The following is a 460,141-nucleotide window of genomic DNA, read 5'->3' as shown; positions in this document are numbered from 1 at the left end:
TCCCGTCACCGTTGAAATCGGCGGTGGTGATGGAGTTGGTGCCGATGATCCAGCTCGACCCGTTGTAACCATCGGGCCCGGTGAGATTCGCGACGGCGGCGCCCGGCCCGGTGTGATTGGTGAACACGCTCACCCCGTAACCCGGAACCGGGAAGTCATTGTTGACCGCGATATCCAGGGTCCCGTCCCCGTCGTAATCGGCGATGGCGATGCCCTCGGTCACCACGCCCATGGTCCCGTGCGCCCGCGTCACCTCACCGATCAGATCACCCACGATGTCCTCACCGAACTCCGCGACCGGCGCACCGGGCGCGGTCCGGTTGAGCCGCACCGTGAATCCGCCCGCGGTCCGCGAGACGATCATGTCCAGCCGCCCGTCCCCGTCGAGATCGGCGAGCTGAGCATCGGTGCTGGTGACCACCCATTCCTCGGTGATGTTGAAGGTCGGGGTCAGCGATCCGGGCGCGGTGGTGTTGATCAGCACCGCCACATTGCTGGTGGTGGTATTGGCGACGATCGCGTCGATCAGGCCGTCATTGTTGATATCGCCGACCGCCAGGCCCTCCGCCACGCTGCCGCCCAGGAATTGCGTCGGCGCGGTGAAACCGATCGGCCCGCCCGGCGCGGTGGTGTTGATCAGCACCGAGATGCCGAGCCCGAACGGAATTCCGCCGTCACCGGTCACCAGGTCGAGTTTGCCATCGCCATTGATATCGGCGGTGTGCACCAGCGACGGGAACGCCCCGGTGGCGAAATTGACCGGAGCCGCGAAGTCGGCGGTGGCCGAACCGGCGGGCGTCAGATTCCGCAGAATCGACACCCCGTTCGCTCCGGTGTCGAAGAAATTGGAGGTGATGATCTCCGGCGCGCCGTCGCCGTCCAGATCCGCCGTTTCCACCGACAGCGTGCCGACGCCCGCCACGAACTGCTTCGGATCGGTGAACGACGGTGTGGGCGAACCGGTTTCGGTGGTGTTCAACAGCACCGAAACACCCTTCAAGCCGAGCGCGGTACTGCCGTTGACGGTGGTGGATCCGGCGTTCGCGGTCACGATATCGGGCTTGCCGTCCTGATTGACGTCCGCGCCGCGCGTCACCCACGGCGCGGTACCGGTATCGAAGTAGTACGGCCCGGAGAACTGGGTACCGGCGCCGCCACCCGAGCCGGACGCCGGAGCGCCGGCCGCCTGCCCGCCGGCGAGGGTCGCACCCGCGACCATCGCGGCACAGACCAAGACATGAGACCTCATGGCACGGACACTATGGCGCAGACGAACTCCGGCAATTGTCCCGCTCGGCCAATGGCGTCGAAAATCAACCCTTTGGCGATCTGCGCCATGACCGCCGTCACATTCGCCTCATACGGTCGATTCGTCATCGGCCGAAACAGAGGAAGCGATTTGTACACGAACAAGACCGGGCTGCGCCGTCTGTGCGCCGCGGGCACCGCGCTGACCCTGGCATTGGGTGGCGCGGCCACCGCCGGGGCCGAGCCGCTGTCCTCCGGATCAGCGTCGGGTTCCAGCGGACCCAACCCCATTTTCCACGAATCCGTGCAATACAACGTGGGCGGTCTCGGCCCCGGCGTGGGTTCGCAGACCATGGCGACCGGCGATTTCAACGGCGACGGTTTTCCGGATGTGGCGGCCACCGGTCTGGTCGACGGCGTCGGCATTCTGTTCGGCGACGGCACCGGGCGGCTGCGGCGCAACCAGTTCGTGAACACCGAAGTCGGTGCGAACGCGGTGGCGGCGGCCGATCTGAACGGTGACGGGCGCCCGGATCTGGTGGTCGGCGACTTCCTGAGCCTGGCCGTGCTGATCAATGACGGGCGCGGCGTATTCCACGTCGACCGCACCTATTCCACCGATTTCAATCCGAATGTCACCTACCGCACCGGCGGTATTCCGTTCGGCGTCGCACTGGCCGATTTCGATCGGGACGGCTCGGTCGATCTGGCGTTCAACAGTGTGCTGCCGGTGCCCGGCGGGGTGGGCATCATGCACGGCGACGGCCAGGGGCATTTCGGGGCGCCGCAATGGTTCGGGGTCGGCATCTCCAAGGCGAGCGTGCTGACCGGCGATGTGGACAATGACGGGTATCCGGATCTGGCGTTCCACGATCTGGCGACCTCCGGCGTGTGGATCATGCTGAACGATCGCAATGGCGGATTCGGCGCTCCCCGTTGGAATCTGGCGACGCTGCCGAGCGAGGACCTGAAACTCGCCGATGTCGACAATGACGGCAACCTGGATTTCGTGACCGCCAATATCGCGGGCTTCAGCGCGGCCGTGCACTACGGCGACGGGCGCGGGAATTTCAGCGGGCCGAACCTGGTCGGACCGGCGATCGCGCCGTGCGCGGTGGCCATCGGCGATTTCGACGGCGACGGCATCAACGATATCGCCGCCGGTCAGTACTTCCCTTCCACCGCAATGATTTTCAAGGGCGATGGGCGGCGCGGCTTCACCTATACCGAACAGCACACCATCGGTCTGGGACCGCAGGCCGCCGAAGCCGTCGATCTCGACAATGACGGCCGCGTCGACCTGATCACCATGAGCAGCCTGTCCGAGGACGTCGCCGTGCTCATGAACCGTTCCGCGCAGAGAGGCTGAACCATGCGGAAATCCATTCCGTCCGTGCTGACCGCGTGCGGCGGCATCATCGCCGTCGCCGCCACCCTGGGCGCGCCCGAGGCCGACGCGCTGGAACCGACGCTGTCGTGGGGCACCAGTTTCGGCGGCACCAGCATCAACCATTTCACGACCGTGCCCAATGGCGCGGTGTTCGACGGCGATATCGGTACGCTGCAACCGGCCATCGCGCCGGGCGTGCTGGGTTTGCTGGCCGACGCCACCCCGTTCGACGACAAATGCGCCACCGCACAGCTGGTCTTCTATCCGAAAAATGGTGCGCCGGAGACGATTCCGGTCGGCACCGCGTGCGGCGGCGGCTTCCCGTACCTGGTGGTGGCACGCCGCCCGGCCGGTGAGTACGCCGAGATGTGCGGTGTGGTGAGCGTGGCCGAACAGCGCACCGAGACCTGTTTCCGCTTCCCCAACGATTGAGAGCCGCCACGATGAACAAGACCTCCACCCGGCTGCTCACCGGGCTGTTCGGCGCGGCCCTGGCCGTGACCGTCGCGCCCGCCGCCACCGCGGAACCGGCCGATCCGAATCCGTCCGCCGCGGTCGTGGAAGCGCCGAAAACCAATGCGCCGCCGCTGCTTCCGCCGTTCAACTTCAATGCCAATATTCTCGGCTTCGATTTCAAGCACACCAATCAGTTCCCGGCCGGGGTGACCTTCGACGGCGCGGTGTGGGCCTTGAATCCGGACTGGAATGTCTTCCTGCTCGGCTGGCTCGCCGATATGGCCCCGTTCATCGACGTGAACTGCGCCGAGGGGTCGATCGTATTCGAGACGAAAACCGGTGAGCAGGAAGTACATCCGCTGGCCACCCAATGCTCCAACGGCTACATCTTCGGCTTCCTGAGCCAGCGGCCGGCCAAGGATTACAAGTCGATCTGCCTGTCCTCGGCCACCGTGGGCGACCGCGGCTCGCGGGCTTGCTTCCGGTTCATCAACTGAACCGGCGAGTGCCCGCCACGGTGGGCGTGAGGTGTCAATGCGGTGGCCACAAATGTCCTCGGACTAGGGATTTTCGCGCCTTAATCTCGGCGTGAGGCTCGGGAATCGCGGGCGGGACTTCCGTTCCCGCCATTCCCGGCCACCGACGATCAATGATGTTCGACCGCAGGAGGATCGGGTGCGTCAACCCCGTCGTTTGACCAAAGCCGCCTTAGCCATGGCCACGGCGGTATCGCTGTCGGTCGCCGGCGGGGCGCCGGCCGGGGCCGAACCGGCCCCGCCGCCGGATCCGAATCCGGATAATTCCTATATGTTGCAGCAGGTCAGCGATCTGTTCACGGGGATTTTCGGGGGCACGCTGCGCGACCTGAGCACCCCGGGCATGCTGGAGTACCTGGTGCGGGCGGGCATCACCGATATCACCGGCAACTGGCAGGGCGGGTTCGCCGATCTGGCCGATCCGGCCACCTACACCGGACCCGATTCGCAGCAGAAGATCGCCGCCGCGGCGCAGAAGGCGTGGGATCTGCTCGCGCATCTGGAAGGGCTCGGCGTGAATTTCCCGCCGCACCCGGACTATCTGCCCGATTGGAACAATGACGGCCGCTTCGGGCTCGCCGACAATGCCTCCTCGCCGGTATCGGATGTCGCGCTCGACGACGTGTACGACAATCCGGCTTTCATGTCGGCCAAGTTCCGCTACCCGTGCCTGAATTCCGACGGCAGCGTCTTCTACGAAACCCGCTCCGGCTCCTGCGTGGCCGGCGATACCGCGGGCGCGGACTTCAAACTCGGTGAGGTCCACAAGATCCAGATCGTCGGCAATCGCGGCATTCCCATGTCGGCCATGGTGTGGCTGCCCGAGGGCGCGGCCGAGTCCGGTCAGAAGTACCCGGTCGCGTACGGCATGCCGGGCGCGGGCGAGACCATGAACCACATCGCCATGTACACCGAAACCTATGTGCGCAACGGGTTCATCGGCGTCACGGTCTCCCAGGTCGGCCAGCCCGACAGCCCTGGCACCGCGCTGGACATGTTCCTGCCCCAGTTCACGGTCCCGGACTGCTTCTCCCCCTCCACCTGCTGGGCCGCGCAGGACGGCATCCGCTGGGTGGCCGGTGACGACATCACGCCGATCGTCGACCTGCACAACGAGCTCAACAATGTGCTGATGGTGCCCCGCCTGGTCCGCCAGGATCCGGCGTACGCCCCCATCGGCGCGAACCAGCGCAACCCGTGGATCGATCTGATGGACACCGAGCACATCAATGTGTACGGCCAATCCATCGGCGCGGTGGGCGTTTCCAGCTACCTCGACTGGCAGCGCAAGGGCCACGGCTGGGACGGGCGGCCGCTCCCCCGCGTGTCCTCCGCCTCCCTGATGTCGGGCTTCCAGCAGATGGGCTCGGACGTTCCGGTCCAGATGCAGACCGCCGACTTCGACATCCCCGGGCTGTCCACCTACGGCATCACCAACTTCTATCAGCCGCTGTTCAACCCCACCGACGGCCCGTTCGGCACCGCCGACAAGTACCGCAATATGCTGAATTCCGGCTCGACCGCCGCCCTGCAGTGGATCAATATCCAGAGCGGCAGCCACGGCGATTCCATCAACTGGCTCGGCGTGCCCCGCAATGTGAAGTCCCCCGCCATGTCCGTCCGCTACTCCGCCGCCTGGTTCAACTGCTACGGCCGCGCCGACACCCGCCAGGACGCCTGCGACACCCTGCTGCAGAGCGACGACGCCTTCTCACGCGCGTTCGCCAGCGAGTACGCGCCCCAGGGAGCGGCCGGCCCGAACTGGTGCCTGCGCGTCCCCGACCGCCCCTCCATCGCCCTGGCTTTCCGGCCGGAGTGGCTGGTAGACGCTCTCAACGGGCACAACCGCTACACCTGCACCCCGCAGAACTGACCCGGACACACAGAGGGCCGGTAGACCGAAAGGTCCACCGGCCCTTGTGCTGTCCGGCACACTGCCAGAAACAGGCGAGCGAGCCCGCCGCTATTGCGGGGCGAAGCGGTCGACCAGTTCGTCCACCCGGCGCAGCAGCGGCGTGGGGACCAGGCGGTCGACCATGGTGGCGATGTTCTCGGTGTCCATGAAGCGCGCCGCCAGGCGGGCGCCGGCCGGGGAGAGCCGGGCCGCCGTGCAGGCCAGCCGGGATTCGAAGGGGGTGGGGGCGATCGCCGGGTTTCGGGACGCGATCTGAACTATGTTGCGGCCCAAGCGCTCCGGGCTGCGGGCCACCAGTTTGGCGGCCAGGACCGAGACGCCTTTCATGCGGGAGCTCATTTCGGTTTCGATGCCGACCATTTGCGCCGACGGGTAGAAGCCGGTGTTGATGAAGGCCGGAAGGACCGCCGTGACACCGACTTTGGTGCGCGCGAATTCCAGGCGCAGGCATTCGGTGAGCATCTGGGCGGCCGCTTTGCTGGTGCAGTAGGGGGTGCTCAGCGTGATGGGGATGACCGCGGCCGGGGAAGTGACATTGAGAATGCGCCCGCCCTGGCCGCCGTCCACCATCTGACGGCCGAACAGGCGGCTGCCGTGCACCACGCCCCAGAAATTGACGCCCATGATGCGGTCCCAGTCGGCCGCGGAGTGACCGAGGAACGGGCCCGCCGTGGTGAACCCGGCATTGTTGACCAGGACCGTCGAAATGCCGTGGGTGGCATGGACTTCGGCCGCGAAATCGGCCATGGCGGTTTTGTCGGAGACATCGACCGCATAGGGGAAGGCGATACCGCCCTCGCGTTCGATGAGGGTGCAGGTGGCTTTGGCGCTGTCGGCATTGATATCGCTGACGACGACGCGCGCGCCCGCCCGAGCGAATTCGCGGGCGGTGGCGCGGCCGATACCGCTGCCCGCGCCGGTGACCACGACGAGTTTGCCGGTGAATTTGGACATGGTTGCTCCTGGGAAAAGCGGCGGCGGGTCAGACGTTCACGCCGTGATTGCTGCGCTTGGGCATGCGTTCGGCGACTTTGCGACCGGCCTCGAGCAGGGCGGGCTGTTCGGTGAGGCGGATCAAGCGGTCGAGGTCGGGGGCGGCGGCCACCGTCATGACAGCCCGCACCAGGCCCGGGAAATAGCGGGCGATGGGCCAGGACAGGCGGGCTTCCAAGCGGATCGGCTCCACCGCGATGTTCTTGCGGATGGCGTGCACGATCTGGCGGCCCGCCTTGTCCGGGTGCATGCCCAGGAAGGACATGCCCTTGGCGACGATCTGCTTACCGAGGTCGATCTGCTCGTCGCCGAAGGCGGCCGCGCGAGTGGATTCGGCGAGGTTGGTGGAGATCAGGCCGGGACAGATGGCGGTGACACCGATACCGTGCGAAGCGAATTCGGCGCGAATGCACTCACTGAAGTGCTTCACCGCGTATTTGCCGATGCTGTACGGCGCGGTATACGGAGCCGGTCCGAATGCCGCCATGGAGGCGATGTTCACCAGATGACCACCGCGACCACGGTCCACCATCTGCTGCCCGAAGACGCGGCAGCCATGGATCATCGCCATCAAATTGATGTCGATAATGCGTTCCAGGTCCTCCAGCGGAACGTCGAGAAACGGGCCACCGACGAGGATGCCCGCATTGTTGACCACCACATCCGGCACCCCGAACTGTTCGCGCACCTGCTCGGCGAAGGCCTCCAGGGCGGGAGTGTCGGCGACATCGAGCCGGAAGGCCTCGGCTTTGCCGCCCAGGGAACGGATTTCGGCAACAGCGTCGTTCGCGGCATCGAGATTGATATCGGCGATGATCAGGGTGGCCCCGTGCGCAGCGAGGGCTTTGGCGGTGCCGCGGCCGATACCGCTGCCACCTCCGGTCACCACGGCGAGTTGCGGATTGAACGGTTTCATGGGCGGCACTGCCCCTTTCGTGATTCGCCTGCAGGCGGTGATGCGGTCACAGCTGTTTCCACCTAGCCGGCGGTACCGCGGACCCGGCCGGGCAGGGCCGCGTAGCGGTAGTCGTCGAGTGGGAAACGCCGGTTGCCGCGCCGGGCTTCGAAGAAGCCCGAAGGGCGGATGTAGGTGGTGTCGCCCTGGGAGTTGCGGTAGTAGGTCGGGACGTGTGCGTTGAGGTCGGCCAGGTAGAAGCGGAGGGCCTCGGCCTTGCGGTGGATCCGGCGGTGATAGGCGTCGGCCACCTCCTTGCGCACTTCCACCGAGGTCGCGCCGCGCCGCCGCGCTTCGGAAATGGCCCGCACCGCATGGTCGGCCGTCATCTCCACGAACGCGTGCCAGCCGCTGCCGGTCCACGAATACGGTCCGACCAGGGTCCACCGGTTCGGCAGCCCGGGCAGCGAGACGCTCTGATACGACTGGAGGCCGTGCTCGGCGTAGAACTTGCCGAGATCGAAGCCGTCGCGGCCCACCACGGTGCCGGGGCGGTAGGTCTCCGGATCGGAGAACACCTCGAAACCGGTGGCGAAGACGATCATGTCGAATTTGTGCTCCACCCCGTCGGTGGTCTTGATGCCGCGCGCGGTGACGGTGGCGATGGGTTCGGTGACCAGGCGGACATTGTCGCGGTTGAAGGCGAACACGTAGTTGGACATGGTGGGGCGCTTGGCGATCGGCCCGTAGTCCGGGCTCAATCGATCGGCGGTGTCCTTGTCCTTCACCACCAGGTGCAGGTAGCGCCGATAGCCCGCGATGGCGGCCCGGTCGAAGGCGCGCAGGGCCGGCTTGACCACGCCCATGGGCATGGACGTGCCCGCCCGCAACAGCGCGTCGACCACGACCAGCACCGCGCCGTGCCCCGCCGCGACCACGCCCGGAATCGCGAAGATCCGTTGCAGCGCGGGCGGAACCGCGACATCGGGTTTGGGCGCGGACCAGACGGGGGTGCGCTGGAACACCGCCAGCTCGGCCACCTGCGGTGCGATGGCGGGCACGATCTGCACCGAACTGGCCCCGGTGCCGATGACCGCCACCCGCTTGCCGGTGAGGTCGTAGTCGCCGTCCCAATCGGTGGACTGCTGCACCTTGCCCTTGAACTTGCTCGCGCCCGGAATGCCCGCGAACTTCTTGGGCCGCACGAACGCGCCGATCGCGCTGATCAGGAAGCGCGCGGTAATGATCTCCCCGCTGTCGGTCTCGAGGTTCCAGCGGTGGTTGCCCTCGTCCCATTCCTCCCGCACCACGGTGGTGCCGAAGCGCAGGTGCGGGTACAGCCGGAAGCGGCGCGCCACCGCGGCGTGATACTCGCGGACCTCCGCGCCGTACGGAAAGAACCTGCTCCACTTGGGATTCCGGGCGAAGGAGAACTGATAGGCCAGGGCCGGTACATCGACCGCGATGCCCGGATAGTGGTTCTCCTGCCAGGACCCGCCCACGTCCTGGGCGCGTTCGATGATGACGAAATCCTCGATGCCGGCCTTGCGCAGTTTCACCCCGGCGGCGATGCCGCCCGGTCCCGCGCCGATCACCGCGACCTCGAAATCCGGCCGGAATGCTGTAGTCATGCGAATTCCTCTGTGTTCCTGTGGTTTTCCGGTCAGCTCGCGGCTTCGACGAGCGCGGGCACGGGCGCGGCGATCTTGCGATACCGGTAGACGCCGGGTGGGAAGTCGCGGGCGCGCCGCTCGGCCGCGAACACGCCGCCGACCATCGGGAACGGGAACTCGCCCTGCGAATTGCGGTAGTAGGTATTGGTTTTCGCGTTCGCCGCCGATCGCGCGAAGTACGGCGAGAACAGGCGCCGCACCGCCCGGTACTGCTCGGCATGGAAGGCGTCGTGCACGTCCTGCCGCACCTCCATGGCGGTCATCCCCCGCTCCCGGCACAGGCTGATGGCGTGCACGGCGTGATCGGCGCCGCGCTCGACGATCTCGTGCCAGTCCACCGCGTACCAGGAATACGGTCCGGACAGCATGAACCGGTTGGGCACCCGCGGCACCGAAACGGAATCGAACGCCTGCATGCCGCGCTCGCGCCAGAAGCCGGCGAGATCGAAACCGTCGCGGCCGACGATCTGCCCCAGCTTGTAATCCAAAGGCTCCGAATACATGTCGTGCCCGGTCGCCATGACCACCATGTCGAATTCGTGCGCGACACCCGACCCGGTGACGATGCCGGTCTCGGTGAAGTGATCCACCGATTCGGTCACCAGCTCGACATTGTCGCGATTGAACGTGGGCAGGAAACGGCTGTTGGCGGTGGGGCGCTTGACCAGCGGACCGTAGGCGGGCATGAGCGCGTCCCGGTTCCGCTTGTCGCGCACCCGGGTGAACAGATAGCCGCGGTACAGCTTCCGGCAGGCGGCATCGAAAGCGCCGGTCGCCCGCTCGTACCCGGCTTCCGAAACCTCCGCGCGCACCGCCAGTTCGGAGGCGGCGTCCACCACCGACAACACCGTGCGGCGCAGCGCGGGCACCAGTCCGGGTATGCGCAGCAGCGGGCGGATGGGGGCCAGGCGCGGATTGGGGCGCGGCAGGCACCAGGGCGGGGTGCGCTGGAAAACCGTCAGCGAGCGCACTTCCGGTGCGATGGCGGCGATGATCTGCACCGCGCTGGCCCCGGTTCCGACGATTCCGACCCGCAGGCCGCGATGCTCGAGCCGCGGATTCCAGCGTCCGGGCCGCTGCACGATTCCGCGATAGGAATCCAGGCCCGGGAAGGGTGCGTCCTTCGGGGTGATGAACGGGCCGACCCCGCTGATCACGAAGCGCGCGGTCAACTCCCGGCCGTCGGCCAGGTGCAGCCGCCAGTAGTGCGCGTCATCGTCCCAGACTTCCCGCAGCACCTCGGTGTTCACCCGGAAATGCGGCCCTAGGCCGTGCTCGGCGGCGATCCCGAGGTGATACGCCTGTAGTTCCGCCCCGGAGGGGAACAGCCTGGTCCAGTCCGGATTCGGCGCGAAAGTGAACTGGTAGAACAACACCGGCGTATCCACGCTGATGCCGGGATACACGTAGTGCTGCCAGGTGCCGCCCGGGGCATCGGAGCGGTCCAGGATCACGAAGTCGTCGATCCCCGCTCGTCTCAATTTCACGCCGGCGGCGATACCGCCCGGTCCGGCGCCGATCACCACCACCTCGTGATCGGGTTCCGCCGCTGTCAGATCGTCCGCCATGGGGCGTCCTCCTCATCGAGAACCGCTGCCCGCCAGTGAATTCGCGGCAGCGGGCCGTTCGGATAATGACGCTATCCGGTATGCGGGCCGAATACAATAGCTGTCTGAGACAGATACGTAATCGTGCTGCCGGGCGGTGATCTCGCGCATCGTAGGATGAGGTCGGTCGGTATCGGGTCGGTGAGGAAGGGGTGGTGCATGCCCCCGCGCAAGACACCGACCCGCGGGGAGTCGCAGGCGCGCACGCGCGCGCTGATTCTGGATACGGCCGAGGAATTATTCCTGGCCAAGGGGTTACACGCCACCAAGGTGGCCGAGATCGCGGCCGCGGCGGGGCGCACGGTCGGTTCGATCTACGCGAACTTCCCCAGCAAGGAAGCGCTGTGCCAGGCGGTACTGGAGCGCTTCTACGGCCGGGCGTTCGCCGAACTCACGGCGAGCGTGCTGGCCTCGGACAAGGCGCTGGGCGCGAATCTGGATGTGCTGGACGCGTGGTGGCGGGCGCTGGGCTCGAACACCGAACTGACTTTGCTGGTGGCGGAGTTCATGCTGGTCGCGCGCCGGCATCCGGAGCAGTTCGGGACCGTGCTCGGGACACTGACTTTCATCAATTCCGCGGCGAGCACGCTGCTGCTGGAACAGCTCGAGGTGCGGGACGCCGACGCCACGCGGCGGGTCGAGCAGGCGGTCACCGCCATTCTGAGCACCGGTATCGGGCTGGCGATCGGCCAGGCCTCGACGCTGGTGGACGCCGATGCCTCGGCCGCGATCCTGTCCGATACCGCGCGGTTCTGGGCCGCGCGGGCGGGTTTACCCGACGCCGAGTGAGACGGGGGCGGAGTCGCGGGGCAGGTCGGTGTCGCGCAGGTAGCGGACGCCGGCCATGAGCGCGAGGGCGGCCGCGAGCATGACCACCAGCACGGCGATCGAGGTCCAGAACATGGTGTCGTAGAGGGCCAGATCGGCGCGGATGACGGCGCGGCGAGCGTAGGTCATCGGGGCGATGTTCTCGAAGGGGCGGAACAACATCGGGGTGGTGCCGGCCGGGAAGACGCCGCCGAAGGCGAAGACCTGGAACATGTAGAAGGCGAAGGCGGCGACGGAGCCGGCCACCCGGCCGAACAGGACCACGAACAGCTGGGCGGTCACGGCCGCCACCACGGCGATCAAGGCGATGACCAGGGCCATTGCCGGCCATTGCCGCGGAGACCAGCCGAGGTAGCTGCCGTAGGCGGCGGCGCAGGCGGCCACGACGGCCACCGCGCCGGTTCCGATCGCCGTGGCGCGCAGGATCGGGGTGGCTGCGCGCGGCCAGGGCGAGCGGTCGGTGGCGGTACCGCGCATGGGGCGCAACAACATCCAGAGCACGATGGCGGCCAGGAAGGTGCCCATCACGACCAGCAGGGGTCCCGCGCCACGGGAGATCTCCTTATGGCTGCGGTCGCCGTCGCGGACCACCTGGCTGGGTTGCTGATTGCGGATGTCCATGATGATGGGCTGGGCGATGACGTCGGCGGAGGCCTCGGTGTCGGCGATATGCGGTGCGGCGGCGGAACCGTCACGCAGCCCGGTGCCGAGCTGGGCGGCGCCGTCGTCGAGCTGGGTGACGCCGTCGCGCAGTTCGTGACCGCCGGCGGCGAGCTGGGTCAGGCCGGCGGACAGCTCGGTCGCGCCGGTACCGAGTTCGACTGTGCCGTCGCGCAATTGGTTCGCGCCGTCGGCCAGCGCCAGGATGCCGGCGCGGTAGTCGGCTCGGGGATCGGTGAGCTGGCGCGCCAGTTCCTTGGTGCCGTCGCGCAATTGGGTGAGCTGGCCGACCAGTGAGTTCGGGTCGGTGGTGCCCATCTGATCGACGAGGCTCCGCAACTGGGTGACGGCCTCGGCGACGGCCGGATCGGAGTTCTTCGCGAGCTGTTCCAGCAGCGGATCGAGCTGCCCCGTGAGCTTTCCCGCGGGTTCCAGGGCTTCCAGCAGCGGCGTCAGGATCTGATCGACACCGTCCCGGATCTGCGTCGCCCCCGCACCGAGTTGATCGGTGCCAGTCACCAGCTCGCGCCCGCCATCGGCGAGTTGTGCTGCACCGGTGCGCAATTCCCCCGCTCCGGCCGCGAGCTGCACCCCGCCCGTAGCGGCCTCGTCGAGCCCGGCGGACAACTGCCGGGCCCCGTCGGCCAGCTGCGCGGTCCCCTCCGCCAGCTGATTCGCGCCCTGCGACGCCTCCCCCAGCCCCGAACCCAGACTGTTCACCCCCACCAGGATCTGCCCCGCGAACCCCTTGCCGATAGTGGCCGCGATCTTCCCCTGCGCCTCGGTCACCACGCTGTTGGCCACCGCCGGGCCCAATGTCCCGTTGAAGTCGTTGTACCACACCGCGATCCGAGCCCGCTGCGGCACCGGATCGGTCACGCTGAGCACATTCCGGGTGAAGTCCGCCGGAATCACCACCGAAAACGCGTACCGGCTCTCCCGCAGCCCCCGCACCGCCTCCGCGCTGCTGACCCGATGGAACTGCAGATCCCCACCGGACACCAGACTGTCCAGAATCTCGGCCCCCATGTTCTGCGCCTTGCCCTCGGAGATCGCCCCGAGATCATCACTGGCCACCGCCACCGGAATCCGCTTCAGGTACAACTCCGGATCCCACATGATCCACATGTACACGGCCGAAACCAGCGTGGGCACCACCAGCACCAGCACCACGAACACCCGCGCGGCCCTGGACGCCGGGGCCTTCCGAAGCAACCCGCCGATACGACCACGAAGCGATGCCGAACTGTCTGCCACGGTGAACCCCGACCTGCATAGTGCTGATTTCGGCACCAAGGTACCTGGTCGATCGTCCAGTTAGTGTTAATTCGAAGGAAACTCGTTTCATTTCAGTGCGGCCGGGTTCAGTGGCGGCGGATGCCGTGGCGTTGCAGGCCCGAGCGGACGGCGGTCGGGGTCGCGCCGAGGCGGTCGGCGATATCGGCGATGGGCTGGCCGCCGCGGTAGAGGAGGACGGCTTCGGCTATTTCGGCGTCGTCGAGTTGGCGGCCGAGGTGGGGGCGGGTGGATGCGGTGCGGCGGAGCGCGGTGCGCGGGCTGCCGGCCGTGACCAGTTCCCGGGCCGGGCGCAGCGCGTGGACTTCGGCGCGCAGGGCCGCCAGTTCGGCGAGAATCGCTGCGTTGGAGGCGGTTTCGGTGGCGGCTCCGCGCTCGTGCTGTTCGCGATGCTCGTCCTCGCGCACGTCTTCCGCGGCGCCGACCATGACGGCGAGGAACAGGTTCAGGACGACGAAGGTGGAGACCAGGATGTAGCCGAGGAAGAAGATCCAGGCGTACGGTTCGGCGTCCATGACCGTGCGGGCGATATCCGGCCAGGCTTCGCCGGTCATGACCTGGAAGAGGGTCCACATGGAAGTGCTGAGGCTGCCGAAGTATTCGGGGGTGACATCGCCGAACAGTTTGGTCGCCATCACCGCCGCCACGTACACCACCAGGGCGAGCAACCCGAGGATCGAACCCATACCGGGCAGCGCCGCGAGCAGGTTCGTCACCACCCGCCGCATACTCGGCGTAGCCGACACCAACCGCAGCACCCGCAGAATCCGGAACGCCCGCAGCACCGACAGCCCACCCGACGCCGGCAACAGCGCCACCCCGATCACCGCGAAATCGAAGCAGTTCCACGGATCACGGAAGTAGTCCAGCCGATACGCGTACAGCTTCAGCACCATCTCCACCACGAAGATCACCAGCGCCGCCGCGTCCACGAACGAAATCACCCCGCCCGCAACCGACATCAGCGAATCCGACGTCTCAGCACCGAGCGAAACCGCATTCACCAGAATCACCACGATGATGAACCTCTGAAACCGATTCGCGTCCACCAGTTCCCGGACCCGTTCACGCAGCAAAACAGAACCCTCCTGATTCAGCACCATGCAGTAGTCGATCACCGGCAGAGCGAGCGGAGCGAAAGTATCTGTGTTCCGGCCGGATTCTACGACCCCACCACCCCGACTGCCCGAACACCTACCTCGGACCGCTACACGACGCCTCCCACCCGACGCGATATCGCCGCTGTGTTCCCAGCCACAATGTTTGCCAAACATTTGCTATCACACTCGCAGTTTGATCTTCTGAACCCACCAGAGGTTCGATTGTTTCGATGTTCTGTTGGGGTGGATCAACTTTGAAGATCAGTTCCATGGTTTTTCCGGCAAGTTTGCTGACTGCCGTATCGGTGGTAGCAGGTGCGGCAAGAGCCGAGCCCGTGCGCAGCCCCGATCATTCGATCAGCAGGAGCACGCTCGATGGATGGAATGCCGAAGCCGCACTGGCGAACGTCGTAGTGAATCCGGTGCCGAATCTGGCTCGATCACCATGGTCGCGGGAGGCTTTCGTCGACGCCACCGCAATCGGCACGGTGACCGGACAGGGTTCGAACGGGGTCAAATCCGGCGTGTTGCGGTCGGGACTGCAGTTGGGTTGCAATACGGACGTTTCCAGCGGCTTGCAGACCGGCTCGTCGGGAACGGTGGGGCCGAACGCTTCGGTGACGATCTCGCAGTTGCCCTCGGTGAATCTGGGTGGGACGGCTACCGTTTCGCCGCAGGTCCAGTCAACGATCAAGCCGGGGACGATCACCACGATCCCGCTCGGTGAGCGGGCGCTCGAAGGAGCTGTCGGCGCATCGGATCTGACCGGAATCCAAGTGCATGTGGACAATTGCCTGGGGCCGGTCACGGTACGGGTATACGCGCAGTTCTCCATCTCGACGCATATCGCCGATACCACGGTGACCGTCTACTCCGACCCCACCACCATCTGAGGTGGGAGCGGGTATGCGAAGGGCGCAACTCCAGGAAACCCGGCCGGGCCGGTGGACTGCCGCGGCGACATCGGCGGCGGTACTCGCGGTCACGGCGATCACCGTGTTCGCCGGGCAGGCGGCCGGGCAAGAGACTCCCGAACAGCGCTGCCGCCGGGAGACCGCCGCCTACAACTCGGCGTGGGAGTCGACTTGGCGCGCAAGCAATCCCGGAAATCCGGGCCCGCCGCCCGCACCGCCGGTACCGTACGTTTGCGTCGACCCGGGCACCCAGCCCTCGACAACCACCACGCCGCCACCGACCGCGCCGGGGCTGATGCCGACACAGGCGCCTGGCGGCGGGGTCCAAGGGCAGGCCGGTAACGCGCCCGGGCGATTGCCGCAGGGCAATGGCACGGACATCGTCCCGGGGCCCGAAATCGCGGCCCCGTCAACGAATGCGGCGGTGGCGCCGATCGAGCCATCGCCCGAGCCGACCCCTCCCAGCGTTCCAGACACATCGGAACTGCCGCAGCCCTCGCCCTCCGGCACCACCATTCCGGCAGCGCGCCCGGTACCGGTGCGCCCGGTACGCGAAGAGAAGGCCATCGAGCCGGACGCGCCACCGGATGGCGAAGGCCCCGGGGCCAATGGCTGCGCATCCTGCGAACGGGATTCCGCGACCGGCTATATCCTCCCCGGCGACGTCGGTCCGGTCCCGTCGGCAGGCGACCGCTGGACGGGTTCGGACCGCTACGTCAACCACTGGGTCATCGACACCGTCGACAACAAGGGCCAGGTGATTCCGCCCGGCGACCGGCCGCTGCTGGGCCAGTGCATCCCGAAAGAGGGCGTGAACGGGTATGTCGGCGGTTCGGGCTTCGATGTCGCATGGTCCAATCAGTCGGTCAATATGACCCAGAATTCGTGGACGGTCGGCGGCAAGGGCAGCGCCGGCGGCGAGGCCGGTCCCGTCGAACTCGGCGGCGAGATCAACGGCAGTTACACCCGGTCGACATCGACCTCGGAATCCCGGCAACTCACCACCACCGGCCGCGTGAACTGCGGCGACTACCCCGCACCCCCGGCGGGCCAGGTATTGAAGTTCTATCAGGCCTACCAACAGCTGAATTGGACCGGCCGCTGGGAGCTCTACAGCTGCTCGATCTTCGGCTGCAAGAAGGTGAAGGAGCAACCCCTGCGCGGCGTGTACTACGCACCGCTGCCGACCCCACTCGGAAGACCGGAGTCGTTGTGATGGAACATGATCCGAACCTGGCAGCCGCCGTCGAGACCCCGACGGAGCCGGGGAAACGACGTACGCGCCCGCTGGTCGTCGGCGCGATAGTACTGGCGGCTGTGTTCACGGCGGCCATGATCTACTCGATCGGCCGCGAGTCTTCGCGTGCTGGCGAAACCGCTGCCCCGCAACCGACCCGGGACGCGCAGATCTACGACCTGTACGGCATGACACTGGCGCAGGCGGAGATCTATTTGGGCACCCGGGATGGGTCGAACGCCGCCGGTACCGAACTCGTGGTGGTGCCGATCCCGGCCGCCCCGGCCATAGCGGGGCTGCCGCACGATCAGCTCACGGTGACCGCAGCGTGTGTCGCGCCGGGAAAGACGCCCGCCGGCAACGCACTCGGGCGGTTGAACATCGCGGTCACCCCGACCACGAACGTGTCCGGTGAGATCGAATCCCGGATTCGGGACAAGTCATTCACCACGGAGCTCAGCGATAGCCTCGGCTGCGCGTGGTGGGGCGGAGCGTTGACCGTCCACGTCGGCTGAGGCGCTCACCAGACGGTGATGGTTCCCCAGCAGCCCTTGCCGGCGCTGCCGGATACGGTGGGGGTCATGAGTTCGAAGGGGATCGAGCCGCGAGGCTGGGGGGCTACTTCGGCGCGGGCGTGGGGGTTGAAGTAGGCGCTGGGGAGGATGATTCGGATTCCGAGGGAGGGGATTCGGAATTCGGATTGGTCGGTGAATTGGAAGCTGGTGTCGATGTCGACGTTGAAGGGGGTGTCGGCGGGGACGCTGAGTTCGGTGGTCGAGCAGTAGCCGTTGTGGAAGCCGAGTTGCAGCGTCGGGGTGTCCGCGTGGGCCGGTGGGGCGGCGAGGGCGGTCGCCGCGAGCAGGGCCGCGGGGGTTATGGCGAGAATGCCGCGGTGTGTGCGCCTCATGGTCGATCCTTCCCGTTCCTGAACTCAGCGTTGCGTAAAACGCTGACCAGCGGAGAAAGCCAGTCCTTTGCTCATCATTGCGCAGATGGCCGGGAATCGTCCAATTACCCGGGAATGAGGCCCAGCTGGCGGAGCAGGCCGGTTTCGTCGAGCCGGCCCCAGCGTTCGGCTATGCGGTCGCCGTCGATTCGGAAGATCTGAATGCCGGTGAGCACGATCGTCTTTCCGGTGGCGGGGACGCCCATGAGCTCGCCGCGGTGGGTGCCGGCGGCGGTGAAGCGTTCCACCACGAGGTCGGATTCGGCGATCAGGTGGTCGATATCGCTGTGCCAGTCGGGGAGGGCTTCACGGAACATCGCGGCGGCCAGGCGCAGACCTTCGCGGCCGGCGGGGGCTCCGGGGAACGGGGCGTCGTGATTGACGAAATCGGGGGCCAGGTAGCGGTCGACGGCGGTGAGGTCGCCTTTGGTGAACAGGTCCTGGATGAAGGACTCGACGAGATGCTTGTTCCGGGTGGTGTCGTTGGTTGTCATAGGTCGGACCTGATCCGCCATTGCCATGGCGGACTGGATGTGGCCGAGCTGCAACCGGTGCTGCTGCGCTCGATGCGGCGGATCCTGCCGGTGGACGCCGCCTTCTTCGCCACCGCCGACCCGGAAACCCTATTGTTCACCGGTGCGTACGCGGAGGAGCCGCTGGGCGCGGCGACGTCGCTGTTCCTCGACAACGAGTTCGGCGGCGAAGACGTGAACCGGTCTGCGGCACTGGCGGTTTCGGGGGAGCATGTCGCCTCGCTGGACGGCGTGACGCACGCCGACCGGCTCTCCAGCGAGCGGTATCGCGAGATCATGCGGCCGCTGGGACTGGGGGACGAACTGCGGGCGGCGCTGGTCGCGGGCTCGCAATGCTGGGGTTATCTGTGCCTGCACCGCGAAGACCATCCGCTCGGATTCAGCGACGCCGAGACCGCGCTGATCGCCGGCATCGGACCGCACCTCGCGCACGCCCTGCGCCAAGCCGTGCTCCTGCACGGTTCCCCGGCGAGCGGCGGCGGCGAACCGGGCGTAATCCTGCTCGCGGACGATCTCGACGTCGTGGCGGTGACTCCGGAAGCGGCACAACTGCTTTCACTGGTCGAGGCGAGCCACTCCCCGCGCTTCCGCTGCCGGTGGCCGTTTACAGCGTGGCCATGGCGCTGCGGGCGATCGAACAGGGCACCGCATTGCGGCACACCCTGCCGACCAGCCGCGTGCGCACCATCGAGGGCGGATGGCTCACCGTGCACGCCTCCCGCCTCCAGGGATCACCCGGTGAACAGCGCATCAGCGTCATCGTCAGACCCGCCGAAGCCGCGACCACCGTCCCCCTGCTGCTGTCCGCGCACGGATTGAGCCCGCGCGAGGTGGAGGTGGCCCGGCTGGTGTTGCGCGGCAACTCGACCCGAGCCATCTCCGACACCTTGCACATCACGGCGTACACGGTCCAGGACCACCTCAAAGCCGTCTTCGACAAGGTCGGCGTTCGCAGCCGCCGCGAGCTCGTCAGCCGCCTGCTCCAGCCACCCGGAACCGGCTAGTGCTGGACTACTGGCAGCTGGCGGCCGCCACCTTGCTCGGCCTGCGTGAATCGCTGCCGGCCCGTCGATCGGCGTTGTTCCGGACGACCTGCTGATCTGAGCGGATCTACTCCGGTTTGTCCGATCTCTGCGGGGTACTGCCAGGACACAAGCCCTTCCAGTGGCAGCGTCAACGGCGACGCCCCGCTCAATGGCGAGTGGTAGCCGCACGGAGGTGAGCTGAAGTGTTGGGCGCGGCGTCCCGGCTGGTCCGGGGCGCCCCGGCATCCGCAGTTCCGGCCGTTACGGCGGCCGGGGCGGGCGGAGGGTTACTCTGTATCCCCGCCGACCTGGATGCCCACTACGCACATATCGTCATCGGTGTCGGCGCCACCGCTGTCCAGCAGGGAATCGAGGCGGTCGTCCAGGGTGCCGGTGAACTTGGCCGACTCGGTCAGCAGTCGCCGGACGCAGTCGTCGAGGCGGCGGTCGCGGCGCTCGATCAGGCCATCGGTGTACAGCAGGAGGACGTCGCCGGGCTCGAGTTGGATATCGCCTTCGACATAGGGGGTTTCGGTCATCGCGCCCAGGATCATGCCGCCCAGGGCGGGGAGGGCCGAGGCCGCACCGGCACGGACGAGGACCGGCGGCAGGTGGCCGGCGCGCGCCCAGCGCAGGATCCGGGTTTCCGGGTCGTAGAGGCCGCACACGGCGGTCGCGAAGATGGTGTCGGCCGGGTGGCGGGCCACCAGATTCAGCCAGGCGAGCATGCGGCCCGGGCCGGCGCCGGTGACGGCCAGGCCGCGTAACGCGTTGCGTAACAGCACCATTCCGGTGGCGGCGGAGATGCCGTGGCCCGCGATGTCGCCGACCGAGACGAAGACCTGGCGTGAGGGCAGCACGAGTACGTCGTACCAGTCGCCGCCGACCAGGTGGTCCTGCTCGGCGGGGCGGTAGCGTGCCGCCACCCGCAATTCCCGCGCTTCGATGGCGGGCTGCGCGGGCGGCATGATCGCCTCTTGCAATCGGCGGGCGAGCCGGCTCTGCTCGGCGGCGTGTTCCTCGGTGTGCGAGAGGCGATCCCGGGTCGCGGACAATGCCATCTCGGTCCAGTGCTGCGCCGAGGCGTCCTGGTAGGCGCCGCGAATGGCGAGGAGATTTCCCGCCGGATCGAGCACGGGTTCGGCCACCACCCGGACGTGCCGGATCGCGCCGTCGGGCCGCAGCAGCCGGAGTGCGGCGGTGGCCGGACGCCGATAGCGCAGGATGGTTCGCAGAAACCGTTGCGCCGCTTGCGCATCCGTTTCGTGGACGTGCATCGGCAGCAAGGCTAGCGGTATCGGGTCGGCGTTCGCCGCCAGCCCGAAGACGCCGAAAAGCTGGTTGCTCCAGGTGATCTCGCCGGTGGCGGCGTTCTCCTCGAAGCCGCCGACCCCGCCCAGATGCTGTGCCTGCCGCAGCAATTCGGCCGATCGCGTCGATTCGTCCTGCACCCGGCAGACCAGCAGCACGGCATCCCCGTGCCGGCTCATACTCAATGCGGCGGGCACCGGCAATTGCGACCGGCCGATCAACTCGGTCAGCCCCGCCGCATCGGCCCGATAGCTCGCCCCGGTGGCGAAGACCTCTTCCATCCGCTCGAACAGCCGCCCCGGCCCGGCCGACATCGGATACATCTCGAGCAGGGACGAACCCACGATCAGCTGCCGCGAACGCCCCGCCGGATCGGCAAAAGACTTGTTGGCGTGGTGAATCCGGAAATCGGCGACCCCGCCGTCCCCGTCGAGGATCGGCAACAGCACCAGCACCGGATCGAAAAGATCCTCCGCCAGCCGCACCAGCCCGCCCAGCTCCACCTCATCCCGCTGCGGCGCGGTCAGCTCCGCGTCCAGCGTATGCGCGCAAAGCTCCGCCAGCGCCTCCAACTGCCGCCGCACCCGCAACTCCGGCAGCGCGATCGCCCGCCCCCAGCACACCTCGAGTACGCCCAGCAGCTTGCCGCCCACCCGAATAGGCGCCACGAACCGGCTACCGGACCGACCCGCGATCGGCAGCAGCCCCGCCCCACCGACATCGGCAACGAACATCGAATCCCGTTGCGAGAGAACCTTTCCAGCAGACGCCGCCACCCCCGGCGGCAGATAGCGCCACCGCACAGCTTCAGCCCTGCCGACACCCGCATACCCGCACAACGACAACGATCCGTCGAACCCGGCAGACCAGATGACTACAGCCGTCGCACCCAACGGCCCAGCCGCATGCGAGAGAACCGATTCGGCAACCCGCCGACCATTCCCAGCCGCCAGTACCCCACTCTCGGCGGCACGCAACCGAACTACGCTCGCAACCCGACGCGATGAATCCGCCCCCGGTCCGTCAACAACTGCCGCCGTACCACCGTCGACCGCAGCCACACCCTCACTCGAGACACGGGCTTCGACTGGGGCGCTGTCGACTTCGGCAACAGCACCGGCAGCGACCTCATCCACAGCCACCTCGGCTGCGTCAGCGGCGGCCACGTCGACTGTTGCGGCGTCGCCCACCGCTGCCGCTGCGGCGTGGACCGCTGCGGTGTCACCCGCTGCTTCGGCGGCGTCGATGTCGGTGTCGGACAGGCGGTCTCGGGCGGTGTGGCCGATGAGGTCGGCTGCGAGTTCGAGAGGGGTTATGCCGGCTCGTTCGGAGAGGAGGGCGAGTTGGCGGGTGGCTTCGGCGGGGCCGCAGTGCAGGCGTTCTATGAGGACGCCTTTGGCTAGTTCGAGGAGGGCTCGGGTGTCGGCGGTGGCGTGCAGGCGGGCGATTTCGGTGCGGAGGCGGTCGACGGTGGCGGCGAGCCGGGTGAGGTCGGGCGGGGGGCGGTGGTCCGCTGGATCGTGGGCGCTGTCCTGCGGGGTATCGGCCATCACACGCTCAGCCAGTGTTGGATGCAGCCGAGGAGGACGTCGGCGTCGACCGGTTTGGTGACGTAGTCGTTGGCGCCGGAGGCCAGGCTCTTGTCGCGGTCGCCGGGCATGGCTTTGGCGGTGACGGCGATGATCGGCAGATGCGCGTAGCGCGGGATGTCGCGGATGGTGGCGGTCGCGGTGTAGCCGTCCATTTCGGGCATCATGACGTCCATCAGCACCAGATCCACTTCGGGGTGAGCGACCAGTTTGTCGATGCCCTCGCGGCCGTTCTCCGCGTGCACCACGCCGATGCCGTGCAATTCCAGAATGCTGCTGAGCGCGAACAGATTCCGGGCGTCGTCATCGACGATCAGCACGGTGCGCCCGGCCAATTCACCGGCCGGCTGCTGCGGCGCGGGCGCTTCGGCTTGCTCGGCGCGCACCAGGGGCAAAACGTCGCCGGGCGCTTCGGCCGTGACGTGCAAGGCGATTCGCTCGCGCAATTCATCCAGGCTCGACAGCAATTCCAGCGGACGGCGCACGGTGCGCTCCTGCAGCAACCGCTCGTGTTCGCCGCCGAGGCGCCGGATGTGCGCCAGCACCGGGATGCCGCCGCACGCCGGATCGGCGTCCAAGATGTCGAGAAAACGCAGGGCATGATCGCCGGGCATGTCGAGCGCCAGCACCACGCAGTGGAAGGCTTCGGCCTCCAGGGCCGCCGCGGCCTCCTGCACCCCGACCGCGCTGACGAGTTGCACGGGACCCCGGGGATCGTCGCGATCGGCCAGGTCTGCGACCGCGCTCTGGGCGACCAGCGACAGCAGCCCCTGCGGACGGTCCTCCACCACCAGCAACCGGCGTTGTTGTTGCGGCGCAGGTGAATCGCCGTCCGGCGCGGCGTCCGCCGCCGGCGCGGTCTCGCGTTCGGCGTGCGGAATCTCCACGAAATCCGGACGCGCGACGGGCAGATACAGCGTGAAGGTACTGCCCTGATCGATCGTGCTCTCCGCGGTGATCGCGCCCCCGAGCAGATACGCGATCTCCCGGCTGATCGACAACCCGAGCCCGGTGCCGCCGTACTTGCGGCTGGTCGTCCCGTCCGCCTGCTGGAAAGCGCCGAAAATCGAATCGAGCTGATGCTCGGCGATGCCGATACCGGTGTCGACCACCCGGAAGGCCACGGCGGGACCGTGCCGCCGCGCGGCGGGCGGCAGTTCCTGACTGTCCGCCGGACCGATCCGCAGTTCCACCGAACCGGATTCGGTGAATTTGACCGCGTTCGACAGCAGATTCCGCAGCACCTGCCGCAGCCGCGAATCGTCGGTGAGCAGATCCGGCGGCAGCCCCGCCGTGGTCACGATGCGGAAGCCGAGATTCTTCTGAGTGGTCAGCGGCCGGAAGGTCGCCTCCACATAGTCCAGCAGGCGCCGCAACGGCACCCGTTCCGGCGCGATATCCATCTTGCCCGCTTCGACCTTCGACAGATCCAGAATGTCGTTGATCAGCTGCAGCAGATCCGAACCCGCCGAATGGATGATCCCGGCGTACTCGACCTGCTTGGCGGTCAGATTCCGGCTCGGATTCTGCGCCAGCAGCTGCGCCAGGATCAGCAAGCTGTTGAGCGGCGTGCGCAGTTCGTGGCTCATGTTCGCCAGGAACTCCGACTTGTACTTCGAAGCCAGCGACAGCTCCTGCGCGCGCGTCTCCAATTCCTGTCGCGCCTGCTCGATTTCGAGGTTCTTGGCCTCGATATCGCGGTTCTGGCGGGCCAGCAGCGCGGCCTTCTCCTCCATTTCGGCATTGGAGCTCTGCAACTCCTCCTGCCGCACCTGCAATTCCTGTGAGCGGGCCTGCAATTCGGAGGTGAGACGCTGCGATTCGACCAGCAGTTCATCGGTGCGCGCATTGGCGACGATGGTGTTGACGTTGACGCCGACGGTCTCCATCAACTGATCCAGGAAGTCGCGGTGAATACGCGTGAACCGGTGCAGCGACGCCAGTTCGATGACGCCGAGCACCTGATCCTCCACCACGATCGGCAGCACCAGCAGATTCACCGGCGCGGTCCGGCCCAGCCCCGAGGAGATGGTGACGTAGTCGCCGGGCACCTCGTCCACGGCGATGGTGCGGCGGCTGCGCGCGGCCTGTCCCACCAGCGACTGCCCGAAGGTGAAACTCGGTGCGCTGCCCGGCTTTTCGGGACTGCCGTAGGACCCGAGCAGCCGCAGCTCCGGCGGATCGACGGTGTCGTCGGCCAGATAGAACGCGCCGAACTGGGCCGACACCAGCGGCACCAGCTCATCCATGATCAGTTCCGCGACCACCCGCAGATCGCGCGGCCCCTGCATGAGCCCCGACACCCGCGCCAGATTCGTCTTGAGCCAGTCCTGATCCTGATTCGCCTTGGTGGTCTCGCGCAGCGATTCCACCATCGAATTGATGTTGTCCTTCAGGTCGGCCACCTCACCGGAGGCCTCCACGGTGATCGACCGCGTCAGATCGCCCTCGGCGACGGCACTGGTCACCTCGGCGATGGCGCGCACCTGCCGGGTCAGGTTGCCCGCCAGCTCGTTCACGTTCTCGGTCAAGCGTTTCCACGTGCCCGACACGCCTTCGACCTCGGCCTGACCGCCCAGCCGGCCCTCGGAGCCGACCTCGCGGGCCACGCGGGTGACCTCCGCGGCGAACGCCGACAGCTGATCGACCATGGTGTTGATGGTGGTCTTGAGCTCGAGGATCTCCCCGCGCGCATCCACGTCGATCTTGCTGGTCAGATCGCCCTGCGCCACCGCCGTGGTCACCTGCGCGATATTGCGCACCTGATTGGTCAGGTTGTTGGCCATCGAATTGACGTTGTCGGTCAAGTCCTTCCAGGTGCCGGCCACATTCGGCACCCGCGCCTGACCGCCCAGCATGCCCTCGGTGCCGACCTCGCGGGCCACGCGGGTGACCTCGTCGGCGAAGGCGGAGAGGGTGTCGACCATCGTATTGATCACCCCGGCCAGCGCCGCGACCTCGCCCTTGGCCTCCACGGTGATCTTCTGGCCGAGATCGCCGCGCGCCACCGCGGTGGCGACCTGCGCGATCGAGCGCACCTGGTTGGTCAGGTTGAAGGCCATCACATTGACGTTGTCGGTCAAGTCCTTCCAGGTGCCCGACGCCCCGCGCACGGTCGCCTGCCCGCCCAGATTGCCTTCGGTGCCGACCTCACGGGCCACGCGGGTGACCTCGTCGGCGAAGGAGGACAGCTGATCGACCATCGTATTGATGGTCTCCTTCAGCTCGAGAATCTCGCCGCGGGCATCGACCCGGATCTTCTGGGTCAGATCGCCGTCGGCGACCGCGGTGGTGACCTGGGCGATCGATCGCACCTGCGCGGTGAGATTGTCGGCCATGACGTTCACCGATTCGGTGAGGTCCTTCCAGGTGCCCGAGACGCCCTTCACGTCGGCCTGCCCGCCGAGCCGGCCCTCGGTGCCGACCTCGCGGGAAACGCGCGTCACTTCATCGGCGAAGGACGACAGCTGATCGACCATCGTATTGATGGTGTTCTTGAGCTCGAGGATCTCCCCGCGCGCATTGACATTGATCTTCTGGGTCAAATCGCCGCGCGCGACCGCGGTCGCGACCTGCGCGATCGAGCGCACCTGCGCGGTGAGGTTGCCCGCCATGAAGTTCACCGAGTCGGTGAGATCGCGCCAGGTGCCCGAGACGCCCTTCACGTCGGCCTGCCCGCCGAGGATGCCCTCGGTGCCGACCTCGCGGGAAACACGCGTCACTTCGTCGGCGAACGAGGACAGCTGATCGACCATCGTATTGATGGTGTTCTTGAGCTCCTGGATCTCGCCGCGGGCGGTGACGGTGATCTTCTGGCTCAGATCGCCGCGCGCGACCGCCGTGGTCACCTGGGCGATATTGCGGACCTGCGCGGTCAGATTGCCGGCCATGAAGTTCACCGAATCGGTGAGATCGCGCCAGACGCCGCCGACGCCCGGCACCTCGGCCTGCCCGCCGAGCTGGCCCTCGGAACCGACCTCGCGGGCCACCCGGGTGACCTCGGAGGTGAACAGCGACAGCTGGTCGACCATGCCGTTGAAGACGGTGGCGATCTCGCCGAGCAAACCGTCCGCGTCGGCCGGCAGCCGGGTGCCGAAATCGCCGTCGCGCACGGCCGTGAGACCGGCCAGCAGTTTTCGCAGCTCGACCTGGTCCGCAGGCGATCCGGCGTGCTGCGTTACGGGACGACTCGGCGTCGCCGCATCAGACATGGCACCTCACTCCGACCCCTCGGCACGCCGGACCCCGGTCCGGGCCGAGCTGGACCCAACCCGCCGGCGCGGTCGACCGAGCCTGTGGCGGGCGGTGAGGTGCTGGTTGGTCAACACCTGACCGTAAACGACTCTACGGGCCGCGCCCCAGCGGACGCGAATCACTCCCCGCGCTGGTGAGCGGGTTGCGAAAAGCCTAGTCCAGCAGCCTGTTTCCGGATGGGTTTCGCCGGCTTTCGCACCCGGGGCGCCTCACCGGTGCCGCAGCGCCGGTTCGAGCGCGTCGAACAGCAGCACCACCTTGTCCAATTCGGTGATCTCGATGGGCCGGCGCACCTCCGGCGACACCACCACCCGCAGCCGCGCCGGGCTCACCTTCTCCACCAGCTCCAGCAGCACGCTCAGCCCCACCGATCCCATGAAATGCACCGCGGACAGATCGATCACCGGAATCTCGGCCGCCGCGACCACATCCGCGAGCGCGGCGCGCAATTCGCCCACCGAGGTGATGTCGATCTCGCCGGCCGCCGACACCACGACGGTATCGCCCGCGTTATCGCGCGATACCGTCAGCAGCCGCGAAAATCCACTCTCGGTCAACACTCACTCCCTCGATCGAACCCGAGTCACCATCATCCCCCGTGACGGATTCGGTTGCGGCCAAAGCGTACGACCGTACCGTGGCCGCGCCGGTCCCCGACGCGCCCATCCTCCCCGAATTCCAGCTCATCGGTCAGCGATTCCAGCAGCACCCGGCTCAAACCGTCGCCCCACAGCACGCCCCGGGTCCGGGTCAGCGCCGACATGCGCACTTCGACCCGGAATTCGTCATAGCGGAGCGCGCACGTCACGTCCGCGTCCGCGGCCGCCGACACCAGCAGGGCGGTGGCCACCTCGTCCACCGCGACCCGCACGTCGATCACCTCCGGCAGCGTGAAATCCGCGGTCAGCAAGGCCATCTCGACCATCGACCGCAATACCGGCAACATCTCCGCGTCCGCCGCGACCACCATCTCCACCGCGCCGCCTCGCACCGTCGTCCGCATCCCACTGCCCTCCTGCCGCCCGCACAAAAACCATTTCTGCTGACCGAGTAGCCACCGATCGGCGCGGCTAACAATCGCCCGGTCAGCACCGGCAGCGCCGCCACGTGCGGTTTCGCGCGCCGCACACCGGGCATCCGCACAGCACGAGTGATCCATGATCAGGAGGAGGAGCCATGCCCGGACTACTGGCCGGCAAGCGGGTGGTGATCGTCACCTCGAACACCGGCGTGGAGCGCGACGAATTGATCGTGCCCCGGGACCGGCTGCGCGAACACGGGGCCCAGGTGCGGCACGCCGCCGTGAAAGGCGAACCGGTGCACGCCGTGACCAGCGCCGGGAATCCGATCGCCGCCATCTGTCACGGGCCCTGGCTGCTCGTCGAGACCGCGGTCGTCGCGGGCAGAACGCTCACCTCCTACCCGTCCCTGCGCACCGACATCGTCAATGCCGGCGCAGCCTGGGCCGACGAATCGGTGGTGCGGGACAGCTCGGACGGGTGGTCGCTGATCACTTCCCGCAATCCGGGCGATCTGCCCGACTTCGTCGATGCCATCACCGAGGAGCTGTCCGAACGTTAGCGGCCCCGTAATGCAAGGGAGACAACGATGTCCAGCCCGCGAATTCGATCCGCCACGTATTTCCTCGTCCTCGCCGCCGCGGCCGCCGTCGCCGCGGGCTGCGCCGACAGCACCGGGACCTCGGCGCCCGGTGATCCGCCGCCGATCGAGAGCCCGGAAGGGCCGACGGTGACCGCGGAATCCGCGCAGCATCTGTGCGACATGCTCGCGCCGGATGTCGGCGACTGGCGTATGCAGGGGCCGACGGCGGGCAAGGTCGCTTTGAACGCCACGGTCGAGAATTGGGCGCTGCGCAATAACGGCGTCAATCTCGCGGTCGCGCGGAATCGATCGGTGGTGGATCAGATCACCACGGCCATGTGTCCCGAGGTGCGTGCGGCGCTGCTCGATGTGCTGCAGGTTCCGGATCTGGCGTCCGGGCTGGTCGGCTTCTGAGTTCCCGCGGAAATCTGCTGAGTTCCCGCGAAATGGAGCGCTCGCGAGTGCGAGCGCTCCATTCCGGTTGCGGGTGAACGGGTTACGCCTTGTGCTGTGCCGACGAGCGCGCGGGATTGGATTGCTGAGCGGCCTTGGGATCCAGGGCGCTCTGCTTGGCCTGCACACCGGATTCGATCCGGTCGCCGAGTTCCTTGTCGACATTGCGCCAGTATTCGAAGGCGCGGGCCAGCACGGGCGGACTGACGCCATTGAGCAGATGGCCGACGATATTGTCCACCAGGCGGGCGCGGGCGGCATCGTCGAGGACGTCGCGGACCATGGTGCGGGCCTGGCCCCAATCGTCGTCATCGGGGCGCATCGTGTACGCGGTGCGCACCATTTCGCCGTCGGTGTGCCAGCCGATCACCGGCCCGGAGACCTCGGGGTCGGCGTGCGGGCCGCCCTTGGAATTGGGCACGTAGACGGGGTCGGAGATGTTCGTATAGCGCATCTGGCCGTCTTTGGAATACGAATGCACGGGCGCGGCATGGGGCGAATTGACCGGTAGGAGTTTGTAATTCGCGCCGATGCGATGGCGGTGCGCGTCCGGATAGGAGAACCAGCGGCCCAGCAGCATCTTGTCGGGGCTGGGACCGGTGCCCGGCACCGCATTGCTGGGTTCGAACGCCGCCTGTTCGATCTCGGTGTGGTAGTCGGTGGGGTTGCGGTTCAGGGTCAGGCGTCCCACCTCGATGAGCGGATAGTCGCCGTGCGGCCACACCTTGGTCAGGTCGAACGGGTTGAAGCGGTAGGTCTTGGCCTCGTCGAACGGCATGATCTGCATGTGCAGGGTCCAGCTCGGGAATTCACCGGCGGCGATGTGCTCGAACAGATCTCGCGTGTGATAGTCGGTGTCCATGGCGGCCATCTGGTCGCCCTCGTCCTGGGTGAAGAACTCGATGCCCTGATCGGTCTTGAAATGGTATTTCACCCAGAAACGCTCGCCCGCGGCGTTGTACCAGAGGTAGGTGTGGCTGGAGTACCCGTTCATATGCCGCCAGGTGCGCGGAATGCCGCGGTCCCCCATCAGCCAGGTGACCTGATGCGCCGATTCCGGCGACAGCGTCCAGAAGTCCCACTGCATATCGTGGTCGCGTAAGTTGTTGTCCGCGCGCCGTTTCTGCGATCGGATGAAGTCCTGGAACTTCATCGGATCCCGCACGAAGAACACCGGCGTGTTGTTGCCGACCATATCGAAATTGCCCTGCTCGGTGTAGAACTTCAGGGCGAACCCGCGCGGATCGCGCCAGGTGTCCGGGCTGCCGCGCTCCCCCGCCACCGTCGAGAACCTGGCCAGCACCTCGGTCCGCTTTCCCGGCTGGAACACATCGGCACGGGTGTAAGCGCTCACGTCCCGGGTCACCTCGAAAATCCCGAACGCCCCGCCGCCCTTGGCGTGCGGTTGCCGCTCCGGGACCCGTTCCCGGTTGAACTGCGCCATCTTCTCGATCAGATACGCGTCGTGCAACAGAATCGGCCCATCGGGACCGACGGTCAGCGAATGTTCGTCACTGGGCACCGGAATCCCGGCGTCGTCTGTCGTATAGCCCTTTCGATCGGACATGTCTCTCCTCCACACGCTGGTGTGCGGTCTTTTCGATCACTACGACACATGCCCGTTTCAACGTCCTCGAAACAGGCCCGTGCCCTTGTCAATCGTGAGATCTCCGAACCAACGGTACCCGCCGCCGGCGGCGGGCTCCCCGGGGCGGCTGTGATGCGCGGCGTGGGCGGCTGTAGCGCAGCAACTCCATCAGGCGGTCCTCGGCCGCGCGGTAGCGCGAAAGATCGACCCGCAGCCGCCAGACGATCTCCGGGTCACCGGCCTCGATGATCGTGGCCCGCTCCGGCAGCACCTGACCCGCGATCCCGGCGTCGGTGAGCGCGAAAAGCACCCGGTACACCTGGGATTCGTGCAGATCGGCGAGCACGCCCCAGGCGTGCGCGCGCAATCCGTTGCTCAATCCGCGCGCCGGAATCCAGTGCGGGGCGACTCGGTGGCTCGCCCACGGATCCGGTATCTCTCTGGGCGCGGTCATACCGGCACCCTACTCCCGCTTCCGGCGCGGCGACGAGCGCGAAAACCCGTCAGGATCGCGGGCCGCCGCGCAGTTCGTCCCGCTCGGCCGTCAGCGCGGTATTGGCTTCCAGCAGTGCCGAATTCGTGCCTTCGAGCGCAGTGTTCGCATCGTGTAATTCGCTATTGCTCTCGCGCAGTGCGGCATTGTCGTCCTCGAGCTCGAGGATGCGGCCGATGGCCGCCAGGTTGACGCCCTGTTCGGCCAGTTCGCTGATCCGTCGCAGGCGGGCCAGATCGTGGCCGCTGTAGCGGCGGGTACCGCCGGAACTCCGCACCGGGGTGATGAGTCCGTGCTGTTCGTACAGACGCAGGGTCTGCACTCCGATACCGGCCAGCTCCGCGGCCACCGAGATGGCGTACACGGCGTGCGCTGGACCGGGTAGATGGTCGTGCCGGTCAGAAACCATCATTCTCCTCACTTCCAGGCTCATAGATTACCTTGTCATCCGTCTTGTGCTCTTTTTCGACGGCTACTAGAAATTATCTATGCCTGATGGCATAGATTTTGATACTATCCGAGCCCACATTCCTTGACAGCCCGACGACATCGACAACGGATATGAACGCTTCCTCACGTGAACTCCCGACCGCCGACGACCGCACCGCGCCCACGCCGGAACTCGATGGCGCGGCCGCGGCGGCGAGCGACCCCGCGACCGGAAGCTTCCGTTTCTGGTTCGCGACCAGGCGCTGGGAGTGGTCGCCGGAGGTGTACCGCATGCACGGGTACGTGCCCGGCGAGGTCGAACCGACCACGGAACTGCTGCTCTCGCACAAGCATCCGGACGATCGCGAACACGTGGCCGAGGCCATCGCCCGCTCGATCGATCACGGCGAGCCGTTCTCCAGCCGCCACCGGTTCATCGACACCGAGGGCGGCGCGCATCAGGCGATGGTGGTCGCCGACCGGATCCTGGACCCCGCCGGCGGCGCCGTCGGCACTGCGGGCTTCTACATCGACCTGTCCGGCACGCTCGCGGACGCCGAACGCACCACCGTCGACCAGCGCCTGCCCGAACTGGTGCGGTCGCGGTCCGTCATCGAACAGGCGAAGGGCGTGCTGATGCGCATGTACCGCATCAATGCCGACCAGGCGTTCAAGGTCCTCACCTGGCGTTCACAGGAGACCAACGTGAAATTGCGCACCCTCGCCGAGCAATTGATCGCCGAACTACCGTCCCTGCCTCCCGCGCCACCCAACACCGTCGCGGCCTTCGACCACCTGCTGCTCACCATGCACGAGCGGGTACCGCAGGAGAACCGATCGCCTCAAGGCAGATAAGGCGTCAAATACGGAATGGACTCGGTGACATGGGTGGCCGCGATACCGGCCCCGATACCGACGAAGCTCCAGCCTTCCGGCGTCCGGTCGAGCCTGCCCAGCACGACCGCGGTATGCGGTCCGCCGGTGAGGGTGAACCGACCCAGCTCGGCCATCGACTCCGCGTCCGTCACCCGGCAGTAGGCATTGGCGATTTCGGTGAACGGCGTTGCGGTGTAAGAGGTTACGACGACGAACACCGCCGTCACCGCCGGATCGATCAGCGTCAGATCGGCCACGATCATCTCGTTGTCCCCGCGCCCCTCCCCGGTGAGATTGTCACCGGTATGGCGCACCGAGCCGTCCCCGGACGTCAAATTGTCGTAGAAGACCACATCGACCAACTGCCCGCCACTGAAGAACAGCGCGGCCAGGTTGACGTCGGTACGGTTCTCCACCGCCTCGACCGGGTCCACCGCCGGCGCAACCGAATCCGGCGCGGGGTCCCATCCGAGGGCCAGGGTGATGCAGGCGAGCGGCGCGCCATCGGTACTACGCAGTGGAACTGACACGACTTCGAATGCCCGGTCGCGCCGCGCCGAAACCCTGCCTTCCCGGAAGAACGCCCGGTCGGGTCAGTCTTTCTTCATCATTTCGTAGAACCCCCAAGATCATGCGCTGACCTGGCCACTTTGGGGGTTCTCCTATTCTGACCTGCGATTTCGCGATCCCAACGTTGCCCATCATGTCCAGCCCAAACCCTTGGCTTCCCACCATTCGGGCCGCAAAATGGCACGCAAAATGGCACTGGAATTCCCACCGCATCCCACCATTTCCGGCCTGTCGACCATCCGGCGATACACCGGGACTCTCACCCGGCCCACTGGATTCCGCCGTGTCCGGTTGCCAAATCCATTGCCAATTCCGGCGGATTCGGGGCCGAGGTGTGGCCGTTCCGAACCGCGCGCCATCCGGCAGATGAGTGCGTTCCCCGGGTAGCTGCGGAACAGCGCTCCGCAGGTGGCGATTATGCCGCGCTGGACCTCGGGGAAGCTGAAGCCAGCCCGACTGGAGTCCACCACGAGGTCGCAGGCCAGGACCAGTTCGAACCCGCCGCCGCACGCCGGTCGGTTTCGTCGGATCGAAGGGTTCAGGATGGGGTTCCGGCAGCCTTGTCGCCGGCGGGAAGGAACTCGCGGATCAGATCAGCGACGTGGTCGGGTGCCTCGATCATCGGCGTGTGCCCGACGTGCTCGAGGACCGCGGTCGTGATCGTGGGGACTGCCCGGTAGCGCGTCAGTGCGGCATCCACGTTGTAGAAGCGGTCCTCTCGGCCGAAGACGACCAGCGCCGGCAGTGCGAGATGGTCCAGCCGTGCGTCCAACCCGAGCCGTCCGGTCCAGGCCTGGCGCCGCTTGATGGATTGGGTGAAAGCGGGGTGGTTCAGGCTGCGGGCATCGTCGAGGCCCTGACGGGGGTCGGTGAATGCCGTGGCCATGTCGAAGCCTGGCGCGAATGCTCGCCGCACCACGCGGTTGGTCACGAACGCCGGACCATGGTGTTGCAGGATCGGGCCGATCCACGGGATGTGAATCATCCACTCTCCCGGCGGCAGTGTTCCGGTGCTCGTATCGGGCCCTTCACCGATCAGCACGAGCCGTGTGATGCGGGTGCTGTGCTCGGCGGTGGCCACGCCGAAGAGGCTGCCCATCGAGTGGCCGACAACCGTGACCTCGTTCAGGTTCAACGCGCCGAGCAGACGCGCATAGAGCCGACCTTGGCTGTCGGGGTCGTAGCCGGTCGTGGGTCGTGCCGATCCGCCGTGCCCGAGCAGGTCGACCCGGATGGTCCGGCATTCCGGCAGGCGGGCAACGAGCTGGTCGAACCATGCCGTGGAGGCACCGAAGCCGTGCAGCATCAGGAGTGCGGGTCCCTCGACCGGGCCGTCCGTTCGGACGTGCAGGTCGATGCCATCGACGGATATGACCGTTCCTGCGCCGCCGGTTGCCGGCTCGGCGCTGGTGCGCCCGGTCAGGGCGCGCATCGAGCCGCGCGGACGCCGCCCGAGTGATGATGTGTTCATTGAGGTCACGAGCTTCTCCTCACCTGGTGGTCGTGGATTCGAGACCCAGCAGGCGGACCAGGACGGTCCCGATGGTGTCGGCTGGAACGCTGCCCGGATCGGCGAGCTCTTCGATGGCGAGGCCGTTGTTCAGCGCCAGCATGGTGAACATGAGAGTGCGGGAAGAGACGGCTGTGCCCGCACCCCATCCGGTGAGTGCTTCCTCGGCCAGCTCGGTCAGTTGCCGGCGGTAGTCGCGGCGTTTGTCGACCCAGCGCTCGCGTAGCTGGTCGTCGCGCGCGGCGCGTAGCCAGAACTCGGTGAACAGCAGTTGCCATTCGCGGCTGTGCTGCATTGCGGCGGTCATTTGCCGACCGGCTGCCAGTGCGGTCGCCTCGTTGGTGACGGTCAGGTCGTCCTGGCCGAGAATGGCGCGAACGGCTGTGATGCGGCCTGTGACCTCTTGGTCGAAGAGCTCGAAGAACAGGTCGTCCTTGTTCGCGAAATTGGAGTAGAGCGCACCGGTGGTGAACCCGGCGGCGGCCGCGACCTGTTGCATGGTGGCTCCGGCGAAGCCGCGTTCGGCAAACACCGTGGAGGCAGCTCGCAGCAGACGGGCGCGAACCTCGGGCCGCGGGGTGCGGCGAGTGACGGGGACTGGGGCTGCGCTCATGAGGACCATCCTGCGTTGGAGTGTGTCTTTCCTGCCCGCAGGAAAGATCCGAAGCGTCGCTTCGTGCCGAACCCGTCGGCGAATGTGCCGTAGCGGTAGACGAGGTGACCGCCCACGATGGTCGCGGCCACTGCATCGTCGTTGCGGTTGACCATCCGGGAGACGGGCCCGAGCCCGTCGAGGATGGCTTCGGCGTAGCCGGACGATGCCTGCGAGAGCCCGGCGGGGTCGATGACGGCGATGTCGGCGCGGGCCCCCGGACGGAGGGTGCCGGCGTCCAGGCCGTACCAGTCACCGAGTTCGCCGGTGAGCCGGTGCACGGCGCGTTCGAGGCTGAGGAACCCGTGGCCATTCTCGGCGGACTCCTGGACTCGCCTCAGTAGCCGAAGTCCGGCGTTGTAGAACGCCATGTTGCGCAGGTGGGCACCGGAGTCGGCGAAACCCATCTGGATCTGAGGGTTGTCCGCGATCTTGTCGAGCACGTCGGGACGGTGGTTGGCGATCGTGGTACGCCAGCGCAGGGCGGGGCCGTGGGCGACCACCAGGTCGAGGAAGGCGTCAGCGGGGTGAATGCCCCGCTCCTGGGCGACGCGGCCGAACGACTTGCCGATCACTTCGGCGTCTGGGCAGCCGACGATGTCGGAGTCGAACAGGTCGCGGTGCCATAGTTTCGGGCCGAACCGTCGCTCCAAATCCTTCCGGAACCGGCGGCGGTAAGGCTCGGTGTCCACGAGCTTGCCGCGCTCGATCGCATCACGCACGTTGAGAGCCGCGACGCCGGAGCCGAACTCCTCGAAGACGACCAGGTCGATGCCGTCGGCGTATACCTCGAACGGCACCGGCAGGTGCTGCCAGCACAGGTCCGAGCCGATAGCCCGGTTCAGCACTGCTGTCGCCTTGGTCATCATCCAGATCAGCTTCGGGTCCGCCTTGAGATCCGCCGCGGTGAGCATCGTGGTCTTCAAGGGTGCCCTGCCTCGACCAGCGCTTTGCGCGAAGAACTTGACGATTTCGGTCTTGCGGGCAGCGTTGGGCGTGCACTGGTGCACGCGCCCGTAGTCGCGGAGCACACGGTTCAACGCTCGGTACTCCCTCCACTTCGCGTAGGTGGAGGGAAGTTGGCGTGATGGGTAGCGCGCGCCATCCAGCTTCGAGAACGAACTCCTGATGGTCGACAATCCCAGGAAGCCGGCGTCGAGCGCTTCGGCCAGCATCGCGCGCATCCGGTCCAACTCCGTGGGAGTCGGTGGTTCGCCCGGATCGGTGGCCCGATCCAGACCCATGACTGCCGCGCGGATGTCGGAGTGCCCGATGAGTGCGGCGATGTTGGGTCCCAGCGGACCGGACTCGAGTGCCTCGACGTAGCTGTGTGGATCTGTCCAGGTCTGGCGTTGTTCGACCGCCGAATGGACAGCGTCCCACGGCAGGGCTTCGACGCGGGAGAACAGGTCCGCGCAGTCGTCGGGGGAGGCGTACACAGTGGACAGTGAGCAGTTCCCGAAGACCACGGTGGTGACGCCGTGGCGCACCGATTCCGAGAGCCCGGGGGCGACCAACACCTCGGCGTCGTAGTGGGTGTGGACGTCGATGAGGCCCGGCATCACCCACAGGCCCTCAGCGTCGACGACCTCCGCCCCGTGTGTAGCCAAAGGCTCAGCGCTTATCGCAGCCACTCGTCCCGCGCGTACCCCTACATCGCGAAACGCGGGTGGTGCACCGGTTCCGTCGAAGAAGTATCCGCCCCGGATCACCAGATCGAAGTCATCCATGCCGTTGCCCCCAAAATAGATAATGCTCGTTATTCAGTAATGAACGTTATCGAAGGATGCTCGGGGTCGTCAAGATGGCCATCCGGCCGTGTGCCCGACTGGTCCTACTCGGGCAGTCGCCTGCACCAAAAGGCCCGAGCGCCAGGCACAGCACACCGGACAGGTCCAAGGGTGCCGGTGTGGGACAGGCAGTACTTGCCGACAGTCCGTGCGACAGCAAGCGATGCCGCACGGCATCCTTGCCGACGCTGTACAGCCCAGGGCGAGAACATGATTCGCTGTGTGTCTGCGTCGCCACCGGCATGCGCACACATCCCGCAGGTGAGCGGCGTAGTCGCCGGCTTGGTCGGGGCTGTCGAAGACGAGTTCGGGCATGAGCCGAGCGACATGGCCGCGGACGGTGTTGTCGGTGCAGAACATCCGATTCGCGATCTGGGTAGTCACACCCGCGCGGAGCCGCTGTTCGGGTCGGGCCAGTCGGCGGTGCGGCCATCACTTCGTTGGCAGCGGTCGGGCCCGGATCACCTGCCCCGGCGAGTGGTTTCCCGGTATCGGATGGCCCACCACACTCGCAGGGCGGCATGGGGTTTGCGGAGGTCGGTGCCGGTGAGGTCTTCGAATCTGGCGATGCGGTAGCGGACGGTGTTGGGGTGTACGACGAGTTGCGCTGCGGTGAGGTCGGCGCGCATACCGGTGTCGATGTAGCGGTCGACGGTATCGATGAGGAGCTGTGCCTGTGCGTCGGTGCCGAGGGGAAGCAGGAGCTGGCGGAAGAGTTCGGTACCGAGGTCGTGGTCGGCGATGACGGCCGGCAGTACACCCAAGGATTCCAGGGTGTTCGGCCCCGGTCGGCCGAAGGCTACGGCGGTGGTCAGCGCTCGGCCCGCCAGGCCGAAGGATCGTGGCAGGTCCGCGAGCGGGACGGGCGGGCCTACACCGATGGTGGATGTGGTGTCGAGGGTTTTGGCCGTTTCGAGCACACCGGCAAGGTCGCCGTCGATGACGGTCGTCAATCCGTACGAGGCCGCGGCGCGCATCGACCAGGGCGATGCGTCGGTGGTGTCGGAGTCGGTGAGCCGGGTTCGGAATGCGCGGTATTCGACGTCCGGATCGAGGCCGTAGTGATCGGCTTGTTGCCGTACGGCGGCGGCGCCGAGCGTACCGAGCAGCAGCGCACGGGTGAAATCGGCTCGCATATGCAGGTCGCGTCGGGACAGTTGCAGCTCGACGTCGCGGTGGGCTGCCGCGTAGGCAGTGGTTGCCTGGTCGACCAGTGCGAGCATCTGATGGGTGGTGTCGAGGAGCAGCGCATCGGGAATCTCGAGGTCACGACCCACTTTTGTTATCGCGAACAATATGTCCTGAATAGCCACCCGCCAGCTGTGTTGGACGTCTGGCAATGAAAGCCCTTGCTGGGCACGTATTTTCCCGTATTCGCGGAAGACGTGCAGGTCGTCTTCGTTCAACGGACTCCGTCGGCCCAGGGCGTCGATCATGCGATCGAACAACACCGGCGACGTGCGAGCGACGGTCGCTGCCGAGATCGCGGAGTAGCCCGCCGCGGCGGCCTGCGATCGACGTGCCATGGCATCTATGAGCTGCTCTTTTTGTTCCATGAGCCCAGCCAGAAGGCGTCGTAGCTGCGCGGCCTGTGGTGGTTCGACGGTGGCTCCCATGGTGTTGTCGAGAGTATGGCGACTCATTGGAACGAGCAACAAAATCGTCGCGCGCGCGTTGGCATCGGATCCATGGTGTGACCTACGGCGTTGCCCGAATACTCGAGACTGGCGGACTGCCGTACTCGACGACGAGGGCAAGGGATGTATCTGACACAGGGGTTGCATCGCTCGGTGCAACAGCACCCCGAGCAGGTGATGACGATCTATCGGGATCGTCGGCGGACGTACGCCGAAGCCACCCAGCGCATTGCCGCCTTGGCGGGAGCGCTGCGCGGGTTGGGCGTCGGCGACGACGAGCCGGTGGCGATCCTGTCGCTGAATTCGGATCGCTACAGCGAGTTCCTGCTGGCGGTGCCGTGGGCGAACGCGGTGATCAATCCGGTCAATATCCGGTGGAGTCCCACCGAAATCGCCTACTCGCTCACCGATTCCGACAGTCGGGTGCTGTTCGTCGACGAGGCTTTCGCGCCGATGGTGGCGGCCATCCGGGAGCAGAGCGAGTGTGTACGCACCGTGGTGTACTGCGGCGAAGGCCCAGCGCCGGAGGGCATGCTCGACTACGAGGAACTTGTCGCGGCCTCCGACCCGATTCCCGACGCCCGCCGCGGCGGTCACGCGGTCGCGGGCGTGTTCTACACCGGCGGCACCACGGGATTCCCGAAGGGAGTACTGCTCAGCCACGCGAATCTGCAGACCTCGACACTGGGCGGGCTGGCCACCGGGCTCTTCGACGAAGATTCCCGAATCCTGCACGCCGCCCCTATGTTCCACCTCGCCGATCTTTTCCTGTGGGCGTGCGGGATGAGCCTGGGCGGTACGCACGTGATCGTCCCGGCCTTCGATCCGGCGGCGGTGCCGGCGGCGATCCAGGAGCATCGGGTCACCGAAACCGTCCTGATTCCCATCATGATTCAGTTGCTGGCCGATCATCCGGCGACGGCCGAGCACGATCTCTCGTCGCTTCGGCACCTGTTCTATGGCGGCGCGCCGATCTCACGGGCCGTGCTGGACCGGGCGGTCGCGGCCTTCCCGCACGCGCGGTTCGTGCAGGCGTACGGGATGACCGAGGTCGCCGCCGTCGCCACCATGCTCACCCCCGGCGATCACACCGACACCCGGCCGGGTTCGGCCGGGCGTGCGTTGCCGCACAGCGAGGTGCGCATCGTCGATGCCGAGGACCGCGAGGTGCCACGCGGCACGGTCGGGGAGATCGTGGTGTGCGGCGGCCATGTCATGCTCGGCTATCTGAACAGGCCGCAGGAGACCGCGGCGGTTCTGCGGGACGGCTGGATGCACACCGGCGACGGCGGATTCATGGACGACGCCGGTTACGTCCATGTGGTCGACCGGCTCAAGGACATGATCATCACCGGCGGGGAGAACGTGTACTCGGCCGAAGTGGAGAACGCGATCTCCGCGCATCCGGCGGTCGCGGTGTGCGCGGTCATCGGCGTACCCGATCCGACGTGGGGTGAGCGGGTACACGCGGTCATCGTCTGCCATGCCGGTCGAACGGTCTCCTTCGAGGAGATCCGCGAGCACACCAAGGCGCTCATCGCCGGGTACAAGGTGCCGCGCAGCATCGAGATCACCGAGTCCCTGCCGCTGTCAGGAGCGGGAAAGATCCTCAAACGCGAACTGCGCAAGCAGTTTTGGAGCGAATCGGAAAGGCAGGTGTCGTAGTGGTGACCAGCTCCGCGGACATTCTGGAGTGCACTCGCGTCGACGACATCCTGGTGCTCACCATGCGGCGCGAGCGCCAGCGCAACGCCATCGACGCCGAGCTGACCGCGGCTCTGGACGCGGCGCTGAACGAGCTGGACGACAATCCCGACCTGCGCGCCGGTGTGTTGACCGGCGCTGGTGCGGTATTCAGCGCGGGCACCGATCTCAAGCGCGGCTCGGGCGCACCGACCGCACGCGGAGGGGAATACGGCCTGGTGCGCCGCCACCGCGTCAAACCGCTCATCGCGGCGGTCGACGGCCCCGCCCTGGGCGGCGGGTTCGAACTGGTGCTGGCGTGTGATCTGGTGGTGGCCTCCACGGCCGCGGCGTTCAGCCTGCCCGAAGTGCGGCGCGGGGTGGTCGCGGCGTGCGGAGCGCTCTTCCGTACCGCCAGGGCGTTGCCGCGCAATATCGCCACCGAACTGCTGCTCACCGGTGAGCCCCTCGCTGCTGAACGCGCGCACATGCTCGGGCTGGTCAATGTGTTGACCGAGCCGGGCAAGGCTGTGGAGGCGGCGCTCGAGCTGGCCGGTCGGCTGCGTGTCGGTGGGCCGGTATCCATCCGGGAAACCTTGCGCGCGATCGACAGCTACCACGCTGCCTCCGACGAAACCGGTTGGACCGTCACACAAAAGGCGATCGAGACCGTGCTCGCCTCCGAAGACTGCCGCGAGGGGATCCTCGCGTTCGCGGACAAGCGCGCCCCGCGCTGGACAGGACGGTGACCCTGATGTACTTCCGCGAAGACGGCAAGCCGCAGGGCAAACCGATCGTGCTCGTGCACGGGTTCGCCTGCTCATCGCACTGGTACGACCGCGTCGTGCCGCGCCTGGCCGACGACTACCGGGTCATTCGGGTTGATCTCAACGGCCACGGGCGTACCGGTGGCGATCAGGGCCTCGATCCGCAGGACCAAACCCGTTCCCTGGCAGCGGTTCTCGACGAGCTCGACCTCATCGACGCGATGGTGGTCGGGCATTCCTATGGCACCGATATGGCCTTGGGCGTCGGAGCGATCTCGGATCGTGTCAGTGAGATCGTGATCATGAGCCAAGCGCCGGATTACAGCCTCGCCACGTTGCCTCGCGGCCATTCGCTGGTCGGTGTGCCGCTGGTGCCGCAACTGGTGCACCATCTGACACCGGATTGGGTGGTGTGGCGGGTGTTACGCGGCGGATTCCGGCCCGGTTTCGACATCGGGTCCGGTTTCGATGATCCACGCCAGCCACTGCACGACCGCGCGGTGATGTCGCCCGGTATGTACCGCGCCGTGGTGCGAACTCGCGATCTCGAGTTGCGGGCGGAACCGCTCGATGCCCGGATCCGCGCCATCGACAAACCCGTGCTCGCGATCCACGGCCGTCACGACCAGTTCTTCGACTGCGAGGGAAGCATCACGCGCTACCGCGCCGCGGGCGCGACCGTGCGAGTCATCGAAAACGCCGGCCACACCCCCAATGTGGAGACGCCCGACGAAGTCGCCGCGCTGCTGCGCGAATTCCTCGCGCCTCGCCCGCTATAGGAACTGAGGACACTCATGAAATTCACGGACACAATGCGGTGTCTGACCGTCGTCACGGTGATGGCGCTCGCGCTCGGCGGGGTCGCCGAAGCAGCACCGCCCACGGGCCCGACCGATGCCGCCGGCGATGCCTTCTATGTTCCTCCCGACCCGCTCCCCGGATCGGCTGCCGGTGACGTCATTCGCACCCAACCGTTCCCGCTCCCGTTGTCGCTCCGGTTGAACCAGGTCACGATCCCGGCGACCGCGCAACGGATCATGTACCGCAGCAACGACGCCCACGATGAGCCGATCGCGGTGACGGGCACCTACTTCGAGCCCAGCCAACCCTGGACCGGGCCCGGCGATCGACCGCTGGTCACCATGGCGGCGGGCACCCAGGGCCAAGGCGACGACTGCGCACCGTCGAAGCTGTTCGGAGAGCTGCTCACCTACCACTTCCCGTTCGACATCATGACCGAGTACGAGGTCCTGTCCGTCTACCTGCTGCTGGCGCGTGGTGTCGCCGTCGTCATGACCGACTACGCCGGACTCGGCACCCCCGCGGTGCACGACTGGATGAACCGTCAGTCCCAAGGTCACGCCGTGCTCGACGCGGCCAGGGCGGCTCGGAAACTACCCGGCACCTCCCTGGGCGCGGCCTCACCGCTGGCGATCGCGGGCTACTCCCAGGGTGGTGGTGCGGCAGCCTCGGCCGCGGAGATGCAGCCCGGCTACGCACCCGAACTCGACCTGCGCGGCAGCTTTGTGGGCGCGGTTCCCGCGGACTTGATCGCCGTCCTGCCCGCACCGGCCTCCGAAGCCGGTATGTTCGGCAACGGCGTAATCAGCGGTCCCGCAGTCGGTTTGTTCGGTTACATCCTCAACAGTCTGGCGGCCGTCTATCCCGAGGCGAGACCGGAAATCGACCGCATCACCAACGACAGCGGAAAACGGCTGATAGCCGAGGTCGCCACCTCGTGCGTTCCGGATCTGCTGCTGCGCAACATGTTCCGGAGCTCACGCGAGTTCACCGCAAGTGGGCGACTGCTCTCGGAAGAGATTCTCGATTCCCCGATCCTGCGCGAACTGCTCGATCGGCAGCGAATCGGCCGGCTCACACCCGGTGCACCCGTCTACATCTCCTCGGCGATCGTCGACGATCTGGTCGGCTACCCCCAGAGCAGGCAGCTCGCGCAGGACTGGTGCGACGCCGGCACGACCGTGGAACTGAACAAGTTCGATCGAATTCCCCCGTGGTTCAACGGCCTCGGAGTCGGACATGTGATCAGCATGCTCCCGTATTTGTCGGCGATGACCGATTGGCTGCTGGCTCGGTTCACCGACGTTCCCACGACCGGCAACTGCTCAGCCCTGCCGAACTGACCACAGACCGAAAGAAGCATCGATGAAACAGCAACGACGTGGCCGCAAGATCGCCATGACCCCCGATGAAATCGACGCCTTCCTCGCCGACGAGCGCACCTGCCGCGTCGCCACCCTCACCGCATCCGGACACCCGCACGTCGCACCACTCTGGTTCGTGTGGGACGGCAAAAGCCTGTGGCTGTACTCGATCGTGAAAAGCCAGCGGTGGACCGACCTCACCCGAAACCCGGACATCGCGATCGTCATCGACGCCGGCAAAGACTACTTCGAACTGCGCGGCGTCGAAATCCTCGGTCGAGCGGTCGTCGTCGGCGAGGTACCGCGCACCGACACCCCCGACCCGATCCTGAGCGAGCCTGAATCATTGTTCGCGCGCAAGTACTTCGACACCGACCAGATCCCCGCCGACCACAAGCACGCCTGGTTGCGGATCACCCCGGACAAGCTCACCAGCTGGAACTTCGCCAAACTCAACGAACTATGACCCAGACGCACCCGGGCAGCCGCAGAGGTGGGTCTCAGCCCCGCTGAGAATCGGGGTCTACACCGGAAAAGTCGACTGAAGGCGCGAGACACGGCACGCTACACTCGACAATAGCGCGCACTTGAGTCCACTGAAGCCAGCTAGCCTCCGAGCACGGATCACCCAGAGGTGTGCCCAATGGGCTGTCCCCCATGATCCCGAGGACTCGAACCTGCGGCTTCATACGTTCGCTGGGCTGGTACCCCAGCGAACGCAGACGTCCCATGCGTTCCGCAGCGTCCATCGGAAAACGACTGGTAGCAAAGAGTTTCGCGGTGTTCGTCGCTCTATCGAGCACGGACGTACCGGACGGTTGCCAAATTCGTTGCCAGAAACCTCGACAAAAGTTGAGGGCGGTCCTGAAACCTACCGGTCAGGACCGCCCCCGTTAGTAGCGGGGACAGGATTCGAACCTGCGACCTCTGGGTTATGAGCCAAGGGAACACCGTACTGGGCATGCCATGACGTCCCGGTGTGTCCTGTCCACACAGGTCGACGACCTATCAATCGTCTAGGGCGTCCTCCTGATCCCATCCATCCAGCTGGGTTCCGCCCCGTCGTGATGCCAAATCTGATGCCAATCCGTCGCGGCCTGACCAGGAACAACGTCAACCAGGCGACACCGAGGATGGCGAGCGTCAGCTCCAACGCCAACAGCAGTTTCCGCATTGCCCGCTCCTTCGACGAGCCCAATCAACGCATCGGCACCTGCCCGACGTTACCGCCGCAGGCTCGCCCGCACGGCCAGCGCCGCGCGCTCACCGGAGGTCGCCGCATCGGCGAGTGAGGGCAGGTCGAGTTGGTAGTCGCCGGCGAGGTAGATGCTCCCGAGCGGGTCACGCAGGGTCGGAAGCGACTCGCGGCGGCCGGGTGCCCAGAACGGCACGACTCGGTGGTGTCGACGCAGAATTCCTTGTCCCAGTTTGCCTTTCAGCTCGGGGAAAACCGCGAGGAGGTCGGCGGTGAAGCGCGAGATGATCTCCTCGTCGGGGAGGTCGAGCAGTGCGTCGGCCTGAGCGCCGCCCGCGAAACAGGCCAGCGCGCCACCGGGTTTGCGGTCGTCACCGGTGCGCAGGGCGGCGGCGTGGTTGAATACGGCCTGGAAGGCCAGCTGCGGGGTGGAGACGGCGAAATAGTTGTCCCAGCGCTGCGGCCCGACCTCGTCGGTGAAGAATCCGACGATCACGTAACGGCCGTAGGCGATATCACCGAAGGCGCCCTCGTAATGCGGTGGGAGATCCGGGATGATCCGTTCGGCGATATCGGCGGGAACGGTCACGATCGCGCGCTCGGCGCGCAGTCGCACCTGGCGGTCCCCGTCGAGGTAGTCGACGATCACGCCGTCGCCGTCCTGCCGCACCGATCGCACTGTCGTGTGCAACCGGATGCGGTCACCGAGATCCCGCGCCAGCACGTCGGTCAGCGTCTGGTTGCCGCCCACCGGTAGCGAGAAGTTCGGGATCTTCTCCGGATCGGCCAACGCGAGGCCGACCGAGATGACGAGCTGAGTGGCGGCGGTCTCCCCCAGTTCGCATCCCATCCACTGCGCCGACCACGACCTCACGACGGCGGCGGCCAGTTCGGATCGGACGCCCTTCAGCAGGTACGAGGCCGGTTGGGCGTCGAGCCGGGCGCGCACCCGCCGAGCGAGACGACTCTGCGACTCCAGGAAGGGCATGACCGCCAGGATGCGGGCGCCGACGACGGCCATGCCGATGCGGTCCATCATGGACATGCGCGTACGGAACATGAGCGCGATGGGATTCGAGGTGTCGATCGTCCTGCCGTTCAGGTGCAACGCGACGCTCTTGCCGGCGAGCGAGCCTCGTTCGATGCCGTGCCGGTCGAGGGCTTCGATCAAAGTGCCTGTGCCCTCGGTGAATTGAGTGCCGACATTGATCCAGTAATCGCCCTGCCGGACGGTTTCGACGCGCCCGCCTGCGCGATCGGTGGACTCGAGGACAACCACGTCGGTTTCCGCGGACAGCGTGGTCGCGGCCGTCAAGCCCGCGATTCCGGCGCCGATGACGACTACCGTCGTTGTCTCGTCAGGTATTTCGTGCGTATTCATTCGAACTCCGTTGTTTCGATCGATGTGGACGCGCGGCGCTCAAGCCGTGACCGGTGTGCCGTTGACCGCTCTGGCGTCGGTGCGCTGGTTGTGCGCGTCGAACGCGCGGTAGGCGCGGAAGTACGTGAACATCTGCAGGCCCCAGGTGGACAGCGCGCCGATGTAGAAGAGCGTGTGCTCGGCATCGTCGCCCGGGATGTGGACGAAGTCGTAGATGGAGGCGATGACGAATCCGCAGGCGGTGGCGACGGCGGTCCAGATGGCGTGCCCACGTTCGCCGATATCCCACAGCCGCTTGGCGAAGTACGCCAGGAAGAGCGTGGTGAGCACGTTGACGACGATGTAGAAGATCTTGCCGGGAGTGCCGATCTCGTCGGCGAATTGGCTGAGGACGAAGCCGGCCGCGCCCGCCAGGGCGAACGCGGCGATGTCCACCGCCGCGGACGGTTTGTACCGGTGGGTCACGCTCATCAGTCCGAGGACCAGGATGAGCGTGATGCCGACCGACCGGGAGAACGCGTCCAGGAAGTACGCGAAGGAGTACATCGGGCTGTCGTGACCGGCTTTGATCAGGCCGTAGATCAGGAAGTTCGTACCCGAGGTGGCGACGATGATCCATTCGAGGCCGAGCAGGTAGTTCTTGTAGTTGCGAATGAACTTGATGCCGAAGGTGAATCCCACGGTGATCATCCAGATGTCCGCGACCGCGAACAGCAGTTCTCGAATGGACATTGTTACTCCTTGAATTGGTGAATCAGACGACCTGCGCGGTGGCCGGAGCGCCGAGCGGTCGGGTCGAGCGGAGGGTCATTTGGTGAGGCTTGCCAGGCGGTCGGAGGCGCGGTCGGCGAGCCAGCCCGCATAGAGGGCGGGACCGCTGACGAAGCTGGGACCGAAGCCCTTGCTGCCGTGCCAGATCGCGGCCAGATCCTCGTGCAGCGTCTTACCGCCGACGTGGTCGGCGAGCAGGTGACCGACGTACTGGGCCTGGGCGAAACCGTGGCCGTTGCAGGCGAGCGAGTAGAGCACGTTGTCGGAGGCTTCGCCGGCTACCGGAAGCCAGGTGGAGCTCATACCGATCCAGCCGCCCCATGCGGTCTGCGCCTTGACATCTCGCAGGCCCGGGAAGCGCTCGTGGAATCCGCGGACCAGGTCGTCGGCGACCTTCTGGTCAGGTGTGCGGTCCGGCAGCGGGTTCCGGCCGGTCTGGAGCCGGCGGGTGCCGAACACGATGGTGCCTCGCGGTGTGACGCGGTAGCTCTCGAGGATCATGTGCAGCGTGACCATCGGCGCGCGACTGGTCCAGCCGATCTCGTCGAGCCGCTCGGCCGCGACGGGTTCGGTCTCGACCAGCGAAGTCCAGACCGGAGTGGCCAGACGCTTCGGCGCGATGGACAGGCCCGCGCTATAGGCATTGGTCGTCAGCAACGCCTTTCGCGCGCGCACCCGGCCGTTCGGGGTCGTGACGATGACCTGGTCACCGGTGTCGGCGACATCGCGCGCCGGGGTGTACTCGTAGACGCGCACACCGGACGCGATCGTCGCGGCCCGCAGGCCGAGGACGAACTCGCCTGGATTGAGCGTGCCGCCGACGCCCTCGCGTACCCCGCCCAGGAAGCCCTCCGGCAGCCCTGCTGCCCGGCCCTCGACGAATTCGGCCGACGATCCGGCCTCGGCCATCGCCTTCGCATTGCGGCGTGCGTGCCGCAGTTGCCCCTTGGAGACGGCGGCCATCACGATGCCCTCGCGCTGGAAGCCGCAGTCGATTTCGTGGCGGGCGATGGCCGCCTCGGCGAAGTGCACCGAATTCTCGGCATACCGGTACAGGTTGCGCAGGCGCTCGGGTTTGAGCAGCAGCCGGAGCAACTCCGGGTCGGCCGCGATGGAGTTCGTGATGTACCCGGCGTTGCGGGAACTGGCGCCCCAGCCGAGGGTGTGTGATTCGAGCAGCACCACGTCGGCGCCGTTCTCGGCCGCGCGCAGGGCCGCCGACATGCCGCCCACGCCACCTCCGATCACCACGACATCGCAGGTGGTCTCCTGGTCCAAGGACGCTTCAGCGGTGGCGGGCGTTGCCGCCCAGCCGGTTTCGTGGAGTAGTTTCATGACGATCCCTTCTTTTCGTCGGGGATCACCGCGGTGCCACGGGCGCGTACCGCGAGCAGCGGTGATTCGAGGACTCGAGAACGGCCGGAATCGCCGGCCGCGCGGCACACCACACGGAGTTCGAAATCGACCGTGCGACTCCGGTTGCCCTTCTTCACCAGCCGGGCCTCGGCTTCCACGACGTCGCCGCCGCGCACCGGGGCGAGGAATTCGACCGAGGAGTATCCGGCGAACAGGCCCTCGTGGCCGTCGATCTCGATCGACAGGTCGGTGCCGACATCGCCGAACAGTTTCAAAGCGAAGGCACCGTCGACGAGGTTACCGGCGTAGTGGGCATCGGAGAAGGCGACGTACCGCCGGTGAATCGCTGTGTTCACGAGATCTCCTCGTGGATCGGACCGAGAGTGCGAACCTGCGCCTGGCCGTCGATCTCGACGCCGGGGTAGCCCCGCTTGGCGATCTCGGTGCATATGCGGCGGTACTTGCCGACGCCGCCCACATACCCCATGAAGGTGCTGGGCTTGCCTTCCACGTTCGAGCCCCGATACCAGGACTCGGTGGTTGCGTAAAGCGTTGCGGCAACCGTCTTTTCGGTAATGTCCACCCAGTCGTCCTGGCCTTCGGCGGTGGCCTCGACGATTGTCGCGCCGCGCTCGCGGGCGTGTTCCATCAGATCGGCGATCCAGTCGACGGCCTGCTCGATGGTCATCACCACATTGCTGGCGAGCGCGGGGCTCTGCGGGCCCGCAATCATGAAGAAGTTGGGGAAGTCCGCGGTCATGATCCCGAGGTAAGTGCGCACACCGTCCTGCCAGGTGTCCTGAAGTTTCCGGCCGGACGCGCCGGTGAGCCCGAGCCCGTACAGCGGGCCGGTGAAGGCGTCGAACCCGATGGCGAGCACCAGGGCGTCGGCCTCGTACGCGTTCTTCGAGGTGACGATCGCATTCGCGGTCATCGTCTCGATCGGCTCGTCGCGCAGCGAGACCACTGATACGTTGGGGCGGTTGAAGGTCTCGTAGTAGTCGGTTCCGAAGCAGCTGCGCTTGGCGCCGAACGGGTGGTACTTGGGCACCAGCAGTTCGGCGGTGGCCGGGTCCCGGACGATGTCGCGGATCTTGTCGTGCAGGAATTCGGCTGCGGTCCGGTTGGCTTCGGCGTCGACGAGCAGGTCGGCGAACTCGCCTCCGACGCCATTGAATCCGCTGAGTTCGTAGGCGATCTCGTAGCGTCGCCGGCGTTCTTCGGCCGATACGTCGAATGCCTTGTCGGCGGCGGGTCGGTCGGGGATGCCGCCGGGCGAGTGCCGGCATTGCTCACGGATCGCCGGGTAGTCGTTCTTGATGGCTTCGACCTGTGCAGTGGACAGTTCCGCGTTGCGGGCGGGCATCACATAGTTCGGGGTGCGCTGGAAGACCGTGACGTGCTCGGCGACCTGCGCGATCAGCGGGATGGCTTGCACCCCGGACGATCCGGTGCCGATCACGGCGACGCGCTTGCCCGCGAGGTCGTCGAGCGAGATGTTCCAGCGGCTGGTGGAGACCTGGAGCCCGGTGAAGTTCCCGAGGCCGGGTACGTCGAAATCCTTCGGGGTGGACAGCCCGCCGGCGCCCGAGATCAGGTAGCGGCCGCGACGGGTTTCGCCGTTGTCCAGCACCACTTCCCAGTACCGTTCGGCCGCATTCCAGGTGGCGCCGACCACGCGGGTGCCGAATGTGAAGTGCTTGCGCAGGTCGAAGCGGTCGGCGACATGGTTGATATAGGCGAGGATCTCGGCCTGTGGCGCGAACCGCTGGCTCCAGGTCCATTCCTGTTGGAGCGCATCGTCGAACGAGTACGAGTAGTAGATGCTCTCGACGTCGCAGCGCGCACCCGGGTAGGTGTTCCAGAACCAGGTACCGCCGACATCGGGTCCAGCTTCGAAGCCCGCGAAGGACCATCCGGCGGTGGCGAGCCGGTGTGCGAGGTAGAGGCCGGAGAATCCGGCGCCGACGCCGATGACGTCGACGATCCCGGTGTCCGCGGAGGGAATGGAATTCATGGAGAGTGCCGCTTTCGTCGAAATGGGTGGTTACAGGGGCAGGTCGGGGGAATCGACGCCGACCACGCGGTCGCCGCAGAACACCCGGACGGATTCACCGGGGGCGTGCCCGCCGATTCCCGCTGTGCCCCAGAAGCTTTGGGCCGAGCCGTCGGCGAGATCGGCGATCTTCGCGCCGTTCACGCGCACCTCTCCCGATCGGATGCGCGCACCGATGTCGATGGCATGGTCCAGATCGCGGCCGAAGACGTAGGCGTCCAGGCCGGACGGGTTGGCATTGGCCACGCGCAGGGCGTCTTCGTCGGATTCGACGCCGTGCAGGGTGATGAGCGGCCCGAATAGCTCTGCGGTGGCGAGCGCCGGGTCGATGCCAGAGGCGACGGCGGGCGAGAGGAAGAAGCCGTCGAGCTCCGGAAGTTTCGCGGGCTGATCGATGACCGCGCCGTGGGAGCGCAATGCGTCGATGCGGTTGTGCAGGGTGGCGAAGTGCGGGGCGTTCGAGATGGGGCCGAGCTGGGTGTTCTCGTCCAGGGAGTGGCCGATCTCCAGGCGCGCCAGGCGATCCAGCAGGGCCTCGCGCAGTGGTGCGACGAGACTGTGGTGCGCAAGCACCTTTCCCGGTCCCTCGCACCATTGGCCGTTGAGTTTGGTCATGCCGTCGAGGAGGCCGTCGGCGGTGACGTCGATATCGGCGTCGGCCAGCACCAGGGCCGGGTTGTTGCCGCCGAGTTCGAGCTGGAGCACCTTGAAGTCCTCGGCCGCCGCGCGGGCGATGGCGCGACCGGCGTTCGGGCCGCCGGTGAACGAGACGATCCGCACCCGGTGATCACTGGTGATCGCCGCGCCCACATCGCCCGCGCCGTGCACGAGTTGCAGTGCGCCCGAGGGTAATCCGGCCGCGACGAAGCACTCGACGATGATCTGGGCGCTACTGGGCGCGTGCTCGGACGGCTTGAGGATGACGGGGCATCCGGCGGCGAGCGCACTGGCCACCTTCGCCGCGGGGATGAAGCTCGGGCCGTTCCACGGGGTGAGGATGGCCGCCGGTCCCCACGGAACCTTGTACAGCCGCACGTCGCGCCCGTCGGCCGCCAGGGCCGTACGTCGCGGGATGGTGCGCAGATCCGCTGCCGCGGAGCGGATCCGGTGCGGCAGGAACTGTGCGATGGTGCGGGTCCTGGCGATGGGGACGCCACTGGTGAGGGCGTCGGTGCGGGCGATGTCCTCGATCCGGGTCGCGAGGAGGTCGGCCGCGCGGTCGAGCACGGCGGCGCGTTCCTCGCTCGCCGCGTCGTCCCAGCGCGCGAAGCCGTAGGACTGTTCGGCGTGGCGCAGTGCGCGTTCCACGTCCTGCAGGCGGGTGGTGACGGCACGGTGTACGGGATGGCCGGTGTTGGGGTCGAGATTCCAGGCGTCCGGGATGGTCACGCAGTCGGACCATTCGTCGGCGATGTAGTTGATCGGCTGGGGCAGTTGCGGATTCGACATCTGCGGCTCCTTCGGCGTTCGGGATGCGGGGGTCACACGGTGAGGTCGGCGACGATGCGGGTCACCTCGCCGGACTTCATCGCCTCGAAGCCCTTGTCGAGCGCGTGGAAGGGGATGATGTCGCTGACCATCTCGTCGAGCAGCAGGCCGCCCTGTAGGTACAGGCGGGCGAACTGGGCGATGTCCTCGCGTGCCTGGCCCGAGCCCATATAGGAGCCGATCAGGCGTTTCTCGCCGAAGAAGAAATCCGAGGCCGGGAGCGTCAATTCGGTTCCGTCGGGGGCGATTCCGACCAGGCAGGCGGTTCCGGTGGCGCGCAGAACCGCTACGGCGGTGGCGGCGGTCCGGGCGGAGCCGACGGCTTCGAACGCGTAGTCGACGCCATCGCCGAGCAGGCGCATGATCTCGGCGGGAACATCGGTGGCGCCGTTCACGGTGTGGGTGGCGCCGTAGGTCCGGGCCGCTGACAGCCGGGCATCGTCCAGGTCGACGGCGACGATCGCCGAAGCACCGGCCAGGCGTGCGCCCTGAATGATCGCTGAACCGACTCCGCCGCAACCGATTACGGCGACGGTCGCGCCGGGCCGGACCCGTGCGCCGCGGAATACCGCGCCGACACCGGTGATGATGCAGCACGAGAGCAGGCAGCCCACTTCGAGGCCCACGTCGTCGGGCATTTTCACCAGCGAGTTCTCTCGCATCAGCGTGTGCCGGGAGAACGCGCCCACATCGCCGAGCCGCTCGACCACCCGGCCGCCGGGCAGTTGGAAGGCGGGCCGGGGGCGCTGCCGGATCTGGGATACCCGCTGACATTGGGTCGAATGCCCGACCTGACAGTTGCGGCACAGCCCGCACGAGGGCGTGAGGGCACCGACGACTCGGTCTCCCGGACGCAGCGAAGTCACCGCGGAACCGACGGATTCCACGACGCCCGCGAGCTCGTGACCGACCACCACCGGCAGATCGGCGTGCACGGTGCCGGTCATGTAATGCAGATCGCTGTGGCACAGGCCGACATTCGAGACCGCGACTCGGACTTCGTGCGGCTGCGGATCGTCCACCTGGATCTCGGTGAACTCCAGGGGTGCGTTCAGCGCGGTGAGCAGCGCTGCTTCGGTGGTGATCATCAGTGTCTCCGATCTGGATTGCTCGGTGCGGGCGCCGCCGGCGCCGGGTTCTTCGTGGCCCAGAAGCCCTCGACGCCTTCGCTGAAGGCACCGGACTCCCACGCCAGGCGGGCCGCTTCGTCTTCGCGTGCGAAGGCGGCTTCGATGTCTTCGGGACGCGGTCGCAGCAGTCCCAGATGCAGTGCGGTGATCCGGGGATCGGAGTTCCACCGCCGCGCCGTCTCGGCCGCGTGCGGCACCAGGCCCTCCGGGGCGACGATCTCGTCGAGCAGGCCGATCCGCCGAGCCTCGTCGGCACCGATCCGGTTCGAGCCCAGGATGATTCGCATGGCGTGATTGCGGACCAGGCGACGCAGGAGAATGCTGGAGGCGTTGGAAACGATGATCCCGCGGTGGTTTTCGGGCTGAAAGTACTCGGCGGCCGGAGTGCCGATCCGGGCGTCGCAGCACAGGGTGATCTCCGAGGCGCCGCCGACCGCGATCCCGTTCACGGCCGCGATCACCGGGACTTTCGTCTCGAGAATCGCGCGCGTGATGTCGTGGAAGGTCGCGAACGCCACCCGGATCTCGGCATAGGACGCCGGAACCCGCTGGAGATCCTCACCGGCGGAGAAGGCCCGGCCCGCGCCCGTGAGCACGATCCCGCGCACTCGCTCCCCCGCACCGAAATGGCGGATGGTCCGCGCGAGCAGCACTCGCGCATCCGAATCCAGCGCGTTCAGCTTGGCGGGCCGATTCAGTGTGAGCACCGCGACGTCGTCGTCGATGCGCACGTTCACATGATTGTCGGTCATATCCGGCTCCTCAGCTGCCGTGCCGCGACGGTCGCAGGTCGTAGGTGATGCCGGGTCGCTCGGCGGACCGCGCCCGCAGCACCGGTTTGGACACCCGCTCGGACGGAGTGCGAGGGAAGTCGTCGACGAATTCCACGTAGCGGGGAACCTTGAAGCGCGCCAGCTGGTTTCGCGCGGCCTCGACGATCAGCCGCGCGGTCGTTTCGCTGTCTTCGACACCGGGGGCCAGTTGCACGAAGGCTTTGACCTCCTCGCCGAACAGTTCATCCGGCACGCCGAGCACCGCCGTCGCGACGACGCTGCGGTCGCGTTCGAGCGCCCTTTCGACCTCGGCGCTGGCGATGTTCTCCCCGCCGCGCCGGACCATGTCCTTGAGCCGGCCCACCAAGCGGTAGCCGCCCGCCTCCCGCACCGCCAGATCGCCGGTGTGCAGCCAGCCGCCGCGCAGCACCTGCGCGGTATCGCCGGGCCGATTCCAGTAGCCGAGCATCATCGGCAGACCCGAGGTGATCAGTTCACCGGATTGCCCCTCGGCGACGTCGATCCCCTGCGGGTCGACCACCCGGACCTGTTTGGTGGGCACCGGCCGGCCCAGCCGGCCGCTGCCGACATCCGCGGTGTCATCGGGCAGGCTGACCAGGTCGACGCCGCTCTCGGTCATTCCGAAGATCTCTCGCCACGGCGCGCCCCAGCGCTTTTCGAGCTGTTCGTGCAGCGCGGCGGGGATGGCCGAGCACAGCACGAGCCGCAGCTGGTTGTCGCGATCCCGGGGATCGGGCGGCTGTTTGAACAGCAGGGTCGGCATCGAGCCGAGCACGTAGCAGAACGTGGCCCGATGCCTGCGGACGTCGGCCATGAAGCCCGAGGCCGAGAAGCGGGGCAGCACCACCAGCGGCGCGCCGATCGTCAGGCACAACGCGGTGTTCCACTGCGGATCCATATACGAGAACGGCTGCGAGGTGAGCGCCACATCGCCCGCGCCGAGCCCCGACGCATGGGCGCAGACCCATCCGAGCCTGGTCCAATAGTCGTGGGTCAGCATGCAGGCCTTCGGGAAACCGGTTGTCCCCGAGGTGTATTGGAGGTTGGCGAGCGTGCTGCCGGTGATTTCGACCTCAGGCGGATCCGCGGGGAACCGCGTGAGCTCCCCGGGCGCGGCGACCTCGATGACCCGGACATCGGCCAGATCGTTGTTCGCGATGCGCACCTGCTCGACGAGCAGGGCGTGTTCCGCGTCGGTGAACACCAGTCGCGCACCGGAATCCCGGAGCACGAATTCCAGGTCGGCCCGCTGGTATGCCGAGTTCACCGGTACCGCGACCGCACCCGCCGTGAGGATCGACAGCCAGGCGACCGGCCATCGCACCTGGTTGGGCAGCATGATCGCGACCCGGTCGCCCGGACGGACGCCGTCCTCGGCGATCAGCCGCCGCGCCAGACGCGCGGTCCAGTCCGCGATCTCCCCGAAAGTCCAGGAACCGTCCTCGAACCGCAGGAACTCGCACTCACCGGAATGCCGGGCCTGATGCGCCAACAGCCCGACCAGCGTGCCGATCGGCGGATCCAGGGCCAGGCGTTCGATGTCACCGACCCGTTCGGGATGGACTGAAGCTTCGTGGATCACGGGGGTCCTCTTCGGAGTGTGCGATGGCGAGCGGCTCGTAGATCGGAGCCGGCTTGTGACGCCAGTCATAACGATAGTCCGACACGATCATTTGATCAAGTCATTTGATCCAGTCTTTGAAAAACAGCGGGCCACCTGCCCGCAATCGGCCTTGACGGCTGGTAGTGTCAGAATTGACTTGATCAACCGATCAGAAATTTCGACAGGAGCAGCGCATGGCCCGCATCCCCTCTGCCGAACGTCGCGCCGATCTGGTGGCCGCAGCGGTGCGCATGATCGCCGCGCGTGGCGTGGACGGGGCGACCACGCGCAGCATCGCGCAGGAGGCCGGCGCGCCGCTGGCCACCCTGCACTACTGCTTCGCCACGAAGGAGCTGCTGTTCGCGGCCGTCTTCGAGCACGTCGCGGCGCAGTACCGGGATGTGCTGACGCGCAACGATATTCACGGTGATGTCCGCACCAGCGCGCGGGCGCTGCTGCGCGGGGTGATGGAGTGGTACCTCGCCAATCCCGAATTGGGCGCGGCCGTCATCGAATTGATCAGCTGGGCCCGCCGCCAGTCGGACAAGCAGGCCGAGATGGTCTACAGCGAGGCGTTCACCACCATGCGCACCATCGTCGACGCCGCCGCGACCGCCTCGGGCGAGACGATCGCGCCGGACACCGTCGAGGCGCTGATCTACATGGTGACCACCCTGTCGGACGGGTTCGCGCTCAACTGGCTGGTGTTCACCGACGATGCCGCGGCCCGCCGCCAGATCGAACTCACCCTGGGCGCACTGGACGCCTGGATGGCCGTCAACCTCGAGCCCGGCGCGGACACACCGGGTCCGCGGCCCGTCCCCGAGGCAGCCCCGCGCCCGCTCATGTCCTGGGTGAACGTGCGCTGAGCACGCTCGCCTCGGCGACGAGCCAGCTCAACGACGGGTCGGTGCGTTCCATCCATTCCGGATGCCACTGCACGCCCAGCACCGGCCGGCCCGGCAGTTCCACCGCCTCCACGACGCCGTCGGACGTGCGGCCGGTGACGATCAGCCCCGCACCGCAGCGGTCGACGGCCTGGTGGTGCCAGGAATTCGTCACCGCGCTCGCGCCGAAGATCCGTTCGGCGACCGATCCGGGCTCGAAGCGGACCTTGTGATCGTCGGCGCCGTCGGTGATCGGCGGCGACATCGACAGGTGCTCGACCGAACTCGGCCCCAGATGCGGAATCAGGGTGCCGCCCAGGGCGACATTGAGGATCTGCAGGCCGCGGCACACGCCGAGCACCGGGATACCGCGGTCCAGCGCGGCGCGCACCAGCGCGATTTCGAACCGGTCGCGTTCGACATCGTGGACCATCGGGTCATCGCGCGGATCCACGTCCCGGACCACCGCCGGATCGCCGCCCCAGCACGCGGGGTGCACATCCTGGCCGCCGGTGATGATCACCCCGGAAAGCCAGTGGCACAACGCTTCCGGATCGGCGTCGTAGGGCAGGTTCACCGGAACCCCGCCCGCCCCGGCGATCCGCTCGGAGAAATCGGACATGAACGTGTCGGCGAACAGATGACCGTAGCGGGGGTCCAAGCCCTCGACCAGTCCGAGCCGCACCCGCCGGCCGGTGGTGCCGATCAGCGGCGGGATCGTCTCGCGCGCGGTCACGGGAACTCGAAGTAGCGGGCCGATTCCCATTCCGACAGTTCGGCGAAGGGGTCACCGCCGGTGGTGTGGAACTGCATCCATTCCCAGCGGCGGGTGCCGACCCAGTAGTCGACGAATTCGTCGCCGAGCTGCGCGCGCAGGATCGGATCGACCTCGAGTGCGGCGGCCGCCTTGGTGATCGTGTCGGGCAGCCGCTCCAGATCCGGTACGCACCAGGCCAGATCGCTGACCGGTTCGGGCGGTTCGAGCCCGCCGTCGAGTCCGGCGATCACGCCCGCGAGAATCGTCGCGACCGCGAGGTACAGATTCGCGTCCGCACCCGGCAGCCGATATTCGAGCCGGGACTGCGAGGGGTGGCCGACCACCGCGCGCACCGCGGTGCTCTTGTTGGCGATACCCCAGGTCACGGTGGTGGGCGGGCCGCTCAGATCGACCAAGCGGCGGTAGGAGGTGATCTGCGGCAGCATCACCGAGGTCGCGCCGCGCATGGTCGCGAGCAGTCCGGCGACCGCGTGCCGCATGGTGGCCGACGGCCCGTCGGGCGCGTAGAAGGCATTGACGCCGTCGCGTTGCAGGGACAGATTCACGTGCGACGCCTGCCCGTATCCGGCGGTCGGCTTGGCCATGAAGGTCACGGTGTGGCCGAGTTCGAAGGCCACCTCCCGCATCACCTGCCGGGCGCGAGCCCAGTTGTCGCACACCGACACTGGATCTCCGGGCACCAGATTCAATTCGACCTGACCGGCCGCGTCCTCATCGCTCCAGGCTTCCCACTCGATGCCGATCTCGTCCAGGCGGCGCGCGACCGCCGACATGTACTCGACCCAATCCTTGGATTTGGCAAGGTGATACGCGGTTCCGGCGGAGCCGCCGAGCGGGGTCAGGTCGCGATAGCTCTTGGCCCGCGCCTCGTGGATGGACTCCTGGAACACGGTCGCCTCGATCTCGACGGCGACGGTCGCGGTGTAACCGCGGGTGGCCAGCCGCTCGACCAGGGCGCGGGCCAGATTGCGCGGACAGATCCCGATCGGGCTGCCGTCGGCCTGCCAATAGTCGCCGATCACCGACCGCAGACCGGGCTCCCATTCGATCAGCGTCGACAGATCGGGCCGGAACTGCACGTCCGAGACGTGCCCTCGCCACTCCGGGAAGGGAAACCCGAAGGTCGGCGCATTGCCCAGATCGAGGCCGAAGAGCAGATCGGCCATCGCGAACCCCGAATCCGCACTGGCGGCGAACTTCTTGCGCGCCACGTTCTTTCCGAGGAAACAGCCCTCGTGATTGGTGGCCTCGAGCCGGACGGTGTGCACCGAATCGTCCAGATCGACGGTGACGGTGGTGATTTCAGACATCGTAACGAACCTTCCAAGAAGCGGCGACCAGCACCGACAGCTGCGAGAGCGTGCCGCGCACGCCGACCAGACCGGTGGACAGCGCGGCGATCAGATCGTCGGCGCCGGAGAAGATCCCGGCCAGCAGCTCCGGCGGCCCCGCGATGACGTAGTGGGTGTCGCCTTCGCCGACGACGTGCTGATCGATGCCGTCCGGACCTTCGGTGATCGCGACGAGCATGTCGGGAATGCCCGGCACCGAGCGTGCGGCAGCCCAGAACGACTCCGCGGCCGCCCGCCAGTCCGGCAGCGGCGGCGACAGCAGCGCCTGCACCGCGACCGCGAGATCGTCTGCGTCACTGGGCGCCCCGACCAGGGCGCATCGCCCGTTCAGATCGACGGTCACGCTGATATCGGGCTCGACGAATACGCCGCTCGACACCGCGACGACACCGTCGGCGATGGTGACCGTGACGGCCTGCGGGGTGTCGTGCGAGCGGACGGCGATCGTGCCCTCGCAAGCCGCGACGGCGTCCTTGCCGTTGGCGCGTACGGAATCGGCGATGGTCCGGCCGATCAACCGGACCATCGGACTGGCGTCGTCCTCGATCCGGATGTCGACCCCGCCGACCGCGTCAGCCCCGCGTACCGCGAGACCGATCGTCGTTTCGGTCATGTGATTGTCCTTTCGTGCGACGAGATCGCGTGCGCGGCAGACCAGCGGCAGGATCCCGAGGAAACACGACTTCATAGTCATATGACTGAGTCATGTGACTATGATCGTGAGGCACAAATCACTTCCTGTCAACGACTTGCGAGGCTTTCCATGAACGACAGCACCCCCGAATGCTGGAAACTGCTCGATGACAATGCCGCGGCCATGGCCCGCATCTTCGGTCAGATCATCCCGAAACCCCTGCGTGAACTGGGGCCGGAAGAGGCCCGGGCGGTGGCGAACACGCAAGCGCCACCCGAGCCGATCACCCCGTTGAACCAAGTTGATCAACTGACCATATCGACGCGTTCAGGTTCGATCACCGCTCGCCGGTACCGCGCGGACGATACGTCCGGCGGCGGCTTCGCACCCGCCGTCGTCTACCTGCACGGCGGCGGGTTCGTCCTCGGCACCCTGGACGGCGCGGACGAACTGTGCCGGGCGATCGCCGCCGGCTCCGGCTGGACGGTCATCTCCCTGGAATACCGCCTGGCCCCCGAAAACCCTTACCCCGCAGCACTACACGACTGCGTCGACGCTTTCGACTGGCTGGTCCGCAATGCCACGGAACTCGGCCTCGACCCGGACCGGATCGCCATCGCCGGCGACTCCGCGGGCGGCAATCTCGCCGCGGCACTGTGCCTGCACCGCCGTGACGCGGGCCGCCGCCTCCCCCGCACCCAGATCCTCGCCTACCCCGCCGTAGACGACACCTTCACCTCCCCGGCGTGGACCGAGTTCGCCGACGCGCCCCTGCTCAGCGCCGCCGACGCGCGCTGGTGCTGGGAACAGTACGTCGGCCCGGACCACCCCGGCGGCGACCAGCTCGCCGCACCCCTGCGCGCAGCCACACTCCGCGACCTGCCACCCGCGCTGATCCTCACCGCCGAAGTCGACCCGCTGCGCGACGACGCCGAGGCATACGCCGCCCGCCTGTGGCGCGACGAAGTCCCGGTGACCCTGACCCGACACTCGGGCGTCTTCCACGGCTTCCTCTCCGAGGTCGCCCTGTTCCCCCAAGCCAAGCACGCCATCGACGAAATATGCCTGCACCTGAGCGAATTCGCGCACAAATAGGACGCCTGCACATCAGGTGGCTGTCCTTCCGGGCGACCCCCGTAGCAGCCGACGGATCAGTAGTTGAAGTCCGGTGCGTCGATGGGAACGACTGGCGGCCACGGGTTGTGGTGCATGTCGTTGTCATTGATCGGCATCCCGTGGAACCAGCCGTGGGTACGGTCGGCGGAGGTGGTGTGCCGGGCGTCGATGTAGTCCAGGTGCAGCCAGGACCATTGTTCGGCGGCTGGGCAGGGACCAGTGCGCAGGCTGGGGTCGCTGACCACATCGGATTGGACGAGAACGTCGAGGTGATAGGCCGCGGAGAACCAACGGGCGGTGTCGCGTTCGGCAGTTCGGGCGTCGCGGTGCCAGGTGGTGCTGCGCGCACGGTCGTCGCCGAGACCGCCCGCGCCGATCGAGCGCGCGGCCAAACGGCGGACCACGGGCGCGGCTTCGGCCAGGTCCGCGTACAAGCTCTGGGTGACAAGGGAATTGGCGTAGTGTCCGGGGCCGTTCACCGAGATCATCACGCCGCCGGGTATCCGGCGGTCATGATGGCGACGCAGGTGCGCACCGGTGTGAAACAGCTGCACACTGCCTTTGAACAAGCGCAGCACCCCATCACGCCCGCGCAGCGGGATCGCCTCGGTGTAGATGACGTCGGGCTGGATGGGCGCCAGCTCGGTGAGATACAGCGACGCCAACTCGCTGCACAGCCGCACGAATTCGAGGCCCGGCCGGGCATAGGCTAGGCGACGGTCGTTGAATATGACTAGGAAGGCACTACTTTCGCCGCGGGCGGCCCGTTCCTTCCAGATGCGGCGGCCCTCGGCGATCCGCGCGGCGACCGCGAGCGGGCCGGCCGCCAGGATCCGCTCACCGATCCAGCACAGGTCCATCGCCAATCCGCGCGCCGGCTTGCCCGTCTTGGTGGCCATTCGCCCGAAGACGCAAGGTTGATGCCGCGCAACCCAGTCGAGAAACGCCGCCCGTTTCACCTCCTCGCCGGTGTCGGACAGCAGGATCTCGTGGGCGATGTCGATATCGGGGCCGAACGATGTGCCTGGCGGGTACTGCGGAAGTTCACCAAGCGTGTTGAGCGACAAACCATCCGGAATCGGTGTCATCGTGGCCTCGGTGTCGGGGGCGATGAAGCTCTCAACCCGAGGAGTGTGCCCTGCATCGATCGCGACCGCACGCCGCCACTCCGTCGCGCACCGTAACGTCAGGCGTCGTCCTTCCAGGTGACCAGGGCGTCCAGGGCTTCGACCATGGTGCCCGCCACTCGCAAGGGGTTGATTTCCAGTGATTCGAGGTCCTCGCCCAACGCCTCGGCGAGAGATCCGACGCGGGAGATCACGGCCGCGAGGGCGTCGAGATCGGCGGGTTCCGTGCCACGAGCACCCTGTAGCAGCGGGAGGCCACGCAACTCCCCGAGGAGACGGCGGGCCTTGGCCGGGGTGACGGGGAGGGGCGTCAGAGCGGAGTCGCGCAGGGCTTCGACGAACACTCCGCCAAGTGCGACCGCGAGCATCAGCCCCCACTGTGGGTCACGCACGACGCCGACGAGCAGTTCCACACCGCCCGAACGCATCGGCGACACCAGCACGCCCTCGATCCGGGCGTCCGGAACCGCCTCGGCTGCCGCGACGACCTCCCGGTACGCCCGACGGACCTCTCCGTCACCGGTCACTCCGAGGCGCACGCCGCCCAGGTCGCTCTTGTGCAGGATGTCCGGCGACACGATCTTCACCGCGACGGCTCCGTCGAACTCGGCCGCTGCCGCGACGGCGTCGTCCGCGGAGTCGACCAGCCTGCCCGGGATCACTGGAATGCCTGCCTCGGTGAGCAATCGGCGGGCTGATTCTTCCGACCACGGACCCCGTCTGTCGCGCATCGTGGGCGATACTTGCGGCGCGTCGAGTGTTCGCGGGCTGTTCAGATCCCTGGTCGTCTCCGACCACCAGCCGATATTGCGCAAGGCGACCACGGCCTGCTTCAGTCCGGGTACGGCATAGGGGATCTCCGCTTCGTCCATGACTCGACGGGTATAGGCGGTGATCGGCTGGACCACCTGGCTGACGTAGACCACCGGTCCGGCGGCCTTGCCGATACCGGCGCCGATGGCGTTGATGGCTGTCTGGGCCGCATACGGTTTGTTGTCACTACCCTGCCAGGGCAGGGTGTTGATCACCGCGACCACCCCGACGGAGGGGTCGGCCGACATCGCCTCGATGCAGCGGGTGAAGATGCCGGGGTCGATGATCGCCGCGCCGGTGACGTCCAGTGGGTTCTGCACCGTGCCGTATTCGGGCAGGATCGCGGTCAACCGAGCCACCGTGTCCTCGGCGATGGTGGGCAGCGGTGCGCCGATGTCATCGGCGCGATCGGCCAGGATGTCGCATGCCCCACCGGAAATCGACACCACACCGATCCCGGGCCGCTCCAAGCGTCCGAGGTGCGCCGCGGCGCCGGCGGTGATCAGCATGTCCTCGACGGTGTCGACCCGGATGACCCCGAGGTCGCGGAATATCGCGTCGATCGTGGCGTCGTCCCCGACCAGCGCGCCGGTGTGCGCCGCCGCGGTGCGCGCGGACAGTTCGCTGCTGCCGGCCTTGAGCACCACCACGGCCTTGCCGGCTTCGGCGGCCCGGCGGGCGGCGGCGCGGAACACCTCCGGATCACGGATGGCCTCCATGAAGATCGCCACCGCCCGGGTGTGCTCATCGTCCACGAGGTAATCCAGCACATGTCCGGCCGTGATCATCGCTTCGTTGCCGAGGGTGACCAGGTAGGACAGTCCGATACCGGTCATGGCCGCGAAATCCACCATCGCGCCGCAACTGGCCCCGCTCTGTGATAGCAGCGCCACCGGCCCGGACTCACGCGGCAGACCGGGGATCGCCGCGACCGGCACCTGCTCGGCGAAATTGGCGAAGCCGAGGTGGTTCGGTCCCAGCAGCACCATGCCCAGCGATTCGGCGTGGGCGACCAGTTCGGTCTGTGCGCGCCGACCGGCCGCACCCGTCTCCCCGTACCCGGACGACAGCACGACCGCGTTGCGGATCCCGGCCGCGGCCGCATCGGTGAGCGCATCGCGCATGCCGGCCTGCGGCACCATCATGAACGCGACATCGACCGGTTCGCCGATCGCGGCACACGAGGTGACCGTGGGCCGCCGGTGTGTTTCCACGCCGCGACGGTTGACCAGGATCACTCGGTCGCCGAAGCCTGCCTTCAGCAGATTGCGGTACGTCGTGAGGGAGAACCCCGATTTGTCCGAAGCACCGACGAGCGCGACGCTGCGCGGGCGGAACAACGACGCCAGCCGTTCGGGTGTGATCTGTGAGGTCATCTCGATTCCTTCATCGGGAGAACAGAAGCATGCGGGGATGCGTTGTCGAACGGGATCCGTTGAGCGAGCAGCGAACTCAGAGCCCGTAGGATTTGGCGATGATGTCGCGCTGAACCTCGGAGACGCCGCCGCCGATCGTTATCGCGATCGCCTGCCGAACCTGGCGCTCCATTCCGAACTCGACGGCGTATCCGGCGCCGCCCATCAGCTGCATCGCCTCGAGGGTGGCGCGTTTGGCGAGCTCGGCGGCCTGCAGTTTGGCCATCGAAGCCTCGCGCGGCAAAGGTGTTTCGGGGTTCTGGTCGACGAGGTGCGCGATGCCGTAGACCAGGTGCCGGGTCGATTCGATCGCTGTGGCGAGATCCGCAAGGCGGTGGCGCACGGCTTGGAAGCTGCCGATCGTGCGCCCGAACTGCTTGCGCTCCTTGACATACGCCACCGCATCGTCGAAGGCGCGCTGCGCACGGCCCAGGCCCTGCGCGGCGCAGAGCAGCCGTTCGTGGTTGAGCCCTGCCATCAGCTGCCGCCAGCCGTCGCCAGGGGTGCCCAGGAGCCGGTCGGCCGGAACACGGACATCGGTGAAGAAGACCTCGTTCACCTCGCTGCCGCCCATGGTCTCGATTGCTCGAATCGTCAGGCCGGGTGCCGAAGTCGGCACGCTGATCATGCTCAGGCCCTCGTGCCGTGTGCTCGCAGGCTCGGTCCGGCACACGACGAGCAGATGATCCGCGACGTGTGCCGCGGTGGTCCACATCTTCTGTCCGTTGATCACGTAGTGGTCGCCGGACAACACGGCTCGGGTGGACAGGTTGGCGACATCGGATCCGGCGTCCGGCTCGCTCATGGCGATCGCCTCGACCCGGCCCGCGCAGATGCCACCGAGGATTTCCCGCTTCTGTTCCTCGGTGCCGAACCGCTCGTAGGGACTCGCGACGATCATGCTGACTCCGAGCCCCGCGACCGGAAGCAAACCGCGGTTGACCTCCTCGATCAGCAGGCAGAGTTCCACAGCCCCGCCGCCACCGCCCTCGTGCGCTTCCGAGATGCCGACGCCGACATATCCCAGCTTCGCGAGCTTCTCGTGCAGATCGGGATTGTGCCCGCGGAAGCGCTCATCGGAGAGCGCGGCGAGCTGCTCACGGGTGCCGGCCTCTCGATCGGAGAAGGCTCGAAGCGCTGCGGCGAACGCGCGCTGTTCTTCCGTCAGGATCACAGACAACTAGGCCTCCTTCGGACTCGAGGTCGCCGGGGCGAACACCGGATACGAGTCGCCCTCCGCGGGATGGACGAACGCGACGGTCAGGGACAACCCGGCATGCAACCGGTCCGGTTCGATGCCGACGATGCGCGCGTTGAGCCAAGGTCCCTCGTCCAGTTCGATCAGTCCGACCGGGAAGGGCACCTGGTCCGCGAAGGCCGGATGCGGCGGATGGTGGACCACCGACCACGAAATCAGCTCACCTGAACCGGATGCGTTGTGCCACTCCAGGTTCGAGCTTCCGCATGAACAGGTGCGCGATTCCAGACCGAGCGGATGACCGCAATCGGAGCACTTACGGATGAGCAGGCAGTCGGCCGCGCTGGCATCGAAGAACTCGGCACTGCGTTCGTCGCGCACGACCGGGGGACCGGAGATCTCTATGGTCACGGTTGTCACGCCCCCTTCAAGACGAGAGTCGAATGGTGATCGAGGACACCGCCGTTGCCACTGACCAAGATCACGTCACGTTTGCCCACCTGGCGCTCGCCCGCCTGACCACGGCCCTGGATGACAGCTTCGGTGAGAGGCGTCATACCCCACAGGTAATACGACGACAGCTGCCCGCCACCGGTATTGAGCGGCAAAGCGCCTCCCGGTCCGAGCCGCCCGTCGGCGACGAACGCGCCGCCCTCACCCTTCGCGCAGAATCCGTAGTCCTCCAAGGTGATCAGGACCGTGAAGGTGTAGCAGTCGTAGAGTTCGACGAGGTCGACGTCGCCTACGGAGACCCCGGCCATCTTCAGCGCGGTCGGGCCGGAAATCGCTGCGCCCGTGCGCAATCCGAACTCCGAGCCCCGTTCGGCGAGCTGACCGGGATGGCCCTGACCCCAGCCGAGGATGTCGACCGGCGGCTGCGCGAGGTTTCGTGCCCGCTCCGCGGTGGTGACGATCACCGCGGCCCCGCCGTTGGAGACGAGACAGCAGTCGAGCAGATGCAGGGGGTCGGCGATCCAGCGGGAATTCTGGTGGTCCGCCAACGTGATCGGATCACGCAGCTGGGCAAGAGGATTCAGCGCGGCCCAGGATCGCTGTGCGACCGCGATGTGCCCGAGCTGCTCACTGGTCGTCCCGTAGGTCTCCATGTGCCGACGGGTGGCGAGCGCGTATCTGGCATTCGCGTTGGTGATACCACTGGCGATGTTGTAGCTCGCGAAGCCGGTGGCCGGTTTGCGGCCGCGTCCGGTATAGGCCGCACCCGCGGACAGTTTGGGTTGCAATGGCGCGTCGGCGAAAACACATGCCACGGTCTCGGCCATACCGCTCGTCACCGCGGCGGCCGCGTACGTCAGCATCGACCCCGCGGTGGCACCGTAGGCGTTCATTTCGGTGAGCAGCCGCAGATCGCGCAGTCCGAGAACATTGCCCAGGGAGATGCCGAGATCGCGCCTCAGGCCACTGGAGACCAGCAGTCCGTCGATGTCTGTTGTCCGCAATCCAGCGTCGGCGGCGGCGCGGCGGACGGCGTCGGCGGCGAAGTCGGTGGCGCTGCGGCCGTAGATTTTGCCGACCTCGGTGATGCCGAGGCCGGCGATGGACGCCCGGCTCGAATTCCTCACGTGCGACTCCTTCACGCGCCGAATTCGCACGGCATCGCGCGGACGCCGTGGATGAAGTCGCCGACGAGGTACTCGGGCGCGCCGGCCCGAATATCCGGAATATTGCGCAGCAGTTCGGAAAACAGCGCGCGCAACTGAGTTTTGGCGACATGATTGCCGAGGCAGAAGTGGGGGCCACCGCCGCCGAAACCCAAGTGCGGGTTCGGATCACGGCTCAGATCGAGCCGGTCGGGGTCGGTGAAGACCGAGGTGTCCCAATTGCCGGAGGGATAGACCATGACCACCCTCTCACCGGCCTTGATCACCCGGCCGCCCAGTTCGTAGTCGGCGACGGCGGTGCGGCGGAACGTCATCACCGGCGTGGACCAGCGCACGAATTCCTCGACGGCAGTGGGGATCCGGCCGTCGATGTCGGCCATCAGCCACTCCCGTTGTTCCGGGAAGTCGGTCAGGGCCCGCAGGGCGTGGCTCGTGGTCTGGCGGGTGGTGTCGTTACCGGCGACGCACAGCAGGACGAAGAACGCGGCGATCTCCTTGTCGGTGAGCCGCTCCCCATCGATCTCGGCCTGCACGAGGTTGGTCATGAGGTCGTCCGCCGGATCGGCCCGCCGCCGCTCGGCCATCTCGAGCGCCAGTTGGTGCAGGTACATGGTCTGGACCACGAGCAGCCCGAGCGGATCACGCCCGGCCAGGTGCACCTCATCGTTCAGTGACACGAGATCGTTGGCGGCCTCGGCCGCTTCCACACGGCGATCCTCCGGGATACCGACCATATCCGCCAAGGTGCGCAACGGAAGCAGGCTGGAACACCGGCGCACGAAATCCACCCCGCTGCCGGCGGCGGCGAGCTCGCGCACAATCGCCGCGGCATTGGTCTTGATCTGCTCCTCGATGCGCTTGACCTGCCTCGGGGTGAAGGCCGCGCTGACCAATTTGCGAATCTTGGTGTGCCGTGGCGGATCCATGGCGAGGAAAGACTGGGTGGCTTCGAGCGCCTCCTCGGGCATGTCGGCGAACAGCACGCCCTTACCGGAGATGAAGACATCGTGACGGCGACTGACTTCGACGATGTCGCGATGGCGCACGACCGCCCAGAAGCCCACGGCATCCGGGTTCTGCTGCAACGACTCCGGGGGGCGCTGCCAACTGACGGGCCGTTGCTCACGCAGGACCGCGAAACTCCGCTCGCGATCGGCTGCGGTGGTGGACCAGAACGCGCGCGTGGACAGGTCGATCGCATCGTAGGGGCGCGTGGAAATGAGAGCATTCATCGTGCGGTCCCCCGCGGGGAAAGATAGATCGACTTCAGTTCGACGTAGGCGTTCAGCCCCTCCGGGCCGAATTCCCGGCCGAGTCCACTGGCTTTCACCCCGCCGAAGGGCGCACCGATGTCCAGGTTGTAGAAATTGACGCCGATGGAGCCGGTCTCGACTCGCCGCGCCAACTCGACTCCCTTCTCGGGGTCGGAGGTCCAAATCGTGCCGCCGAGACCATATTCGGAGTCGTTGGCGATCGCCACGGCCTCGTCGATATCGCCGTAGGGGATCACGGTCAGCACCGGGCCGAAGATCTCCTCGCGGGCGATCACCGAGGTGTTGTCCGAGTCGGCGAAGACCGTGGGCTGGACGAACCATCCCTGTTCTCGGTCCGGTCGCCCGCCTCCCGCCGCGACCCGGGCACCCGATGCTTTCCCCGCGGCGATATAGGACTCCACCCGCTCGCGCTGTCGTCGGCTCACCAGGGGGCCGACATGGGTGGCCGGATCCATGGGATCGCCGACTGTCAATGCGTTGGCGAGACCGGCGACCGCATCGACGACTTCCCGATACCGACTGTGCGGGGCGAGGATTCGGGTGGACAGGTAGCAGGTCTGGCCATTGTTGAGTAGCGAACCTGTTGCCAGGCCGGTGATGGTGTCGGCGAGATCGGCGTCGTCGAGGACGATCGCCGCGGACTTGCCGCCGAGCTCCAAGGTGACCGGCCGCAACAGGCGTCCGCATACTTCGCCGATGCGACGGCCCGCCGCGGTGGATCCGGTGAAGGCGACCTTGTTCACTCCCGGATGGGCGACGAGGTGCTCGCCGGCGTCGACGCCGCCGGAGACCACATTGAGTACACCGGCGGGCAACCCCGCTCGCTCGGCGGCGGCCGCGAGTTCGAATGCGTCCAAGGACGTTTCGGGGGCGGGCTTGAGCACCACGGTGCACCCCGCGGCCAAGGCAGGCGCCACCTTGGCCATGGTCAGCGCCTGCGGGAAGTTCCAGGGCACGATCGCCGCGACCACGCCGACGGGCTGACGCCGGACCAGTGTGTCGCCCAAGCCGTCGGCGCGCGGTCGGCGTTCCTCGAAGGCGATGGTCCGGGCGAGGGCGGCGTAATACCGCAGCAGTCCGACCGGCCCCGAGCCCTCGGCGAAAGTCGCCACCGCGATCGGCATTCCGTTCTGCCGGGTGGTCAGCGCCGCACGATCGGCGAGATTCTTCTGCAACTCATCGGCCAACCGCTCCAGCAGCGCGGCTCGGTGCTCGGCGGTGAGCCCGGCCCATTCCGGCGCGGCCAGCGCGCCGCGCGCCGCGGCGACCGCGCGGTCCACGTCCGCGGGGCCGGCGGACGGCACGGTGCTGAACCGCTGCTCATCTGTGGGGGAAATGACGGCGATCGGAGTGTTTTCGCCCATCGGCCGGACCCAGTTCCCGCCGATGTAGAAGGAGTCGTATTCACGCATGCTGAGCGTCCTTTTGATCGAAATCCGCTGTCCTGCGAAAGATTTCAGGCGGGAATAAGTACCGGTTTGACAACCGCGCCGGACAGGGTCGCCTGTTCGGCCTCGTTGATGCGGTCGAGGGGGAAGGTCTGGATGAGCCGGTCGAACGGGAACAGACCCTGCTCCCACAGCGCGATCAGCTGTGGGATGAAAACCTGTGGGACGGCACTGCCCTCGATGATCCCGGTGACCGTACGGCCGACAGCCAGGTCCGACGGGTCGATCACCAGATCACCGCGCTGGATGCCCACCAGGCCACAGGTTCCGGTAGACCGCAACGCCCGGATCGCCGTGGAGATCACCGCTGGGAGGCCGGTGGTGTCGAGGCTGTAGTGCGCGCCGCCACCGGTGGCCTCCTGCACGGCCGCCACCAGATTCTCGTCGGTACCGTCGAACGTATGCGTGGCGCCCAGTTCCCGAGCCAGTTCCAGCCGAGCGGGATTGAGGTCGACAGCGATGATGGTGGCCGCACCGGCCACCTTCGCCGCCATCACCGCGCTCAGGCCGACACCACCCGCTCCGAACACCACAATGCTCGACGCTGCCCGGACATCGAGCGCCAGCAGCACCGAACCGGCTCCGGTCTGGACGCCGCAGCCCAGCGGGCCGAGTAGTTCCAAGGGCAGATCCTTCGAGACCCGCACGGCGTTGCGTGCCGATGCCAGCACATGGGTGGCGAAGGACGACTGGCCGAACCAGCGGGACGCAACCGGCTTGTCGTCCGCGTCGGTGACGGGGCTGGAACCGTCGACGCCGACTCCGATGAGGTTCCTGGCGAGGAAGGTGTCACAATAGGCGGCCTGCGCGGACTGGCAATTGGCGCAGGTCCGGCAGGAATCGAAGGACAGCACGACGTGGTCGCCGAGTTCGAGGCCGGTGACGCCGGAGCCGACCGCCTCGACCACCCCCGAGCCTTCGTGCCCGGTGATGATCGGCGGTTTGGCGACGTAGTTCGGCACCCGCGGCAGCAGGTCGCTGTGGCACATCCCGGTACCGGCGATCCGTACTCGGATCTCCCCCGGGCCCGGCTCCGCCAGCTCGAGGTCCTCGATCTGGTACGGCTTGTCGTGGGCGCGCAGCACTGCGGCTTTGATCAGCATTGTTCTCTCCTAAGGTGGATCAGGTAGCCGGGTTTACCGGTAGAGGTCACGCAGCTTGCCCTTGACAAGCTTTCCGGTGGGTGTGCGCGGTAGGTCGCGCGTGAATTCGATGCGACGGGGCACCTTGAAACCGGCGACCCGCTCGCGGAGGTAGCTCTGAAGCTCGTCCGCCAGTTCCGGACCGGAGTCGGAATGCTCGACGGGTTGGACGATCGCCAGGACGGCTTCGCCCATCTCCGGATCGGGTACACCGATCACGGCGACGTCGAAAACCTTGGGGTGCAGAGCGAGTGAGTTCTCTATCTCCTGCGGATAGATGTTCACCCCACCGGAGATGATCATGAATGCCTGACGGTCGGTGAGGAACAGGTAGCCCTCATCGTCCACATAGCCCAGGTCGCCGGTGGTGGTCCAGGTCGAATGAACCGGATGCCTTGTGCGCGCGGACTTCTCGGGGTCGTTGTGGTAGACGAACGGCGGCGTGTCGCGCTCGAAGTAGATCGTCCCGGTATCGCCCGTCGCCAGCACGGTGCCGTCGTCGCCACAGACGCGGATGGTTCCGACGCCGGCCCGGCCGACCGAACCGCGCTTACGCAGCCACTCCCCGGGGGAGATGAAGGTGATCCCGTTGCCCTCGGTCGACGAGTAGTACTCGTACAACACCGGCCCCCACCAGTCGATCATCGCCTGCTTCACCTCGACCGGGCAGGGCGCGGCGGCGTGCACGGCGACGCGCAGGCTCGACAGGTCGTACCGGCCGCGGACGCCATCGGGCAGCTTGAGCATGCGCACGAACATCGTTGGGACCCACTGGCTGTGGGTCACCCGATATCGCTCGATCATCGCCAGCGCTTCCTCGGCGTCGAAACGCTCCATCAGCACCACGGTCCCGCCCAGCGCCTGCACCACGCCGCTGAACCGCAGCGGGGCGGCATGGTAGATCGGGGCCGGGGACAGATACACGCTGTCCCGATCGAAGCCGTACATCTGCCCGAACACCGCGACGTAGCTGTCGCCCGGCTCGTCGACCTGGCAGTCGGGCAGCGGGGGTTTGATGCCCTTCGGCCGGCCGGTCGTGCCCGAGGAATAGAGCATGTCGGATCCGCGCGGCTGGTCCGGCAGCGGTTCGGCCGATGACTTGTCCACCGCCTCCTCGTACGAGTCGTATCCGCGAACGGATCCGTGATAGGCGAGGCGGACACGGACGTTCGACACGTCATCGGCGACCTGCTCGGCCAGGGGGGCCAGGGACGCCGCCGCGATCAGGACGCCGGCACCGCAGTCGTCGACGATGTAAGCGGCCTCGGCGGGGGTGAGGTGCCAGTTGACGACTGTGATGTACAAGCCGGAACGCATTGCGGCCCAATATATTTCGAAGACCCTAGGGTGATTGTCGGCCAGCACCGCAATGTGATCGCCGCGGCGCAGCCCGGCATCGTGGAGGAACCGCGCCAACCGCGCCGAATTCCGGTCGAGATCCCGGTAGGTGAGCGCCTCGCCGGTAGCAGCGAGGATCGCGGCCGGTTTGTCGGGAAATTGAGAAACATACGCACCGGGATACATCCGACTCCCTTGTCGATGACCGTTGAATGCCGTCGCTCTCCCTGCTCGCTCACGAGCGACGCGGTGACGACGATTCGAAGTTGTTGCGGATGCGGCCCTTGCGGCCACCATCGCTGAATGTGACGCTAACCATACTTAGACAGTGTGTCAAGACATGTTGTATGGACGAATAGTCCAGACATTGTGTCCAACTATTGATCCAGGGTCACCGGCTCCACCCATGCCTGGACATCGCGTCCATACCCGGTGTCTAGGCTGGTCTGGATACCCACGGCGATCGAGAATCGAAGTTGCCGCACAGAGCGATTGGAGCCACCGATGCCACCGATGACTCGCAGTTCACAGCCACGGCGCCAAGAAAGGCGGATCGCCCTCGAGGGCCGGCTGCTCGATGCGGCCGAGACCTTGATGGGCGAGCAGAACCTGACGTTCGCCGAATTGAGCGTCGATCGACTGGCAGGGGCCGCCGGCATCTCCCGGGCGTCGTTCTATCTGTACTTCGAGGACAAGGGCCAACTCCTGCGCCGGCTGGCGCATCAGGCGCTCACCGAGATATCCGAAGCAGCCAAGACCTGGTGGCAGGCCGCCGAGCGGAACAATCCCGATGACCTGCGGCAAGCGATGAAGAACGTGCTCGCGACCTATCGACGCCGACGTCTGATCTTGTCCGCGGTCGTCGAGGAAGCCGCCTACGACGCGGGCATCGCCGAAGTCTTCAACGGACTGATCGATGACGTCCGCAGCACCACTCGCAAGATCATCGAGCGCGGACAGGCCAGCGGCCGTATCCGCCCCATGCCCACCGACGAGATCGCCGACGCCCTGACCTGGATGGTCGAACGCGTCTGCTACCAGATGATCCGCAATTCCGATCCGGAGAACGACGAGACGCTCGCCACCGCCCTCACCCAAATCATCTGGAACACCCTCTATCTCGCTGATCCGACGAAATGAACCGGCCTGCGGCCGGTCAGCCCGGTTGCCGTGGCCAAGCCGGGATCATGGCGGGAAGGTCGGCAGCGGGACCGAGCTGGAACACAGGCTTCCGCCGTTCCAGGAACGCGGCCACGCCCTCGGCGAAATCCTTGGAGCCGATGAGCGCCTGAAGCACCTGCGATTCCAGCCGGTGCGCGATCCACGGACCACCCTGCTCGGACATCGCCCACATCATCTGTTTGGCCGCGGCGAAAGCCACCGGGGCGATGTTCTCGGATATCTCGGCGGCGAGCGCCTTCGCCGTATCGAGTAAGGCGTCATCGGAGCACACCTGGGAGACCAGGCCGCCCGCGAGCGCTTCCGCCGCTCCGAACGTCCTGCCCGTCGTGACCCACTCCATCGCCCGCGACATACCGACCAGCCGCGGCAGGAACCAGCTCGACGCGGCTTCGGGAACCAGACAGCGCCGAGTGAAGACGAATCCGAATCGCGCACTCTCGGAAGCGATTCGGATGTCCATCGGCAAGGTTATCGTCGAACCGATCCCGATCGCGGGGCCGTTGATCGCTCCGATCACCGGCTTCTTCATGGCGGCGATACGAAGGGACGCGTAGCCGCCGCCGTCGCGCGGAGTGCCGTCGTCGAAGAGCGGAACGGCGTTTCGGGTCTGGTCGAACTCCCCCGCTTCGGGATCGAGGTCGGCGCCCGCGCAGAACGCGCGCCCTCGCCCCGTCACGATCACGGCCCGAACCGAGTCGTCGGCATCGGCCAGATCGCACGCGGCAACGATCTCACGCGCCATCCGGTACGTGTATGCGTTGAGTCTGCCGGGCCGTTCCAAGGTGATCGTTGCCGTTCCGTCCGCGACGGCATAGTCGATTTCGGTGAATTGCATGGCTCATACCTCCAATTCGCGCTGTTCCGCCATTACCCGGGTAGCTCAATCCACCAGTAGCAGCAGCCATTCGGCCACACAGGCCGGCTTGGCGCCGCCGTCGATCTCGACGGTCACGGTGACCGTCATCTGCGTTCCCGCGGGAGTCGGCGCGACCGTGCTGAGCTCCGCGCCGGCGCGGACCCGGTCACCCACCTTCACCGCCGAAGGGAATCGAACCTTGTTGCAGCCGTAGTTGATTCCCATCTTCAATCCCTCGACGCGCCAAATCTGCGCGGTGAGCAGCGACACCAGCGACAACGTCAGGAATCCATGCGCGATCGGGGCTCCGAACGGCCCCGCGGCCGCCGCTTCCGGGTCGACGTGGATCCACTGGTGGTCGCCGGTCGCGTCGGCGAAGAGATCGACCCGCTGCTGGGTGACGGTCAGCCAATCGCCGTAGCCGAGATGCGTGCCGACCGCGGACGGCAGCTCGGCGATTCCATTGAAAATCATCATCCTTCGTCCTTCTGACAGATCAGTCGGCCGGGCCGCCCGCGACATACAGCACCTGACCGGAGACGTATCCGGCGCCCTCCCCCGCAAGGAAGGTGACCGCGTTCGCGATGTCCTCGGGCTTGCCCGCCCGGCCGACCGGGATCTGCTTCACCACCGCGTCCCGGAAATCCTCGAAGGACAGTCCCATGCGTGCGGCGGTCGCCGCGGTCATCTCGGTTTCGATGAAGCCCGGTGCGATCGCGTTGACAGTGACGCCGAACTTGCCCAGCTCGATCGCGAGCGTCTTGGTGAAGCCCTGCAGACCGGCCTTCGCGGCGGAGTAATTGGCCTGGCCGCGGTTGCCGAGCGCCGACGTGCTGGACAGATTGATGATCCGTCCCCACTTGGCGCTCGTCATGTAGGACTGCACCGCTCGGCTCATCAGGAACGCGCCCCGCAGATGTACGTTCATCACCGCGTCCCAGTCGCCCGTGGTCATCTTGAAAAGCATGTTGTCGCGGATGATCCCGGCATTGTTCACCAGTACGGTGGGTGTACCGAGGTCGGCGGCAACTCGCTGCACCGCAGCAGCCACACCGTCTTCATCGGAGACGTCGGCGGCGACCGCGAGCGCACGGCCACCCGTCACCTCGATCTCCGCGACGACCGTCTTGCATGCCGCCTCGTCGAGATCGAGAACCGCGACGGCGTATCCCGCGGCGGCCAGCGCCTTCGCGGTGGCCGCGCCGATGCCGCGTGCGGCTCCGGTGACGATGGCGGTCCGGGCATTGTCGGCACTCATCTTCTCTGCTCCTGAACTCATTTCTTGCTCCTGAAGTTGGCTGGATGGTCCATATCCGTCGTCACGATCAGTCCGGGAAGTACCGGCGCAGTTCGCCTTTGAGCACCTTGCCGCTCGGATTGCGCGGGAGGGAATCGATGATCACAACCCGGCGCGGGCGGCGGAAACCGGCTATGCGGGGGCGCGCCCAATCGATCAGGGCGGCCTCACCCAGTTGTGCCCCTTCGCGGAGCGCGACGATCGCTGCGACGGCTTCACCCCAGGTGCGGTCGGGTACGCCGATAACGGCGACCTCGGCAACCTGGGGATGTGTCACGAGCACCCGCTCCACTTCGGCCGGGTAGACGTTCTCGCCGCCGGTGATGATCATGTCCTTGAGCCGGTCGGTGATGAACAGGTAGCCCGAGTCGTCGAAATGGCCGACATCGCCGGTGCGCAGCCAGCCGTCCGGGGCTCGAAGCCGCGCCGTTGCTTCCGGGCGCCGCCAGTATCCTTCGGCGCATTGCCGAGAACGCACCCAGATCTCACCGTCACTGCCGCTGGGCAGCCGCGACTCGGTGTGGGGATCGCGGATTTCGACCTCCACCCACGGGTATGGCTTGCCGACCGAGGTCAGCAGGTCGCCGTGGTGATCCTCGGGTTCCAGTTGCACGATGGCACCGCAGGTTTCGGTCAGGCCGAACACCTGGATCAACGGCGCGTCGAGCCGGTTCTGGACCTGCCGCAGCAGCGGCATCGATATCGGTGCGGCCCCGTAGACGATCGATCGCAGAGCCGGGAATTCCGCCTTCCCGCTGCCGAGGACGTCGACCATCATCTGCAGCATCGACGGTGCGACAAGCACATTCGTGATGTTCAACCGTCCGATATCCGCGACCAAGGCCGCGGCATCGAATTCGGGGGCGACAACGCATTGCGCCCCACGGAACAGAGCCACGAACGCCCACGCCGAACCCCCCATGTGGAACAGCGGCATCACAACGGACACAACGGATTCCGCATCGACACGCCAGTATCGAGCCGCATGGAACAACTGGGCCAGGTTGCCGTTGGTGATGACCACGGCCTTGGGAAGGCCCGTGGTGCCCGATGTGTAGAACTGGATGAAGGCGTCGTCGGGTCCCGAGACGATCGCCGAGTCCACCGGGTTCTCGGCATCGCGCCATGCCTCGTAGCCCGCACCGATGATCAATCTGGTCACCCGGGGCGGCGCCGCATCGGCGAACTCGCTGTCGGTCACGACAATCCGCGCCTCGGCGTCCGAGATCAATTCGGCGAGATCCGCAGCGGTCAACCGCCAGTTCAACGGGGCGAGCACCGCCCCGATCTGCGCGCATCCGAACAGCACCTCGAAGAACTCCGGCCAGTTGCGACCGAGGTATCCGACGCGCTGTCCACGGGTGACGCCCGACCGCGAGAGCGCTCGGGCCACCCTGCCGGCCCGAGCGTCCAGCTCGGCGAACGTCAGCACCGAGCTCTCACCGCGCAGCGCGACGTCGTGCGGCCGGGCGCGGGCGAAATCACGAATGATCCGGACAGGGTCGAAGTCGCCGGGTGCGATCATGGCCGATTCCGTTCTACGCCTGTAGTTTTCGCCTCATTCAGAGCGAGGGTGGCACTGCCGAGGATGGCGCGGCGGCCATCCACGTCGGCCCACACATCGCATTCGACCGACAGGCCGGATCCGTCCTCGGTCACCGCGGTGACCTCGCCTCCGACGATGACATCGTCTCCGGCGAAGACATTGGCCCGGAAGGAGCAGTCGATCCGGCGCAGGGCGCTGCGCGTACCAGCCCATTCCGTGAGCAGATCCAGCACGTAGGCCATGGTCGCGCCGCCCTGATTGACTTCACGGTCGCCCAACCCGGCACGCGTCACCGCGTCGGGGTCGAAATGAATAGGATTCGAATCCCGCAGGACAAGAGCGACGATCATGATGTGGTCCGGGCTCACCGCGGCGATCCGGCGTTCGGGCAGCCGGGTTCCGACCCGCACCCCGTGCGCGAATGTCACTGCGCCCCTCCACGTTTGAACAAATAGACGCTGGTCACCGCGCCGACGCGGGCCCCCGATCCATCACAGATCTCCAAGCGCACGTCCACGTTGTCGAGCCGCGAACCGTCGCGCGCGGTGCGCGAGCCGGTCGCGGCGATGCGGCCCTGCGCGCTGTAGCGCGCCCCGACGCTCAGCGTTGCCCGCTGCTCGATCTCGCACCTGCCGAACAAGAGGGTGTCGTCCTCGGACTTGCCCGCCAGCTCGCACAGCTCGCTCACGCTGATCCCCGAGCAACGCAAGGAGATCACCACGAACCACATCGGATGGGCGATGCCGGGCTCGCCCCCTGGTGCGCGCACGGCGCGCTCCAGCATCGCGTTCTCGTGCGGTTCGATGACGAGGTCGCCACCGCGCAGCCGCGTTCCCTCGAGTTCGCGCAACTCGTCGAGAGTCATTGTCATGTCCCGCAACTCCTCAGTACGACCTCGGCAGCCCGAGGCCGTGCTGCGCGATGTGGTTGAGCACCATTTGCGTCGACACCGGCGCGACCTGCTGCAGCCGCACGATGCCCCACAGGTCCGCCAGACCGTACTCGTGCGACATGCCGTTGCCGCCGTGCATTTGTATGGCGGCGTCGAGAGCTTTGAAGCCCGCACGGGAAGCGAGGAATTTGGCCATGTTCGCCGTCTCGCCCGCCGGCAGGCCGGCATCGATCTCGGCCGCGGCACGCCAGACCATCGCGGCGGCCCCGGCCAGCTCGATGGCAGCCTCGGCAAGGGGGTGCTGGACGCCCTGGTACGTGCCGACCGGAACACCCCAGACATTGCGTTCCTTGACGTAGCGGACCGCCTTGTCGATCGCGTAACGACCCACGCCGAGACAGATGACGGCGCTGAGCACCCGCTCCGGATTCAGGCCGTCGAACAGTGCGGCGAGACCGTTGTCGACCTCGCCGACAACGGCTTCGGCGGGCAGCCGGACATCATCGAAGAACAGGGTGAACTGACGTTCGGGAGCGCCGAGGGCGGTCGGGATGAGCTGGCGGCTCAGGCCACGAACGGCTGGATCATCGACGATGAACAGGGTGAGCCGCCCACGTCCGGTCCGTTCGTCGGTGCCGGTGCGTGTCACCAGCAGGAAATGGTCGCAGTGATCAATTCCCGAGATGTAGTACTTGGTGCCGCGCACGATCCAGTCATCGCCGTCGCGCTTGGCCCAGGTAGTGACATTGTGCGAGTTCGAACCGGCGTCCGGCTCGGTCAGGGCGAAGACGAACTTCTCTGTGCCGCTGGCGATTCCGGGCAGATAGCGGCGCTTCTGCGCCTCGGTTCCGTGTCGTGACAGCACGCTGCCCGCGATGCCCTGCGACAACACCAGGGCGAGTTCCGGGCAACCGCCCGCGGACAGTTCTTCCAGCACGATGGCGAGTTCGGTGACCCCTGCGCCGCTGCCGCCGTATTCCTCGGGGATGCCGACCCCCAGATATCCCCCCTGCCCCAATCGCTCCCACAACTCGGTCATGGGTTCGCCGGTTGCCGCCTTGGACCGGTAGTACTCGTGACCGAACCGGCCGACAATTCCCGCGACGGCGGCCCGCAGCTCCTTTTCCTCATTACTCGGCCACAACGGCAGACAGAGGCTGTGGATGGACATGGTGATTGTTGTTCCTTCCAAATCCGCGGCCGACTACTGATAAATGGTCGGCAGGATTCGCTCAGTGATGCGACAACAGCTGCTCACAGGCGGTATCCGAGATTGAAATCATCCTGAACCACTACTGACATTTAGTCAAGAGTGTTAGGAATTGGACACAGGTAGCCCGCATTGTGCGGCGGATGAGCGCTGGTGGTGCGGACTGCTACGACAAATACTGACTATCAGTCAGCAGATCTCGCGTTCAGAAGATCGTGTAGCCACCGTCGACAACGACCTCGTTGCCGGTGTGGAAGGTCAGCGATGGGTCCGCGAGAAAGGCTGCGACCTCATAGAATTCCTCCGGATCGGCCCACCGGCGCGCCGGTGTGCGCGCCGTGGTCGCCTGCATGAACCGTTCGTCCGCCTGCAAATCGGAGTTCATGGCGGTGCGGGTCCAGCCCGGAATCAAGATATTGCACCGGACCCGGTGGCGGGCCAGCTCCACCGCCATGGTGCGGGCGAGCCCGACGAGACCAGTCTTGCTGGTCGCGTAGGCGGCCTGCCCCGCGCCCCCGTAACGACTGATCGTCGAGGAGACGACGATGATCGAACCGCCGTCTCCCTGCGTGACAAACCGACGGGCGGCGGCACGGCCGCACAGAAATCCACCGTCGAGATTGGTGCGCAGCACCCGATGCCAGGTATCGAGCGACATCTCGGTGATCGGTGCGGCCTCGGCGATACCCGCGTTGGCCACGAAACAGCCGAGCGGTCCCAGTTCGGCGACGGTGCGATCCATCGCGGTATCCACGGATCGTTCGTCCGCGATATCGCACTGCACCGCAATCGCTTTCACGCCGAGAGCCTGAATCTCCCCGACCACGGACGCACTCCGGTCGGCATTGCGCGCCCACACCGCGATATCGGCGCCGGCGCGGGCCAGGCCCACCGCCAGAGCGTGGCCGATACCGCTGTTGCCCCCGGTGACAACGGCGGTGCGCCCAGTGAGCTTGCCGGCGCTCATCGGCATGCCTCCACATCGGGCAACGCGATGTCCACCAGTTCGGCGAGAGCCGCGCGATGCCGCTCGGGTGTGCCCAGCGCTATCGCGCTGCTCTTGGCGCGTTTGAGATAGAGATGGGCCGGATGCTCCCAGGTGAACCCGATGCCGCCGTGGAACTGCACGCATTCCTCCGCGATCCGCTGGGAGACGGCAGAGCAGTGCGCTTTGGCCAGTGCTGCCGCGACCGGCAGATCCGGGGAACGGGTCGCGGCGCATTCGGCCGCGTACCGCGCCACCGCGCGCGCCTGGGTGAGCAGCACCCAGAGCTCCGCCAGCCGATGTTTGATCGCTTGGTAGGAGCCGATCACGCGGCCGAACTGACGTCGGATCCGCACGTATTCGATAGCCATCTCGAAGCAGCGCTCGGCCAGTCCCAATTGCTCCGAAGCCAGCAGTACAGCGCCGATCCGCAGTGACGCTCCGACTGCCTCCGGGATGTGCTCGCCTGCCGCGAGGAGTTCGGCCTCGACGCCGTCGAAGCGGAGGTCCACCAGGGGGCGAGTCATATCGAGCGACACCACCTCGGTGCGGCGCAGTCCGGCCGCGTCGGCCGCGACTTGGAAGACGGCATCGCCCGCGGGGACGAGGAGGATATCGGCTGCGGCCGCATCGGCGACCGAAGTCACTGTGCCGTAAAGCCTTCCGTCCCGGATTCGCACCGCGTCGAGGCGGTCACCCGCGGCGGTGCTGAACGGGAGCGCGACCGTCGCCATGGTCGCTCCGCTCGCTACCGCGCCGAGGAGATCGGTCCGGCCGAGCTCGAGCAGCAGGGCTACGGCTATGCCGGCCGACCCGAGGAAGGGCACGGCGGCAACTGCCCGCCCGAGTTCCTCGGCCACGATCGCCGCTTCACGCCAACTCGCTCCGGCGCCACCGGCGACTTCCGGCACAGCCAATGCGACACAACCGATTTCGACCGCCAGCGCGTTCCAGAGCTCCAGATCGGTGGTCGTGTCGCTTTCCGTTCGGGCGAGCACCGCATCCCAGGGGCTGCGTTTGCCGAGCAACGCCCGCACGCTCGCCCGCAAATCCTCCTCGACCTCCGAATAGAGCAGGTCACCGGTCGCCGGGGTCGTGATGTCGGTCATCGCGGCAGGTCCTTCCAGGGAATATCTTTGTCGGCCCGGGCCTCGGCAGGCAGTCCGAGTACGCGCTCGGCGATGATGTTGCGCATGATGTCGGAGGTGCCACCCTCGATCGAGTTGCCCTTGGCGCGTAGAAACCGCCAGCCGGCCGACTCCTCGGCCCAGTCGGCGACGATGACAGGTCGCCGCGCTGTGTAGTCGGAGTACCGAAGGCCCTCCGCGCCAAGGAGTTCCAGCTCGAACGAAGAGATCTGCTGGTTCAACCGAGCGTGGCTGAGTTTCGCTCCGGCCCCCTCGGGACCCGGTAGCCCGGCCGCCTGTTGCTGACGCAGGCGCTCGGCGGTCAGCCGAGCGGCTTCGGCCTCGACCCAGAACTGCACGACCTGGTCGTGAAGACCTGCCCGGCGCAGTTCGGGTCGATTGCGCCAGGTCTGCACCAACGTTCCGATCGTGCCGCTCTCGCGCGGAATCGTGCCCGCGCCGATCGCGACCCGCTCGTTCGCCAGGGTGTGACCGGCAACCGTCCAGCCCAGGCCGACCTCACCGAGCAGATGATCGCCGGCGATGCGCACGTCATCGAGGTAGACCTCGTTGAACTCGCTTTCGCCGGTGATCTGTCGCAGCGGCCGGACGTCGATTCCGGGGGCGTGCATGTCGCAAATGAAGTACGACAGTCCCCGGTGTTTCGGCTGCGCCGCGTCGGTGCGCACGAGCAGAATCGCCCAGTCCGCCTGGTGTGCGAGCGAGGTCCAGACCTTCTGGCCGTTGACGATCCAGCCATCATCATCACGGACGGCGGTCGTCCCTACATCGGCCAGGTCGGAACCGGCGCCCGGCTCGCTGAACAGCTGGCACCAGAGTTCTTCACCGGTCCACAGCGGGCGAAGCCAACGTCGCTGCTGCTCCGGAGTTCCGAAGCGCAGAAGGGTCGGCGCGGCCATATTGAGGCCGATGAAGTTCAACTCGGGCCGGTTGTCCGGAGCACCGGCGTCCGCGAGAAGAACGTCCACTTGGGGCTGCAGCGCCGGATCCAGCCCGAGTCCGCCGAGGCCTGCCGGATAGTGCACCCAGGCGAGCCCGGCGTCGAAGCGGGCGCGGAGGAATTCCCGCCGGTCGGTGGTGGCCGGGTCGTGCTCGCACAGGAATTCGCGCACATAGGCTGCGAGTCCCTTCGCGTCGAGAGCTCTCTCGGTGCTCACGAGTCCTCTTTCCTGGAATTGTTCAGATCGGCGCGAAATGCGAGATGTCGAGGATCTGGCCGGTGCGTTCCGCCGCCCAGACGGCCCGCACCCGCGTGCCCGGAGGTAGTTGTCCGCGAACGGAATTCGGATCGGCGAGATCCACCCCCCGCACGTAATGCATGAGCATCGTGCTCGCGCCGTCGAGCCGGATCGCCGCGATCGCGTACGGCGGGGTGGGGCCGCCGCGGAAGCTCTGCCAAGCCACGGTGAATGCTTCGACGGTCCCCTCGGGCGGCAGCTCGAGCCACTCGCCGGTGCGGACGAAGCAGGACTCGCAGTATGCCTGCGGCGGAACGAAGACCCGGGAGCAGTCCGGACAGCGGTTGGCCAGGATCCTCCGTTCGGTCAGCCCCGCCATGAAACGGCCCCAGGTCGCACCCAGATGAATGTCGTAATTCAGGTCCCAGTGGACCCGCTGCGTCGTGATGTTCATGGGCGCTCCTGTCTTTCGAGGATGGCGAGGTTCTCGAACTGGAAGAAGGTGCCGCCGGTGCCGTGAGCGAGACCGCGCCGGGCGCCGGCCACCTGTATCTCCTCCGGTGCGTCACCCATCAGTTGCAGGGCGACGTACACGTACGGGGCCAGTTCACCGGCAACTCCCGCATTGGTGCACAGCGGGCCGCCGGACAGGTTCGTCGGCAGGTCACCGTCGAATCCGGTTGCGCCGGAACGAATCAGGTCGACGCCCCCGCCCGGCGGGGCGAATCCGAGGGCCTCCAGTTGCATCGGCTGCATCGGTGCGTACGGCGAGAACAGTTCGACGACGTCGATTTCCTCGCGCGGGTTTCGAATATCGGCCAGCCGATAGACCTTCCGGGCCAGGATCGAAAGATTCTCCATGGCGGCGAAATCGTTTTTCCCACCACCCAGATACGGGTCGCTGGAGGTGGCCATCGCACGGATGACGATCGGCGGCGGACGCAGCTCGGCGGCGTTCTGCTCGGACGTGACCAGCAGGGCGTTGGCTGAGGTGGACACCGGGCAGACCATCGCCATCGTCATGGGATAGGACAGGGGTTTCGCCGCCACCACATCCTCGACACTGAGGACATTGCGCAAGTGCGCGTAGGGATTACGTGACGCGTGCTCGTGCGCTTGCACCACGCTCACCGCGAAATCCTCGACGGTCGCACCGAAGCGCTGCTGGTACGCGCTCGGATAGAACGCTCCCATGTGGTACGCGCCCATGCCGAGCGGCTGTTCGACGATCATCGGCGAATTGGTGTTGATGGCCGACTGCAGATCTTCCGCGCCGTAGAAGGTGGGACCGCCCACACAGAGCACGCGCCGGCGATCGCCGGACCGCACCTGCCGTGCCGCGAGCTGCATCAGGTTGCCGCCCGTGGTGCCGCCGGTATTGATGATCGACACCGGCAGATCTGCGCCGAGGCCGAGTCTGCGCACGAGATGCTTGGCGCCGAGCACGGTGCCCTCGAAGCCGTCGATATTGCCGATCACTATCCCGTCCAGTGAATTCGACGCGGCCCCCGAGTGCGCGAGCGCGCCCCACACCGCTTCCTGCACCAGCTCCAGCGAGGAGCTTTCCTGCTTGCGCGGTGAGGTGGCACGGGTGATACCCACCCCCGCGATCACTGCCCGCGTGGCCATCAAACCTCCTCCAGGACAAGGACTGTCGCGGTGTCCGCGACCGGTCCGGTGAGCAGATCGGTGGAATGCGAGACGACGCGCCCGCCGTGTTCCTCCAGCCACGACACGGCTTCCAGCACACGGAGTGCACCGTTGGCCACGCCCGGGTACGCGCTGAATGCCCCACCGGACGGGGACACCTCGACACCCGTCTTGCTCATGCCGAGTGCGTTGACGATCGGCGTGAGCAGAGCGGGGGTCGCCGCGGTGAGCTCGAGCGCCTGCACTTGATCACCGGGAGCCGTCAGACCTGCCCGGCCGTAGGCCTCCTGCCCGGCGCGACGCGTGGCCGCTGCCGGATCTTCAAGCCACTGGCCGCCGGCCGTGGTGTCGCCGGTCGACTGTCCCCAACCGGTGAGTACGGCGCGCGGGCACCGGGCACGTCGCGCCCTGCCCAGCGATCCCAGCACCACGGCGATAGCGCCGGTACATTCGGCCGGCAACATGAGTTCACGCAGCACGCCGTTGACCGGCGCGGAAGCCAGGACTTCGGCGGGGCCGACCGGAGTAGTACGGACAGACCGGGCGCGGTCGGCGCCTCGGGTGATCGCCGCCGCGGCGAGCGCGGCGAGTTGCTCCTCGGTGATCCGGCCGGAGTCGAGCAGGTAACCGGCGTGCAGGCCGAACATCGTCTCCGCGGTCAGGCCGACCGGCCGGTCGAAGTGGGGCTCGAAACCGAGATTGGAAATCTGCTGGAGGAACTGCCGCCGATCCGGCGCCGATACCTCGGGGTTGTATACGCCGACAGCGAGCGCCAGGTCGGCATCGCCCGCGGCAATGGTCTGCGCGGCGGCGACGATCGCCTGCCCGGCGTCACCCTCGATGCGGTACGACTGCGCCAGATAACCGCCACTGGCGGCATTGGTCAAACCGCTGGAAATGCTGCGACCGTCGTAGACGTCCAGCGAAGCGGTGATCGAGATACCGAGCTCGTGTTTGCGAACTCCGGCTTCGCGCAAAGCATTCGATACCGCGTCGAAGACCAGTTCGTCGAGAACGGCGTCACTCTCGGTGACGAGCGGCGTCGCCGCGATTCCCAGCACCGGGATCGGATCCCGAGCGGCGGACGAGGGATTGAGGCCGCTCATTTCGCCCCCTCGGGCCGATGAGCACGGATCGTCATGAGCATCAGAGCCTTTCGATGATCATCGCGTTGGCGAGGCCGCCGCCTTCGCACATCGTTTGCAGCCCGTATCGCTCCCCCGTGGCCTCGAGGTGGTTCACCAGGGTGGACAGCAGGCGCACACCGGATGCGCCGAGCGCGTGCCCCAGGGCGATCGCGCCGCCTCGTGGGTTGAGCTTGTCCGGATCCGCCCGCAGCTCGTGCTGCCAAGCCAGCGGAACAGGAGCGAACGCCTCATTGACTTCGTACGCACCGAGATCGTCGATCGAGAGGCCCGCGCGTGCCAGCACCTGCCGGGAAGCCGGGACGACGGCGGTCAGCATGAGCAGCGGATCAGCACCGGCGACGGCGAATTCGTGGAAGCGCGCCCGTGGACGCAGGCCGAGGCTCGCCGCGCGCTCCTCGCTCATGATCAGTGCGGCCGATGCGCCGTCGGTGAGCGGCGACGAGTTGCCGGCGGTAATGCTCCATGCGATTTCGGGGAAGCGCGCCCAGAGCGCATCGTCGGCGAAGGACGGTTTCAAGGCCGCCAGTCCTACGGCCGTGGTCTGCGCCCGCAGTGTCTGGTCACTGTCGTGCACCTGTCCGCCGACGGTGATCGGCACGATCTCGTTCGCGAACCCGCCCGCCGCGGCGATGGCCGCCGCGCGCTGGTGCGACCGCGCCGAGTAGGCGTCGAGGGTCTCGCGATCGAGCTTCCATCGGGCGGCGATCAACTCGGCCGCGACCCCCTGGTTGACGAGCCCCTCGGGAAAGCGTTCCGCCAGTGGCTCGATCGGGTTCTGCCCGATCGCTGCCGTGCCCATCGGCAGCCGGCTCATCGATTCGACACCGCAGGCCACCACGATGTCGTAGACGCCAGCCATGACGCCCTGCGCGGCGAAATGCACGGCCTGCTGGCTGGAACCGCATTGCCGGTCGATCGTGGTGCCCGGAACCGAATCCGGCCAGCCCGCCGCGAGTACCGCACCGCGGGCGATATTGCCGGTCTGCTCGCCGACCTGCTGGACACAGCCGGCGATCACATCGTCGATCCGGGCCGGGTCGATATCGGTGCGGGCCAGCAGAGCTTGCAGAGTGTCGGCCAGGAGCCGGACCGGATGCACGCCCGACAGCGCACCTCCGGGCTTGCCCCGGCCCGACGCCGTGCGCACGATGTCGATGATGACCGCGGATCTCATACGGCCGCCTCCGCGGAAATGGATCCTTCGGCTTCGGGCCACTGCCCAGCCGCGGCGGCCGCAATCAGACTCGCCGACGGTGCGAACCGCGGGCCGTACTTCGCGGCCAGTTCTTCGGCTCGGGCGACGAATCCGGCGACACCGCCCTCGTACCCGTTGATGTACTGAACGACGCCGCCGGTCCAGGACGGGTATCCGATGCCCAGAATCGAGCCGATATTGGCGTCGGCGACCGAACGGAGCACGCCCTCGTCGAAGCACTTCACCGTTTCGAGGGCTTCGATGAAGAGCATGCGCTCCTTCATGTCCTCGAACGGAATCTCGTACCCGGGCTTGCGGAAGTGCTCGTACAGGCCGGTCCACACGCCGGCGCGTCTGCCGTCCACGTAGTCGTAGAAACCGGCTCCGCTCGAACGACCACCGCGGCCGAATTCGTCGATCATGCGGTCCACGACGGAGTCCGAGCCGCTCTCGGACCACTCGCCGCCCGCGGCGAGCACGGCCGCTTTGGTCTCCTCCCTGGCCTTGCGGGCCAGGGTGAGGGTCAGCTCGTCCTGGAGCTGAAGCGGCGGGGCCGGATACCCGGCCTGAGCCCCAGCCTGTTCGATGGACGCCGGTTCCAAACCCTCGCCCAGCATGGTCAGCGCCTCCGCGGCGAACTGCATGATCACCCTGCTGGTGAAGAACCCGCGCCGATCGTTGACCACAATGGGTGTCTTGCCGATCGCGTGTGCGAGATCGATCGCCTTCGCCAACGTCGCGTCACTGGTCTTCGCACCGACCACGATCTCCAGCAACGCCATCTTGTCGACCGGCGAGAAGAAATGCATTCCGATGAAATCCTCTGGCCGCGAGACACTTTCGGCCAATCCGGTAATCGGCAACGTCGAGGTGTTCGAGCCCAGGACAGCATCGCCCGCGACCACGGGCTCAATCTCGCCGAACACCTTGCCCTTGATCGCCGGGTCTTCGAAGACCGCCTCGATCACCAGATCCGCACCAGCAGCATCCGCGTACGCGTCGGTCGGATGGATCCGGCCCAGGATCTCCTCGCCCCGCTCCCGGCTGATCTGTCCGCGGGAGATTGCCTTCTCGACCAGTGCGACCGAGTAATCCCTGCCGCGTTTCGCGGCGTCCAGGCTGGTGTCCTTCAACACCACCTCGATGCCCGCGCGGGCACAGACGTAGGCGATGCCGGCGCCCATCATGCCCGCGCCGAGCACCGCGACCTTCGTGAAGGAATGCGCGGGATAGCCCTCGGGCCGGGAGCCCCCGGATTTGATGTGCCGCATATCGAAGAAGAACGCCTGGATCATGTTCTTCGCGACCTGACCGGTGGCCAGCTCGGTGAGGTAGCGCGACTCGATGGTGGACGCCATGTCGAATCCGACCTGACTACCCTCGACCGCGGCGGCCAGAATGGCGCGCGGCGCAGGCAGATTCGCGCCTTTGAGCTGTTTGCGAAGGCCGGCTGTCACCAGCGGCAGGGTCGCGGCGAAGCTTGCCTCGGCAGGCGTGCCGCCCGGGATCCGATATCCCCTCACGTCCCACGGCTGCACCGGAGCGGGGTTTTCGAAGATCCATTTGCGGGCAGCGGCGAGCAACTCCTGCGGGCTCTCGACCACTTCGTCGACCAGGCCCACCTGCAATGCCCGCGCTGGGCTCATCCGCGGGCCCTGCAACAGGACGTCGGTAAGCGCCTTGTGTACACCCAGCATCCGCACCGTGCGTGCGATCCCGCCGCCGCCGGGTAGCAGCCCCAGCCCTACCTCGGGCAGGCCTATCTGAACATGATTGTCCGACAGCGTGATTCGGTGATGCGTAGCAAGAGCGATCTCCAGCCCGCCGCCGAGCGCGGCGCCGTTGATCGCGGCGACCACAGGCTTGCCGAGCAGCTCCAGCCGACGCAGGTCGGCCTTGATCGCCTCGATGCCCGCGAAGAATTCGGCGGCATTCTCCTTGCGCGTCGTGATCAGGTCGTTGAGATCACCACCGGCGAAGAAGGTCTTCTTCGCCGAGGTCAGGATCACCCCGGTGATCGAGTCACGCTCGGATACCAGCCGGTCGATGACGGTACGCATGGAGGTGATGTGGCGGTCGTTCATGGTGTTGGCGGACTGAGCCGGATCGTCCATGGTCAGCAGTACGATGCCGTCGGATCCGGACTCCCAGCGAATGGTGTTGTCGCTCATGTCGGGGTCGATCTTCCTTTTCTTGTGGAGAGTCACACTCGTTCGATGAGGGTCGCGATGCCCATGCCGCCGCCGATACACAGCGTGACGACGGCGCGACGGGCCTGGCGGCGTTCCAGCTCGTCCACCATCGTTCCGAGGATCATCGCGCCGGTGGCGCCCAATGGGTGGCCCATGGCGATGGCACCGCCGTTGACATTGAGCTTTTCGTCCGGAATGCCCAGATCCTTCCGATACTTGAGCGCCACGGCCGCGAAAGCCTCGTTGATTTCGAACAAGTCGATGTCGTCGACGGTCAACCCGGTGTGCGCCAGCAACTTTCGCGTCGCCGGGGTCGGGCCCGTGAGCATGATCGTGTTGTCCGCGCCGGAGGCTGCCGACGCCACGACGCGCGCCCGCGGTACGAGCCCGAAGGTCTTGCCCGCCAGCTCGGTCCCGATCAGTACCAGCGCCGCGCCGTCGACGATCCCCGAGGAATTGCCCCCGTGGTGGACGTGGTCGATCTTCTCGACCCAGTGATACTTCTGCAACGCGACGGCGTCGAATCCCATGTCCCCCATGGCCGCGAACGACGGACGCAGACCGGCCAGATCCTCGACCGTGGTTCCCGGGCGTATGTGCTCGTCCCGATCCAGCACGGTGACGCCGTTCTGATCCAGCACGGGGAGCACCGAGCGACCGAAGTGACCGTCGGCCCAGGCCCCGGCCGCCAGCCGTTGCGAGCGCGCCGCGTAGGAATCGACAATCTCTCGCGAGAAGCCCTCCATCGTAGCGATGAGATCGGCGCCGATGCCCTGGGCGACGAAGTAGGTGTCGTAGGCCGTGGCCGGGTCGTTCATCATGGCGCCACCGTCGGAACCCATCGGCACCCGGGACATCGATTCGACGCCGCCGCCGATCACCAGCTGCTCGAACCCGGATCGCACCTTCTGGGCCGCGACATTGACCGCTTCCAGACCGGAACCACAGAACCGGTTGAGCTGAAACCCAGGAACGGTTTCCGGCAGCCCGGCAGCCATCGCGGCCGTCCGTGCGATGCATCCGCCCTGGTCGCCCAGGGGGCTGACAACGCCGAGCACGACGTCCTCGATCGCTGCGGGGTCGAGGCCCGGGTGCCGCTCGCGCAGTCCGTCGATCAGCCCGACCAGCAGCGAAACCGGCTTGATCCCGTGGAGCGAACCGTCCTGCTTGCCGCGCCCGCGCGGCGTGCGGATGGCGTCGTAGATGAATGCCTCGGCAGTCACACCAGCAAACCTTTCTGTCTTAGAGTCAGTAACAACTCCTGATTCCCCACTGACTATGGACCATTTACTGACATTCGGTCAATATAAATGTCGAGACGTCCCAAGTAAGGTGGACTGATGGCTGCGACTCCAACTACCGATGACTCCAAGTCACGCCGCGTTCGAATGGCGAGCGACGAGCGCCGCCGGCAGATCGTGGAGGTCGCCCAGCGCCTCTTCTCACAACGCCCCTACTCCGAGGTATCGACCGCGGACATCGCCGAAGCCGCCGGAATCGGGCGCCCCAACCTGCACTACCACTTCGGCACGAAGCGAGAGCTGTACGTCGAGGTAGTCCGCAATTTCGCCCGGCTCCCACCCATTCCTCGAGTTCGGCGGCAGCACGGAAACCTCGAGGAAAGGATCCACCACACCATCGACCGATGGCTCGACACGGTGTGGGAGAACCGCGGCACGTTCATGACCATCTTCGAAGGTGGTCCGATCAACAACGACAGAGAGATCGAAGACCTCCTCGAAGAAGGGCGAGAGGCCTGGGCCGCGCGGCTGGCGGAACTGCTCGAACTGCCCGGCGGCGCCACCCGGCCCGCGCGGGCGCTGATTCGAAGCTTTCAGTCGATGGCGGAGACCACTGTCGACGAATGGTTGCGCAGGGACCGGTTGTCCCGCGACGAGGCACTGCTGCTGCTCACCAAAACATTGCGGGCGGTCGCAGTGGATGTGGCACCGAGCATTCTCGATCCGGCGACGAGTCCGAAATCGAAGTAGGACAACAGATCAGGTTCGGCGCACGGACACCGACAGGTGCTCCCCGACCCGATCCACCACTCGGTTGACCTCGTAAGCCGCCATCCCGAGGTCGGCGTTCTCGTCGGTGAGCAGGGCCAGACAGGCGTTGGGACCCGCAGCAGTGATGAAAAGGACACCGTGATCGAGCTCGATCACGGTCTGGCAGACGCCGCCCGCCTGGAAATGCCGGCCGGCGCCGCGGGCGAGGCCGTGCATAGCGGAAGCCATGGCGCAGAAGCGTTCCGCGTCATCGCGGGCGAGAGCGGCCGAGCGGCCCAGCAGCAGGCCGTCGGTGGATAGCACCACCGAGCAGCGAACGCCGGAAAGCCGACCGATCATGTCGTCGAGCAACCAGTCCAGGGAGTTTGCGGCGGTCATCGTCACCTTTCGTGGGTAGGTGTGGCGGGTGAGTCCGGGTCTCGCCGATGGGCGCCACGGCGGGCCCTGCGACTGGCGTCCATCACCGCGGAGATGCGGGCGCGTGCTTCGTCGGCGGTCCGCTGCCGTGGCGGCCGGGGCTGTTGAGCAGGCGGTTCGGCGGCACCCGAGCGACGGCTGCGTTGCGGGAGCTGTGGTCGATCGCCGGACGACCGAGGTGGCCCCGCGGCGGGCATCGGCGTGCCGGAGATTTGGTGATCATCTGGGTCCGGGGTGCTGATCACGGTGGCGGGAATCAGCACGACGGCTCGGACACCGCCGAACATCGACTCCCCCAGGCGGACCGAAATACCGTGTTTGGCAGCGAGTTTCGCGACAACGAACAGTCCGAGCCGGATGTCATCGGTCAGTGCCGCCACGCTGAAGTCGGGTGGATACGCCAGAAGTTCGTTGCGTTCGGCCAGTTGCGCGGTCGCCATTCCGAGGCCCTGGTCCTCGATTTCGACCACCACACCCCGGCCGACGACGGCTCCCGACACCGCGACCTGCGCGTGCGGCGGCGAGAACGCGGTGGCGTTGTCCATCAGCTCCGCCAAGGCGTGAATGAGATCCGCGACGACCGTTCCGGCGATATCGACCTCGGGCAGGCGGCCTGTCCGAATCCTGGGGTAGTCCAGGCTCTCCGCTACCGCGCCGCGCACGACATCGACAAGTGGCACCGGGGTTCGCCATCGCCGACCCGGTTGCGCGCCGCCGAGAATGATGAGGTTTTCCGCGTTGCGCCGCGCTCGGGTGGCCAGATGGTCGAGCTGGAACAGCAGGTCGAGATGTGACGGATTCTCTTCGGTCCGTTCGGCTTCGTCGAGCAGAGCCAGCTGGCGGTGCACCACGATCTGGCTGCGGTGTGCGATATCGAGAAAGACCGCGTTCACGCCCGCACGGGTTTTGGACTCGGTGACCGCGGCGGAGACCGCGGCCAGCTGGGCTCGGTGGAAAGCCGCTGCCACCTGGCCGATTTCGTCATTGCCGAATCCGGGGCCATCGACTTCCGCATCGGGATCGACCTGTTCGCCGGCGTCCAGGCGGCGCATGAGGTCGGGCAGTCGCCGGTCGGCCAGCTCGAGGGTGTGGCGGCGCAGGCGCTGCATCCGCGCGATGACCCGATTCGCCATCGTGAGCGCGACGACGAAGGCCAGTACGGCCACCAGCAACACCGCAGCGCCCGCATACATCGAATTGGTAGCGACGCGCTCGCCGTGCGCACGAGCCAGAGCGTGCGCGTCGAGGCTCTGGTCCTGCCAGAGTTTCAGCAGGGCGGAACGGACCCGGGTCGCGACATTCCGCCACTCCGCTCTCTCGGTCGCGGTGAGCGCTTCCGAGGATCGCGCTCTCTCCTCGCTCGCGGCGAGCAGCTGCCAGTCGGAACCCGTTGTGATGCTTTCGAGTTGAACCAGTCGCTCGTCGCGAAGGACCATCGCTGCGTAGACCGCCTCGCGACGATACTCGCCGACATAGTCTGCGAATTCGCGGAGCTGCTGTGCTTCCGGACGATCCGAGGCGAGGACGACCGCCCCCAACGCCACCGCGCGCGAGAGCGCTTCGGCGGTGCGCAGCGGTGCGATGGCATAGGAGAACTCCACGGCGATCGCGGAATCCGGCGCGACCCGAGCCGCCAGCATCACAGCGGAGAACGCGCTGCCGATCACCTTGCCGAAGAGGTCGAAGACCTGTCCCGTGCTCGCTTGGCGAGAATCGATCGAACTCCGTAGCGACGGAAATCGTTCGTACAGTTCGCGATAGCCGGAGATCTCATCGGCCGAATCGTCCGGATCGATTTCCCGGCCCACCTCCAGCAGCACTTTCACCTGCGCGATCGCGGCATCGGTGCGCCCGCGGACGGCGGTCAGTTCGGCTACGGCCGTCGGTTCGCCGCAGAGGTATCGCAGCGATTGGAGGCGCTCGTCTTGGAACGCTTCGATCATCGTGAGCGCCGGATCGATGATGCGGCTGGCCAACTCGGCCCAATTCTCGGCCTCTCGGCCGGTTTTCACCAGATAGGTGGCTGCCCCCACCCCCAGGCTGAGCAGCGTGATGCTGGAAACGAGCACGATCGCCAGCAGCCGTGCGCGCAGTCCCATGCGCGCAGGGGATTTCCAGTGGGGCATCCGGTTCGATCGCAGTCTCATTTCACCGGCAGCGCGTTGTCCATGCCGCCGACTTCGGTGATCTTCCAGCCGGCGTTCTTGTCGATGGTCAGCGCGTAGGTGACGGTGGATTGGCCGCCCTGAGGGGTCTGAGCGCTGGTGGTGATGACGTTGAGGAAGGCGCTGACCTTGTAGATTCCACCGGATTCGGAAGTGACGACGGCGGCGATCGGGGTGGCCTTGGAGGTCCATTGCAGCGGCAGGAGGATCTGGTCGAGCTGGGCGGAGGTGGCGTCGAATTTGGCGGCCAGCTGAGTTGTGGTGTCGGCCTTGAGTTTTCCGTACCAGGCCTTGGTGTCGTGGTAGTCGATCGTGGACGCGCCGACGGCGTAGTCCAGGGCGACCTGACGAGCGTGCTGCTCGTCGCCGGCGCCGGCATCGCGGGCGGAGAGGTCGCCGCGGGCCGAGATCAGCAGGACGGTCAGGGTCGCGATGACGATGACCACGAGGGCGACGGAGAGGGTGATGACGGCGGTGGAGAGACGGATCGCCAATCGCCGGGGTTCGGTGGACGGCGCCGGTTCCGCGGGGGCGGTGGGGTCGGTCTTCTCGTCGGTGAGGGTACTCATTGTCGTTCTCCTGCGGGTTATTTGAGGTTGATCCGGAGGTGGACCGCGCCGTCGGACCCGACGGTGGCGAGGGCCTGCGAGATGAGAGCGCCGATGTCGATCCGGCTTCCGGCCTGGGCGGTGGTGTCCATCAGCGGGCGTAAGGCGGGAGCGAGACCGGTCAGCTGCGGGCCGATCTTCCCAAGCACGGCGTCGAGCCGTTGCAGGAAGGGGACGATGCCGTCGCCGGTGTCGTAGTCGGCGGGCGAGTTGCCGACCGCGTACAGACCGGCGGCGGCGACGATGAGCCGGTCCAGGGAGGCGCCGAAGCCCGTCCACTGCGGGCCGGAAGTGGTCAGCGCGGGTCCGGCCCAATCCATATCGCCGCCGATGGTCTGCATATCGGTGAGCAGCCGATGGATGAGATCGGTGCGGCTGAGGATGGTGGCGGCCAGCAGGGTGGAGGCGTGTTCGATGGCGGGCAGGTCGCCGCGGGTTCCGGTGATGGCGGTGTCGATGGTGCCGACCAGGGAGGAGATGGCCTGTGGATCGAACTGCCGCATGAGCTGGACCGCGCGCACCGCCACCTGCGGAATGGACATGGGTAGCGCGGTGGTGCGGGCGTCGATGAGCTGGCCGTCGAAGAGATAGGGGCCGCTCTGGTTCGGCGGATCGAATTCCACGTAGGGTTCGCCCAGCGCCGAGAGCGCTTCGATGCGCAATTCGCTGGCCGCCGGAATCCGGTAGCGCGTGTGCAGATCCAGCCGTAGCTCCACTCCGGACTCGACGGTGGACACGGAGGCGACCTTGCCGACGGTGACCCCGCTCAACAGCACCGGCGAGCCGGCGCCGACACCACCGGAGTTGGCCAGCAGAATCCGCACCGCGTGCCGCTCGCGAAATGGATCCACCTGCAGCACACCGAAACTCAGGTAGCCGATGCCCAGGATGAGCACACCGGCGATGGCTGCCAGCGACAGTATGGACCCGGGTTCGACGGCGCGAGGCCGCCACCGCATCGGGCTCATCGGACGGCTCCGATCATGCGCAGGGTTTCGAGTATGCGCTGGACCTGGTCGTTCTCGGAGACAGCGGGGGTGTCCGTGTCGCCGATGGTCGCGCCGACGATGTTCACCCTCGGACCGTGTTCGGCGAAGGGAATGATCTTGTCGCGCAGCAATGCCACCAGGGCGTTGAGGTTCGAGGGTGCGTTCAGGTCCAGGGGACGGTTGGTGAACAGCAACGGCACCAGGGCTTTCGCTGTGTCGTCGAGTCCAGCGACGGTCGGCGCCAGCCAAGCCGCGTTGGTCGCCACCGGGGCCAGGGCCGACATGATGATCAGCACACCGACCACCGAATTCACCACGGCCGTGACGTGTTCGACGCCGTAGTCGGCAAGCAGCTTGCTCAGCATGGGATCGTCGTCGAGGACCTGCCGGGCGTTGGCCTCCAGCCCGTTCAGGAAGGAGTCGACATCATCGAGGTGGGCGGCCACATCGGTGAAATCGGCGCCCAGGACGGCGAACATCCGCGCGGTCTGCTCGGGATGTTCGGGCAGCGCGGTATTCAATTGCCGGACGATCTTCTGCAGGTCGAGGATCGCGCCACTGCCCATCGCGGTGGCCAGCCCGGCGAGCGTGTCCTCCACCTGCAATGGGGCGACAGTCTGTTTCAAGGGGATGGTCGCCCCATCGGTGAGCGTCGGCCCGGTCGCATCCGGAGGGGAGGTGAGCGCGATGTGGACATCACCGAGCGGGGTGGCCTGCCGCAGCTCGGCGGCGACGTTCGCGGGCAAGCGCACCGATTCGGTGATGTCCACCGTCGCGACGACGAAACCCTCACCCGCCGTGCCCCTTCCTGGCTCGATGATCTCGAGACGGTCGAGGTTCCCCGCGAGCACGCCGTTGGCGATCACCTTCGCCCCCGGCGGCAGGTTCAGCGCATTCGGGAATTCGATCCGCAGGGTGTAGGTCGGTCCGCCCACCCGAGTACCGGGAACGGTGACCCGCGCCGGATCGAAACCGCATGCGGCGGTGGCGAGTACGCCGGTCAGGACCGCGATCGCGGTCTTACGGATTCTCATCGCGCACCTGCCGATCCGAGAACGAGCTGGATCACCTGCACCCGCGCGAGCCCGTCGGCTTCGGTGCAACGACCGGCAGCGAGAGCGTTGACAGCGGCACACACATCGGCCGCGGCCGCATCCGGCAGCGCCACGGCCGGGGGCGCATAGGCGATCGCCGCCTGCCCGGTGGCGGGGTCGACGGCGGTCGAGAAGGCTTGTGCCAGTGGCGGAATCATGGCGATGAGCTCACGCAGGGAACCGATTCCCGCGAGCAGCATAGGCAGTCGGTCGGCGGCGGAGTCGAGGCGTCGCAGCAGCGGCCCGCCGAGCATGACAATTGCCTCGTTGGCGGCGGGCAGCACATCGCGCAGTCCTTCGACCACGTCCACGATGGGCGGTACGACCTGATCGTTGGCGGCCTGCAGGGCAGCGGTGAGCCGGGTCAGCATGTCCTTCACGTCGCCCCAGCCGTCGGCGGCGCTGTGCGCCAGGTCGGCCAGCGCGTCGATGAGACCGCCCAGGTGACCGACGGCGGCATCGGGTGAATTCAATGCCGCGCCGAGCGTACGGACGATGTCGTTGATCTGCTGACCGCGGCCGGCGGTGGCATTGTCGAGGGCCGCGATGCCGTCCTTGATCAGGTCGGGCCGGTCCGGCCGCTCACCGCCATCGAGCGCGTCCGCCAGACCCGCGAGAGCGTTGAAGGTGGCGGTGAGGCTCTTGGGGGTCAGCGTCCGGGTGATGCAGTGCCGGTGATCCCAAGCCGGTGCGCCGTCGGCGGCGATGCCGAGGAGGGCCAGCTTGCGATCGGCGACCAGGGTGTCGGACAGCGTGGTCGCGCCCACCTCGGCCGAAAGCCTTTCACCGGAAGGGATCTCGAAATCGACCCGAGCACCGCTGCCGCTGGGTTCGATCCGGGTCACCCGGCCCACACGCAGGCCGAGCACGGTGACATCGCTCCCCTCGAAGAGCCCGATGCCGTCGGGCATGAGCGCACAGTAGCTCCGCATCTCGGGTGTCGGCTTCGCGATGCGATAGCCGACCACGGCCACCGCGCCCAGAACGAGAATCGTTGCGACGGAGAGAAATCCGCGCGACGCGAAAGTCCGTCTCAGCATCAGCACACCCGCCCCGGAACCGGGACGCAGATGGCTGCGCCGGTAATGGTGGTGGCGGACTGATCGAGCGAAAGCCCCTGCGCCGAGATCAGCGGCTGTAGTTGTGCGCCGATCCCCCGCAGCGAATCCAGTAGCGCCTGCAGCTTGGTTCCGATCTCGTCGAGCTTGGGCAGCGAATCGGCCAGCGGTACCGCCATCGGCCGCAGGGTGGTGTCCCACGCCTGCGCGAGCGGAGCCGCCCGGTCGAGCGTGCGCGCGAGCACCGTCATGGCCTGGTTCACCTCGAAGGTGTGGTTCTCCACCAGGGTTTCGAGAATGCGGAAGCTCTGAATGAGGGTGATGAGCACCTGTTTTCCACCGTTGAGCGCGTCGACGTACTCGTCGGCCAGCTGCAGCGACCGCGAGATGTCGGCGTTCTGCCGGTTCATGATGTCGACGATGGTGCCGACCGCGGTCAGCGTGGTGCCGATGGCGTGCGGGTTCTCGCTGACCGCGGATTCCAGCGCGGCCACATTCTGCCGCAGGACGGTGCCGTCGATCTCGCTGACGGGCCGGATCGCCTCCTGGAACACCTTGGGCAGGCTGTAGGGCAGCACCACCCGGTCGGCCGGAATCGGGTTGCCGCCGAGGGGTTCTGTGCCCGCGGGGACGACGGCGAGGTAGTGGCCGCCGACGATGGTGAGCATGCGGACGGCGAGAGTGGTCTGTGCGCCCAGGAATACGTCCTCGGCGACGGTGAACCGCATCTCGACCCGGTTCCCCTGGGCGGCCAGCGATTTCACTTCGCCGACGGTGACGCCGGCGATGCGCACCGGATCGCCGACCCGCACCGATCCCGCGTCGGTCAAATATGCCGTCTGCGTGCGCACATCGAAGTCGGACGCGTAGACGACGCCGAATCCGGCCGCCAGCACGACGACACCCGCCAGACCGGCCAGACCCCAGCGCCGGTCGGCGCGGGCGCGGGCCGCATCGCCGAGTGGTGTCCGATCCCGCGAGCCGAGTCGGCGCAGGGCCGACGGCACGCGCCCGGCGGTCTGCGCCAGGGCGCGGACAGACCGTGGCATCAGTTCTTGCACAGTGAGATCCTCTGTCCCGCGATGAGCAGCTGAAGTGGTTGCGGCGCTTGTGCATTCCCGTTAGAGCAGGCCGTTTGCAGGCCGGGCACCGACGACGGAATGGCCGCGCTCAGTTGTTGCAGCACCACGGGCAGCCTGCTCAGGGTCGCGACCGTCTCGTTGGGGTCGGGGAAGGCCACCCGGAGGAGGCTTTCCAGATCGGGGTTGGTTCCGGGCGTGAATCCCAAGGTGGCGAGAAGGTTTTCGGCGGGAACGAGGACGGGCGGAATCTTCTGGGAGAACTCGATGAGCCCGCCGACCTTCTGAGTGAGATTCACGAAGACCGCGGTCAACTGCGTCAGCAGTTGCACCGCATTACCCGATTTGCCGCCCAAATGGTCGGAGACCGTACCCAGATTGCGGACCAGCGTCGCGATGACGATCTGCCGGTCGGTGACATAGCCGCTCAGTTTCTCGATCGCTTCGAGTGCCGGGCCCATCCCGGTGCCGGACCCTTCGATGACGGCCAGCATGCTGGTGGCGAACTGGTTGAGATCCGCCGGTGTCAATTGCGCCAGTACCGGTTCCAGGCCGTTGAACACCGTGGTGATGTCGAACGCTGGAACCGTATGGTCGACGCCGATGATCTGTCCGGGTGCGCGCCGGTTGCCCGGCTGGTCGGGCTGCTGAATGTCGAGATACCGCTGACCGCTGAGGTTCTGGTATCGGATGGCGAGGGTGCTGTTGTCGAACACCCGGTGCTCACGTCCGACCGAGAACCGCACCGAGGCCAGACTTCCGGCCAGTCGGACTTCGGCGACCTTGCCGACGCGCACACCGTATACCCGAACGTCGTCGCCGGCCCCGAGTCCGTTGGCGTCGGTGAATTCGGCCGTATAGGAATCGGTGTCGCCGTCCATGGGACGTTCGATCACTTGGAAGACCACGATCAGCAGGACGATCATGGCCGCGGCGAAGGCTCCCAGTCGCAGCAGCAGCGAGCGGGCCGTCATCGCGCACCTCCCAGCAAGGGTACGGCCAGCGCCGGTACGCCACGCAGGTCGACCGCGAGGTTCAGGACCGGGCCGGCTCCCGAGTCGGGCATGGCCGCGCCGAGCCGCCGCAGCAGTTCGCCCAGCTCGGCGCCGGAACGGGCGGGATCGGGCACCGTGTGCGACAGCATCGACAGCACCGGCACGAGCGTGCTCGCCGATTCCGCCAAATGTGTTTCCGCCGTGGACAAGACGTTCGCCAGGGCGGGAATGAGCTCGGTCACGATCATCTGCGTGCTGGCGTCGAATCTCGCCAGATTCTCCGGCGAGCGCAGATATTCGGCGTCGTAGGCGGAGCTCAGCAAGCCGAGGAGCCCATGGGTGGTGGACGGCAGGCCCGCGAGCGTCGCACCATACTGCCCCAGCAGGAACGAACTGGGCAGCCGCTGGGTGTCCGCGACCGCGCGCACCATGGCGACGATCCCCTCGATGAGCGGCGTGAAAGCACTGGTGCCGCTGGATATCCGATCCAGGATCGAGATCAGGTCCGGGGTGAGGACCTCATTGCTGAAGGTGCCGACCGATCGCAGCAGCGTCGAAATGGTCGCGTCCCGCACCTGACCGGCGCGGGACCCGGTCAGGTCGATCACCGCGCCGTCGGCGAGCAGCGCTCCGCCCGAGGCGCGTTCGAGGGCGATCTCGGCGACGCCGAACAGGTTGCCGGGCACATAGTCCAGGCCGAACGCGTCGGTGAGCCCGAACAATTGGTCGCGACGCAGCCTCAAGGTGATGCGCTGGCGCCGACCGGACGGTTCGATGGCTTCGACACGGCCGACGGTCACGCCGTCGAGGCGCACGTCATTGCCGGTCTTCAGACCGGTTCCAACCTGGTCGGTGAGAACAGCCACCGACAGGGCGCCGTCGTCGCGTGCGGGCAGCACGTGCCATCCGGTCAGCACGAGCGCCGCCACCGTCACAACGACGACGCCGATGCGGCGCGAGCGGCGGGCGTCGGTCGCGACGCCGGGAAGTCCGTATGCGGGCATGCCCCTCACCCCGCGAACCGGACAGGTGAGGTGAACCCCCACAACGCCAGCGTCATGACCATATTGAGCGCGATGATCGCCACCAGGCTCGCCCGAATGGCCCGGCCGGAGGCGATGCCCACGCCCTCCGGACCACCGGTGGCGAAAAAGCCTTGGTAGCAATGGATCACGATCACGGCTACCGCGAAGACCGCGACCTTCACGACGGCGGCCACCACGTCCCAATTGGCGACGAACATGGTGAAGTAGTGGTCGTACACGCCCGCGGGCTGATCATGCAGCCGCACCACGATGAGCGCGCACGCGAAGTAGCTCAGGATCAGCGCGATCAGGAAGGTGGGCAGGATCGCGACGAGGCCCGCGATCACCCGGGTCGCCACCACGAACGCTACCGACCGCACCCCGAGGGACTCGATGGCGTCGATTTCCTCGGAGATACGCATGGACCCGATTTCGGCGGTCATTCGGCAGCCCGCCTGAGCGGCGAAACCCACCCCCGCGGCGATCGGCGCGAGCTCACGGGTATTGGCGAAGGCGGAGATCACGCCCGTGACCTGGCCCAGCGACACCAGATTCAGCGCACTGTAGGCCTCGATGCCGGTCGACGCACCGACCGCGGCTCCCATGATTCCCATGACGGCGGCGGTCCCGCCGCCGACGATGATCGAGCCGCGACCCCAGGTCATATCGGTGATCAGCATCATCGTCTGGCCGCGATAGTGCTCGAGCGCGAACGGAATCGACGACAGCACCTGCCAGCAGAAACCGAGTGCGAATCCGAGATTGTCGAGTGGGCGCAATGGCCGCACCCGGGTCCGCAAAATGCGGAGCCATCGAAATCCCTTGGGCGTGTATGGAGTCGCGATCATGCCAGCTCCACCGGCAGGAACATCGCGACGATCTGCGTAATGGCGACGTTCACCACCGCGATCGACACCACCGACAGGATCACGGCCGCGTTCACGCCGTCCGCGACACCGCGCGGGCCGCCCTTGGCTTCGAGCCCGCGATGGCAGGCGATGACCACCACGAGGAAGCCGAACACCATCGACTTGCCGAGCGATACCCACACATCTGCGCCGGAGGTGAAGGAACCGAACGACTCCCAGTAGCTACCGGGCGTGACGCCGAGCGCGGCGATGGCCACGACGTACCCGGCCAGCACGCCCATCACGATGATGAGGATGTTGAGCAGTGGTGCGACCAGGAGCATGGCGACCAGGCGCGGCGCGACCAGGCGCTGTACCGGATCGATGCCCATGACGCGCATGGCGTCGACCTCCTCGCGGACGGTGCGCGCGCCCAGATCGGCGGCGATGGCCGAAGCCGCCGCGCCACCGAGCAGCAATCCGGTAGCCAGTGGCGCCCCCTGCTTGATCACGCCGAGTCCGCCGGCCGCGCCGATCAGCGAGTCCGCGCCGAGCTGATTCACCATGTTCCCCACCTGCGCGGACACGATGACGCCGAACGGAATGGCCATGAGCACACCGGGAATCGCGGTCACGGTGACGACGAACCACGCCTGCGCCAGGGTCTCCCGCCATTGGAACCGTCCCCGCGCCAGATCCGTCACCACCACGCCCGTCGCTTCCACGCCCGAGCGCATGGCGCGACCGAAAGTTCCGACGCTCGACATCGTCGTGGCGGCGAAGTTGTCGCGTAATGCGTGCAACCCCAGGCGATCCGTCGAGATCGGCGGCCCCTCCTCCCCCGCGTGTACATCGGACTCCCGCATGCCATCCCCTAATTCAAGCTCTAGCCGTACGTACGGTCAGTAGGCTGTATGGGCAGCTATTGTGCACGGGGTCACACTTTCCGTCAACGGCATCGAGTTTTACAGGGCAAATACCGAGATAACGGCGCGGGTTCTTACTCGACAGTTCGGCGCCTGCACCGGAACAAGCCGAGAGTTCCGGCATTTTGACTGTCCGTACGGTTGTGCCTACCATCCGGATATCGGTGCGCCGAGGCATCGACGGGCAACGACGCCGAATGGAGCAACCCATGTGGAGCGCGGGATCGACAGCGCCATCGTTCACACGACTACCCGATTCCGGCGCCGGGATGTCGCACGCGCCGACCAGCCGGCCGAGTAGGCGAAGCGTCACTGCGAGAATCGTTTTCCGGTTGGCGGTCCGGCCGATGTTCCGGTTCGGCAGACCCGCGGGCGGCACCCTGTCCGCCATTCGGTTCGTCACCGATCGAGCCTCGGGCTCGGCGCGGAAAGTACCGCACGGGATATCGACCGCCACGCTGAACGGCGTACCGTGCACCTGGGTGCGCGCCGAGCGCGCCGCAGCCGGTGAGATCACCGTGCTGCACCTGCACGGCGGCGGTTTCATGGTGGGATCACCGCGGTCGCACACCGCGCTCGCGGCGCGGCTGTCCGCGGCCTGCGATGCCCGAGTTTGCCTGCCGGACTATCGGTTGTCGCCCGAACATCCGCATCCGGCCGGCGCCGACGATGTGCTGGCGGTCTATCGGGGTCTGCTCGCCGAGGGCGTGGATCCGGCGCGACTGGTCGTCACAGGCGATTCCGCGGGCGGACATCTGGCCACCGGCCTGGTGAACGAAGTCATTCGCACCGGGCTGCCGCGGCCCGCCGCGGTGGTGTTGCTCTCCCCCGTCATCGATCCGACCTCGGCCGGGGCCATAGCGCGGGACAACCGGCGTCGCGATCCGATTATCGCCGTGCCGTTCTGGGAGCCCGCCATCCGGGCTCACTTCGGCGGTGGGAGTAGCCGCGACCCGCGCATCACGCCTATACACGGCGTGGATCATCGCTGGCCGCCGACGTTCATCCAGGTCGGCACCCGCGAATGCCTGCTCGATGACGCGCGAGCCTTCGCGGTGGCGCTGGAAGACGCCGGCGTGCCTAGCGAATTGCAGATCTGGCCGGGCCAGATGCACGTCTTCCAGACTCTCGCGGGATTCGTGCCCGAGGGGAAGGCCGCCATCACGGAAATCGCGCGCTTCATACAGCGCACGTGCCGCGCCGCGTAGCCGACCCGATCACCGAGGGGGGAACCGATGAACTGGTCGAAGGTCGCCGATGACATACACGAAAACTGGCATCTGTATACGCTGATGCTTTTCGTCGCCGCCGCGATCGGGTGGTTCACCAAGCTGGTCGCGGTCGAGATGCTTTTCCGTCCTTTGGAATTCAAGGGCATCCCGCCGTATCTCGGCTGGCAGGGTCTGGTTCCGCGGTATTCGGCGCGGATGGCGACCGTGGCGGTGGATCTCATGCTGGCTCGGCTGATCGATCCGCAGGAGATCATCGACCGCATCGATCCGGAGGAACTGGCCAGGCAGATTCGGGAGCCGATGCTCGACACGGTCACCGACGTGGTGCACGAGCTGATGATGCGCCATCAGCCCGGGATCTGGGAGTTGCTGCCGGATCAGGTGCGGCGCATGCTGATCCGCCGGATTCAGAGCGACTCGCCGCAGCTGATCACGCAGATGATGGACGACCTCAAGGTCAATGTGGATCTGGTCTTCGATCTGCGCTCCATGGCGATCGACGCGCTCATGCGCGACAAGGCCTTGACCGTCCGCATGATTCGTGAGATCGCGGCGCCGGAGATGCGGTTCATCGTCTGCTCAGGTCTGGTGTTCGGGTTCGTGCTGGGCGTCGTACAGGCCGTCATCTGGACGTTCACCCACTCCGCGCTGATCATGCCGTTGTTCGGTGCGTTCGTCGGCTATTCCACCGACTGGCTGGCCCTGCAGATGGTGTTCCGGCCCATCGAGCCGAAGCGCTACCTCGGCGTATTCCGTTGGCAGGGACTCTTTCACAAGCGCCGTGACGAGGTCGCCGTGGACTACGGCGGCCTCATCGCCAACGAGATCCTCACCCCCGCCAACATCATTCACGCCATGCTGACCGGCCCGCAGTCCGATCGGCTGTTCTCCCTCGTCGAATACGAGGTCCAGCGGGTGCTCGATCAGCAACTCGGCCGCGCCAAGCCCCTCGTCGAGTTCGCCTTCGGCCCGAGCCTCGAGGCCATGAAGCACGATGTGGTCGACACCGTGCGCGCTCGGCTGCCCGAGAGCACCCGGCAGCTCGAGGAGTACGCCCTCCGCGCCCTCGACGTCCACGCCATGATCATCGAGAAGATGCGGCTCATGACCAATGACGAATACGAGAACATCCTGCGCCCGGCCTTCAAACAGGACGAGTGGAAAATCGTGACGGTCGGGGCGGTCCTGGGCTTCCTCGTCGGCGAGCTGCAGGTCCTGCTCCTGCTGCACTGACCCCGCAGGTGATACCGTCGGGGTGACCGTCCGTGCGGTGAGTTAACGAGGAGGTACCGAAGTGGCAGGCCGACCCGGACGCCGGGGTCTGATTCTGGAGACGTTCATCCGTCACGTCGCCGAACGCGGCTACGACCAGACCAATCTCGGCGATATCGCCAGCGAACTCGGTATGTCCAAGGGCACCATCGTGCACCACTTCGGCACCAAGGCGCAGATGCTGCGTGAGCTCGAGGACAACTACATGTCCCAGCGTAAACGCGAGCTGACGCTGATCTTCGAGCGCCTGCAGTCGCCCGCCGAGCGCGTGGCCGCCATGATCTACGCTGGCGTCTTCTACCAGATCGAGGATCGCGACGCGACCATCGCCAGCCAGCGCGAATTCGTCCAGCTGACAGACGATCCCGAAATGCTCAAGATCCGCGAGCACCGCTCCGACGTACAGCGCCTGATGCAGCAGGAGATCCGTGCCGGCATCGACGCCGCCGTCTTCCGCGACCTGGACGAAGCCCTCGCCACCCTCCAGATCTTCGGTTCCATGCAATGGATGTGGACGTGGTTCAACCCCAAGGGCCGCCGCACCCCGAACGAGGTCGGCGCGGCCTTCGTCGACCTGGCCCTCGGCGGCCTGCTGATCGACCGCTTCACCCTGACCGCCCTGTCCGATCCGGCCGGCCGGGTGCCGGAGATCGTCCGAGAATGCATGCAGCAGGCGGCCGCCGGTCAAGGCTGACGAGGCTGTCGCTGGGTGGTGGTGAACCCTGCCTCAGGTTCGGATTCGTCGTCCACGCCGACCGACGCCGTCGGCGTCCCGCCGGAGTCAGGCTGAGATTCTCCTTCTCGATCGGCTTCGACCACTGCCCCACATACGGGGCCGGGTTCGGTACTTGCATCGACGTTTTCGAGAAACCTCCAGCGCGACCGTTTTCCGGAGGCATCAGCGCGCGGAGAACGGCCACGACGTCAAGCGCCAGGCGCGCTCCGTTGATCGGCAGAAGAAGCGAAATCAGAAGCAGCACAGGCCGATTCGTGCCAAGGTGGGCGAACGTCAACAACTTCCCGTCGTCGTGAGGCACGGGAGTGCAGATTCTCCCGTGGTCTAGCGCTCACTGAGTGTCAGACGGGAAGCCGACGGTGTGGCAAGGAAATTGATGATCATCGGCAACAACGCCGAAAGCCGGTGCGCCAGCAGCGTACATACTTCCACGCCACACCCGCGTCCGCCATGACCGGCTCTGAATCACGAAGCCGCGGGGCCGAATCGACTGCACTGCCGGCTATCAGAACGCCGCTGTGTCGAGTCGCATCATGTCATTGTCGAGATCGGCGAGCACGGTGCGGACCGCGGACAGCATCGGGAGCACCTGTTTGGCGAAGAAGGAGGCCACGGCGGCCTTGCCGGAGTAGTAGGCCACGTCCGGTGGCTCGGCGCTGCCGGACTGCAGTGCGGTCGCCGCGATTTCGGCCTGACGGACCAGCAGCCAGCCGATCACGAGGTCGCCGACCGCGAACAGGAACCGGACCGAACCGATGCCGACCTTGTAGACCTCCTCGGGATGCTGCTTCGAGGCAGCCAGGTAGCCGGTCAGCGCCGCGGCCATAGCGCGGACGTCCTCGACGGCATCTCCGAGTAGCCGGCGCTCGACAGTGAGCCCTGCCTCCTCGCCGGCGGTTTCGCCGATCATCCCGAGGAGGAATTCCAGTGTCGCGCCGCCGTCGCGGGCGACCTTGCGGAAGAAGAAGTCCTGGGCCTGGATGGCGGTGGTGCCCTCATAGAGGGAGTCGATCTTGGCGTCGCGGATGTACTGCTCGATCGGGTAGTCCTGGAGGTAGCCGGAACCGCCTAGGATTTGCAGGGATTCGGTGAGCATGGCGTAGGCGCGTTCGCTGCCGACGCCCTTGACGATCGGCAGGAGGAGGTCGTTGACGCGTGCTGCCAGGGCGGGGTCTGCGCCTGAGACCTGCTGCGCTGCTTCGGGATCGTGGTGGGCGGCGGTGAAGAGGTAGAGCGCGCGGAGGCCCTCGGCGTAGGCCTTCTGCAACATCAGGGACCGGCGGACGTCGGGGTGCCGGATGATCGGGACGCGTGGGGCCGTCTTGTCGGTCATGGCGGTGAGGTCGCCGCCCTGGATGCGGTGGCGGGCGTAGTCGAGGGCGTTGAGATAACCGGTCGACAGGGTGGCGATGGCCTTGGTGCCGACCATCATTCGGGCGGTTTCGATGATCCGGAACATTTGGGCGATGCCGTTGTGAATGTCGCCGATGAGCCAGCCTTGGGCGGGGATGCCGTGGGCGCCGAAGGTGATTTCACAGGTTGCCGAGACCTTCAGGCCCATTTTGTGTTCCAGGCCGGTGACGAAGGCGCCGTTGCGCGCACCGGGTTCGCCGGTGTGGGTGTCGAAGTGGAACTTGGGGACGTAGAAGAGGCTGAGGCCCTTGGTGCCCGGGCCCGCCCCGATCGGGCGGGCCAGGACCAGGTGGGCGATGTTCTCGAAGAGGTCGTCGGAGTCGGCGGAGGTGATGAATCGTTTGACGCCTTCGATGTGCCAGGAGCCGTCGTCTTGCGGGATGGCGCGGGTGCGGCCGGCACCGACGTCGGAGCCCGCGTCCGGTTCGGTGAGCACCATGGTGGTGCCCCAATTGCGTTCCACGGCAAGGGTTGCCCAGCGCTGTTGCTCCACGGTGCCGATGCCGTGCAGGATGCTGGAGAACACCGGGCCGGTCAGGTAGAAATAGATACCGGGCTGGGCGCCGAGCAGGAATTCGGTGATGGCCCAGGTGACCATGGCGGGGGCGGGCACGCCGCCGACTTCCTCGCGGAGGCCGACGCGGAACCATTCGGCGTCCCGCCAGGCGCGCAGGGCCTTCTTGAAGGACTCGGGGATACGGACGGTGTGCGTGGCCGGGTCGAAGGTCGGCGGGGTGCGGTCGGCATCCGAAAACCCTTCCGCCACCGGACCTTCCGCCAGCTTCGCGGCTTCGGCGAGCATCTGGCGCACCGTCGCGCCGTCCAAGTCACCGAAGCCGCCCGAGGCGAGGATCTTGTCGAGTCCGAACATCTCGAAGAGGTTGAATTCGAGGTCGCGGACGTTGCTGCGATAGTGCCCCACTCGGGTTGCCTTTCGTAATCCGTTGTCGCTGTTCAGTTGTCGAGGCCGAGCGATTCGGCGATGACCTCGTTCATGATTTCGGTGGAACCGCCGCCGATGGTGAGGATGCGGCTGTCGCGGTAGAGACGCTCGACCTCGTTCTCGTGGATGTAGCCCATGCCGCCGAAGATCTGCACGGCTTCGTTGACGACGTATTCGCAGGTCATGGCGGCCGTGTTCTTGGCCATGGCGACTTCGCTGCCGACCGGTTCGCCGGTGACGTAGCGGGTCAGCACATCCCGGACGTAGACGCGGGCCACGGTGACGCGCCGGGACATTTCGGCGAGTTTGTGGCGGATGACCTGGCGCTGCGCGAGCGGCTGGCCGAAGGTGGAGCGCTCGCGTACCCAGGGCACGGTGCGGTCGTAGGCGCGCTGTGCGGTCGCATAGGCCTGGACGGCGAGGTTCAGGCGTTCCCCGTCGAGCCTGGTCATAAGCTGGGCGAAGGCGCTGTTCTCCGGGCCGACCAGGTTCGAAACCGGTACGCGCACACCGTCATAGGACAGTTCGGCGGTGTCGGAACACAGGCAGCCCATCTTCTCGAGCTTGCGACCGACGGTGAAGCCGGGCGTATCGGTGTCCACGATCAGCAGCGACAGTCCCCGGTGGCCGGGGCCGCCGGTGCGGACGACGGTCGTGACGTAGTCGGCGCGGGCGCCGGAGGTGATGTAGGTTTTCGCGCCGTCGACGATGTAGTGGTCACCGTCGCGCACCGCCCGGGTGCCGACGGACGCGACATCGGAGCCGGTGCCAGGTTCCGTGATCGCCAGCGATCCGATCTTCGTGCCCGCCAATGTCGGCCGCACGTACTTCTCGACCTGCTCCGGTTCCCCGGCCGCCGCGATATGCGGTGCGGCGATGGTGTGGGTGAGCAGCGACCCGCACAGGCCCGGGCTGCCGCCGTTGCCGATGAGCTCCTCGATCAGGATCGCCAGATCGATGTAATCACCTGCACCGCCGACCGATTCGGGGAAGGCCAGCTCCAGTAGTCCCAGCTCGCCCGCCTTGGCGTGCAACTCGCGTGGCAGTTCGCCCGCTCGTTCCCAGACGTCCATGTTCGGGGCGATGTCGCGAAGGGTGAAGTCGCGCACCAGCTTGCGCAGGTCCTGTCGTTCCGGCGTGGACCAGAGATCGGAAGGCACCTACTGTCCCTCCGCGCGCGAAAGCCGCACGGGCAGTTCGGTGACGCCGTTGACGAAGTTGGACCGCAATCGCGCCGGTTCGCCGATCACTTCGATGCTCGGGAATCGGTCGAACAGCTTGGTGAGCAGCACTCGCCCTTCGAGCCGCGCCACGCCGCTGCCGAGGCAGAAGTGAGTGCCGAAGCCGAAGGAGACGTGCGGGTTCTGCTTGCGGGTGATGTCGAAGGTGTCCGGGTTCTCGAAGACCGTCTCGTCCCGGTTGGCGGCGGCATAGGACAGCACCACCTTGTCACCGGCTTTGAGCTGCTGTCCGCCGAATTCGATGTCCTGCACGCAGGTTCGCCGGAACTGCAGGATGGGCGGGAACATGCGCAGGATCTCCTCGACCGCCTGCGGCATCAGGCTCGGGTCCGCACGCAACAGCCGCCACTGTTCCGGGTTCTCCGCCAGCAGCAGCACCGCGCCGTTGAGCATATTGCGGGTGGTCTCGTTGCCCGCGATGACCAGCAGTTGGAAGAAGCGGTCGAGTTCGTCGTCGGTGAGGGTGCGGCCGTCGACCTCGGCATTGACGACCAGGCTCCACACATCGTCGGTCGGGTCGGCGCGCTTGGCCGCGGTCTGGCTGCGGGCGTAGGCGAACAGCTCGTAGAACGCCGAGACGTAGGACTTCTTGTCCACCGCCGCCGGATCGTCGAAACCCACCATGCGGTTGGTCCAGTCGAACAGCAGATGCCGTTCCTCCGACGGGATGCCGAGAATATCGGCCAGCACGAGCAGGGGCATTTCCGAGGAGACGCGCTCCACCCAGTCCAGCTCGCCGCCGTCGCCGAGCGATTCGACGATCCGATCGGCATGCGCGGCAATGGATTCCATCATGCCGTTGACCACGCGCGGCGTGAACGCCTTGCTGATGATCTTGCGCATCTGGGTGTGCATGGGCGGGTCGATGTTGAGCATGGCCTGCCGCTGGATCTCGAGCTCGGCGGGCGACACCTCACGGACCCAGGTGCCGCCCTCGTAAGAGCTGAACACCTCGGGGCGCTTGCCGGCCGCCATGACGTCGGCGTGCCGGGTGACGTACCAGAAGCCGGGACCACCGGCGAAGTCGTCGGTGGCGGGTTCGGGCACCCAGAAGACCGGGGATTCACGGCGCAGCCGGGCGACCGCGTCATACGGGAAACCGGATACGTAGGTGGCCGGATTGCCTAGATCGGGAATGAGGGCGGTGTCGGTCATCGTGTCTCCTGTGCCGTGCTGGTCGCCGCCGCGTTGGCCCACGCGTAATCGGTCTTGCCGTTCGCGTGCCGTCCGATGCGGTCGACGCGAATGAACGATTTGGGAATCTTGTAGCCCGCCAAGGCTTCTCGGCAGCCGTCGCGCAACTGCTGGTCGGTGACGGTGAGGTCGGCGGGCTGGTACAGCGCCACCACCTCCTGGCCCCATTTCTCGCTGGGCCGGCCGACCACGACCGCGTCGGCGACGCCGGGCAGGCCCCGCACGACGAGTTCGACTTCCTCGGCGAAGACCTTCTCGCCGCCGGTGTTGATGGTGGTGGCTTCGCGGCCGAGGAATTCGAAGGTGCCGTCGGCGGTGACGCGCGCTTTGTCGCCGGGGACCGAGTAGCGGCGGCCGTCTATGGTGACGAAGGTGGCCGCGGTCTTGTCCGGGTCGCCGAGATAGCCCACGGGGATGGCGCCGCCCTGGGCGAGCCAGCCGATCTCGTCGGAGCCCGGTTCGACCACGCGGGTGCGGGTTTCGTCGATGAGGGCGGTGTTCCCGCGCGCGGCGAAGGTCTTGCCGTCCGCGCCGCGCTTGGCGTGCAGGCCGGTTTCGGAGGAGCCGAGCATATCGCTGACGCGGACCTGCGGCAGGAGCTCTCGCAGCCGGTCCTTCAGCGATTCACGCAGGGCTGCACCGCTGTTGACGATCAGGCGCAGCGGCCGGAGATCGCGGGGACTGTGCTCCAGTTCGGTCACCAGCGGGACACCGAAGGCGTCGCCGACGATGGCCATGGAGGTCACGCCGTGCTGTGCACAGGTATCGAGCAGGGTGGCGGCATCGAGGCGTTCCGGGTGCGGTTGAATGACCACGGTGGCGCCGGACAGCCAGCCGCCCAGGGCGATTCCGGTGCCCGCGCCGTGCATGAGCGGCGGGGCCGGGAGCACTCGCCCGCGGATGCGCATGGCCCGCGCGACGGCGTCGGGGAGGGTCTCGACATTGCGGACGCCGAGCGGTCCGGCGACCAGGTCACCGACTCGCCAGATCACGCCCTTGGGCATGCCGGTGGTGCCGCCGGTGTAGAGCAGATGCCGGTCATCGGGTCCGGCCGCGGGGATGCCGTCGGCGGGATCGGCTGCCGCCAAGGCGGATTCATAGTCCAGCGCACCGTCGAGGAGTGCCGCCCCGCTGCCGTCGTCCACCTGGAGCAGCACCAGCGTGTGGTCGAGCTCTTTCAGCGCCTCGGCCAAGGTGGGCGCGAAGTGCCCGCCGAAGACGACAACTTTGGCTTCGGCGTCTCGCAACAGGTACGCCAGCTCGGTCGGCGTGTACCGATAGTTGATGTTGAACGGCGCCACCGACGCCTTGTGCGCGCCGAGCACCGCCTCCAGGTATTCGGGCCCGTTGTAGAGATAGACCCCGAGGTGGTCCTGCCCGGTCTCCCAACCGTTCTCCACCTCGCGCCGCTCGCCCAGCCCGTGCCCGCGCAGCACGGCGGCCAGGCGGCGGGTGCGGTCGGTGGTCTCGCGCCAGGTGTAGGTCCGCTGGGCGATCACGCACGGTTCCTCGGCGAGTACGTCGGCGATGGCTTCGTGTAGTGTCGCCAGGTCGAATTCGGCCATATCAGTTGTCGCTCTCTGTGGCTGCGCCGGTTCCGGTGGTCCAGATCGGGTAGCTCTCCCCCGCTGCGGGGTGCTCGAACGCGACCCGCACAGGTACCGCCGCGCCGGGCGTTCCGACGATGCGCGCGTAAATCCACGGCCCTTCGGCCAGTTCGACGACGCCGACCGTGTAGGGCACCAGCTCGGCGTAGGCCCGGTTGGGCGCACGGTGGACCACGGTCCAGGTGATCAGAGTGCCCGTCCCCGCCGCGGGCACCCAGGTGAGTTCGGTGCCGCCGCAGGTGGTGCACACCGCGGCTTCGGGAGCGAGGAGTTCCCCGCAGCCACCGCACTTCTTGATCACCAGCTCGCCACGCCGGGCGGCATCGAAGAATTCGGCGCTCTTGCTGTCCCGCTGCATGGGTGGCCAGATCGCCACTGTCGCTTGGTCGCTCATCGTCCGGCTCCGCTCAGCACGAGGGTGGCGTGATGTTCCAGGACACCGCCGCTGCCGCTGACCATCACCACATCCGTCTTGTCGATCTGGCGTGCGCCCGCGTGGCCGCGGGCCTGGGTGACGGCCTCCACGATGGGGGTGAATCCGGTCAGGTAGTAGCTGGAGAGCTGGCCGCCACCGGTATTGCAGGGCAGACCGCCGCCGGGCCCCAGCTTGCCGTCGGCGACGAACGCACCGCCCTCGCCCTTGGCGCAGAATCCGTAGTCCTCCAAGGTGACCAGGACGGTGAAGGTGTAGCTGTCGTAGAGCTCGAGCAGGTCCACATCCTCGACCCCGACTCCGGCCATCCGCAGCGCGGCGGGTCCGGCGACGGCAGCCCCGGTGCGCAACCCGAACTGCGAATCGCGGTGCATGAGCTGACCGGGATGCGCTTGCCCCCAGCCCAAAATATCGACCGGCGGCTGCGCCAGCTCGCGGGCCCGCTCGGCGGAGGTGACGATGACGGCCGCGCCGCCATTGGACACGAGGCAGCAGTCGAGCAGGTGCAGCGGATCTGCGATCAGCGGTGAGGACTGGTGATCGTCCAGGGTGATCGGCGCGGTGAACTGGGCCACCGGATTGCCGGCCGCCCACGCCCGCTGCCCGACCGCGATGGCTCCCAGCTGTGTGCTGGTGGTGCCGTAGGTCTCGAAATGCCGTCGAGCGGCCATGGCGTAGAACAGATTCGGCGTGATCGCGCCGATTCCCAGGTGATAAGCGGAGAACCCGCTGGGCACAGCGCGCTGTTTGCCGAAAGCGTCACGCGCCGAACCCTTCTCCTTCAGCGGAGCGTCGGCGAACACGCATGCCACCGCGGTCGCCTCGCCACCGGCGACGGCCTGCGCCGCGAGGGCGATCATGGCGGCCGGGCTCGCGCCCAGCGCGACGACCTCGGCGAGCAGTCGCAGGTCCCGCAGCCCGAGAACTTTCTGCAACGACAGCTTCGGCGAGCCCTGTGTGCCCGGACTGACGAGCAGCCCGTCGATATCGGTGACCGCGAGCCCGGCGTCGGCCGCCGCGAGACGAACGGCTTCCGCGGCGAAATCCGTTGCGCTGCGCCCATACACCTTGCCGACCTCGGTCAAACCAAGCCCGGCGATGGCGGCGCGACCGGTTCCCGCGTTCATCGCGCCTCCCACTGCGGGGCCCGCTTCTGCGCGAAAGCACGCGGGCCTTCCTTCGCATCGGCGGTCTTCATGATCAGCCGCGCCGCCTGATCGGACAGCCGCCAGGCGTCCTCGCCCCAATCCGACAGCGCCGCGGCCTGATACAGCACCCGCTTGCTCGCCTGGACCGCCAGCGGCGCATTGCGTGTGATCTTGTTTGCCAGTTCCAGCGCCGTCGCGAAAACCTGGTCGGCGGGCACCACGCGGTTGACCAGACCCCACCGCAGCGCCTCTTCGGGAGCGATCGGCGAACCCGTGAGCAGCGCCTCCAGCGCGATCGCCGGCGGCACCTTGCGCGCCAACCGCAGCAACCCGCCACCGGCGGCGATGATGCCGTGCCGCACCTCCGGCAAACCCAGGGTGGCGTCGGCGCTCATGACCGCCAGATCACAGGCGAGCACGAATTCGGTGCCGCCGCCGAGCGCGTAACCGTTCACGGCCGCAATGAGCGGCTTGTCGATGATCCGCTTCACGATGCCGCCGAAGCCGCGCTCACGCTGATCCGGCCCGATCAGCGAACGCCCCGCCGCGACCTCCTTCAGGTCGGCGCCGGCGCAGAACGCCTTGCCGGCCCCGGTGAGGATGCCGACGCGCAGTTCCGGGTCGGCGAGGAATTCGTCCACCGCTGCTTGCAGCGCGATCGACATGGCGGCGTTGACCGCGTTCATGACGTGCGGGCGGTTCATCGTGATGATCGCGACGTGACCTTCTTTGCGGAGGAACGCCGGCTGCTCTTCGTTGGGCTGGATCATCTGCCCATTATCATGACCGTACGTCCGGTCAGTCAAGTTCTCCATCGAGATCACCGATCAACCCGGTCAGCGAATGCCGCCGTCGAGCCGCAGAATCGACCCGGTGCAGAAGGAGGATGCATCGGAGGCGAAGTACAGCGCGGCCCCGATGATCTCGTCGGGACGGCCCGGCCGGCCCAGCGCGACGGTGGTGGCGAACTGGGCGCGGAACGCCTCCGGCCAGTGGGCGGCGATATCGGTCTCGAACGGCCCGCATTGAATCGCATTGACCCGCACGGTGGGACCGAATGCCTGCGCGAACCCTTCGGTGAGATTGTTCAGCCCGGCTTTGGCGGCCGAATACGGCAGTGCGATGACATCGGAACGGGTGGCGGCCACCGAGGTGATGTTGACGATCGACCCGCCGCCGGCTGCGGCCATCCGGGTGCCGATCTCCGCCGTGAGCCGGAACGGGCCCTTCAGGTTCACCCCGATCACCTTGTCGAACAACGACTCCCCCACCTCGGCCAGGCTCGGATACAGCGGCGCGATACCGGCATTGTTGACCAGCACGTCGATCCGGCCGAATTCGGCGTAGGCGGACTCGATCAGCGCGTCGCAGTCGGCCCAGTCGCCGACATTGGCAGCCACCGGCAGTACGCGGCAGCCGTATTTCTCACTCAGCCGCGCGGCCAGGTCACGACAGCTGTCGATGCGGCGGCCGGCGATCACCAGATCCGCGCCCGCGGCGGCGAACGCCTGGGCCATCTCTTTGCCCAGACCGCGGCTGCCGCCGGTGATCAGGGCGATACGGCCCGCAAGCACGCCATTGTTCTCACTCACCACAGGTCCTCTTTTCTACTGGGTAGGTATGACGCATTATTGTGACCGTACGGGCGGTCAGTCAATCGCTCGACCAGACGCCTACCGAGGAGCGCCATGGCCTACGTCATCACGCAGCGCTGCTGCAACGACGCCACCTGCATTGCCGAATGCCCCGTGGACTGCATTCGCCCGACCCCGGATCAGCCGGAGTTCGCCACGGCCGAGATGCTCTACATCGACCCGGACACCTGTATCGACTGCGGAGCCTGTGCCGACAGCTGCCCGGTGCAGGCGATCTTCCCCGAAGACGAGCTCACCGCGTCCCTGACGCGGTACCGGGACATCAACGCCGCCTACTTCGAACGGCATCCCCTCGAAGCGGACCTCGCACCACTGCCCGTGGCGACGCGACCGGCAAAGGAACTGGGCACCTTACGCGTCGCCATCGTGGGCGCGGGACCGGCAGCCTGCTACGCGGCACTGGAGCTGCGTGCCCGCGCCGACGTCGAAGTCGAGATATTCGACAAACTGCCCACGCCATGGGGTCTCGTGCGCGCGGGCGTGGCTCCGGACCACTCGGTCACCAAAACGGTGACCGACGCCTTCGACGCCGGGTTCGGCCGCGAAGCCATCCGTATGCACCTGAATGTGGAAGTCGGTAAGCACATCTCACAGGAGGAGCTGCTCGAGCACCACCATGCGGTGATCTACGCGGTGGGCGCGAGCACCGATCGCCGCCTGGGCATCCCCGGCGAGGATCTGCCCGGCAGCCATTCGGCCACCGAGTTCGTCGCCTGGTACAACGGGCATCCCGAGTACTCGGACCGCCGGTTCGATCTGTCCGGAGAACGCGCGGTCATCGTCGGCAACGGCAATGTGGCCCTCGATATCGCGCGCGTCCTCACCATGAATCCCGTGCAGCTGGAAGCAACCGATATCGCCGATCATGCGCTGGAAGCACTGCGGCACAGCGCTGTGCGTGAGGTCGTCCTGCTGGGCCGGCGCGGCCCGGCGCAGGCCGCGTACACCACGCCGGAATTCCTGGCGCTGGGTCATCTGCCGGGCGTGGACATCGTCGTCGACGAGCGGGACCTCGAGCTCGATCCCGTCACCCGGGCCCGGATCGACGATCCCGAAGCCGAGCCGTCACTGGTGTTGAAGGTCGATCTCGCGGGCGAGTACGCCGACCGGCTCCCGATCGCAGGAAACAAGCGAATCATCTTCCGCTACTTGACTTCTCCCACCTCGCTCCGGGGCGGCGACCGGGTCGAAACCGTGGAAATCGTGCGCAACGCTCTGGTGGGCGATGCGGACCGGCTGCGCGCCGAACCAATCGGATCCACCGAATCGCTGCCGGCCGGGCTGGTGCTGCGCTCGATCGGCTATCGCGGCGAACCGATCGATGGTCTGCCGTTCGACCACACCCGAGGTGTGGTGCCGCACGAGCGCGGCCGGGTTACCCCCGGCGTCTACGTGACCGGGTGGATCAAGCGTGGCCCGCGCGGGGTCATCGGCACCAACAAGACGGACTCGAAAGAGACTGTCGACCAGCTGATCTCCGATTTCGTCGCGGGCGCACTGCGGGCTCCGAGCGCGGGCCGGGAAGCGCTGGCCGACCTGGTGGTGCAGCGTCAGCCGGAGGTCGTGAACCGCGAAGGGTGGGCCGCCATCGACGCCACGGAACGAGCAGCGGGCGCCGCGGCGGGCCGACCCCGGGTCAAGCTCACCGACACCGCGGCGTTCTTGCGGGCGGTGCGGGGCTGAATACAGCGGTGGGGCGGTGATCCCGGGTCAGGATCACCGCCCCACGCCGTCGCGGCCTCAGCCGATGAGTGCGGCCGCCTCGGCGAACAACTGCACGGTGATCCCGTGCAACTTGTCGCCTATCTCCCGGGGCGCTTTGCCCGCCGCGGCGCGCGCGTACGTGCCCTCCAGGATGATTCCCAGCTTGAATCCCGCCAGCACGGTGTACCAGCTGATCGCACTCAGATCCCGATCGGAGAATCGCGCATAGTGCTCGATCATCTCCGCGGCGGTCGGCACTCCCCCGGCGGCAGCCAACGCCGGGGTCACCGCCGCACCCGCCGCACCGGCCGGGCTCGTCGCGATCTGCCAGCCGAGATCCAGAAGTGGATCACCGATGGTAGACATCTCCCAGTCGACCATCGCCGCCAATTCCGGTACGTCCCAACGGAACATCATATTGGCCAGGTGGCAGTCGCCGTGCATGATGCCCGGCCGCCAGCTCCGCGGGCGGTTGCCCTCCAGCCAGCGCGCGACCCGGTCCAGATGCGGGATATCCGGCCCGCTATAGCCATCGTTGGTGCCGTAACCCTCGAGCTCACGCAGCCAACGTGACACCTGACGCTCCAGGAACCCGTCGGGTTTGCCGAAATCGGCCAGCCCCAGAGCTTCGTAGTCGACATTCCCGAGCCGGGCAATGCCCTCGACCGCCGACAGCGCCATCGCATGCCGCATCGAGTCGTCTCCGGCGTACGCGTCAGGCAGCTCCGCCCCCGGATTGAAGCCGTCCACCGGGTCCATCAGATAGAACACCGAGCCGCCGAGCACGGACTCATCCATACAGGCCGCGATCAAACGTGGTGTGGTCACGTCGGTTTCGCGCAGCGCGCCGAGCAGACGCGCCTCCCGACGCAGCACCTCGTTGCTCACCGCTCGGGGATGTTTCGGCGGGCGGCGCATGACGAACTCACGGCCGCCACGCGCGAACCGCAGCATGATGTTCTGCGTGCCGCCGCCCAGCGGGGCGAGATCGGTGATCTCCCCCTCTGGCAGCCCCTGCGCATCCATCCACCCGCCGAGCGCCGACAGGTCCACGATCTCGGCCCAATCGCCGATCATCCGAACGGTCATCTCTTCCTCATGTCTTCCATCCGTCACATACCCGCCGAAACCATTGGGCGGCTGCAGCTTTCACACAGTTGGTCGATCAGTCGATTCGACCGATCTTGCGGGCGGCCAGCAGGGCCCGGGGCCGCAGGTTCGCGCCCTTGCCCGCCCGCTCGCCTCGCTTGCGGTCGCGGGTCGGATCGTCGCGGCGAGACCATATTTCGAGTCGTTGGCCGGCCGCAGGGCTTCCTCCGCATCGGCGACCTTCACGATGGGGATGAGTGGCCCGAAGCGCCCCGGACCGTCGATGGCGAACTTCCCGCGTTCGGCGAGTGCGGCGACCTCGGCGGCGTCCGGACGGGAACGGTACCGATCTGTGTCCCGGTCGCCGGGTTGACAACGATGAGTTCGGCCGGACCCTGTGGTTCGGCGCCGGTTTGTCTCACGGTGGTTGATACTTCGCCTGTCGCCCCCTCAACATCACGGCAGATAGATCGACTTGTACTGCTGGTACGCGGCCAGGCCCTCGGGTCCGAGCTCGCGGCCCAGGCCGCTGTCCTTGACACCGCCGAACGGTGCGCCATGGTCCATCGTGTAGCCGTTGACGCCGATGCTGCCGGTCTGCACCCGGCGGGCCAGGGCCGCACCGCGTTCCGCGTCGGAGGTCCAGACGGTGCCGCCGAGGCCGTAGGGTGAGTCGTTGGCCTGGCGCACCGCGTCCGCGTCGTCGTCGAAGGGGATGACCGCGAGCACGGGGCCGAAGATCTCCTCGCGCGCGATGGTGGAGTTGTTGTCCACGTCCGCGAAGACGGTCGGCTCGACGTACCAGCCGCGGTCGAACCCGGCGGGGCGGCTGCCGCCGACGGTGATGCGCCCGCCTTCGGCCTTGCCCTTGGCGATGTAGCCCTCGATGATCTCCCGCTGCGCGGCGCTGGCCACCGGGCCGATGACCGTCGAACGGTCCAGGGGGTCACCGATTTTCAGTGAGCGCACCATATCGCTGAGCGCGTCCACGACCTCGCCGTAGCGGCTGCGCGGCGCGAGAATGCGGGTGCAGATGTAGCAGCTCTGGCCCTGGTTCATGAGGCTGGCCGCGAACAGGTTCGGGATGACGGCCGAGAGGTCGGCATCCTCGAGGATCAAGGCCGCGGACTTGCCGCCGAGCTCCAAGGTGACCGGCTTCAGCAGTCGCCCACAGGTTTCCGCAATCGCGCGCCCGGCATCGGTGGAGCCGGTGAACGCGATCTTGTCCACGCCCGGATGGGCGACCAGGTGCGCGCCTGCCGTGCGTCCTGAGCCGGGAACGATATTCAGCACGCCCGCAGGCAGTTCCGCCGCCGCGGCGGCCTCGGCGACCAGCATGGCGTCGAGCACGGTCTCCGAGGATGGTTTCATCACGACAGTGCAGCCGGCGGCCAGTGCGGGGGCGATCTTGAAGAAGGCAAGGGTCTGCGGGAAGTTCCACGGCACGATCGCGCCGACCACGCCGAGGGGTTCGCGGCGCACCTCGGTCTTGCCGACTACGAGCGATCGGCGCACCTCGGCGGTGGGCAGCTGCCGGATGAGCTCGGCGTAGTAGCGGAGCATGGTCGCCGGGACGGTGCCCTCGACGGGTTTGCCGAAGCGAATCGGCATACCGTTCTGTCCACTCACCCGGCGCACCATTTCATCACTGCGCGCGAGCAATTCGACCGCGAAGCGCTCCAGGACCGTAGCGCGGCGCGCCGGTTCCCAGGTCGCCCATCCGTTCGGATCGTCGAAAGCCCGCCGCGCGGCGGCCACCGCCGCATCGATATCGGCCGGGCCGCCGGCGGGCACGGTGCCCAGCAGCTCCTCGGTGCTCGCCGAATACGCTTCGATCCGCCGCTCCGACGACGGCCGGGTCCACACCCCTCCGATGTACAGCGAGCCGTAATCCACGGTCATTGGGTGTCCTTTCCTGGAACCAGTACGGGTTTGATCACCGCACCGGATTTCATGGCCTGCTCGGCGGCATCGATGCGCGTGAGCGGGAAGAATTCGATCAGTTCGTGGAACGGGAAGCGGTCCTGCCGCCACAGCTCGATCAGCTTGGGAATCATCAGTTTCGGCACGCTGTCGCCTTCGAGAATGCCTTTGACGGTGCGACCGAGGGCCAGCTGATCCGGGCGGACCGTCAATGGTTTCAGCTGCACACCGACACAGCCGCACACCCCGCGCAGCCGCAACACGTCGATGGCGCTCGACACCACCTCCGGCACTCCCGTGGTGTCGAGGGAGAAGTCCAGCCCGCCGGGGACCAGCGCCTTGATCGTCTCCGTCAGATTGTCCGCATCAGCTACGAAAGCGTGTGTGGCCCCGAGCTTTTCGGCCAGAATCAGCCGATCCGGATTGCGGTCGACCGCGACGATGGTGCCGGCCCCGGCCACCTTGGCCGCCATGACGGCCGACAGTCCCACCGTGCCGGTGCCGAAGACCGCCAGCGAGTCTCCGGCGCCGACGCCGAGGGAGGTGAAAACCGAACCCGCGCCGGTCAATATGCCGCAGGACAGCGGTCCCAGCAGCTCGATCGGCAGCGCCGGATCGACCTTGATGGCATTGCGCGCCGACACCACACTGAGTCCGGCGAACGACGACTGCCCGAACCAATTGCCCATGACCGGCTCCCCGGCGGCATCCCGCACGGTGGTCGGCCGGCCCGGGCGGAAGCCGGACATATTGCGCGGCCAGAAGGATTCGCAGTAGGCGGGCTGGGCATCGAGGCAATTGCGGCAGGCGCCGCAGAAGTCGAACGACAGCACCACATGGTCGCCCACCGCGAGGTCGGTGACGCCGGGCCCCAGATCGATGACCTCGCCCGCCCCCTCGTGCCCCGCGATGATCGGCGGCTTGCACATCGGGGTGCGGGGCAGGAAGTCGCTGTGGCAGATGCCGGTTCCCGCGATGCGAACGAGAACCTGCCCATATCCGGGTGCGTCGAGCTCGACATCCTCGATCCGGAAGGGACCGTCGGCGGCGCGCAGTACCGCCGCACGCGTGCGAACGGATGTCATGACGCGCTATGGGAACGAGCGGGCGCGCTGGAGAAAGAGGCCACGTTGCCACACCTTTCGGAGATTCGTGTGCACTGCACACATAATACGATACTGACCGCCCGTACAGTCAATAGCTATGTCGTGGCCTCTCCGGGACGACGGGCGACCTACCGCTGCCGACGCTGGGCCGCTGCCCGTGCGGCGATCTGCGCGCCGTAGAGGTCGGGGTAGCCTCCCGCGGCCTGAATCGCCGCGCTCCAGCGGCCGACCGCATCGAGCAGCTCGCCGATGTCGCCGCGCAGCGCCTCGATCGCAGGTCGCAGCTGGCGGTCGGTTGCCGTTTCGATCTCCTCACGCGCCACCCGTCCGGCCGAGGACAGCCGTTCACCGTCGAGCAGGCCACGTTCGCGCAGGCGGCACGTGGCGGCATCTAGTTGCGCGTCGGTCCAGGCCCTGGTGTGCATGTAGGTGCGGGGCGGCAAATCCCACCACCGCTCGCTGAGGAGCCCGATCTCGACTGCGTCGAACCCCGCCGCGAGCCAGGCCGCGGTGTGCGAGTCACCGCGGTACTCACGGAGCCGGTCGGCCAGCACCCAAGCCCGACCGAGTGGGTCGCCGGGCAGATCGAGCGCGCACAGTCCGGCGAACAGCGGCCGGCCCGCCACCGGCAAGGGTTCGATTGCGCGAGTGAGCAGTTCGATCACGCGATCGAGGCCGCCGGGTTTCGCGCCGATCATCCGGCGCAAAGAGTTCGTGGCCCCGCGCCGGCGGGCGGCGGCGATCGAGGCGGGATCGGTGATCATCCAGCCACGCTCGACCGCTGCCGTGACCATGTCCGGTTCGAATACGGCGAACGCCGCGGCGACGACCGCGCCGGAGGCGTACCCGAGGGCCGAGCCGCGACTGGTGTTGTACGCATCGCGATTCGAGGTCTGCACGCCGCCGGGCAGCGCCCCGCGGCCCGCGCCGAATCCGAGCGCCGTGTATTCGGCATTCGCTTCGGCGGAGAAGTACACCTGCCCGGCGAACGGCTCGAGTGCGGCCCACAAGGCGCGCGCTCGGGCACTGACTTCGGCATCGGTGATCATTCGCTCGAACCCGTTCCGTAGCTGACGATCCGGGCCGACTCGAACCGAGCCGCACCGCTCAGATCGGGATAGCTGCCCACCTTCAGCGCCGCGCCCCAGGCTTCCAGCACACCGATGAGCTCGTCGAGGTCGTCACCCAATGCCTCTGTCGCGCTGTGCAATTGCCGATCCGTCGCGATCTCGACGGCTTCCCGCGCCCGCACGCCCGCCGCGGTGAGCCCCTCGGCATCGACGTGGCCACGTGCCATCAGTCGCTCGTGCGCCGCATCGAGCTGCCGCGTCGTCCAACCGCGCGACCGGACGTAAGTACGCGGGGGCAACCCGCGCACCAGCTCGCCGACCAGACCGATCTCGGCGGCGTCGTATCCGGCCGCATTCCAGGCCGCCGTATGCGAGTCGCCGCGATACTCCCGCAAGCAATCGGCCAGCCGCCAGGCGCGACCGAGCGGTCCGTCGGGCAGGTCGAGCGAACACATACCAGCGAACAGCGGCCGCCCTTCCGGCCGTAGCGGTTCCACCGCTCGCGCCAGCAGGGCGGCCACGCGCTCGATCCCGGCGGGACGCGGTCCCAGCACCCGTTCGAGTTGTGCGATCGCGCCGGCGGTACGCGCCGCGGATATCGTCGCCGCGTCGGTGAGCCGCCAACCCTGTTCGACACCCGCCATGACAACGCCCGGCTCGAACACTGCGAAGGCCGCGGCGACCACGTGGCCGGCGACCTGGCCCATCGCCGCGCCGCGACTCGTGAAATACGCTGCAGCATCAGGGGTCCGGACATTGCCCAGTGATCCGCCGGGCGCGAAACCGAGACGTTCGTAGGCGGCGTGGCACTCCGGCGCGAAGTACACCTGCCCGGCGAACGGCTCGACCGCGCCACGCAGGGCACGCGCTCGATGGATCGACTCGTCGGTCTCCGTATACAGAACCACCCGGGCCTCCCTTCCTCGGATGGTTCACAACCTGTTCGCGGACAACATCATTCGGCGTACAGCGCTTCGATATCCGCCGCGTACTTGGCGTTGATGGGCTTGCGCCGCAACTTTCCGGTCGGGGTCAGCTCGTCCCCGCCCTCGTTCCAGAGAGTCGGGAGCACGGCGAATTTCTTGATCTGCTCCACCCGGGCGAGTTTGGCATTGCCCTGGTCCACGCCTTGCCGCACGACCTCGAGCACCCGGGCGTCCTTGGCCAGCACTGCCGGATCGGGTTCGATCCCGAACTTCTCCGCGAACGCCGGCACCGCTGCGCCGTCCAGCGTGATGAGGGCGACGTTGTAGGGCCGCCCGTCACCGATCGCGATCACCTTGTCGATGAGGATCGAGGAGGTGGAGATGGCGCTCTCGATATTGCTGGGCGACATGTTCTTGCCGCCCGCGTTGATGATGAGCTCCTTCTTGCGGTCGACGATGGTGTAGTAACCCTCATCGTCCACCGTCACCACGTCGCCGGTGTGTACCCAGCCGTCGGCATCCTTGGCCTCGGCGGTCTGCACCGGGTCGTTGCGATAGCCCTTCATGGTGAACGGCGCGCGGATCAACAGCTCGCCGTCCTCGAGCACCCGGCCTTCGTAGCCGGGCAGCAGGGTGCCGATGGTGCCGGGTTTGGCCAGTTCCGGCGGTGCGGCGGTGGCCAGGCCGATCTCGGACATGCCCCAGATGTCGGTGACCGGAATGCGTAGCTTTCGCAGGAAATCGAAGACGCCCAGCGGGCAGGCCGCAGCACCGGACATCGCCCACCGCACCTGGTCGAGTCCGAGCTCGGCGCGGATCGCGTCGATCACCTGCGGAACGTCGGCCTCGAATCCGGCACGCAACTGGTCATCACCCGCGAGCTGCAATTCCACGCCCGCCTTGAGCTTCTCCCACACGCGCGGAACTGCCGAGAACACCGTCGGCCGCACCTGCGCCAGCGTCTGCGGCAGCTTGGACAGATCATTGAGGGTCGTCAGTCGAACGCCGTAGACGACACCGAAGTAGTAAGTGACGCATCGGTCGGCGGCGTGTGCCGACGGCAGATACGAGATGACGCGGTCACCGCTTTCGAGCGGGAAAGCACTCGTGACCGCTGCCGCCATCGCCAGCACACCGCGGTGGGTGTGCTCGACGCCCTTCGGCGGACCGGTGGTGCCGGAGGTGTAGATCATGCACAGCACATCGTCGGGCAGTACCGCGTTCCACGCTGCTTCGAAGTCGAAATCCGGTGTGGGTTCGAGCCTGTCGAGGTCGCCGTCCTCCACGACCAGGACGTGGTCGATGTCGGCGCCGGACTCGTGCAGCCTGGCAAGGTACTGGCGCTCGGTCACGAGGATCCTCGCACCCGAGTGGGCGAGCAGATAGTTGATCTGCTCGGGGGCGGAGGTGTTGTAGATCGAGAAGGTCGTCGCGCCAAGATGGTTGGCGGCCATCTCAGCGAGGTTGAACTCGGGCCGGTTGGTGAGCAGGGAGGCGAAAACGTCACCTCGACGGAGTCCGAGGGCCGCCAGCCCGCCGGCGATACGGCGCACTTCGGCATCGAACTCGGCCCACGTATAGCTCTTCGCACCGTCGTAGCTGCGAAGTGCGACGGTATCGGGGTGGGCGGCCACCTGGCGCTGGAATGCCTGTGGCATGGTCTGTGGATCGGGCACGGATACTCCTGGTGAATCACTGTATTGAAGGACTTTTGTCAGTTCGCGGCGGCCTCTGTGACCGTTCGTACAGTCGGCCCGGGAAACGGCGTCAGAAGCTGGTCAGGCCGATCGGCCGTGACGACAATCCACGCAGGCGAACGATCTCGGCATTGAAGTCGTCGGCGTTCTGCATATTGCTGCTGTGCCCGCTGTCGGCCAGTACGACTTCCCGGTCGAGGTGCCCGGCCGCGCGGAACAGTTCCGCAGTGCGCGCCGATTCACGTGGCGGCAGCAGGCCGTCGAGAGCGCCGTACAGCACGGTTGTCGGCACCCGCAGTGCTTTTACACCCTCCGAAGCGTCGATGCGCTGCACCACTTTGGCCCACTGCGACCGCACCCGCCGAGGGCAGGTCGCACCCAACCGCTGAACGAAGTCGACCATGTTCGACGGCGCTTGCGGGGTCAGCGCAGTCCTGCGGACCATCGACCTGGTCAACCGGCGCGGCGGCGCGGGCAAGGGCGCGATAGCCATGGCGGTCAGCCACCGCGACAAGCGATCCTGATGCCTGCTCATGCTTTCCGGGCCCTCCGACAGCCCGGTCGCGGTGTTGGCGAGCAGGGCCGAATCCACGTAGCGCAGGACATCGTCACGGAAATACTTCGCCCAGGCGAGCACCGACGCACCGCCCATGCTGTGCCCGACCACCGTGGCGGGCGCTTCGGGCACGATCGTCGCGGCCAGCACGGCCGACAGATCCTCCGCGAGCACACGGTCGCTGAACGGGCGCGTACCCGCGTCGCTGCGGCCATGGCCGCGCTGATCGTAGGCGATCACTCGGTTGCCGCTCGCCAGTGCGTTGATCTGCGGATTCCAGAACTCGATGGCGACCGACCACCCGTGGACCAGCACGATCGGGTCCAGTGCCGGGTGCCCGTACTCGCGAACATGCAGCGCGGTTCCGTCCGCGGAGTACACCGTTCGAGCCTCCCGCGGTTCCGGGTGCGCCAAAATTCCGCTGCATCCGGCGTCCGGCGGGGCTTTCTTGAATTTCGGCATGCGGCACTCCCTTGTACTCAGCATCAGCCCGACCACGCTTGACGTGAGCGCGGTCACGTGGCAAGACTAAAACTAACCGCACGTACAGTCAATAATGGGAGCTTCGATGTCCGACCCGGTATCGACACAGCAGAATGTCGTCCGAATCGAGCGGCCGACCGAGGGGGTCACGGTGGTGGTACTCGACCGCCCGGCGCGGCTCAATGCCATGAACCCATCGAGCATTCCCCTGGTGACACAGGCGATCCGCCCGGTGGCCGAGGATCCGGAGACGCGAGTAGTGGTTCTGACCGGCGCAGGGCGCGGCTTCTGCACCGGCATGGATCTGAGCAGCCTGGATGAGATGGCGCCGCGCGAGGTGGACGCCACCATCGCGTGGATGCGGGAGCTGCACAGCTTCTCGCTGGAACTGGCTCGGCTACCGCAACCCACGATCGCCGCGGTCAACGGCCCGGCCATCGGCGGCGGCCTCGGTATGGCGCTGGGTTGCGACCTGCGCATCGCCGGGCCGGGCGCGAAGTTCGGAGCGACCTTCGCCAGGATGGCGATCGGGCCGGATACCGGTGTCTCCCATACCCTTCCAGCCACCATCGGGCACGCTGCCGCACTCGAATTGCTGCTGAGCTGCGAACCCATCGGCCCGGATGCGGCCTTGCGCCTCGGCCTGGTCAGCCGGGTCGCCGACGATGCGCTCGCGGCCTCTATCGAGCTCGCCGAACGGTGGGCGCGCATCCCCGCCCATGCGTCGCGCACGATCAAGGAAACCCTGCGCCTGTCGGTGCGCGCCGACCTCGAGACCACCCTGCTCGATATCGAGCCCCGAGCCCAGGCCGAGTTGATCTGCCACCCCGACTTCTTCGCCAACGCACAGGCGTGGCTCGCCGGTCACCACTGAATCATCCTGGGGCGAAATGACTTCGGAGCGCTACCCGGCAGCGGATTCCCGGTAGGCGGCGACCACCGGCGCCAGCTCGCTCGGCGTGGCACCGTGCATGATCACAGCGTCCGCGCCCGCGCTCAACTGGGCGCGGACGGCCGCCGCGCACTGCCGCGCGCTCCCCCGCGCCGCGGCGCTCAGCCATTCCGCGGGCAGTAGACCCGAAATGTGCTCGAGCTGATCATCACTCGCGACCGCGTCGATCGCCCCACGAACGCCGGCGACCACCGGATCGGATCGAAAACGGGTGAGGACAACGGGATCCCAGCGATTGGTGGAGACCAGCAGGTCCCCGTAGAGCTGGAGGTAGGTCGCCAGCCTGCCGACGGTCGCACGCAGGCGGCGGGACTCCGGAATGTGGTCACCGATGGTCGCGTAGCAGGACCACACCCGCACCGACGCCGGATCCCGCCCCGCGCGTTCGGCCGCCTCCTTCACAATGCGCACCGAACGCGCCAAGGTCTCGTCGGTGAAGTAGGTGTGCAGCACGACCTCGTCGAACGCCCGGCCGCCGAGCGCGAGAGTCTGCGGGCCGAAGGCCACCAAGCCGAGTGGAATCGGCTCGTCGAAGCGCGGATCGAGCCGCAGGCGGGTGTAGCGACCTGCCGGGCCGTCGTGATCACGGACGGTCTCGCCGCGCCACAGCCGCCGCATGAGGCCGGCGAAATCCTCCAGTTGCGCGGTCGTCACCGCGGGGAGGTTCCAGGCAGCGAAGGCCTGTGCGCCACCGCGCCCGAGTCCGAGCATGAAGCGCCCCCGGGTCAGCCGATGCATCGTGGTCGCGTAGGAGGCGGTCACCATGGGATGGCGGGTGTTGTGATTGGTTGCCGCCGTGGCGATCCGGATGCGCTCGGAGGCGGCGCCGGCGGCCCCGGACAGCGTGACGGCCTCCTTGACGTCGAACCGCTCGGACAGGAAGGCCGTGCCGAGGTTCAACTCCTCCGCGGCATGGACTTCCTCGATGATCTTGCGCGGATCGGCGCTCGCGCCCGCGAGCAGATAGCAGCCCAGCTCACGATTCACGACAGCGCCTCCGCCGAGTTCAGTTCGAGCACCTGGCGCGCGTATCGCTGCGCCATGGTGAGAAACATCCGATCCCCACGTTCCGTGCGCCGGGCGAGCATGGCGGCATTGATCGACATCAGCATTCCGTGCCACGCGCCACGGCGGTAGTCCCGCCAGCACTCGGCCCACGAATAGCCGCCGACGCCGAGCTCGACAATGCGGTCGTGGTAGCGCCTGACCAGGTCTTCCTCCAGCGTGTGCCGCAGCTCGGCAGGCAGACCGCTACCGAGAAAGTAGGCCACGTCCTCCGGACCGGACCCGATAGCGCACGTCTGCCAGTCGACGACGGCCATCGAGCCCTGTTCTCCGATCAGGACATTGTCCAACCGGAAGTCACGATGCACCACGGTTCGATGGCCTGTCTCACACGACAGCCAGGAGTCGAGGTGTTCGACGAAAAGTTCCCCGGCACAGCGGATCTCCTCACTGATCAGCCCCGAGTACCGGTCTTGAAAGCCCGCCCACAGGCGCGGGGTCACCGCGGCGATACCGGGTCGATCCCGGCGCAGCCACGGCAGCTCCCGCCAGCGGTCCTCACCCCAGCACGGAGCATGCAGGCCGGCGATCTGGTCCATCGCCGTGGCAGCTACTTCGGCGGTGCAGCCGGCCAACTGGTCACCCTGCCGCGCGGGGGTCAGATCCTCGAGCAGCAGCAGGAAATCACCTGTCCCGGAGGAGAATTCGGCCGCGTGGACGTTCGGTGTGCACACCTGCACCCGCGGCGCGAGCTCACGATAGAAGCGCACCTCTCGTTCGTATGCGCCCTCCCGCCGCACTTGTCGCCGGCGTTCGGGATCCGGGTCGGCGAACTTCGCGATCAGGCGCCGAGGCGCCACCGTCGGCCGGTCGTAGTCGATGGTGAGCCGCACGCTCACCGCCACCTGACCGGTGCCGACCGCGACGCTCGACAATCCGACGACCTTCGCATCGCCCCGAACGCCCGCGAGCGCCTCGTCGAGCAGGTCTGTGGTCAGACAGGTCGTGGGATCAACGTTCTTCAGCACGATCCCAGAGTGACATACTGACCGTCCGTACGGCCACTCTGTTAGCATCGCGAGCGGTCCATCCCTTGCGACCGAAAGGAACTACGACGTGCCGACCGAGGCATTCATATTCGAGGCGCTCCGTACGCCACGCGGCAAAGTCAAAAAGGGCGCACTGCATTCGGTGAAGCCTGTCGATCTGGTCGTCGGGCTGATCGAGGAACTCCGGAGCCGATTCCCCGATCTGGACGAGGATCGCATCTCCGACGTCCTGCTCGGCGTCGTCTCCCCGCTCGGCGACCAGGGCGGTGACATCGCGCGCACCGCGGTCCTCGCCGCGAAGATGCCGAACACGGTGGGCGGCGTGCAGCTGAACCGCTTCTGCGGGTCGGGCCTCGAGACGGTCAATCTGGCCGCGCAGAAGGTCCGTTCGGGCTTCGACGATCTCGTGCTCGCCGGTGGCGTCGAGTCCATGTCGCGGGTCCCGATGGGCTCGGATGGCGGGGCCATCGTGGCCGATCCGGCGACCAACTACGACATCGGTTTCGCGCCGCAGGGCATCGGCGCCGACTTGATCGCCACCATGGAAGGCTTCAGCCGCGAAGACGTCGATACCTACGCGGCGCGCTCGCAGGAACTCGCGCACGCAGCCTGGACCGGCGGCTACTTCGCCAAGAGTGTGGTCCCGGTCAAGGACATCAACGGCCTGATCGTGCTCGACCACGATGAGCACATGCGTCCCGGCACCACCGCCGCGGATCTCGCGAAACTGAAGCCTTCCTTCGCCGCCCTCGGCGAGACGGGCGGATTCGACGCGGTGGCGCTGCAGAAGTACCACTGGGTCGAACGGATCGAGCACGTGCACCACGGCGGTAACAGCTCGGGCATCGTCGACGGCGCAGCGCTGCTGCTGCTCGGTACCGAGGAAGCCGGGCGGGCCTCGGGCCTGACCCCGCGGGCCCGCGTCGTCGCGACCGCGGTCAGCGGCGCGGACGCCACCATCATGCTGACCGGTCCGACACCGGCCACCGAGAAGGCGCTCGCCCTCGCGGGATTGACGGTCGAGGACATCGATCTCTTCGAGATCAACGAGGCGTTCGCCGCTGTCGTCCTGAAGTACCAGAGGGATCTGAACATCCCGGACGAGAAGCTGAACGTCAACGGCGGCGCGATCGCGATGGGCCATCCGCTCGGCGCTACCGGCGCGATGATCACCGGCACCATGATCGACGAGCTCGAGCGCCGCAACGGCAGGTACGCGCTGCTCACGCTCTGTGTGGCGGGCGGTATGGGCGTCGCCACGATCATCGAGAGGGTTTGATTCGCCATGACGGACAACATGATCGGCTGGGAGCGCGACGCCGACGGCATCGTCGTGCTGACCATGGACGACCCGAATCAGGGCGCCAACACCATGAACGACTTGTACAAGGCGTCGATGACCGCGACGGTCGACCGGCTCGAAGCCGAGCGCGACGACATCACCGGCGTCGTGCTCACCTCGGCGAAGAAGACCTTCTTCGCGGGCGGGGACATCAAGGACATGATCCGTACTACGCCGGACCAGGCGCAGGCGGTCATGGATGAGCTCGCCCAGATCAAGGGAGCGCTGCGCCGGCTCGAACTACTCGGCAAGCCGGTCGTCGCGGCCGTCAACGGTGCGGCGCTCGGCGGCGGCCTCGAGATCGCGCTCGCCTGCCACCACCGCATCGCGGCCGAGGTGAAAGGCAGCCAGATCGGCCTGCCGGAAGTCACCCTCGGGCTGCTTCCGGCAGGCGGCGGCATCACTCGCACCGTGCGGATGCTCGGCATCCAGAACGCACTGATGGGCGTGCTGCTGCAGGGCCCGCGCCACAGCCCGGCGAAAGCGAAGGATCTCGGGCTGGTCGACGAGCTGGTCGCCTCCGTCGAGGAGCTCGTGCCCGCCGCGAAGACGTGGATCAAGGCGAACCCGGACCGGTGCGTGCAACCGTGGGACGCCAAGGGATTCAAGATCCCGGGCGGCGATCCGTCGACGCCCGCGCTCGCGGCGAGCCTCCCCGCCTACCCGGCCAACCTGCGCAAGCAGCTCAAGGGCACGAACATGCCCGCACCGCGGGCCATCATGGCGGCCGCGGTAGAGGGCTCGCAGGTCGGTTTCGACGACGCGTCGCTGATCGAGTCGCGCTACTTCGTCTCCCTGGTGACCGGCCCGGTCGCGAAGAACATGATGCAGGCGTTCTTCCTCGACCTGCAGTCGATCAACAATGGCGGCTCCCGCCCGAAAGGCGTTCGCACACGCGAAATCCGGAAGATCGGCGTCCTCGGCGCGGGCATGATGGGCGCGGGCATCGCCTACGTCTCCGCACAGGCAGGCTACGAAGTCGTCCTCAAGGACGTCACGCTCGAAGCTGCCGAGCGCGGCAAGAACTACAGCGAGAAGCTCGAGGCCAAAGCGCTCGCCCGGGGCAAGACCACCGAGCAGAAGTCGAAAACGCTCCTGGACCGCATCACCCCGACAGCATCGGCAGCCGACCTCGCAGGCGTCGACTTCGTCATCGAAGCAGTCTTCGAGAACACCGAACTCAAACACAAGGTGTTCCAAGAGATCGAGGACATCGTCGAGCCGGACGCGCTTCTGGGATCGAACACCTCCACCCTGCCGATCACCGGACTCGCGACCGGGGTGAAGCGTCAGCAGGATTTCATCGGCATCCACTTCTTCTCACCGGTCGACAAGATGCCGCTCGTCGAAATCATCAGGGGTGAGCAGACTTCCGACGAAGCCCTGGCCCGCGTCTTCGACTACACCCTGTCGATCCGCAAGACGCCGATCGTCGTCAACGACAGCCGTGGATTCTTCACCTCACGTGTCATCGGCACCTTCATCCACGAGGCGATCGCGATGCTGGCCGAGGGCATCGAACCGGCGACCATCGAACAAGCCGGTTCGCAAGCCGGATACCCCGCCGCCCCACTGCAACTCGCCGACGAGCTCAACTTGAAGCTCATGCAGAAGGTCGCGCTCGAGGCCCGCGAAGCCGCGGAACGCGGCGACGCGACGTTGCCGTCGGACCACCCCGCCCACCACGTCATGGAGTTCATGCTGGAGCAGGGCCGTCCCGGCCGACTCGAGAAGGCGGGCTTCTACGAGTACGACGAACACGGCAAGCGACTCAGGTTGTGGCCGGGCCTGCGCACGCGCTACAACACGACCGCAGGCGAGACCACGCCGATCCGTGATCTCATCGACCGGATGCTGTTCGTCGAGGCCATCGAAACCCAGAAGTGTTTCGACGAGGGCGTGCTCACCGCCTCGGCCGACGCCAATATCGGCTCGATCTTCGGAATCGGCTATCCGGCATGGACCGGTGGTGTGCACCAGTTCATCTCCGGCTACGCCGCCGAGGGCAGGGCCGCGTTCGTACGTCGCGCCGACGAACTCGCTGCCAAGTACGGCGACCGATTCCAGGTGCCTGTTTCCCTCCGCGACTGACGACAGAAGCCGAGCCCGTGCTCTGTGAACTTTCAGTTCCAGGGCACGGGCCGGACGCGAAAATGCACCAGGCGGAATCGCGTCGCTGGCACCCCAGGCAATGACTACAACGCAGCCCTCCAACTCTCGATAGGTCAGGCGCACGATGCACCGCCACTCGTCGATGCGCCGTACCACCGGAGCTAGCGCCGGGTCCGGTTCGAAGTTCGAGAAATTGGGCCGCCGCAAGAACACGGACGGCAGCGACTGGGACTACCCAGATATGGCGTGTGAGTCGATCCACCAGGGCCTTCGTCGCATGGTGGCGGGGCCGAAACCTCTGGATTCCCACCATTCCGGCCGCAGAATGGCACTCAAAATGGCACTGCTTTCCTCCCAGGTCCCACCGATTCGCCCTGTCAGGTTGCCGAATCTGCCCGGTCATGGACGAATAGATTCGCTCGGGCCGGGGTTGTCGTGGAAGTTACGTTTGAGTACCTTCCCAGCAGGGTTGTGCGGCAGAGCGTCGAGGAAGATGGCGTCGCGAGAGATCTTGTAGCAGGCGAAGAGCCCGCACACGATGTGCGCACGCAGATCAGCCCACGGCTGCTGGTAAATCCTGACACCAGGTCGCAGAACTCATATGCGCCCAGGACCCTGCGCGGCGCCGTGACTCGCAGATCTCTCGCGAGATGAACCACAGTCGCTCGAGCATCAGCCGGGCACAGGACCTGGTAGGCAATCACGCGCTACCCGCGCTCAATACATCGCCTAGCCGGGCACACCGGGCTTCACAGTGAGCAATTCGCCCACCATAGCAATCTGTCAGCAATCTGGCGCGCGTTCCGGTTCACCGCGACCTGAGACCACCCGAGGACCTCACCAACCGGATCAGGACCGACTCCGTGCCCCGGCACGACAGCGGACCGCGTGCACGCCGAGTGTCAACTCCCCGCCCAATACCTCAGATCACTAGAAGTTCGCGGGCTTCGAGATACAAACGGGCAGATGGTGATTCGAGTTGGTTTCCAGGAATTCCTCCAACACGATTCGCCATCCGTGTCCGCCGTTGCGGTCGACCGCATCGTCCGGGGCCGACGCCGGTGCGAACCGCTCATTTGATGGAATCGCACCGGCGAGCACCGATTCAGCCGAAGTGGACGTTGGAAATCGGCATGCTCGCGCTGCGCGTGGTGCCCGCGATGCAGGAGGGTGCCGCGGCCAGGCTCTCCGGATATCCGAGCGGATGACATCAAAAGGTACCCTCCGCCCGAACAAAGCCACGCATAGCTCCCTGAACAGCAGAAACAGTCAGTCTTTCAGCATCCACCCACTGAACCCCCAAGATCATCCGCTGACCGGGCGATCTTGGGGGTTCTACCTATTCTGACCTGCCATTTCACCATCTCAACGCATCCCATCCAAGCCGACTGAAACCCTTCGATTCCCACCGTTCCGGCCGCAAAATGGCACTCAAAATGGCACTGCGGTTCCCGCCACATCCCGACATTCCGGGCCCCTCCTCCGGCCAAGCACAGTCGAGAACCGCTCCCCTGCAACTGAAACGACGACCAACAGCCAAAACCGCCACCCCCACTCGAATCGCGCGAGTTCCTGAACGCCCGGGTCGCGGCTAGTGCGTTGTCGGAGCACGTCCAGCGTCACGAGCGAACTCCCATCCTTTGCAGAACGAGCACGCACAACGTGGTCCTCCCGAACAGGACGAGCAAAATACGCCTTCAGGATCGCCGTATGCCTTGACGTGGGATCACCATGGTCGACAGCACTGAGGCCAACAAACCACCGAAGCCTTTGGAACGCACCGAAAATGACACTCACCCTGTCAGGTTGCCGTTTCTGTTGCCGGAACCACCTCCAGGAGCTGATGAAGAACATCAAAATGGCACTCCGCGACCCAACGAAGCCGCACACAACGCCTTGAACAGCAGAAACAGCCAGTCCTTCATCATCCACCCACCGATGAAGAAGGAATCGGCCGCAACGGGCCACTTTGGAACCCGCTGGAAGTGGCACTCAAAGTGGCACTCCACAGCCACAAAACGCCCATCGAGCGGGCGAAATGCCTGGTCCTAGCGCGTCACTTCTTCATCATTTCGTAGATGCGCTTGCACTCCTGGCAGACCGGGGAGCCGGGCTTGGGGGACTTGGTGACCGGGAAGACTTCACCGCAGAGGGCTACTACGTGGGTGCCCATGACCGCGCTTTCGGCGATCTTGTTCTTCTTGACGTAGTGGAAGACCTTGGGGGTGTCGTTGTCGGTCGACTCGTCGGTGGTCGTATCCGGGCGTACGAGGGTGTCTGTGCTCACCAGTACATGATGCCAAATGAGATGCGATCGCCGGCGGCATGTGCATCCTACGCGTCGTAGTGGAAGACTCGGGGGTATGCAAGGTGACGGCGAATCCCAGGCCGAAGTACCAGGTGGCGGCGATCGCCCACAGTTCGAATTCCGCCCGGCTGGTTCGGTTCCCAAGCCCGAGCGGCCTTCCCAGGGGTATTTCCCGGGTGAGAAGGACCACCCGGCGCTGATCACCGAGGCCGCGACGTCGCTCGAGCAGCAGCATCACGACCGGGTGAAGCGGTACACGATCATTATGGCGTTCCGGATTCCGTGCCTGGTGCTGTCGGCGGTGGCCTACTCGCTGTGGGGGAACTGGGTCATCTCGCTGCTGATCATCGGGGTGTCGATTCCGCTGCCCTGGATCGCGGTGCTGATCGCGAACGACCGGCCGCCGCGGACCAAGGACGAGCCCAGCCGGTGGGACGGGCGGCGGAATCAGAAGGAATTGGAGTCACGCCCGCACAACGCCATCGACGGGTGAGGTCGCGGGCTTGCGGCGGATGCTCGCGGACATGAGGGCCGCCACCCCGCACAGCGCGCCCGCGATGTACCAGGCCAGGGTGTAGCTGCCATTCAGGTCGCGAATCACGCCCGCGCCGAAGGCCGCGACGGCCGCGCCGACCTGATGGGAGGCGAAGACCCAGCCGAACGCCACGGGGCCGTCGTCGCCGAAATGCTCGCGGCACAGGGCCACGGTGGGCGGGACGGTGGCGATCCAGTCCAGGCCGTAGAAGATGATGAACGCCCACATGCTCGGTTCCACGTCCGGCGCGAACAGGGCGGGCAGGATCAGCAGCGACAGGCCGCGCAGGGTGTAGTAGCCGACCAGCAGGTAGCGGGAATCGACGCGGTCGGTGAGCCAGCCCGAGGCGATGGTGCCGGCCACATCGAAAACGCCGACCAGGGCGAGCAATCCCGCGGCGGTGGTGGCGGGCATGCCGTGATCGTGGGCGGCGCTCACGAAATGGGTGCCGATAAGACCGTTGGTGGACATGCCACAGATGGCGAATCCGCCCGCCAGGAACCAGAACACGGGTTTGCGGGCCACGGTGAACAGCACGGTCAGCGCCCGCGACGCGCCGCCTTTCGCGGTGGTGCGGACCCCGACCTGGCTGCCCGGTTCCGCGCCGTAGGCGGTGACGCCCAGATCACTGGGGAAATCGCGGATGAACAGCAGCACCAGCGGCACCACCGCCAGCGCCAGCCCGGCCACCACCAGAGCCGGTGTGCGCCAGCCGTGTTCATTGGCCAGGCGCGCCACCAGCGGCAGGAAGATCAGCTGGCCTGTCGCGCCGGCCGCGGTGAGCACACCGGTGACCAGGCCGCGCTGTTGCACGAACCAGCGCCCGGTGATGGTCGCCACGAACGGCATGGACATCGATCCGACGCCGATGCCGACCAGCAGACCCCAGGTCGCCATCAGTTGCCAGGGCTGGGTCATGAACACCGTGAGTCCACTGCCCGCGGCGATGAGCAGCAGCGCGCACGCCACCACCCGGCGGATCCCGAAGCGGTCCATGAGCGCGGCCGCGAACGGTGAAATGAGGCCGTAGAGCAGCACATTGACCGATACCGCCGCGCCGATGGTGCCGTGCGACCAGCCGAATTCCCGATGCAGCGGATCCATCAGCACGCTCGGCACGGAACGGAATCCGGCCGCGCCGATCAGCGCGACGAAGCCGACGGCCGCGACGATCCAGGCCGGATGCAATCGCCTGGACGGTTTCTGGTCCCCGCCGTGCGGCGCGCTGCCGTCGACCGTGTGGGGCGATGCCGGTGCGCCGGGCTGCGATTCGAAGGCGGGATCGGTCCGGATTTCACTCACCGCTGAAGCGTGCCGGATGACGGGCTGGCGATCGAGTGGCCTGGATGCCACAATGCGTCAAGATCTGGCCAACCATTCGAGGAGGCGCCGTGCCGCATCTGGTCGCCGTGCTCGCGCTCGAGCCCATCGTGGGCTTCGATATGACGATTCCCCCCACCGTGCTCGGCTCGGCCAAGGACGCCGACGGGAATCCGCTGTACGAAGTGCACATCTGCGGCGTCAGCCGCGAAACCGTCCAGTCCACCACCGGTTACGGCATCGTGCCCGCCTTCGGCCCGGAACTGTTGGCCCGCGCGGACACGGTGATCATCCCGGGCACCCAGATCCCCGGCCCGCGCACACAGGGCATCCTGCCGCCGGAACTCGCCGAGGCCCTGGCCACCATCCGGCCCGATGCCCGCATCGTCTCGATCTGCACCGGCGCGTTCGTGCTCGGTGCGGCCGGCCTGCTCGACGATCGTCACGCCACCACGCACTGGAAGTTCGCCGACATGTTCCGCTCGCTGTATCCGCGGGTGCGGCTGGACGAGAACCAGCTCTTCGTCCAGGACGGAAACCTCTGGACCGCAGCGGGTCTGGCCGCGGGCATCGACCTGTGCCTGCATCTCATCCGCTCCGATCACGGCAGCGCGGTGGCCAATCGCTCGGCCCGCTACTGCGTGGTGCCGCCGTGGCGCGAGGGCGGGCAATCGCAGTTCATCGAACGGCATCTGCCCGAGCCGGGCGCCGACGGCACCGCGCCCACCCGGATGTGGGCGCTGCGCCATCTCGATCACGAACTGGACCTGAATTCCCTTGCCACGCACGCGTGTATGAGCGTGCGCACCTTCACCCGCCGGTTCAAGGCCGAGACCGGGATGGCGCCCGGCGCGTGGGTATTGCAACAGCGGTTGCGGCACGCCCGGCACCTGCTGGAGTCCACCGATCTGGCCGTCGATGCCGTGGCCCGGTCGGCCGGCATGGGCACCGCCGCCTCGCTGCGCCATCACATGCGCGCCGAGGTCGGGGTGTCGCCGCAGGTCTACCGCAAGACCTTCCGGGCGCATTAGCGTCGAGACGGCTATTCGCGAAAGATGGGAGACAGCATGACGATTCGCTGGATGTGGGCGTTCCTGGACCGTCCCGCCGCGCAATTCGACGAATGCGCCGAGTTCTGGTCGGCGGTGACCGGCACCACCGTCTCGGCGAAACGCGGCGAGAACTCCGAATTCGTGACGCTGCTACCGGATTCGGGCGGGGCGACGGTGAAGATGCAGGCGGTGCCGGACGCGGCCCGGGTGCATCTCGATCTGGACGTGGACGATGTCGCCGCCGCGACCGAGCGTGCGATCGGCCTGGGGGCCACGCTGGTGCTGGAGCATCCGGACTACATGGTCCTGAAATCGCCGCACGGCATGACGTTCTGCTTCACCCCGTCCGGGCGCGGCGCGGGTGAGCTCGCGCCGACCGTGCGTGGTCCGGCGGGCGATCGCAGCCGGCTGGATCAGGTGTGCGTGGATATCGGCGCGTCCGACTACGAGGACGAGGTCCGGTTCTGGACCGAAGTGACCGGGTGGCACTGGACAGCGGGTAGCCTGCCCGAATTCTCCCGGCTCACCGCCGATCCGCGGCTGCCCATCGGCATGCTGCTGCAACGGCTTACGGAAGACCGGCCGACGTCGGCGCATGTGGATCTGGCGTGCACCGATATCGAGGCCACCGGCGCCTGGCACGAGAAGCTGGGCGCGCGGCAGGTGGAGCGCGGTCGCCATTGGCTGGTCATGGCTGATCCGGCCGGGCAGGCGTATTGCCTGACCGGCCGGGAACCGGCCTGACACCTACGTGTTCAGTTGCGCTTCGGCTGTGTCGGACGTTGCACGGCCGGAGCGGAATTGGCCAGGGCTTCGAGATCGTCGAGGAATTTCTCGATGCTCTCGGAGCGGGCTTGCGGGGTGCTGATGTGCTCGCGCACTTTCTCCTCGGTGAGCGCCAGCATGGCGGCCGAGAGATCGACCTCCAGGTCCCGGATCAGCTGCCTGCGGAATTGCAGGATCTGATCGCGGCCCTGGCGGCGCACCCGTTCGACTTCGGCGGCGGCGGCCTCCCGCATCTGAGCGATGATGCGATCGGCGTCGACGCGCGCCTCCTCCCGCATGCGCTCGAGTTCGGCCTGGGCTTCCGACATCGCGCTGTCGTACGCCGCTTTGGCGTTCTCCAGCCGGGTCGCCGCTTCGGCGCTCTCCTCGAGTTGTTTGCGGATGATGTCCTGGGACTTGGTCATCGTCTTTCTGACAAAGGGCGCAACGTATTTCACGATGAACCAGACGATGACGACGAACCCGAATAGCTGACTGAAGAAGACGGGCCAATCGAAGGTGATGTCGTACAGTCCTTCGGCGACATAGCTGTCGTCGGTGAGGATCACGATGACCCCCGTCCTCTCTGGTGGCCGGCACTGGTCCGGGCACGGTCGTTCACGCCGAGCATCCGATCGGCCAGGTTCTGGGCGAGCGGTTCGACTGATTCGCGTAGTTCGGCGGCGACCTGGTCGGCCTCGGCACGCAGGTGTGCCGTGGACTCGGCCACGATGTGGTCGGCCTCCTGCTGCGCTTCGGCGCGCAATTCCTCGAGAATGGCCCGGCCTTCGGCACGCGCTTGATTGCGTATCTCGGCGGCCTCGGATCGGGCCTTCTCCATTGCGGTCTGGTAGCGCTCTTGCGCGTCGCCGAATATCTCGTTGGCTTCCTTGGCGGTCGCCGTCGTGCGTTCGACCCGTGCCTCCCGTTCCGCCAATACCTTCCGGATCGGCGGGACGACGAAGAACCAGATGACTCCGAGCACGATCAGGAAGATCGCCAGCTCGGCGAAGAAGGTGCCGTTGGGGATCAGGAAGTTCCCCGCGGCCTCCACATCCGTTCTTGGAGACATGATTTCGCCTATGCTCCCGGGGTGGCGAAGACGAACAACGCCATGAACGCGAGATTGATGAAGTACGCCGCTTCCACCAGACCGACGGTCAGGAAGAAGTTGCCGCGCAGTTTGCCCTCGGCCTCGGGTTGCCGGGTGACGCCATTGATGAGCGCGGCGCCGGCGAGACCGTCACCGATTCCCGCGCCGATGGCACCGCCCGCCAGGATGATGCCGCCGCCGATGAGAGCGCCCTGGACGATTGCCGGATCTGCTGCCATTTTTCACTTCCTTATCGGAATTAATCCCCGAACGACTGTGCCGTTCAGTGTTTCTCATGCTCCAGCGACATCGACTGGCTGAAGTACAGGACGGTCAGCAGGGAGAAGATGAACGCCTGAATGGCTCCGACGAAGAGGTCGAAGAGTTTCCATACGGCATTCGGACCCCAGCTGATCCAGAACGGGAACAAGGTGATGACGGCGACCATCACACCGCCGGCGAACATATTGCCGAAGAGTCGCAGGGACAGCGACAGCGGTTTGGCGATCTCCTCGATCACATTGATGAAAATCATGGGGCCCCAGCCGGTGTGGCCCTTGAGCAATTGTTTGGCGTGATTGCCCGCGCCGCGCCGCCAGATGCCCGCGCCTTGGTAGAACAGGAAGACGAACAGCGCCAGCGCGTAGACGAAATTCACGTCCGAGGCGGGCGGGGCGATGAGCTCACCGTCGCCGTATTGCACCGGCAGGATGGACAGCCAGTTCGACAGCAGGATGAAGGTGAACAGGGTGACCGCCAGCGGCAGCGCGAACGGCGCGACCTTCATGCCGATGGCGCCCTCGACCTGGTTCCGCATTGCGATCGTGACGGATTCGAAGAACAGCTGCACACCGTTGGGCACGCCCGAGGTGAGCTTGATCCGCAGGTAGAAGGCCAGGCCGAGCACGATGAGCGCGGCTACCGAGGTGGAGACGATGGTGTCCACGTTGAACTCGAGACCCCACAGCTCGGCGACGGCGTGTTCGCCCACGTGGATCTTCGGCTCCGAGTCCCCTTCGGCGGCCAGAGTCGTGGTTACGGTCGTCTGAGCTATCGGAGCAATGGGAGGCGTCATGAGGATTGCCGAAGTCCTTTCACCTCGGGCACCACGGTGTGGAGTACCAGGATGATCTGAAATAGCGCCAGGCCGAAGAAGATTCCGATGCCGTAGGGCCGGGTGAACATGGCGATCACGATGGCCAGGCCGGTGAGCAGTAGCAAACGGGAAGCAGACGACAGGGCCATTTTCTGCTTGCTGGGTGTTTCCGAATCCGTGATGCGCACAATGGACATCCAGGTCACTTGGGCATTCAGCCAGCCGAGTCCTAAACCGGCGCTTATGAAAACACCCAGCAACAATCGTTCGAACACTCCAGCAGCCATCAACACCAGGACGCCGATCGCGAGTGCAATTGCAGTCGCGCGGCGCATTCGGAGCCTGTTGACGTCCACTTGCGACACCGCCTCGCCCTCATCCCACCTCGTAGTGGGGCCGTGCATGATCAATAGCATACACAGCCCAACCACGTTGCGCGGCAATAATTCTGATCTTCAATTTTTTGATCTTGATATTTATCAAGATCATTCAGTTAATTTTCCGCGACAATTTTCCGATATCAGTGCTGGACAGCCTTTTCCGCGCCCGCGCCGGTCAGCGAACGCACCTGCATCTCTTCGTACTTGGCGTCGTTTCGCTCCCTGGACAGCACGGTGCCCAGCCAGCCCAGGGCGAACGAGGCCGGGATGGAGACCAGGCCCGGATTGGCCAGCGGGAACCAGTGAAAGTCAACGGTTTTGAGCATGGCGGTGGGTGCGCCGGAGACCGCCGGCGAGAACACGATCAGTACGATGGTGATGGTCAGCCCGCCGTAGATACTCCACAGCGCTCCGGCGGTATTGAAGCGCCGCCAGAACAATGAATACAGAATGGTCGGTAGGTTTGCCGAGGCGGCCACCGCGAAGGCCAGGGCCACAAGGAAAGCCACGTTCTGATTCTTGGCCAGAATCCCGCCCACGATGGCGAGCGCCCCGATCACCACCGCCGTGATGCGAGCGACCCGCACTTCACTGTCCTTGCCCTCGCCGCTGCCCTTCTTGATCACATTGGCGTACACGTCGTGCGCGAACGACGCCGACGCCGTGATGGTCAGCCCCGCCACCACCGCCAGAATCGTCGCGAAGGCCACGGCCGCAACGAATCCCAGCAGCACCGGCCCGCCCAGTTCCAGGGCCAGCAGCGGGGCCGCGGCATTCTCCTTCCCGGGCGCTTTCGCGATCTTGTCCGGCCCGACCAGCGCCCCCGCGCCGTACCCGAGCACCAGGGTGAACAGATAGAACACCCCGATCAGCCCGATCGCCCACACCACCGAGCGCCGGGCGTCCTTGGCCGTCGGCACCGTGTAGAAGCGCATCAGCACATGCGGCAGGCCCGCCGTCCCGAGCACGAGAGCCAGTGCGAGGGACAGGAAGTCGATCTTCGTCGTACCGGTCTTGCCGTAACGCACGCCCGGTTCCAGGAGCTTCTCCCCCACCTTCCCGCCGTGATCGACCGCCGCCTGCAGCAGGCTCGACAGATTGAATCCGTACCGCCCGAGCACCCAGATGGTCATCGCCCCCGCCGCGCCGATCAGCAGTACCGCCTTCACGATCTGCACCCAGGTGGTGCCCTTCATCCCGCCGACGAGCACGTAGATGATCATGATTGCGCCCACCACGGCGATCACCAGATTCTGTCCGGCAGCACCGGATACGCCCAGCAGCAGCGAGACCAGCACACCCGCACCGGCCATCTGGGCCAGCAGATAGAACAGGCTGACCGCCAGCGTCGAGGTGGCGGCCGCCGCCCGCACCGGACGTTGTTTCATCCGGAAGGCCAGCACATCGCCGAGCGTGAATTTGCCGGTGTTCCTGAGCAATTCGGCCACCAGCAGCAGCGCCACCAGCCAGGCCACCAGGAAGCCGATCGAATAGAGGAAGCCGTCGTAGCCGTAGAGCGCGATGGCCCCCGCGATGCCCAGGAAGCTGGCCGCCGACAGATAGTCCCCCGAGATGGCGATGCCGTTCTGCGGTCCGGAGAAGGCCCGCCCGGCCGCGTAATAGTCGGCGGCCGTGCGGGTATCGCGGCTGGCGCGGAACACGATCACCAGGGTGATCACGACGAAGGCCGCGAAGATGGAGATATTGAGCAGCGGGCGGCTGCCCTCCACCGCGGCGGCGAGATTCGCGTTCATCGGACCGGTCCTTCCAGCTCACCGCGCAACTCGTCGGCGATGGGATCGAGCCGCCGGTCCGCGTAGCGCACGTACAGGCCGGTGATGACGAAGGTCGAGACAAACTGGAGCAGTCCGAGCACCAGCCCGACGGTGATGTTCCCGGCCAGCTTGTGCGACATGAACTCGTGCGCGTAGTCGGCGAGCAGCACGTAGAGCGCGTACCAGGCCAGGAAGAAACCGGTCATCGGGAAGACGAAGACGCGGAATCTGCGGCGGAGTCGCTGGAATTCGGGGCTGTCGTAGGTGTGTGACCAGTCGGGAGCCGGCCCGCCGGTTTCGGTTTCGGTAGTCAACTGCGATACCTCCTCGTGAGCCAGGTCACAGTAGCAACGATCACCCCGCCGAACGGGCGAAATAACCGCAGGTGAGACCACGATTCGGCGTCGATGTGAGGCTCGGTTCGCGTGGTTCATCCTCAGCAACCGACCGGTTTCGCGACGCCGTGGACCGCCGAACCCGCCCCGGCGGCGAATGCCGGAAGGTTGCGGTGGCAGAGTTCGCAGTCATGCCGACGAATCGCTCCCTCGACCTGCGCTCGCCGACCGCCCCGTCCCCGCTCGCCGACCTGGCGCCCGACCTGCGCGCGGCGCTGATCCGGGTCGGCTACGACGCCGACACCCTCCTCGCGGCGCTCGGTGACGACGCGCACGCCGCGCTCGGCCGTGGCGAACCGGTGCCGGTGCGCCGCGCCGCCGACGCGCTGGGCGACCTCGGCACCCTGGTGCGATTGCTGCTGCTCGGCGACACCCTGCCCGAAGACCGAGTGGCCGAAGCGCTCTCACCCGTCGGCATCGACTCCGCGATCGCGGCCGAACTGCTCGAACGACACGACGGCGGCGTCCGCGCGGCCCTGGACCTGCGCCCCCTGGATCTCGGCTACGGCACCCGCTGGGTGCTGTCGGACCTCGACGATTCCATGCGCCGCCGCGCCCTCGACGCCGATCATGTCCTCGGGGTGGGCCAGGCGTCGCTGTCGCTGCTGCGCGCCACGCCCACCCGCGCGACCGGCACCGTGCTCGATCTCGGCACCGGCTGCGGCGTACAGGCCGTGCACGCGGCCTCCTACGGTCAGGTGGTCACCGGCACCGACGTGAACGAGCGCGCGCTCTGGCTGGCGCGCGCCACCGCCGCGCTCAACGAGCTGGACATCGAATTCCTGGCCGGCTCCTGGTTCGAACCGGTCGCGGGCCGCCGCTTCGATCAGATCGTCGCCAATCCGCCGTTCGTGGTCGGCCCCGCGCGCGTCGAGCACACCTACCGCGATTCCGGCCTGCACCTCGACGGGGCCAGTGAATTGGTCATCTCCGGTATTCCGGAACTGCTGGCGCCCGGCGGCACCGCGGCGCTGCTCGCCTCGTGGGTGCACATCGAAGGCCAGGACTGGCGCAGCCGGGTCGCGAGCTGGCTGCCCGACAACGGCATCGACGCCTGGATCGTGCAGCGTGATGTCGCCGATCCCGCCCTCTATGTCGGAACCTGGTTGCGCGATGCCGGATTGGATCCGCGCGAGGAAGCCGCGCAATCCCGGGCCGCGCAATGGCTGGACGCCTTCGCCGCCGACGAGGTCGAGGGCATCGGGTTCGGATTCGTCTATCTGCGCGCGATCGACGGCCCGACCGAATTGCTCGCCGAGGATCTCACGCACGGCTTCGAGGATCCGCTGGGCGACGAGGCGCTCGCGTACTTCGAGCGTTCGGCCTGGCTGCGGGCCGTAGCCACCGATCCGGAGCTGATTCTCTCGACGCGGTTCGAGGTCGATCCGGCGACCGCGCTCGAGCGCGTGTATCTGCCGGGCGAGGACGGCTGGGAGCAGCGGGTGGTCCGGCTGCATCGTGGCAACGGCCCACGCTGGCAGCACGAGGTCGACGACACCACCGCCGCCCTGCTGGCCGGTATGCGCGCCGATGGCCTGCCGCTGCGAGAACTGGTGGAGCTGCTGGCCTTCAGCGAGACCGGCGATGCCGCGACCCCGGAGTTCGAAGCCGCGGTATTGGGCGTAGTGGTCGGTCTGGTTCGACACGGGCTCATCCACCCCCGCTGACCGGATCCGAATCCATGGGGACCGCCGGACGCGATCGCGTCCGGCGGTTTTCTTGTGCGCGGCGGTTCCCGGGCTGTGATACCGGTCACTCTGCGCCCGTGACGGCGTTTGCACCCGGAATGACCCTGGGCACTCAGTCGTTACACCAGCACTCGAATGGATATACGGCAGGGCACGGGCCCGATGACACGTAATCGATTGCCGTGAACCGAAGTTCGACGCCGGCGGTGGCAACCACCCGGACACCGAGGGCCGCTCGCCGGTGGCGCGTGTTCCGAAGGATACGCGCTTCTCAGGAACTTCTCAGCCGTGCGCCGTAAAAACCGCAGCTCAGATGCGGTTTATGAAAGCCCCGGCGGGGAACTTTCCTGATGTCGGGTCCGTTGAACGGAGCGAGACACCACCGACAGGAGGCAAGTCATGACAAGCCCCGCCACCACTGACGTGCGCACCAGCGAACAGGACCTCGACGCCCAGAGCCCCGCCGCCGACCTGGTACGCGTGTACCTGAACGGGATCGGCAAGACGGCGCTGCTCACGGCCGCCGACGAGGTCGAGCTGGCCAAGCGCATCGAGGCGGGCCTCTACGCGCAGCACGTGCTGGAGACGAACAAGCGCATCGCCGCGGCCAAGAAGAAAGACCTCGCCATCATCGTGCGCGAGGGTCAGGCCGCTCGTCAGCATCTGCTCGAAGCGAACCTCCGGCTCGTGGTCTCCCTGGCCAAGCGGTACACCGGTCGCGGCATGCCGCTGCTGGACCTGATCCAGGAAGGCAATCTGGGTCTGATCCGCGCCATGGAGAAGTTCGACTACACCAAGGGTTTCAAGTTCTCGACGTACGCCACCTGGTGGATTCGTCAGGCCATCACCCGCGGCATGGCCGATCAGTCGCGCACCATCCGTCTCCCCGTCCACCTGGTCGAACAGGTGAACAAGCTGGCCCGGATCAAGCGCGAACTGCATCAGCAGCTCGGGCGCGAGGCCACCGACGCGGAACTGGCTCGCGAGTCCGGCATCCCGGTCGAGAAGATCGCCGATCTGCTCGATCACAGTCGCGACCCGGTAAGCCTGGACATGCCGGTCGGCAATGACGAAGAGGCCCCGCTCGGCGACTTCATCGAGGACTCCGAGGCCACCTCCGCCGAATCGGCCGTCATCGCCGGGCTGCTGCACCGCGACGTGCGCACCGTGCTGGCCACCCTGGACGAGCGCGAACAGCAGGTCATCCGCCTGCGCTACGGCCTCGACGACGGCCAGCCGCGCACCCTCGACCAAATCGGCAAGCTCTTCGGGCTCTCCCGCGAGCGCGTCCGCCAGATCGAGCGCGAGGTCATGTCCAAGCTCCGCAAGGGCGAGCGCGCCGACCGCCTGCGCGCCTACGCCAGCTGACCGATCTCGGACAGCCCCGCAGCGTCGGGCCGTCTCGAGGCGCCGGCCCGATAACAGACGCCGGCTGGTTCTCGCATTCCATGTCCCCCTGCGGAATGCACGAACCAGCCGGCGTCTTCCTGTGTTCAGGCGGTTTTCCCCGCAATGGCCCGGCACGGCGTGGGAATCGGGAGATGGCCCTTGGCGAAGCGGCCCGGCGTGGTGCCCATGATGGCGCGGAAATCGGCGGCGAAGTGGGATTGGTCGTAATAGCCCGCGGCGGTGGCCCGGTCGGCCCACGGGGTGTCGGCGGCGGCGGTGAGCAGTTGGCGGACCCGGGTGATGCGGGCGAAATGCTTGGGCGAGACGCCGATTCCGGTGGTGAATAGATTACGGAGCTGGCGTTCGCTGATGGCTAGTTCGGATGCGAGCGCGGTGATCGAGGCCGGGGCGGTGGTGAGGGCGTCGACGGCGGACTCGAGCAGGCGGCGGTGATCGCGGCGGGTTGGATCGTCCGGGAGTTGCTGCGGGAGGGCGTCTTCCAGGAAGCCGAGCAGATCCTCGGAATCGAACTCGAGGAGCTCGCCGGCGAGCGCGGCGGCGGGGCCGGGCAGCTCGGCCAGCCGGTGCACCCGATCGGTCAGCTCGGCGGCGGGGACGCCCAGGACGGAATGGGTCGCGCCCGGAGCCAGCCGCAGGCGGACGCAGCCCGCTGGTTCGGCCGGGGCGGCGTAGGTGGCCTGGGTGTGCGGGCCGAGGACCAGGGCCTCGCGGCGGCCGGAGAGTTCGGTGCGCAGCACGATGGTGGTCACCGCGCGCGGCAGGTGGGTGAACGAGGGCGGCAGTTCGTGCAGCGTGGGAATGTGGCCTATCTCGGTGATCCAGGGGCGCAACGACTCCGGGAGCGGCAAGGCGCGCTCGTAGCGTTCGGAGGTGTCAGGGGCCTGGTCGAGCACGGTGGTCACCGGTTCACTCTAGGCAACCCGGGCGGCCGGTGTCTGTGCCGGTTTTTCCTATAACGCGAGGGGCCGGCGGCGGCAGAGTTCTCGGCATGATCGTGATTACGGGTGCTACGGGCACCATCGGGAGTGTGGCGGTTCGGATCCTGGCCGCGCGGGGCGTGCCGGTGCGGGCGGTGACGCGGAACCCGGAGACGGCCGCGTTTCCCGCCGAGGTGGAGGTGGTACGTGGTGATTACACCGATACCGCTTCCATGGCAGCGGCTTTCGCGGGCGCCGAGGCGGCGTTCCTGGTCGGCCTGCTGGGGCCGGATTTCATCGAGACCGAACAGGCGTTGATCGAGACCGCGCGGGCGGCGGGCGTGCGGCGGCTGGTGAAGCTGTCGGCCATCGGCACCGGCGATCCCGAATTGGGTCGCGTCGGCACCTGGCATCTACCCGGCGAACAGGCGGTGCGGGACAGCGGCGCGGCCTGGACCATCCTGCGGCCCAGCAGTTTCGCGTCCAATACGCGCAGCTGGGCCGCGATGGTCCGGGCCGGGCAGCCGGTGCCGAACATGACCGGCACGGGCACGCAGGGGGTCATCGATCCGCGTGATGTGTCCGAGGTCGCGGTCACGGCGCTGCTGTCGGATGCGCACGCCGGGCAGGTGTACACCCTCACCGGACCGGAGCTGCTCAGCACCGCCGATCAGGTCGCGGTGCTGGCCGAACTCACCGGGCGGCCGATCGAGGTGTTCGATATCGAGGAGCGGCAGGCGCGCGAATTCATGCTCGGCGCGGGGATGTCGGAGGAATTCGCGGACGGCTCCCTGGCGGGTCAGGCGTTCGTGCGCGCGGGCGGCAATGCCGTCGTGACCGGCGATGTCGAACGGGTGCTAGGCCGGGCGCCGCGCACCTACGCCGACTGGGCGCGCGACCACGCCGAGGCGTTCACCGGCGTCACGGTGGCGGGCTGACCAGCGCGGTCAGGCGGTGGCGGCGACCTCGGCGAGGCGGTCGAGCATGGCCGCCCAGCCGCCGCCCATGATGGTGCGGGAGCGCTGCATGACGGCATTGTCGGGGTCGAATCCGCTGTGGGTGAAGAGGATTCGGGTGCCGTGGCCTTCGGGGCGGAGGGTCCAGGTGATCACCCAGCCGGTCGGGGCGTCGGCCTGGGCGTCGTCCCAGGTGATGCTGAGCCGTTCGGGCGCAATGGCTTCCAGGACGGTGCCGCGGATCTGGCCGGAGAAGTCCTGGCCGGGCATGGGCTGGGTCTTCATCTCGAAGACATTGCCCGCGACGGGTTCGAAGCCGAACGGCTCCATCATCCATTTGCCCATGAGTTCGGGGGTGGTGATCGCCCGCCACACCTTCTCCGGCGGATGCGGGTAGTAGTGATCGAGTTCGATGGTGGTGAGGTCGTCGGTCATGGGTGGTCCTTGTCGTCGGGTTCGTCGGGTTCGTCGGGCATGGCGTCGAGCACCTCGCCCAGGGCGTGCAGCCGTTTCCGCCAGAAGCGTTCGAACGGGTCCAGCCAGGACTGCAGGTCGTGCAGTGGTTCGGGTTCGACGCGGTAGAAGCGCTGTCTGCCGCGTTTCTCCTCGGTGACCAGGCCGGCGTCCCGCAGCACCTTGAGGTGTTCGGAGACGCTCGGCCGGGCCATGTCGAAGCGTTCGGCGATGACCTGCACCGATTGCTCGTCCTCGAGCAACAGTTCGAGGATGTCGCGCCTGGTGGGGTTGGCCAGGGCTCCGAACACCTTGTCGGCGGTGCCGGATTTGAAGCGGTACGGCATGCATCGACAATAGGTAGGACTTTACCTACCTGTCAACCGTAGGAGATTTCCTACCTTAAGAGCGGAAAAGGGGCCGCGCGGCAAGTGCCGCGCGGCCCCGATCTCGTAGCCTCGCCCGCAGCGGCCACGCACCACCCGGCGCGCACAGGCCGGGCGCGCCGGATGCGGGGCTAGCCGGAGTTGCGCAGGGCGGTGGCCAGGCCGTTCATGGTGAGCAGGATGCCGCGCTCGACGAGTTCGGAGTCGTCTCCGGCGCGGCGGCGGCGCAGCAGTTCGACCTGGAGCTGGTTGATGGGCTCGAGGTAGGGGAAGCGGTTGTGAATGGATTCGGCCAGGGCCGGGTTGTCGGCGAGCAGTTCGTCGGTGCCGGTGATGGCCGCGTGCATGCGGGCGGTGCGGGTGAACTCGGCGCAGATCATGCCGAATACCTTGGCGCGCAAGGCTTCGTCGGGAACGAGTTCGGCGTAGTAGGAGGCGATGTCCATATCCGCCTTGGCCATGACCTGCGCCAGATTGGACATGACGGTGCGGAAGAACGGCCAGCGGCGGTAGAGATCGGCCAGGGTGGCCAGGCGGGCCGGATCGTCGCCGATCCATTCCTCGAACGCCGAACCCGTGCCGTACCAGCCGGGCAGCATGACGCGCGATTGGCTCCAGGCCATCACCCAGGGGATGGCGCGCAGGTCGTAGACGGAGTTGGTGGGCTTGCGGGAGGCGGGGCGGCTGCCCAGGTTCAGGTCCGCCACTTCCGCGATGGGCGTGGAGGCGCGGAAATACTCGACGAAGCCCGGGGTTTCGTGGACCAGGCGCGAATACGCCTGGCGCGCCAGCTCGGCCAGCTCGTCCAGCATTTCGTAGGCGGGTTCGGCATCGTCACCGAGGCCCTCCACATCGAGCAGGGTGGATTCCAGGGTGCCCGCTACCAGCGCTTCCAGATTGCGGTAGGCGGTGCCCGGGTCGGCGTACTTGGTGGAGATGACCTCGCCCTGTTCGGTCAGGCGCAGCGAGCCGCGCACCGCGCCCGCGGGCTGGGCCAGGATGGCGTCGTAGCTGCGGCCGCCGCCGCGGCCCACGGTGCCGCCGCGACCGTGGAAGAGCCGCAAGCGGATTCCGGTCTTGCGGGCGGTGTCGATCAGGTCCAGTTCGGCGCGGTAGAGCGCCCAGTTGGCCGCCAGGTACCCGCCGTCCTTGTTCGAATCGGAGTACCCGAGCATGACCTCCTGCTGCATGCCGCGGGCCTGGACCAGTCGCTGATAGGCGGGGACTTCCAGTGCGGCGGAGAGGATTTCCGCACCGTGCCGCAGATCGTCGATGGTTTCGAAGAGCGGCACCACGCCCACCGGGCTGGACGGCGGGGTCTCGGCGTCGCCCGGGTCGAGGATGCCGGCTTCCTTCAAAAGCAGTGCGGCTTCGAGCATGTCGCTGACCGAGGTGCACATGCTGATGATGTAGTTGGGCACGGTGTCTGGCCCGAGATCGTCGAGCGCGGTCTTGGCGGCGCGCACCACCGACAGTTCCTTGGTGGCCAGTTCGCTCAGGCGCGCATTGGCTCCGACCAGCGGGCGCCGGGTGGACAGTTCGGCGGCCAGCAGTTCGATCCGCTGCGCCTCATCGAGCGAGGCGTAGTCGGAATGCACTCCGGCCCAGGCGAAGAGCTCCGCCACCACCTGTTCGTGCATTTCCGAGTTCTGGCGCAGATCCAGGCCCTGCAGATGGAATCCGAAGGTTTCCACGGCGGCGCGCAAGGCGGCCAGTTGATCGTCGGCGAGCAGGCCGTCACCGGAGGCGCGCATGGAGGCGTCCACGATATTCAGATCGGCGAGCAGTTCGCCCGGCCCGGCATACGGCTCGGCGGCGACATCGATGCCGTCCGCGGGGATTTCACCGAGGGCCTGACGTGCGGCCGCGCTGAGCCGAGCCCGGATACCGCGCAGCGCCCGGCGATACGGTTCGTCCGCGCGCTGCGGCGAATCGTCGAATCCGGCATCGGCCAGGGCGGCCAGCTCGGGCGTGACCGGCACCAGCCGCGCGGACTGCGACAGCGACTTCTCCAGCTCCACCAGCGATTTCAGGTAGCGCTCGAACGCCACCGCACCCGCGCGATGGGTGGCGCGGTGCACCACGTCGGCGGTGACGAACGGATTTCCGTCCCGGTCGCCGCCGATCCACGAACCCGTCCGCAGAATGGGCCGGGTCAGCAGTTCCTGTTCGGGCCAGCGCGCCCGCAACGCCGCCCGCACCTGATCGTTGATCCGCGGGATCACATCGAACAGCGTCAGGTCGTAATATCGCAGCCCGACCTCGATCTCGTCCTGAATCCGCAAGCGCGCCAACCGGATCAGCGCCGCCCGCCACAATTGCAGCACCTGCCGCCGGATCTCGGTCTCCAGTTCCGCGAACTCCGGCTCGTGCGCGTCGTACCGCTGCCGCCGCCGCATGGCCTCGGTGATCCGCGCCTGCACGTCGAAGATGGTCCGCCGCCGAGTCTCGGTCGGATGCGCCGTGATCACCGGCGCGACCAGCGCGTCGGCCAGCAGATCCGCCACCACCGCACCGTCCGGCCCGGCGGCGTCCAGTTTGCGATAGGTGGCGGCCAGGCTGGAATCCTGCGGCTGCTCCCCCGCCGCGATATGCACCGCCCGCCGCCGATCCCGTTGCAGATCCTCGGCCAGATTGGCCAGCAGCAGGAAGTGACTGAACGCCCGGATCACCGGAATCGCCGTCCGGATGTCCACATCCCGCAGCATGCCGGCCACGGCATCGCGCTCCACCTCGGAGCGCCGCACCTTGAACGCCTCCACCCGCACGCGTTCGATCAGGTCGAAGACATCCGCTCCCTCGTGATCGCGAATGGTCTCGCCCAGGATGCCGCCCAGGAACCGGATATCGTCGCGCAGTGGCGCGGTCGCCGTCTCGATCTGGTCTTCCCGCAATCCCATCACCTCTCCGTTCCGACGAATGTCCTACTGTCTCAATCCCGATGGGCCGATTGCGGCCCGCGTGGCGGATATCTCAGCGAGTTCAGCCCATACGCCGCGGCCCCAGGTCGAAGCGGCTGGGCTCGGGGCCGATGCGGACCCGGCCGTAGAGGACGGCCGCGCCTTCGGCGGAGGCCAGCACCGGTTCGCAGAGCAGTTCCCGGACCTCGGGGAGGTCGTCGCAGAGGGCCGAGATGCGTTGTGCGACTTCGGCCAGGGCGGCGCGATCGACGGGTTTGCCGACCTCCCGGCCTTTGACGGTGCCCGACAGCAGCGGGGCGGCGCGGGGTGCGTCGATGAGTTCGGTGGATTCGGCTTCGGTGAGCGGCAGGGCGCGGTACACGCGGTCGCCGAGCAGGTCGATGATGGTGCCGGAGAGACCGAAGCTGATGACCGAACCGAAGGACGGATCGTCCTGCACCCGGAACATACAGCCGACGCCTTTGGTGGCCATGCGCTGGATATGCACCGGATTGCCGGAGATCTCGGCCAGGTCGGTGAAGGCCCGGCGGACCGCGTCGGGGCGCCACAGGTCCAGGCGGACGCCGGTGAGATCGGGGCGGTTGCGCCAGATCTCGCCGGTGGCCTTGGCCGCGACCGGGTAGCCGAGGTGTTCCGCGGCGTCGACGGCGGCGTCGGCGTCGCGGACCTCCCGGAACTCGACGACGCGGATGCCGTAGCAGCCCAGCAGTTCCGCGGCTTGCAGATCGGTGAGCCAGTGCGCCGCGTCCTCGGACATCCACTCCCCCACCAGTTCCCGGGCGCGGGCGGTGTCGAGGCCCTCGGGGCGGGCGATCGGGGAGATGGGGCGGGTGCGCCAGTCGGCGTAGCGGCGGACCCGGGCCAGGGTGCGGGCCGCCCGTTCCGGGTCGCCGAAGGCGGGGATGGAGCCGCGTTCCAGCATGCCGCCGAGGCCGCGGGTGGCCAGCAGGTTGGGCATGCCCTGGTCGGCCACGAAGGTGGTGAGAACCGGTGTGTCCGGGTCGGATTGGGCGCCGGAACGGATGGCTTCGGCGAAGGAGGCGACGGCGGTGGGAACGGGCGGGGAGTAGATGACGATGACCGCGTCCACGTCCGGATCCGAGACAGCCGCCGCGACCGCGGTGAGGTAGTCCGCCGGGCTGCCCTGCGGGCCGAGGTCGATGGGTTCGCCCACCTCCAGGCCCTCGACGCGGGCGGCGTCGACCGCGAGCCAGCTCAGGGCGGCGCTGTTGCCGATCACCGCGGCGCGACGGCCGGCCGGGAGCGGTTGATAGGCCAGCAGCATGGCGCAGTCGAAAAGCTCGGTGATGGAATCGACCTGGATGATGCCCGCCTGCGCGAACAGATTCCGCACCAGCGAACGGTCCAGATCCGGTTCCCCGTCCACCCGCACGCCGTGCCGGCCGCTGTTCACGGCCACAATGGGTTTGGTGTGCGCCACCCGGCGGGCGATGCGGGAGAACTTGCGCGGATTGCCGAAGGTCTCCAGGTACAGCAGCACCACATCGGTGTCCGGATCGTTGTCCCAGTACTGGAGCAGGTCGTTGCCGGACACGTCGGCGCGATTACCCGCCGAGACGAACGTGGACAGCCCGAGCTGCCGGGCGGCGGCCTCGCCGAGAATGGCAGCGCCCAAAGGTCCGGACTGGCAGAAGAATCCGATCCGCCCGCGTCCGGGCAGCACCGGGGCCAGGGTGGCATTGATGGCCACCGCCGGATCGGTGTTGGCGATACCGAGCGCGCTCGGCCCGACCACCCGCATGCCGTGGGAACGGGCCGCGTCCACCAGCTCGCGTTCGGCGGCCCAGCCGCGCGGGCCGGTCTCGGAGAACCCGGCGGTGAGCACCACCAGACCCTTGACGCCCTTGGCCATACAGTCGTCGAGCACGGACCCGATCTCGGTGGCGGGCACCGCGATCACCGCCAGATCGACCTCGTCCGGGATATCGCGCACGGTCGGATACGCCCGCACGCCGCGCACCGAGGTGCGAGTGCGGTTCACCGGAAACACCGGTCCGGGAAAGGATCCCGACAGCAGGTTGGCCAGCACCGCACCGCCCACCCGCGCGGTGGACGGCGTCGCGCCGATCACCGCGACCGATTTCGGGGTCAGCAGATTCCCGACACTGCGCGCCTCGGACGCGCGTTCCCGTGAATCCCGCACCGACTGCAGCGCTTCGGTGGGATCGATGGCGAATTCCAGATGCAGCACCGACCCGTCGCGGCTGCGCTCCACCTGATAGCCGGCGTCCCGGAACACCTGCACCATGGCATTGTTCTCGGCCAGCACCTCGGCGACGAAGCTCGCGATATCGTTCTCGGCCGCGGCGCCGTTGAGGTGCTCCAGCAGAATCGAACCCAGGCCGCGCCCCTGATGCTCGTCGGCCACCACGAATGCCACCTCGGCGGCGCGCGGCCCCGGCCGATCCGACAGGTACTCGTACCGGCCCACCGCGATGATCTCGTCTCCGAGCTCGATCACCAGGCCGACCCGGTCCCGATAATCCACATGCGTGGTGCGGTACAGGTCTTTCGGCGTCATCCGCGGATACGGACCGAAGTAGCGCAGATACCGCGTGCGGTCCGACAGCCGGGAGTGGAACCGCTCCATGCCTTCCGCGTCATCCGGTGTGATGGGCCGCAGCCGTACCACCCCGCCATCCGAGGCCAGCACATCCGCGAACCAATGTTCCGGCGGCGGAGGCGGATTCACCGGCGTCCCCGGCAGATCCCCGGTCGGCACCAGGCTTCCCGCCACCGACACCGACCCACCGGGTTTCGGAGCGGAAGCCCCCGCCGCGGCGGTGGAGTCGTGCGCTGCGGCCGTGCGATCGGGGTGTGCGGGCGCGGGTCCACCGGCGGGCTCGCCATTACCCGAGGGGCGGGTGGGCTCGGTGGGTTCAGTCACGGGGATCCTCCGGATCCAGGCCGAGCAGGCCGAAAGTCGCTCGGCGGGTAGCCAATACGGATGTGTCGAGGGCGCGGCGGGCCCGGTCGAAACGTTCGTCGCCGGTCTCGCGGCCGCCGCCGGGGCCGTCCCAGCGGTCGAAGTCCACCGGTGCGCCGTCGCCCATGGTGCGGGGCGGCGCGACGGTGGGGGCGTAGGCGGTGACCTGGTCGGTCCATGCCTGCGGAATGGGGGTGTCGGGGTCGATGTCGCGGTCCAGGGCGGCGGCCAGCAGGTGGGTCCAGGCGCGCGGGACCACGCGGATGAGGCCGTAACCGCCGCCGCCGACGGCGAGCCAGCGGCCCTCGGCGTAGCGGTCGGCCAAATCGCGCATGGCGATGAAGGCGGCGCGCTGGCCGTCGACGCTCAGGTCCAGATCCGCCAGCGGGTCTTCGCGGTGGGTGTCGACACCGCACTGGCTGATCACGATCTGCGGCCGGAAAGCGGCCAGCGCACCCGGTGCGACGGCGTGGAAACCGCGCAGCCACAACTGGTCCCGGGTGCCCGGCATGATCGGCAGATTGAGCTTGGTGCCCTCGGCCTTGCCGCCGCCGGTCTCCTCGGGCCAGCCGGTATTGGGCCACAGCGTCGCCGGATGCTGGTGGATCGAAAGCGTCAGCACCCGTGGGTCGCCGTAGAACATGCGCTGCACGCCGTCACCGTGATGCACGTCCACGTCGATATAGGCGATGCGGTCGAAGCCGTTGTCCAGTAGCCACGAGATCGCTACCGCCACATCGTTGTAGACGCAGAAGCCGGCCGCGGCATCCGGCATGGCGTGGTGCATGCCGCCGCCGATGCTCACCGCCCGCCGGGTCCGCCCCGCCGCGATCTCCTGGGCCGCGGCCAGAGTGCCGCCCACGATGACCGAGGCCGCCTCGTGCATGTGCGGGAAGACCGGGTTGTCGGCCGAGCCCAGGCCGTGCGGCGGATTCAGCGGGACCGCGCCGTTCGGCGGCGCCGCGTGCTTGACCGCCTCGATGTAGTCGTGGGTGTGCACCCGCAGCAGTTCGCCGTCCCCGGCCGCCGCCGGCGCCAGGGTCTCGACTCCGTCGAGCAACCCCAATCCCTGCGCCAAAGCCATGGTGAACTGCAATCGGACCGGCCGCATCGGGTGCTCCGGGGTCCAGGTGTAGTCGAGGAACCTGTCGGTCCACACAACGGTTCCGTCTCGACCCACCGCGCCAGCCATACCTGCCACGCTAGTGCGTGCCCCGCGCTCGTAGGCTGTTGACACCGCGACGCCGTCATAGCGAGGCAGCGCCGGCGTGACCCGGGAAACCCGAAGGGAACACGCAGGCCGTCATCGGTGTTGTCTCTGCGTTCGCGAAATATGCTGTCGCCCGGTGCAGCCGCCGTGCATGGGTAGAATTCGTGCCGACGAAGGGGTTAACAGGTGAAGGATCTGGTCGACACCACGGAGATGTATCTCCGTACCATCTACGACCTCGAGGAGGAGGGCGTCACGCCGTTGCGCGCCCGCATCGCCGAGCGTCTGGAGCAGAGCGGGCCGACGGTCAGCCAGACGGTGGCGCGGATGGAACGCGACGGTTTGCTGACCGTTGCCGGTGATCGCCATCTCGAACTGACCGACAAGGGCCGCGCCATGGCCGTGGCCGTGATGCGCAAGCACCGGCTCGCCGAACGGCTGCTGGTCGACATCATCGGACTGGACTGGCAGAACGTGCACGCCGAGGCGTGCCGCTGGGAGCACGTGATGAGCGAGGAGGTGGAGCGGCGCCTGATCCAGGTGCTGAACAACCCCACCACCTCCCCCTACGGCAATCCCATTCCGGGCCTGGACGAGCTGGGCGTGACGCCGAGCGCGGGCGGCGAGGAGAAGCTGGTGCGGCTGTCGGACCTGCCCGCCGGGCAGACCGTGGCGGTCGTGGTGCGCCGGCTGTCCGAGCACATCCAGACCGACCCCGAGGTGATCAATCAGCTGCGTGAGGCCGGCGTGGTGCCGGACGCGCGCGTCACCGTCGAGACCAAGCCGGGCGCCGTGATCATCTCGGTGCCGGGTCACGACGGCTTCGAACTGTCCGACGAGATGGCGCACGCCGTCCAGGTGAAGTTGGTCTGATACGTGAAGCTGCTGGTTACCGGAGGCGCGGGCTACGTCGGTAGCGTCTGCGCGCAGGTCCTGCTCGAGGACGGCCACGAGGTGGTGGTCGTCGACGATCTCAGCACCGGCAATGCCGACGGCGTGCCGGCCGGGGCGAAGTTCGTGGAGGGCGATATCGCCACCGCGGGCGTGGAGCTCATCGCGGCCGAAAACTTCGACGGCGTGCTGCATTTCGCGGCCCAGTCGCTGGTCGGCGAGTCGGTGGTGGCGCCGGAGAAGTACTGGCACGGCAATGTGGTGAAGACGCTGGCGTTGCTCGAGGCCATGCGGGCCGCGGGCACCCCGCGCTTGGTGTTCTCCTCGACCGCGGCCGTGTACGGCGAGCCGGAGCAGGTGCCGATCGTAGAGACCGCGCCGAAGCTGCCGACCAATCCCTACGGCGCGTCGAAGCTTTCGATCGACTACGCCATCACCTCGTACGCGGCGGCGCACGGGCTGGCGGCGACCAGCCTGCGCTACTTCAATGTGGCGGGCGCGTACGCCGGGCTCGGCGAGAACCGCGTGGTGGAAACCCATCTCATCCCCCTGGTGCTGCAGACGGCGCTGGGCCATCGTGAGTCGATCTCGGTGTTCGGCACCGACTACCCGACGCCGGACGGTTCGGCGGTACGCGACTACATCCACATTCGCGATCTGGCGCAGGCGCATCTGCTCGCGCTGGCCCAGTCGCAGCCCGGCGTGCACCGCATCTTCAATCTCGGCAGCGGCACCGGTTTCTCGGTGCGCGAGGTCATTTCGGCCTGCCGGCGGGTGACCGGGCTGCCGATCGCCTCGGTCGACGCGCCCCGGCGCGCCGGTGACCCGGCGGTGCTCGTGGCGGCCAGCGACCGCGCCATCGCCGAGCTGGGCTGGCGGCCGGAGCACACCGATCTCGACGAGATCGTCTCCGACGCCTGGGAATTCCTGCGCATGCTCGGCGATCGCGCGCACAGCGCCCGCTGAGTTCTCACGGCTGTTTCGCTTCGAAGCAGGTCGCGAGGTTGACGCCGAGATCGGCGGCGGCCTCGCGACCCGATTCGGCGAGCCGATGCAGCCGGCCGGGCCGCATGCCCGATTGCAGGCCGACATCCAGCAGCGTCGCCACCCGATGCGCCGGATCACAGCCCAGGGCGACTTCCAGGGCCACCCCCGCCAGCGGCCCGTCCCCGCGCGCATACGCGTGATAGGCCAGTAGCGCGGCCGCATCCGCCCGATCCGCGTCCGGCAGGGCGCGCGTGAGCTGCAACCACAATGCCTCGGCCGCGTGCGCGTGCGGATCCTCGGTGAGCGCGAACATGATGTCGCGCACGGCCGGATCCCGCAGCGCCACAGCCACTTCCGCGAGGTCGCCGGGTTCCAGCAGCGCACCGGTCCCGGCCGCGCCGATCCCCGCCACCACGCGCCGCAGGGCGCCCCGCGTGAACCGCTCGAGATCGCCGCATCGCAACGCGCCCGCCAGCCGCCCGGCCGCGTCCGCTCCGGCCCGCTCTATCCGACTCGAAACCCGTTCCCGCAGTTCGGCATCCACCGCGACCAAAGCGGTGAGCTCATCCCGCGACCCTCGCATCGGCCGCCCCTCGAGCACCTGCCGCACGGTGACCAGGGAGGCCGCCGGATCAGGCTGGATTCCCCGCCGCGCGGGTGGCATCACGCTCCACCACGCCTGCTCGGCCCCGATTCCCCGCACCGCCCACGCCCCCGCCAACGGCACCCCCTCCGCCTCCAGCCGATGCTCCAGCGCCGCAATCAAATTCCCGTGCTGCCGCGACCGCACCCCGCGATGCCGCCGCCCCGGCACCGTCGCCCGATCATCGACGATGAGCGCGATGGCGGCAGCCGCCCGCCGCTGCACACACAACCGAGCCACCCGATCCACCACCTCGGCCGTGGCCGCCCGCCCCGAACCGTCCATATCCACCCGCGCCACCACATCCACGGTCGCCGCACATCCCGGCCCGCTGCGCATCGTGGACTCGGACATGCTGTCCCGCTCCTGATCCGTCCCTTCGGGGTCGGCACGCAGCACGGTCACCACGAGGGACCGCTCGGGCATGAATCCGAGCATGGCCGGTACCGCCGCGATGAATTCTCCGGGGTCCCGGAGCCGTGGTTCCGGTTCACCCGATGTGGCCTCGGGTTCGGATGCTGTTGCCGGGCCGGGTGATTCACCGGGTCGGTGGCGGGGATCGGGCGTGGGTTCGGTCGGCGTCGTCATGGCATCGAGGGTGCGCCGGCGGTCGGTGGGGGCCGGGAGCTTCACCTGGGGTTTTGCGGGGGCTGTGGAGGGGCGGGCGGGTTGGGGACAACTCGGCGTGGCGTCGATCTTCGAGGGGTGAGGTTGTCGGTGGGGGATGCTATTTTGCGCGCTCGGCGATTGCGGCAGGTCATGCGCGAAAGGCATGGCTATGCAACGGTTTTCATTTCGCCCGACCGGTCGGCGTCGCGCTGTTACAGTCCGCCGTGGCGCTCATCGGGAGTGCCGGAAGGAAGTAGTACACGCAGATGAAGAGCACGACATTCACCGGCGTCGCGGCGGCCGCACTGGCAGCGGTCGCCGTGCCCGTGGCATTGGCCCCGTCGGCTGCGGCCAATACCGAACAGGTCCGGGTCGACAATGTGTCCGCGAGCGAGACCTGCGCGGTGGGCAAGGCCTGCTATGTGCGGGTGCGCCTGACCGGGGACAACCGCCTCGACGACGTCACGATCACGGTGAACGGCAATGTGATCGGCTATGCCGTGCCGCAACAGGAGACCTGGGACACCTCGGCGGCCACCGCCGAGGTCACCTGGGTGCCGTCGGACTACGGCAACTTCACGATCATCGCCAAGCAGGGTAGTTCGTCGGCGTCGGTGAACTACGAACTGAAGCGGCCGGCCGCGGCGGCGCCGTCGACCGGGTCGTTCGGCCTGGGCTGATCCCGGCCGGAACCGGGCTGGGCAGAGCCCGAGTTCCGCGTACCCCGGGCCCTGCCGTCGCATCCCGCTCCCCGATCGCCACCCCTAGGCGGGGCGGGTCTGCGCGAGGATCTCCAGATAGTGCGGGTTGGTCATGATGCCCAGCACGTTGCCGAACGGGTCCACCACCGACGCGGTGACGAATCCGGTCCCCTGCCCGCGCTCGGTGATCGGCTCGAACTCCTTCGCGCCCAATTCCAGCAGCCGTGCGAACGCGGCCTCGACATCGTCGACGTGCCAGTTCAGGATCTGGCCGCCCGGCCGATCCGGCCGGCTCGGCGCGTATTGGCCCTTGATGATGCCCAATTCGGCCTGGTAGTCACCGATCCGGAATTCGTAGTAGCCGCCGGGCACCTGGAAATACGGCTGCACGCCCAGCAATTCGGCGTACCAGTCCTTGGCGGCCTCGAGGTCGTCGGCGTAGTAGTTCACGGTCGCCATGCCACGCAGCATCGTCGTTCTCCTTCGAGCTCTTCCGTTGTGGATGTATTCAGTCTCGCGCCCAAAGTGCTCACCGAATGAGCACTTTTACGGGCAGAATTCCGAACCATGCGAGCGGATCGATTGGTGGCGACGCTGCTGTTCATGCAGCAGCGCGGACGCGTGACGGCGGGCGAGGTCGCGGCCGAACTGGAAATCTCGGTGGCCACCGCGCGCCGCGATCTCGAGGCCCTCTCCACCGCCGGGATCCCGGTGTACCCGCAGCCCGGCCGGGGCGGCGGCTGGCAGCTGGTCGGTGGCGCGCGGACCGATCTCAGCGGGCTCAACGCCGACGAGGCGCAAGCGCTGTTCCTGCTGCTCGGCCCGGTCGCGACCGCCGCGCCCGCTACCAGATCGGCACTGCGAAAACTGCTGCGCGCCTTGCCGCAGACCTTCCGAGCCGAGGCCGAGGCCGCCGCCGACGCCGTCGTGGTCGATCCGGCCCGCTGGGGTGCGCACGACGACCAACCGCCGCCGCTGGTCGCCGAGTTGCAACGAGCCGTTGTGCGCCGCCGCAGAATCCGATTCGAGTATCGGGGAGCCGCCCGCGGCAGAGCGAACGGCGGTCCCGCACGACCGGGCGATTCCGCGCCGAGCGCAGCGAGCACCGACCGCTCCCGACCCGATGCGGCGAGATCGGACGGGTCTCGATTCGAGGGCAGCGGCCCCGAGACCGGCCGAAGTCAGCGCCCCATCGACCGGAGTACCCCTACGCACCGCCGAAACGCGGAAGCGGACATACACACCGAGGGCCCGCGCGGCAGCCGGAGCGCCGATCCGTGGGGGCTCGTGGACAAGGACGGCATCTGGTACCTGGTCGCCGGAACGGACCACGGTCAGCGGGTTTTCCGAGTCGATCGGATGGACGCGGTGGAGGTCACCACCGAAACCGCGGCACGCCCGGCCGATTTCGATCTCGCGGCAGCCTGGTCGGCGGTGGTCGAGCAGGTGGAGGGGCAGCGCGCCCTGCTGGCGGCGACCGTGCTGGTTCCGGCGCAACTGCTGCCGGTCCTGCGCCACCAGCAGGGCCGCCATTGCGAGGTCGACGGCCCGGTTCCCGACGGCCGCATCCTGGTCCGCATCACCGCCCCGACCCCGCTCATGATCGCCCAGCAACTCGCCGGCTGGGGCGCCGCGCTGGAGGTGACCGGACCCGATTCCGTCCGTGCCGAATTGGCCCGGCTCGGAGCCGAACTCGTGGACCGCTACCGGCTGCCCTGAGCCGCGTCCGCCCGCGAAGCCCGGCCCCGGCCGCCGAACAGCACGCCCGGAATACCGCTCCGCACGCCGCTGACCACCGCTTTCTCCGCCCCCGATTCCACCGGCTTGCGGTCTGTGACCCGCACCGCTAACGCTGCCTATTCATACTCAAACCGAATCGCCTTGCAGCACTTCCGAATTCGCCGAAATGCCTGGTCCGGCGCTGGTACCGTCCGCCCCGGCGCCCTCCCCCGGCGCCGGAAGGAAGTTGGTAATGACGAAGTCCCTATTCACCCTCGGCGCGAGCGTGCTGGGCGCACTGGCCGTTTCGGCGCTCGCGGCCGCCCCGGCGTCGGCCGCCATCGAGAGCATCGCGGTCATCGGCCAGGGCTCCGGTTCCTGGTGCAAGACCGACAGCGGCGGCTGCTCGATCGTGGTCGAGCTGAGCGGTTCCACCAAATACGCCGACGCGGAGTTCATCGTCGACGGCGTCTCGCTCGGCACCGCGCCGGCCGTCACCGATCTGCTCGGCAAGACCACGGCAACCAAGCCGTGGAGTCCGACCGAGGCCAAGCTGTACACGGTGCAGGTCAAGCAGAGCGGCTCCATCTCGACCGTCACCTACTACGTGGGCAAGGGCAACGGCGGCGGCTGCTGGTGGATGCCCAGCGGCTCCGCGGGTTCCGGCTCGGCCGGGTCGGGTTCGGCCGGAAGCGGTTCCGCGAACTCGGGTTCGGGCACCGGCTCCTTCAATATGGGTTCGTCCACCGGATCGCTCTGCTGATTGCGGATGGCCGGGAGCCGAGAGGTGATAGGGGTCGGCTCCCTTCCGGCGGTCTCAGCCCTTGCGCACCTTGCTCACCGCGGTGGTGAACAGCGAATCCAGGGCCTCGGCATCGGTTCTGCCGTCGGCGAAAGACATGTAGGTGACATTGATCCGGACATCCCCGACCTGCCCCAGCAGCGTCTGCATGCTGCGCGTGGTGCCAGCGGAGCCGGTGCCGGAGCGCACGGTGCGCCGCAGCGCCAAGGTGTCGTCGGCGTCCAGCGGCGGCGGCGGATCCAGTTCGGTGGTGATGGTGGCGGTGGCGCCGGAATGCCCCACCTGCACGGTTCCGCAGCGCTGCAATTGATCTCGCAGCCCTGACAGCGGCTGATCGCTGCGGGTCAGCTCCACGGTGAGGGTGGCGCGGGTGGCATCGTCGGTGCCGACCATGACCGCGGGCCCGGCGGTCGGCGCGCTCGGCGCGCACGCGCTCGGATCCACCTGTGCGCCCGGCAGTATGCCGTCGAGGTCGTTGGCGGCCTGGGTGGCGGTATCGGCCGGCAGCGTGATCGCCGCGTACTTCTTGGGGAATTTCGCCGCGTCGGGCAGCAATCGCGACAGCGAGTCGTCCACGTGCGCGCTCGTCACCGGACCGCGCGCCGAGACCGGCTGGCCCGACACCTCGGTCCCGCAGGCGGCGAGCAGACAGCCGAGCACGGCGGCGCCCACGGCGCGGACGGGTTTGCGGGACAGGCTGCGAGCGGGTGTGCGGCTCGGTTCCGGCGCGGGCGTGGAACACCTCGGCACGAGTACTGAGACAAGCCGCGGACCCGGCGAATCGGGCGCGATCACGCGTCCACTATGCCGAATTTCGGCTGTTCACACCGAATGCCACGCCGCGCGGCGAGTCCCCGGAATGCGTGTCTCACGACACCCGGGGAATGCCGGTGACCCTGCGGCGTGTTGCAGCCGGGGTGCGGGCAGTGCACGTGCTGCCGACGCATGAGGGACAATATGAATGGTCCGGTACCGCGCCGAGAGCGAGTTGGCAGTCGCGGCAGATGGGTCGCCGCGTTCCTCGCACCGCGAGGCGGACCACGCAGGAGAGGAGTACGCGATGGCGGACTATGAGTCGCGCATGTATGAACTGGAGTTCCCGGCTCCCCAGTTGTCGTCCGAGGACGGCGCCGGCCCGGTGCTGGTGCACGGTCTGGAAGGTTTCACGGACGCGGGGCACGCGGTCCGGCTGGCGACCACCCACCTGCGGGAGAGCCTGGAGGCCGAACTGGTGGCCTCCTTCGATATGGACGAACTGCTCGACTACCGGTCGCGCCGTCCGCTCATGATGTTCAAGACCGATCATTTCTCCGATTACACCGAGCCCGAGCTCAATCTGTGGGCGCTCAAGGACACCGCCGGGACGCCGTTCCTGCTGCTGTCCGGACTGGAACCGGACCTGCGGTGGGAGAAGTTCGTCACCGCGGTGCGTTTGCTGTCCGAGCAGCTGGGGGTGCGCCGGACCATCGGCCTGAGCGCGATCCCGATGGCGATCCCGCACACCCGCCCGCTCGGGGTGACCGCGCACGCCAGCGACAGCGACCTGATCGGCGACCATCAGCGCTGGCCGGGCGAGCTGCAGGTGCCGGGCAGCGCCTCCTCGCTGCTGGAGTACCGGATGGCCCAGCACGGCCACGAATCGGTCGGCTTCTCGGTGCACGTGCCGCACTACCTGACCCAGACCGCCTACCCCGAGGCCGCGCAGACGCTGCTGGAGAACGTGGCCGAGAACGCGGGCCTGGAACTGCCCCTGGCAGCGCTGACCATCGAGGCCGCGAAGGTGCGCGAACAGGTCAACGAGCACATCGCCGGCAATTCCGAGGTCGAGACCGTGGTGCAGGCGCTGGAGCGCCAGTACGACAGCTTCGTCACCGCCCAGGAACGCCAGTCCAGCCTGCTGGCCAGCGAGAACGAACTGCCCACCGGTGACGAGCTGGGCGCGGAGTTCGAGAAGTTCCTCGCCGAGCAGGGCGGTTTCAGCGAAGGCGAAGGCGACAACCCGCTGCGTTAGTCCCGTCGCGTCGCCGGACGCGCGGCGCACCGATACCGGCCGCTCCAGGGCGGACCGGTAACGTTGGTCGCCGTGCAGCTGTCCGAATTGGTTCCCGACCGTGCCGTGCCCGATGTGGATCCGGAGTGGCTGTACGAGACATTCGCCGATTGGGCTTCCGGGGAAGGGTTCTCGCTGTACCCGGCGCAGGAAGAGGCGCTGCTGGAGCTGGTGACAGGGGCGAACGTCATCCTCAACACCCCGACCGGTTCGGGTAAGTCGATGGTCGCGCTGGGCGCGCATTTCGCGGCGCTGAACAAGGGTGAGCGCAGCTACTACACCGCGCCGATCAAGGCCCTGGTGAGCGAGAAGTTCTTCGCGCTGTGCGAGGTGTTCGGCGCGGACAAGGTCGGCATGGTGACCGGCGACGCCGCGGTCAACCCGGATGCGCCGATCATCTGCGCGACCGCCGAGATCCTGGCGAATCTGGCGCTGCGCGAAGGCGCGAGCGCACCGGTCGGCCAGGTCATCATGGACGAATTCCACTACTACGCCGATCCCGATCGCGGCTGGGCGTGGCAGGTGCCGCTGATCGAACTGCCGAACGCGCAATTCCTGCTCATGTCGGCCACGCTCGGCGAGGTCGACTTCTTCGCCGAGGATCTGACGAAACGCACCGGGCGGCCGACCGCGATCGTGTCCGGCACCGAACGTCCGGTGCCGCTGAGCTTTTCCTACGTCCGCACACCCATCACCGAGACCCTCGAGGATCTGGTCACCACCAGTCTCGCGCCGGTGTACGTCGTGCATTTCACCCAGGCCGCGGCCATGGAGCGGGCGCAGGCGCTGATGAGCGTGAACATGTCCTCCAAGACCGAGAAGGAGGCGATCGCGGAGGCGCTGGGCGAATTCCGGTTCGCCACCGGTTTCGGCAAGACGCTCTCGCGTTTCATCCGGCACGGCATCGGCGTGCATCACGCGGGCATGCTGCCCAAATACCGGCGGCTGGTGGAGAAACTCGCGCAGGACGGGCTGCTGAAAGTGGTGTGCGGCACCGACACCCTCGGAGTCGGCATCAATGTGCCGATTCGCACGGTGCTGCTGACCGGGCTCACCAAATACGACGGGGTGCGCACCCGGCGCTTGAACGCCCGCGAATTCCATCAGATCTCGGGGCGGGCCGGTCGCGCCGGATACGACACCCTCGGCACCGTCGTGGTGCAGGCGCCCGAACACGAAGTGGAGAACGCCAAGGCCATCGCCAAGGCCGGTGACGATCCCAAGAAGCTCAAGAAAGTCCAGAAACGCAAGCCGCCCGAAGGATTCGTGTCCTGGTCGGAGGAGACTTTCGACCGGCTGGTCGCGGCCTCGCCCGAGGCCATGCAATCCCGGTTCGATGTCACCAATGCCATGCTGCTGAATGTGATTGCGCGCAAAGGCAATTGCTTCTACGCCATGCGGCACCTGCTGGAAGAGAATCACGAACCGCGGGCAGCGCAGCGCAAACACATTCTCAAGGCCATCAAGCTGTACCGGGCGCTGCGCGACGCGGGCGTGGTGCAGCAGCTCGACGAGCCCGACGAATTCGGCCGGCACGCCCGGCTGATGGTCGATCTGCAACGCGATTTCGCCCTCGACCAGCCGCTTTCCCCCTTCGCGCTGGCGGCGTTCGAACTGCTGGACAGGGAATCGCCGACCTACACCCTCGATGTCATCTCGCTCATCGAATCCACCCTGGAGGATCCGCGCCAGCTGCTCATGGCCCAGCAGCACAAGGCGCGCGGGGCGGCCGTCGCGGAAATGAAGGCCGACGGGATCGAATACGAGGAACGCATGGAGCTCCTCGAAGAGGTCACCTGGCCCAAACCCCTGGCGGAACTCATCGAACCCGCCTTCGAGACCTACAAGGGCGGGCATCCGTGGGTCTCGGAATTCGAGCCGTCGCCCAAGTCCGTGGTGCGGGAAATGGTGGAGCGCTCGCTCACCTTCGCCGAACTGGTGTCGCAGTACGAACTCGCGCGCTCGGAAGGCGTGGTGCTGCGCTATCTCGCCGACGCCTATCGCGCCCTGCGGCGGACCGTGCCGGAACAGGCCCGCACCGAGGAACTCGACGACATCACCGAATGGCTCGGCGAGCTCATCCGCCAGGTCGATTCGAGCCTGCTGGACGAATGGGAACAGCTCACCAATCCGGGCGCGGAATCCGACGATCAGCAGATCGCCTTCGGCGCCGAGACCGTGCGGCCCATCTCCGCCAACGAACGCGCCTTCCGGGTGCTGGTGCGCAACGCCATGTTCCGCCGCGTCGAACTGGCCGCGCTGCAGCGCTGGGCGGCCCTGGACGAGTACGAGGACAACCTGGACTGGGAAACCGACCTGGCTCCTTATTTCGCCGAGTACGAGTCCATCGGCACCGGCCCGAACGCGCGCGGCCCGAAGCTGTTCCAGGTCGAGCAACGCCCTGGCTTCTGGCATGTGCGCCAGGTGCTCGACGACCCGGCCGGCGATCACGGCTGGTCCCTGGACGCGGTCGTCGACCTGGCCGAATCCGATGCCGCCGGTGAGGTCGTCTTCGACGAACTGAGCATCAGCGCGGGCTGATTCGCCCGATTCCCCGCGAACGCCGTCCCACCGGGGCGGCGTTCGTCGTTCACCCTTTTGTCAGGATTCGGACCCGATTACTGCACCGTCCGGGCGGTACCGTGACGAAGTCGACCGACCATCGGTTAGTTTTCCGCGGCCCATCACGTGTAGTGTCGCCCCCTGTTGCCTGTCGCCGCCTCAGCGCCCGATCGAAAAGAGTTCCCTTAGATTGACCGGCCGAAACCTGCCCGAATCGCCCTGCCTCGTCATCGACCTGGACCGGGTGCGCGCGAACTACCGCGCCCTGCAAGCCGCGCTACCCACCGCGCGAATTCGCTTCGCCGTCAAGGCGAGTCCCGTCCCGGAGATCATCCGGCTACTGAATGACGAGGGCGCAGAGTTCGACGTCGCGTCCATCGGAGAGATCGAGCTCTGCCTCGCGCAGGGCGTCGACCCGGCCGTCATGTGCTACGGCAATCCCATCAAGAAGGCCTCGCAGATCGCCACCGCGTACGCGCTCGGCGTGCGGCGCTACGCCTTCGACACCGAGGACGACGTGCAGCGCATCGCCGAGCACGCGCCCGGGTCCGAAGTGGAGTGCCGGTTCCTGGCTTCCGCGCCGCAGTCGCAGACGCCGTTCGGCACCAAGTTCGGTTGCGCGCCGGGCGAAGCCGTGCACCTGCTGGTGCGGGCGCGCGATCTCGGGCTGCGGGTCGCCGGGCCGTACTTCCACGTGGGCTCGCAGCAGCTCGATCCCATCGCCTGGCAGATCGGCATCGAGCAGGCCGGCGCCATCTCGGAAGCGTTGGCGGTCAAGGACATTCCGGTCACCTCCGTGAATATCGGTGGCGGCCTTCCCATTTCGTACGCGGACCCGGCTCCCGGTGTCGGCGAACTCGGTGCGGTGATCGCGGCTGCGGCCGCCGCGCACCTCCCGGAACACACCTCGCTCGTCGTGGAACCCGGTCGCGCCCTGGTGGGCAATACCGGCGTGATTCACGGCGAAGTGGTGAATGTTCGTGTGGCGCCGGACGGGCGGCGCTGGATATACCTCGACATCGGCCGGTACAACGGCATGGCCGAAACCGAGAACGAGTACATCGCATACCGTTTCCAGACCGATCGCGATGGCGATCCGGTGGACGAGGCGGTGGTCGCCGGACCGACGTGCGATGGCGACGATGTACTCTATCAACGCACGCGGGTCCTTCTTCCGACCACGTTGCGAGCCGGTGATTCCATTCGAATCCTCGAAACCGGCGCCTATACGGCGAGCTATTCGTCGGTGTCCTTCAACGGTTTTCCGCCTCTGACTGTTCATGTCATTGGCGCTGAGCGAGAGTGAGTTTAGCCATGACGGCAGAATTCACCGGCTGGCACGTGCTGGCCGAGTTCGGTGGTGTCGACGCTGGTCTCTGCGATGACATCGAACGACTCGAAACCGCGCTTCGAAAATCGTTGGTCGCCGCGGGGGTGACCATCTGCGATGTCGTGCGCAAGAAGTTCGAGCCGCAGGGTGCCACCATCCTGGCTCTGCTTTCCGAGTCGCATGCCTCGATTCACACCTACCCGGAATCGGGCGACATCTTCGTCGACGTATTCACTTGCGGCAGCATCGGAGCCGGCGCCACCAAGGCCGTCGAGCTGCTGCAGCAGGAGCTTTCGCCGAAGTCGGTGAACATGGAGGTCATCCAGCGCGGCCACAGCGCCCGCCGGATCCACGAGCCGGTCGGCGAGGGCCTGACCCGGGTGTGGAACATGTCCGAGGTCATCGTCGACACCAACACCCCGTACCAGCACATGGTGATCGCCGAGACCGAGCAGGGCCGGTCCCTGTTCTCCGACGACGATCGCCAGTCCACCGAGTTCTCGCAGCTCACCTACCACGAGGCCATGCTGGTCCCGGGGTACGCGCTGGCCGAGAAGCTGGAGAAGGTGCTCATCATCGGTTCCGGTGAGGGCGTCGCCTCGCAGATGTCGGTGGCCGCGGGCGCCTCGCTCGTCGATCACGTCGACATCGACCAGCTCGAGGTGGAGCTGTGCGCCGAGCACCTCCCCTACGGCTACAGCCAGGCCGACCTCGCCGAGGCCGTGGCGCAGACCGGCCCGATCAAGATGCACTATGCCGACGGCTGGGACTTCCTGGCCCAGGCCGAGGCGGCGGGCACCCGCTACGACCTCATCTGCATCGACCTCCCCGACGAGCGCGTCGAGGATGCCCAGCACAACCGCCTGTACGAGGACGACTTCCTCAACCGCTGTAAGGCGCTGCTGGCCGAGGGCGGCGTGCTCGCCGCCCAGGCCGGCTGTCAGACCATGTGGCGCAACGAGACCCTGAAGCGGTCGTGGACCCGGTTCCACAACCTCTTCGAGACCGTCGTCCCCTACGTCAGCGACGAGCACGAGTGGACCTTCATCTTCGGTACGCCGAAGGCCCTGGAGGATCCGGTCGCCAAGATGACCGCGACCCTGCCGACGCTGCCGTACCGGGCCGAGACCATCGACGAGCGGGCCCTGGTCCGCGGCGCCATCGAACCGCACGCCCTGCGCGTCGGTGTGAGCGTCTAGCCGATCGCAATACCCGAAGCGCCCCGCACGAATTTCGTGCGGGGCGTTTTTCATTTTCGAGGAACTCTCTGAAAAGAATTCCGGACCCGAAAATCAGGCGATTACTTTCGCGATTCCCGGAAAACCTGAATGCTGAGTAACAAGCACGACCGGTGTCCGATGTTTTCCACAACAACATCCAATTCAGGAGGTCGAAATGCTATCTGCGAAGCGGCTTGCTGCCGGCGCATTCGCCGTCACCGCCACCGCGGGCCTCGCACTGGCCGGCAGCGGTACAGCCCAGGCCGACGTTCCGGTATGGCAGGCCAACTGCCACGTCTACAACATCTTCAATACCGGCGGAATGGCCAATTGCGAGCTGCCGACCTGGCATCAGGTGAAACTCACCTGCGTCGCCTGGCCCGTGCCCTTCACCTACTGGAAGTACGGCCCGATCCAGTACGGGCAGAACCAGTCCTGGGCCAGCTGCGATTCCCTCGGCGCGCTGGTCAACGTCGAAGTGATCCAGGCCTGAACCGTCATCCGCGCACGCCACTAGCCCTCGGGGTATCCGTCTGAGACACTGAGGGCATGTGGCGTGCGCTGACGCGACGGCCCGGCGATGTGACCCGCAGCCGGATCGCGGACGGAATCCGGGACGAGTGCTCGACCTTCGTCGCAGCGCCCGTGGACGCGGTGTGGGCGATGGTCTCCGATGTCACCGGCATGGGGCGATGGAGTCCGGAAAACCGTGCGGCGCTGCGCATCTCATGGTCCGGTGCGCCGGAATCCGGCCGGTGGTTCGTGGGGTTCAACCGGATCGGGCCGGTGCCGTGGGCCACGCCGTGCGAGGTGACGGTGGTGGATCCGTTGCGGCACTTCGAATTCCGCGTTCATCTCATCGGCACTCGATGGGGGTACCGGTTGCGCCCGGAGAACGGCGGGACGGTGGTGACGGAGTACCGGGATTGGCCCGATACCGCGTTCCTGTCGAAACTGCTGCGCTGGTCGGGGCCGGTCGGCAAGCCGCGGGACAATCTCGCGCTGGACGGGATGTCACGTTCGCTGCGGCGGCTGCGCGTGATCGCCGAGGAACGCGCCGCCGGATAGGGCGGCTCAGGACTGCTGCGGGGGCACGGTCCAGGCGGGCAGCGGGGGCGTCATCGGGTTGGCGGTCGGTACGCCGCCGGCGCGGCGGGAGCGGGGCAGCCAGAGCGAGACGACCAGCGCGGTACGGTCGAAGACCTTGTGCGCGTTGAGGTTCGACGGCAGCAGCGCGCCCAGGGACGGCCGGGCGGCCAGATCGGCGATCGCGGATTCGGCCGCGGCCACCGGGTCCGGGCCGGGTGCGGCGGCGGCGACGGTGTGGATGGCGATCTGTCGCTCCTGCGGCTGGTAGAGCAGCCAGGCGGCGCCCAGCCCTTGTTCCTCGGCGGCGTCGCGCAGTCGCGGCCAGGATTCCTCGAGCACGGCGCGGGGGTCGCCGCCGTCGAAGGTGAAGCGTTCGAAGCGGTCGACGGCGTGATCGCCGATCGGGGTGAAGTTGTGCGCGCCGGCGACGCGCCAGATGTGCCGGTCCACGCCGAGGAAGAAGGGGCGGCTCCAGAACTTGACGCCGGGTTCGAACTCGAGTTCCTCGGCGGTGAAGCGGCGGTACTCCTCGACGTTCGCCCAGGTGTCGAACAGGTAGCGGCCGCCGGTGAGGATCCGGCCGGTGACGGCGTCGTAGCGGGCGGGCATGTACTTCATCAGCATGCCGGGGCGGTCGTCCATGATCCGGCGTTCGATCTCCTGCTTGTTCACCAGATCGGCCATCGGCACCTCGGGTGCGACGGCGAAATCGGAGGTGAAGGCGGCTTCGGCCGTGATCGGGCCGAGCTCGTAGCCACGAATATCCATGTTGATCCCAACTCTCCTAGAACTGACTGACGACTGAACAATAATTGAGCACTGCTCAACTTTCAACCGGCGATCGAAGTTCGGGCACTGTATGCTCGAGCACATGCCGCCCGCCACCCGCCGTGAACGCCGTCGTGCCGAGACCACCGCGGAGATCAAGGACACCGCGCTGCGCCATCTCGTCGCCGAGGGCGTGGACGCGGTGTCGCTGCGGGCCATCGCCCGGGAACTGGGGATGGCGTCCGGGAGTGCGTACACGTATTTCGCCACCCGCGAGGCGCTGCTGGCCGCCCTGGCCGTCGAGTTGCGTGCCGAGTTGAGCCGGGAGCTGGCCGCGGCCCGCGCCACCGCCGCGACGCCCGGTGCGCAGGTCATCGCGCACGGGCTGGCGTATCGCGCCTGGGCGTTGGCGCATCCGCACGAGTTCCGGCTGGTCTTCAGCGCCGCGGCCCAGCACGTCGACGCGACCGGTGATTACGAGCTGTGCCTCGGCTTGGTCGGCCTGGCAGCGGCGGCGCAGGTCGACGGCAGCGGTCACACCTACACCTGGGCGGAGATGGATCCGGCCTTCACCGCTGTGGCGCGGGAACGCTTCCCCGAGCTCGAGCCCGCGACTCTCGCTGTGGCGCTGCGTATCTGGGGCCGCATGCACGGCCTGGTCATTCTCGAACTCGACGGCGTGCTCGGCACGCAGATCACCGATCCCGCGGCGTTGTACCTGGACGAACTGCGCGCGCTGGTCGCCTCGCTGGGGCTCGGCGCCGCCGCTTGACTTGGAGTGCGCTCCAGGTCGTAGCGTCGCTGGGGTGAGCACGGCTCACCACAGACATTCCGGCTCTTTCAGGAGGATCTCCCGCATGATCGCGACCAGGAAACTCGGCGAGCTGACCGTGAGCGCCCAGGGGCTCGGCTGCATGGGCATGAGTCACGCGTACGGGGCGCACGACGACGAGGCCGAATCGATCGCCACCATCCATCGGGCGCTGGATCTCGGTGTGACGCTGCTGGATACGGCGAACGTGTACGGTCCGGAAACCAATGAGCGATTGGTCGGCAAGGCGATCGCCGGGCGGCGGGACGAGGTGGTGCTGGCCACCAAGTTCGGGATCGTCTGGGGCGAAGGCGGTTCCATGGGCGCGCGCGGCGACGCGGCGTACGTCAAGCAGTGCGCCGACGAATCCCTGACGCGGCTCGGCGTGGACCACATCGACCTCTACTACCAGCACCGCGTGGACCCGAACGTGCCCGTCGAGGAAACCTGGGGCGCACTGGCCGAACTGGTCCAGGCCGGAAAGGTCCGCTACCTGGGCATTTCCGAAGCCTCCCCCGACAGCATCCGCCGCGCCCACGCAATCCACCCGGTCACCGCCCTGCAATCGGAGTGGTCACTGTGGACCCGCGATATCGAAGCCGAAGTCGCGCCGGTCTGCCGTGAACTCGGCATCGGCATCGTCCCCTTCTCCCCCTTGGGCCGCGGATTCCTCACCGGCGCAATCACTTCCACCACCGACCTGGCCGCCGACGACCTCCGCCGCCGCCTCCCCCGCTTCACCGACGGCAACCTCGACACCAACCTCGCCATCGTCGAGGCCCTGCGCACCATCGCCGCCGAAAAAGACATCACCCCGGGCCAATTGGCCCTCGCCTGGGTCCAGAGCCGCGGCACCGACGTAGTCCCCATCCCCGGCACCAAACGCCGCACCTACCTCGAACAGAACGTGGCCGCCACCGAAATCACCCTCACCCCTGAGGATCTGGCCCGCATCGAAGCCGCCGCCCCCGCCGGCGCGGTAGCGGGCGCCCGCTACCCCGAAGAGCTGGCCCGCGCCGCCAACAACTGACCCCGGCCCGTCGACACGCCCTCCGGCCGAACATCCCGAGGGCGTGCCGGCCTCCGGCAAAATGTGGTCTTGGAGACCCAGGCAGAGGAATCCGACTCTCCCGCAATCTGATTCGAAAACCCGGACGACACGGACAGAAGCCGCCGACACCCCAACACATCTCGGCTTGAACCGTACGGTCACCCCATGCCTTCCCTGCTTCACGAGGTGTTGCTGGAGCTCTTCACCAACCAGCCGGAGTTGGCCGCGCGTCTGCTGAGCGCATTGGGTTGGCCGGTACCCGACTACGAACGCGCCAAGACCGACTGTGCTGATCTCACGGATACCGCACCGACGGAGTATCGCGCGGACCGCGTTGTCGTCCTGTCGAAAGCGAATCGACCGGTTCTCGCGGTCGTCGTCGAGGTCCAGCTACGGCCTGACAAGGACAAACCATGGGTCTGGCCGGTCTACGTGGCAACCCTACGCGCGCGGCTGCGCTGCCCTGTCGCTCTACTGGTGCTGAGCCCGGACAAGAACACAACCGCGTGGGCGTCGAAGGAGATCGATCTGGGACTCGGTGTCGCTACGCTTCAGCCGCTCGTACTCGGACCGGAACAGGTCCCGGCGGTGACCGACCCGGAGGCTGCAGCACGAATGCCGGAGCTGGCCGTGTTGTCAGCGATCGCGCATCGCAATGATTCGCAGCGGAAGCAGGTCTTCAAGGCCATGCTGGCCGCATTGGACGGACTCGCGTCCGAACCGGGTAGCCGCAGTTCAGAGCGGGCTAACATGTATTACGACCTCGTCCTCTCCACATTGTCCCGTGGTGCTCGTTCCACATTGGAGGCATTGATGACCACCTCACAGCGTGAATATCTGAGCGATACCTTCCGAGAGCTGGCCGCCAAGGGACATGCCAAAGGACATGCCAAAGGCCTCGCCGAAGGCCTCGCCGAAGGGGAAGCGAAAGGCCGCACGACCGAAGCGGCCCGAGCCCTGATCACGGTGCTCGAAGCTCGTGGGTTCGACCTGACCGACGAGGTGATGTCGAAGATCGAGAACTGTTCCGATGTAAATCAATTGGAGCAGTGGCTCAGGTTGGCCGTGGCTGCCGTCGATATCGCCGAAGTCCTCTGATCCTGCGGCCATGCGGATTTCGGTTGCGGCGGACGAGGACACCGGGGTGGCGGGGGCGGTGGTGGCGGAGTTGCGGGAGCGGGGGCACGAGGTGGTGGTGCACGGGGCGCTGGCTGCCGGGGAACGGGAGGATTGGGCTTGGGCCAGTGAGGTCGCGGCGCGGGATGTGGTGGAGGGGCGCGCGGACCAGGCGGTGGTGTGCTGCTGGACCGGTACGGGGGCGTCGATAGCGGCGAACAAGGTGGCGGGGATACGGGCGGCTTTGTGCGTCGATGCGTATACCGCCGGTGGCGCGCGGAAGTGGAATGACGCGAACGTGCTCGCGCTGAGCCTGCGTCTCACTTCACGGGCGCAGCTGAGCGAGATCCTCGATGCCTGGTTCGACGGTGTGGCCAGTACCGATCCCGTCGACGCGGCGAATGTGGCGCATGTGGACGGGATCGGTCAGGGCTGAGAGGCGGGCGGCCTACTCCTCGGCCAGATGCGCGTACTCGGTGCGTAGTTCGCGTTTGAGGATCTTGCCGCTGGGGTTCTTGGGCAGGGTGTCGGCGAAGGCTACGTGTTTGGGGACCTTGTAGCCTGCCATGCGCTGTTTGCAGTGCGCCACAATGGATTCGATGGTCGGGGTGGTGCCGGCGCGGGGGACTATGATGGCTGTGACCGCTTCGATCCAGTGTGGATGCGGGAGGCCGACTACGGCGGCTTCGGAGACGTCGGGGTGCTGGTAGAGGATCTCCTCGACTTCGCGGCTGGCCACGTTCTCGCCGCCGGTCTTGATCATGTCCTTCTTGCGGTCCACCACGCTGAGGTAGCCGTCGGCGTCGAGTACGCCCAGGTCACCGCTGTGGAACCAGCCGTCGCGGAAGGCTTCCGCGGTTTTGGCCGGGTCGTTCCAGTAGCCGAGCATGGCGTGCGGGGAGCGGTGCACGATCTCGCCGACGACGCCGGGAGGGACCGGGACGCCGTCGTCGTCCACCACGCGGGTTTCGACGTTCAGGCCCGCGCGGCCGGCCGAGCCGGGCTTGGCGAGCTGATCTTCGGGGGCGAGAATCGTTGCCAGCGGGGCCAATTCGGTTTGGCCGTAGAAGTTGGTGAGCGCCACGCCCGGCAGTCGTTCGGCCAGTTCGTGCAGGACTTCGACGGGCATGATGCTGGCGCCGTAGTAGCCCTTGCGCAGGGACGACAGGTCGTAGGTGTCGAAGTCGGGGTGGCGGAGCAGGGCCACCCAGACGGTGGGCGGGCAGAAGAGTTTGGTGGCGCGTTCGGCTTGGATGGTGCGCAGGATGGTCGCCGGATCGGGTCCTTGCAGCACGATGCTGGTCGCGCCCAGATAGATATCGGGGGTGAGGAAGCAGTGCAGCTGGGCGCAGTGGTAGAGCGGGAGGGCGTGAATCTCGATGTCGTCGGGGCTCATTCGGCCGTCGATCACCGTGGTCACGTACTGGGCGATGAGACTGCGGCTGGACAGGGTCGCGCCCTTGGGGCGGGATTCGGTGCCGGAGGTGTACATGATCTGGATCGGGTCGTCGTCGCCGACATGCACCTCGGGTTCGGTGGCTTCGGGGTGGGATTCCCAGGCGGAGACGTCTTCCCAGCCGATGGCGGCGGGTGTACCGGCGAGAGCGATCCACCCGCGTAGCCGAACCGCGTTGCCGTCGAGCTGCTTCAGCGCGGCTTCCGCCTCACCGGCCAGGGCGTCCTCGGTGATCAGGCCGATCGCGCCGGAATGACCCAGAATGTAGGCGACCTCGTCGGCGGTGAGCATGAAGTTGATGGGCACCGAGATCGCGCCGAGCCGGGCCAGGGCGAAGTACAACAGCACGTAGTCGCGGCAGTTGTGCGAGTACAACGCGATCCGATCGCCCTGCGTCACACCGCGATCGGCGAGGCTGTGCGCGACGCGGTTCACGGCGGCATCGAGTTCGGCGAAGGTCTCCCGCTGCTCCCGCCACACCAGCGCGAGCTTGTCCGGTTGCCGGGCGGCGCTGCGCCGCAGCAGATCCCCGAGGGCCTGGCGGCGCGCGCCCGCGACGGTATCGCTGGGATCGGGGTGTGCGGAGACTGCGGTGTCCATGCGATCACGTTCTACCGCAGGAGTGTGTCCCGTGTCACGCAGTCTCGGTCAGCAGGACCAACTCCCGGCGCCACGCAGCGCATTTTTCCGCGTACCGGGGCAGGTGATCGGTGGTGAAGGCTGCGGCCGACCAGTTCTCGGGCAGCACCTCCGGCAGCCAGGAGTAGGTCCACGCGTACACCTCCCGGTCGCCCGCGTGCACCGAGACCGGAACCAGGTCGTAGTCGTCGTCCTCGAACGCGTCGAGCACCTGCCATTCGGTGGCGGTGAGACCGGTCAGGAGGAAGCCCGCCGCCGCATCCGATGGGGCCGCGACCAGTCCCGGATACACCCGTCCGGGCAAGGCCGCCGCTCGCCGTCCCGGCAGCACGGCCGGGGTGAGATCCGGTGTGCGCCCCAGCAATTCGTCGAGCACCCGCGGGAATTGCAGCGTCCCGTACACGAACAGCGCGTCCTCGGCGCGGGGCAGCCTGCGCCCCCAGCGTTCCATGGAGCTCATTCGGCGACCGCCCGCGCCAGGATCGCGCCGTCGTGCGAATTGATGATCTCGACCTGATGCCCGTGCAGGCGTTTGAGTTCGCTCAGCCGCCGCTGGTTCTCCCGATACGTCTCCCCCGCAACCGCATTGGTCTCGTACACCCGCCACCAGAACGGCGTGCGCGGCTGGACGGGATCGATGGAGCTCTCCACGAAGAACGCGTCACCGGCGTGCAGCAGCCAGCCGTCGCCGGTATCGACGGCCACGCCCGCATGCCCGCGGGTGTGGCCGGGCAGCGGGATCACCAGGATCTCCGGCGGTAGGCCGGGCAGGTCGCGGACCGCGCGGAAACCGAACCATTCCTCGCCGCCGGTGGCCTCGTTCACCATCCACTTGGGGCCGTGACCCCACTGCGCGGCGTGATAGCGCATCCGCTCGGACAGCGACGGCGTCGCGGTGGCCGCGCGGAATTCCGGGCCGTGCACGTGGATGGTGGCCTCGGGGAAGTCGGAGAGGCCGCCGGAGTGGTCGAGGTCCAGGTGGGTCAGGATGATGTGCCGCACATCGCGCGGATCGTGGCCGAGCGCTTCGATCTGCCGCACCGCGGTTTCCGATTCGAGCAGGCGCGCGCCCATCAGGAAACGGCTCGGACCCACCATCTTTCCCGGCTGCCGCACGCATCCCAGGCCGAATCCGGTGTCCACCAGGACGAGTTCGTCACGGGTCTCGACGAGCAGGCAGTGGTCGACCACGCCGAAGGACATGCTGCCGCAGTTCAGATGGTGAATCCGCATGGCCCGAGCGTCTCAGAAGGTGCCGAGCCGGTCAATTCACCGGAACTCTCGTGAGCTCTCCGGGGCTACTGCGGGCGGTGGGTGCGGAAGATCTTGGCGAGGTGTTCGTAGTCTTCGGTGCGGGCGGTGGAGGCGCGGAAGGCGAGGCCGAGGGTGCGGCCGGGGGCGGGGGTGGCGAAGCGGGCGATTTCCAGTGTGCCGCGGGAGGTTTCGGCGGGGACGGCCATTTCCGGGATGAGGGTGACGCCGAGATCGCCTGCCACGCACTGCACGACGGTGGCGAGGGAGGCCGCGCGGGTGTCGCCGACGGTGCTCGGGTGGGCGTCGTTGGCGCGGCACAGGTCCAGGGTCTGATCGCGCAGGCAGTGGCCTTCGTCGAGCAGCAGCAGGGGCAGGGCGTCGAGGTCGGCGGCCTTCAGGTCCTCGCGGCCGGCCAGCTGATGCCCGCGCGGGACGACGAGCACGAATTCCTCGGTGTACAAGGGGATTTCGATCAGGCCGGAGGCGTCGGTGGGCAGCGCCAGCAGCGCCACGTCCAGGACTCCCGAGCGCAATCCGTCGAGCAGGCGCGCGGTCTGATCCTCGATGACGTGCGGCACCAGCGCGGGCAGCTGGGTGCGCAGTTCGGGGAGCAGGGCGGGCAGCACGTAGGGGGCGACGGTGGGGATGATGCCCATGCGCAGCGTGCCGCCCAAACCGGATCCCGCCGCGGATGCGACAAATCGGTCAGCGGCCTCGAGCGTCGCCATCGCCTGCGGCAGTAGCCGTTTCCCGGCGGGGGTGACCAATACCCGGCGCGTGCTGCGTTCGATCAGCTGCAGCCCGAGTCCGTTTTCCAGTGATGCCAGGGCCTGCGATAACGTGGGCTGGCTCACGCTCAGCCGAGCCGCAGCGGTACCGAAGTGACGGTATTCCGCGATCGCTACGAACGCACGCAGCTGCGACAGGGTCGGCTGATAAGTTTGATCAGTCACGCCTATCAGTATAGTGCGACCGATCACCTTTACCTTTTACCGAGGTATGGGCATGATCGTTTGCAGAAGTCACGACACGATCGAATCGACTACGAAGAGGAGCAAGCATGGCCCTGCTGACCATCGGCGACCAGTTCCCCGCCTACAACCTGAAGGCTGTCATCGGCGGTGATCTCTCGAAGGTGAACGCTCAGCAGCCCGACGATTACTTCACCCAGATCTCGAGCGACGACTACGCCGGCAAGTGGCGCATCGTCTTCTTCTGGCCGAAGGACTTCACCTTCGTCTGCCCGACCGAGATCGCCGCGTTCGGCAAGCTGAACGAGGAGTTCGAAGATCGTGACGCGCAGGTCCTGGGCGCTTCCGTGGACAACGAGTTCGTGCACTTCCAGTGGCGGGCCCAGCACGAGGATCTGAAGACCCTCCCCTTCCCCATGCTGAGCGACCTGAAGCGCGAATTGGCCGCCGCCACCGGCGTTCTCAATGCCGACGGCGTCGCCGACCGCGCCACCTTCATCATCGACCCGAACAACGAGATCCAGTTCGTGTCCGTGACCGCGGGTTCCGTGGGCCGCAATGTCGACGAGGTGCTGCGCGTGCTCGACGCCCTGCAGTCCGACGAATTGTGCGCCTGCAACTGGAAGAAGGGCGACCCGACCATCAACGCCGGCGAACTGCTGTCCGCGTCGGTCTGAGTCCCGTTCTAAGAGGAGTTGTTTCGCTGTGACCATCGAGAACCTGAAGAACTCGCTGCCCGAGTACGCCAAGGACCTCAAGCTCAATCTGTCCTCGATCGCGCGCACCACCGTGCTGAACGAACAGCAGCTGTGGGGCACCCTGCTCGCGTCGGCCGCCGCCACCAAGTCGGCGACCACGCTGCGCGAGATCGCGGAGGAGGCCGCCGACACCCTGTCGGCGGAGGCGTACAACGCCGCCCTCGGCGCGGCCTCGATCATGGGTATGAACAATGTGTTCTACCGCGGCAAGGCGTTCCTGGAGGGTCGCTACGACGACCTGCGCGCCGGGCTGCGGATGAACATCATCGGCAACCCGGGCATCGACAAGGCCGATTTCGAGCTGTGGTCCTTCGCGGTCTCCTCGATCAACGGCTGCCAGCACTGCCTGGAGGCGCACGAGAACACCCTGCGCGAGGCGGGCGTGTCGCGTGAGGTGATCTTCGAATCGCTGCGCGTCGCGGCCATCGTGGCGGGCGTCGGCCAGGCTGTCGCCTCCACCGAGGCGCTCGCCACCGCGGCGGTCTGACCGGCCGTTCCCGGCAGAGTGTGAAAGGGGCCGCGTACCTTCGGGTGCGCGGCCCCTTTGCTTGCCCGGGGCCCACGATGCGACGGGCCCGCCGGCGACAGCATTAGCCAATGGTTAGCGGCAATCGGGTCACCGCTCGGCAACAATGCCCGGTTCGTCCGGAATCCGCCCCTAGACTCCCCCGCATGCCGCGTTCCCGGACCGCTTCCCGCCGCCGTTGGAACAAGCTCTTCGCCACCTCGGTGGTGGTCATCGCGATCGGCGCCGCCGGGATGGCGCTGTGGCTGAATCACACCGAACCGCAGCGCGCCGAACCACCCGCCGGACCCGATCCGACCGGTACGGCGCTTCCGGACGCCGAGCTCGCGCGCGCCGATCTGGAACGGCTCACGGTGGCCTGGAATCGCAATTGGGAATCCTATGACCGCAATGCCTTCGGACCCGGCTGGTCCGGGCGCGGCGGGGAACCGCGACTGTCCGACGGGTGCACCGCGCGCGAGGACGTGATGAAGCGGGATCTCACGGAAGTCCGCTTGGCGGACAGCAATTCGTGCCTGGTGCTGTCGGGCACCCTGCTCGATCCGTACAGCGGGGAACGGCTGCCCTACAACCGGTTCAAGGCCTCGGAGATCGAGATCGATCACGTGGTGGCGCTCGGTGACGCCTGGCGTTCGGGCGCGTCGGGCTGGAGCGCCGAACAGCGTGAGCGCTTCGCCAACGATCTCGGCAATCTGCTCGCGGTGCAGAAGCAGGCCAATCAGGACAAAGGGTCGAAGACGCCGGACCAGTGGCGGCCGCGCGAGGGGTACTGGTGTGATTACGCGCGGCGCTGGGTGGCGGTGAAGGCGCGCTGGCAGCTCACCGTGCAGCCCACCGAGAAGAGCGCCCTGGCCGACATGCTCGGCAGTTGCACTCCGCGCGCGATCCGGTAACCGTGGGTAAGCTCGGGGGTCATGGGCACCCCGGAGAGCGACGGCGCGCAGGTCGAAGTGGTTCGTGTATTCACCGATGCCGCGGGACGGTTCGGCAATCCGCTCGGCATCGCCCGCGCGGGCGATGTGGCGGACATCGATCACCAGGCGCTGGCGGCCCGGGTCGGGCACAGCGAAACCGTGGTGGTGGACCCGCCCGCCGAGGACCGCGCCCGCATGCGCATCTACACCCCCACCGTGGAGCTGCCGTTCGCGGGGCATCCCAGTGTCGGCACCGCGTGGTGGCTCAGCGATCAGCGCACGCCGGTCCGGGTGCTGGACGTGCCGGCCGGGCCGGTGGAGGTCTCGACCGACGACAGCGGGCTGACCTGGGCGCGCGCCCGCGCGGAATGGGCGCCTGCGTTCGAGTTCCACGAATTCGCGAGCGGCGAGGAGATGGCGACCCTGGATCCGGCCGATTTCCCGGAGGGCGCACACTACGTGTGGACCTGGACCGACGAATCGCGCAGCGCGGTGCGGACCCGAATGTTCGCGCCCGCCATGGGAATCGCGGAGGATCAGGCCACCGGCGCGGCGGCCATCGCGCTCACCGCACGGCTGCGGCGCGGACTGCACATCACCCAGGGCCTGGGGTCGCAGATCTTCACGCAATGGGATTCGGACGGCTGGGTGCGCTTGGGCGGACGCGTGGTCGCCGATCATCCCGTCGTGATCTGAACGGCCGCAGGCGAATCAGCGCGCGAGTCCACGGCAGGAACGCGCCGAGCAGCAGCACGGCCAGCCAGGGTGCGCGCCACCACCAGCGCACCGGCGGCACATCGGCGGTGATCGGTTCGGTGGTGAGCGGGCGGGCGGTCGCGGACCACACCAGGAACGCATCGCCGATGGGCAGCAGCCCGAAGGCATAACGCTTGGTGCCCGGCAGCGTGATCGGCAGCCCCAGCAGCTCACCCTCCGAACCGATTGCCGCAGCGAGGCTTCGGTCTCCGTTGACGCGCGCCGCGCCGAGCGCCACCACCGTGGCGGACAGGCTGATGCCGGCGATCAGCGGGCCGGAATCGACATCGCCGGAGCCGTCCCGGCCGTGCGGGAATTCACGGACGGCGGGGCCGAAACCGCCCGGGTAGGAAAGGAATCGGTCTCGGAAGCCGCGATACTGGTCGCGAGCGAACCCGGAATCGATCTCGGGCAGGAACCGGTTGATCACCGCGAGCGATGTCGCCCGCGCCCCTTCGACCGGGCTCCCGTCCGCCACCGAGACCCGGTGCGGCACCAGGCCGGTAGCCGGATCGAGCCGAGTCCGCACCGCCGCGAGCCAGTCCGCGGTCACCTGCCCGAAGCGCTGACCGAAAAGGTGGTCGTGCAATCGCAGGGAGGCGATGGCCACCACGGAGTCGACCGGCCACGCCTGGCCCGGATACGCCTGCAGGAACGGCGTTTTCGCCGACGTAGTGAACGCCCCGGCGATTTCGGCGCTCGCCGCCTCGAAGCGCCGGACCTCGTCGATATCGCTTGCGCCGGAGAGCGATACGACGGCCCCACGCAACCAATTCGCCCACCCCGCCCAGAACACCCCGTAGGCCGGTTGCAGCCCGGCACTGAAAGGCGCTCGTCCCCGGTCGGATTCGATCCGGCCCAATGCCCAGCGCGCCTGGCGCAACGCCTCCTCACGATGCCCAGGATCGCTCGACCCCGCCTGCACCCACGCCAACCCGTACAATGCATGACTGAAGAAATAGCCCTCGGGGAATTGAGTCTGCGCCGACTCCCCCGCCCCCGCATCCAATGCCGATCGCAGGAACGACAATTGCCGCCAGGTGTCCCCCGGCTGCTCATCGACCCCGGGCTGCGGCCACACCAACCGCACCACCCCGACAAGAAACGCCAAGGTCACCACGAGTCCGCAACCCCGCGACAGCCCCCGCACAATTCGCCCGCCCACAGCCCCACCCCGTCAGCTTCCCCAGCACGATCGGCCCGACACTACTCAGCCCGCGGCCCCTTCGCGACGCAGTATTCGCCGTTCGATGGCGGCGATGCGGGCCTGTGGTCGCGGGTGAGTCGCGGTCGAGGCGGCGAGCAGGTGCAGGGCGCGCGCGGTGGGGCCGGTCACGTGCAGGGGCAGCCGGTGGGCCGCACCGTGGTCGGCGGAGCGGATCTGCAGGTAGGACATCATGTTCGGGCCGTAGCCGAGGTCGGTGGCGACGCGGTCGGCGAGGCGCTCGCCCTGGCGGCGCAGGGCGTGGTGCAGGACCGGTTCGAGGGTGACGGGCACGGCGAAGGCGAGGGTGGGGAGCGGGCCGATCAGGTAGGCGGAGGCGGCGATCAGGGCGGCGCAGCAGGTCGCTCTGCGCAGGAGGCCCACTTCGGTCGCGTACACGCCGGCGTCGGGGAGGATGCGCAGGCGTTCGAGTTGGTCGACGGTCGAAAAGAGCAGTCTCAGAATGGTTTTCAGTGGGATCTTCAGGGCCGATGCCAGGATGCGGAGGCGGTTGCCGCCACTGCTGAGGGCGTGGCCGAGTTCGTGAGCCAGCACGCCGCGCAGGTCCCGGGCACGGAGGGTGCGGGCGGCGGCGTGGTCGATGGCGACCACGCCGCTGACCACGAAGGCTTCCACGCCGCGGTCCTGTTCGTTCACCCAGAGCGCGTGCCGCCGGGTCGGGGCGAGGCCGGCGGCGGTGAGGACTTCAGACCAGACCTTGGACAGTTTGGCCGGGTCGGTGTCCCGCAGCGGGCGCAGGACGGCCTTGGCGGCGATCCGCGAATTCATCAGCAGCAGAGCAAGACCGGCCAGCGCCCAGAGGGTGAAGAGCACATAGGCGATGCCGTGGCCGAGGCGGGCGTCGAGCTGCCGGATGAGCACGATGGTGAGGGCGGCGGACGGCAGTGCGATCACCAGGGTGAGGGTGGACAGCAGGTAACCGCGCGCCCGCAAGGCGGTGCGATAGGCGCGGCGCCGCCGAGGCGCTGATTCGAGTCGGAGTGAAAACATGAGCGGTCCCCCTGGACTCCAGGGTGCCAGCGGGGGCGGGGGTGGGCGTAACGGTTCGGCGGGGATCTGGAAACGGGATGAGCGGGATGGTTGCGGGCGGAAAATCGGTTGCCGTTTCTGTCGGTGGGCGATGAGATTCTGGATACCGCGACGTCTTCACCGGCAGTTGCCCGCATTCCCGATCGGAAGGAAATCTGCCGTGGAAACCACCACCGGACCCGTGTCGTCCGGGCTTTCCACCGAACCCCTCGCCGGGCGGCGAGAGTGGATCGGGCTCGGCGTGCTCGCCCTGGCCTGCCTGGTCTACGCCATGGATCTGACCGTGCTGCACCTGGCCGTACCGCAGATCAGCGCCACCCTGCACCCCACCGGCACCGAATTGCTGTGGATCATCGACGTTTACGGGTTCATGCTGGCCGGGCTGCTGATCACCATGGGCACCCTCGGGGATCAGATCGGGCGCCGGCGGCTGCTGCTGTCGGGGGCCGCGCTGTTCGGGGCGGTGTCGGTGCTGGCGGCGTTCGCGCCGAGCGCGGAATTGCTGATCCTGTGCCGGGCGCTGCTCGGGGTGGCGGGTGCGACCATCGCGCCGTCCACTTTGTCGTTGATCTTCAATATGTTTCGCGATGCGCGGCAGCGGTCCCTGGCGGTCGGCACCTGGGTGACCGCGTTCTCCGCCGGCGGCGTGGTCGGGCCGCTGCTGGGCGGACTGCTGCTGGAGCACTTCTGGTGGGGATCGGTGTTCCTGCTGGCCGTGCCCGTCATGGTGCTGCTGCTGGTGCTCGGGCCGCGGGTGCTGCCGGAGTTCCGGGACGAGAACGCGGGTCGGCTCGATCTGGTCAGCGCCGCACTGAGTGTGGTGACCATGGTGGCGCTGGTGCTGGCCATGAAGAAGGCGGCGCAGGACGGGTTCGGGACGGTGCCGCTGCTCGCACTGATCGTGGGCCTGGCCGCCGGGACGGTGTTCGCGCGGCGGCAGCTGCACCGGCCGGATCCGATGCTCGATCTGCGGCTGTTCCGGCTGAGCACCTTCCGGATCGGTTTGACCATCAACGTGCTCGCGGTGTTCGTGATGTTCGGATACTTCCTGTTCGTCGCGCAGTACTTTCAGCTGGTGCTCGGCCTATCGCCGATGCAGACCGGCTTGGTCATGGCGCCGTCCAGCCTCGGATTCATCATCGGCTCGCAGGCGGCCCCGCGCCTGGTGCGGGTGATCCGCCCGGCTTACCTGATCGGCGGCGGAACCGCCCTCGCCGCAATCGGATTGGCCATGCTGACCTTGCTGTCCACGAGCGGTTCGCTCGCGCTCGCGATGGTCGCCGCCCTGCTGGTGGCGCTCGGCACCGCACCGGTCTTCGGCATCACCACCGAACTCGTGGTGGGTTCCGCGCCGCCCGAACAGGCCGGAGCGGCATCGGGATTGTCCGAGACCGGGGCGGAACTCGGTGGTGCGCTGGGCATCTCGATCCTCGGCAGCATCAGCATCGCCATCTACCGCGGCGACCTGAACGACACCCTGCCGCACGGGCTACCCGGGGCCGACTCCATTCGAGACACCCTCGGTGCGGCGGTGGAGACGGCGAACACCCTGCCCGGACCGCTCGGGACCGCCGTGCTGGACGCCGCCCGCGCGGCCTTCGTGCACGGCGTGCACATCACCTCCGGTATCGCCGCCGTCGCGGCGGCACTGCTGGCCGTGCTCGCCGTGGTGAAACTACGGTCCATCCCGGCCGGTGAACTGACCGGAGCGCAAGAGCACTGAGCCACCCCGGCCGGAGTCACATGAAGGTGCTCTCCTTGGTCAGGCCCAGCGCGTCGTCGCCGCCGGTGATGATCGGCTGGCAGTTGCCATAGCCGACGCCGCCGCCCACCGGGTCGGTGACGCGCACGACGGTGTCGCGGATCTGGTGCAAGCGGCGGGCATTGTCGTAGGTCGAGCAGTCCTCGATGCGCTCACCGTCCAAATGGGTTCCGGGGCCGCGCCATTCACCGTGGTAGCGGCCTTCGAACCCGTGATACAGGCCCGCGCCGAGGTGGAAGCCGGTGTCGGAGACCACTTCCACCTCCAGGGTGCGGGCGACGCCGTCGACGTCGAGCGCGTGGATGCGGCCGCCGAGCAGCCGCCGATTGTCCGGGTCGAAGCGCAGTTCGGGGGTGAGGTCACGCCAGCGCACCGCCCGGCCGTCGGGGTATTGCAGACCGCCCATGACCGTTTTCGAGGAGTAGCCGGTGACCTCGATGATCTGATAATGCAGGTGCATGCCGTAACGGGTGCCGTCCGGGCGTTCCATCAACACCGGGGACCAGATCATCCGGAATGACACCTCGGGCGGCAATTCCACGGCCTGCACATCGGTGCGCGGCTGACCGACGTCGTAGCGCACGCCCCAGGAGTGGTCGCGGGTGGAAACCCAGTCCTGCGGGGTGATCTCGGTACGGACGCCGTCGATCTCCACCCAGCCCGAGGCGGTGCCGATCTGGTGATAGCGCACCAGATCCGCGTTGACCCGGTACATGCCGCGCATATGGGTGCGGTCCTCCAGATGCGCGGGCAGCTCGGCGGTGAACAGCCAGTCGAAGGCGATGGGCTGAATATCGTTGGGCTCCAGCACGAACCGGATCTGCCGCAGCGGTTCGACCACCTCGTAGCGGACCGGGCCGATGACGGTCAGATCCGGTTCGGGCTGCAGTTCGCGATTGGCGCGCACCGTGAGCTGTTCGACGCCGCGCGAGACGCCCGCGTAGCCGTCCATCACATTGCGATTGGTGTACTTGCCGAGCCCGAAACCCAATTGCAGGCTGCCGTCCCGGGCCGCCGCCATGGCGCACACCTTCTCCGTCCAGGACAGGTCGCTGCTGGAGACCGTCCCGAAGGTGTCGGCGATCTGGTGGTGGAAACCCTCGTCCGCGGGCAGCAGGGGGCCGATCGATTCACTCATGAGTCGGACTTACCGTGCCCGCGCGCCCGCCGCCCCCTCGTGTCCCGGCCACCGGCATCGGGATGGCGGCCACGAAAACGCCGCCCGGCGCGATGACCGGGCGGCGTTTTCGGATATCCGTACGGCTACGCGTCCAGGGCGCGTGCGAAGCCCGCCGCCATCTCGGCGACCTGCTCTTCGGTGATGACGAAGGACGGCGAGATCTGCAGGGCGCCCTGCCCGGCGGCGCGGGTCGAGATGCCGTGCGCGCGCAGGGTTTTCACGAACGGCAGTGCCTCGGCCGGATCGGCGAGCTGGACCGCGGCGACCGCGCCGAGCCCGCTGCGCACCTCGGCGACGCGCGGATGCGAGGCCAGCGGCGAGAAGTGCTCGTGCAGTAGCGATTCCAGGTTCTTGCTGGCGTCCAGCAGGTGCTCGCGCTCGATGATGTCCAGGTTCGCCATGGCCGCCGCAGCCGCACCTGCGTGCCCGCCGTAGGTGTAGCCGTGCCGGAACCAGACCCCGCCGGCGAAGAACGGCTCGGCCACGCGCGGGGCCACGAACACCGCGCCCATGGGCACGTATCCGGAGGTGAGGCCCTTGGCGGTGGTCATCAGATCCGGTTCCAGGTCGAATCGCGAAGAGGCGAACCAGGATCCGCCGATGCGGCCGAATCCGGTGACGACCTCGTCGGCGACGAACAGGATGTCGTTCTCGCGGCAGATGCGGCGCACCTCGGTCAGGTAGTCCTGCGGCGGCAGGTAGACCCCGCCCGCGCCGATGATCGGCTCGGCGAAGAAGGCGGCGATCCGGCCCGCGCCGACCTCGTCGATCAACGCCTGCAGCGAGGCCGCGTCGTCCCACGCCACCGTGCGGGCGTCGGCCATGAACTCGCCGGTGTAGCCCTCGCGATTGACCGGGATGCCGGCCAGCGCGGTGCCCGCGACGTGCATGCCGTGGTACGCCTTCTGCCGGCCGACGATCAGGGTCTTCTCCGGCTTGCCCATTTCGTTCCAGTACCGGCGGGCCAGCTTGGCGGCGGTATCGACGCCGTCGGAGCCGCCGGAGGTGAACAGCACCTTGCTGCCCGGCACGGGCGCGATGCCCGCCAGCCGCTCGGCCAGGTCGCGCAGCACCGGGGAGGCCAGGTCACCGAAGTTGGAGTAGTGGGCGACATTCGTCAGCTGCGCCGCGACCGCGTCGGCGATCTCGCGGCGGCCGTGCCCGACATTGGTGAACCACAGCCCGGCGGTGGCATCCAGGTAGCGGGCGCCACCCTCGTCCCAGATATACGCGCCTTCACCGCGTGCGACGACGAACGCGCCATCGCGTTCCACCGCACCCATATCCGCGAAGCCATGCCACAGCGAACCCATCCCGCACCTCCGTAACACCGACACCAGCCCGCCCTGTCACGCGGGCCGACCTAGCACCATCACACCATCACGACCGTGAGCAGCCCTAACGGACCCCCGTCTGGGCTGCTCGCGCGGCGGACAACGCGAAACGCGGTTCCGCCTCCCGTCGGAACCGCGCCCCCGCACCCGGCCTAACCGCCCCGGATCACCGCGCGGCCGAGTGCGCGTCTTTCGTTCGATTCATCCGATCACCACCGCGACCAGCATGAGCGCCGTGCCCAGGTCCATCACCACATGCGGGACCACGGCAAGGGGTCCCGCGCCCACCGGGTGCGGGAACAGATGGCGCAGTGCCCGGCGCGCCCCGGGCACCGCCATCACCACCGCGTCGACCGCGAAAACGCCCGCCAGCGCCAGCATGACGCCGGGTGCGGGCCCGCCGGAATGCCCGTGCGCGCCGTGCCCGCTCATGGCGTACCACATGGCGGCAGCCGCCAGCACGTGGTATCCGAATGCCGCAACCCCAGCGCCCGGCATCCGTACCGCGTTGCGCCACTGCACGATCCGGCCCAGCAGCAACGTCCCGTACACCACGGTCATAGCGGTCAGCACCCCGCGCACCGCGTGCGGGTCCGCCGTGGCCGGAAACACCAGCATCGCCACCATCACCAGGCACATCATCAGATGCGCCGCATCCGACTCCCGGTCGGTCGCCCGGGTTCCGCCACCCACCACTTCCACGCTCGCGCGCACCGCCGCGAGCCGCGCCAGCACGATCATCGCCGCGACCCCGAAGGCGGCGACCGCCACCCAGCGCAATACCCCGTACTCCTGCAGGAATACCGCCACACCCACCACCTCTCCGCGCGGCGACCGGACCCTTCCATGCTCGCATCGCCCGGGCTCGCCGGGGCCCGCCTTTTCCCTGCCGAAAGCACTCCGTGACACCGCCACTCCGGGCCCGGCCGCGCCCGCCGCGGGACGGTGGCACCGGTGGTGACAGATAAACCGACCGATTCGCGGCCCGGAAACCCTTGCAAGCCTTCGGACCTGTGACCCACGATGCCGATGACCCGTTCACGGAATTGCGAGCCAGTATCGATCTGCTGCGCTTCTCGATGGACGCCATGAATTCGACGATGAAGGGCGTGCTGCAGGAGATGCGGGTGTTCGAGGCCCGCATCCGCGCGCTGGAGGGCAAGACCGCGCCGCGGGACCCGGGCGCGGCTTGACCTTCGACCTGCTCGAAGCCCGATGATCTTCGGGTGACCGATTCCGAATTGCTGCCGATTGGCCTGTTCGCCCAGCGCAGCGGGCTGACCGCGAGCGCCCTGCGCTTCTACGCGGACTCCGGGCTGCTGCCGCCCGCCGAGACCGACGCGGTCTCCGGCTACCGCTACTACAGTCCCGATCAACTCGAGCGGGCCGTCATGCTGCGCCGGTTGCGCGCCATCGCCATGCCGCTGACGGCGGTCGAAACCGTGCTGGCGGCCGGCGCGGACGAGGCCGTCCGGCTGATCGACGAGCATGTCGCCAAGGTCGCCGACGACGCCGCCCGGGCCCGGCGCACCGCCGCCGACATCAAGGCCGGGCTGCAGCCGGAGCAGGCCCGGTTCCTGGCCACGCTCAAAGGGCCGGTGCTCGCCGCGGCCATCGAACAGGTGCTGACCGCAACGGCTTTCGACGCCGAATTCCCGGTCCTGGGCGGACTGCTGCTCGAGGTCACGCCCGAGGCGGTCACGCTGACCGCCACCGATCGCTACCGGCTCGCCACCCGCACCCTGGCGCCGGTCGAACCCGCGAACGCCACCTGGTCGGGGACCGTGGACGGGAGCGAACTGCGGGCCGCGATTCCCGAAATCCGCCGGGGCGCAGTGGTTCACCTCGAAGCGAACCGGCACGGGCTCGCCCTGTTCCCGCAGGATCGCGAGGTCCGGCACTGCCGGTTGCTGCCCGAGTCCTTTCCCGACTTCCGCGCGATGCTGCGGGCGCTGCCGGCGGTCGGCACGCGCGTCACGATCGCCAAGGACGTGCTGCTGCGCGCGCTGGAGGAGCGCCCGGGCGATCGAATCCTCTTGCGGCTGAAAGGCGATGAGCTGCGCGTGATCGCGAGCCCCGGCGCCGCCGGTCCGGCGCTGCCCGTCACGAGCACCGGCCCGGACCTGGACGTGCGATTCGAGATGATCACGCTGTACCCGGCGATCAGCACCGCCCTCGGCCCGGATCTCATGATCGATCTGCGCGGCCCCGATCAGCCCGCCACCATCCGCTCCGCCGACAACGGCGACCTCACCACCCTGGCGATGCCGACCGCCTGATCTCAGCGGGCGCTGGTCCGGAACGGCGCGGCGGGAGCGTGCAGATTCGGTGCGCCCAAAAGGGATTCCGAGGACAGCGCGTAGATGCCGTCGTTGGTGAGCAGCCAGACGATATTGCGGTCGTATTCCACGTACACGCCGTGCGTCGGATTGCTGCGCGCCCAGTCGGCGGTCTCCGGTCCGAAGGTGGGCGGGGCGAAGTAGCCGGCGATCTTCGGCTGCTTCGGGTCGCTGACGTCGAAGAACTGGGCGCCCGCGTTGTAGAAGTCGTAGACGAGCAGGCCGTCGCGCGGATCGCCGGGCGAGGTGTAGTAGCCGCTGCGCTTGGGTCCGAAACTGCCGCCGCGCTGGCAGAAGTCGGTCAGCGCAGAGTCTTTCGGCGGGGTCGGCCGGGGCAGGCGTCCGACTATGCGCGGATGCGCCGGATCGGTGGCATCGACCTGGAAGATGTCCTTGTACGGCTCGTAGCAGTCCTCCGACAGCGGGTAGCCGCTCAGGTAGACCATGCCGGTGCGCTCGAACTGGGAGACGTCGACATTGTCGGCTTCGGTGCCGGAGACCGAGGGCGGAACGTCGAGATGGCCGACCTCGCGCAGGTTCGATGGATCGGAGATGTCGATGATGGACATGCCGAAACCGCCCATGGCCGCGAAGCCGTACTTGCCGCCCTGCTCGATCGGGGTGGGGATGTAGAGCGGATTGCGTGAGCCCATCCACGAAGTGCGGTTGCCGCAGCGCGGATTGGCGCGGTAGGCGGCTTCCTCGCCGCGCACCATGCCCTGCCGATGCCAGGTGTCGAGCAGGCGCGGCGTGGCCGGATCGGCCATGTCCCACACCTGGAAACCGTTGGCGTACAGGTAGGTCGGGTATTCGGTGAGCGACCAGTCGTCGCTGGGGGCGGTCGAGACGAACAGGTAGCGGCCGCCGTCCCAGTGCGGTACATCCAGGGAGCCCGAACCCTGTTGCGGTGCGGTGAAATCCGGGGCGAGCGGATCCCGCTGGTGTTCGTCGGTGCTCACCGTGGCCAGCAGTTCCCAGTCGCGCTTGCGCGGGCCGTTGAGCTTGTAGACCTTGAAACCCTTGAGCTGCTTGTCCGCTCGGGCCGCGGCCACGCCCTCGGGTGCGGCGTACTTGCTGTTCTCGGGGGTGTCGCCCATCCAGAAGGGCACCTGGCGGCGCATCTCGAAGCTCTGCACCATGATGTAGCCGTTGTAGCGGGGGCTCCATTGAATGGTGGACGCGCCCCAGAAATCACCTGCGGCCCAGTCTTTTCCGGCGACGGCCTCGTCATTGCCGGGCACGCCTGCCAGGTCCGCGCGCGACAGCGATTCGACGACCTGCACGTTCTGGACGTCGGTGATGTCGTAGACGCGGGCTTCGCTGCGGTCGTACTGGAACATGTAGCGGCGGCCGTCGAAGTCGACGATGTTCTGCCAGGAATGGAAGGGGTCGGGGGTGAACCGTTCACCGCCGTAATGCGCCTCCACCGTCACATTGGCGGACTTGTAGGTGTTCGGGTCGTACCCGCCGGTCGCGGGGAACATGTCCTTGCCGCCACCCGGGAACGGATGCTGTTCGTCCTCGTTCACGTAGGTCGCCGACGGATGCAGGAACGAGCCGTCGTTCTGCATGCCGTAACTACCCGGATCGACCTTGGACGGTCGCCGGTCGTCGCACACCATCGCCACATCGGGGTCCGTCGCCGCGACCGCGCTCCGCTCCCCGGCCACCCGCGCGGCCGTCACCCCGCCCGCCAGCACCATGACCGCCAGCCCGGCGATCCACATCTTTCGCGATTTCACAGCAGTCGAGTCTGGTCGGCGGCGGCCGGGCGCGACCCCTCCTCCGAGCCGCTCTCACCGGGCTGAATACGGGCCGCCGGGGTCTTGCGGAAGATCCGGAAGGCTGATATCAGCGCATGCGGAAGACCGGGCCGTGGGGTCGGAAGGGCAGGCCCGCGCCGGCGGGGATGAGGAAGGCGTGTTCGCGGCGGATGCGGACCACGTCGCACATGCCGTCGGTGATGACCAGGATGGGGGCGTCGGCGGGGAAATCGTCGGCGCGTTCCAGGAGACGGATGCCGGGTTGCAGGATGGTGCCGCCGCGGCCGCGCACCCTTACCCGGGAAGCGATTTCGTCCACGGGGAGATAGCCGGCGTCGTGGGCGGCGGCATCGCAGAACACCACGCGGGCGCGCGGGACGTCGCGGGCGCGGGAGTAGGCGGCGATGGCGCCCAGGCCCTTGCCCATGAGTTCACGCGACATGGAACCGGAGGTGTCCAGGACGACGCCGAAGGTGGGCAGGCGGACCGATTCCTCGGGGCGGGTCCAGGCGGGGCGCGGAATATCGGGTGTGGCGGATTGGCGGCGGGAGGCGCGGGCGTAGCTGCGGTGCTTCTCCACGGCGGGCACGTGCTCGTCGAACCATTGCGCCAGCTGGGCGTCCCACGGCAGCGGCGGTTGATCGAGGGCGCGGATCTCCTGTTCCAGTCCCGCGGGGAGGAATCCGCGGCCGCCCGACTGGTGGTAGACCAGGCCCGTGGCGAGCGCATTGCGGTAGTAGTCGTCCAGATCCAGGTAGCGGCCGGGCGCATTGCCGTGCGGCAGCGGTTCGCCGAAGATGTCGCCCGCGCCGCGGCCGCGCAGGGTGGCGAGTTTGCGCAGGCGGCGCAGGTCACCGGCGATGCGGTCGTAGATCTGTTCGGCGGAAAGACCTTTCAGCTGCGGGTCGTAGAGCAGACCCGACGGGAGTTCGCCCACCCCCATTTCGACCAGCCAGCCGTTGACCACGTAATCGCAGGCGACATTGAACAGGTAGTGGTCGCGCCAGCCCGCGCGTTCCCCGTGCCGCAGCGCGGCGTGCAGCATTTCGTGGGCGAGCACGAAACGCCATTCCTCGTCGGAGAGACCGGCGAAGGGGTTGATGTAGATCTCGGCGGCCTCGGCGTTGACGGCGGCGATCGAGATGTTCCAGCCGCGCGCCACGTCCGGGTCGGCCACGATCCGCATGCCGGCCGCGAGCGCGCCGAGCAGCGGGTAGGAGGAGACGAACCAGTTCAGGGCGCGATCCCAGACCTGCATGGTCTGCTGCCGGCCCCGGGTGACGTCGCGACCGGCGGCTTCCAGGGCGGCGCGGGCGGCCTCGCCGATACCGGTCGCGAAGCAGGTGCGATGGTCCAGGCGCTTCGCGGTGTCGCCGGTGCCGATGAAGAAGTCCGGGTACTCCTCGCGACGGTACGGCTCGGGAACGCCGGTGGTCCACCAGCGTTCGGTCAGGGCGTGCTCGTCGGTCCCGCCGGGCGGCGGCAGCACCTCGGGTGCGCGGCCGAACTTCAAGGTCAGCAGGTACTGATCGATGAGCGCGCAGCAGGCCGCCCGGTAGATCTGATGCGGCTGATGTGGCGCGGTGAGCCGGCTGCGTGCGAAACCGTTCTCCTCCAGCACCCGCGGCGGCAGCTCACGCGGATCGAGATGCCCGAATCCGGCGTGCAGCAGCAGATGCGCGAACACCCAGGCCCATTCCTCGGTGGCGCCACGGATTTTCGGGTTGTAGTGGATGCTGCCGAACGGATCGATGACGGCCCAGGTCCGCGGCGGCAGCCAATCGTCGTGCGCCTCGTGCAGGCCGTTCCACAGCCGCCGGAACATCGGATTGCCCTGCACCAGCGCCCAACCCGCGCGGCGATGCTCCACCCACGGATCGGCCGCCGCCCGGCGCTTGCGCGTCGCCCGCCCCGCCACGACTACCGCCGCGCCGCCAGCCGCGGCAGATCCCGGGTCACCTCGACCAGGAACCAGGACGGCAGCACCGGCGCGCCGTCGTCATCGGCGGCGATGACCAGCTGGGCGCACTCCACCGAGATCTCGGCGAGTTCGGTGAGCATCGTCTTCGCCCGCAGCACGAAGCGTTTCAGGCCCGCCGAGGCGTGTTCCCGGGAGGCGGGCAGTTCCTTGATCAGCCGGGCGCGGAAGGTCTCGGACAGGAAGTACAGCAGATCGCGGTCCGCCGGATCGCGCGGCCAGCCCGCGTCACCCTTGAGCACCGCCTCCAGATCGAAGGCGTGGCGCACCGTCTTCACGAACGCCCGGAACGCGGAAGCGTGCGCGGTGGTGAGGGTTCCGGACGCCAGCACCCACAGCGCCTCGTCCGCGATGTGCTCGCCGTAGGAGTGCAGGGCGTCGGAGAGCATGTGCCAGCCGCGCGGCGTGGAGAAGGGCTGCTCGGTCTTGGGCGGCGCGGACCACAGGTGATCCGGGCGCTGGGTCAGGTATTCGATGACCCACGGGTGAATATCGTTGCCCGCCGCCCACTTCAGCCAATCGTCGACATCGGCGCGCAAATGCACGTGCACCATGCGATTCACCAGGGCGGAGGCCATCGGGCGGGCCAGGGCATTGTCGGTGGCGCGATTTCCGGCCCCGATCACCACCGATCCCGCGGGCAGTTCGTAATTCCCCACCCGGCGATCGAGAATCAGCGAATAGAACGACTTCTGCACCTCGGCGGGCGCGGCATTCAATTCGTCCAGGAACAAGCAATACGGGTGCGGGCGCGCGATCATCTCCGGCGGCGCGAACCGGCTGCGATCGTCCACGATCTGCGGCACCCCGATGAGATCCTCGGGCGCGAGCTGCGTGCCCAGCAGCGTCACGCAATCCATTCCGAGCGCGTCGGCGAACGCGCGCACCAGCGAGCTCTTCCCGATTCCGGGCGCACCCCACAGAAATACCGGACGCACCACCGCGACGTGCAGCAACAACTCCGGCAACTGATCCGGGGTCACCGCGACAGTCGCTTCCAAATGCTTCCTTCCCTCCCCCGCCGCCATTTCCGGGCGGGCAATTCAGGGTAGGAAGCCGAACCGGTGCGCCGCCAGCGATTTTCGCCCGATGACCCGGCCGCCCACTCGGGCATAACATCGAAGCATGGCCAGTGAAGCGCCCGCACCGAACTGGGTGGCGATCGACGCGTGCACCCTGCCCACCGCGCAACAACCCCTGCGGGTCATCGAATTCGACGACCTGTTCGCGACCGCGCTGCGCGGCGTGGACCGTCTCTCGCCGACCCGGCTGCGGCTGGAACTCGATCCCGCCGCCGAGGCGCAGGCCCGCGACCTGGCGGACCGCGAGACGGCCTGCTGCGGGTTCTTCGGCTTCGAATTCACCACCGGCCCAACCGGTTCGGTGTGGATGGAGATCAGCGTCCCCGACCAGCGCGTGCATGTGCTGGACGGACTGGCGGCGCGCGCCCAGGCCGGCTGAGGCGGTCAGCGCCCGGAATCGGAGCTGAAGGTCACCGTGCCGCCCACGTCCATGCGCAGGAACTCGGTGATGCGGAAGAGTTTCGGCGGGTGGGCCGCGGCGGGCAGCAGTCGCAGCGCCTCGCCGGGCCCGATCAGGCGCGGGGCGGCCAGTTCGATATCGCGGCCGTCGATGCGCAGCGCCGCGCCGCCGGCGGCCAGCACATTGCGGACCCAGTCCGCGCGCGAGCCGTAGACCAGGACGAACAGGTAACCGCCTTCGACGGGGTAGGCGTCGAGGGGCGTGCGGTAGGTCGCGCCGGAGGTGCGGCCGGTGTGGGTCAGCACCGGCCATTTCCCGGCCGCGAGGGCGCGCGGGTTGAACACTCGCTTGTTCACCTGCCCCCACCATTTCGGCATCGGCATCGGAATCCCCTTCCCTTACGGGTGTAAGTGTGGCTTACAGCTGTAAGGTAGGCTTACGGATGTAAGCCTGTCAACCGTCGTCGAATCGGGAGCCGCCGTGCCACGTCCACCGCAACCGCTCAGCAGGGAACGCGTCCTGGCGGCCGCCGTCCGGGTCGCGGATCGCGGTGGCGCGGAATCGATCTCGATGCGGCGGGTGGCGCAAGAGCTGGGGGTGGAGGCCATGTCGCTCTATCACCACGTGCCGAACAAGGACGCCATGCTCGACGGCGTGGTCGACGCGGTGTTCGCGGCGATCGAACTGCCGGACGCCGAACAGGCGGATTGGCGCGAGGCCATCCGGGTGCGGGCGTACTCGGCGCGGGCGGTGCTGTCGCGGCATCGGTGGGCGCTCGGGCTGCTGGATTCGCGGCGCGATCCGGGACCGGCGACCCTGCGGCATCACGATGTGGTGCTCGGCGTGCTGAAGGCGGCCGGATTCGGGCTGGCCGATGCGGCGCACGCGGTCTCGCTCATCGACAGCTATATCGGCGGGTACGTGCTGCAGGAGGCGAATCTGCCCGCGAGCACCCCGGCCGAGGCCGAAGCGGTGGCCGAACACGTGCTCGAGCGGGTGCCGGCGGACCGGTTGCCGCATCTGCACGAGATGATCACCGGGCTCGCCTTGCGGGCGGACTACGACCACACCGCCGAATTCGGCTACGGCCTGGACCTGATCCTGGATGCGCTCGAAGCTCGCCGCGACCGCGGGCAAGGTCCTCGCCAACCTGACCGCATGCGCATCGTGCTCGACGATCTGACCGGCCCGGAAGTCATCAGCCTGCTCGAAACCCATGTTGCGGAGATGCTGGACAATTCGCCCGAGGAGAGCATGCACGCGCTCGACGTGGCGGCGCTGCGCAAGCCGGACATCACCTTCTGGTCGGTCTGGGAGGGTGCCGAACTCGCCGGATGCGGGGCGCTGAAGGAACTCGATCCGGCGCACGCGGAGATCAAATCGATGCGGACGGCTACGGCCTTCCGGGGGCGCGGGGTGGCGTCACGACTGCTCGCGCATCTGCTGGAGCAGGCGCGGCAACGCGGTTACCAGCGCGTCAGCCTGGAGACCGGATCCTCGGAGTTCTATCGGCCGGCGGTGCGGCTCTACGAGCGGTACGGATTCGAGCGCACCGGGCCGTTCGCCGAGTACACCGAGGACCCGCACAGCGTGTTCATGACCAGAACGCTGCCGTGATCAAGCCGCCCGGCGGCGCTCACGCCACCGGGCGGCCAGCTCGCCCAGCGCGATGACGGCGACCGCCAGGATCACGAAGGCGATCACCAGCACGACCAGGCCGATGGCCATCGAGAGATACCCCTGCGTGCGCGGGTCGATGAACGGGTACGGATACCAGTCCGCGATCGGGCCGCGAATCAGCGTGTAGACCCCGTACGCGATCGGATACGCCAGCCAGATCGAGATCAGCCGGGCCGAGACGCCCAGCGCCACCGGCACCAGCAGCCAGTCCACGAACAGGACCAGCGGCGTGATCCGGTGCAGCACATTGTTGGTCCACGGATAGGCGATGTCCACGTCGATGTTCTGCAACAGCAAGGTGTAGACCACGCCGGTGATGCAGATGTACAGCGTGCCCGCGCCCCGCACCCGCTGCCAGCCGATCCCCTGCGGATCCCGCAGCGCCACGATCAGCAGCACCGCGATAGCCAGCAGATTCGACTGAATCGTGAAGTAGCTGAAGAAGTTCACCACCGCGTTCCCGGCCACCGCCGGCCGCAGATGGGTGGCGGTCCACACCACCGCCGCGATATCCAGGATTCCGAACGCCAGCAACAGCAGCCGGCCCCACCACGGATGCACCGCTCGCTCGCCCATCCGCCGATGGTCGCATGCCGCGGCGAACACCGAGCGAATATCGCTCCGGCGTGGTGTCGCCCACCGCCCCGACCGGCGCGGCAACGACTTCGCTAGGCTTGACGGTGCAATGACCAGGACCGCCGCCACCTTTCGCGACCTTCGAACCCGCCTGGCCGATCTCTCGATCCGCGACGAACACCGTTTGCGTCGGCGGCTCGACAAGGCCCGCGGTACAGACCTCACCGATCTCGAGCGCGAGATCGACGCCGCCCGGCAACGCGTAGAGAACCGCCGCGCCGCCGTACCCGCGATCAGTTATCCCGAGCAGCTGCCGGTTTCGGCGCGCCGGGACGATATCGCGCAGGCGATCGCCGACCACCAGGTCGTGATCGTGGCCGGTGAGACCGGCTCGGGCAAGACCACCCAGATTCCGAAGATCTGCCTGGAACTCGGGCGCGGGATTCGCGGGACCATCGGGCACACCCAGCCGCGGCGGCTGGCCGCGCGCACGGTAGCCGAGCGGATCGCCGAGGAACTGGGCACCGAACTGGGCGATGTGGTCGGCTATACGGTGCGTTTCACCGATCAGGCCTCGGATCGCACGCTGGTCAAGCTGATGACGGACGGCATTCTGCTGGCCGAGATCCAGCGCGATCGCATGCTGCGGCGCTACGACACCATCATCATCGACGAGGCGCACGAGCGCAGTCTCAATATCGACTTCCTGCTCGGGTATCTGAAGCAGTTGCTGCCGAAGCGGCCGGATCTGAAGGTGATCATCACCTCGGCGACCATCGATCCGGAACTGTTCGCGCGGCACTTCAGCGATGAAAAGGGCTCGCCCGCACCGATCGTCGAGGTGTCGGGGCGCTCGTATCCGGTGGAGATCCGGTATCGCCCGCTGTCGCTGGAACTTCCGGTCACCTCCGAGGATCCCGACGACGAGGACACCGAGATCGTCGACCGCGATCCCACCGACGCCATCGCCGATTCGGTGCGCGAACTGCAGGCCGAGGGCGACGGCGACATCCTGGTGTTCCTGTCCGGCGAGCGCGAGATCCGCGATACCGCCGATTCGCTGCGCGATTTGCGTTTGCCGCGCACCGAAATCGTGCCGTTGTACGCGCGGCTGTCCGCGGCCGAACAGCACAAGGTGTTCGAGGCCCACACCGGGCGGCGCGTGGTGCTGGCGACCAACGTGGCCGAGACCTCGCTGACCGTGCCCGGCATCCGCTACGTCATCGATCCGGGCACCGCGCGAATCTCCCGCTACTCCATGCGCACCAAGGTGCAGCGGCTGCCCATCGAACCGGTGTCGCAGGCCTCGGCGCGGCAGCGGTCCGGTCGTTGCGGTCGTGTCGCGGACGGCATCGCCATCCGGCTGTACTCCGAGGACGATTTCGAATCCCGGCCGCAGTTCACCGAACCGGAGATCCTGCGCACCAATCTGGCCGCGGTCATTCTGCAGATGACCGCGCTCGGGCTGGGCGATATCGAGAGCTTCCCGTTCGTGGAGGCCCCCGACAATCGCGCCATTCGCGATGGCATCGCCCTGCTCGAGGAGCTCGGCGCGCTGGGGCGCAAGGCCGAGGACGGCGGGGCCGATATCCCGGACGCCGGGCTGGTGCTCACCGCCATCGGCCGGGAAATGGCGCAGCTGCCGGTCGATCCGCGCATGGCCCGCATGCTGGTGGAGGCGCAGCGCGGCGGCTGCCTGGCCGAGGTGCTGGTCATCGTGGCGGCGCTGTCCATCCAGGATGTGCGGGAACGCCCGGTCGAGCATCAGCAGGCCGCCGACACCAAGCACGCGCGATTCACCGTGGAGGGCTCGGATTTCCTGGCCTACCTGCGGCTCTGGGATTACCTGGGCGATCAGCGCAAAGCCCTGTCGTCCAATCAGTTCCGGCGCATGTGCCGCGACGAATTCCTGCACTACCTGCGCATCCGGGAATGGCAGGACCTGCACGGGCAGCTACGCACCATCACCCGCGGGCTGGGCTGGAACACCGACGCCTCGAACACCGAGCGCTCCACCCTCGACTCCGACGCGCTGCCCTGGGACATCACCTCGATCCATCAGGCGCTGCTGGCCGGCATGCTCTCGCATATCGGCGTCCGCGAGGCCGAGACCCGGGAATTCCTGGGCGCGCGCAATGCCAAGTTCATGATCTTCCCCGGCTCGTCGCTGGCCAAGAAGCCGCCGCGCTGGGTGATGGCCGCCGAACTGGTGGAGACCTCCCGGCTGTGGGGTCGCACCGCGGCCCGGGTGGAACCGGAATGGGCCGAACGGCTGGCCGGCGATCTGGTGAAACGCACCTACTCCGAACCGCATTGGTCGGCCAAGCGCGGCGCGGCGCTGGCCTACGAGCGGGTCACGCTGTACGGGATTCCGCTGGTCACCCAGCGCCGGGTGGATTTCGGGCGGATCGATCCGGAGCTGTCGCGCGAACTGTTCATCCGGCACGCGCTCGTACAGGGCGAATGGCAGACCCGGCACGAGTTCTTCGCGCGCAATCGCGAATTGCTCGACGATGTGGCCGATCTGGAGCATCGGGCCCGCCGCCGCGACATCCTGGTCGACGATCAGGTGCTGTTCGAGTTCTACGACCAGCGGATTCCGGCCGATGTGGTGTCGGTGCGGCATTTCGACAGCTGGTGGAAGAAGACGCAGCGCAAGGAACCGGCGCTGCTGGACTTCACCGCGTCCACCATCGTGAACGAGGATGCGGCGCTGCTGGATCCGACCGCGTATCCGGACAGCTGGCGGCAGGGTGAGCTGACCTTCCCGCTCACCTATCAATTCGAGCCCGGCCAGGCCGACGACGGTGTGACCGTGCACATTCCGATCGCGCAACTGGCGCATGTGCGGGCGGTCGGTTTCGACTGGCTGGTGCCCGGGATGCGCGAGGAGCTGGCGGCGGCGCTGATCAAAACGCTGCCGAAGCAGTTGCGGCGCATGGTGGTGCCCGCGCCGGACTTCGCGCAGGCGGCGCTGGCGCGACTGACGCCGCGGGCCGAACCGCTGCGCATCGGGCTGGCGCGGGAGCTGTCGCAGCTCGGGTCGGTGACCATTACCGCCGGTCAGCTGGATCCGGCGGGGCTGCCCGACCATTTGCGGATGACCTATGCCGCCGTGGACGCGGGCGGGGAAATCGTCGCGCGCAGCAAGGATCTGGCGGAGCTGAAGGCGAAGCTGGCCACCCAGGTGTCGAAATCGGTGGCGCGGGCCAACAATGCCGCCGAGCGCGCCCCGGCCACCGTGTGGACTTCCGAATCGCTGGGCACGCTGGAGAATTCGGTCAAACGCCAGGTCGGCGGGCAGACCATTACCGGGTATCCGGCGCTGGTGGCGGAGCCGGACGGGGTGGCGGTGCGGGTGCTCAGCTCGCCCGGCGCCCAGGCGGCGGCCATGCGGGTCGGCACCCGGACACTGCTGCTCAATGCCGTACCGACCAGTCCGCGCGCGGTGACCGCGAGCCTGAAACCGGCGGATCGGCTTGCGCTGAGCCAGAATCCGTACGGATCGCTGGACGCGCTGGTCGAGGACTGCCGGGCCTGCGCCGCCGATGAGCTGATCGCGGCCAATGGCGGGCCGGTGCGCAGCCCCGAGCAGTTCAAGGCGCTGGTGGAGAAGGTGCGGCCGCAATTCACCACGGCGGTGGCGAATGTGGTGCGCGCGGTGGTGCCGGTGCTGGCCGAGGCGCATCGGGTGCGGGCGGCGCTCACCGAGACCCGCGATCGCGATGCGGTGCAGGATGTGCGGCATCAGCTCGATGATCTGGTGTTCGCGGGCTTCATCTCCGAATGGGGCAGCGCCCGATTGCGGGAACTGCCACGGTATCTGGAGGCCGCGCGCCTGCGACTGGAGGCGCTACCCGCGTCGGCCAATCGCGATCAGGCGGGCATGGTCGAATTGGATCGGGTGCACGCCGCCTACGACCGGCTCGTCGATCAACTGCCCGAGGGGCGCAAGGGCGGGCGCGATGTGGTCGAAATCTGGTGGATGATCGAGGAATTGCGGGTCAGCCTGTTCGCGCAGCAGCTCGGGACGCCGTTCCCGGTGTCGGCCAAGCGCATCGAGAAGGCCATCGACGCGGCCCGGCGGCCGCCGCAGCAGCCGCGCCGCTGATCACCAGAACGGCCCGGAAACGCGACCGCTCGCGCTTCCGGGCCGTAAATGATTGTGCTCGTCGTTATTCGGCGGTGGCCCCGACCGCGTTCTCTTCGCGGTGCTTACGTAGCTCGGCGATCTCGCGTTCGAAATCCTCGGCGGAGGAGAAAGATCGGTAGACCGAGGCGAAGCGCAGGTAGGCGACCTCGTCCAGATCCCGCAGCGGGCCCAGAATCGCCAGGCCGACCTCGTGGCTGGGCACCTCGGGGGAACCCTTGGCGCGCACCGCATCCTCCACCTGCTGGGCCAGCAGGTTCAGGGCGTCCGAATCCACCTCGCGGCCCTGACAGGCGCGGCTCACCCCGCGGATCACCTTCTCGCGGCTGAACGGTTCGGTCACGCCGCTGCGCTTCACGACCGACAGGATCGCGTTCTCGACCGTGGTGAACCGTCGCCCACACTCCGGACAGGCACGCCGCCTCCTGATGGCGGTGCCTTCCTCGGCTTCACGCGAGTCGACCACCCTCGAATCGGGGTGGCGACAGTACGGGCAATGCATCCGGAATCCTTCGTCGATGCCTCGAGCTCCTCAGCAACCACAAGGATACCGGGGCGGTCGCAGTTCGGTTGCGCCCGCCCGGATACCAGGCCGGATTCGGGTCGTCAATGGGTGACGACTCAAACCGTGAGGCGCCACTCCGCGGTCAGGTCGGCGAGCAGATCCGGCAGCCGCGACAGCAGGCGGCCGTTCGCCAATTTCACCGAGAACGCTTCGGCCAGAACGGGTCTGGCCACAGCCTCGTTCGCGCACAGTTCCAGGTAGCGGGGCAGCAGGTCATTGGTGATGTAGTTCCAGCGGGTGTCGCGATCGGCCCAGTTGAAATCGGGCAGCGGGGTGCGCAGCGACATGGCGCCCGCGGTGAGGGTGGTGGGGGCGAAAACGCCGGGGGCGCGTACGCCCGGCACCGCCGCCTTGCCGGCCACCGTGCTGACGTAGGTCATCACCCGGCCCATGACGCCGCGGCCCGCCGAGGTGACGTCCCACTGGTCGGCGATGATCTGGTTCTGTTCGCGATCGGTCATGCGGACGGCGGCGTCGGCGCGGCCGGCCGGGGTGCCCGCGGCGATCTCGCGCCAGGCGGTGACGGCGTTCTCGTCCAGCACGCCGGCCTGGTACATCTCCTCGACGCCGGCCAGGCCATCGCTCACATAGGCCTCGTGCATGGGGACCTGGTCGATGAAGATGTGCTTCTGCATGATCAGCAGGCGGGTCTGGTACCAGATCAGGTCTTCGGCGGTGAGGCGTTCGCCTTCGGTGCCGAGCAGGCGGATGTCCTCGGGGAGGATGTTCAGCAGCTCGGCCGGGGTGCCGCGGAGCAGGTCGGCGACGGCGCCGCCCAATTGGTGCACGCCCGGCACGCTGACGACAGCCGAGACGTCGCCCATATCGAAGAAGCCCGAGGCGAAGGAGCCGCCCGCCAGCCCGGCCAGGCCGACCCAGTAGAAGTCGGGATGCTGGTTGTTCAGGCGCAGATAGTTCACGTACACCTGGGTGAAGGTGGCGCTGTTGGCGGCGACGCCGCGGTTCGGGTCCCAGGCCGACAGGTCGATCTCGGCATTGCGGGTGGCCGTCACCAGCCAATACTGGTGCAGCAGCGTCGCGTACCGGCGCGGGGCGATGCCCGCGGCGCGCGCCTGGTCCAGGGCGGTGCGCAATTCGGCCGGATCGAGCGGCAGCGCGGGATTGAGCCCGCCGCCGCCGGCGCCGTCGCCGTTCACCGCGGGGAGATCAAGATAGGCGGTGTAGGCGGATTCGGCGTGGACCGGTATCGAGACCGTGCCGAATATCAGGCCGGTCACCACCGCGGCCGTACCGATGATCCGGCTCGCGATGCCGCGCCGGTTCCTGCCCTGCGCCATCGCGCCCCCTGTTGCGAAGCGCGCCGACCCATTCCGGACCGGCGCGAATGTACCCACTGTCACACCTCGGGCACGCTAGCAACGCGTTTCAGTTATCAATCAACATTTCCGGCCGCAGTTTCAGCCGGGCGCGAGACATGAATGCGATCGCTACATTCCGGCTAACGACCTTGGCCGACCACACGAGGCACGATTGCGGCGCGTGGCGGCGGGGCCGGACTCGGCCACATCGCGCCAGCGTCACCGGCGAGGCGGTGGGGCGGCGAGGCCATGCTCGGCCGCATCGCACCGGCGGGACCGGCGGCGCGCCGCCTCAGCGCGCGGGGGCGGGCGCCGGGGCGGGCGCGTGCACGAGTTCGACTGCGGGCGGGGTGGTTTCGGTGCCGAAATCACCGGCGCGGAGCTGGGCGAGGGCGATGAGGCCGGTGACGGCGAGGGCGGTGAGCAGGGCGCTGAGGGCGAGCGCGGCGAAACCCATCTGGGCGCGGTGCACGCGGTGCAGGGGGTGCGGGCCGGCAGCGCGTCCCGCCACGCGGCGCGCGACGACATGGCCGCTTCGAACATTCGCGCGAGTGCGCGCGCCGGACTGCACACGGGCCGGGCAGGGGCGGCGGTAGACCGCGGGACGCCAGGCCGCGCCCGCGACGGCGGCGGGGGCACGGGTGCCGCGCAGCTCGGCGGGAAGGCTGTCGTAGCCGAGATCGCTTGCGGCAGAGCCGAGTTCCCGGCCGCGCGGGGCATCGAATTCGCTGACCACCGTACGCATCGAACAAACCTCCAAGTGGACTGACCGGATGATGCTGGACGATTGACTCGATCATGTGTTCGAAGAACTGATGTTCGAATTTCTACCACGGCCCACCGACAATGTCATCCGCCACGCCGACATGCGTCGAACAGATGTTTGATCACAGCGCCGCCTCGGACTACAGTCGAGGCACGAGTTCACCGGCGGCGTGATCGACACTGATCAGCAACCGCCCCGGGAACGAATTCCGGTGAGACACAGCAGTGAACGGGAGGACAGCGGCGGTGAGCGAACACGGTGGTGTGGACGGTGAGAACGGGCCGCTCGGCCTGCCCGGCGAGGGCACCGAAATCTCCGGCACCGGGACGGATCTCACGGTCCGCCAGCGCAAGGTCCTGGAGGTCATCCGCACTTCGGTGAGCGACCGCGGGTATCCGCCCAGCATCCGGGAGATCGGGGACGCCGTCGGGCTCACCTCGACTTCCTCTGTGGCGCACCAGCTCCGCGCGCTCGAGCGCAAGGGCTACCTACGCCGCGACCCGAACCGGCCGCGCGCCGTGGACGTGCGCGGGCTGGACGAGACCGCGGTGCGCGCCACCTCCGGCGTCGCCAAGCTGCGCGCGGTGGGCGCGGAAGCCGACTCCGGCGAGCACCCCATCCCCACCTACGTCCCGGTCCTGGGCCGGATCGCCGCCGGTGGGCCGATTCTGGCCGAGCAGGCGGTGGAGGACGTCTTCCCGCTGCCGCGCGAACTGGTCGGCGAGGGTTCGCTGTTCCTGCTGAAGGTCGTCGGTCAGTCCATGATCGACGCGGCCATCTGCGACGGCGACTGGGTCGTGGTCCGGCAGCAGAACGTGGCCGAGAACGGTGACATCGTGGCGGCCATGCTGGACGGCGAGGCCACCGTGAAGACGTTCAAGCACACCGGTTCCCAGGTGTGGCTGATGCCGCACAATCCGCTCTTCGAGCCGATTCCGGGCAATGACGCCCAGATCCTCGGCAAGGTCGTCACGGTCATCCGCAAGATCTGACCGTGCCGGACTGTCGTGACCCGGCGGCCGCCCGCAGACCGGGCGTCGGGTCACGACAGTCATGGATTCACCCGGCCAGCACCACAGTTCGGCCACCCGTGGCGGCCGGACTCAACTCCCGACGCCGCCCCAGACCGCCTGCGATCCGGAATCGCCGACCCGGTAGGTCTGCACGGTAGCCGCGGCTCCCGCCGCCACCACCAGCACCGCGACCACCGCCAGCGCCGCGCGCCCCACCGGCTTGCCGCGCCCCTCCAGCACCTGCACGGCCAGTAGCAGCAGGGCCGTGATCAGCAGCGGCACAACGTAGTACAGCATCTGATCGCCGAGATCGGCGTGCTTCTCGATGGCCGGGCTCTCCCCCAGCCGATGCTCGAGCCACTCCCCCGCCTCCGTCGTCAACGGCGTCAGCACGGTCACCACCACCGCGAGCACGGCCGCGAGCCAGATCAAGCGCCGCCGCGCCGCGGGCCAGACCGCGCTCACCATCAGCAGCACCGCCGTCAAGGGCACCAGCACGACGATGCCGTGCACCAGCAGTACATGCGCGGGCAATCCGTTCAACGTGGACATATCGGCACCTTCGATCCGTCACGTGGGCGATACGAGAACAACGTATGCCGTGAGTGTCCGGTTCGCGGCGAACCCCGATCAATCCGGTGGGGTCAAGCCCAGGGAACGGATCAGGTGGGTGATCTCGGCGCGATACAGCTTGCCGGCGTTCGCGGTCTGGATTCCCAGCCGGCCCAGCACTTCCAGCGCGACCAGGCCGTGCATGCGACCCCACAGGCGCAGGGCGATCGCGACCGCCGCCGGTGGCAGGCCGGGGAATTCCGCCCGGATGGTGGCGACCAGTTCCGGGCCGAAGTCCGCCCAGTCGAAATCGCCTTCGGCATAGGTCCGCTCGGCCCCGGGCCAGGCTCCGGCCACCAATCCGGTCAGCCCGGTGCAGGCGCGATGCTCGGCCTCGGGCGCGGGACCGCCGGGCGGCGGCTGATAACCGGGGACCGGATCGCCGTAGATGAGCCGGAAACCCTGTTCGTTCGCCAGGGACCACTCGCGAAAGGCGCACGCCCAGGCCAGGATTCGCCCGGCGGCATCATCGGCGGGGCGGGCGTCGCGGGCGGCTTCCACCGCATCGGCCAGCTGACCGTACACATCGGCGATGAGCGCCGTCACCAGGTCGTCGCGGGTGGCGAAATAGCTGTAGACCGCATTGGCGGTCATCCCCATCTCACGGGCGATGGCGCGCAGGGTGATCGCGCCGGGCCCGCCGTCGGCCATCAGCCGCAGCGCGACCGCCTTGATCTCGGCCGTCGTCTCCGAACGCCGTCGCTCCCGCCTGGTCGGCACCGCACTGCTCACGACGCAACTCTACAACAGTGTGAGATTACTCAACATTGTCACAAAACTTCACACCGTATAGTTTTCTCACACCGCATCCGTTCGGATCTCAGGAGAGTCTCGTGTTCATCGGAATCATCGGCGCCACCGGCAATATCGGCCGCGAAGTAGTGGCGGAGGCGGTGGGGCGCGGCCATCGGGTGCGCGCCTTCACCCGGAACCCGGCCGGCGCCCCGGACGCCCGGCCCGAGGTCGAATGGCGGGCGCTGGACGTGTTCGACAGCGCCGCCGTGGCGGCCGAGCTGCCGGGCCTGGACGTGCTGATCAGCTGCTACCAACCCGGTAATGCGGCACAGGATTTCGCGGCGACGGTGGCGCAGTCGATCGCCGATCCGACCGCGTACGCCACGGTGGCACGGTCGCTGCTGCGGGCCTTGGAGACCCGGCCGCGCACCCGGCTGATCGTGGTCGGCGGCGCGGGCAGTCTCGAATCCGCGCCCGGGCGCACGCCCGCCGATCTGGATCTCGACGAGCTCGGGGACGGACTCGAACGACTCGGCCTGCCGCGCGAATACGCGGTGGCGGTCAAGGGGCATCGCGCGGCGCTCGACACGCTGCGCACGTCGAATCGGCTGTGGACCTATCTCAGCCCGGCCGAGCAGATCGGCCCGGGCGAGCGCACCGGACGGTTCCGGATCGGCACCGATCAGCCGGTCCGGGACGCCGACGGACTGAGCCGCGTGTCCTATGCGGACGCGGCGGTGGCGCTGGTCGACGAGGCGGAACTGCCGCGATTCGTCCAGCGCCGCTTCACCATCGGATACTGACCGGCGGCTAGCGCTCGCTCGATTCGGCGGGGCGCGCCGGTTCGGCGATCGGCTCCACGATGCGCTGCAGCAGACGGGTCGGCGCCTCGTCGTCGGCCCGATCGACCGGCTGGGCGGCGGCGGGCTCCGAGGCGACCGGCGGCGCGTGCACGATGCGGCGGGTCGGGCCGTCCGGATCGAACGATTCCGCGCCGGCGGCGGACTGCTCGGCCGGGGCCGGGGCGGGGAGCGACGGGGCGAGCGAGGCCGGGGCGATGAAGCCCAGGACCTCGTACTGAGCGCCGATGGTCAGCGCGGCCGAGGACTTGCGCTGCGAGATGAAGCCCTGGTTCGGACCGATCACGCGGCGCAGGGACTCCAGCCAGCGGTGATCGAGCACCCGGCAGTCCGCCCACGGGAAGTACTCCAGGCCGGTGCGCAGGTAGAAGCGATCGCTGATATCGGCCTGGCGCAACAGGTCCAGCACCCACGCGTCGATGCTATTGGGCTGTGCGTTGCGATAGATGCGGGCGTGCGGCGCCACCGAGCCCGACGCGAATTCGTCGAAGGACTTCAGCAACTCTTCCGGAAACTCATCGACCCGCACGAAACCGACAACGTCGAGACCCTGCAATTGCTCCGGAAGTTGGGCGGCTAACCTGCGCTCGTCATGCAGTTTGAACTTCCTATTGATGTTCTCTGTGCGCATTTATCTCCGACTTCCCAACCTCTGTTCACCGAACAGTAGCATGAAGCCAACCGTTTCAAACCACGTTGATCAGTGGACCATTTAGGTGCTACAGAGCGTCCCGCAAAGAACCCGTTACCCATAGGTGGACTACGGGCGGCCGCAGCTCGCGGCCCTGTATTCAGCGGTCATAGGTTCCGGCAATAATTCGGCCCTGCGTATACAAGCCCGGATTGCCCGATTCCCAATATCTTCCGTGCACCCAGGGATCGAGTGGGACGCCGCGCAGCAACGGCAGATCCAGGGTCGGGGCCGCGGATTCGAAAACCCGGGCCCCGAAGTCCGGGTCGGCCGGGTCCGGTCCGTGCACGAACGGACCCAATACCGGAATCGGATCGCCGGGATCGGCGGTGGCGAACACGCGCTCGTGCACGTGCTCGCTCGCGATCCCGTCGAGATGCAGTTCGGTAACCCGCTCGGCCTCGACGCCGGGGCTGCCCGCGAGGACGACGGCGTCCGCCGCGAGCGATCCGGATCCGGCGGCCACCCCGATCACCGTGGTTCCGTAGGAGTGGCCGACCACGGTGTTGTGCGAGGGTGCACCGTCGTGGGTTGCGCGCAGCCCGTCCTGGAAGCGGTCGAGCAGGGGTGCGCCGTCGTCCGCGTACCGATCCTGGGTTGCCGCAGCCAAATCCGGCGGAGCCTGGTACCCGTACCAGGCAACGGCGGCGGTACGCGCCGACGCGTCCGCCCGTCCGGCGGCGGATACCAGGGCCGCGGCGCGGGCCGTTCCCCACCCGATATTCCGCAGCGGGGAATCGGTGCCGGGGACGAAGGTCGCGATATTGCGTGCCGCGTCGGGATTGTTGACCGCGATGGCTCCGCGCCCGCGATCATCGACCGCGAGCAGATACCGGCTTCCGGCATCCGCACCTATCTCACTCGCAACCGCCTGATAGTCGGCGAGCCGAGTTCGCAGCTCCACCCGTTGAGATTCCCAGCGCTGCAAATGATTCCATTCGCGCACGGTGTCGGGCAGCTCCTCGCGGCCGGCCCAGCCGGGATGCTGCGCGTCGAGCGCCGCGAGATCTCCCGTCGCGGCGGCGCGCAATCGCTCGAGATCCGCCCGGTTGTAATAGTCCCGCGCCACCACGGGAATCCCGTCCCGATTCCCGATCCCCGGATCGAATGCGAACAACGCGTCCTGCTCGGCCGGGGACAGCGTTTCCCAGAACGCGCACAATGCCTTCGGATCCTCCGGCAGCATGTCGGTCCCGTCGAGAATCCCTGTCACCCGGCTCCGCAAAGTTCCGCCCCGCGGCGCACCCGCGAGCTCCCCCAATGCCGTCACACCAGCGGCCAACCGCTCCCCCACCTCGCGGTCGGTATCCCCCGCGGTCTCGAGCAATGGCACCAGCCGCGCCTGCAAGGTCGCCGCCGTTTCATCGAAATGCCACTGCAGAGTGAGATCGGCCGCCGCATTGCCGGTCTCCACCCGTGGCGGCACGACGGTCCCGTCCTCCTCGACCACACACCCACCCGCCACGGCCTCGGCCTCGATCCCCCGCACCAGCGCACACACCTCACTCAATCCCGCAGCATCGGCCAGCGCATCCGCGATATCCACCACCGCCGCCCCGATGTGATTGGCCGCCAACTGCGATTCCAACGCCCGCAACGAAGCCGCCGTGGCAGCCGCCCCACTCCACTGCGCCATCGCCTGATCCACGGCCCGCCCAACCTCGTCCATCGCGGCACGAAACTCCCTCGCCGCCACCACAACCGCCTCGCTAGCGTCCCCCGCTCGTCCGGGAAACCACTCCCGCACCTGCGACAACCCTGCCCGCATTACGCCCCCTCCCAGCAAATCCGACCAAAACGCCGTCACGCAGTGACACTCGCACCCATCCGCCACCACCTCACCGAGAGTTGGACCGCGGTTCAGGCCGGGCCGGTTAGGTAGTCGTCGAGTTGGGTGCGGTAGGCGTGGTCGGTGGCCTCGTAGGTGTGGGCGGTGGAATCTGTGGTGGCGGCCAGGGTTTGGAGGCGGGTGGCCATGCGGGTGAGGAGGGCGCGGAGGGGTTCTCCGGCTCCGGAGGCGGCGGCGCCGATGGCGGAATTGGGCATGGCGCCGGCGGCTTCGGCTATCAGGGCCACCGGGTCTATGGCCGTGATGGTGTCGGCTTCGTTGCGGATGCGGGCCGCCATAATGCGTAAGGCGTCCAGGTCGGTGTGCAGCATGTCCCCCATGCGAGCCCCCTTTCCTCCGCGAGATTAGTCGGCGCGGGGCTCGGCGGCAGGGCGGGAAGTGAAGTTGTGGACAACTTCCGGGGTGTGGAGGAATCCGGTCGCGCGGGCTCAGCCGGAGTTGCGGGCGGCGCGGGCGGCGTCTCGGGCCAATGCTCGGTCGCGTTGTTCTTCGAAACGGATGACGTCCTTGGCGAGGGAATCGAGGTGGGCGGCCAGGGCGTCGCGGGTCTGCTCACCGGCGGGGCCGAAGTCGTTGCGGTCGAAGATGTTCCATTTGCGCAGGACAGGCAGGACGACTTCGTCGAGGTGCTGGCGCAGGTCGTAGATGCCGTGTTTGGCGATCAGGACGCTGTTGCGGCGGAAGTCGGGCATGCCCGCGCCGGGCATGCGGAAGTTGCGGATCACCGCGGCGATGGCCGACAGCGCCGCGTCGGGGACCAGGTCCAGGGCCGCGCCGCAGATATTGCGGTAGAAGACCATGTGCAGGTTCTCGTCGGCGGCGATGCGCGACAGCAGCCGGTCGGCTACCGGGTCCTGGCAGACGCGGCCGGTATTGCGGTGCGAGACGCGGGTGGCCAGTTCCTGGAAAGTCACGTAGGCGACGCCGGGCAGCACGGTGTGGTCGCCGGTGCCATTGGGGTTGTCGACGCCTTGCGAGACGCACGCCATACGGGCCTGTTCCAGCGCGACCGGGTCGACGCTGCGGGTGACCACCAGGTAGTCGCGCAACGCGATGCCGTGCCGGTTCTCCTCGGCGGTCCAGCGATCCACCCAGGTGCGCCAGGCGCCGTCGCGGGAGAACGCGGTGGAGATGAGGCGGTGGTAGGAGGGCAGATTGTCCTCGGTGAGCAGGTTGGTGACCACGGCGGCGCGCGCCACCTCCGACAGCCCGGATTGTTCCGGGCTCCAGTCGGTTCCGCCCATGGCGGCGAAATTGCGGCCCTGGCTCCACGGCACGTAGTCGTGGGGGTGCCAGTCCTTGGCCAGGGAGAGGTGCCGGTTCAGATTGGCTTCCGCGACCGGCTCGAGTTCACGCAGTATCTGCGCGGGAGTCATGGTCTTGCCCACAGTCGGGTCCTGCCTTCACGTCGACGGCCGCATCCCTGCTGACGAGCCTACGCCCGTGATCGGGTGGTCAGCTCGTACCCGCAGCAAGACGACCGTTCCGCAGGCTTCCGCCGGCGGGCCCCCAACCGAACCCGCCGACGGCGCCGGGACTACTTCGCGGGCTGGGTGGCGGGCAGTCCCGGCAGTCCGGCCCCGGGTTCACCGGTACCGGTCTTGGTGCCGATGTCCTTGTAGCTGAACACCTTCCATTGTCCGTCCACCTTCATCAGGTCGACGTATTCGGTGACCGATCCGGTGGTCGGTTCGGTCTGCCCCGGGGCGCTGCCGGTCAGCTTCACCACCGCCAGCATCCGGATCAGAGTGTCGTTCTGGCTGATGACCGCGGAGTCGGAGACCGTGCCCGTCATACTGGCGTTCGCCTCGGCGAGCAGGCTCAGCAGCGCTTTGGTCTGCCGCACTTGGTCTTTCAGCGTATCGGTGGTGGCGGCGAGCATGGCGGCATTCCATTTCGCCATACTCTTGTCACCTGCGGCGTCGACCGTATAGGCGGTGGCGAGAAAGCTCGCGCCGGCCTTCAGCGCGGCCTCCCGATCACCGGCCTGGGCGTCGAAGCCGCGCGCCGTCACTTCGAGATCGTGCCGCGCGGCGGCGTAATGCCATGCGCCGATGCCCATTCCGGCCGCCAGGACGGCGATCACCGCGGCCACGGCCGCCACGACCGGCACGCCGATTCGCCGCGGCCCGGTCGCGGACCGAGTCGCTGCCGACAACTTCGGCTCCTCGGTGTCCAACGCGGCCTCACTCTGAGTCGCGGTCTCAGCCTCAGTCGCGTTCTTTGCTTCAGTCGCGGTCTCGGGCTGGTCTGTTGTGGTCTTCATGTCTCGAGTTCTTTCGCGGTCAGCGCGGGGTCTGGTCGGGGGTGGGGGCGGGACTGGTGGCCGGTGCGGCGGGCGGCATGCCGCCGGCGGGGCCGTAGCCCTGCACCTTCCATTTCCCGTCGATCTGGCGCAGGTCGATCAGCGCCGAACTGGTGGTGATATTCGGTGCGGCGCTGTCGGGGCTGGTGCGACCGGTCGATTCGATGACCGCCAGCAGCGTCACCGCGTCCCCGGCTTGCGACACCACGCCTACGTCCTTGACCGTGCTGCTCATTTCCATGTTGGCCGATACCAGCTTCTGCAGCACGGTTTTCCATTGCGCCAGCTGTGCGTGCATGGAGTCGGTGGTGCCGGCCAGTACCGCGCTGTCCCAGTGTTCGAGGCTGCCGCTGTTCACGGTGAACATGGTGGTGAGGAATTCGGATCCGGCCTTGGCCGCCGAGTCCCGGTCGGCCGCGAGCGCCCGGGCGGCCACGACCTGGTCCGCGGCCCTCCCGTGCTCGTACGCGAAATATCCCAGCGCCGAACCGGTTCCACCGAGCAGCACCGCCGCCGCGATCCCCGTGGCCAGTCGCCGCCGCCCCGTCACCACGATGGACCGGTCCCGCCAGGACCGCTGTTTCGCCGTCTTCTCCATGATCGGTCCCTCCTTATCGCGGCTGTTCGGCCGGAGTGGTGGCGGTCGGCCCCGCGGGCTGGGCGGCGGTCAGATCACCTTTGAGCGCCTGATCCCCACGCCCCGAGTCGATGACTTTCCAAGCCCCGTCGACCTTCCCGAGTTCCGCCCATACCGCCGACGTGGTCTTGACCGGGTCGCTGACCTGGAAATTCTGGGTGCTCTCGTCGAGTTGCGCGATCACCCGCACCCCCGTGGCGGTCTGCAGCGCGCACGCCGCGTCCGCCACGGTGCTGGTCTTGCGCAGCTTCCCCGCCGTGATGAGAGCCGAATTGTCCTGCGCCACTTTGTCGGTGGCGAAATAGTCGTGCACGGGCCCGGTGGTCAGCGCGGCCATCCGCGTGGTCCATTCCTCCGGCTTGCGATAGTCGAAGTTATTGGCCGCCAGCAGGAAATCGGTCCCCGCCTGAATGGCCGCCACACAATCGGCTTCCTTGCGCCGCGCATCGGCGAGCGATGCGCCGAGATCGTCATTGCGCGCGGCCAGGTCCCAGTTGCGATACCCCATGACCCCCGCCAGCGTGACGACGGCCAGCACGGCCGCCGCCAGACCGAGCAGCGGAATCCGGATTCCGCCGGCGTCCATCTCTATCCAACGTGACTTCATCTGTACCCCTTCCGAAGCCGGATCAGTGCGGTATGTCGACGAGCAGCCGGAATCCCTTGCCCTCGGGGAACGCCGCGAGCAGCCCGTCCATGGTCTTGCCGAGATCGACCTCGGCGTGCTCGAGCGGGTCGAGCAGATACGGCCGGATGATCTCCAGCGCCGGCCCGCCCTTCTGCATGAACAACTGGAGGTAGTTCATCAGCCGTTTCAGCAACGGAATCAGCGGAATCACCTGGGTGCCACCGGAATCGACGGTGATGGAGATGAACTGGTCGAGCAGTCCGGGCAGTTCCGGCGCCAGCGTCGCGCCCAGCCGCTGCGCGGAACTGCGCAGCAAAGTCATCTTCTCGGTGGAGGATTCGGTGGCCGCGCCCGCCGCGAAGCTCAGCAGCCGCTGGATCAGCTCCCGGTTCTGCCGCAGCGTGGTGGAGAACATGCCGCCGGAGCTGACCAGTTTCTCGATGCTCGGCCCCACCCCGGCGATGGCGACGTCGGCCCCGCGCAGAATGGTGTTGATGCTGTCGGGATCGAGCTGCGCCATCACCCCCTGCAGCCCGCCCAGCGCCCGCGCGATGGTCAGCGGCTGCACCACCTGAGCGGCCGGCACCACCGCACCGTCCGAGAAATACGGCCCCGCAGTCGATTTCGGCGCGAAGTTGAGATACTGCTCCCCCACCGCCGACAGGTTGGCCACCGTCACGGCGGCGTCCATCGGGATCCGGTACTCCGATTCCACCGACAGCCGCGCCAGCACCCCGCTCTCGGCCTTTTCCAGCGCCGTGACCCGCCCGACCTGCAAGCCGTTCAGCGTGACCGGCGAAGTCTGCATGAGCCCACCGGAATTGGGCAGCACCACGCTGATCCCGTACACCCGCGCCCCGGGTTTGAAACCGAACACCCCGTAGGTGAGGTACAGCGTGGCGCTGACGGCCATGAGCACCATCGCCAGCGCCGAGACCATGATCTTGCGGGTCATCGCATCAACCCCACGAGTTTCAGGACCGGGCTCACCCGATCGCGGAACGCCTGCTCATTGGCCGCGACTATGCGCGCGTCCGCCTCCGGATCCCCGGTGAGCGCACTCGCCGGGGTCTGCGGGACCACATCGGAGAGTTCGATGCGCCCGCGCGCGGACAGGAACGGCACGATCTTGTTGGCCAGTAGCGCATTCACCGATTCCAGCGTGCGCGGCACCTGGTTCGGGGTGGCGATCATGGCCTGCGCCAATGGCGTCCACACGTCCAGGAACCGGTCGATCTTGGCCACCCGCGACGCCGATTTCGGATTGGCCGGATCGATCAGGTAGTCCCCCGCCCAGGCCGCGAGATCGCGAATGGAATCGACGAAGTACATGATCTCCGGCAGTACCTTCTGCACCACCCCGAGCAGCACCGGCGCCTGGTCGAAGACGAAGCGCCACACGTCTTCCGCCTGCCGGAACACATCCAGCGCCGCGGTGGCGTTGTTCAGGATGGCGCTGAGCTGCCCGGTGCTCTGCCCGATCCGTTCGATGGACACCGACAGTTTCGCCATGAACTCCCGCAGGTTCCCCGAATCGGCCGGGAACGCCTGGTTCACGCTGCTGACGAAGCTCTGCACGAACGGCACATTGCCGCCGGTGACCCACCCGACCACGGCCGTCATGTACTGCTCGACGCTGGTGGCCTGTTTGGTCTGCACGATCGGGATGACACCGCCCTGACCGAGCTCGCGGCCCGAAGTCTGTTGCGGGATGGTGAGTTTGACGAAGGTGTCGCCGAACAACGTGGTCTGCGCCATCTCGACCTCGGTCTCCACGGGCAGCCGCACATCCTCGTCGATGGCCAGGATGGCGGTCGGCTGATAGTAGGGCTGCTGATCGGCGGCCAGCGACGGCACGTTCGCGTCCGGCCGCGGCCGCACACTCACCGATTCCACGACGCCCACCTGCGCGCCGTTGAGCTCCACCTTGGTCTTGAGCGGCAGCGACAGCACATTGCCGAACTCCACCCGCACCTCGTAGGTGGGCTTCCCGTACCGCGTGCCCGGCAGCGGCAGATCCAGCGGCCGCACCGCACAACTCGAGACGGTGGCGACGGTCAGCACACCGAGAGTCACTGTGCGCCAAGGCTTCCGGTTCGTCGCGCTCATTTCCCACCCGCCGACAGCAGCAGTTGCACCAGTCCCAGGTCCACGGTTTCCCCGGCCGCGAAGTCGCGATCACACGGCTGATACCAGGGTTTGACCATGGAGCACACATCACGCGCGAGCGCCGGGTCGATACGGAAGCTCGGCGGCACGTACTGCAATTTGCCCGCCCCGAGGTTCTGATCGAACAGGTTCTTCGCCCCCTGCAATGCGTCCGGGACGCTCTTGGCGAAATCCACCATGCCCTGGGTGTGATCCAGGATCTGGAACAGCACCGGCATGAACCCGTCCAGGCCCAGCATGATGGTGCGAATCCACTTGTACCCCAATAGATTCGCCAGCGGCGGCACCCAGATCGAGATATCCCGGATGATGGCGGTCAGATCCGGCGCCATCCGATTGGCGATATTCAGCGCGTCGGTGGCGGCGTCGAGCAGGAATTCCGAATCCGACACCCCCTGATCGAGGTTCTGGCTGATCTTCCGGAATTCCTTGAGAATCGCCCCGAGCAGATAGTTCGCGCCCGCCGCCGAATCACCCAGGATCTCCGACACATTGCGAATCGCCCCGTTCAACGGGACCGCACTGTCGTCGACCTGCTGCGCGATCCGCGCCAGCGAATCCCCGAGCACATTCGGCGGGGCTTCCTGCAGCGGCGCGTCGTGCGCCTTGCCGGTGAGATCCTCCGACAGCGTCGCGATGGCACGCATGGCCTCGGTGAAGCCGACCGGAGTCTTGGTGCGGTCCTTGGGAATACAGTTCCGGTAGTCGAAGGTCCCGCCGCTGGTGTACGCGGGCCCGAGCTCGACCCGCCGGTCGGTGACAATGGAATTGGCGACGGTGACCGCGCCGAGCTGCTGCGGCAGTCGCACCTTGCGGTCCACCGTCATGTGCACCACGACGCCCTGATCACTGGGTTCGATGGATTCCACATTGCCGATCTGGATGCCCAGCATGGTGACCTTGTTGCCCTCGTACAGCCCGACGGCGTCCCGGAATTCGGCGCAGATGCTCAACGGCGCCTGCGTGGTGTCGTAGTACTGCTTGCCGGTCAGGGCCACGATGAGTCCCATGACCAGCGCCACCACTCCCACCCCGGCGGTGAGCCGCCCGGTCCGGGTGCGCGGCAGCACGCGACCGCGGAAGGCGCGCAATGGATTCGGCGTGTTCACGGTTCAGCACCCCTGCTTCCCGGCCGGGCACAAAGGCGTATCGGTGACGATGGCCCCCGAATGGTCGACCTTGACGTACGGGTTGTCGCTGTTGCGCGCGAACCACTCCAGCAGCCGCGCCAGGTTCTGGTTCATGCTCGCCAGCGCGTCCTTGTTGCCGACCAGATCGGCCACCGATTTGTCGATGGTGTCGTACAGCGGTTCCAGCGCCGGCCCGAGCTGATTCTGGGCCGCGTCGAAAATCGGTGTGACGTAATCGAACGCGCGCCGGATCTGCGCGGCCAGATTGACCAGCCCGTCCCGATTGGCCGCGATGACCCGGTACAGGTCCAGCACGTGCTGCCCGGCCAATTGCAGCCGGTCCAGCTTGTTCATCAGCGTCTCGAAGTACTCCTTGGCCACGTCCAGGGTGCGCGCGAATTCGGTGCGCCGCTGCACGATGATCGCGGACAAACTGTTGACGCTGTTCAGGATTCCGTTCAGCGCGGCCGGCTGCTGTTCGAACGCCCCCGCCAATTTCGCGATGGTCTCCCGCAGCTTCCCGGTATCGAGGGCCGACAGCGCCGGGGTCACCTGTTCCAGCGCCGCGGACAGGTCGTAGGGCGTCCTGGTGCGCTCGCGCGGAATGATCTTCCCGGCGGCGGTGCCGGGCCCGGCCGGTTCGACCGTGACGAAGCGCCCGCCGATCGGGGTGAGCAGCCGGACGGTGACCCGCGAGTCGACGCCGACGCGCACCTTGGAGTCGAGCCCGAAGGCGATCTCGGCGTGGTCCTCGACCAGGGTCACGCTGCGCACCTTGCCGACCGAGATGCCGGCCACCCGCACGTCGTCGCCGGTGCGCACGTCCCCGGAATTGCCGAATTCGGCGCGATAGACGGTCTCTCCGAACGGGATCACGAAGGCTCCGACGGCGGCCACCAGTGCCGCGACGGTGACCAGGATGGCGGCGATGCCGATCCGGAACTCGAACTTGGTCTGCGCCGCGGCACTGCGAACCGTCAAGCGCGGCAGCCTGATTCGCGGTACGGACAGCCTTTCGAAGGCGAAGCTCGGCGTTGGCAGGTTCACTTGCAGCTCTCCATCCGCTCGACGCCCATGACGACGGTGACCGGGATCGGCAGTCCGCTCAGGCAGCTCCAGCGCTCGCCCGCCTCGGGCTCGAGAATGAGGCCATTGACGGTCTGCATGGCGGTGGGCACGGCGGCCAGCACCTGCCGGATGAAGGTCACCATGTCGGGTCCGAGCAGGGTGTTGTACAGACGTTCCAGGCCGGGGAAGTTGTCGTAGTAGATGCCGACCAGGCGGTCGAACATCGGCATGGCGGCGTTCAGGCCCGGAATCGCCTTCTCGATCAGGCTGTTCAGCGTGTCGAGCTTGGCGTAGATGCCGTCCACCAGGCCCAGCACCTGGTCGATCATGAGGTCGATCTTGGGCGATTGACCCTCGAAGCGATTGAGCAGCCCGGACAGGTTGTCGGCCAGCAGGATCACCACCGGCTCCTGGCTGGAGGCCACCGCGATGATCTTGTCGAGGCTGTCCATCACCGGACCCAGCCCGCGCCCGTCCCCGGAGGCGACCAGCAGCAGGTTCTCCAGGAACTTGTCCACCGATCCGGTGGACAGCGTCTCGAAGATGGGCCGTACGGCGTCGAACAGTTCGGAGATGTCGAACGAGCCGTGCGTGCGCTCGATGGGAATGGTGCTGCCGGACGGCAGTTTCCGCCCCGGCGCGACCTTCTGTTGCAGGGCCAGGTAGCGGTCGCCGATGAGCGAGGAGAACAGCACCGCGGCCTCGGTATTGTCGTAGACCTCCTGCCCCTCGGCCACGGTGAATTCCACGTACGCCACCGCGCCGTCGAGGGTGATGGTGGTGACCTTGCCGACCTGCACGCCCGCCATGCGCACGTCCGAACCCTGTTTCAGGCCCGACACATCGCTGATGTGCGCGGCGAAAGCACGGGTGCCGCCCTTCACCGGCGTCTGCAGCGCGGTCCAGATCATGGCGCCCATGACGGCGATGACCAGGCCGACGACGATCAGCCGAACAGCCGCGGTACGAACCGATTTCACCGCTGTCCCCCGTCGGCCGGGGCGGGCGGGCCGAAGAGCCCGGGCGGAATCGGCAAGCCGGGTATCTGCGGCAGCCCGGGCAGTGCGGGAGCTCCCGAAACCGGCGCGGCCGCAACCACTTTGGGGTCACCCGCGAGATAGGGCAGCCCGGCCAGCAGCAGCTGGATCTTCATCGACACCGTCCCATCGGGATTGGCGACGAAGGACTTGTCGATCTGCTCGAGCAATTGCGGAATCCTGGTGTAGAAGCTGGTGAGACCGCCCGCCGCGCCGCCCACCGGCGTCAGCGCGCTGATCAGGGCATCCAGCACCGAGTCGGCGCCCGGCTGCGGGAGAATCTGCAGGGCGTCGCCGATGACCTGGGCGACCAGGGTCACGATGGCCTCGAGGTCTTCGTGCCGGTCGGTGAGGAAGGCGATACGGGCGGCCTGCGCCCGGAACAGCGCGAGCGCGTCGTGCGAGAGCTGCACCAGATCGGCGCTGGCCTCGGCCCCCTGCACCAATCCCGGTCGCGCGTCGAGCCCCACGAGAATCTCGTCGCCGACCTTCATCCGGCCCATCTCTATTGCCGTGGAGATCATCTTGCCGATGCCGTCGGCACTGCCCTCGAACGCCAGCACCTGGCCGATCCGGCCGGCGGGCGCGGGATCGATCTTGCCGAGCTGTTCGCCGACCGCGCGAATGACGGTGGTGACGGTGACGGTCTGACTGTCCTTGGGCAGGGTGATGGTGGCCCCGGCCTCCAGCTGCTTGCCGCGCGGGCCGAGATAGAACAGTTCCAGCGCGGTCATGCCGAGCGTATTGGAGGAGACGAACCGGGCGCGCACGTTCTCGGCGAGGAATTTCGCGTTCTCCGGCGCCAGCGACAATTGCACGAATTGACTTTCCGCGCCGCGGCTTTCGATCCGGCTGACCTGTCCGATGCGCAGCCCGTCCATCTTGACGTCCGCGCCTTCGACAATGCCCTCGCCGACCTGCTCGGCCTGGATATTGACAATGAACTCGGGCGCGAATCCGCCTTTCACCGCGGTGGTGAACAGCAGCGATACGGCGAGCAGCACCGCACCGCCGGCCACTCCGGTGAGCAGCAGCTGCCACGGTTTGGGGCCGCGCCCGTTGATGGCCTGGTATCTGGCAGTTCCCATGCGCTATCCCGTAATTCGTATATCGCTGACGAGCATTCCCCACAGCGCCGTGGTCAGCGTCAGATCCAGCACGATGATCAGCACCAGGCTGGCGCGAATGGCGCGCCCGGAAGCCACCCCGACCCCCTCCGGCCCGCCCGAGGCGTAGAAGCCGTAGTAGGAGTGCACCAGGATGATGACGATGACGAACACCACCGCCTTGAACAGCGACAGGAACACGTCCTTCGGGTTCAGGAAGGCCTGGAAGTAGTGGTCGTAGGTGCCGCCGGCCTGGCCGTGCACCACCTTGATGAAGAATGCCGTCGCGAAATAGCTGCACGCCAGCGACGCCAGGTAGACCGGCACCACGATCAGCACCCCGGCGATGACGCGGGTGGTCACCACGAACGGAATCGGTTCCACCGCGGTGGCTTCCAGCGCGTCGATCTCCTCGGAGATGCGCATGGAACCGATTTCGGCGGTGATCCGGCAGCCGGCCTGGGCGGCGAACGCGATGGCGGCGATGAGCGGGGCCAGCTCGCGGGTATTGGCGAAGGAGGAGATGAAACCGGTGAGCGGGCCCATGGCGAGCATGTCCAGGAGCCGGAAGGCCTCGATGCCGATCATGGCCCCGGTCATCAGGCCCATGAACACCACCACGCCGACGGTGCCGCCGCCCACGATGACCCGGCCGTTGCCCCAGCCGATATCCATGAACACCACGCCGATCTGGCGGCGATAGCGGTGCAGGGTACGCGGCACCGCGCGCAGCACGTGATAAGCGAAGGCGAATTGATGCCCGAGTCCCACCAGCGGCACCGCGATATCGGCGGCTCGCTGTGCCGAATGCAGGCCCAGCGCACGGTATTTCGACGGAATCACCATGTCAGATCCCCTGATCCGGGAACCAGATGGTGAGCAGCTGGGTGATGAGCACATTGGCGGCGAAGGTCGTCATGACGCCCAGCACCACCGTGGCGTTCACGCAGTCGGCCACCCCTTTGGGCCCGCCCGATGCCTCGAAGCCGCGCTGACTCGCCACCAGCACCACCAGAATTCCGAAGACGACGGTCTTGACGACGGCGATGATCAGATCGGTGGTACTCGAGAAGGCCGCGAAGGAATTGAAGAACGCGCCCGGCACGCCGCCCTGCACCAGCGTCATCATGTAGATCGTCGACATGCCGACGAATACCACCAGCACGCACATGAGCGGGCCGACCAGGAACATGGCGGCCAAACGCGGCGCGACCAGGCGGTGATTGGGATTGATGCCCAGGGTGCGAATGGCGTCGATCTCCTCGCGGATCTTGCGCGCGCCCAGATCGGCCGCCACCGCCGCGCCGACCGCGCCGCCCATGAGAATGCCCGAAATCATCGGGGCCGCTTGCCGGATGACGCCGAGGCCGCCCGCCGCGCCGGCCTGCGAGGTGGCCCCCACCTGCGCGGCGAGCGAACCGGCCTGGATCTGGATGATGGCGCCCAGCGGCACCGAGATGAGAATGGCGGGCCAGCCCGACACGCTCATCATGAACCAGGCCTGGGTGAGCGTTTCGCGCCACGGATGCCGCAGTTTCACCGCATCCCGCACCAGCCCGTACAGGGCGTCGGCGGCCAGCAGCACGAATCGGCCGAAAGTGCCGATGGAGCCGAGCAGTGTATTCCAGGCCCACAGCGCCAGATCGACGAACGGGCGCAGCATCGGCGGGGCCGTATCGCGGAAGCCGGCTGCGAATTCGGCTTCGAGATCGGGCTCCGGCACGGTTGTTTCCAGCTGCACAGTAGTCCTCCCCACAACATTGTCTGAGACAGACAATGCGTCGAACTGTATCGGAATCGGACCGCGCTGTCCGCCGATTCGATCAAGGGCAGCCGATTACGGCTGCCACCACTCGACCACCGGCTGCACGACGGGATCGCCGCCGCGCTCCAGGGTCAGGGCGTCGCGGGTGAGCCGGATCGAAATCCCCTCGCCCGCACCGGTCCAGCTGCCGCCGCCCCCGGCGATACCGGTCCGGATCGGCGCGCCGGAAGCCAATTCGTAAGCCTTGAAATAGGTTCCGCACACCACGAACAGGGTCTGCACCGTGGAGCCCACCACGGTGGCCCGATTCCACTCGTCACAGCGCGCGGAAACCCCGTCACCACCGAACCAGCCGTAATGGTTGGCCGATTTGTTGACGAAGTCCGGCATGGCGCCGCCCGGCGCAGCGGTGTAGGCCGACGCGTCCGGCCCGGTCGGCGGAATGCGTTCCGGCGCAACGACGGGCCGCGCCGTGGCGGTGGCCGCGGGCCGGGTGGTCGGCACCGGCGGCGACGTGCTCGTCTCGGGCCCCGGCGCGACCACGATGATCGGCGGCGGCCCGCCCTCGTGGGTGCGGAACCAGGCGACCAGACCCGCTCCCCCGCCGATCAAGGCCGCCGCGATGACCAAGGCCGCACCGTAGGCGAACCCCGGCCCCGGCGGCTTGCGCGAGCCCCCCACCGTCACCTCCTCCAGAAACCGTGCCTACCGACTCAGACAGTTGTTAGCATACTGTGACCCAAGACCCAATGAAACGCAACTTGCGATCACGATCACACCGGAGGGGACATGAAAGTACGCATGAGAGCGGCTATTTCACTTGCGACAATGGGAGCCGCACTGTCTCTGACACTCACCGCGTGCGGCGGCAGCAATGTTCGCAGCAGTGATGTCACCATTACCGTCGCCCCGACCAGCGCGGCCGCGTCCACCGCGGCCGACGGGAAGATCCCGGCGGCGCTCACCGCCGAGCAGCTCGACAAGAAATTGCAGGATCTGTTCGGCAAGGGCAAGCAGGTCAGCGACGATCAGCGGCTGTCCATCGTGGCGGGCGGGGAGAAATTCCGTTCGGATCTGCCGGAATTGTCGAAGGCGCTGTCGGAGAACCCGAATGCCAAGTTCGGCGTGGTCGCCGGTTCGGTGGTGATCAACGGCGAGGTGCTCGAGGCCGAATTCTGGCTGGACAAGGACGGCAATGGCAATCGCCGCTCCGCGCCGCTGAATCTCACCCCGGTGAACGGGGAGTGGAAGATTCCGGTCAGCGAGATCTGCGGAATCCTGGCCCAGACCGACTACAAGTCGCCGGCCTGCACGTCCTAGGCGGCTCGTCGGAGGGGAGATCCGATGTTCCAATGGCTAGGGCGCTGGACATATCGCGCCCGCTACACGGTCATCGCCGGATTCGTTGCGCTCATGGGGGTTTCGGGGTTCCTGGGGCTGGGATATCAAGATGAACTGACCGCACAGGGATTCTTCGACGACACCAGTGAATCGGTGGCGGGCACCGAACTCGCCGACGACACCTTCGGGCGGGATTTCGACGGCGATGTGATCGCGCTGTACACCGCGCCCGCCGGCAAGCGCATCACCGACCCGGATATCGAGGCGGCCGGTAAACGGCTCACCCAGACCCTGCTCACCGACTATCGCACCCAGATCAAGGATGTCAGCGGTTACTGGAACGGGAGCCTGGGCAAGACCCGGTTCCTGGACGAGTCCAAGACCCGGGTGTTCCTGTCCATCGGCCTGCAGGGCGAGGGCGATCAGGACAGCGTGGACTACTACCACCAGATCGCGGACAAGCTGGCGATTCCCGGGCTGTCGCTGCAGATCGCCGGCCGGGTGCCGGTCGCCGACGCGGTCGGGCTGACCATGCAGGCCGATATCGATCGCATGCACCTGATCGCGCTGCCGGTGGTGGCGGTGGTGCTGTTCTTCGTCTTCGGCGGCGTGGTCGCGGCGGCGCTGCCGATGATCGTGGGCGGGCTGACCATCGCCGGGTCGTGGGGGGTGATGCGCCTGCTGACCGGGGTGATGCAGGTGCACCAGTTCGCGGACGCGGTGATCTCGCTGATCGGGCTGGGGCTGGCCATCGACTACGGGCTGTTCATGGTGAGCCGGTTCCGGGAGGAGATCGCGGAGGGGAAATCCACCGAAGCGGCGGTGCGCGTGACGGTTTCGACGGCCGGGCGGACCATCGTGTTCTCGGCGACCATCATCGTGGTGTGCGTGGCGGGAGTGCTGATCTTCCCCATGACGTTCCTGCGATCGGTGGCATTAGGGGCACTGACCGCCGTGGTGCTGGCGGCGCTGCTGTCGGTCACGGTGCTGCCGGCCATGCTGGCGGTGCTGGGCAAGCGAGTGGATGCCTTCGGCCTGAAAGCATTTTCGCGCACCAGGACGACCGCGCAGATCGATGCCTCGTTCTGGTCGCGGCTGGCCACCTGGGCCATGAAGCGGCCCGCGCTGCTGGCGTATCCGATCATGCTGGTGCTGCTCGGGCTGATCCTGCCGTTTCTGCACGTGGAGTTCGCCGGGCTGACCGAGAAGTATCTGCCGCCGGGCAATGAAACCCGTACGGCGCAGCAGGATTTCGACGCGGTGTTCCCGAAGGAACGGGTGTCGCCGGTGAAGCTGGTGATCGCAGGCGCGGACCGGGCGGTGCTCGGCGCGATCGTCGAGGCGGCGAACCAGGTGCCCGGCCGCACCGGCGATTTCGAGAAACCGTTCTCCAATGGCGTGGCCAAGGACGGCGTGAACGTCAAGGTGTACCAATCGGGGCTGGCCGATCCGAAGAACGCCGACGAGGTGATCGCGGGGCTGCGCGCCATCGACCCGCCCGCCGGCGTGCGCGTGTACGTCACGGGACTGCCGGTGCTGGAACGGGATTCGATCCACGGCGTGCTCGACCGGCTGCCGTGGCTGCTGGCCATTCTGGTGCTGGCCTCGTTCCTGATGATGTTCCTGGCCTTCGGTTCCTTCGTACTGCCGCTCAAGGCGGTGGTGGTGAGCGCGCTGAGCCTGACCGCCACCCTCGGCTTCCTGTCCTTCGTCTTCTACGACGGGCACGGCGCCGGGTTACTGGATTTCACGCCGCAGCCCTTGAGCTTCCCGGTGCTGGTGATCATCATCGCCATCATCTTCGGGCTCTCCACCGACTACGAGATCTTCCTGATGTCCCGCATGGCCGAGGCCCGGGCCAAGGGCGCGCACACCCCGGAGGCCATCCGGTACGGGACCGCGCACACCGGCGGCATCATCACCGCGGCGGCCCTGGTGCTGATCGTGGTGACCGGGGCGTTCGGGCTCTCGGATCTGGTGCTCATGAAATACATCGCCTACGGCATGATCGTCGCGCTCGTCCTGGACGCCAGCGTGATTCGCCTGCTGCTGGTACCGGCGATCATGCGCATCCTGGGCGATCGGTGCTGGTGGGCCCCGCGCTGGGCGCAGCGGCTGCACGCCCGGATCGGGCTGGCCGAATACGAGACCGGCAAACCGGCGCCGGACGAAACCACTACCCGAGAGGTGACGGTATGAGACGCACCGGTTGGCTCGTCATGACCGCGGCGGCGCTGCCGACCGCGACCGGACTGCTCGCCGCGCCCGCCGCGGCCGCGCCGGATTCGGCCGCCACGGTCGACTGCGCGGGCACGCGCACCTACGGGTCGCGACTGGAAGTCAGTTGCTACAACCCCGATTCGGCCGCGGGCGTGGTCGACGTGTTCTACGTGTGCAGCACACCCCTGGATTTCGATCGGCGGATCGTGTTCGACGAACCCGGCAACTACATCGCGGCGGGTTCGATGCTGATCCTGGCGCGCGACTGCGGCGCGCAACAGCGGGTGATCACCTACCAGGTGCAGGGCTACACCGAGTTCCAGCGCGACGACATGTCCCAACGGCAGCAACAGATTCGAGAGAAACGAGACCGGGCGGCCGGTAGGTAGTTCGTTTTGCGCAGGCATTCGGTGTCTGGGACACTTTTCCTGTTGCTCGTCGCGGACGAGCGGGAAAAGGGGACATGCGATGGCGAAACATGTGGCGGGCGAAATCGACGTGGACGCCGTTTCCGGGCGACTGACGGAGGCGGCGGTCGCGTACATCGTCGATCAGATCACCGGTGCAGCGCTGATCGAGCACACGGATTCGATTCTGCGCGATACCTTCGAGGTCGCCGAGACCATGAAGGTCGCCGATGTGCTGGCGCCGGAATCGGTCCAGCAGACCGCCTTGTCGATCATCGAATTACTCAATAGCAGCGCACTGAACCGGCAGTTGTTCGAGGCATTGGCGGACGCGGTCTACGATCTGTCCGCCAATGACGAATTCCGGCTCGGCGATGTGGTGGATCGCGACGGCGTCGCGAAACTGATCGCGACCGTGCTCGGCATGCACACCATGTTCGAGCGCGGTCTGGACCGTTTCGCCCAGAGCCCGCTGGTCGGCACCGTCGCCGCCACCTTCGTCAATCGCATCGTCTCCGGCGCGGCCGACGCCGCCCGCACCCGGGCCGAGCGGATTCCGGTGGTGAAATCCGCGCTCTCACTGGGCGATCGGACCGTCGGCAAGGTACTCAGCGCGGGCGACAAGGCATTCGGCGAGCGGCTCGGCGAGGCCGGCGCGGCGGCGGCGCAGTACGCGGTGAAGCGCACCAATCACGCCATCCTGACGGTGATCAAGGAGACGCCGCTGACCGATGCGGCGCTCGAGGTGTACGACCTTTTCGCCGGCGAACCGGTCAGCGACCTGCGCGAGTTCATCGAGGTCGAGGAACTGCGGGCGCTCATCGGCGCGGTGTTCGATCTGGTCACCACCGTCAAGAACCGGGATTATCTGGCGGAATTGATCGGCGATGCGGCCGGAATTCTCCTGGAATACTACGGCGATTACACCGTGGCCGGGTTGTGGAAAGAAGTCGGGGTGACGCCCCAGCTGCTGCGCGACGAATTCGTCCGGCACGCGCCGCCGGTCATCGAAATCGCCAAGCGGGACGGCGTATTGGCCGAACTGATCCGGCAGCGCGTGGAGCCGTTCTTCCGTTCCGAGACCGGCCGGGAAATTCTCACGGGCGCGTGAAACGAAATACGGCGGGGCACAGCGCAATTGCCCAGCCTTCATTGCAATCCGTCTGAGACACATATAGTCTGACCGTGGCTCGTTCCCCCGATGCGTACCCCACCGGGGGAACGAGCCCTCCGAGGCGGCCCGCACCCAACCCTCCTGTTTTCCGGTAAAGTGCCCACTGTTGTGCCGGAACGCGGGTCGCCTCCTCGGGATCCGGGTTAATGTCGATCGGCACCTTCGCGATTCATATCTCAACCGATCCGCAGCGCCGCGGACCCCAGCATGTCCGCGATACAAGGAGAGTCGATGGCGGCAGTTCCCGCCGTTCCTGTTCCCGGCAGTGAGCTGCAAGGCCCAGCCAGTGATGTTCCCGCCGCCGCGGCGCCCGCGCCCGGAGCCCTCCGCAAGGCGCTGCCGACCGTGGTGTGCACGGCCGTCATCGCCGCCGCCGTGGTGTGGCAGCGCGACGCCGTCGGCACCGGCATTCACACGCTCCTGACCGCCGATCCGAAATGGCTGGTCGTGGCGCTGCTGGCCACGCTGGGACTGTGGCCCACGTCGGTGCTCATGCTGCGCGGTTCGATTCCCGCCCAGACCTGTTCGCGGCGGCTGTTCGCCTTGCAGCTGGCGGTGCCTGCCATCGGGCTGATTCCGGCGGCCGCGCTGCTCATCCGGCTGCGCTTCCTGCGTCGGGCCGGGCTCAGCCACACCGCGGCCGTGGCGTCGATGACGCTGTTCGGTTTCGCGGCCTTCGCGGTGCGCATTCCGCTCGTCGTCGTGGCGCTGCTGGCCACCCCGGCGCTGATCGATCGCACCGGCGCGCAAGCCCCCTGGCACGATCTGGGTTCGAAGCCATCCGGGCTGTGGCATTCGGTCATCGACAATCCGTGGCGCACCGCCGCGTTCGTCGCCGTGAGTGTGCTGGTCGCGACCGGTCTGTTCGTCACCGGCGCCCTGATGCTGCGCCGCCGCATCGCCGCGCAGGGCGGCTGGCGCGGTATGTTCGCCCGCCTGCGGCACGCCCGCCATGACGCCGCGCACGCGTGGAAGTCGGTGGCGAGCACCGCTTTCCGGCCCCGTCGCGCCGCCGCCCTGTGGCTGTGCGCGCTGGCTCAGCCGCTGCTCATGGTGATCGCGCTGTGGGCGGTGCTGCACGCGGTCGGCGCGGATCTGAGCCTCGCCGACACCTTCGTGGTCGAACTGGTGACGGTCGCGCTGGCCCCGCTGCTGCCCTCGCCGAACGGGGTCGGCAGCAAGGAGATCACCATCGCCGCCGGTCTCACCGCCGTGGCGGGCCTGTCCGGCGGAGTGGCGGTCGCCGCGGCCCTCGGCTTCCGCCTACTCACCTTCTGGTGCCAGATCCCGCTCGGGGTGGCTTCTTTCGCCTGGCTGAGCCACCGCCGCGCGATCTAGCCCGTCAGTTCTTCTTGCAGTCGATGGTCGCGAACTTGGCGGTCCCGCGCCATTCGACCTTGGCCAGGCCCACGGCCTGCCGCTTGCCCTTGGGCGCTTCCACGGTCACGGCGGGCAGTTCCTCGCCCGCCCAGGTCTGGGCGGTGCAGGTGAAGATCTGCGCTCCCGCCTGGGCGGGCGCGGCGACGACCGCGTACATGGGCGCCATCGCCATGACGGCGACGGGCAAGCCAATAAAGAACTTCGAGCGCACTACAGCTCCTCATCTCGGGTGAGCAGGCCAATAGCGCCAGATTCTCGCACGCTCGCGGCGCTCGCGCCCGACACTCATCCGATCTCCCCGCGCCTGCGCTCCCCCGCACCGGTGCGCCGGTAGGTTGGAATGGACGCCCACGAAGGAGTCCCCCTTGCACGCGATCGGCATCCTGCTCGGCTACGCGCTGACCCTGTTCCTGCTGCTCCTGCTGGTGCGCCTGATCCTGGACTGGATCGGCGTGCTCGGCAATACGCCCGCCTGGGCCGACCGCGCCCGCCCCGTCGTCTACCGCCTCACCGAACCGGTGATCGGGCCGGTACGAAAAGTGCTGCGGCCCATCCGCCTCGGCGACGTCTCCATCGATCTGGCCTTCACCGCCGTGTTCATCGTGGTGCTGGTGTTGCGGGCGATCGCCTTCAGCCTCTAGCCCTGCCGGCGCACCATCTCGGCGATCCAGATGGGAGCGAACGGGGAGGTGCAGCCTGGTGCGGTGGGATAGTCCTTCAGTACTTCCAGGCGTTCCCCGATATCGAGTGCGCGGGCACGGTATTCGGGGTGTGCGATGCCGATCTGCGCCAGGCAGGTGTTCATCGCCCATTGCAGGCGTTCCGGGGCGTCCTTCATGTCGGCTTCGATGCGGTCGAGCAGGCCGGGCAGGTCCAGGCCGTCCGGGTCCTTGACCACGCGTTCGGCGGTCAGGGCCCAGCCGGCGCTCGCGACCATCGGATCGGGATCGGCGAACCAGACCTGCCGCAGTTCCTCGGCGTGCGGGTTCTTCTTCACCACGTAGTTCACCAGCCAGTCCTGCACCTTCGGGGTGCGGGCCTGCCGCAGCATGGCGTCCAGTTCGTCCCGCTCGAACGCCTTCGGCTTGCAGATCAGCAAGGCCAGCAGCCGGGCCGCGCTGTCACCGGTGCGCCACAGTTCCCGGGCCAGGTCCTGCTGGGTTTTCAGCCGTTTCGCCACCGCGCGCAGCTTGGTGAGGTTCACGCCGTGATCGTCGCCGTGCTTCTCGTTGACCGCGCGGACCTTGGGTTCCTCGAGCGCGGCCAGCTCGGCCAGCAGGTCGGCCACCGTCGTCTCGGGCATCCCGCCACCTTACTGGGCGGCGGTGCGGATCTGGGTGAGGAACTCGGTGTTGGAATCGGTCTGCCGCAGGCCGGTGAGCAGGAGTTCGAGGCCGTGCTGCGGTTCGCGACCGGCGAGGGTCTTGCGCAGTGAGCGGGTGGCGGTCAGCTCGTCGGCGGTCAGCAGCAGTTCTTCCTTGCGGGTGCTGGAACGGTCGATGTCGATGGCCGGGAACATGCGGCGGTCGGCCAGGTGCCGGTCCAGTTTGAGTTCGGCATTGCCGGTGCCCTTGTACTCCTCGAAGATCAGGGTGTCGGCGACCGAACCGGTCTCGACCAGGGCGGTGGCGATAATGGTGAGCGAACCGCCGCCTTCGATATTGCGGGCCGCGCCGAGGAACTTCTTGGGCGGCGCGAGGGCCGCGGCATCGACGCCGCCGGCGAGGGTGCGTCCGGAACCGGGGGCCGCGAGGTTGTAGGCGCGGGCCAGGCGGGTCAGCGAGTCGAGCAGCACGACCACGTCGCGGCCGGCTTCGACCAGGCGCTTGGCGTGCTCGATGGCCAGTTCCGCCAGCGCGATGTGATCGTGGGCGGGCAGGTCGAAGGTGGCGGCGGCGACCTCGGCGGGCACCGCGCGGGACAGATCGGTCACTTCTTCGGGGCGCTCGCCCACCAGCACCAGCAGCAGCTGGCATTCCGGATGGTTCTTGGCGATGCCGTGCGCGATCGATTGCAGCACAGAGGTTTTACCCGCTTTGGGCGGGGCGACGATCAGGGCGCGCTGCCCTTTGCCGATCGGCATCACCAGATCGGTGGCCCGGGTGATCAGATTGTGCGGTTCGGTCTCGAGCCGCAGCCGCTCGTCCGGGTAGATGGGCACCAGATCCTGAAAGTGCGGGCGCGCCTTGGCATTACCGGCCGGGAGCCCGTTGACGAGGTAGATCTCGGTCAGCGGCGCGAATTTGACCCCTTCTTTCTTGAATCCCACTGTGCCGGTGACGGTATCGCCGCGGCGCAGCCCGAATTCCCGCACGAGGCGGGTGGGCACGTGGGCGTCGTGCGGTCCGGGCAGATACCCGTCGACCCGCAGCGTCGCATGGTTGTCCTTCAGGTCGAGGATCCCGGTGACCACGGTCCCCGAGCCGTCCTCGATCGAATGGTTCTGATTCTGAACAGTCTTGTCTTGCATGGTTTTTCCCCCTTGGGATGAGTTGCCGCTCGCGGCGCGAGCCGACAAGGGATGCGTGGCCGGGTATCGGTCCGGGCCGTACGCGAGATAGCGAACACGGGAGCAAGGCCACCGTGAGGAAAGGATTCTCGTGGGAGGGAGTCGACACCTACATCCACGAACTGGATACCGCACTTACGGTAACCGCAACTCTGGCAACACGCAACCATCCCGGTCTATTCCGCCGCGTCGGCCGCCGCCTCGAGGCAGGGTGGAATACCTGTGGATGCCGGAGGTTGGAGGACGGTATGACTAGTGCTGAGCTGTTGGTGGACGCGTTCGGGCGGGTACGGGAGAACGTGCACGGGGCGGTGGCCGGCCTGAGCCAGGAGGAACTGGCCGCCCGGGTGGAACCGGGGGCCAATTCGATCGCCTGGCTGATCTGGCATCTGACGCGGGTGCAGGACGATCACGTCGCGGAGGTGGCGGGAATCGAGCAGGTGTGGACCGCGGCGGGGTGGGCGAAGCGGTTCGAGCTGCCGTTCGACGACGCCGCGACCGGTTACGGGCACGGTTCGGCGGAAGTGGCCGAGCTGGGCGGCGTGTCGGCGGAGCTGCTGATCGGCTACTTCGACGCGGTGCACGCGCAGACCGTCGACTACGTGTCGAAGCTGGTGGACGCGGACCTGCCGCGCATCGTCGACACCCGCTGGGATCCGCCGGTGACCTTGGGCGTGCGGCTGATCAGCGTGGTCGACGACGATATCCAGCATTCCGGGCAGGCGGCGTTCATCCGCGGATTGCTGCTGCGCCGCATGTGAATCAGACCGTGGACACCCGCTGCCGCGGCCACTCGTAGCGGACCTCGGTGAGCCGCTCGCTCAGCCGCCACAGATTGGCGGCCTGTAAACGGCTGTAGGCCAAGGGATTACGCAGGGTACGGCGCGGGTAACCGAAGGTCTCGAACCCGGGTCCGAGGTAGGCGTTGCCGGGCAGCTCCGGCATGGTGGCGGCATAGAGCTGCGGTAGCGCGCCCATCCGGTCGGATTGCGAGAAGGCGTGAATCATGCGCTGCTGCAGCGCGGCCAGCCGGGCGCCCACCCCCTTCTCGCCGTCGGAGTCGTAGAGGTTGGTGTCGGACAGTCCGGGGTGCGCGGCCACCGCGGTCAGCAGCGTTCCAGCCGCGCGCGCCCGCCGATCCAGTTCGGCGGTGAACAACAGGTTGGCCAGCTTCGACTGGCTGTAGGCCAGCCAGCGCTGGTACAGCACATTCCAATTCGGATCGAGCCAGTTGATCGCTCCGCCCCAGGCCGCGATCGAGGACACCGTCACCACCCGCGGGGCGGCGGCGCGCAACAGGGCGGGCAGCAATAATCCGGTGAACGCGTAGTGACCCAGATGGTTGGTACCGAACTGCGCGTCGAATCCGTCCGCGGTGCGCAGATTTCGCGGCAGGGCCATCACCCCGGCATTGTTCACCAGCACATCGATGGCCGCGCCCCGCACATCGAGATGATCGGCCGCCCGCCGCACCGAGGTCAGATCGGCCAGATCCAGCGGCAGCACTTCGGGTTTCGGCCCGGTCGCCGCCGCCCGCACCCGCTCCAGCGCGACCGCCGCCTTGTGCTCGTTGCGGCATGCCATCAGCACATACGCGCCCTTGGCGGCGAGCGCTTCGGCCGTGCGCAGGCCGAGTCCGCTATTGGCTCCGGTCACCACCGCGGTCTTCCCGCGCTGGTCCGGGATATCGGCGGCGGTCCAGCGACGCGGCAGGATGGGGATGGAATTCGGTGTCGGCTGGGACATCCGGGCACGCTCCTCGGTTCGAATCTACCGTCTCAGACAATCTACGCGGTCGTGTTAGGATGCGACAGTTCCGGCGGCCCTCGGCCGCCGAATCCGAGATCGAACGAGGGGGCCGCGGGTGGCGAGCTACCAATCCGGTTACAGCACAACGGTCGAACTCCGGCCGGGCACATTCGAACGGCTGCTGCGCCACCTCGGCGCACTGTTGCTGGCCTGGCTCGGGCCGAAGGTCGAGAAGGCGGCGCGCTTCCTGTTCAAGGAGTTCGTCCGCGGCGCGGTCGCGGCGGCGGCCCTGCTGTTCGCGGTGATCGCGGCCGCCTACGGGCTCGCCTACTTCTTCTCGTTCCTGGTCGACGTCCTCGATATGCGCCTGCCGCATTGGGCCGCATTGCTGATCACCGCCGGCGGCATGCTGATTCCGGCCGGACTGGCCGCGTTGTTCGCGCTGTGGCAGCTCTACAAGATGCGCACGGTCCGCGCCACCGTGGCGGGCGCCGCCTACGCGGGCGTCACGGCCCGCACCTTCATTCGCAAAACCCGCGGCGCCCCGGCCGAATTCTGAACGGATATCGCAGCCATGCTCTCCACGATCCTCACCATCGCGGCGATCGCCGCGGTGCTGGGCGCGATCGGCGCCGGTATCGCCGCGCTCATCGGACGCAAATGGACAAAAGACGTACTGGCCGGTCGCGGTTTCGAATTGCGGCCGCTCACCGCCGGCAATTACGACGAATTCCGCACGCGCGGCGCCACCTTCGTCGTCACCGCCGAACGCGAATTCCCCTGCCCGCCGTCCAAGGTGTGGGATGCCTTGCAGCTCAATGGCACTTTCTCCTGGATTCCGCTGATCAACGGCGTGCGCTATCGCGACGACTACCGCCGGGAAGGCGCGCTGCGCACCCTGGACGGTCTACTTGTCGCCGCCGAGGAACGAGTCATCGTGCTGGCGCCGCATTCCCGGCTCACAGTGACCGGCACCAAGATCTCGATTCCACTGCTGGTGCGCAGCTTCACCGAGGACTACCGGCTCACCGAAACCGCGGGCGGCACCAGGCTGACCTGGACCATTGCCGGTCGTCCACGCGTCGGCGCCTTCCTGCCGCTGCGGTGGGCGGCCCCTTTCGTGCGCCCGTTCGCGCGCTTCGCGTTGCGCGGATTGGGCGCGCGTATCTGAGTGTCGTCCTGACCTGTCGGCACTTTCGGGTTAGCCTCGCAGGCGCTCCCAATTTCTCACCAGTGCTTGCCAATTGGTCGAAAAGGACGAAAAAGTGCATACGCTCGAAAGCTTCTCCACCCGCGCAGGCGGATTCCGCAATGTGGTGGTGACGGCCGTGGAAATGACCACGTCGATCGCACCGGACACCGAAGGGACCTGGCAGGGACTGCTTTCCGGAGCCAGCGGCATCAAAACCCTGACCGACCCGGAAATCACGCGACTGGGCCTGCCCGTCACCATCGGCGGCAAACTCGTCGCCGATCCGACCCTGGAAGTGGACCGGGTCAAGAAACGGCGCATGTGTTATGTCCAGCAAATGGCATATGTCATGGGAAAACGCCTGTGGGAGACCGCGGGTGCGCCCGAGGTCGACAAGGACCGGCTGGGCGTGTGCATCGGCACCGGACTGGGCGGGGCGGACAGCATCGTCGACGCCAATGACGCCATGCGCGATCACGGCTACCGCAAGGTGTCGCCGTTCGCGGTGCCGATGAGCATGCCCAACGGCGTGTCCGGCGTGGTCGGCCTGGATATCGGCGCGCGGGCGAGCCTGGTCACCCCGGTGTCCGCGTGCGCCTCCGGCAACGAGGCGCTGGTGCACGCCTGGCGCTCCATCATTCTCGGCGAGGCCGATATGGTGGTGGCCGGCGGCGTGGAGGGCTACATCAATCCGGTCGCCATCGCCGGATTCTCCATGGCCCGCGCGCTCAGCACCCGCGCCGACGAACCCGAACGTGCCTCCCGGCCGTTCGACAAGGATCGCGACGGATTCGTGTTCGGCGAGGCCGCGGCGCTACTGCTGATCGAGGCCGAGGACCACGCCCTGGCGCGCGGCGCGACACCCATCGCCCGGCTGCTGGGCGCGGGCCTGACCGCCGACGGATACCACATGGTCGCACCCGATCCCGAGGGTCTGGGCTGCGCCCGGGCCATGCGCCGGGCCATCCAGACCGCGGGCGTCAGCCCCGCCGAGGTCGATCACGTCAACGCGCACGCCACCGGCACCTCCATCGGAGATCTGGCCGAGGCCAAGGGCATAGCCGCGGCCGTCGGCAATCATCCGTCGGTGTACGCGCCCAAGGGCGCGCTGGGCCATTCGGTGGGCGCGGTCGGCGCGCTGGAGGCCATCATCTCCGTGCTCTCCCTGCGCGATCAGGTGATTCCGCCGACGCTCAATCTGGAAAACCTGGACCCCGAGGTCGATCTCGACGTGGTGCACGACAAACCCCGCTACGGCGATGTCGAATTCGCGCTCAACAATTCCTTCGGCTTCGGCGGCCACAATGCCGCCGTGCTGTTCGGGCGCTACTGAACCGCGCCCGCCCGCGCGCGAGGAGTTCCGTGGATCCCCCGCCGCCACGGAACATCTCACCTGCCTTCGAGCCGCTCCAGCTTGCGGGCCAGGTAGTCGTCGATGCGGGTGAGCACGGCCTGCCGTGTCACCTTCTCCCGGAATCCGGTCAGCCGGTGCGGTTTCAGCACCCGCGCCGCCAGCCGCGTCCCGCCGGGCGATACCCGCGAGGCCAGATACCAGGCCCGCGCCTCGATCGGCGTGGGCACCACCGCGGGATTGCGCGCCGCCACCCGGACGATGGTGCGCGCGATGCTGTCCGGATTGTGCGCCACGAACCGCTCGGCCAGCGCGGCCACGCGCAGCGTGCGCGCGGCCGCCGCGGCCGCCTCCGCATCCACGTCGCCGTCGTCGTAGATCCCGGTGGACACCAGCGACGGGCACACCGCCGTCACGCCCACCCCGGTGCCCGCGAACTCCAATCGCAGTCCCTCCGTGAGCATCTGGGCCGCGGCCTTGGTGGTGCAGTAGGGCGTGCTGAGCGGAATCGGGGTGAACGCGGCCACCGAGGTGACATTGATGATCCGCCCGCCGCGCCCCGATTCCACCATCTGCCGCCCGAAATACGTGGAGCCGTGCACCAGCCCCCACACGTTCACCCCCAGCAACCGCTCCCAGTCCTCGGTGGTGTGCTCGAGAAACGGCCCGGCCGTGGTGTATCCGGCATTGTTGACCAGTACCCGCGGCGTGCCGAATTCGGCGTGCACGTCCTCGGCGAAGCTCTCCATCGCCACCGCGTCGGCCACATCCACCGCGAAAGGCGTTGCGTCCCCGCCGAACTCCTCGATGCTCTCGACGGTCTGCTGCGCCCGCCGCTTGTCGATGTCGGCCGCGACGACGATCGCCCGTTTGCGCGCGAACCGTTGCGCCACCGCCCTGCCGATCCCGCCGCCCGCTCCGGTGATGACGACGACCTCGTTCTCGAAGCCTGCCATGAGGTCTCCCTGAATCCGCGGCTGCGACGCGGTAGTCTGTAATTAGTGTTTACTGTCCCAGACAGTGTACACTCTGACTCTCCAGAGGGAGGAGCGGACGAGGGATGAAACCCTTCCATCCGGAGCTCGCCGTGGTCACCGGCGCGGGCAGCGGCATCGGCCGCGGACTGGCCAGGGCACTCGCCGCGCGCGGCGCCGAGGTGATCGTCGCCGACATCAATTTCGCCACCGCGCAGGACACCGTGGCGGTGATCCGCGCCGCGGGCGGCAATGCCCACCCGTACGCCCTGGACGTCGGCGATCTGCCGTCCCTGGAAGCCTTCGCGGACTATGTGCGCACCGTGCACGGCGTACCGGACATCGTGGTCAACAATGCCGGAATCGTGGTCGGCGGACCGTTCTTCGATATTCGCGCCGGCGATCTGCGCCGCATCGTGGACGTGAACCTGATGGCGGTGGTGCACGGCTGCCGTCTGTTCGGCGCGCAGATGGTCGAACGCGGGCGCGGCGGGCAACTGGTCAATGTCTCCTCCATCGCCGCCTTCTCGCCCGTCCGGCTCGGCGTCCCCTACAGCTTCACCTCCGCAGGGGTGAAGCATTTCAGCGAAACCCTGCGCGCCGAAATGGCTTCCGAGGGCATCGGCGTCACCGTGATCTGCCCGGGGCTGATCGCCACCAATCTGGCCGCCACCGCCACCCTGGCCTCGCTCAGCGCCGAACAGGTGGCCATCACCCGCAAGATCGTGGTCAAGGCCATGACCCTGTTCGGCATGCACCCGGACAAGGCGGCGCGCCGGATCCTCGACGCGGTGGCGCGCAATCGGGCTTTGCTGGCCTTGCGATTCGAATCGTGGCTGGTCCACCGCCTGACACGGGCCTTCCCGCGCACCAGCCGCACATTCATGCGGTTGACCACCGGGCCGGAAGTCGAGAAAGTAGTGCGGTTCGTGATCGACCACCCGGCCGTCATCGGCGTCGCACGGGAGGCGGCCGAACGCATGCCGCAACGACCGGGTCTGCAAACCTATTGGGAACCACCGGAATACGACGACCCGCCGCCACCACCGATACCGCTGAGGAGATGACGCCAGATGGCCGATCGCCCACCCGCCCCCGCCGAACCGCCCACCGGCAAGAACCTGTTGATCCTGGCCATGATGGCGCTGGCCATCATCGGCGCGCTGGTCGCGGCGAGCATGATGGTGGGCGGTTGACTCAGGCCGCTTCACCTTCCTCGAGGTAGCCCGGCAGCCAGCAGCGCGCCAGGCCCAGAATCTCGATCTCGGCGTCCAATTGCGCCGCCACCCCGACGATCCCACCCAGCACCCGGCCCAGCATCACCAGATCGGGCAGTTCGGGCGGGACCCGGACGGCGAAAGTGTTGTTGACGGACATGTTCCGCACGTCCATGGCGCGAGCCATATTGTCCTGCAACAGCCTTCGGCTCAGGTGCAGGCGATCGCCGTCGAACTCCGCGATCACCGGGGCGACCAGGTTCGCGATCGGATCCAGGTCCAAGTCGTGGCCGGGGCGCACGAAACCGTTGGCACGCAGGCATCCCAGCAGCGCGTCGTAGTCCTCCTCGACCGCGTAGCGGGCCAGTTCGCCGACCACCGGCGGCAGGCCGTCGGGCAGTGCGATGCACGCCCCGAAGTCGATGACGCCGAGCCGGCCGTCCGCGAGCAGCTGGAAGTTACCGGGATGCGGATCGCAGTGCATGAGCCCCGCCAGTCGCGGTGAGCTGAGCGCGAATTCGGCCAGCAGCGCACCGGCGCGGTTCCGCTGGGCGGCCGTACCCTCGGCGATGACGCGCGCCAGCGGGGTGGCGTCCATCCATTCGGTGACCATCACCTTGGGCGCGCTGGCGACGACCTTCGGCACGAAGAAGCGCGGATCATCGGCGAAGGCGGCGGCGAAGCGGCGCTGATGCCCGGCCTCGATGCGGTAGTCGAGTTCGTCGGCGGTGCGCTCGACGAACTCCTCGATCAGCGCCTTCACGTTCACCCCGGGCAGGAAGACGCCGAAGGTGCTCGACAGCATCTGCAGCAGTTTGAGATCCGACATGAGCGCCGCGTCCGCGCCCGGGTACTGGATCTTCACCGCGACCACCCGGCCGTCCTTCCAGACCGCCCGGTGCACCTGGCCGATGCTGGCGGCGGCGACCGGCCGGTCCTCGAAACTCTCGAACCGGTCCCGCCAGCGGGTGCCGAGCTGCTCGTCGAGGACGCGATGGGCCTGGTGGGTGGGCATGGGCGGGGCCTGATTCTGCAGGCGGGCCAGGGCGTCCCGGTAGCGGTCGGCGAACCGGGGCGGCACGGCGGCCTCGGCGACGCTGAGCGCTTGGCCGAGTTTCATGGCGCCGCCCTTGAGTTCGCCCAGCACCCGGAAGACTTCCTCGGCGGCCTTGTCGATCAGCGCCTCGTCGACCGCGCCCCGCTCGGCGCCGGTGAGGATGGCCTTGCCGGTGGCGGTCATGCGCCGGGCCATGATGCCCATCGGCAACGCGGCCAGTTTCGCCGATCGCGCCAGACCCGTACGCCTCTTCCCCGCCATGGTGTGCCTCGCTTCGTTCCGGGTGCCCGAGCGGGCACACCCTGAACCTAGATTGTCCCAGACAGTTGGTCAATCCGGTTGTGAGGCAATCGATCAGGCGGTCGCCGCCCGGCGGCCGGACGCGCCCCGCCCGAGGCCGGCCAATTCGCCGAACCGCGCCACCACCTTCTCGTGGTAGAGCCCGAACAGGTCCTCGAACAGCGACAACTGCGCTGCCGACGGTCCGGCCTCCGATTCCCACACCGCCAGCAGCGCCTGCCAGACCAGCACGTGCAGATCCGGCGAGGCCGCGAAATACGCCTCCACCGCCGCCGGCACTTCGAACAGCATGTCCCCCACCGAGTTCAGCACCGCCCGCTGCATGGTGTGCCCGAGCGCGCCCAGCAGCGTGCGCACCAGCTCCAGTTCGACTTCCAGCAGCCGCGCGTACTCGGGGGCGTCCGCGCGCGCCAGGGTTTCCAGTTCTCCGATGGCGGCCCGCACCGCGTCCAGCTCGGCGGCCGGACCGGCATCGGTGTAGTCGAGCAGCGCCTCGAGCACGATGGCCCGTTCCGCCGCAACGATATTGCCGAACATCTCCGCGGCCGCCTCCGGCCCGGCGAGCCGGAACAGTCGGCGATACACGTCCACGCCCCCGGCCTGGTGCACATCGCGCACGGTGAACCCGCGGCCGCGGTGCGCGTCCACGAAGCCGTAGGACTCCAGCCGCCCCAGCACCAATTGGGCGGTGGCCCGGTTCATGTCGAATTCCTCGGCCACCTGCCGGACGGAGGGCATCAGGTCACCCGGCGCGTACTCTCCGGTCACGACGCGGCGAGCGAGCTCGTCCGCCACATCGGCGACGACCGTCTGGGCACCCATCCCGTCACCTTTCGACAACTATCGGATACGTCCCAGACAGTTTAAGCTCTGGTATGCCAAACTGCACGTGGCGCACTCGACGATGAGGTGAACAATGTCGAAGCGGTGGACCGGCGTTCGCACCGGGGGAACCGGGGGTGCACCACCCGTGGGCCGGGTCGCCCGCAATGCCAAACTGGCCGGACTGCCCATCGCCTATGCCGGGCGGCAGGCCGCGGGCGTCGGCAAACGCGCGCTCGGGCGCTCCCCCGCCGAGATCGACCTCGAGATCCAGATGCGCACGGCCCAGCACATTTTCGAGGTGCTCGGCGAACTCAAGGGCTGCGCCACCAAGCTCGGGCAGATCCTCTCGCTCTACGAACTCGCGCTGCCCGGCGATCTCGCGCAGCCGTACCGGACCGCCCTGACCCAGTTGCAGGATTCCGCGCCGATCATGCTGCCCGCCGCGGTGCACACGGCCATGGCGGCGGCGCTGGGACCGGACTGGCGGCGCTACTTCCTCGACTTCGACGACCGGCGCGCCGCGGCCGCCTCCATCGGGCAGGTGCATCGCGCCACCTGGCACGACGGCCGGTCGGTGGCGGTGAAGGTGATGTATCCCGGCGGGCGCACCGCGGTGCTCGACGATCTGCGGCAATTGCGCCGAATCTCGGTGCTGGCCAGCGTGTTCGCGCCCGGCACCGATGTGCCGGCGGTCACCGAGGCGCTGTGCAAGTGCGTGGCCGGGGAGCTCGACTACGCGGCCGAGGCCCGGCATCAGCAGGTGTTCGCGGGCGCGTACGCCGGCGATCCGGACTTCGTGGTGCCCGCGGTGATCCTGCAGCGCGAGGACGTGATCGTCAGCGAATGGCTCACGGGCACACCGGTTTCCCGCATCATCGAATCCGGCGCGCCGGCGGAGCGCAGCCGGGTCGGCATGCTGATCCTGCGGTTCATCGTGTCCACCTGGGAGCGCACCGAACTGCTCTACTGCGATCCGCATCCGGGCAATTTCCGGATCCTGCCGGACGGGCGGCTCGGCATCGTGGACTTCGGGGCGTGCGTGACCTGGCCGGAAGCCGGGTTCGAGGAGCTCATGGTCGACTTCCTGGATGCCGCGCTGAACGGCGGCATTCCGGCGCTGGACGCGGCCGTGCGCCGGCACGGGATCGTGGCGCCGGGGCGCGCCTACGATGTCGAAGCGCTGGCCGAGGGCCTGGCCATCGCGTGTGAACCGCTGGCGCAGCCGCATTTCCGGCTCACCACCGAATGGCTGCGCGGGCGGGTGCGGTACGTGCTGGAACCGCGGCTGTCGAACGTGCACCGGCAGGTGGGATTGCCCGCCTACGTCACGCCGTTCTCGCGGGCGTTCCTCACCGGGCTGGCGGTGCTGTGCCAGCTCGAGACCGAGGGGGCGATCCGGGAGGAGGTCGCGCACTGGGCGCCGGAGCTGGCGGCGGTGTTCGAGCGCTTCGACGCCCGGCACGGACAGCCGACCGATCTGGCCATCGCGCGGCAGGCGCGGTCGGCGGCGGTGGTGCGGCTGCCCGCGCGGCGGCTCTCCTGAGGCGTGCCAGCCCAGCGCTCTGGCCATAGAACGGCTCTATGCACCCATCGGCTCACAGTGGCTACCGGGGGCACGGTGAGGTCGCGATGCTGAATTCATGACCACAGTGACCTTCCGCAATCACTCCGATTCCACCCGATCGGTCAGCGGGACGTCGGCGGCGCTGCACCGCGCACCCCGAGGCGCCGCCGGTTCGAACAGCCTCGCCAAGCTGGCGCCGAACTGGTTCGCCGTGGTCATGGGCACCGGGATCGTGGCCAATGCGGCCGCCACCCTGCCCCTGCAGCTGCCCGGCATGCGCGGGGCCGCCACCCTGGTCTGGGCGCTGGCCGCCGCGCTGCTGACCGTGCTGGCCGTCGCCTGGGCGCTGCACTGGCGGCGCTATCCCGACCAGGCCCGCGCCCACGGCATGAATCCGGTCATGATGCAGTTCTACGGCGCTCCCCCGATGGCCCTGATGACCATCGGCGCGGGTGCGCTGCTGCTGGGTTCGGACGTGATCGGCATGCGGGCGGCGGTGGCCGTGGACTGGGTGCTGTGGTCCACCGGCACCGTGCTCGGCCTGCTCACCGCCGCCGCGATTCCCTACCGCATGTTCACCCGGCACAGCTTCGACCAGGACGCCGCGTTCGGCGGCTGGCTCATGCCCGTGGTGCCCCCGATGGTGTCGGCCGCCCTCGGCGCCCTGTTGATTCCCCATATCCCCGCCGGTCAGCCCCGGCTCACCATGCTGGTCGCCTGCCTGGCCATGTTCGGCCTGAGCTTGATCGCCGCCTTCGTGCTGATCACCATCCTGTGGTCGCGGCTGCTGCACCACGATCCGCTGCCCATGGGCATGGTCGCCACCGTGTGGCTGGTGCTCGGCCCGCTCGGCCAGTCGGTGACCGCCGCCGGCGCGCTGGCCAATGTGGCCCCCGGCGCGGTGCCCGAGAAGTATGCCGCCGGATTCGAGGTGTTCTCGGTGCTGTTCGGCATTCCCACCTGGGGTTTCGCCATGCTGTGGCTGGCCTTGGCGATCGCGGTGACCTGGCACTTCCGGCGCGCGATGCCCTTCAATATGACCTGGTGGGGCTTCACCTTCCCGCTCGGCACCTGCGTCACCGGCAGCAGCGCGCTGTACCTGCACACCGGGGCCGATCTGTTCGCCGTGGTCGCGGTGGCGCTGTACGCCCTGCTGCTCGCCGCGTTCACCGTGGTGGCCGCCAAGACCGTGCGCGGCGTGCGGTACGGAGACCTGCTGCGCGTGCGCTGATCGACTCCGAAGGAACCCACACTGGGGCGTGCCGATGAGGGGGAGGCACGCCCCAGTTTCCCTGAGCTCGTCATCCGATGAGGTGGATGACGCCCGCGCCGGGGTGGTCGACCGGCGCAAGTATTAATCTACTATCTACGTTCGTAGATAGTAGATAGCAAAGCGAAACGGCGCAACCACGTTTCGAACGAAAATGGCGGTAACCTACTAACCTGGGCAGTAACACGATGGTGTGCAGCAGCGCGGCGCACGGTGAACAGGAGGGAAAGCCTATGCCACCCCGCCGTTTTCGATCAGCCGCTGTGACGAGCCTGCTCGCGGTGCTCATCGTCATCCTGGCCGCCTGCGCCTCCTCCCCCACCACCGGCGGCGAGCCCGGCAAGTCCACGCCCGCCGCGCCCGTCATCACCGTGAGCCCGGCCCAGGGCGCCGCGGACGTCGATCCGGCCGCACCCGTCACCGTGAAGACCAGCAGCGGCATCCTCAGCTCCGTCACCATGACCAATGAAGACGGCCGGGTCATCGACGGCAGCCTCACCCCGGACAAGACCGGATGGCAGCCGAATATCCCGCTCGGCTACGGCCACGCCTATACCGTCACCGCCGAGGGCCTCGGCATGACCGGCGCCACCGGGCCGGTGACCAGCAGTTTCAGCACGCTCACGCCGTTCAATCAGACCAAGGTGTACCTGAACACCACCGGCGGCGCGGCGCTCGCGGACGGCGGGACCTACGGGGTCGGTACGGTCGTCGCGGCGCATTTCGACGAGGACATCCCGGATCGGGCGGCGGCCGAGAAACGCCTGGTGGTCACCACCGAACCGAAGGTGGAGGGCGCGTGGTACTGGATGGACGATCGCAACGTGCACTGGCGGCCACGCGAGTACTACCAGCCCGGGACGCGAGTCACGGTGGCGGCCAACATATTCGGCGCGGCCGTCGGGCCGGGGTTGTACGGGCAGGAGGACTCCCGGACCTCGTTCGTCATCGGGGACTCGCACGTGGCCATCGCCGATGACAACACCCATCAGATCGAGGTGTTCGAGAACGGGAATCTGGTGCGCACCATGCCCACCTCGATGGGAATGGGCGGCAGCACCACGGTCGCCGGGAAGACCATCACCTTCTGGACCCAGCCCGGGGTGTACACGGTGATGGACAAGGCCAATCCGGTGATCATGGACTCCTCCACCTACGGGCTGCCGGTCAATTCGCGGCTGGGATACAAGGAGGCCATCGGCTGGGCCACCCGGATCAGCACCGACGGAATCTATTTGCACGCACTGGATTCCACCATCTGGGCGCAGGGCAGCACCGATGTGTCGCACGGGTGCCTGAACCTGAGCACCGAGAACGCCAGCTGGTTCTTCGATTTCGCGGTGCCGGGGGACGTGGTGGAGATCCGCAATACCGGCGGTGCGCCCCTCGAGGTGTGGCAGAACGGCGACTGGAGCGTGCCGTGGGAGCAGTGGATCGCCGGTAGCGCGCTGCGGTAGTTCAGCCGACCGGCACCGCCTGGCGGTGCGCGCGTTCGCGGGCCGCCAATCGCGCGGTGCGGGCGAGATACCAGGCGGCGACGGTGAATTCGGCCGCCACCGCGCCCCAGACCAGGGTCCACACCGAATGGGTGCGCAAGGTCAGCCCGAGCGCGCCGGCCGCCACCGCGGTGCCGATGATCCCGCCGACCATGATGCCGACCGTGTCCTGGCGTACCGGGAGGATGGCGGTGGTGACGAAAGACGTGGTGGCGGTGGCGAACAGGATGAACACCTCCACCCGCAGCAACGGGACCACGCCGCGGAAATCGTCGTCGTAGATGAGCCGCACCGCGAACGGGGCGGCCACCCAGATACCGGCCACCGCGATACCCGCGACCGTGACGCAGGCGGCCAGCGCGATGATCTCGTGCCGCCAGAACCGGGCGTCGGCGCGTTCGTGGGCCATGCGCGGCAGCAGCGCCAGGCCGATCGGGTCCAGGAGCGATTGCACGGCGCGCACCAATTTGTCGCCCGCCGAATACAATCCGAGCGAGGCCGCGTTCAGGACCGAGGAGTAGACGGTGGCGGTGCCCTGGCCGTAGCTGGTGACCAGCAGGCGGGACGCCAGCACCGGGGCGCCCTTGCGCAGGATGAGCCGGACCCGGGCCGGGCGGCCCGGATTGCCGAAGTGGCGCAGCGCATCCCACCAGGTCAGGCCGACCGTCAGCGCCGAGGACAGCAGCAAGCACAGCAGTACGGTGCTCGCGCTCGGGAAATGGGCGAGCAGACCGACCAGCAGGCCGAGATAGGCCACCCGCCCGGCGATCTGATACGACATGGAGGCGGCGAAACGGCCCTGGCCGATCAGCAGCCAGTCCTCCGACATGGACAGGAAGCCGCCGACGAACATGCCGAGCAGGATCATCCAGACGTGTTCGCCCACTTGGAAAGACCACCCAGCGCCGAGCGCAACCGCGAGCGCGCCGAGGATGACGGCGCGCACCACGAGATAGCTGCCGCGCAGTTCGTCCAGGCCCTCTTCCTCGAGCAGGGCGGCCAGGAAGGCATTGATACCCAGGTCGACCAGCAGCGAGCCGATGAAATACGCCGACATCCCGATGGCCAGCAACCCGACCCCGCCGACCCCGAGCACCCGCGCCGTCAACGGCACCGTCACCGCGGTCACCAGATACTGCCCGTACTTGCCCAGGCTCACGTACCCGATATCCCGCAGCACCCCGGCGACCCCGCCCGCGGCCAGCCGCGCCCGCACCCGTTCCAGCATCGCACCCCACGACCCGTCGTCGATTCGGCATGACAACCCGCGCCGGTTCCCGCTGCCGACGCCGAAATTATCGCCCTGCCACCGCTTTCCCGCCACCCGAACGCCCGCCTTGGCCGGAAGTCACCGGTTGCCGCTGAGTGGGACACGCGCGCCGTTCCGCCCGGCCGACGCCGATGGCGGTCCACAATGTCCTCGTCGCCCACCGAAAGGTTTCGTCACCGATGAAGAGCACCCGCATCGTGCTGGCCTCCCGGCCGACCGGTATGCCCGAGCCGGAGAACTTCCGTACCGAGACGGTGGAACTGCCGCCGCCGAATCCCGGTGAGGCCCTGCTCCAGACGGTCTACCTGTCTCTCGATCCGTATATGCGCGGGCGCATGAGCGATGCGCCGTCCTACGCCCCGCCCGTGGAGGTCGACGACACCATGTGCGGCGCGACAGTGTCGCGGGTCCTCGAATCCACCGACCCGGCGCTGCAACCCGGTGACTTCGTGCTCGGTTACGCGGGCTGGCAGACGCATTCGGTGGAGCACACCGGTTATCTGCGCAAGCTGGATCCCGCGGTCGCGCCGCTCACCACGGCCCTCGGCGTGCTCGGCATGCCCGGGTTCACCGCGTATTCCGGGCTGCTCACCATCGGCCGCCCGCAACCGGGTGAGACGGTGGTGGTCGCGGCGGCGACCGGACCGGTCGGCGCCACCGTGGGCCAGATCGCCAAGATCAAGGGCGCGCGGGCGGTGGGCATCGCGGGCGGGCCGGAGAAGGTGGCGCTGCTGCGCGATCGGTTCGGCTTCGACGCCGCCCTCGATCACCGGGCGCCGGACTTCGCCGAACAGCTGGCCGCCGCCACCCCCGACGGCATCGACGTCTATTTCGAGAACGTGGGCGGAGCGGTCCTCGACGCCGTACTCCCCCGGCTCAACAAGTTCGCCCGAATCCCGGTGTGCGGCTTGGTCGCCCAGTACAACGACACCGAACTCCCGCCCGGCCCCGACCGCATGCCGCTGCTCATGTCCCTGATCCTGCGCAAGAGCCTGCAGCTGCGCGGTTTCATCCAGACCGAGTTCCTGGACCAGTTCGGCGAGTTCTATCCGGATGTCAGCGGCTGGATGGCCGAGGGGCGCATCGCGTACCTCGAGGATGTCGTCGACGGTCTCGACAATGCCCCCGAAGCGTTCCGCGGTCTGCTGACCGGCAAGAATCTGGGCAAGCTGGTGATCAAGGTCGCCGACTGACCGCCGGGGCGTCTCAGGCGTCGCCGGTGCGCCACCGGCGGGGCGGAATGCCGTTGTGGCGGCGGAACATCCGGGTGAAGTAGCCGGCGTCGGGGAAGCCCGTGCGGTGGGCGACCTCGGCGATCGGCAGGTCGGTATCGGCGAGCAGGCGGCGGGCTTCGGCCATCCGGCGTTCGGTGATCCAGTCCTGCACGGTGCGGCCGGTGCGGCGGCGGACGACCGTGGTGAGATGGCCCGGGGTGAGACCGACCGCCGCCGCGACATCACGGAGCGAGACCGGGGTGGCGTATTTCTGGTCGATCACCTCGAAGACCTTGGCCAGCAAGGGTTCTCCGCTGCGGCGCAGATCGCCGACCACGTCGGCGGCCAGCCGGGCGACCTCGATGAGCAGCAGGGTCAGGTGGGCGAGGGCGGCCTGCTGGTAGCCGTCGGCGCGGTGGGCGAGCTCGGATTCGATGGATTCGATGGTGGCGGACCAGAACCGGCGGCGGGAGCCGGGCACTTCCAGGCGCAGCAGGCCGTCGGCGCTGCCGTGCACGAAGGGGAACAGCAACGGGTGGCTGCGCCAGGCGGGCCACGGGGAGCGGGTGTCGGAACCGAGCGCGGCGGGATCGAAGTACACGCCGAGCCCGTGCCGAATCCCGTGCAGGGCAGGCGATTCGACGGACTGTCCCGGAGCGACCAGGTAAACGACACCCGGGTCGGGGACATACATCAGCACCGGGAACGCATGAATGTGCGGCCGGTCGCCGCCCTCCCGCTCGTGCCCGGCGATATGCAGCACCGATACCGGCGGCGTCCCGAACGCGGTCCGATACTCGTACACCGGCACCCCGCGCTCGTGCCGCACCAACCGCGCCGCGTGATCCATCCGACCAAAGATAGTCCAAGAACCGCGAACGATCCCCCAACTACGCAGGCACCGGCCCGATCACCATGAGTACATGCCCAAACTTGATCCTCAAACGCTGAGCCGCCGCCTAGGCAACCGCCACGACTACATCCCCGCCGCCGGTTTCGACTTCCTTCTCCCCACCTACGACCTGCTCACCCGCCTGCTGGGCGCACCCGCCGTCCACGCCGAACTGATCGCCGGCGCCGCCATCACCCCCGGCCAGCGCGTTCTCGATATCGGCTGCGGCACCGGCAATCTCACCCTCCTGGCCAAGAACACCCACCCCGACGCCGATCTGACCGGCTGCGATCCCGACCCCCTGGCATTGGCCCGCGCCCACCGGAAAGCCCACCCCGCCACCGGCATTCGCTTCGACCGCGCCTACGCCCAGGACCTCCCCTACCCCGACGCCGCTTTCGACCAGGTGCTGACCGCCCTGATGCTCCACCACCTGGACTCCGAAACCCAAGCCGCCGCAGCCTACGAGATGCGCCGGATCCTCCGCCCCGGCGGCGGCCTCCATATCGCCGACGTGCACGCCGACCGGCTCCCCCGCCTGCTCGAGGACGCCGGCCTGAGCTGTGACGAGATCACCCCCGTCCGCCAGGGCCACCTCGGCACGGTCACCTACATCCGCGCCCGATCGCCGCGATAACGCAAGCGGGTCAGTGCTTCATGGTGGCGATGTAGGGGCGCAGGCCCAGGGCGATGTCCGCGCACACGCCCAGCAGGATGTCGCGTTCGGCGGGATCGACGGGGCGGCGGGTGACCAAGCGGGTGCCGAGAACAGGGGTGGGGAGGGGCTGGCCGGCGCGGTCCCACCAGATGTAGCTGTCCGCCAGGTCGTTCGCCAGGTGGCCCGGGGTCCAGCCGTCGGGGGTGCGGATCACGTCGAGGCGGCCCGCTTCTTCGCCCATGCGATCGAGAATGCGCAGGCGGTAGCGGTCGGGGGTGGGGGCGGTGTCGGGGAGGGGGACGAAATGGAAGAGGGTGCCCGCGGTGGCGGCGACCGCGGTGGAGGTGTCGGCGCGCTGAACGGTGCCGATGGCGGTGCCGTCGGCGCGGGTGAGGACGGTGGGGGCGCTGTCCTTGGAGTGGACCCAGATGCTGGAACCGTCGGCGTAGGTGATGCGGTGGCGGCCGGTGCCGCCGTTCTTGAAGCCGAACAGGATGCCGAGTCTGGCGGTGAAACCGTCGCCCGCGCCCTGGACGCCGACGGCCAGGGGGTCGCCGGGGCCGCTGCGGAAGGTGATGCGCAGGGCGTTCGAGACAGAGTGGACGACTCGGCCTTCGATCATGGTGGAGCCGTCCCGTGGGTCCGACATGCGGTAGATGGTAGGCCCGACGGGACGGCCACAGCGGTGCTTTCCGGTGGTCAGTCGTGCGTGGTGATTTCCGCGAAGGCCGGGGTCGGGATCTTCAGCTGGGCGTGGATGTCGCCGCCGAGGCCGTGCCGGCCGATGGCGCCGCCGTAGTTCTGCTGGTAGCTCTGCCAGAGCACGACCACGCTGATGATCCGATTCGCGCCCGGCAGAGCGGGATCGGGGAACGGGTTGGGCAGCACGGCGCGGTAGGCGGCGCGACCGGATTCGTCGGTGACGAACACGTTCGGGACGCCGAGCGGGCCGGGCCGGGTGGGGGCGTCGGGGTCGAGATCCCTGGCGCGCAGGGACATGACCGTGTACAGGGAATCGGGGATGAGATCGGTGAATTCGAAACGGAATTCGGCGGTGCGGGCATCGTCGGCGACGCTCACCTCGAGGGTGCCGCGGGCCTTCAGCCAGTCGCCGAGAGTGACCGGGGTGGTGAGTTTGCGACCGTCTTCGGGACGCAGATCGGGGATCGGGGTGGCGTGGAACGGGTAGCTGGGCCGTTCCACCGAATGCGCGTCCGGCGCCTGATCGGGGGCGAACACGATCGGATAGTTGTTGGCGGGCAACGGCAATGGGAGCGTGTACAGCTCGATGGCCGCATCCGCCTCCGACAGTTCCGCGCCCAGCTCACGCACCACCGTGTACGGCAGGTTCTCCCCGAACTTGGGCAGCGGGGTGTCCGCGGCGACGAGGGCATTGCCCCAGCGCCGCGTCAACGTCCCGTCCGGTCCGGCCTCGTTGAGGAAGCCGGCGACGATGAAATTGCCCTCCGCGTCGACGGCTTCGCTCGGCGGATAGAGCGGCCCCTGGGTGGTCGGGGTCAGGTCATAGCGCTGGTTCACCATACGGAGACAGCCTCTTTCTCGGTCAGGATGCGGCCGGGTGCGCCGGGCGTGGCGGCGACCCGATCGCTCAAATGGGTCCAGCCCTCGGCGGCCGCGCGCGCCAGCAGCACCGGGTCGTCGCCGCGGAAGGCCCGCTGCGCGACGACTTCCAGGAACGGCAGGTCGCTGGCGTGATCGCCGTAGCCGTAGGTGTTCTCGAACGCGATGTCATGCTCGCGCAGGAACTCGGTGACGGCGCTCGCCTTGGCGGCCCCGATCATGGGCCGCCACACCTCGCCGGTCAGCACGCCGTTCTCATCGGTCACCGGGGTGGTGGCGATGACCTGGTCGGCCCCCAGCACCGCCGCGACGGGCGCGATCGCGGCGGCGAACGAACCGGACAGGAACACCACCCGGTCGCCCGAATCACGGTGTGCCGCAAGCGCTTCCACGGCATCTGAATAGTAGGCGGCCCCACCGGCCGCGAACTGCTCGAACCAGCGCTGCCCGGAAGCGGTCAGCTCCTCGGCCCGCACCCCGCGGTAATTCCGGTAGTACAGCCGGTTGACCTCCTCGCGCGCCAGCCCGCCGGCCGCCCGCTCCTTGATCTCCCAGGTCGCCCGCGCGTATTCCGTTCCGTCGTCACCGTTTTCGGCCAGCCAGAACCGCAGGAACGCGAACATGCTCTTGACCGTGATCAACGTCTCGTCGACGTCGAAGAACGCGGCCCCGCTCATGCCGCGGCGCCCAGGTACGCCGCGATCGCCTTGGCGGCCTTGTGCCGTTCGATCTGCGAGATGCGCTCGTTCGGCAAGGCGGCGTAGGAGATTCGCGTGGTCGCCACCACCTGTCCCGCCTGCCGCACCTCCACCTCGATGGCGAATTCCAGCTTGGCCGGATCCTCGATCGACACCGGGGTGAGCACCGCGTGCACGCTGGCGGGCAGCGGGAACAGGAACGACTTGAACTCCAATTCGATGCTGTTCCAGACGATGTAGAAGTGCTGCTCCGGCCACCGCCGCCCGTATTCCAGTTCGAACGCGCCGAGGAACAGCTGCCGCACGGCTTCCACGATCACGATGCCCTGCACGTGCTCGCCGGTCTGATGATCCAGCAGCAGTTCGTTGTCCCCGTGGATCCGCAGATCCGCCGAGAACTCGGTCGCCGATTCCCGGATCAGGTTGGCCAGCAGCACATTCGAGTTCTGATACTTGTGCACCTGGTGCCGCGGCGCCGGTTCGGCCACCTCACCCAGCACCCGCAATCCCGCCGGGGCGTGAATGGCCGCCACATGCTCGACATAGTCGAGATCGTGCCGGGTCACGCCCTGCCCGAGCCGTACCGTGACCGGCTGCTCGGATTCCCGCAGCCGGCCGCCGCGCAAGGCGGCGACCAGCCCGGAGACGGTGAAGGCCCGGTCGTCTTCGGCGATGCCCCGGAATCGATCGGCGACCAGTACGAGCTCGCTGATCACCGTGGTTTCCGCCGCCGGGTACGCCGAAGAGAGTTGGGCTACAGACATTGATTCCTCCGCGAGAATGACGCTTATGGCGACGCGTTCGCCGCCATCCGGTCGTCACCCGGAGCACCCCGCCGTCGTGGAGGGTTGCCGCCCAGCCAGCCGGGGCTTGACGCTGGAACTCATGACCGTGATCGAAAAGTTATGCGGGACAGTTGTTTACGAGCAACAGTTCAAACCAGGGTGGAGAAAACTCGCCGCCCGGGGTTCAGCGTGGGCGGATGGTGGAGGCGTAGGCGAGCGCGGAACCGGTCAGCGCGAGCACGGCGATGGCCGCCGCGACGGCCGGATATCCGGAGTGCGCGAAGAGATTCGCCAACTGCGGGCCCGCGCTCGCGCCGACGAACAGAGCGAAGGTGTAGAGCGCGGTGGCCGCGCCCCGGGCCGGTCCGGCCTGTGCGGCGATGGCCTGTACGGCCGCCGGGGCCGCGACGGCAATGGCGGTGACGAGTACGAACAACCACGCCGCGACCCAGATACCGCCGAGGGGTATCGCGGTGATACCGGCCGCGACCCCGGCGGTCGCCAGGGCGACGATCACCCGGCGATTCGGATCGATGGCCCCCAGCCGGCTCGCCAGGACGGGCACGGCGATCATGGCGGGAATCGCACTGGCGCGCAGGGCCAGCAGCGCGCCGTTGCTGGATCCGACGCCGTCCGGCGGCGACAGCTGAATGCCGGTGTAGATGCCGACGAAGGACCCCAGCACCGCCAGGCAGCTCAGATAGAGCAGCACCAGTTTCGGCTGCCGCAGCAAGTGCCCGAACGGCGCGAAGACCGCCCGGACCGTCGGAGCCGGTCCGGCAGTGCCGGAACGCCCGTCCTGCAACACGATCCGCAACAGCACCGCCGACAACCCGAACGCGATCGCGCCCGAGACGAAGATGGCATGCCATCCCAGCGCATTGCCGATCACTTGCGCCAGCACCTGCGCCACCACCCCCGCTCCCAGGAATGAACTGGTCAAGCAGGTCAACGCGAACACCCGCCGTTCGGGTGCGATGCGCTCGCTCAGATACGCGAACGCCGCGGGCGCGAAGAACGACGCGGTGAGCCCCTGCAAGATCCGCGCCGCCAGCCCGGTCCCCAATCCCGGCGCGACCGCGACGATCAGCGAACTGACCACCGTGGCCAGCAACCCGCCCACGATCACCGGCCGCCGCCCCCACCGATCCGACAGCGGCCCGGTGACCAGGAACCCGGCCCCGTACGCCAGCCCGAACGCCGTGGTCGTCCAGGTCGCCGCAGATTTGGAGGTATCCCAGTCCTGGGCCAGCCGATGCAACACCGGCAACACCACATACAGCTGCCCCACCACCAGAATCCCGACCGCACACACGGCCGCGACCGTCCGCCCGGTCGGCGCCCAGGCGGGAGCGCGTTCAATTTCGGTGGTCATCGAATCCCTTTCGCAGGCAACGAGGTCCACGTCTATCAACGACCGCACCGGTCCAACGAGGGTTAGGCGCGCCCTGAGGAAATCCCACAACGGGACCGGTCGGCATAAGCTGCGACCATGACGACCACCGCTACTCAGTCCGGCCGCGGCCGGGCCTTCCTGCTCGCCGCCGCCCTACTCGGCGCGGGCGCGACGCATTTCGCCGCGCCGAAGTTCTACGACGCCCTGATCCCGCCGGAGCTCCCCGGCGAACCCCGCACCTACACCTACGTCTCGGGCGTGGCCGAGCTCGGCATCGGCGCGCTGGTAGCGGTGCCGCGCACCCGCCGCCTGGGCGCCCGCCTGGCGGTCCTGCTGCTCATCGCGGTTTTCCCCGGCAATGTTCAGATGGCCCGGGACTGGCTGGCCAGCGACCGCCCGCTGCCCCTCAAGGCCGGCGCCCTCCTCCGCCTGCCGCTCCAGGTGCCCATGATCACGACGGCCCGCAAGGTCGCCAGCTCCGCCGCGTAGGTAGCTACCGGGCACCCGGACACCGGGCAATCTCCCTGCCGAAACCCCTCCTTCGTCATTCCGGCGCGGGGCGTGCGGCCACTCCGGGATGCCGAGCGCGCCCGTCTTCGTCAGGATGCTGGGCAGGCGGATCTGTGGGCCGGTTATCTGTCGAGCTTCGCGGTGATCGAGGCCGGTACAGGCACGCCGCGTTTGGCGATATCGGCCGTGAATCGGCGCACCAGGGGGTCGCTCGGATTGCCGAGCAGGCACACCAGGTCTCGTTCGAGGGGCGGGGTGAGGCGGGACAGGGCGGCTGACAGCCCGCTGGGGATGGCGGTGGCCGGGACCAGGGCGGGGGCGACGCCCGCCGCGGCGAGCTGGGCGGCGGTGACGGCCTGGCGGGTGCGCATGGCGATTCTCGGGGTGTGGCCGCCGCGGGCCAATTCGGTGTCGAGCCAGGCGGCGAGGCCGTTGCCGGGGTGGTAGTGGACGAGCGGTTCGCCGGTCAGGTCGGCGACTGTGAGCCGGGGGCGGTCGGCGAGTGGGTGTCCGGGAGCGAATACGGCGACGATTTCTTCGGTTCCGATGAGCTCCTCCGCCCCGGTCCAGCGTGTGGGGCGCGGGCAGATCGCCACGTCCGCGTCATTCGATTCCACCAGCGCTGCCAATTCGTCGGCACTGGTCGCTTCGGCGATATGCAAGCGCACCAGTGGATTTCGGCGGATCCAGGTGCGCAGGACAGGGGCGAGCAGACCGGCCGTCAAGCTCTCCGCACAGGCCACGCGCAGTTGACCTCCAGCGCCCCGGGCGGTGGCTTTGCCGGTGCCGACGACGCGATCGGCGGCGGCCAGCGCGGCCCGGGCATCGGCTTCGATCGCCCGGCCGACCGGGGTGGCGCGTACGCCGCGCGGCAGGCGTTCCACCACGGGCGCGCCGATTTCCTTCTCGAGCGCCGCCAATTGATGCGACAGCGCGGGCTGTGAGAGGTGCAGCGCCGCCGCGGCTTCGGTGATCGAACCGGCGTCCAGGACGGCGACCAGGCATTCCAGCGCACGCAAGGTAGGCATTCGCTGATTCTATGGATTGCATCGAAAACATTCGCATCGCGATGGGATGAGACGGGCGGCCGGGAACGCTGAGCGTGTCATGACAACTTTGCAGAACCAGAAGGTCCTGATCATCGGCGCGGGCTCCGGCATTGCCCGGCAGATCGAGCAGGACGCGAAAGAATCAGGGGCACAGGTTATTTCGGTCGGCCGCCCGGAAGTGGACCTGACCGACGAGGATTCGATCCGCGCCCTGGCCGAGCGCGTCGGCGAACTCGATCACCTCGTCTCCCTGGCCGCCGATCATGCCAACGGCCCGGTCACCGAACTCGATCGCGACGCCGTCCATCGCGCCTTCGACGCCAAGGTGATCGGCCCCATCCTGCTCGCCAAGCATTTCGCCCCGCGCTTCCGGCCCGGCGGTTCGATCCTGCTGTTCTCCGGCGTCGCCGCCTGGCGGCCTGCCCCGGGCCGCTCGGTCATGGCCGCCACCAATGCCGCCGCCGCGACCCTGGCCGAAGCCCTGGCGGTGGAACTGGCGCCATTGCGCGTGAACGCGCTGTCCCCCGGCATCATCGATTCCGGCGCGTGGGACGGCCCGGGCAAGGCCGCGTTCTTCGAAGGCGTCGCGGCCCGCAATCCCGCCCGCCGGGTCGGCGGCACCGCTGATGTCTCCGCGGCCGCACTCTTGGCCCTTACCAACCCGTTCCTGACCGGCGCCACCCTCCACGTGGACGGTGGCGGCCGGTTGGTCTGATCAGGCGAGGATGAACATCAGGGTCTGGGAGATGCCCCCGCCTTCCCGCCACCAGGAGTACCCGAACCAGACGCCGGGCGTGACCTCGCGGATCTCGTCGTAGACCTGCGGGACCGGTGACGGCGCGTAGTCGATGGCCCAGGTCGGGCCGCCGTCCAGCACCGCCGCCCCGGGATAGACGTTGGCCTGTATCGCCTCGATACCGGCCGGCGTCAACCGGTTCAGCAGGTACCCGCCGTCGGGTCCGGTGTAGAAGGTCTTGCCGATCCACAGTGCCGGGGCGATGGGCTTCACATCGCCCCGCGCCACCCACCCGTCCTTGACGCCCATGGGCACCGCACCGCGCGGGGCATCGCGGAAGATACTGTCCTGCTGGGCATTCGAGCAGCGGAAACGTAGTGAGTCGATGGTCGCGGCGCGATTGCCGGAGTAGAGCACGCACCCGCCGCCGTAGTCGGCGTCGGCCTGCGCGGCGGGCATGGCGACCGGTAGGGATAGGAATATTGCGCCGAGCGCGAGCGGGAGCACACACCTGGCGAGCGTGTTCCGGAGAAACTCAGAATTCATCTGCATCTGGGGCCTCCATCGGACGAACCCCGACCTATCGCGATGGTAGATCGCACACGATGAATCGAGCCGGGCCGACACCGAATCGAGACCGGCGAGGCAACCGCAGGGCATACCACGCGGCGGCGAGCCCGGTGATAGTTGACACATGCAGGAGAAGGGGCCGGGATCGGCGCGTATGCGGTGGCTGTGGCTGGCGGCCGCCGCTATCGTGGCGCTACTGGCGGCCAGGGCCGCCGCGACGGGAAACAACCCGACCGGACCGGTTCCGCTCTTGATCAAACCTCCGGCAACCATTGCCCCGGCCGCGCCGGCGGCGGCCGAATTGGCGCGGCGCATGCAAGAGGCGATCGAGACCATCGCCCCCGGCACCACCGCCGGGATCGACGTGGTCGATATCGCGACCGGCACGGTGATCGCGACCGTGAACGCGGGCAGCCAGTTCTACACGGCTTCGGTGGTGAAGGTGCTCATCGCCCTGGACGCACTGAAACGCGCTGACTGGCAACCAGATTCGAGTGCGGCCGAGCTGCTCACCGCCATGTTGGCCACCAGTGACGACGATATCGCCGACGCGCTCTGGGACGAGGGCGGGCGCGAGGCCATCATCACCCGCATGACGACGCTGATCGGACTGCCGGGCACGGTGCCGCCCGACGATCTCGATCAGTGGGGCGAAACCCTCACCACGCCAAGGGATGTGGTGGCGATGCTGACCTATCTGACCACCCGGGTCCCGGCGCCGGCACGCGATCTCATCCTCACGGCGCTGCGCGACACCGAGGAGATCTCGGCCGACGGCACCGACCAGTACTTCGGCATCCCGAGTGCGCTGTCCGGCCATCCGTGGGCCGTCAAACAGGGCTGGATGTATCTCGACGACTCGCTCACTTTGGCCACCACGGGCCTGGTAGCACCCGCCGACGACCGCCCGCTGCATTACGCCGTCGTCATCCTCACCACCCAGCCGGTCGAAACCTCTTGGGCCGATGCCGAATCCGCGCTCACGGCCGCCGTGACCCTGCTGCGGCCCGCCCTGACCTGAACCGTCCTCACGCCAGCCAGCGCCGCACCCAGGCGCGGGCGATACGCCGGCCGCGTTCGGGCGACACCCGATCGGGTTCGGTGAGGACGGCGATGGAGAGACCGTCGAGCAGCCCCAGCAGTTCGGTTGCGGCATCGGCGGATTCACCGGCGCGCGCCGGATTGGCGGCGGCGAGCAGGCGCGCCAGCAGCCCGGCGGTATCGGCCCACTGCTCGCGATGCAGGGCGGCGATTCCCGGATCGTGGGCGGCCCGCGCCACCAGCGCCAGCCACATCCGCGAGAGCCGATGTTCCGGGGTCGGCGTGAGCAGCAGCTCGGTGACGCCGAGCAGTTGTTCGCGCGGTTCCAGCTCCCCGATCCCGGATTGATGGAACCGTTCGAGCGCCTGATCGCGCACGTGATACCAAGCGGCCGTGAGCAGATCGGTCTTGGTGGAGAAGTAGTACTGGACGGTCCCGATGGACACCCCCGCCCGCTGCGCCAGATCCCGGATGCTCACCCCCTCGATCCCGCCTTCGGCAATGGCGTCGGCCAGCCGGTCCAGCAGCTGCGCGCGCCGGTCGGTGCTGTCGGCGGCGGTGCGGCTATCGCGCATGTCGGCCCCTCTGGCTGGAGTAGTAACGCCAGGCCGCGCCGATCAGTCGCTGCGCCAAGGCGGTCGGTTCGGGACGTTCGTCGTCGCGGGCGGGCCGGTCGGCCACGGCGGCGAAGAACAACAGCAGTATGCCCAGACCACCCAGTCCGAAATACACCGCCTCGCCCAGCATCGTCACTAGCACCCGCGGGAACCCGTGCTCCTCCCCCGCCACCCGGGGCGCGATCACGACCCCCTGAACCCAGTGCAGCCCCTCGGCCAGCAGCCACACGAACGCGCCCGCGGCAGTGCAATACCCAGCGGTCCGATGCCGCCGCGCCAGACGAAATCCGAACGCGGCGGTACCCACCGCGAGCACGACGACCACGGCCTCGGTGGCGGGAAACAGGGCGCTCATCGCCGAACCTCCGCACCCCGCGTGCGCGCGATGGCGACGAGCAGCAGCGCCCAGGCGCCGATCAGGAACAGATTGCGCAGTCCCGCACCCAGTTCCATGTGTTCGACGATGCCCTCCGCGTCGCCGCCGAACCAGCGCAGCCGGTCGGCGGCGAGGGCGATGCCGGAGGCGATGAGGGCCAGTAGCGAAGCGCCGAGGGCGAACGGGAAGGCCGTGGCGAGCCGGCGGCGGTAGTAGACGGCGAGTCCGGCGCCCGCGAGCGGGGCGCACAGGCCCAGCAGTTCCAATAACCTGAACACGATCGCTCCTAATACGTTCGTATAGCACCTTCAGATATTCACACCTTAATCCCTCATACGTTCGTATGGTAGCTTGAATTTCAACGGACCCGATCCGACCGGTCCCCGACCTCGATCCGAGCCGATCATGCTGCTCCCCGTCCCCCGCCGAGGACTCCGGTTCCTCTGGCTCGCACTGGATCTCGGCGTCTCCCCCGCCGCCTTCTACCTCACCCAGGCCGCCGGTTTCGGCGTGGTCCGCGCATTGATCACCGCCGCGACGGTGGCGACCTGCTGGCTGGCCGTCGGCACCCTCCGCACCCGGCAGCTGGATGCCGTGGCGCTCACCATGATCGTCACGTACGCCCTCATGCTGGCCATGGCACTCGCCACCCACGATCCGCGCCTGGTGCTGCTGCGCGACCCCGCCATCAGCGCGATCACCGGCCTGATCTTCCTGGCCAGCACGCGCACGGCCGTGCCGGTCACGGCCTATCTCGCCCAGCGCCTGCACGGCGCGGAAACCCTGTCCCCCGGGGAAATTCAGACCCACCGGCAGCGGACCACACTGTGGGGCGCGGTCCTCACCGCCGAGTCGGCTGTGCGCGCGGCCCTCGTCTTCCTGCTCCCGATCCCGGTCGTGGCCGGTATATCCCCATTGCTGGAGCTGGTCGTGCTGGCCGCCCTCGGCGGCTACGCCTACCGTCAGCACCGTCGCCACCGAAACCCCGTGGCGGAAATGGCCGAACCGGTCCCGGCTCGATGAGAATCAGCCCATGACCGATGACCCAGCCCGCGCCCGCCTGGCCGCCGGGGCCCTGTTCACCCGGGGCCGCGACGTCTTCCTGGTCCACAAGACCTACGGCAACGGCTGGGACATCCCCGGCGGCGGCGTGGATCGCGGCGAATCCCCCTCCGCCGCTTGCCGGCGCGAACTCCGCGAGGAACTCGGCCTGGACCGGCCGCCGCGCCGCCTGCTGGTCCACGACTGGGCGCCCAGCGACGCCGACGGCGACAAGATCCTCTACGTCTTCGATTGCGGGACCATCGAACTCGCGGACGAACGCGAAATCGTGCTGCAGGCCAGCGAATTGGACGGCTGGGCCTGGGTGCCGATCGAGCAGGTCGGCGACTATGTGATCCCCCGCCTGGCGCGCCGATTGCGCGAGGCGTTCCGGGCGGCCGGGCAGGACGCGCCCGGCTACCTCGAATACGGCGCGCCGTTCAGCGCCGGGTGACCGGCGGCTGCCGATCCGCCCACGGCACCGCCGTTTCCAGCTCGGCCGCCAATTGCAGCAGCAGGTATTCGCTCCCCGGCGGTCCGACGAACTGGGTCCCCAGCGGCAGATCCATGGCCGTCCAATGCGTCGGGACGCTCATGGCGGGCCGCCCGGTGATATTGGCCAGCTGCGTGAACGGAACCGCCGCCAGATTCGCGGTCACCAGCTCGCGATAGAAGTCGGTGCGCGGCAACACGTTTCCGGCTCCGAGCTTGAGCAGCGGCGGCAGCGCCCGTTCCAGCGCCGCGGGCGTCCGGTTCTGCCCGATCAGCAAGGGCGGCTCGGCCAAGGTCGGGGTCAGCAATAGGTCGAACCGTTCGTGGAACTCCGCCAGCGCCCGCGTGTACACATTCCAGCGCGCCTGCGCTTCGACCAGCGCGGGCGCGGACACCGCCCGGCCGACCGCCGCGAGCACCTGGGTATCGACATCGAATTCGCCCGGCCGCGCCCCGGTCCGGCGGCAGGCTTCGGCCAGTTCCGCGGCGGCCACGGCGGTCCACACCGTCATGAAGTCCGTGGCCATCTGCTTGCCGTCGAGCTGCGGCGTCGCGGATTCGACCCGGTGCCCGAGGGATTCGAGCAGTGCGGCCGTATTCTCCACGGCGCGAACGGCTTCCGCGTGCACCGGTGTGCCCAGCGGGGAGTCGTGGCTGAACCCGATCCGCAGCCGGCGCGGCGCATCGCTGACCGCATCGAAGTAGGGCCGCTCGGGCCGCTCGATATGGAACGGCGCGGCCGCGTCCGGCACCGCGAGAATGTCGAGCATGCGGGCGGTATCGCGCACCGACCGCGACAGCACGCCCTCCGACGCCGCCCCGAACAGCGGATCACCCAGCACCGGCCCGCTGGAGACCAGGCCGCGCCCGGGCTTGAGCCCGAACAGTCCGGTGTGCGCGGCCGGGATCCGGATCGACCCGCCGCCGTCGCTGGCGCCCGCCACCGGCACGATGCCGGCCGCGACCGCCGCCGCCGAACCACCGGACGACCCGCCCGGCGTGCGCCCCAGATCCCACGGATTCCGGGTGGCCCCGAAGGTCCGGGTCTCGGTGATGCCCTTGCTGCCGAATTCCGGGGTCGCCGTCTTGCCGAACACCACCAGCCCCGCGTCCAGCCACCGCCGCACCACCACGCTGTGCCGTTCGGCCGGAATGCGCCGCAGCGGACCGGTTCCCGCCGAGGTCGGGTATCCGGCGTAGTCCTGCACCAGGTCCTTGATCAGGAACGGCACGCCCGCGAACGCCCCGGACCGCTCCGGGCGATCGGCGAGTTCCTTGCCGACCTGGTCCATGAGCAGGCTCACCGCATTGATGGCCGGCCCGACCTGGGCGTGCCGGTCCAGGGCCGCCTGCAAGAGTTCGGTGGGGTGCGCCTCGCCGCGGGCGACCAATCCGGCCAGTCCGACGGCATCGTGGGCGCGGTACTCGTCGTACCTCATCGTCGTCTCCTCACGCGCGGGTTCCCGTTGCTCCCGCACCGACCACGATAGCCGTACCGATCGGTTACGTAACCGTTTGGAACGGAAAATTTCGCCGCGCACCCCGATCCCACTAGGCTTCCACCCGTGACCCCGGAACCGGCGGCGAATCCCGAAACCAGAATCGACGGCCGCAGGCTGCGGTTCCAGCATCGCCGCCCCGAATTGCTCGCCGCCGCTACCGAATACGTGCTCGAGAACGGGGTGCGGGATTTCTCGCTGCGCCCGGTCGCGCAGGCGCTGGGCGTCAGCCACGCCACCCTGATCCGGCATTTCGCGACCCGGGACGCGCTCATCGCCGAGGTGCTGGAGAACATTCGCGTCGATTTCGAGCGCCGCCTGTTCACCCCGGAGATCCGCACCGCCGAATCCGCCCAGGAGCTGCTGCGCGCCGCCTGGCGGCTGCTGTGCCAGCCGCGTGAGCAACGCCAGTTCCTGGTGCTGTTCGAACTGGTCGCGGCCGGCGCCCACACCCCCGCCGGTCCGCTGGCCCGGCTGGCCACCGATTGGCTCACGCTCATCGAGACCGAGCTGGAGCGTTACGGCTGGCCCGCCGAATCCGTTTCCAGCACCGCGACTTTCGTGCTCGCCCAGGTGCGCGGGCTGCAATTGGATCTACTCACCACGGGCGACCGGGAGCGGGTGGACGCGGCCTTCGAGCTGACCATCGACCTGCTCACCGCGTCGGCGGGGTGAGGGCTATTCCGGGCGCGGCCCGACCAGCGCGATGGCGGTTTCCACCGCGACGGGGATGATCTCGTCGATATCGCGCCCCGCCTCCACGGTGGAGGCGATCAGTTCCCGGAACCCGCCGTAGAGGATGGTCGCCATCTGCCGGGTCGGCGGATGCAGTCCGGCGGAGTGGAAAGCCGGTGTGGCGGTGAGGTTCTGGATCAGGTCGATGAACGCGTCGGCGGCTTCGTGATGCAGCTGGCTGGCCCGCTCCCCCAGCGCCGGGGTGTCGCGAATCCAGGCCAGGGTGATCGAGGTGTCCTGTTTGGACGCCCCGATCCACGCCTGCACCGCCTGCTGGATCTGGGTGCGCCAGGGCGCGGACGGATCCACCGCGGCGTAGATCTCGCGCACCGTGTCACCGTTGCGTTCGCCCAGCAGTGCGATGAAACAGGCCTGCTTGTCGGCGAAGTGCTCGTAGAAGGTGCGCCGCGAGGTGCGGGCGGCCCGCACCACGTCGGCGACCGTGGCGTCCTTGTAGCCGCGTTCGCGCACCGCCTCGGCCATGCCTTCCAACAGCCGCCGCCGGAAAGCGGATTCGGCGACGGCGTTGCTGATCGGCTCGGCTCGGGTCACGACGACCAGGGTAGTTTCTCCCTTTCCGGGACCGCGGTCCGGTGTGCGAACCGGACGGTGCCGTCCTCGATCCGGCCGTGCCGCAGGGTGAGCACGTCTTGCGCGTAGTTCATGCCCAGCCGCCACGGGGCCCGCGATCCGGCCTTCGGGAAGCGGTCGATGGCGCGCAGCACGTATCCGGCCTGGAAGTCCATCAGCGGCGCGGGCGTGACGGCGGGGTCGGGCCAGGGCGTGAAGTGGCTGTAGCCGTTGCGATCCAGATGGCGCAGCATGCGGCAGACGAATTCGGCGACCAGATCGGCCTTCAGCGTCCAGGAGGCATTGGTGTAGCCGATGGTGAAGGCGAAATTCGGGACGCCGCTGAGCATCATGCCCTTGTAGGCCATGGTCTCGGGCAGTTCGACGGTGCGGCCGTCGACTTCGAGGGTCATACCGCCGAAGGCGAGCATGTCGAGTCCGGTCGCGGTCACCACGATGTCGGCCGCGAGTTCGGCGCCCGATTCCAGCCGCAGCCCGGTGGGCGTGAACTTCTCGATGCGATCGGTGACCACATCCGCCTTGCCCGCCCGGATGGCCTTGAACAGGTCCGCGTCCGGCACCAGGCACAGCCGCTGATCCCACGGGTCGTAGACGGGATTGAAGTGGGTGTCCACGTCGTATCCGGCCGGCAGCTGCTTGACCGTCTGACCGCGAATGAACTTGCGCATCATGGCCGGTCGCCGCTGGCTGAGCTGATAGATGAGGGTGCCGACGGCGACGTTCTTCCACCGGGTGATCGCGTAGGCGCGGCGCGGGCCGAGCAGCTCCCGCAGCCGGGTCGCTACGGCGTCCACCGAGGGCAGCGACATGATGTAGGTCGGGGACCGCTGCAACATGGTGACCCGCGCGGCCTTTTCGGCCATGGCCGGTACCAGCGTGACCGCGGTGGCCCCGCTGCCGATCACCACCACCCGTTTCCCGGCGTAGTCGAGGTCTTCGGGCCACTGCTGCGGATGCACGAGTTGCCCACGGAAATCCTCGATTCCGTCGAATTCGGGGGTGAAGCCGCGGTCGTACCGGTAGTAGCCGCTGCACACGTACAGGAACGAGCAGGTGAGCTGTGAGCGCACGCCGCCGTGCTCGAACTCCACCGTCCAGCGTGCGTCCGCGCTCGACCAGGATGCCCGGATCACCTTGTGCCCGTATCGGATTCGCTTGTCGATGCCCGCGTCGGCGGCGGTATCGCGTATGTAGCCGAGAATCGCGGGCCCGTCCGCGATGGCTTCGGCTGCCACCCACGGCCGGAATCGATAGCCGAGGGTGTGCATATCGGAGTCCGAGCGCACGCCCGGGTAGCGGAACAGATCCCAAGTGCCGCCGCTGGTTTCGCGGGCTTCGAGGATGGCGTAGCTGCGCTGGGGGAACGCGTCCTGCAGGTGATGCGCCGCCCCGATGCCCGAGAGTCCGGCGCCGACGATCACCACGTCCACGTGTTCGGTCACTTCCCGGCTCCCTTCGCCGCCCGGCCCCGTGCCCGCGCCATGACGAAGCCGAGCACGTCGTAGTAGTGGGTGGGGGTCACCCGGGTGAGGATGTCGAACAGGTGGGCGTCGGGCCCGACCAGAATCCGGGCTTTGCCCTTTTCGACTCCGCCGCAGATGATTTCGGCCGCTTTCTCCGGCGAGGTCATGGTCATGGCCTCGAATTCGTCGGCCAGCTGGTCCTTGGTGCGGCCCAGCCCCTCCGGGTCGGTCCGGATCCGGGCACTGCGCGCGATATTGGTGGTGATGCCGCCCGGGTGCACGGTCACCGCCGACACCCCGGTCCCGCGCAGTTCGTGCCGTAGCGCCTCGGTGAAGCCGCGCACCGCGAATTTCGCAGCGCAGTAGGCGCTCTGGTACGGCATCCCGGCCAGCCCGTACACGCTGGAGGTGTTCACGATGGCCCCGCTGTCCTGCTCGAGCAGTATCGGCAGGAAGGCCCGGGTCCCGTTGACCACGCCGTCGAAGTTGATCTGCCGCAGCCACTCGTCGTCCTCCGGCAGCGCATCGGCGACCGAGGAGCCGAGCGCGACGCCGGCATTGTTGAACACCGCCGCCAAGGGCGCGGTCAGCCATTCCCGCACCTCGCCGGCGAAGGCGAGCTGATCGGCGGCATCGCGCACATCGAGCACGCGGGTCAGCACCGGGCCGCTCAGCGTGGCCGCGGTCTGCTTGAGCCCGTCGGCGTCGATATCGGCGATGGCCACCGGCGAGCCCCGGCGCGAAAGCAGTTGGGCGAGACCGCGCCCGATGCCGGAGGCCGCCCCGGTGATCATTACCGGGCGTCCGGACAGGGGCCTAGAGGTTCGGGGCATCGGTGCTCCTGGATTCGGCGGTGCGGATGTGGGTGTCGACGAGTTCGGCGAGCGTGGGCCACAGCGCGGCCGGCAGATCGTGCCCCATACCGGGCAGGGTGTGCAGCCGCGCACCCGGAACGGCCTGGGCGGTGACGGCCCCACCGGTCGGGTTGACCATTCGATCACGGTCACCGTGCAGGACCAGGGTAGGCGCGGTGATGGTGCGCAGTTCGCGAGTCCGGTCGCCGGATTTCAGGATGCCCGCGAGCTGGCGGCCCACGCCGGGTGACGGGCGCGGGTCGCGATCCCAGGTCTCGCCCGCGACGGCGCGCACCAGGGCTTCGTCGAACGGGTAACCGGCGGAACCGATATGGCGGTACATGCGCACGGCCGCGTCCAGGTGCTGTTCGCGGGTGCTGGACGGTTTGGCGACCATGCGCAGCCAGGTGGACAGTGCCGGACGGCCGACCCGGGCGGCGCCGCTGGTGGAGAAGATCGAGGTCAGCGACCGCACCCGGTGCGGTTGCCGGGCGGCGACGGTCTGGCCGATCATGCCGCCCATGGACATGCCGACCAGGTGCGCGGAGTCCCAGCCGAGCGCGTCGAGCAGTCCGGTGGCGTCATCGGCCAGCGCGCCGAGATCGTATTGCTCCGGATGCCAGCGCTTCCGCAGCAGATCCAGTCCGCCCGGCGGCCGGAAGGTAGCGTGGGTGGACGCGCCCACATCGCGATTGTCGAAGCGGACGACCTGGTAGCCGCGGCCGGTGAGCAGCCGCACCAGGCCGTCGTGCCATTCGTGACGCTGCTGCCCGAGTCCGGCGATGAGCAGCAGCGGGATGCCGTTGTCGTCGCCGAGTTGTTCGTAGGCCAGGGTGATGCCCCGGCCGACGTCGGCGAAGCGGTCGTTGCTCATGCGTTCACTTCCTCGGCGCGAGTCTCGCTGTCCACCAGGGGTTTCGGGGCGCGGCGGTACACCACCGCGCGGCCCTTCTTGGCGGGCACCAGGGCCACGCCCCGGAAGTGGACGCGTTCGTCCGGCGCGTCGGTGGGCTCGAGGGTGAAATCCCGTAGCAGCGTGCGCAGGACGATGTTCATCTCCATGGTCGCGAACGACGCCCCGATGCAGCGCCGCGCACCGCCGCCGAACGGAATCCAGCTGAACGTCCCGGGCCGCGCCCCGACGAACCGATCCGGGTCGAAGGCCTGCGCGTTCGGGAACAGTTCCTCGTTGTCGTGCATGAGCCGGATGCTGACCATCACGTGCTGCCCGCGCGGCAGCGTCCACCGGCCGAGCTGCATGGTCTCGGCGCGCACCTTGCGCAGCGTCGAATCGATCACCGGCCGCACCCGCTGCACTTCCAGCAGGGTGGCCTCGCGCAGCGCCGACCCGCCCGAATCGGCTTCCGCGACCAGCCGATTCAGCAGCTCGGGATGCCGCCGCAGCCGCTCGACGGTCCAGGCCAGCGAGGTGGCGGTGGTCTCGTGCCCGGCGGTCAGCAGGGTCAGCAGTTCGTCGGCGACCTCCTGTCGCGTCATGGCCGAACCGTCGTCGTAGCGCGCCTGCAACAGCATGGCGAGGATGTCGTGCCGTTCGCTCAGCGCGGGATCGGCCGCGCCGCGCGCGATCAGGCCCGCCACGATCTCGTCGTACTGCCGCCGGTACTCCGCGAACCGTCCCCACGGCCCGTACCGCCCGAGGAATCGCCGCGGCACCGGAATGGCCGCCAGCGCCGACCCGATCAACACCAGTTTCGGCAGCAGCGTCCGCAATTGCTCGAATTCGGTTCCCTCGGCGCCGAATACGGCGCGCAGGATCACGTTCAGGGTGATCCGCATCATCGAATCCATGGTCGCGAATTCGCGCCCGGACGGCCAGGCCGCCATTTCCCGGACGGCTTCCGCCTCGATGAGCTCTTCGTATACCGCCAGCCGCCGCCCGTGGAACGGCGGGGCGAGCAGCTTGCGTTCCTTCTTGTGCTCGTCGGCGCGCAGCGCGAAAAGCGAACCCGGACCGAGGAATTGGCCGAGATTGACGTCGATATTGTCGGCCAGGTCGCTGCTCGCGGTGAACAGCGTGCGCACCTCGGACGGTTCGGAGATCACCACCGTCGGCCCGAACCGCGGCATCCGGATCATGAACGCGGACCCGTATTTCCGATGCAGTCGCCGCCACGCCCGCGTCCGGCCCGCGAGAATCTCCACGGCCTGAACGATTCCCGGCGTCGACGGTCCCGCGGGCAATTTCACTGTGGTCATCAGCCACTCCCAGCCTGGTACCCCTATGTACCGCCCTCACGGTACGCCGACGTACCAACTGTGGCAAGGGTCACTCCGGGATCGGTCCGAAACCCGTCGGCTAGCCGACCACCAGCGTCCCGGTCATGCCCGAGTGGTAGCGGCAGTAGATGGCGTAGCTGCCGGCCGTGGCGGGCACGGCGAACGTCTTCGTCTCGCCGCCTTCGACTTCGACGTCGAACAGCCCGGACTGGGTGGAGGTGACGCTGTGCTCCACCTTGTCCTTGTTCACCAGGGTCACCGTCGCGCCCGGGGCGACGGTGGCGGGCACCTGGAACTTGTTGCCGCTCATGACGATCTGCACGGCCCCGGCCGCGGCGCTGGTCTCGGTGCTGTCGCCGCCACCGGAACCGCCGCACGCGACGGTCGCCAGCAACAGCAGAAATGCGAGCAGCCAGCCGGATAGCGTGCGGCGGGATTCGGGCGTGGTGCGCATGGTGTCCTCCTGCGGTCCCCCTCCTCCCCATCCACGGACGACGAGGGGCCGGAGTTCAATGCGCGCTAGGCCTTCCGGATGGTGCTGAACGGATCCGGCTCGGGCGGCAGCTCCGAGAGCAGCTGCCGCAACCGGGTATTGATCCCGCGCAGCCGGCTGTAGTCGTAGTTCGCGGCGGCGTCCCGTCCGTCCGCGATCAGCGCGTCGGCCGCGACGATGTCCACCATGGCGTGCCGGTGCTCGCAGAGGCTGTCGAAGATGATCACCTCCAGCTCACCGGTGTAGTCCAGGATCCGCCGCAGCAGCCCGGACAGTTCGGAGGTGCGCTGGCGCAGCAGATCCGGTTCGTGCGCCTCGATGGCGCTGCGCACCGAGACCTCGTGCTGGTCGAGTTCCAGCCGGTACATCTCCTCGCCGATCCGGTCCACCCGGCGGCGAATGTAATCGAGCATCTCGTTCGCCTTGGCCACCAGGCTCGGCCACAGCAGTTCGTCCTCGGCCTCGTCGATGGTGGCGCGCAGATCCCGCAGCCGCTGATCGGCGGCCACCGCGGCATCCGGGTCGGTGGCCGCGGCGGCGATCAGCTGTTCGGTGTCGGCGACCGTCTTCTCCTGTTCCAGCCGGAACAACAGCAGTTCCGACGTGGGATTGCCGACCTCGGCGTGCCGTTTGCGCACCGCCGCCAGCCGTTCCGCCTCGACCGCGGCCAGTTTGCGCAATTCGGCGGCGTCCGGGCGGGTTTCGGTGTGCAGGTCGATGACGTCCTCGAATTCGGCGTCCAGGTAGGGCAGGTAGGCGCGGGCGATCATCAGCCGGGAGGCGTCGATCTCCACCGTCACCTCGATCTCGCTGCCCGCCGGTACATTGCGCTCGATCTGGTCGGCGGTGATGTCGAGGCGGCCGATGGTGCGATTGCGGTCGGCGCGCGCGTATTCGCCCTCCAGCACCGGGATCCGGATGACACCCGCGCGGGTGGCGCCCCGGTTCAGCGGCACCGCGGTGCGCAGGCGTTTGCGCGCCCGGGTGGGCAGCGGGGTATTGCGCTCGATGAGCGGGACGGTGGTGTTGTCCGACAGCCCGACGCTGATGGTGTGGATGAGCGGCGGATTGGTCTCGACCGCGCCGACGGTATAGGTCAGCGTGTCGGGGGTGAGCGCGCGGCGCAGGCCGGAGGCGTCGGTGAGTTCGATGTCGAAGGTGTTGGCGCGCCCGGTATCCGCCCACAGGGTGGTGGCGAAGACGCCGGTGTCGGCGACCGGCACCTTGCCGCTGCGCCACGGCGGGCGGGCGGCGGCATTGACCAGTTCGACGCTCAGGCCGGCGGGGACGGTGGCGTCGGCGCCCGCGATCCGGCCGACCACCAGGGGTTCCCGGTCGGGTCCGACCGGCTGGTATTCCAATTGCACGGTGAACCCGCCGGGCGCGGCCACCGGTGCGGAATCCTGCGGAATCCGTTGCGTACCAGCGAAAATGGCCGCACCGCGCGCGACCACGGTCAGCGGGTCCTGGCTGAAGTCGAGCGGAATGCCCAGCCCGCGCGCCGGATCCGCGAGATGCTCGCGCAAGGTCGGCGACAGGGTGGGCCCGCCGACCAGGATGAGCTTGCCGATATCGCCGGGCGCGAGATGCGCCTCGTCGAGCGCCTTGCGGCACAGGTTCACCGAGCGGGTGAGCAGCGGTTCGGTCAGCCGCTCCACATCGGCGCGCTTCAGCTCGTAGTAGAACTCGAACCGCTGCCCGCTCTCGTCCTCGAGCTCGATCTCGATATCCGCCGACGCCGACCGCGACAGCGCGACCTTCGCCTTCTCGGCATTGAGCTTGAGCTTGCTCACCACCGCATGCCAGCGCGGATTGCCCCGGGACAGATCCGGCAGCCCGAATTCGGTGCGGGCGGCCGGAATCAGCAGCTCGTCCACGATCGCCCAGTCGATGAGCTTGCCGCCCAGATAGTTGTCGCCGCGATGGTTGAGCACCGTGAACTCACCGTCGCGCAACTGGATGATGGCGGCGTCGAAGGTGCCGCCGCCGAAGTCGTACACCAGCCAGCGCTCGTTGTCGCCGGCCGATTGGAAACCGTAGGCCAGGGCGGCGGCGGTCGGCTCCTGCAACAGCGGCGAGAAGCGCAGTCCGGCGGCCTGGGCGGCGGCGCGGGTGGCATCGCAGGCGCTCATGTCGAAGGCGGCCGGGACGGTCACCACCGCGGCTTCGATCTCCTCACCCAGGCGCTGCTGCACATCCGCGCGCAAGGACTTCAGCACCTCCGCCGACAGCTGTTGCGGGGTGAGTTCGCGTCCGGCGGCGGCGAATCGGACCGACTCCCCCGCGGTGCCCATACGCAGTTTGAACTCGGCGGCGGTGTTGTCCGGATCGGATTCGCCGCGCTCCTTGGCCGCCCGGCCCACCCGCAGGCGGTCGCGCTTGTCGATCCACACCGCCGAGGGGGTGGTATCGGCATCCTCGTTGTTCTTGATCACCTCGGCGTCGACGCCACGCAGCACCGCCACGGCGCTGTTGGTGGTGCCCAGATCGATACCGAAGTCAACCGTCGCCCGGCCCATCAACGTCCTTCCGAAAGTTCCTGCGCCACCGTCGAATCGGCGGGCGTGGCCACGATGATCTGCCCCATCTGCACCATGCGGTCGTCCACGTACACGGTGGGGGTGACGGTCTCGGCGACCGTCTCGCGCTGCACCGCCGCGGAAGCCTCGAAGGCGATCACCTCCACCGACTGCCCGGCGTCGAAGAATTCACCGGTGTGCGACTGCACCTGCACGCCCGCGTCGGCGAGCGCGTCCGTCATCGAATCCAATTGCCGCGCCACCGATCTCAGCAGCTTGCGCACATCCTCGTCCGGGCGCGCGCCGTCGAGCTTGCCGCGCAGCCGCCACACGCCGGTCGCCAGTTCTGCCAGAACCGGCCGGAAATCCTTGTCCATGCCCTTGTCCCCTCCTCGGCCGGTCAGGGCCGCTGCCCGTATTTCCAGCCCTTGTCCAGGTATTCGACCACCGGCGGGAAACGCAGCGCCTGTTCGTGGCCCTCTTCGTTCTTCATGGACGCGTTCATGCCGAACGCGATCAGGCCGACGACGCACAGTGCCGTGACCACGAACACCGCGTGCACCGCGAATCCGATGAACAGCGAGATCAAACCGGCAATCAGGCAGAACACCGCCGCGCCATCGGATTTGGACCGCGCTTCCTCGCTCGGCAGTTGCGTCTGCCGGCAGCCGGCGCAGCGCGGCACGTCGATGGTCATCGACTTCCATTGCGTGTGATTGCCGGTGCGCACCACCTCGCCGTACATCGGGACCGCCTTGTGCTGGCCCTCCGCGGCCCGGTTACTGCCGCAGAACCAGCAGGTTTCGCGCATCCGGGTGGCGGCCTCGCGGTCGCGGCGGATACCGGCGAGCGTGGTCTGCTGCTTGCCGATGAAGTCCTTGGCCTCCTGGCCCACCGCCAGCGCGGCGGTATCGGTCAGCACCGCGCCGGTGGGATCCAGTTCGCCGGTCTCGTTGAAATAGGCCACCGCGCAGTTGGTGGCGACGCGGGCCACGATGTCCTGGAATTTGGCGAGCCGCTCGGCCTCGGTCCCGGCCGCGCGCAGGCGCGAGAGGGGCACCTGCGCCTTGGACAGCAACTCGCGCGCCGCCGTCAGGGACTGCCGGGCGTCCCGGTCGCTCAGCTCTTGCGCTGCGTCACAGAGCTTTTCGATGCGCGCGCCCGCCATGCCTGACCATTCCCGGGTCAGCCGGTCGCGGGTGGCCGGGGTGGTGGCGAGCGGGCCGAGGCGCTGCAGCAGCGCCTCGGTGGCGGCCACATCCTTGGTCTCGTTGAAATGCCGGATATCGCAGCCGAGCGCGGACGGGACGATATCGTCGTGTGCGCCCGCCGCCACCGGATCGGTCCACGGGACCAGGCGGTCGATTACCTGGAAGGCGATGCGGGTGCGGTCCAGCATGCGATTCGCCGCGGCCGATCCCTGCTTAGGATCCTTCGCCACCACCGAGAACTCTTCGGCGGCAATCTCTTTCACCCAGACCGCCAGGGTGCGCACGGCGGCCGCGCGGGCCTCGCCGACCTGGGCGGCGGTGAAGGCGCTCGGATAGCCGCGCAGCTGTTCGGCGAAGCGATCCAGCACGAGCAGATGGATTTCGGCGGTGTCGATATCGCCGGCTCGGGCGGCGCGCACGATGGCGTCGGTGTGCGGGCGCAGCAGTGCGGCGGGCAGGGCGCGGCGCAGCTGGCCGATCACCGGCGCGCCGAGGCGGCGATCGTCGATATCGGTTCCGCGAGCGAGCAATCGGCTCCAGACGGCCGGATGGTTCAATGCGGCGTCCCACGCGGTCAGCGCGTCCAGCCAGGTCTCCGGCACCGCCCCGCGCGAGCCCTCGAGCGCGCGTATGTGCCGCACCACCGCGATATTGTGCGCGGCGATACCGGCGTCGGTTCCCTTGCCGTACAACAGTTCCAGCCAGTGCCGCTCCACGCCGTCGAGGTCGTTGCCCGCGAACAGGGCGGCATCGGTGGCGTCGATCGGCCACACCCACAGCAGCTCGTGCAGCAGCCGTTGCACCGGTTCCCGCAGCTGGTTGAGCGCGGCCTTCACATCGGCGATCTCCGGGGCGGGCGTCACCGGCAGCGACACCCGGAAGGTGGGCGGCGCGCCCAGCCGTTCACTGGCTTCGAGCTCGGTGGTCCGCTTGCGCAGCTGCCGGGCATCGGCGTCGGCGGACAGGCCGGCGAGCCGGAAAGGGTTGCGCCGGTAGGGCGCATCGTCGAACAGTGCGGCCAGCGCCGTCCCCACCGGGGTCGTGGTATCGGCCGCCGGCGGTGCGCCCGCCCAGCCGATCCGCGCGGCATCCACCAGCCGCGGGACCTCGGGCCGCACCGGAAGTTCTTCGATGCCGCGCAATCTCGCGAGATTGATCTTCGCGTTATTGCTCCCGAACACGACGGCGCGCTCGTACCACTCACGCGCCGCCGGCACATTCGGCGCCGTCCCCAGCTCGGCCTCGATCATCCGGCCGAGATTGTTCATCGCGAATCCGACACCGGCCGCCGCGGCCTCCTCGTATCGGAGCACCGCGGCCGCACGGTCTCCGTCGTCCTCGTCCAGGAGGCCGAGTTCGTAGGCCGAGTCGGCGTCCCCGGCCGCCGCGGAGCGCTCGAACCAGCGCCGCGCGGCCGCCCGATCCCGCGGTTCGAGCGAATACACGTGCAGCAGACCGAGATTGTGCAGCGCGACCTTGCTTCCCGCTTCGGCCGCCTTCTCGTACCACCCCTTGGCCCGGTGGTAATCGGGCGGATCGGAACGTACGGCCAGCAGATACGCGAGCTTGAAGTAGCTTTCCGCGTACCCCGCTTCCGCGGCCCGCTCATACCAGTATCGCGCGGCCGGAATTTCCGGCGGATCGACCCGATCCGCCAGCAGCCCGGCCAGATTGAACATCGCCAGCGAATCGCCGCCGACCGCCCCCTGCTCGTACCACCGCCGCGCCCCCGCCACATCCGGCGGATTCTCATTGATGGCGAGCACGCCGCGATTGTTCATCGAATTCACGTGCCCGGCCGCGGCCGCCTTCTCATACCACTGCCGCGCCCCCGCCACATCGGGCGGACTCGACGTCGCCAGATGGTAGGCGAACTCGTACATCGCCACGGCATCCCCATCGATCGCCGCCCGCTCGAGCTCTTCCCTGGTCCCCACGATCACGCCCCCGTTCCTTCGCGAGCACATGCTACCGAGCAAGCAGCTCAAACGTGAACGTGGCTAAGCAATTACACAGGAATGTAAAACACTTCGAGGCGGCGCCCGGATGGACGCCGCCTCGAAAAGTGCGGAGATCAGGACAGTTTCAGGCTGCGGCCGATGATTTCCTTCATGATTTCGGTGGTGCCGCCGTAGATGGTCTGGATGCGGGCGTCCATGTACGCCTTGGCGATCGGGTATTCGCGCATGTAGCCGTAGCCGCCGTGCAGTTGCAGGCAGCGGTTGATGAGGTCGAGCTGTTCCTCGGTGCTCCACCACTTGGCTTTGGCGGCGTCTTCGACGGAAAGCTTTTCGGCATTGAGCAATTCGATGCACTTGTCGACGAAGACGCGGACCGCGGTGGTCTTGGTGGCGAGTTCGGCGAGCACGAAGCGGGTGTTCTGCAGGGCGCCGATGGGCTTGCCGAACGCCTTGCGGTCGCGGACGTACTGGCAGGTCAGGTCCAGGCAGCTCTCCATGGCGGCGGCGGCCATGACGGCGATGGACAGGCGCTCCTGCGGGAGGTTCTGCATGAGGTGGATGAAGCCCTGGCCCTCGGTGCCGAGCAGGTTCTTGCCGGGCACCCGGACGTCGGTGAAGGACAGCTCGGCGGTGTCCTGCGCCTTGAGGCCGATCTTGTCGAGATTGCGGCCGCGCTCGAAACCGGGCATGCCGCGCTCCACGACGAGCAGCGAGAAGCCCATCGCGCCCTTCTCGGGATCGGTCTGCGCCACCACGATGACAATGTCGGCATTGATGCCGTTGGTGATGAAGGTCTTGGCGCCGTTGAGAATCCAGTCGTCGCCGTCGCGGACCGCGCGGGTCTTGATGCCCTGCAGGTCCGAACCGGTGCCCGGCTCGGTCATGGCGATCGCGGTGATGATCTCGCCGGAGCAGAAGCCGGGCAGCCAGCGCGCCTTCTGCTCATCGTTGGCCAGATCCAGCAGGTACGGCGCGATGACATCGTTGTGCAGGCCGAAACCCAGGCCCGAGTAGAAGCCCTTGGTGACCTCCTCGGTCACGATCGCGTTGTAGCGGAAGTCCTTCACGCCACCGCCGCCGAGTTCCTCCGGCACGGCCATGCCGAGGAAGCCCTGCTTACCGGCCTCGAGCCAGACCGACCGGTCGACGACGCCGGCCTGCTCCCACTCCTCGTGGTGGGGCGCCACGTGCTGATCCAGAAACTTTCGGAACGACTCCCGGAACAAATCGTGTTCGGGTTCGAAAAGGGTGCGTTCCACGCCAACCTCCATGAGTGACCACATCGGCACATCGCCTGTGCTCAATACAGTACCCGGAAGTCGAATCCCTGTTAACTTCCGACCCCGGGAAACCGGTCCGAACTGCGGCAGACTGCGGATATGCCGCGGTGCGGACCGGATGAACCCGGGTGAACGTTACCGTGACGTCAGAGCCCCAGGAAGCCCAGCGTGCGGCCGAGCAGGCTGCGCCCGCGATCCTTGGCGCGCTCGGCGAGCAGGAAGTCCAGTTCGCCTTCGAGTTCCTTCTTCACCACGGTCTGCAATTCGCTCGCGGCCTCTTCGACATCCTCGAAGTCCTGCCAGGCCGCGGTGTCGATGGGCGTGCCGAGGGAGTAGTAGAAGCGCTCCGGCTTGGGCAGCAGGGTGGGGCCGACGCCGCGGATCAGCGGCGGGGTCAGGTTGGCGCGCAGGCCCATGCCGACCACCAGGCGCTTGACCGGAGCCATGACCGGATGGTCGCCGTCGAAGACGATGTCGAAGATGTCGTCGCCGCCCACCATGGCCATGGGCACGATGGTCGCCCCGGTCTCGATCGCCATTCGCGCGAACCCGGTCCGCCCCTCCCAGATCAGCTGATACTTCTGCCCCTTGCCGCGCATGGCCTCGCGCCCGCCCCCGGGGAACACCGCCACGGCCTCGCCCTTGCGCAGCAGGGTCTGGCAGTTGTGCCGGTTCCCGCGCACGATTCCCAAGCGGTGCAACGCATCTCGCAGCACCGGGACATCGATGAGCACGTTCTCGGCCAGTCCCCGCACCAGCCGATCGCGCTGCACCAGAATCTCGTGCGCCAGCAGCGGCGCGTCGGTGCCGCCGGCCAGGGTGTGATTGCCGACCAGTAGCACCGGCCCCTCGGCGGGCAGATTGTCCAGGCCGTAGAAGCGCGGGCTGAACCAGGCGCGCTGCGGCGCGGTGAGCAGATCGATCACGCGGCGATCGGTATCGGTCAATTCGACGTGCAGCGGTGCGCCGTCGGTGAGTACTTCGTTTTCGGAACTATCCGTGTCATGACGAGACACAACAACCCTCCCTGCCGGAACTGCGATAACGGCATCGTAACGAGTTTCAGTTCCGGTCACCGGGCGCGGGGCTTGCCCCGGCGGCGGGAGGATGCCCGGCCGCCGGAGCAGGCAACTCACAGCAAGCGCTGCCGGCCGTGGTCGGCGAATTCCCGTTCCAAGTCCGCTTTGTCTGTTTCAGTCATGGGCCGGTATTCCGGATTCCCGCGCCCGGCCCACTGGTGGACCGGCTCATCGGTGCGCCAGCCCTGCTCGCGCAATTCCCGTTTGAGCACCTTGTTGGAGCCGGTGACCGGCAGGCTCGCCGAGACCCGGAGCAGGCGGGGCATATCCTTGGCGCCCAGATCGGCTTGGGCGCACAGGAATTCGGCGAACTTGACCAGATCGAACGCCACCGGATCGGCCACTTCGATCGCGGCCATCACCCGATCGCCGGAGCGCGGATCGGGCACCGCGTAGACCGCCGCCGCCACCACCTCCGGATAGCGCCGCAGCACCCGTTCGATGACCAGCGCGGAGATGTTCTCGCTGTCCACCCGGATCCAATCGCCTTGGCGGCCCGCGAAATAGATGAACCCGTCGGTGTCGATATAGCCGAGATCGCCGGTCCAATACCAGCCGTTGCGCAGGCGTTCGGCATCGGCGGCATCGTTCTTGTAGTAGCCCTCGAAGATCAGCGCCCCGGCCTTGTCGACCATTTCCCCGATGGCGGCGTCCGGATTCAGCACCCGTCCGTGCTCGTCCAGCACCGCCCGAGCACAGTCTTCGAGGGTGTCGGAATTCACCACGGCGACGCCCGGATGCGCGGGCCGGCCCAGCGCGCCGGGCGGGGCGTCGGGGGCCAGCGCCACCGACCCCGAGCCCTCGCTCGAGCCGTACCCCTCGAACAGCGGTGCGCCGAATCGCCGCCGGAATTCGGCCTGATCCTCCACCGAGGCCTCGGTGCCGAACCCGCGAGTGAGGCGATTGTCGGAATCCAGTTCGGTTTCCGGCGTGGCCAGCAGGTAGCCGAGCGCCTTGCCGACATAGGTGAAGAAGGTCGCGCCGAAGAACCGGATATCCGGAAGGAATTGCGAGGCCGAGAATTTCGGGGTGAGGCAGACCGTCGCGCCATTGGCCAGCGCCGGGGCCCACAGCGCCATGATGGCATTGCCGTGGAACAGCGGCATACAGCAGTAATCGACGTCCTCGCGCACATGCCCGAATTTGTCGGTCGCGCCGTAAGCGATGAAAGCCAGCCGCTGCTGACTGCACTTGACCGCTTTCGACGTACCGGTGGTTCCGGAGGTGAACAGCAGCAGGAGCAGCGATTCCGGCGTGGCGGTCACCGTCACCGGTTCGCCGCGATGGGAGTCCAGCAGTGCCAGATACCCCGGATCGTCCACCAGCAGCACACGATCCGGTTCCAGGCTCAGCTCCAGACCCCGCAGCCGTTCGAGCCCGGCGGCGTCGGTGACGATCAACTGGCAGTCGGTGTAGGCGATATCGGCCGCCAGCTGGGCGTCCCCGCGCGTCGGATTGATCCCGACGACGACGGCCCCGGCCAGCGCCGCACCGCCCAGCCAGAACACGAAATCCGGCACGTTCTCCAGCAGCACGCCGATATGGAACGGCCCGTGCCGCCGCAGTTTCCGGGCCAGCGCCGCCCGCGCCGCCGACTCGCGCACCACCTCGTCCCAGGTCCAATCCCGCTCCCGCGTGCGCAACCCGGGCCGGTCGTCGCCGCACCGGTCGAGCAACATGGTCGCGATATCCCTGCGCCGGTCGGTCATGTCATTCCGCCTCTCCCCGAACAGGTTCCAGTATCGTCACGCGTCCGCGTGCACGAGGGCGATATACGCGGCGGGCAGCTGGTCGCGGGTCAGCTTGGTGACCTCGACCGGGCCGGAATGGTAAGAATCCTCGCCGCGGATCAGGCCGTCCGCGTCGATCGGCCACAGCAGCAGCTGGCGCATGACGATCAGGTAGTCGCCGTCGGGATCGTCGACGAAACCGAGCGCGGCGGCGTATTCGCCGGGGTAGAGCTGGCGCAGATAGCCCTCGGTCACCACGCAGTGGTCGTCCACCACCAGGCGGTCCAGGGCGAATTCGAGGTAGTTGGAGCGGCTGGCGACGAAGGCGGCGTAGTAGTCGCGCACGCCCTGCGTGGTCTTCGGCCCGACGTCCTGTCCCTGCATCCAGAAGTGGTAGTCGGGGTTCGGGGCCAGGGTGGCCATGAGACCGTCCAGGTCGGTGGCGAATTCGGCCTTCATGTGCTGGATGACGATTTCCAGGACGACGCGGTGACGCGGGTTCGTGGTGGCGGCGAGGCGTTCCTCCAGCAGCCGCCAGGTATTGGCGGGATCGATGATGCTCATGGCGAGACTCCTTCTCGAGCAGGGGAAGTGCCCATCGATCTTCACGAGCGGGCCCGGGGCGGGGCAGCCGCCGGGCGTCGGGCGAATCCGGCGACGATCCGACGGGTGTCGGTTCCGTCAGCGCTCGCGCGCCAGTTCGGCCGAGGAGAGCGCGATGCGGCGCACGGTGAGCACCAGGGTCGCCAGGAAACGGTCCCGGGCTTCGTCGATATCCCAGCCCATCAGCGATTCCACCTGGGCGATGCGGGCCGCCACGGTGCTGTGATGCAGGTGCAGTTCGGTGGCGGTGCGGCGCAGCGAACCGTAGACACAGAACGCTTCCAGGGTGTCGACGGCCAGCGCACCGGATTCGGTGGCCGCGAATTCGTTGAGCCGCAGCACATCCGGGGTGGCGAGCAGGCGCTCCACCGGGACGTCGGCCAGCAGTTCGAGCGAGCCCAGCCGATCGAAGGCGACGGCGCGGCGGCCGTGCCAGGTGGACGAGGCGAACCGCAGTGCACGGCAGGCTTGATCCCACGACGCGGGCGCGGCCAGTGCGGGCACCCGCGCCCCGATCCCCATCCACGGCCCGCCGCCGCCCGACCGCGACGCCGGAAACGCCTCGGCGATAGCGGCATTCACCGTGTCCGAGAACGCCCGCCCGTCCAGCCAATCCTGGGTGAGCACCGCCGTGATCTCCCCGATCACCGCCACCCGGCACACCGGCACCCGCTCGGCCACCATCCGCACGGCGTCCTGCGCGCAGGGCCCGGTCACCGCCACCACCCGCACCTCACGCGCCTGATCCAGCCCGAGCAATCGCATCGCCCGCACCCGATCCTCGGCGCGCTCCTTCTCCGACAACACCACCTCGAGCAGCGCCGGATCCCCCAGCCGCAGTGCACCGTTCGCCGCCTGCCGCGCCGCCACCACCCGCAGGCAGTGCCGCAACCGATCCAGCACCACGGGATCCAGGGGATGCTCCCCACCACGCCGCTCCAGCCACACCTTCGGTTCGGCGCCCAGGTCGGCGTGCGCGGATGCCCCGGCCGGGTCCGCGGTGTGGCGTGGCAGCGGTGCACCACTCGCGTCATAGCGAATGACGGTGCCACTGGGCCACGTGGCGGTGACCGCGCATTCGGCCAACAGCGCTGCACCGCGGATCACCGCGGCGGCGTCGGCTGCGGATTCGTCCAGGCGGTCGAAAAAGCCGATGACCCTGAGCGCCGAGGCCGGGTCGGAGCCCAGCGCGGACAGGCGGATCGAAAGCTGGTTCGGCGCTTGCTCACTCACGACAACCTCACTCCGGCGAAACTGTCCGATCAGAGTGCCAAGGAGTGTGCGCGGGCGGGGCGGTTCCACCGAATCAGCCGACTGACCGGGATCATTCGGCTGATTCGGGGCTTTACTCCTCGGTGGATTCGGCTCCGGCGTGCGCGAATTCGGTGAGCTGGCCGGCCAGGGCATTCGGGACCCGGGCGCGCACGCGCGTACCGGTTTCCACGTGCTCCTCGGTGATGATCTTACCGTCGGCGTGGATGCGCGCCAGCAGATCGCCGCGGGTGTAGGGCAGCAGCACGCTGACCTCCACGTCCAGACCGCCGAGCACGGTGTCCAGGCGGGCTTTCAGATCGTCGAGACCCTGGCCGGTCTGCGCGGAGACGAAGACCGCGTCCGGCAGCCAGCCGCGTAGCTGGGTCAGTTCCATCGGATCGAGGGCGTCGATCTTGTTGACCACCAGCAGCTCCGGCGGGGCGGGGGTCTTGGTCTCGCGCAGCACGTCGGTGACGACTTCGCGCACCGCCTTGATCTGCTGATCCGGCAGCGGGTCCGAACCGTCCACCACGTGCAGCAGCAGGTCCGCGCCCGTCACCTCTTCCAGGGTGGAGCGGAACGCCTCGACCAGCTGGGTGGGCAGGTGGCGCACGAAACCGACGGTGTCGGTGAACACCACCTCGCGGCCGTCTTCCAGGGCCGCCTTGCGGGTGGTCGGGTCGAGGGTGGCGAACAGCGCGTCCTGCACCAGGATGCCCGCGCCGGTCAGCGCGTTCATCAGGCTCGACTTGCCCGCGTTCGTGTAGCCGACGATGGCGACCTGCGGGATACCGCTCGAGGTGCGCCGGGCGCGCTTGGTGTCGCGCGCGGTCTTCATCTCGCGGATCTCGCGGCGCAGCTTGGCCATCCGCTCACGAATGCGGCGACGGTCGGTTTCGATCTTCGTCTCACCGGGACCGCGCAGACCCACGCCGCCATTGCTGCCGGCGCGGCCACCGGCCTGCCGGGACATGGACTCACCCCAGCCGCGCAGTCGCGGCAGCATGTATTCCATCTGGGCGAGGGACACCTGCGCCTTGCCCTCGCGGGAGGTGGCGTGCTGGGCGAAGATATCGAGAATCAGGGCGGTGCGGTCGATGACCTTGACCTTGACGACCTTCTCCAGTGCGGTCAGCTGCGCGGGCGAGAGCTCACCGTCGGCGATCACGGTATCCGCACCGGTCTCGAGCACGATGGCGCGCAGTTCCTCGGTCTTACCGGAACCGATATAGGTGGCCTTGTCCGGTTTGTCGCGGCGCTGCACCAGCGAATCGAGCACCTCGGAACCGGCGGTCTCGGCGAGTGCGGTCAGTTCCGCCATGTTCGCCTCGGCCTGCGCGGCCGTGCCCTCGGTCCAGACGCCGACCAGCACGACCCGTTCCAGTCGCAGCTGCCGGTACTCGACCTCGGTGACGTCCTCGAGCTCGGTGGACAGACCGGCTTGGCGGCGCAGCGAGGCGCGTTCCTCGAGCTGCAGCTCACCGACGGTCGGCGCGGCGGACCAGCCGTCCTGCGCACCGTCCTGGGCGTCGTCGTCGATCTCCTCGGCGGGAGTGAACTCGTAGGTTTCTTGTTTACTCATACGCCTCCATGGTCCCACGGACCGCCGAGCGCCCGCATTCGGTTATTTCCGGGCGAAGCGTTCGCCCGCCCGCACGATCACATCATCGAGCACTTCGCGGGATCGCAGCAGGTCGGCGATGGTGCGATCGATGCGGTCGCGTTCGAATCGCAATTCCTCGACCAGCTGGGGTGTGGCGCGCTCGTTCGCGCCGCCGTCGGTATCGCGCATGCAGGGCAGGATCTGGAAGATCTTCTTGCTGTTCAGGCCGGCCGCGAACAGTTCCTGGATGTGAATGACGCGATCGACCGCGAACTCCGGATAGTCGCGCTGCCCGCCGGGGGTCCGCGCGGCCACCAGGAGGTTCTGCTCCTCGTAGTACCGCAGGGACCGCTCGCTCACACCGGTACGTTTTGCCAGCTCACCGATTCGCATGGGGCACTCCGAAACTCAGCACTTGCAGCTCACATCAATGTCAGGTTTTACCTTACCGCCATGACGAAAACAGCCGCTCTCTTCAGCACCTACCGGTTCGCCGGACGGGACCTCGACCACCGCCTGGCGATGGCGCCGATGACCCGCAATCGCGCCGCCGCGGACGGCACCCCGACCGCCCTGATGCGCGAGTACTACACCCAGCGCGCCGGGGCGGGCCTGCTCATCGCCGAGGCCACCACCCCGAACCGGGTCGGCCAGACCTACGCCGACATCCCCGGCCTCTACACCGATGCGCATGTCGCGGGCTGGCGCGCGGTCACCGATTCGGTGCGCGCCGCCGGCGGCCGCATGTTCGTCCAGCTCCAGCACGGCGGGCGCGTCGGCCATCCCGGCAACAGCGGCCTGCACCCCATCGCGCCCTCCGCCATCCCGCTTCCCGAGGGCATTCACACCCCCTCCGGCCACCAGGACTCCGTCGTCCCGAAAGCCATGGACGCCGACGACATCGAGGCCACGATCGCCGATTTCGTCACCGCCGCCCGCAATGCCGTCGCCGCCGGTTTCGAAGGCGTCGAGATCCACAGCGCGAACGGCTATCTCCTGCACCAGTTCCTGTCCGCCAACACCAACCACCGCACCGACGAGTACGGCGGTTCCATCGCGGGCCGCATCCGCTTCACCCTCGCCGTCGTCGACGCCGTAGCCGCCGCCATCGGCCCCGACCGCGTCGGCATCCGCCTCTCCCCCGGCGTCACCGCCAACAGCATCGCCGAAACCGACACCGAAGCCCTCTACCCCGTCCTCGTCGCCGCCCTCGCCGAACGCCGCCTCGCCTACCTCCACCTGGTCTTCGCCGACCCGGAAAGCCCCCTCTTCCACCAGCTCCGCGCCCTCTGGCCGACCACCCTCATCGCCAACCCCAACCTCGGCTGGGGCGTCCCCCTCCCCGCCGACGGCGGCCGCGCCGCCGCCGAATCCCTCCTCACCGCCGGCGCCGACCTCATCTCCCTCGGCCGCTCCTTCCTAGCCAACCCCGACCTGATCACCCGCCTGCAAACCGGCGCTCCCCTGAACCCGGTCCGCGACGCCCACCTGATGTACACCGGCGGCCCCGAGGGCTACACCGACTACCCGGTCCTGGACCGCGAACCGGCCGCCGCTTGACCGGCCGTCACGGCCCTTCGTCCAGATGCGCCCGCCGCACCCGCTGGAGAAAGTCCTCCAGCGGGGCTTCGTTCGCCCGCTGCGGCAGCGCGGTCGTGGCGGAGTCGAACTTCTCCTCGTACTCCGCGATCAACGCCTTGGCGGCGGTCTCGCCCGACTCGGTCATCATCTGCCGCCCGAATTCGAAATACGGCTCCGGATCGGGCAATCGGATCGGCAGTACGCCGGTCGTGTACAGCTCGTAGCCCTGCCAGAGCAGTCGCCGCACATGGCGGGCGTGCTTGGCCAGCCGTACATCTCCCAGGCCCTGGGTCTCCCGCCGGTTCAGCATCCGCCGGAACTGCGCCATGGCGTATCCGAAGTAGGAATGCCGGACCCGTTGCGCCGAAAGGAAATTCGATCGCAGCGAGATCAACTCGCGGCCGAATTCCGTCGTCACGGTGTACTCGTCCAGCCACAGGATTTCGCTGGCGGTGGGGTTGCACGACAGGACGAGGCCCATCAGCTTGCCGACCTCGTGATACGTCGCGTCGGCGCCGTCCCGGCCCTGCCGGGTGCCGCGATCCCGCGTCGGGGGGTGCAGGCCGAGGAAGGTCCGGGTCGGTTCGACGTACACGCCCAGGTAGTCGAAATCGCTTGCGGGCGTGTTCAAACCGTAGGCGTGCGAACCGACCACGCCTTCGAGCAACAGGTCACTTCGGTCGGTCATCGCGCATCCTCTCCCCGCCTTCCGAGTGCAGGAAGTATCACTGGCGGATGCGAGGGGGACCAGCGAATATTCGGGTCAGGCGTCCTGCCACCACTTGGCGGCGATGCGGCCGGAGGCGACCAGGACGGAGGGGCCGCGGAGGGTGGCGGCGCCCTGGTCGATGGTGACGGTGACGGTGCCGCCGGGGATGTGGACCTGGATGTGGCCGGTGTCGGTGGCGAGGTCGAAGCCGGTACTGGCCAGAGCCGAGGCGGCTGCGGCTACGGTTCCGGTTCCGCAGGAACGGGTTTCGCCGACGCCGCGTTCGTAGACGCGCATGTTGACGGCTTTCCGGCCGTCGGAGTCGACGTGGAGGGGGGTGAGGATTTCGAGGTTGACGCCGTGGGGGAAGAGGGTGTGGTCGAAGCCGGGGGCGTGGGTGAAGTCGAGTTCGCGGAGGGCTTCGAGGGTGAGAGTCGGGTCCACGCAGGCGAGGTGGGGGTTGCCGACGTCGATGCCGAGGCCGGTGAACTGGCGGCCGTCGATGGAGCCGGCGGATTCGCCGAGGACGCGGACCCGGCCCATGGCGACCGTTACTTCGCCGTGGACGGGGTCGGCGTGGTGGACGACCACGGGGCGGGCGCCGGCGCGGGAGCCGACGACGAATTCGGTGCGGGTTTCCAGGCCGGTCGCCGCCAGGTAGTGGGCGAAGACGCGGACGCCGTTGCCGCACATTTCGGCGATGGAGCCGTCGGCATTGCGGTAGTCCATGAACCAGTCGGCGGGGGCGACGCCGTCGGGGAGGGCTTGCAGGACACCGGTTTCCAGGAGGGCGGCCGCGCGGGCCACCCGCAGCACGCCGTCGGCGCCGAGACCGCGCTGGCGGTCGCAGAGGGCGGCGACGCGGGATTCGGTGAGCTGCAGCCAGGCGTCGGCATCGGGGAGGATGACGAAATCGTTCTGGGTGCCGTGGCCCTTGGTGTACTCGATATCGGCTTCGCCGGTCAGGGGCGAGCCGTCGCTTACCGTGCCGTTGTCCATGCGCCTCATAGTCCTCACCGCAACGCCCGGCGCTGCCGGGCTATTTCGTACAGGGCCACCGCCGCCGCCGAGGGCGCACCGAGGGTGCCGTCGGTCGGGATGCAGACCAGCTCGTCGCACACCTGCCGCCAGGTGGGGGCGAGTGATTCGCTGTCGTCGCCGAGGACCAGGACGGTGGCGCCGTCGAAGTCGAGCTCGTCGAGGGCGATGCCGCCGTGATCGTCACCGCCGACGATACGGGTGGCGATGCCCCGGGCGTGTTGCCGGGTTCGGAAAGCGCCGACGGCGGCGGGCCCGGGGGCGCGCAGCACGGGCACGGCGAACAGCGCGCCGTCGGAGGCGCGGACGCTCTGCGGGTCGTAATGGTCTGCGCCGGTACCGGTCACGATGACGCCGCCCGCCCCGAACGCCGCCGCCGATCGGATGAGCGCGCCGAGCCGGGCTGCCGAGGAGGGCCGGTCGAAGACCACGACGGGAATCGGCCGCTCCGGCGTCCCGGGCGTGAAATCGTCGAGCTCCATCCGCCGGGTGACCGCCACCGCGACCAGATCGGGCACGGGTCCGGCGGGTTCGGCCAGTTCCGCCATCACCTCCGGCACCAGCCCGACACTCGGCACGCCGCTGGTGTCGAGTACTTCCCGCGCCCAGGACGGCGGTTCCGGCGCGCCGAGGCGATAGACGAGAGTTTCCAGCGGCCAACGGCATTCGAGCGCGCGGGCGATGGCCTGGCGTCCGTGCACCAGGAACCGGCCGTCACGCAGCCGGGTGGCGCGATTGTTGAGATATGCCTGCCATACCTGAACCGCGGCGGTGCGGGTGTTCATGCGGCGTGTCACTCAGCCGACTTCCTGTTCGTCCCTCGTCGTCGGGGAGCCGATGAGCGAGAGTGTGGTCGCCACCAGCTCCGGGTCCGCGCCGTTCACCCAGCGCACGCGCTGATCGCGGCGGAACCACGAGCGCTGCCGCCGGACATAGCGGCGGGTGCCGATGAACGTACGCTCCTGCGCTTCGTCCAGGTCGTATTCGTTGTCGAGATAGTCGAGGACTTGTGCGTAACCGATGGCACGGCGGGCGGTCTGACCATCCCGTAGCCCCTGCCCGATCAGCGTGCGCACCTCGTCGACGAGCCCGGATTCGAACATGAGCGCCGTGCGTAGTTCGATCCGGGCGTCGAGTTCCGCGGTCTCGCGGTCGACCCCGATGATCCGGGTCCCCCAGCGCGGTTCGCCGATCTGCGGCGCGGACGCGGCGAACGGCTGCCCGGTGATCTCGACGACCTCGAGCGCGCGCACCATGCGCCGGCCGTCGGTCGGCAGGATGGTGGCGGCGGCGACCGGATCGGCCTGTTTCAGCGCTTCGTGCACGGCCACGACGCCGCGTTCGTCGAGGACGGCCTCCCATTTCGCGCGAACCGACGGGTCGGTGGCCGGGAAGTCCCAATCATCAAGCAGCGCTTGCACATACATCATCGAACCACCGACGATGACCGGCGTGTGCCCGCGCGCCATAATCGCCTCGACATCCGCGCGCGCCGCGCTCTGATACGACGCGACCGTGGCGGTCTCGGTGATATCGAGAACGTCGAGCTGATGGTGCGGAATGCCCCGGCGTTCGGCGAGCGGCAGCTTCGCGGTGCCGATGTCCATCCCGCGATACAGCTGCATGGCGTCGATGTTCACGATCTCCCCGTGCAGGCGCTCGGCGAGCTCGAGGGCGAGGTCGGATTTCCCGGTGGCGGTGGGGCCGACGACGGCGATGGGGGTGATCACGCGCTCTCCCCGGGCAGCCAGACGCCGACGTGGTAGCCGACACCGAACGGGGCTGCGGCGTAACGGGTTTCGACCCGCGGGCCGGCGGCATCGGCGGCGAACAGCCCGGCCAGCACCTGATAGGCGGCGCGGCCGCCGACGGCGAGATCCGCGCAGAGTCCGGCATCCAGCGCCGCGAGCGCCTGCCGATCGCCCGCCGACAGGGCCCGGTCGATCCCGTCCTGCACGTCCTGCGCGCGCTCGTCGAAATAGCGCGGGGCGGCCAGCGACAAGGTGGCGGCGCCGTCGGCGACGACGAGCACGCCGCACGCTTCGGGCCGCGCGTCCAGTTCGGCGCGCAGCAGCCTGCCGTATTCGAGGCAGTCGGCGGGCGCGGCATCGGCGAAAAGGATCCGGGCCTCGGCAATGGCCTCCGGCGCGACGGCTGCGCGCAGCCAGCCGCCGATCAGCACCGGCAGCGGCAGATTCGGGTCGGCGACCGGCTCGCCACTCTCTCCCGGCGTCGCGCCCGCGTCGTTGGCGGATAGTTTGCTGACATCCCGGTCGGCCGAGCCGGCTAATCCGACGCGCACATCCACGCCGAATCCCCGGAAGGAACCGACGGTCTCCTTACCGAAGGCCCGCACCGGCCCGGGACCGGCGGCCTCCACTTCGCGCCCACTGGACACACCGACCGGTACGAACTCCGAGGTCACCTCGGCATCCACCCCGACCACGATCCAGTGCGTCGCCCGGCTCGCGAGCGCCTCCCCCGCACCCAGCACCGCGGCCCGTAACCCCGCCACCTCGCCGGACGCCGCCGCACCCGCCGCACCACCGAGTTCGGGGACCAGGACGGGCGGTGAGGGGACCAGCGACGCAACACGGAACACGCCGACAACCGTAGCGCTAACGCACCTCACCAGCCCCACCCCACCTGGGTCGCCGCGCCGCCGAAGCTGGCTCAAAGACAGCATTTCCCATCTCAGCCTGGTTGAATGGGATGCAGCTAGACCGATGAGCTAGGGCGTAACCAGGCAGCCGTGACGCGCGGCAGGGACGAGGAGCAATGACCGACAACAACGGAACCGAGAAGGCCACCCAGCCGGAGTCGACGACCCCGGAGGCCACCGAGCGTCCGTCACCGGCAGCCGCCGCCCAGCGACCGTCACCGGCAGCCGCCGCCGGTCCCCGACCGGGCGCCCAGGGCCGCAAACCGGAGTCTCCCAAACCACACGCCGTCAAACCCGCACCCGGCCCGGCCACCCCGCACCCGCATCCGGTGGTCGTGCCCACCGTGAGCGACCCGAGCCGCTGGGGCCGGGTCGACGAGGACGGCACGGCGTGGGTGAAAACCGCCGACGGCGAACGGGAGATCGGCTCCTGGCAGGCCGGTGACGCCGCCGAAGGGCTGGCCCATTTCGGCCGCCGCTTCGACGATCTGGCCACCGAGGTGGCGCTGCTGGAGGCCCGCCTGGCCGCCGGCACCGACGCGCGAAAGACGAAGGCCGCCGCGACCGCGCTTGCCGAGACATTGCCGACCGCCGCGGTGATCGGCGATCTCGACGGTCTCGCCGCCCGGCTACGCGCCATCATCGAACACTCCGACGAGGCGGCCGCGCACGCGAAGGAGGAGAAGGAGCGCACCCGGCACGAGCAGACCGAGCGGAAGGAAGCCCTCGCCGCCGAGGCCGAGCAGATCGCCGCGGAATCCACCCAGTGGAAGGCCGCCGGGGATCGCCTCCGCGAGATCCTCGACGAGTGGAAGACGATCCGCGGCGTGGACCGGAAGGTCGACGACGCGCTCTGGCGGCGGTTCTCGAAGGCGCGCGAGGCGTTCAATCGCCGGCGGGGCGCGCACTTCGCCGAACTCGACCGCGAGCGGGCCTCGGCGAAGACGCGCAAGGAAGAGCTGTGCGTACGCGCCGAAGAACTGTCCGGTTCGACCGACTGGTCGGGTACCGCGGCCGTCTTCCGGGACCTGCTGACCGAATGGAAGGCTGCCGGGCGCGCCCCGCGCGAGGCCGACGAACAGCTCTGGCGGCGGTTCAAGGCCGCGCAGGACGTCTTCTTCGCGGCACGTAATTCGGCCGCTTCCGAGCGGGACGCGGAATTCGAGCACAATGCGACGGCGAAGGAAGAACTGCTCCTCGCCTACGAGAACATCGATCCGGAAGCCGGACTCGATGCCGCGCGTACGGCGCTACGCGAACTCCAGGAGAAGTGGGACGCGATCGGGAAAGTCCCGCGCGAACGCATCCACGATCTCGAGGCGCGCCTGCGGACGATCGAGAAGCGGGTCCGGGAAGCCGTGGACGCGCAGTGGCGGCGCACCGATCCCGAAGCAATGGCCCGCGCCGCGCAGTTCCGGGAGCGAGTGGCGCAGTTCGAGGAGCAGGCCGCGAAAGCCCAGGCGGCGGGCAAGACTCGCGATGCCGAGAAGGCCCTGGAGCAGGCGAAGCAGTGGCGGGAATGGGCCGAGGCCGCCGAAGGCGCGGTCAGCCAGCGCTGAGCGGTACGGGTGGTCCGGCGCGAATCGGGCCGGACCACCCGTCCCTGCCCCGGCGCGTTCCGAACCTTCCGCCGCGGTAGGCGGCCCGCGAGTTTGCTTGCGGCGCAATCGGACCGCCGACGCGTACCGGCGATCGCGGTTAATGTCGATGCATGGGACCGAGCCGGGAAACCTTGATCGCGCATCTGCTCGCGACCGGAATGGCGGGGCGGGTAGCAACGCCGCGCGAGAACAACCTCGAGCATTTCCGGCGTCTCGCCGCGCGGGATCCGCACTACCTCTTCGGGCTGGATCCCGGTAGGCACTGGACCCCGGACACGATCCTGGATCTGATGGTCCGGAAGGTCGGCGTGAACCCGCGCCTGAACTACCGATTCGGCGTGGACACGATCGATCCGGAATTGACCGCCGACGCGCTCGACCGCTACGCCGCCCGGTTCGACACCGCGCTCCGGGAGAAGCAGCGGGTGCTGTTCGCGACCGGTCATCCGCGTACGCTCGCCCGGCTCTACCGGCATTTCGCGGCGGCGCTCGCCGAGGCCGGGGGCACGGTTCTCGAGGCCGGGGTGGGCCGGACCTACGAGGGCTTCACGAAGTACGGCCATCAGCGCCTCGAGATCGACTTCTTCCGCGGCGTGCATACGGCGGCGGACGCGGGCGGTTCGATCCATACCCACTCCCCCGCCCCGATCCTCCTAGCCCTCTCCGCCCTGAACGAGGCGGGCGAGCCGGCGCCCGATCTCGTTGTCGCCGACCATGGCTGGTGCGGCGGCGCGGCCCGGGCCGGAATCGACGCGATCGGTTTCGCGGACTGCAACGACCCCGCCCTCTTCGTCGGCGAGGAGGAGGGGACGGTCCGCGTCGCCGTCCCGATCGACGACGGCATCGACGCCGAAGAGTACGACCTCCTCGCCGCCTACGTCCTAGGCCGCGAATTCGCCACCGGCAAATAAGTCGACCTTGGTACACCACCGTGGAATTCGTCCGGATTCCCCACGGTGAGGTACCAAGGTCAGCTTTTGGAGCGGTTACTTGTCGCCGAAGAGCTTCTTGCGGTCGGCTTCTTCGGCTTTGGCGGCGTTGATGCGGCGCTGTTCCTCGGCGGCGAGGTGGACGGCGGTGCGGCTCCAGACGACGCGGATCCAGTGGAAGGTGAGGACCATGACGGCGATCGTCGCGAGGATCAGGCCTACGCCGGGGCCCGCGCCTTCGTAGTTGCCGAGGCCGGGGGTCTGGCGGTGCCAGATCGAGAAGACGCCGAAGACGCTCGCGATCGCGGAGCCGGCGACGGCGATCCAGGCGAGGGCCCAGCGGCGCGTGATCAGGGCCGCGAGGGAGAAGCCGATACCGAAGACGACGACGAACCATTCGAAGACGCGCGAGGGGAGGCCGATGTGCTCGGTCTGGGCGGCGGCGTCGTAGAGGAGGACGTCGAAGCCGCGCGCGGTGCCGGCGTGCGGGAGGACGAGCGAGAGGAGGAGGACGAAGACCGATCCGGCGACGACCATGGCGCGCACGCCCGGATCGATCTCCCCGGCGATCTTCCGCTCCACGGCCTCGAGCTCGGTGCGGAACTGCTCGAAGTCCTGACTGTCGTGCTCGGCCGCCTTCATGCTCTCCTCGTTCGCCTCGGGAGTCGCCGGGTCGCGCTCCGTATCGTCTTGCGCCGCAATCTCTTCGGGGTCGGCGTCGCGGCCCCGGGCGGGGTTCGCGCCGGACGCCTCGGCCGCCGTCGCCTCGGCCGCGCCGGATTCGCCAGGCGCGGTGGGTGAATCGGCCGCGCCGGGGTCGCCGGCCGGGGCGGGTGTATGAGCGGCACGCGGATTCGGCGATTCCTCGCCGGGGCGTGCGCGATCTACGTTGTCCGGATCGCTCATGCCCCGCAGCCTACGTCGCAACCGGCGGCGACGGGGGCGGGGGTCGGGACGCCGATGCTCGGCAGGCCGAGGCCGACGCCGATCGGGGCGGTCTTCGGGGTGATCCCCTTCTCGTGCGCGTCGCCCGCGCGAGTACGGCGGTGGGACAGGACCGCCCCGTCTGCGATGAGGTAGTGCGGGGCCGCGCCGGTGACATCGATGGTGATGACGTCGCCGGGGCGGATCTCGCTGCCGGGAGCCAGGTCGGCGGGCGGGCGGAAGTGCACGAGGCGGCCGTCGCGGGCGCGGCCGGACATGCGCGCGGTCGCGGCGTTCTTCTTGCCCGCGCCCTCGGCGACGAGGAGTTCGACGGTCGTCCCGATGAGCGCCTGATTCCCTTCCAGGGACACCTGCTCCTGGAGCGCGATGAGCCGGTCGTAGCGTTCCTGCACGACCGCCTTCGGCAGCTGATCGGGCATCGTCGCCGCGGGAGTGCCGGGGCGGATGGAGTATTGGAAGGTGAAGGCGCTGGTGAACCGCGCCTGCCGGACCACGTCGAGCGTCGCCTGGAAATCCTCCTCGGTCTCGCCGGGGAAGCCGACGATGATGTCGGTGGTGATCGCCGCGTGCGGCATGGCCGCGCGCACCTTCTCGATGATGCCGAGGAATTTCGCGCTGCGGTAGGAGCGGCGCATCGCCTTCAGGACGCGATCGGAACCGGACTGCAGCGGCATGTGCAGCTGCGGGCAGACGTTCGGCGTCTGCGCCATCGCCTCGATGACGTCGTCGGTGAATTCGGCCGGATGCGGGGAGGTGAAGCGGACCCGTTCGAGCCCTTCGATATTCCCGCACGCCCGCAGGAGTTTCGCGAAGGCGCCGCGATCGCGTTCCTCGTTCGGGTCGGCGAAGGAGACACCGTAGGAGTTCACGTTCTGCCCGAGCAGCGTCACCTCGCTGACGCCCTGCTCGACCAGCGCCTGCACTTCGGCGAGCACGTCACCGGGCCGGCGGTCGACTTCCTTGCCGCGCAGCGACGGCACGATGCAGAAGGTGCAGGTGTTGTTGCAGCCCACCGAGATCGACACCCAGCCGGCGTACGCGGATTCGCGCTTCGCGGGGAGGGTGGACGGGAACGCCTCGAGCGCCTCGATGATCTCGACCTGCGCCTGCTCGTTGTGCCGCGCCCGTTCCAGCAGCACCGGCAGCGAGCCGATGTTGTGGGTGCCGAAGACGACGTCCACCCACGGCGCCTTCTTGACCACGGTGTCGCGATCCTTCTGCGCCAGGCAGCCGCCGACCGCGATCTGCATGCCGGGCCGTTCCGCCTTGATCGGCGCGAGATGCCCGAGCGTGCCGTAGAGCTTGTTGTCGGCGTTCTCGCGCACCGCGCAGGTATTGAAGACGACCAGGTCGGCGGTCGCGCCGGGCTCGGCGCGGGTGTATCCGGCGTCCTCGAGCAGGCCCGACAGTCGTTCGGAGTCGTGCACGTTCATCTGACAGCCGTAGGTGCGGACCTCGTAGCTACGTGCTGAAACCTGCCCTGACGAATTCACCCAACCAGGGTAATGGCTGCCCCGTAGCGCCCATCCACCCCATCGGCTCCGCGTGACCTGGGTCTCGGCGATCTCCGCCGCGTCAATCCCCGGTTACGAGCGGGTGTCGAGTGACGGCACAGTGATGCCCGGAGCGGCCAAAGACGAGCATTTCGGGCACGGTGCGGCTAAGTTCACTGGTCATGACCGACGCTGCCGTATCCATGGACAAATCCGCGCCGATGATCTCGATGCGGAATGTGGACAAGCACTTCGGCTCGCTGCACGTTCTGCGTGACATCAATCTCGAAGTGCCCCGAGGGCAGGTCGTGATCGTGGTGGGACCGTCCGGATCCGGCAAGTCGACCCTGTGCCGCACCATCAACCGGTTGGAGACCATCGATTCCGGAGAGATCGCCATCGACGGGGTGACCCTCCCCGCCGAAGGCAAGGCCCTGGCGAAATTGCGCGCGGATGTGGGCATGGTGTTCCAGTCCTTCAATCTCTTCGCGCACAAGACGATCGTCGAGAACGTCATGCTCGCCCCCGTGAAGGTGCGCAAGCTCGACAAGGCCAAGGCCCGCGAAGAGGCGATGAAACTGCTGGAGCGGGTCGGTATCGCGAATCAGGCGGACAAGTATCCGGCCCAGCTGTCCGGCGGGCAGCAGCAACGCGTGGCGATCGCCCGCGCCCTCGCCATGAATCCGAAGGTGATGCTGTTCGACGAGCCCACCTCCGCGCTCGACCCGGAGATGGTGTCCGAGGTGCTCGAGGTGATGGTGCAGCTCGCCAAGGACGGTATGACGATGGTCGTGGTCACCCACGAGATGGGTTTCGCACGCCGGGCCGGCAATCGGGTGCTGTTCATGGCGGACGGCCAGATCGTCGAGGACACCGACCCGGACGCCTTCTTCACCGCCCCGAAATCCGATCGCGCCAAGGACTTCCTCGGCAAGATCCTCAGCCACTGACATTCGATTTTTCACGAGAGAAGAGGGACTTTCGATGAGGTTCAACAAGGCGCTGCGCGTCGCTGTCGGAGCGGTCGCGCTCGCGGTCGTGGCCAGCGGCTGTGGCGGCGGCAGCGACAAGACCGCCAGCGAGCACGCCGCCGACGGCAAGCTGACGGTCGGCATCAAGTTCGATCAGCCGGGCCTGGGCCTACGCAACAAGGACGGCTCCTACAGCGGTTTCGACGTGGACGTCGCGAAGTACGTGGGCGAGAAGCTGGGCGTGAAGCCGGACGCCATCGTGTTCAAGGAGTCGCCGTCGGGGCAGCGCGAGACGCTGATCCAGAACGGGCAGGTCGATTTCATCGTCGCCACCTACTCGATCACCGACAAGCGCAAGGAGAAGGTCGATTTCGCGGGCCCGTACTTCCAGACCGGTCAGTCGCTGCTGGTGCGTTCGGATAATGCCGACATCACCGGCGTGGAATCGCTGACCGGCAACAAGAAGCTGTGCTCGGTGAAGGGCTCCACCCCGGCGCAGAACGTGAAGGACAAGTACGCCAAGGAAGTTCAGCTCCAGGAGTACGACACCTACTCGCTGTGCGTGGAGGCGCTGAAGTCCGGTTCCGTGGACGCGGTCACCACCGACGACATCATCCTGCGCGGTTACGCGGCGCAGTCGCCGGGCGCGCTGAAGGTCGTCGGCGCGCCGTTCTCCACCGAGAAGTACGGCATCGGCGTGAAGAAGGGCGATTCCGAATCGCGCGGCAAGATCAATGACGCCATCGAGGCCATGATCACCTCCGGCGCCTGGAAGGCCGCGCTGGAGAAGAACTTCGCCGGCACGGGCTTCGCCGTCCCCGCGCCGCCGACGGTGGACCGCTACTGAGCTGACGTCGCGCGCCGGGTCCGACAGGCCCCGGCGCGCTTCGCTTTTCGATCGGAGGGACGCGTTCACCGTGACCGACTTGCTTTCGAACTATCACACCCAGTTGCTCGACGCGTTCTGGGTGACCATCAAACTGACGCTGTATTCGGGGCTGCTGGCGCTGATCCTGGGCACGATCGTGGCCGCCATGCGGGTCTCGCCGGTGCCCGTCGCGCGGTGGGTCGGCACGATGTACGTCACGATCTTCCGCAATACCCCGCTGACGCTGATCATCGTCTTCTGCTCGCTGGGGCTCTACCAGACGCTGGGCCTTAGGCTAGCGCCCGCCGGACCGAACGACCTGGCGGAGAACAACTTCCGGTTCGCGGTCATCGGATTGAGCGTCTACACGGCGGCTTTCGTGTGTGAATCGCTGCGCTCGGGCATCAATACGGTGCCGCTGGGCCAGTCCGAGGCGGGCCGCTCACTGGGCCTGACCTTCGGCCAGAATCTGCGGATGGTGGTGCTGCCGCAGGCGTTTCGCGCCGTCATCGGCCCGCTCGGCAGCGTGTTCATCGCCCTGACGAAGAACTCCACGGTGGCCTCGGTGATCGGCGTGGCCGAGGCCGCGCTGCTGATGGACACCATGACCGAGAACGAGGCCATGCCGCTGGCCATCGGCGCCATCTTCGCGGCCGGCTTCGTGATCCTGACGCTGCCCACCGGTCTGCTGTTCGGCTGGCTGGCCAAACGATACGAGGTGGCGCGATGAGCACGGCTTCGGTTCTCTACGACGCCCCCGGGCCCAAGGCGAAACTGCGGTACCGGCTCTACACGGTGCTGGTGCTGGCGGCGGTGCTGGCCGTCGGCTGGTTCCTCTACCACGGCCTGGACGAGAAGGGACAGTTCACCGCCGAGAAGTGGAAGCCGTTCCTGGAAGGGCAGATCTGGACCACCTACCTGCTGCCCGGCCTGCGCGGCACGGTGGTCGCGGCGGTGCTGTCGATCGTGCTGGCGCTGGTGATCGGCATGATCTTCGGCATTCTGCGGCTGTCCGAGCACCGGGTGGTGCGGGCGGTGGCGGGCACCATCGTGGAAGTGGCGCGGGCGATTCCCGTGCTGATCCTGATGATCTTCCTCTTCGCGATCTACGCCCAGTACAACGTCTTCCCGTCCGAACAGCTCGCGCTGGCGGCCGTGGTGACGGCGCTGACCATCTACAACGGCTCGGTCATCGCCGAGATCGTGCGCTCGGGCATCCGCTCGCTCCCGCGCGGCCAATCCGAAGCAGCGGTGGCCCTGGGCATGCGCAAGGGCCAGCTGATGCGGCTCATCCTGCTCCCGCAGGCCGTCACCGCCATGCTCCCGGCGCTGATCTCGCAGATGGTGGTGGCGCTCAAGGACTCCGCGCTCGGCTATGCGATCACCTATCCCGAAGTGGTCCGCGCCGGTAAGCAGCTCGGTGCGGCCGAGCAGAACACCATCCCGGCGCTGCTGGTGATCGCGATCATCATGATCGCCCTGAACTACGCGCTGAGCGTGTTCGCGACCGTGGTGGAACGCTGGCTGCGCACCCGCAAACGCGGTGGGCGCACGGTGGTTCCGGCGGGCAATGTGCCGCCGCCGCCCGGTATGAACGTGGTCACCGCCAACGACGGCAGCGCCTGACGCCCGCACGCACCTGATCGACGGCCCCGCGGCAGATCGGAGATCGAATGGCACATCGGCGCAAGACTGGAAACAGCTTCGCGCCGGTGTGCCATTCGTCGTTTCCCGGGCGGGGCGAAAGCCGCTGGGGCGGTTGGCATCGGCGGGAATGTCGGTAGGGTCGATCTGGTGAGTGGCTGGGTACGGCGGAAGTTTCAGCGGGTCGGGCGATTCGATCGGGCGATCGAACGCGGGGTGGGCGGACTGCCCCCCTCGGTGGTCGATCGGGGGCTGCTGCGGCTCACCGAGAGCGCGAATTACAGTGCGTTGTGGCTGGTCATCGCGGGGGTGCTGGCCGCGAACAAGGGGACTACGCGGCGGGCGGCCATGCGCGGGGTGGCGTCGGTCGGGGGCGCGAGCCTGGTCGTGAACGCCGGGCTGAAATCGCTGGTGGCGCGGCGGCGGCCGGCGGCGGAGGTGCTGCCCGCCTACCGGCAGCTGGTGCCGGTGCCGACCTCGTCGTCGTTCCCGTCCGGGCATGCGGCGTGCGCGGCGGCGTTCGCGACCGCGGTGGCGCTCGAAAGTCCGCGTACCGCTTTGGCTATCGCGCCGCTGGCGGCCACGGTCGCCTATTCGCGGGTGCACACCGGCGCGCACTGGACCTCCGATGTGCTGGTCGGGGCGGCGGTCGGATCCGGGGTCGCGCTCGCCACCCGGCGCTGGTGGCCGGTGCGGGAATCGGATGAGGCGCTGGCGCGGCTCGCGCTGGAAGCACCCGCCATGCCGGACGGCAAAGGGCTGCTGGTCATGGTGAATCCGGTGTCCGGGGACCCGAATTACGATCCGACCTTCGATATCGCGGCCGCGCTGCCCGCCGCGACCGTATTGCGGACGCGGCCGGATATCGATGTGGCCGATCAGCTCGAGGGGTTGCTCGCCGATCCGGCCGAACCCGTCCTGGCCGTCGGCGTCGCGGGCGGCGACGGCACCGTGGCGGCGGTCGCGGCGGTGGCCCTGCGGCACGAATTGCCGCTGGTGGTGGTGCCGACCGGGACGCTGAACCATTTCGCGCGCGATCTCGGGGTGTACGACCTGCAAGAGGTGGTCGATGCGACCGGGGCGGGCGAAGCCGTGTCCGTCGATATCGCGTGCGTGGAGTTCGACGACGGAACCGGTTCGCGCGTGCGGCATCTCATCAATACCTCCAGCCTCGGCACCTACCCGGATCTGGTGCAGTTGCGCGAGAAGTGGCAGCAGCGGTGGGGCAAGTGGCCCGCTTTCGCCGCCGCGCTGGTGGTGACGCTGCGGCGGGCCGAACCGGTCGAGATCTCCCTGGACGGGCGCTGGCAGCGGGTGTGGTTCCTGTTCGTCGGCAACGGCCCGTACCACCCGCACGGCGCGGTGCCCGCGTTCCGCGACCGGCTCGATTCCGGGCTGCTGGACGTACGCTGGCTGCGCGCCGATCTGCGCTGGTCGCGAACCCGCGCGGTGGTGGCGATGCTGCTGGCGGCGATCGGGCACAGCCGGGTGTACGGGGAACGCCAGATGCCCGAGCTGGCAGTGCAATTGCCCGCGCCGGAAGCGCTCGCCACCGACGGTGAAGTGGTCGGCAAGGCCACCCACTTGCGCTATTCCATGGCGGGCCGGATCGCGGTCTACCGCCGTGACGAATCCAATCCGCGCTGGTCCGACCGGATTCGGCCACATCACCGGCGTGCGCCGTGGCTCGGCGAGGTCTTCCGCTCGCGCTGATATTCGCATCGATCGCGCCCGGGGCGGGCGTTTCGGCACCTCCGTAACCCGCCGCCCCGCGGGCCGCGATCGCGTGTGCATTTCTTCTTGACAGTAACTGTCACATAGATAGACACTCTCCACAAGCGCTGTGGTGCCGCGAGAACGGCTCGGCGCGTTCGTATTACGAGAGGGAGTGTCCATGTCACTGCGGGAACGACAGCGGCGGCAGATCCGGGCGGAGATCCAGCGGGCGGCGTTCGAGCTGTTCGCGCGGAGCGGATTCGACGAGGTGACCACCGAGCAGATCGCGGCCGCGGCGGGGGTGTCGGCGAGCACCTATTTCCGGCATGTGCGCAGCAAGGAGGATCTGCTGCTGGATCCGGTGCGTGAGGGCGGGGCCGGGCTGGCGCTGCTGCTGGAGGAGCGGCCGTGTGACGAGCCCGCGGATATCGCGCTCGCACAGGCGATTCTGACGCGGTCGGCGACGCTCACGCCCGCGGATCTCGAGCAGTGGCGGGCCGCTTTCCGGACCGCGCCGCATCTGCTGGATCGGGTCGCGCTGGTCACCGCCGAGCATCGGGAACGCCTGGTCGAGCTGGTCGCGCAGCGCATGTCGCGCGATCCCGAGGCCGACAGCAATCCCGGGCTGCTGGTGCATCTCATGCTGGCCGCGGCCGAATTCGGCTATCTGCAATGGCTGCGGCGGCCCGATCAGCCGGGGGCCTCGCTGCGGGTGTGCGTCGAAGGCGCGGTGGACGCGGTGCGCGGGGCGCGCTGGCGGGACTGATCGCGGCGGCGATCGGGCGGCAACAGAACATCGGAGTGATGAAAAATGCGGTACGACAACGGCAATGACGAAATCTTCGATCTGATCGTGGTGGGGTCGGGGGCGGCCGGGATGGCGGCGGCGATCACCGCGGCCCGGCACGGGCTGTCCACGGTCATCGTGGAAAAGTCGCGGTACTGGGGCGGATCCTCGGCGCGATCCGGTGGCGGGGTGTGGATTCCGGGGAATTCGGTGCTGCGGCGGGAAGCGCCGGCCGACGATATCGAGGAGGCGCGGCGGTATCTGGCGGCGATCATCGGCACGGAGGTGGCATCCGAGCGGATCGACGCCTATCTCGATCGCGGGCCGGAAGCACTGGAGTTCCTGCTCGCCCATTCGCCGCTGAAACTCGAATGGGTGCAAGGGTATTCGGACTATCTCCCCGAAGCGCCGGGCGGGCGGGCCGGTGGGCGGTCGTGTGAACCGCTGCCGTTCGACGGCCGGGCATTGGGGGCCGATCTCGAGACGTTGCATCCGCCGTACGCCGAAGGGCCGGCGGGGGTGGTGTTCAAGCAGGGCGAATATCGCTGGATGAGCACCGGATTGCGGAATTGGCGGGGGCCGCGCACGATGCTGCGAGTCGGCATGCGGACGGCGCTGGGCCGGATTCGCGGGCAGAAGCTGCTCGGGCTGGGGTCGGCACTCATGGGGCCGCTCATGCTGGGCGTGCGGGCGGCGGGAGTGCCGGTGCGGTTGGACACCGGGATGATCGAGCTGGTCACCGAAGGCGGGCGGGTCAGCGGGATCGTGTTGGAGCACAACGGTATTCGCTCCACCCTGCGAGCTCGACGCGGTGTGGTGCTGGCCAGTGGCGGGTTCGATCACAATCCCGAGATGCGCACGAAATACCATCGCGAACCGGTGACCGCCGATCTGAGCCTGGGTGCGCCCACCAATACCGGCGATGGCATAACTGCGGCCCAAAGGGTCGGCGCCACGGTGTCTTTCATGTCCGATGCCTGGTGGGCGCCGTCCATTCCGATGCCCAAGGGCCCGTGGTTCGCGCTGTCCGAACGGTCGCTCCCGCGCAGCCTCATCGTGAACGACCGTGGCGTGCGGTTCATGAACGAATCGCTACCCTACGTCGAGGCCACGCATCGGATGTTCGGCGGCGAGCACGGCATCGGCGACGGGCCGGCCGAGAACCTGCCCGCGTGGCTGATCTTCGACCAGACCTATCGCAATCGGTACGTCTTCGCGGGAGTGCCTCCCCGGCAACGTCTTCCGCGATCGTGGGTGCGCTCCGGCGCGATCACGACCGCGGGCACGCTGACCGAACTGGCCGAGCGGATCGGTATTCCCGCTGCGGCGCTCGAGGCCACGGTCAGCCGGTTCAACGGTCACGCGCGCGGCGGCAGCGATCCCGATTTCGGGCGCGGTGAGAGCGCGTACGACCACTACTACGGCGATCTCGCGAACAAGCCCAATCCCAGTCTCGGCGAACTGACCAAGCCGCCGTTCTATGCGGCTCGCATGGTTCCCGGGGATCTCGGCACCAAGGGCGGTATCGACACCGATATCCATGCCCGTGCCCTGCGCGCGGACGGGTCGGTGATCGAAGGGCTTTATGCCGCGGGCAATACCAGCTCGCCGGTCATGGGGTACACGTATGCCGGTCCGGGCGCGACGATCGGTCCCGCGCTGGTGTTCGGCTATCTCGCCGCGCTCGACGCCGCGGGGGCGGCGCGGTAGCGGGATCGTTCACCAGAAGCCGGCGATATCGTGCGCGAGGGCGAGATCGCCGGCCCACGGCAGTTCGTGATCGCGTTCGTAAGCATGGAACAGGCGCTGCCGCACCGTGTCCCGGGCCAGCCAGGCCCGGACCGCGGACGCCGATCGATCCTGCGGGAGCGAACCGGAGACCAGCGCCGCCAGATGCCGGTCCGCGGCGCTGTCCGTGCGGGCGTCCCAAGCCGCGAGGAAGCCGTCCGGGGCGATGCCCGCCACCGCGACCGAGCGGAGGAAGTCCTCGGCCAGCGCGAAAGCGCCCAGACGAGAGGGGAATTCGCGCAGCAGAGCCGACCAGACCGCGTCGCAGTAGCCTTCGATGGCGCGCTGTTCCCCGTCCGGCCAGCTCCGCCAATCCTCCTGGGGCAGTTTGGCCAGCACCAGGTCGGCATCCAATTCCATGGAATTGACCAGGCATTCGAGCAGCATCGGCAGTAAGGCCTTCACATCGGAGCGAGTGCCGATGGTGTTGCCCAGTTTCAGCGTGAGCGAGAACAGATCGAATTCGTCGACCGGCACGGGCGGGCCGCAATGCGGGCAGCGGTCCAGGACCGGGCGGCGCGGATAGCTCGCGAAGACCCGGTTCAGGTCGGTCAAGGCCGCTGCGACGACACGGTCCATGTTCCGATTCTGGCAGCCGAGCGGTCGGGCTTCGAGCGGAAGAACATGTAGAGGCCGGTGCCCAGCAACAACGCGAGCGGGAACAGCGGCAGATAGGACACCCAGATCAGCGGATCCGGCAGCGCCAGCGCGATGAAGGTCGCGACGACGGTCAGCGTGAACACGACACCGGACCAGCGATGCGTGCGCCGGAGCGGGGACGCCGACGCGGTGGCCGGTTTCGTGTACGACCGGACCAGCAGGTACAGGCCCGAGAACAGCAGCAAGGCCAGGAACGGCAGCGGCAGATAGGAGAACCAGACCGGGCCGGACAGCGCCAGGGCGACGATCGTGACGACCACGCTCGCGGCGAAAACAATGGCCAGCCATCGGTGCGCCCGGCGGATTCGCGTACTCCAGTTCATCGAAACCCCTCTCGAATGCTCCGGCCCTGGCAATGCGCCGATCGGGCAATTGAGAAGAACGCTAGTTACCGGTCCGCGAACAATGCTTCTCGATTCCTGATCGATGCGGTCAGTCCGAAGAGTCGGTAGCCGCTTCGGCGGGGAAATGGATGGGGCTCAGCAGATAGCGGGTGCGGTCCGGAGTGGGCTGATTGGCCAGACGGGGCAGGATCACCCGGCGCAGGTCGGCGAGGAACTCCGCCAGTTCACCGGGATCGAGCCAGACGGCGTGCTGGCGATAGCCGACGAGATCGCGGACCGGGTCGGCGTCCGCACGGTCCAAGTACGCGTTGTATTCGGCGATCAGCACGGCCATGGCGGTCGCGAAGATGCGGCGATGGTCGTCCGGGCTCGCACCGGCCGCCGTCTCGTCATCGACGGCCGCGCGTTCGGCACGCAGCCGGTAGTGGCGCTCGACCGCACCCCGCACCCGGCGTTCCTGTGCGACCTCCAGAATTCCGGCCGTGGCCAGGGCCTCGACATGGCGATACACGGTGGCCTTGGAAATATCCGGCAGCAGGGCGCACAGGTCGGCGGTGGTGAGCGCGCGGTCGCCGCGCAGGGCGTGCACGATGCGCAGGCGGGCCGGGTGGGCGATCAGTTCGAGGGCATCCACTGGTCAATGTTCTCACACACTGATACCGTTCTCATTACGCGAGAATGGTCGCGAATTCGAGCAGACGGGGGTCGCCATGACGACGCGAATTGATCCGATAACCGCCGCGGCCGGCGTGCTGGACCTGTTGCGTGCCGAGCGGTTCGACGAATTGGCGGGACTGTTCTCGCCCGAGCTGAGCGCGGCGGCCTCGCCCGCTGCGGTGCGGGTCGGCTGGACCACCGAGGTCGGCCGGATCGGCGGGATCGGCGCGGTCGGACCGGCGGTCACCGAACCCCTGGACGGCGAACTGACGCTGGTGAAGGTTCCGGTAACGGGCGAACGGGGCGCGATCGAGGTGCGATTCTCGGTCGACACCGCGGGGGCGCTGCACGGCTTCCGGCTCGCACCACCGGCCGGATCGGCTTGGGCGGCACCGGGTTACGCGGTCGCACGCCGTTTCCGGGAACGGGACGTCACGCTCGGCTCCGGCGACCGCGCCGTCCCCGGCACGCTCACCCTGCCCACGCGCCGGGGCCGCCGCCCGGCAGTGATCCTGGTGTCCTCCGGTGCGATGGACCGCGACGTATCCTTCGGACCGAACAAGCCGTTCAAGGATCTCGCCTGGGGTCTGGCCAGCCGCGGCATCGCCGTATTGCGCTTCGACAAGGTCAATTTCGTGCACCCGGAACTGAACAGCCGCGACGGCTTCACCATGGTCGAGGAATACCTCCCCGCCAACCTCGCGGCCGTCGAACTGCTGCAACGGGAATCGCGCATCGACGCGCATCGCATCTTCGTCCTGGGCCACAGCGGCGGCGGCAAGGCGGTCCCGCGCATCGTCGCCGCCGAACCGTCCATAGCCGGTATGGCCATCCTCGCGGGCGACACCGTCCCCCTGCCGCAGTCCGCCGTCCGCGTCTTCGAATACCTGGCGGCACAGGACCCCCACCACGATCGCACCGAATCCCTCGCCGCCGTCACCCGCGCCGCCGAACTGACCGCAAACCCTGCCCTCTCCCCCGGCACCCCGCCCGCCGACCTACTGTTCGGCCTCCCCGCCTCCTACTGGCTCGACCTCCGCACCTACGACCAGGTGGCCACCGCCGCCGCCCTCCACAAACCCACCCTCATCCTGCAAGGCGGCCGCGACTACCAGGTCACCGCCGAAGCCGACCTCCCCAATTGGCAAGCGGCCCTGGCCGACAGACCCGAAGTCTCGATCCGCCTCCACCCGGCCGCCGACCACATGTTCTACCCCGGCAACGCCCCCTCCACCCCGGCCGACCTGGAAAAGCCCAACCACGTCTGCCCCGCCGTAATCGACGACCTCGCCCACTGGTTCACCACCACCGGCCGCCGCAACCCGATCACCCGCTTCCGGTCCCGCAGGCGCGATCAACCGACTCGATCGAACAGCGGCCCACGTGCATCGCGCGCCCAGTCGAGTTCGGAAGCGGCCGAGTAGTTCCCGGCCCCGCGAGGTAGTTCCCTCGCCCCGCGAGGTAGTTCCCGGCCCCGCGAGCTCGGCCCTGACCGCGGCATTCGCCATGCCGGACAGCGTCTCTTCGTCAGTCGAAAGCGCCGCGATCGAGGTCGTCGCCGACGGCCGCGAGTTCGGCTTTCACGACCGCGTACGCGGTGCCCGAGTTGTAGCCGCGACGAGCCAGCATCCCGACCAAGCGGCGAATCGCCTTCTCCCGGTCCAGATCCCGCGGCAACGAACGCAACTTACGCCGGACCAGATCCGCGGCCCGCTCCTGCTCGTCATCAGAGGTAATGGCGGACAGGGCTTCCTCGGCCTCCTCCTGCCCCACCCCTTTGCGCCGCAACTCCTGCGCCAACGCCCGCTTGCCTTTACCGGAAAAGGTATGCCGGGACTGCACCCACTGCTGCGCGAAAGCGGCGTCATCGATCAGCCCCACCTCGGTGAGCCGATCCAGCACCTTGTTCGCCACCGCCTCCGAATACCCTCTGTCGGCCAGCTTGGTAGCCAGCTCCGAACGGCTACGCGCACGATCGGTCAGCAACCGCAGGCAAACCTCCTTGGCCTGCGCTTCGGTCCCGCCTCCGGGCAGCCCGGTCTCGCCGGATTCGCCACCGCCCGCACGATATCCGCGCCGTCCGCTCCTGCCGCGCGTACGACGGCCGGACTCGCGCCCTGTCTCATCGGCTGTCTCGTCGGACTGTTCCGCGGTTCGCCCCTCGGCATATGCCCCGTAGCCGCGGCGAGCCCCGCCACCACGGCGACTCCGGCCGGGACGCGAAGGGAAATCGTCGGCAGCGCTGTCCGATTCGCGCTCCGCCAGATGCGATGCGGGGTCATCCGCACCATCCCGCGATGTCGCGTCGGAGCTGCGTCCACGGCGGGCCAGGCGCGACTCGCCATCCACCGACGTCTCGTGATCGTCCGCGCCGCCGGTGGGGGTCGGCGGCGCTTCCTCCCGCCGCCGACCCCATGTCGACCGGCTCTGGTCGGGTGAGGTGGTGCGCTGGGTTCGCGTCGCATTGCGTTGGGCGCGAACGGGTTTCGTAGGTGGTTCGGCGGACTCGGCGTCGCCGTCGGGTTCGGTGGCGGAGTCGGCGCTGTCGCCGGAAGCGGGTGTGGCGGTCCGGCGGCGGCGGAGTGTGCTGGGCGGATCCTCGTACGAATCGTCCGGCGCGGTCTCGTCGGCGTCGTTCGATTCGAAAGCGTCGCCGTATCGGGTGCCGTAGCTATCGCGAGTGGCGGTTCCATGGTCGGCGGGCTGAGTCGACCAGGTGTCGCGGGACGGGTTCGCGTAGGGGTCGGCGGTAGACCAGCTGTTGCGGGGTTCGTAGGAGTTCGGGTGGGAGTCGTAGGCGGCCTTGGCGTACGGGTCCGAGCCGAACAGCTGAGTCGAATCGGCGCCGCGGGTCGAACTGCGCGGAGCGCGGGGCTCGGTGCGGCGGCGAGACTTCGACTCCAGGGCGTCGAGTTGGCGGCGGAGGCGTTCGACGGCCTCGAGTTTGGGGGCGGGCCCCGGCGGATCCTGCCGGGGCCCTGCGGTTTCCCGATCGGTCATCGGTTAGAAGTCGGCGGCTCCGGCGTCGGCGGTGACATCGGCGCCGATGCCGAGCTTTTCCTTGATCTTCTTCTCGATCTCGTCGCGCACGTCGGTGTTCTCCAGCAGGAACTTGCGGGCGTTCTCCTTGCCCTGGCCGAGCTGGTCGCCCTCGTAGGTGTACCAGGACCCGGACTTGCGGATGAAGCCCTGATCGACACCCATATCGATGATCGACCCCTCCTTGGAGATGCCGACGCCGTAGAGGATGTCGAACTCGGCCTGCTTGAACGGCGGGGAGACCTTGTTCTTGACGACCTTGACGCGGGTGCGGTTGCCGACCGCGTCGGAACCGTCCTTCAGGGTCTCGATGCGGCGCACGTCCAGGCGCACGGAGGCGTAGAACTTCAGCGCCTTACCACCGGTCGTGGTCTCGGGCGAACCGAACATGACGCCGATCTTCTCGCGCAGCTGGTTGATGAAGATGGCGGTGGTGCCGGAGTTGTTGAGCGCCGAGGTCATCTTGCGCAGCGCCTGGCTCATCAGGCGGGCCTGCAGACCGACGTGGCTGTCACCCATCTCGCCTTCGATTTCCGCGCGCGGCACCAGGGCGGCCACGGAGTCGATGACGATGATGTCGATGGCGCCGGAACGCACCAGCATGTCGGCGATTTCGAGCGCCTGCTCACCGGTGTCGGGCTGCGAGACCAGCAGCGCGTCGGTGTCCACGCCGAGCTTGCGGGCGTAGTCCGGGTCGAGCGCGTGCTCGGCGTCGATGAAGGCGGCGACACCGCCGGCGGCCTGCGCGTTCGCGACGGCGTGCAGGGCGACGGTGGTCTTACCGGAGGATTCCGGACCGTAGATCTCGACGACGCGGCCGCGCGGCAGGCCGCCGAGGCCGAGCGCCACGTCGAGCGCGATGGAGCCGGTCGGAATGACCGAAATGGGCTGGCGGGCCTCTTCGCCGAGGCGCATCACGGCGCCCTTGCCGAAGCTCTTCTCGACCTGCGCCAATGCCAGTTCGAGCGCCTTGTCGCGATCGAAAGCCTGTGGTGCCATCGCTGGTTCCCCTTCTCGACGGGTGTGTCTCGTGCTGTGGTTGGCGCCCACGTTAGAGGGCCGCACCGACAAGTTCCGACGACGAGCATAAACGAACACGTGTTCGAGGCAAGCGACGCGCCCTCCGACACGCGGGCCGACCCGGCCGGCGCACGGCAATTCCGGGTCAGCGCCCGACCGTCGGCCGATTCGACAGCAACGTCTGCTGCTGTTTGAACACCCGCAGCGCCATGGTCACCTCCACCTCGTCGATCCCGTCGAGGGTTCCGAGGCTCTCGGTCACATAGCGGTACAGGTGCGAGATATCGGTACATTCCACCGACACGATGAGGTTCGCGGTGCCGGTGGTCGCGCCCACGAACGCCACTTCGGGATGATTCGACACCGCCGTCCCCACCGCTTCCAGCCGCGCGGGCCGCACCCGCAGCCACAGCATGCCGCGGGTGCGGAATCCCATGCGCTCCAAGGCGAAATCGAGGTCGAAGTACAGCACCCCGGCCGCGACGAGTTCCTGCATGCGCCGGGCGACACGGGTGGCGCTCCAGCCGGTGGCGGCGGCGAGTTGCGCGTAGGGCGCGCGCCCGTCCCGCGCCAGCAGGGTCAGCATGGCCTCGTCTTCCCGGGTCAGCGTGACCGCGCCCGCCGATTCCGGCCCGTCCCGGCGCGGCCGCGGCGGCCCGAGTTCGGCCACCTGTTCCGGGCTGAGCAGGCTGCCGTAGCGCGGCCATTCCTCCGCGCCCGGGAACGCCCGCATCACCTCGTAGACGTTCATGCCCTGCACCTGCCCGGCGTTCGGGATCAGGCGCAGCAGCAGTTCGTCGCGCCGTTCCACCGAGCGCGGCCGCCCCACGCAGGTCACCTCGAAGCCGGTGGACAGCAGCGACACCCAGCTCAGATCCGGTTGCCGCGCAAGCGATTCGGCCAATGCGACCGCTCGCGCCGGGGTGGTCCGGATGCGCAGCATCCAGCGCGCCTGTCCGAGCGGTGTCATGTTCACCTGCCCCGACACGTGCACGATGCCGCGCTGCCGCAGCGACCGGTAGCGCCGCGCCACGGTCTGTTCGGAGACGCCGAGAATGGCCCCGAGCCGGGCGAACGGGATGCGCGCGTCGACGACCAGGCCGTGCACGATCTGTTTGTCGAGCACATCCATGATGGCGGAATTCGCGTCGATTTCTCCGACCATAGGAGGAATCTACCGCAATCGGCGCTACGGCTATGTAGATCCGAGCGCGACCTCCACGCTTGGTGACGAAATCGTTCGTCTCTGCCGGAGGTTCCCATGCGGAAATGGCTTCCCCTCTTCGCGGCGTGCCTGGGCACGCTCATGCTGCTCATCGACGTCACCATCGTGAATGTCGCGCTCCCCGATATCGCCGTCGATCTCGGCACCGGCCTGTCCGGCCTGCAGTGGATCGTGGACGGCTATGCCCTCGCGCTGGCGGCCCTGCTGCTGGTGCTGGGCTCCCTCGCCGACCGGGTCGGTGCGAAGCCGGTCTATCTGGCCGGGCTGGCGGTCTTCACCGCCGCCTCGCTGGCCTGCGGAATGGCCGGTGACGCAAGCGTTCTGGTGGCCTCCCGGATCGCGCAGGGCATCGGCGGCGCGGCCATGTTCGCGACCACCCTGTCCCTGTTGCATGCCACCTACACCGGCCGCGATCGCGGGGTGGCGTTCGGCGCGTGGGGCGCGATCGCCGGTGTGGCAGCGGGTTTGGGCACCGTGCTCGGCGGCGTGCTCACCGATCTGCTGTCCTGGCGCTGGATCTTCTTCGTCAATCTGCCCCTCGCGGCGGTGACGATCACCTTGTCCGCCTTGGTGTTCCCGGCTTCGCCGCGGCACGCGGGCAGCAAGGTGGATCTGCCCGGCATGCTGGCCTTCGCGGCCGCCGCGACCGGCGTCACCTTCGGCATCATCCGGGCCGGTGAACACGGCTGGAGCGACGGTGGCGCGCTGACCGCGCTGGCGGCGGGCGCGCTGGCCGTCGCCGTGTTCGTGGCGATCGAATCCCGCAGCGCCGCACCGATGTTCCCCCTCGCGCTGCTGCGCAATCGCGTGTTCAGCGGCACCCTGCTGAACGCGTCCGGCCAGACCTTCGCCGCCTTCGCCTCCTCTCCACTGCTGTCGCTGTGGTTGCAGCAGCAGCTGCACCTGTCGCCGCTGCGCGCCGGCCTGGCCATGCTGCCGATGGCGCTGACCGCATTCCTGGTGTCGGGCCTGGCCGGTCGCCTCCTGCACGAGGTGCCCGCCGCGTACACGGTCGGCCTGGGCTTGGTGGTGGTCGGCGCGGGTTCGGCGCTGCTCACCTTCATCGACGCCGGATCTTCCTGGGCGGCAATCGTTCCCGGTTTCGTGGTGATCGGCGCGGGCATCGGCGTCAATGCCCCGGCCCTGGTCTCCACCGGCATGGCGGCCGTGGAACCCCGGCAGTCCGGTGTCGCGGCCGGTGCGGTGAACACCGCCCGTCAGCTCGGCATCGCACTGGGAGTCGCGGTGCTGGGCACCGTGTTCCGCGATGTGGCGGGGACCGCCCAGCCCCTGCCGCTGCCCGATTTCGTGAGCGGCCTGGACGCGGCCGTGGCGGTGGCGGGCGCGGTCGGCATCGCCTTCGGCCTAGTCTCGTTCGCCCTGTTGCGCCGCCCGCGCACCGGCGCTCCGGAAGCGCCGCAGCGTCCGGCACTGGTCGGCTGAAGCCGGTGGAACAACGGAAATGCCTGCCGGAGAAGGTTCTCCGGCAGGCATTCCGCTTTGCGGCGGCCCTACCTGACACACCTGCGCAGGATCGTCGAGTCGTCCACCGCCGCAAACCCGGCCGCCGTCCACATCGTCAGAATGCGGGCCACGGGGAAGATATAACCGATTCGGTTTGTTTGACAGGTTAGAAATTACCCACACACGGATACGACTGTCAACCTTCATAATGCATTTGACAGGTTAGAAAGGAGGCGTTGCGCCGATGCCGAGCCCGCGACGGTTACCCTCAGGCGTGCCCGATCCACGCCCTCACCTCGGCGAACCACTCGCCCTGGACCTGCTCAACACCCGCTACATCACGGCGGAGGGACCCCAGGATCTGCTCATCGACACCGATGGACTGGCCGCCTGGCTGGCCGACAACGACCTCGCCCTGCCCGCGGACGAGCAGACCTTGCGCGCCGTGGTCACCGCGCGCGAGGCGATTCTGCGCACGGTGCGCGGGGAGTCCAGCGACGAACTGAACGCCGTCCTGGACCACGGCCGCATCCGGCGCACCCTCACCGCCACCGGCCCCGCCGACACCCCCGACGTGCGGCAGCCGGAATGGCTACCGGGCTGGCTGGCCGCCGACAATCTGCTGCGACTGCTGGCCGACGCCCCCGACCGGATCAAGCAGTGCGCACACCCCAATTGCGTGCTGTGGTTCCACGACACCTCGAAGAACGGCACCCGCCGCTGGCATTCCATGGCCACCTGCGGCAATCGCGCGAAGGCCGCCCGCCACTACGCCCGCAACGCCTGATTCACCAGCGCGACTGCGGCACATCGAATTCCGCGCACAGTGCCCGCCACACGTCCCGCGGGTCCACCCCCGCCTCGATGGCGGCCGCCCCCGTCTTCCCGATCGAAGGCAATACATGATCGGCGAGCAGCGCATCACCCCGCGCCGTCCCGAACTCGCCATGCAACAGCTCCTGGAACACCGTCAATCGCACGGCCGCGAGCCTACGCCACCGGCGTGATCAGCCCACGAGTGGCACATGAGGGAGGGGATATGCCCGGATTCTCCGCGGTGGTGTGCCACTCGTTCAGCCGGCCCGGGTGGCGGTTCGGGCTTCGTGGCAGATCTGGATGGGGTCGGAGACCACGGACGCGCCGGCGGCGGCCGAGCGGGCGGCGGTGGTGAAGGAGTTCTCGGTGAGGATGCGGGAGACCGCGTCCCGGACCGCTTCGGGGGTGAGGGGGCGGATGAAGAGGGAACTGCCTTGGCGGGCTGCGCGATTCGCCAGTTCCCATTGGTCGCCGCCGCCGGGGACGGTGATGATGGGGACGCCGGACAGCAGGGATTTGGCGAGCAGGCCGTGACCGCCGCCGCCGATCACCAGGGCTGCGTGGCGCAGTAGTTCGTCCTGGCGGCCCAAACCCGCTGTGGCCCAGGGCGGCAGGTGCGCGGGCGGGGTGTCGAGGGTGGAGACGGCGACGCGGACGTTCGCGCCTTCGAGGGCTTCCAATACGAGGTCGGCCATGCCGGTGACGCCGGTGTGCGCGGTCGACGGGGCCACCATGATCAGGGGCTCGTCGCCGGGCGGCAGGTCCAGGATGTGATCGGTGGGCTCCCAGAGCAGCGGGCCGACCAGGTGGGCGTTGTCCGGCCAGTCGGGACGCGGGACCTCGAGCGCCGGGAGCGTGGCTACCAGCCGGGCGGCGGGTCCGGGATCCTCGGCGGGCAGCCCGATGCTCACCCGGGCCTGCTCACGTTGCAGTTCGCCGCGCCGCACGGCACGCGAGGACAGACCACGCAGTACGGAGTCGCGGGCGCGGCCACGCATGCCCTCCCCCGCCGCGAGCCCACTTCCGATGGGCGGCAGGGCTTTCGACTGGAGATACAGCGGATGCGGGGACAGCTCCACCCACGGCACGCCGAGCCGCTCCGCCGCCATCCCGCCACCGGCGGTCAGCACATCCGATACGACCAGCTCGGGGAGCATAGCGCTCAAATCGGGCAGGATCTCGGTCGAAATATGCGCCGCGCGTTGATGAATCCGCGCCCCCGCATCGGCGTCATCGTCCTCGGCCCGCGGCGCCAGCCCCTTCAGCCGCCGCACCCCGATCCCGGCATCGCGCGCCGCGTCGAACCAGCGCGGACTGGTGAACAGCACCGGATCATCGCCCGCCTGAAGAAACCGCAGGCACAACGCGATCGCCGGAAAGGCATGTCCCGGATCAGGCCCGGCCACCACAGCTACACGCACGCATGAAGGCTAACTCCCCCGCCTCCCCGGGACTTCAGCGCCCAGCCCGGGAGCCGTTCGCTGTTGGGGACGCGTGCCAGCGGTTGGGAGCCGAGACTATTTCGGGCGTTCCCGGGGAGTTACCCGCATCTTGCGAGATCAGTTGTTGCGTTTCGCAGGTCAGGCGCTGAAGTAGTACAGCTCGAAGCTGATCGCGTTGGGAGCGTCGAAGCCCTCCTTCGGTCCGGCGCTCATTTCGAGGACGGCGCGAGCCTGGGACTCAACGGGCTCGTCACTCAAGGCTTCGAGGTACCGGCGGTGGGCGGTGAGGGATTCGACGGCGATGTCCATGGTGGCGGAGACGTCAACCGCGTGGCTGCCGTCGGGGACGCCGTAGACAGCGGCCCAGCGCGGCGAATGCGGGGGCAGATCGGCGAGTTCGGGGTGGATCCACTCATTACCGGCGTCGGAGACGGCATCCAGGGCGGCGCGCCCGACAGCGCGATGGTCGGCACTGTTGGCGTAGCCGCGAGCCCAGACGTCCCCGAAGTTGAACAGCACCACCATTTCCGGGCGATGGCGGCGGATAGCGCCCGCGATATCGCGGCGCAGGCCCAGAGATTCCTCGATGCGGCCGTCGGCATGCTCGAGGAATTCGACCTCGCTCACCCCAACGATCTTGGCACTGGCCAGTTCCTCGGCCTCGCGCAGCGGCCCGGCCTCGGCAGGCGGCATCCCGGCAATACCCGCTTCACCGCGACTGGCCAGCAGATAGCGAATGTCCTTGCCCTGCCGCGTCCAGCGAGCCACCGCGGCGGCCGCCCCGTACTCGATGTCGTCAGGGTGCGCGACGATGATCAGTCCACGCTGCCAGTCCTCGGGAAGCTGCTCCATACCCGAAATTCAACCACCACCGGCCAAGGCAGCACCGCCGTCCACCGGATCGGAAAAGCGGCTCCGGATCCGTGCCCTAGCGCCTCGGCCCGGGGTTCATCCGAATCCGCTGTGGCTCAGAGCATTCCGAGGACGTCTTCGAAGGCGGCTTCGGCTGCGCCGAGGAGTTTCAGGTCGGGGCCGAGGGTGGACTTCTCGAGGCGGATGCCGCCGAGGGCGCGGCTGACCATGCTGCGGCGGCGGACCTCGTCGGCGACCTGGGCGATGGCCGGATCGGGCAGGGCGGCGAAGAGGTCGCCGAGGACGAGGAGTTCGGGGCCGAGGATGTTCACGACATTGACCAGGCCGAGGGTCATCCATTCGAGGTAGTCGGCCAGTTCGGGCGTGCAATCGCCGTGCCGGGTACGCAGTTCGGCGACGATCGCGCCGCGCGGGGCGTGTTCGGGCAGGCCGAGGGCGCGGCACAGGGCGGCTTGGCCGACCTCGGTTTCCCAGCAGCCGATATTGCCGCAATGGCAGGGACGACCGCCGGGCCGCACCGTCATATGGCCGATCTCGCCGAGGTATCCGGCGGAACCGCGCAGCGGCGAGCCTTGCGCGATGAGCCCGCCGCCCACGCCGATATCGGCCGTCACATAGACCGCGTCCGACGCGCCCTGCCCCGCACCGCGCAAATGCTCTGCGAGCGCACCCAATTCGGCATCGTTGCCGACCACCACCGGAACCCCCAGCACCGCCCGCATACGCTGCCCGAGCGCCACATCACCCCAGGCCAGATTGGCGGCGGTGTGCACCAGCCCGTCGGCGCGCCGCACCACACCGGGCACCGACACGCCCACCGCCACCGGCCGCAGCCCCAGATCCCCCGCCAGCAGCGCCGCCGATTCCGCGACATGGGTGATGACCTCGTCGGGTTCCCGTTGCCGCCCATGCAGATTCCAGCTGTTGCGGCCCAGGATCTGCCCGCCGAACCCGACCAGCGCGATCCCGGCGTGTTCGGCCGTCACATCCACCGCCAGCACCACCGCGGCCTGCGGCTGCGGCAGCACCAGCAGCGAGGGACGGCCCGCGCCGCGCGCCAGCCGCGGCACCTTCTCCTCCACCAGTCCGGCCTCGGCCAGCCCGTCCACCAGCATTTTGATGGTGGAACGGTTCAGGCCGAGCTCGGTGGCCAGGGCGGCCCGGGTGGCGGGGCCGCCGGCGTGCAGCAGGCGCAGCAGACTGGCGCGATTGAAACGGCGTACCTCGTCCGGGCGTGCGACGGTCATGAGTGCAGCGGGACGGTCATGGACTCAGGAATACCATTGCGGCGCTCACGATTGCGCGATCGCCGCGCGGCGTCTCGAGAGCGCGTCCACCGTGGCCGCCAGCAAAAGCACCAGACCGGTCACTATGGAAACCACGGCGGCGGGCTGCGAGAGCAGGCCGAGCCCGTTCGACACCACGGCCAGCACCGCACCGCCGATCACCGCGTCCGCCACCCGCCCGCGCCCGCCGAACAGCGAGGTCCCGCCGATCACGGCCGCGCCGACCGCGAACAGCAGCGTGTTCAGCCCGCCCGCCTGCGGATCGACCGAGCCGACCTTGGACGAGTAGACGATCGCGCCGACCGCCGCGCACGAGGAGCAGATGACGAAAACGCTTGCGCGCAAACGGGTCACGTCGATGCCCGCCCGCCGCGCCGCTTCGGCATTGCCGCCGACCGCGTAGATGTGGCGGCCGTAGGTGGTGCGGTTGAGCACGTAGGTACCCGCCACCAGCAGCACCAGCACGATCGGCACCACGTACGGCACGCCGGAGATCACGATGAGCGAGTTCGGTGACCGGTTCACGGTGAGCAGGGCGGTCACCACGATCGCGAATCCGCTGAGCGCCACCACTTTCGCGACCACCAGCGGCGTCGGCGCGGTGACCAGGCCCCGCCGCCGTCGCAGCAGATGCCCGCCCAGCGTGACCGCCGTATAGCCGCCGGCGGCCACCACGCACAGGATCCAGCTGCCGACGGTGGACAGATTCCCGTTCGCCACCTGATCGAGCACGTGCGAGGAGCTGATGCCCAATACCCCGCCCTCCCCGATCAATTGGAGGATCACGCCCTGCCAGGTCAGGAACAGCGCCAGGGTCACGACGAACGACGGCATCCCGATCTTCGCGATCAGGAACCCGGTGATGCACCCGATGGCCGCGCCCACGCACACCGCCAGCAGCATCTCCACCCACGGATTGGCCTTGAACCCGATCAGCGTCACCGCCATCCCGAGCAGCGACAACGCCACCCCCGGCCAGATCCGCAGCAGCGCCGCCAGTACCGCGCCCAGCACCAGCAGCGCGTTGAACACGAAGAACACCGTGGAACCCATGCCGTCGAGCAGGTTCCCGTCCTTCACGTAATGCATGGCCAGCACCGCCCCCGCCACCCCGGACGCGGTCCCCGCCGACAGATCGATCTCCCCGATCAGCAGCACGTACACGATCCCGATGGCGATGATCGTCTGCCCCGCGCCCTGCGCCAGCAGATTCGCGATGTTGTTGAGCGAGAAGAACACATCCGACATGATCGAGAACAGCACCACCAGCGCCACCAGCCCGAGCAGCGCCGGCAATGACCCGATCTCCCCGCCCCGCAACCGCATCACGTAGTCGCGCAAGGCTTCCCGCGTGGACAGGGTGGTGGTGTCGATCCCGAAATCGGTTACCGCGGTATTGCTTTCGGATTCGCCGGTCTTGTTCGCCAGATCGTCGCTCACAGGACCACCGCCTCGGGCCGGGCGAGGCCGAGGTCGCCGGAACGGCCGGCGGTGATCAGCTCCACCACTTGGGAGTGCGTGACGTCGGCGGTGCGTACCTCGGCGGCCATGCGCCCCAGGTAGAGCACCGCGATGCGGTCCGCGACCTCGAACACGTCGGCCAGGTTGTGGCTGATCAGCACCACGCCGAGGCCCTGTTCGGCGAGCCGCCGGACCAGGTCGAGCACCTGCCGGGTCTGCGCCACGCCGAGCGCGGCGGTCGGCTCGTCCAGCAGCACCAGATTGCTGTTCCACAGCACGGCTTTGGCGATGGCCACGGTCTGACGCTGCCCGCCGGACAGCGAGGCCACCGGCGTACGCACCGATTTCACGGTGCGCACGCCGAGCGAGGCGAGGGTGCGGCGGGCCGCCTCCTCCATGCTCGCCTCGTCCAGCAGCCACGGTTTCCCGCGTTCGCGGCCGAGGAACATATTGGCCACGATGTCGAGATTGTCGGCCAGCGCCAGATCCTGGTAGACCACCTCGATCCCGAGCGCCGCCGCGTCCTTGGGTCCGCGCAGGTGCACCGGTTCGCCCCGGAATCGCACCTCGCCGGAATCCGAATCATGGATTCCGGCAACGCATTTCACCAAGGTGGTCTTGCCCGCGCCATTGTCCCCGACCAGCGCGGTGACCTGCCCGGCGGGCACGGTGAAATCCACATCGTGCAGCACGTGCACCGGGCCGAAGCTCTTGTTCAGCCCGGTGATTCGCAGCAGCGGCTCGCTCATGGCCCTACCCCTCAGGCGATGCCGAGCTCGGTGCAGGCGGACTTGACGTCACCGGTGCACAGATCGCCGGCCTTCACGAAACCGGCGTCGGTGACCTGCTTGACGTCCGCGCGCAGGATGGTCTGCGGCGGCAGCAGCACCGATTTCACGTCCCGCTTGCCCTTGGGATCCTGGCTGACCGCGGTGGCCAACGCGTCCGCGGCGGATTTGTCGCCCTTGGCCAGCGCCACCGCGAGTTTCGCGGCCGCCTGCGCCTCTTCGCGGATCGGCTTGAACACCGTCATGTACTGGTCGCCGCGCAGTACCGCCTTGAGCCCGTCGGCGGTGGCGTCCTGTCCGGTCACCGGTACCTTGCCGTTGAGGCCGTTCTTCTTCAGCACGGTGATGACCGCGCCGGCCAGCCCGTCATTGGCCGCCACCACGCCGTCGACCTTGCCGCCGTTGCCGGTCAGGATCTGCTCGAAGGTGTTGCCGCCCTTCTGATTGTCCCAGCCGTCGATGGCCTGGCTGCGCACCAGTTTCAGGGTGCCCGCGTCGTAGAGCGGCTGCAGCACCTTCTGCTGGCCCTGATGGAACAGGGTGGCGTTGTTGTCGGTCGGCGCGCCCTCGATCTCGATGACCGAGGCGGCGGGCTTGTCCTTCAACGCGGTGGCGAGGGCCTGGCCCTGGAGTTCGCCGACCTTCACATTGTCGAAAGACACGTAGTAGTCGGAGGATCCGCCGAGATTGAGCCGGTCGTAGTCGATGGTCGGAATGCCCGACTTCTTGGCCTTGGCCGCGACGGCGCTGCCCACCTCGCTGTTGATCGAGGCGATGACCAGCACCTTCACCCCCTTGGCGATCATGCCGTCGGCGAGGGTGCTGAATTTCTGCACATCGCCCTGCGCGTTCTGCACGTCGGCGTCGAAACCCTCGGCGCGCAGGGCTTCCTGGAGCATCGGTTTGTCGAAGGATTCCCAGCGGGCCGAGGTGGCGGTCTCGGGCAGGATGACGCCGACCGTCCCGTTCCCGCCTCCCCCACCGGATGACGTTCCGGGCGTGTCGTTACTGCTGGAGTTGGAACCGCAGGCGGTGAGCGTGAGCAGTCCGGTGAGTGCCAGCGCGCAGCCCGCGAACAGCGGGCCGCGCCGGGTACGGGCGGAACCATGCTGTGTGAAGGGGGTTTTCGTCCTCATCAGGGTGACCTTTCGAGCGGCGGCCACCGGCTTGCGGCCGCACACCGATCAATATGTTGTGCCCGACAACATATGTGACTCGGTCCGCCCTGATGGGACGATTCACCGAATTCGCCTCGGCTATCCGCGCTTCGGCAGTAGAACGACCTTTCCACCCGCGTGTCCGTCGCGCACGAATTCGTGGGCGGCGGCGACTTCGTCCAAGGGGTAGGTCGCGGCGATGGTGACCTCGAGCTTGCCCGCGGCGGCGGCAGGCACCAGTTCGCGCCAGGCATTGCCGCGGATCTCGGTGCCCGGATCCGCGCCGGGGCCGGCGCCGAGGATCTGGATGCCGGTATCGGCGCGGCCGAAGGCGACGATGGTGGCGATGCGGGAACGGTCGGCCACCAGTTCCAGGGAGACGTCGACCGCCTCGTCACTGCCGACGGTGTCGATGGCGACGTCGACGCCGCCGGGGGCCAGCGCCCGCACCCGATCGCCCAGTCCCGGACCGTATTCCACCGGTTCCACGCCGTAGCCGCGCAGGCGTTCGTGCCGTCCGGCCGACGCGGTGCCGATGACGCGGGCGCCGCGGGCCACCGCGAGCTGCGCGGCGAGCGCGCCGACGCTGCCGGCCGCGCCGTGCACCAGGACCGTGTCACCGGCCGCGACCCGGGTGGCCGCGAGCAGGTGCACCGCCGTGCCGCCCGTGCTGAGCAGACCGGACGCCACCTCCCAGCTCAATTCGGCGGGCTTGGGCACGGTTTTGGCGGCGGGCAGCGTGACGACACCGGCGTAAGCGCCTTCGGCCCTGCCGATCACCTCGTCACCGACGCGCACCGGACCGGCGGGCCCTTCGGCATCGGGGCCGACCGCGGTGACCACGCCGGAGAATTCCAGGCCGAGCCGGAGGGGCAGGGCGTTCGGGTCGGTGCCGAACGCACCGCTGTAACGCTTGTAGTCGAACGGGTTCACGCCCGCCGCACGGACTTCCACGGTGACCTGACCGGTGCCCGGTTCGGGAACATCGACATCGATCAGCGACAACACTTCCGGGCCACCGTAGGCGGTGGCGACAACAGCAGTAGCCATGCCGCCGACAACGAACGGGCGGACGATCCGATTCCCGGGATGCGCCGCACCCGGCGAAAAGCCCGGGCACCCCCACTCTCGTGGGCGGCCCGGGCTTCCGATGTCCGGTCGCGCGGCCTGCGCTACAGCTTGCCGATGGGCGACTTGTCCGAGCCGGACAGCGCCTTGTACAGCAGGTAGAGGCCGAAGACGACGGCGCTGATCACCAGGATCGGGAACAGACCCTTGATCAGTGCGCCGATGATCGCGAGCGCGATCCAGATGACCGCGACAACGCCGATGATCTTCCACAGCATGACAATCCTCCCGAAGGTTTCCGAACCGGCGTCCGCGCGATCCGACACCTACCATCCTGACCGCTCCCGGCCAGGAAATCACCAGGTCAGCACCGATATCGGGGAAAGTTCAGGGTAGACCCTGAGGGGACGATCCGGCGTGCGCGAGCATTCCGGACAACAACCCCGAGGGCAGGATCTATGCCCGGTACCGCTCGTCGGCCAGATCGGTGAGCGCCTGCGCCCAGCCGTCCAGGCGATCGGCCGCATCCCGCAGATGCACCATCGCCCAGCCGAGATCATCTGCGATAGCGGCGCTCTCGGGCACCGCGAGCACCCGCGCCGCCGCCGCGACCATGCCCTCGAACTCGACCACCCCACCGTCGAGCCGGGTGGCGACGGCCTGAACATGGCCCACCAGAATCGAATCCCGGCCACCGAGCGCCCCCGCCGCCCGCTCCATGGCCACCATGTCGGCAGCCAAGGCATGCAACGCCGCCGCGCCCGAGGCCGCCGTCTCCAGGGTGTCGTTCAAATCGTCTTCGGGCAGCCGCCCCGATCGGGCGATCTGATCACCCAGGCCGTGCAGGGCACGTTCGGCACGAACCAATCGCGCGATGGACGCCCGAGCCGCCGACCGCAACGGCGGCAGCTTCCGAGGCGCGAACGACGCCTGCGGCAGGGGTTCCTTACGCAGCTGCAAATACCGCTTGGCTGTGACCGCGGTGCCGGTCACCAGGGCCACCGCACCACCGCCCACCACGATGACCGCCCAAGCCGGAGCCGAGATCAACACCAGCCCAACGGTTCCGGCGGTGGTCAACCCACCGGCAGTGCCCAGCCGCAAACTCCGCCGCCTAGTACGCCGCCGCTTCCGCAACTCCCGCTCCCGCGGATCGGCCCACTTCCGCACCGCGAACAGCGCATGCTCACCAACCTCCCGAAGCGTGTCCGGCACCCGCCGCGCCAACTCCTCCGGCTCGACTCCGCTGGGCGCCAGCATCTCCCGCACCACTTGCGTCGCCCGCTCCCGCCGCTTCACCGGATTGTCGTGCGGCGCAGCGAAGCTCGGTCCGCGGGAGCCGGTGTCGGCGCGAGCGGGGTCCGGGTAGCGCGGCGCGGGGGCCGGATTCGGCATCGGGTCGGTGAGGTGCGCCGGGTTCGGGAGCGGCGCGGTGGGGTTCGGCGGGCGAGCCGGGTCCGCGGGCATGCGGGCAGTATCGCGCGGGGGTACGACAGAAACCTCGGGCGCGGGATTCGCGGCCGGGAAGACGGTGGGGAGGCCGGGGATCGGCTCGGGGCGTTGCGGTTCGGGACGCGGGCGGCGGCGGAAACGCGCGCGGGAGACCGCGGGGTCGTTGTCGGCCCGCGATCTCCCCATCAGTGCAACGCCTTTCGAGAACTGCCGAGCTTACTGCTGGGCGGCCTGGCCCTTGTCGAACTGGGGCTGGGCCGGGTTGGCGGCGGTCTGGCCCTGGTTCAGCTGCTGCTGGTTGCCGGCGGCGGGCAGGGTGTCGCCGCGCATGGAGGCACGGATCTGCTCGAGACGGCTGTGGCCGGCCATCTGGATGGAGGCCTGCTGTACCTCCATCATGCGGCCCTGCACCGAGTTCTGGGCCAGTTCGGCGGCGCCGAGGGCATTGGCGTACCGGCGTTCGATCTTCTCGCGCACCGCGTCCAGGCTCGGGGTGGTGCCGGGGGCCGAGAGGGTGGAGTCCATCTGCTGCAAGGAGGCGGAGACCTGCTCCTGCATCTTGGCCTGCTCCAGCTGGGACAGCAGCTTGGTGCGCTCGGCGACCTTCTGCTGCAGCAGCATGGCGTTCTGCTCGACGGCCTTCTTGGCCTGCGCGGCGGCCTGCAGCGACTGATCGTGCAGCACCTTCAGGTCCTCGACGGCCTGCTCGGCGGTGACCAGCTGCGCGGCGAAAGCCTCGGCGGCATTGGTGTACTGGATGGCTTTCTCGGTGTCGCCCGCGCCCGCGGCCTGGTCGGCCAGCATGACCGCCTGGCGCGCATTGGCATTGAGCTTCTCGACCTCGTCCAGCTGGCGGTTGAGCTTCATCTCCAGCTGCCGCTGGTTGCCGATGACCGATGCGGCCTGCTGCGACAGGGCCTGATGCTGCCGCTGGGCTTCCTCGATGGCCTGCTGGATCTGCACCTTCGGATCCGCATGCTCTTCGATCTTGGAATCGAAGAGGGCCATCATGTACTTCCAGGCCTTGACGAACGGATTAGCCATCGATTGATCCCGCCTCCATGTGACGTGCCGCGCGCCGTCGTGGTGCGCGGCATGATGCGCGACCCTCACGCATCCCTGTTGTCCCTGTCCAACTGTTGCTCAGCAGCCGTGCCGGAGACTTTTGCGGCTGCACGACGTCTCCGGCACGAAGCCTACAGAGAATTTATCCCTTTCGGATCCACCGCACAGCGCTCACTTGGCGGCCACCAGCACCAGCCGGTCCGACTTGGGCGCCGGAATGACGATCCGGGGCGCGGCGGACAGGGCCGCGACCGCGGGCGTACTCGCCTTGGCCGCAGCCACACTCGCCTTGCGGTCGGCGTCCGCCATGGCGGAGCTGACGTCGAAGAGCACCTGGGCCAGCGGCACGTCCAGGGCCTGGCAGATGGCGGCCAGCAGTTCGCTGGAAGCCTCCTTGCGCCCGCGCTCCACCTCGGACAGATACCCCAGACTCACGCGCGCCGAGGTGGAGACCTCGCGCAAGGTCCGGCCCTGGGCGACCCGAGCGCGCCGCAGACTTTCCCCGATCGCTTCTCGCAGCAGCGTCATCTCGTTCTCCTCACACTCGTCTCGCCGGACCCAGCGTCTGACTGGACAACGTCCGGCGTCGGCCGCGCGTTCCCGGCCTGCTCACCCGCCCCGAATTCCCCGGACGAGCTCGGTGACCGCGGCACGGACCGCACCCACCCTGATCGTCCACCGGTCTCCCGACAGTTTCAACCGGATCACCTCGGTTCCCTCGGGTCCGGCTATACCCAGGAATACCGTGCCGACCGGGCATTCGTCTTGCGGTTCGGGTCCGGCGACGCCGGTGAGTCCCAAACCCCAGTCCGCGCCACAGCGATTGCGGGCGCCCACCGCCAGTTGCTCGGCGGTACTCGCCGCCACCGCTCCGTCGCTGGTCAGCGTGTCCGCACTCACATCGGCGAGGGTGCTTTTCAGGTCGGTGGCGTAGACGATCAGTCCACCCCGCAACACGGCGCTCGCCCCCGGAATTCCCGCGATGGTGGCGGACAGCAGCCCGGCGGTCAGCGATTCCGCGGTGGCGACGGTCTGCCCGGCGGCCTTCAGCGCGCCGACCAGCTCGGCGGCCTCGGGCACGTCGTCGAGCAACGGGTCACGGTGAACAGGTAACTGCCTGGCGTCCGGTGCGGTCGCCATATGCGGGGCGGGTACCTGTTCAGGCGGCACGGCGGCCGCCGGGCGAACCGAACCACAGCCGCGCGGCCTGGCCCACGTAGTCGAGCCCGGTGCCGACGGTGAGCACCACCGCCACGTACATCAATGCCGTTCCGGCCGTGGCGAATCCGCCGGAGAGCGGCAGCAACAGCGCGGCGATCGCCACCGACTGCACCAGCGTCTTGAGCTTGCCGCCGCGTCCGGCCGGGATCACGCCGCGGCGCACCACCGCCAGCCGCAGCAGCGTCACGCCCACTTCCCGGGCGATGATCACCAGCGTCATCCACCACGGCAGATCGCCCAGCATGGACAGCCCGATCAGCGCCGCCCCGATCAGGGCCTTGTCGGCGATCGGATCCATGAGTTTGCCGAAATCGGTGACCAGACCGTACTTCCGGGCCAGCTGCCCGTCGATGCGATCGGTGATGGCCGCGATGCCGAACAGCGCGGCCGCGCCCCAGCGCCAGCCCGGATCGTGCCCGCCGCCGGCGAACAACGCCATCAGGAACAGCGGCACGATCAGGATGCGTAGCACGGTCAGCACATTGGCGATATTCATCAGCGGCACCGCCGCCGGCTCTATCTGCTGGGTCGCCGCCGGCTCCACCCGGGGCCCCGGCTCCCCGTGGGTGATCGGCACGAACCCCGGCCGGCTCGGACCGGCATCGGCCCAGCGACCTTCCACCTCGTCACGCTGCACCGTCACCAGCGCCCCCACCGGCCGCGGCACCGGCCATGGTTTCCGGACCATTCCGGTATGCGAGGGGACTGGATGTACGACACACCACCAAGCCTATCGGTACGAGGGCCGACTACTGTGCACCCCATGACAACACGGGCACCTCACAGCGGTTCAGCGGACGGCGAGACGACGGCGCGGCCGCTCGTGCGCCGCGCGCGAACCTCGGATGTGCCGCAGATCAAGAACCTCATCGACATCTACGCCGGCAAGATCCTCCTGGAAAAGAACCTGGTCACGCTGTACGAGGCGGTTCAGGAGTTCTGGGTCGCGGAGCAGCACGGCACGCTGGTGGGCTGTGGGGCGCTGCACGTGCTGTGGGCGGATCTGGGCGAGGTGCGCACCGTGGCGGTGCACCCGGACATCAAGGGCACCGGCGCGGGCCGCCTGATCGTGGAACAGCTGGTGGCGGTCGCGCGGGAGCTGGAACTGAAGCGGTTGTTCGTACTGACCTTCGAGGTGGATTTCTTCGGCCGGCACGGGTTCGTGGAGATCGAGGGCACCCCGGTGACCGCCGAGGTCTACGCCGAGATGTGCCGCTCCTACGACACCGGTGTCGCGGAGTTCCTGGATTTGAGCTACGTCAAGCCGAACACGCTCGGGAATACTCGAATGCTGTTGACGCTCTGACTTCTTCGCATCACTCCACCGATCAGAAAGTTCGCATCGTGCCGATCTTCGCCGTCCACTACACCTACACCGATGCCACCGCCGCGGCCCGCCTGGAGAACCGCCCGGCCCATCGCGCCTTCCTCAACAATCTCGTCGACCAGGGCACCATCCTGACCAGCGGCCCGTACACCGACGGCAGCGGCGCGCTGATCCTGTTCCGCGCCGAGAACATCGAAGTGGTGGAGAAGCTGCTGCCGGAGGACCCGTTCGCCACCCTCGGCCTGATCGAGGCCAAGCGCGTGGTCGAGTGGCTGCCGGTGATGGGCACCTTCTCCGAGGAGTGAACCGGCCCGGCTAGCCGACCGCGACTGCGGTGAGCAGCGCGAGACGTTCGGCGTCCGCGCTGCCCGGCTCGGCGGTGTCGATCATGATCCGCAGATCGCAGCCCGCGACGGTCAGCACCGCGCAGTCCAGGGTGAGCTCACCGGCGGTCGGATGGTCGATGGTCTTGACCGTGACGTCGTAACCGGCGACCGTGCCGGATTCCCAGAGCGCGGCGAAGCGGGCGCTGTGCGTGCGCAGGTCGGCGACGAGTTCCCGGAGGCGACGGTCGGCGGGATAGCGCAGTCCGGCATCGCGCAGGTCGGAGACGAGCGCGGTTTCGAGAGCCGCCAGGGTTTCCGGCGCGTACCGGCCCACCGAGCCGGGGCCGACGAAATGCCGCCAGACGCGATTGCGGGCCCGGCCCTGCCAGTCCGCCGGATCGCCCAGTAGCGCCGCGCAGGCCGGATTCGCTTGCAGCAGGGTCCAGGACGCGTCGAAGACGGCGACCGGGATGCCCGCCAGCCGATCCAGCATGCGCTGCACGGCGGGCGGGATGACGGTGGGCACGGTGCCTGGTTCCGGCAGGACGAGCCCGGCCAGCCGGTAGAGGTGGCCGCGCTCGTCCGGCGACAGCCGCAGGGCCCGCGCCAGCGCTTCGACGACCTGCGGCGAGGGATTGGAAGCGCGACCCTGTTCGAGCCGGGTGACGTAGTCGACCGAGATCCCGGCCAGCAGCGCCAATTCCTCACGCCGCAATCCGGGCGCGCGCCGGGCGCCGACCGCGGGCAGTCCGGCGGCATCGGGCGATGCCTGATCACGCCAGCGCCGCAGCGCGATACCGAATTCCGCCGAAGCCATGGGATTCATTGTGCCCGCGCATCGTATCGGCGGTTCGGACTGCCTGGTATCGGCAGTCCCAGGAAGATCAGTCGACTGGTTGATCCGCCGGTGCGGCACGAGCCTGAATTCATGACGACGACACTCATCACCGGCGCGAACAAAGGCCTCGGATTCGAAACCGCCCGACGGCTCACCGAGGCGGGTCACACCGTCTACCTGGGCAGCCGTGATGCCGAACGAGGACAGGCCGCCGCCGCCCGAATCGGCGCTCGCGCAGTGCAATTGGACGTCACCGACGACTCATCTGTAGATGCGGCGGCGAAACTCATTGCGGCGGAGGGCGGCCTGGACGTGCTCATCAACAATGCCGGCATCGATGTCGAGGGCAACGGCGCGGTGGATCTCGCCGACGTCACCGCCGACATGCTGCGAACGGTCTTCGACACCAACGTCTTCGGCATAGTGCGCGTCGTGCACGCCTTCTTGCCGTTGCTCCGGAAATCACCCGCACCGGTCATCGTGAACGTCAGCAGTTCCCTGGCTTCGATGACACGCAGCACAACCCCGGGCACCAATGCCCACGCCTATCCCGGCCTGTCCTATCCCGCGTCGAAAACCGCGGTCAATCGCATCACCGTGCAATACGCGAAGGCCTTCCCCGATATCCGGATCAACGCGGTCGAACCCGGCTACACCGCAACCGATCTCAACGCCCACGCCGGACACCAGACCGTGCGCGAAGGCGCCGAAATCATCGTGCGAATGGCGCAGCTGGACCGCAACGGCCCGACCGGCGGCTATTTCGACGCCGCCGGCCCCCTGCCCTGGTGAAGCGCACCGTGCAGTGATGCTTGTGAGCGTCGTAGCCTGGAGCGGTGAGCATCCAGGACTTCGGCCTCGACCCGCGGATGAGCTGGGATTTCGCGGGTCCGGCCGCGGGCGCGCCCCCGGGGACCACGATCATCGGGTACCGCGATACCGGCGCGGCCGGGGTGGATCTGCGTGTGGCGGGGACGGCGGCGGTGACCGTGCTGATCGAGTTCGGCGGGCGCGGGCTGACGGTCGACGATGTGGCCGGGCGGCGGGAGCTCGGCGGGTTCGTGGCCGGGCTGCCCGTCGAGCCCATGCGGATTCGCGCCGACCGCGCGGAGTGCGTCGAGATTCGCCTGTCGCCGATCCAGGCGTATGCGTTCTTGGGTGTCGCCCCAAAGGATTTGGGCCGGGGCGCGCTCGACCTGGACGAGCTCTGGGGCGAGCGGGCCCGGCGGCTGCGGGAGCGGCTGGCAGCAGTACGGAGCTGGGAGGAACGGTTCACGGTGACGAAATCGTTTCTGGCACAGGGTGACCGGGCGCCCGCGATCGATCCGGAGGTGCTGGCGGGTTGGAATCGTATTCTCGGGTCCGGGGGCCAGGTGCGGATCGGTGAGCTGGCCGACTACGTGGGCTGGAGCCATAAGCGGTTGTGGTCGCGGTTCGAATCGCAGATCGGGCTGACCCCGAAGCGCGCCGCCATGCTGGTTCGCTTCCGGTCCGCGGTGGACGGTCTGCTGGCGGGTCGGCGGGCCGTCGACGTGGCCCTGGACTGCGGTTATACCGATCAAGCGCATCTGTGTCGCGACGTGGCGCTGTTCGCGAACCGCTCGCCCGGCGTGCTGGCCACCCATTACCTGCCCGATATCGCCCGGTACCGGTATCGGGCGTGGGGAAAATTCTTCCAATACCCGGAGCCCGCGCGCGCCCGATAGTCGGTGTGTGAACGACACCCTGAACCCCGAAAAGCTACAGTCCGCGCTCGATGCCATCCACCACGCGGGCATTCCCGGAGCCTTCGCCGAGGTCCGCCGTCGTGGTGAAATCTGGAGTGCCGCAAGCGGAGTCGCCGATCTCGACACCGGGCGTCCCGTCACCCCGGAGATGCGGCACCGCGTCGGCAGCATCACCAAGACCTTCACCGCCGCCGCCGTGCTGCGCCTGGTCGACGCCGGGGAGATCGGCCTCGACGATCCGATCGGCCGCTACCTGCCGCAGCTGGTGCCGGGTGATCGGGGCACGGCGATCACGGTCCGCATGCTGATCAACCACACCAGCGGTCTCGCCGAGTACCTCCCGCACGCCTACCCGTCCCTGGCGGCCTTCCCGATGGTGGCGAAAACGACCCCGGCCAGCCTCGACGACAGCCGCTTCACCCGGTTCGACCCCGAGGAGCTGATCGCCCCCGGCGTGGCCGCGCCCGCCGTCGGCGTCCCGGGCGGCTCCCCCGGCGTCTATTCGAACACCAACTACCTGCTCCTGTGCCGGCTCCTGGAGCTGATCACCGGCGCCTCGGCGGAGAAACACATCACCCGCGACGTCATCGAACGCGCCGGGCTGCGCGATACCGAACTGCCCACCGAGCCCGATATCCACGGCCCACATTCCCGCCATTACGAATCCTGGTTCGGCATGATCGACCCGCCGCGCGACTTCAGCGTCTACGACATGTCGTTCGTGGGCCCGGCCGCCTCGCTGATCTCCACCGTCGCGGACCTGAACACCTTCTTCGGCCTGCTGCTCGCGGGCGAAATCGTCAGCCGCGAGGCCCTGACCGCGATGCAGACCGCCGTCCCGGTCATCTCCTTCGAACTGAAGTCCATCGAATACGGTCTCGGCCTGCACAAACAGCACCTGCCCGGGCTCGGAATCCATTGGGGCCACGACGGTTCCGTATGGGGCGGCGGCGCGATAGCGCTGATCAGCGACAATGGCGAACGCCAGGTATCGCTGGCGGTGAACCTGCAACGCTGGAACCGCCTCGACGGCATCGGGGTGCCGCAACCCCATCCCATCGACAATGCGCTGCAGTCGTTCCTCCGGGCAGCGCTGGGCGATTGACCCCCGGGTGATCTTCACCTGCGCAATTCCGTCGCCTTCCGGTTGCCGGGGAAATACCATGGACCCACGCACGAGGGGAGGGCGGATTGTGATGTGGCACGATTCTCCGCTCCGGCCAGGCCGCGCCGACCAGGGGGTTATCAGCGCACGGACGGGGCTGGCGGTGGCGGTGGCGCGCTACGCCGAGGCGTGGGAAACGGGTCCGGGCATGCCGGACCCGGCCGCGTTCCTGCCCGAGACGGCCGGGCTGCGGACCGCGGTGCTGATCGAATTGATCAAGGTGGATCTCCAGCAGCGCGGGCGGCGCGGGGCGGTCAAACGGCTGTCCGAGTACGTGGCGGAATTCCCCGAATTGCAGCGCATTTCGCTGCCGCCGGATCTGCTGTACGAGGAATATCACTGCCTGCTGCACAGCGGCGTGACCGTCGACGCGACCGAGTACGCGGAGTCCATCCGGGTCGATCTCGCGACCGGCGACTATCGGAGCACGCTCATTTCCCAGCCGCGCGCCTTCGGTGAGATGGAGCAGCTGGCCGCCGGGGAGAACGTCGACGATTTCGAACTGCTGCTGATGCTCGGTTCCGGGGCGTTCGCGCGGGTCTTCCTGGCCCGGCAGCGCTCGATGGAGCGGCTGGTCGCCTTGAAGATCTCGCACAATCACGGCGTCGAACCGCAGATTCTCGCGCAGCTCGACCATCCGCATATCGTGCGCGTCTACGATATGCGGCTGCTCGCGGACCGCGATCTCAAGCTCATGTACATGGAGTACGTGGCGGGCGGGACGCTGCTGAACGTGCTGCGCCGGTGCGGGGATATTCCGCCGGAGAAACGCGACGGGCGGACTTTGCTGACGGCCATCGACGAAGTCCTCGAAGCGAAGGGCGTGCATCCGGCCGACACCGGGGTGCGGGACGAAATCGCGGCGCTGTCCTGGCCGGAAACCGTGGCCTGGCTGGGACGCGGACTGGCCGACGCCCTGGATTATTCGGCCGAGCACGGCATCCTGCACCGGGATATCAAACCCGCGAACGTGCTGTTGACGGCCGAGGGCGTGCCGAAACTGGCCGACTTCAATGTGGGATTCAGCAATCACATCGCCGGGGTCAGCCCGATCGCGTATTTCGGCGGTTCGCTGGCCTATATGTCGCCCGAGCAATTGGCGGCCTGCCATCCGCAATTGCCGGAGCGGGCCGAGGATCTGGATCAGCGCAGCGATATCTATTCTCTCGGCGTGCTGCTGTGGGAATTGCTCACCGGCCACCGGCCTTTCGCCGACGAGATCAATGCCGGGGACACCGCGAATTCGCTGGACGGCATGCTGCGGCGCCGGCACGACGGACTCGACGAGCACGCCTTCGCCGAACTGCCGGCCGACTGCCCGGCGACGCTGCGCCGCGTGCTGCGGACCTGTCTCGCGCCCGACCGCGAGGACCGCTGGGCGAGCAGCGCCGAACTGGTGCAGCAGTTCGAACTCTGCCTCGACACCCGCGCCCGCGATCTGGTCGATCCGCCGCGCGGCAGTGCGCGAGAACGCCTGGCGCCCTTGCCGATCGCCAGCGCCGCGCTGCTGGCCGGGCAGCTGCTCGCGGTGCTCTACCTGTACGCGCACAATCAGGTGCTGCTGGACATTCACCTGCCCGCCGCGCGGCGCTCCGGGTACATGACCTTCGCCTTCATCGCCGGCAGCATCATCCAGACGGTGTTCACCGGGCTCGTGCTGTATCTGGCGCGGGATGTGATCATCGTGCCGCGCGGTATGCGCCGGGGTATCCGCTACGACCCGGCCCGGGTGACCCACACCCGCGAATTGACCTTGCGCTGCGGCGATCTCATCGCGGTGATCGTCATGACCGGCTGGGTGCTGGCGCTGATCCCGCTCGGCGGCGCGGTATTGGTGATCGGCGACCTGCCCCCGCCGCTGCTGGCCGACATCTTCGCCTCGCACCTGGTGAGCGGCGCGGTGGCGGCCGTGTTCCCGTACTTCCTGGTCACCTTCCATGTGGTGCGCTGGTACTACCCCGGCCTGCTGCTGTACGGGACGAGCGGCGACACCGACACCCGGCAGCTGGCCGCGCTGTCCCGGCGGACGACGCGGAAACTGCTGCTGGCGGCCGTGATTCCGCCATTGGGCGCGGTGGCCGGTGCGATCTTCCTCGATGCGGCGGACCTGCACCGGGTGATCGGCCCGGTGCTGGCGCTGACGGCCATCGGCGCGGTGGTGTTCGTGCTGTCCTTCGGGCTGTATCGCATCCTGCAGGCGGATCTGGTGGCGCTGCGCTGGACCATGATGTCGGCCGGGCCGCACGGCCGGGTGCCGCGCGATATCCGGGCGGCCTGGCTGACTCAGGCCTGACGGTCCGTCAGCCGGGCAGGTTGGACTCCGTTCCCGCGCACAGGCTTTCGACGGCCGGTGGCTCGCCGAGCACGCGCGCGATGTGCCGGAGCGCGGTGTCGCTGGTCAGCTGCCAGTGCGTCACCGGGACCTGATGGTTGTGGATGCGCCCGGTGACGGCGCCGGTCCAGGTGTCGGCGTTCACCGATCCGGTCGGGTCGTCCGCGGCGGCGGTGAAGTAGGTGAGGTCACCGGCGAACGGTTCGGCACGGTAGTCCGCGGCCAGGGCGGCCGAGGCGACGGCGGCGGCGACCACCCGCTCGATGCGGGCGGGCCCGAAGGCGGCGAACGGCTCGGGCAGCGTGCTCAATCGCTGCGGCAGCTGATCGAGATCCGCGATGTCGTCCAGGCCCAGCGCGGCGGCCTGCTCGCCCAGGAGCCCGCCGAGCAGGTCGGCGACCGTGACGGCGCCGGCCTGGACCGGTCCGGCGCCGGTGCCGGTGCCGGGCAGGCGGCTGTCCAGCAGGGCCAGTACGGCGACTTCCGCACCCTCGCTCTGCAATTGCACCGCCATGGCGTGCGCGAGAATGCCGCCGAGGGACCAGCCCAGCAGGTGGTAGGGGCCTTCCGGCTGCACCGAGCGAATGTGCTTCACATACAGGCGCGCCCAGTCCTCGATCGAATCCGGCAGCGGCGCCGCCGAACTCAGCGCCGGGGACTGGAGGCCGTAGAGCGGCTGCCCCGGCGGCAGGTGCGCGGCCAGCCCCGCGAAGGACCAGGCGATGCCGCCGATGGGATGCACACAGAACAGCGGCGGGACGGCGCCGTCCCCGGCGCGCAACGGCAGCAGCACGTCGAAAGCGGCGTCCGGGCCGGTGCTTTCGCTGCCGCGGGTGCGCAGTTCGCCGATGATCGCGGCCGGGGTGGGTGCGGTGAACACCCACATGACCGGCACGGGTTCGGCGATCGCCGCGCTGAAGCGCGCCACCAGCTTGGTGGCCAGCAGCGAGTTGCCGCCGCGTTCGAAGAAGTTGTCGTCCAGGCCGATCCGATCCACGCACAGGACCTCGGCGAAGATATCGCAGACCGTGGTCTCGAGGCTGGTGCGCGGCGCGCGGTAGGACCGGGCCGCGAGCGCCGGTGCGGGCAGCGCGGCCCGGTCGAGTTTGCCGACCGGGGTCAGCGGGACCGCGTCCAGGACCACGATCGCGGTGGGCACCATGTGCGCGGGCAGCGCCCGGGCGGCGTGCTCGCGCAGGCGGTCCGGGTCGGCGGTGGCGTGCGGCGCGGCCACCACGTAGGACACCAGTATGGTTGCGCCCGCACTGTTCTCGCGGCCGACGGTGACGGCGAAGTCGACGGCCGGGTGGGCGGCCAGTACCGCGTCGATCTCGCCGAGTTCGATGCGGAAGCCGCGGATCTTGACCTGGAAGTCGGTGCGGCACCGGTAGTCGATGGTGCCGTCGGCATTCCAGGCGACCACGTCGCCGGTGCGGTACATCCGCGCGCCGGGCTGGAACGGATTGGCGACGAAGCGTTCCGCCGTGAGGTCGGCGCGGTCGAAGTAGCCGCGGGCCAGCTGCGCACCGGACAGGTACAGCTCCCCCGCGACGCCGGCCGGGACCGGTCGCAGGCGGGCGTCGAGTACATAGACCTGGCTGTTCCAGACCGGGCCGCCGATCGGCACGGCGGGGGCGGCGGTATCGCGTACCCGCTGGGCGGTGATCGATACCGCGGCCTCGGTCGGGCCGTACAGGTTGAACAGTTCGATGTGCGGTGCGGCCGTGGCGAATCGGCGGGCCAGGGCGGCGGGCAGGGTTTCACCGATGGCCAGCACCCGGCGCAGCGAATCGGGGAGCCGGCCGGTCAGCAGGGCATCGAGCATGGCGGGCACGGTGTGCAGGGTGGTCACGGACTCGCGGGCCATCAGGGCGTTGAGGTAGGCGGGATCGCGGTGACCGTCCGGTGCGGCGATCACCAGGCGGCCGCCGCAGGTCGCGGCCGACCAGAATTCCCACACCGACAGGTCGAAGGTCACCGCTGTTTTCAGCAGTACGGCATCGTCACCGCCGAGGCCGAACTCCGCTGTCTTCCAGAGCAATTGGTTCACGATCGCGCCGTGCGAGACGGCGACGCCCTTGGGTCGGCCGGTGGATCCGGACGTGAAGATCACGTAGGCGGTGTGCGCGGCGCGCAAGGGCGCACGGCGGTCGGCGTCCGTGATCGGAGCGGAGTCCAGCCGCTCGAGATCCAGCCGCTCCACGTTCAGCACCGTCGCCGCGTCGGTCACGAAATTCGTTGCGGTGTCGGTCAAGACGCAGATCGGCGCGGCCGTCTCCAGGATGTGCCCGGAGCGCTGGGCGGGCTGGTCGGGGTCCACCGGGACGTACGCGCCACCGGCCCGGCTCACCGCGTACATGGCGACGACCAGGTCCACCGATCGCCGGATGGCCAGCGCGACCCGCGATTCCGGTCCGACGCCGAGTGCGATGAGCGCGCGGGCGAGGCGATTGACCCGGGCGTCGAGTTCCCGGTAGGTCAGGCGGCTGCCGTCCGCGGCGATCAGCGCGACCGCGTCGGGTGCGGCGGCGACGGTGGCGTCCAGCAGGGATACCAGCGTGGTCTCGTCGGCTCGCGGCAGCGGGCGCGCGGTGTCGTTCCACGCCAGCAGGATTCGTTCGCGTTCCGCGGGCGCGAGCAGTTCGATCGCACCGACCGGTTGCCGCGGATCGGCGACGACGGCCGCCAGCACCCGCTGGAACCGGTCCGCGAAGCCGCGCACCGTCGACTCGTCGAACAGGTCCGTCGCATAGGTCAGGTACCCGCCGATCCCCGTCGGCGCGCCCTGCTCGTCGTAGGCGTCGGCCACGATCAAATGCAGATCGAACTGCGACAACTGCCGATCCAGCGACAGCCCCGCGACGCTCAATCCCGGCAGGTCCAGGGCGACCGGCGCCAGGTTCTGGAAGGACAGGCCGACCTGGAACAGCGGATGCCGCGCCGTCGAACGCGCCGGGTTCAGGATCTCGACCAGCCGCTCGAACGGCACGTCGGCGTGCGCGAACGCCTGCAGATCGGTATCGCGCTGGCGTTCCAGCAGTTCCGCGAATCCGGCCGCCGCGTCCACCCGGGTCCGGAACACCAGGGTGTTGACGAACATGCCGATCAGATCGTCCAGTTCCGCCGCGCCGCGCCCCGCCATGGGCGTGCCGATGGCGATGTCGCTGCTGCCCGAGAGCCGGGCCAGGGTGAGGGCGAACGCCGTGTGCACCGCCATGAACAGCGTCGCGCCGTGCGCCCGCGCCAATTCCATCAGCGCCGCATGGGTGGCCGCGTCGATGCCCACTTCCACCCGGCCGCCCGCGTAGGACTGCACGGCCGGTCGCGGCCGATCGCGCGGCAGCTCCAGCTGATCGGGCAGGCCGGCGAGCGCTTCGCGCCAGTAGGCGATCTGCGCGGCCGCGATCGAGCCCGGCTGGTCCTCGTCACCGAGCAGGGCGTGCTGCCAGAGCGCGTAATCGGCGTACTGCACGGGCAGCGGCGCCCAGGCCGGTGCGTGCCCGGCCGCGCGAGACACGTACGCGGACACCAGATCCCGGGTCAGCGGCCCGCCGGAGAAGCCGTCGGCGCAAATGTGGTGGACCGCCATGGCCAGCACGAAATCATCGTCGCCGACTCGCCACAGTGCGGCCCGCACCGGCACTTCGGCGGTGACGTCGAAGGTCGTCGACGCCAGCGCCAGCACGGCCGCTTCCACCTCGCCGACCGTGTCCACGGTGAGCGCCGGAACCTCGGAGTCGCCGGGCGGCAAGACGACCTGCACCGGTCCGCCGGCGGTCTGCGGGTACACGGTGCGCAGGATCTCGTGCCGTTCGACGAGGTCGGCGAACGCCAGCCGCATCGCCTCGACGTCGAGCGCACCGGTCAGCCGGATGGCCACCGGAATGTTGTAGGCCGTGGAGCCGGTGTCGAACCGGTTGAGGAACCACATTCGCCGTTGCGCGGGCGACAACGGAATCCGCTCCGGCCGCACACACGCCACCAGCGCCGGGCGGCCGCGCTCGCCGCCGAGTTTCGCTATCTCACAGGCCAATCCGGCGACGGTGGGGGCAGCGAACAGCATCCGCACCGGCACCTGAGCGCCGACCGCCATACCGAGGCGTGCGGTCACACGGGTGGCGAGCAGCGAATTGCCGCCGAGCGCGAAGAAGTCGTCGTCGGCGCCGACCGCACGCGGCCCGGTGGCGTCGCCGAATCCGAGCACGTCCGCGAAGACACCGGCCACGGTCCGCTCGGCGTCGGTCGCCGGTTCACGGAACGGCCGCGCCGCGAATTCCGGTGCGGGCAGCGCCTTTCGATCGAGCTTGCCCACCGCCGTCAACGGCAGCGCGCCGAGCACCACGACGGCGGCGGGAACCATATGCGACGGCAGCGTACGAGCCGCCCACTCGGTCAGATCCGCCGGTTCGAGGTTTTCACCGACCACATACGACACCAATACGGTGACGCCGTTGGGGTTCTCACGCCCCACCGTCACCACCTGCTCGACGGCCGGATGGGCGGCGAGCACCGCGTCGATCTCGCCGAGTTCGATCCGGAAGCCCCGGATCTTCACCTGGAAGTCCGTGCGCCCCAGGTACTCCAGGGTCTCACCGGCCGTCCCCGCGGCCCACCGCACCAGGTCGCCGGTCCGGTACATGCGGTCGCCGGGCGGCCCCCAAGGATTCGCGACGAACCGCTCCGAGGTCGCCCGGGTGCGCAGGTGATACCCGCGCGCAAGCGCCGGGCCGGACAGATACAGCTCACCCACGACCCCCGGCGGCACGGGCCGCAACCGGGCGTCGAGCACCAGCGCCCATCCACCCGGCACGGGACGGCCGATCGAGACCTGCTGTCCCGCGACCAAAGTCGTATAGGTGGCCCCGATGGTCGCCTCGGTGGGCCCGTATCCGTTGATGAACCGCCGCCCCGGCTGCCACCGCGCCAGCAGCTCGGCCGTGGTGGCCTCACCGCCCGCCGAGACCACCGCCAGATCATCCAGCCCACCCGGTTCGATGGTCCCGAGCAGCGCGGGGGTGATGATGGTGTGCGTCACCCGCTCCCGCCGCAGCAGGTCGTGCAGTTCCGCGCCACCGACGATCTCGGGATCGGCGATCACCAGCGTCGCCCCGCGGTACGCGGCCGTGGCGATCTCTTCCAGGGACTGGTCGAAACTCGGCGAACAGACGTGCAGCATCCGCGAATCCGGTTCGAGCCGCAGCAGTTCGGCCGAATGCGCGACCAGCCCTGCGAGACCCGCATGGGTGACGGTGACGCCCTTCGGCATCCCGGTCGAACCCGAGGTGTAGATGACGTACGCCAGGTTCGACACCCGCACCGGCGCGGTCCGCTCCGCAGCGGTCACCGTTGCCGGCGAGCGCACCGCACAATCGGCGAGCAGTTCGGGTGCGTCGAGCAGCAGCCAATCCACCGCACCGGCGGATCCACCGGACCGCTCGCCGGAGTCCGTCGCCTCGCCTGCCCGTGCCGCGCTGCCCGGCAGCAGATCCGCGTGCCGGGCGACCGTGATGCCCACTGCCGCCGCCGAATCGGCGAGCAGGTAGCGGACGCGCTCGGCCGGATAGGACGGGTCGATGGGCAGGTAGGCCGCGCCGGTCTTGGCGACCGCCCAGATGGCGGCGATCATGTCGTAGGAACGGCGCATGGCCAGTGCCACTACGGTTTCCGGGCCGATGCCACGTTCGATGAGGACGCGGGCGAGGCGGCTCGAGAAATCGTCGAGTTCGCCGTAGGTGTGGGTGCGGCCGGCGTCGCGGACGGCTATGCGGTCGCGGCCGAAATCGATACCGCGGGTGAGCAAGTCGGGCAGGAATCCGGTTTCGGCCGGGAGACCACCGCCCATGCGGGTGAGCCGGTGGTACTCATCCGCACCCAGCAATGGCAACTCGTCCACCCGAGTGTCAGGCCGGTCCGCAACCGCTGCCAGCACACGCACGAAGCGCCGGGCGAACGCCTGCGCCTCGGTGTCGTCGAACAGGCTGCGCGCGAAGGAAATCCGGCCATGCCCGCCGGACGATTCGCCTGCGATGACAGCGACCGACAGTGCCGGCTCGGCCGGACGAGCAGTGGCCGAAGCGGGCCGATGCACCTGCTGCACGTGTCCCGGCTGGTTCGGAAAGGCTAGCGTCACATGGAAGAGCGGATGCTGATCTAGTGGCCGGCCCGCGCCCAGCAGGGTGGCCAGGTCGTCCAAAGGGATTCCGGCGTGGGTGAATCCGCGACGTTCGATGTCGTGGGCCGCCGGTAGGAGGTCGATGAAGCGCGCGTGCTGATCCACGCGGGTTCGCAGCACCAGTTCTGCCTGGTCGCCCGTGATCGGGGAACCGATGGCGATGTCATCGGTGCCCGCCAGCCGGCCGAGCAGTGCCGACAGCGCGGTGCGGACCACCGACGTCCAGCTGACACCGGCCGTATCCGCCAGCCGCCGCAGGCCCTGCTGCACCTCGTCGGGAATCGAGAAGGCCAGTCGCCCAGGGGAATCGAGGAATACTCCGCCCGAGCGACCCGAGGGTAGCTCGAGCCGCTCCGGCAAGCCGGACAGGGCGGTGCGCCAGTAGCGGGTGCGGGTGATCGAGTCGTCGGATTCGGTGTCGAGTCGGCCCGGGATGTCGGCGGCGGAACCGGTGGCCGTGCGGAGTTCGGCGAGGGCGCGGCGCAGGCGTTCGCCGACCGCGCGGGCGGTGTCGTCGGCGACCAGGTCGCGGCGGTATTTCACCTGGACCAGGAGGGTGGCGTTCAGGAACACCATGACGGTGATCGGGTAGTGGGTGGAGTCGTCGCCGCGGACGTCTTCGATGCGCAGGCCGTCGATCGCCGTCCCGGCCTGGCGGAGACCTTCGGCGTCCACCGGGTAGGACTCGAAAACCAGCATGGTGTCGAAGAGTTCGCCGAGGCCGGCGGCCCGCTGGATGGCGCCGAGGCCGAGGTGGTGGTGATCCAGGAGGGCGGCCTGTTCGGCTTGCAGGCCGGCGATGACGGCGGGCAGCGGCTGGTCGGCGAACCGGACGCGGACGGGGATGGCGTCCACGAACAGGCCGATCATTTCGCCGATGCCGTCGAGCTGGGCGGGGCGGCCGGAGATGGTCGCGCCGAACACGATGTCGTCGCGGCCGGTGGCGGCGGCCAGGGTCAGGCCCCATGCGGTTTGGACGAGGGTGTTGGCGGTGACTTCGGCGGCGGCCGCGTGCGCGGTGAGGGCCGCGGTCTCGGCGGGGGTGAGTTCGAAGTCGTAGCGGCCGAAGCCGTTGCCGTCCGGGGCGGGCCAGGCCAGGCTGGGGGTGAGCATGGTCGGGGTGACCCCGGTGAGAACCTCGGCCCAGGCCGCGGTCGCGGCCGCGCGATCCTGGCGCGACAGCCAGTGCAGGTAGTCACGGTAGGGGCGCACGGCGGGCAGCGGCGCAGCATCGCCACCGGTCGCGTACAGGACCAGGAGTTCCTTCATCAGCAACGGCATCGACCAGCCGTCGAGCAGCATGTGATGGCCGGTGAGGAGCAGATCGATGCGGCCGGTCTCGGTGCGGCACACCGTCATACGCAGCAGCGGTGCGACAGCGGGGTCGAAGCCGCGGCGCTGTTCGGCGGCGGCGATATCGGCGAGCTCGGATGCGCGGACCTCGACGAGTTCGATCGGGATTTCGACGCGGTCCAGGAAGAGTTGCACGGCGGTGCCGTCGGCGGCGGGGACGAAGGCGGCGCGCAGGTTGGCATGCCGGTCCAGCAGGGTGCGGGCCGCGCGGCGCAGGCGCTCGAGGTCGAGATCGCCGGTCAGCTGCACGGCCAGCTGGATGATGTAGGCGTCGACCGAACCGTCCAGGAGTTCCATGAGCACGCGCAGGGAATCCTGGAGCGGGGACAGCGGCAGGACGTCGGTGAGCGTGGGATAGGTGCGCCGCCAACCGTCCAGCTCGGTCTGGGAGACCTTGACGAGCGGGACGTCCGACGGGGTCAGGCCGCCCGCTCCGGGGGTGCGAGCGTGCGCGGCTAGGGCGGTGAGCGCGGTGGTGAAATCGTCGGCGAGTTCCCGGACGGCGGCCTCGTCGAGAATGCCGCTCGCGTAGCCGAAGGACAGCTCGAGTTGTGGCCCGGCGGCGGTGTCGGCGGTGATCGCGTTGATGTCGAGTACGGTGCCGACGGGCAGCGCCGGATCGTATTCGTAGTCGAGTTCGCCCAGATCCGCTGTGGGCAGCCAACTCTGGTCGGTCAGGTCGGCGGGGACGCCGGTGCGGCCCAGGTAGTTGAAGCCGATCTGCGCGATGTCACCGGCGAGCAGGCCGGCGGATTCGGGATGGAGGTGACGCAGCAGACCGAAGCCGATGCCCTTGTCCGGCACCGCGATCAACTGTTCCTTGACCGACTTCAGCACCGTCGCGAGGGCGGTGCCGTCGCAGTCCACGGCAGCGGCGGGCGCGGCCGACAGATCGATCGCGATCGGATGGATGCTGGTGAACCAGCCGAGGGTGCGGGTCAGATCCGCGCCGGGCACCGCGGCTTCCTCGCGCCCGTGCCCTTCGAGCCGGATACGGGTGACGGGGGCGTCGATTCCGCGCCGGAACCGCCACATCCGCACCGCCAGTGCGAGCGCCGCGAGCAGGCCGTCGTTGACGCCGCCGCGATACAGCGCGGGCAGCAGCGTCAGCACGGCCTCGGTGTCCTCGACGGGAATCCGCACGGAGACCGATCGCACGGTGGCGTGGGTGTCGAGCGCGGGATCGAGGTCGCGACCGCCGAGCCGAGGGTCCGGGGTGGCGAGAATGCGCTGCCAGTAACCGATTTCGCCGGTTCGTTGCGCCGCTGTCTCGACCAGGCCGTGTGCCCAGCGCCGGAAGGAGGTGCCGACCGGCGGCAGCGCGATGGGCTGTCCCGCCGCGTGCTGTGCCCACGCCACCGCCAGGTCCGGGATCACGATGCGCCAGGAGACGCCGTCGATCACATAGTGGTGCGCGGCCACGATCAGCACATCGCGGGCCCCGGCCCGGCGCAGCCAGGTGAAGGCGATCATGCGGCCGGCGGCCGGGTCGAGCCGGTCGAGGGCGGAATCCATTGCGCTGCTACCGATTCGAGACAGCTCCGCGCCCGTCACCGCCTCGGCGATCTCGACTTCGGCGATCAGCTCGCCGGTCTCGGCGGGATCGCGCGGCAGCACCTCGAACCGCCACCCGGTCCCGTCGCGCCGGACTCGCGAATGCAGCACCTCGTGCCGATCCAGCACCGCCGAAATCGTCGCGATCAACCCGGCCCGGTCGATGCCTTCGGGCAGCGCCAGCACCATGGTCTGCGCGAACCGATCGGACGAACCGGTCGCCAGGAACTCGGCGAGCACCGGCGTCAGCGGCACCTCGCCGATCCCGCCACCCGGCAACTCCGCCAACACGATCGGCTTCGCGCTCTCCCCCACCGACGCGACCCGTGCCAGCGCCGCGACCGTCCGCTGCTCGAACACATCGCGCGCCGTGAAGGCGATCCCGGCCGCTTTGGCGAGCGACACCAACTGGATGGACATGATGCTGTCGCCGCCGATGGCGAAGAACGAATCGTCCACGCCCACCGACTGCACCCCGAGCACCCGCGCGAACAACGCGGCCAGTTCCGATTCGACCGCCCCCTGCGGAGCACGGCTGACCGTCGTAGCGAAAACCGGCTCCGGCAGAGCTTTTCGATCCAGCTTGCCGTTGGACGTCAGCGGCAGCTCGTCGAGAACAACAATGGCCGCCGGCACCATATGCGCGGGCAAGATGCCCTCCGCATACCGGATGAGCCCGGCCGTATCGACCTGTTCGCCCGATGCCGCGAGCACATAGGACACCAGCGCGGCTGCCCCGGACGGCAGCGTCGCGCCGAGAGTGACGGCGAAACCGACATCCTCGTGACCACCCAATACCGCATCGATCTCACCGAGTTCGACCCGGAAACCGCGCACCTTCACCTGGGCGTCGCTGCGTCCCACATAATCGAGCCGCCAATGTGCCGACGGTGCAACGCGATTCCCGCTCGCGGCAGCGCTCACATCTTCGGCAATGGAACCGAAGGCATCCGTGTCTGCGGAGACGGGTGCCGGGATCCAGCGCACCACGTCGCCCGTGCGGTACATGCGTGCACCAGGTCCACCCCAGGGGTCGGCGAGGAAGCGTTCGGCGGTGAGACCGGCTCGGTTGCGGTAGCCGCGGGCCAGGCCCCCGCCTGCCAGATACAGTTCGCCCGCGACACCCGGCGGGACGGGGTTCAGGCGGGCGTCGAGCACCAGTGCGGACATGCCGGTGACGGGTTCGCCGATCGTGATGCGTTGCCCGGCGGTCAATTCCGCATAGGTCGAGATGATGGTGGTCTCGGTGGGGCCGTAGGCATTGAAGTAGCTGCGGCCCGGCTGCCAGCGGGCCAGCAGTTCGGGGGTGGTGACGTCGCCGCCGACGGAGACGACCTCGAGGTGGTCGAGTCCGGCCGGATCGACGGTGCCGAGCACGGCCGGGGTGATGATGGCGTGCGTGACGGCCTCGTCGCGCAGCAGATCGCCCAGCTCGGCGCCGCCGACGATGGCGGGCGGCACGATGACCAGGGTCGCGCCGACGGAGAAGGCGCACAGCCATTCCAGGACCGAGGGATCGAAACTCGGTGAGCAGATGTGCAGGAAACGGTGGTGCGGTTCGAGCCGGTAGCGGCGGACGGCTTCGGCCACGAGCCCGCCGAGGCCGCCGTGCGTGACGGTGACGCCCTTCGGGAGCCCGGTCGAACCGGACGTGTAGATGACATAGGCGGGATGCTGAATGCGCAGGGGCGCAAGGCGTTCCGCATCGGTCACGGGCGCGTCGGGCTGAGCGTCGCAGAGTTCGGCGGTGGCGGCGTCGTCGAGCAGCAGCCAGTCGGTTCCGCCGGGCAGCCGCTCGGCGTATTCGGTGTCGGTGATGCCGAGTGCCGCACCGGAATCGGCGACCATGTGCCGCATCCGCTCGGCCGGGTAGCCCGGATCGATCGGGACGTGCGCGCCGCCCGCCTTGGCGATGGCCAGCACCGCGAGCACCAGTTCATAGGAGCGCGGCAGCCCGACGGCGACCAGGGTTTCCGGGCCGACGCCGCGCCGGATCAGCACCCGGGCCAATCGCGAACTGCGCGAATCGAGTTCGCCGTAGGTGATAGACCGGCCGCGATAACGCACCGCCACCCGGTCCCGGCCGGCGGCGACGCCCTGGGACAGCAGGTCCGGCAGCATTCCGGTCGCCATGACGGCATCGGGGCAGACCCGCGTCAGCCGCGCGAGTTCGTCGTCACCGAGCAGGGGCAGATCGCCGATCGGGCACTGCGGGCGCTGCACGGCGGCGGCCAGCAGTCGGGTGAATCGTTCGGCGAACACCTCGACGGTGCGCCGGTCGAACAGTTCGGCCGCATAGCTGAATTCCGCTGCGCCGCTGTCGGGTTGGATGTGCAGAGCGAGATCGAGCACCCCGGGCTCCAGGTCCGGCCGCGCGTCGACGGTCAGCATGGTCCGGACCATCGGGTGCCCGTCCCGCGCGCCGAGCAGTGCCGACAGCTCCTCGTACGCCAGACCCGCACGCTCGAATGCGTGCCGCGCAACGTCTTTCGCCTGCGCGACCAGATTCTCGAAGGAATCATCCCCCGTCACGGCGAGCCGCAGCACCAGCGTGTTCGCGGTATCCGAGTACGTGCCGACGGCGATATCACCGGTACCCGACAACCGAGCCAGCAGCACCGCGAACACCGAATGCGCGATGGTGAATACGGTGGTGTCCCGGCCTCCCGCGAACTCCCGTACCTGGTCGGCCAGTTCGCCATCGAGCGAGAAAACGACGCGCTCAACCGTCGACCGGTCCGCAACACCCGACCGCGGCCAGTCCACCGGCAGATTCAGCCCATCCGGCAAGTCCGCCAGCGCATTACGCCAATACCGCGTCTGCGCGATCAGGTCATGACGTCCGTCGAGAACCTCGTCCAGCTCCGCCGGCGTCCGCTCCGGCGCGGCGGCGAATTCGCCGATCAGCGCCCGCACCCGCTCCGCCAGCGCCTGCGCGGTAGCGCCGGTGACCATATCGCGCCGGTGCTGTACCGCGATCCGCAGCCGCGCACCCAGCTCGACCTCGACGGCCACCGGATAGTGCGTGAAGTTGACGGCCTGCACATCGCTGATCTCGAGGCCATCGATGGTGCCGTACGCCTCCCGCAGCCCCTCGGTATCGACCGGATAGGACTCGAACGCCAGCATGGTGTCGAAGAGCTCGCCCGCACCCGCCGCGCGCTGGATATCGGCCAAGCCCAGGTGATGGCAGTCGAGCAGCGAAACCTGTTCGGACTGAAGCCGTTTCACCAGCTCCCGGACCGGCTCGTCCGCCGCGAACCGCACCCGCACCGGAATGGTGTTCGCGAACAGGCCGACCATATCGTCGATGCCGTCGAGCTGCGGCGGCCGTCCGGACACCACCGCGCCGAAGGTCGCATCCGAGCCACCCGTGCATGCCGCGAGGGTGAGACCCCAGGCCGCCTGCACGACCGTATTGACGGTGACCTCGGCCGCACCGGCGAAGGCCAGCAGCGCTTCGGTTTCGGCGCCCGAAAGCTCCACGGTGCGAATGCCGTGCCCAGCTTCCGGCAGCGCGGGCGGGACCAGCGCGGTGGCCAGCCGGGTCGGCGTGACCCCGGTCAGCGCGGCACGCCATTTGCCGAGCGCGCCATCTCGGTCCTGACCCGCCAGCCACACCAGGTAGTCCCGGTAGGGCCGGGTACGCGGCAGCGCATCCCCGTCCATGGCGTAGGAAACCAGGATTTCCTTCATGAGCAGCGGCATCGACCAGCCGTCGAGCAACAGATGGTGCGCGGTCAGCGCGAGATGGGTGCGCCCGGATGCGGTGCGGTACACCGTGAATCGCAGCAAAGGCGCGATCCCGAGATCGAATCCGGTGCGCTGATCGGCCGCCAGCAGCGGCGCGGGATCGATGTCCGGGATGTCGAGGACCCGCCACGGCACCGGCACCCGGTCGGTGACGAGCTGCACCGGGGTGCCGTCGGCCGCGGAGCCGAACGCGGTGCGCAGGATGGCGTGCCGGTCCAGCATGCCCTGCGCGGCCCGCCGCAGCCGATCCAGATCCACGACCCCGGACAGTTCCATCGCCCATTGCAGCAGGTACGGGTCGGATTCCGCCGAAACCTGGGCCAGGAACAGCAATCCGGCTTGCAGCGGGGACAGCGGCAGGACGTCGGTCAGGCCGGGATGGTCCAGGTGCCAGGCGTCCAGTTCCGCCTGGGTGGTCCGGATCAGCGGCACATCGGCGGGGGTGAGACCACCGGCGGCGGGATGCCGCACGTGCCCGGCGAACAGCGCCAGCGCGGATGTCCAGGAATCGGCCAGGGCTCGGACCTCGTCCTCACCGAGAATCTCACCGGCATAGGTGAACGAGGCGGAAAGCCGTGCGCCCGAGTCGGTTTCGGTGACGATCGCATTGATGTCCACCACCGCCGCGGCGGGCAGCGCCGGATCCTGTCCGGCCGCGGGCTCGCCCCATTCGCCGGTGGGCAGCCAGCCGCCGTCGGCCAGCTCCTCCGGCACGCCCCCGGCGGCGATCCGGCCGAGATAGTTGAACCCGATCTGGCCGAGCGAACCGTCGAGTTCCCCGGCGGTCGCGTCGCCGAGATACCGCAGGATGCCGTATCCGATGCCGTTGTCCGGCACGGCGAGCAATTGCTCCTTCACCCGCTTGAGCACCGCGGCCGTTCCAGCGCCACCGTCCCAGGCGGCGGCGGTATCGAGGCCGGTCAGGTCGAGCGCCACCGGATACATGGTGGTGAACCAGCCGACGGTGCGGGTGAGGTCCGCGCCGGGCACGGCCTGCTCCTCACGGCCGTGGCCCTCCAGGCTGATTCGCGTGGCCGGCGCGTCGATGCCGCGGTCCGCGCGCCACGACCGCACGGCCATGGCGAGGGCGGCGAGCAGGGCGTCATTGACTCCGCCGCGATACAGCGCCGGCAGCTCGGTGAGTACGGCCCGGGTGATCTCGGGGGTCACCGCCACGCTGAAGTGGCGCACGGTGGCCGCGGTGTCGATGGCCGGATCGAGGGCCCGCGCACCCAGCACCGGGTCCGACACGGCCGAAACCTCACGCCAGTAAGGCAATTCGGCGCTGCGATCGGCATCGCGCAGACCGTGCGCCCACCGCCGGAACGACGTGCCGACCGCGGGCAGATCGATCGGCTGGCCATTGGCGTGCTGCGCCCACGCCGTCACCAGATCCGAGATCAGCACCCGCCACGAAACACCGTCGATCACATAGTGATTCGCGGCGACGAGCAGAGCGTCCGGGCCGTCCGGGCGGGACAGCCAGGCGAAGGCGATCATGCGCGCCGCCGCCGGATCCAGCGCACCGACGGCGGAATCCATTGCGGCACCGGCCAGTTCACCCAGCTCGTCGACGGTTCGCCCGGCCGGGACCTCGACTCGCACCAGCAGCTCTTCGATATCGACCGCGCCCGGCGGCAGCGTCAGCAGCTCCCACCGTCCGCCGCCCCCGGCCCCATCCACATCGCCGGTGAATCGCAGCCGGGCGCGCAGCATGTCGTGGTGATCCAGCACCGCGCGCAGCACCGTCAGCACCTGCGCCCGCTCGATCGACTCGGGCAATGCGAGCACCATCTGCTGGGTGAACCGCCCGAACGATCGCCCACCGGCCAGATGACCCGCCAGCACCGGCGTCAACGGGATGCCGCCGACTCCGCCGCCCGCGAGCTCCGTCAGGTTCGCCACGGGTTCGCCACCGGTCGCCGCGACCCGCGCCAGCCCGGCCACGGTGCGATGTTCGAAGACGTCTTTGGGGGTGAACAGGATTCCCGCCGCGCGCGCCCGCGACACCAGCTGAATCGACAGGATGCTGTCGCCGCCGACCGCGAAGAACGAATCCTCCGCCCCGACCTCCACACCCAGGACCTGCGTGAACAGCTCGGCCAGCCGGGTTTCGACGGGGCCTTCCGGAGCGCGCGAGGCCGCCGCCTCGAACACCGGCTCGGGCAGCGCCTGCCGGTCGAGCTTGCCGTTGGGGGTCAGCGGGATCGCCTCGAGCGCGATGACGGCGGACGGCACCATATGGCCCGGCAGCGTCGCGCCCGCATACCGCGTCAGCTCCGCGGCATCGACTTCGGTCCCGTTGCGCGGCAATACGTACGACACGAGCGCGGTCGCACCCGACGGCGCGACCCGGCCGAGGGTGGCGGCGAATTCGATATCGGGATGCGCGGCCAGCACGGCGTCGATCTCGCCGAGTTCGATCCGGAAACCGCGGATCTTCACCTGGAAATCCGAGCGCCCGACGTATTCGATCGCGGCGTCGGGCCGGCGGCGCACCAGGTCACCGGTGCGATACATGCGCGCCCCGCCGCCGTGCGGATCGGCCACGAAGCGTTCGGCGGTGAGCCCCGGCCGGCCTAGATAGCCCTGCGCTAGTGCGGGTCCGGACAGATACAGCTCGCCGATCACGCCTGCGGGCACCGGCCGCAGACGCGTATCCAGCACCATCGCGCCGATGCCCGGCAGCGCCGTGCCGATCGTGATCGGCTCTCCCACAACCATTTCGGCGCTCGTGGTCGCCAGAATGGTGGCTTCGGTCGGCCCGTAGCCATTGAAGAAGGACCGCCCCGCCGACCAGCGTTCGACCAGCCCGGGCCCGAAGGCGTCGCCCGCCACGACCACCACCCGCAGCGCGTCCAGGCCGTCCGGATCCACGGTCTCCAGCGCGGCGGGCGTGATGAGCATGTGGGTGACGCGTTCCCGGCGCAGCAGTTCGGCGAGTTCCGGCCCGCCGAACACCGTCGGCGGGGCGATCACCAGGGTCGCGCCGGAACCGAAGGCCAGCAGCAACTCCAGCACCGAGACGTCGAAGTTCGGCGAGCACACGTGCAGCACCCGCGCCCCGGCGTGCACGCCGTAGCGCTCCCGGGTGGCGGCGACCAGCGCGGCCAGCCCGGCGTGGGTGACCACGACGCCTTTGGGGCGGCCGGTCGAGCCGGAGGTGTAGATGAGATAGGCCGGATGCTGATCGTTGAGGGTGCGCACCCGGTCGAGATAGGAGATGGGATGCGCGGGCCGGGCCGCGATCGCCGCCGCCAACTCGGGGTCGTCGAGTTCGAGCCAGTCGATATCGGAACCGAACCGCTCCCGCTGAGCCGCATCGGTGAGCCCGAGCACCGCCCGTGAGTCGGTAGCGATGTACGCGCTGCGCTCGGCCGGCAGGTTCGGATCGATGGGCACGTACGCCGCACCCGTCTTGGCGACGGCCCACACCGCCGCGACGGACTCGATCGACCGCGTGAAACCGATGGCGACCACCGCGCCGGGACCGATGCCGCGGGCGATCAGCTCCCGCGCCAGCCGCGAGGACCGCTCGTCGAGTTCCCGATAGGTCAGCTCGCGCCGATCGCCCGCCCGCCCGGTCGAGTCATAGCTGATGGCAATCGAATCCGCCGACGCCTCGACCGTGCCGGTCAGTAACTGCACCAGCAGTGGGTTACCCGCCTTGCGACGGCCACGATCTCGGACGGTACGACGAGCTCTATCCATCCGGGTACTGCGGTCCTCTCATCACAAGCCCGCGGGTTGCGCCGCTCTGGCACGGAAACCGACGGTCGAGAAGACATCGATCTTTGGGGCGTTGAGCACATATGAGACCACAGGTCGGCACGGCATGTGATGTCGGCGTACCGCACTCCTGGTCAGACGCCCATGGATAGCCGGAATGTAGCCACTCTCGCGAATCGGAAGGACCGGCGTGATTTTTGTCGCTACCAGGAGTAACAGAAAAGGTCGCGGAATCCCGCTCACCAGCACCGGATCGGCGATTCGAGCGCTTCGAAACGCAGTGGAAACGCGGCGGCCATCGACCGACACGCACTGTGCCGCAATCTGATCCGGCGCGGTCCGGCTCGTGACCCGCAGCCGCCATCAAGGGGAAAGATCGATAATGACCAGGCTCGTCGCCACCCTGCTGCTCGCCGCCGCCCTCACCGGGTGCGCCTCGAAGACCGAGACCGCCGCACCGGCCACCGCGACGACGGCCGCCGGGCCCGCCTCGCCCGCCCGTGCCAAGGCGTGCCAGCAGTTCACGGCCTTCTTCACCTCGCTGCGCGAACAGGCCAAGAACTCCGGGTCCGGCTGGACCCCGGAGCAGGGCGCCGAGGAACTGCTGTCGACCATGCGCCAGTCCCCCAGCTGGGCGTCCACCTCCGAAGCGGACCGCACCGCCACCGAGGCGGGCATCAAGGACGCGGCGAACGGCACCAGCTGCGGCTGATGCCGTGCCGGTCCGCCGTCAACGGGCGAGCAGGCCCTTGGCGATGTGGGTGACCTGGATTTCATTGCTGCCCGCGTAGATCATCAGCGACTTGGCGTCGCGGGCCAGCTGCTCCACCTTGTATTCGGCCATGTACCCGTTGCCGCCGAAGAGCTGCACGGCTTCCATGGCGACCTCGGTGGCGGCGCGCGAGGAGTACAGCTTCATGGCCGACGCCTCGGCGAGGGACACTTTCTCCCCCGCCGCGGTGCGCTCGATGGCATTGAAGACCATGTTCTGCACATTGATGCGCGCGATCTCCATTTCGGCCAGTTTGAGCTGGATGAGCTGGAACTGGGCGATCTCCTTGCCCCACAGCTTGCGCGACTTGGCGTAATCGACACTGAGCCGGTGGCATTCGTTGATGATGCCCAGCGCCAGCGACGCGATGCCGATGCGCTCGGCCGCGAAAGATTCCTTGGCGCTGTCCTTCCCGTCGCCCTTGGCCGGGTTCTCGGTCTCGCCGAGCAGCCGGTCCGGGGTGATGCGGACATTGTCGAAGAACAGTTCGCCGGTGGGCGAGGAGTTCATGCCCATCTTCTTGAACGCCGGGCTCTGCACGAATCCGGGCATGCCCTTGTCCAGCACGAAGGTCAGCACCTTGCGATCGCGGCGATCGGTGCCGTCCTCCTCGTCCAGCTTGGCGTAGACCACGGTGACATCGGCGTACGGCCCATTGGTAATGAAGGTCTTGCGCCCGTTGAGGATGTAGTCCTCCCCGTCCCGCCGCACATACGACTTCATGCCGCCGAAAGCGTCGGAGCCCGAATCCGGTTCGGTGATGGCCCAGGCCCCGACCTTCTCCATGGTGACCAGCTCGGGCAGCCACCGCTTCTTCTGGGCCAGGGTGCCGCGGGTGCGAATGGTGCCGACGGTCAGCCCGAGGCTCACGCCCATGGACGCGACCAGGCCGAGGCTGACCCCGGCCAGTTCGCTGTTGAGGATGACCCCCATGCTGCCCGACCCGCTGAACCCGCCGCCCGATTTGCCGGTGGTCCCGGCCTCCTCGCGCGCGAACGCCTTCTCCAGCCCCTCGCGCGCCATCTCGTCCAGCCCGAAGGTGGCGTACAGCTTGCGAATGATGTCGAACGGCGGCAGCGCTCCGCTCTCCAGCTGTTCGACGTGAGGCTTGATCTCCTTGTCGATGAACCCGCGCACCGCGTCACGGAACATCAGGTCTTCGTCGGACCACTGGTACATGTACTGAACTCCCGAGGGATCGCCGGAACGGTTACCCCGAATATAGAACAGGTTCTAATTCGGCCCGGGCTCGACTCGGTACTTCCATGACGGCTTCGGCTACCGCGAGGCGAACGTCGAGCCGGGGTGGGCGGCGGATGCCCGGATCGCCTTGCAGCAGCAGGCGGACGGCGGCCCAGGGGAGGTTGACGCCCGCGTGGGCGGATTGGAAGAGGCCGGCGGCGGGGCGGGGGTTGGCTTCCAGGAGGACGGGTTCGCCTTTGCGGTGGCGGAGTTGGATATTGGTCAGGTACGCGAGTTCGAAGTGTTTGACGAGGCGGGCGGCGATGTCCAGGGCGGCGGGATTGTCGAGGAGCATGCGGAAGCGGCCCTGTTTGGAGCGCGGGATGCCGATCAGGAGTTCACCGCCCGGGGCGGAGAGGCAGTCGATGCTGATCTCGGGGGCGTCCAGATAGGGCATGACGAGGAGTTCGGGGACGGGGCCGCCCTGTTCGGCGGCGCGGGCGAGCGCCCCGGCCACCGCGTCCACCGACGCCACGGGCAGCGGCGGGGCGAGCAGGGTGGCCATGGAGAGCGGGCCGTCGTCGAGGATGCGGAAGCCGAAGGCGGAGTACTCGCCGCTGGGTTTGATGCACAGTTTGTCGTCGGTGAGGGACAGTTCGGCGACCGCGGCGCGGAAGGCCTCGGCGGTCGAGACCACCCGCCAGGGCGGCACCGGAATGCCTGCCGCACCGGCCATTTCGTAGGTGCGAACCTTGCTCGTCAGCGCCGTCACGGCCGCGCGCGGCGAGCACATGACGGCGGTGCCGACCGCCGCGAAATCCATGTCCCGGCCCGCCAGCGCGGTCAGCCGGCGAGGCGGAATGAGCACGTCGATGCGATGGCGGCGGCAGAAGTCGAGCGCGAAGCGCGCGTACTCCTCGTCGCTGACGTGCCGGGGTTCCAGCTCGGCCACATCGCACACCGACAGCGCCACCGCCCCGGGATCGATATTGCTCGCGTAGACGGTGACGTCGACCTGATCGGGGTTCTCCCGCAACAACCGCATAACCTGCGCAGACGCCGCGCCGGCGCTGCTCAGCCAAATCCGAAGCGTTATGACAACGCTCCTCTCTCCTCCATGCTGCCGAGCGGTGTCAAACCTTGGCGCGATCCAGTGGTGCGCGGATCTTAGCCCGGTTCTGTGACGGGTGCGTGGCCGGCGGAAGGCACCCCGGTTTCGTTGCCGCCCAGCCCTATTCACCCAGCGTAGAACCCTTGCGCGGACGCCTCGCGGCAAACGGGTTATAGTGCGCTCATGTCGATCGCCGTCCGTCTCGCACCCGGTTGCCGCCCGCGCGGCTGCCGCGCGCCGGCGCGACGCGTGCACGGCCGCCGGGTGCGGTACGTGATCGGCTCCGAACCCGGTCAGGTGAACGGGATGCGATGGCTCCGCGAGCCGCACATCCTCCGGGGTAACTGAGACCGCCGCGCGCGGTCCGTCCCCGCCGTCCCCGCATCGGGATGACCGCTGCCACAGCGGATTCCGCGTGCGGTATGTGCGTGCTCGTCGTGACTTCTCCCAGTCCGGTCGCCGGGGCACGCCCCGGCCGCACAGTGAGCCGAACCATGACCGATCATTTCTTCGTCCCGGCCCCCGAGGGCCAATTACCCGATCCGGAAGGATATTTCGGCGGGTACGGCGGTAAATTCATTCCGGAAGCGCTGGTCGCCGCCGTGGACGAGGTGGCCGCCGCCTACGACAAAGCCAAAACCGATCCCGCCTTCGTCGCGGAACTCGAGGCGCTGCTCACCGACTACGCCGGTCGGCCCAGCGCGCTGACCGAAGCCTCCCGTTTCGCCGAATATGCCGGTGGCGCACGGGTTTTCCTCAAGCGTGAGGACCTCAATCACACCGGCTCGCACAAGGTGAACAATGTGCTGGGTCAGGCGCTGCTGGCCAAGCGCATGGGCAAACCGCGCGTGATCGCCGAGACCGGCGCGGGTTCGCACGGCGTCGCCACCGCCACCGCGTGCGCGCTGTTCGGGCTGGAATGCGTGGTCTATATGGGCGAGGTGGACACCCGGCGGCAGGCGTTGAACGTGGCGCGCATGGAAATGCTGGGCGCACAGGTCGTTCCGGTCACGTCCGGGTCGCGCACGCTCAAGGACGCCATCAACGAGACCTTCCGCGATTGGGTCGCCAATACCGACAGCACGCACTACATCTTCGGGACGGTGGCCGGGCCGCATCCGTTCCCCGCCATGATCCGCGATTTCCAGCGGGTGATCGGGGTGGAGGCGCGCCGGCAGCTGCTGGAGCGGACCGGGCGGCTGCCCGATGCGGCGGTGGCGTGTGTGGGCGGCGGATCGAACGCGATCGGGTTGTTCCACGCCTTCCTCGACGACCCCGGCGTGCGGCTCATCGGCTGTGAGGCGGCCGGGCACGGCATCGCGAGCGGGGAGCACGCGGCGTCCCTGTCGGCGGGCGAGCCCGGGATCCTGCACGGGTCGCGGTCCTATGTGCTGCAGGACGACGAGGGTCAGATCATCGAAGCCTGTTCGATTTCGGCGGGACTCGACTATCCGGGCGTCGGCCCCGAGCATTCGTACCTGCACGACAGCGGCCGCGGCGAATACCGGCCGATCACCGACGCGGCGGCCATGGATGCCTTCCGGCTGCTGTCCCGGACCGAGGGCATCATTCCCGCGATCGAGAGCGCGCACGCCCTGGCCGGGGCGCTCGAGGTCGGCCGGGAACTGGGACCGGAGGGATTGATCCTGGTGAATCTGTCCGGGCGCGGTGACAAGGATATGGAAACGGCCGCAGCGTATTTCGCCGGTCGCGAGGCGGAGGTGCGCGCATGACGAACGGGAACCTGCGACTGCTGACCGATACCCTCGAGACCGCCCGCCGTGAGAACCGGGCCGCGCTGGTGGCCTATGTGACCGCCGGCTATCCCAGCGTGGACGGCGGTATCGCGGCCGTCGAAGCGGTGGTCGCGGGCGGGGCCGATATCGTGGAAGTCGGCCTGCCGCACAGTGATCCGGTGATCGACGGCCCCGTCGTGCAGACCGCCGCCGGGCACGCACTGCGGGCCGGCGTACGAATCGCGGACGTCATGCGCACCGTCCGGGAGGCGTATCTGGCCACCGGCAAACCGATTCTGGTGATGACGTACTGGAATCCGGTCGAGCGCTACGGCGTCGAACGTTTCGCCGCCGAACTCGCCGCGGCGGGCGGTGCGGGCTGCATCCTGCCCGACCTCCCGGTTCAGGAGTCCGAGGCGTGGCGGCGCAGCGCCGCCGCCCACGACCTGGCCACCGTCTTCGTCGTCGCCCCGAGCAGCACCACGGAGCGCTTGGCCGAGATCACCTCGGCGGGAACCGGTTTCGTGTACGCCGCCTCGACCATGGGCGTCACCGGCACCAGGGCCACGCTCGACGCGGCAGCCCACACCCTGGTCCAGCGCCTGCGCGCACTGACCGAGCTCCCGGTCTGCGTCGGCATCGGAATCTCCGATGCCGACGCAGCGACCCAGGTGGCGAGCTTCGCCGACGGCGTCATCGTGGGCTCCCGCCTGGTCCGCGATCTGCTGGAAGCGCCGGACCCGGCAATCGGGCTGGCGGCCGTCCGGGCCCGCAGCACCGAACTGGCCGCCGCCGTCCGCACCCCGGTCAGCTGACCGACCGGGACTTCCAGGCCAGCAGGGCGGCCTGGACGACGAAGAACACGCCGCCGCCGGTGGCATAGACGGCCAGCACCGCCAAGGACGGCGCGGCTCCGGTGGCCTGTGCCACGTAGGTGACACCGACGAGGAACGACAGGCCACCGGAGATCAGCGTGGGCCACTGTTTGCCGAAGACCGGCCCACGCCGATAGATGCCGACGGCCAGCTGGGTCGCGCCGGAGAGACTGGCCCAGACCCCGAATACGGCCAGCACGACGGGGACGCCGCCCACCGTTCCGGCAACGCCCACCGCGACGGCGGCGACCGTGCTCAATATGCCGTTGAGCGCGGTGATCCGGCGTTCGGAGCCGTCGGGCACCGCGGCGAAGTCGATGGCGCAGGAGACGGCGTCGATGAGCGGGTAGGTCACCAGCAGGGTGAGCACGACGGCATTCAAGGGCTCGTGAGCAGCGGCGAAAGCGGCGGCCCACGCCAGCGCGACCAGGCCGCGGATCAGGGACAGGCGGATGACGGATGAGCGTCCGGAGGTGGCAGCGGGTAGCGCCACGGTGGCGGTGTTCATTTCGAGCCTTTCAGGAGATTCGGCACGCAGCGGCCACGAAAGCCCGTGGCCGGTGGTGGTTTACAGCGGATCGCTAACCGAGCAGATCCCGGACGGAGGGCCCTCGCCCGTGCAGTACGGCGAGTTCCGCCCAGATCCACAGGACGACCGGACCGGCGAAAGCCGTTGTCCCGCTGTACCGGCCGCCCTTGCGGAACGCATCGAACGAGGGCATGGCGATCATCTTCCCGGTGTGAGAACGAATTCCCGGACCGCGTCGGTGAAGCGCGCCGGTTCTTCCAGATGCCCCAGGTGCCCGCTGTGCTCCAGCATCAGCAGGCGCGAACCCGGGATCAGTTCGTGCAGTTCATTTCCCCAGCGCGGACCGCAGATGACATCGAAGCGGCCCACCACGATCAGCGCCGGCACGCTCAGCTTCGGCAGGTCGGCGCGGTCGTCGATCGGATCGGGTGAGCCGTCGGCGTGCGCACCCGAGATGTAGCTCGCCCGAATGCCTTCCCGGAACGCCGACCAGCGCGGCTCATCGCCCCAGTAGTCGGCGAAGTAGGAGGGCAGCACGCCGCGGGCCACCGCGAGGGTCTGATCATCGCTCGAAATGTCTTGCATTGCAGCGAAAGCCATGAGCACCTCGGACAGTTCCGGGCGATCCGCGTGGGCGGCGGCGAACTCCTGGAGCCGGCGGGCGGCCTCGGCCCCGTGTTCAGGACCGGTGACCGGCGCGCCCTCGTACAGCACGATGCCCGCGAGCCGCTCCGGCCGGTGTATCGCGTGGTAGGCGGTGACGAACGCCCCGTGCGAATGACCGAACAGGTACACCTGCGGCACGCCCAGGTGTTCGATGATCCGTTGCAGCGCAAGGCTGTAACGCTCCCGGGTGTACCCGTGCGGATGCGCCGGCAGCCGCCCGGATGCGCCGGTGCCGAGCGCTTCGACGTACACCATGGTCAGGTGGCGTTCGAGCTCCGGCATGCGCAGGTATTCCCAGAAGATTCCCGGACCGCCGGGCTGGGCCAGGCAGACCGGGCCGCTGCCGTACACGTGATAGCGCTGGGTGACGCCGTCGGAATCGAAGGTGTGGACACCGGGGGCGAGCGGCGCGAGGCCCGCCGTGTGCGGGGCCGCCATCACGCCGCCGCCCGCAGCGGGCCCGCGAAGGACTTGCGCAGGGAGGACGGGCCGACCAGCGGGAGCAGGGCGGCCAGTAGCTTGCCCTTGAAAGTGGCCGGGGTGCGGGTGAGTTCGACGTCTACGCGAGTGCCGGAGGCGTCGGGGGTGGCGCGGAAGATCCAGCCGCCGCCGGGGCCGAAGAGTTTGGAATCGAGGGTGGTGATGGTGACGGTGTCGCCGGCCGGGTCCCAGTCGTAGCGGGCGCGTTCCCAGGCGGCGGCGGTGCCCTCGGTGACCTCGGCCCAGTTCTCGCCGCCGGCGTGGACGGTGAAGTGGTCGGCGTCGATGGTCGGCCATGACTCGGTGCGGGTGGGTCCGAAGTCGGTGAGTACCCGCACGACCTCGGCGGGGGTCAGGGTGGACTGGAGATGAAAGCGAACGGTAGGCATGGAAATACCTTCGCTTTCGGGGCACCCGCGCCGAATCTGTCGGATGACGCTGGGGTGACGTAATCCGGTTCGCGGCCGGACGGCCGACGGCGTCACCGATTACGTCATGCGACGGTCGTGAGTGCCCGGGGGCGCTGCCTAGCGTCGAAGGCATGGAAATCAGCAGACGATTCTTCGGCGGCGCACTGGCGGCGGGAGCGGCGAGTTTGGCGGCGGCTTCAATGAGCGGGTGCGGTACGGACTCCGGGACCGCGGCAGCGCCCGCCGGGGAGAACTTCCGGGCGGGAGCGGGGGCCAATACCTCACTGGGCGTTATCAAACAGATCGATGCGGGGGTGCTGAATGTGGGCTACGCCGAATTCGGGCCCGGCACCGGGCAACCGGTGATTCTCTTGCACGGCTGGCCCTACGACCCGTACAGCTACGCCGATGTCGGGCCGATCCTGGCGGAGGCCGGATATCGCGTGCTGGTGCCGTTCCTGCGCGGCTACGGTTCCACGACTTTCCGGTCGCCGCAGACGATCCGGAACGGTCAGCAGTCGGCGATCGCCCGCGACATCGTGGATTTCATGGATGCCCTGCGCATCGACAAGGCGGTGCTCGGCGGATTCGATTGGGGCGCACGGACCGTCGATATCATCGCGGCGCTGTGGCCGGAACGGGTCAAGGCGATGGTGGCGGTGAGCGGCTACATCGTCACCCAGCAGGCGGCGCAGCAACTGCCGCTGTCGCCGGAAGCCGAACTGGGCTGGTGGTATCAGTACTATTTCGCCACCGAACGCGGGCGCGCCGGGTATGCGAAGAACCGGCACGATTTCAACAAGCTGATCTGGCAGCGCGCCTCCCCCACATGGCAATTCGACGACGCCACCTTCGATCGCAGCGCCGCCGCCTTCGACAATCCCGACCACGTCGATATCGTCATCTCGAATTACCGCTGGCGCTTGAGCCTGGCTCCGGGCGAACCGCAGTACGACGAATACGAACAGCGGCTCGCGGCCGGCCCGGCGATCACCGTGCCCGCCATCACCATCGCGAGCGATTTCGACGGCGCCGCCAAGGACGGAATGCCGTACCGCGGCAAATACACCGGAAAGTACGAGCATCGCGTCCTCGACGGCATCGGTCACAATGTGCCGCAGGAGGCGCCGCGCCCGTTCGCCCGGGCGATCATGGACGCGGATCGCCTCTGACGATCACAACGAGGCGCGTTGCCGGATACCGCCGTCCGCGGCCAATTCCAGGACGGTATCGAGCCCGATCCGCTCCAGGAACGGGTAATCGTGACTGACGATGAGCACCGCGCCTCGATAATCGCCCAGCGCTTCCACGAGCTGGTCGACGCTGGCGATATCGAGGTTGTTGGTGGGCTCGTCGAGAATCAGCAATTGCACCGGCGGATCGGCGAGCAGCAGGCGCGCCAGGGCGACCCGGAACCGTTCTCCGCCGGACAGCGTGGACACCGGGCGTTCGACGCTGTTGCCGCGCAACAGCAGCCGGGCCAGCTGATTGCGGATCTCGGCCGGCGGCGTGGTGACGGCCACCGCGTGCACATTGTCGAGCGCGCTGGCCTGCTCGTCCAGATTGTCCAGGCGCTGCGGCAGATACCCGACGCGGTCGGTGAGCAAGCTGCCGCGTTCGGGATGCCGCCCGTCCAGGAGCTGCTCGATCAGCGTCGACTTGCCCGCGCCGTTCCGGCCGATCAGGGCCACCCGTTCCGGCCCCTGAATGACAATGCTGCGGTCACCGTCGCGGAATTCCGCGATGCGCCGGCTGCGCGGCACATCCGGGTCCGGCAATTCCAGATGAATATGTTCCACCCGCCGCACCCGCGATTCCGCCGCGGTCAGCGCATCCTGCGCCGCAACGACTTTCGCGTCCATGGTGCCGCGCATGGCGCCGGCCGAGGCTTGCGCCTTGCTGGCGCGATTACCGGCGAGAATCCGTGGAATTCCACCGTCCCGCTGCGTCGATCGCGCGGTGCGCTCCCGCCGGGCGAGTTTGGTCTCCGCCTCGATCCGCTGCCGTTTCTCGACCTTCAACGCCTGCTCGGCCGTCCGTGCCGCCTGCGCCGCCGCGGCCTGTTCCTGTTCGATATGCCGCTGCCATTCGCTGTACGGCCCGCCGAACACCTCCAGCTGCGCGCCGTGCAATTCCGCGGTCGCGTCCATGTGTTCGAGCAGTTCGAGATCGTGGCTCACCACCACCAGGGTGCCGGGCCAGGTATCGACGAATTCGGCCAGCTTGGCCCGGGTTTCACGGTCGAGATTATTGGTCGGCTCGTCCAGCAGGGTGATCGGCGTCCGCCGCACCCGCAACCCGGTGATGGCGACCAACACGGCCTCACCGCCGGAGATCTCCCCCACCTTGCGATCGAGATCCGCCGCGCCGAAACCGATTTCGTGCAATGCCTGATCGGCGCGAGCCTCGATATCCCAATCGTCGCCGATGGTCTCGAAGTACCGCTCGTCGGTCTCCCCCGCCTCGATCGCGCGCAGGGCGGTGAGTTTCTCCTCGATCCCGAGCAGCCGGGCAATGGTGTCCGAGCGCCCGAGCGTCAAGGTCTGCGGCAGATACCCCACCGCGCCACTGGTTTCGACGCTGCCGGACGTCGGTTTCAATATTCCGGCGATCAGCCGCAGCAGCGTCGATTTACCGACGCCGTTGCGGCCGACCAATCCGGTGCGCCCGGCGGTCAAGACGCCGTCGACCCCGGCGAGCGCGATGCTGCCGTCGGGCCATTCGAAGGACAATTGCTGCAGGATGATCGCAGCCTGACTGGATGTGGACATGGTTCGTCGACTCTTTCCTGCTCGAAACGAGCAAGCGCAAGTGATTTCGGAAGTCGCTGAGACAGACGAAGGCAAAGGGGGCGCCGCCTTCGGCCGGGCGGCTACAGTCTGTCGACTTCCTCCATGATCACCCGTCCAGCCTACATCCCCGTCCGATCGCCCGGACCGGCCACCTGATCGCGATAGGTCTCCAGCAGGCGCAGCCACACCTCGCTGATGGTCGGGAACGACGGCACCGCATGCCAGAGGCGGTCGATCGGCACCTCGCCGGTGATCGCGATCGTGGCCGAATGCAGCAGTTCCGCCACGCCCGGCCCGGCGAAGGTGGCGCCGACGATCACCCGGCGTTCCGGATCGATCAGCACCCGGGCGCGACCGCGATAGGCCGGGTCGTACTGCAGCGCACCGGCGACCCGGCCGATCTCGTAATCGACCACGTCCACCGCCCGCCCGGCGCGCGCCGCGTCCGCGGTGGTGAGCCCGACCGCCGCGATCTCCGGATCGGTGAACACCACTTGCGGCACGGCCTCGAGGTCGGCGGTCCCGGTGTGGCGGCCCCAGCGCGCGGTGTCGAGGGTCAGGCCGCGCGCCCGGTCGGCGATCACCGCTCCGGCGATACGGGCCTGGTATTTGCCCTGATGGGTCAGCAGCGCACGGTGATTCACGTCGCCGACCGCATACAGCCAGTCGCCTTCGACGGCCTGGACGGTGAAGGTGTCGTCGGTGGGCAGCCACTCCCCCGGGTGCAGGCCGATGGTCTCCAGGCCGAGGTCGGCGGTGCGGGGCGCGCGTCCGGTGGCCAGGAGCAGTTCGTCGGCGACCAGGCGGGTGCCGTCGGCGAGGGTGAGGTGGACGGCGTCATCGGGTCCGCCGGCGCGTTCGGCGGCGCTGATGGTGGTGCCGAAACGCAGGTCCACACCCGCTTCCCGGAGCCGCTCGGCGACCAGGTCGGCGGCGAAGGGTTCCACCCGGCCCAGCAGGCTCGAGCCCCGGGCGATGAGCGTGACCCGCGACCCCAGCGCCTGCCAGGCGGCGGCCATTTCGGTGGCGACCACACCCGCTCCCAGGATCGCGAGCCGGTCCGGGACCGCGCGGGCACTGGTGGCCTCGCGGCTGGTCCACGGGCGCACCGCGTCCAGGCCGGGCAGCGGCGGCAGGACCGCCGAGGTGCCGGTGCACACCGCCACCGCGTGCCGGGCGGCCAGGCGCACCGTCTCACCGGACGGGGTTTCGACCGTCACCCGGCGCGGGCCGTCGAGGCGCCCGTGCCCCCGGATGAGCTCGACGTCAACCGATTCCAGCCAGGCGACCTGATCGTGGTCGTTCCAGTCGGCCACCATGCGGTCACGATGTTTCAGCACCGCCTGCGCGTCGAGCGGCCCGGTCACCGCGTCCGCGACGCCCGGGAAGCGCGCTGCCTCGCGGTAGAGCAGCGCCGGGCGCAGCAGCGCCTTGCTGGGTTCACAGGCCCAGTACGAGCATTCGCCGCCGACCAGTTCGGATTCGACGATCACGGTGCTGAGCCCGGCGGCCCGGGTCCGGTCGGCGACATTCTCACCGACCGGCCCGGCGCCGATCACCACGACGTCGTAGGTACGAATTTCGTTGTCGGACATGAATTCACTTTCTCGCGAGTCAGCGGCCGGGTGCGCGCTGGGTGATCTCCTGCAGGAACCAGCCGTTGCCATCGGGATCGGTGAAAGCGGCAAAAGAACCGTAACTGCGCCGCTGCGGATCGACGCCGGGCACCCGGCTTTCGGCGCCGGCGTGATGGAAGACGCCGGTGGCGTCGCGGAACGGGCCGTCGACGGTGACGCCGCGCCCGGTCAGTTCCGCGACGGTCTGCTCGATATCGGTGACGATCAGGTGCAGGCCCTGCAGCGAGCCGGGTGCGGCGGCGCTGACGCCGGTGCCGAAGATGATCGAGCACGCCGAGCCGGGCGGGGTCACCTGGACGACGCGGTAGCTCTCGTCCACGGGAAAGTCGGCGTCCAAACGGAATCCGAGACGTTCGGTGTAGAAGGCTTTGGCGCGGTCCACATCCGCGACGGGCAGGACGACGACTTCCAGTTTCAGATCCATGATGTGTTCTCCTCCAAGGTATTTCGCGAGCGGTCAGTGGGCGGCGGTGGAGCGGGCGGCCTGCTCGATCACGTTCGCGACCAGATCGGGATGCGAGACCGCGACCGAATGCGAGGCGTCGACCTCGGTGACCTGGGCGTGCGCTCGCTCGGCCATGAAGCGCTGGGCGGCGACCGGGATATTGAGGTCCTGGGTGGTGACGACATCCCAGCTGGGCTTGTCGGTCCAGGCGGCGACGGTGGCAGGCTCGGCCAGGGCGGATTGCAGGATCGGGCGTTGCGCGGCGGCGGCGAGGGCGGCCTGGTCGGCGGGGACGTCGGCGGCGAATTGGTCGCGGAACTTGGCCTGCTGGATGTACAGGTCGGTGCCGGTGCTGCCGTCCGGGTTGGTGAACGGCACCGGGTCGAGGGTGCCGGGCAGCGTGGAGCCCGGGTACTTGTTGGTCAGGTCCAGCGCGGTCTCACCAACCGCGGGCAGGAAGGCCGCCACGTAGACCAGCGCTTTCACCTGGTCGCTGCCCGCCGCCGCGGTGCTGATCACCGATCCGCCGTAGGAGTGCCCGACCAGCACGACCGGTCCGTTGATGTGGCTGATCAGCCCCTTCAGCGCGGTCGCGTCGGAAGCCGGTCCGCGCAAGGGATTGGCCGCCGCGACCACCGGATACTTGTCCTTGCGCAGTTTCTCGATGACGTCGTTCCAGGTGGACCCGTCCGCGAACGCGCCGTGCACCAGCACGATGGTGGGTCGCGGTGCGTCCTCGGTCGGCCCGGCATTGGTGGTCTTGCTGGCGGTGCAGGCGACCGCGAGGCTGCCGGCGGCCACCGCGGCCGTGAGGGTGGCGAGCGCCCGGCCCGCGCGGCGCATACCGTGACGTCGAATCTCGGCCATGTCGTTGTCCTTTCGGGGAAGCAGGTGGTGCGGTACCCACATTCGTCCGCACGGACCTGCCGCCACATCTGTCACCTGACGCCGACCATGACGTAGTCACCGCTGACGCCATCGGGCGTCGTCCCGGTGGCCGGGGAGTCGTCAGCGCCGGAAGACCAGCCAGCGCATCGACACGTAGAGATAGAGCCCTTCGCCCAGACCGGCGGCGATGCGAGCCAGCCGATAGTCGAGGCCCAGCGCCGCCAAACCGCTGGTCACGCCCAGTATGAACACCACGTAATTGATCACGACCACGAGCACGTACACCGCCAGCTGCGGGCCCACCGCGGCATGCGAGACGAAGTTCAGCGTGCGGTTCAGCAGGAAGCTGGTGGCGAACGCGCTGACGTACGCCACCGTCACCGCGATCGGCACCGGCAGGCCGAGCCCGCCGTGCAACGCGGTGAGCAGCACCAGATCCAGCCCGAATGTGCACGCGCTCAACAGCAGATAGCCCACGAAGGTCGGCGCGACCATCCGCGACAGCCCGAACGGCAGCAGTGCGGTCAACCGTTCGCAGAAACGGTGGAACCACCGCACCGGCCAGGGGCCGGCCGGGATGGCCGCTGTCTCGATCCGCACCCCACCACCGTGGCATCGGCAGATGACCCGCAGGTGATCACCGGCCCAATAAACAGTTGCGGGCGTCAGTGCCGGTACATGCCCTCGATGGCGTCGGCGAAACGCTCGGCCACGATGTGCCGCTTGACCTTCAAGGTCGCGGTGAGCTCCCCGGATTCCTCGGTGAGGTCGCGGTCGAGGATCACGAACTTCTTGATCGATTCGGCATGCGAGACAGCGCTGTTGGCGTCGTCGACGGCCAACTGCACCTCGGCCCGCAGCGCGGCATCGTCCCGCATTCCGGCGATGGTCGCGCTCGCCGGCACGCCGTGGTCGGCCTTCCACGCCTCGAACGCCTCCGGATCGATGGTGATCAGCGCGGTGATGAAGGAGCGGCCGTCGCCGAGCACCACGGCCTGCGAGATCAGGGTGTGCGAACGGATCCGGTCCTCCATCGGGCCGGGCGAGACGTTCTTGCCGCCCGCGGTGACCAGCAGATCCTTCTTGCGGCCGGTGATGGACAGGAAGCCGTCCGCGTCCAGTTCGCCGATATCGCCGGTGCGCAGCCAGCCGTCGTCCATGGCGGCCGCGGTGGCGTCGTCGTTGTGCCAGTACCCGGCGAACACCACGCCGCCGCGCAGCTCGATCTCACCGTCCTCGGCGATGCGAACGCCGTTGCCGCCCAGCGGTTTACCCACCGAGCCGATCTTGATCGCGCCGGGCACGTTGACGCAGTGCGCGGCGGTGGATTCGGTGAGCCCGTAGCCCTCGTAGATCGGCACGCCGAGGCCCCGGAAGAAGTGCCCGAGCCGCGGCGCGAGCGCACCGCCGCCGGAGATGGCGAACTCGCAGTGCCCGCCGAGCGCGGCGCGCAGCGGCCCGTACACCAGCCGATCACACAGCGCGTACTGCGCGCGCAGCAGCGGACTCGGCCGCCGGACGAATCCCCCTGTGTGGTCGAGGTTTTCGCTCCACCGGATGGCGGTGCGCTCGGCGAACCGGAAGATCGAACCCTTGACCTTGCCGCCCCCGCGCGCCTTCTTGTCCGCGCCGTCGCGCACCTTCTCGAATACCCGCGGCACGCCGAGAATGGTGTGCGGGGCGAAGCGCGCGAACTGCCCGGTAATGGTCTTGAAATCGGCCCAGTGCGCCTGTGTCATACCGCCTTCGAACGCGGCGAGGGAGACCGCGCGGGCGAGTACGTGTGCGAGCGGCAGGAAGGTGAGCATGCGCTGCCCCGGCCGGGCGACCTCGCCGATGCTGGCGGTCAGGATGCCGCGCACCTCGGACAGGAAATTGCGGTGGGTGAGCATGCAGCCCTTGGGGCGGCCGGTGGTGCCGGAGGTGTAGACCAGCGAGGCCAGGCCGTCGGCGCGCAGGCCGTCGATGCGTTCCTGCAAAAGCTCGTCGGCCACCTGCGCGCCGTCGGCGATCAAGGTGCCCTCGGCGGCATCGTCGATGACCAGCGACCGGCGCAGCGATTCCGGTGCGCCCGTGAGCAATTCCTTCTGCCGCGCCTTCTCCACGATGGCGAGCGCCGCGCCCGAATCCTCCAGAATCCACCGCACCTGCTCGGCCGAGGAGGAATCGTAGACCGGCACGGTGACCGCGCCCGCCGCCCAGATGGCGAAGTCGAGCAGCGTCCACTCGAACCGCGTCGCCGACAGCAGCACCACGCGATCGCCGGGCTGAATCCCGTTGGCGAGCAACCCTTTCGCGACATCCGATACCAGCCGCGCGAACTCCGCCGCGGTGACGTCGGCCCAGCGGTCGCCGATCGGCCGCGAGAACAGCACCCGTTCCGGCGCGTCCGCCGCCTGGGTGAACACCGAGCGGACGATGGTCTCGTCCGGCTCGATGGTGAACGTGTCTACCGCGGTGTATTCACGCATGGTCAGCTCCAGTCGTCGGGTCGAGGTGACGGAATCGCTTCAGGTCCCGGGCGAATTCGGTGATCTCCCGGGAGGTCCAGCCGGCCATGCGCTCGGCGAGCTGGGTGAGGTCACGTCCGGTGGCGGCGTCCAGGGCCTGCCGCCCCGCGCCGGTCAGGGTCAGGGGGTAGCCGCCGTGCAGCGTGCCCTCGCCCGCGGCCACCCAACCCGCGTCCACGCAGCCGCGCAATTGCCGCGACACCGTCGAGCGGTGCACCCCGAACGCCTCGGCGATCTCGGTGGCGCGGCAGCCGGGATGGCGATCGATGAACGACAGCGTGGACTGCTGGGTGAACGACGGAATGCCCGCGACGGCGGGCCGGCCCGCGATGATCTCGCGGACGATCTGCGTCAGCTCGTCGTGGACCGCGGCGATCTCCGGCGACCGCCCGGGTGGGTGTTGCATAGCGCAACTATAACCCCGGATCGGCGGGGCCCGCGCCAAGGGCGCTGTTCTAGAGTCGGGGCGACGAACGGTGCGCGAGCCGAGGTGCGGGAGGTTGGTTGTCCATGAGCTATCGAGCCGAACCGAAGCGGTACGACGGGACCATGCGGTATCGGCGGTGCGGGCGGTCCGGACTGGATCTGCCGGTGCTGTCGCTGGGGTTCTGGCACAACTTCGGGGATGACCGGCCGTACGCGACGCAGCGCGAGATCGCTTTGCGCGCTTTCGATCTCGGGGTGACGCATTTCGATCTGGCGAACAATTACGGGCCGCCGTACGGCTCGGCCGAGCGCAATGCGGGGCGGCTGCTGCGCGAGGATCTGGGCGGGTATCGGGACGAGCTGATCATTTCCACCAAGGCCGGGTGGGATATGTGGCCGGGGCCATACGGGCAGGGCGGCGGGTCCAGGAAGTACGTGCTGGCCTCGCTGGACCAGTCGCTGACGCGGCTCGGGCTGGATTACGTGGACATCTTCTATTCGCATCGGTTCGATCCGACGACGCCGCTGGAGGAGACCGCGGCGGCCTTGGATACGGCGGTGCGGCAGGGGAAAGCGCTGTACGTCGGGATCTCCTCGTACGACGCGGAGCATTCGGCGCGGATGGCCGGGCTGCTGCGGGAGTTGGGGACGCCGCTGCTGATCCATCAGCCGTCGTATTCGATGCTCAATCGGTGGATCGAAACCGAGGGGCTGCTGGATACCGCCGCCGCGGAGGGGTTCGGGGTCATCGGGTTCACCGCGCTGGCGCAGGGGTTGCTGACCGGGAAGTATCTCGACGGGGTGCCGGACGATTCGCGGGCTGCGCGCGGCGGATCGTTCCAGGCCGAATGGCTGACCGACCGGATGCTCGATCGGCTGCGGAAGTTGAATGCCGTCGCCGAGCGGCGCGGGCAGACCCTGGCGCAGCTCGCGCTGGCGTGGGCGTTGCGGGATCCGCGGGTGACGTCGCTGGTGATCGGGGCGTCCTCGACCGGGCAGCTCGAGCAGAACGTCGCGGCGCTGGATCGGCTGGATTTCGGTGCGGACGAGCTGAGCGAGATCGATGCGTTGCTCGATGACGACGGTGAGGTCGATCTGTGGCGGGCGGCTCGGGAGGGGACGCTCTGAGCCGGGTGATCACCGAATCAGGCTGGATAACAGTGGATTTCGGTGGCCTTCACCGCCGCCCACAGCCGCATGCCGGGTTCCAGGCGTAGCTCGGCGACGGCCGCCGGGGTGATGTCGGCCAGCACGGGCGGCGCGCCGTCGAGGCGGACGCGGGTGGTGTTGGCGTGCTGTTCCAGGCCGGTGACCGTGACGGGCCAGGTATTGCGCGGGCTGCCCGAGGGTTGTTCGGGGTGCAGGCTGACGGCGGTGGGCGGGAAGGCGAGGAAGACCGCGCCCGAGGTCGCATCGGCGGCGGTGAGGGTGCCGCCGGTATCGACGGCGACGCTGGTTCCGGTGGCGGTGCCGCGAAACAGGTTGAGGCCCACCAGGTTCGCGACGTATTCGGAGCGGGGTCGGCGGGCGACCTCGGCGGGTGCGCCCTCCTGCACCACCGCGCCCTGTTCGAGGATGATCAGGCGGTCGGCCAGCACCATGGCGTCTAGGGGGTCGTGGGTGACCAGCAGGGTGTGGCCGGTGTAATCGCGCAGATGGTGGGCGAGGTCGGCGCGGACCTGGAGGCGGGTGCTGGCGTCGAGCGCGGCCAGCGGTTCGTCCAGCAGTAGCAACTGGGGGTCTGTGGCCAGAGCGCGAGCCAAGGCCACCCGCTGGGCTTGGCCGCCGGACAGCGCGCGTGGACCGCGGTTCGCGTGTTCGGTGAGGCCGACGCGATCGAGCCAGGTCGCGGCGCGGGTGCGGGCGGCGGCGCGGCGCATGCCCCGGGCGCGCAGGCCGAAGGCCACGTTCTCCAGCGCCGAAAGATGCTGGAACAGCAGGTAATCCTGGAAGACGACGCCCACCTGACGGCGTTCGGCGGGGACGAACACCTCCGGCGGGGCATCCCAGACCTGATCCGCCACGGTGATGCGCCCGGCCGTGAGCGGGAGCAGCCCGGCCAGGGCGCGCAGGGCGGTGGATTTGCCCGCGCCATTGGGGCCGAGCAGCGCCACCACCTCCCCCGGTGCGGCGGTGACGTCCACGTCGAGGCGGAAAGGCCCACGGTCGACGCGCAATCGGGCCTGCAGGGTCACAGCGCTCCTCGCGATCCCCGAATCCAGCGCTCCCGCAAGGCGACCAGCACGCCGACCGAGACCACCAGCAGCACCAGGCTGAGCACGATCGCGGCATCGGGATCGGTTTCCAGGGCCAGGTAGACGGCCAGCGGCATGGTGGTGGTCTTGCCGGGGAAATTACCGGCGAAGGTGATGGTGGCGCCGAACTCGCCCAGCGCCCGCGCCCAGCACAGCACCGCGCCCGCGATCACGCCCGGCAGCACCGAAGGCAGGGTGACGCGGCGGAAGGTGTACCAGGCCGAAGCGCCCAGGGTCGCGGCGGCTTCCTCGTAGCGGGTGTCGGCGGCGCGCAGGGCGCCTTCGACCGAGATCACCAGGAACGGCATCGCCACAAAGGCTTCCGCGACGACCACGCCGGCGGTGGTGAACGGGAGCGAGATACCGAACCAGTCGTAAAGATACTGGCCGAACAAGCCCCGGCGGCCGAACACGAGCAGCAGCGCGACGCCGCCGACCACCGGAGGCAGTACCAGCGGCACCGTCACCAGCGCCCGGATCAAGCCCCGGCCCGGCACTTCCGCGCGGGCCAGCAGCCAGGCCAGTGGAATTCCCAGCACCAGGCAGATCACCGTGGCCAGGCTGGCGCACAGCAGCGAAAGCCGCAGCGCCTGACCGACTTCCGGGCTGAACAGCCGCTCACCCAGGGTGGGCCAGGGGGCGCGCACCAGCAGCCCGATCAGCGGGGCGATCAGGAAGGCCAGTGCGCAGACCGCGGGCAGCACCAGGACGATCGGCCGTCGTCCGCGCGCTGCCCGCCGCCGGGCCGAGGCGCCGCTCACCGGCGGCCCTCGGCGTGGATCGGCATGCGGTTCACGGGGTTTCGAATCCGGCGGCCGCGAAGACCTGCTTCGCCTGGGCGGACTTGATGTAGTCGACGTACGCGGTCGCGGCGGCCGAGTTGGGGGCCTTGGCCAGCGGGGCGATCGGATAGGTGTTGACCGCCTTGGCCGATTCGGGGAAGTCGATACCCTCGACCTTGTCACCGGCCGCCTGCACATCGGTGCGATACACCAGCGCGCCGTCGACCTCACCGAGGGTGACCTTGGTGAGCACCGCCTTCACATCCTGCTCGCGGGTATCGGGCTGCGGGGTGATGCCGGCGCTCTCGAACACCTTCTTGGCCGCCGCGCCACACGGCACCTGCTCGGCGCACAATGCCAGTTTGGGTTCGGTCCTGCCGAAGTCGGCCAGCCCGGTGATATGGCCCGGATTGCCCTTGGGCACTGCGATTTCCAGCCGATTGCTGACGAAGGTGGCGGGCTGTCCGGTCACCGCGCCGGCATCCACGACCTGCTGCATGTTCGCCGGTGCGGCCGAGGCGAACACATCCGCCGGGGCGCCCTGCTTGATCTGCTCGGCCAGCGCGGAGCTCGCGCCGAAGCTGTAGACCACCTTCACGCCCGGGTGCGCGGCCTCGAAGTCCTTGCCCAGCTTGGTGAACGTCTCGGTCAGCGACGCCGCCGCGAACACGGTGACGGTGCCGCTGATCTTCCGGTCGGCGCCGGCCAGCTCCGTCTTGTCGTCGGAACCGCATCCGGCGAGACCGGCGGTCACCGCGAGCACGGCCGTGATCGCGCCGAGCGAGCGGAACATCTTCATCCTCATCAACTTTCTGGTATCTCGACCACGACATGGGTCGATTTGACCGAGGCGACGGCGATGCTGCCCACCTCGAGACCGAGTTCGTCCACCGATTCCCGGCTCAGCAGCGACACCAGCCGGAACGGACCGGCCTGCATCTCCACCTGGGCCATCACCGTGTCCTTGACGATCCGCGTCACGATCCCGCGCATCCGATTGCGCGCCGACACCGCCACGGTCAGCCCCGGCTCCGGGGCCTCCGCATGGTTACTGCGCAGCACCTCCGCCAGGTCCTCCCCGCGCACACCCATCCGGCCGTTGTCGAGCTTGATCGCCGCCAGCCGCCCTTGGTCGATCCAGCGGCGCACGGTGTCATCGCTGACCCCCAGCAGCCCCGCCGCCTCACTGATCCGCAAGTTCGTCACGAGAAGGAGCATATTGCCGCGAACGCGGCTTGCAAAGCCCGAAATACCGGCAACAGCAGATATGGCCATGATCATTTTCGTTAGGTTGCGTAACGGACTGCGGGGCTCGGAGATAGACAGGACGGGTCGCGATCGTCCGAAACGCGCCGCAGCGAAAGGGATTTCACGAGTGATGCGTCATGCGAAGTCGAAGGGCGTCCTGATCTCCGCGCTCGGAGCGGCGCTCGTACTCAGCGGTTGCTCCAGCTCCGACGACAAAGGGGCGAGCGAGACGAAGAGTTCGGTGAGCACGTCCGCGGCGGCGCCGACCACCACGGCCGCCGGGTCGAGCACCGGCGGGGGCGAATCGACCCCCGGCGGCGGAAACGCCACGGTCGCACCGGAACTCACGCTGGCGACGACCAGCCCCGCGCAGACCGAATCGGGCAAGCCCGCCGCGATGTGGGACGCGTGCGGCATCGCCGACGCGGACATCACCCGGCTGGGGTTCCAGGCCGGCAGCAAGCAGGTGATCGACGGCGCCGACGGCGAGCGAAACTGCCGCTGGCAGTCCGCCTCCGGCAAGTCCGAGATAACCATCGGCTCCACCCGCCAGACCCTCGACGAATTCAAACAGTCCGGCCGCTACGTCGGCTTCACCCAGGTCCAAGCGGGCGGCCATGCCGCCACCCAATACCGCGCCGCCCAAGACACCAACAAAACCGGCTGCTACATCTCCTTCCCGGTAGCCGGCGGCCAAACCCTCTTCGTCACCCGCAACCTGAAATCCGACGCCCCCGAACCCTGCGAAGCCACCCTCCGCGTAGTGAACGGCCTGTCCCCCTACCTCAACTGAACCGCCTGAACCGGCCGATTAATTCAGTTTCCCAACACTTTTCCCGCTGCTACGGTAATCCCAACAAACCACCGAACCACTCACGGAAGGCCAGCCCAGTGAACCCCACCCTCACCTCGCCTCTCCGCCAGCGGCTTCGCAGCGACCCCCAGGTCTGACCAACCCCAGACCCCCAGGGCCGCTCCCCCGAACCCCCAACGGAGCGGCCCTTTTTCATACCCATTCCCTCGTAGCCCAATTGGCAGAGGCACCGGTCTCAGATATCGGCCAGTGCGAGTTCGACTCTCGCCGAGGGAACGACCAACCACAAATGCCCGTAGCTCAACCGGATAGAGCAACTCCCTTCGAAGGAGAAGGCTGGGGGTTCAATTCCTCCCGGGCATACCGATTACCGATGAAGCGTGGTGTAACGGCAGCACTACGGACTCTGACTCCGTCAACCCAGGTTCGAATCCTGGCGCTTCAGCAAAACCGGCACCTCCGGCCGTCGATTCAAGATCGTTATGCAATTCCGGAACGAAACCGCTACTCACCAGGTTAGCTGTCCGATAGCCAGCCTGATTGTCGATCGTTTCTCCCACCAGGAGGTGACGGCAATGGTTCAGATTCCGAAAGCTCTCGCCACCCTCGCACTCACCACACTCATGACAACCGCCACGGCAATCGGCACCGCTACCGCCGAACCCGGCCCCGATGGCCGCTACTACGGCTCCCTCGCCGCCGGCGACCTCGGCGACCGTTTCCAGGTCACCTGGGCCCTGAACTATCCCAACTGGGCCGACTCCGACAACTCGGCTCTCTCCCGCTGCGAATCCAGCACCTGTACCGTCCTGGCCCGCTTCGTCGACGGCTGCGGATCCATCGCCCAGCACAACCACCGCCTGCTGGGCGGCGTAGGCCCCACTCGAGCCGACGCCGAACGAGCCGCCCTCGACGCCTTCGGCCCGCCCGACCCCATCTCCCTCAGCGCCGGCAACCCTCCCGCCTCGATCGCCCACACCGAATGCACCGGAAACGCCGGCTGACATGACCGCCACCCGACACCGGACCGCGCCCCGGGTGCCCGCGAGAACAATCAGAATCTGCTCCGGCGCAATGCTTTCCGCCGTCCTGCCGGCCATGCCGGCAATCTCCGCGCCGACGGCCGCCGCCGAACTGACCGGCATCCAGGTCCTCGCCGGCCCGGAAGGCATCCTGACCGGCTGCCCTTACACAATCGCCGCCTCCGTCACCACACCACCGAACGTTCCAGGCGCGGTGACGTTCTACGACCACGCCACCCAGATCCCCGGATTCGGCGACTACCACCCCGACACCCGCACCGTCACCACGACCTGGACGCCGAGCTGGAAAGGCGAGCACATGATCGCCGCCATTCAGCTCGAACCCGGCGGCCTGGCGAGCGGCCGGGGCATCCCGTTCCAAGTCGTAGGCGATGGCCTCAACACCGGCAGTTCCTGCATCCGATTGTCCTGACGATGCCCGAGCTTGTGTATTCAGTCCGAACTCTCCGTCGGTGAATGACCTAACCTAGGTGGTGAGCCGGGTCCTCGCCCGGCCCCATTCTCTCGTCCAGGAGTGTCATGACCCGATCTCTAGACGACCTTTTCGAGGTCGTGGAGCGCATGAACATCCCGGCCGGGTTCCGTGCCGAAATCATCAACGGGGAGATCGTCATCAATCCGCAGCGGCAGGTTCACTGGACGATCATCCGACGCATGACGCGGACGATCGAGGATGCTCGCGGTATAGAAGCGATCATCCTGTCTGATGTGCGTCTGGACCTTCCCGGTGTGGACAACGGGTTCGCCCCGGACGTCTACCTGGTGTCCGCCGGCGCCGAGGCCGATGAGAAGGGCCGGTTCAGCTACCGGGATGTCGAGTTGGTCGCGGAGGTCGTATCCGAGAGCAGTCGGCGCGACGACTACGACGCCAAGCTCAAAACCTATGCACTGGCAGGCATTCCGGAGTACTTGATCATCGACCCCAAGACCGGCCTGGTCTGGGTCCGGAGCAAGCCGAAGGACGGCGAGTATTCCGATGAGGCCACCTACCCGTTCGGTGTTCGGTTCACGTTGCCCGTGAGTGGAATCGACGTGGACTCGTCGAGCTGGCCGAGGGATTGAGGGGCCTGCTCGGCAGGTGGCCGTGAAGCGATCGAGAAGGTTCGGATGATCGGCTCAGACGAGCAGGACTCGGCGGCCGCGGGTGTGTCCGGCTTGGCTGTCGGCGTGGGCGGATGCGGCTTCGGTGAGGGGGTATGAGCGGGCGATCGGGATGTGGAGTTTGCCGCGTGCGATGAGGTCGACGGCTTCGGCGAGGGCTTCGGGCGTGCTGCCGCCGACGCCGGCGAAACGGATTCCGAGCAGGGACGCTTCGAGGTCGGCGATGGTGACCACGGTGTCCGGGTTGCCGGTCAGGTCGAGGAGGTCGCGGAGGACGCCGGTGCCGTTGAGGTCCAGGGCGGCGTCGATGGGGCCGTGTCGGCGGGCTCGATCCGGCCAGCCGGCTTCGTAGGTCAGGGCGGTCGCGCCGAGGCTTCGCACGTAATCCTGGTTCGCGGGCCCGGCGGTGCCGATCACCTTGATTCCGCGTTCACGGGCGATCTGCAAGACCGCCGACCCGACTCCACCCGCTGCACCGCTGACCAGCAGCGTTTGCCCGGGCCGGACGCCGACCAGGCGGATGACCCGGAGCGCGGTCTCGACCACCGACGGGTATCCCGCCGCTTCGGCGAAGCTCAATCCCTCGGGTATGCGCGCCCACGAAGACAGCACGGCGAACTCCGCGTACGTGTTCGCCCCCCGCCCGAAGACGTGCTCTCCCACCTCGATACCGACCACCCCGTCACCGACCTCGTCCACCACGCCCGCCGCGTCCTGCCCAACCCCGGCAGGCAGTGGAATCGGCCGAACCCGCCGGAACTGCCCCTCACGAACCCGCCAATCATGCGGATTCACCCCCGCCGCTCGCACAGCGATGCGTATCTGCCCGGGACCGGGCCGGGGTACGCCCACCTCTGCCGGTTCCAGCACTTCCGGGCCGCCGTACTCGGCGAAGCGTATTGCCTTCATAACTCCACGCTAAGACTAACGGTTAGTGTTTTGCAACCGTTGCATCTTTGCGACTGATAGCCTCACGAGGTGACCGTCCCGACCGGGCGTCGCGAGCGCAAGAAGGCCGCGACCCGCCAGAAGATCGCCGAAACTGCCCTCACGCTGTTCCTGGAACGCGGCTACGACGCGGTCGGCATCCGCGACGTGGCCGCCGAAGCCGATGTCGCCGTCACCACCGTCTTCTCCCACTTCGCCTCCAAAGAGGCCCTCGTCTTCGCCCAAGACGAAAACTTCGAGGACCGCCTCGCCCGCGCAGTCACCGACAGACCAGCCGACGAACCACTGATCCCCGCTCTGCGCCGCGAGATCCACGCCATGGTGCAGCACTGCACCACCGACTCCGCCGCCCCCATCTGGCACCTGATCAACCAAACCCCCGCCCTCCGCGAATACGAGGAGTCGATGCGCCTACGCCACGCGAACTCGCTCGCAACCGCCATCGCCACCGATCTCGACCAACCTCCCGCCAGCCCGCCGTGCCGCGCGATCGCCCGCTTCGTAATCGACGCCTACTCCCTGGCCCGCGAAGCACCCGACCCACAAGCCGCGGTGAACGAGATCTTCCAGATGATCGAGGCAGCCTGGAAGGCAACCTCGCTCGCCACAGGGCACTGACCGACGAGGTCACAGCGGCCGAGCGAAGTCCGACGGCGCCGGTTATCTAGTTCGACGTGTCAGACCCAGTTCGGCATCGAGGTAGGACAGGGTCGGGTCGTCGGTCAAAGCCTCTGCGGTGAAGGTCAATTCGTTCGGATGGGCTACGCCGAAAATCTCCTGGAACGTGGTGACCACGCACGGAACGAGCTTGCCCATGTCTTCCCGCAATTGCCTACGATCGCGAGTCGATGGCGGGCCCACCAGACACACGCTGTGGATTCTGAACTCGTTGGTGAACTCGACGATGGTGTAATCGGGATCCGCTTCGGGCGCAAACAGTTTCAGAATCGCCCCATAAGGCAGGGTGTTTGATCGCCCATTCCAGCCGTTGAGCGAAATCGCCCCAGCTCGTACTGTTTTCAGCCGCGCCCCGGTGAGTCGGGCGGTCCGGAGCGACCGCTGTCAGCTCCGTGCCGATCCCGTACAGCGCGTTCTCGGGGCCCTTGTCGTTCCCCACTGTGTAGCGAACTGATCCGGCGGGTATGGATACAGATACAGCGGCAGTTCCTCGAGCAGCTGCTCCCAATTGTGGTCGACCACGTCTCCCCATAGTTCTCCGGACACCGAGCCTTCGGTTGCCCACAACATAACGAGGCCGACCGACAGCGAATCCAGTCCAATCTGCCGCATGTGGCCGATATCCTCCGTTATGTTGTTGAGCCGCAACGGTCTTGGAGGGGTGGAATGGTAGAACAGCTCGACGTCGGCAACGCCAAGGAGGGCTTCGGCAGGACCGTCGACAGTCTCGGCAAGGCGGCGCGGACCGCTTCATCCCAGCTCGCCGGGCAGGTCGGCAATGTCAAGGACGTTGCCAGGGGCAGGGTCGAGAAGCTGACTGCGAAAGTGCCGGACCCCTATGAAGTGGCAGTGGCGGAGTACAACGGCGTCTTCACGGCGATGGCCGACAAGGGCTTGTCGCTGTTGCGTCAGCGCGAACGTTCGACGGACCTGATCGAGATGATCGAGCAGTTGGTGAACAGCATCGCCAACACCCCGAAATCATTCGACACCGACTTCGACGAGATCGAGGTACATCGGAAAAGGTTCCTGAACGCCGAGGATTTCGCACAGAAGGAGCTGGAAGCGGCGCGGTTGTCGGCAGCAGGCGCCGGCGCCGGGTTCGCGGCGGGCACCGCGGTAGCGAGCCTGGCGCCGTCGGCGGCGATGTGGGTTGCGACCACCTTCGGGACCGCGTCGACCGGCACCGCGATCTCCACTCTTTCCGGGGCGGCGGCCAGCCAGGCGGCACTGGCGTGGCTCGGTGGAGGCGCGGTGGCCGCCGGTGGCGGTGGCACTGCGGCAGGTACCACACTGCTCGCGCTGGCCGGGCCGATCGGCTGGACCATCGCGGGCGCAACCCTGCTCGCGTCGATCGCGCTGTTCGCGAAGAAGAAATTCGAGAATCGAGAGGCGAAACACGAAGCGCTGACGGCGATCAAGCGCAACACCACCCTCGTCAAAGGCACAGACGCCCGAATCGATGAACTGCTGCAGCGCACGACCTTGCTCCGCGAAGAGCTGGTGAAGAGTTACGGCGATGCGCTGATGCACTTCCGCGCCGATTTCCAGACGCTCGCGCCTGCCGAGCGGTCGACACTGGCTGCGTTGGTGAACAACACGAAGTCGTGTGCGACCTTGCTGAGCATGCGCATCGAACAGGACGCCGATAGTGAGTGACGCTGCCGAGTTCGTCACGAACACCCAGGACCAGGCTGTTGCTTCCTGGGTGAGTTACCTCAACCAGCTCCGCGTAGACGCCCTGATGAATGCGCTCGAACAGCGGGACGAGCACCTCGGGAAAGCGCTGGCCAGTGTCGATGAGGCCGTCAGGAAGATCGACCTCGAGGTGGTCGCCGCCAACCGCGGCGGAAAGCACGGCATGCACGGCTTCATCGCCGAGATCGCCGAGGTCGGAATCGGCAACGCGCGCAAGCAGATCCTCGGTCACGAAACCGTCTACCGGTGGGTCAACGACAACGGACCCGTCGACCTGATGCGCGGAAATGTCGAGATCCAGCAGAAATTCGTTGCGGCGGGTGGCCGCTACTCACTGGGCGCGATCACCGAGCACCTCCAGAAATATCCCGAATACGTGCGCAACGGTGGGAAGTACCAGATCCCCCGTGATCACTTCGAGGTAATCCAGCGGCTGCACGCCTTGTCGCCCGAGGAAGCGAGCAAGCTGCTGTCACGCAGCGGCGATGGACCTTCGCTCAGAGACTGGCAACGGGTCCAGCTGTTCTTCCAAGGCGGATCGGTCGGGTTCGATTCGCTCGAACCCTCGGCGCTCGAGTACGACGAGGTCCAACGCGGTGTCTACGCCTCGACCATGGCGGCGGAAAAGGACTCGCTCCGAGCCACGGACCGCTCCCTGCGCGACGCCGCCTACCAGCGCAGTCGACCGACGCTGCGACAAGGAAGCACGGCCGCACTCACGGCCGCCGCGACGGCGGGCGGAACAACCTTCGTCCAGGCCGTGGTCGCCAAGCGCCGGGAAGGCAAGCGGCTCAATGAGTTCAGCGGGCGCGACTGGATCGACATCGCCGGCGATACCGGCTCGGGTTTCGGCGAAGGTGCTATCCGAGGACTGAGCATCTACACGCTCACCAACTTCACCGCGACCTCCGCAGCCGTCGCCGGCTCGATCGTGACCACATCATTCAGCATCGCCGAGCAAGCGAACAAGCTCCGCCGCAACGAAATCGACGAACTCGAGTTCATCGAAACCTCCGAGCTCATCGCCTTGGAGGCCGCCGTACGCGCGCTGTCCGCTTTCGTCGGCCAAGCGACCATCCCCATTCCCATTCTCGGCGCCGTCATCGGCACCACGGTCGGCACAGTGATGTACAAGGCCGTCGCATCGTCGTTGACGAAACGCGAGGCGGCGCTGATCGAGCGTTACCTCGACGAGCAGCGCACTCTCGACGAGCAACTCGCCACCGAATACCAGGCGATTCTGGACAAGCTGGACCAGAGCCTGTCGGGCTATCTCGAACTGCTGGAACGAGCCTTCTCCCCAGACGTAGAGGTCGCACTCGTCGGATCGGTCCAACTAGCAGTGGAACTCGGCGTGGCTTCGAACGAGATCCTGGATTCCACAGAGAAGGTCGACGCCTACTTCCTCGATTAGCGGGAGGAGTTCAGCCGGCGGCGCGGCGGGCTCGGGCATCCAATTCGCGGCGCAGGACCTTGCCGCTGGGATTGCGTGGAATCTCTTCCAGCACAAGGAATTCCTTCGGCACCTTGTAGCGTTCGAGACGGCCGCGGATATGCGACTTGAGGGCATCGGCGGATGGGATCTCCACACCGAGCACGGGAACGAGGTAGGCGCGGAGGACCTGGCCGTATTCCTGGTCGGGGACGCCTATTACGACTGCGTCGGCGATGGCGGGGTGGTCGGCCAGGACGTCTTCGACTTCTTTGGGGTAGATGTTCTCGCCGCCGGAGACGATCATGTCGTCGTCGCGGCCGTCTATGTAGAGCCGGCCGGCGGCGTCGAAATGGCCCATGTCGCCGGTGTTCACGTAACCGTCGACCACTTCCTTGGTCGGTGTCGGGGAGGACCGGTCGGCTACGTAGCCGTGATAGCCGATGCCGCCGCGGGCGAAAATGGTGCCGGTCTCGCCGGTCGGCGCGGGGGTGCGGTCGGCGCGCAGGATCCGCACCGATACCCCGATGGCGGGACGGCCGACGGTCTTGGGTGCGGCGGCCAGATCGGTGGTGGTCGCCAATGCCACCACGCCCGCTTCGGTCGAACCGTAGCCGTTGATCAGGATGGGGCCGAAGGCGTCGATGAACGCGCTGATCGTCGCCGGGGAGATGGGCGCCGCGCCGGTGACCGCCAAACGCAGTGAGCGGGTGTCGAATTCGCGGCGGCGGGCGGCGGGGACCGCCATCAGGCGTTGCAGCATGACGGGCACGCCGACGAGGACGGTGGCGCGGTGGCGTTCGATATCGGCCAGGGTCTGCAACGGGTCGAATCGCCTGCGCATCACCACGGTCGCGCCCAGCGCGAGTCCCCCGATGAGAATCGCGAGACCGAAACCGTGGAAGAAGGGCGGCGCGGCCACCAGCACATCGCGGCGGCTGAACCGGGTCGCCGACATGGCGGTGGCGGTCATCTCCGCGATGGCGTTCGCCGGCAATGGCCGGGACACGCCCTTTGCCAAGCCCGTGGTGCCGGAGGTCAGCAACGTGATCTTCACCGGTCCGCGCACCGGCGGCGGGGCCGGATGCGACTGTCGTGCAAGCGAATCCAGCGACAGCCCGGACGCGTTCTCCTGCCAGGCCAGCACGTGCACCTCGGGCGCGCCCGCCACCATCTCCCGGTATTCCTCGTCGTACACGAGAATGTCGGGACGATGCCGGTCGAGAATCTGCGTCAATTGCGCGGCGGGCAGGTCGGTATTGAGAAACACCAGCTCACAACCGAGTTGGGCCCCCGCCAGCGCCGCCTCCACGAAACCCCGGTGATTGCGGCACAATACGGCCAGCGTCCGCGCCTCCGGCCGCACGGCGTGCAGTGCCGCGGCGATCGCCTCCGAACGCGCTTGCAGCTCCGCGTAACTCACCGCTCCGCGCTCGTCCACGATGGCGATCCGATGCGGATAGCGCGCCGCCGACAATGCCACCACCATGGCCATGGAAGGCCCGAACTGGTACAGCGACTTGATGATCCGTACCGCTCCCCCGATGCCGACCGGCCGCAACGCACCCGATCCGACCAGCGGAACCACCGCGTCCCGCCACCGGAATCCCGCGATCTCAGGCGACATTACGATCCCCCTTCTCGATCCGCGCCAGCGAGGCCTGGGTATCGCCGAGGTACCGGTACAGCTGGGTGGTGAGCACCTCCAAGGTCGTCCGCAACAACGACACCAGCACCGCCGACGGCCGCCCGTAAGCGGGCGCGAGCACCCGCGGTTTGCGCACGATCGCCTTGGCGATCACATATCCCGCCTCCCGCGCGGATTGCCCGGGCAGCGCCGAGATCCACCCGCTCGGCGCGCTCATCCGCGTGAACATGGATCCGGCATACAGTGTGGTCAGCGTGACCCCGTCCGGCCGTGCCTCCATACCGACCGCGCGCATCCAGATATCGAACGCGGCCTTCGACGAGAGATAGAACCCCCATTTCGGGGCGACCGGGAACATGACCGCCACGGTCGACACATTCACGATGTGCCCGCACCCGCGCTCCCGCATGGCGGGCAGCAGCGCGAGGGTCAACCGCATCGGCCCGATGTAGTTGGCGGAGGTGGTGCTGTTGAGATCCTTGGGCCGGTCATAGGACAGGTGAATGGACCGGCGCAGCGACTTGCCCGCATTGTGCACCAGGTAGTCGACCTGCCCGAAGCGCGAAAGGATCTGCGCGGCAAAGGCTTCGATGGATTCCTCGGATGCCAGATCCAGCGGGATGGCGACCGCCCGGCCGCCCTCCGCCTCGATCTCGGCAACGATGAGCTCCAGCTGTTCGACCGAACGCGCGCCCAGCACCACGGTCGCCCCCGCGGCCGCCAGCATGCGCGAGGTGGCTTCGCCGAGGCCGTAGGACGCCCCCGTCACGACCGCGATCTTGCCCTGTACTTCGCGGTGCAGCCGGTCCGGATCCTTCAGTCCGCGTGGGCCGATGAGCCAGGCGATGCCGCGACCCAGCGGTCCGGCCGCGAGCCGGTTATTGGGCCCGGCGTCGAGTGACGTGGTCATTGGTGGTGCTCCGATATCCGATTGGCTTGGGGTTGAACTTGTTCGAGCAGGGCGTTGATCGCCCGGGAGGACAGTGGAGTGGTGGGGTCCATGGCCAGCACCGATTGCGCCGCCGAGAACAGCCCGGCCAGCAGCAGTTCGCGCAATTGGACGCGGGTGAGGTCGCGGTGGCGCAGCCAGTCGGCGACCGCGCCTTCCACGTACGCCATCCAGCCGGATACGGCGGTGCGCGCCAGAGCGGTTCCGAGGCCGCCGGTGGTTTCCTGCAGCATGGCGGTGATGAGCCGGTCGAAATGCTGTTCATGCAGGGCGCGCAGTTCCGGGTCGGCGACGCGGGTCGAAAGCGCCAGTGGGGAACCGTTTTCGGCTTCGGCGTGGTCGATGTAGAGGTCGAGGCCCTGGATGAGGCGGGCGACCGCCGGTCCGCGCAGGGCCTGCAGGGCGTCCCAGAACTCGGTGTATTCGGCTTCGGCCGCAGCGAGATACAGGCCGCGTTTGCCGCCGAAGTGGTAGTTGATCAAACCGATGGCGGTGCCGGCGCGCTGCGCGATCTCGGTGGTGGATACCTCGTCGAAGCGTTTGACGCCGAAGACCGCACGGGCGGTATGCACCAGCGCGGCACGCGATTCGTCGCTGCGGGTGCTCACCGGTCTCGACTTTGAAAACTTTTCAGTTCGAGCCGCGGCCGCGGCTTCTTGAACGTCTTTCAATGAAGCTGATGCGCCCGTGGCCGCCAACAGGGCCGGGATCAGATCGGCGATCAGATCGACCGAGATGGTCTCGTCCACCACGCGCTGCATGCTCACCCCGTAAGCGGTGCTGAACAGCACTTCTCCCGCTCGCGCAGTGCTTTCCGAGCCGGGTGCGCCCAGCAGCGAGGCCAGCAGTTCGGCGATCGCGGCGCGCAGGGCGGCCAGGTTGGCGGCCAGCTGGGCCCGCAATCGCGCGTCGTCCCGGCTGGCCAGGCTGAGTTCGAACTCCAGCCGGGTGGACCGGACGTCCTCGACCCGGGTGCGCGCCCACTCCCGCACGGCCGCGACCCGCTGTTCGGTCGTCCCCGGTGCGGCGTGCAATTCCTTGATCCGCGTGAGGTTCTCGGCGTGGATCAGCTCGAGAACCTCCAGACAGAGGTCGTTCTTACCGCGGAAATTCGAGTAGACGGCGCCTTTGGAGTACCCGGCCGCCTCGGCCACCTGAGCCAGTGACGTCCGGTCCAGCCCATCGGCGATGAACAGATCCCGGGCCGTGCGCACCAGATCGTCGCGCGTGCGGGCCTTGCTCTCCGGTCGGCTCATGCGTGCCATGCGCCGAAGATACCATCGGTATTCGAATACCGATAGGCTCAGTTCTGAGCGGCTCGCGGGACACGCGCGTAGACGGTGATAGCGGCGGCGAGAGCGATCGCGCCCGCGGCGAGGAGAGCCGTTGCCGCCCAGCCGAACCAGAGCACCGCCGCCGCGCCGAACGCGGTGCCCGCGCTGCCGCCGACGAAGTAGACCAGCATGTAGGCGCTGTTGAATCGCGCCGTCGCGGCCGGGTCGATGGCGAGCACCGTGCTCTGATTGGCGACCTGCGCGGCGAACAGTCCGGCATCGAACAGGCCCAGGCACAGCAGCGTGACGACGGTGCTCGAGAGGCTGGTCGCGAGGATCGCGGTCGCCGCGAACGCCAAGGCCAAGCCCGTCAGGATCACCCGGCGCGCGCCCACCCGGTCGGTCCAGGCACCCGCGATGCGCGTCGCCACGATGCCCAGCAGTCCGGCGCAGGCGTACAGGCCGATGCGTTCGGCGGAGTAGGAGTACGGCGGCTCGGACAAGGCCACCGCCAGCCCCGCCCAGATCGCGCAGAACGAGAAGAACCACAACATGCCGCGTCCGGCCGCCAGCCGCAGTACCGGGAACCGGACGAACAGACCCGGCAGTCCGCGCAGCAGCCCCAGATAGCCGGTGCGGTCCTCCCCCGCTTCGGCAGGCAGCACCGCACGCGCAGCGCCGGCGACGACCACGCACGCCACCGCCAGCAGGAGCAGCATGCCGCGCCAGCCGATCGCGTCGGCGAGCCATCCACCCACGATGCGTCCCAGCAGGATCCCCGCCGAAATCCCCGCGGTGACCACGCCCAGCACCGTGGCCCGTCGCGCCGGCTCCGCGAATCGCCCTGCCACCGAACTCAATTGCGCACCGACCGAGGACCCGGCCCCGATGACGCCGATGGACAGTCCGAGCAGCCACGGCGACCCGGCCGCCGCGGAAACGGCCAGTGCGATCCCCAATGCCAGGAACTGCGCCGCCACCACGGTCCGCGGCGGCACCCGATCCACCAGCGGCACCAGCAGCGCCAGCCCCAGCATGTAACCGACCGGTCCACACGCGAGAGCCGCTCCCACCTCCGCGAGCGATACCCCCAGCGATCCCGCCACTTCCGCGATAGCCGGTTGCAGCGGATAGATACTCGCGGTCCCCAGCGCCGCGGCGACAGCCATGAACCACACCACCGGCGTCCGCAACACCGGAATCCGTTCAACGCTAACCAGTTCCGTCTTCATGACTCCGACGCTATGAACGCCGCACCCGGGGAGCTGGCGGCAATCAGACATCACCGTTCGCGCAATCGCACGGTTACCGCTAGGGTCAGAGGCGACAGCGTATAGGGTTCCGCGCGCACACCGCCCGACCGACAACACAATCAGGTGTGCGTGGACTGGACCGAGCTACGCCTCGGCGGCCGGCAACGGGCCGGACGCCGACATCTGACGGGATAAAAGCCTGGAGGACTCCTATCACGCTGCCCTGAAACGGGGCACCGACTAGAGAGTCCCGCAATGGTTTTCGCGTCGTCCATCTCCGCCGTCTCCGCCGTTCCGCTCGCCGTGGTCATCGCCACGCTCGTAGCCGCGGTGTTGCACGCCAGCTGGAATGCCATCGCCCACTGGATCCCGGACAAGGTCGCCGCCATGACCCTGGTCCCGCTGGGTTGCGCACTGTGCGCACTGCCGCTGATATGGCTTGCCGCACCGCCGGATTCGGCGAGCTGGCCGTATCTCGCGGCCTCCTCCGTACTGCACGTCCTCTACAACGGCCTGCTCATGCTGGCCTACCGATTCGGTGATTTCAGCCAGACCTATCCCCTGGCACGCGGCACCGCCCCGCTGGTCGTGGCCTTGGTCGCGGCCACGATCCTCGGCGAAACACCCCGCCTCGCCCAGCTCGCCGGGGTCCTGCTCATCTCGATGGGCCTGGCGTTCCTGGTCTTCTGGGGCCACCGCACCAACCCGATCCGTCCCGCCGCCATCGGCGCGGCCATCGCCACCGGCCTGATCATCGCCTCCTACACCGTCGTCGACGGCATCGGAATCCGCCAATCGCACAGCACCCTCGGCTACATCGCCTGGCTGATGCTGCTCGGCGAGATCACCGTGCCCATCCTGGTCTTCGCCTGGCGCGGCCCGTCCCTGCTGCCGCAACTCCGCCCCGTCTGGCACATCGGCCTGCTCGGCGGCGCACTCAGCGTCACCGCCTACGGCCTGGTCCTGTGGTCCCAAACCCGCGGCGCCCTGGCCTCCATCGCCGCCATGCGCGAATCCAGCATCATCCTCGTCGCCGTCATCGGCGCGGTCTGGTTCAAGGAAGGCTTCGGCCGCGCCCGCATCCTCGCCACTGTCGCGGTAACCGCCGGCATCGCCGTCATGGTCCTGGCATGAACCGCTACTCGTCGTTGTAGCGAGCAGACAACGGCCACTTGCGCTGCCGCGCAATCAGCACGAGTTGCCGGCGTGCGCTGCAAGATTGGCGAATATGACCTTGCCCCGCAATGCAATGGCGATGCCGATCGAGGAGTTCTCGCACACCGCGTTCGTAACGAAGCTGGATATTGGAAGCAGCGATCTCGCGATGCGAAATCCTGGAGAAAGTACCGGAGATCATTTGATTCGATGCCGTCCTGTGCGGGGCGCTGTGATGGAGCGCTTGATGTACGGGTACGAGCTGGGGGTGTACGGATCCTGATTTGCGCGAAGGTCTTCCGCCACCGATCCGATCACGAAGAAAACGGCCAATACGAGCAGAACGCCTAAAACCCATGCTTCCCAGGGCATTACGACACTCCTTGCGGATCTCGTCGCCAGTGATGCTGCCTGTAAGTAGACACCTGGAATCCGGTGAAAGTGTGCCCGCTGCGGACATTCGCCGAAATATGATGGAGGTCCGCAAAGGGCATGTCCGCAACGGGCCTATCCCAGATAGCGAGGCTAACGAGAATGGCCGGATTGACTGTTTCCCGAATGGATTTCGGAAGGTTCATGCGGCGATTGCGGGAGCAGGCTCCGCGATCGGCTATGGCGGCCGCCGCCCTGCACGTCGAAGTGTCTCGGCAAGCTCTCGATCGGCTGGAGGACGGGCTGCCGACCAAGCTCGGCACGCTGCACATCAACGGGTTGCTCGAGTTCTACGGCTGTGGAGCCGAAGAGCGGTCCGAGGCGTTGAAGTTGTGGCAGGAGGTGCAGGCGGAGGACAAAGTCGCCAAGGCGCAGGGGAATTCGAAGGGATTCTGGAAGGCGTACTCGGACCAGGTCGCGCCGAATGTGCAGAAGCTGTTGCGGCTGGAGCGGGTGGCCGAGCAGGTCATCGCGCATCAGCCGGTGATCGTGCCGGGGTTGTTGCAGACGCCGGATTATCGCCGCGCGATCGATCGGATCAACGAGCCGGAGCTGTCGATCGTGGATCTGGAGCGACGGATCGAATTGACCACGAAAAGGCAAGCCCGGCTTGATGATCCGGAGTTCCGGCTGGAGGTCTTCTTGTCCGAGGCGGTGTTGCGCAATCGGCCGGGGACGGATCCGGTCATGGCGGAGCAGATGCGGTGGCTGATCGAGGCGGGTGAGCGCGACAACGTGGATGTTCACGTGATTCCGTTCGCCGCGGGGCCGCATCCGGGGCTCAAGATGTACGCGTTCACCTGGCTGCGGTTGCCGCGCGGGACGAGTGGAATGACGCTGCCGCCGGTGATTTACGCCGAAGGGGCGGTCGGGAGTGTGTTTCACGAGCACGACGACGAGGTGTCGCAATACGAGCAGGCGATCGCGGGGCTGCGGGCGGTAGCGTTGGCGACAGGGGGCACCAGGGATCTGGTGAACCGAGTGGCGAAGGAGTACGCGGCGTGACGAAGCCGAGCATGGGTCAGTGGTACAAATCGAGCCGCTCCGACGCCGGGAAGCAGTGTGTGGAGGTTCGGCACGATGCCGAAGTCACGCTGGTGCGGGACACCAAAGATCTTGGTGCTGGGCCGATTCTGAGCTTTCCGGCCGCTGCGTGGAGTGAATTCATCGACAGCGGGATTTGGCGGGGGTAGCTCCCGCGAGCTTGGAGCGCTGCGGAAAGCGCAGCGCTCCAAGGCTTCTCAGCCGAGGGGGTTGCGGCCCGGTTCGGCGTCGGTCATGTCGGTGATGCGGTCCCAGTTCGCCGCTACCTCGTCGATGGTGGGGGGCTGGGCGAAGAGGACCGGCTTGTTGGCGAAGAGCTGGACGCGCTGGACGGAGCCGCCGCCGACGACCAGGACGGTGGCGGTGTCGGTGCATTCCTCGCTGACCAGGTAGCCGACGACGGGGGCCACGTGGGCGGGGGCGAGGTGTTCCAGGACCTCGGCGGGGGCGATGTCGGCGGTCATGCGGGTGGCGGCGAGGGGGGCGACGGCGTTCGCGGTGATGTCGTATTTGCGGCCCTCGATGGCCAGGGTGTTGATCAGGCCGACCAGGCCGAGTTTGGCGGCGCCGTAGTTGGCTTGGCCGAAGTTGCCGTAGAGGCCGGAGGTGGAGGTGGCCACCACGACGCGGCCGAAGCCCTGTTCGCGGAAGTACGGCCAGGCGGCGCGGGTGACGTGGTAGCCGCCGGACAGGTGGACCTGCTGGACGGCGTTCCACTGGTCGGTGGTCATCTTGTGGAAGGACGTGTCGCGCAGGATGCCCGCGTTGTTGACCACGCCGTGCACGGCCCCGAAATTGTCGATCGCGGTCTTGATCAGCGCGGCCGCGCCTTCCTCGGTGGCGACGCTGTCGTAGTTGGCGACCGCCGTACCGCCGGCGGCGCGGATCTCCTCGACCACGGCATCGGCCATGGCGGTGCCCGCACCCGAGCCGTCGCGCGCGCCGCCCAGGTCGTTCACCACGACCAGCGCGCCCTCACTGGCCAGCAGCTTGGCGTACTCGCGGCCCAGGCCACCACCCGCACCCGTGACGACGACGACCCGATCGGTTACTCCCGGCATGACTCTCCTTACGCTCTGGTTTCCGGCCTCGATATAAGTGCAGGAACCTGCCCGGGTCAATCACCGCCCACGCACAGCTATCGTCTACAGGCGGGACAACTGCCGGAGATTCCGGGATTGCGGGGCTCGCGGGATGGAAGCGTCGGTGGCCGAAGTGGGTTCGACTATGCAGTCCGCGGCCGGGACTCGCCTGAATCGCAAGGGGCGGGAGACCCGGCAGCGGTTGCTGGAGGTTGCTATCGGGTGTCTGGCGGACGGGTCGGGGGAACCGTTGTCGGCCAATCGGGTCGCGCGGGAGGCGGGCGTGAGCTGGGGGACGCTCAAGCATCAATTCGGGGATATCGATGGGTTGTGGGCGGCGGTGCTGACCGAGCTGACCGATCGGACCGGAGCCAACAGTCCCGAGGTGTGGCCGGCGATCACGGGGTCGGTGCGGGATCGGGTGTGGGAGATGGTGGATGCCATCTGGACGATTCTGGATACGCCCGAGGGGCGGGCGGTGGAGACGCTGCGGGCCGGGCTGCCCAATGATCAGGCGGAGCGGCTGGCTACTTTCCCGCTTACCGCGGCGGCGTTCGCGCAGTACGAGGATGCCTGGCTGCGAGCGTTCGAATACGCGTTGGCGGACCTGTCGCTGGACGCGGACAAGGTGTCGCGGGTGCGATGCCTGATCCCTATGGCCATGCGCGGCATCAATAACGAGCGCCGGCTGTCCCCGGCCGCCGAAGTGACCGGAGCCCGCCATTGCCTGGTCGATGCGATAGCCGTTTACCTGCAATAACTTTGATTCTTTGAGAACCCTCGTTGACAATTTGGGGCGGGAGGTTCATGGTTACCCCCAGCTTCAATCAATGAGCCGAGGGTGATTCATGTCTCCATCTCCTACGCCCGACGAGCAGCGCATGCGCCTGCAGCGCAGCAGCCGCGACTCCGCCACGCTGCTCCCGCGACTGACCGAATGGCTGGCCGAACAGCTGCCCGCGCACGCCGCGCCGCAACTCACGCTGGGATCGGGCATCGACAGCAACGGCATGTCGGCGGAAACCCTGACCCTGACCCTGAATTGGCAGGAGGACGGGGTCGCGCGGACCGCCGAGCTGATCGCGCGGGTGGCGCCGGCGGCGGGCGATTTCCCGGTGTACGAGCACTACGACCTGCGCGGGCAGTTCGAGGTGATGCGGATCGTGGCCGAGGCGAGCGAGGTCGAGGTGCCGCGGGTGCGGTTCCTGGAACCGACCGGCGAGGTACTGGGCGCGCCGTTCCTGCTGATGGATCGCATCGACGGGCTGGTGCCGCCGGACGTCATGCCGTACACGTTCGGCAACAACTGGCTCTTCGACGCCGATCCCGAACAGCAGCGGCGGGTGCAGGACGGCACGGTCGAGGCGCTCGCCAAGATGCACGGGATTCCGGATGCGGCAACGACTTTCGCGTTCCTGGAGCCGCCGTATCCCGGTGCCACGCTGCTGGAGAAGAACCTGAACCGGGCGCGCGCGTGGTACGAGTTCGCGGCCCGCGACACCGGGCCGTCGCCGCTGGTGGAGCGGATCCTGAAATGGCTCGACACCAATATCCCGGAAGCCGGTGAGACCGTGCTGTCCTGGGGCGACGCGCGCCTGGGCAACATCATGTACCGGGACTTCACGCCGGTGGCGGTGCTCGACTGGGAGATGGCCACGATCGGCCCCCGCGAGCTCGATGTGGCGTGGATCCTGTTCGGGCACCGCGTCTTCCACGGCATCGCCGAGAACTTCGGCTTCCCCGGCATGCCGGACTTCTTCCGCGAGGCGGACGTGCGGGCCGCCTACGCCGAGCATTCGGGTGTGCAACTCGGCGATCTCACCTGGTACACCATGTTCGCCGCCCTGAACTACGCCGTGGTCTTCATGCGCGCCGGCGGCCGCCAGGTCCACTTCGGTGAGATGGAGCGGCCCGACGATGTCGAGGTCTTCCTCCATCACAAGGCGATCGTCGAAGCGATGCTCGCCGAGCTCGGCGCCTGAGCCCTCCCCTCTCGAAATCCATTGGAGAAGTAGCACTCTCATGCTCGAACAGTTGAACGAACTCGCCTACTACTGCATTACCCGGCATCCGGCCGACGCGCGCGTGCTGCTGCCGGAGGCCCGGGACGCGGAACGCCTCGGCCTCGGCTCGTGCATGATCGGCGAGCGGATGACCGTCAAGGATTCCGCGGTGCTGTCCGGCGGTCTGGCCGGATGTACCACCGAACTCGGAATCGCCGCCGCCGCAACGAATCACCACACCCGGCATCCGATGGTGACGGCCACCATGGGGTCCACCATGCAGGCCATCACCGAGGGCCGGTTCGCCATGGCGTTCGGGCGCGGTATGGCGGCGAACTGGAAGGCGATCGGCCTGCCCGCCGTCACCGAAGCGCAGTTGCGCGATTTCGTGGGCATTCTGCGGCGGCTCTGGGCGGGCGAGACCATCCTGAATCACGAGGGGCCCGCGGGGTCCTGGCCGGTGCTCTACCACCAGAACGGCCTGGACGACGCCCCGCCGATCGGCTTCGTGGCGGTGGGGCCGAAGACCATGGAGCTGGCCGGGGCGATCGGCGACTTCGTGGTGCTGCACACGTTCTTCTCCGACGAGGCGACCGCGAATTCCGTTGCGGCCGTGCGCCGAGGCGCGGAACGGGCGGGCAAGGATCCCGACAGCGTGCGCATCTGGTCGTGTCTGGCGACCGCCAGCGACGCCCTCACCCCGGAGGATCAGCTGCGCCGCCGGACCGGGCGGCTGGTGACCTACCTGCAGGCGTACGCCGATATTCTGATCGCCGCCAACGGGTGGGATCCGCAAGTGTGGGAACGGATTCGGGCGACCGAGCTGTACCAGAACGCGGCAGCGGCCGGGCCCATCGACGCATCCGCTTCGGTGGAGACCCTGGAGCAGATCGACGCGCTCATCCCCGACGAATGGCTCGCCTCCGCCGCCTACGGCACGCCCGAGCAGTGCGTGAAGAAGATCTCCCGCGAATACGACCTCGGCTGCCATTCGGTGATCATGCACGGCGCGAGCCCGCACGAACTGGAATCGGTGGTCGAGCACTATCGCGCCAACCGGCCGGTGCTGCGCCGGGCGGTGGCAGCCAATCCGGGCAAGTTCGCGTGAGCGCCGCTGACTGTTCGCCGGCGAGGAGGTGCCGATCAGGCGCATCGCGATTCATCCGGGCTACGAGATCGCCGATGCCGCCGACGGTGTCCGCCGGGTCCACAACGACGTGGCGATCGTCGAACTGTCGAAACCCGTTGCCGGACCGGTCCTTCCGATCGCCACCGTCGCCGACCCGGTCGGCACGCCGGTCACCGCGCTCGGGCACGGCAATACCGGAGTGATTGGGCCCTGTCCCCCACCCCGGTCTGGGCGCCCGCCCCGCTCGGAGATATTGCGCTGAAGGGTGATCCGCGTATCGGAAGCACCCTGACCTGCCATGCGCCGGAGTGGGACGGACACCCGGACGCCGTCGCCTACCAGTGGCTCGTCACCCGCGTCGACGAGCAGGGACGGGCGATCGACATCCCGGTATCGGGCGCGACCGATCAGCCCCGATTCACTGTCCCGGCCGAGGCGAGCGGCGCGACGGTCAGCTGCATCGTCACCGCTCAGAACGACGGCGGCACGGCCGGTGCGGGCAATGCGATCCAGATCCCCGGCGCGTAGCGCGAAAACTACTGGCAGGAACCGCTTTCCGCACGATCGAACGCTTCCGACCAATCCGCCGGAGAGCTGAGGAACGGCGGCGGCACCTGCGCACGCATGGCCGCGAGCCCGCCCGGGAACTTGTCCGCCTGATTGAGCAGGCCCTGGCAATAGCCGCGGACAGTGGCATCGTGCATGTCCCGGGGCGCCTGCGTCGTCGGATCCGGCGGCGCGGGTGCGGGTTCGGGCTCAGCGGGCTGCACCGTCGTCGGAGCGGGTCGCGTCGTCACCGGGGGCGGTTCGGGGGTCGGTGCCGGAGGCTCCGGCGGCGGCGGTTCAGGCGGCGGCGGAGGCGCGGGTGGGCTCGTAGTCACCGACGTGGCGACACTAGTAGTGACCGCCGTGGTCGTAGCCGGGGCCGAACTGACCGCGCGCGACGTGGTGCCGACAGTCGCCGCAGCGGGCGTTATCTCATCACCCTTCGCAGCGAGCACCACCACTCCGGTTGTCCCACCGGCGATCACAACGCCGAGAACAAGAGCAGCAGCCCAAATGCGCGGGGTACGAAAGACCGTCGGCTGCGGACCGAGCGCCGACGGAACCCGCACCGACCGTTTCGATTGCCGATGCCGCGCCGAGGAATCCGGCCGCTGATCCCGCGCTGATGAATCCGTCCGCTGATCCCGTCCCGAATGAGGCTGCTGCACTATCGGTTCTGAATCGGGCTGCCGCGCTACCGGTTGCGAATTGGGCTGCCGGGCGTGCGGTTCCGGCCGCGAAGGGGGTGGGGTTGGGTCTGGGCGCGGGTTCCGGCGGAGGAGTTCGGTTCGTAGGGGGCGGGGTGGGGGTGGGGCGAGCATGGCCAGTAGTGCGCCGCGGGCGGCGGCCAGGGCGGGGCCGTCGCCCAGGTGGGTGGGGTTGTGGGCGGTGGCGGTGGAGATCGGTAGGAGCCGTAGGGTATTCGCGGTGTAGCCGACGGTGGCGGCCGCGTGGGTGAGCAGGCCGGCTTGGTGGGGTAGCCAGTTGTCCGGGTAGGCGAGGACCAGGCCCAATGGCGGCGGGCCGCCTCGGGTGGACCAGGCGGCTTGCAGGGCGGTGCGGAGGACGCGGATCGCTATTTCCGGGTCGGGCGGGACGGCGGGGACGTCGAGGGGGAGTTCGAGCGGGATCACCTGTTGCACAGCGAGATCCAGGGTTGCGGCGGCTGTCGCGGTTGGACCGAAGCCGATGCCCAGTAGCCATTCGCCTGCCACCACGCGCCTCCTGGACGATCGTCAGACTGGCGCTCAGTATAGGCAAAACGGACACGCGTGGACCCGGATCGGCGAAGGCGGAGAGATCTTGGTCGGGGCGGTCAGCCGATCGGCAAGGCCGCGAGGATCGGGCCGTAGCCCCAGTTCAGCATGCGCTGGGCATCGTCTCGGGCGGCTGCGCCGCTGCCCGAAGAGCTGTGCAGGACAACGCCGATCATGGGAATGCCGGCGCGGACCGTCTCGAACAGCAGGCAGGCGCCGGCGGCGTCGGTGGAACCGGTCTTGATGCCGATCGCGCCGGGGTAGTCGTGGAGCAGCAGGTTGGTGGTTTCCCAGACGTGGTCGCGGTTCGCGGGGCCCGCGGGCAGGTGATAGCTTCGCGCACCGGCGATTTCGCGGAATACCGGGAGCACCATGGCGCGCACGCCGAGGGCGATCAGGTCGGCGGGGGTGGAGTAGGTGGAGTAGTCGTCGGGGATGGGCAAGCCGCTCGGATCAGTGAAGTGGGTTGCGGCCAAGCCCATTTGGCGGGCGGTGTCGTTCATTCGCGCGATGAAGCCGTCCTGTCCGGGCCCGTACGCCTCCGCGAGGGTGTAGGCGGCGTCGCAGCCCGAGGGCAGCATCATCGCGTAGAGCAGCTGGCGCGTGGTCAGCACCTCACCTGCGGACAGCCCGGCGGTGCTGCCGTCATTGCTGACGCAGTAGGAGATGCTCGCCGCCGGGACCGTGACCGCGCGCTCCAGGTCACCGGCATTGATCACCACCAGGGCGGTCATCACCTTGGTGATGCTGGCGATCGGCAACTGGGTGTGCAGTTCCCGCGACCACAGGATGGTGCCGGTGATCCCGTCCGCCAGCGCCGCCCCCGGAGCCCGCACGCCGTCCGGCTCGGAACCCACCCAGGGCAGCGGGAAGATCGGGGCGCTCTCGGCGGGTGCGGCGGTCACGGTCTGGCCGGCTCCGACGAGCAACGCCCCGGCGACGGCTACCTGCAGCAACTTCGCGAATGTCGGCACGCGCCACATTCTGCCTGCCGATCCCGCCGCCGCCCGGCCGACACGAGCGGATTCACGCCAGTGTCTCGTCCAGCCAATCGAACAGGTGGCGGTGCAGGGTGGCCCGGCCGCCGTAGCTGCAATGTTCGCCGCCGCCTTCGTTTTCCGGCATCTCCACCAGCGTGGCGGGGCATTTCAGCGCCGCGTGCAGCAGCTTCGGCTCGCCCGCGAACATATCGTCCTCGGGGTCGAAGATCAGGGTCGGGGCCACGATCCGGTCCGCGATGCCGACCAGGCTGTAGTCCTTGGTACGGCGCACATAGTCGGAGCAGGAGTCCGCGCCGAACGTCCACCGCCCGTTGCGCAGCGCCCAGCGAATGCTGGTGTTGTGGGCCATCATCAGCGCGATGACCGGCTCGGACAGCTCGTCGCGCCCGTCCATCACCCATTCGGCCAGGAACGGCGGGACCGCGCGCAGGTGGAAGGCGTGATAGTCGTACAGCCCGCCGTCGGTGATCAGCGCGGCGATGCGGTGCTCGAAAGCGGCGGCGCGGGCGACCAGGTAACCGCCGAGGCTGTAGCCGTGCACGGCGATTCGAGCCGGGTCGATCTCGGGGCGGGTGAGCGCGTAATCGATCACCGGGGTGAGCACGTTCTCCCAGTCGTGACGGAAGAACAGGTGCTGTTCACGCAGCGCCGCGCCCTGGCCGGGGCCATCGTAGGCCAGGCAGTTGTAGCCCCGGCGCAGCGCCGCCGCGGCGATCGCGAAGTACGCCTCTTCGACGATGGAATCGAAGCCGCTGGTGAAAACGACCGTGGGACGCGGGATTCCGGAATCGTCGACCAGGAAGAGATAGCCCGGAAGCGTGGTGTCCTCGTAGGGAATCTCCACGGCCCGCACCGGGGTGTCCATGAGTTCCGCCGCGGCGGCGAAGGTGGCGCGGGCGCGCTGTGACGAATCCTTGGCGTCGGCATCGTCGAATGGATTGTCGCGCAGGTAGAACTCGCTGGTGCGGTAGTAGTTCGAGGCTCGCAGCAGGGCCTCGCGGGCGCTGACGCGATGCCCGGCGGCGAGCGCGGCCTGCCCGGCGGCCTCGACGCGTGCCGCGGTCGCCTTCCACTCGCGGTACCAGGACGCTTCGTCGCCCTCGGCGATGGCGCGGGCGGTCACCAGTACCTCCCCCAGGTCCGCGCCGTCGTAGCTGGCGAAGCAGGCGGTGCGCAGGGTCTCGAAGGAGAAGGACTCGTCATCGAAGAGGAATTTCATGGTTTCGACGCTTCCATTTATCGAGTCGGAACGGTTCCGTCTCGTCTATGACTCGAACTGTAGCGCCGGATCAGTCGAGACGCAACCGTTCCGTCTCGTGCTAGATTGGGCGGCATGGCCAACCCCGTACGCCGCGCAGCCGGCGGCCCGGTCCTACAGGACGCCCTCACCGACGCCTTGACCAGCGCCTTCTTCGAGGAGCTGGCCGCGGTCGGCTACGGGCGGCTGTCCATCGAGGCGGTCGCGCGGCGGGCGGGGGCGGGCAAGGCGGCGGTGTATCGCCGCTGGCCCTCCAAACAGGCCATGGCCGCCGACCTGATCACCAAGGTCGCGGTGGCGGCGGCCGAGACGCCCGACACCGGCACCCTGCGCGGCGATCTGCGCGCCTACCTCGGCGCGGCGGCCGACGGGCTCCGGCATCCCTTGGCGTCGAAGATCATTCCCGATCTGCTGGCGGAAGCGGGCCGCGAACCGGCGCTGGCCGAGAGCCTCGCCGAGGGTGTGGGCGGCGCGCGCCGGGAACGAGCCGCGGACCTGCTGCGCCGGGCCATCGCCCGCGGTGAACTCCCGGCCGACCTGAATATCCCACTCGCCCTGGACTTTCTGGCGGGACCGCTCTACTGGCGGCTCACCGTCAATGCCGCCCCGCTCGAACCCGGCTATCTCGACGAGCTGATCACCATGCTGCTCACGGCCTTCCGCGCCACCTAGAGATTCCGCGCTCCCCCATCCGGATTCGCCGGATCGATATGCCACTGGTGCACGCGCTCCGGGTGGATGCGAATGATCTCGTGCGAGAACCACTGCGGAGCCACCGGAATGTCCTCGACGCTGATGATCTCCGCGCGCCCGCGAATCTCGATGCCGCGCCCCCAGCCCGGCTTCACCTCGGCGGGATCGTCCGGGGTCATATCGTCCACCACCAGGCTCACGTATTCGTTGGCCTTCACGTTCCGATACCGCTGGGCATTCGGGTTCGGGCCGCCGATATCGATGGTGTCGTCGGCATTGAGGCGGAAGCCGACCGCCACGATATTCGGCCGGTTGTGCTTGGTGACCGTCGCCAGGCGGGCCAGCCGCTGACCGGCGAGGTAGCTGCGTTCCACTTCGGTAAAAGGCATACGGCTCACCGTAGAAGCTCGAGCTGGGTTGAGGTCAAGCCGACCGCTCAGCGCGCCGCCCGCATCAGCCCGTGGGCGCTCGCGGAGGCCACCAGATCGCCTGTCCGCGTGAATATCTCGATCCGGCCGAACATCCGGCCGCTGCCGGCGAACGGGCTGCGGCAGCGCAGCAGCAGCCAATCGCGCACGTCGACCGGGCGATGCACGGTGACGGTCTGGGCCAGCATGGCCGAGGTGCCGATGCCGCCGAGCCGCTCGATTTCCGCTTGCGGATAGGGCCGCAGCGCGACCGGCCCCAGGAACGCCTCGCTGGCGTGGGCCAGCAGGGCGCGCGAGACGACGGGCTGCTCGGGCGCTTTGCCGCAGCGCATCCACACATCCAGCGATGGCGGGCCCGCCACGTCCGGCCCCAGCGCGTCCGCGCCGCCGAGGGTCCGGACCTCCCAGGGCAGCAGCGCGCACGGCAGTTCGGCGCAGTCCTCGGGCCCGGGCACCTCGGGCGGCAGGTCTGCATCGTGGGCGATGAAGTCCGGTTCCCCGGCGCTCAGCATCACCAGGGCGCGCGCGTGTTCGCGTTCCTGCTGCCGGAAACTCACCTGCACCGTCGCCAGCGCCCGGCCCGACTGCACGACCTCGACCTCCACATCCACAGGGCGATCGGCATATCCACCGCGCGGGAACACAGCGTGCAGGGACTGGACGGTCATCTGCGGCACCGTGCGCTCCGCCGCCACCACGGCCTGCGCGAGGGTCTGGCTGCCCAGCGTCGTCGGGAGCGTCGAAGTCACATTGCGGGCGCGGAACCGGCCCGGACCGGCCTCCTCGAGATCGAGCACGTCGAGCAGGTCGGTCAGGTCGACCACCGGCCACATTCGGGTACCACCAGCCATCGCGAAATGCTCGCACACCGCGGCTGTTTCGCTGTAGCCGAGGGTTCGCTCAGTGGCAGATCTTGCTCGCGACGTCCGCCGGAACGCCGAGTTCGGTGCAGCGCAGGGCACTCCCGAGATCCACCGGCTGCCAGCCGCCGCTGGTCGCCACATAGTGGAACAGCACCTGCGCCCGATTGACCGTGTTGTTGTGGGTGCCGCTGTGCGCCATGGCCCAGTCACCCGCGCATTCGATACCGTCCTCCAGCTCGATCGGCTTGGCCAGGCGGGATTCGACATCGGTGCCGCTCAAGGCTTCCAGCAGCTTGGCCTTGGTGACGGGGCAGGCCGAGCCGCCGGCGGGGCCGGGATCGGTTACCTGCGTGGGGAAATCGCGATCCGGGGTCACCGTGCGCCCGTCCGAGCCGAGGGTGAGCGTGACGACGACCGGCCCGCCCGAGGGGCAGCAGCTGGCGTCCTGGCCGGTCAGCCAACGGTATCGGACCTGCACGCTGCGATCGGAGGATCCGGTCACCGCGGTGTAGGAGGTCGATTTCTTGGTCGCCGTGCCCAGATAGCCGGCGTGGTTGAACAGCATCACGTGCCACGGCGAGCTGGCGGTGCCGCGCGGCGTGCCGGCCAGCACCCACAGCAGCGCCGGGCAGGAGCCGACGGCCGCGTCGGTGCCGCTGTCCGCGTAGAAGCCGTCGCCGCCGACGTTCGCGCCGAGCTTGGCCAGCGCCGCGGTGACCACCGGCGAACTCAGATCCACGCATTTGCCGTTTCCGGCGGTGGCGGGCGCGCTGTCACCGCTCGAAGTGGTGGCCGGTGGCTGTTGTGTGCCGGGGCCCGGTTCCGATGACGTCCCGCCGGTACCGGCCGGACTCGTCGCCGCTGTCGACGTGCCGCCCGACTGCGGCGACCCGTCGTCCTGACAGCCCGCCGCCAAGGTCAGCGCGGCCACCGCCATCACGATGCCGACGATCCTCTTCATGTCGATCCCCTTCCCTGGTCCTGACGAACACGTCGTACCCCGGACGAGGTTCGTTGCGCCCCAGCTTTCATGGGCATCGAATCATCCGACCGGCGGCCGGGGTTCTCGGAGATCATGGGTCAGGGACGTTTGCGCGGGGAGTGAAGACCATGTTGCTGATGCCGAGAACGGTTTCCTGCGGGGGTGCGGAACATGCGGTGGGGTATCTGAACGGCAAGCTGTGCGCGCCTGCGCACGATGCCGCCGAGATCGAGCGGGAGCAGGCGCTGCTCGCGTTCGGCGGGCGGGCGACCGGGTGCTTCGAGCAGTTGTTCGGGGCCTACCGGGATTGGATTCAGCGGCAGATGCAGATGGTGATGGAGAACCGGCACGCGCGGGGAGCGGGGTCGGTGGCGGAGCTGATCGAATTGGTGCGGTGCGGTGGCGGATTGGATACGCGGGCGGCACGGGACGGGTATACGCCGCTGGAAGTGGCTTGCGCGGTGGGGCATTCGGAGACGGTGCGCGGATTGCTGCGGTTGGGGGCGGATCCGCAGGCCAATGGCGCTCGGGCGCTGCGCGTCGCGGCCACGCACGGGTTCGGGGAGGTGGTGGGGATCCTGCTGTACGCGGGGGTGGCGGTCGATCACGCGGATGCGGCGGGGCGGACGGCCCTGCACGTGGCGGCCGCCAACGGGCAGGCCGGGGTGGTGCAATTCCTGATCGCGGCGGGGGCGGACCGGGACCGGGTGAACAAGCGCGGGGAGACGCCGTGGCAGGAGGCCATGGCGCACGCGCACTTCGATCTGGTGGTGTGGCTGTGCTGAATTCCGTTCAGTCCGAGCTGGTTTCGATTTCGACGGCTTCGATCCAGCCGGGCGGGCGCGGCGGGTTCTCGCCGATGAGGACGGCGATCACGCGCGCGCCGGGGGTGACGGCGGGCCAGTCGGTGTAGCCGTCGGTGAGGACGACGATCACCTGGGGTCGCTGCGGCAGGCGCAGGGCGGCGTCGATGCCGACGGTGAGATCCGTTCCGCCGCCGCCGCGTAGCTCGATCTCCTCGATGCGGGTCACCTTGCGGACGGTGTGCACGGCGGCGTCGCAGGTGAGCACGGTGACGCGTTCGGCGCCCAGGCCCACGCCGCGCAGGATGCCGGTGATCTCGGCGTAGGCGACGGCCAGATCGTCGGGGCTCATGGAGGCGGAGGTGTCGATGACCACGGCCACCCGGGGCAGCGGGCGGGCCAGGGCGGGCAGGATCACCTGGGGCACGGCCGCGCCGCGGCGGGCGGGACGGCGGCGGGTGTAGTCGACGGCCCCGCTGGCCCACGAAATCGCTTCGCGCAGACCACCGCTCAGCTTCAGGCGCCAATCGACCACCGGTTCCAGGGTGTGCTCGGCCCAGCGCAGCCAGCCTTCGGGGACCGAACCGGCGGTGCGTTCGTGGGCGCGGACCGCTTCGGCGGTGGCTTTGCGCAGGGCGGCGGCCTCGGTGGGATGCACGCCGGGGGTGTCGCGTTCGGCGTCGGCCTCCCAGGGGCGGCCGCCCGGGGTGGCGCCGCAGTCGGGTGCGGCGGCATCGAATCCGAAGCGCCGCGCCAATCGCCCCGGGACTTCGTCGTCGCCGAAATCGCCTGCGCTGGAGCCGAACTGCTCCTCCAGCGCAGCGCGGATGGTCCGCACGTACTCCTCGAACATGCGACCTTCGGGGAGATCGAACAGGCCCGGCAGCATCGCGCCCTCCGGCAGCACCAGTTCGTCCGCCACCAGATCGTCGTTGATCTCGCAGTCCTGGGCGATGTTCACCAGCATCGGGTGCACCGGTTCCGGCAGCTGTTCCGCGCGTTCGAAATGCGCGCGCAGCAGATGCGAGACCTCGTGGATGAGCACGCCCGCCAGCGCCGGAACCTCGTTGTGCGCAACGAATTCCGGACCGACGTAGCAGCGCCATTTCGCGTCCACGCCGATGGTCGGCACCAGCTTCGAGGGCACGAAGGTCAGGGCGTAGAGCGCCGTGGCCAGGTACGGGCGATCGGTGGCGGCGCGGAACCGGGCCGCCAGCAGTTTGGTGCGATCCACCTCGGCCGCGGCGGTCACGGCCGGGACGGCATTCGGCCGGCGAGGCGCAGCACCTCGATGAAGGCGTCCAGCACCGGCGGTGCGGGCCAATCGTTTCCGGCGCGCAGCGCGGCCAGATCGAAGGCGGCGCGGGCGGCCACATCCGGGGAACCGGCGTGCACCGCCTTGCCCAGCACCTCCCAGCCCGCCTCCCAGCGCGCCCGGGTCACCCGGCCCTGCACGGCCGCCACCACCGCGGTGAGGAAGGCCAATTGGCGATCGCCGCGCGCGGGCAGCGCGAACGCCGCCGGGTCGGCCAGCACCGCTTCCGGATCGGGCAGATCCAGCTCGTCGATGAAGGCCAGCAGTTCCAGCCCCGCGCCCGGGCCCACCGCACCGGAGACGGCCAGGGTGATCGCCTGCCGGTCCGTGCCCGCGGCGAAACCGAAGGCGAGCAGGCGCATCACCATCTCCCAGGTACGCGGGGACGGCCAGGCGCGGCCCCGGTCCTCGGTTTCGGCGGGCAGCCGATGGGTGAGCACCGGTCGCGCGGAAAGGAATCCGGCCACCAGGCCCCGTGCCCGCGCCACCGCGGACGGGCCCGCCGCCGGATCCACCTGCGGCACCGTCACGGCCGGCCAGGTGCCGGCCAGCCCCCTGGACACCACGGCCGGATCGTGCACCCAGTCCAGGTGCACGAAGCGGTTCGCCAGTGGCGGACTCAGATGCCAGCCGTCGGCCGCGCTCGCCGCCGGATTCGCCGCCGCCACGATCCGCACCGGCGGCGGCAGATCCAGGCTGCCCACCCGCCGTTCCAGCACCACCCGCAGCAGCGCCGCCTGCACCGCCGGTGGCGCGGAGGACAATTCGTCCAGGAACAACAGCCCGTGCCCGGCGCGCGCCAGTCGTACCGCCCAGTCCGGCGGCGCCATCGGCACCCCGTTCACCGTCGGATCCGCCCCCACGATCGGCAGGCCCGAGAAGTCCGACGGCTCGTGCACGCTCGCGATCACCGTCTCCACGCTCACCCCCAGCCCGACCCCCAGCTGCCGCAGCGCCGCCGTCTTCCCGATCCCCGGCTCACCCCACAGCAGCACCGGCAGATTCGCCCCCACCGCCAGCGCCAGCGCCGACACCGCCGCGTTCTCCGCGGGCTCGTAGCGATAGTCGGTGCAGCGCGCCAGCAGTGCGTCCGCCACCGCCAGCGCGTTCACCCCGGCCGCCCCCGCGCCGTTCGTCCCCGCCCCGTCACCGATATGCCCGTCCAGTTGCTCGACCATGTTCGGATCCTCCCTCCGTTTCCCCACTGTGCCAGAGGATTTCGCGGCTGCCCACGGCCGCTGTTCACGGGCGGCGCGGGCGCTGCGCCAGGGGGCTTGATACGCGGGGCTGCGAAATTCGTTTTACCGCTGTGGAAGCCGCTGCTACCGTGATTTCCACGCCTCCCCCGACGAACAGGAAAGGTGGCCCAGTGACCGAGCTCGTACAGCTCCCGTTCGATATCGTCCGCCGCCTCCGCGTCGGCGTACGGAACGTTTTCTGAAGGTTTCGGCGGACGCCGGATCACCTTTACCGCAGGCGAAATTCACCCGGCACGACCGGCCATCGCGCGTGTGAACGCCATTCCTCCCCCAGGGAAACCGACACCCCCGACAACCCCGCGCACCTCAGTGCCGAGTAGATGTCAAAGCCGACATCCGCGCGGGGTTCGAATGCCCGTGGCTCAATGGACAGAGCGCCTCGCTACGAACGAGGAGACTGGAAGTTCGATTCTTCCCGGGCATACCGTTCTTCGATGATCACCGCTCGGTGATCACCGCTCAGTGATCGTGGTCGTCCTCGCCGTGCGGGTGGCCGTGGGCGAGCTCGTCCTCGCTGGCGTCGCGGATCTCGACGACCTTCACCTTGAAATGCAGGCGCTGGCCGGCCAGCGGATGGTTGGCGTCGATGGTGACCTCGTCGCCGTCCACCTGCACCACGGTGACGATCTGCGATTCGCCGTCCGGGGCCTCGGCATGGAATTCCATCCCGGGCTCCAGCTCGTCGACCCCCTCGAACATGTCGCGATCCACGGTGCTGACCAGTTCGGCCAGGTATTCGCCGTAGCCGTCCTCCGGTTCGATGACGACCTCGAGCTCGTCACCGGCGGACTTGCCCTCCAGGGCCTGTTCCAGACCGGGGACGATGTTCTCCGCGCCGTGCAGGTAGACCAGCGGGGCCTCGCCCACCGAAGTGTCGAGCACCTCGTCATCGTCGCTGGTCAGCGTGTAGTCGATGGAGACGACTTTGTCGGTTGCGATCTGCATGAGGTGAGCCTAGCCAGCAATCAGCCCCGGGTGACGATCAGGTCCACCCGATATTCCGATTGCGCGACCGGCTGCTTGGACCGCGGCTCGGGATGCAGGGCGAGCAATCGCACCTGGTAGTCGCCGACCGAGGCATCCGGGGTGGCGTTGGCGGGACTGTGAAGTTCGAGCCGGGTGTCGGCATTCGCGACCGTGGCGGTCACGACGACGGTGGCCTCACCCGCCCAGACGCAATCGACGTCCACCGGGCAGCGGCTGTCCGAGGGGACCCCGGCCAAACGCAAGGTCAGGCGATCCTCGTCCAGGCGGACCGGGGCGTCGGGGCCGAGGGTGAAACGCGCGCCCAGCTCGGCTGACGACGGGACCGGCGGCGTCTCCGCCGACGACGAGCACGCGGAGGCGGCGAGCAGCCCGGCCAGCATTGCCCAGCGTGCGAAACGTATTGCGGCCATGCCTCATTGTGCCCTCCGATCTCGCCGTCGCCTCCCGGGCAAATGACCGGTACTGGGGCAAGATGGGGTTCGGATTGCCCATGCTAGGGGAGGTTCGATGCTGGAAGTCGCGCATCTGGTGCGCAGGTTCGGTGCGAAGACGGCGGTGGACGATGTGTCGTTCACGGTGCCGGACGGCGCGCTGACCGGGTTCGTGGGCGGCAACGGCGCCGGCAAGACCACCACCATGCGGATGATCATGGGGGTGCTGGCCGTGCACGGCGGGGAGGTGCGCTGGGCCGGACGGCCGGTGACCATCGCGGATCGGCGGCGGTTCGGGTACATGCCCGAGGAACGCGGGCTGTACCCGAAGCAGCCGGTCGCCGATCAGCTGGTGTATCTGGCGCGCTTGCGCGGGATGAGCGCCGAAGCGGCCAAGCAGCGCGCGCAGGAACTCCTGGACCGATTCGATCTCGGGGCGCGCGGCAAGGACAAACTGGAATCGCTGTCGCTGGGCAATCAACAGCGCGTGCAGATCGCCGCCGCGGTGATGGCCCGGCCCGAACTGCTGATCCTCGACGAACCGTTCTCCGGCCTGGACCCCGGCGCGGTCGACTCGATGGCCTCGCTGCTGAAAGAGTTCGCGGCCCAGGGCGTGCCGATCCTGTTCTCCTCCCATCAGCTGGATCTGGTGGAACGGCTGTGCGATCAGCTGGTCATCCTCGCCCAGGGGCGGGTGGTGGCGGCCGGATCGGCGGCCGAACTGACCGCGGGCGGGCCGCAACGCTATCGGTTGCGCCTGGACGGCGACCTGGAATGGCTGCGCGCGTTCGACGGCGTCGAGGTGCTCGAGCTCGCCGACCACACCGCGCTGCTGGAGCTGACCGGCGCCACCACCGACGAACTCCTCTCCAAGGCAATGACTTTCGGATCGATCAGGGAGCTGGCCGAAGTGCGACCCTCGGTGTCCGACATCTACCGCGAGGTGACGGCATGAACGACACGGCAACCGCGCGCGGCGTCTGGCGCATCGTGGCCCGGCGCGAAATCCTGGTCAAGCTGCGCGACCGCAACTTCCTCATCTCCACCGGCATCACCATGCTGCTGCTCATCGCCTCACTGGTGGTCAGCGCGTTCGTCAGCGGCCGCACCGAGACCGTGGACATCGCCGTCACCGGGCCGGGCGCGGTGCAGGTGGTCGAGCTGGCGGGCAAACTGGCCGACAAGGCCGACGCCAAGACCGCTTTCGCCATCCACCAGCTCGGCGATGCGGCCGCCGTCGAACAGCAGGTGCGGGACGGCGACGCCGACGCCGGACTGATGCCCGGGGCGTCGAACGGCTGGCAGCTGCTGGGCAAGACCGGCGAGAACGACACGGTGAACACGTACGTGAGCGCCGCCGCCGGTCAACTCGCGGTGCAGCGCAATGCCGCGGCCGCCGGCATCTCGCTGGAACAGCTCTCACAGGGCGCGGAAGTCAATTACACGGTGCTCGAACCGGATTCGGTGGACGCCGGGGTCGCCAAGATCGCGACGCTGGTCTTCGGTTTCCTGTTCTATCTGGCCTCGATCCTGTTCGGCCTGTCCATCGCGCAGAGCGTGGTCGAGGAGAAGCAGAACCGCATCGTGGAAATCCTGGCCAGCGCGATTCCGCTGCGGCAGTTGCTGGTCGGCAAGGTCATCGGCAATGCGGTGATGGCGTTCGGGCAGCTGCTGCTGTTCGTCGCCGCGGGCCTGGCCGGACTCGCCGCCACCGGCAAGGCCGATCAGATCCGCCAGGTGGGCGGGGCCGCGGGCTGGTTCGTGGTGTTCTTCGTCGTCGGCTTCCTCGCCCTGGCCAGCCTGTGGGCGGTGGCGGGCGCGGTGGCCACCCGCAACGAGGATCTGCAGGCCACCTCGACGCCGTTGACCATGTTCCTGATGGCGGTGCTGTTCGCCGGCATCTTCCTGTCCGGCACGGCCTTGACCATCGCGTCGTATGTGCCGATCGTCTCGGTGGTGGCCATGCCCAGCCGCCTGGCCGCCGGTACCGCCGCCTGGTGGGAGCCGTTGCTCGCCCTGGCCGTCATGGCCGCCGCGACCTACGGCACCGTGGTGCTCGCCGAGAAGATCTACCGCCGTTCGCTGATGCAGACCCAGGGCCGCATCAGCATCCGGCAGGCGCTCGCGCTGGAGGACTGAGGCGTCAGTCCTCGTCGTCCGCGGCGGACGGTTCGCCGCCGCCGCGGATCGACCACAAAACCCCGTCCAGCTCATCGGGTTTGATGAGCACATCGCGGGCCTTGGAGCCTTCGCTCGGGCCCACCACGCCGCGGGTCTCCATCAGATCCATCAGGCGGCCCGCCTTGGCGAAGCCGACCCGCAGCTTGCGCTGCAGCATGGAGGTGGAGCCGAACTGGGAGGTGACGACCAGTTCGGTGGCCTGCAGCAGCAGGTCCAGGTCGTCGCCGATATCCGGGTCGACGTCCTTCTTCTCCCCGGCCTTGGCGGCGGTGACGCCCTCCTGATAGTCGGGTTCCTTCTGATCCTTGGTGAATTCCACGATGGCGTGGATTTCCTCGTCGGAGATGAACGCGCCCTGCAGACGGGTCGGCTTGTTCGCGCCCATGGGCAGGAACAGGCCGTCGCCCATACCGATCAGCTTCTCCGCGCCGGGCTGATCGAGAATGACTCGCGAGTCGGTCAGCGACGAGGTCGCGAAGGCCAGGCGGGACGGCACATTGGTCTTGATCAGACCGGTGACCACGTCCACCGACGGGCGCTGGGTGGCCAGCACCAGGTGAATGCCTGCCGCACGGGCCTTCTGGGTGATGCGGACGATGGCGTCCTCGACGTCGCGCGGCGCGGTCATCATGAGGTCGGCGAGCTCGTCGACGATGGCCAGGATGTACGGGTACGGCTTGTACACCCGTTCACTGCCCAGCGGCGCGGTGATCTGCCCCGACTTGACCTTGCGGTTGAAGTCGTCGATATGGCGGACCTTGTTGGCCTGCATGTCCATGTACCGCTGTTCCATCTCCTCCACCAGCCAGGCCAGCGCGGCAGCGGCCTTCTTGGGCTGGGTGATGATGGGGGTGATCAGGTGCGGAATGCCTTCGTACGGGGTGAGTTCCACCATCTTGGGGTCGATGAGGATCATGCGCACCTCGTCCGGCGTCGCGCGCTGCAGCAGCGAAACCAGCATGGAGTTCACGAAACTCGACTTACCGGAACCGGTGGAGCCCGCCACCAGCAGGTGCGGCATCTTGGCCAGGTTGGCGCAGACGAACTCGCCCTCGATGTTCTTGCCCAGGCCGATCACCAAGGGGTGATGGTCGTTCCGGGTCGACGGGGCCTTGAGCACGTCGGCCAGGCGCACCAGTTCGCGATCGGAGTTCGGGACCTCGATGCCCACCGCGGACTTGCCGGGGATGGGGGCCAGCAGGCGGACGTTCTCGGTGGCCACGGCATAGGCGATATTGCGGGCCAGGGCGGTGATCTTCTCGACCTTGACGCCGGGGCCCAGTTCGACCTCGTAGCGGGTGACGGTCGGGCCGCGCACGAAACCGGTGACCGCGGCGTCGATCTTGAACTGCACCAGCACCTCGGTGATGGCCTCGATCATCGATTCGTTCGCCGCGCTGCGCTTCTTGGGCGGATCGCCGTCGGTGAGCAGGGTCAGCGGGGGCAGATGGTAGTCGCCCTCCACCTCGCGTTCGGTGACGAACTCCAGCTGCTGCGGTTCCGGCGGCGGCGGGGTCTGGTCGATGACCTTGGGGGCCTTGCGGGGCTTGGGTTTCGGCTGCTCCGGTTCCGGAGCGGTCTCCTTGGCAATGGATTTGGCGTCCTGCAAAGGCGGTTCGCCGATGACCTCGGTGGCCGCGTCGGAACCGCCGAACTCGTCCGGCGGATAGTTCTCCTTCGGGGTGCGCCCGCGCCGGCGCACCTCGGGGCGGTGCAGCGGGAAGCCGTCCGCGTCGTAGTTGGCGGGATCGTAGAGGCCCGGTTCGTCCGAATAGCGTTCGTATTCGTCGCCGCCCGCGCCCGTGCCGAAGATCTCGCGCAGCCGCTCGGGCACCTCGCGCACCGTGGTGCCGGTGACCAGCAGAATGCCGAAACCGATGGCCAGCAGCAGCAATGGCACGGCCAGCCAGCCGCTCAGACCGTCCCGCAACGGACCGCCGATCACGTAGCCGGCGAATCCGGCCGCGTGCGCGCGGCCGTGCGAATCGGTGGGCGCGCCGGCCGCCAGATGCCAGAGTCCCAGGACCGGCAGGCCCATGAGCAGGCCGCCCAGAATCAACCGGGGCCGGATCTCGGGCTGCGGTTCGGTGCGCATGAGGATCACCGCGATGGTCACCGCAACGAAAGGCAGCCCCGCCGAAGCGGATCCGGCCACCCACCGCACCACGGTATCGACCCAGCCGCCGACCGGACCGCCCGCCGCGAACCACACCGCCGCCGCGATCACCACCGCGAAAGCCACCAGCCCCAGCGCGATCCCGTCCCGCCGATGCCCGTGCTCGATCTCCCCCGCCCGGCTCACCGCTCGCGTACTCGCCCCCAGCCCGCGCGCCAGCATGTTCCATCCGCTGCTCACGCCCCGCCGCACCACCGCCAATGGCGCGGTGTTCGACTGCCGTCGCGGCGCCGGCCGCCGCGCCGCCGCGGACCTCCCCGCTGCCGGAGCGCGCTTACGCGCCGGAGCCTTCGCGGGCGTGCGCGGAGCCCGCGCCTGGGACCGTGCCGGAGCCTGCCCCCGCGCCGATCCCCCGCGCGAACGTGACGTTGCGGTGCCGCGGGCCTTACCTGCCATGCGGTCCAGGCTAGCCGCAACCGCCCCATACGGACCATCCGCAACACACGACCCACCCATTCCAGACATTGTCGAACCGGCCACACCCCCAGCCCGAAAACAATGACCTTTCGGCCTGTGACCGGGCGGGTGAGTCAGTGGACGGCGGGGAGGCGCGGGGCGCGTTCGGGCTTGCGGGCCATGGCCGTCCAGCGGGTGAGGGCGGCGTCGAAGTCGGGGATTTCGCTGGTGGCGGCTCGATAGCATTCGGCGGCATCGACATTGCGGCCGAGGCTGCGCAGGGCGGTGTAGCGGACCAGCATGTTGTAGGTGTGCAGGTGGTCGATGCGGCCGGAATCGCGGGTGGCTTCGGCGCGTTCGGCCTGTTCGGCGGCTTGGGAGAGGCGGCCGGCGCTGAGGTGGGCGAGGGCAGCGCGGGTGTGGATGGTGGATTCGAAACGGCTGCTGCCGGCGCGCTGGGCGGCGTGCAGGGCCAGATCGAACAGATGGGTGCCGAGTTCGGCTTCGCCTTCGCTGCTCATCACCCAGGCGGCTTCGGTGAGCGCCCACATGACATTGCGGCGGGTGCCGGGGTGACTGTCGCCGACCACCGCGCGGGCGGCGGCGGCCAGGGAATCGCGATTGCGGCCGGCGGCCGAATACGCCTGGGCGAGGAAGGAATACGCGACGCGCACGCATTCGGGGCTGGCGCCGGCGCGGTAGAGGCCGAGGGCGGCGGCGGAATGGGTGGCGGCGCGGTTGGGATCGTGCTGGTGCAGCGCGATCACACCGGCGAACAGGTGTGAACAGCCCGCGACCCAGGGTTCGGCGTCCGGGTTCACCTCCGTGAGGAGCCGCTGCACGTGGGCGTCCGCGCGCTGCGGTTCACCGAGTTCGGCGACCAGGGCGAAAACCAGGGCCAGGCGGGCCCGCTGCGCCGCAACCACATTGCCGTCGAGTTCGGCGGCGTGGATGAGTTCTTCCAGGGCCTTCTCGATATCGACCGTGGAGTCTCCGGCCAGCATGGTCTCCCCCACCGCCAGCGCGAGATCGGCGGCGAGCGTGCGGTGATGCGGTTCGCCCGCGGCGGCGAGGCGGTACAGCGCGATCAGATTGCGGCGTTCCACGTGCAGGAAATCACAGGTGGCATCCAGACCGACCGCCCGGGTTCCCGGATGCCCGGTCGGCGCGAGCGCCAGCCGCAGCCCCGGATGCCGCACGCGCAGCACGGTTTTCATGGTGGCCAGGTAGTAGTCCAGCAGCCGCGCGGTCACATCCACCCCCGCGTCGGCGCGATGCCCGAGCGCGAAAAGCCGCATCAGATCGTGATAGTGATACCGCCCGCGCCCCACGCTCTCGAGCATGCCGCGATCCACCAGCTCCTCGCACAGATCCTCGGCCATCGGCTCGGTGGTATCGAGCACCGCCGAAGTCGCCGCCAGCGACAGATCCGGCAGATCCGCCATGGCCAGCAACCGGAACGCCCGCGCCGCCTCCCCGGGCAACTGCGCATACCCCGCCCGGAACGCCGCGGTCAGCGCCAGATCCCCCACCCGGAACCGATCCAGATCATGCCGATCCGCGGCCAGCCGATCCGCCTCGGAAATCAACGTCCACCGCGGCCGCGCCGCCACCCGCGCCGCCACGATCCGCACCGCCATCGGCAACAGCCCACACAACTCCACAATCCGCCGCGCCGCCTCCGGCTCACCCGCCACCCGATCCGATCCGACGATCCGAGTGAAAAGCTCCACCCCCTCGGCAATATCGAGCACCTTGAGCGCAGCCGTCCGCACCCCCGGCAACGCAGTGAGCGGCCGCCGCGCGGTAACCAGCACCGCGCACCCCGGCTCCCCCGGCAACAACGGCACCACCTGCGCCGCATCAGCGGCATTATCGAGCAGAATCAGCATCCGCCGCCCGCTCATCGCAGACCGGAACAACGCAGCCCGCTCGGCTACACCCCCCGGCACCTCCCGCTGCGGCACCCCGAGCGCCCGCAGAAACGCCCCCAACACGTGCTCAGGATCAGCAGGCTCCTCCCCCGCGCCCTGCAGATCCACATAAAGCTGCCCGTCGCCATAGTGGTCCCGAACCCGGTGCGCCACATGCAAAGCCAACGTGGTCTTCCCGACGCCCCCCATCCCTGAGATGGCAACGATCGGCGGCGCACCGGCCTGCCCGCCCCGGTCGTCCCGCCACCCGCGCCCGTCACCGGCGATGGGCTCAGCCGCGGGTGCGGTCTCGGTGATGCGGACCGACGCCGTGGCAGAAGTGACGGTAGACGCCGTCACGCCCGCAGACGTGGCGGCAGGCCCCGTGACCGACGCGGCGCCGGCCACCGACGCGGGCGCAACTCCGGGCGCGACAGTCAGCCCCGTGGCCAACGGAGCGTCAGAAGCCGGTGCAGGCGCAACTCCGGACGTAGCAGCAGGCCGCGTGAGCGACGCGGCCTCGGACTCCGGCGCGGGCGCAACCCCGAGCGCGGCAGTCGGTTCCGAGGCAGGCGCGGTGGTCGGTGCGGTAGGGCTGGCGGTCAGGAGTGCGCAGAGTTCGCGGACCATATCTTGGCGGCCGGTGAAATCGGCTGCGTCCGGGGGCAATTGCGCGGGTTTGGGGGCGCTCGCCGTCGGCGGGGCGGTATCGGTGGCGGGGAGTTCGTCGGCCAGGATCTGGCGGTGCAGTTCCAGGAGGACCGGACCGGGTTCGATGCCTTGCTCCGACACCAGGAGGCGGCGGATGCGCTGGTATTCCTCTAGGGCTTCGGTGCGCCGCCCGGCTCGGTACAGGGCGGTCATCAGGAGGCCGCGCAGGCGTTCGCTGTGCGGGTCGGCGGCGATCAGGGCGGTCAGGTCGGCGATGGCGCGTGAGTAGTCGCCGCGGCGGACGGCGATTTCGAGGAGGTCCTCTTCCAGGCTGAGGCGCAGGCGGCGGAGGCGGGCGCGCTCGGTGGCGGCCCAGGGGCCGGGCACGCCGGTCAGCGGGTCGCCGCGCCAGAGGTCGAGGGCGGCGCGGATCGCGGCCTCGGAATGTTCGAGATGTCCTGCGGCGCGGGTGTGTTCGACTTCGGCGCGCAGGCTCTCGACCCGGTCGATATCGAGTTCGACGGGACCGGAGAGCCGGTATCCGCGCGTCTCCGAGGTCAATTCGAGGGTGCCGGGCCGCACGGCGAGCTGTTTGCGCAGCGCCCACGCGTAGTTGCGCAGGGCGCCCACCGCCGAGGACGGCCGGTCCGCGCCCCAGATGCCGTCGACCAGTTCCTCCACCGACACGGTGCGCCCGCGCCCGCACGCCAGCATGACCAGGGCGGCCTGCTGCTTGGGCGGCATGGGCGCGGTCGGCGCGCCGGCACACCTCAACTCGACCGGTCCGAGAACCGTCAGTTGCCAAGACATTGCGACCACCTCATCACAGCACGGGCTTCCTGCCGATCACGAAAGTTACCGTTCGTCGCGTGATCGTTTCATGATCGGTGTTCGCGCCGCCAACCGGATTGGGAATCCGATCCCGCCTGGTGGACGGTCAGACGCTGCGGTCCAGCGCGTGCACGATGTCGACGTCGGCCGGATCACCGGCGGCGGTCAAACGGACCTCGTTGCGGCCGAAGGCGTGCAGCAGCAGCTCCGACGGCGGGCCGGTCAGCACCACGGTGCGGTCGCCCGCCCGGTGCGCGACGGTGCGGTCACCGGCGGGGGTGGCCAGCTCGACGGTAACCGGCGATTTGCGATATGCCATGCGCGCCAAGCCCTTCAGGATCTTCCAGAGCTGGGCCTCGTCGGCGGCGGGCAGTTCGCGCGGCTCCCAGCCGGGCGCGCCGCGGCGCACGTCCTCGTGGTGCACGAACATCTCGGTGGTGTTCAGCAGGGCGTCCACCGGGCGCAGGTACCAGGGCGGGCCGCTGCTCACCACTTCCAGCAGCTGCGGGTAGGGACGCCGGGCGACCCGCTGCTGCACGCCGTCCAGGTAGGAGGCGAGGGGTTTGACCAGGATGCCGGCCGAGGCATCGGGGCGGCGTTCACGCACGATCAGGTGGGCGGCCAGGTCGCGAGTCGTCCACTCACCGCACAGGGTGGGGGCGTCCGGACCGGTGGCGGCCATCGCCTGCACCAGGGCTTGCCGTTCCCGTTGCGCCATGCTCATAAAGGTCACCCTAATCGGACACCGCCGGCGGTGCACAGCACGGGTTTCGAAGCGCCTGCTTCCGAATGGAAATGCCCCGGATCAGTCGCCGTTAAGCCAATGACCCCATGAACGACAAGCCGGCGCTCCGATCATGAAATCGGAAGGGGGATAAGCATATCCGGGCAAGGATGGCGAAAACCTCTTCTACGAGCGCCGTTTCGAATTGGCATCGGCCAATTCATATCGGTAGCTTGATCAGTCGGTCCATCGGGTCGTGGATCGTGTGTACATGAAGGGCAATATCTTGAAGAAGTTCGTCACCGGCGCGGTCGCCATCGCCGCGACCGCCGGTTCACTTTTGGTCAGCGCGGGCTCCGCCGGCGCGGCTCCGGTCTATTTCGGCGCGATCTCGGTCTCGCCGTCGACCGGCAATATCGGGACCAGCCTGGACTACTCGTCCATGGGGCAGGCGCGCAGCAATTCCCAGTCGACCTGCGGTCCCAGCGACTGCAAGACGCTCGCGTCGTGGTCCAACGGGTGCGGCGCCGTCGCCTACTCCCGGTCCGCCCGCCAGTACACGGGCGGGGCCGCGGCGAACGTGCGCGCGGCGCGGTCCGCGGCGGTGGCCGCGAACCGGGGCAATGACGCCACCATCGTCAAATGGGCGTGCACGTCCAACCACGCGGTCTAGGCCGGGCATTCCGAAATCACGGGGAGAAATTCGTTGAAGCACACCGTTTTCCGCGCCACCGCCGCGCTCGCACTGGCGGCCTCCGCCTTCGGCCTGGTCGCCTGTAGCACCAGCGAGGCCGAGTCCGGCAAGTCCGCCGCAACCTCGTCCGCCGCCGCCCAGTTCGAGAGCGGCGGGGGTGAGAACGCCGAGGGCGAGGCGCCGACCACCACCACGGTGCCCAACCTGCCCAAGCCCACCGTGCAGGAACTGAACGACAAGATCACCAAGGCCTTCGATCCGTCTGTCGACGCCAAGTCCAAGGCCGCCATGATCGAAAACGTGGACCTGGATCCCAACCTGGCCGTCAAACTCGTCGACGCCGCCAAGGCGAACAAGGTCAAGATCGAGATCACCGAGGTCGGCGAACCCTCCGACGGCAAACTCGTCGCCAAGGCCAAGGTCACCATGGACGGCAGCAATGTCGACGACGCCAAGGTCACCTTCGTGGCGTCCGGCACCGACTGGAAGATCGACCACAACTACGCCTGCAGCATCGTCAAGACCGCCAAGCTCGACTCGGCAGCCTGCCAGGACTGAGGTAGTAAGAGACACGGAGCGCCCCGCGGCTGATGCCGCGGGGCGCTTGTGTGTGTGGGGGGGGGGAGGGCGCAACGCCCGAAACGGCGGGATGACACGCAGGTCGCCTGGCAACCATTCGGCGGGGCGCCCTTCCCCACCCCTTACCGCCGAGGGCCCCGCAGCTACTGCTGCGGGGCCCCTCTTCTGCTTTACCTCAGACGCCGATCACCGTCGGAATGATCATCGGGCGGCGGCGGTAGGTTTCCGCGACCCAGCGGCCCACCACGCGGCGCACGCTCTGGGCTATGCGGTGGGTGTCGCTGACGCCCTCGGTGGCCAGGCGGTGCAGTTCGGATTCGACCAGCTGCTGGGCCGAGGACAGGGCGTCCGGATCGTCGGAGAAACCGCGACCGTGGACTTCCGGTGTGCTGACGGCCTTTCCGGTGGAGGAGTCGACCGCGACGGTGATGGAGATGAACCCGCCCTCACCGAGCACCAGGCGATCCGAGAGGGTGGACTCGCCGACGTCACCGACGGACAGGCCGTCGACGTAGACCTGCCCGACCGGCATCCGCCCGGTAATGGTCGCGATGCCGTCGACGAGATCGACCACGACGCCGTTCTCCGCCAGCACCACTCGCTCCTCGGGCACGCCGGTCGCCACCGCGAGCGCGCCATTGGCCCGCAGATGCCGCCATTCACCGTGCACCGGCATGGCATTGGTCGGCCGCACCGCGTTGTACAGGTACAGCAGCTCACCGGCCGAAGCATGCCCGGACACATGGACTTTCGCGCTGGCCTGCGTCACCACGGTCGCGCCCAGCCGCGCCAGCCCGTTGACCACGGTGAACACCGCGTTCTCATTGCCCGGGATGAGCGAGGAGGCCAGCACCACCAGATCGTCTTCGCGAATATTGATCTGGCGATGGTCGCCGCGCGCCATCCGCGACAGCGCCGAGAGCGGCTCGCCCTGCGACCCGGTCGAGATCAGCACCAGCTTGTGCACCGGCAGGTTCGCGGCCTGATCCAGATCGACCTCCAGGCCGTCCGGAATGTTCAGGTAGCCGAGGTCCTGCGCGATCTGCATATTGCGCACCATGGACCGCCCGACGAAGCAGATGCGGCGGTCGTAGCGCATGGCCACATCCACCACCTGCTGGATCCGGTGCACATGGGAGGCGAAGGACGCCACGATGACCCGGCCCTTGGCCTTGCCGATCACGCTGTCCAGCACCGGGCCGATCTCGCGTTCCGGCGTCACGAAGCCCGGCACCTCGGCATTGGTGGAGTCCACCAGGAACAGGTCCACGCCCTCGTCGCCCAGGCGGGAGAACCCGGCCAGGTCGGTGAGCCGGCCATCGAGCGGCAGCTGATCCAGCTTGATGTCGCCGGTGTGCAGCGCGATGCCGGCGGGCGTGCGAATCGCCACCGCGATCGCATCCGGGATGGAGTGGTTGACCGCGAAGTACTCGCAGTCGAACGGCCCGTGCTGGGTGCGCTGCCCCTCCACGACCTCGATCAGCTTGGGCTGCAGGCGATGTTCCCGGCACTTGGCCGCGACCAGCGCGAGGGTGAACTTGGCGCCGACGACCGGGATGTCCCGGCGTAGGCGCAGCAGGAACGGCACCGCGCCGATGTGATCCTCGTGCCCGTGGGTGAGGATGACGGCCGCGACATCGTCCATGCGGTCCTCGATGGGCCCGAAGTCCGGCAGGATCAGGTCGACGCCGGGCTGCTGATCCTCGGGGAACAGCACGCCGCAGTCGATGATCAGCAGCTTGCCGCCGTATTCGAAAACGGTCATATTGCGGCCGATTTCGCCGATGCCGCCGAGCGCGAAGACCCGCAGCCCGCCCTTGGGCGCGGCGGGCGGGGTGCCCATGGCGTGCGGATCGCGGCGGATCGGAGCGTCCTGCTGGCCCTGCCGGCCGCGGCCACCACCGCCACCACGGCGATTGCGGTCCTGGCGCGGACGGCCGGCGCCGGAATCGTCCTGACGCGAACGGGACTCGTCCTGACGCGCGGGCGCTTCCTCGGCCTGGGCCGCGGCGGCGCGGCCGCCCCGGCCGCCGATCGTGCCGTTGCGCCGGTCGCCGCGCGCGGTGCGGCTCGAACCCGACTGCGGCGCAGCCGGTTCCGCCTTGGTGGCCGGCGCCTCGGCGGGCGCTTCGACGGGTCTGGATTCCGGCGGCGTCACCGGGGTGGCGGGCGGCTCGGGAGCCGGTGCGGGCGCACCCGCGGCGCGGGAGGCGGTACGACGGGGACGGCGGGCTACCGGGTCGCTCATGCAAGCACCCCCGCAGCGCGGAGGTCCACCGCGAGTTCGTCGAGTTGATCGGGCGTCGGCATCACTTGTGGCAGGCGGGGTTCGCCGGTCTCGACGCCGAGCAGACGCAGTGCGCCCTTGGTCATAGCGACACCTCCCAGACGGGACATAACCCGGTTGAGCGGAATCATGCTGGCATTGATCTCACGCGCACGCACCACGTCGCCGGCCTGGTAGGCGGTGACGAGCGCGCGCAGCCGATCCGGCACGAGATGACCGATGACGGAGATGAATCCGGTCGCGCCGACCGACAGCCAAGGCAGGTTGAGCACATCGTCACCGGAGTAGAAGGCGAGCCCGGTTTCGGCGATGAGTTCCGCGCCGGCGTTCAGGTCGCCCTTGGCGTCCTTGACCGCGACGATGCGCGGGTGCTCGGCGAGCTTGCGAATGGTGTCCGGGGCGATGGCCACCACCGAACGCGGCGGAATGTCGTAGAGGGTGACCGGCAGGTCGGTCGCGTCCGCGATGGCGGTGAAGTGCGCGAGCAACCCGTCCTGGGTGGGCCGCGAGTAGTACGGGGTGACGACGAGCAAACCGTGCGCACCGGCGCGCTGCGCGTTGCGGGCGAGCTCGATGCTGTGGGCGGTGTCGTAGGTGCCGGCGCCCGCGATGACGGTGGCGCGGTCCCCGACGGCGTCGACGACGGCGCGCAGCAGGTCGAACTTCTCGGACTCGGTGGTGGTGGGCGACTCGCCGGTGGTGCCGGAGACGGCGAGCAGGTCGACGCCGCCGTCGATCAGACGGGCAGCGAGGGCGACACCGGCATCGACGTCGAGCTTGCCTTCGGCGGTAAAGGGGGTCACCATCGCGACACCTACTGTGCCGGACGCGTGCAGCTCGATTCGCGTCGATTCACCGTTCGTCATAGTCAGAAGGCTACAGCGTCACCGGAACGACTTTTGCACCGTTATACCCGAACCGTGCCCTCGGCGACGGTGATTCGCGCGACGCGCCTGCTGATGACGCCAATCTTCTCCTTGTATGACGTCAGAAATGACAGCACACTGGTGTCATGAACCTCGACAAGTACACCGCCCAGCTGCGCGAGAATCTGATTGCCGCGGCCGCGCTCGGTGACGAGAAAACCCAAGCCACCGCCGCCGCGCTGGCCGCCGCGACCGAACATTCCACCCGCCTGGTGCTGCTGGCCGCGCTGTCGGACCTGGCCGCCGAAGTCAACGCCACGCTCCCCGACCGCACCGTGCACGTCTCGGTCGACGGCACCGACGCGCACGTGGATGTGCGCAAGACCCCCGGCGAGGAGGAGCCCCAGCAACCCACCTTCGAGGAGATGACCGGCGATATCAGCCGCGTCACCCTGCGTCTGGTCGAGCAGATCAAATCCCGCGCCGAGGAAGCGGCCGCCCAGTCCGGGCAGAGCCTCAACTCCTGGCTCGGCGCCGCCGTCCAAGGCGCGCTCCGCGATCAGATGAAGCGCGCCAACGGCCCGCGCTGGGACCGGCCGAACAACTGGGACAAGCCGAGCGGCGGCGAGTGAAGACCGTCAGTCGATGACGGTGACGCGACCGTCGGTGTCGATCTCGGTGCGGTGATCGTTGTCGGGCGTGTCGGCCAGCACCGTCGCCAGCACGCGACGGCCGAGCGGCAGCACGCGGACGGTGATCGATCCCGAATTCGCCGCGTCCAATTCCCTTGTGGCGGCGTCGATCACCCGCTTGCGCACCCATTCCGGCACGCCGCCGAAGCCGCCGTCGTCGAGCAGCACGACCTCCACGCCGCGCGACCGCGCACCCCGCGCCGCACCGCTGAGCTCGTCGGTGACGAGTTGCGGCGCGCGCAGCCCGTCGCGGAGTTCGGCTTCCAGCAACCGGCATTCCTCGCGTTCGACCGCGGACAGTTCCGCGCCCTCGGCGATGCGTTCCAGGATCGGCCGCGCCACCCGGTCCAGCCGGGACAGCTGCCGGGTGCGTTCGTTGTCGGCGGCGGCCATGGTCGCCTCGGCGGCGGCGCGCAGCATGGCGTCCTCGCGCAGCAGCCGCAGTGAACGCTGCATGGGCCGCATGACCGCCGCGAACACGGTGATGGCGGTGACCGTGCCGACCGGAATCAGCGATCCCACAATGGTTCTGGATTCGAGATTGTCGCCCAGCCCGGCCAGCAGCAGCACGCCCGCGGTGGCGATCACGCCGACCCATGCGGTGCGCACCCGCCCGCGCAGCACCAGCACCGCGAACACATAGGACGACGCGAACGCCGACCACACCGACTGCTGCCCGTGCGGATGCACCGGCAACATGGTGGTCAGGGCAGTGGCCACGGGCGGTGCGGCCGCGGTGAACACCGCGATGGGCAGCGGCAGCGGATCCACCGGCACCACCAGCAGCAGCGCGGCCGCGCCCAGCATGAGCAGGGTGCCGAGCAGCGCCGCCCAGGTCGGCGACTCCCCGAAATTGCGGACCATATACAGGACGATGGTGGCCTGCAGGATCACCAGGAACAGCCAGGCGGCCCGCCCGCGCAGGCCGAGCAGATCGCGCAGCCCGAACCGGGGATCCAGTTCCGGTACGCGCACGTCAGCGGGAGCCATCGCCACCCCACACCAGGGTCACCGTGGTGCCCTCACCGGGCGCGGATTCCACGAATCCGGAACCGCCGGCCAGCTGCCGCATGCGCCCGAGAATGCTCATGGACACCCCGAGCCGGTCCGCCGAGACGGCCGCCAGGTCGAATCCCGCACCGTCGTCGTTGAATACGATCCGGATGCTGCCCGCCGACACCGTGGTGGTGACGGTGCGCCGCACTTCACGCCCGGTGACGTGCGCGTGCCGCAGGCTGTTGCGCACGGCTTCGCTGAGCGCGGCGGCGATGGTGCTGGCGGCGTGCACCGGCATGCGCAGGTCGTCGTAGCCCGGCCAGGTGCGGGTGGCGAAGCGAATGCTCGGATTGACCTCGTGTACGGCGGTGCGCAGGAACAGCACCGCCGAGCGGGCGTCGAGCAGATCCGGATCGCGTTCGGTGCTGTATTCGTCGAGTTGTTCCAGGGTGCGCTCGGATTGGCGGCGCAGCACATCGGATTGCGCGCCCGCGCGGGAGGCTTCGAGCAGGGTGGAGAGCACGGCGTCGTGAATGAGCGCGGCGAAGCGGGCGTGCTCGCGGTCGCGGGCCTGCGCGGCGGCAGCGGCGGCGGCGCGCCGGCTGGCGATGGCGGATTCCCGGTCCACCCGCGCCGCGGCCCCGGTCGCGGCGGTGCCGCACCAGACGAACAGCGCCGCCAATCCCGCTGCGCGCAGGAAGTTCTCGGCCACCAGCAGCGGCGTCACGTGCGCGACGGTGTAGACGGTGGACAGCGCCGCGGACCCGGTGGTCACCAGCAGATAGGTGATCGAGAGCCGGGTCGGCCAGGCCAGCACCGCCGCGGCCACCGCCAGCGCGGTCACCCGGTACGGCCACACCGTGGTGGCATCGACGCTGTGCGGGTCCAGGGCGAACGGAATGGTCGCGAGCGCGCCGAGGAAACTCACGGCGGCGCAACCGGACACCACTCGCACATACCGGGATCCGGCGAATGCCGACACCACCGCGATGATCGGATACCAGCCGAAGGCCAGCGCCGTCGAGACCACCGCCCACCAGGGCGAGGCCAGCCGGCCCTGTTCGGCGATCTCCGGTAATTCGAAGCAGCACACCAGGATTCCGGCGATGCCGACGGAAATCCCGAGCCGCCGCATGATCCGGTCGTAGGCGGCGGTGGCGGGATCGTCGGCCACGGTCAGGCCGCCGGTCACCCGCTGCACGAACTGGGACATGGCGGGCAGTGCGCGCCGGGCGGGCGCGGAGTCGAGAGTGCCCGATGCGGTCATGCGCGCGGATGCCGCTCGGGAACGGGCAGCCACCCGTCCTCGACCGCACGCTTGTACAGATCGGTCTTGGTCGGCGCCGGCCGTCCGGCATCGGCGTACTTCTGCCGGATCCGGCCCAGATAATCATTGACCGTCTGCTCGGACAGTCCCGTCATCCGGGCCACCCGCGAAGCCTTCTCCCCCGACGCGTACAACTGCAGCACCTGCTGCTGCCGCGGACTCAACCCCACATTCGACAATTGCGGATCGCCGTCGATGGCGGCCGCCCAGTCGGTGGTCACCACCTGCTCCCCGCCCGCGGCCCGCCGCACCGCACTGACCACGGTCTTGGCGTCCTCGGACTTGCGCACCACACCCAGCACGCCCGCCCGGGCCGCGGCCCGCACCATGAACGGATTATCGGCCCCGGTGAACACCAGCACCTCGATCCCCCGCGCCCGCAGCGCCCGCACATTGTCTTCCGGCGAGGACCCGTCCGCGAGCCGCAGATCCAGCACCACCAAATCCAGCCGCGGGGCAGCGGCCAGCAATTCCGCCACCGTCCCCGCGGTGGTGACCAACTCCAGATCGGCCTCGGGCGCGAGCATCGCACTCAACCCGATGGCAACCGACTCGTGGTCCTCGACCAGCCCGATACGACGAATCCCCGACTCTTGCCCCAGCACGGCGGCCGTCACCTCTTCCCACACTCCCACGAATCACTTGCCAAGCAGTATGCCGGTGATCGCCCCCGATCTGTCAGCCACCAGAATTCAGGGCGTCGAGCGTCCGGCGTGGTCACGGCACGCGAAGTTCACGCCATGAGCTGGGCGGCGACCGTCGCACCCAATTCCCAGCAGGCCTGGATATCGTCCTTGCCCGGTTTCCCCGAAACCGTCACGTAGTCGGCCGCTTTCACCCACCCCAGACCCGTCGTAATGGACGTGACGCCCTTTTCCGCTCCCTCGGTGCCTTCGTTGCCGTGGATGTAGAGCCCGAACGGGCGGCCGCGCGTCGAATCGAGGCACGGGTAATAGATGACGTCGAAGGCGTGTTTCAGGGCGCCGCTCATGTATCCGAGGTTGGCGGGGGTGCCCAGGAGATATCCGTCGGCTTCCAGCACGTCGGTCGGGGTGACCGCCAGGGCGGCGCGGCGGACCAGCTCCACTCCTTCGATCTCCGGGTCGGTCGCGCCGGAGACCACGGCCTCGAACATCGCCTGCGTGAACGGCGACGGCGTGTGATGGATCAGCAGCAGTTTCGGCACCACCCGAGCCTAGGACGTCACGGTTTCCCAGTCGAAGCGTTCTTCCCCGGCGAGCCCGCGCTCCAACTGCTCGTAGAACAGAGACTCCCCGACCCGCAGGCCCTCGATGGTGGACCCCAGATCCACGCCGTGCACGAACCGCGCCGACTCCCGGCCGACCTCGAGCGCCGCCAGCCATCCGTCCCAGTCCGCCCCGCACAACCCGCCACTGGTCTCGGCCCAGAAGAGCGCGATATCCGCCGCACCAGCCGTTTTGAATCGACCGGCCCCGGCCAGCGCAAGAAACGCGGTGAACACGTCCGATTCGATATATCCGATATCGAACAGGTACACGTGCAACGCCTCGTCTCGATGAACCAGCACGGTCACCATCGGCACGCCCCCACGCCCAATCTCCCGCCGCTTCCGAAAGAACTCCCGAGGCGTCACCCCCGTCTCGGCCCGCCCCCACGCCGAATCCGACGCTTTCCCATCCCAGAACCACCCGTCGAACACCGCGCCGGGATTCCCGACGACCTCCACCCCTGGAATCGGCGTATCGAGCCACTCCTCGAATCCGTCCCGGCTCATAGCGATTCGAGCCGCCACCATGAAACTGTCCGTCACGAGCCGAGGGTAAGCGAAGGGACCGACAAGCGCGGCGGCCGTATGATTTTCGTAAAGAAAAGACTCAGCGAATCGGGCCGGGACTAGCGTGATCTGGTCGGGCACCGGCAGCTCGGGGGTGAGGTTCATGGCGGCGGATGTGATCGGCAAGTATGCGCGAGTCACGGCTGCTATCAAGCCTGGACGCCTCGGGGAGGTTCTGATCGAGGTGCGGGCGGGGACCGAGCGGTTCCTGGCGCGGGCCGCGGACGGTGAAACGACGATTCCCAAGCACGCTCAGGTGCTCGTCATCGGGAGTCTGGGCGGTCGCACCGTTGAAGTCGCTCTTTTGGAATGAAGGTACATCGTGGACGCCCTGGTCTATGTCGCGGTCGGGTTGGCGTGTGTCGCAGTCGTATTGCTCGTGGTGCTGTTCCGTCTGTCCTGGCGAGTCGCCGAACCCGATGAGGCGCTGATCATTTCGGGGTTCCGGGCCGGTACGGGGCCGGGCGGGTCGGGTGAGAGCATGGGGTTCCGGATCGTCACCGGGCGGGGTTGCCTGGTCGCGCCCGGGCTGACCAAGGTGCGGCGGATCTCCTTGGAAGCGCACGAATCTCAGATCGTGGTGCCGTGCGTGAGTTGCCAGAAGATCAATCTCGCGCTCACCGGCGTCGTCATGTACAAGGTCGGGGACGACTATCCGTCGATCGCCAATGCGGCGCGGCGGTTCCTGGATCGGCCGGCCGACGAGCTGGAGACCAAGGTGCAGAACGTGTTCATCGGGCATCTGCGGGCGATCGCGGGATCGATGACCGTGGAGGACATGATCAGCGATCAGGACAAGTTCTCCGAGCAGGTGCGGGATCGGTGCTCGCAGGAGATGGAATCGTTCGGGCTGGTGATCGACTCGTTCCAGATCCAGTCGATCGCCAGCGAGTCGAATTACATTGCGAATCTGGCGATTCCGCACCAGGCACAGGTGGAGCAGCACGCGCGGATCGCCCGCGCCAATGCCGAGCGGGCGGCGATAGAACAGGAGCAGACCGCGCAGGCACAGATCGCGCTGTCGGTCCGCGACACCCAGATCAAGAAGGCCGGATATCAGGCCGAGGTGGATCGGGCCACCAAGGAATCGCAGCAGCAGGGGCCACTGGCCGAGGCCACCGCGCGGCAGGCCGTGGTGGAGGTGGCGACCCGGGTCGCGCAACTCGAGGCGCAACAACGGGAACAGCAGCTCCAGGTGGAGATCCGCAAACCGGCGGATGCCGAAGCCTATCGGCAGACCACGCTCGCCACCGCCGGACGCGATGCCCGGATCAGTCAGGCCGAGGCGGATGCGCAGGAAACCCGGTTGCGCGCCGAAGCCGCCGCGGCGCAGACGAAGTTGCAGGCACAAGCCGAGGCCGAGGCGATCAAGTTGCGCGCCGCCGCCCAGGCCGAGGCGACCCGGCTGACCGGGCAGGCCGAAGCCGATGCCATCCAGGCACGGGGCCTGGCCGAAGCCGAGGCGGTCCGCGCCCGGATGGCAGCCGAAGCCGCGGGCATCCAGCAGCGGGCGGAGGCGATGAGCAAGAACCAGGAGGCGGTGATCGCCCAGCAGGTCGCGGAGCATCTTCCCGAAATCGTGGCGGCCGCGGCGAAACCGTTCGAGCACGTGGGCCAGTTCACCGTGCTCAACGGCGCGCAGGGCGTGACCTCGGCGCTGGCCGAGATCATCCAGCAGGCCGGCACCCTCACCTCGATGGCCCGCGAATCCCTGCTGCCCGCACTCAAACCCGAAGCGGCGGCGGCGAACGGTGAGGTGCCGCAGCGCACTTAGGCCGCGCCGAGCCTGCGCTGCACCGGCCGGGGCAATGGCACTCGGCCGGTCGGGGTGGGCGTGCACTGGGCGGTGACGCGCGCGGCGAGATCGGGTAGGAACGGCGTCAGATGACCGGCGATGGCCCGGCACGACTCCCAGAGCGTGGCCAGCACCGCCTCCAGATCGGGGTGCCCCGCATCGAATTCCCATGGGCGGATGTCATTGACGTACCGGTTGGCCGCCGCCACGATTGCCCGTACCGCCTCGGTCGCCGCCCGGAAATCGTAGTCACCCAGCGCTGATTCGATCCGGGCATCCGCTGCGGCGAGCGCCTCGTAAAGCTTCTCGGACTGCGGCCCAAGAGAATTCGTGCTCGGCGCCCTGCCGTCCAGCTTGCGATGAACGAGACTCACAGTGCGGTTCAACAGATTTCCGAGTCCGTTGGCCAGCTCGTCGTCGGCACGATGTACCAGCCGCGCCTCGGTGAAGTCGGCGTCACCGAGCCGCGGCGGTTCCCGCAGCAACCACCAGCGCACCGCATCGACACCGTACTTCTCAACCAGATCCAGCGGATCGATGACGTTCCCGGTCGACTTGCTGATCTTCTTGCCGTCCAGGGTGAGGTAGTCGTGCACCAGGATCTCGGTGGGCAGCGGCAGGCCGGCCGATAGCAGCGCCGCGAGCCAGTACACGGCGTGGAATCGCAGTACCCCCTTGCCCACCAGATGGATTCGCCGATCCGCGCCGATCCACCAGCGCTGCAGCTCTGTCTCGTCGGTCCCGTACCCGAGCGCGGTGATGTAGTTGGCGAGCGCGTCCCACCATACGTAGACCACCTGCGTCGCATCCCCGGGCACCGGAATTCCCCATCCCCGCGCCCGCGCCACCGACCGCGAGATCGAAAGGTCTTCCAGCCCAGCGTCGAGAAACGCGAGGATCTCGTTGCGCCGCTCGATCGGTTCGATCCGTACCGTGCCGTCGGTCAGCACCCGCCGCACTTCGTCCTGGTATCGCGACAACCGGAAGAACCAGTTGTTCTCCGCCACCGGCTGCGGTGCGGTGCCGTGGTCGGGACATCGCCCGTCCACCAGTTCCCCGGGCGTATAGAACTGTTCGCACCCCACGCAATACAGCCCCTCGTAATGCCGCCGGTACAGGTCGCCCGCCGCCGCTCCGGCCCGCCACAGCTGCTCCACCCCCGGACGATGGCGCGGATCGGCGCTGGTGCGGATCACCGAGTCGATCGACAGCGAAAGTGGTTGCGCGAGTGCGGTGAACGCCGCCGCGTTGGCGTCCACGAACTCGCGCACTCCGACTCCGGCGGTCTCGGCCGCGAGCACGTTCTTGAGCGAATTGTCATCGGTCCCGGTGTGCAGCCGCACCGCGGCGCCGCGCCCGCGCAGATACCGCGCGAGCACATCGGCCTGTACCAGCTCGAGTACGAACCCCAGGTGCGGGCGCGCGTTGACGAACGGCAGCGTGGTGGTGAGGTAGACGGTCATCGGATCCTCCATGGACATGGCGGGGGCTCCGACCCCGAACACGAATCGAGGCCCCGGTGGTCAGGGCCTCGAAACGGTTGTCGCGCAGCGTCAGTGGCCCCGGGTGCGGGGCATCATGACGGTGTGCGCGGACGTGTTCACACCCGGAATGCTACCGGCGGAACCGAGGGTGCGACAGCGAGTTTTTCATGCGGCCCGCAACGCCCGCACTGTCATTCCGTGCCACCTTTCGAATACCAATAGGTATTCTTTTCGGCCTTCCGCAGGAAAGACATTGGGTGCGCGGAATTCTCGGGCAAACGCCGCACATTGATCATGAAGCGTGTGTAGCGTCGGGCTTGCTCGAAGGACCTACATTGAACAAGTGGTGGCGTGGTGCTCGGTATTGACGGCTGCTTGAAACGCATCGGGGAAATTCCCGGCGCCCGCAGCGTGACACTGGTAGATGGCGCGAGTGGCCTGGCGATAGCGGCGACCGGTCGGCACGAACTGGTGGATCCGGATGAAGACGCCGCTGCCACAACGGATGTCGTGCGCGCCGTGCTGGCCTGCCCGGCGCTGGCCAGCGGGGTGGACGGGGACGAGATCACCGAGATCATCGTGTGCGGCCCGCGTGGTTATCACCTGTTGAATTTGATCGACGGTGACTTCGACGGACGACTGTTCGTTCATGTCCTCTGCGACGAGGACGGCGGAAATCTGGCCCTCGCCAGATTCCAGCTCCGCACCATTCTTGCGGAATTTGCTGGCGGGCCCGTCGAATTTGCTGAGGGCCGGCATGCGCGGTGAGCTGGCGGCCGAACTGGCCCGGCTGGAATCCGAACGGCTAACCGGAGTCCTGCGGACCGGCGACGGCGCCTTCCACCTCATCGAGGGCGTCGTCGCCGGTGCGGATTGCCGCCGCACCCCCGGCCTGGATCGCATGGTGATCGAGGCCGGGGTGGCGACCGCCGCGGACTGGCAGCGCGCCGGCCTCGGCGATCCGGGACACGTGCTGGAACGGCCGCGCCTGGAAGCCCTTGCGGTGCTGTCGATCTTCGACGCCGCCTACTTCCTGCTGTCGGCCCCGTCGCTCGCGGAATTCCAGCCCGCGCCCCCGCACTGGCTGGCCGGGGTCTGCCAGGTTCCGCCCCGGGCCCTGATCCACGAATGCGCCCGGCGCGGCGATCCCGGCCCCTGGTCCGCGAGCCTGGTGGACCGGGCCCCGGTGGTCCCGGTCCGCCGCACCCGATGCCGCCGCGTGGTGCTCACCGGCGGGCAGGCCGAGATCCTCGCCGCCGCCGACGCGCGCCGCAGCATCACCGCGATCGCTCAGGACCTGGGCCGCACCGCCTACGGCTGCCTGGTGGCGGTCCGCGAACTGACCGCGGCGGGCCTGATCGAACCGCCCGCCCCGCACACCCCGGTCGTGATGACCGACTCGGTGATCACCGAACCGGTGGTCGCCCCCGCCGTCACCGGTCCGGTACCGCTGCCCCGCCGCCGCCGTGGACAAGCGACCGCCGTCGCGCCGCCCGCGCCGCTGCCGGTGCCGGAGCTGTGGGAACCGGTGGACCGGGACATACTCGTCCGCCTGCGTGCGGCTTTGAAGGAGCTCGCGTGATCACGCGGAAGAAGAAGCTCGGCGATCTGATGGGAAGGTTGACCAAGGTGCCGATGCCCGAAACGAATACGCAGGTGCTGGCGGAGCTGAAGGCCCTGCGTGAGCGGGTACCCCAGGTGACCGGATCGCTGGTGGCGTCCAATGACGGACTGCTCATCGCGCACGATCTGCCCACCCATATCGAACCGACCGCCATGGCCGCCATGACGGCCGCGCATCTGTCCCTCTCGCACCGGCTCACCGTCACCGCGCACGGCGGCGGCTTCCACGAGGTGGTGGTGCGCGGCACCGGCGGCCACGTGGTCATCTACGCGGCGGGCTGGACCTCGCTGACCGTGCTCGCCGAACCCGAGATCAATATCGGCCGTCTGCATCTGGAGTCGCGCCCGGTGGCCCGCGCCATCGCCGACCATCTGGCCGTCACCGCCAAGAACGGCACCAAGGACCCGGCAACGAAAACCGAATGAAAGGAAAACGCATGTCCAGCATGGATATCGCACTCAAGGACATGATGGTGATAGACGGCTCCATAGGCGCGGCCGTCGTCGACTACAACAGCGGCATGGCGCTGGGGATGCTCGGCAGCTCCAAGCAGCTCGACCTGCAGGTCGCCGCCGCCGGCAATACCGAAGTGGTGCGCGCCAAGATGCGCACCATCGAACAGCTCGCGCTGGGCGAGACCATCGAGGACATTCTCATCACCCTCTCCAGCCAGTACCACATCATCCGCCCCATGACCGGGCGCAAGTCCAAGGGCCTGTTCCTCTACTTGGCCCTGGACCGGGACCGCGCGAACCTGGCGCTGGCCCGGCACCGGCTCAAGACCATCGAAGAGGAACTCGAGGTCTGAGCCAGGCGCGCACAGCGCCACAACGGAATCCGTCGGCTTGTAGGGTTTCGGGGACACCGGACGACTCCGGTGACCTGCGGGATGAAGGGATGGCCGAGGATGTCGGACGAGCCGTTCGAAGTACTACTGGACGACTTCGAGAAGAAGGACGAGTGGGAGGTGAGCGGAGCGGGCGCGGCCCGCACGCATCTCACCACTTTCGTGGAGGGCGCGCCGAACAAGGAGCCCGGAGTCTACGCGGATGGTGTTGCCGGGCGTGACATCCGGGCTCTGGTGCTGCTGGTGCGTTCGGCCACGGACGATTTCGAGGTGGAACTCGTCCGCACCGCGGGCGCGGACTACCCGATCGCCGGTGAGCTGGCGGCGGTGAACCTGTGGATCCGTTCACCGCACGCCGCGCTCTCGGTCTACGCGCACCTGCGCGATACCGCCGGGCAGACCCGGGAGCTGTTGCTGGGCAAGGTGTCCTGCGATCCGGAATGGAAGCGGATCGGCGCGCAGCCCGCCGACCCGATCACCGACGCCACCCTGACCGGCTTCACCCTCCGCCTCACCGAAGTGGTCAAGACCTCCGGCGAGGTGATGATCCTGCTGGACGATCTCACCGCGCGGACGCGTTCCTGAGCAGCACCGACAGCACCGCCGCGAGCAGCGACAGCCCGGTGATCCCGGCGAAGGCCAGCTGGTAGCCCGATACCGGAGCCCAGCCCGAAGCCGTTGCGCGGGACAGGATCACCGCGATGCCCGCGACGCCCACCGCACCGCCGATGCGCTGCACGATATTCACGAACGCGGTGGCGTCGGGCAGCTGCTCGCGCCGCACCGAGGCGTAGGCGGCCGAGACGAGCGGCATGGCGGCCACGCCGGTCGCCATCCCCGCCAGCAACAGCAGCACCTCCACCAGCAGCACGTTCGCGTTCACGGGCAGCAGCGCGAACGGCAGGAAAGCCAACGCCACCAGCAGATTTCCGGCGATGGCTACCCGGCCGCCGCCGAACCGGTCGGACAGCCGCCCGCCCAGCGGCAGCATGATCACGCCGCCCGCGCCGAACGCGATCAGCTCCACCCCGGTCCGGATCAGGCCGTCGCCGTGCAGGACCTGGAAGTACAAGGGCAGCAGGACCATCGCGCCGAACATGGAACCGCCCGCGAAGAATCCGGCGGTGTTCGCGGTGGCGAAGGCGCGATTGGCGAACAGCCGCAGCTCCAGCAGCGGAGCGCTCATGCGCAGGCCGCGCACCACGAATCCGGCCATACCGGCGAGGCCGAGCACGATCGGCAGCCACACCGAAAGCGCTGCGGCGGAACCCTTCTCACCGATCTCCGAGAGCCCGTACACCACCGCCGACACCCCGCCGCCGGCCAGCACCAGCCCGAGCACGTCCAGCGGCTGCGTGGCCGTGCCCCGGTCCAGCGGCAGATACCGCAGGCCCAGCGCCAGGCCGATCAGCCCGAACGGGATATTGATCAGGAACAGCCATTCCCAGCTCCAGTGCGCGAGCATGAGCCCGCCGATGGTCGGGCCGATGGCGGGCGCGCCCACCACCGCGATGCCGACCACGCCCATCACCCGGCCCATGCGCTGCGGTCCGGCCGCCTGACCGAGGATGGTCTGCCCCGCCGGGATCATCAGCCCCGCGGCCAGGCCCTGCAGAATCCGCAGTGCGATAAGCCAATTCGCGGTCGGCGCGAAGGCGCACGCCGCCGAGACCACGGTGAAGGCGGCCAGCGCCAGCAGCCACAGCCGCCCCACCCCGACGCGCCGGGCCAGCCAGCCGACGATGGTGAGCGAAACGCCCAGGGCCAGTAGATAACCGCTGGCCACCCATTGAATCGTGGCGAGCGAGGCGTGCAGGTCGGCCCCGATGGTGTGCAGGCCGATATTCACCAGCGAGGTGTCCAGCATGCCCATGACCGCGCCGAAGACGACGACGCCCGCGGTGCGCCAGACGTGGGCGGGGATCTTGCCGGAGTCGGCGGGTGGATTCGGAGCGATGGGGGTTGCGTCGTCCGTGCGCGTCCGCGACATCGGACCCCTCCTTCAGTTGTTGTTGAGCACTACAATTGCTGAGCTTAACAATGATTGAGTAGCTCAACAATAGGTAGAATCAACAGGTGATCGAGGACCGCGAGTACCACCCCCGGGGCCTGCTGCGTTTTCCCACCTACGCGCTCGGCAAGCTGCACAAGAAGGTGCACAGCGAAGTCGACTCCAACCTGCGCGAACACTGGGTGCTGACCTATCTCGCCGATGAAGGCGAGATCTCCCAGCAGGCCATGGCCGATGCCATGGAGATCGATCGCAGCGAAGTGGTGCGCCTGGTCGACAGCCTGGAGAAGGCCGGCCTGGTCACCCGGCAGCGCGATCCCGCGGACCGGCGGCGGAATTTCCTGGTCATCACCGCGGCCGGGAACCGCCTGCGGGAGCAGACCGACGCACAGCTCGCCGAGACCACCGATCGGCTGCTGCACCGCCTGACCCCGGCGGAACGCGCCACCCTGCACCGGCTTTCGCTCAAGGCCCTCGGCTACGAACCGGACGAGGCCGGACCGTAACGAACCCAGCGGTCTGGATACCCATTGCGCCCCGGCCGCGAACCGCTACCGTGTGCACGTGCCTTCTCGACCCCGGCTCCCCCGCCTGCCCGCGCTGACCCCGCCCCTGGACGCCCGGCGCGGCTACCACCAGGCGGAAATCCTCAACGAGCTGCGGCGACTGATCATGGAAGGCAATCTGCCGCCCGGGACCGGCATGCCGCTGGGCGAGCTGGCCCGCAGTTTCGGGGTGAGCGCCATCCCCGTGCGCGAGTCGTTGCAGACGCTGATCGGCGAAGGGCTGGTCGAGCACAAGCCCAATCTCGGATACCAGGTCACCCTGCTGACCACGCGCGAGCTGCGGGAGCTGTACGTGGTCCGGGAACGCCTCGAATCAGCGGCCCTCGCCGCCGCCGTCGACCGGGCCACCGCGGCCGATCACGACCTGGCCCGCGAGACCCACGGCCTGCTCGAACAGGCCATCCTGACCGAGAACGCGCTCGCCTATCACCGCGAGACCCGCAACTTCCATCTGGCGCTGGTCCGCCCGTCCGGCATGGCGCGCGTGGTGCACATGCTCGAATACGCCTGGAACATCACCGAACCCGTGCAGCCGATGGTGCACGCCAGCACCGCGGACCGCATCGTGCTGCACGCCGACCACTCCAAGCAGCTGGCCGCCTTCCTCGCCCGCGACGCCGAAGCGCTGCTGTCGGCAACCGATGAGCACCACCTGCGGTTGAACGGAGTAGTGTCGCGCCTACCTACCGATACCGGACTTTTTGCGGAACCTGACGATGTAAAAGATATATAGTTTCAGCAATATCCGGGCAATACCGACTCGATAGCGTCGCGCACACCTGTGGTTCCGATGACCGGGACCCGACGAGATCGGATGTGCGAGATGACCGAAACCGTTGCGCCGTCGGCAGCGCTGCCGGCGACCAACGCGCCGGATTACGATCCCCGGCTCACGAACGAAGACCTGGCCCCGCTGCGCAAGCAGACCTGGGGCACCTACAACATCTTCGCGTTCTGGATGTCCGACGTGCACAGCGTCGGCGGGTATGTAACCGCGGGCAGTCTCTTCGCGCTCGGCCTGCACTCCTGGCAGGTGCTCATCGCTCTGGTCGTGGGCATCACCATCGTGTACGGGCTGTGCAATCTCGTCGCCAAGCCGTCGCAGGTGACCGGAGTTCCGTATCCGGTCATGTGCCGCAGCTCGTTCGGCGTGCTCGGCGCGAACGTGCCCGCCATCATCCGCGGCCTGATCGCGGTGGCCTGGTACGGCATTCAGACCTTCCTGGCCTCGGCGGCCCTCGATGTGGTGCTGATCAAGCTGTTCCCGAGCCTGGGCAAGTACGCGGTGGTCGGCGACTACGGCTTCCTCGGACTGTCGGCGCTGGGCTGGGCCAGCTACCTGCTGCTGTGGGTGCTGCAGGCGGCGGTGTTCTGGCGGGGCATGGAATCGATCCGCAAGTTCATCGACTTCTGCGGGCCCGCGGTGTACGTGGTCATGTTCGTGCTGTGCGGCTACCTGATCTGGAAGGCCGGCTGGAGCGCCATCGACCTGAACCTGGGCCAGGCCACGCTGAGCGGCTGGTCGGCGGTGCCGGTCATGCTGGGCGCCATCGCGCTGGTGGTGTCGTACTTCTCCGGGCCGATGCTGAACTTCGGTGACTTCTCCCGCTACGGCAAGTCCTTCGCCGCGGTCAAGCGGGGCAATCTGCTCGGGCTGCCGGTGAACTTCCTGGTGTTCTCGCTGCTGGTGGTGGTGACGGCGTCGCTGACCATTCCGGTGTACGGGGAGCTGATCACCGATCCGGTGGAGACCGTCGCGCGCATCGACAACACCTTCGCGATCGTGCTGGGAGCGTTGACCTTCACCATCGCGACCATCGGCATCAATATCGTCGCCAACTTCATCTCGCCCGCCTTCGACTTCTCGAACGTGAACCCGCAGAAGATCAGCTGGCGGATGGGCGGCATGATCGCCGCCGTCGGGTCCGTGGTGATCACGCCGTGGAACATGTACAACAACCCCGACGTCATCCACTACACGCTGGAAACCCTCGGCGCGTTCATCGGTCCGCTGTTCGGCGTGCTCATCGCCGACTACTACCTGGTGCGCAAGCAGAAGATCATCGTGGACGACCTGTTCACCATGAGCGAGCGCGGAAGCTACTGGTACCGCAAGGGTTACAACCCGGCCGCCGTGCTCGCCACGGTGATCGGCGCGGCCGCCGCGGTCTTCCCCGTCATGACATCCGGCACCTTGACCGGTATGTACACCGCCGCGCAGTACAGCTGGTTCATCGGCTGCGGGCTGGGACTGATCTGCTATTACCTGCTGGCCACGCGCGGACCGCTGAAGCTGTCCGTCGCCGGAAATCGGTGAGGAACATGCGAATTCGAGTCATCAACCCGAACACCACCGCCGCCATGACCGCGGTGATCGAGGAATGCGCGAAATCGGTCGCCGCGCCGGGGGTGCTGATCGAGGGGATCACGCCGAGCATGGGGCCGGCGTCCATCGAGAGCCATTACGACGAGGCGCTCGCCGTGCCCGGGCTGCTCGCCGAGATCGCCGCGGGTGAGGCGGCGGGCGTGGACGGCTACGTGATCGCATGCTTCGGCGATCCCGGGCTGGACGCGGCGCGGGAACTGGCGCGCGGGCCGGTCATCGGGATCGCGGAGGCGGCCATGTACGCGGCCAGCCATCTGGGGCGGTCGTTCAGCGTGGTGACCACCCTGGCCCGCACCGCCGGGCGGGCCCACGATCTCGCGGAACGCTATGGGATGCAACGGTTCTGCGCGGGCGTGCACGCCTGCGAGATCCCGGTGCTGGAGCTGGAGGACCCCAAGGCGCGCCGGGTCATCGCCGACGCCTGCCGCGACGCCGTGCACGCCGACAATTCCGATGCCATCGTGCTGGGGTGCGCGGGCATGGCGGATCTGTGCGAATACTTGACCGAGGAGGTCGGGGTGCCGGTGGTGGACGGGGTCGCCGCCGCCACGCTGACCGTGCAATCGCTGGTGACCATGGGCTTGCGCAAGTCCGGGCGCGGGGAGTTCGCGGCTCCGCTGCCCAAACGGTACGTGGGATTGCTGACCGGATTCGGGATCGACGAGCAGGAGGATCGGGCGTGACATTGTCACCGGATGTGCTGGCCGGGTTGGGAACTCGGCTGACCGGCGTGGACGCGGAACTGGCGCGGGACTATCCGGGTGACCGGCCCGGGCAGCCGATCCACACCGCGTACATCAGCGGTGCCGATGCCGCGCCGGACATGCCCGCGGTGTGGGGTGCGGCGGCGGTGGAGCTCGCCGAGACGCATCGGGAGCTGCTGGGCGAGCTGGCCGGGACCGAAGTGGTGTGGCGGGTGCTGCATGTGCTGCGGGAGCGGCCGATTCAGGATCTGCGCTTCGACTTCGAGGACGGGTACGGGACGCGCGGGGACGAGGTCGAGGACGCCGATGCTTTGCGGGCCGGGGCGGCGTTGAAAGCGCTGCCGGCCGAGGTGATCTCGCGCGGCATCCGGATGAAGGGGCTCACCACGCTCGAATGGGCGCGGGCCGTGCGGACGCTGGAGAAGGTCCTCGAAGGCGCGGGCGGGGTCCCGGACGGGTTCGTGTTCACGGTGCCGAAGATCCGGCATATCTCGCAGGTGGATATCGCGGTCGAGCTGTGTGACGCAATGGAATCCGCGCACGGGCTCGCCGCCGGTTCGCTGAAGTTCGAGCTGCAGATCGAGAGCCCGCAGGCCGTCATCGCCGCCGACGGAAGCGCGCCGGTCGCCCAGGCGATTCACCGGTCAGCCGGACGCTGCACCGGATTGCATTACGGGACTTACGATTACAGCGCCGCGTGCGGGATCTCGCCGCAGTTCCAGTCGCTGGAGCATCCGGTGGCCGATCACGCCAAGGCCGTCATGCAGGCCGCCGCCGCGCAGACCGGGGTGTGGGTGTGCGACGGGTCCACCCAGGTACTGCCCATCGGCACCGAAACCGAAGTGCGGGCGGCGATCTCGCGGCACTTCCACCTCGTCACCCGCTCCCTGGAACGCGGCTACTACCAGGGCTGGGATATGGGCGCCGGGCATCTGGTCACCCGCTGGCTGGCCACCTTCAACTTCTTCCGCAACGCGCTGGGCGTCGCCGCGCCGCGCATCAGCCGCTACCTGGATCGCCAGGGCGGCGCGGTCATGGACGAACCCGCCACCGCGCAAGCCCTCGCCACCGTGGTGCTGCGCGGATTGGATTGCGGTGCGTTCGGATCCGACGAGGTCACCGCCCTCGCCCCCAAAGCCACCGTCGAGGTATTGCATCAATTGCGAGAAAGGAAGATTCCGGCGCTATGAGCGACGTCGATTTCACGCTGCTTCCCGACCTGGCCGTCCGCACCCTCGGGGGCGCGGTGGTGTGGGCCAATGACGAATCCTTCGCCGAGAAGGAGAACCTGATCCGCCCCGAGGAATCGGAGTACTCGCCCGCCACCTTCGGGCACAAGGGCCAGGTGTACGACGGGTGGGAGACCCGCCGCCGCCGTGGGGAGGTTGGCGCGTTTCCCGCCGACGACGACTGCGACACCGCCATCGTGCGGCTGGGCGTGCCCGGTGTGATCAAGGGCGTGGTGGTGGACACCGCGTGGTTCAAGGGCAATTACCCGCCCGAGGTGTCGGTGGAAGCCATTGCGGTGGAAGGGTATCCGTCGGTCGAGGAGCTGGTCGCCCTCGATGGCTGGACCACCATCGTCGATCGGGCCAAGGTCGAGGGCGATTCCAAGAACCCCTTCGGTGTCGATTCCGGCAAGCGCTGGACCCACGTCCGCCTGCGCATGTTCCCCGACGGCGGCGTGGCTCGGCTGCGCGTGCACGGGGTGGCGAAACCCGATCTGCGCCTGCTCGATTCGGGCCCGTTCGATCTGGCGGCGCTGGAGAACGGCGGCCTGGTCGCCGACTGCTCGAACCGCTTCTACTCGCATCCGCAGAACGTCCTCATGCCCGGCCGCGCCCGCGTCATGGGCGACGGCTGGGAAACCGCTCGCGGCCGCGACAAGAACACCAACGACTGGGTGCTGGTCCAGCTCGTCGAAGAGGGTGTCCTGAACATGGTCGAGATCGACACCTCCTACTTCCTGTTCAACAGCCCGGGCGCCGCCTCCCTCACCGGAATTCGCGCCGACGGCACCGAGGTCGAGCTACTCCCCCGCACCGTCCTGCAACCGGACACCCGCCATCGCTTCGGCATCTCCGTCGACTCCCCCGTCGTCCAGGTCCGCCTCGACGCCTACCCCGACGGCGGCTTGGCCCGCCTGCGCGTCATCGGCACCCTCACCGACGCGGCCCGCGACCGCCTGCGCGCAGCCCAGGAAGCGTGATCTCCCATGAGCGACTTCGACCTCACCTACCCCCGGGACATGGTGGGCTACGGCCCCAACCCGCCGCACCCGCACTGGCCCGGTGACGCCAATATCGCCGTCAACTTCGTCCTCAACTACGAAGAAGGCGGCGAGAACAACGTCCTCGACGGCGACCCGGCCTCGGAAACCTTCCTCTCCGACATCGTCCCCGCGGCGGCTTTCCCCGACCGCCACATGTCGATGGAATCCATCTACGAATACGGCTCCCGCGCCGGCCTGTGGCGAGTCCTGCGCCTCTTCGAAGAGCGCGACATCCCCCTCACCATCTTCGGCGTAGCCCGCGCCTTGGAGCGAAACCCCGAAGCCGTAGCCGCCTTCAAGCGTCTGGGCCATGAAATCGCCTGCCACGGCCTCCGCTGGATCTCCTACCAGTCGGTGGACGCCGCCACCGAGCGCAAGCACATGGAAGAGGCGGTGGGCATCATCACCCGGCTCTTCGGTGAGGCCCCGAAAGGCTGGTACACGGGTCGTGACTCGCCGCAAACCCGAGAATTGGTTGTAGAGCACGGCGGCTTCACCTACGACTCCGACTCTTACGCCGACGACCTTCCGTATTGGGTCAAGGTAGGCGACAGGGACCATCTGGTCCTTCCCTACACCCTCGAAACCAACGACATGCGCTTCTCCTCCCCCGCCGGCTTCGCCAACGGCGAGGAGTTCTTCACCTACCTGAAGGACGCGTTCGACGTCCTCTACGCCGAAGGCGAATCCGGCTCTCCCAAAATGCTTTCGGTCGGCCTCCACTGCCGAATCGTCGGGAAGCCTGCCCGCGCCAAGTCTCTCGAGCGTTTCCTCGACTACGTTCAATCTCATGAAAAGGTGTGGTTGACCCGCCGCGTCGATATCGCCGAGCATTGGCGGAAGGTGCATCCGGCTGGCTGAAACAGCTTGTGGTGCAGGATTTGCGGCCCGGAACCTTGACTGGTTTCGGGCCGCGGTCGAAGACAAAAGAAAAAAGATGGAAGTGTGGTTGCGTCGCCTGCCCTGCCGGGCCTTAGCTCACGCGACTTGGGAGCCTCGACCTGCGGTCTTCGACGGTGGTGGCTGCACGCATCACCTTTTCGAAATAAGAGATTCAAAGATTTCAAGATCGGTTGTGGTTGAAAAGGGTTGTATCACTTTGTGATTCACATATACCTCTGTGGAGCTCGTACGTAAAATAGAGGCATGGGGACGCAGGGGGAATTCATCGACGCGGTGGCGGACTTCGCCGACGCGGCGGCTTCCCTGTTGACCGCATCGTTGAATACGCTCACTGACGGTGAAATCACCGCGGTGTTGAAGAGTATCGAGGCTTCCAAGCGGCGGCTCGAAGCTGTGGGGCATCGGTTGACTATCGAGGTTTCGGATCGGTCTATGCCTGCGCGGGCTGGATGTGCCAATACTGCGGGGTTTCTTGCTGAGACGCTGACGCTGTCGCGTGCGGAGGCGAAAGCGCGGGTCAATGCGGCCACGCATGTCGGGGTGTTTCGGGATATGCATGGGGTCGAGCGGGAGCCGTTGTTGCCCGTTGCTGCTGCTGCGCAGGCTGAGGGAGACATCTCGGGGGATCAGGTGCGGGGAATCGTTAAGGTGCTCAACCGGATTCCGGCCGCCGCGCCCGTGGGGGCCAGGGGTGAGGCCGAAGGGATTCTGGTCGCGCATGCTCGGTCCGGCGGGTCGCCTGATGATCTGCCGAAGATCGGCGAGGCCATTCTGGCGCGGCTTGATCCCGACGGCACGCTGAGCGACGAGCGTGATCGCGCGCGGGTGCGGGATCTGACGCTGGGCAAGCAGCGCGTCGACGGGATGTCCACGCTCAAAGGGGAAATCGTTCCCGAGCTCCGGGCTCTGCTCGAACCTGTGCTGGCGAAGTACGCGCGGCCGGGTATGTGCAATCCTGCCGATCCGGAAAGCCCGACTGCCGCGGATGCCGACGGGACTGTGGATCGGGCGGTGCTGGATGCTGCTGCGGCGCGAGACACTCGCACCAGCGGACAGCGCAATCATGATGCGCTGCTGGCGCTTTTGGGTTCGAGCGTGTCGCTGGACGGGCTCGGTAGTCACCGCGGATTGCCTGTAGCCACCGTGATCACGATGAGTGTGGAGCAGCTCGAAGCCGTCGCCGGTGTGGCGACCACTGCCACCGGAGGTACCGTTCCGGTCGCGCAGGCGGTCAAGCTTGCGGCCGTGAAGGGGCCGCAATTCCTGGCCGTGATGGATCAGGCGGGAATGCCGTTGTACCTCGGGCGTTCTCGCCGCCTGGCCAGCTCCGCGCAGCGGATGGCGCTCATCGCCGCCGAGAAGGGCTGCACCCGCCCCGGGTGCGATGCTCCCGCTTCGATGACCGCTGTCCACCACGTCACCGAATGGTCCAAAGGCGGCAAGACCGACCTGGACAACCTGACATTGGCTTGCGATCGTTGTCACGCCCTGATCCATGACGGACCCGGCGGCTGGAAAACCGTTGTGATGCCGAAAGATTCACGCTACCCCGGACGAACAGGTTGGATAGCCCCTGCCCACATCGACCCCACCGGGACACCGAAGGTCAATCACCGACACCACGCCGGAGAAATGATGGAACGCGCCTTGGCGCGCTCCCACCCCCGCCCCTTCATCCCGAGATCCTGAAATTCCCGGAATCGGGAAAATCCCGGAACCCGGAAATCCCGGAACCGGGAAAATCTCTAAAAGGTGATGCGTGCAGCCACTACCGTCGAAAACCGCAGGTAGAGGCTCCCAAGTCGCGTGAGCTAAAGCCCGGCAGGGCACACGACGCAACCACACTTCCGGCTTTTAATCTTTTGATCTTTTGCTCTCCGCACCCACCCACGAACCGTCACCCCCGCTCCTGACGCTCCAACTCCACCGCCCGCTTCATCATCTCCCGAGCCCGAGTCCGATCCCCCGCATAGTCATAAGCCCGAGCAGCCCGATAAGACGACCGCCAATTCCCCGGATCAGCCTCGAACTCCAACTTCACCTTCTCGAAAAGCTCATCCGCAGCACCCTTCTCGATCCGCCCAGAAGGCCGCCGAGGCAGATCCGAGATATCGAGCTCCAGCCCCTCCTCATGAATCCGCCGAGCCAGATGCTGATGAGCGAACGCAGCCCGCACACTGCTGTAGACCACCCAGACCCCGACAGCCGGAAGAATGAGAATGCCGACGCCGAGCACAGCCGCAGGGACGGACCCATCGGAGATCAGGCTGAACGCCATCCGCCCGAGAATCACGAAGTAGAAGGCCAGCACGAGGACCAGGGCCGCGATGAAGCCGACCCGCTTCGCCACCTCGCGGCCGTTGTTCTCGGCGGGCGCGCTCACAGGTCCAGCAGCGCGTCGATGCCGACCGTGAGGCCGGGACGGTGCGGAGTCTTACGAACGCCGAGGACCACGCCGGGCACGAACGAGGTGCGGTCGATGGAGTCGTGGCGGATGGTGAGCGTCTCGCCCTGGGTACCGAACAGGACTTCCTGATGGGCGACCAGACCGGCCAGACGCACCGAGTGGACACGGACGCCGTCCACGTCGGCCCCGCGCGCACCTTCGAGTTCGGTGCTGGTGGCGTCCGGGCTGCGGCCCACGCCGGCCTTCTCACGGGCGGCGGCGATGATCCCGGCGGTGCGGTAGGCGGTGCCGGAGGGCGCGTCGGCCTTGTTGGGGTGATGCAGCTCGATGACCTCGACCGATTCGAACCAGCGCGCCGCCTGCTCGGCGAAACGCATGGACAGCACCGCGCCGATGGCGAAGTTCGGGGCGATCAGCACGCCGGTCTCGGGCGAGGCCGCCAGCCAGCCGCGGACCTGGTCCAGGCGTTCGGCGTCGAACCCGGTGGTGCCGACGACCGCATGGATGCCGTTCTCCACCAGCCACTTCAGGTTCGGCATGACCACATCGGGATGGGTGAAGTCGACGACGACCTCCGTGCCGGATTCGGTGAACGCCTCGAGCGAGTCGTCCTTGTCGACCTGGGCCACCAGTTCGAGATCCGGCGCCGCTTCGACACCCGCGCAGATCGCCTGCCCGACCTTGCCGCGCGCTCCGAGCACACCCACCCGGATCCGGTTCGTGGTCACCTGGTCTCCTCACCTACTTCGTCACGGATACCCCGAGAGCCTATCGGGTCGCCCCGCCACCCTGTCCGAGCCCGTTGACCTGGCGTCGAGCAAACGCGGTGAGCTGGTTCATAGTGCGGCGAGCGATTGTTCAGCTGCCGGACAACTGAGCGTCGGATCCGGGCGGTAGGCATCGCTGGTGAGAATTCGTCGTACCACCACCTGCGCACTCGCCGTCGCCGCCGCGTGCGCGTCCGTGCTGTCCGCCTGCTCTTCCGATTCCTCCGCCGATTTCACCGCGACCAAGGACCAGCCGCTGGTGATCTCGCTGGACGACCTGCTGGCCAAGACGGGCGGCAGCGCGGCGGTGGCCATCGCCGATCCCGAGCACGGGAAGATCACCCGGCGCACCGACGGCTCGGTGGTGTACACCCCGGCCGCCGGGTACACCGGCGCGGATTCCATCAAGGTCACCACCACCGATGCGGTACGGCTGTACACCACCGATATCAAGCCGCTCGGCGACTTCGGCGGAGTCACCGTGCTGGGCAGCGCGTTCGGCTCGGCCTTCACCCCGGTGCCCGGCAGCAAGGACGAGTTCTACGGCATGACCGACCGCGGGCCGAACGTGGACGGCAAGGGCAAGAACGAGAAGCTTTCCGTCATACCGGATTTCACCCCGGCCATCGCCAAGTTCAAGCTGGTGGGCAACAAGGCGGTGCTGGAATCGACCATCACGCTGAAGAATCCGGCGGGGCAGCCGTTCAACGGGCTGGTCGACTCCTCCGCGCCGACCGGGGAGACCATCAAGGATCTCAACGGCAATGTGCTGCCGCCGACCGACCACGGCATCGACAGTGAGGGCCTGGTCGCGCTGGCCGACGGCACCTTCTGGGTGTCCGACGAATACGGCCCGTTCCTGGTGCATTTCGATGCCAAGGGCACCGAGCTGGAGCGGCTCGCGCCGGGTCGCGGACTGCCGAAGGAGATCTCGGCGCGCACCCCCAATCAGGGTATGGAAGGGCTGACGGTCACGCCGGACGGCAGCACGCTGGTCGGCATCGTGCAGAGCGGGCTGAACCTGCCGGGCGTCGCCTCCGCGCGTGAGGTGCCGATGACCCGCATCGTGACGGTGGATCTGAAGACCCGCGCGGTGAAGGAATTCGCGTACCCGCTGGAGGATCCGAAGGAGAAGCTCGCCGTCTCCGAGATCACCGCGCTGAGCAACACCACGTTCGTGGTGGACGAGCGCGACGGCAACAAGGCCCCGAAGTCCAACAAGAAGCTGTGGACCATCGATATCTCGGGGGCCACCGATATCGGCCCGCAGGCGCAGGTTCCGGGCGCGACCTACGACGCCGACAAGGGGCTGCTGGTCGACGGCAAGCCGCTCGAGGCGTATGTGGGCGCGGTGCCGACCGCCGACGGCGTGGCCGCGCTGAAGAAGGCCGGGATCACCCCGGTCACCAAGAAGTCCAATCTCGATCTGAGCGCGCTGCTGGCCACGCTGAACGCCGACGGCAAGTTCTTCGGCCACGACAAGGTCGAAGGCGTCGCGACGGTGGACGGCGGCAAGACGCTGTACATCGCCAACGACTCCGACTTCGGGCTCGAGGGTGCGAACGGCGAGCAGCCGCCCTTCACCCTCAAGGCCAAGACCCTGCCGAACGGCGTGCAGGACAGCGGCGAGATCCTGCTGGTCGACACCACCAAGCTGCCCGCCCAGACGGCCACGAAGACCGTCACGCTGCAGGTGAAGTGATCAGTCGAACATGATGACCTGCCGCAGGGCATGCCCTGCGGCCAGCTCGTCCATGGCGGAATTGATGTCCTCCAGGCGGATTCGCGAGGACACCAGCCGCTCCACGGGCAGGCGGCCCTCGCGCCACATCTCCACGTACTGCGGGATATCGCGCGACGGGACCGCCGATCCCAGATAGCTGCCGATGATGGCCCGACCCTGCGCGACCAGGCCCAGCGGTGAGATGCTCGCGCGGGCGTCGGGGGCGGGCAGGCCGACGGTGACGGTGGTGCCGCCGGGCGCGGTGGCGGCCACCGCGGTTTCGAAGGCGCGCACATTGCCCGCCGCTTCGATGACGACCTCGGCGAGGATGCCCTGCTCGGCCACTTCGGCGGGCGTGTAGGCCGAGGTCGCGCCCAATTCGAGAGCGGCTTTGATCTTCTCGGGCACGGTGTCGACGGCGATGACCTCGCGACCGGTGCCCGCGCGGAGAGCAGCGGCGACCAGCACGGCGGCCATGCCGACACCGCCCAGACCCACCACCATGATGCGATCGGCCGGACCGGGTTTCGCCGAGTTCAGCAGCGCCCCACCGCCGGTCAGCACCGCGCAGCCGAGCACCGCCGCCACGTCCGGCGGGACATCGGCATCGACCGGGACCACCGAACGGCGATCCACCACCGCGTGCGTGGCGAACCCGGAGACGCCCAGGTGATGGTGCACCTCCGAACCGTCACGCAGCAATCGCCTACCGCCGCTGAGCAATTCGCCCGCATTGTTGGCCAGGCTGCCCGGCAGGCACGGGGTGCGGCCTTCGCTCATACAGCCCGCGCATTCACCGCAGCGCGGCAGGAACGTCATCACCACGCGCTGGCCGACCTCGAGATCGTTGTCGCCCTCCCCCACCGCTTCGACGATGCCGGCCGCCTCGTGACCGAGCAGCATGGGCACGGGGCGCACCCGATTGCCGTCCACCACGGACAGATCCGAATGGCACAGTCCGGCCGCTTCGATACGCACCAGCAGCTCGCCGGGACCGGGTTCGCCCAGGTCCAGTTCGCTGACGGTGATCGGCTTCGACGTGGCGAAGGGGGTTTCGGCCCCGATTCGCTCCAGGACAGCACCACGAATCCTCATGCGCCCGACGCTACTCCATCGACCCGGGGGCGGGCTCGGCGTCTTTCAGCGCCCGGGATCGTCGCCGCCGCGGAAACACACGGTCATGCGCCGTTTGTCCCACACCACCCAGACCGCGCCGCGGCCGTCGCGCGGGCAGCGGCTGCCGTCGACGGTGTCGGTCAGGACGGCGGTCGCCTGCACGATGTGCCGGCCGGAGGTATTGCAGTCGACCTTGGACGGTTCGTCCATGTGCGTGGTGTCGTAGCAGACGCCGACGCGCCAGTCGAAGGCCATGCACAAGTGGTAGACCAGCTTGCCGCTGCGGTCCTTGCGGCTCGACTCCAGTTTGTAGAGATTGCCGGTGCAGGCGTCGGGGCCGGTCTGCTCGACGCGGTAATTGGCTTCCAGCGCAGTGCAATCGGCGGGTTCGGGGGTGCTGGCCTTCCAGGTGGGCGCACCGGTGGCATCGGTGGTGCGTTCCATCGGGACCGAGACACAGTCGCCGGGTTTGAGCAGCGACAACGGGTCCGGCGGCGCGGGTTTGGCGCTGGTGGAAGGAAGCGGCAGGCCCGCTTGGACGAGACCCGGAGGGGGCGCGACGGCGGTGCCGGCGATCGTGTCGCCCGCGATGCCTTCCACGGCGGGCAGCAGTCCCCCGGCCAGCCCGAGCCAGCCCGGCACGGCCAGCACGGTGACCAGCACGGTCCAGATGCGCTGCTTGCGCAGCACGGCTCCGCCCGCCGCCAGCACGGCCAAGATCAGCAGTGCGATCGCCACCCCGACGACGCCCCAGTGCACGTACTGCCACCCCACCGACGAACCCCTACCTCGTTACCTTTGCGAGCTATTGCACCTTAGACGGGGAAGGCGACAGCAGAACGAATCCCATCTGTCGAACGCGCGCGGGGCGCGCAGGATGGAGGGATGCGTACTGCGTCGGTCCGGGTCGTGACGGTGCTGCTGCTCCTGCTGGGGGTGACGGCGGCGTGTGCGGGCGAGGAATCCACACCGGTCGCCACTTTCACCGCACCCAGTACACCGGGCCGCGAACCGGATTTCAATGCCGGAGAGCAAGTGGCACAGGGGATCACGACGCCGTGGGGGCTGGCGTTCCTGCCGGACGGGCGGGCGCTGGTGGCGGAACGGGATTCCGGTGTGGTGCTGCGGGTTTCGCCGGGGAGCGGGGTCGAGCAGGTGTATCGGGTGCCGGGGGTGGAGGCGACCGGGGAGGCGGGATTGCTGGGGCTGGCGGTATCGCCGGAGTATGCGCGGGACGGGCTCGTCTACGCGTATTTCACGACGGCGCAGGACAATCGGATCGTGCGGTTCCGGTTGGACGGGCAGCCGGAGGTGGTGTTCAGCGGGATCGCCAAGGGCTCGATTCACGATGGCGGGCGGATCGCGTTCGGGCCGGACGGAATGCTGTACGCGGGGACCGGGGATGCGGGGCAGGGCAATCGATCACAGGATTTCGCGGATCCGAACGGGAAGATACTGCGCTTGACGCCGGATGGCGCTGCGGCGCCGGGGAATCCGGTGGCGGGGTCGCCGTCGGGGATCGCGATCGCCGGGGACACGCTGTACATGGCGGCGTTGCGCGGGGAACGGCTGTGGACGGTGCCGTTGCGGGCGGGCGCGACCGGGAATCCGCGAGCGCTGCTGGCGGATCGGTACGGGCGGCTGCGCACGGTCGCCATCGCACCCGACGGGGCGCTGTGGCTGACCACCTCCAATACCGACGGGCGCGGGGACGAGCGGGCGGGTGACGACCGGATCATCCGGTTCCCGGCGCGCTGATCAGCCGGTCAGCTCGGGCGCGGTTTCGGCGGGGACGGGCGGCCAGGCCGTCGGTTCGATATTGGCGGGCTTGGTGGAAGGCGAGGCATCCCAGTCGAATTGGATGCCGACCCAGGCGCGCGGGCGTTCGAAGCTGATCGTGCGGGCATCGAAGGAGACACGGCGGAAGGAGATGTCGCCGAAGAAGTCGCTGCCGGTGAAACTCACCGAACGGCCGCTGAACACCACATCGGCGAAGGAGACCTTGCCGTGGTAGTCGGCGCGGGAGAAATTGGCTTCCAAGGTGCGGCCGGAACGCCAGCGGGCGGGCGCGCCCAGATGCGCACAGTCGAAGGAACTGGATCCGGCGTAGAAGCGGGCACCGGTGAAAGTGATTCGGATGCCCAGGAATTCGGCGCCGGTGAAGGTGATGCGCTCGCCGTCGAAGAGCGCGGATTCGAACGAGGTCAGGTCGGCGGTGAGCTTGGCATTGGCGAAAGTGGTGCGTTCACCGTTGAAGTTGGCGCGGACGAATTCGGTGCGGGCTCCGGCGAAATGGGCGGCTTCGAAGGTGGTGGCATTGCGGAAGACCGCGCCCTGGAAGGAAGTCCGGTCGCCGAGGAAGCGGGTGCGTTCGAAGCTGGTGCCGCGGATGCCGATGAACTGGGCGCCCGCGAAGCGGGTGACGCGGCCGGTGAAGACAGCTTCGTGGAAGTCGGCGTCTTCGAAGAGTACGTCGGAGAAGTCGAAATCACAGTCGGACCAGGAGATTTCGGCGCTGGGCCGAAGTCTGGCGCCGATCACCCGGACGATGGTGTCGCGGACCTGCCGGTCGTTCTGGCGGTAGTGGTAGATGCGTTCGACGGCGGTGCCGGAGTCCTCCACCCGCTGCGATTTGGAGCTCAGATGGCTGGCGCCCTCCTCGGGCAGATAGGGCAGGCGTAGGTAGCCGCACAGCACGTCCACGCACTGCTGCCGCCGCGAGCGCACCGAGAACTCGTCCGCCACACCGGCCATGGCGTAGACCCCGGCGACACGCACCGCCACATCCGGGTCGCCGAGTTGCCGGGCGGCCGCGCCGAACAGTTCCGCGAACCGCCCGCGTTCGGTGTCGCGCTGCCGCCGGTAGGCCACCACCAGCGCCACCGCGCCGCCGACGCCCGCGGTCACCCATAGCGCGATCTTGGTGAGGTCCAGCTGATTCGGCGTTTCCGCCCGGGCACCCAATAGTCGCCACAGCCCCCACCAGGTGAGCGCCCCGACGACCAACCCACCGAGCACCGCCGCCAGCACCGACAGCAACAACGCCGACCGCTCGAGCCTACGGTTCAGCGTCGAGCCGAACCTCCCCACACGCATAGCGGAAGGATAGCGACAGCGGGCCGCCAGCGCATCGCATGCACGTATTTTCCCTGCGTACAAGGACTTTCACTGCAACTCGCCGATCGCCACACCGCGACGCGCCCGGGAGGCCGCCTCGCCATCCGACCGCGTGGCCGAGGAGGTCAGGCGGTGGCCTTGCGGCGCAGGCCCAGTCCGGCGGCGATCAGGCACGCCACCGCCACGGCGATCACGAACCAGGGGAATACCGTGGTCAGGCCCCAGGTGGTGGCCGCCCAGCCCGCAACGACCGTCGGCAGCGCCAATGCCGTGTAGGCGAGCAGGTAGTAGGCCGACATGGTCTCGCCGCGCTTGTGTTGCGGCACAACATTGGACAGGTGCCGGATGGAGCCGCCGAAGCCGAGGCCGAAGGTCGCGCCGAGCGCCAGCCCCGCGATCAGCACCACCACCCAGTTGCCGGTGGCGAGCGCGGGCAGGGTCAGCACCAGCGCGGCCGCCATGCCCACATCGCCGATGATGGCGGCCCGGCGCGCCGGAATGCCGCCCGCGAACGCCTGCGCGAACGCGCCCGCCGTCGCGGTCGCGGCCACCACCGCACCGCCGAAGACCAGATTGTGGATGCCGGTCTCCTGCGCGGCCAGCGACGGATACAGCGACAGCAGCACGCCCAGCACCGACCAGGCCGCCATCACGCCGAGCGCGGAGAACCAGAAGTCGCTGCGGATCTCGTGCGGCACAGCCGGTTTGGCGATGGTGATGCGGGCCCGCACCCGCGCGGTGTGCGGTTCGCGCAGCAGCAGCACCCCGGCCGCGATGGCCAGGCAGGCGATGGTGATGGCCACGTACGGCGTGCGCAGCGGATGCGGCGCGTACTGTGCCAGCACCGCCGAGCCCAGGATCGCCACGGCCATACCGACATTGAAGGCCACGCCGGACAGCTGCCCCGAGCGCGCGCCGTGCGCCGGCCGCAGGTCCAGCAGCGCCGCCGCCCCGGCCACCACGGTCGCGCCGACCGCCGCGCCGTGCAGGGCGCGGGCCAGCAGCAGCATGGCCACATTGTCGGCGAGCAGGAACACCACCAGGCCGGCGATCATGATCGCGAAAGCGCCGAGCAGCACCGGCTTCCGGCCCACCACATCGGAGATGCGGCCGGACACCAGCACCGCGCCGAGCGCCGCCACCGCGTAGACGGCGAAGACGAAAGTGGTGGTGAGCGGCGAGAAATGCCACGCCTGCTGGTAGAGCCCGTAGAGCGGAGCGGGCGCGCCGGAGACGCCGAGCGCCACGCCGCTGGCGACCAGCACCAGCGCGTAGGCCCAGGTCTGGGTGCCCTGCTCGGATTCAGCCGCGACTGCCACAGGCGCTGCCATCCCATCCTCCATCAGGTAAGTTTGACTGTTATCGAACCTGACCCTACGCCAGGTTCGATGATCGTCAAACCACTAGTCGAGTGAGGTAAGTCATGACCGATCCGGCCGCCGCCCAGGCCGCCACCGGGGATGCGCTGCCCGAAGTGGCTCCGCTGCCCGCCGTGCTGGCCGCCCTGCAGGACCCGGTCCGGCTGGAGATGGTGCGCCGGCTCGACGCCGCCGAGGGGCCGCAGCGCTGTTCCTCGCTCTACGACTCGGTGAGCAAGTCCACCGCCGCCCATCATTTCAAGATCCTGCGCGAGGCCGGGATCACCTCCCGCTTCACCACCGACGGCAATACCTACGTCTCGCTGCGCGCCGAGGATGTCCGCCGCGCCCTGCCCGGACTGCTGGACGCCGTCATCGAGGCCGCCAATCGCGCCCGGACGGACGCCGAGCCCGCCGGCGCGAATCGCGCGGCAAAATAGCAAGCCGCGGCGGGTAGTGGAGCGCTACCGTCAGCCCATGCGCATTCGTGCCGCCACCGCCGAGGATCTGACCGCCCTGCAGGACATCGAGGTCGCCGCCGGCGAACCGTTCCGCGCCATCGGCATGCTCGAAATCGCCGACGATGAACCGCCGAGTCTGGAACGGCTCGAGGAGTACCGGCGTGCGGGCCGGGCCTGGGTCAGCGTCGATGAAAACGACACGCCCCTGGCGTATCTGGTGAGCGAGCCCGCCGATGACACCGAGCACATCGCCCAGGTGTCGGTGCATCCGGACGCCGCCCATCGCGGGCTGGGGCGGGCGCTGATCGAGCACCTCGCGGACCGCGCCCGCGCCGCCGGGCTGCCCGCGCTGTCGCTCACCACGTTCGTCGAAGTGCCGTGGAACGCACCGTATTACGAGCGTCTGGGGTTCCGGCGGCTCGCCGACGACGCACTCACCCCGGATCTGCACAAGATCCGCGTGCACGAAGCCGAACTGGGCCTGGATCGCTGGCCGCGCACGGCCATGCGCCTGGAGCTCTGAGCCCGGCGCTCAGCGCAGGATGCCCGCCTGCCCCGCGGCCCGCACATAGGACGGGAATTCCGAGAGCAGGCGGTCGTACAACTCGGCGTCGCTGACCGTGTCGATGTCGTCGACGGCGAAGAAGCCGACATTGTCGACGCGGCGGCCCGCCATGGTGTCGAGCTGTTCCAGCACCCCGTACCCGTTGCGGCTGCCGAGTCCGATGAACTGCCAGAAGATCGGCTCCTCGACCGCGGCCCGCAATTGCTGTTCGATCTCCCGGTTCTTGTAGACGCCGCCGTCGGAGAAGAACAGCACCAGCGTCGCGGACCGCTGCGGTGTGGCGTGCACGTACCCGCGCACCTCCTGGATCACCTTCTGCTCCTCGTTCTGGATGCCCACCTGACGCATATCCACCTGCCCCGGCTGCAGATTGCGGGCGCGCCCCGGCAGCAGCTTCAGCTGACCGCAGCGGACGTGCAGCTGCATCCACTGCGGGAGCTCGGCGATGGTCAGGTCCGGCAGCCGGGCGGGATTGCTGGCGAAGGTCCACGCCTGCATCGACCCGTTCTCGTCCAATTGCGCGGCGACAGCGGCCATTCGCTCCACCACGCGGTGAATGACGCCCTTCTCGTACAGCATCGTCATCGACCCGGACGCGTCCAGCACCAGAATCACTCGCGCCGTCAGCCCCTGCGCCCCTTGCTTGGCCAGGCTGACCGCGACCTGTTCCTTCCGCAGCGACAACCGCTTCCGCATATCGATGGGCAGGCGCTCCTCGCCTTTGGTCAGGCGAATATTGCCCGCACCCGAAGACTGTTGGCTCGGCGGCGGCGCATGCGTGACCGGCGTTGCCGCAGGCGCGTCGTCCACCGTGATACCGAAATCCGTTGCCAGCCCGGCCAGCCCGCTGGCCCACCCCTGCCCGACGGCCCGGAACTTCCACGCCCCGCCCCGCCGGTACAACTCACCGCCCAGCATCGCGGTCTCCGGCCCGGCGGCGATATCGAACCGCGCCAGCTGCGCCCCCGACGCCGCATCCAGCAACAACAGATGCAGCCCGGGCACCTGCCCGAACGTCCCGCCGTCGGCGGAAGCACACAACGCGACCCGGTCGATCTCCGCTTCCAGCCCAGCCAGATTCACATCCACGGCATCAGCGGTCCCCTGCTTCCCCGCATGCCGCACCGCCCCACCCGGATGCCCCGGCTGGTTGTAGAACACGAAATCCGCATCCGACCGCACCTTCCCGGACGCGGTGAGCAGCAACGCCGACGCATCGATCCCCGGCACCCCCGGCCCACCCGACCACGCGAGCACCGCCCGCACAGCAGCGGCGGCAACCGGCACATTGGCACCCTTGCTCAGATTCACGCTGCCAGTCTCCCCCACTTCCCGCCTCCGGTCTTTCCCAATGGGATGAATCGCCAGCACCCGACCGGATCGAGGCCGCCGGTGACGTAAATCAGCCGAGGGGCAGGGTTTTCCACCAGTCGACGACGCCGCTGGGGGTGGCGGGGTCGCCCTTGGTGAAGAGGAGGAACTTCTCGCGTTTGGGGTCGTCGAAGAAGGAGGTGAGGAAGACGGTGGAGGGTTTGTCGGGGGAACGGTCGAAGCGGCGGTTGGTGTAGGTCTTGCCGTTGTTGGTTTCGGTGAAGGTGGGCTCGTCGACGGTGGAGGAGGTGAGGCGGGCCTGGCTGGAGGCCCATTGGGCGGCAGCCACATTGCGGTAGGCGAAGAGGGCGTACTCCTGGACGTCGTGGCCGGCGGTGTAGGTGCACTGCCAGGCGGAGGTCCAGCCGTCGAAGGCCACGCGGGCTTTGAAGTCGGCGGTTTCGGGGTCCACCACGCGGCAGTTGGCGCCCGCAAAACCGGTGCCCGCGGTGCCTTCGCGGGGGACGACTTTGGGGAAAGCGGCCGACATTTCGACGATTTCGGGGGGCGCGGACTTCGTTTTCGCGGATTGGCCGGACGGCGACGTCAGCAGGATGGTGAGGCCGAGGACGGCGGCCAGGCAGGTGACGGCTACCGCGATGGCCCACAGGCGGGCGCGCCGGGCCCGTTCGGGTTCGGTGGCAGCCACTTTCAGATGGCGGCCGGAGCGCGGGGCGAACAGCTGGGCGATATTGACCATGCCGGTGCGGCCGGTGGACGGGCGGCGTCTGGCGCCGCCGGTCGCGCCGGTTCGGGTGACGGTACCGGTGGAGCCGTTACGGCCGGACGCTTCCGCCCGGCGGCCGGAATCGGTGCCCGGTCGTCCCGGGGTGGGGGGCCGGCCTGGTCTTCGGTGCGCGGCACCGGTTTCGGGGTTCGCGGCGGCGCGGCGGGGTGCGTTCGGGCCTTCCGGAACCCGGACCGATCCGGTCCCGCCGGCTCGCTGGACCGGGTTCCCGCCGGACCGCTGACCGGAGGTGTTCCCGCCGGGCCGCTGCCCGGCGCCACTCCCACCGGAGCGCGACCGCGCCGAATCCGGCGCCCGATGGTGCACACCCGAACTGCGGGTGGCGGTTTCGACCGGGCGCGGCGGCCCGGGCAAGCCCGCCGCGGCCTCCATGGCCCGCCAAGCCGCTGCCGCGAACTCGGCGCAGGTCCGGTACCGCTCGTCCGGCTTCTTGGCCAGCCCGCGCGCCAGCACCGGATCCAGCCCGACGGGCAACCCGGGCCGCAGGCTCGCGATCGGCAGCGGACTGTCGTACAGGTGCGCCTTGACGATCGCGCCCGGATCGGTGGCGGGGAACGGCATCGATCCGGTGAGCAGCCGGAACAGCGTGCACGCCAAGGCATATTGGTCGGAGCGCGAATCGACGGGCTGGTTCGACAGCTGTTCGGGCGAGGCGTAGGAGAGGGTCGCCATGACCGCGCCGGAATCGGTCAGCTGGGCGTTGTCCTCCTGCAGGCGGGCGATCCCGAAATCGGTGAGCAGCACGCCCGGCTGCTGTTCCCGGGTCTCGCGGGCCAGCAGGATATTGGCGGGCTTCACATCTCGATGCAGCACGCCGACCCGGTGCGCGTAGTCCAGGGCTTCGGCGGTGGCGGTGACGATCTCCACGGCCCGCGCGGGCGGCAGTTCCTCCACCGGAACGGATTCGGCTTCGACACCGTCCACGTACTGCATGGCGATCCACAGCCGCCCGTTCTCGACCCCGCGGTCGTAGACGGTCACGATGCCGGGATGGTTCAGGCGCGCGGCTAGATCGGCTTCGCGCTCGAAGCGCGCGTGAGTCTCGCTGTCTCCGTGGAATTCCGCGTTGAGCAGCTTCAAGGCGATCCAACGCGGCAGCCGGGGGTGACGGGCGAGGTACACCGCACCCATACCGCCACGACCCAACTCACGTTCGATCACATACCCGGCGAACTTCTCACCTGGTTCGAGCACATCCCCTCCAACAACCGGCCACGGCGATCATAGCCATGACCGGCCGAGGGGTGGCGGTCAGCACACAGGTGTTCGCTCAATCCACCAGATGGCGGACCGCCGCGGGCAGGTCACGCGTGCGCCGGTAGGGTCCGGCGACCGCGACACCGTAGGGGCGGGAGAGCAGCGCGGCCGCGATCTTCGAGACCTCCGCGGTGGTGACTTCGTCTATGCGAGCGAGGGTTTCGGACACGCTGCGATGGTTGCCGTAGCTGAGTTCGCTGCGCCCGATGCGGTTCATGCGGGAGCCGGAATCCTCCAGCCCGAGCACCAGTCCGCCGCGCAAAGAGCCCTTGGCACGCGCGCATTCGGCATCGGTGATGCCGTTGGCGGCCACCTCTTCCAGCACGCCGCGTGCCAAAGTCGCCACCCGCCCGAGGTTTTCGGGCTGGCAGCCGATGTAGACCGAGAACGCGCCGGTGTCGGCGAAGGTGTCGACGCTGGAGTACACCGAGTACGCCAGGCCGCGTTCTTCCCGGATGCGCTGGAACAAGCGTGAACTCAGTCCGCCGCCGAGCACGGTGTTGAGCACCGACAGCGGCCACCGCTTCTCGCCTTCGTGGCGGCCGAAGGCGCGGGTGCCGAACACCAGGTGCGCCTGTTCGCTGTCGCGGTGAATGCGCAGCAGTTCCGGATTCGTGCGCGGCCGGAACTTGCCTTCCCGGCGCGGCGCCGGTTCCTGCCCGCTGTCCAGGCGATCGGCGAAGGCCCGGTACACCAGTTCGACCACGTGATCGTGTTCGATATTGCCGGCCACCGCGACCACCATCCGGTCGGGCCGGTAGCGCCGCAGATGGAACGACCGCAGCTGGTGCGCCTGCATCGATTCGATGGTCTCGACGCTGCCGATCACCGGCCGCCCGATCGGATGATCGCCGAAGAGCGCGGTCAGGAACGCGTCCCCGACCATGTCCTCGGGATCGTCGTCGCGCATGCAGATCTCTTCCAGCACCACTTGACGTTCCACCGACACGTCCTCGGCCCGGCACAGCCCGCGCAGCACCACATCCGAGACCAGATCCACCGCCAGCGGCAGATCCTCGTCGATGACGTGGGCGTAATAGCAGGTCTGTTCCTTGGCCGTGAACGCATTCAGTTCACCGCCGACGGCATCCATGGCCTCGGCGATATCGAGCGCGGACCGCGTCGGCGTCGCCTTGAACAGCAGATGCTCGAGGAAGTGCGCGGCCCCGGCCACGGTCGGGCCTTCGTCGCGCGAACCGACGCCCACCCAGACGCCGACGGACGCCGAGCGCACGCCCGGCACATGTTCGGTCACTACCCGTAGTCCGCCGGGCAGCACGGTTTTCCGCACGCCGGTATCGGCGGACGGGAGGTCGGCGGAATGCTGGACAAGAGAGGAACCCCCCTGCTCCGAATTGCGGAGCGAGGGGGATTCCGACTTCTTCTTCGTCACACAGACAGTTTCTACTCGGCAGCGGCCTCGACCGCAGCTGCGGCGTCGGAGTTGTCCGCATCCTCGTCGATCGGGACGAGGGAGATCTTGCCGCGGTTGTCGATATCGGCGATCTCGACGCGGATCTTGTCACCCACGTTGACGACATCCTCGACCTTGGCGACGCGCTTGCCGTTGCCCAGCTTCGAGATGTGCACCAGGCCATCGCGTCCCGGCAGCAGCGAGACGAAAGCGCCGAAGGCGGTGGTCTTCACGACCGTGCCCAGGAAGCGCTCGCCGACCTTCGGCAGCTGCGGGTTGGCGATGGCGTTGATGGCGTCGATGGCGGCCTGCGCGGACGGGCCGTCGGTCGCGCCGACGAACACGGTGCCGTCGTCCTCGATGGAGATGTTCGCACCGGTGTCCTCGGTGATCTGGTTGATCACCTTGCCCTTGGGCCCGATCACCTCGCCGATCTTGTCCACCGGGATCTTGATGGCGGTGACGCGCGGAGCGTACGGGCTCATCTCGTCCGGGGTGTTGATGGCCTCGGCCATCACGTCGAGGATGGTGTAGCGGGCGTCCTTGGCCTGGTTCAGCGCACCGGCGAGAACCTGCGACGGGATGCCATCGAGCTTGGTGTCCAGCTGCAGCGCGGTCACGAACTCGCGGGTGCCGGCGACCTTGAAGTCCATGTCGCCGAAGGCATCCTCGGCGCCCAGGATGTCGGTGAGGGCCACGTAGCGGACCTCGTCCTCACCCTTGTCGTTCTTCACGGTGTCCGACACCAGGCCCATGGCGATACCGGCGACGGGGGCCTTCAGCGGCACACCGGCGTTCAGCAGCGACAGGGTGGAGGCGCAGACCGAGCCCATCGAGGTGGAACCGTTGGAGCCCAGCGCTTCCGACACCTGGCGGATGGCGTAGGGGAACTCCTCCTGCGACGGCAGCACCGGCATCAGGGCGCGCTCGGCGAGCGCGCCGTGGCCGATCTCGCGACGCTTGGGCGAGCCCACGCGACCGGTCTCACCGGTGGAGTAGGGCGGGAAGTTGTAGTGGTGCATGTAGCGCTTGGAGGTTTCCGGGCCGAGCGAGTCGACCTGCTGCGCCATCTTGACCATGTCGAGGGTGGTGACGCCCAGGATCTGGGTCTCGCCACGCTCGAACAGCGCCGAACCGTGGGCGCGCGGGATGACCGCGACCTCGGCCGAGAGCGCGCGGATGTCCGCCAGGCCACGGCCGTCGATGCGGAAGCTGTCGGTCAGGATGCGCTGGCGCACCAGCTTCTTGGTGAGCGAACGGAACGCCGCGCCCAGTTCCTTCTCGCGGCCCTCGAAGGACTCGGCGAGCGAGGACAGCACGGAGAGCTTGATCTCGTCGATCTTCTCCTCGCGCTCCTGCTTGCCCGCGATGGACAGCGCCTCGTTCAGCTCCGCCTTCGCGGTGCCTTCGACGGCCTGGAACGCGTCGGCCTCGTAGGGCAGGAAGAGCGGGAACTCCTCGGTGGGCTTGGACGCCAGGGCGGCCAGGTCCTGCTGCGCCTTGCACAGGCGGGCGATGAACGGCTTGGCGGCCTCGAGGCCTTCGGCCACAACGGCTTCCGTCGGCGCCGAGGCGCCGTCGGCGATCAGGGCCAGCACATTGTCGGTGGCCTCGGCCTCGACCATCATGATGGCGACGTCACCGTCGACCACGCGACCGGCGACGACCATGTCGAACACGGCCTTCTCCAGCTGCTCGACGGTCGGGAACGCGACCCACTGGCCCTCGATCAGGGCGACGCGCACGCCGCCGACCGGGCCGGAGAACGGCAGACCGGCGATCTGGGTGGAGGCCGACGCCGCGTTGATGGCGACCACGTCGTACAGATCCTGCGGATCGAGCGACATGACGGTCACGACGACCTGGATCTCGTTGCGCAGGCCGTCGACGAAGGACGGGCGCAGCGGCCGGTCGATCAGGCGGCAGGTCAGGATGGCGTCGGTGGAGGGGCGGCCCTCACGACGGAAGAACGAGCCCGGGATGCGGCCCGCGGCGTACATGCGCTCTTCGACGTCCACCGTCAGCGGGAAGAAATCGAACTGGTCCTTGGGGTGCTTGCCGGCGGTGGTCGCCGACAGCAGCATGGTCTCGTCGTCCAGGTAGGCGACGACCGAACCCGCGGCCTGCTTGGCCAGGCGGCCGGTCTCGAACCGGATGGTGCGGGTGCCGTAGGCGCCGTTGTCGATCAGGGCCACGGACTCGAAAACGCCGGGCTCGACCTCTACGGCCGACGACGTCACTGTGTCAGACATTTTTCTCTTCTCAACCTCTCGTCTTCGCCGGCTGCGCACGTACGGTGTGCGCGCAATCCGGCTCGTCAAGCCGTACCCGGCATGGGCGAACGGCGACCCTCGTGGTCGCTGTCAGCACACCCGGCCGAACCCCCTTGGGTACGGCGACGCGGAGGCGGTCATCGATCGAAGCCCTCCGGCAGCGCAATGTCCTCTTTACTGCGCGCTTGCCGAAAAGCCACTACCGAAGACCGACGCCACGCGGCGGGTGCATACGGCTTGTTCGTTGCCGCGTATCCGGCTGGATTCCCCCTGTGTTGGGGACTTCGGCCGAATACGCGAAAAAGCCAACGGGGAGATTCTAAGCCTCCTCGTTGGCTGGTTCGTCAACTACCTATGGCAGTCGGAGTGTGTCGCCGCGATCAGCGACGCAGGCCGAGACGCTCGATCAGCGAACGGTAACGCTCGATGTCGTTGTTCTGCAGGTACTTCGAGAGCCGCTTGCGACGACCGATCAGCGCCATCAGACCGTGGCGGGTGTGGTGGTCGTGCTTGTGCTTCTTGAGGTGCTCGGTGATGTCGGCGATACGCTTCGACAGCAGCGCGATCTGGGCTTCCGGGGAACCGGTGTCCTTCTCGTGCACGCCGTACTCGGCGAGGATCGCCTTCTTCTGCTCAGTGGTGAGAGCCACAGATAACTCCTGTTGTTTCAGTCCGCGCTCGGAATTGACCGGGAGACCCGGTTGGGCGCCGCCGCGGACCGCAGCAAACCCGACGGGCCAGTCTACACGTCGTCCGGAGTGAGGACTTTGCGGGCCTGGTCCACATCTCTCGCGATGGCCTGCACCAGCTCGTCGATGGATTCGAACTTGCGCATGCCGCGCAGCTGGTCGACGAAATCGACCGCTACGCGCTTGCCGTAGAGGTCGGCGTCGAAGTCCAGCAAATGCGGTTCGACGGTGCGGTTGCGGCCGTCGAAGGTGGGGTTGGTGCCGACCGAGATGGCGGCCATGAACTGCCGGCCCGCGAGCGGGTCGTCCTCGTTCAGGACGGTGAACCAGCCCGCGTAGACGCCGTCGGCCGGGATGGCCGCGTGCATGGTCGGCGCCACGTTCGCGGTCGGGAAGCCGAGCCCCTTGCCGCGCCCGTCGCCGTGCACGACCACGCCTTCCAGGCGATGCGGGCGGCCCAGCGCCTCGGCCGCGGCGGCGATATCGCCATCGGCCAGGCAGCGGCGAATGTAGCTGGAGGAGAAGGTGACCGCGTGCTCGCCGAGCAACTGCACCCCGTCCACGTCGAAGCCGAGTTCGCGGCCGAGCTCGCGCATGGTGTCCACGGTGCCCGCCGCCTGCTTGCCGAAGGTGAAGTTGTCCCCCACCACGACCTCGGCCACGTGCAGGCGGTTCACCAGCAGTTCCTGCACGTATTCCTGCGGAGTCAGCTTCATGAACTCGCGGGTGAACGGCATCACCACGAACACGTCGATGCCGAGCTCTTCGACCAGTTCCGCGCGCCGGTCCAGGGTGGACAGCTGCGCCGGATGCGAACCGGGCCGCACCACTTCCAGCGGATGCGGATCGAATGTCATGAGCACCGACGGAACGCCCCGCACCGCAGCGGATTTCACCGCACGGCTGATGAGCTGCGCGTGACCGCGGTGTACGCCATCGAACACGCCGATGGTGAGCACACACCGGCCCCACTCCGCGGGCATCTCATCGAGACTTCGCCATCTCTGCACAGTGGGAAGCCTACGCAAACCGCATCACGGACAATATTCGGCGGTGCGGATCTCGCACAGAAGAAGCACACCCGACACCCCGTGTTCACGTGCTCTTACCAGCGAGCGCGCCGATGTGGGAAACCGGACGTACTGTGCCTAAGCTCGGGTATGTGCCCGGAAAACGAGACATCGCCACGCGCCGCGAGCTGGCCGATCCGTCCGCCGCTTCCGCACCCGACGGAGACTCCGCGCCCGATGGCGTGAACATGGCGCCGGTGCTGTCCTCGGTCGCCCAGGACTACCTGAAGGTGATCTGGACCGCGCAGGAATGGTCACCGGAGAAGGTGTCCACCAAGCTGCTCGCGGAGAAGATCGGCGTCTCGGCCTCCACGGTGTCGGAGGCGGTCCGCAAGCTCGCCGATCAGGGACTGGTCGAGCACGCCCGGTACGGGTCCATCACGCTCACCGCGGACGGCCGCCGCGCCGCCGTCGCCATGGTGCGCCGGCATCGGCTCATCGAGACCTTCCTCGTCAACGAGCTCGGCTACGGGTGGGACGAGGTGCACGACGAGGCGGAAGTTCTGGAACACGCCGTCTCCGAGACCCTGATGGCGCGGATAGACGCCAAACTCGGCTACCCGGACCGGGATCCGCACGGCGACCCCATCCCGTCGGTGGACGGTGCGGTGCCGACGCCGCCGGCCAAGCAGCTCAGCGATTTCAACGACGGCCAAACCGGCAGGGTGGCACGGATTTCCGATTCGGATCCGGCCATGCTCCGGTACTTCGATTCCCTCGGCATCGCGCTCGATACGCCGATCACGGTCGAGGAGCGCCGCGATTTCGCCGGCACCATCGCCATCCGCCTCGACGAGCGCACCGTGGACCTCGGCAGCATCGCCGCCGAGGCCATCTGGCTGACCGAGGTCTAGACCAGGCGGTGCCCGCCGTCCACATGCAGGACGGTGCCGGTGATGAACGGATTGCGCACCAGCGAAAGCACCGCCGCCGCAATGTCTTCCGGTCGGCCCAGGCGACCGGCGGGCAGCTTCTCGGCCATCGCCCGGTGCCGTTCGTCCGTGTCGGGCCAGGGCATCTGATCCCATACCCCGGTCAGCACCCAGCCCGGGGAGACCACGTTCACCCGGTTCGGCGCCAGCTCGATGGCCAGCGCCCGCGCCAGCCCCTCCAGCGCGGCATTCACCGAGGCCACCATCGACCCGCCCGCCGCCGGACGGTACGCGGCGATTCCGGAAGTGAAGGTGAGCGAGCCGCCCGCCGCGATGCGCGCATGCTTGGCCAGCAGCATCGAGCCGATCAACTTGGACTCCAGAAACCCTCTCCCCGTATCGAAGTCGAACTCCCGCACCGGCCCGTACGCCCCGGCGACCTGCGCGGCGGTCGTAATCACATGATCGACTTCGCCGACCGTCTCGAACACCCGCGCCACCTGCGCCTCGTCACTCACATCCGCGGCAACGGCACTCAGTTTGCCGTCACCGAGCTCCCGCACCGCATCCGCCAACCGCGCCTGCGACCGCCCCACAATGGTCACCTCACCGCCCGCCGCCAGCAATGCGTCGGCGATAGCCTGCCCCATCCCGGACCCGCCGCCCACCACGACCACCCGCCCGATTTCCCGAATTCCGTTGTCCGTCATGCCTTTCAGCCAACAACGACAGCCGCCCCCGGTCCACGACGCATCATCTAACCCATATGTGGCCGAACCTAACAACCCAGCTCCCGACCATTCCGGCACCTTCTCGCGCTGGGGTTTCAGGGGCTTGCCCCTGAGAGCCACGAGAGTTGTTCAACCGGTTGCCAGTACCTGGGCGACCGCGCGGAGGACCGGGTTGCGGGCGGTGGCTCGCCAAGCGGCGATGTAGGTGACCACGAGTGGGGTGGGCAGCAGGGGGCGCCAGACCAGGCCGGGGGTGGTGGCGGTGCGGGCGGAACCGAGGCCGACGGCGGCGGGGCGGAGTGGGAGGAGGGCGAGCATTTGGGCGTGGCTCATGGCGCTGTCGCTCAGGGAGATCGCGGCGCCGCGCTGACGGAGCTGGGTGAGCAGGGAGTCGTGGAGGTCGGGGGCGGCATCGCGGGCGAACATGATGAGTTCGCGTCCCTTCAGGTGTGCGGGGGCGATCGCCTCGTAGGTCGCGAGTTCGTGTTCGCGCGACATGACCACGCCGAGTTCCTCGTCCGCCACGGGCGTGTGGGTGAGGTGGTCGGGCAGGCGGACCGGCATGCGCAATACCGCGAGATCCACTTCCTCGCGATCGAGCAGGCGCACCTGGTCCGCGCTCGGGCCGCCGGTGAGGATCACCCGCGCACCGGGCTGCCGCGACTTCAGCAGGGTTTCGATGCGGGCGGGCAACCAGGACGGGGCGCCGTTGACGACGCCGAGACGGAACACTGCCCGGCCCGGCTGGGCGATGGCGCGGGTTTCGCGCAGTGCGGTGTCCGCCACGTCCAGGACGGTGCGCGCGTTCTTCAGCAAAACCTCACCGGCAGCGGTCAATTCGACGCCTTGGGCGCCGCGGATCAGCAGCGGCCCACCCACTTCGCGTTCGATCGCCCGGATCTGCTGGCTCAGCGTCGGCGTCGAGATGAACAAGCGCTCCGCGGCGCGGCGGAAGTGCAATTCCTCCGCCACCGCCACGAAGTACCGCAACTGCCGCAATTCCACTCTCGAACTGTAGGCGGGTCCGGGCGCGCGGTCACTCAGCAGCTGGTGAAGTACTCCTTCAACCGGTCCGGCACACCGTCTTTCTGCGCTTTCGCCCAGCAGACATCGTGCGGGAATCCGACATAGGTGGTCCACCCGGAATTGGTGTGCTTGACGATGCGCTGACTGTCGCCCTGCACATCCCAGGCGATGACCGACCATTTCCCGTCGCACCCGGTCACCTTGGCGGTGGCGCTGCTGAGCCGCGACTCGACCTTCAGATCATGGTTGATGGTCTGCTGCGCGCACACCGGCTCGGGAGCCGGATCCTGGAAGCGCAGATTGCCGGTCACGGCTTGGCCGTCGGTCTCCACGAACAAGGTGTGCATGCCCTCGGGAACCGGATCGGTGCCCGGCACCGGCTCCATGTCGAATCCGTAGCAGCCCACCGGAACCGTGAACACGGCCTGCCCGCTGAGGTCGGTGACGCCGTCGAACCGTTGCACCTCCGGAGTGCCTTCGGTCCGATCGTGCCCGGCCGGGTCGCAAGGCTGATACAGCCGAAGATGCACCGGCACATAGGGAATCGCCACGCCCTTCAGCGAAGCGGTCTTGATGGTCACCTTGCCGTCGCCGGCCGGCTTCGACGCCGGTTTGGTAGCGATCACAGAGCTACTCGGAGATGAGCTCGGCGAGCTGGTTCCGGAGCCCGAGCTGGATTCGGCCGGTTCACATGCCGCCACCAATGCCAATGCGCTGAGCGCGATCCCGGTTCGCCACAGCCCCCACCTACGCATCACCGTCTACCTCCCTGCCGAATGCTCCGGTACGTACGTATCGCGATGCGGCAGAAGGCCATTACGCCCCCAGAACCAGGGTCATGGCAGTTCCGAGAAGGCGCTCAGAGATTGGCGGGGCGGACCACCATGACGGAGGCGGCGCGTTTGCCGCTTTCCTGGAGCAGGGCGATGGCGTGGCCCTCGGAATCGATTGCGGCGTAGACGCTCTTGATGCCGATGGGGTCCAGCCAGCGGCCGTTGCGGAGGTCCTCGGCCTGCTGGTCGGTGATGTCGCGGGTCGGGAAGGCGGCGCGGGCGGCCTCGTCGATGTCCAGGCTCAGCAGGGGGTCGCCGGATTCGGCGGCTTTGCTCAGCTGTTCGAGGGTGCGGGCGTGTTCGAGGGTGAACGGGCCGACCGCGGTGCGGCGCAGGGCGGTGAGATGGCCGCCGACGCCGAGCTTTTCGCCGAGATCGCGCGCCAGGGCGCGGATGTAGGTGCCGGAGGAGCATTCGACCTCGACGTCGAGATCTACGAAAGTGGTTGTGCCGGTGTCGATATCGCGGCGCGCCAGGATGTCGAAGCGGCTCACGGTGATCGGCCGGGCGGCCAGCTCCACATCCTCACCGGCGCGGGCGCGGGCGTAGGCGCGCTCACCGTTGATCTTGATGGCGCTGACGGTGGCGGGCACCTGCATGATGTCGCCGGTCAATTCGGCTACGCCCGAAGCGATTTCGGCATCGGTGAGATGTCCGGCGGCCGTGGTGGCGGTGGTCTCCCCCTCGGCGTCGTCGGTGACGGTGGCCTGCCCCAACCGAATGGTCGCCGAATACGCCTTGGTGGTGAGGATGAGCTGCCCGAGCATCTTGGTGGCGCGTTCCACGCCGAGCACGAGCACGCCGGTCGCCATCGGATCCAGGGTGCCGGCATGCCCGACCTTCTTGGTCCGCACGATGCCGCGGCATTTCGCCACCACATCGTGACTGGTCCAGCCGCCGTCCTTGTCGATGATCAGCAGGCCGCCGAGGGCATCGACCAGGGGTGTCCGCTTCTCTCGCATCAGGCCTCCACGATCGCGGTCAGGATGATGCCGTCGGTGATCACCCAGCGGCCGTCGAACGCGGTCAGCGGCGCGCCGCCGTCGGTGACGTGACCGGGCACCAGCAACCGGCTGTGGAACGTGCCCGCCCCGCCCGTGCCCGACTCCTCGTCCACGGTGAAGGTGATGTGCGCTTCCTCGAATCCCAGCCAGCGGCCGGTCAGCGGGAACCACGTCTTGTAGGTGGCCTCTTTGGCGCAGAACAGCAGTTTGTCCAGGTGCAGACCGGTTTCCGGGAGCACCGCGGCGAGCCATTCGCGTTCTTCCGGCAGGCTCGTCGCCTCCAGCACTCCCTCGTTCGGCAGGGCTTCGTGCGGTTCGGCATCGATGCCGATGGACCGGAACCGCAGCCGGTGCCCGAGCACCGCGGCCTGATATCCGGCGGTATGGGTGAGGCTGCCGACGATGCCGCGCGGGAACAACGGCTCCCCCGTCCCGCCCTTGCCGATGGCGACCGGCTGCTCCCCCAGCTGCGTCAGGGCCTGCCGCGCGCAGTGCCGCGCGCCGATGAAATCGCGGCGGCGCTTCTCCACCGCACGCTCGATCAGATGCGCTTCGCCGGGGTGCGGCTGCAGGCCCTCGGGGTAGGCGACCAGTTCGGCCGCGGCCACACCCTCGGGAAGAATTCTGCCGATCATGCGCGCCGACTCCGTCGCCGCGACTGCCCGCTCCTCGATGACCGCCTCCTGATCGCACCGCCACTTGCCGCAACGAGCCTACCGGCCGGGCGGATCCCGGTTCGCCGGTGTGTTCGGGTCCGGCTTTCGCCGCGCGCACCCCAGCGATGGTTGCTAGTCTTTTGCTGGTTCATATCCGAACGCGGTCCAGCACACATATCGCGGCCCATCGTGGCTTCGCGAGGCAGGAGGCGAGGTATGACAGTCGAACCCTCGACGGGACGCGGCAGTGCGCCGCCCGCCGAATTCATCGGGCCGGCGCGCACCATGACCACGCTGCGGGTCAACGGCCACGACCATTTCACCGTGCTCGAACCCCGCACCAGCCTGCTGGACGCCCTGCGCGAACACCTGCACCTGACCGGCACCAAGAAGGGCTGCGATCAGGGCGGTTGCGGGGCCTGCACGGTGTGGATCGACAATCGGCGGGTGCTGGCCTGCCTGACCCTGGCGCTGGCCGCCGAGGGACGCGAGGTCACCACCATCGAGGGCGTGGCCGACGGCGACGAACTGCATCCGGTGCAGCAGGCTTTCCTGGCGGCGGACGGATTCCAGTGCGGCTATTGCACTCCCGGGCAGATCATGTCGGCGATCAAATGCGTCGAGGAGGGTCACGCGGGGTCCGAGAGCGAGATCGCCGAGTGGATGAGCGGCAATATCTGCCGGTGCGCGGCCTACCAGAACATTCGCGAGGCGGTACGCGACGGACGAGATGCCATGGCGCGCAAGGGCGGTGAGCTGCCGTGAAACCCATCTCCTATGCCCGGCCCAGCACCGTGGAACAGGCGGTGAGCACCGTGACCGCGCGGCCCCGCACGGTTTTCCTGGCCGGCGGGACGACGCTGGTGGACATGCTCCGCACCGGGGCGATGGAACCGGACAATGTCGTGGACATCACCTGGCTGCCGCTGGGCGGGCTGGAGCATACGGCCGACGGCGGCTTGCGGATCGGCGCGCTGGCCACCATGAGCGAGGTCGCGGCGGAAGCCGGTGTGCGGGAACGGTATCCGTTCCTCGCGGTCGCCCTGGAGAAGGGGGCGTCGGCGCAGCTGCGGAATATGGCCACCATGGGCGGCAATCTCATGCAGCGGGTGCGGTGCGCGTACTTCCGGGAGCCCGGAAACGCCTGTAACAAACGGGATCCCGGGTCGGGGTGCGCGGCGGTGGACGGAATGCACCGGGGACACGCGATTCTCGGCACCAGCGCGTCCTGCTTCGCCACCCATCCCTCCGATGTGGCGATTCCGCTGGTGGCCCTGGATGCCACGGTGACGGTGTGGGGGCCGCGCGGTGAGCGGACCATCGCCTTCGACGACTTCTTCCTGCTCCCGGGCAGCACGCCGCAGCTCGAGCATCCGATCGCGGAGGACGAGCTGATCACGCGTATCGAGGTGCCCGCCCTGCCGTTCGCCAAGAATTCGCACTATCTGAAGGTGCGCGATCGCGAGTCCTACGAGTTCGCGCTCACCTCGGCGGCGGTGGCTTTGAACGTGGCCGACGGGACCGTGGTGGACGTGCGGATCGGGCTGGGCGGGGTGGGTACGAAGCCGTGGCGGGCGCGTACGGCCGAGGCGCAGCTCATCGGGAAGGCCGCCACCACAGCGAATTTCGCGAAGGCCGCGGCGGCGGAGCTGGAGGCGGCCGACGGATCGCATCCGATGAACGCCTTCAAGGTGGTGCTGGCGCAGCGGACCCTGGTGCGGGCGCTGGAGACCGTCAGACCGCGCGTCGATCCGCTGGGCGGTGCGCGATGACCGCCACGGTTCCCGATTCGCTGGTCGGGCGGGGCTTCGATCGGGTCGACGGGCGCGCCAAGATTACCGGGGCGGCGCGGTACACGGCGGAGGTGCCGTTGCAGGGGATCGCGCACGCGGTGCTCGTCGGTGCGCGGATCGGCAGCGGCACAGTGGTTTCCATCGATACGAGCGCGGCCCTGGCGGCCGGCGCGGTAGCCGTCTACACGCACGAGAACCTGCCCAAGGTGACCGCCGTGCCGCCGGTGTTCCCGTCCGCGTACGGCGGGCCCGCACCCGGTCAGACGTTCTTTCCTATGCAGGACAACACGATCCACTACTACGGGCAGCCGATAGCGGTTGTGCTGGCCGATACCTTCGAGGCCGCGCAACAGGCGGCCGAGTTGGTGGACGTGCGCTACGACCGGCGCGAGGCGGTGATCCGGCTGGACGACGGGCGCGCTGCGCAATACCAGCCGGACCAGATCTTCTGCGGCCTGGTTCCGGCGGTGCAGGCGCGCGGCGACTTCGAAGCGGCGGCCCGGGCAGCGGCCCACACCGTCGACGCCACTTTTCATTTCGCGGCCAACCATCACAATCCGATCGAATGCTCGGCCACCGCGGCGGAATGGGACGGCGACACCGTCACGATCTACGACGCCACCCAGGGCGTCACCGCCACCCAGGCCACCGTGGCCGCCTACCTCGGCATGTCGCCCAGCAATGTGCGGGTGATCGCGCACTATGTGGGCGGCGGATTCGGCGGCAAGGCCATGATGTGGCCGCACGTCACGCTCGCGCCCATGCTGGCGCGCGAACTCGGACGGCCGGTGAAGGTGGTGCTGAACCGGGAGCAGATGTTCTACGGCACCGGATTACGCGAGGAACAGGAACAGCGGGTCACTCTCACCGCCGACGCTGACGGCACGTTCACCGGGTTGCGGCATCACAAGCTCTCCGTCACTTCGACTTTCGACGATTGGGCGGAACTGTCGCTCAGCGTCGCCGGGCAGGCGTACGGAATTCCCAACTGGGAAGGGCGATATCGCCTCGTCCGCGGCAACACCATGACGCCGACGTTCATGCGCGGGCCGGGTGAGGCGTCCGGCATGGTGGCCATGGAATGCGCGGTGGAGGAGATGGCCGATCAGCTCGGCATGGATCCGGTGGCGTTGCGGTTGCGCAATCACGCCGTCATCGACCCGGAGAGCGGGCATCCATGGAGTTCGGACGGTTATGCCGCGTGTGTGCGGCAGGCCGCCCAGCGGTTCGGATGGTCGGCCGAACAGCGGCGGGCCGGGCCGGGACGGTCCGGGAACTGGCTGATCGGCTGGGGGATGGGGACGGCCGGGTATCCCGTGTACCAGCCCGGGCAGCCGCAGCGGGCGCATGTGCGGCTGCTGGCCGACGGATCGCTGATCGTGCAGGCGGGCACCCAGGACTTCGGGACCGGGGTGGCGACCACCATGGCGCAGGTGGCCGGGGATGTGCTGGGGATACCGTTCGAGCGCATCCGGGTGGATATCGGGGACACCGACTATCCGAATATCGCCGCGGCCGTGGGGTCCATGGGCGCGGGGATCATCAGTGCGGCGGTGCACACGGCGTGTGAGGATCTGCGCGGGCAGCTGATCGGGCTGGCGCTCGCCGATTCCGGGTCGCCGCTGCACGATCACGCCGTCGACAAGATCGAAGCCCGGGACGGGGCGCTGCGGTTGCGACTGGATCCCTTTGTGGGCGAGGAGTATTCGGAGCTGCTGAGCCGCAACCACCTCATCGATCTGGATGCCATCGGAGCCTGGTATCCGCCCGCGCAGGACATGCCGTACGGGTGCATGAGTTTCGGGGCGCAGTTCGCCGAAGTGGCGGTGGACGCCGACCTCGGACTGGTGCGGGTGCGGCGGATGGTGGGCGCGTTCGCGCCCGGGCGGGTGCTCAATGCCAAGCTGGCGCGCAGTCAGGTGCTGGGCGGGCTGAACTGGGGGCTGTCGCAGGCGCTGATGGAGGGCAGCATCGGCGATCCGCGGGACGGGCGGTGGTCGAACGCCTCGCTGCTGGAATACCTGCTGCCGGTGAATGCCGACGCGCCCGAAGTGGATATCTCGTTCGTGGAGGTCGAGGACTCGGTGGTGAACCCGCTGGGTGTGAAGGGGCTCGGCGAACTCGGGATGGTGGGTGCGGCGGCGGCCATCGTCAATGCGATCCGGCATGCCACCGGGAAGACGTTGCGCGAGATACCGGTGCGGATCGAACACCTGCTCTGACAACGGCATTCAGTGATGGATCGGGCCGTCCGTGGTGTTCAGCGGGCGGCCCGACGCACCGCCGGACTCCGCGATGATCTGCGCCGCGATGGATACCGCCGTCTCGTCCGGGGTTGAGGCGTTCAAGTCCAGCCCGACCGGGCTGCGCAACCGCCGCAACTGTTCTGGGCCGATTCCGCTCGCGCGCAACCGTTCTCGTCGATCGGCGTCGGTGCGGCGAGAACCGAGGGCACCGACGAAGCCGATCTCCTCGATGCCCAGCGCCACCGCCAGCGTCGGCACATCGAACTTCGTGTCATGGGTGAGGACGCACACCACCGTGCGCGCATCGATGCGACCGGCCAGCTGCTCCTGACGCAGATACCGGTCCGGCCAATCCACCACCACGGCATCGGCGGACGGGAAACGCGCTGTGGTGGTGAAGGTTTCGCGCGCGTCGACCACCGTGACGTGATATCCGAGTTGTGCGCCGAGCCGGCTCAGCGCACGCACGAAATCATTCGCACCCGCCAGAATCATGCGCGCGGGCGGGCCGAAACTCTGCACGAACGCTCGCGCCGGAAACGCGGTCCCCTCGCACTCGTCCGATCCGATCAGGCCGCTGCGCCCGGTGCGGGCCATATGCACGGCGTCGCGGCTCACTGCGACAGGATCTTTCTCGGAATCCGAATCGGCCGAACTGGATTCCACCCCGCCCGACTCCCGGGGGCCGGGCGGTGCTGTGCCCGAGTCTCCCGAATCGAGCTCGGACGAGCCGATGAGCCGCCACTGCGGGGTGGCGGCCAAGGTCGAGCTCAGGGCGACCGGGCGGGCGGCCGCGATATCGCGAGCGAGCGCCTCGAGTGCGGGCAGGCGGGCGGCGTCCACGCGTTCGATGAAGACCTCGAGTTCGCCGCCGCAGGTCAAGCCGATCGCCAGGCCGTCGGGGTCGGCTATGCCGAAATGTTCGAGCACCGCCTCGCCGGTGGTGAGCACGGTCGTCGCGGCGTCGACCACGGCCGATTCCACGCATCCGCCCGACAGGGAGCCGATGACCTCGTGCGCGTTCGTGACGACCATGGCCGCGCCGACCTCACGCGGGCCGGCCCCGCTCACCGCGACGATGCGCGCCAGTGCGACCGGGCCTCGGCGGACCCGATCGATCAACTGGGGCAGCACATCACGCACGACCCCATCATCACAGGTCAGCGTCCGATATGCACGTTTCGCCCCAATGTGGCAATGCGGCAGCAACCTGACGCTGGGCTCACTCCACCCCGCGCCGCTTCTGGATCTGCGCCTTCATCTGCGCCGCGGCGGCCGCCATCTCCGGCGTGATCTTGAAGTGGCCGCCCCACTCGTTCAGCGAATCCCCGTAATCCGGCACCGGCAGGATCTGCCGCAGCAACTGGTCCGGCAGCCCGCGCCGCTGCCACTCGCGCGGATAGCCGAGCGACACCTCCTCGAACCGCACCCCGTCGTACCAGGTGGTCCGCGGAATGTGCAGGTGCCCGTACACCATGGCCACCACGTTGTAGCTGGTGTGCCAATCCGAGGTCAGATCGGTCCCGCACCACAGCGCGAATTCCGGGTACCACATCATGTCCACCGGCTTGCGCACCAGCGGCCAATGATTGATCAGCACCACCGGCGTCTCCGGCGCGAGCGCGTCCAGCCGCCGCTGCGTGTACTGCACGCGCGCGTGACACCAGGCATCCCGGGTCAGATAGGGCTCGGACGACAGCAGGAACTCGTCGGTCGCCACCACATTGCGATCCTTGGCGATGGCCAGCCCCTCGGCCTTGTTCCGCGCCCCCTCCGGCAGCCACGAATAGTCGTACAACGTGAACATCGGCACCAGGGTCACCGCCCCGCCGAATTGCTCCGCCCCCGCCCCCGTCCACACCGGAAACGGATCCTCCGGCGTCAGCACATCCAAATCCCGGCAAATAGAAACCAGGTAGTCGTACCGAGCCGCCCCGAACATCTGCACGGGATCCTTTGCGGTAGTCCACAACTCGTGATTCCCCGGCACCCAGATGACCTTCGCGAACCGCCCCCGCAAAGTCTCCAGCGCCCACCGGAAATCGTCGGTCTTCTCCCCCACGTCCCCCGCCAGAATCAGCCAGTCCTCCGGCGAATCCGCCCGAATAGCCTCCACCACCGGCTTATTACCCTGATGCCCGACATGAATGTCGCTCACCGCCACCAGTTTCGCAACCACTCGGCTCCGCCTCTCTGCTCTCGCCCCGGACTACGCACCAACAGCCCCGGCTTCCCTCAGATTCCCACGCCCCCTCCCCCGCCCCCGCACCACCCCGCACAACCACGCCGCGACCAGGAGGGAACGAAGCACTCCCCGCAGTGCCACCAACCCGTTCCCGCCCACGACGCAGCCGAAGCCACACCACACTCGAGACACCGCTACCCTGCCTCGAACGCAATCACAACAGGAGCTCAGCGACGGGCAACGAGAAGAGCCGGCCCGTGATGCGGACGCCTCGACTCCGCGCGAATCACGCCGCGGCGAACGACGACGCAAGCAGCCGCACCGCACATGACCACACCGATTCGGAACCGAGCGTCCGTGGCGACACGAAATCTGTTGCGAAGGTGCACAACTCGAACCGCAACCGGCCCCCTGCGTTCAACAATCGAAACGACAAACACACCAGCGATCACGCTCTCAGGCACAGCTTCGGCCTGCTGGCCCGGCTGCGGTCAGCCGCCCCAGTGGATGTGAGCGGTCGAGGCGAAACCGGCAGCGACGGTGAAGGTTCCGGACGGATCGCGGCGGCACGAGGCGACGGCCAGGCGGCAGGGACGCAGGAGGTCAGATGGAAGTTTCACGCCGCCGGCGATCGAACGTCGAAGCGAGAGACGCACCAGCGATCACGCCGTCAGGGACAGCTTCGGCCTGCTGGGCCCGGCTGCGGTCAGCCGCCCCAGTGAATGTGAGCGGTCGAGGCGAAACCAGCAGCGACGGTAAGGGTTCCGGACGGATCGCGGCGGCACGAGGCGACGGCCAGGTGGCAGGGACGCGGGAGATCGGGCGGAAGTTTCACGCCGCCGTCGATCTGGTAGCGGGTGTTGGTGACCTTCCAGCTGCGAGCCTGGGAGTCCTTGGGGTCGATGGGCGGGGCGTCGGGCCGGGCTACAACCATGACTTCGGTGATGCCGGTGGGCCACTCGAAGGTGAGCAGGCCGCCGCTGACCGCGAGAGTCCGGACGGTCGGCATGCCGCTGGGGCTCGCGTCGGCTGCGGGCTGGGTGGCGTCCCGGCCGGGGTAGGAGTGGCGCGCGGACGTGGGGCCGGTGGCCGCTCCGGTCGAAGTACCGGCACCTGCGGCCGGGCTCGAGGCTCCGGGCGTGCTGCCCGCGTGGCCACGGCGATAGCCGGCCGCAGCCTCGTCGGGGCGCGTGCCGCCCGTAGTGGTCGCGGACCCGAAACCCGTTGGGGTACGGCCGGGGTGGACGTAGCCGCTGGGCGAGCTGGTTGCCGGAGT

424 protein-coding genes, 4 tRNA genes, 5 pseudogenes and 1 riboswitch (1 of these 434 cut by a window edge) are annotated in these 460,141 nt (G+C 68.1%); of the genes and pseudogenes, 159 read left to right on the top strand and 274 right to left on the bottom strand.

The genetic code is table 11. From position 1 onward, the window contains the following. Positions 1–1,249: the 5' portion of an FG-GAP repeat domain-containing protein gene (locus NY1_RS02195; protein WP_084534547.1), read on the bottom strand. Its footprint begins 98 nt before the window's first position; only the first 1,249 of its 1,347 coding nucleotides appear in the window; the start codon lies at positions 1,247–1,249; its stop codon lies beyond the left edge, outside the window. Positions 1,250–1,399: 150 nt separating this feature from the next. Here NY1_RS02195 and NY1_RS02190 point away from each other — a divergent pair, with 150 nt between their 5' ends. The 4 genes from NY1_RS02190 to NY1_RS02175 all read left to right on the top strand — a co-directional run bounded on the left by NY1_RS02190 (position 1,400) and on the right by NY1_RS02175 (position 5,503). Next, positions 1,400–2,617, top strand: a complete 1,218-nt coding sequence (locus NY1_RS02190) for an FG-GAP repeat domain-containing protein (protein ID WP_169815295.1) — start codon at positions 1,400–1,402, stop codon at positions 2,615–2,617. Positions 2,618–2,620: 3 nt separating this feature from the next. Further along, positions 2,621–3,070 (top strand): hypothetical protein, encoded by a 450-nt coding sequence (locus NY1_RS02185; protein WP_067707285.1) that lies wholly within the window; start codon positions 2,621–2,623, stop codon positions 3,068–3,070. 11 nt (positions 3,071–3,081) lie between these two features. Then, complete coding sequence (locus NY1_RS02180; RefSeq protein ID WP_067707277.1) at positions 3,082–3,591, top strand: hypothetical protein; 510 nt, start codon at positions 3,082–3,084, stop codon at positions 3,589–3,591. 178 nt (positions 3,592–3,769) lie between these two features. Next, positions 3,770–5,503, top strand: coding sequence for a hypothetical protein (locus tag NY1_RS02175; RefSeq protein WP_157575191.1), 1,734 nt, complete (start codon positions 3,770–3,772; stop codon positions 5,501–5,503). Positions 5,504–5,593: 90 nt separating this feature from the next. Here NY1_RS02175 and NY1_RS02170 read toward each other — a convergent pair whose 3' ends face one another. The 4 genes from NY1_RS02170 to NY1_RS02155 all read right to left on the bottom strand — a co-directional run bounded on the left by NY1_RS02170 (position 5,594) and on the right by NY1_RS02155 (position 10,674). Further along, a complete protein-coding gene (locus tag NY1_RS02170; RefSeq protein ID WP_067707271.1) occupies positions 5,594–6,499 on the bottom strand; it encodes an SDR family NAD(P)-dependent oxidoreductase in 906 nt (301 codons plus the stop codon). Between the two features lie 28 nt (positions 6,500–6,527). Continuing rightward, the gene (locus NY1_RS02165) at positions 6,528–7,454 is read right to left on the bottom strand and encodes an SDR family NAD(P)-dependent oxidoreductase (protein ID WP_067707269.1); all 927 of its coding nucleotides are present in this window, start codon (positions 7,452–7,454) and stop codon (positions 6,528–6,530) included. Positions 7,455–7,516: 62 nt separating this feature from the next. Further along, on the bottom strand, positions 7,517–9,064 hold the full coding sequence (locus tag NY1_RS02160; RefSeq protein ID WP_067707266.1) for a flavin-containing monooxygenase: 1,548 nt from the start codon (positions 9,062–9,064) through the stop codon (positions 7,517–7,519). 32 nt (positions 9,065–9,096) lie between these two features. Continuing rightward, positions 9,097–10,674: a flavin-containing monooxygenase gene (locus tag NY1_RS02155; RefSeq protein WP_084534545.1), complete on the bottom strand. Its 1,578-nt coding sequence runs from the start codon at positions 10,672–10,674 to the stop codon at positions 9,097–9,099. 198 nt (positions 10,675–10,872) lie between these two features. Here NY1_RS02155 and NY1_RS02150 point away from each other — a divergent pair, with 198 nt between their 5' ends. Then, positions 10,873–11,502 carry a TetR/AcrR family transcriptional regulator gene (locus tag NY1_RS02150; protein WP_067707264.1) on the top strand — a complete coding sequence of 210 codons (630 nt, stop codon included), beginning with the start codon at positions 10,873–10,875 and terminating at the stop codon, positions 11,500–11,502. Here the strand turns inward: NY1_RS02150 and NY1_RS02145 are convergent. Further along, on the bottom strand, positions 11,485–13,416 hold the full coding sequence (locus NY1_RS02145) for a YhgE/Pip domain-containing protein (RefSeq protein WP_157575189.1): 1,932 nt from the start codon (positions 13,414–13,416) through the stop codon (positions 11,485–11,487). The two genes, NY1_RS02150 and NY1_RS02145, sit on opposite strands and share 18 nt — an antisense overlap. 149 nt (positions 13,417–13,565) lie before the next feature. Then, a complete protein-coding gene (locus tag NY1_RS02140; RefSeq protein ID WP_157575262.1) occupies positions 13,566–14,600 on the bottom strand; it encodes an ion transporter in 1,035 nt (344 codons plus the stop codon). A gap of 227 nt (positions 14,601–14,827) precedes the next feature. Between NY1_RS02140 and NY1_RS02135 the strand changes: the two genes are divergently transcribed. The 3 genes from NY1_RS02135 to NY1_RS02125 are packed head-to-tail and all read left to right on the top strand — an operon-like array spanning position 14,828 to position 17,263. Continuing rightward, positions 14,828–15,490 (top strand): MspA family porin, encoded by a 663-nt coding sequence (locus tag NY1_RS02135; RefSeq protein ID WP_067707256.1) that lies wholly within the window; start codon positions 14,828–14,830, stop codon positions 15,488–15,490. A 13-nt stretch (positions 15,491–15,503) separates the two neighbouring features. Next, entirely contained in the window at positions 15,504–16,727 is a 1,224-nt protein-coding gene (locus NY1_RS02130) for a hypothetical protein (protein ID WP_157575187.1), read from the top strand. Then, on the top strand, positions 16,727–17,263 hold the full coding sequence (locus tag NY1_RS02125) for a hypothetical protein (protein ID WP_067707251.1): 537 nt from the start codon (positions 16,727–16,729) through the stop codon (positions 17,261–17,263). The genes NY1_RS02130 and NY1_RS02125 overlap by 1 nt, the downstream gene beginning before the upstream one ends. A gap of 5 nt (positions 17,264–17,268) precedes the next feature. On the opposite strand, the gene NY1_RS02120 is transcribed toward NY1_RS02125, so the two are convergent. Together NY1_RS02120 and NY1_RS02115 are read right to left on the bottom strand one after the other, a co-directional pair. Further along, positions 17,269–17,655, bottom strand: a complete 387-nt coding sequence (locus NY1_RS02120) for a cupredoxin domain-containing protein (protein ID WP_067707248.1) — start codon at positions 17,653–17,655, stop codon at positions 17,269–17,271. Between the two features lie 104 nt (positions 17,656–17,759). After that, the gene (locus tag NY1_RS02115) at positions 17,760–18,188 is read right to left on the bottom strand and encodes an ester cyclase (RefSeq protein WP_067707246.1); all 429 of its coding nucleotides are present in this window, start codon (positions 18,186–18,188) and stop codon (positions 17,760–17,762) included. On the opposite strand from NY1_RS02115, the pseudogene NY1_RS45355 reads away from it, so the two are divergent. Next, positions 18,156–18,605, top strand: a pseudogene (locus tag NY1_RS45355) (LuxR C-terminal-related transcriptional regulator); the annotation flags it as partial. The gene NY1_RS02115 and the pseudogene NY1_RS45355 sit on opposite strands and share 33 nt — an antisense overlap. Before the next feature lie 239 nt (positions 18,606–18,844). Then, positions 18,845–19,231 carry a helix-turn-helix transcriptional regulator gene (locus tag NY1_RS44365; RefSeq protein WP_233434164.1) on the top strand — a complete coding sequence of 129 codons (387 nt, stop codon included), beginning with the start codon at positions 18,845–18,847 and terminating at the stop codon, positions 19,229–19,231. 308 nt (positions 19,232–19,539) lie between these two features. On the opposite strand, the gene NY1_RS02105 is transcribed toward NY1_RS44365, so the two are convergent. The 4 genes from NY1_RS02105 to NY1_RS02085 all read right to left on the bottom strand — a co-directional run bounded on the left by NY1_RS02105 (position 19,540) and on the right by NY1_RS02085 (position 27,409). Further along, on the bottom strand, positions 19,540–22,113 hold the full coding sequence (locus NY1_RS02105) for a SpoIIE family protein phosphatase (protein ID WP_084534543.1): 2,574 nt from the start codon (positions 22,111–22,113) through the stop codon (positions 19,540–19,542). Next, positions 22,113–26,363, bottom strand: a complete 4,251-nt coding sequence (locus NY1_RS02095; protein WP_067707236.1) for a HAMP domain-containing hybrid sensor histidine kinase/response regulator — start codon at positions 26,361–26,363, stop codon at positions 22,113–22,115. Before NY1_RS02095 ends, NY1_RS02105 begins: the two co-directional genes overlap by 1 nt. A 252-nt stretch (positions 26,364–26,615) precedes the next feature. Next, positions 26,616–26,963 carry an STAS domain-containing protein gene (locus NY1_RS02090; RefSeq protein ID WP_084534601.1) on the bottom strand — a complete coding sequence of 116 codons (348 nt, stop codon included), beginning with the start codon at positions 26,961–26,963 and terminating at the stop codon, positions 26,616–26,618. 32 nt (positions 26,964–26,995) lie between these two features. Beyond that, positions 26,996–27,409 carry a hypothetical protein gene (locus NY1_RS02085; RefSeq protein ID WP_067707233.1) on the bottom strand — a complete coding sequence of 138 codons (414 nt, stop codon included), beginning with the start codon at positions 27,407–27,409 and terminating at the stop codon, positions 26,996–26,998. Positions 27,410–27,582: 173 nt separating this feature from the next. Between NY1_RS02085 and NY1_RS02080 the strand changes: the two genes are divergently transcribed. Both NY1_RS02080 and NY1_RS02075 read left to right on the top strand, forming a co-directional pair. Next, positions 27,583–27,987 (top strand): DJ-1/PfpI family protein, encoded by a 405-nt coding sequence (locus NY1_RS02080; RefSeq protein WP_067707232.1) that lies wholly within the window; start codon positions 27,583–27,585, stop codon positions 27,985–27,987. A gap of 27 nt (positions 27,988–28,014) precedes the next feature. Then, positions 28,015–28,422, top strand: a complete 408-nt coding sequence (locus NY1_RS02075; RefSeq protein ID WP_067707228.1) for a hypothetical protein — start codon at positions 28,015–28,017, stop codon at positions 28,420–28,422. A gap of 82 nt (positions 28,423–28,504) precedes the next feature. Here the strand turns inward: NY1_RS02075 and NY1_RS02070 are convergent, their stop codons facing one another. The 3 genes from NY1_RS02070 to NY1_RS02060 all read right to left on the bottom strand — a co-directional run bounded on the left by NY1_RS02070 (position 28,505) and on the right by NY1_RS02060 (position 30,951). After that, positions 28,505–30,028: a catalase gene (locus NY1_RS02070; protein WP_067707225.1), complete on the bottom strand. Its 1,524-nt coding sequence runs from the start codon at positions 30,026–30,028 to the stop codon at positions 28,505–28,507. An 88-nt stretch (positions 30,029–30,116) separates the two neighbouring features. After that, entirely contained in the window at positions 30,117–30,503 is a 387-nt protein-coding gene (locus NY1_RS02065) for a hypothetical protein (RefSeq protein ID WP_067707222.1), read from the bottom strand. 49 nt (positions 30,504–30,552) lie between these two features. Then, entirely contained in the window at positions 30,553–30,951 is a 399-nt protein-coding gene (locus NY1_RS02060) for a MerR family transcriptional regulator (RefSeq protein WP_067707864.1), read from the bottom strand. A gap of 152 nt (positions 30,952–31,103) precedes the next feature. Between NY1_RS02060 and NY1_RS02055 the strand changes: the two genes are divergently transcribed. Next, positions 31,104–31,826, top strand: coding sequence for a PAS and ANTAR domain-containing protein (locus tag NY1_RS02055; protein WP_067707219.1), 723 nt, complete (start codon positions 31,104–31,106; stop codon positions 31,824–31,826). Here the strand turns inward: NY1_RS02055 and NY1_RS02050 are convergent. The 6 genes and pseudogenes from NY1_RS02050 to NY1_RS41705 all read right to left on the bottom strand — a co-directional run bounded on the left by NY1_RS02050 (position 31,814) and on the right by NY1_RS41705 (position 37,985). After that, positions 31,814–32,377 carry a TerD family protein gene (locus tag NY1_RS02050; RefSeq protein ID WP_067707217.1) on the bottom strand — a complete coding sequence of 188 codons (564 nt, stop codon included), beginning with the start codon at positions 32,375–32,377 and terminating at the stop codon, positions 31,814–31,816. The genes NY1_RS02055 and NY1_RS02050 overlap by 13 nt on opposite strands. 426 nt (positions 32,378–32,803) lie before the next feature. Then, positions 32,804–32,932 (bottom strand): annotated as a pseudogene (locus NY1_RS44360) (enoyl-CoA hydratase-related protein); the annotation flags it as partial. A 23-nt stretch (positions 32,933–32,955) separates the two neighbouring features. After that, positions 32,956–33,888 carry an alpha/beta fold hydrolase gene (locus NY1_RS02045; protein WP_233434176.1) on the bottom strand — a complete coding sequence of 311 codons (933 nt, stop codon included), beginning with the start codon at positions 33,886–33,888 and terminating at the stop codon, positions 32,956–32,958. Positions 33,889–33,907: 19 nt separating this feature from the next. Next, a complete protein-coding gene (locus NY1_RS02040; RefSeq protein ID WP_067707214.1) occupies positions 33,908–34,540 on the bottom strand; it encodes a TetR/AcrR family transcriptional regulator in 633 nt (210 codons plus the stop codon). Further along, a complete protein-coding gene (locus NY1_RS02035) occupies positions 34,537–36,309 on the bottom strand; it encodes an N-acyl-D-amino-acid deacylase family protein (protein WP_067707211.1) in 1,773 nt (590 codons plus the stop codon). Before NY1_RS02035 ends, NY1_RS02040 begins: the two co-directional genes overlap by 4 nt. 521 nt (positions 36,310–36,830) lie before the next feature. Then, positions 36,831–37,985: a PucR family transcriptional regulator gene (locus NY1_RS41705; RefSeq protein ID WP_169815293.1), complete on the bottom strand. Its 1,155-nt coding sequence runs from the start codon at positions 37,983–37,985 to the stop codon at positions 36,831–36,833. 144 nt (positions 37,986–38,129) lie between these two features. Here NY1_RS41705 and NY1_RS02025 point away from each other — a divergent pair, with 144 nt between their 5' ends. The 5 genes from NY1_RS02025 to NY1_RS02005 are packed head-to-tail and all read left to right on the top strand — an operon-like array spanning position 38,130 to position 43,087. Beyond that, positions 38,130–39,671, top strand: a complete 1,542-nt coding sequence (locus NY1_RS02025; protein ID WP_067707206.1) for a long-chain-fatty-acid--CoA ligase — start codon at positions 38,130–38,132, stop codon at positions 39,669–39,671. Between the two features lie 2 nt (positions 39,672–39,673). Next, positions 39,674–40,438, top strand: coding sequence for an enoyl-CoA hydratase-related protein (locus tag NY1_RS02020; RefSeq protein WP_084534600.1), 765 nt, complete (start codon positions 39,674–39,676; stop codon positions 40,436–40,438). A gap of 5 nt (positions 40,439–40,443) precedes the next feature. Further along, the gene (locus NY1_RS02015) at positions 40,444–41,235 is read left to right on the top strand and encodes an alpha/beta fold hydrolase (RefSeq protein ID WP_067707857.1); all 792 of its coding nucleotides are present in this window, start codon (positions 40,444–40,446) and stop codon (positions 41,233–41,235) included. Between the two features lie 15 nt (positions 41,236–41,250). Then, positions 41,251–42,600 carry a lipase family protein gene (locus tag NY1_RS02010; protein WP_084534540.1) on the top strand — a complete coding sequence of 450 codons (1,350 nt, stop codon included), beginning with the start codon at positions 41,251–41,253 and terminating at the stop codon, positions 42,598–42,600. Between the two features lie 22 nt (positions 42,601–42,622). After that, positions 42,623–43,087, top strand: a complete 465-nt coding sequence (locus NY1_RS02005) for a pyridoxamine 5'-phosphate oxidase family protein (RefSeq protein WP_067707203.1) — start codon at positions 42,623–42,625, stop codon at positions 43,085–43,087. Between the two features lie 757 nt (positions 43,088–43,844). Here NY1_RS02005 and NY1_RS02000 read toward each other — a convergent pair. The 9 genes from NY1_RS02000 to NY1_RS01960 all read right to left on the bottom strand — a co-directional run bounded on the left by NY1_RS02000 (position 43,845) and on the right by NY1_RS01960 (position 54,374). Beyond that, positions 43,845–45,197, bottom strand: a complete 1,353-nt coding sequence (locus tag NY1_RS02000; protein WP_067707199.1) for a flavin monoamine oxidase family protein — start codon at positions 45,195–45,197, stop codon at positions 43,845–43,847. A 39-nt stretch (positions 45,198–45,236) separates the two neighbouring features. Continuing rightward, positions 45,237–45,929, bottom strand: a complete 693-nt coding sequence (locus NY1_RS01995) for a transporter (RefSeq protein WP_067707195.1) — start codon at positions 45,927–45,929, stop codon at positions 45,237–45,239. 75 nt (positions 45,930–46,004) lie between these two features. Continuing rightward, on the bottom strand, positions 46,005–47,303 hold the full coding sequence (locus NY1_RS01990; RefSeq protein WP_067707192.1) for an NAD(P)/FAD-dependent oxidoreductase: 1,299 nt from the start codon (positions 47,301–47,303) through the stop codon (positions 46,005–46,007). Next, the gene (locus NY1_RS01985; RefSeq protein ID WP_067707189.1) at positions 47,300–47,680 is read right to left on the bottom strand and encodes a hotdog domain-containing protein; all 381 of its coding nucleotides are present in this window, start codon (positions 47,678–47,680) and stop codon (positions 47,300–47,302) included. The genes NY1_RS01990 and NY1_RS01985 overlap by 4 nt, the downstream gene beginning before the upstream one ends. Next, positions 47,677–49,341 carry a flavin-containing monooxygenase gene (locus NY1_RS01980; protein ID WP_067707186.1) on the bottom strand — a complete coding sequence of 555 codons (1,665 nt, stop codon included), beginning with the start codon at positions 49,339–49,341 and terminating at the stop codon, positions 47,677–47,679. Before NY1_RS01980 ends, NY1_RS01985 begins: the two co-directional genes overlap by 4 nt. Before the next feature lie 30 nt (positions 49,342–49,371). After that, the gene (locus NY1_RS01975; RefSeq protein ID WP_067707184.1) at positions 49,372–50,829 is read right to left on the bottom strand and encodes an aldehyde dehydrogenase family protein; all 1,458 of its coding nucleotides are present in this window, start codon (positions 50,827–50,829) and stop codon (positions 49,372–49,374) included. 32 nt (positions 50,830–50,861) lie between these two features. Next, positions 50,862–51,956 (bottom strand): Zn-dependent alcohol dehydrogenase, encoded by a 1,095-nt coding sequence (locus NY1_RS01970; RefSeq protein WP_067707181.1) that lies wholly within the window; start codon positions 51,954–51,956, stop codon positions 50,862–50,864. Beyond that, positions 51,956–52,750 (bottom strand): enoyl-CoA hydratase/isomerase family protein, encoded by a 795-nt coding sequence (locus tag NY1_RS01965; protein ID WP_067707178.1) that lies wholly within the window; start codon positions 52,748–52,750, stop codon positions 51,956–51,958. Before NY1_RS01965 ends, NY1_RS01970 begins: the two co-directional genes overlap by 1 nt. A 10-nt stretch (positions 52,751–52,760) precedes the next feature. Further along, positions 52,761–54,374 carry an AMP-binding protein gene (locus NY1_RS01960; RefSeq protein ID WP_067707175.1) on the bottom strand — a complete coding sequence of 538 codons (1,614 nt, stop codon included), beginning with the start codon at positions 54,372–54,374 and terminating at the stop codon, positions 52,761–52,763. A 215-nt stretch (positions 54,375–54,589) separates the two neighbouring features. Between NY1_RS01960 and NY1_RS01955 the strand changes: the two genes are divergently transcribed. Further along, positions 54,590–55,264 (top strand): TetR/AcrR family transcriptional regulator, encoded by a 675-nt coding sequence (locus tag NY1_RS01955; RefSeq protein ID WP_067707173.1) that lies wholly within the window; start codon positions 54,590–54,592, stop codon positions 55,262–55,264. Here NY1_RS01955 and NY1_RS01950 read toward each other — a convergent pair. Genes NY1_RS01950 through NY1_RS01940 form a run of 3 tightly spaced genes read right to left on the bottom strand, consistent with a single transcriptional unit; the run spans position 55,239 to position 58,025 of the window. Continuing rightward, positions 55,239–56,018: a gamma-glutamyl-gamma-aminobutyrate hydrolase family protein gene (locus NY1_RS01950; protein WP_067707170.1), complete on the bottom strand. Its 780-nt coding sequence runs from the start codon at positions 56,016–56,018 to the stop codon at positions 55,239–55,241. The genes NY1_RS01955 and NY1_RS01950 overlap by 26 nt on opposite strands. Next, on the bottom strand, positions 56,015–57,370 hold the full coding sequence (locus tag NY1_RS01945; RefSeq protein ID WP_067707167.1) for a glutamine synthetase family protein: 1,356 nt from the start codon (positions 57,368–57,370) through the stop codon (positions 56,015–56,017). The genes NY1_RS01950 and NY1_RS01945 overlap by 4 nt, the downstream gene beginning before the upstream one ends. Further along, on the bottom strand, positions 57,363–58,025 hold the full coding sequence (locus tag NY1_RS01940; RefSeq protein WP_067707851.1) for a hypothetical protein: 663 nt from the start codon (positions 58,023–58,025) through the stop codon (positions 57,363–57,365). The genes NY1_RS01945 and NY1_RS01940 overlap by 8 nt, the downstream gene beginning before the upstream one ends. Positions 58,026–58,175: 150 nt before the next feature. Between NY1_RS01940 and NY1_RS01935 the strand changes: the two genes are divergently transcribed. Beyond that, on the top strand, positions 58,176–59,141 hold the full coding sequence (locus NY1_RS01935) for an alpha/beta hydrolase (protein WP_067707165.1): 966 nt from the start codon (positions 58,176–58,178) through the stop codon (positions 59,139–59,141). Between the two features lie 56 nt (positions 59,142–59,197). Here NY1_RS01935 and NY1_RS01930 read toward each other — a convergent pair whose 3' ends face one another. From NY1_RS01930 to NY1_RS01890, 9 genes are all read right to left on the bottom strand, one after another. Continuing rightward, complete coding sequence (locus NY1_RS01930) at positions 59,198–60,250, bottom strand: hypothetical protein (RefSeq protein WP_067707163.1); 1,053 nt, start codon at positions 60,248–60,250, stop codon at positions 59,198–59,200. Between the two features lie 98 nt (positions 60,251–60,348). Continuing rightward, entirely contained in the window at positions 60,349–62,478 is a 2,130-nt protein-coding gene (locus NY1_RS01925; protein ID WP_067707159.1) for an acetate--CoA ligase family protein, read from the bottom strand. 76 nt (positions 62,479–62,554) lie between these two features. Beyond that, positions 62,555–63,697 carry an acyl-CoA dehydrogenase family protein gene (locus NY1_RS01920; RefSeq protein ID WP_067707156.1) on the bottom strand — a complete coding sequence of 381 codons (1,143 nt, stop codon included), beginning with the start codon at positions 63,695–63,697 and terminating at the stop codon, positions 62,555–62,557. Continuing rightward, the gene (locus NY1_RS01915; protein ID WP_084534537.1) at positions 63,698–64,135 is read right to left on the bottom strand and encodes a Zn-ribbon domain-containing OB-fold protein; all 438 of its coding nucleotides are present in this window, start codon (positions 64,133–64,135) and stop codon (positions 63,698–63,700) included. It abuts the gene before it with no gap. Beyond that, positions 64,132–65,295: a thiolase family protein gene (locus NY1_RS01910; RefSeq protein ID WP_067707845.1), complete on the bottom strand. Its 1,164-nt coding sequence runs from the start codon at positions 65,293–65,295 to the stop codon at positions 64,132–64,134. Before NY1_RS01910 ends, NY1_RS01915 begins: the two co-directional genes overlap by 4 nt. Before the next feature lie 11 nt (positions 65,296–65,306). Next, on the bottom strand, positions 65,307–66,566 hold the full coding sequence (locus tag NY1_RS01905; RefSeq protein ID WP_067707153.1) for a cytochrome P450: 1,260 nt from the start codon (positions 66,564–66,566) through the stop codon (positions 65,307–65,309). After that, a complete protein-coding gene (locus NY1_RS01900) occupies positions 66,563–68,020 on the bottom strand; it encodes an aldehyde dehydrogenase (protein ID WP_067707150.1) in 1,458 nt (485 codons plus the stop codon). Before NY1_RS01900 ends, NY1_RS01905 begins: the two co-directional genes overlap by 4 nt. Positions 68,021–68,064: 44 nt before the next feature. Further along, positions 68,065–69,159 carry an NAD(P)-dependent alcohol dehydrogenase gene (locus NY1_RS01895; protein WP_067707148.1) on the bottom strand — a complete coding sequence of 365 codons (1,095 nt, stop codon included), beginning with the start codon at positions 69,157–69,159 and terminating at the stop codon, positions 68,065–68,067. 33 nt (positions 69,160–69,192) lie between these two features. Then, positions 69,193–70,722: an acyl-CoA synthetase gene (locus NY1_RS01890; protein ID WP_067707145.1), complete on the bottom strand. Its 1,530-nt coding sequence runs from the start codon at positions 70,720–70,722 to the stop codon at positions 69,193–69,195. 318 nt (positions 70,723–71,040) lie between these two features. Between NY1_RS01890 and NY1_RS01885 the strand changes: the two genes are divergently transcribed. Next, positions 71,041–71,676 (top strand): TetR/AcrR family transcriptional regulator, encoded by a 636-nt coding sequence (locus NY1_RS01885; RefSeq protein ID WP_067707143.1) that lies wholly within the window; start codon positions 71,041–71,043, stop codon positions 71,674–71,676. Positions 71,677–71,692: 16 nt separating this feature from the next. On the opposite strand, the gene NY1_RS01880 is transcribed toward NY1_RS01885, so the two are convergent. The 16 genes from NY1_RS01880 to NY1_RS01805 all read right to left on the bottom strand — a co-directional run bounded on the left by NY1_RS01880 (position 71,693) and on the right by NY1_RS01805 (position 88,238). After that, positions 71,693–72,553 carry an enoyl-CoA hydratase-related protein gene (locus NY1_RS01880; protein ID WP_067707140.1) on the bottom strand — a complete coding sequence of 287 codons (861 nt, stop codon included), beginning with the start codon at positions 72,551–72,553 and terminating at the stop codon, positions 71,693–71,695. 45 nt (positions 72,554–72,598) lie between these two features. Then, positions 72,599–73,051, bottom strand: a complete 453-nt coding sequence (locus NY1_RS01875) for a MaoC family dehydratase (RefSeq protein WP_067707138.1) — start codon at positions 73,049–73,051, stop codon at positions 72,599–72,601. 19 nt (positions 73,052–73,070) lie between these two features. After that, complete coding sequence (gene fabG, locus NY1_RS01870) at positions 73,071–73,832, bottom strand: 3-oxoacyl-ACP reductase FabG (RefSeq protein WP_067707135.1); 762 nt, start codon at positions 73,830–73,832, stop codon at positions 73,071–73,073. Positions 73,833–73,899: 67 nt separating this feature from the next. After that, complete coding sequence (locus tag NY1_RS01865; protein ID WP_067707133.1) at positions 73,900–75,396, bottom strand: AMP-binding protein; 1,497 nt, start codon at positions 75,394–75,396, stop codon at positions 73,900–73,902. Continuing rightward, a complete protein-coding gene (locus tag NY1_RS01860; RefSeq protein WP_067707130.1) occupies positions 75,393–75,845 on the bottom strand; it encodes a MaoC/PaaZ C-terminal domain-containing protein in 453 nt (150 codons plus the stop codon). Before NY1_RS01860 ends, NY1_RS01865 begins: the two co-directional genes overlap by 4 nt. After that, a complete protein-coding gene (locus NY1_RS01855; protein ID WP_067707126.1) occupies positions 75,842–76,288 on the bottom strand; it encodes a hypothetical protein in 447 nt (148 codons plus the stop codon). The genes NY1_RS01860 and NY1_RS01855 overlap by 4 nt, the downstream gene beginning before the upstream one ends. Positions 76,289–76,301: 13 nt before the next feature. Beyond that, positions 76,302–77,459: an acyl-CoA dehydrogenase family protein gene (locus NY1_RS01850; RefSeq protein ID WP_067707842.1), complete on the bottom strand. Its 1,158-nt coding sequence runs from the start codon at positions 77,457–77,459 to the stop codon at positions 76,302–76,304. 265 nt (positions 77,460–77,724) lie between these two features. Further along, positions 77,725–78,486, bottom strand: a complete 762-nt coding sequence (locus tag NY1_RS01845; protein ID WP_067707839.1) for an SDR family NAD(P)-dependent oxidoreductase — start codon at positions 78,484–78,486, stop codon at positions 77,725–77,727. Beyond that, positions 78,483–79,613, bottom strand: a complete 1,131-nt coding sequence (locus tag NY1_RS01840) for an acyl-CoA dehydrogenase family protein (RefSeq protein ID WP_067707123.1) — start codon at positions 79,611–79,613, stop codon at positions 78,483–78,485. The genes NY1_RS01845 and NY1_RS01840 overlap by 4 nt, the downstream gene beginning before the upstream one ends. Then, a complete protein-coding gene (locus NY1_RS01835; protein WP_067707120.1) occupies positions 79,610–80,809 on the bottom strand; it encodes an acyl-CoA dehydrogenase family protein in 1,200 nt (399 codons plus the stop codon). Before NY1_RS01835 ends, NY1_RS01840 begins: the two co-directional genes overlap by 4 nt. Before the next feature lie 22 nt (positions 80,810–80,831). Further along, positions 80,832–81,284 (bottom strand): Zn-ribbon domain-containing OB-fold protein, encoded by a 453-nt coding sequence (locus NY1_RS01830; RefSeq protein WP_067707117.1) that lies wholly within the window; start codon positions 81,282–81,284, stop codon positions 80,832–80,834. Next, complete coding sequence (locus NY1_RS01825) at positions 81,281–82,459, bottom strand: thiolase family protein (protein ID WP_067707114.1); 1,179 nt, start codon at positions 82,457–82,459, stop codon at positions 81,281–81,283. The genes NY1_RS01830 and NY1_RS01825 overlap by 4 nt, the downstream gene beginning before the upstream one ends. Next, positions 82,459–83,586 carry a beta-ketoacyl-[acyl-carrier-protein] synthase family protein gene (locus NY1_RS01820; protein WP_067707111.1) on the bottom strand — a complete coding sequence of 376 codons (1,128 nt, stop codon included), beginning with the start codon at positions 83,584–83,586 and terminating at the stop codon, positions 82,459–82,461. The genes NY1_RS01825 and NY1_RS01820 overlap by 1 nt, the downstream gene beginning before the upstream one ends. 40 nt (positions 83,587–83,626) lie before the next feature. Continuing rightward, positions 83,627–84,802: a thiolase family protein gene (locus NY1_RS01815; protein WP_067707109.1), complete on the bottom strand. Its 1,176-nt coding sequence runs from the start codon at positions 84,800–84,802 to the stop codon at positions 83,627–83,629. After that, the gene (locus tag NY1_RS01810; protein WP_067707106.1) at positions 84,799–86,994 is read right to left on the bottom strand and encodes a 3-hydroxyacyl-CoA dehydrogenase NAD-binding domain-containing protein; all 2,196 of its coding nucleotides are present in this window, start codon (positions 86,992–86,994) and stop codon (positions 84,799–84,801) included. Before NY1_RS01810 ends, NY1_RS01815 begins: the two co-directional genes overlap by 4 nt. A 32-nt stretch (positions 86,995–87,026) precedes the next feature. Continuing rightward, on the bottom strand, positions 87,027–88,238 hold the full coding sequence (locus tag NY1_RS01805) for an acetyl-CoA C-acetyltransferase (protein ID WP_067707103.1): 1,212 nt from the start codon (positions 88,236–88,238) through the stop codon (positions 87,027–87,029). 117 nt (positions 88,239–88,355) lie between these two features. On the opposite strand from NY1_RS01805, the gene NY1_RS01800 reads away from it, so the two are divergent. Then, positions 88,356–89,006: a TetR/AcrR family transcriptional regulator gene (locus tag NY1_RS01800; protein WP_084534535.1), complete on the top strand. Its 651-nt coding sequence runs from the start codon at positions 88,356–88,358 to the stop codon at positions 89,004–89,006. Between the two features lie 9 nt (positions 89,007–89,015). Here NY1_RS01800 and NY1_RS01795 read toward each other — a convergent pair whose 3' ends face one another. Genes NY1_RS01795 through NY1_RS01745 form a run of 11 tightly spaced genes read right to left on the bottom strand, consistent with a single transcriptional unit; the run spans position 89,016 to position 100,072 of the window. Then, complete coding sequence (locus NY1_RS01795; RefSeq protein ID WP_067707097.1) at positions 89,016–89,405, bottom strand: roadblock/LC7 domain-containing protein; 390 nt, start codon at positions 89,403–89,405, stop codon at positions 89,016–89,018. A 2-nt stretch (positions 89,406–89,407) separates the two neighbouring features. Next, complete coding sequence (locus NY1_RS01790; RefSeq protein WP_169815292.1) at positions 89,408–91,543, bottom strand: sensor histidine kinase; 2,136 nt, start codon at positions 91,541–91,543, stop codon at positions 89,408–89,410. Positions 91,544–91,587: 44 nt separating this feature from the next. After that, entirely contained in the window at positions 91,588–92,178 is a 591-nt protein-coding gene (locus tag NY1_RS01785; RefSeq protein WP_067707091.1) for a hypothetical protein, read from the bottom strand. Between the two features lie 17 nt (positions 92,179–92,195). Beyond that, positions 92,196–93,185, bottom strand: coding sequence for an MlaD family protein (locus tag NY1_RS01780; RefSeq protein ID WP_084534533.1), 990 nt, complete (start codon positions 93,183–93,185; stop codon positions 92,196–92,198). Continuing rightward, a complete protein-coding gene (locus tag NY1_RS01775) occupies positions 93,182–94,240 on the bottom strand; it encodes an MlaD family protein (protein ID WP_067707089.1) in 1,059 nt (352 codons plus the stop codon). The genes NY1_RS01780 and NY1_RS01775 overlap by 4 nt, the downstream gene beginning before the upstream one ends. Continuing rightward, the gene (locus NY1_RS01770; RefSeq protein WP_067707829.1) at positions 94,237–95,340 is read right to left on the bottom strand and encodes an MlaD family protein; all 1,104 of its coding nucleotides are present in this window, start codon (positions 95,338–95,340) and stop codon (positions 94,237–94,239) included. Before NY1_RS01770 ends, NY1_RS01775 begins: the two co-directional genes overlap by 4 nt. Beyond that, positions 95,340–96,407 (bottom strand): MlaD family protein, encoded by a 1,068-nt coding sequence (locus NY1_RS01765; RefSeq protein ID WP_084534531.1) that lies wholly within the window; start codon positions 96,405–96,407, stop codon positions 95,340–95,342. Before NY1_RS01765 ends, NY1_RS01770 begins: the two co-directional genes overlap by 1 nt. Then, entirely contained in the window at positions 96,407–97,411 is a 1,005-nt protein-coding gene (locus NY1_RS01760) for an MlaD family protein (protein WP_067707086.1), read from the bottom strand. Before NY1_RS01760 ends, NY1_RS01765 begins: the two co-directional genes overlap by 1 nt. After that, positions 97,408–98,436, bottom strand: coding sequence for an MlaD family protein (locus NY1_RS01755; protein ID WP_067707083.1), 1,029 nt, complete (start codon positions 98,434–98,436; stop codon positions 97,408–97,410). Before NY1_RS01755 ends, NY1_RS01760 begins: the two co-directional genes overlap by 4 nt. Before the next feature lie 5 nt (positions 98,437–98,441). After that, positions 98,442–99,305 (bottom strand): ABC transporter permease, encoded by an 864-nt coding sequence (locus tag NY1_RS01750; RefSeq protein WP_067707080.1) that lies wholly within the window; start codon positions 99,303–99,305, stop codon positions 98,442–98,444. Continuing rightward, positions 99,302–100,072, bottom strand: coding sequence for an MlaE family ABC transporter permease (locus NY1_RS01745; protein ID WP_233434173.1), 771 nt, complete (start codon positions 100,070–100,072; stop codon positions 99,302–99,304). Before NY1_RS01745 ends, NY1_RS01750 begins: the two co-directional genes overlap by 4 nt. Before the next feature lie 641 nt (positions 100,073–100,713). Between NY1_RS01745 and NY1_RS01740 the strand changes: the two genes are divergently transcribed. The 3 genes from NY1_RS01740 (at position 100,714) to NY1_RS01730 (ending at position 103,429) form a co-directional block, all read left to right on the top strand. Continuing rightward, positions 100,714–101,439: an alpha/beta hydrolase gene (locus tag NY1_RS01740; RefSeq protein WP_169815291.1), complete on the top strand. Its 726-nt coding sequence runs from the start codon at positions 100,714–100,716 to the stop codon at positions 101,437–101,439. A 27-nt stretch (positions 101,440–101,466) separates the two neighbouring features. Then, entirely contained in the window at positions 101,467–102,696 is a 1,230-nt protein-coding gene (locus tag NY1_RS01735; RefSeq protein WP_067707072.1) for a DUF445 domain-containing protein, read from the top strand. A 61-nt stretch (positions 102,697–102,757) separates the two neighbouring features. After that, positions 102,758–103,429, top strand: a complete 672-nt coding sequence (locus NY1_RS01730; RefSeq protein WP_067707070.1) for a TetR/AcrR family transcriptional regulator — start codon at positions 102,758–102,760, stop codon at positions 103,427–103,429. 547 nt (positions 103,430–103,976) lie between these two features. Here NY1_RS01730 and NY1_RS01725 read toward each other — a convergent pair. From NY1_RS01725 to NY1_RS01690, 8 genes are all read right to left on the bottom strand, one after another. Then, positions 103,977–105,806: an acyl-CoA dehydrogenase gene (locus tag NY1_RS01725; protein ID WP_067707067.1), complete on the bottom strand. Its 1,830-nt coding sequence runs from the start codon at positions 105,804–105,806 to the stop codon at positions 103,977–103,979. 32 nt (positions 105,807–105,838) lie between these two features. Then, complete coding sequence (locus NY1_RS01720; protein WP_067707064.1) at positions 105,839–106,987, bottom strand: acyl-CoA dehydrogenase family protein; 1,149 nt, start codon at positions 106,985–106,987, stop codon at positions 105,839–105,841. Next, on the bottom strand, positions 106,988–108,223 hold the full coding sequence (locus NY1_RS01715) for a cytochrome P450 (protein ID WP_067707062.1): 1,236 nt from the start codon (positions 108,221–108,223) through the stop codon (positions 106,988–106,990). It lies immediately after the preceding gene. Then, positions 108,220–109,827 carry an AMP-binding protein gene (locus NY1_RS01710; protein ID WP_067707059.1) on the bottom strand — a complete coding sequence of 536 codons (1,608 nt, stop codon included), beginning with the start codon at positions 109,825–109,827 and terminating at the stop codon, positions 108,220–108,222. The genes NY1_RS01715 and NY1_RS01710 overlap by 4 nt, the downstream gene beginning before the upstream one ends. A gap of 1 nt (position 109,828) precedes the next feature. Next, positions 109,829–110,263: a Zn-ribbon domain-containing OB-fold protein gene (locus NY1_RS01705; protein WP_084534529.1), complete on the bottom strand. Its 435-nt coding sequence runs from the start codon at positions 110,261–110,263 to the stop codon at positions 109,829–109,831. Continuing rightward, complete coding sequence (locus tag NY1_RS01700) at positions 110,260–111,429, bottom strand: thiolase family protein (protein ID WP_067707054.1); 1,170 nt, start codon at positions 111,427–111,429, stop codon at positions 110,260–110,262. The genes NY1_RS01705 and NY1_RS01700 overlap by 4 nt, the downstream gene beginning before the upstream one ends. After that, positions 111,426–112,220, bottom strand: coding sequence for a crotonase/enoyl-CoA hydratase family protein (locus NY1_RS01695; RefSeq protein ID WP_067707051.1), 795 nt, complete (start codon positions 112,218–112,220; stop codon positions 111,426–111,428). The genes NY1_RS01700 and NY1_RS01695 overlap by 4 nt, the downstream gene beginning before the upstream one ends. A gap of 66 nt (positions 112,221–112,286) precedes the next feature. Beyond that, entirely contained in the window at positions 112,287–113,024 is a 738-nt protein-coding gene (locus NY1_RS01690; protein WP_067707826.1) for an SDR family NAD(P)-dependent oxidoreductase, read from the bottom strand. A 114-nt stretch (positions 113,025–113,138) separates the two neighbouring features. Here NY1_RS01690 and NY1_RS01685 point away from each other — a divergent pair, with 114 nt between their 5' ends. Beyond that, entirely contained in the window at positions 113,139–114,788 is a 1,650-nt protein-coding gene (locus NY1_RS01685; RefSeq protein WP_067707048.1) for an FAD-dependent oxidoreductase, read from the top strand. Between the two features lie 57 nt (positions 114,789–114,845). On the opposite strand, the gene NY1_RS01680 is transcribed toward NY1_RS01685, so the two are convergent. The 8 genes from NY1_RS01680 to NY1_RS01650 form a co-directional block, all read right to left on the bottom strand. Continuing rightward, positions 114,846–115,898: a phosphotransferase family protein gene (locus NY1_RS01680; protein ID WP_084534528.1), complete on the bottom strand. Its 1,053-nt coding sequence runs from the start codon at positions 115,896–115,898 to the stop codon at positions 114,846–114,848. Positions 115,899–115,958: 60 nt separating this feature from the next. After that, positions 115,959–116,153 carry a hypothetical protein gene (locus NY1_RS45045; protein ID WP_369690425.1) on the bottom strand — a complete coding sequence of 65 codons (195 nt, stop codon included), beginning with the start codon at positions 116,151–116,153 and terminating at the stop codon, positions 115,959–115,961. 201 nt (positions 116,154–116,354) lie between these two features. Next, positions 116,355–117,800 (bottom strand): aldehyde dehydrogenase, encoded by a 1,446-nt coding sequence (locus tag NY1_RS01675; protein WP_067707046.1) that lies wholly within the window; start codon positions 117,798–117,800, stop codon positions 116,355–116,357. Continuing rightward, on the bottom strand, positions 117,797–118,906 hold the full coding sequence (locus tag NY1_RS01670; protein ID WP_067707043.1) for an NAD(P)-dependent alcohol dehydrogenase: 1,110 nt from the start codon (positions 118,904–118,906) through the stop codon (positions 117,797–117,799). Before NY1_RS01670 ends, NY1_RS01675 begins: the two co-directional genes overlap by 4 nt. Positions 118,907–119,055: 149 nt before the next feature. After that, positions 119,056–119,976: an SCO6745 family protein gene (locus NY1_RS01665; protein WP_067707041.1), complete on the bottom strand. Its 921-nt coding sequence runs from the start codon at positions 119,974–119,976 to the stop codon at positions 119,056–119,058. Then, the gene (locus NY1_RS01660; RefSeq protein ID WP_174567148.1) at positions 119,973–120,905 is read right to left on the bottom strand and encodes an SCO6745 family protein; all 933 of its coding nucleotides are present in this window, start codon (positions 120,903–120,905) and stop codon (positions 119,973–119,975) included. The genes NY1_RS01665 and NY1_RS01660 overlap by 4 nt, the downstream gene beginning before the upstream one ends. Before the next feature lie 47 nt (positions 120,906–120,952). Then, positions 120,953–122,599, bottom strand: coding sequence for an AMP-binding protein (locus tag NY1_RS01655; protein WP_233434162.1), 1,647 nt, complete (start codon positions 122,597–122,599; stop codon positions 120,953–120,955). Between the two features lie 91 nt (positions 122,600–122,690). Then, a complete protein-coding gene (locus tag NY1_RS01650) occupies positions 122,691–123,638 on the bottom strand; it encodes an alpha/beta fold hydrolase (protein WP_169815290.1) in 948 nt (315 codons plus the stop codon). Positions 123,639–123,744: 106 nt separating this feature from the next. Between NY1_RS01650 and NY1_RS01645 the strand changes: the two genes are divergently transcribed. Beyond that, positions 123,745–124,533 carry an enoyl-CoA hydratase/isomerase family protein gene (locus tag NY1_RS01645; RefSeq protein WP_067707815.1) on the top strand — a complete coding sequence of 263 codons (789 nt, stop codon included), beginning with the start codon at positions 123,745–123,747 and terminating at the stop codon, positions 124,531–124,533. A gap of 30 nt (positions 124,534–124,563) precedes the next feature. Here the strand turns inward: NY1_RS01645 and NY1_RS01640 are convergent, their stop codons facing one another. Beyond that, positions 124,564–125,598, bottom strand: coding sequence for a TIGR03857 family LLM class F420-dependent oxidoreductase (locus tag NY1_RS01640; protein WP_084534525.1), 1,035 nt, complete (start codon positions 125,596–125,598; stop codon positions 124,564–124,566). Then, on the bottom strand, positions 125,595–126,644 hold the full coding sequence (locus tag NY1_RS01635) for a phosphotransferase family protein (RefSeq protein ID WP_169815289.1): 1,050 nt from the start codon (positions 126,642–126,644) through the stop codon (positions 125,595–125,597). Before NY1_RS01635 ends, NY1_RS01640 begins: the two co-directional genes overlap by 4 nt. Before the next feature lie 88 nt (positions 126,645–126,732). On the opposite strand from NY1_RS01635, the gene NY1_RS01630 reads away from it, so the two are divergent. Continuing rightward, positions 126,733–127,944, top strand: a complete 1,212-nt coding sequence (locus NY1_RS01630; RefSeq protein ID WP_067707036.1) for an acetyl-CoA C-acetyltransferase — start codon at positions 126,733–126,735, stop codon at positions 127,942–127,944. Between the two features lie 6 nt (positions 127,945–127,950). After that, positions 127,951–130,098, top strand: coding sequence for a 3-hydroxyacyl-CoA dehydrogenase NAD-binding domain-containing protein (locus tag NY1_RS01625; RefSeq protein ID WP_067707033.1), 2,148 nt, complete (start codon positions 127,951–127,953; stop codon positions 130,096–130,098). A 2,077-nt stretch (positions 130,099–132,175) separates the two neighbouring features. Here NY1_RS01625 and NY1_RS01620 read toward each other — a convergent pair. Continuing rightward, positions 132,176–132,406: a DUF3039 domain-containing protein gene (locus NY1_RS01620; protein ID WP_067707030.1), complete on the bottom strand. Its 231-nt coding sequence runs from the start codon at positions 132,404–132,406 to the stop codon at positions 132,176–132,178. 76 nt (positions 132,407–132,482) lie between these two features. Here NY1_RS01620 and NY1_RS01615 point away from each other — a divergent pair, with 76 nt between their 5' ends. Beyond that, positions 132,483–132,920 (top strand): DUF3099 domain-containing protein, encoded by a 438-nt coding sequence (locus NY1_RS01615; protein WP_084534522.1) that lies wholly within the window; start codon positions 132,483–132,485, stop codon positions 132,918–132,920. Here the strand turns inward: NY1_RS01615 and NY1_RS01610 are convergent. Next, positions 132,891–134,264, bottom strand: coding sequence for an MFS transporter (locus NY1_RS01610; protein WP_084534521.1), 1,374 nt, complete (start codon positions 134,262–134,264; stop codon positions 132,891–132,893). The genes NY1_RS01615 and NY1_RS01610 overlap by 30 nt on opposite strands. Positions 134,265–134,404: 140 nt before the next feature. Here NY1_RS01610 and NY1_RS01605 point away from each other — a divergent pair, with 140 nt between their 5' ends. Both NY1_RS01605 and NY1_RS01600 read left to right on the top strand, forming a co-directional pair. After that, on the top strand, positions 134,405–135,313 hold the full coding sequence (locus NY1_RS01605; RefSeq protein ID WP_439955988.1) for a GlxA family transcriptional regulator: 909 nt from the start codon (positions 134,405–134,407) through the stop codon (positions 135,311–135,313). A gap of 36 nt (positions 135,314–135,349) precedes the next feature. Next, positions 135,350–136,078 carry a VOC family protein gene (locus NY1_RS01600; RefSeq protein WP_067707025.1) on the top strand — a complete coding sequence of 243 codons (729 nt, stop codon included), beginning with the start codon at positions 135,350–135,352 and terminating at the stop codon, positions 136,076–136,078. 11 nt (positions 136,079–136,089) lie between these two features. Here NY1_RS01600 and NY1_RS01595 read toward each other — a convergent pair whose 3' ends face one another. From NY1_RS01595 to NY1_RS01565, 7 genes are all read right to left on the bottom strand, one after another. After that, positions 136,090–136,668, bottom strand: a complete 579-nt coding sequence (locus NY1_RS01595; RefSeq protein WP_233434161.1) for a F0F1 ATP synthase subunit B family protein — start codon at positions 136,666–136,668, stop codon at positions 136,090–136,092. Continuing rightward, positions 136,665–137,171, bottom strand: coding sequence for a F0F1 ATP synthase subunit B (locus NY1_RS01590; protein WP_067707022.1), 507 nt, complete (start codon positions 137,169–137,171; stop codon positions 136,665–136,667). The genes NY1_RS01595 and NY1_RS01590 overlap by 4 nt, the downstream gene beginning before the upstream one ends. A gap of 8 nt (positions 137,172–137,179) precedes the next feature. Next, positions 137,180–137,431 (bottom strand): F0F1 ATP synthase subunit C, encoded by a 252-nt coding sequence (locus tag NY1_RS01585; RefSeq protein WP_067707019.1) that lies wholly within the window; start codon positions 137,429–137,431, stop codon positions 137,180–137,182. A gap of 44 nt (positions 137,432–137,475) precedes the next feature. Next, complete coding sequence (atpB, locus tag NY1_RS01580) at positions 137,476–138,267, bottom strand: F0F1 ATP synthase subunit A (protein WP_067707017.1); 792 nt, start codon at positions 138,265–138,267, stop codon at positions 137,476–137,478. Continuing rightward, a complete protein-coding gene (locus NY1_RS01575) occupies positions 138,264–138,692 on the bottom strand; it encodes an ATP synthase subunit I (RefSeq protein WP_233038453.1) in 429 nt (142 codons plus the stop codon). Before NY1_RS01575 ends, atpB begins: the two co-directional genes overlap by 4 nt. A gap of 116 nt (positions 138,693–138,808) precedes the next feature. Next, entirely contained in the window at positions 138,809–140,422 is a 1,614-nt protein-coding gene (locus NY1_RS01570; protein WP_067707014.1) for a monocarboxylic acid transporter, read from the bottom strand. After that, positions 140,419–140,757: a DUF485 domain-containing protein gene (locus tag NY1_RS01565; RefSeq protein WP_067707011.1), complete on the bottom strand. Its 339-nt coding sequence runs from the start codon at positions 140,755–140,757 to the stop codon at positions 140,419–140,421. The genes NY1_RS01570 and NY1_RS01565 overlap by 4 nt, the downstream gene beginning before the upstream one ends. Positions 140,758–140,969: 212 nt before the next feature. Here NY1_RS01565 and NY1_RS01560 point away from each other — a divergent pair, with 212 nt between their 5' ends. Both NY1_RS01560 and NY1_RS01555 read left to right on the top strand, forming a co-directional pair. Continuing rightward, the gene (locus tag NY1_RS01560) at positions 140,970–142,505 is read left to right on the top strand and encodes a DUF7782 domain-containing protein (RefSeq protein ID WP_067707008.1); all 1,536 of its coding nucleotides are present in this window, start codon (positions 140,970–140,972) and stop codon (positions 142,503–142,505) included. Between the two features lie 420 nt (positions 142,506–142,925). Continuing rightward, complete coding sequence (locus tag NY1_RS01555) at positions 142,926–143,894, top strand: sigma-70 family RNA polymerase sigma factor (RefSeq protein ID WP_067707005.1); 969 nt, start codon at positions 142,926–142,928, stop codon at positions 143,892–143,894. 125 nt (positions 143,895–144,019) lie between these two features. On the opposite strand, the gene NY1_RS01550 is transcribed toward NY1_RS01555, so the two are convergent. After that, positions 144,020–144,838: a helix-turn-helix domain-containing protein gene (locus NY1_RS01550; RefSeq protein WP_218028277.1), complete on the bottom strand. Its 819-nt coding sequence runs from the start codon at positions 144,836–144,838 to the stop codon at positions 144,020–144,022. A gap of 86 nt (positions 144,839–144,924) precedes the next feature. Between NY1_RS01550 and NY1_RS01545 the strand changes: the two genes are divergently transcribed. Beyond that, a complete protein-coding gene (locus NY1_RS01545) occupies positions 144,925–145,791 on the top strand; it encodes an NAD(P)H-binding protein (RefSeq protein ID WP_067707002.1) in 867 nt (288 codons plus the stop codon). Between the two features lie 9 nt (positions 145,792–145,800). Here the strand turns inward: NY1_RS01545 and NY1_RS01540 are convergent, their stop codons facing one another. From NY1_RS01540 to NY1_RS01520, 5 genes are all read right to left on the bottom strand, one after another. Next, positions 145,801–146,244 carry an SRPBCC family protein gene (locus tag NY1_RS01540; RefSeq protein WP_067707000.1) on the bottom strand — a complete coding sequence of 148 codons (444 nt, stop codon included), beginning with the start codon at positions 146,242–146,244 and terminating at the stop codon, positions 145,801–145,803. Next, the gene (locus NY1_RS01535; protein ID WP_067706997.1) at positions 146,241–146,609 is read right to left on the bottom strand and encodes an ArsR/SmtB family transcription factor; all 369 of its coding nucleotides are present in this window, start codon (positions 146,607–146,609) and stop codon (positions 146,241–146,243) included. Before NY1_RS01535 ends, NY1_RS01540 begins: the two co-directional genes overlap by 4 nt. A 170-nt stretch (positions 146,610–146,779) precedes the next feature. Next, a complete protein-coding gene (ppc, locus tag NY1_RS01530) occupies positions 146,780–149,548 on the bottom strand; it encodes a phosphoenolpyruvate carboxylase (RefSeq protein WP_067706996.1) in 2,769 nt (922 codons plus the stop codon). An 82-nt stretch (positions 149,549–149,630) separates the two neighbouring features. After that, positions 149,631–152,312 carry a bifunctional acetate--CoA ligase family protein/GNAT family N-acetyltransferase gene (locus tag NY1_RS01525; protein WP_439955987.1) on the bottom strand — a complete coding sequence of 894 codons (2,682 nt, stop codon included), beginning with the start codon at positions 152,310–152,312 and terminating at the stop codon, positions 149,631–149,633. A 157-nt stretch (positions 152,313–152,469) separates the two neighbouring features. Next, a complete protein-coding gene (locus NY1_RS01520; protein ID WP_067706992.1) occupies positions 152,470–153,708 on the bottom strand; it encodes an acetoin utilization protein AcuC in 1,239 nt (412 codons plus the stop codon). Between the two features lie 204 nt (positions 153,709–153,912). Between NY1_RS01520 and NY1_RS01515 the strand changes: the two genes are divergently transcribed. Both NY1_RS01515 and galE read left to right on the top strand, forming a co-directional pair. After that, positions 153,913–154,599 (top strand): iron-dependent transcriptional repressor DtxR, encoded by a 687-nt coding sequence (locus tag NY1_RS01515; protein WP_067706989.1) that lies wholly within the window; start codon positions 153,913–153,915, stop codon positions 154,597–154,599. Between the two features lie 3 nt (positions 154,600–154,602). After that, a complete protein-coding gene (galE, locus tag NY1_RS01510) occupies positions 154,603–155,583 on the top strand; it encodes a UDP-glucose 4-epimerase GalE (RefSeq protein ID WP_067706986.1) in 981 nt (326 codons plus the stop codon). A gap of 4 nt (positions 155,584–155,587) precedes the next feature. On the opposite strand, the gene NY1_RS01505 is transcribed toward galE, so the two are convergent. Continuing rightward, positions 155,588–156,835, bottom strand: coding sequence for a DUF4192 domain-containing protein (locus NY1_RS01505; protein ID WP_169815288.1), 1,248 nt, complete (start codon positions 156,833–156,835; stop codon positions 155,588–155,590). Positions 156,836–157,122: 287 nt separating this feature from the next. Between NY1_RS01505 and NY1_RS01500 the strand changes: the two genes are divergently transcribed. Beyond that, entirely contained in the window at positions 157,123–157,536 is a 414-nt protein-coding gene (locus NY1_RS01500) for a hypothetical protein (protein WP_067706982.1), read from the top strand. A gap of 84 nt (positions 157,537–157,620) precedes the next feature. Here the strand turns inward: NY1_RS01500 and NY1_RS01495 are convergent, their stop codons facing one another. Continuing rightward, entirely contained in the window at positions 157,621–158,028 is a 408-nt protein-coding gene (locus tag NY1_RS01495) for a VOC family protein (protein WP_067706979.1), read from the bottom strand. 96 nt (positions 158,029–158,124) lie between these two features. Between NY1_RS01495 and NY1_RS41695 the strand changes: the two genes are divergently transcribed. After that, positions 158,125–159,276: a helix-turn-helix transcriptional regulator gene (locus NY1_RS41695; RefSeq protein ID WP_084534517.1), complete on the top strand. Its 1,152-nt coding sequence runs from the start codon at positions 158,125–158,127 to the stop codon at positions 159,274–159,276. 253 nt (positions 159,277–159,529) lie between these two features. Beyond that, positions 159,530–160,039: a hypothetical protein gene (locus tag NY1_RS01485; protein WP_067706976.1), complete on the top strand. Its 510-nt coding sequence runs from the start codon at positions 159,530–159,532 to the stop codon at positions 160,037–160,039. A gap of 54 nt (positions 160,040–160,093) precedes the next feature. Here the strand turns inward: NY1_RS01485 and NY1_RS01480 are convergent, their stop codons facing one another. Continuing rightward, a complete protein-coding gene (locus NY1_RS01480; RefSeq protein WP_233434159.1) occupies positions 160,094–160,828 on the bottom strand; it encodes a sensor domain-containing protein in 735 nt (244 codons plus the stop codon). Positions 160,829–161,138: 310 nt separating this feature from the next. Here NY1_RS01480 and NY1_RS01475 point away from each other — a divergent pair, with 310 nt between their 5' ends. The 6 genes from NY1_RS01475 to NY1_RS01450 all read left to right on the top strand — a co-directional run bounded on the left by NY1_RS01475 (position 161,139) and on the right by NY1_RS01450 (position 168,308). Beyond that, entirely contained in the window at positions 161,139–162,089 is a 951-nt protein-coding gene (locus tag NY1_RS01475) for a proteasome assembly chaperone family protein (protein ID WP_067706974.1), read from the top strand. A gap of 72 nt (positions 162,090–162,161) precedes the next feature. Further along, positions 162,162–164,669 carry a DEAD/DEAH box helicase gene (locus tag NY1_RS01470; RefSeq protein WP_067707788.1) on the top strand — a complete coding sequence of 836 codons (2,508 nt, stop codon included), beginning with the start codon at positions 162,162–162,164 and terminating at the stop codon, positions 164,667–164,669. Positions 164,670–164,895: 226 nt separating this feature from the next. Next, on the top strand, positions 164,896–165,996 hold the full coding sequence (locus NY1_RS01465; protein WP_067707787.1) for a type III PLP-dependent enzyme: 1,101 nt from the start codon (positions 164,896–164,898) through the stop codon (positions 165,994–165,996). Positions 165,997–166,004: 8 nt separating this feature from the next. Further along, complete coding sequence (gene speD, locus NY1_RS01460; RefSeq protein ID WP_067706971.1) at positions 166,005–167,219, top strand: adenosylmethionine decarboxylase; 1,215 nt, start codon at positions 166,005–166,007, stop codon at positions 167,217–167,219. Between the two features lie 196 nt (positions 167,220–167,415). Continuing rightward, positions 167,416–167,733 (top strand): hypothetical protein, encoded by a 318-nt coding sequence (locus tag NY1_RS01455; RefSeq protein ID WP_067706968.1) that lies wholly within the window; start codon positions 167,416–167,418, stop codon positions 167,731–167,733. A gap of 56 nt (positions 167,734–167,789) precedes the next feature. Further along, the gene (locus tag NY1_RS01450; RefSeq protein ID WP_084534516.1) at positions 167,790–168,308 is read left to right on the top strand and encodes an SRPBCC family protein; all 519 of its coding nucleotides are present in this window, start codon (positions 167,790–167,792) and stop codon (positions 168,306–168,308) included. A 6-nt stretch (positions 168,309–168,314) separates the two neighbouring features. Here the strand turns inward: NY1_RS01450 and NY1_RS01445 are convergent, their stop codons facing one another. Beyond that, positions 168,315–169,097: a hypothetical protein gene (locus tag NY1_RS01445; RefSeq protein ID WP_067706965.1), complete on the bottom strand. Its 783-nt coding sequence runs from the start codon at positions 169,095–169,097 to the stop codon at positions 168,315–168,317. A 103-nt stretch (positions 169,098–169,200) separates the two neighbouring features. Here NY1_RS01445 and NY1_RS01440 point away from each other — a divergent pair, with 103 nt between their 5' ends. The 4 genes from NY1_RS01440 to NY1_RS01425 all read left to right on the top strand — a co-directional run bounded on the left by NY1_RS01440 (position 169,201) and on the right by NY1_RS01425 (position 172,511). After that, positions 169,201–169,869 (top strand): TetR/AcrR family transcriptional regulator, encoded by a 669-nt coding sequence (locus tag NY1_RS01440; protein WP_169815287.1) that lies wholly within the window; start codon positions 169,201–169,203, stop codon positions 169,867–169,869. A gap of 85 nt (positions 169,870–169,954) precedes the next feature. Further along, the gene (locus tag NY1_RS01435) at positions 169,955–170,938 is read left to right on the top strand and encodes an aldo/keto reductase (protein ID WP_067706959.1); all 984 of its coding nucleotides are present in this window, start codon (positions 169,955–169,957) and stop codon (positions 170,936–170,938) included. A 186-nt stretch (positions 170,939–171,124) separates the two neighbouring features. Next, a complete protein-coding gene (locus NY1_RS01430) occupies positions 171,125–172,057 on the top strand; it encodes a hypothetical protein (RefSeq protein WP_067706956.1) in 933 nt (310 codons plus the stop codon). Positions 172,058–172,067: 10 nt separating this feature from the next. After that, a complete protein-coding gene (locus NY1_RS01425) occupies positions 172,068–172,511 on the top strand; it encodes an RpiB/LacA/LacB family sugar-phosphate isomerase (protein WP_067706954.1) in 444 nt (147 codons plus the stop codon). A gap of 12 nt (positions 172,512–172,523) precedes the next feature. Here the strand turns inward: NY1_RS01425 and NY1_RS01420 are convergent, their stop codons facing one another. From NY1_RS01420 to NY1_RS01405, 4 genes are all read right to left on the bottom strand, one after another. Then, positions 172,524–174,131 (bottom strand): acyl-CoA synthetase, encoded by a 1,608-nt coding sequence (locus NY1_RS01420; protein WP_067706951.1) that lies wholly within the window; start codon positions 174,129–174,131, stop codon positions 172,524–172,526. 34 nt (positions 174,132–174,165) lie between these two features. Then, positions 174,166–174,630 (bottom strand): gamma-glutamylcyclotransferase family protein, encoded by a 465-nt coding sequence (locus NY1_RS01415; protein ID WP_067706949.1) that lies wholly within the window; start codon positions 174,628–174,630, stop codon positions 174,166–174,168. Further along, positions 174,627–175,403 (bottom strand): MBL fold metallo-hydrolase, encoded by a 777-nt coding sequence (locus tag NY1_RS01410; RefSeq protein ID WP_067706946.1) that lies wholly within the window; start codon positions 175,401–175,403, stop codon positions 174,627–174,629. The genes NY1_RS01415 and NY1_RS01410 overlap by 4 nt, the downstream gene beginning before the upstream one ends. Positions 175,404–175,468: 65 nt before the next feature. Further along, a complete protein-coding gene (locus NY1_RS01405) occupies positions 175,469–176,377 on the bottom strand; it encodes a hydrogen peroxide-inducible genes activator (protein WP_067706944.1) in 909 nt (302 codons plus the stop codon). A 107-nt stretch (positions 176,378–176,484) separates the two neighbouring features. Here NY1_RS01405 and NY1_RS01400 point away from each other — a divergent pair, with 107 nt between their 5' ends. The 4 genes from NY1_RS01400 to NY1_RS01385 all read left to right on the top strand — a co-directional run bounded on the left by NY1_RS01400 (position 176,485) and on the right by NY1_RS01385 (position 179,289). After that, a complete protein-coding gene (locus tag NY1_RS01400) occupies positions 176,485–177,072 on the top strand; it encodes a peroxiredoxin (RefSeq protein ID WP_067706942.1) in 588 nt (195 codons plus the stop codon). 28 nt (positions 177,073–177,100) lie between these two features. Continuing rightward, a complete protein-coding gene (gene ahpD, locus NY1_RS01395; protein WP_067706939.1) occupies positions 177,101–177,640 on the top strand; it encodes an alkylhydroperoxidase, AhpD family in 540 nt (179 codons plus the stop codon). 185 nt (positions 177,641–177,825) lie between these two features. Next, complete coding sequence (locus tag NY1_RS01390; RefSeq protein WP_067706936.1) at positions 177,826–178,572, top strand: HNH endonuclease family protein; 747 nt, start codon at positions 177,826–177,828, stop codon at positions 178,570–178,572. Positions 178,573–178,593: 21 nt separating this feature from the next. After that, positions 178,594–179,289 (top strand): PhzF family phenazine biosynthesis protein, encoded by a 696-nt coding sequence (locus tag NY1_RS01385; RefSeq protein ID WP_067706933.1) that lies wholly within the window; start codon positions 178,594–178,596, stop codon positions 179,287–179,289. On the opposite strand, the gene NY1_RS01380 is transcribed toward NY1_RS01385, so the two are convergent. Together NY1_RS01380 and NY1_RS01375 are read right to left on the bottom strand one after the other, a co-directional pair. After that, on the bottom strand, positions 179,216–180,514 hold the full coding sequence (locus NY1_RS01380; protein WP_233434158.1) for a hypothetical protein: 1,299 nt from the start codon (positions 180,512–180,514) through the stop codon (positions 179,216–179,218). The two genes, NY1_RS01385 and NY1_RS01380, sit on opposite strands and share 74 nt — an antisense overlap. Positions 180,515–180,559: 45 nt before the next feature. Beyond that, a complete protein-coding gene (locus NY1_RS01375; RefSeq protein ID WP_067706931.1) occupies positions 180,560–181,564 on the bottom strand; it encodes a M48 family metalloprotease in 1,005 nt (334 codons plus the stop codon). 220 nt (positions 181,565–181,784) lie between these two features. Between NY1_RS01375 and NY1_RS01370 the strand changes: the two genes are divergently transcribed. Then, the gene (locus tag NY1_RS01370; RefSeq protein ID WP_067707779.1) at positions 181,785–183,326 is read left to right on the top strand and encodes an MFS transporter; all 1,542 of its coding nucleotides are present in this window, start codon (positions 181,785–181,787) and stop codon (positions 183,324–183,326) included. 16 nt (positions 183,327–183,342) lie between these two features. On the opposite strand, the gene NY1_RS01365 is transcribed toward NY1_RS01370, so the two are convergent. The 3 genes from NY1_RS01365 to NY1_RS01355 form a co-directional block, all read right to left on the bottom strand. After that, positions 183,343–184,503 carry an Rv3169 family protein gene (locus NY1_RS01365; RefSeq protein WP_067706928.1) on the bottom strand — a complete coding sequence of 387 codons (1,161 nt, stop codon included), beginning with the start codon at positions 184,501–184,503 and terminating at the stop codon, positions 183,343–183,345. 125 nt (positions 184,504–184,628) lie between these two features. Then, positions 184,629–185,858 carry an aminotransferase family protein gene (locus NY1_RS01360; RefSeq protein ID WP_067706926.1) on the bottom strand — a complete coding sequence of 410 codons (1,230 nt, stop codon included), beginning with the start codon at positions 185,856–185,858 and terminating at the stop codon, positions 184,629–184,631. A 222-nt stretch (positions 185,859–186,080) separates the two neighbouring features. Next, a complete protein-coding gene (locus NY1_RS01355) occupies positions 186,081–186,689 on the bottom strand; it encodes a DUF5134 domain-containing protein (RefSeq protein WP_157575184.1) in 609 nt (202 codons plus the stop codon). 203 nt (positions 186,690–186,892) lie between these two features. Here NY1_RS01355 and NY1_RS01350 point away from each other — a divergent pair, with 203 nt between their 5' ends. Beyond that, positions 186,893–187,072, top strand: coding sequence for a hypothetical protein (locus tag NY1_RS01350; RefSeq protein WP_067706920.1), 180 nt, complete (start codon positions 186,893–186,895; stop codon positions 187,070–187,072). 33 nt (positions 187,073–187,105) lie between these two features. After that, positions 187,106–188,158: a DNA polymerase III subunit beta family protein gene (locus NY1_RS01345; protein ID WP_067706917.1), complete on the top strand. Its 1,053-nt coding sequence runs from the start codon at positions 187,106–187,108 to the stop codon at positions 188,156–188,158. 2 nt (positions 188,159–188,160) lie between these two features. Here NY1_RS01345 and NY1_RS01340 read toward each other — a convergent pair whose 3' ends face one another. From NY1_RS01340 to NY1_RS01330, 3 genes are all read right to left on the bottom strand, one after another. Next, a complete protein-coding gene (locus tag NY1_RS01340; protein ID WP_218028276.1) occupies positions 188,161–189,960 on the bottom strand; it encodes an LVIVD repeat-containing protein in 1,800 nt (599 codons plus the stop codon). A gap of 109 nt (positions 189,961–190,069) precedes the next feature. Further along, entirely contained in the window at positions 190,070–191,899 is a 1,830-nt protein-coding gene (locus NY1_RS01335) for a vWA domain-containing protein (RefSeq protein WP_067706915.1), read from the bottom strand. A 2-nt stretch (positions 191,900–191,901) separates the two neighbouring features. Next, a complete protein-coding gene (locus NY1_RS01330; RefSeq protein ID WP_067706910.1) occupies positions 191,902–192,960 on the bottom strand; it encodes an AAA family ATPase in 1,059 nt (352 codons plus the stop codon). Between the two features lie 124 nt (positions 192,961–193,084). Between NY1_RS01330 and NY1_RS01325 the strand changes: the two genes are divergently transcribed. Continuing rightward, positions 193,085–193,420 (top strand): hypothetical protein, encoded by a 336-nt coding sequence (locus tag NY1_RS01325; protein ID WP_067706907.1) that lies wholly within the window; start codon positions 193,085–193,087, stop codon positions 193,418–193,420. 5 nt (positions 193,421–193,425) lie between these two features. Here the strand turns inward: NY1_RS01325 and NY1_RS01320 are convergent, their stop codons facing one another. Continuing rightward, positions 193,426–193,824 (bottom strand): nitroreductase family deazaflavin-dependent oxidoreductase, encoded by a 399-nt coding sequence (locus NY1_RS01320; RefSeq protein ID WP_067706905.1) that lies wholly within the window; start codon positions 193,822–193,824, stop codon positions 193,426–193,428. A 97-nt stretch (positions 193,825–193,921) separates the two neighbouring features. On the opposite strand from NY1_RS01320, the pseudogene NY1_RS43570 reads away from it, so the two are divergent. Both NY1_RS43570 and NY1_RS43565 read left to right on the top strand, forming a co-directional pair. Continuing rightward, positions 193,922–194,566 (top strand): annotated as a pseudogene (locus tag NY1_RS43570) (TetR/AcrR family transcriptional regulator); the annotation flags it as partial. A gap of 33 nt (positions 194,567–194,599) precedes the next feature. Beyond that, positions 194,600–195,058: a GNAT family N-acetyltransferase gene (locus tag NY1_RS43565; protein WP_169815300.1), complete on the top strand. Its 459-nt coding sequence runs from the start codon at positions 194,600–194,602 to the stop codon at positions 195,056–195,058. Here the strand turns inward: NY1_RS43565 and NY1_RS01310 are convergent, their stop codons facing one another. After that, on the bottom strand, positions 195,059–195,697 hold the full coding sequence (locus NY1_RS01310; RefSeq protein ID WP_067706902.1) for a Pr6Pr family membrane protein: 639 nt from the start codon (positions 195,695–195,697) through the stop codon (positions 195,059–195,061). 109 nt (positions 195,698–195,806) lie between these two features. Between NY1_RS01310 and hrpA the strand changes: the two genes are divergently transcribed. After that, positions 195,807–199,808, top strand: a complete 4,002-nt coding sequence (gene hrpA, locus NY1_RS01305) for an ATP-dependent RNA helicase HrpA (protein WP_067706899.1) — start codon at positions 195,807–195,809, stop codon at positions 199,806–199,808. Positions 199,809–199,872: 64 nt separating this feature from the next. Here hrpA and nrdR read toward each other — a convergent pair whose 3' ends face one another. From nrdR to NY1_RS01290, 3 genes are all read right to left on the bottom strand, one after another. Beyond that, a complete protein-coding gene (nrdR, locus tag NY1_RS01300; protein WP_067706896.1) occupies positions 199,873–200,349 on the bottom strand; it encodes a transcriptional regulator NrdR in 477 nt (158 codons plus the stop codon). 119 nt (positions 200,350–200,468) lie between these two features. Beyond that, entirely contained in the window at positions 200,469–201,710 is a 1,242-nt protein-coding gene (locus NY1_RS01295; RefSeq protein WP_067706894.1) for a hypothetical protein, read from the bottom strand. 313 nt (positions 201,711–202,023) lie between these two features. Next, complete coding sequence (locus tag NY1_RS01290; protein ID WP_067706891.1) at positions 202,024–202,476, bottom strand: hypothetical protein; 453 nt, start codon at positions 202,474–202,476, stop codon at positions 202,024–202,026. A gap of 311 nt (positions 202,477–202,787) precedes the next feature. Between NY1_RS01290 and lexA the strand changes: the two genes are divergently transcribed. Further along, a complete protein-coding gene (gene lexA / locus NY1_RS01285) occupies positions 202,788–203,489 on the top strand; it encodes a transcriptional repressor LexA (protein ID WP_067707776.1) in 702 nt (233 codons plus the stop codon). Positions 203,490–203,600: 111 nt separating this feature from the next. On the opposite strand, the gene NY1_RS01280 is transcribed toward lexA, so the two are convergent. Further along, on the bottom strand, positions 203,601–204,062 hold the full coding sequence (locus tag NY1_RS01280; RefSeq protein ID WP_067706888.1) for a DUF2231 domain-containing protein: 462 nt from the start codon (positions 204,060–204,062) through the stop codon (positions 203,601–203,603). Positions 204,063–204,140: 78 nt separating this feature from the next. After that, on the bottom strand, positions 204,141–204,854 hold the full coding sequence (locus tag NY1_RS01275) for a TetR/AcrR family transcriptional regulator (RefSeq protein WP_067706885.1): 714 nt from the start codon (positions 204,852–204,854) through the stop codon (positions 204,141–204,143). A 101-nt stretch (positions 204,855–204,955) separates the two neighbouring features. Here NY1_RS01275 and NY1_RS01270 point away from each other — a divergent pair, with 101 nt between their 5' ends. Next, positions 204,956–205,660, top strand: a complete 705-nt coding sequence (locus tag NY1_RS01270; RefSeq protein ID WP_067706883.1) for an NAD(P)-dependent oxidoreductase — start codon at positions 204,956–204,958, stop codon at positions 205,658–205,660. A 7-nt stretch (positions 205,661–205,667) separates the two neighbouring features. Here NY1_RS01270 and NY1_RS01265 read toward each other — a convergent pair whose 3' ends face one another. The 16 genes from NY1_RS01265 to NY1_RS01190 form a co-directional block, all read right to left on the bottom strand. Continuing rightward, positions 205,668–206,348 (bottom strand): hypothetical protein, encoded by a 681-nt coding sequence (locus NY1_RS01265; protein WP_157575183.1) that lies wholly within the window; start codon positions 206,346–206,348, stop codon positions 205,668–205,670. Positions 206,349–206,508: 160 nt separating this feature from the next. Then, on the bottom strand, positions 206,509–208,077 hold the full coding sequence (locus tag NY1_RS01260; RefSeq protein ID WP_067706876.1) for an alpha/beta hydrolase: 1,569 nt from the start codon (positions 208,075–208,077) through the stop codon (positions 206,509–206,511). 191 nt (positions 208,078–208,268) lie between these two features. After that, positions 208,269–208,577, bottom strand: a complete 309-nt coding sequence (locus NY1_RS01255; RefSeq protein ID WP_067706873.1) for a DUF7162 family protein — start codon at positions 208,575–208,577, stop codon at positions 208,269–208,271. 108 nt (positions 208,578–208,685) lie between these two features. After that, positions 208,686–209,645 (bottom strand): acyl-ACP desaturase, encoded by a 960-nt coding sequence (locus NY1_RS01250; protein WP_067706870.1) that lies wholly within the window; start codon positions 209,643–209,645, stop codon positions 208,686–208,688. 149 nt (positions 209,646–209,794) lie between these two features. Next, entirely contained in the window at positions 209,795–210,415 is a 621-nt protein-coding gene (locus tag NY1_RS01245; protein ID WP_157575181.1) for a hypothetical protein, read from the bottom strand. A gap of 127 nt (positions 210,416–210,542) precedes the next feature. Then, the gene (locus tag NY1_RS01240; protein ID WP_067706865.1) at positions 210,543–211,160 is read right to left on the bottom strand and encodes a hypothetical protein; all 618 of its coding nucleotides are present in this window, start codon (positions 211,158–211,160) and stop codon (positions 210,543–210,545) included. A 13-nt stretch (positions 211,161–211,173) separates the two neighbouring features. Next, entirely contained in the window at positions 211,174–211,806 is a 633-nt protein-coding gene (locus NY1_RS01235) for a hypothetical protein (protein WP_157575180.1), read from the bottom strand. A 22-nt stretch (positions 211,807–211,828) separates the two neighbouring features. Beyond that, positions 211,829–212,782, bottom strand: a complete 954-nt coding sequence (locus NY1_RS01230) for an MlaD family protein (RefSeq protein WP_067706860.1) — start codon at positions 212,780–212,782, stop codon at positions 211,829–211,831. Then, complete coding sequence (locus NY1_RS01225; RefSeq protein WP_084534511.1) at positions 212,779–213,936, bottom strand: MlaD family protein; 1,158 nt, start codon at positions 213,934–213,936, stop codon at positions 212,779–212,781. The genes NY1_RS01230 and NY1_RS01225 overlap by 4 nt, the downstream gene beginning before the upstream one ends. Beyond that, the gene (locus tag NY1_RS01220) at positions 213,933–215,105 is read right to left on the bottom strand and encodes an MlaD family protein (RefSeq protein ID WP_157575179.1); all 1,173 of its coding nucleotides are present in this window, start codon (positions 215,103–215,105) and stop codon (positions 213,933–213,935) included. The genes NY1_RS01225 and NY1_RS01220 overlap by 4 nt, the downstream gene beginning before the upstream one ends. Before the next feature lie 3 nt (positions 215,106–215,108). After that, complete coding sequence (locus tag NY1_RS43560) at positions 215,109–216,107, bottom strand: MCE family protein (RefSeq protein WP_067706849.1); 999 nt, start codon at positions 216,105–216,107, stop codon at positions 215,109–215,111. A gap of 62 nt (positions 216,108–216,169) precedes the next feature. Next, complete coding sequence (locus NY1_RS01210) at positions 216,170–217,174, bottom strand: MlaD family protein (protein ID WP_067706846.1); 1,005 nt, start codon at positions 217,172–217,174, stop codon at positions 216,170–216,172. Next, entirely contained in the window at positions 217,171–218,319 is a 1,149-nt protein-coding gene (locus NY1_RS01205; protein ID WP_067706843.1) for an MlaD family protein, read from the bottom strand. Before NY1_RS01205 ends, NY1_RS01210 begins: the two co-directional genes overlap by 4 nt. 3 nt (positions 218,320–218,322) lie before the next feature. After that, positions 218,323–219,183 (bottom strand): ABC transporter permease, encoded by an 861-nt coding sequence (locus NY1_RS01200; RefSeq protein WP_067706840.1) that lies wholly within the window; start codon positions 219,181–219,183, stop codon positions 218,323–218,325. A gap of 1 nt (position 219,184) precedes the next feature. After that, positions 219,185–220,078, bottom strand: a complete 894-nt coding sequence (locus NY1_RS01195) for an MlaE family ABC transporter permease (protein ID WP_233434156.1) — start codon at positions 220,076–220,078, stop codon at positions 219,185–219,187. Between the two features lie 96 nt (positions 220,079–220,174). Beyond that, positions 220,175–220,783 (bottom strand): hypothetical protein, encoded by a 609-nt coding sequence (locus NY1_RS01190; protein ID WP_157575177.1) that lies wholly within the window; start codon positions 220,781–220,783, stop codon positions 220,175–220,177. A 147-nt stretch (positions 220,784–220,930) separates the two neighbouring features. On the opposite strand from NY1_RS01190, the gene NY1_RS01185 reads away from it, so the two are divergent. The 5 genes from NY1_RS01185 (at position 220,931) to NY1_RS01165 (ending at position 226,582) form a co-directional block, all read left to right on the top strand. Next, a complete protein-coding gene (locus NY1_RS01185; protein WP_067706834.1) occupies positions 220,931–221,422 on the top strand; it encodes an MTB12 C-terminal domain-containing protein in 492 nt (163 codons plus the stop codon). A gap of 24 nt (positions 221,423–221,446) precedes the next feature. Continuing rightward, positions 221,447–223,642: an MMPL family transporter gene (locus NY1_RS01180; RefSeq protein ID WP_067706832.1), complete on the top strand. Its 2,196-nt coding sequence runs from the start codon at positions 221,447–221,449 to the stop codon at positions 223,640–223,642. Beyond that, the gene (locus NY1_RS01175; RefSeq protein WP_067706829.1) at positions 223,639–224,052 is read left to right on the top strand and encodes a hypothetical protein; all 414 of its coding nucleotides are present in this window, start codon (positions 223,639–223,641) and stop codon (positions 224,050–224,052) included. Before NY1_RS01180 ends, NY1_RS01175 begins: the two co-directional genes overlap by 4 nt. A 79-nt stretch (positions 224,053–224,131) precedes the next feature. Further along, positions 224,132–225,181, top strand: coding sequence for a hypothetical protein (locus tag NY1_RS01170; RefSeq protein ID WP_067706827.1), 1,050 nt, complete (start codon positions 224,132–224,134; stop codon positions 225,179–225,181). Between the two features lie 294 nt (positions 225,182–225,475). After that, on the top strand, positions 225,476–226,582 hold the full coding sequence (locus NY1_RS01165; protein ID WP_067706824.1) for a lysylphosphatidylglycerol synthase transmembrane domain-containing protein: 1,107 nt from the start codon (positions 225,476–225,478) through the stop codon (positions 226,580–226,582). A gap of 4 nt (positions 226,583–226,586) precedes the next feature. Here NY1_RS01165 and NY1_RS01160 read toward each other — a convergent pair whose 3' ends face one another. Next, the gene (locus NY1_RS01160; protein ID WP_157575176.1) at positions 226,587–226,835 is read right to left on the bottom strand and encodes a hypothetical protein; all 249 of its coding nucleotides are present in this window, start codon (positions 226,833–226,835) and stop codon (positions 226,587–226,589) included. Positions 226,836–226,989: 154 nt separating this feature from the next. On the opposite strand from NY1_RS01160, the gene NY1_RS01155 reads away from it, so the two are divergent. Next, complete coding sequence (locus NY1_RS01155; RefSeq protein ID WP_067706818.1) at positions 226,990–227,265, top strand: YggT family protein; 276 nt, start codon at positions 226,990–226,992, stop codon at positions 227,263–227,265. Here the strand turns inward: NY1_RS01155 and NY1_RS01150 are convergent. Then, positions 227,262–227,927 carry a DNA alkylation repair protein gene (locus NY1_RS01150; RefSeq protein ID WP_067706815.1) on the bottom strand — a complete coding sequence of 222 codons (666 nt, stop codon included), beginning with the start codon at positions 227,925–227,927 and terminating at the stop codon, positions 227,262–227,264. The two genes, NY1_RS01155 and NY1_RS01150, sit on opposite strands and share 4 nt — an antisense overlap. A gap of 9 nt (positions 227,928–227,936) precedes the next feature. Further along, positions 227,937–229,091: pseudogene (locus tag NY1_RS01145) on the bottom strand (transcription termination factor Rho, short form); the annotation flags it as partial. Positions 229,092–229,381: 290 nt separating this feature from the next. Between NY1_RS01145 and NY1_RS01140 the strand changes: the two are divergent. Continuing rightward, positions 229,382–229,894, top strand: coding sequence for a mycothiol transferase (locus tag NY1_RS01140; RefSeq protein ID WP_067706812.1), 513 nt, complete (start codon positions 229,382–229,384; stop codon positions 229,892–229,894). Position 229,895: 1 nt separating this feature from the next. Here NY1_RS01140 and NY1_RS01135 read toward each other — a convergent pair whose 3' ends face one another. Then, a complete protein-coding gene (locus NY1_RS01135; protein ID WP_067706810.1) occupies positions 229,896–230,879 on the bottom strand; it encodes an oxidoreductase in 984 nt (327 codons plus the stop codon). 118 nt (positions 230,880–230,997) lie between these two features. Between NY1_RS01135 and NY1_RS01130 the strand changes: the two genes are divergently transcribed. From NY1_RS01130 to NY1_RS01120, 3 genes are all read left to right on the top strand, one after another. Next, positions 230,998–231,441: a hypothetical protein gene (locus tag NY1_RS01130; RefSeq protein WP_067706808.1), complete on the top strand. Its 444-nt coding sequence runs from the start codon at positions 230,998–231,000 to the stop codon at positions 231,439–231,441. A gap of 15 nt (positions 231,442–231,456) precedes the next feature. Continuing rightward, positions 231,457–232,053 (top strand): SRPBCC family protein, encoded by a 597-nt coding sequence (locus NY1_RS01125; protein WP_067706805.1) that lies wholly within the window; start codon positions 231,457–231,459, stop codon positions 232,051–232,053. A gap of 94 nt (positions 232,054–232,147) precedes the next feature. Next, positions 232,148–233,407: a KasA/KasB family beta-ketoacyl-ACP synthase gene (locus NY1_RS01120; protein WP_067706802.1), complete on the top strand. Its 1,260-nt coding sequence runs from the start codon at positions 232,148–232,150 to the stop codon at positions 233,405–233,407. 56 nt (positions 233,408–233,463) lie between these two features. Here the strand turns inward: NY1_RS01120 and NY1_RS01115 are convergent, their stop codons facing one another. Next, complete coding sequence (locus NY1_RS01115) at positions 233,464–234,381, bottom strand: SDR family NAD(P)-dependent oxidoreductase (protein ID WP_067706799.1); 918 nt, start codon at positions 234,379–234,381, stop codon at positions 233,464–233,466. A gap of 104 nt (positions 234,382–234,485) precedes the next feature. Between NY1_RS01115 and NY1_RS01110 the strand changes: the two genes are divergently transcribed. Together NY1_RS01110 and NY1_RS45040 are read left to right on the top strand one after the other, a co-directional pair. Then, positions 234,486–235,466 carry an SDR family NAD(P)-dependent oxidoreductase gene (locus tag NY1_RS01110; protein ID WP_067706796.1) on the top strand — a complete coding sequence of 327 codons (981 nt, stop codon included), beginning with the start codon at positions 234,486–234,488 and terminating at the stop codon, positions 235,464–235,466. Between the two features lie 6 nt (positions 235,467–235,472). Further along, positions 235,473–235,595, top strand: coding sequence for a hypothetical protein (locus tag NY1_RS45040; RefSeq protein ID WP_267888388.1), 123 nt, complete (start codon positions 235,473–235,475; stop codon positions 235,593–235,595). A gap of 1 nt (position 235,596) precedes the next feature. Here NY1_RS45040 and NY1_RS01105 read toward each other — a convergent pair whose 3' ends face one another. Next, positions 235,597–236,934 carry an ABC1 kinase family protein gene (locus tag NY1_RS01105; RefSeq protein ID WP_067706792.1) on the bottom strand — a complete coding sequence of 446 codons (1,338 nt, stop codon included), beginning with the start codon at positions 236,932–236,934 and terminating at the stop codon, positions 235,597–235,599. A 93-nt stretch (positions 236,935–237,027) separates the two neighbouring features. Continuing rightward, complete coding sequence (locus tag NY1_RS01100; RefSeq protein WP_067706789.1) at positions 237,028–237,795, bottom strand: GntR family transcriptional regulator; 768 nt, start codon at positions 237,793–237,795, stop codon at positions 237,028–237,030. A 148-nt stretch (positions 237,796–237,943) separates the two neighbouring features. Here NY1_RS01100 and NY1_RS01095 point away from each other — a divergent pair, with 148 nt between their 5' ends. From NY1_RS01095 to NY1_RS01085, 3 genes are all read left to right on the top strand, one after another. Beyond that, positions 237,944–239,341, top strand: a complete 1,398-nt coding sequence (locus NY1_RS01095; protein ID WP_084534593.1) for an ABC1 kinase family protein — start codon at positions 237,944–237,946, stop codon at positions 239,339–239,341. Positions 239,342–239,438: 97 nt separating this feature from the next. Next, a complete protein-coding gene (locus NY1_RS01090; protein WP_084534505.1) occupies positions 239,439–240,593 on the top strand; it encodes a TDT family transporter in 1,155 nt (384 codons plus the stop codon). 272 nt (positions 240,594–240,865) lie between these two features. Further along, entirely contained in the window at positions 240,866–242,089 is a 1,224-nt protein-coding gene (locus NY1_RS01085; RefSeq protein ID WP_067706786.1) for a L,D-transpeptidase, read from the top strand. 1 nt (position 242,090) lies between these two features. On the opposite strand, the gene NY1_RS01080 is transcribed toward NY1_RS01085, so the two are convergent. Then, positions 242,091–243,356: a lipopolysaccharide biosynthesis protein gene (locus NY1_RS01080; protein WP_067706784.1), complete on the bottom strand. Its 1,266-nt coding sequence runs from the start codon at positions 243,354–243,356 to the stop codon at positions 242,091–242,093. A gap of 221 nt (positions 243,357–243,577) precedes the next feature. Between NY1_RS01080 and curA the strand changes: the two genes are divergently transcribed. Beyond that, a complete protein-coding gene (curA, locus tag NY1_RS01075) occupies positions 243,578–244,591 on the top strand; it encodes an NADPH-dependent curcumin/dihydrocurcumin reductase (protein ID WP_084534504.1) in 1,014 nt (337 codons plus the stop codon). Positions 244,592–244,604: 13 nt separating this feature from the next. On the opposite strand, the gene NY1_RS01070 is transcribed toward curA, so the two are convergent. Continuing rightward, positions 244,605–245,462: a helix-turn-helix transcriptional regulator gene (locus tag NY1_RS01070; RefSeq protein WP_067706781.1), complete on the bottom strand. Its 858-nt coding sequence runs from the start codon at positions 245,460–245,462 to the stop codon at positions 244,605–244,607. Positions 245,463–245,535: 73 nt separating this feature from the next. On the opposite strand from NY1_RS01070, the gene NY1_RS01065 reads away from it, so the two are divergent. Continuing rightward, a complete protein-coding gene (locus tag NY1_RS01065) occupies positions 245,536–246,141 on the top strand; it encodes a class I SAM-dependent methyltransferase (RefSeq protein ID WP_067706778.1) in 606 nt (201 codons plus the stop codon). A gap of 10 nt (positions 246,142–246,151) precedes the next feature. Here NY1_RS01065 and NY1_RS45035 read toward each other — a convergent pair whose 3' ends face one another. From NY1_RS45035 to NY1_RS01040, 5 genes are all read right to left on the bottom strand, one after another. After that, entirely contained in the window at positions 246,152–246,811 is a 660-nt protein-coding gene (locus NY1_RS45035) for a hypothetical protein (protein ID WP_157575175.1), read from the bottom strand. Between the two features lie 50 nt (positions 246,812–246,861). Continuing rightward, on the bottom strand, positions 246,862–247,704 hold the full coding sequence (locus tag NY1_RS01055) for a hypothetical protein (protein ID WP_067706774.1): 843 nt from the start codon (positions 247,702–247,704) through the stop codon (positions 246,862–246,864). Beyond that, entirely contained in the window at positions 247,698–248,420 is a 723-nt protein-coding gene (locus tag NY1_RS01050) for an HAD family hydrolase (RefSeq protein ID WP_067706771.1), read from the bottom strand. The genes NY1_RS01055 and NY1_RS01050 overlap by 7 nt, the downstream gene beginning before the upstream one ends. Then, a complete protein-coding gene (locus NY1_RS01045; protein WP_067706769.1) occupies positions 248,417–249,205 on the bottom strand; it encodes an AfsA-related hotdog domain-containing protein in 789 nt (262 codons plus the stop codon). The genes NY1_RS01050 and NY1_RS01045 overlap by 4 nt, the downstream gene beginning before the upstream one ends. 14 nt (positions 249,206–249,219) lie before the next feature. Next, positions 249,220–249,332: riboswitch (SAM riboswitch) on the bottom strand. Positions 249,333–249,410: 78 nt separating this feature from the next. Further along, on the bottom strand, positions 249,411–250,601 hold the full coding sequence (locus NY1_RS01040; RefSeq protein WP_067706766.1) for an MFS transporter: 1,191 nt from the start codon (positions 250,599–250,601) through the stop codon (positions 249,411–249,413). 117 nt (positions 250,602–250,718) lie between these two features. On the opposite strand from NY1_RS01040, the gene NY1_RS01035 reads away from it, so the two are divergent. Continuing rightward, on the top strand, positions 250,719–251,111 hold the full coding sequence (locus NY1_RS01035; protein ID WP_067706763.1) for a DoxX family protein: 393 nt from the start codon (positions 250,719–250,721) through the stop codon (positions 251,109–251,111). A 143-nt stretch (positions 251,112–251,254) separates the two neighbouring features. On the opposite strand, the gene NY1_RS01030 is transcribed toward NY1_RS01035, so the two are convergent. Then, the gene (locus NY1_RS01030) at positions 251,255–252,160 is read right to left on the bottom strand and encodes a LysR family transcriptional regulator (protein WP_067706761.1); all 906 of its coding nucleotides are present in this window, start codon (positions 252,158–252,160) and stop codon (positions 251,255–251,257) included. Between the two features lie 79 nt (positions 252,161–252,239). On the opposite strand from NY1_RS01030, the gene NY1_RS01025 reads away from it, so the two are divergent. Beyond that, positions 252,240–252,896, top strand: coding sequence for an SDR family oxidoreductase (locus tag NY1_RS01025; RefSeq protein ID WP_067707763.1), 657 nt, complete (start codon positions 252,240–252,242; stop codon positions 252,894–252,896). On the opposite strand, the gene NY1_RS01020 is transcribed toward NY1_RS01025, so the two are convergent. Beyond that, on the bottom strand, positions 252,897–253,469 hold the full coding sequence (locus tag NY1_RS01020; RefSeq protein WP_067706758.1) for a hypothetical protein: 573 nt from the start codon (positions 253,467–253,469) through the stop codon (positions 252,897–252,899). It lies immediately after the preceding gene. 142 nt (positions 253,470–253,611) lie between these two features. Here NY1_RS01020 and NY1_RS01015 point away from each other — a divergent pair, with 142 nt between their 5' ends. Then, a complete protein-coding gene (locus NY1_RS01015) occupies positions 253,612–254,508 on the top strand; it encodes a serine hydrolase (RefSeq protein WP_084534503.1) in 897 nt (298 codons plus the stop codon). Between the two features lie 7 nt (positions 254,509–254,515). Here NY1_RS01015 and NY1_RS01010 read toward each other — a convergent pair whose 3' ends face one another. Genes NY1_RS01010 through NY1_RS01000 form a run of 3 tightly spaced genes read right to left on the bottom strand, consistent with a single transcriptional unit; the run spans position 254,516 to position 255,799 of the window. Further along, a complete protein-coding gene (locus NY1_RS01010) occupies positions 254,516–255,103 on the bottom strand; it encodes a TetR/AcrR family transcriptional regulator (RefSeq protein ID WP_084534502.1) in 588 nt (195 codons plus the stop codon). Next, the gene (locus tag NY1_RS01005) at positions 255,093–255,500 is read right to left on the bottom strand and encodes a hypothetical protein (protein ID WP_067706753.1); all 408 of its coding nucleotides are present in this window, start codon (positions 255,498–255,500) and stop codon (positions 255,093–255,095) included. Before NY1_RS01005 ends, NY1_RS01010 begins: the two co-directional genes overlap by 11 nt. After that, positions 255,497–255,799, bottom strand: coding sequence for a hypothetical protein (locus NY1_RS01000; RefSeq protein WP_157575174.1), 303 nt, complete (start codon positions 255,797–255,799; stop codon positions 255,497–255,499). The genes NY1_RS01005 and NY1_RS01000 overlap by 4 nt, the downstream gene beginning before the upstream one ends. A 127-nt stretch (positions 255,800–255,926) precedes the next feature. On the opposite strand from NY1_RS01000, the gene NY1_RS00995 reads away from it, so the two are divergent. Next, positions 255,927–256,544 (top strand): VC0807 family protein, encoded by a 618-nt coding sequence (locus NY1_RS00995; protein WP_067706747.1) that lies wholly within the window; start codon positions 255,927–255,929, stop codon positions 256,542–256,544. Positions 256,545–256,554: 10 nt separating this feature from the next. Next, on the top strand, positions 256,555–257,016 hold the full coding sequence (locus tag NY1_RS00990; RefSeq protein WP_067706743.1) for an NUDIX domain-containing protein: 462 nt from the start codon (positions 256,555–256,557) through the stop codon (positions 257,014–257,016). Here the strand turns inward: NY1_RS00990 and NY1_RS00985 are convergent. Then, positions 257,003–258,493: an amidase gene (locus tag NY1_RS00985; RefSeq protein ID WP_067706740.1), complete on the bottom strand. Its 1,491-nt coding sequence runs from the start codon at positions 258,491–258,493 to the stop codon at positions 257,003–257,005. The two genes, NY1_RS00990 and NY1_RS00985, sit on opposite strands and share 14 nt — an antisense overlap. A gap of 126 nt (positions 258,494–258,619) precedes the next feature. On the opposite strand from NY1_RS00985, the gene NY1_RS00980 reads away from it, so the two are divergent. Then, positions 258,620–259,228 (top strand): TetR/AcrR family transcriptional regulator, encoded by a 609-nt coding sequence (locus NY1_RS00980; protein ID WP_233038051.1) that lies wholly within the window; start codon positions 258,620–258,622, stop codon positions 259,226–259,228. Between the two features lie 3 nt (positions 259,229–259,231). On the opposite strand, the gene NY1_RS00975 is transcribed toward NY1_RS00980, so the two are convergent. From NY1_RS00975 to NY1_RS00900, 16 genes are all read right to left on the bottom strand, one after another. Beyond that, entirely contained in the window at positions 259,232–259,840 is a 609-nt protein-coding gene (locus NY1_RS00975; RefSeq protein ID WP_067706737.1) for a TetR/AcrR family transcriptional regulator, read from the bottom strand. Then, positions 259,837–261,321: a flavin-containing monooxygenase gene (locus NY1_RS00970; RefSeq protein WP_067706734.1), complete on the bottom strand. Its 1,485-nt coding sequence runs from the start codon at positions 261,319–261,321 to the stop codon at positions 259,837–259,839. Before NY1_RS00970 ends, NY1_RS00975 begins: the two co-directional genes overlap by 4 nt. Then, positions 261,318–262,175 (bottom strand): SDR family NAD(P)-dependent oxidoreductase, encoded by an 858-nt coding sequence (locus NY1_RS00965; protein ID WP_067706731.1) that lies wholly within the window; start codon positions 262,173–262,175, stop codon positions 261,318–261,320. The genes NY1_RS00970 and NY1_RS00965 overlap by 4 nt, the downstream gene beginning before the upstream one ends. After that, a complete protein-coding gene (locus NY1_RS00960) occupies positions 262,159–263,070 on the bottom strand; it encodes an alpha/beta fold hydrolase (protein ID WP_067706727.1) in 912 nt (303 codons plus the stop codon). The genes NY1_RS00965 and NY1_RS00960 overlap by 17 nt, the downstream gene beginning before the upstream one ends. Beyond that, positions 263,067–264,413, bottom strand: a complete 1,347-nt coding sequence (locus NY1_RS00955; RefSeq protein WP_067706723.1) for a cytochrome P450 — start codon at positions 264,411–264,413, stop codon at positions 263,067–263,069. Before NY1_RS00955 ends, NY1_RS00960 begins: the two co-directional genes overlap by 4 nt. Positions 264,414–264,513: 100 nt before the next feature. Beyond that, positions 264,514–264,888, bottom strand: coding sequence for a cupredoxin domain-containing protein (locus tag NY1_RS00950; RefSeq protein ID WP_067706720.1), 375 nt, complete (start codon positions 264,886–264,888; stop codon positions 264,514–264,516). A 65-nt stretch (positions 264,889–264,953) separates the two neighbouring features. After that, entirely contained in the window at positions 264,954–267,446 is a 2,493-nt protein-coding gene (locus NY1_RS00945) for an Hsp70 family protein (protein ID WP_067706717.1), read from the bottom strand. After that, positions 267,446–267,823 carry a hypothetical protein gene (locus NY1_RS00940; RefSeq protein WP_067706714.1) on the bottom strand — a complete coding sequence of 126 codons (378 nt, stop codon included), beginning with the start codon at positions 267,821–267,823 and terminating at the stop codon, positions 267,446–267,448. Before NY1_RS00940 ends, NY1_RS00945 begins: the two co-directional genes overlap by 1 nt. 23 nt (positions 267,824–267,846) lie before the next feature. Next, entirely contained in the window at positions 267,847–270,600 is a 2,754-nt protein-coding gene (locus NY1_RS00935) for a tetratricopeptide repeat protein (protein WP_067706712.1), read from the bottom strand. A 131-nt stretch (positions 270,601–270,731) separates the two neighbouring features. Next, the gene (locus tag NY1_RS00930) at positions 270,732–271,877 is read right to left on the bottom strand and encodes an acyl-CoA dehydrogenase family protein (RefSeq protein WP_067707757.1); all 1,146 of its coding nucleotides are present in this window, start codon (positions 271,875–271,877) and stop codon (positions 270,732–270,734) included. Between the two features lie 167 nt (positions 271,878–272,044). Beyond that, positions 272,045–272,914 carry a lysophospholipid acyltransferase family protein gene (locus NY1_RS00925; protein ID WP_084534500.1) on the bottom strand — a complete coding sequence of 290 codons (870 nt, stop codon included), beginning with the start codon at positions 272,912–272,914 and terminating at the stop codon, positions 272,045–272,047. 116 nt (positions 272,915–273,030) lie between these two features. Next, a complete protein-coding gene (gene casI, locus NY1_RS00920; RefSeq protein WP_067706709.1) occupies positions 273,031–274,686 on the bottom strand; it encodes a steroid-22-oyl-CoA synthetase in 1,656 nt (551 codons plus the stop codon). A 36-nt stretch (positions 274,687–274,722) separates the two neighbouring features. Next, positions 274,723–275,271, bottom strand: a complete 549-nt coding sequence (locus NY1_RS00915) for a nuclear transport factor 2 family protein (RefSeq protein ID WP_067706705.1) — start codon at positions 275,269–275,271, stop codon at positions 274,723–274,725. Positions 275,272–275,388: 117 nt separating this feature from the next. Then, positions 275,389–276,543 (bottom strand): helix-turn-helix domain-containing protein, encoded by a 1,155-nt coding sequence (locus NY1_RS00910; RefSeq protein WP_233434155.1) that lies wholly within the window; start codon positions 276,541–276,543, stop codon positions 275,389–275,391. 112 nt (positions 276,544–276,655) lie between these two features. Continuing rightward, entirely contained in the window at positions 276,656–278,146 is a 1,491-nt protein-coding gene (gene hflX, locus NY1_RS00905) for a GTPase HflX (protein ID WP_067706702.1), read from the bottom strand. Between the two features lie 42 nt (positions 278,147–278,188). Continuing rightward, a complete protein-coding gene (locus tag NY1_RS00900) occupies positions 278,189–278,560 on the bottom strand; it encodes a MerR family transcriptional regulator (protein WP_067706698.1) in 372 nt (123 codons plus the stop codon). A gap of 60 nt (positions 278,561–278,620) precedes the next feature. Here NY1_RS00900 and NY1_RS00895 point away from each other — a divergent pair, with 60 nt between their 5' ends. Next, a complete protein-coding gene (locus tag NY1_RS00895) occupies positions 278,621–279,727 on the top strand; it encodes an alkene reductase (protein ID WP_067706695.1) in 1,107 nt (368 codons plus the stop codon). Between the two features lie 7 nt (positions 279,728–279,734). Here the strand turns inward: NY1_RS00895 and NY1_RS00890 are convergent, their stop codons facing one another. The 5 genes from NY1_RS00890 to NY1_RS00870 all read right to left on the bottom strand — a co-directional run bounded on the left by NY1_RS00890 (position 279,735) and on the right by NY1_RS00870 (position 284,097). After that, the gene (locus NY1_RS00890) at positions 279,735–280,436 is read right to left on the bottom strand and encodes a nucleotidyltransferase domain-containing protein (RefSeq protein ID WP_067706693.1); all 702 of its coding nucleotides are present in this window, start codon (positions 280,434–280,436) and stop codon (positions 279,735–279,737) included. A 75-nt stretch (positions 280,437–280,511) separates the two neighbouring features. Continuing rightward, positions 280,512–281,456 (bottom strand): diaminopimelate epimerase, encoded by a 945-nt coding sequence (gene dapF, locus NY1_RS00885; protein WP_174567147.1) that lies wholly within the window; start codon positions 281,454–281,456, stop codon positions 280,512–280,514. A 14-nt stretch (positions 281,457–281,470) separates the two neighbouring features. Then, positions 281,471–282,280, bottom strand: a complete 810-nt coding sequence (locus NY1_RS00880; RefSeq protein ID WP_067706690.1) for a TrmH family RNA methyltransferase — start codon at positions 282,278–282,280, stop codon at positions 281,471–281,473. A 12-nt stretch (positions 282,281–282,292) separates the two neighbouring features. After that, positions 282,293–283,225, bottom strand: coding sequence for a tRNA (adenosine(37)-N6)-dimethylallyltransferase MiaA (gene miaA, locus NY1_RS00875; protein WP_157575173.1), 933 nt, complete (start codon positions 283,223–283,225; stop codon positions 282,293–282,295). Beyond that, complete coding sequence (locus NY1_RS00870; RefSeq protein ID WP_067706687.1) at positions 283,222–284,097, bottom strand: class III extradiol ring-cleavage dioxygenase family protein; 876 nt, start codon at positions 284,095–284,097, stop codon at positions 283,222–283,224. The genes miaA and NY1_RS00870 overlap by 4 nt, the downstream gene beginning before the upstream one ends. Before the next feature lie 176 nt (positions 284,098–284,273). Between NY1_RS00870 and NY1_RS00865 the strand changes: the two genes are divergently transcribed. Together NY1_RS00865 and NY1_RS00860 are read left to right on the top strand one after the other, a co-directional pair. After that, complete coding sequence (locus NY1_RS00865; protein WP_067706684.1) at positions 284,274–285,716, top strand: DUF349 domain-containing protein; 1,443 nt, start codon at positions 284,274–284,276, stop codon at positions 285,714–285,716. 152 nt (positions 285,717–285,868) lie between these two features. Then, on the top strand, positions 285,869–286,669 hold the full coding sequence (locus NY1_RS00860; RefSeq protein WP_067706682.1) for a phosphatase: 801 nt from the start codon (positions 285,869–285,871) through the stop codon (positions 286,667–286,669). Between the two features lie 75 nt (positions 286,670–286,744). Here the strand turns inward: NY1_RS00860 and NY1_RS00855 are convergent, their stop codons facing one another. Then, a complete protein-coding gene (locus NY1_RS00855; RefSeq protein WP_067707744.1) occupies positions 286,745–287,329 on the bottom strand; it encodes an Rv2732c family membrane protein in 585 nt (194 codons plus the stop codon). A 260-nt stretch (positions 287,330–287,589) separates the two neighbouring features. Next, complete coding sequence (gene miaB, locus NY1_RS00850) at positions 287,590–289,065, bottom strand: tRNA (N6-isopentenyl adenosine(37)-C2)-methylthiotransferase MiaB (RefSeq protein ID WP_218028291.1); 1,476 nt, start codon at positions 289,063–289,065, stop codon at positions 287,590–287,592. Between the two features lie 281 nt (positions 289,066–289,346). On the opposite strand from miaB, the gene NY1_RS00845 reads away from it, so the two are divergent. From NY1_RS00845 to kstD, 7 genes are all read left to right on the top strand, one after another. Next, positions 289,347–290,075 (top strand): amino acid ABC transporter ATP-binding protein, encoded by a 729-nt coding sequence (locus NY1_RS00845; RefSeq protein WP_067707743.1) that lies wholly within the window; start codon positions 289,347–289,349, stop codon positions 290,073–290,075. 34 nt (positions 290,076–290,109) lie between these two features. Further along, positions 290,110–290,943 (top strand): glutamate ABC transporter substrate-binding protein, encoded by an 834-nt coding sequence (locus tag NY1_RS00840; RefSeq protein ID WP_067706676.1) that lies wholly within the window; start codon positions 290,110–290,112, stop codon positions 290,941–290,943. Between the two features lie 70 nt (positions 290,944–291,013). Next, a complete protein-coding gene (locus tag NY1_RS00835; protein WP_067706672.1) occupies positions 291,014–291,694 on the top strand; it encodes an amino acid ABC transporter permease in 681 nt (226 codons plus the stop codon). Then, complete coding sequence (locus NY1_RS00830; protein WP_067706669.1) at positions 291,691–292,590, top strand: amino acid ABC transporter permease; 900 nt, start codon at positions 291,691–291,693, stop codon at positions 292,588–292,590. Before NY1_RS00835 ends, NY1_RS00830 begins: the two co-directional genes overlap by 4 nt. A 168-nt stretch (positions 292,591–292,758) precedes the next feature. Then, positions 292,759–294,321 carry a bifunctional phosphatase PAP2/diacylglycerol kinase family protein gene (locus NY1_RS00825; RefSeq protein WP_084534498.1) on the top strand — a complete coding sequence of 521 codons (1,563 nt, stop codon included), beginning with the start codon at positions 292,759–292,761 and terminating at the stop codon, positions 294,319–294,321. Between the two features lie 181 nt (positions 294,322–294,502). Next, entirely contained in the window at positions 294,503–295,090 is a 588-nt protein-coding gene (locus tag NY1_RS00820; RefSeq protein ID WP_067707742.1) for a TetR/AcrR family transcriptional regulator, read from the top strand. A gap of 45 nt (positions 295,091–295,135) precedes the next feature. Continuing rightward, positions 295,136–296,821, top strand: coding sequence for a 3-oxosteroid 1-dehydrogenase (gene kstD / locus NY1_RS00815; RefSeq protein ID WP_067706664.1), 1,686 nt, complete (start codon positions 295,136–295,138; stop codon positions 296,819–296,821). A 9-nt stretch (positions 296,822–296,830) separates the two neighbouring features. On the opposite strand, the gene NY1_RS00810 is transcribed toward kstD, so the two are convergent. From NY1_RS00810 to NY1_RS00800, 3 genes are all read right to left on the bottom strand, one after another. Next, a complete protein-coding gene (locus tag NY1_RS00810; RefSeq protein ID WP_067706661.1) occupies positions 296,831–297,478 on the bottom strand; it encodes a hypothetical protein in 648 nt (215 codons plus the stop codon). Then, positions 297,451–297,882, bottom strand: a complete 432-nt coding sequence (locus NY1_RS44345) for a hypothetical protein (RefSeq protein WP_233434154.1) — start codon at positions 297,880–297,882, stop codon at positions 297,451–297,453. The genes NY1_RS00810 and NY1_RS44345 overlap by 28 nt, the downstream gene beginning before the upstream one ends. A gap of 109 nt (positions 297,883–297,991) precedes the next feature. Next, positions 297,992–298,537: a helix-turn-helix domain-containing protein gene (locus NY1_RS00800; protein WP_067706657.1), complete on the bottom strand. Its 546-nt coding sequence runs from the start codon at positions 298,535–298,537 to the stop codon at positions 297,992–297,994. Between the two features lie 76 nt (positions 298,538–298,613). Between NY1_RS00800 and NY1_RS00795 the strand changes: the two genes are divergently transcribed. Then, positions 298,614–299,984 carry an alpha/beta hydrolase gene (locus tag NY1_RS00795; RefSeq protein WP_067706654.1) on the top strand — a complete coding sequence of 457 codons (1,371 nt, stop codon included), beginning with the start codon at positions 298,614–298,616 and terminating at the stop codon, positions 299,982–299,984. 103 nt (positions 299,985–300,087) lie between these two features. Here the strand turns inward: NY1_RS00795 and recX are convergent. The 3 genes and pseudogenes from recX to NY1_RS00780 all read right to left on the bottom strand — a co-directional run. Then, positions 300,088–300,624, bottom strand: a pseudogene (gene recX, locus NY1_RS45520) (recombination regulator RecX); the annotation flags it as partial. A gap of 939 nt (positions 300,625–301,563) precedes the next feature. Then, positions 301,564–302,598, bottom strand: a complete 1,035-nt coding sequence (gene recA / locus NY1_RS00785; RefSeq protein ID WP_067706651.1) for a recombinase RecA — start codon at positions 302,596–302,598, stop codon at positions 301,564–301,566. A gap of 166 nt (positions 302,599–302,764) precedes the next feature. Then, positions 302,765–303,784, bottom strand: coding sequence for an Lrp/AsnC family transcriptional regulator (locus NY1_RS00780; protein WP_067706648.1), 1,020 nt, complete (start codon positions 303,782–303,784; stop codon positions 302,765–302,767). Positions 303,785–303,880: 96 nt separating this feature from the next. Here NY1_RS00780 and NY1_RS00775 point away from each other — a divergent pair, with 96 nt between their 5' ends. Together NY1_RS00775 and NY1_RS00770 are read left to right on the top strand one after the other, a co-directional pair. Beyond that, on the top strand, positions 303,881–305,287 hold the full coding sequence (locus NY1_RS00775; RefSeq protein WP_067706645.1) for an MFS transporter: 1,407 nt from the start codon (positions 303,881–303,883) through the stop codon (positions 305,285–305,287). A gap of 295 nt (positions 305,288–305,582) precedes the next feature. Then, positions 305,583–306,095 carry a CGNR zinc finger domain-containing protein gene (locus NY1_RS00770; RefSeq protein ID WP_067706641.1) on the top strand — a complete coding sequence of 171 codons (513 nt, stop codon included), beginning with the start codon at positions 305,583–305,585 and terminating at the stop codon, positions 306,093–306,095. A gap of 1 nt (position 306,096) precedes the next feature. On the opposite strand, the gene NY1_RS00765 is transcribed toward NY1_RS00770, so the two are convergent. The 14 genes from NY1_RS00765 to pgsA form a co-directional block, all read right to left on the bottom strand. Next, positions 306,097–306,288 (bottom strand): DUF3046 domain-containing protein, encoded by a 192-nt coding sequence (locus tag NY1_RS00765; protein WP_067706639.1) that lies wholly within the window; start codon positions 306,286–306,288, stop codon positions 306,097–306,099. Between the two features lie 93 nt (positions 306,289–306,381). Next, positions 306,382–307,545, bottom strand: a complete 1,164-nt coding sequence (locus tag NY1_RS00760; protein WP_067706636.1) for a glycosyltransferase — start codon at positions 307,543–307,545, stop codon at positions 306,382–306,384. Between the two features lie 159 nt (positions 307,546–307,704). Further along, positions 307,705–308,418 carry a PIG-L deacetylase family protein gene (locus NY1_RS00755; protein WP_067706633.1) on the bottom strand — a complete coding sequence of 238 codons (714 nt, stop codon included), beginning with the start codon at positions 308,416–308,418 and terminating at the stop codon, positions 307,705–307,707. Positions 308,419–308,534: 116 nt separating this feature from the next. Continuing rightward, on the bottom strand, positions 308,535–309,686 hold the full coding sequence (locus NY1_RS00750) for an ROK family transcriptional regulator (protein ID WP_067706630.1): 1,152 nt from the start codon (positions 309,684–309,686) through the stop codon (positions 308,535–308,537). A 45-nt stretch (positions 309,687–309,731) separates the two neighbouring features. Then, on the bottom strand, positions 309,732–311,165 hold the full coding sequence (locus NY1_RS00745; RefSeq protein ID WP_218028274.1) for a sugar ABC transporter permease: 1,434 nt from the start codon (positions 311,163–311,165) through the stop codon (positions 309,732–309,734). After that, positions 311,162–311,935, bottom strand: coding sequence for an ATP-binding cassette domain-containing protein (locus tag NY1_RS00740; RefSeq protein ID WP_067706627.1), 774 nt, complete (start codon positions 311,933–311,935; stop codon positions 311,162–311,164). The genes NY1_RS00745 and NY1_RS00740 overlap by 4 nt, the downstream gene beginning before the upstream one ends. 11 nt (positions 311,936–311,946) lie before the next feature. Continuing rightward, complete coding sequence (locus NY1_RS00735) at positions 311,947–313,110, bottom strand: sugar ABC transporter substrate-binding protein (RefSeq protein WP_084534497.1); 1,164 nt, start codon at positions 313,108–313,110, stop codon at positions 311,947–311,949. Positions 313,111–313,230: 120 nt separating this feature from the next. Then, the gene (locus NY1_RS00730; protein ID WP_067706624.1) at positions 313,231–314,181 is read right to left on the bottom strand and encodes an NADP-dependent oxidoreductase; all 951 of its coding nucleotides are present in this window, start codon (positions 314,179–314,181) and stop codon (positions 313,231–313,233) included. 122 nt (positions 314,182–314,303) lie between these two features. Further along, complete coding sequence (locus NY1_RS00725; RefSeq protein WP_067706621.1) at positions 314,304–314,525, bottom strand: hypothetical protein; 222 nt, start codon at positions 314,523–314,525, stop codon at positions 314,304–314,306. 130 nt (positions 314,526–314,655) lie between these two features. Then, positions 314,656–315,837, bottom strand: a complete 1,182-nt coding sequence (gene pspM, locus NY1_RS44335) for a phage shock envelope stress response protein PspM (protein ID WP_084534496.1) — start codon at positions 315,835–315,837, stop codon at positions 314,656–314,658. Positions 315,838–315,867: 30 nt separating this feature from the next. After that, a complete protein-coding gene (gene pspA, locus NY1_RS00715) occupies positions 315,868–316,695 on the bottom strand; it encodes a phage shock protein PspA (RefSeq protein ID WP_067706618.1) in 828 nt (275 codons plus the stop codon). Between the two features lie 192 nt (positions 316,696–316,887). After that, positions 316,888–317,244: a helix-turn-helix domain-containing protein gene (locus NY1_RS00710; RefSeq protein WP_067706616.1), complete on the bottom strand. Its 357-nt coding sequence runs from the start codon at positions 317,242–317,244 to the stop codon at positions 316,888–316,890. Positions 317,245–317,325: 81 nt separating this feature from the next. Next, the gene (locus NY1_RS00705; RefSeq protein ID WP_067706613.1) at positions 317,326–317,856 is read right to left on the bottom strand and encodes a CinA family protein; all 531 of its coding nucleotides are present in this window, start codon (positions 317,854–317,856) and stop codon (positions 317,326–317,328) included. Positions 317,857–317,875: 19 nt separating this feature from the next. Further along, positions 317,876–318,625: a CDP-diacylglycerol--glycerol-3-phosphate 3-phosphatidyltransferase gene (gene pgsA, locus NY1_RS00700; RefSeq protein ID WP_084534495.1), complete on the bottom strand. Its 750-nt coding sequence runs from the start codon at positions 318,623–318,625 to the stop codon at positions 317,876–317,878. A 75-nt stretch (positions 318,626–318,700) separates the two neighbouring features. On the opposite strand from pgsA, the gene NY1_RS00695 reads away from it, so the two are divergent. Both NY1_RS00695 and NY1_RS00690 read left to right on the top strand, forming a co-directional pair. Continuing rightward, on the top strand, positions 318,701–319,243 hold the full coding sequence (locus NY1_RS00695; protein WP_067706610.1) for an amino-acid N-acetyltransferase: 543 nt from the start codon (positions 318,701–318,703) through the stop codon (positions 319,241–319,243). A 38-nt stretch (positions 319,244–319,281) separates the two neighbouring features. After that, positions 319,282–319,569, top strand: a complete 288-nt coding sequence (locus tag NY1_RS00690) for a YciI family protein (RefSeq protein ID WP_067706608.1) — start codon at positions 319,282–319,284, stop codon at positions 319,567–319,569. A gap of 10 nt (positions 319,570–319,579) precedes the next feature. Here the strand turns inward: NY1_RS00690 and NY1_RS00685 are convergent, their stop codons facing one another. Next, a complete protein-coding gene (locus NY1_RS00685) occupies positions 319,580–320,407 on the bottom strand; it encodes a helix-turn-helix domain-containing protein (protein ID WP_067707735.1) in 828 nt (275 codons plus the stop codon). Between the two features lie 111 nt (positions 320,408–320,518). On the opposite strand from NY1_RS00685, the gene NY1_RS00680 reads away from it, so the two are divergent. The 4 genes from NY1_RS00680 (at position 320,519) to NY1_RS00665 (ending at position 325,613) form a co-directional block, all read left to right on the top strand. Then, positions 320,519–321,220, top strand: a complete 702-nt coding sequence (locus NY1_RS00680; RefSeq protein WP_067706605.1) for an SDR family NAD(P)-dependent oxidoreductase — start codon at positions 320,519–320,521, stop codon at positions 321,218–321,220. Positions 321,221–321,264: 44 nt separating this feature from the next. Further along, positions 321,265–322,134: a helix-turn-helix domain-containing protein gene (locus NY1_RS00675; protein ID WP_233434153.1), complete on the top strand. Its 870-nt coding sequence runs from the start codon at positions 321,265–321,267 to the stop codon at positions 322,132–322,134. Positions 322,135–322,141: 7 nt separating this feature from the next. Further along, positions 322,142–323,260 carry a serine hydrolase domain-containing protein gene (locus tag NY1_RS00670; RefSeq protein WP_067706601.1) on the top strand — a complete coding sequence of 373 codons (1,119 nt, stop codon included), beginning with the start codon at positions 322,142–322,144 and terminating at the stop codon, positions 323,258–323,260. Positions 323,261–323,423: 163 nt separating this feature from the next. Then, positions 323,424–325,613, top strand: a complete 2,190-nt coding sequence (locus tag NY1_RS00665) for a serine/threonine-protein kinase (protein WP_233434152.1) — start codon at positions 323,424–323,426, stop codon at positions 325,611–325,613. A 7-nt stretch (positions 325,614–325,620) separates the two neighbouring features. Here the strand turns inward: NY1_RS00665 and NY1_RS00660 are convergent, their stop codons facing one another. Continuing rightward, positions 325,621–342,132 (bottom strand): non-ribosomal peptide synthetase, encoded by a 16,512-nt coding sequence (locus NY1_RS00660; RefSeq protein ID WP_067706594.1) that lies wholly within the window; start codon positions 342,130–342,132, stop codon positions 325,621–325,623. Positions 342,133–342,595: 463 nt separating this feature from the next. Between NY1_RS00660 and NY1_RS00655 the strand changes: the two genes are divergently transcribed. Further along, positions 342,596–342,925 carry a hypothetical protein gene (locus tag NY1_RS00655; RefSeq protein WP_067706593.1) on the top strand — a complete coding sequence of 110 codons (330 nt, stop codon included), beginning with the start codon at positions 342,596–342,598 and terminating at the stop codon, positions 342,923–342,925. A gap of 18 nt (positions 342,926–342,943) precedes the next feature. On the opposite strand, the gene NY1_RS00650 is transcribed toward NY1_RS00655, so the two are convergent. Together NY1_RS00650 and NY1_RS00645 are read right to left on the bottom strand one after the other, a co-directional pair. After that, positions 342,944–344,164: an acyl-CoA dehydrogenase family protein gene (locus NY1_RS00650; RefSeq protein WP_067706590.1), complete on the bottom strand. Its 1,221-nt coding sequence runs from the start codon at positions 344,162–344,164 to the stop codon at positions 342,944–342,946. A gap of 31 nt (positions 344,165–344,195) precedes the next feature. Continuing rightward, complete coding sequence (locus NY1_RS00645; protein WP_067707731.1) at positions 344,196–345,206, bottom strand: ATP-grasp domain-containing protein; 1,011 nt, start codon at positions 345,204–345,206, stop codon at positions 344,196–344,198. 255 nt (positions 345,207–345,461) lie between these two features. Between NY1_RS00645 and trpM the strand changes: the two genes are divergently transcribed. The 3 genes from trpM (at position 345,462) to trpA (ending at position 347,829) form a co-directional block, all read left to right on the top strand. Next, entirely contained in the window at positions 345,462–345,626 is a 165-nt protein-coding gene (trpM, locus tag NY1_RS45350) for a tryptophan biosynthesis modulator TrpM (protein ID WP_157575172.1), read from the top strand. A 146-nt stretch (positions 345,627–345,772) separates the two neighbouring features. Beyond that, a complete protein-coding gene (gene trpB, locus NY1_RS00640; RefSeq protein WP_067706587.1) occupies positions 345,773–347,011 on the top strand; it encodes a tryptophan synthase subunit beta in 1,239 nt (412 codons plus the stop codon). Further along, on the top strand, positions 347,008–347,829 hold the full coding sequence (gene trpA, locus NY1_RS00635) for a tryptophan synthase subunit alpha (protein ID WP_067706584.1): 822 nt from the start codon (positions 347,008–347,010) through the stop codon (positions 347,827–347,829). Before trpB ends, trpA begins: the two co-directional genes overlap by 4 nt. On the opposite strand, the gene NY1_RS00630 is transcribed toward trpA, so the two are convergent. The 4 genes from NY1_RS00630 to NY1_RS00620 all read right to left on the bottom strand — a co-directional run bounded on the left by NY1_RS00630 (position 347,822) and on the right by NY1_RS00620 (position 349,953). Continuing rightward, positions 347,822–348,397: a hypothetical protein gene (locus NY1_RS00630; RefSeq protein ID WP_067706581.1), complete on the bottom strand. Its 576-nt coding sequence runs from the start codon at positions 348,395–348,397 to the stop codon at positions 347,822–347,824. The two genes, trpA and NY1_RS00630, sit on opposite strands and share 8 nt — an antisense overlap. 73 nt (positions 348,398–348,470) lie before the next feature. Next, positions 348,471–348,611: a hypothetical protein gene (locus NY1_RS42560; RefSeq protein WP_157575171.1), complete on the bottom strand. Its 141-nt coding sequence runs from the start codon at positions 348,609–348,611 to the stop codon at positions 348,471–348,473. Between the two features lie 5 nt (positions 348,612–348,616). Continuing rightward, on the bottom strand, positions 348,617–349,522 hold the full coding sequence (locus NY1_RS00625; protein WP_067706578.1) for an alpha/beta fold hydrolase: 906 nt from the start codon (positions 349,520–349,522) through the stop codon (positions 348,617–348,619). Continuing rightward, positions 349,522–349,953 carry an SRPBCC family protein gene (locus NY1_RS00620; protein ID WP_067706575.1) on the bottom strand — a complete coding sequence of 144 codons (432 nt, stop codon included), beginning with the start codon at positions 349,951–349,953 and terminating at the stop codon, positions 349,522–349,524. Before NY1_RS00620 ends, NY1_RS00625 begins: the two co-directional genes overlap by 1 nt. 152 nt (positions 349,954–350,105) lie before the next feature. Here NY1_RS00620 and NY1_RS00615 point away from each other — a divergent pair, with 152 nt between their 5' ends. Further along, entirely contained in the window at positions 350,106–351,146 is a 1,041-nt protein-coding gene (locus NY1_RS00615) for an alpha/beta fold hydrolase (protein WP_067706573.1), read from the top strand. 3 nt (positions 351,147–351,149) lie between these two features. On the opposite strand, the gene NY1_RS00610 is transcribed toward NY1_RS00615, so the two are convergent. From NY1_RS00610 to NY1_RS00580, 7 genes are all read right to left on the bottom strand, one after another. Further along, positions 351,150–352,745: an ABC-F family ATP-binding cassette domain-containing protein gene (locus NY1_RS00610; RefSeq protein WP_067706570.1), complete on the bottom strand. Its 1,596-nt coding sequence runs from the start codon at positions 352,743–352,745 to the stop codon at positions 351,150–351,152. A gap of 140 nt (positions 352,746–352,885) precedes the next feature. After that, complete coding sequence (locus NY1_RS00605) at positions 352,886–354,433, bottom strand: dihydrolipoyl dehydrogenase family protein (protein ID WP_439955980.1); 1,548 nt, start codon at positions 354,431–354,433, stop codon at positions 352,886–352,888. Further along, positions 354,381–354,827, bottom strand: a complete 447-nt coding sequence (locus tag NY1_RS00600; RefSeq protein ID WP_067706565.1) for a VOC family protein — start codon at positions 354,825–354,827, stop codon at positions 354,381–354,383. The genes NY1_RS00605 and NY1_RS00600 overlap by 53 nt, the downstream gene beginning before the upstream one ends. A gap of 33 nt (positions 354,828–354,860) precedes the next feature. Continuing rightward, on the bottom strand, positions 354,861–355,715 hold the full coding sequence (locus NY1_RS00595) for an alpha/beta fold hydrolase (protein WP_067706562.1): 855 nt from the start codon (positions 355,713–355,715) through the stop codon (positions 354,861–354,863). A 141-nt stretch (positions 355,716–355,856) separates the two neighbouring features. Further along, positions 355,857–356,336: a GtrA family protein gene (locus NY1_RS00590; RefSeq protein WP_067706560.1), complete on the bottom strand. Its 480-nt coding sequence runs from the start codon at positions 356,334–356,336 to the stop codon at positions 355,857–355,859. Between the two features lie 65 nt (positions 356,337–356,401). Continuing rightward, positions 356,402–358,207 (bottom strand): AMP-dependent synthetase/ligase, encoded by a 1,806-nt coding sequence (locus NY1_RS00585; RefSeq protein ID WP_067706557.1) that lies wholly within the window; start codon positions 358,205–358,207, stop codon positions 356,402–356,404. Further along, positions 358,200–358,652: a MarR family winged helix-turn-helix transcriptional regulator gene (locus NY1_RS00580; RefSeq protein ID WP_067706554.1), complete on the bottom strand. Its 453-nt coding sequence runs from the start codon at positions 358,650–358,652 to the stop codon at positions 358,200–358,202. The genes NY1_RS00585 and NY1_RS00580 overlap by 8 nt, the downstream gene beginning before the upstream one ends. 104 nt (positions 358,653–358,756) lie before the next feature. On the opposite strand from NY1_RS00580, the gene mgrA reads away from it, so the two are divergent. After that, entirely contained in the window at positions 358,757–359,800 is a 1,044-nt protein-coding gene (gene mgrA, locus NY1_RS00575) for an L-glyceraldehyde 3-phosphate reductase (protein WP_067706551.1), read from the top strand. Between the two features lie 17 nt (positions 359,801–359,817). Here mgrA and NY1_RS00570 read toward each other — a convergent pair whose 3' ends face one another. The 4 genes from NY1_RS00570 to NY1_RS00555 are packed head-to-tail and all read right to left on the bottom strand — an operon-like array spanning position 359,818 to position 362,984. Next, positions 359,818–360,867: an ABC transporter ATP-binding protein gene (locus tag NY1_RS00570; protein ID WP_067706549.1), complete on the bottom strand. Its 1,050-nt coding sequence runs from the start codon at positions 360,865–360,867 to the stop codon at positions 359,818–359,820. Then, positions 360,864–361,688, bottom strand: a complete 825-nt coding sequence (gene modB, locus NY1_RS00565; protein WP_067706546.1) for a molybdate ABC transporter permease subunit — start codon at positions 361,686–361,688, stop codon at positions 360,864–360,866. The genes NY1_RS00570 and modB overlap by 4 nt, the downstream gene beginning before the upstream one ends. A 31-nt stretch (positions 361,689–361,719) precedes the next feature. Beyond that, positions 361,720–362,508: a molybdate ABC transporter substrate-binding protein gene (gene modA, locus NY1_RS00560; RefSeq protein ID WP_157575242.1), complete on the bottom strand. Its 789-nt coding sequence runs from the start codon at positions 362,506–362,508 to the stop codon at positions 361,720–361,722. Positions 362,509–362,513: 5 nt separating this feature from the next. Beyond that, positions 362,514–362,984: a TOBE domain-containing protein gene (locus tag NY1_RS00555; RefSeq protein ID WP_369690424.1), complete on the bottom strand. Its 471-nt coding sequence runs from the start codon at positions 362,982–362,984 to the stop codon at positions 362,514–362,516. Positions 362,985–363,087: 103 nt separating this feature from the next. Between NY1_RS00555 and NY1_RS00550 the strand changes: the two genes are divergently transcribed. The 7 genes from NY1_RS00550 (at position 363,088) to NY1_RS00520 (ending at position 365,876) form a co-directional block, all read left to right on the top strand. Beyond that, a complete protein-coding gene (locus NY1_RS00550; RefSeq protein WP_067706543.1) occupies positions 363,088–363,750 on the top strand; it encodes a DUF3558 family protein in 663 nt (220 codons plus the stop codon). A gap of 223 nt (positions 363,751–363,973) precedes the next feature. After that, a tRNA-Leu gene (locus NY1_RS00545) sits at positions 363,974–364,047 on the top strand. 13 nt (positions 364,048–364,060) lie between these two features. After that, positions 364,061–364,134, top strand: a tRNA-Arg gene (locus NY1_RS00540). Positions 364,135–364,145: 11 nt separating this feature from the next. Further along, a tRNA-Gln gene (locus NY1_RS00535) sits at positions 364,146–364,216 on the top strand. 130 nt (positions 364,217–364,346) lie between these two features. Beyond that, positions 364,347–364,775, top strand: coding sequence for a DUF4189 domain-containing protein (locus tag NY1_RS00530; RefSeq protein ID WP_067706540.1), 429 nt, complete (start codon positions 364,347–364,349; stop codon positions 364,773–364,775). Positions 364,776–364,845: 70 nt separating this feature from the next. Beyond that, positions 364,846–365,226: a hypothetical protein gene (locus NY1_RS00525; protein ID WP_067706537.1), complete on the top strand. Its 381-nt coding sequence runs from the start codon at positions 364,846–364,848 to the stop codon at positions 365,224–365,226. A 149-nt stretch (positions 365,227–365,375) separates the two neighbouring features. Continuing rightward, positions 365,376–365,876, top strand: a complete 501-nt coding sequence (locus NY1_RS00520; RefSeq protein ID WP_218028272.1) for a Uma2 family endonuclease — start codon at positions 365,376–365,378, stop codon at positions 365,874–365,876. 54 nt (positions 365,877–365,930) lie between these two features. Here the strand turns inward: NY1_RS00520 and NY1_RS00515 are convergent, their stop codons facing one another. After that, complete coding sequence (locus tag NY1_RS00515) at positions 365,931–366,824, bottom strand: NADP-dependent oxidoreductase (protein ID WP_084534490.1); 894 nt, start codon at positions 366,822–366,824, stop codon at positions 365,931–365,933. 69 nt (positions 366,825–366,893) lie between these two features. On the opposite strand from NY1_RS00515, the gene NY1_RS00510 reads away from it, so the two are divergent. Beyond that, a complete protein-coding gene (locus NY1_RS00510; RefSeq protein ID WP_067706531.1) occupies positions 366,894–367,481 on the top strand; it encodes a TetR/AcrR family transcriptional regulator in 588 nt (195 codons plus the stop codon). A gap of 42 nt (positions 367,482–367,523) precedes the next feature. Here NY1_RS00510 and NY1_RS42555 read toward each other — a convergent pair whose 3' ends face one another. After that, on the bottom strand, positions 367,524–367,691 hold the full coding sequence (locus tag NY1_RS42555) for a hypothetical protein (RefSeq protein WP_157575170.1): 168 nt from the start codon (positions 367,689–367,691) through the stop codon (positions 367,524–367,526). 516 nt (positions 367,692–368,207) lie between these two features. Between NY1_RS42555 and NY1_RS00505 the strand changes: the two genes are divergently transcribed. Then, positions 368,208–369,200: a hypothetical protein gene (locus tag NY1_RS00505; protein ID WP_067706529.1), complete on the top strand. Its 993-nt coding sequence runs from the start codon at positions 368,208–368,210 to the stop codon at positions 369,198–369,200. Beyond that, positions 369,193–370,653: a hypothetical protein gene (locus NY1_RS00500; protein WP_067706526.1), complete on the top strand. Its 1,461-nt coding sequence runs from the start codon at positions 369,193–369,195 to the stop codon at positions 370,651–370,653. Before NY1_RS00505 ends, NY1_RS00500 begins: the two co-directional genes overlap by 8 nt. Positions 370,654–370,663: 10 nt before the next feature. On the opposite strand, the gene NY1_RS00495 is transcribed toward NY1_RS00500, so the two are convergent. Genes NY1_RS00495 through NY1_RS00480 form a run of 4 tightly spaced genes read right to left on the bottom strand, consistent with a single transcriptional unit; the run spans position 370,664 to position 375,774 of the window. Then, positions 370,664–372,298 carry an AMP-binding protein gene (locus NY1_RS00495; protein ID WP_067706523.1) on the bottom strand — a complete coding sequence of 545 codons (1,635 nt, stop codon included), beginning with the start codon at positions 372,296–372,298 and terminating at the stop codon, positions 370,664–370,666. Further along, positions 372,288–373,229, bottom strand: coding sequence for an SDR family NAD(P)-dependent oxidoreductase (locus tag NY1_RS00490; RefSeq protein ID WP_084534489.1), 942 nt, complete (start codon positions 373,227–373,229; stop codon positions 372,288–372,290). Before NY1_RS00490 ends, NY1_RS00495 begins: the two co-directional genes overlap by 11 nt. Next, entirely contained in the window at positions 373,226–374,533 is a 1,308-nt protein-coding gene (locus NY1_RS00485) for a TetR/AcrR family transcriptional regulator (protein WP_084534488.1), read from the bottom strand. Before NY1_RS00485 ends, NY1_RS00490 begins: the two co-directional genes overlap by 4 nt. Before the next feature lie 38 nt (positions 374,534–374,571). Then, positions 374,572–375,774, bottom strand: a complete 1,203-nt coding sequence (locus NY1_RS00480) for an MFS transporter (protein WP_067706518.1) — start codon at positions 375,772–375,774, stop codon at positions 374,572–374,574. Positions 375,775–376,050: 276 nt separating this feature from the next. On the opposite strand from NY1_RS00480, the gene NY1_RS00475 reads away from it, so the two are divergent. Next, complete coding sequence (locus NY1_RS00475; protein ID WP_067706515.1) at positions 376,051–376,929, top strand: EamA family transporter; 879 nt, start codon at positions 376,051–376,053, stop codon at positions 376,927–376,929. 4 nt (positions 376,930–376,933) lie between these two features. On the opposite strand, the gene NY1_RS43555 is transcribed toward NY1_RS00475, so the two are convergent. After that, the gene (locus NY1_RS43555) at positions 376,934–377,152 is read right to left on the bottom strand and encodes a hypothetical protein (protein ID WP_169815284.1); all 219 of its coding nucleotides are present in this window, start codon (positions 377,150–377,152) and stop codon (positions 376,934–376,936) included. 356 nt (positions 377,153–377,508) lie between these two features. Between NY1_RS43555 and NY1_RS00465 the strand changes: the two genes are divergently transcribed. Both NY1_RS00465 and NY1_RS00460 read left to right on the top strand, forming a co-directional pair. Then, positions 377,509–378,387, top strand: coding sequence for a DUF5753 domain-containing protein (locus NY1_RS00465; protein WP_157575169.1), 879 nt, complete (start codon positions 377,509–377,511; stop codon positions 378,385–378,387). Beyond that, the gene (locus NY1_RS00460) at positions 378,384–378,575 is read left to right on the top strand and encodes a DUF397 domain-containing protein (protein ID WP_067706506.1); all 192 of its coding nucleotides are present in this window, start codon (positions 378,384–378,386) and stop codon (positions 378,573–378,575) included. The genes NY1_RS00465 and NY1_RS00460 overlap by 4 nt, the downstream gene beginning before the upstream one ends. A gap of 48 nt (positions 378,576–378,623) precedes the next feature. Here the strand turns inward: NY1_RS00460 and NY1_RS00455 are convergent, their stop codons facing one another. After that, on the bottom strand, positions 378,624–379,487 hold the full coding sequence (locus NY1_RS00455) for an SDR family NAD(P)-dependent oxidoreductase (RefSeq protein WP_067706503.1): 864 nt from the start codon (positions 379,485–379,487) through the stop codon (positions 378,624–378,626). A 145-nt stretch (positions 379,488–379,632) separates the two neighbouring features. Between NY1_RS00455 and NY1_RS00450 the strand changes: the two genes are divergently transcribed. From NY1_RS00450 to NY1_RS00435, 4 genes are all read left to right on the top strand, one after another. Further along, positions 379,633–380,268, top strand: a complete 636-nt coding sequence (locus tag NY1_RS00450) for a TetR/AcrR family transcriptional regulator (protein ID WP_233434151.1) — start codon at positions 379,633–379,635, stop codon at positions 380,266–380,268. A gap of 88 nt (positions 380,269–380,356) precedes the next feature. Then, positions 380,357–381,490: a phosphotransferase family protein gene (locus NY1_RS00445; protein ID WP_067706500.1), complete on the top strand. Its 1,134-nt coding sequence runs from the start codon at positions 380,357–380,359 to the stop codon at positions 381,488–381,490. A gap of 40 nt (positions 381,491–381,530) precedes the next feature. After that, positions 381,531–382,619 carry a TIGR03857 family LLM class F420-dependent oxidoreductase gene (locus NY1_RS00440; protein ID WP_067706497.1) on the top strand — a complete coding sequence of 363 codons (1,089 nt, stop codon included), beginning with the start codon at positions 381,531–381,533 and terminating at the stop codon, positions 382,617–382,619. A gap of 28 nt (positions 382,620–382,647) precedes the next feature. Continuing rightward, positions 382,648–382,902, top strand: coding sequence for a S1 family serine peptidase (locus NY1_RS00435; protein ID WP_067706494.1), 255 nt, complete (start codon positions 382,648–382,650; stop codon positions 382,900–382,902). Positions 382,903–383,176: 274 nt separating this feature from the next. On the opposite strand, the gene NY1_RS45025 is transcribed toward NY1_RS00435, so the two are convergent. From NY1_RS45025 to NY1_RS00425, 3 genes are all read right to left on the bottom strand, one after another. Continuing rightward, positions 383,177–384,400 carry a hypothetical protein gene (locus tag NY1_RS45025; protein WP_157575167.1) on the bottom strand — a complete coding sequence of 408 codons (1,224 nt, stop codon included), beginning with the start codon at positions 384,398–384,400 and terminating at the stop codon, positions 383,177–383,179. A 101-nt stretch (positions 384,401–384,501) separates the two neighbouring features. Next, entirely contained in the window at positions 384,502–385,425 is a 924-nt protein-coding gene (locus NY1_RS00430; protein ID WP_067706490.1) for a D-alanyl-D-alanine carboxypeptidase family protein, read from the bottom strand. A gap of 43 nt (positions 385,426–385,468) precedes the next feature. Beyond that, on the bottom strand, positions 385,469–386,662 hold the full coding sequence (locus tag NY1_RS00425) for an alpha/beta hydrolase family protein (RefSeq protein WP_067706487.1): 1,194 nt from the start codon (positions 386,660–386,662) through the stop codon (positions 385,469–385,471). A gap of 114 nt (positions 386,663–386,776) precedes the next feature. Between NY1_RS00425 and NY1_RS00420 the strand changes: the two genes are divergently transcribed. Then, the gene (locus NY1_RS00420) at positions 386,777–387,373 is read left to right on the top strand and encodes a TetR-like C-terminal domain-containing protein (RefSeq protein WP_067706484.1); all 597 of its coding nucleotides are present in this window, start codon (positions 386,777–386,779) and stop codon (positions 387,371–387,373) included. Here the strand turns inward: NY1_RS00420 and NY1_RS00415 are convergent. The 3 genes from NY1_RS00415 to NY1_RS00405 are packed head-to-tail and all read right to left on the bottom strand — an operon-like array spanning position 387,370 to position 389,646. Then, positions 387,370–387,783, bottom strand: coding sequence for a PPOX class F420-dependent oxidoreductase (locus NY1_RS00415; RefSeq protein ID WP_067706482.1), 414 nt, complete (start codon positions 387,781–387,783; stop codon positions 387,370–387,372). The two genes, NY1_RS00420 and NY1_RS00415, sit on opposite strands and share 4 nt — an antisense overlap. Positions 387,784–387,830: 47 nt before the next feature. Next, complete coding sequence (locus NY1_RS00410; protein WP_084534582.1) at positions 387,831–388,673, bottom strand: acyl-CoA thioesterase; 843 nt, start codon at positions 388,671–388,673, stop codon at positions 387,831–387,833. Between the two features lie 49 nt (positions 388,674–388,722). After that, positions 388,723–389,646 carry an LppP/LprE family lipoprotein gene (locus NY1_RS00405; RefSeq protein ID WP_067706476.1) on the bottom strand — a complete coding sequence of 308 codons (924 nt, stop codon included), beginning with the start codon at positions 389,644–389,646 and terminating at the stop codon, positions 388,723–388,725. Between the two features lie 158 nt (positions 389,647–389,804). Here NY1_RS00405 and NY1_RS00400 point away from each other — a divergent pair, with 158 nt between their 5' ends. Next, positions 389,805–390,452 carry an ankyrin repeat domain-containing protein gene (locus NY1_RS00400; protein WP_157575166.1) on the top strand — a complete coding sequence of 216 codons (648 nt, stop codon included), beginning with the start codon at positions 389,805–389,807 and terminating at the stop codon, positions 390,450–390,452. A gap of 7 nt (positions 390,453–390,459) precedes the next feature. Here NY1_RS00400 and NY1_RS00395 read toward each other — a convergent pair whose 3' ends face one another. Further along, a complete protein-coding gene (locus NY1_RS00395) occupies positions 390,460–391,722 on the bottom strand; it encodes a vWA domain-containing protein (RefSeq protein WP_067706470.1) in 1,263 nt (420 codons plus the stop codon). Beyond that, a complete protein-coding gene (locus NY1_RS00390) occupies positions 391,719–392,963 on the bottom strand; it encodes a sigma 54-interacting transcriptional regulator (protein WP_084534484.1) in 1,245 nt (414 codons plus the stop codon). The genes NY1_RS00395 and NY1_RS00390 overlap by 4 nt, the downstream gene beginning before the upstream one ends. Before the next feature lie 432 nt (positions 392,964–393,395). Between NY1_RS00390 and NY1_RS00385 the strand changes: the two genes are divergently transcribed. Continuing rightward, positions 393,396–393,468: transfer RNA gene (locus NY1_RS00385), tRNA-Arg, on the top strand. A 35-nt stretch (positions 393,469–393,503) separates the two neighbouring features. Here the strand turns inward: NY1_RS00385 and NY1_RS00380 are convergent. Together NY1_RS00380 and NY1_RS00375 are read right to left on the bottom strand one after the other, a co-directional pair. Next, positions 393,504–393,989, bottom strand: a complete 486-nt coding sequence (locus NY1_RS00380) for an FKBP-type peptidyl-prolyl cis-trans isomerase (protein ID WP_067706467.1) — start codon at positions 393,987–393,989, stop codon at positions 393,504–393,506. A gap of 20 nt (positions 393,990–394,009) precedes the next feature. Further along, positions 394,010–394,441, bottom strand: coding sequence for a hypothetical protein (locus NY1_RS00375; protein ID WP_157575165.1), 432 nt, complete (start codon positions 394,439–394,441; stop codon positions 394,010–394,012). Positions 394,442–394,538: 97 nt separating this feature from the next. Between NY1_RS00375 and NY1_RS00370 the strand changes: the two genes are divergently transcribed. Both NY1_RS00370 and NY1_RS00365 read left to right on the top strand, forming a co-directional pair. After that, a complete protein-coding gene (locus tag NY1_RS00370; RefSeq protein ID WP_067706461.1) occupies positions 394,539–395,417 on the top strand; it encodes an ABC transporter ATP-binding protein in 879 nt (292 codons plus the stop codon). Then, complete coding sequence (locus NY1_RS00365) at positions 395,414–396,601, top strand: ABC transporter permease (RefSeq protein ID WP_067706458.1); 1,188 nt, start codon at positions 395,414–395,416, stop codon at positions 396,599–396,601. Before NY1_RS00370 ends, NY1_RS00365 begins: the two co-directional genes overlap by 4 nt. Before the next feature lie 4 nt (positions 396,602–396,605). On the opposite strand, the gene NY1_RS00360 is transcribed toward NY1_RS00365, so the two are convergent. From NY1_RS00360 to NY1_RS00350, 3 genes are all read right to left on the bottom strand, one after another. Next, the gene (locus tag NY1_RS00360) at positions 396,606–399,215 is read right to left on the bottom strand and encodes a DNA translocase FtsK (protein WP_067706455.1); all 2,610 of its coding nucleotides are present in this window, start codon (positions 399,213–399,215) and stop codon (positions 396,606–396,608) included. A gap of 134 nt (positions 399,216–399,349) precedes the next feature. Beyond that, on the bottom strand, positions 399,350–402,589 hold the full coding sequence (locus NY1_RS00355) for an AfsR/SARP family transcriptional regulator (RefSeq protein WP_084534483.1): 3,240 nt from the start codon (positions 402,587–402,589) through the stop codon (positions 399,350–399,352). 127 nt (positions 402,590–402,716) lie between these two features. Further along, the gene (locus tag NY1_RS00350) at positions 402,717–403,334 is read right to left on the bottom strand and encodes a TIGR03085 family metal-binding protein (protein WP_067706449.1); all 618 of its coding nucleotides are present in this window, start codon (positions 403,332–403,334) and stop codon (positions 402,717–402,719) included. A gap of 271 nt (positions 403,335–403,605) precedes the next feature. On the opposite strand from NY1_RS00350, the gene NY1_RS00345 reads away from it, so the two are divergent. Both NY1_RS00345 and NY1_RS00340 read left to right on the top strand, forming a co-directional pair. Further along, complete coding sequence (locus NY1_RS00345; protein ID WP_157575164.1) at positions 403,606–404,007, top strand: DUF4189 domain-containing protein; 402 nt, start codon at positions 403,606–403,608, stop codon at positions 404,005–404,007. Between the two features lie 33 nt (positions 404,008–404,040). Next, a complete protein-coding gene (locus NY1_RS00340; RefSeq protein ID WP_067706443.1) occupies positions 404,041–404,586 on the top strand; it encodes a WKL family lipoprotein in 546 nt (181 codons plus the stop codon). 196 nt (positions 404,587–404,782) lie between these two features. Here NY1_RS00340 and NY1_RS00335 read toward each other — a convergent pair whose 3' ends face one another. Both NY1_RS00335 and dapA read right to left on the bottom strand, forming a co-directional pair. Then, positions 404,783–406,855, bottom strand: coding sequence for a ribonuclease J (locus tag NY1_RS00335; RefSeq protein WP_067706439.1), 2,073 nt, complete (start codon positions 406,853–406,855; stop codon positions 404,783–404,785). Then, positions 406,852–407,760: a 4-hydroxy-tetrahydrodipicolinate synthase gene (gene dapA / locus NY1_RS00330; RefSeq protein ID WP_067706436.1), complete on the bottom strand. Its 909-nt coding sequence runs from the start codon at positions 407,758–407,760 to the stop codon at positions 406,852–406,854. Before dapA ends, NY1_RS00335 begins: the two co-directional genes overlap by 4 nt. 146 nt (positions 407,761–407,906) lie before the next feature. Here dapA and NY1_RS00325 point away from each other — a divergent pair, with 146 nt between their 5' ends. Then, on the top strand, positions 407,907–408,392 hold the full coding sequence (locus tag NY1_RS00325) for a hypothetical protein (protein WP_067706433.1): 486 nt from the start codon (positions 407,907–407,909) through the stop codon (positions 408,390–408,392). A gap of 6 nt (positions 408,393–408,398) precedes the next feature. Here NY1_RS00325 and NY1_RS00320 read toward each other — a convergent pair whose 3' ends face one another. From NY1_RS00320 to NY1_RS00300, 5 genes are all read right to left on the bottom strand, one after another. Further along, positions 408,399–409,442 carry a DUF8320 family protein gene (locus NY1_RS00320; RefSeq protein ID WP_067706430.1) on the bottom strand — a complete coding sequence of 348 codons (1,044 nt, stop codon included), beginning with the start codon at positions 409,440–409,442 and terminating at the stop codon, positions 408,399–408,401. Beyond that, a complete protein-coding gene (locus NY1_RS00315) occupies positions 409,429–410,715 on the bottom strand; it encodes a sensor histidine kinase (RefSeq protein ID WP_067706427.1) in 1,287 nt (428 codons plus the stop codon). Before NY1_RS00315 ends, NY1_RS00320 begins: the two co-directional genes overlap by 14 nt. Next, entirely contained in the window at positions 410,712–411,410 is a 699-nt protein-coding gene (locus NY1_RS00310) for a response regulator transcription factor (RefSeq protein WP_233434149.1), read from the bottom strand. The genes NY1_RS00315 and NY1_RS00310 overlap by 4 nt, the downstream gene beginning before the upstream one ends. A gap of 98 nt (positions 411,411–411,508) precedes the next feature. Further along, positions 411,509–411,910, bottom strand: a complete 402-nt coding sequence (locus tag NY1_RS00305; RefSeq protein ID WP_067707711.1) for a flavodoxin family protein — start codon at positions 411,908–411,910, stop codon at positions 411,509–411,511. 60 nt (positions 411,911–411,970) lie between these two features. Further along, entirely contained in the window at positions 411,971–412,567 is a 597-nt protein-coding gene (locus tag NY1_RS00300; RefSeq protein WP_157575162.1) for a hypothetical protein, read from the bottom strand. A gap of 127 nt (positions 412,568–412,694) precedes the next feature. On the opposite strand from NY1_RS00300, the gene NY1_RS00295 reads away from it, so the two are divergent. Continuing rightward, entirely contained in the window at positions 412,695–412,904 is a 210-nt protein-coding gene (locus tag NY1_RS00295) for an NfeD C-terminal domain-containing protein (RefSeq protein WP_218028271.1), read from the top strand. 9 nt (positions 412,905–412,913) lie between these two features. Then, a complete protein-coding gene (locus tag NY1_RS00290) occupies positions 412,914–414,365 on the top strand; it encodes a flotillin family protein (protein WP_067706421.1) in 1,452 nt (483 codons plus the stop codon). Here the strand turns inward: NY1_RS00290 and NY1_RS00285 are convergent. After that, complete coding sequence (locus NY1_RS00285; protein WP_218028270.1) at positions 414,362–415,867, bottom strand: methionine--tRNA ligase; 1,506 nt, start codon at positions 415,865–415,867, stop codon at positions 414,362–414,364. The two genes, NY1_RS00290 and NY1_RS00285, sit on opposite strands and share 4 nt — an antisense overlap. Before the next feature lie 354 nt (positions 415,868–416,221). On the opposite strand from NY1_RS00285, the gene NY1_RS00280 reads away from it, so the two are divergent. The 5 genes from NY1_RS00280 to NY1_RS00260 all read left to right on the top strand — a co-directional run bounded on the left by NY1_RS00280 (position 416,222) and on the right by NY1_RS00260 (position 418,926). Next, on the top strand, positions 416,222–416,638 hold the full coding sequence (locus NY1_RS00280) for a roadblock/LC7 domain-containing protein (protein WP_233037733.1): 417 nt from the start codon (positions 416,222–416,224) through the stop codon (positions 416,636–416,638). Further along, the gene (locus NY1_RS00275) at positions 416,628–417,452 is read left to right on the top strand and encodes a hypothetical protein (RefSeq protein ID WP_157575161.1); all 825 of its coding nucleotides are present in this window, start codon (positions 416,628–416,630) and stop codon (positions 417,450–417,452) included. Before NY1_RS00280 ends, NY1_RS00275 begins: the two co-directional genes overlap by 11 nt. Next, the gene (locus NY1_RS00270) at positions 417,449–417,919 is read left to right on the top strand and encodes a roadblock/LC7 domain-containing protein (RefSeq protein WP_233037729.1); all 471 of its coding nucleotides are present in this window, start codon (positions 417,449–417,451) and stop codon (positions 417,917–417,919) included. Before NY1_RS00275 ends, NY1_RS00270 begins: the two co-directional genes overlap by 4 nt. Positions 417,920–417,930: 11 nt before the next feature. Beyond that, entirely contained in the window at positions 417,931–418,302 is a 372-nt protein-coding gene (locus NY1_RS00265) for a hypothetical protein (RefSeq protein ID WP_067706418.1), read from the top strand. A gap of 99 nt (positions 418,303–418,401) precedes the next feature. Then, positions 418,402–418,926: a hypothetical protein gene (locus NY1_RS00260; RefSeq protein WP_067706415.1), complete on the top strand. Its 525-nt coding sequence runs from the start codon at positions 418,402–418,404 to the stop codon at positions 418,924–418,926. On the opposite strand, the gene NY1_RS00255 is transcribed toward NY1_RS00260, so the two are convergent. Further along, complete coding sequence (locus NY1_RS00255; RefSeq protein WP_067706412.1) at positions 418,904–420,331, bottom strand: DHA2 family efflux MFS transporter permease subunit; 1,428 nt, start codon at positions 420,329–420,331, stop codon at positions 418,904–418,906. The two genes, NY1_RS00260 and NY1_RS00255, sit on opposite strands and share 23 nt — an antisense overlap. Positions 420,332–420,417: 86 nt before the next feature. Between NY1_RS00255 and NY1_RS00250 the strand changes: the two genes are divergently transcribed. The 8 genes from NY1_RS00250 to NY1_RS00215 all read left to right on the top strand — a co-directional run bounded on the left by NY1_RS00250 (position 420,418) and on the right by NY1_RS00215 (position 428,872). Further along, on the top strand, positions 420,418–420,858 hold the full coding sequence (locus tag NY1_RS00250; RefSeq protein WP_067706408.1) for a MarR family winged helix-turn-helix transcriptional regulator: 441 nt from the start codon (positions 420,418–420,420) through the stop codon (positions 420,856–420,858). Positions 420,859–420,916: 58 nt separating this feature from the next. Then, positions 420,917–421,651, top strand: a complete 735-nt coding sequence (locus NY1_RS00245) for a GntR family transcriptional regulator (RefSeq protein WP_084534579.1) — start codon at positions 420,917–420,919, stop codon at positions 421,649–421,651. A 90-nt stretch (positions 421,652–421,741) separates the two neighbouring features. Beyond that, positions 421,742–423,235 (top strand): NCS1 family nucleobase:cation symporter-1, encoded by a 1,494-nt coding sequence (locus NY1_RS00240; RefSeq protein WP_067706406.1) that lies wholly within the window; start codon positions 421,742–421,744, stop codon positions 423,233–423,235. Between the two features lie 5 nt (positions 423,236–423,240). After that, the gene (locus NY1_RS00235; protein WP_067706403.1) at positions 423,241–423,987 is read left to right on the top strand and encodes an aspartate/glutamate racemase family protein; all 747 of its coding nucleotides are present in this window, start codon (positions 423,241–423,243) and stop codon (positions 423,985–423,987) included. Next, entirely contained in the window at positions 423,984–425,198 is a 1,215-nt protein-coding gene (locus NY1_RS00230) for a DUF6986 family protein (protein ID WP_067706400.1), read from the top strand. The genes NY1_RS00235 and NY1_RS00230 overlap by 4 nt, the downstream gene beginning before the upstream one ends. Continuing rightward, positions 425,195–426,217: an allantoicase gene (gene alc, locus NY1_RS00225; RefSeq protein ID WP_067706397.1), complete on the top strand. Its 1,023-nt coding sequence runs from the start codon at positions 425,195–425,197 to the stop codon at positions 426,215–426,217. Before NY1_RS00230 ends, alc begins: the two co-directional genes overlap by 4 nt. A 6-nt stretch (positions 426,218–426,223) precedes the next feature. Next, positions 426,224–427,141, top strand: coding sequence for an allantoinase PuuE (gene puuE, locus NY1_RS00220; protein WP_067706394.1), 918 nt, complete (start codon positions 426,224–426,226; stop codon positions 427,139–427,141). Positions 427,142–427,426: 285 nt separating this feature from the next. After that, positions 427,427–428,872, top strand: coding sequence for an HNH endonuclease signature motif containing protein (locus NY1_RS00215; RefSeq protein ID WP_067706391.1), 1,446 nt, complete (start codon positions 427,427–427,429; stop codon positions 428,870–428,872). A gap of 208 nt (positions 428,873–429,080) precedes the next feature. On the opposite strand, the gene NY1_RS00210 is transcribed toward NY1_RS00215, so the two are convergent. Both NY1_RS00210 and dapB read right to left on the bottom strand, forming a co-directional pair. Continuing rightward, the gene (locus NY1_RS00210; protein ID WP_233434148.1) at positions 429,081–429,566 is read right to left on the bottom strand and encodes a hypothetical protein; all 486 of its coding nucleotides are present in this window, start codon (positions 429,564–429,566) and stop codon (positions 429,081–429,083) included. Further along, on the bottom strand, positions 429,563–430,303 hold the full coding sequence (gene dapB / locus NY1_RS00205) for a 4-hydroxy-tetrahydrodipicolinate reductase (protein ID WP_233041449.1): 741 nt from the start codon (positions 430,301–430,303) through the stop codon (positions 429,563–429,565). Before dapB ends, NY1_RS00210 begins: the two co-directional genes overlap by 4 nt. Positions 430,304–430,496: 193 nt before the next feature. Here dapB and NY1_RS00200 point away from each other — a divergent pair, with 193 nt between their 5' ends. Continuing rightward, positions 430,497–432,059, top strand: a complete 1,563-nt coding sequence (locus NY1_RS00200; protein ID WP_084534482.1) for an esterase-like activity of phytase family protein — start codon at positions 430,497–430,499, stop codon at positions 432,057–432,059. Here NY1_RS00200 and NY1_RS00195 read toward each other — a convergent pair whose 3' ends face one another. Then, positions 432,060–433,175, bottom strand: coding sequence for an alcohol dehydrogenase catalytic domain-containing protein (locus NY1_RS00195; RefSeq protein ID WP_067706389.1), 1,116 nt, complete (start codon positions 433,173–433,175; stop codon positions 432,060–432,062). It abuts the gene before it with no gap. Between the two features lie 45 nt (positions 433,176–433,220). Next, positions 433,221–433,970, bottom strand: coding sequence for a hypothetical protein (locus tag NY1_RS00190; protein ID WP_067706385.1), 750 nt, complete (start codon positions 433,968–433,970; stop codon positions 433,221–433,223). Between the two features lie 111 nt (positions 433,971–434,081). Between NY1_RS00190 and NY1_RS00185 the strand changes: the two genes are divergently transcribed. Then, a complete protein-coding gene (locus NY1_RS00185) occupies positions 434,082–434,954 on the top strand; it encodes a PQQ-dependent sugar dehydrogenase (protein WP_067706382.1) in 873 nt (290 codons plus the stop codon). On the opposite strand, the gene NY1_RS00180 is transcribed toward NY1_RS00185, so the two are convergent. Both NY1_RS00180 and NY1_RS00175 read right to left on the bottom strand, forming a co-directional pair. Next, positions 434,955–436,292 (bottom strand): pentapeptide repeat-containing protein, encoded by a 1,338-nt coding sequence (locus tag NY1_RS00180; protein ID WP_067706379.1) that lies wholly within the window; start codon positions 436,290–436,292, stop codon positions 434,955–434,957. Positions 436,293–436,438: 146 nt separating this feature from the next. Next, positions 436,439–437,644 carry an MFS transporter gene (locus NY1_RS00175; RefSeq protein WP_067706376.1) on the bottom strand — a complete coding sequence of 402 codons (1,206 nt, stop codon included), beginning with the start codon at positions 437,642–437,644 and terminating at the stop codon, positions 436,439–436,441. A gap of 92 nt (positions 437,645–437,736) precedes the next feature. On the opposite strand from NY1_RS00175, the gene NY1_RS00170 reads away from it, so the two are divergent. Together NY1_RS00170 and NY1_RS00165 are read left to right on the top strand one after the other, a co-directional pair. Continuing rightward, positions 437,737–438,111, top strand: a complete 375-nt coding sequence (locus NY1_RS00170) for an ArsR/SmtB family transcription factor (protein WP_067706373.1) — start codon at positions 437,737–437,739, stop codon at positions 438,109–438,111. A gap of 37 nt (positions 438,112–438,148) precedes the next feature. After that, positions 438,149–438,655, top strand: coding sequence for a GNAT family N-acetyltransferase (locus NY1_RS00165; RefSeq protein WP_067707688.1), 507 nt, complete (start codon positions 438,149–438,151; stop codon positions 438,653–438,655). A 9-nt stretch (positions 438,656–438,664) separates the two neighbouring features. Here NY1_RS00165 and NY1_RS00160 read toward each other — a convergent pair whose 3' ends face one another. The 6 genes from NY1_RS00160 to NY1_RS00135 form a co-directional block, all read right to left on the bottom strand. Next, positions 438,665–440,008 carry a VWA domain-containing protein gene (locus NY1_RS00160; RefSeq protein WP_169815283.1) on the bottom strand — a complete coding sequence of 448 codons (1,344 nt, stop codon included), beginning with the start codon at positions 440,006–440,008 and terminating at the stop codon, positions 438,665–438,667. Between the two features lie 91 nt (positions 440,009–440,099). Beyond that, positions 440,100–442,010: a serine/threonine-protein kinase gene (locus NY1_RS45020; protein WP_267888387.1), complete on the bottom strand. Its 1,911-nt coding sequence runs from the start codon at positions 442,008–442,010 to the stop codon at positions 440,100–440,102. 76 nt (positions 442,011–442,086) lie between these two features. Next, positions 442,087–443,364: a M16 family metallopeptidase gene (locus tag NY1_RS00150; RefSeq protein WP_233041448.1), complete on the bottom strand. Its 1,278-nt coding sequence runs from the start codon at positions 443,362–443,364 to the stop codon at positions 442,087–442,089. A 113-nt stretch (positions 443,365–443,477) separates the two neighbouring features. Continuing rightward, complete coding sequence (locus NY1_RS00145; protein ID WP_067706363.1) at positions 443,478–445,739, bottom strand: polyribonucleotide nucleotidyltransferase; 2,262 nt, start codon at positions 445,737–445,739, stop codon at positions 443,478–443,480. A gap of 401 nt (positions 445,740–446,140) precedes the next feature. Beyond that, on the bottom strand, positions 446,141–446,410 hold the full coding sequence (rpsO, locus tag NY1_RS00140) for a 30S ribosomal protein S15 (RefSeq protein WP_067706360.1): 270 nt from the start codon (positions 446,408–446,410) through the stop codon (positions 446,141–446,143). A gap of 92 nt (positions 446,411–446,502) precedes the next feature. Then, complete coding sequence (locus NY1_RS00135) at positions 446,503–447,459, bottom strand: bifunctional riboflavin kinase/FAD synthetase (protein WP_067706357.1); 957 nt, start codon at positions 447,457–447,459, stop codon at positions 446,503–446,505. 248 nt (positions 447,460–447,707) lie between these two features. On the opposite strand from NY1_RS00135, the gene NY1_RS00130 reads away from it, so the two are divergent. Then, a complete protein-coding gene (locus tag NY1_RS00130; protein ID WP_157575230.1) occupies positions 447,708–448,373 on the top strand; it encodes a metal-dependent transcriptional regulator in 666 nt (221 codons plus the stop codon). Here NY1_RS00130 and NY1_RS00125 read toward each other — a convergent pair. The 5 genes from NY1_RS00125 to npt all read right to left on the bottom strand — a co-directional run bounded on the left by NY1_RS00125 (position 448,370) and on the right by npt (position 452,620). Beyond that, entirely contained in the window at positions 448,370–449,101 is a 732-nt protein-coding gene (locus NY1_RS00125) for an SDR family oxidoreductase (RefSeq protein ID WP_067706354.1), read from the bottom strand. The two genes, NY1_RS00130 and NY1_RS00125, sit on opposite strands and share 4 nt — an antisense overlap. 150 nt (positions 449,102–449,251) lie before the next feature. Continuing rightward, positions 449,252–450,127 carry a LysR family transcriptional regulator gene (locus NY1_RS00120; protein ID WP_067706351.1) on the bottom strand — a complete coding sequence of 292 codons (876 nt, stop codon included), beginning with the start codon at positions 450,125–450,127 and terminating at the stop codon, positions 449,252–449,254. A gap of 35 nt (positions 450,128–450,162) precedes the next feature. Next, positions 450,163–450,774, bottom strand: a complete 612-nt coding sequence (locus NY1_RS00115; protein WP_233434147.1) for a hypothetical protein — start codon at positions 450,772–450,774, stop codon at positions 450,163–450,165. Between the two features lie 233 nt (positions 450,775–451,007). Then, positions 451,008–451,943, bottom strand: coding sequence for a tRNA pseudouridine(55) synthase TruB (gene truB / locus NY1_RS00110; RefSeq protein ID WP_067706347.1), 936 nt, complete (start codon positions 451,941–451,943; stop codon positions 451,008–451,010). Then, positions 451,943–452,620: a 4'-phosphopantetheinyl transferase Npt gene (gene npt, locus NY1_RS00105; RefSeq protein ID WP_067706344.1), complete on the bottom strand. Its 678-nt coding sequence runs from the start codon at positions 452,618–452,620 to the stop codon at positions 451,943–451,945. The genes truB and npt overlap by 1 nt, the downstream gene beginning before the upstream one ends. A 237-nt stretch (positions 452,621–452,857) precedes the next feature. On the opposite strand from npt, the gene NY1_RS00100 reads away from it, so the two are divergent. The 3 genes from NY1_RS00100 to NY1_RS00090 are packed head-to-tail and all read left to right on the top strand — an operon-like array spanning position 452,858 to position 456,656. Then, positions 452,858–453,406 (top strand): (2Fe-2S)-binding protein, encoded by a 549-nt coding sequence (locus NY1_RS00100; protein ID WP_084534478.1) that lies wholly within the window; start codon positions 452,858–452,860, stop codon positions 453,404–453,406. Further along, on the top strand, positions 453,403–454,413 hold the full coding sequence (locus tag NY1_RS00095) for an FAD binding domain-containing protein (RefSeq protein ID WP_067706341.1): 1,011 nt from the start codon (positions 453,403–453,405) through the stop codon (positions 454,411–454,413). The genes NY1_RS00100 and NY1_RS00095 overlap by 4 nt, the downstream gene beginning before the upstream one ends. Beyond that, complete coding sequence (locus NY1_RS00090; RefSeq protein WP_067706338.1) at positions 454,410–456,656, top strand: xanthine dehydrogenase family protein molybdopterin-binding subunit; 2,247 nt, start codon at positions 454,410–454,412, stop codon at positions 456,654–456,656. The genes NY1_RS00095 and NY1_RS00090 overlap by 4 nt, the downstream gene beginning before the upstream one ends. A 9-nt stretch (positions 456,657–456,665) precedes the next feature. Here NY1_RS00090 and NY1_RS00085 read toward each other — a convergent pair whose 3' ends face one another. The 3 genes from NY1_RS00085 to NY1_RS43550 form a co-directional block, all read right to left on the bottom strand. Beyond that, positions 456,666–457,823: an XdhC family protein gene (locus NY1_RS00085; protein WP_067706335.1), complete on the bottom strand. Its 1,158-nt coding sequence runs from the start codon at positions 457,821–457,823 to the stop codon at positions 456,666–456,668. A 79-nt stretch (positions 457,824–457,902) separates the two neighbouring features. Further along, entirely contained in the window at positions 457,903–458,859 is a 957-nt protein-coding gene (locus NY1_RS00080) for a metallophosphoesterase family protein (RefSeq protein ID WP_067706332.1), read from the bottom strand. 712 nt (positions 458,860–459,571) lie between these two features. Further along, positions 459,572–460,141: SaeA-related protein (locus NY1_RS43550; RefSeq protein WP_501193560.1), on the bottom strand; the 570-nt coding region annotated here is incomplete at its 5' end.

Source organism: Nocardia yamanashiensis NBRC 100130 (genome assembly GCF_001613325.1).
GTDB classification, from domain to species: Bacteria; Actinomycetota; Actinomycetes; order Mycobacteriales; family Mycobacteriaceae; genus Nocardia; species Nocardia yamanashiensis.
Note: the sequence above shows the minus strand (reverse complement) of the source record. Positions and strands in the feature narration are given on the sequence as shown.

What these genes read in the sequence shown, in the direction of transcription:
- NY1_RS01440 (WP_169815287.1), top strand. Translation starts at nt 169,201, where the DNA reads ATGCCGCCCGCCACCCGCCGTGAACGCCGTCGTGCCGAGACCACCGCG.
- trpM (WP_157575172.1), top strand. Translation starts at nt 345,462, where the DNA reads ATGTCGATCGCCGTCCGTCTCGCACCCGGTTGCCGCCCGCGCGGCTGC.
- NY1_RS00600 (WP_067706565.1), bottom strand. Translation starts at nt 354,827, where the DNA reads ATGGATCTGAAACTGGAAGTCGTCGTCCTGCCCGTCGCGGATGTGGAC.
- trpA (WP_067706584.1), top strand. Translation starts at nt 347,008, where the DNA reads ATGACGAACGGGAACCTGCGACTGCTGACCGATACCCTCGAGACCGCC.
- NY1_RS01975 (WP_067707184.1), bottom strand. Translation starts at nt 50,829, where the DNA reads ATGTCGAATCCGCAACTGCCCCAGCCGATCAACTACATCGCCGACGAA.
- NY1_RS00895 (WP_067706695.1), top strand. Translation starts at nt 278,621, where the DNA reads ATGACGAAAACAGCCGCTCTCTTCAGCACCTACCGGTTCGCCGGACGG.
- NY1_RS00235 (WP_067706403.1), top strand. Translation starts at nt 423,241, where the DNA reads ATGCGAATTCGAGTCATCAACCCGAACACCACCGCCGCCATGACCGCG.
- NY1_RS01815 (WP_067707109.1), bottom strand. Translation starts at nt 84,802, where the DNA reads ATGAGATCCGCGGTCATCATCGACATCGTGCGCACGGCGTCGGGCCGG.
- NY1_RS01015 (WP_084534503.1), top strand. Translation starts at nt 253,612, where the DNA reads ATGCAGGAGAAGGGGCCGGGATCGGCGCGTATGCGGTGGCTGTGGCTG.
- NY1_RS00090 (WP_067706338.1), top strand. Translation starts at nt 454,410, where the DNA reads ATGACCGCCACGGTTCCCGATTCGCTGGTCGGGCGGGGCTTCGATCGG.
- NY1_RS01235 (WP_157575180.1), bottom strand. Translation starts at nt 211,806, where the DNA reads ATGAAGTCACGTTGGATAGAGATGGACGCCGGCGGAATCCGGATTCCG.
- NY1_RS01775 (WP_067707089.1), bottom strand. Translation starts at nt 94,240, where the DNA reads ATGAGAATCCGTAAGACCGCGATCGCGGTCCTGACCGGCGTACTCGCC.
- npt (WP_067706344.1), bottom strand. Translation starts at nt 452,620, where the DNA reads ATGATCGGCAGAATTCTTCCCGAGGGTGTGGCCGCGGCCGAACTGGTC.
- NY1_RS00775 (WP_067706645.1), top strand. Translation starts at nt 303,881, where the DNA reads ATGCGGAAATGGCTTCCCCTCTTCGCGGCGTGCCTGGGCACGCTCATG.
- NY1_RS01715 (WP_067707062.1), bottom strand. Translation starts at nt 108,223, where the DNA reads ATGACCGACACCGCCCTCATTCCCGATCTAGGCAATCCGGCCACCTAC.
- NY1_RS00515 (WP_084534490.1), bottom strand. Translation starts at nt 366,824, where the DNA reads ATGAAGGCAATACGCTTCGCCGAGTACGGCGGCCCGGAAGTGCTGGAA.
- NY1_RS01695 (WP_067707051.1), bottom strand. Translation starts at nt 112,220, where the DNA reads ATGATCCAGCCCAACGAAGAGCAGCCGGCGTTCCTCCGCAAAGAAGGT.
- NY1_RS00530 (WP_067706540.1), top strand. Translation starts at nt 364,347, where the DNA reads ATGGTTCAGATTCCGAAAGCTCTCGCCACCCTCGCACTCACCACACTC.
- NY1_RS00605 (WP_439955980.1), bottom strand. Translation starts at nt 354,433, where the DNA reads ATGGCAACGGCTGGTTCCTGCAGGAGATCACCCAGCGCGCACCCGGCC.
- NY1_RS00945 (WP_067706717.1), bottom strand. Translation starts at nt 267,446, where the DNA reads ATGGGCCGGGCGACGGTTGACTTCGGTATCGATCTGGGCACCACCAAC.
- NY1_RS01930 (WP_067707163.1), bottom strand. Translation starts at nt 60,250, where the DNA reads ATGACACCGATTCCGGATGGTTTGTCGCTCAACACGCTTGGTGAACTT.
- NY1_RS02150 (WP_067707264.1), top strand. Translation starts at nt 10,873, where the DNA reads ATGCCCCCGCGCAAGACACCGACCCGCGGGGAGTCGCAGGCGCGCACG.
- NY1_RS00855 (WP_067707744.1), bottom strand. Translation starts at nt 287,329, where the DNA reads ATGAAGGCGGCCGAGCACGACAGTCAGGACTTCGAGCAGTTCCGCACC.
- NY1_RS00490 (WP_084534489.1), bottom strand. Translation starts at nt 373,229, where the DNA reads ATGACCACGTCACTCGACGCCGGGCCCAATAACCGGCTCGCGGCCGGA.
- NY1_RS01675 (WP_067707046.1), bottom strand. Translation starts at nt 117,800, where the DNA reads ATGACCGTGGATTACGGCTCGCTGTACATCGGAGGGGTGTGGACCCGG.
- NY1_RS02075 (WP_067707228.1), top strand. Translation starts at nt 28,015, where the DNA reads ATGTCCAGCCCGCGAATTCGATCCGCCACGTATTTCCTCGTCCTCGCC.
- NY1_RS00345 (WP_157575164.1), top strand. Translation starts at nt 403,606, where the DNA reads ATGAAGGGCAATATCTTGAAGAAGTTCGTCACCGGCGCGGTCGCCATC.
- NY1_RS01545 (WP_067707002.1), top strand. Translation starts at nt 144,925, where the DNA reads ATGATCGTGATTACGGGTGCTACGGGCACCATCGGGAGTGTGGCGGTT.
- NY1_RS00620 (WP_067706575.1), bottom strand. Translation starts at nt 349,953, where the DNA reads ATGCCTACCGTTCGCTTTCATCTCCAGTCCACCCTGACCCCCGCCGAG.
- curA (WP_084534504.1), top strand. Translation starts at nt 243,578, where the DNA reads ATGAAGAGCACCCGCATCGTGCTGGCCTCCCGGCCGACCGGTATGCCC.
- truB (WP_067706347.1), bottom strand. Translation starts at nt 451,943, where the DNA reads ATGCGAGAGAAGCGGACACCCCTGGTCGATGCCCTCGGCGGCCTGCTG.
- NY1_RS00810 (WP_067706661.1), bottom strand. Translation starts at nt 297,478, where the DNA reads ATGGACCGTGTCGTCGCAGCGGCCTTGACCGACCTGAACCGGGTCTTC.
- NY1_RS01260 (WP_067706876.1), bottom strand. Translation starts at nt 208,077, where the DNA reads ATGGACGAGGTTGGGCGGGCCGTGGATCAGGCGATGGCGCAGTGGAGT.
- NY1_RS01385 (WP_067706933.1), top strand. Translation starts at nt 178,594, where the DNA reads ATGGGCACCCCGGAGAGCGACGGCGCGCAGGTCGAAGTGGTTCGTGTA.
- NY1_RS00495 (WP_067706523.1), bottom strand. Translation starts at nt 372,298, where the DNA reads ATGTCGCCTGAGATCGCGGGATTCCGGTGGCGGGACGCGGTGGTTCCG.
- NY1_RS00295 (WP_218028271.1), top strand. Translation starts at nt 412,695, where the DNA reads ATGGCGGCGGATGTGATCGGCAAGTATGCGCGAGTCACGGCTGCTATC.
- NY1_RS00360 (WP_067706455.1), bottom strand. Translation starts at nt 399,215, where the DNA reads ATGGCAGGTAAGGCCCGCGGCACCGCAACGTCACGTTCGCGCGGGGGA.
- atpB (WP_067707017.1), bottom strand. Translation starts at nt 138,267, where the DNA reads ATGACGCCTCCCATTGCTCCGATAGCTCAGACGACCGTAACCACGACT.
- NY1_RS01900 (WP_067707150.1), bottom strand. Translation starts at nt 68,020, where the DNA reads ATGCGTGAATACGACTCCTTCTACATCGGCGGGAACTGGGTCCGGCCG.
- NY1_RS01410 (WP_067706946.1), bottom strand. Translation starts at nt 175,403, where the DNA reads ATGCGGATTCACCATCTGAACTGCGGCAGCATGTCCTTCGGCGTGGTC.
- NY1_RS01425 (WP_067706954.1), top strand. Translation starts at nt 172,068, where the DNA reads ATGCGGATTTCGGTTGCGGCGGACGAGGACACCGGGGTGGCGGGGGCG.
- dapF (WP_174567147.1), bottom strand. Translation starts at nt 281,456, where the DNA reads ATGGACAACGGCACGGTAAGCGACGGCTCGCCCCTGACCGGCGAAGCC.
- NY1_RS00370 (WP_067706461.1), top strand. Translation starts at nt 394,539, where the DNA reads ATGCTGGAAGTCGCGCATCTGGTGCGCAGGTTCGGTGCGAAGACGGCG.
- NY1_RS02080 (WP_067707232.1), top strand. Translation starts at nt 27,583, where the DNA reads ATGCCCGGACTACTGGCCGGCAAGCGGGTGGTGATCGTCACCTCGAAC.
- NY1_RS01760 (WP_067707086.1), bottom strand. Translation starts at nt 97,411, where the DNA reads ATGACGGCCCGCTCGCTGCTGCTGCGACTGGGAGCCTTCGCCGCGGCC.
- NY1_RS00695 (WP_067706610.1), top strand. Translation starts at nt 318,701, where the DNA reads ATGACAACACGGGCACCTCACAGCGGTTCAGCGGACGGCGAGACGACG.
- NY1_RS01670 (WP_067707043.1), bottom strand. Translation starts at nt 118,906, where the DNA reads ATGACATCCGTTCGCACGCGTGCGGCGGTACTGCGCGCCGCCGACGGT.
- NY1_RS01895 (WP_067707148.1), bottom strand. Translation starts at nt 69,159, where the DNA reads ATGCTGATCAAAGCCGCAGTGCTGCGCGCCCACGACAAGCCGTACCAG.
- NY1_RS00335 (WP_067706439.1), bottom strand. Translation starts at nt 406,855, where the DNA reads ATGAGCGACCCGGTAGCCCGCCGTCCCCGTCGTACCGCCTCCCGCGCC.
- NY1_RS01645 (WP_067707815.1), top strand. Translation starts at nt 123,745, where the DNA reads ATGTCCGACCCGGTATCGACACAGCAGAATGTCGTCCGAATCGAGCGG.
- hflX (WP_067706702.1), bottom strand. Translation starts at nt 278,146, where the DNA reads ATGAGTAAACAAGAAACCTACGAGTTCACTCCCGCCGAGGAGATCGAC.
- NY1_RS00320 (WP_067706430.1), bottom strand. Translation starts at nt 409,442, where the DNA reads ATGGCTCCCGCTGACGTGCGCGTACCGGAACTGGATCCCCGGTTCGGG.
- NY1_RS00900 (WP_067706698.1), bottom strand. Translation starts at nt 278,560, where the DNA reads ATGCGAATCGGTGAGCTGGCAAAACGTACCGGTGTGAGCGAGCGGTCC.
- NY1_RS00425 (WP_067706487.1), bottom strand. Translation starts at nt 386,662, where the DNA reads ATGAAATTCCTCTTCGATGACGAGTCCTTCTCCTTCGAGACCCTGCGC.
- NY1_RS01855 (WP_067707126.1), bottom strand. Translation starts at nt 76,288, where the DNA reads ATGACAATGACTCTCGACGAGTTGCGCGAACTCGAGGGAACGCGGCTG.
- NY1_RS01800 (WP_084534535.1), top strand. Translation starts at nt 88,356, where the DNA reads ATGGCTGCGACTCCAACTACCGATGACTCCAAGTCACGCCGCGTTCGA.
- NY1_RS01090 (WP_084534505.1), top strand. Translation starts at nt 239,439, where the DNA reads ATGACCACAGTGACCTTCCGCAATCACTCCGATTCCACCCGATCGGTC.
- NY1_RS01700 (WP_067707054.1), bottom strand. Translation starts at nt 111,429, where the DNA reads ATGAACGCGGGAACCGGTCGCGCCGCCATCGCCGGGCTTGGTTTGACC.
- NY1_RS01790 (WP_169815292.1), bottom strand. Translation starts at nt 91,543, where the DNA reads ATGGGACTGCGCGCACGGCTGCTGGCGATCGTGCTCGTTTCCAGCATC.
- NY1_RS00215 (WP_067706391.1), top strand. Translation starts at nt 427,427, where the DNA reads ATGGGGACGCAGGGGGAATTCATCGACGCGGTGGCGGACTTCGCCGAC.
- NY1_RS01585 (WP_067707019.1), bottom strand. Translation starts at nt 137,431, where the DNA reads ATGGCAGCAGATCCGGCAATCGTCCAGGGCGCTCTCATCGGCGGCGGC.
- NY1_RS02065 (WP_067707222.1), bottom strand. Translation starts at nt 30,503, where the DNA reads ATGACCGCGCCCAGAGAGATACCGGATCCGTGGGCGAGCCACCGAGTC.
- NY1_RS00630 (WP_067706581.1), bottom strand. Translation starts at nt 348,397, where the DNA reads ATGAACACCGCCACCGTGGCGCTACCCGCTGCCACCTCCGGACGCTCA.
- NY1_RS01040 (WP_067706766.1), bottom strand. Translation starts at nt 250,601, where the DNA reads ATGACCACCGAAATTGAACGCGCTCCCGCCTGGGCGCCGACCGGGCGG.
- kstD (WP_067706664.1), top strand. Translation starts at nt 295,136, where the DNA reads ATGCGGTACGACAACGGCAATGACGAAATCTTCGATCTGATCGTGGTG.
- NY1_RS00195 (WP_067706389.1), bottom strand. Translation starts at nt 433,175, where the DNA reads ATGAGGATTCGTGGTGCTGTCCTGGAGCGAATCGGGGCCGAAACCCCC.
- NY1_RS01320 (WP_067706905.1), bottom strand. Translation starts at nt 193,824, where the DNA reads ATGCCGATGCCGAAATGGTGGGGGCAGGTGAACAAGCGAGTGTTCAAC.
- NY1_RS01705 (WP_084534529.1), bottom strand. Translation starts at nt 110,263, where the DNA reads ATGAGCGACCAAGCGACAGTGGCGATCTGGCCACCCATGCAGCGGGAC.
- NY1_RS01625 (WP_067707033.1), top strand. Translation starts at nt 127,951, where the DNA reads ATGACGGACAACATGATCGGCTGGGAGCGCGACGCCGACGGCATCGTC.
- NY1_RS01825 (WP_067707114.1), bottom strand. Translation starts at nt 82,459, where the DNA reads ATGGCCACGCGGGCAGTGATCGCGGGGGTGGGTATCACCCGTGCCACC.
- NY1_RS01200 (WP_067706840.1), bottom strand. Translation starts at nt 219,183, where the DNA reads ATGGTGATTCCGTCGAAATACCGTGCGCTGGGCCTGCATTCGGCACAG.
- NY1_RS00180 (WP_067706379.1), bottom strand. Translation starts at nt 436,292, where the DNA reads ATGCGTGTGGGGAGGTTCGGCTCGACGCTGAACCGTAGGCTCGAGCGG.
- NY1_RS01735 (WP_067707072.1), top strand. Translation starts at nt 101,467, where the DNA reads ATGAACTGGTCGAAGGTCGCCGATGACATACACGAAAACTGGCATCTG.
- NY1_RS00735 (WP_084534497.1), bottom strand. Translation starts at nt 313,110, where the DNA reads ATGAGGACGAAAACCCCCTTCACACAGCATGGTTCCGCCCGTACCCGG.
- alc (WP_067706397.1), top strand. Translation starts at nt 425,195, where the DNA reads ATGAGCGACGTCGATTTCACGCTGCTTCCCGACCTGGCCGTCCGCACC.
- NY1_RS00380 (WP_067706467.1), bottom strand. Translation starts at nt 393,989, where the DNA reads ATGCAGATCGCAACCGACAAAGTCGTCTCCATCGACTACACGCTGACC.
- NY1_RS00705 (WP_067706613.1), bottom strand. Translation starts at nt 317,856, where the DNA reads ATGGCGACCGCACCGGACGCCAGGCAGTTACCTGTTCACCGTGACCCG.
- NY1_RS01020 (WP_067706758.1), bottom strand. Translation starts at nt 253,469, where the DNA reads ATGCAGATGAATTCTGAGTTTCTCCGGAACACGCTCGCCAGGTGTGTG.
- NY1_RS00350 (WP_067706449.1), bottom strand. Translation starts at nt 403,334, where the DNA reads ATGAGCATGGCGCAACGGGAACGGCAAGCCCTGGTGCAGGCGATGGCC.
- NY1_RS01445 (WP_067706965.1), bottom strand. Translation starts at nt 169,097, where the DNA reads ATGGATATTCGTGGCTACGAGCTCGGCCCGATCACGGCCGAAGCCGCC.
- NY1_RS00415 (WP_067706482.1), bottom strand. Translation starts at nt 387,783, where the DNA reads ATGCCTTTTACCGAAGTGGAACGCAGCTACCTCGCCGGTCAGCGGCTG.
- NY1_RS01955 (WP_067707173.1), top strand. Translation starts at nt 54,590, where the DNA reads ATGGCCCGCATCCCCTCTGCCGAACGTCGCGCCGATCTGGTGGCCGCA.
- NY1_RS01520 (WP_067706992.1), bottom strand. Translation starts at nt 153,708, where the DNA reads ATGGCTGGCGCGGTGGGTCGAGACGGAACCGTTGTGTGGACCGACAGG.
- NY1_RS00730 (WP_067706624.1), bottom strand. Translation starts at nt 314,181, where the DNA reads ATGGCTACTGCTGTTGTCGCCACCGCCTACGGTGGCCCGGAAGTGTTG.
- NY1_RS01555 (WP_067707005.1), top strand. Translation starts at nt 142,926, where the DNA reads ATGACAAGCCCCGCCACCACTGACGTGCGCACCAGCGAACAGGACCTC.
- NY1_RS01125 (WP_067706805.1), top strand. Translation starts at nt 231,457, where the DNA reads ATGCTCTCCACGATCCTCACCATCGCGGCGATCGCCGCGGTGCTGGGC.
- mgrA (WP_067706551.1), top strand. Translation starts at nt 358,757, where the DNA reads ATGAGCTATCGAGCCGAACCGAAGCGGTACGACGGGACCATGCGGTAT.
- NY1_RS00655 (WP_067706593.1), top strand. Translation starts at nt 342,596, where the DNA reads ATGACCAGGCTCGTCGCCACCCTGCTGCTCGCCGCCGCCCTCACCGGG.
- NY1_RS01970 (WP_067707181.1), bottom strand. Translation starts at nt 51,956, where the DNA reads ATGATCACCACCGAAGCAGCGCTGCTCACCGCGCTGAACGCACCCCTG.
- NY1_RS00325 (WP_067706433.1), top strand. Translation starts at nt 407,907, where the DNA reads ATGAACCTCGACAAGTACACCGCCCAGCTGCGCGAGAATCTGATTGCC.
- NY1_RS00440 (WP_067706497.1), top strand. Translation starts at nt 381,531, where the DNA reads ATGCTCGAACAGTTGAACGAACTCGCCTACTACTGCATTACCCGGCAT.
- NY1_RS01780 (WP_084534533.1), bottom strand. Translation starts at nt 93,185, where the DNA reads ATGAGCCCGATGCGGTGGCGGCCTCGCGCCGTCGAACCCGGGTCCATA.
- NY1_RS01560 (WP_067707008.1), top strand. Translation starts at nt 140,970, where the DNA reads ATGCCGACGAATCGCTCCCTCGACCTGCGCTCGCCGACCGCCCCGTCC.
- NY1_RS02180 (WP_067707277.1), top strand. Translation starts at nt 3,082, where the DNA reads ATGAACAAGACCTCCACCCGGCTGCTCACCGGGCTGTTCGGCGCGGCC.
- NY1_RS00985 (WP_067706740.1), bottom strand. Translation starts at nt 258,493, where the DNA reads ATGAGGTACGACGAGTACCGCGCCCACGATGCCGTCGGACTGGCCGGA.
- NY1_RS01085 (WP_067706786.1), top strand. Translation starts at nt 240,866, where the DNA reads ATGCCACCCCGCCGTTTTCGATCAGCCGCTGTGACGAGCCTGCTCGCG.
- pspM (WP_084534496.1), bottom strand. Translation starts at nt 315,837, where the DNA reads ATGGGGAGATCGCGGGCCGACAACGACCCCGCGGTCTCCCGCGCGCGT.
- NY1_RS01685 (WP_067707048.1), top strand. Translation starts at nt 113,139, where the DNA reads ATGGCCTACGTCATCACGCAGCGCTGCTGCAACGACGCCACCTGCATT.
- NY1_RS00840 (WP_067706676.1), top strand. Translation starts at nt 290,110, where the DNA reads ATGAGGTTCAACAAGGCGCTGCGCGTCGCTGTCGGAGCGGTCGCGCTC.
- NY1_RS01615 (WP_084534522.1), top strand. Translation starts at nt 132,483, where the DNA reads ATGCAAGGTGACGGCGAATCCCAGGCCGAAGTACCAGGTGGCGGCGAT.
- NY1_RS00865 (WP_067706684.1), top strand. Translation starts at nt 284,274, where the DNA reads ATGACCGACAACAACGGAACCGAGAAGGCCACCCAGCCGGAGTCGACG.
- NY1_RS01845 (WP_067707839.1), bottom strand. Translation starts at nt 78,486, where the DNA reads ATGAGCGCCGGCAAGCTCACTGGGCGCACCGCCGTTGTCACCGGGGGC.
- NY1_RS02010 (WP_084534540.1), top strand. Translation starts at nt 41,251, where the DNA reads ATGAAATTCACGGACACAATGCGGTGTCTGACCGTCGTCACGGTGATG.
- NY1_RS00595 (WP_067706562.1), bottom strand. Translation starts at nt 355,715, where the DNA reads ATGGCCGAGATTCGACGTCACGGTATGCGCCGCGCGGGCCGGGCGCTC.
- NY1_RS00145 (WP_067706363.1), bottom strand. Translation starts at nt 445,739, where the DNA reads ATGTCTGACACAGTGACGTCGTCGGCCGTAGAGGTCGAGCCCGGCGTT.
- NY1_RS01885 (WP_067707143.1), top strand. Translation starts at nt 71,041, where the DNA reads ATGCCACCGATGACTCGCAGTTCACAGCCACGGCGCCAAGAAAGGCGG.
- NY1_RS00355 (WP_084534483.1), bottom strand. Translation starts at nt 402,589, where the DNA reads ATGTCTTGGCAACTGACGGTTCTCGGACCGGTCGAGTTGAGGTGTGCC.
- puuE (WP_067706394.1), top strand. Translation starts at nt 426,224, where the DNA reads ATGAGCGACTTCGACCTCACCTACCCCCGGGACATGGTGGGCTACGGC.
- NY1_RS02165 (WP_067707269.1), bottom strand. Translation starts at nt 7,454, where the DNA reads ATGAAACCGTTCAATCCGCAACTCGCCGTGGTGACCGGAGGTGGCAGC.
- NY1_RS01055 (WP_067706774.1), bottom strand. Translation starts at nt 247,704, where the DNA reads ATGGTGAACCAGCGCTATGACCTGACCCCGACCACCCAGGGGCCGCTC.
- NY1_RS02005 (WP_067707203.1), top strand. Translation starts at nt 42,623, where the DNA reads ATGAAACAGCAACGACGTGGCCGCAAGATCGCCATGACCCCCGATGAA.
- NY1_RS01170 (WP_067706827.1), top strand. Translation starts at nt 224,132, where the DNA reads ATGGCGAAACATGTGGCGGGCGAAATCGACGTGGACGCCGTTTCCGGG.
- NY1_RS00890 (WP_067706693.1), bottom strand. Translation starts at nt 280,436, where the DNA reads ATGACCGACCGAAGTGACCTGTTGCTCGAAGGCGTGGTCGGTTCGCAC.
- NY1_RS00125 (WP_067706354.1), bottom strand. Translation starts at nt 449,101, where the DNA reads ATGACGGACAACGGAATTCGGGAAATCGGGCGGGTGGTCGTGGTGGGC.
- NY1_RS00255 (WP_067706412.1), bottom strand. Translation starts at nt 420,331, where the DNA reads ATGTCGCGGACGCGCACGGACGACGCAACCCCCATCGCTCCGAATCCA.
- NY1_RS01140 (WP_067706812.1), top strand. Translation starts at nt 229,382, where the DNA reads ATGACTAGTGCTGAGCTGTTGGTGGACGCGTTCGGGCGGGTACGGGAG.
- NY1_RS02140 (WP_157575262.1), bottom strand. Translation starts at nt 14,600, where the DNA reads ATGGTGCTGAATCAGGAGGGTTCTGTTTTGCTGCGTGAACGGGTCCGG.
- NY1_RS02185 (WP_067707285.1), top strand. Translation starts at nt 2,621, where the DNA reads ATGCGGAAATCCATTCCGTCCGTGCTGACCGCGTGCGGCGGCATCATC.
- NY1_RS00365 (WP_067706458.1), top strand. Translation starts at nt 395,414, where the DNA reads ATGAACGACACGGCAACCGCGCGCGGCGTCTGGCGCATCGTGGCCCGG.
- NY1_RS00990 (WP_067706743.1), top strand. Translation starts at nt 256,555, where the DNA reads ATGACCGATGACCCAGCCCGCGCCCGCCTGGCCGCCGGGGCCCTGTTC.
- NY1_RS00480 (WP_067706518.1), bottom strand. Translation starts at nt 375,774, where the DNA reads ATGAAGACGGAACTGGTTAGCGTTGAACGGATTCCGGTGTTGCGGACG.
- NY1_RS01400 (WP_067706942.1), top strand. Translation starts at nt 176,485, where the DNA reads ATGGCCCTGCTGACCATCGGCGACCAGTTCCCCGCCTACAACCTGAAG.
- NY1_RS00555 (WP_369690424.1), bottom strand. Translation starts at nt 362,984, where the DNA reads ATGGCCATATCTGCTGTTGCCGGTATTTCGGGCTTTGCAAGCCGCGTT.
- NY1_RS01880 (WP_067707140.1), bottom strand. Translation starts at nt 72,553, where the DNA reads ATGCAATTCACCGAAATCGACTATGCCGTCGCGGACGGAACGGCAACG.
- NY1_RS01115 (WP_067706799.1), bottom strand. Translation starts at nt 234,381, where the DNA reads ATGGCAGGCTTCGAGAACGAGGTCGTCGTCATCACCGGAGCGGGCGGC.
- NY1_RS01455 (WP_067706968.1), top strand. Translation starts at nt 167,416, where the DNA reads ATGCTATCTGCGAAGCGGCTTGCTGCCGGCGCATTCGCCGTCACCGCC.
- NY1_RS01435 (WP_067706959.1), top strand. Translation starts at nt 169,955, where the DNA reads ATGATCGCGACCAGGAAACTCGGCGAGCTGACCGTGAGCGCCCAGGGG.
- NY1_RS01570 (WP_067707014.1), bottom strand. Translation starts at nt 140,422, where the DNA reads ATGAACGCGAATCTCGCCGCCGCGGTGGAGGGCAGCCGCCCGCTGCTC.
- NY1_RS01785 (WP_067707091.1), bottom strand. Translation starts at nt 92,178, where the DNA reads ATGAGTACCCTCACCGACGAGAAGACCGACCCCACCGCCCCCGCGGAA.
- NY1_RS43565 (WP_169815300.1), top strand. Translation starts at nt 194,600, where the DNA reads ATGCGCATCGTGCTCGACGATCTGACCGGCCCGGAAGTCATCAGCCTG.
- NY1_RS01600 (WP_067707025.1), top strand. Translation starts at nt 135,350, where the DNA reads ATGACGATTCGCTGGATGTGGGCGTTCCTGGACCGTCCCGCCGCGCAA.
- NY1_RS00820 (WP_067707742.1), top strand. Translation starts at nt 294,503, where the DNA reads ATGTCACTGCGGGAACGACAGCGGCGGCAGATCCGGGCGGAGATCCAG.
- speD (WP_067706971.1), top strand. Translation starts at nt 166,005, where the DNA reads ATGACGGCAGAATTCACCGGCTGGCACGTGCTGGCCGAGTTCGGTGGT.
- NY1_RS01180 (WP_067706832.1), top strand. Translation starts at nt 221,447, where the DNA reads ATGTTCCAATGGCTAGGGCGCTGGACATATCGCGCCCGCTACACGGTC.
- NY1_RS00175 (WP_067706376.1), bottom strand. Translation starts at nt 437,644, where the DNA reads ATGGCAGCGCCTGTGGCAGTCGCGGCTGAATCCGAGCAGGGCACCCAG.
- NY1_RS01080 (WP_067706784.1), bottom strand. Translation starts at nt 243,356, where the DNA reads ATGCTGGAACGGGTGCGGGCGCGGCTGGCCGCGGGCGGGGTCGCCGGG.
- modA (WP_157575242.1), bottom strand. Translation starts at nt 362,508, where the DNA reads ATGAAGATGTTCCGCTCGCTCGGCGCGATCACGGCCGTGCTCGCGGTG.
- NY1_RS00750 (WP_067706630.1), bottom strand. Translation starts at nt 309,686, where the DNA reads ATGACCGTCGCACGCCCGGACGAGGTACGCCGTTTCAATCGCGCCAGT.
- NY1_RS01795 (WP_067707097.1), bottom strand. Translation starts at nt 89,405, where the DNA reads ATGACCGCCGCAAACTCCCTGGACTGGTTGCTCGACGACATGATCGGT.
- NY1_RS01605 (WP_439955988.1), top strand. Translation starts at nt 134,405, where the DNA reads ATGACGATTCCCCCCACCGTGCTCGGCTCGGCCAAGGACGCCGACGGG.
- NY1_RS01590 (WP_067707022.1), bottom strand. Translation starts at nt 137,171, where the DNA reads ATGTCTCCAAGAACGGATGTGGAGGCCGCGGGGAACTTCCTGATCCCC.
- NY1_RS01540 (WP_067707000.1), bottom strand. Translation starts at nt 146,244, where the DNA reads ATGACCGACGACCTCACCACCATCGAACTCGATCACTACTACCCGCAT.
- NY1_RS00585 (WP_067706557.1), bottom strand. Translation starts at nt 358,207, where the DNA reads ATGCGTGAATACACCGCGGTAGACACGTTCACCATCGAGCCGGACGAG.
- NY1_RS01360 (WP_067706926.1), bottom strand. Translation starts at nt 185,858, where the DNA reads ATGGGTTCGCTGTGGCATGGCTTCGCGGATATGGGTGCGGTGGAACGC.
- NY1_RS02170 (WP_067707271.1), bottom strand. Translation starts at nt 6,499, where the DNA reads ATGTCCAAATTCACCGGCAAACTCGTCGTGGTCACCGGCGCGGGCAGC.
- NY1_RS01830 (WP_067707117.1), bottom strand. Translation starts at nt 81,284, where the DNA reads ATGAACATCACGACGCAGCGGGTCCACTGGGACCTGAATTACGACATT.
- NY1_RS00260 (WP_067706415.1), top strand. Translation starts at nt 418,402, where the DNA reads ATGTCGGACGAGCCGTTCGAAGTACTACTGGACGACTTCGAGAAGAAG.
- NY1_RS45040 (WP_267888388.1), top strand. Translation starts at nt 235,473, where the DNA reads ATGGCCGATCGCCCACCCGCCCCCGCCGAACCGCCCACCGGCAAGAAC.
- NY1_RS02040 (WP_067707214.1), bottom strand. Translation starts at nt 34,540, where the DNA reads ATGAGCGCAGCCCCAGTCCCCGTCACTCGCCGCACCCCGCGGCCCGAG.
- NY1_RS00285 (WP_218028270.1), bottom strand. Translation starts at nt 415,867, where the DNA reads ATGTCCATGGAGGATCCGATGACCGTCTACCTCACCACCACGCTGCCG.
- recA (WP_067706651.1), bottom strand. Translation starts at nt 302,598, where the DNA reads ATGGCACCACAGGCTTTCGATCGCGACAAGGCGCTCGAACTGGCATTG.
- NY1_RS02035 (WP_067707211.1), bottom strand. Translation starts at nt 36,309, where the DNA reads ATGGATGACTTCGATCTGGTGATCCGGGGCGGATACTTCTTCGACGGA.
- NY1_RS01035 (WP_067706763.1), top strand. Translation starts at nt 250,719, where the DNA reads ATGACGACCACCGCTACTCAGTCCGGCCGCGGCCGGGCCTTCCTGCTC.
- NY1_RS02070 (WP_067707225.1), bottom strand. Translation starts at nt 30,028, where the DNA reads ATGTCCGATCGAAAGGGCTATACGACAGACGACGCCGGGATTCCGGTG.
- NY1_RS00860 (WP_067706682.1), top strand. Translation starts at nt 285,869, where the DNA reads ATGGGACCGAGCCGGGAAACCTTGATCGCGCATCTGCTCGCGACCGGA.
- NY1_RS01045 (WP_067706769.1), bottom strand. Translation starts at nt 249,205, where the DNA reads ATGTCTGTAGCCCAACTCTCTTCGGCGTACCCGGCGGCGGAAACCACG.
- NY1_RS01290 (WP_067706891.1), bottom strand. Translation starts at nt 202,476, where the DNA reads ATGCGTACGGTGGTCAGCGAATTCGATGCCCCGCGCGGCCGGGAACTC.
- NY1_RS00405 (WP_067706476.1), bottom strand. Translation starts at nt 389,646, where the DNA reads ATGAAGAGGATCGTCGGCATCGTGATGGCGGTGGCCGCGCTGACCTTG.
- NY1_RS44365 (WP_233434164.1), top strand. Translation starts at nt 18,845, where the DNA reads ATGGCGCTGCGGGCGATCGAACAGGGCACCGCATTGCGGCACACCCTG.
- NY1_RS01945 (WP_067707167.1), bottom strand. Translation starts at nt 57,370, where the DNA reads ATGTCTGAAATCACCACCGTCACCGTCGATCTGGACGATTCGGTGCAC.
- NY1_RS01475 (WP_067706974.1), top strand. Translation starts at nt 161,139, where the DNA reads ATGGCGGACTATGAGTCGCGCATGTATGAACTGGAGTTCCCGGCTCCC.
- NY1_RS00455 (WP_067706503.1), bottom strand. Translation starts at nt 379,487, where the DNA reads ATGCCGGGAGTAACCGATCGGGTCGTCGTCGTCACGGGTGCGGGTGGT.
- NY1_RS01415 (WP_067706949.1), bottom strand. Translation starts at nt 174,630, where the DNA reads ATGAGCTCCATGGAACGCTGGGGGCGCAGGCTGCCCCGCGCCGAGGAC.
- NY1_RS00100 (WP_084534478.1), top strand. Translation starts at nt 452,858, where the DNA reads ATGACAGTCGAACCCTCGACGGGACGCGGCAGTGCGCCGCCCGCCGAA.
- fabG (WP_067707135.1), bottom strand. Translation starts at nt 73,832, where the DNA reads ATGAGTGCCGACAATGCCCGGACCGCCATCGTCACCGGAGCCGCACGC.
- NY1_RS01295 (WP_067706894.1), bottom strand. Translation starts at nt 201,710, where the DNA reads ATGGCGCAGGGCAGGAACCGGCGCGGCATCGCGAGCCGGATCATCGGT.
- NY1_RS01310 (WP_067706902.1), bottom strand. Translation starts at nt 195,697, where the DNA reads ATGGGCGAGCGAGCGGTGCATCCGTGGTGGGGCCGGCTGCTGTTGCTG.
- NY1_RS00390 (WP_084534484.1), bottom strand. Translation starts at nt 392,963, where the DNA reads ATGGTCGAGCAACTGGACGGGCATATCGGTGACGGGGCGGGGACGAAC.
- NY1_RS01575 (WP_233038453.1), bottom strand. Translation starts at nt 138,692, where the DNA reads ATGCACGGCCCCACTACGAGGTGGGATGAGGGCGAGGCGGTGTCGCAA.
- NY1_RS44345 (WP_233434154.1), bottom strand. Translation starts at nt 297,882, where the DNA reads ATGAACTGGAGTACGCGAATCCGCCGGGCGCACCGATGGCTGGCCATT.
- NY1_RS02115 (WP_067707246.1), bottom strand. Translation starts at nt 18,188, where the DNA reads ATGACAACCAACGACACCACCCGGAACAAGCATCTCGTCGAGTCCTTC.
- NY1_RS01240 (WP_067706865.1), bottom strand. Translation starts at nt 211,160, where the DNA reads ATGGAGAAGACGGCGAAACAGCGGTCCTGGCGGGACCGGTCCATCGTG.
- NY1_RS01495 (WP_067706979.1), bottom strand. Translation starts at nt 158,028, where the DNA reads ATGCTGCGTGGCATGGCGACCGTGAACTACTACGCCGACGACCTCGAG.
- nrdR (WP_067706896.1), bottom strand. Translation starts at nt 200,349, where the DNA reads ATGCATTGCCCGTACTGTCGCCACCCCGATTCGAGGGTGGTCGACTCG.
- NY1_RS00580 (WP_067706554.1), bottom strand. Translation starts at nt 358,652, where the DNA reads ATGCAACACCCACCCGGGCGGTCGCCGGAGATCGCCGCGGTCCACGAC.
- NY1_RS01965 (WP_067707178.1), bottom strand. Translation starts at nt 52,750, where the DNA reads ATGACCGACAATCATGTGAACGTGCGCATCGACGACGACGTCGCGGTG.
- NY1_RS01750 (WP_067707080.1), bottom strand. Translation starts at nt 99,305, where the DNA reads ATGATCGCGACTCCATACACGCCCAAGGGATTTCGATGGCTCCGCATT.
- NY1_RS02120 (WP_067707248.1), bottom strand. Translation starts at nt 17,655, where the DNA reads ATGAGGCGCACACACCGCGGCATTCTCGCCATAACCCCCGCGGCCCTG.
- NY1_RS01375 (WP_067706931.1), bottom strand. Translation starts at nt 181,564, where the DNA reads ATGTTTTCACTCCGACTCGAATCAGCGCCTCGGCGGCGCCGCGCCTAT.
- NY1_RS00960 (WP_067706727.1), bottom strand. Translation starts at nt 263,070, where the DNA reads ATGAGCAACGACCGCTTCGCCGACGTCGGCCGGGGCATCACCCTGGCC.
- NY1_RS00520 (WP_218028272.1), top strand. Translation starts at nt 365,376, where the DNA reads ATGAACATCCCGGCCGGGTTCCGTGCCGAAATCATCAACGGGGAGATC.
- NY1_RS00130 (WP_157575230.1), top strand. Translation starts at nt 447,708, where the DNA reads ATGGCGCCGGTGCTGTCCTCGGTCGCCCAGGACTACCTGAAGGTGATC.
- NY1_RS01110 (WP_067706796.1), top strand. Translation starts at nt 234,486, where the DNA reads ATGAAACCCTTCCATCCGGAGCTCGCCGTGGTCACCGGCGCGGGCAGC.
- NY1_RS02125 (WP_067707251.1), top strand. Translation starts at nt 16,727, where the DNA reads ATGGAACATGATCCGAACCTGGCAGCCGCCGTCGAGACCCCGACGGAG.
- NY1_RS01990 (WP_067707192.1), bottom strand. Translation starts at nt 47,303, where the DNA reads ATGAAACTACTCCACGAAACCGGCTGGGCGGCAACGCCCGCCACCGCT.
- NY1_RS01485 (WP_067706976.1), top strand. Translation starts at nt 159,530, where the DNA reads ATGACGAAGTCCCTATTCACCCTCGGCGCGAGCGTGCTGGGCGCACTG.
- NY1_RS01005 (WP_067706753.1), bottom strand. Translation starts at nt 255,500, where the DNA reads ATGAGCGCCCTGTTTCCCGCCACCGAGGCCGTGGTCGTCGTGCTCGCG.
- NY1_RS01065 (WP_067706778.1), top strand. Translation starts at nt 245,536, where the DNA reads ATGCCCAAACTTGATCCTCAAACGCTGAGCCGCCGCCTAGGCAACCGC.
- pspA (WP_067706618.1), bottom strand. Translation starts at nt 316,695, where the DNA reads ATGGCTAATCCGTTCGTCAAGGCCTGGAAGTACATGATGGCCCTCTTC.
- NY1_RS42560 (WP_157575171.1), bottom strand. Translation starts at nt 348,611, where the DNA reads ATGCCCTCGTTCGATGCGTTCCGCAAGGGCGGCCGGTACAGCGGGACA.
- NY1_RS00795 (WP_067706654.1), top strand. Translation starts at nt 298,614, where the DNA reads ATGACGACGCGAATTGATCCGATAACCGCCGCGGCCGGCGTGCTGGAC.
- NY1_RS00400 (WP_157575166.1), top strand. Translation starts at nt 389,805, where the DNA reads ATGCCGAGAACGGTTTCCTGCGGGGGTGCGGAACATGCGGTGGGGTAT.
- NY1_RS00780 (WP_067706648.1), bottom strand. Translation starts at nt 303,784, where the DNA reads ATGGTCGGAGAAATCGACGCGAATTCCGCCATCATGGATGTGCTCGAC.
- NY1_RS02025 (WP_067707206.1), top strand. Translation starts at nt 38,130, where the DNA reads ATGTATCTGACACAGGGGTTGCATCGCTCGGTGCAACAGCACCCCGAG.
- NY1_RS01765 (WP_084534531.1), bottom strand. Translation starts at nt 96,407, where the DNA reads ATGCCACGGTCTGTCCGCGCCCTGGCGCAGACCGCCGGGCGCGTGCCG.
- NY1_RS01935 (WP_067707165.1), top strand. Translation starts at nt 58,176, where the DNA reads ATGAACGACAGCACCCCCGAATGCTGGAAACTGCTCGATGACAATGCC.
- NY1_RS02095 (WP_067707236.1), bottom strand. Translation starts at nt 26,363, where the DNA reads ATGTCTGATGCGGCGACGCCGAGTCGTCCCGTAACGCAGCACGCCGGA.
- NY1_RS00710 (WP_067706616.1), bottom strand. Translation starts at nt 317,244, where the DNA reads ATGACGCTGCTGCGAGAAGCGATCGGGGAAAGTCTGCGGCGCGCTCGG.
- NY1_RS00305 (WP_067707711.1), bottom strand. Translation starts at nt 411,910, where the DNA reads ATGTTCGAGGCCGTGGTCTCCGGCGCGACCGACCCGGAGATCGAAGGA.
- NY1_RS02130 (WP_157575187.1), top strand. Translation starts at nt 15,504, where the DNA reads ATGCGAAGGGCGCAACTCCAGGAAACCCGGCCGGGCCGGTGGACTGCC.
- hrpA (WP_067706899.1), top strand. Translation starts at nt 195,807, where the DNA reads ATGACCAGGACCGCCGCCACCTTTCGCGACCTTCGAACCCGCCTGGCC.
- NY1_RS01230 (WP_067706860.1), bottom strand. Translation starts at nt 212,782, where the DNA reads ATGACCCGCAAGATCATGGTCTCGGCGCTGGCGATGGTGCTCATGGCC.
- NY1_RS01865 (WP_067707133.1), bottom strand. Translation starts at nt 75,396, where the DNA reads ATGATCGCACCCGGCGACTTCGACCCTGTCCGGATCATTCGTGATTTC.
- NY1_RS00830 (WP_067706669.1), top strand. Translation starts at nt 291,691, where the DNA reads ATGAGCACGGCTTCGGTTCTCTACGACGCCCCCGGGCCCAAGGCGAAA.
- NY1_RS00845 (WP_067707743.1), top strand. Translation starts at nt 289,347, where the DNA reads ATGATCTCGATGCGGAATGTGGACAAGCACTTCGGCTCGCTGCACGTT.
- NY1_RS01755 (WP_067707083.1), bottom strand. Translation starts at nt 98,436, where the DNA reads ATGCCCGCATACGGACTTCCCGGCGTCGCGACCGACGCCCGCCGCTCG.
- NY1_RS00610 (WP_067706570.1), bottom strand. Translation starts at nt 352,745, where the DNA reads ATGTCCACATCCAGTCAGGCTGCGATCATCCTGCAGCAATTGTCCTTC.
- NY1_RS00740 (WP_067706627.1), bottom strand. Translation starts at nt 311,935, where the DNA reads ATGAGCGAGCCGCTGCTGCGAATCACCGGGCTGAACAAGAGCTTCGGC.
- NY1_RS00165 (WP_067707688.1), top strand. Translation starts at nt 438,149, where the DNA reads ATGCGCATTCGTGCCGCCACCGCCGAGGATCTGACCGCCCTGCAGGAC.
- NY1_RS00185 (WP_067706382.1), top strand. Translation starts at nt 434,082, where the DNA reads ATGCGTACTGCGTCGGTCCGGGTCGTGACGGTGCTGCTGCTCCTGCTG.
- NY1_RS00430 (WP_067706490.1), bottom strand. Translation starts at nt 385,425, where the DNA reads ATGTGGCGCGTGCCGACATTCGCGAAGTTGCTGCAGGTAGCCGTCGCC.
- NY1_RS01535 (WP_067706997.1), bottom strand. Translation starts at nt 146,609, where the DNA reads ATGCCGTACCGCTTCAAATCCGGCACCGCCGACAAGGTGTTCGGAGCC.
- NY1_RS01840 (WP_067707123.1), bottom strand. Translation starts at nt 79,613, where the DNA reads ATGACCGACATCACGACCCCGGCGACCGGTGACCTGCTCTATTCGGAG.
- NY1_RS01420 (WP_067706951.1), bottom strand. Translation starts at nt 174,131, where the DNA reads ATGGACACCGCAGTCTCCGCACACCCCGATCCCAGCGATACCGTCGCG.
- NY1_RS00940 (WP_067706714.1), bottom strand. Translation starts at nt 267,823, where the DNA reads ATGGACAAGGATTTCCGGCCGGTTCTGGCAGAACTGGCGACCGGCGTG.
- NY1_RS00995 (WP_067706747.1), top strand. Translation starts at nt 255,927, where the DNA reads ATGCTGCTCCCCGTCCCCCGCCGAGGACTCCGGTTCCTCTGGCTCGCA.
- NY1_RS01500 (WP_067706982.1), top strand. Translation starts at nt 157,123, where the DNA reads ATGAAGAGCACGACATTCACCGGCGTCGCGGCGGCCGCACTGGCAGCG.
- NY1_RS00680 (WP_067706605.1), top strand. Translation starts at nt 320,519, where the DNA reads ATGACGACGACACTCATCACCGGCGCGAACAAAGGCCTCGGATTCGAA.
- NY1_RS01265 (WP_157575183.1), bottom strand. Translation starts at nt 206,348, where the DNA reads ATGCGCACAGAGAACATCAATAGGAAGTTCAAACTGCATGACGAGCGC.
- NY1_RS01810 (WP_067707106.1), bottom strand. Translation starts at nt 86,994, where the DNA reads ATGAGCGACAACACCATTCGCTGGGAGTCCGGATCCGACGGCATCGTA.
- NY1_RS01450 (WP_084534516.1), top strand. Translation starts at nt 167,790, where the DNA reads ATGTGGCGTGCGCTGACGCGACGGCCCGGCGATGTGACCCGCAGCCGG.
- NY1_RS02045 (WP_233434176.1), bottom strand. Translation starts at nt 33,888, where the DNA reads ATGAACACATCATCACTCGGGCGGCGTCCGCGCGGCTCGATGCGCGCC.
- NY1_RS00275 (WP_157575161.1), top strand. Translation starts at nt 416,628, where the DNA reads ATGCGCGGTGAGCTGGCGGCCGAACTGGCCCGGCTGGAATCCGAACGG.
- NY1_RS00755 (WP_067706633.1), bottom strand. Translation starts at nt 308,418, where the DNA reads ATGGAGCAGCTTCCCGAGGACTGGCAGCGTGGACTGATCATCGTCGCG.
- NY1_RS01325 (WP_067706907.1), top strand. Translation starts at nt 193,085, where the DNA reads ATGGCCAGTGAAGCGCCCGCACCGAACTGGGTGGCGATCGACGCGTGC.
- NY1_RS01905 (WP_067707153.1), bottom strand. Translation starts at nt 66,566, where the DNA reads ATGAATGCTCTCATTTCCACGCGCCCCTACGATGCGATCGACCTGTCC.
- NY1_RS00240 (WP_067706406.1), top strand. Translation starts at nt 421,742, where the DNA reads ATGACCGAAACCGTTGCGCCGTCGGCAGCGCTGCCGGCGACCAACGCG.
- NY1_RS01050 (WP_067706771.1), bottom strand. Translation starts at nt 248,420, where the DNA reads ATGAGCGGGGCCGCGTTCTTCGACGTCGACGAGACGTTGATCACGGTC.
- NY1_RS01280 (WP_067706888.1), bottom strand. Translation starts at nt 204,062, where the DNA reads ATGTCCACGTTGAACGGATTGCCCGCGCATGTACTGCTGGTGCACGGC.
- NY1_RS02015 (WP_067707857.1), top strand. Translation starts at nt 40,444, where the DNA reads ATGTACTTCCGCGAAGACGGCAAGCCGCAGGGCAAACCGATCGTGCTC.
- NY1_RS01100 (WP_067706789.1), bottom strand. Translation starts at nt 237,795, where the DNA reads ATGGGTGCCCAGACGGTCGTCGCCGATGTGGCGGACGAGCTCGCTCGC.
- NY1_RS00615 (WP_067706573.1), top strand. Translation starts at nt 350,106, where the DNA reads ATGGAAATCAGCAGACGATTCTTCGGCGGCGCACTGGCGGCGGGAGCG.
- NY1_RS01680 (WP_084534528.1), bottom strand. Translation starts at nt 115,898, where the DNA reads ATGACCGTTCGGATGATCGGCGATTGGGCCGAGATCGTGGACCTGTCG.
- NY1_RS00525 (WP_067706537.1), top strand. Translation starts at nt 364,846, where the DNA reads ATGCTTTCCGCCGTCCTGCCGGCCATGCCGGCAATCTCCGCGCCGACG.
- NY1_RS01875 (WP_067707138.1), bottom strand. Translation starts at nt 73,051, where the DNA reads ATGATGATTTTCAATGGAATCGCCGAGCTGCCGTCCGCGGTCGGCACG.
- NY1_RS01745 (WP_233434173.1), bottom strand. Translation starts at nt 100,072, where the DNA reads ATGTCGAGCGTCGGAACTTTCGGTCGCGCCATGCGCTCGGGCGTGGAA.
- NY1_RS01710 (WP_067707059.1), bottom strand. Translation starts at nt 109,827, where the DNA reads ATGGCCGAATTCGACCTGGCGACACTACACGAAGCCATCGCCGACGTA.
- NY1_RS01185 (WP_067706834.1), top strand. Translation starts at nt 220,931, where the DNA reads ATGGGAGCCGCACTGTCTCTGACACTCACCGCGTGCGGCGGCAGCAAT.
- NY1_RS43555 (WP_169815284.1), bottom strand. Translation starts at nt 377,152, where the DNA reads ATGATCTCCGGTACTTTCTCCAGGATTTCGCATCGCGAGATCGCTGCT.
- NY1_RS00685 (WP_067707735.1), bottom strand. Translation starts at nt 320,407, where the DNA reads ATGGCTTCGGCGGAATTCGGTATCGCGCTGCGGCGCTGGCGTGATCAG.
- NY1_RS01980 (WP_067707186.1), bottom strand. Translation starts at nt 49,341, where the DNA reads ATGAATTCCATTCCCTCCGCGGACACCGGGATCGTCGACGTCATCGGC.
- NY1_RS01505 (WP_169815288.1), bottom strand. Translation starts at nt 156,835, where the DNA reads ATGACGACGCCGACCGAACCCACGCCCGATCCCCGCCACCGACCCGGT.
- ppc (WP_067706996.1), bottom strand. Translation starts at nt 149,548, where the DNA reads ATGGGATTGCGGGAAGACCAGATCGAGACGGCGACCGCGCCACTGCGC.
- NY1_RS01255 (WP_067706873.1), bottom strand. Translation starts at nt 208,577, where the DNA reads ATGGGGGACATGCTGCACACCGACCTGGACGCCTTACGCATTATGGCG.
- NY1_RS02160 (WP_067707266.1), bottom strand. Translation starts at nt 9,064, where the DNA reads ATGACTACAGCATTCCGGCCGGATTTCGAGGTCGCGGTGATCGGCGCG.
- NY1_RS00915 (WP_067706705.1), bottom strand. Translation starts at nt 275,271, where the DNA reads ATGAGCATCATCGATCCCGCCAATACCTGGCGGCTGCTGGAGGAACGC.
- NY1_RS00505 (WP_067706529.1), top strand. Translation starts at nt 368,208, where the DNA reads ATGGTAGAACAGCTCGACGTCGGCAACGCCAAGGAGGGCTTCGGCAGG.
- trpB (WP_067706587.1), top strand. Translation starts at nt 345,773, where the DNA reads ATGACCGATCATTTCTTCGTCCCGGCCCCCGAGGGCCAATTACCCGAT.
- NY1_RS00375 (WP_157575165.1), bottom strand. Translation starts at nt 394,441, where the DNA reads ATGGCCGCAATACGTTTCGCACGCTGGGCAATGCTGGCCGGGCTGCTC.
- NY1_RS02060 (WP_067707864.1), bottom strand. Translation starts at nt 30,951, where the DNA reads ATGGTTTCTGACCGGCACGACCATCTACCCGGTCCAGCGCACGCCGTG.
- NY1_RS01820 (WP_067707111.1), bottom strand. Translation starts at nt 83,586, where the DNA reads ATGAGCGGCCTCAATCCCTCGTCCGCCGCTCGGGATCCGATCCCGGTG.
- dapA (WP_067706436.1), bottom strand. Translation starts at nt 407,760, where the DNA reads ATGACGAACGGTGAATCGACGCGAATCGAGCTGCACGCGTCCGGCACA.
- NY1_RS02055 (WP_067707219.1), top strand. Translation starts at nt 31,104, where the DNA reads ATGAACGCTTCCTCACGTGAACTCCCGACCGCCGACGACCGCACCGCG.
- NY1_RS01390 (WP_067706936.1), top strand. Translation starts at nt 177,826, where the DNA reads ATGCCGCGTTCCCGGACCGCTTCCCGCCGCCGTTGGAACAAGCTCTTC.
- NY1_RS00465 (WP_157575169.1), top strand. Translation starts at nt 377,509, where the DNA reads ATGGATTTCGGAAGGTTCATGCGGCGATTGCGGGAGCAGGCTCCGCGA.
- NY1_RS01770 (WP_067707829.1), bottom strand. Translation starts at nt 95,340, where the DNA reads ATGCTGAGACGGACTTTCGCGTCGCGCGGATTTCTCTCCGTCGCAACG.
- NY1_RS00950 (WP_067706720.1), bottom strand. Translation starts at nt 264,888, where the DNA reads ATGCGCACCACGCCCGAATCCCGCCGCACGCTATCCGGCTGGCTGCTC.
- NY1_RS02085 (WP_067707233.1), bottom strand. Translation starts at nt 27,409, where the DNA reads ATGCGGACGACGGTGCGAGGCGGCGCGGTGGAGATGGTGGTCGCGGCG.
- NY1_RS01205 (WP_067706843.1), bottom strand. Translation starts at nt 218,319, where the DNA reads ATGGGAACTGCCAGATACCAGGCCATCAACGGGCGCGGCCCCAAACCG.
- NY1_RS01430 (WP_067706956.1), top strand. Translation starts at nt 171,125, where the DNA reads ATGCCTTCCCTGCTTCACGAGGTGTTGCTGGAGCTCTTCACCAACCAG.
- miaB (WP_218028291.1), bottom strand. Translation starts at nt 289,065, where the DNA reads ATGAACGTGCACGACTCCGAACGACTGTCGGGCCTGCTCGAGGACGCC.
- NY1_RS00485 (WP_084534488.1), bottom strand. Translation starts at nt 374,533, where the DNA reads ATGGCACGCATGAGCCGACCGGAGAGCAAGGCCCGCACGCGCGACGAT.
- NY1_RS01030 (WP_067706761.1), bottom strand. Translation starts at nt 252,160, where the DNA reads ATGCCTACCTTGCGTGCGCTGGAATGCCTGGTCGCCGTCCTGGACGCC.
- NY1_RS02155 (WP_084534545.1), bottom strand. Translation starts at nt 10,674, where the DNA reads ATGGCGGACGATCTGACAGCGGCGGAACCCGATCACGAGGTGGTGGTG.
- NY1_RS01365 (WP_067706928.1), bottom strand. Translation starts at nt 184,503, where the DNA reads ATGAGTGAATCGATCGGCCCCCTGCTGCCCGCGGACGAGGGTTTCCAC.
- NY1_RS00965 (WP_067706731.1), bottom strand. Translation starts at nt 262,175, where the DNA reads ATGCCCCGAACCTCTAGGCCCCTGTCCGGACGCCCGGTAATGATCACC.
- NY1_RS01175 (WP_067706829.1), top strand. Translation starts at nt 223,639, where the DNA reads ATGAGACGCACCGGTTGGCTCGTCATGACCGCGGCGGCGCTGCCGACC.
- NY1_RS00265 (WP_067706418.1), top strand. Translation starts at nt 417,931, where the DNA reads ATGTCCAGCATGGATATCGCACTCAAGGACATGATGGTGATAGACGGC.
- casI (WP_067706709.1), bottom strand. Translation starts at nt 274,686, where the DNA reads ATGACCGACCGGCGCAGGGATATCGCGACCATGTTGCTCGACCGGTGC.
- NY1_RS02000 (WP_067707199.1), bottom strand. Translation starts at nt 45,197, where the DNA reads ATGAATACGCACGAAATACCTGACGAGACAACGACGGTAGTCGTCATC.
- NY1_RS00315 (WP_067706427.1), bottom strand. Translation starts at nt 410,715, where the DNA reads ATGACCGCATCGGGCACTCTCGACTCCGCGCCCGCCCGGCGCGCACTG.
- NY1_RS01650 (WP_169815290.1), bottom strand. Translation starts at nt 123,638, where the DNA reads ATGCCGAAATTCAAGAAAGCCCCGCCGGACGCCGGATGCAGCGGAATT.
- NY1_RS01165 (WP_067706824.1), top strand. Translation starts at nt 225,476, where the DNA reads ATGGCGGCAGTTCCCGCCGTTCCTGTTCCCGGCAGTGAGCTGCAAGGC.
- NY1_RS02135 (WP_067707256.1), top strand. Translation starts at nt 14,828, where the DNA reads ATGTTCTGTTGGGGTGGATCAACTTTGAAGATCAGTTCCATGGTTTTT.
- NY1_RS41695 (WP_084534517.1), top strand. Translation starts at nt 158,125, where the DNA reads ATGCGAGCGGATCGATTGGTGGCGACGCTGCTGTTCATGCAGCAGCGC.
- NY1_RS01135 (WP_067706810.1), bottom strand. Translation starts at nt 230,879, where the DNA reads ATGTCCCAGCCGACACCGAATTCCATCCCCATCCTGCCGCGTCGCTGG.
- NY1_RS01025 (WP_067707763.1), top strand. Translation starts at nt 252,240, where the DNA reads ATGACAACTTTGCAGAACCAGAAGGTCCTGATCATCGGCGCGGGCTCC.
- NY1_RS00420 (WP_067706484.1), top strand. Translation starts at nt 386,777, where the DNA reads ATGGCCAACCCCGTACGCCGCGCAGCCGGCGGCCCGGTCCTACAGGAC.
- NY1_RS00650 (WP_067706590.1), bottom strand. Translation starts at nt 344,164, where the DNA reads ATGTACCAGTGGTCCGACGAAGACCTGATGTTCCGTGACGCGGTGCGC.
- NY1_RS45035 (WP_157575175.1), bottom strand. Translation starts at nt 246,811, where the DNA reads ATGTCGGACCCACGGGACGGCTCCACCATGATCGAAGGCCGAGTCGTC.
- NY1_RS00625 (WP_067706578.1), bottom strand. Translation starts at nt 349,522, where the DNA reads ATGGCGGCCCCGCACACGGCGGGCCTCGCGCCGCTCGCCCCCGGTGTC.
- NY1_RS00955 (WP_067706723.1), bottom strand. Translation starts at nt 264,413, where the DNA reads ATGACCACAGTGAAATTGCCCGCGGGACCGTCGACGCCGGGAATCGTT.
- NY1_RS00880 (WP_067706690.1), bottom strand. Translation starts at nt 282,280, where the DNA reads ATGAACACCCGCACCGCCGCGGTTCAGGTATGGCAGGCATATCTCAAC.
- NY1_RS00445 (WP_067706500.1), top strand. Translation starts at nt 380,357, where the DNA reads ATGTCTCCATCTCCTACGCCCGACGAGCAGCGCATGCGCCTGCAGCGC.
- NY1_RS01070 (WP_067706781.1), bottom strand. Translation starts at nt 245,462, where the DNA reads ATGGATCACGCGGCGCGGTTGGTGCGGCACGAGCGCGGGGTGCCGGTG.
- NY1_RS01995 (WP_067707195.1), bottom strand. Translation starts at nt 45,929, where the DNA reads ATGTCCATTCGAGAACTGCTGTTCGCGGTCGCGGACATCTGGATGATC.
- pgsA (WP_084534495.1), bottom strand. Translation starts at nt 318,625, where the DNA reads ATGGTCCGGAAACCATGGCCGGTGCCGCGGCCGGTGGGGGCGCTGGTG.
- NY1_RS00170 (WP_067706373.1), top strand. Translation starts at nt 437,737, where the DNA reads ATGACCGATCCGGCCGCCGCCCAGGCCGCCACCGGGGATGCGCTGCCC.
- NY1_RS01105 (WP_067706792.1), bottom strand. Translation starts at nt 236,934, where the DNA reads ATGGCGGGGAAGAGGCGTACGGGTCTGGCGCGATCGGCGAAACTGGCC.
- NY1_RS01890 (WP_067707145.1), bottom strand. Translation starts at nt 70,722, where the DNA reads ATGTATCCCGGTGCGTATGTTTCTCAATTTCCCGACAAACCGGCCGCG.
- NY1_RS01665 (WP_067707041.1), bottom strand. Translation starts at nt 119,976, where the DNA reads ATGATCACCGATGCCGAAGTCAGTGCCCGAGCGCGCGCCTTGTGGGCC.
- NY1_RS01225 (WP_084534511.1), bottom strand. Translation starts at nt 213,936, where the DNA reads ATGAGCGCGACGAACCGGAAGCCTTGGCGCACAGTGACTCTCGGTGTG.
- NY1_RS00475 (WP_067706515.1), top strand. Translation starts at nt 376,051, where the DNA reads ATGGTTTTCGCGTCGTCCATCTCCGCCGTCTCCGCCGTTCCGCTCGCC.
- NY1_RS01010 (WP_084534502.1), bottom strand. Translation starts at nt 255,103, where the DNA reads ATGCGCGATAGCCGCACCGCCGCCGACAGCACCGACCGGCGCGCGCAG.
- NY1_RS01925 (WP_067707159.1), bottom strand. Translation starts at nt 62,478, where the DNA reads ATGACCTCACAGATCACACCCGAACGGCTGGCGTCGTTGTTCCGCCCG.
- NY1_RS00410 (WP_084534582.1), bottom strand. Translation starts at nt 388,673, where the DNA reads ATGGCTGGTGGTACCCGAATGTGGCCGGTGGTCGACCTGACCGACCTG.
- NY1_RS00550 (WP_067706543.1), top strand. Translation starts at nt 363,088, where the DNA reads ATGCGTCATGCGAAGTCGAAGGGCGTCCTGATCTCCGCGCTCGGAGCG.
- NY1_RS41705 (WP_169815293.1), bottom strand. Translation starts at nt 37,985, where the DNA reads ATGGGAGCCACCGTCGAACCACCACAGGCCGCGCAGCTACGACGCCTT.
- NY1_RS02105 (WP_084534543.1), bottom strand. Translation starts at nt 22,113, where the DNA reads ATGGCCGATACCCCGCAGGACAGCGCCCACGATCCAGCGGACCACCGC.
- NY1_RS01150 (WP_067706815.1), bottom strand. Translation starts at nt 227,927, where the DNA reads ATGCCCGAGACGACGGTGGCCGACCTGCTGGCCGAGCTGGCCGCGCTC.
- NY1_RS01940 (WP_067707851.1), bottom strand. Translation starts at nt 58,025, where the DNA reads ATGACCGAAACGACGATCGGTCTCGCGGTACGCGGGGCTGACGCGGTC.